General features: G+C 59.1%; 415 protein-coding genes, 13 tRNA genes and 11 pseudogenes (2 of these 439 running past the window's edge). 199 read left to right on the top strand and 240 right to left on the bottom strand.

The window, feature by feature from the left end; all coding sequences use genetic code 11:
* The 3 genes from ACA041_RS09965 to ACA041_RS09955 form a co-directional block, all read left to right on the top strand.
* A protein-coding gene (locus ACA041_RS09965) for a CocE/NonD family hydrolase (RefSeq protein WP_497440939.1) crosses the window boundary here: on the top strand, positions 1-1,582 show its 3' portion. 161 nt of this gene lie to the left of the window's left edge; the window shows 1,582 of its 1,743 coding nt (coding positions 162-1,743); the start codon falls outside the window, past its left edge; its stop codon occupies positions 1,580-1,582.
* A 138-nt stretch (positions 1,583-1,720) separates the two neighbouring features.
* On the top strand, positions 1,721-3,994 hold the full coding sequence (locus tag ACA041_RS09960; RefSeq protein WP_497440938.1) for a CocE/NonD family hydrolase: 2,274 nt from the start codon (positions 1,721-1,723) through the stop codon (positions 3,992-3,994).
* Positions 3,995-4,040: 46 nt separating this feature from the next.
* Entirely contained in the window at positions 4,041-4,595 is a 555-nt protein-coding gene (locus ACA041_RS09955; RefSeq protein WP_497440937.1) for a nuclear transport factor 2 family protein, read from the top strand.
* Positions 4,596-4,774: 179 nt separating this feature from the next.
* On the opposite strand, the gene ACA041_RS09950 is transcribed toward ACA041_RS09955, so the two are convergent.
* From ACA041_RS09950 to ACA041_RS09785, 34 genes and pseudogenes are all read right to left on the bottom strand, one after another.
* Complete coding sequence (locus tag ACA041_RS09950; RefSeq protein ID WP_497440936.1) at positions 4,775-5,713, bottom strand: LysR family transcriptional regulator; 939 nt, start codon at positions 5,711-5,713, stop codon at positions 4,775-4,777.
* Positions 5,710-6,693 (bottom strand): LysR family transcriptional regulator, encoded by a 984-nt coding sequence (locus ACA041_RS09945; RefSeq protein ID WP_497440935.1) that lies wholly within the window; start codon positions 6,691-6,693, stop codon positions 5,710-5,712. Before ACA041_RS09945 ends, ACA041_RS09950 begins: the two co-directional genes overlap by 4 nt.
* Before the next feature lie 383 nt (positions 6,694-7,076).
* The gene (locus ACA041_RS09940) at positions 7,077-7,820 is read right to left on the bottom strand and encodes an SDR family NAD(P)-dependent oxidoreductase (protein WP_497440934.1); all 744 of its coding nucleotides are present in this window, start codon (positions 7,818-7,820) and stop codon (positions 7,077-7,079) included.
* A 56-nt stretch (positions 7,821-7,876) separates the two neighbouring features.
* On the bottom strand, positions 7,877-8,668 hold the full coding sequence (locus ACA041_RS09935) for an SDR family NAD(P)-dependent oxidoreductase (RefSeq protein WP_497440933.1): 792 nt from the start codon (positions 8,666-8,668) through the stop codon (positions 7,877-7,879).
* Between the two features lie 35 nt (positions 8,669-8,703).
* On the bottom strand, positions 8,704-9,579 hold the full coding sequence (locus ACA041_RS09930) for an SMP-30/gluconolactonase/LRE family protein (RefSeq protein WP_497440932.1): 876 nt from the start codon (positions 9,577-9,579) through the stop codon (positions 8,704-8,706).
* Between the two features lie 76 nt (positions 9,580-9,655).
* Complete coding sequence (locus ACA041_RS09925) at positions 9,656-10,147, bottom strand: VOC family protein (protein WP_497440931.1); 492 nt, start codon at positions 10,145-10,147, stop codon at positions 9,656-9,658.
* A 19-nt stretch (positions 10,148-10,166) separates the two neighbouring features.
* Positions 10,167-10,523, bottom strand: coding sequence for a DUF4286 family protein (locus tag ACA041_RS09920; RefSeq protein WP_497440930.1), 357 nt, complete (start codon positions 10,521-10,523; stop codon positions 10,167-10,169).
* A gap of 123 nt (positions 10,524-10,646) precedes the next feature.
* Positions 10,647-11,171, bottom strand: coding sequence for a nuclear transport factor 2 family protein (locus ACA041_RS09915; RefSeq protein ID WP_497440929.1), 525 nt, complete (start codon positions 11,169-11,171; stop codon positions 10,647-10,649).
* A 66-nt stretch (positions 11,172-11,237) separates the two neighbouring features.
* Positions 11,238-11,711, bottom strand: coding sequence for a VOC family protein (locus ACA041_RS09910; protein ID WP_497440928.1), 474 nt, complete (start codon positions 11,709-11,711; stop codon positions 11,238-11,240).
* A 143-nt stretch (positions 11,712-11,854) separates the two neighbouring features.
* Positions 11,855-13,195, bottom strand: coding sequence for an MFS transporter (locus ACA041_RS09905; protein WP_497440927.1), 1,341 nt, complete (start codon positions 13,193-13,195; stop codon positions 11,855-11,857).
* Positions 13,192-15,666 carry an efflux RND transporter permease subunit gene (locus tag ACA041_RS09900; protein WP_497440926.1) on the bottom strand — a complete coding sequence of 825 codons (2,475 nt, stop codon included), beginning with the start codon at positions 15,664-15,666 and terminating at the stop codon, positions 13,192-13,194. Before ACA041_RS09900 ends, ACA041_RS09905 begins: the two co-directional genes overlap by 4 nt.
* Before the next feature lie 48 nt (positions 15,667-15,714).
* Positions 15,715-16,836: a WD40/YVTN/BNR-like repeat-containing protein gene (locus ACA041_RS09895; protein WP_497440925.1), complete on the bottom strand. Its 1,122-nt coding sequence runs from the start codon at positions 16,834-16,836 to the stop codon at positions 15,715-15,717.
* A 43-nt stretch (positions 16,837-16,879) separates the two neighbouring features.
* A complete protein-coding gene (locus ACA041_RS09890) occupies positions 16,880-18,247 on the bottom strand; it encodes a DUF1329 domain-containing protein (RefSeq protein WP_497440924.1) in 1,368 nt (455 codons plus the stop codon).
* A 10-nt stretch (positions 18,248-18,257) separates the two neighbouring features.
* Positions 18,258-19,943: a DUF1302 domain-containing protein gene (locus tag ACA041_RS09885; RefSeq protein ID WP_497440923.1), complete on the bottom strand. Its 1,686-nt coding sequence runs from the start codon at positions 19,941-19,943 to the stop codon at positions 18,258-18,260.
* A gap of 447 nt (positions 19,944-20,390) precedes the next feature.
* Positions 20,391-21,293 carry a LysR family transcriptional regulator gene (locus tag ACA041_RS09880; protein ID WP_497440922.1) on the bottom strand — a complete coding sequence of 301 codons (903 nt, stop codon included), beginning with the start codon at positions 21,291-21,293 and terminating at the stop codon, positions 20,391-20,393.
* A 16-nt stretch (positions 21,294-21,309) separates the two neighbouring features.
* Positions 21,310-21,924, bottom strand: a complete 615-nt coding sequence (locus tag ACA041_RS09875; protein ID WP_497440921.1) for a glutathione S-transferase family protein — start codon at positions 21,922-21,924, stop codon at positions 21,310-21,312.
* Between the two features lie 37 nt (positions 21,925-21,961).
* Entirely contained in the window at positions 21,962-22,894 is a 933-nt protein-coding gene (locus tag ACA041_RS09870) for a fumarylacetoacetate hydrolase family protein (protein WP_497440920.1), read from the bottom strand.
* Positions 22,891-23,862: a flavin reductase gene (locus ACA041_RS09865; RefSeq protein WP_497440919.1), complete on the bottom strand. Its 972-nt coding sequence runs from the start codon at positions 23,860-23,862 to the stop codon at positions 22,891-22,893. Before ACA041_RS09865 ends, ACA041_RS09870 begins: the two co-directional genes overlap by 4 nt.
* A 73-nt stretch (positions 23,863-23,935) precedes the next feature.
* The gene (locus tag ACA041_RS09860) at positions 23,936-24,958 is read right to left on the bottom strand and encodes a VOC family protein (protein WP_497440918.1); all 1,023 of its coding nucleotides are present in this window, start codon (positions 24,956-24,958) and stop codon (positions 23,936-23,938) included.
* A gap of 21 nt (positions 24,959-24,979) precedes the next feature.
* Positions 24,980-25,516 (bottom strand): carboxymuconolactone decarboxylase family protein, encoded by a 537-nt coding sequence (locus tag ACA041_RS09855; protein ID WP_497440917.1) that lies wholly within the window; start codon positions 25,514-25,516, stop codon positions 24,980-24,982.
* Between the two features lie 73 nt (positions 25,517-25,589).
* The gene (locus ACA041_RS09850; RefSeq protein ID WP_497440916.1) at positions 25,590-27,110 is read right to left on the bottom strand and encodes a 4-hydroxyphenylacetate 3-hydroxylase family protein; all 1,521 of its coding nucleotides are present in this window, start codon (positions 27,108-27,110) and stop codon (positions 25,590-25,592) included.
* Between the two features lie 162 nt (positions 27,111-27,272).
* Complete coding sequence (locus tag ACA041_RS09845; RefSeq protein WP_497440915.1) at positions 27,273-28,127, bottom strand: HpcH/HpaI aldolase/citrate lyase family protein; 855 nt, start codon at positions 28,125-28,127, stop codon at positions 27,273-27,275.
* The gene (locus ACA041_RS09840; protein WP_497440914.1) at positions 28,127-29,320 is read right to left on the bottom strand and encodes a CaiB/BaiF CoA transferase family protein; all 1,194 of its coding nucleotides are present in this window, start codon (positions 29,318-29,320) and stop codon (positions 28,127-28,129) included. Before ACA041_RS09840 ends, ACA041_RS09845 begins: the two co-directional genes overlap by 1 nt.
* A gap of 10 nt (positions 29,321-29,330) precedes the next feature.
* Positions 29,331-30,491 (bottom strand): acyl-CoA dehydrogenase family protein, encoded by a 1,161-nt coding sequence (locus ACA041_RS09835; RefSeq protein WP_497442045.1) that lies wholly within the window; start codon positions 30,489-30,491, stop codon positions 29,331-29,333.
* A gap of 96 nt (positions 30,492-30,587) precedes the next feature.
* Positions 30,588-31,445 (bottom strand): HTD2 family dehydratase, encoded by an 858-nt coding sequence (locus ACA041_RS09830; RefSeq protein WP_497440913.1) that lies wholly within the window; start codon positions 31,443-31,445, stop codon positions 30,588-30,590.
* A 13-nt stretch (positions 31,446-31,458) separates the two neighbouring features.
* Positions 31,459-33,324, bottom strand: coding sequence for a dihydrolipoyl dehydrogenase (lpdA, locus tag ACA041_RS09825; protein ID WP_497440912.1), 1,866 nt, complete (start codon positions 33,322-33,324; stop codon positions 31,459-31,461).
* On the bottom strand, positions 33,251-34,576 hold the full coding sequence (aceF, locus tag ACA041_RS09820) for a dihydrolipoyllysine-residue acetyltransferase (protein WP_497440911.1): 1,326 nt from the start codon (positions 34,574-34,576) through the stop codon (positions 33,251-33,253). The genes lpdA and aceF overlap by 74 nt, the downstream gene beginning before the upstream one ends.
* 85 nt (positions 34,577-34,661) lie before the next feature.
* Positions 34,662-37,352: an alpha-ketoglutarate dehydrogenase gene (mdeB, locus tag ACA041_RS09815; protein WP_497442044.1), complete on the bottom strand. Its 2,691-nt coding sequence runs from the start codon at positions 37,350-37,352 to the stop codon at positions 34,662-34,664.
* Positions 37,353-37,460: 108 nt separating this feature from the next.
* Positions 37,461-38,330: a methyl-accepting chemotaxis protein gene (locus ACA041_RS09810; protein WP_497442043.1), complete on the bottom strand. Its 870-nt coding sequence runs from the start codon at positions 38,328-38,330 to the stop codon at positions 37,461-37,463.
* Positions 38,325-38,546 (bottom strand): annotated as a pseudogene (locus ACA041_RS09805) (HAMP domain-containing protein); the annotation flags it as partial. The pseudogene ACA041_RS09805 and the gene ACA041_RS09810, both read right to left, overlap by 6 nt.
* A 1,124-nt stretch (positions 38,547-39,670) precedes the next feature.
* Positions 39,671-40,561 (bottom strand): SDR family oxidoreductase, encoded by an 891-nt coding sequence (locus tag ACA041_RS09800; RefSeq protein WP_497440910.1) that lies wholly within the window; start codon positions 40,559-40,561, stop codon positions 39,671-39,673.
* Positions 40,562-40,664: 103 nt separating this feature from the next.
* The gene (locus ACA041_RS09795; RefSeq protein WP_497440909.1) at positions 40,665-42,404 is read right to left on the bottom strand and encodes a CocE/NonD family hydrolase; all 1,740 of its coding nucleotides are present in this window, start codon (positions 42,402-42,404) and stop codon (positions 40,665-40,667) included.
* Between the two features lie 64 nt (positions 42,405-42,468).
* Positions 42,469-43,836: a carbohydrate porin gene (locus ACA041_RS09790; protein ID WP_497440908.1), complete on the bottom strand. Its 1,368-nt coding sequence runs from the start codon at positions 43,834-43,836 to the stop codon at positions 42,469-42,471.
* A 222-nt stretch (positions 43,837-44,058) separates the two neighbouring features.
* On the bottom strand, positions 44,059-45,276 hold the full coding sequence (locus ACA041_RS09785) for an MFS transporter (RefSeq protein WP_497440907.1): 1,218 nt from the start codon (positions 45,274-45,276) through the stop codon (positions 44,059-44,061).
* 133 nt (positions 45,277-45,409) lie between these two features.
* On the opposite strand from ACA041_RS09785, the gene ACA041_RS09780 reads away from it, so the two are divergent.
* The gene (locus ACA041_RS09780; protein ID WP_497440906.1) at positions 45,410-45,655 is read left to right on the top strand and encodes a hypothetical protein; all 246 of its coding nucleotides are present in this window, start codon (positions 45,410-45,412) and stop codon (positions 45,653-45,655) included.
* A gap of 253 nt (positions 45,656-45,908) precedes the next feature.
* Here the strand turns inward: ACA041_RS09780 and ACA041_RS09775 are convergent, their stop codons facing one another.
* The 11 genes from ACA041_RS09775 to ACA041_RS09725 form a co-directional block, all read right to left on the bottom strand.
* Entirely contained in the window at positions 45,909-46,148 is a 240-nt protein-coding gene (locus ACA041_RS09775) for a hypothetical protein (RefSeq protein ID WP_497440905.1), read from the bottom strand.
* 236 nt (positions 46,149-46,384) lie between these two features.
* Positions 46,385-47,794 carry a spinster family MFS transporter gene (locus ACA041_RS09770; protein WP_497440904.1) on the bottom strand — a complete coding sequence of 470 codons (1,410 nt, stop codon included), beginning with the start codon at positions 47,792-47,794 and terminating at the stop codon, positions 46,385-46,387.
* 12 nt (positions 47,795-47,806) lie between these two features.
* A complete protein-coding gene (locus ACA041_RS09765; protein ID WP_497440903.1) occupies positions 47,807-48,922 on the bottom strand; it encodes a flavin reductase in 1,116 nt (371 codons plus the stop codon).
* A gap of 100 nt (positions 48,923-49,022) precedes the next feature.
* The gene (locus ACA041_RS09760) at positions 49,023-50,630 is read right to left on the bottom strand and encodes an AMP-binding protein (RefSeq protein ID WP_497440902.1); all 1,608 of its coding nucleotides are present in this window, start codon (positions 50,628-50,630) and stop codon (positions 49,023-49,025) included.
* 100 nt (positions 50,631-50,730) lie between these two features.
* Positions 50,731-51,681 (bottom strand): hydroxymethylglutaryl-CoA lyase-like TIM-barrel protein, encoded by a 951-nt coding sequence (locus ACA041_RS09755; protein ID WP_497440901.1) that lies wholly within the window; start codon positions 51,679-51,681, stop codon positions 50,731-50,733.
* A gap of 1 nt (position 51,682) precedes the next feature.
* Complete coding sequence (locus ACA041_RS09750) at positions 51,683-52,711, bottom strand: LLM class flavin-dependent oxidoreductase (protein ID WP_497440900.1); 1,029 nt, start codon at positions 52,709-52,711, stop codon at positions 51,683-51,685.
* A 249-nt stretch (positions 52,712-52,960) separates the two neighbouring features.
* Entirely contained in the window at positions 52,961-53,947 is a 987-nt protein-coding gene (locus ACA041_RS09745; RefSeq protein WP_497440899.1) for an Ldh family oxidoreductase, read from the bottom strand.
* Between the two features lie 74 nt (positions 53,948-54,021).
* Positions 54,022-55,389, bottom strand: a complete 1,368-nt coding sequence (locus ACA041_RS09740; RefSeq protein WP_497442042.1) for a DUF1329 domain-containing protein — start codon at positions 55,387-55,389, stop codon at positions 54,022-54,024.
* A 74-nt stretch (positions 55,390-55,463) separates the two neighbouring features.
* A complete protein-coding gene (locus tag ACA041_RS09735) occupies positions 55,464-57,332 on the bottom strand; it encodes a DUF1302 domain-containing protein (protein ID WP_497440898.1) in 1,869 nt (622 codons plus the stop codon).
* A 183-nt stretch (positions 57,333-57,515) separates the two neighbouring features.
* Positions 57,516-58,511: a helix-turn-helix domain-containing protein gene (locus ACA041_RS09730; protein WP_497440897.1), complete on the bottom strand. Its 996-nt coding sequence runs from the start codon at positions 58,509-58,511 to the stop codon at positions 57,516-57,518.
* A gap of 168 nt (positions 58,512-58,679) precedes the next feature.
* A complete protein-coding gene (locus ACA041_RS09725) occupies positions 58,680-59,699 on the bottom strand; it encodes an NAD-dependent epimerase/dehydratase family protein (protein ID WP_497440896.1) in 1,020 nt (339 codons plus the stop codon).
* Positions 59,700-59,808: 109 nt separating this feature from the next.
* Between ACA041_RS09725 and ACA041_RS09720 the strand changes: the two genes are divergently transcribed.
* Positions 59,809-60,705 carry a LysR family transcriptional regulator gene (locus tag ACA041_RS09720; RefSeq protein ID WP_497440895.1) on the top strand — a complete coding sequence of 299 codons (897 nt, stop codon included), beginning with the start codon at positions 59,809-59,811 and terminating at the stop codon, positions 60,703-60,705.
* Positions 60,706-60,862: 157 nt separating this feature from the next.
* On the opposite strand, the pseudogene ACA041_RS09715 reads toward ACA041_RS09720, so the two are convergent.
* Positions 60,863-61,015 (bottom strand): annotated as a pseudogene (locus tag ACA041_RS09715) (MFS transporter); the annotation flags it as partial.
* Between the two features lie 306 nt (positions 61,016-61,321).
* Between ACA041_RS09715 and ACA041_RS09710 the strand changes: the two are divergent.
* Entirely contained in the window at positions 61,322-62,338 is a 1,017-nt protein-coding gene (locus ACA041_RS09710) for a zinc-binding dehydrogenase (protein WP_497440894.1), read from the top strand.
* Between the two features lie 74 nt (positions 62,339-62,412).
* On the opposite strand, the gene ACA041_RS09705 is transcribed toward ACA041_RS09710, so the two are convergent.
* From ACA041_RS09705 to ACA041_RS09670, 8 genes are all read right to left on the bottom strand, one after another.
* The gene (locus tag ACA041_RS09705; protein ID WP_497440893.1) at positions 62,413-63,180 is read right to left on the bottom strand and encodes a GntR family transcriptional regulator; all 768 of its coding nucleotides are present in this window, start codon (positions 63,178-63,180) and stop codon (positions 62,413-62,415) included.
* 41 nt (positions 63,181-63,221) lie between these two features.
* Positions 63,222-64,277 (bottom strand): ABC transporter permease, encoded by a 1,056-nt coding sequence (locus ACA041_RS09700; RefSeq protein ID WP_497440892.1) that lies wholly within the window; start codon positions 64,275-64,277, stop codon positions 63,222-63,224.
* Positions 64,270-65,781: a sugar ABC transporter ATP-binding protein gene (locus ACA041_RS09695; protein WP_461958708.1), complete on the bottom strand. Its 1,512-nt coding sequence runs from the start codon at positions 65,779-65,781 to the stop codon at positions 64,270-64,272. The genes ACA041_RS09700 and ACA041_RS09695 overlap by 8 nt, the downstream gene beginning before the upstream one ends.
* 85 nt (positions 65,782-65,866) lie before the next feature.
* Positions 65,867-67,108, bottom strand: a complete 1,242-nt coding sequence (locus ACA041_RS09690; RefSeq protein WP_497440891.1) for a sugar ABC transporter substrate-binding protein — start codon at positions 67,106-67,108, stop codon at positions 65,867-65,869.
* A gap of 119 nt (positions 67,109-67,227) precedes the next feature.
* A complete protein-coding gene (locus ACA041_RS09685) occupies positions 67,228-68,727 on the bottom strand; it encodes an aldehyde dehydrogenase (RefSeq protein ID WP_497440890.1) in 1,500 nt (499 codons plus the stop codon).
* A 141-nt stretch (positions 68,728-68,868) separates the two neighbouring features.
* A complete protein-coding gene (locus ACA041_RS09680; RefSeq protein ID WP_497440889.1) occupies positions 68,869-70,146 on the bottom strand; it encodes a carbohydrate porin in 1,278 nt (425 codons plus the stop codon).
* Between the two features lie 125 nt (positions 70,147-70,271).
* Positions 70,272-71,444 (bottom strand): iron-containing alcohol dehydrogenase, encoded by a 1,173-nt coding sequence (locus ACA041_RS09675; RefSeq protein WP_497440888.1) that lies wholly within the window; start codon positions 71,442-71,444, stop codon positions 70,272-70,274.
* 39 nt (positions 71,445-71,483) lie between these two features.
* Entirely contained in the window at positions 71,484-72,647 is a 1,164-nt protein-coding gene (locus tag ACA041_RS09670) for a glycerol dehydrogenase (protein ID WP_497440887.1), read from the bottom strand.
* Positions 72,648-72,858: 211 nt separating this feature from the next.
* On the opposite strand from ACA041_RS09670, the gene ACA041_RS09665 reads away from it, so the two are divergent.
* From ACA041_RS09665 to ACA041_RS09635, 7 genes are all read left to right on the top strand, one after another.
* Entirely contained in the window at positions 72,859-74,463 is a 1,605-nt protein-coding gene (locus ACA041_RS09665; RefSeq protein WP_497440886.1) for a GMC family oxidoreductase, read from the top strand.
* Positions 74,464-74,478: 15 nt separating this feature from the next.
* Positions 74,479-75,279, top strand: a complete 801-nt coding sequence (locus tag ACA041_RS09660; protein ID WP_497440885.1) for a shikimate dehydrogenase family protein — start codon at positions 74,479-74,481, stop codon at positions 75,277-75,279.
* A gap of 30 nt (positions 75,280-75,309) precedes the next feature.
* Positions 75,310-76,002, top strand: coding sequence for an SDR family NAD(P)-dependent oxidoreductase (locus tag ACA041_RS09655; protein ID WP_497440884.1), 693 nt, complete (start codon positions 75,310-75,312; stop codon positions 76,000-76,002).
* A gap of 129 nt (positions 76,003-76,131) precedes the next feature.
* The gene (locus ACA041_RS09650) at positions 76,132-77,223 is read left to right on the top strand and encodes a glycerol dehydrogenase (protein WP_497440883.1); all 1,092 of its coding nucleotides are present in this window, start codon (positions 76,132-76,134) and stop codon (positions 77,221-77,223) included.
* 106 nt (positions 77,224-77,329) lie between these two features.
* Entirely contained in the window at positions 77,330-78,217 is an 888-nt protein-coding gene (locus ACA041_RS09645; protein ID WP_307337118.1) for a transketolase, read from the top strand.
* A 2-nt stretch (positions 78,218-78,219) separates the two neighbouring features.
* Positions 78,220-79,200 carry a transketolase family protein gene (locus ACA041_RS09640; protein WP_497440882.1) on the top strand — a complete coding sequence of 327 codons (981 nt, stop codon included), beginning with the start codon at positions 78,220-78,222 and terminating at the stop codon, positions 79,198-79,200.
* A gap of 138 nt (positions 79,201-79,338) precedes the next feature.
* The gene (locus tag ACA041_RS09635) at positions 79,339-80,646 is read left to right on the top strand and encodes an MFS transporter (protein ID WP_497440881.1); all 1,308 of its coding nucleotides are present in this window, start codon (positions 79,339-79,341) and stop codon (positions 80,644-80,646) included.
* 103 nt (positions 80,647-80,749) lie between these two features.
* On the opposite strand, the gene ACA041_RS09630 is transcribed toward ACA041_RS09635, so the two are convergent.
* From ACA041_RS09630 to ACA041_RS09610, 5 genes and pseudogenes are all read right to left on the bottom strand, one after another.
* On the bottom strand, positions 80,750-82,132 hold the full coding sequence (locus tag ACA041_RS09630) for an efflux transporter outer membrane subunit (protein WP_497440880.1): 1,383 nt from the start codon (positions 82,130-82,132) through the stop codon (positions 80,750-80,752).
* Entirely contained in the window at positions 82,125-85,307 is a 3,183-nt protein-coding gene (locus tag ACA041_RS09625; protein ID WP_497440879.1) for an efflux RND transporter permease subunit, read from the bottom strand. The genes ACA041_RS09630 and ACA041_RS09625 overlap by 8 nt, the downstream gene beginning before the upstream one ends.
* Complete coding sequence (locus ACA041_RS09620) at positions 85,304-86,449, bottom strand: efflux RND transporter periplasmic adaptor subunit (protein WP_497440878.1); 1,146 nt, start codon at positions 86,447-86,449, stop codon at positions 85,304-85,306. The genes ACA041_RS09625 and ACA041_RS09620 overlap by 4 nt, the downstream gene beginning before the upstream one ends.
* 183 nt (positions 86,450-86,632) lie before the next feature.
* Positions 86,633-86,770 carry a hypothetical protein gene (locus ACA041_RS09615; protein ID WP_497440877.1) on the bottom strand — a complete coding sequence of 46 codons (138 nt, stop codon included), beginning with the start codon at positions 86,768-86,770 and terminating at the stop codon, positions 86,633-86,635.
* Positions 86,771-87,107: 337 nt separating this feature from the next.
* Positions 87,108-87,420, bottom strand: a pseudogene (locus ACA041_RS09610) (aldehyde dehydrogenase family protein); the annotation flags it as partial.
* 511 nt (positions 87,421-87,931) lie between these two features.
* On the opposite strand from ACA041_RS09610, the gene ACA041_RS09605 reads away from it, so the two are divergent.
* Positions 87,932-88,192: a hypothetical protein gene (locus ACA041_RS09605; protein WP_497440876.1), complete on the top strand. Its 261-nt coding sequence runs from the start codon at positions 87,932-87,934 to the stop codon at positions 88,190-88,192.
* 48 nt (positions 88,193-88,240) lie between these two features.
* On the opposite strand, the gene ACA041_RS09600 is transcribed toward ACA041_RS09605, so the two are convergent.
* Positions 88,241-88,360 (bottom strand): hypothetical protein, encoded by a 120-nt coding sequence (locus tag ACA041_RS09600; RefSeq protein WP_497440875.1) that lies wholly within the window; start codon positions 88,358-88,360, stop codon positions 88,241-88,243.
* Entirely contained in the window at positions 88,315-88,536 is a 222-nt protein-coding gene (locus tag ACA041_RS09595; protein ID WP_497440874.1) for a helix-turn-helix domain-containing protein, read from the bottom strand. Before ACA041_RS09595 ends, ACA041_RS09600 begins: the two co-directional genes overlap by 46 nt.
* A gap of 599 nt (positions 88,537-89,135) precedes the next feature.
* Between ACA041_RS09595 and mdaB the strand changes: the two genes are divergently transcribed.
* Positions 89,136-89,726: an NADPH:quinone oxidoreductase MdaB gene (mdaB, locus tag ACA041_RS09590; RefSeq protein WP_497440873.1), complete on the top strand. Its 591-nt coding sequence runs from the start codon at positions 89,136-89,138 to the stop codon at positions 89,724-89,726.
* 81 nt (positions 89,727-89,807) lie between these two features.
* Entirely contained in the window at positions 89,808-90,704 is an 897-nt protein-coding gene (locus ACA041_RS09585) for a LysR substrate-binding domain-containing protein (RefSeq protein ID WP_497440872.1), read from the top strand.
* 163 nt (positions 90,705-90,867) lie between these two features.
* On the opposite strand, the pseudogene ACA041_RS09580 reads toward ACA041_RS09585, so the two are convergent.
* The 6 genes and pseudogenes from ACA041_RS09580 to ACA041_RS09555 all read right to left on the bottom strand — a co-directional run.
* Positions 90,868-91,269: pseudogene (locus ACA041_RS09580) on the bottom strand (DDE-type integrase/transposase/recombinase); the annotation flags it as partial.
* 209 nt (positions 91,270-91,478) lie between these two features.
* A pseudogene (locus ACA041_RS09575) lies at positions 91,479-91,535 on the bottom strand (transposase domain-containing protein); the annotation flags it as partial.
* A complete protein-coding gene (locus ACA041_RS09570; RefSeq protein WP_497440871.1) occupies positions 91,535-91,969 on the bottom strand; it encodes an IS66 family transposase in 435 nt (144 codons plus the stop codon). The pseudogene ACA041_RS09575 and the gene ACA041_RS09570, both read right to left, overlap by 1 nt.
* Positions 91,926-92,276 (bottom strand): hypothetical protein, encoded by a 351-nt coding sequence (locus tag ACA041_RS09565; protein ID WP_497440870.1) that lies wholly within the window; start codon positions 92,274-92,276, stop codon positions 91,926-91,928. The genes ACA041_RS09570 and ACA041_RS09565 overlap by 44 nt, the downstream gene beginning before the upstream one ends.
* An 86-nt stretch (positions 92,277-92,362) precedes the next feature.
* Positions 92,363-93,841: an NADP-dependent succinate-semialdehyde dehydrogenase gene (gabD, locus tag ACA041_RS09560; RefSeq protein WP_497440869.1), complete on the bottom strand. Its 1,479-nt coding sequence runs from the start codon at positions 93,839-93,841 to the stop codon at positions 92,363-92,365.
* Positions 93,842-93,852: 11 nt separating this feature from the next.
* The gene (locus tag ACA041_RS09555) at positions 93,853-94,908 is read right to left on the bottom strand and encodes a zinc-dependent alcohol dehydrogenase family protein (RefSeq protein ID WP_497440868.1); all 1,056 of its coding nucleotides are present in this window, start codon (positions 94,906-94,908) and stop codon (positions 93,853-93,855) included.
* Between the two features lie 242 nt (positions 94,909-95,150).
* On the opposite strand from ACA041_RS09555, the gene ACA041_RS09550 reads away from it, so the two are divergent.
* From ACA041_RS09550 to ACA041_RS09525, 6 genes are all read left to right on the top strand, one after another.
* Complete coding sequence (locus tag ACA041_RS09550) at positions 95,151-95,678, top strand: FUSC family protein (protein ID WP_497440867.1); 528 nt, start codon at positions 95,151-95,153, stop codon at positions 95,676-95,678.
* A gap of 182 nt (positions 95,679-95,860) precedes the next feature.
* Positions 95,861-96,301, top strand: a complete 441-nt coding sequence (locus tag ACA041_RS09545; protein ID WP_497440866.1) for a cupin domain-containing protein — start codon at positions 95,861-95,863, stop codon at positions 96,299-96,301.
* Complete coding sequence (locus ACA041_RS09540; RefSeq protein ID WP_497440865.1) at positions 96,298-97,356, top strand: L-dopachrome tautomerase-related protein; 1,059 nt, start codon at positions 96,298-96,300, stop codon at positions 97,354-97,356. The genes ACA041_RS09545 and ACA041_RS09540 overlap by 4 nt, the downstream gene beginning before the upstream one ends.
* Positions 97,353-97,730, top strand: a complete 378-nt coding sequence (locus ACA041_RS09535) for a hypothetical protein (protein WP_497440864.1) — start codon at positions 97,353-97,355, stop codon at positions 97,728-97,730. Before ACA041_RS09540 ends, ACA041_RS09535 begins: the two co-directional genes overlap by 4 nt.
* A 39-nt stretch (positions 97,731-97,769) precedes the next feature.
* Complete coding sequence (locus ACA041_RS09530) at positions 97,770-99,026, top strand: Nramp family divalent metal transporter (RefSeq protein ID WP_497440863.1); 1,257 nt, start codon at positions 97,770-97,772, stop codon at positions 99,024-99,026.
* Positions 99,027-99,053: 27 nt separating this feature from the next.
* Positions 99,054-99,473, top strand: a complete 420-nt coding sequence (locus ACA041_RS09525; RefSeq protein WP_497440862.1) for an SRPBCC family protein — start codon at positions 99,054-99,056, stop codon at positions 99,471-99,473.
* A gap of 14 nt (positions 99,474-99,487) precedes the next feature.
* Here the strand turns inward: ACA041_RS09525 and ACA041_RS09520 are convergent, their stop codons facing one another.
* On the bottom strand, positions 99,488-100,390 hold the full coding sequence (locus ACA041_RS09520; RefSeq protein WP_497440861.1) for a LysR family transcriptional regulator: 903 nt from the start codon (positions 100,388-100,390) through the stop codon (positions 99,488-99,490).
* A 238-nt stretch (positions 100,391-100,628) separates the two neighbouring features.
* On the opposite strand from ACA041_RS09520, the gene ACA041_RS09515 reads away from it, so the two are divergent.
* Positions 100,629-101,729: an alkene reductase gene (locus ACA041_RS09515; RefSeq protein WP_497440860.1), complete on the top strand. Its 1,101-nt coding sequence runs from the start codon at positions 100,629-100,631 to the stop codon at positions 101,727-101,729.
* 23 nt (positions 101,730-101,752) lie between these two features.
* On the opposite strand, the gene ACA041_RS09510 is transcribed toward ACA041_RS09515, so the two are convergent.
* Positions 101,753-102,658, bottom strand: a complete 906-nt coding sequence (locus ACA041_RS09510; RefSeq protein ID WP_497440859.1) for a LysR family transcriptional regulator — start codon at positions 102,656-102,658, stop codon at positions 101,753-101,755.
* Positions 102,659-102,783: 125 nt separating this feature from the next.
* Between ACA041_RS09510 and ACA041_RS09505 the strand changes: the two genes are divergently transcribed.
* From ACA041_RS09505 to ACA041_RS09495, 3 genes are all read left to right on the top strand, one after another.
* Positions 102,784-103,644: a type 1 glutamine amidotransferase domain-containing protein gene (locus tag ACA041_RS09505; protein ID WP_497440858.1), complete on the top strand. Its 861-nt coding sequence runs from the start codon at positions 102,784-102,786 to the stop codon at positions 103,642-103,644.
* 825 nt (positions 103,645-104,469) lie between these two features.
* Entirely contained in the window at positions 104,470-105,591 is a 1,122-nt protein-coding gene (locus ACA041_RS09500; protein WP_497442041.1) for an alkene reductase, read from the top strand.
* A gap of 57 nt (positions 105,592-105,648) precedes the next feature.
* Positions 105,649-105,960: an ArsR/SmtB family transcription factor gene (locus ACA041_RS09495; protein ID WP_497440857.1), complete on the top strand. Its 312-nt coding sequence runs from the start codon at positions 105,649-105,651 to the stop codon at positions 105,958-105,960.
* 41 nt (positions 105,961-106,001) lie between these two features.
* On the opposite strand, the gene ACA041_RS09490 is transcribed toward ACA041_RS09495, so the two are convergent.
* The gene (locus ACA041_RS09490; RefSeq protein ID WP_497440856.1) at positions 106,002-106,685 is read right to left on the bottom strand and encodes an AraC family ligand binding domain-containing protein; all 684 of its coding nucleotides are present in this window, start codon (positions 106,683-106,685) and stop codon (positions 106,002-106,004) included.
* On the opposite strand from ACA041_RS09490, the gene ACA041_RS09485 reads away from it, so the two are divergent.
* From ACA041_RS09485 to ACA041_RS09455, 7 genes are all read left to right on the top strand, one after another.
* The gene (locus ACA041_RS09485; protein ID WP_497440855.1) at positions 106,665-107,174 is read left to right on the top strand and encodes an MFS transporter; all 510 of its coding nucleotides are present in this window, start codon (positions 106,665-106,667) and stop codon (positions 107,172-107,174) included. The genes ACA041_RS09490 and ACA041_RS09485 overlap by 21 nt on opposite strands.
* A gap of 66 nt (positions 107,175-107,240) precedes the next feature.
* Positions 107,241-107,456, top strand: coding sequence for a hypothetical protein (locus ACA041_RS09480; RefSeq protein WP_497440854.1), 216 nt, complete (start codon positions 107,241-107,243; stop codon positions 107,454-107,456).
* Positions 107,457-107,535: 79 nt separating this feature from the next.
* Positions 107,536-108,255 (top strand): IclR family transcriptional regulator, encoded by a 720-nt coding sequence (locus ACA041_RS09475; RefSeq protein ID WP_497440853.1) that lies wholly within the window; start codon positions 107,536-107,538, stop codon positions 108,253-108,255.
* Between the two features lie 84 nt (positions 108,256-108,339).
* Positions 108,340-108,732, top strand: coding sequence for a GlcG/HbpS family heme-binding protein (locus ACA041_RS09470; RefSeq protein ID WP_497440852.1), 393 nt, complete (start codon positions 108,340-108,342; stop codon positions 108,730-108,732).
* Entirely contained in the window at positions 108,729-109,940 is a 1,212-nt protein-coding gene (locus ACA041_RS09465; RefSeq protein WP_497440851.1) for an MFS transporter, read from the top strand. The genes ACA041_RS09470 and ACA041_RS09465 overlap by 4 nt, the downstream gene beginning before the upstream one ends.
* A gap of 134 nt (positions 109,941-110,074) precedes the next feature.
* Positions 110,075-110,494, top strand: a complete 420-nt coding sequence (locus ACA041_RS09460) for an SRPBCC family protein (RefSeq protein WP_497440850.1) — start codon at positions 110,075-110,077, stop codon at positions 110,492-110,494.
* A 275-nt stretch (positions 110,495-110,769) separates the two neighbouring features.
* A complete protein-coding gene (locus tag ACA041_RS09455; protein ID WP_497440849.1) occupies positions 110,770-111,702 on the top strand; it encodes a TIGR03571 family LLM class oxidoreductase in 933 nt (310 codons plus the stop codon).
* A 937-nt stretch (positions 111,703-112,639) separates the two neighbouring features.
* Here the strand turns inward: ACA041_RS09455 and ACA041_RS09450 are convergent.
* From ACA041_RS09450 to thrS, 9 genes are all read right to left on the bottom strand, one after another.
* A tRNA-Pro gene (locus tag ACA041_RS09450) sits at positions 112,640-112,716 on the bottom strand.
* A gap of 89 nt (positions 112,717-112,805) precedes the next feature.
* Positions 112,806-113,162, bottom strand: a complete 357-nt coding sequence (locus tag ACA041_RS09445; protein ID WP_003179985.1) for a MerR family transcriptional regulator — start codon at positions 113,160-113,162, stop codon at positions 112,806-112,808.
* Entirely contained in the window at positions 113,143-113,445 is a 303-nt protein-coding gene (gene ihfA, locus ACA041_RS09440; protein WP_002553164.1) for an integration host factor subunit alpha, read from the bottom strand. Before ihfA ends, ACA041_RS09445 begins: the two co-directional genes overlap by 20 nt.
* 3 nt (positions 113,446-113,448) lie before the next feature.
* Complete coding sequence (pheT, locus tag ACA041_RS09435; protein ID WP_497440848.1) at positions 113,449-115,830, bottom strand: phenylalanine--tRNA ligase subunit beta; 2,382 nt, start codon at positions 115,828-115,830, stop codon at positions 113,449-113,451.
* A gap of 26 nt (positions 115,831-115,856) precedes the next feature.
* Positions 115,857-116,873 (bottom strand): phenylalanine--tRNA ligase subunit alpha, encoded by a 1,017-nt coding sequence (gene pheS / locus ACA041_RS09430; RefSeq protein ID WP_007905876.1) that lies wholly within the window; start codon positions 116,871-116,873, stop codon positions 115,857-115,859.
* A 109-nt stretch (positions 116,874-116,982) separates the two neighbouring features.
* Positions 116,983-117,339, bottom strand: a complete 357-nt coding sequence (gene rplT, locus ACA041_RS09425) for a 50S ribosomal protein L20 (protein WP_307336783.1) — start codon at positions 117,337-117,339, stop codon at positions 116,983-116,985.
* Positions 117,340-117,366: 27 nt separating this feature from the next.
* Positions 117,367-117,561 carry a 50S ribosomal protein L35 gene (gene rpmI / locus ACA041_RS09420; RefSeq protein ID WP_002553160.1) on the bottom strand — a complete coding sequence of 65 codons (195 nt, stop codon included), beginning with the start codon at positions 117,559-117,561 and terminating at the stop codon, positions 117,367-117,369.
* A 60-nt stretch (positions 117,562-117,621) separates the two neighbouring features.
* Complete coding sequence (infC, locus tag ACA041_RS09415) at positions 117,622-118,173, bottom strand: translation initiation factor IF-3 (protein ID WP_176469887.1); 552 nt, start codon at positions 118,171-118,173, stop codon at positions 117,622-117,624.
* Positions 118,173-120,095, bottom strand: coding sequence for a threonine--tRNA ligase (gene thrS / locus ACA041_RS09410; RefSeq protein WP_307336778.1), 1,923 nt, complete (start codon positions 120,093-120,095; stop codon positions 118,173-118,175). The genes infC and thrS overlap by 1 nt, the downstream gene beginning before the upstream one ends.
* A 373-nt stretch (positions 120,096-120,468) precedes the next feature.
* Here thrS and ACA041_RS09405 point away from each other — a divergent pair, with 373 nt between their 5' ends.
* Positions 120,469-120,771 carry a hypothetical protein gene (locus tag ACA041_RS09405; RefSeq protein WP_497440847.1) on the top strand — a complete coding sequence of 101 codons (303 nt, stop codon included), beginning with the start codon at positions 120,469-120,471 and terminating at the stop codon, positions 120,769-120,771.
* Positions 120,772-121,063: 292 nt separating this feature from the next.
* Positions 121,064-121,276, top strand: a complete 213-nt coding sequence (locus ACA041_RS09400) for a cold-shock protein (protein ID WP_007905882.1) — start codon at positions 121,064-121,066, stop codon at positions 121,274-121,276.
* A gap of 70 nt (positions 121,277-121,346) precedes the next feature.
* Here ACA041_RS09400 and ACA041_RS09395 read toward each other — a convergent pair whose 3' ends face one another.
* Both ACA041_RS09395 and ACA041_RS09390 read right to left on the bottom strand, forming a co-directional pair.
* On the bottom strand, positions 121,347-121,667 hold the full coding sequence (locus ACA041_RS09395; RefSeq protein ID WP_497440846.1) for an I78 family peptidase inhibitor: 321 nt from the start codon (positions 121,665-121,667) through the stop codon (positions 121,347-121,349).
* A 165-nt stretch (positions 121,668-121,832) separates the two neighbouring features.
* The gene (locus ACA041_RS09390) at positions 121,833-122,138 is read right to left on the bottom strand and encodes a hypothetical protein (protein ID WP_497440845.1); all 306 of its coding nucleotides are present in this window, start codon (positions 122,136-122,138) and stop codon (positions 121,833-121,835) included.
* A gap of 132 nt (positions 122,139-122,270) precedes the next feature.
* Between ACA041_RS09390 and ACA041_RS09385 the strand changes: the two genes are divergently transcribed.
* Positions 122,271-122,483, top strand: a complete 213-nt coding sequence (locus tag ACA041_RS09385) for a hypothetical protein (RefSeq protein ID WP_497440844.1) — start codon at positions 122,271-122,273, stop codon at positions 122,481-122,483.
* 32 nt (positions 122,484-122,515) lie between these two features.
* On the opposite strand, the gene ACA041_RS09380 is transcribed toward ACA041_RS09385, so the two are convergent.
* The 7 genes from ACA041_RS09380 to ACA041_RS09350 form a co-directional block, all read right to left on the bottom strand.
* The gene (locus ACA041_RS09380) at positions 122,516-123,544 is read right to left on the bottom strand and encodes a nucleoside hydrolase (protein WP_497440843.1); all 1,029 of its coding nucleotides are present in this window, start codon (positions 123,542-123,544) and stop codon (positions 122,516-122,518) included.
* Between the two features lie 30 nt (positions 123,545-123,574).
* Positions 123,575-123,979: a D-ribose pyranase gene (gene rbsD / locus ACA041_RS09375; RefSeq protein WP_497440842.1), complete on the bottom strand. Its 405-nt coding sequence runs from the start codon at positions 123,977-123,979 to the stop codon at positions 123,575-123,577.
* A complete protein-coding gene (gene rbsK / locus ACA041_RS09370; RefSeq protein ID WP_497440841.1) occupies positions 123,976-124,893 on the bottom strand; it encodes a ribokinase in 918 nt (305 codons plus the stop codon). Before rbsK ends, rbsD begins: the two co-directional genes overlap by 4 nt.
* Positions 124,894-124,967: 74 nt before the next feature.
* On the bottom strand, positions 124,968-125,987 hold the full coding sequence (locus ACA041_RS09365; protein WP_497440840.1) for a LacI family DNA-binding transcriptional regulator: 1,020 nt from the start codon (positions 125,985-125,987) through the stop codon (positions 124,968-124,970).
* Between the two features lie 3 nt (positions 125,988-125,990).
* Positions 125,991-126,968: an ABC transporter permease gene (locus tag ACA041_RS09360; RefSeq protein ID WP_497440839.1), complete on the bottom strand. Its 978-nt coding sequence runs from the start codon at positions 126,966-126,968 to the stop codon at positions 125,991-125,993.
* Entirely contained in the window at positions 126,965-128,518 is a 1,554-nt protein-coding gene (locus ACA041_RS09355; protein ID WP_497440838.1) for a sugar ABC transporter ATP-binding protein, read from the bottom strand. Before ACA041_RS09355 ends, ACA041_RS09360 begins: the two co-directional genes overlap by 4 nt.
* Before the next feature lie 57 nt (positions 128,519-128,575).
* Positions 128,576-129,532 (bottom strand): sugar ABC transporter substrate-binding protein, encoded by a 957-nt coding sequence (locus ACA041_RS09350; protein ID WP_497440837.1) that lies wholly within the window; start codon positions 129,530-129,532, stop codon positions 128,576-128,578.
* 464 nt (positions 129,533-129,996) lie between these two features.
* On the opposite strand from ACA041_RS09350, the gene ACA041_RS09345 reads away from it, so the two are divergent.
* The 3 genes from ACA041_RS09345 (at position 129,997) to ACA041_RS09335 (ending at position 132,234) form a co-directional block, all read left to right on the top strand.
* Positions 129,997-131,085 (top strand): asparaginase, encoded by a 1,089-nt coding sequence (locus tag ACA041_RS09345; protein WP_497440836.1) that lies wholly within the window; start codon positions 129,997-129,999, stop codon positions 131,083-131,085.
* Between the two features lie 185 nt (positions 131,086-131,270).
* On the top strand, positions 131,271-131,540 hold the full coding sequence (locus tag ACA041_RS09340; RefSeq protein ID WP_497440835.1) for a DUF1654 domain-containing protein: 270 nt from the start codon (positions 131,271-131,273) through the stop codon (positions 131,538-131,540).
* A 4-nt stretch (positions 131,541-131,544) separates the two neighbouring features.
* Positions 131,545-132,234 carry an endonuclease gene (locus ACA041_RS09335; RefSeq protein ID WP_497440834.1) on the top strand — a complete coding sequence of 230 codons (690 nt, stop codon included), beginning with the start codon at positions 131,545-131,547 and terminating at the stop codon, positions 132,232-132,234.
* A gap of 84 nt (positions 132,235-132,318) precedes the next feature.
* Here the strand turns inward: ACA041_RS09335 and ACA041_RS09330 are convergent, their stop codons facing one another.
* Positions 132,319-132,681 (bottom strand): SPOR domain-containing protein, encoded by a 363-nt coding sequence (locus tag ACA041_RS09330; RefSeq protein WP_497440833.1) that lies wholly within the window; start codon positions 132,679-132,681, stop codon positions 132,319-132,321.
* A gap of 250 nt (positions 132,682-132,931) precedes the next feature.
* Here ACA041_RS09330 and csrA point away from each other — a divergent pair, with 250 nt between their 5' ends.
* Positions 132,932-133,123, top strand: coding sequence for a carbon storage regulator CsrA (gene csrA / locus ACA041_RS09325; protein WP_017337657.1), 192 nt, complete (start codon positions 132,932-132,934; stop codon positions 133,121-133,123).
* 219 nt (positions 133,124-133,342) lie between these two features.
* Here csrA and ACA041_RS09320 read toward each other — a convergent pair whose 3' ends face one another.
* Positions 133,343-133,798, bottom strand: a complete 456-nt coding sequence (locus tag ACA041_RS09320) for a DUF2214 family protein (protein WP_497440832.1) — start codon at positions 133,796-133,798, stop codon at positions 133,343-133,345.
* A 134-nt stretch (positions 133,799-133,932) separates the two neighbouring features.
* Positions 133,933-134,127, bottom strand: coding sequence for a hypothetical protein (locus tag ACA041_RS09315; protein WP_497440831.1), 195 nt, complete (start codon positions 134,125-134,127; stop codon positions 133,933-133,935).
* 168 nt (positions 134,128-134,295) lie between these two features.
* Here ACA041_RS09315 and ACA041_RS09310 point away from each other — a divergent pair, with 168 nt between their 5' ends.
* Positions 134,296-134,856 (top strand): hypothetical protein, encoded by a 561-nt coding sequence (locus ACA041_RS09310; RefSeq protein WP_497440830.1) that lies wholly within the window; start codon positions 134,296-134,298, stop codon positions 134,854-134,856.
* Between the two features lie 47 nt (positions 134,857-134,903).
* Here the strand turns inward: ACA041_RS09310 and ACA041_RS09305 are convergent, their stop codons facing one another.
* Positions 134,904-135,125, bottom strand: coding sequence for a hypothetical protein (locus tag ACA041_RS09305; protein WP_497442215.1), 222 nt, complete (start codon positions 135,123-135,125; stop codon positions 134,904-134,906).
* On the opposite strand from ACA041_RS09305, the gene ACA041_RS09300 reads away from it, so the two are divergent.
* Complete coding sequence (locus ACA041_RS09300; protein ID WP_497442040.1) at positions 135,064-135,273, top strand: hypothetical protein; 210 nt, start codon at positions 135,064-135,066, stop codon at positions 135,271-135,273. The two genes, ACA041_RS09305 and ACA041_RS09300, sit on opposite strands and share 62 nt — an antisense overlap.
* Before the next feature lie 64 nt (positions 135,274-135,337).
* Positions 135,338-135,526 (top strand): hypothetical protein, encoded by a 189-nt coding sequence (locus tag ACA041_RS09295; RefSeq protein WP_497440829.1) that lies wholly within the window; start codon positions 135,338-135,340, stop codon positions 135,524-135,526.
* Between the two features lie 141 nt (positions 135,527-135,667).
* Here the strand turns inward: ACA041_RS09295 and ACA041_RS09290 are convergent.
* Positions 135,668-135,744: transfer RNA gene (locus tag ACA041_RS09290), tRNA-Val, on the bottom strand.
* Between the two features lie 183 nt (positions 135,745-135,927).
* Here ACA041_RS09290 and ACA041_RS09285 point away from each other — a divergent pair.
* Positions 135,928-137,211, top strand: coding sequence for an NAD(P)/FAD-dependent oxidoreductase (locus ACA041_RS09285; RefSeq protein ID WP_497440828.1), 1,284 nt, complete (start codon positions 135,928-135,930; stop codon positions 137,209-137,211).
* A 127-nt stretch (positions 137,212-137,338) separates the two neighbouring features.
* On the opposite strand, the gene ACA041_RS09280 is transcribed toward ACA041_RS09285, so the two are convergent.
* From ACA041_RS09280 to leuC, 35 genes are all read right to left on the bottom strand, one after another.
* Positions 137,339-137,965, bottom strand: coding sequence for an RraA family protein (locus ACA041_RS09280; RefSeq protein WP_497440827.1), 627 nt, complete (start codon positions 137,963-137,965; stop codon positions 137,339-137,341).
* Positions 137,962-138,747 (bottom strand): IucA/IucC family C-terminal-domain containing protein, encoded by a 786-nt coding sequence (locus ACA041_RS09275; RefSeq protein ID WP_497440826.1) that lies wholly within the window; start codon positions 138,745-138,747, stop codon positions 137,962-137,964. The genes ACA041_RS09280 and ACA041_RS09275 overlap by 4 nt, the downstream gene beginning before the upstream one ends.
* A complete protein-coding gene (locus ACA041_RS09270; protein WP_497440825.1) occupies positions 138,744-139,535 on the bottom strand; it encodes an ABC transporter ATP-binding protein in 792 nt (263 codons plus the stop codon). The genes ACA041_RS09275 and ACA041_RS09270 overlap by 4 nt, the downstream gene beginning before the upstream one ends.
* 12 nt (positions 139,536-139,547) lie before the next feature.
* Entirely contained in the window at positions 139,548-140,579 is a 1,032-nt protein-coding gene (locus ACA041_RS09265; protein WP_497440824.1) for a FecCD family ABC transporter permease, read from the bottom strand.
* Complete coding sequence (locus tag ACA041_RS09260; RefSeq protein WP_497440823.1) at positions 140,572-141,561, bottom strand: FecCD family ABC transporter permease; 990 nt, start codon at positions 141,559-141,561, stop codon at positions 140,572-140,574. Before ACA041_RS09260 ends, ACA041_RS09265 begins: the two co-directional genes overlap by 8 nt.
* The gene (locus tag ACA041_RS09255) at positions 141,558-142,481 is read right to left on the bottom strand and encodes an ABC transporter substrate-binding protein (RefSeq protein ID WP_497440822.1); all 924 of its coding nucleotides are present in this window, start codon (positions 142,479-142,481) and stop codon (positions 141,558-141,560) included. The genes ACA041_RS09260 and ACA041_RS09255 overlap by 4 nt, the downstream gene beginning before the upstream one ends.
* Positions 142,471-144,318 (bottom strand): IucA/IucC family protein, encoded by a 1,848-nt coding sequence (locus tag ACA041_RS09250; RefSeq protein WP_497440821.1) that lies wholly within the window; start codon positions 144,316-144,318, stop codon positions 142,471-142,473. Before ACA041_RS09250 ends, ACA041_RS09255 begins: the two co-directional genes overlap by 11 nt.
* A 4-nt stretch (positions 144,319-144,322) precedes the next feature.
* A complete protein-coding gene (locus ACA041_RS09245; RefSeq protein WP_497440820.1) occupies positions 144,323-145,096 on the bottom strand; it encodes an HpcH/HpaI aldolase family protein in 774 nt (257 codons plus the stop codon).
* Positions 145,090-146,955, bottom strand: a complete 1,866-nt coding sequence (locus ACA041_RS09240) for an IucA/IucC family protein (RefSeq protein WP_497440819.1) — start codon at positions 146,953-146,955, stop codon at positions 145,090-145,092. Before ACA041_RS09240 ends, ACA041_RS09245 begins: the two co-directional genes overlap by 7 nt.
* Before the next feature lie 27 nt (positions 146,956-146,982).
* On the bottom strand, positions 146,983-148,410 hold the full coding sequence (locus ACA041_RS09235) for a DHA2 family efflux MFS transporter permease subunit (RefSeq protein WP_497442039.1): 1,428 nt from the start codon (positions 148,408-148,410) through the stop codon (positions 146,983-146,985).
* Complete coding sequence (locus tag ACA041_RS09230) at positions 148,407-149,618, bottom strand: type III PLP-dependent enzyme (RefSeq protein ID WP_497440818.1); 1,212 nt, start codon at positions 149,616-149,618, stop codon at positions 148,407-148,409. The genes ACA041_RS09235 and ACA041_RS09230 overlap by 4 nt, the downstream gene beginning before the upstream one ends.
* Positions 149,611-151,392, bottom strand: a complete 1,782-nt coding sequence (locus ACA041_RS09225; RefSeq protein ID WP_497440817.1) for an IucA/IucC family protein — start codon at positions 151,390-151,392, stop codon at positions 149,611-149,613. The genes ACA041_RS09230 and ACA041_RS09225 overlap by 8 nt, the downstream gene beginning before the upstream one ends.
* Positions 151,393-151,592: 200 nt before the next feature.
* A complete protein-coding gene (locus ACA041_RS09220; protein ID WP_497442038.1) occupies positions 151,593-152,969 on the bottom strand; it encodes a diaminobutyrate--2-oxoglutarate transaminase in 1,377 nt (458 codons plus the stop codon).
* A 348-nt stretch (positions 152,970-153,317) separates the two neighbouring features.
* Positions 153,318-155,741, bottom strand: coding sequence for a TonB-dependent siderophore receptor (locus ACA041_RS09215; RefSeq protein WP_497440816.1), 2,424 nt, complete (start codon positions 155,739-155,741; stop codon positions 153,318-153,320).
* A 67-nt stretch (positions 155,742-155,808) separates the two neighbouring features.
* On the bottom strand, positions 155,809-156,759 hold the full coding sequence (locus ACA041_RS09210) for a FecR domain-containing protein (RefSeq protein WP_497440815.1): 951 nt from the start codon (positions 156,757-156,759) through the stop codon (positions 155,809-155,811).
* The gene (locus tag ACA041_RS09205; protein ID WP_497440814.1) at positions 156,756-157,271 is read right to left on the bottom strand and encodes a sigma-70 family RNA polymerase sigma factor; all 516 of its coding nucleotides are present in this window, start codon (positions 157,269-157,271) and stop codon (positions 156,756-156,758) included. Before ACA041_RS09205 ends, ACA041_RS09210 begins: the two co-directional genes overlap by 4 nt.
* 386 nt (positions 157,272-157,657) lie before the next feature.
* A tRNA-Asp gene (locus ACA041_RS09200) sits at positions 157,658-157,734 on the bottom strand.
* Between the two features lie 93 nt (positions 157,735-157,827).
* Positions 157,828-157,904: transfer RNA gene (locus tag ACA041_RS09195), tRNA-Asp, on the bottom strand.
* A gap of 54 nt (positions 157,905-157,958) precedes the next feature.
* A tRNA-Val gene (locus tag ACA041_RS09190) sits at positions 157,959-158,034 on the bottom strand.
* Positions 158,035-158,181: 147 nt separating this feature from the next.
* Positions 158,182-158,958 (bottom strand): SDR family oxidoreductase, encoded by a 777-nt coding sequence (locus tag ACA041_RS09185; RefSeq protein ID WP_497440813.1) that lies wholly within the window; start codon positions 158,956-158,958, stop codon positions 158,182-158,184.
* A complete protein-coding gene (locus tag ACA041_RS09180; protein ID WP_497440812.1) occupies positions 158,955-160,166 on the bottom strand; it encodes an O-succinylhomoserine sulfhydrylase in 1,212 nt (403 codons plus the stop codon). The genes ACA041_RS09185 and ACA041_RS09180 overlap by 4 nt, the downstream gene beginning before the upstream one ends.
* A gap of 66 nt (positions 160,167-160,232) precedes the next feature.
* Positions 160,233-161,738: an amidophosphoribosyltransferase gene (purF, locus tag ACA041_RS09175; protein WP_150798325.1), complete on the bottom strand. Its 1,506-nt coding sequence runs from the start codon at positions 161,736-161,738 to the stop codon at positions 160,233-160,235.
* Positions 161,739-161,779: 41 nt separating this feature from the next.
* Entirely contained in the window at positions 161,780-162,340 is a 561-nt protein-coding gene (locus ACA041_RS09170) for a CvpA family protein (RefSeq protein WP_497440811.1), read from the bottom strand.
* A gap of 98 nt (positions 162,341-162,438) precedes the next feature.
* On the bottom strand, positions 162,439-163,110 hold the full coding sequence (locus ACA041_RS09165; RefSeq protein WP_497440810.1) for an SPOR domain-containing protein: 672 nt from the start codon (positions 163,108-163,110) through the stop codon (positions 162,439-162,441).
* Complete coding sequence (gene folC / locus ACA041_RS09160) at positions 163,094-164,401, bottom strand: bifunctional tetrahydrofolate synthase/dihydrofolate synthase (RefSeq protein WP_497440809.1); 1,308 nt, start codon at positions 164,399-164,401, stop codon at positions 163,094-163,096. Before folC ends, ACA041_RS09165 begins: the two co-directional genes overlap by 17 nt.
* Positions 164,398-165,318 (bottom strand): acetyl-CoA carboxylase, carboxyltransferase subunit beta, encoded by a 921-nt coding sequence (accD, locus tag ACA041_RS09155; RefSeq protein WP_497440808.1) that lies wholly within the window; start codon positions 165,316-165,318, stop codon positions 164,398-164,400. The genes folC and accD overlap by 4 nt, the downstream gene beginning before the upstream one ends.
* 177 nt (positions 165,319-165,495) lie before the next feature.
* Positions 165,496-166,119: a phosphoribosylanthranilate isomerase gene (locus tag ACA041_RS09150; RefSeq protein WP_497440807.1), complete on the bottom strand. Its 624-nt coding sequence runs from the start codon at positions 166,117-166,119 to the stop codon at positions 165,496-165,498.
* 63 nt (positions 166,120-166,182) lie between these two features.
* Entirely contained in the window at positions 166,183-167,007 is an 825-nt protein-coding gene (truA, locus tag ACA041_RS09145) for a tRNA pseudouridine(38-40) synthase TruA (RefSeq protein WP_497442037.1), read from the bottom strand.
* A 313-nt stretch (positions 167,008-167,320) separates the two neighbouring features.
* Positions 167,321-169,957 (bottom strand): motility hub landmark protein FimV, encoded by a 2,637-nt coding sequence (locus ACA041_RS09140; protein WP_497440806.1) that lies wholly within the window; start codon positions 169,955-169,957, stop codon positions 167,321-167,323.
* A 208-nt stretch (positions 169,958-170,165) separates the two neighbouring features.
* The gene (locus ACA041_RS09135) at positions 170,166-171,176 is read right to left on the bottom strand and encodes an aspartate-semialdehyde dehydrogenase (RefSeq protein ID WP_497440805.1); all 1,011 of its coding nucleotides are present in this window, start codon (positions 171,174-171,176) and stop codon (positions 170,166-170,168) included.
* Positions 171,177-171,474: 298 nt separating this feature from the next.
* Positions 171,475-172,587 (bottom strand): aspartate-semialdehyde dehydrogenase, encoded by a 1,113-nt coding sequence (asd, locus tag ACA041_RS09130; RefSeq protein ID WP_497440804.1) that lies wholly within the window; start codon positions 172,585-172,587, stop codon positions 171,475-171,477.
* Between the two features lie 68 nt (positions 172,588-172,655).
* On the bottom strand, positions 172,656-173,738 hold the full coding sequence (gene leuB, locus ACA041_RS09125) for a 3-isopropylmalate dehydrogenase (RefSeq protein ID WP_497440803.1): 1,083 nt from the start codon (positions 173,736-173,738) through the stop codon (positions 172,656-172,658).
* A 51-nt stretch (positions 173,739-173,789) separates the two neighbouring features.
* Complete coding sequence (locus tag ACA041_RS09120; RefSeq protein WP_497440802.1) at positions 173,790-174,557, bottom strand: class I SAM-dependent methyltransferase; 768 nt, start codon at positions 174,555-174,557, stop codon at positions 173,790-173,792.
* A gap of 147 nt (positions 174,558-174,704) precedes the next feature.
* A complete protein-coding gene (gene leuD / locus ACA041_RS09115; protein ID WP_497440801.1) occupies positions 174,705-175,349 on the bottom strand; it encodes a 3-isopropylmalate dehydratase small subunit in 645 nt (214 codons plus the stop codon).
* Between the two features lie 11 nt (positions 175,350-175,360).
* The gene (gene leuC / locus ACA041_RS09110; RefSeq protein ID WP_497440800.1) at positions 175,361-176,779 is read right to left on the bottom strand and encodes a 3-isopropylmalate dehydratase large subunit; all 1,419 of its coding nucleotides are present in this window, start codon (positions 176,777-176,779) and stop codon (positions 175,361-175,363) included.
* Between the two features lie 148 nt (positions 176,780-176,927).
* Between leuC and ACA041_RS09105 the strand changes: the two genes are divergently transcribed.
* The 12 genes from ACA041_RS09105 to ACA041_RS09050 all read left to right on the top strand — a co-directional run bounded on the left by ACA041_RS09105 (position 176,928) and on the right by ACA041_RS09050 (position 190,315).
* On the top strand, positions 176,928-177,818 hold the full coding sequence (locus ACA041_RS09105) for a LysR family transcriptional regulator (RefSeq protein WP_497440799.1): 891 nt from the start codon (positions 176,928-176,930) through the stop codon (positions 177,816-177,818).
* Positions 177,819-177,893: 75 nt separating this feature from the next.
* The gene (locus ACA041_RS09100) at positions 177,894-181,172 is read left to right on the top strand and encodes a PAS domain S-box protein (RefSeq protein ID WP_497440798.1); all 3,279 of its coding nucleotides are present in this window, start codon (positions 177,894-177,896) and stop codon (positions 181,170-181,172) included.
* A gap of 379 nt (positions 181,173-181,551) precedes the next feature.
* Positions 181,552-183,015, top strand: a complete 1,464-nt coding sequence (locus tag ACA041_RS09095) for a PAAR domain-containing protein (protein WP_497440797.1) — start codon at positions 181,552-181,554, stop codon at positions 183,013-183,015.
* Positions 183,012-183,629, top strand: coding sequence for a hypothetical protein (locus ACA041_RS09090; protein ID WP_497440796.1), 618 nt, complete (start codon positions 183,012-183,014; stop codon positions 183,627-183,629). The genes ACA041_RS09095 and ACA041_RS09090 overlap by 4 nt, the downstream gene beginning before the upstream one ends.
* Positions 183,626-183,820, top strand: coding sequence for a hypothetical protein (locus tag ACA041_RS09085; RefSeq protein WP_497440795.1), 195 nt, complete (start codon positions 183,626-183,628; stop codon positions 183,818-183,820). Before ACA041_RS09090 ends, ACA041_RS09085 begins: the two co-directional genes overlap by 4 nt.
* Complete coding sequence (locus ACA041_RS09080) at positions 183,817-184,434, top strand: hypothetical protein (protein WP_497440794.1); 618 nt, start codon at positions 183,817-183,819, stop codon at positions 184,432-184,434. Before ACA041_RS09085 ends, ACA041_RS09080 begins: the two co-directional genes overlap by 4 nt.
* Positions 184,435-184,574: 140 nt before the next feature.
* Positions 184,575-185,198 carry a CDP-alcohol phosphatidyltransferase family protein gene (locus tag ACA041_RS09075; RefSeq protein WP_497440793.1) on the top strand — a complete coding sequence of 208 codons (624 nt, stop codon included), beginning with the start codon at positions 184,575-184,577 and terminating at the stop codon, positions 185,196-185,198.
* 10 nt (positions 185,199-185,208) lie between these two features.
* Positions 185,209-186,963 (top strand): bifunctional alpha/beta hydrolase/class I SAM-dependent methyltransferase, encoded by a 1,755-nt coding sequence (locus ACA041_RS09070; RefSeq protein ID WP_497440792.1) that lies wholly within the window; start codon positions 185,209-185,211, stop codon positions 186,961-186,963.
* Complete coding sequence (locus ACA041_RS09065) at positions 186,963-188,306, top strand: phosphatase PAP2/dual specificity phosphatase family protein (protein WP_497442036.1); 1,344 nt, start codon at positions 186,963-186,965, stop codon at positions 188,304-188,306. The genes ACA041_RS09070 and ACA041_RS09065 overlap by 1 nt, the downstream gene beginning before the upstream one ends.
* Positions 188,296-188,751, top strand: coding sequence for a hypothetical protein (locus ACA041_RS09060; RefSeq protein WP_497440791.1), 456 nt, complete (start codon positions 188,296-188,298; stop codon positions 188,749-188,751). Before ACA041_RS09065 ends, ACA041_RS09060 begins: the two co-directional genes overlap by 11 nt.
* Positions 188,752-188,760: 9 nt before the next feature.
* A complete protein-coding gene (locus tag ACA041_RS09055) occupies positions 188,761-189,381 on the top strand; it encodes a lysophospholipid acyltransferase family protein (protein WP_497440790.1) in 621 nt (206 codons plus the stop codon).
* A gap of 1 nt (position 189,382) precedes the next feature.
* Positions 189,383-190,315 carry a phosphatidate cytidylyltransferase gene (locus ACA041_RS09050; protein WP_497440789.1) on the top strand — a complete coding sequence of 311 codons (933 nt, stop codon included), beginning with the start codon at positions 189,383-189,385 and terminating at the stop codon, positions 190,313-190,315.
* Positions 190,316-190,416: 101 nt separating this feature from the next.
* Here the strand turns inward: ACA041_RS09050 and ACA041_RS09045 are convergent, their stop codons facing one another.
* Together ACA041_RS09045 and ACA041_RS09040 are read right to left on the bottom strand one after the other, a co-directional pair.
* Entirely contained in the window at positions 190,417-190,863 is a 447-nt protein-coding gene (locus ACA041_RS09045; protein WP_140893592.1) for an Hsp20 family protein, read from the bottom strand.
* A 131-nt stretch (positions 190,864-190,994) separates the two neighbouring features.
* Entirely contained in the window at positions 190,995-191,954 is a 960-nt protein-coding gene (locus ACA041_RS09040) for a tRNA dihydrouridine synthase (protein ID WP_128869422.1), read from the bottom strand.
* A 112-nt stretch (positions 191,955-192,066) separates the two neighbouring features.
* Here ACA041_RS09040 and ACA041_RS09035 point away from each other — a divergent pair.
* Positions 192,067-192,147: pseudogene (locus tag ACA041_RS09035) on the top strand (outer membrane lipoprotein carrier protein LolA); the annotation flags it as partial.
* A 1-nt stretch (position 192,148) separates the two neighbouring features.
* Here ACA041_RS09035 and ACA041_RS09030 read toward each other — a convergent pair.
* From ACA041_RS09030 to uvrB, 9 genes are all read right to left on the bottom strand, one after another.
* Positions 192,149-192,598 carry an acyl-CoA thioesterase gene (locus tag ACA041_RS09030; protein WP_497440788.1) on the bottom strand — a complete coding sequence of 150 codons (450 nt, stop codon included), beginning with the start codon at positions 192,596-192,598 and terminating at the stop codon, positions 192,149-192,151.
* 49 nt (positions 192,599-192,647) lie between these two features.
* Positions 192,648-193,481, bottom strand: a complete 834-nt coding sequence (locus ACA041_RS09025; protein ID WP_497440787.1) for an alpha/beta fold hydrolase — start codon at positions 193,479-193,481, stop codon at positions 192,648-192,650.
* 31 nt (positions 193,482-193,512) lie between these two features.
* Positions 193,513-194,052, bottom strand: a complete 540-nt coding sequence (locus tag ACA041_RS09020; RefSeq protein ID WP_150743609.1) for a TetR/AcrR family transcriptional regulator — start codon at positions 194,050-194,052, stop codon at positions 193,513-193,515.
* Positions 194,053-194,235: 183 nt separating this feature from the next.
* Positions 194,236-194,311: transfer RNA gene (locus ACA041_RS09015), tRNA-Glu, on the bottom strand.
* 80 nt (positions 194,312-194,391) lie between these two features.
* Positions 194,392-194,467 (bottom strand) — tRNA-Ala (locus ACA041_RS09010).
* A 53-nt stretch (positions 194,468-194,520) separates the two neighbouring features.
* Positions 194,521-194,596 (bottom strand) — tRNA-Glu (locus ACA041_RS09005).
* A gap of 79 nt (positions 194,597-194,675) precedes the next feature.
* A tRNA-Ala gene (locus tag ACA041_RS09000) sits at positions 194,676-194,751 on the bottom strand.
* A gap of 156 nt (positions 194,752-194,907) precedes the next feature.
* Positions 194,908-196,389, bottom strand: coding sequence for a glutamate--tRNA ligase (gltX, locus tag ACA041_RS08995; RefSeq protein WP_497440786.1), 1,482 nt, complete (start codon positions 196,387-196,389; stop codon positions 194,908-194,910).
* Between the two features lie 400 nt (positions 196,390-196,789).
* Positions 196,790-198,805 (bottom strand): excinuclease ABC subunit UvrB, encoded by a 2,016-nt coding sequence (gene uvrB / locus ACA041_RS08990; protein ID WP_497440785.1) that lies wholly within the window; start codon positions 198,803-198,805, stop codon positions 196,790-196,792.
* A 337-nt stretch (positions 198,806-199,142) separates the two neighbouring features.
* Here uvrB and ACA041_RS08985 point away from each other — a divergent pair, with 337 nt between their 5' ends.
* Both ACA041_RS08985 and ACA041_RS08980 read left to right on the top strand, forming a co-directional pair.
* Positions 199,143-200,339 (top strand): amino acid aminotransferase, encoded by a 1,197-nt coding sequence (locus tag ACA041_RS08985; protein ID WP_497440784.1) that lies wholly within the window; start codon positions 199,143-199,145, stop codon positions 200,337-200,339.
* A gap of 176 nt (positions 200,340-200,515) precedes the next feature.
* Complete coding sequence (locus ACA041_RS08980; RefSeq protein ID WP_150765162.1) at positions 200,516-200,725, top strand: hypothetical protein; 210 nt, start codon at positions 200,516-200,518, stop codon at positions 200,723-200,725.
* On the opposite strand, the gene ACA041_RS08975 is transcribed toward ACA041_RS08980, so the two are convergent.
* Positions 200,722-200,952, bottom strand: coding sequence for a hypothetical protein (locus tag ACA041_RS08975; protein WP_008007186.1), 231 nt, complete (start codon positions 200,950-200,952; stop codon positions 200,722-200,724). The two genes, ACA041_RS08980 and ACA041_RS08975, sit on opposite strands and share 4 nt — an antisense overlap.
* Before the next feature lie 227 nt (positions 200,953-201,179).
* On the opposite strand from ACA041_RS08975, the gene ACA041_RS08970 reads away from it, so the two are divergent.
* A tRNA-Asn gene (locus ACA041_RS08970) sits at positions 201,180-201,255 on the top strand.
* Positions 201,256-201,338: 83 nt separating this feature from the next.
* Positions 201,339-201,570 (top strand): annotated as a pseudogene (locus ACA041_RS08965) (phage integrase central domain-containing protein); the annotation flags it as partial.
* 79 nt (positions 201,571-201,649) lie between these two features.
* On the opposite strand, the gene ACA041_RS08960 reads toward ACA041_RS08965, so the two are convergent.
* The 3 genes from ACA041_RS08960 to ACA041_RS08950 all read right to left on the bottom strand — a co-directional run bounded on the left by ACA041_RS08960 (position 201,650) and on the right by ACA041_RS08950 (position 206,664).
* Positions 201,650-204,748, bottom strand: a complete 3,099-nt coding sequence (locus ACA041_RS08960; protein WP_497440783.1) for an efflux RND transporter permease subunit — start codon at positions 204,746-204,748, stop codon at positions 201,650-201,652.
* The gene (locus ACA041_RS08955; RefSeq protein ID WP_497440782.1) at positions 204,745-205,866 is read right to left on the bottom strand and encodes an efflux RND transporter periplasmic adaptor subunit; all 1,122 of its coding nucleotides are present in this window, start codon (positions 205,864-205,866) and stop codon (positions 204,745-204,747) included. Before ACA041_RS08955 ends, ACA041_RS08960 begins: the two co-directional genes overlap by 4 nt.
* A 177-nt stretch (positions 205,867-206,043) precedes the next feature.
* Complete coding sequence (locus tag ACA041_RS08950; RefSeq protein WP_497440781.1) at positions 206,044-206,664, bottom strand: TetR/AcrR family transcriptional regulator; 621 nt, start codon at positions 206,662-206,664, stop codon at positions 206,044-206,046.
* Between the two features lie 71 nt (positions 206,665-206,735).
* Between ACA041_RS08950 and ACA041_RS08945 the strand changes: the two are divergent.
* Positions 206,736-206,849, top strand: a pseudogene (locus tag ACA041_RS08945) (TolC family protein); the annotation flags it as partial.
* A 37-nt stretch (positions 206,850-206,886) separates the two neighbouring features.
* On the opposite strand, the gene ACA041_RS08940 reads toward ACA041_RS08945, so the two are convergent.
* On the bottom strand, positions 206,887-208,404 hold the full coding sequence (locus ACA041_RS08940) for a nucleobase:cation symporter-2 family protein (protein WP_497440780.1): 1,518 nt from the start codon (positions 208,402-208,404) through the stop codon (positions 206,887-206,889).
* Between the two features lie 324 nt (positions 208,405-208,728).
* Here ACA041_RS08940 and ACA041_RS08935 point away from each other — a divergent pair, with 324 nt between their 5' ends.
* Positions 208,729-209,046: a BrnA antitoxin family protein gene (locus tag ACA041_RS08935; RefSeq protein ID WP_497440779.1), complete on the top strand. Its 318-nt coding sequence runs from the start codon at positions 208,729-208,731 to the stop codon at positions 209,044-209,046.
* Between the two features lie 68 nt (positions 209,047-209,114).
* On the opposite strand, the gene ACA041_RS08930 is transcribed toward ACA041_RS08935, so the two are convergent.
* Together ACA041_RS08930 and ACA041_RS08925 are read right to left on the bottom strand one after the other, a co-directional pair.
* Positions 209,115-209,942, bottom strand: coding sequence for an arylamine N-acetyltransferase family protein (locus tag ACA041_RS08930; protein ID WP_497440778.1), 828 nt, complete (start codon positions 209,940-209,942; stop codon positions 209,115-209,117).
* A 111-nt stretch (positions 209,943-210,053) separates the two neighbouring features.
* Entirely contained in the window at positions 210,054-210,848 is a 795-nt protein-coding gene (locus ACA041_RS08925; RefSeq protein WP_497440777.1) for an exodeoxyribonuclease III, read from the bottom strand.
* Positions 210,849-211,025: 177 nt separating this feature from the next.
* Here ACA041_RS08925 and ACA041_RS08920 point away from each other — a divergent pair, with 177 nt between their 5' ends.
* A complete protein-coding gene (locus ACA041_RS08920; protein WP_497440776.1) occupies positions 211,026-211,331 on the top strand; it encodes a hypothetical protein in 306 nt (101 codons plus the stop codon).
* Positions 211,332-211,413: 82 nt separating this feature from the next.
* Here ACA041_RS08920 and ACA041_RS08915 read toward each other — a convergent pair whose 3' ends face one another.
* From ACA041_RS08915 to ACA041_RS08895, 5 genes and pseudogenes are all read right to left on the bottom strand, one after another.
* The gene (locus tag ACA041_RS08915) at positions 211,414-212,985 is read right to left on the bottom strand and encodes a sensor domain-containing diguanylate cyclase (RefSeq protein WP_497440775.1); all 1,572 of its coding nucleotides are present in this window, start codon (positions 212,983-212,985) and stop codon (positions 211,414-211,416) included.
* Positions 212,986-213,074: 89 nt separating this feature from the next.
* Positions 213,075-213,149: pseudogene (locus ACA041_RS08910) on the bottom strand (haloacid dehalogenase type II); the annotation flags it as partial.
* 52 nt (positions 213,150-213,201) lie between these two features.
* The gene (locus ACA041_RS08905) at positions 213,202-213,810 is read right to left on the bottom strand and encodes a ribonuclease T2 (protein WP_497442035.1); all 609 of its coding nucleotides are present in this window, start codon (positions 213,808-213,810) and stop codon (positions 213,202-213,204) included.
* Positions 213,811-213,896: 86 nt separating this feature from the next.
* Complete coding sequence (locus ACA041_RS08900; protein WP_497440774.1) at positions 213,897-214,688, bottom strand: WaaZ-like lipopolysaccharide core biosynthesis protein; 792 nt, start codon at positions 214,686-214,688, stop codon at positions 213,897-213,899.
* Between the two features lie 47 nt (positions 214,689-214,735).
* The gene (locus tag ACA041_RS08895) at positions 214,736-216,487 is read right to left on the bottom strand and encodes a L,D-transpeptidase family protein (protein ID WP_497440773.1); all 1,752 of its coding nucleotides are present in this window, start codon (positions 216,485-216,487) and stop codon (positions 214,736-214,738) included.
* Positions 216,488-216,567: 80 nt separating this feature from the next.
* Here ACA041_RS08895 and ACA041_RS08890 point away from each other — a divergent pair, with 80 nt between their 5' ends.
* Positions 216,568-217,272, top strand: a complete 705-nt coding sequence (locus tag ACA041_RS08890; RefSeq protein WP_497440772.1) for a murein L,D-transpeptidase catalytic domain family protein — start codon at positions 216,568-216,570, stop codon at positions 217,270-217,272.
* 104 nt (positions 217,273-217,376) lie between these two features.
* Here ACA041_RS08890 and ACA041_RS08885 read toward each other — a convergent pair whose 3' ends face one another.
* Positions 217,377-217,853 carry a hypothetical protein gene (locus ACA041_RS08885; protein ID WP_497440771.1) on the bottom strand — a complete coding sequence of 159 codons (477 nt, stop codon included), beginning with the start codon at positions 217,851-217,853 and terminating at the stop codon, positions 217,377-217,379.
* 205 nt (positions 217,854-218,058) lie between these two features.
* On the opposite strand from ACA041_RS08885, the gene ACA041_RS08880 reads away from it, so the two are divergent.
* Complete coding sequence (locus tag ACA041_RS08880; RefSeq protein ID WP_497440770.1) at positions 218,059-218,850, top strand: transporter substrate-binding domain-containing protein; 792 nt, start codon at positions 218,059-218,061, stop codon at positions 218,848-218,850.
* A 134-nt stretch (positions 218,851-218,984) separates the two neighbouring features.
* Here the strand turns inward: ACA041_RS08880 and ACA041_RS08875 are convergent, their stop codons facing one another.
* Positions 218,985-219,392 carry a hypothetical protein gene (locus tag ACA041_RS08875; RefSeq protein WP_497440769.1) on the bottom strand — a complete coding sequence of 136 codons (408 nt, stop codon included), beginning with the start codon at positions 219,390-219,392 and terminating at the stop codon, positions 218,985-218,987.
* Positions 219,393-219,719: 327 nt separating this feature from the next.
* On the opposite strand from ACA041_RS08875, the gene ACA041_RS08870 reads away from it, so the two are divergent.
* The 3 genes from ACA041_RS08870 (at position 219,720) to ACA041_RS08860 (ending at position 222,147) form a co-directional block, all read left to right on the top strand.
* Positions 219,720-220,145, top strand: coding sequence for a DUF2628 domain-containing protein (locus tag ACA041_RS08870; protein ID WP_497440768.1), 426 nt, complete (start codon positions 219,720-219,722; stop codon positions 220,143-220,145).
* Positions 220,146-220,616: 471 nt separating this feature from the next.
* Positions 220,617-221,051 carry a PRC-barrel domain-containing protein gene (locus tag ACA041_RS08865; protein ID WP_497440767.1) on the top strand — a complete coding sequence of 145 codons (435 nt, stop codon included), beginning with the start codon at positions 220,617-220,619 and terminating at the stop codon, positions 221,049-221,051.
* Positions 221,052-221,325: 274 nt separating this feature from the next.
* Entirely contained in the window at positions 221,326-222,147 is an 822-nt protein-coding gene (locus ACA041_RS08860; protein WP_497440766.1) for a DUF1206 domain-containing protein, read from the top strand.
* 219 nt (positions 222,148-222,366) lie between these two features.
* Here the strand turns inward: ACA041_RS08860 and ACA041_RS08855 are convergent, their stop codons facing one another.
* The gene (locus ACA041_RS08855) at positions 222,367-222,627 is read right to left on the bottom strand and encodes a hypothetical protein (RefSeq protein WP_497440765.1); all 261 of its coding nucleotides are present in this window, start codon (positions 222,625-222,627) and stop codon (positions 222,367-222,369) included.
* A 236-nt stretch (positions 222,628-222,863) separates the two neighbouring features.
* Between ACA041_RS08855 and ACA041_RS08850 the strand changes: the two genes are divergently transcribed.
* The gene (locus ACA041_RS08850) at positions 222,864-223,928 is read left to right on the top strand and encodes an AraC family transcriptional regulator (RefSeq protein ID WP_497440764.1); all 1,065 of its coding nucleotides are present in this window, start codon (positions 222,864-222,866) and stop codon (positions 223,926-223,928) included.
* On the opposite strand, the gene ACA041_RS08845 is transcribed toward ACA041_RS08850, so the two are convergent.
* Positions 223,920-224,288 carry a response regulator gene (locus tag ACA041_RS08845; RefSeq protein ID WP_497440763.1) on the bottom strand — a complete coding sequence of 123 codons (369 nt, stop codon included), beginning with the start codon at positions 224,286-224,288 and terminating at the stop codon, positions 223,920-223,922. The genes ACA041_RS08850 and ACA041_RS08845 overlap by 9 nt on opposite strands.
* Positions 224,289-224,312: 24 nt before the next feature.
* Positions 224,313-225,758: an ATPase domain-containing protein gene (locus ACA041_RS08840; protein WP_497442034.1), complete on the bottom strand. Its 1,446-nt coding sequence runs from the start codon at positions 225,756-225,758 to the stop codon at positions 224,313-224,315.
* A gap of 372 nt (positions 225,759-226,130) precedes the next feature.
* On the opposite strand from ACA041_RS08840, the gene ACA041_RS08835 reads away from it, so the two are divergent.
* Genes ACA041_RS08835 through ACA041_RS08825 form a run of 3 tightly spaced genes read left to right on the top strand, consistent with a single transcriptional unit; the run spans position 226,131 to position 229,058 of the window.
* The gene (locus ACA041_RS08835; RefSeq protein WP_497440762.1) at positions 226,131-226,565 is read left to right on the top strand and encodes a hypothetical protein; all 435 of its coding nucleotides are present in this window, start codon (positions 226,131-226,133) and stop codon (positions 226,563-226,565) included.
* Complete coding sequence (locus ACA041_RS08830; RefSeq protein ID WP_497440761.1) at positions 226,562-228,022, top strand: ATPase domain-containing protein; 1,461 nt, start codon at positions 226,562-226,564, stop codon at positions 228,020-228,022. Before ACA041_RS08835 ends, ACA041_RS08830 begins: the two co-directional genes overlap by 4 nt.
* Before the next feature lie 10 nt (positions 228,023-228,032).
* The gene (locus tag ACA041_RS08825; protein WP_497440760.1) at positions 228,033-229,058 is read left to right on the top strand and encodes a sensor histidine kinase; all 1,026 of its coding nucleotides are present in this window, start codon (positions 228,033-228,035) and stop codon (positions 229,056-229,058) included.
* Between the two features lie 70 nt (positions 229,059-229,128).
* On the opposite strand, the gene ACA041_RS08820 is transcribed toward ACA041_RS08825, so the two are convergent.
* The gene (locus ACA041_RS08820) at positions 229,129-230,283 is read right to left on the bottom strand and encodes an ATP-binding protein (RefSeq protein WP_497440759.1); all 1,155 of its coding nucleotides are present in this window, start codon (positions 230,281-230,283) and stop codon (positions 229,129-229,131) included.
* A 545-nt stretch (positions 230,284-230,828) separates the two neighbouring features.
* Here ACA041_RS08820 and ACA041_RS08815 point away from each other — a divergent pair.
* Positions 230,829-231,890 carry an SDR family oxidoreductase gene (locus tag ACA041_RS08815; RefSeq protein ID WP_497440758.1) on the top strand — a complete coding sequence of 354 codons (1,062 nt, stop codon included), beginning with the start codon at positions 230,829-230,831 and terminating at the stop codon, positions 231,888-231,890.
* A gap of 83 nt (positions 231,891-231,973) precedes the next feature.
* Here the strand turns inward: ACA041_RS08815 and ACA041_RS08810 are convergent.
* Positions 231,974-232,189: pseudogene (locus ACA041_RS08810) on the bottom strand (ATPase domain-containing protein); the annotation flags it as partial.
* Positions 232,190-232,441: 252 nt separating this feature from the next.
* On the opposite strand from ACA041_RS08810, the gene phaZ reads away from it, so the two are divergent.
* The 3 genes from phaZ to tal all read left to right on the top strand — a co-directional run bounded on the left by phaZ (position 232,442) and on the right by tal (position 235,947).
* Positions 232,442-233,248: a poly(3-hydroxyalkanoate) depolymerase gene (phaZ, locus tag ACA041_RS08805; protein ID WP_497440757.1), complete on the top strand. Its 807-nt coding sequence runs from the start codon at positions 232,442-232,444 to the stop codon at positions 233,246-233,248.
* Positions 233,249-233,876: 628 nt separating this feature from the next.
* Complete coding sequence (gene dusA / locus ACA041_RS08800; protein ID WP_497442033.1) at positions 233,877-234,842, top strand: tRNA dihydrouridine(20/20a) synthase DusA; 966 nt, start codon at positions 233,877-233,879, stop codon at positions 234,840-234,842.
* 178 nt (positions 234,843-235,020) lie between these two features.
* Complete coding sequence (gene tal / locus ACA041_RS08795) at positions 235,021-235,947, top strand: transaldolase (protein ID WP_150745309.1); 927 nt, start codon at positions 235,021-235,023, stop codon at positions 235,945-235,947.
* Between the two features lie 328 nt (positions 235,948-236,275).
* On the opposite strand, the gene rssC is transcribed toward tal, so the two are convergent.
* The 3 genes from rssC to ACA041_RS08780 all read right to left on the bottom strand — a co-directional run bounded on the left by rssC (position 236,276) and on the right by ACA041_RS08780 (position 239,149).
* Complete coding sequence (gene rssC, locus ACA041_RS08790; protein WP_007935262.1) at positions 236,276-236,758, bottom strand: anti-sigma factor antagonist RssC; 483 nt, start codon at positions 236,756-236,758, stop codon at positions 236,276-236,278.
* Entirely contained in the window at positions 236,758-237,939 is a 1,182-nt protein-coding gene (gene rssB, locus ACA041_RS08785; protein ID WP_497440756.1) for a two-component system response regulator RssB, read from the bottom strand. Before rssB ends, rssC begins: the two co-directional genes overlap by 1 nt.
* Before the next feature lie 520 nt (positions 237,940-238,459).
* A complete protein-coding gene (locus ACA041_RS08780) occupies positions 238,460-239,149 on the bottom strand; it encodes an MlaA family lipoprotein (RefSeq protein ID WP_497440755.1) in 690 nt (229 codons plus the stop codon).
* Positions 239,150-239,349: 200 nt separating this feature from the next.
* On the opposite strand from ACA041_RS08780, the gene pcrP reads away from it, so the two are divergent.
* Together pcrP and ACA041_RS08770 are read left to right on the top strand one after the other, a co-directional pair.
* Positions 239,350-239,970 carry an HAD superfamily inactivated hydrolase PcrP gene (gene pcrP / locus ACA041_RS08775; protein ID WP_497440754.1) on the top strand — a complete coding sequence of 207 codons (621 nt, stop codon included), beginning with the start codon at positions 239,350-239,352 and terminating at the stop codon, positions 239,968-239,970.
* A gap of 125 nt (positions 239,971-240,095) precedes the next feature.
* Entirely contained in the window at positions 240,096-240,359 is a 264-nt protein-coding gene (locus ACA041_RS08770; RefSeq protein WP_497440753.1) for a DUF4404 family protein, read from the top strand.
* A gap of 174 nt (positions 240,360-240,533) precedes the next feature.
* Here the strand turns inward: ACA041_RS08770 and queF are convergent, their stop codons facing one another.
* Complete coding sequence (gene queF, locus ACA041_RS08765) at positions 240,534-241,364, bottom strand: NADPH-dependent 7-cyano-7-deazaguanine reductase QueF (RefSeq protein ID WP_497440752.1); 831 nt, start codon at positions 241,362-241,364, stop codon at positions 240,534-240,536.
* 172 nt (positions 241,365-241,536) lie between these two features.
* A complete protein-coding gene (gene copI / locus ACA041_RS08760; RefSeq protein WP_497440751.1) occupies positions 241,537-242,067 on the bottom strand; it encodes a copper-resistant cuproprotein CopI in 531 nt (176 codons plus the stop codon).
* Between the two features lie 155 nt (positions 242,068-242,222).
* Here copI and ACA041_RS08755 point away from each other — a divergent pair, with 155 nt between their 5' ends.
* Together ACA041_RS08755 and ACA041_RS08750 are read left to right on the top strand one after the other, a co-directional pair.
* Positions 242,223-242,903 (top strand): heavy metal response regulator transcription factor, encoded by a 681-nt coding sequence (locus tag ACA041_RS08755; RefSeq protein WP_497440750.1) that lies wholly within the window; start codon positions 242,223-242,225, stop codon positions 242,901-242,903.
* Entirely contained in the window at positions 242,903-244,252 is a 1,350-nt protein-coding gene (locus ACA041_RS08750; RefSeq protein ID WP_497440749.1) for a heavy metal sensor histidine kinase, read from the top strand. Before ACA041_RS08755 ends, ACA041_RS08750 begins: the two co-directional genes overlap by 1 nt.
* Before the next feature lie 108 nt (positions 244,253-244,360).
* Here ACA041_RS08750 and ACA041_RS08745 read toward each other — a convergent pair whose 3' ends face one another.
* The 3 genes from ACA041_RS08745 to ACA041_RS08735 all read right to left on the bottom strand — a co-directional run bounded on the left by ACA041_RS08745 (position 244,361) and on the right by ACA041_RS08735 (position 247,611).
* The gene (locus ACA041_RS08745) at positions 244,361-245,605 is read right to left on the bottom strand and encodes a lipoprotein-releasing ABC transporter permease subunit (RefSeq protein WP_497440748.1); all 1,245 of its coding nucleotides are present in this window, start codon (positions 245,603-245,605) and stop codon (positions 244,361-244,363) included.
* Positions 245,606-245,669: 64 nt separating this feature from the next.
* Positions 245,670-246,353 (bottom strand): lipoprotein-releasing ABC transporter ATP-binding protein LolD, encoded by a 684-nt coding sequence (gene lolD, locus ACA041_RS08740; RefSeq protein ID WP_497440747.1) that lies wholly within the window; start codon positions 246,351-246,353, stop codon positions 245,670-245,672.
* A gap of 7 nt (positions 246,354-246,360) precedes the next feature.
* Positions 246,361-247,611 (bottom strand): lipoprotein-releasing ABC transporter permease subunit, encoded by a 1,251-nt coding sequence (locus tag ACA041_RS08735; protein ID WP_497440746.1) that lies wholly within the window; start codon positions 247,609-247,611, stop codon positions 246,361-246,363.
* Positions 247,612-247,705: 94 nt separating this feature from the next.
* Between ACA041_RS08735 and ACA041_RS08730 the strand changes: the two genes are divergently transcribed.
* Together ACA041_RS08730 and ACA041_RS08725 are read left to right on the top strand one after the other, a co-directional pair.
* Positions 247,706-248,287: a PilZ domain-containing protein gene (locus ACA041_RS08730; protein ID WP_497440745.1), complete on the top strand. Its 582-nt coding sequence runs from the start codon at positions 247,706-247,708 to the stop codon at positions 248,285-248,287.
* Between the two features lie 14 nt (positions 248,288-248,301).
* Entirely contained in the window at positions 248,302-249,024 is a 723-nt protein-coding gene (locus ACA041_RS08725; protein WP_497440744.1) for a glycerophosphodiester phosphodiesterase, read from the top strand.
* Between the two features lie 42 nt (positions 249,025-249,066).
* Here the strand turns inward: ACA041_RS08725 and sthA are convergent, their stop codons facing one another.
* The 3 genes from sthA to ACA041_RS08710 form a co-directional block, all read right to left on the bottom strand.
* A complete protein-coding gene (gene sthA, locus ACA041_RS08720) occupies positions 249,067-250,461 on the bottom strand; it encodes a Si-specific NAD(P)(+) transhydrogenase (protein WP_497440743.1) in 1,395 nt (464 codons plus the stop codon).
* 207 nt (positions 250,462-250,668) lie between these two features.
* Positions 250,669-251,613, bottom strand: coding sequence for an FAD:protein FMN transferase (locus tag ACA041_RS08715; protein ID WP_497442032.1), 945 nt, complete (start codon positions 251,611-251,613; stop codon positions 250,669-250,671).
* Positions 251,614-252,135: 522 nt separating this feature from the next.
* On the bottom strand, positions 252,136-253,599 hold the full coding sequence (locus ACA041_RS08710; RefSeq protein WP_497440742.1) for a glyceraldehyde-3-phosphate dehydrogenase: 1,464 nt from the start codon (positions 253,597-253,599) through the stop codon (positions 252,136-252,138).
* A 362-nt stretch (positions 253,600-253,961) separates the two neighbouring features.
* Here ACA041_RS08710 and mfd point away from each other — a divergent pair, with 362 nt between their 5' ends.
* The 3 genes from mfd to ACA041_RS08695 are packed head-to-tail and all read left to right on the top strand — an operon-like array spanning position 253,962 to position 260,702.
* Positions 253,962-257,411 (top strand): transcription-repair coupling factor, encoded by a 3,450-nt coding sequence (mfd, locus tag ACA041_RS08705; RefSeq protein WP_497440741.1) that lies wholly within the window; start codon positions 253,962-253,964, stop codon positions 257,409-257,411.
* A gap of 10 nt (positions 257,412-257,421) precedes the next feature.
* Complete coding sequence (locus ACA041_RS08700) at positions 257,422-258,000, top strand: CsiV family protein (protein WP_497440740.1); 579 nt, start codon at positions 257,422-257,424, stop codon at positions 257,998-258,000.
* An 11-nt stretch (positions 258,001-258,011) separates the two neighbouring features.
* On the top strand, positions 258,012-260,702 hold the full coding sequence (locus ACA041_RS08695) for an SNF2-related protein (RefSeq protein WP_497440739.1): 2,691 nt from the start codon (positions 258,012-258,014) through the stop codon (positions 260,700-260,702).
* A gap of 49 nt (positions 260,703-260,751) precedes the next feature.
* On the opposite strand, the gene ACA041_RS08690 is transcribed toward ACA041_RS08695, so the two are convergent.
* The 3 genes from ACA041_RS08690 to ACA041_RS08680 all read right to left on the bottom strand — a co-directional run bounded on the left by ACA041_RS08690 (position 260,752) and on the right by ACA041_RS08680 (position 263,378).
* A complete protein-coding gene (locus ACA041_RS08690) occupies positions 260,752-261,489 on the bottom strand; it encodes an S-methyl-5'-thioinosine phosphorylase (protein WP_497440738.1) in 738 nt (245 codons plus the stop codon).
* Between the two features lie 12 nt (positions 261,490-261,501).
* Positions 261,502-262,500 (bottom strand): beta-N-acetylhexosaminidase, encoded by a 999-nt coding sequence (nagZ, locus tag ACA041_RS08685; protein ID WP_497442031.1) that lies wholly within the window; start codon positions 262,498-262,500, stop codon positions 261,502-261,504.
* Between the two features lie 170 nt (positions 262,501-262,670).
* On the bottom strand, positions 262,671-263,378 hold the full coding sequence (locus ACA041_RS08680) for a TetR/AcrR family transcriptional regulator (protein WP_497440737.1): 708 nt from the start codon (positions 263,376-263,378) through the stop codon (positions 262,671-262,673).
* 229 nt (positions 263,379-263,607) lie between these two features.
* On the opposite strand from ACA041_RS08680, the gene lexA reads away from it, so the two are divergent.
* Positions 263,608-264,216 carry a transcriptional repressor LexA gene (gene lexA / locus ACA041_RS08675; RefSeq protein ID WP_128870862.1) on the top strand — a complete coding sequence of 203 codons (609 nt, stop codon included), beginning with the start codon at positions 263,608-263,610 and terminating at the stop codon, positions 264,214-264,216.
* Between the two features lie 11 nt (positions 264,217-264,227).
* The gene (gene sulA / locus ACA041_RS08670; RefSeq protein WP_497440736.1) at positions 264,228-264,701 is read left to right on the top strand and encodes an SOS-induced cell division inhibitor SulA; all 474 of its coding nucleotides are present in this window, start codon (positions 264,228-264,230) and stop codon (positions 264,699-264,701) included.
* 95 nt (positions 264,702-264,796) lie between these two features.
* Here sulA and ACA041_RS08665 read toward each other — a convergent pair whose 3' ends face one another.
* The 7 genes from ACA041_RS08665 to ACA041_RS08635 all read right to left on the bottom strand — a co-directional run bounded on the left by ACA041_RS08665 (position 264,797) and on the right by ACA041_RS08635 (position 273,650).
* The gene (locus ACA041_RS08665) at positions 264,797-265,030 is read right to left on the bottom strand and encodes a hypothetical protein (protein ID WP_477774776.1); all 234 of its coding nucleotides are present in this window, start codon (positions 265,028-265,030) and stop codon (positions 264,797-264,799) included.
* A 129-nt stretch (positions 265,031-265,159) separates the two neighbouring features.
* The gene (locus ACA041_RS08660; protein WP_497440735.1) at positions 265,160-265,684 is read right to left on the bottom strand and encodes a DUF6586 family protein; all 525 of its coding nucleotides are present in this window, start codon (positions 265,682-265,684) and stop codon (positions 265,160-265,162) included.
* A gap of 234 nt (positions 265,685-265,918) precedes the next feature.
* On the bottom strand, positions 265,919-268,552 hold the full coding sequence (gene topA / locus ACA041_RS08655) for a type I DNA topoisomerase (RefSeq protein WP_497440734.1): 2,634 nt from the start codon (positions 268,550-268,552) through the stop codon (positions 265,919-265,921).
* Between the two features lie 114 nt (positions 268,553-268,666).
* Positions 268,667-268,903 (bottom strand): DUF1653 domain-containing protein, encoded by a 237-nt coding sequence (locus ACA041_RS08650; protein WP_497440733.1) that lies wholly within the window; start codon positions 268,901-268,903, stop codon positions 268,667-268,669.
* A gap of 99 nt (positions 268,904-269,002) precedes the next feature.
* Positions 269,003-270,178: an acetyl-CoA C-acyltransferase FadA gene (fadA, locus tag ACA041_RS08645; protein WP_497440732.1), complete on the bottom strand. Its 1,176-nt coding sequence runs from the start codon at positions 270,176-270,178 to the stop codon at positions 269,003-269,005.
* A gap of 29 nt (positions 270,179-270,207) precedes the next feature.
* Positions 270,208-272,355: a fatty acid oxidation complex subunit alpha FadB gene (gene fadB, locus ACA041_RS08640; protein ID WP_497440731.1), complete on the bottom strand. Its 2,148-nt coding sequence runs from the start codon at positions 272,353-272,355 to the stop codon at positions 270,208-270,210.
* A gap of 857 nt (positions 272,356-273,212) precedes the next feature.
* Complete coding sequence (locus ACA041_RS08635; protein ID WP_497440730.1) at positions 273,213-273,650, bottom strand: hypothetical protein; 438 nt, start codon at positions 273,648-273,650, stop codon at positions 273,213-273,215.
* A 119-nt stretch (positions 273,651-273,769) separates the two neighbouring features.
* On the opposite strand from ACA041_RS08635, the gene ACA041_RS08630 reads away from it, so the two are divergent.
* Positions 273,770-274,210, top strand: coding sequence for a universal stress protein (locus tag ACA041_RS08630; protein ID WP_497440729.1), 441 nt, complete (start codon positions 273,770-273,772; stop codon positions 274,208-274,210).
* A gap of 201 nt (positions 274,211-274,411) precedes the next feature.
* Here ACA041_RS08630 and ACA041_RS08625 read toward each other — a convergent pair whose 3' ends face one another.
* A complete protein-coding gene (locus tag ACA041_RS08625; RefSeq protein WP_497440728.1) occupies positions 274,412-276,328 on the bottom strand; it encodes an ATP-binding cassette domain-containing protein in 1,917 nt (638 codons plus the stop codon).
* A gap of 213 nt (positions 276,329-276,541) precedes the next feature.
* Between ACA041_RS08625 and ACA041_RS08620 the strand changes: the two genes are divergently transcribed.
* Positions 276,542-278,470, top strand: a complete 1,929-nt coding sequence (locus ACA041_RS08620) for a transglycosylase SLT domain-containing protein (protein ID WP_497440727.1) — start codon at positions 276,542-276,544, stop codon at positions 278,468-278,470.
* A gap of 352 nt (positions 278,471-278,822) precedes the next feature.
* Here the strand turns inward: ACA041_RS08620 and ACA041_RS08615 are convergent.
* A pseudogene (locus tag ACA041_RS08615) lies at positions 278,823-279,858 on the bottom strand (Fic family protein).
* 68 nt (positions 279,859-279,926) lie between these two features.
* Entirely contained in the window at positions 279,927-281,702 is a 1,776-nt protein-coding gene (locus tag ACA041_RS08610; protein ID WP_497440726.1) for an ABC transporter transmembrane domain-containing protein, read from the bottom strand.
* Positions 281,703-281,958: 256 nt separating this feature from the next.
* On the opposite strand from ACA041_RS08610, the gene ACA041_RS08605 reads away from it, so the two are divergent.
* Entirely contained in the window at positions 281,959-282,138 is a 180-nt protein-coding gene (locus ACA041_RS08605) for a PA1571 family protein (RefSeq protein WP_128870873.1), read from the top strand.
* Positions 282,139-282,459: 321 nt separating this feature from the next.
* Here ACA041_RS08605 and pdxB read toward each other — a convergent pair whose 3' ends face one another.
* Positions 282,460-283,602: a 4-phosphoerythronate dehydrogenase PdxB gene (pdxB, locus tag ACA041_RS08600; protein WP_497440725.1), complete on the bottom strand. Its 1,143-nt coding sequence runs from the start codon at positions 283,600-283,602 to the stop codon at positions 282,460-282,462.
* Positions 283,603-283,982: 380 nt separating this feature from the next.
* Here pdxB and ACA041_RS08595 point away from each other — a divergent pair, with 380 nt between their 5' ends.
* A complete protein-coding gene (locus tag ACA041_RS08595) occupies positions 283,983-285,392 on the top strand; it encodes an MATE family efflux transporter (protein WP_497440724.1) in 1,410 nt (469 codons plus the stop codon).
* Between the two features lie 173 nt (positions 285,393-285,565).
* Here the strand turns inward: ACA041_RS08595 and tusA are convergent, their stop codons facing one another.
* Positions 285,566-285,817 (bottom strand): sulfurtransferase TusA, encoded by a 252-nt coding sequence (tusA, locus tag ACA041_RS08590; protein ID WP_497440723.1) that lies wholly within the window; start codon positions 285,815-285,817, stop codon positions 285,566-285,568.
* Between the two features lie 353 nt (positions 285,818-286,170).
* Positions 286,171-287,244, bottom strand: coding sequence for a 23S rRNA (cytidine(2498)-2'-O)-methyltransferase RlmM (gene rlmM, locus ACA041_RS08585; RefSeq protein WP_497440722.1), 1,074 nt, complete (start codon positions 287,242-287,244; stop codon positions 286,171-286,173).
* 221 nt (positions 287,245-287,465) lie between these two features.
* Between rlmM and acnA the strand changes: the two genes are divergently transcribed.
* Positions 287,466-290,207, top strand: coding sequence for an aconitate hydratase AcnA (acnA, locus tag ACA041_RS08580; RefSeq protein WP_497440721.1), 2,742 nt, complete (start codon positions 287,466-287,468; stop codon positions 290,205-290,207).
* Between the two features lie 167 nt (positions 290,208-290,374).
* Here acnA and ACA041_RS08575 read toward each other — a convergent pair whose 3' ends face one another.
* The gene (locus ACA041_RS08575) at positions 290,375-291,262 is read right to left on the bottom strand and encodes a mechanosensitive ion channel family protein (RefSeq protein WP_497440720.1); all 888 of its coding nucleotides are present in this window, start codon (positions 291,260-291,262) and stop codon (positions 290,375-290,377) included.
* Between the two features lie 226 nt (positions 291,263-291,488).
* On the opposite strand from ACA041_RS08575, the gene ACA041_RS08570 reads away from it, so the two are divergent.
* Positions 291,489-292,124: an RHS repeat-associated core domain-containing protein gene (locus ACA041_RS08570; protein ID WP_497440719.1), complete on the top strand. Its 636-nt coding sequence runs from the start codon at positions 291,489-291,491 to the stop codon at positions 292,122-292,124.
* Here the strand turns inward: ACA041_RS08570 and ACA041_RS08565 are convergent.
* A protein-coding gene (locus ACA041_RS08565) for an IS3 family transposase (protein ID WP_497434301.1) occupies positions 292,096-293,315 on the bottom strand; the annotation gives its coding sequence in 2 pieces (ribosomal slippage) (positions 292,096-292,970 and positions 292,970-293,315; 1,221 coding nt in all). The two genes, ACA041_RS08570 and ACA041_RS08565, sit on opposite strands and share 29 nt — an antisense overlap.
* Before the next feature lie 742 nt (positions 293,316-294,057).
* Here ACA041_RS08565 and ACA041_RS08560 point away from each other — a divergent pair.
* Positions 294,058-295,140: an RHS repeat-associated core domain-containing protein gene (locus tag ACA041_RS08560; protein ID WP_497440718.1), complete on the top strand. Its 1,083-nt coding sequence runs from the start codon at positions 294,058-294,060 to the stop codon at positions 295,138-295,140.
* On the opposite strand, the gene ACA041_RS08555 is transcribed toward ACA041_RS08560, so the two are convergent.
* Complete coding sequence (locus ACA041_RS08555) at positions 295,132-295,410, bottom strand: helix-turn-helix domain-containing protein (protein WP_497440717.1); 279 nt, start codon at positions 295,408-295,410, stop codon at positions 295,132-295,134. The two genes, ACA041_RS08560 and ACA041_RS08555, sit on opposite strands and share 9 nt — an antisense overlap.
* Before the next feature lie 140 nt (positions 295,411-295,550).
* On the opposite strand from ACA041_RS08555, the gene ACA041_RS08550 reads away from it, so the two are divergent.
* The 23 genes from ACA041_RS08550 (at position 295,551) to ACA041_RS08440 (ending at position 321,072) form a co-directional block, all read left to right on the top strand.
* Entirely contained in the window at positions 295,551-296,342 is a 792-nt protein-coding gene (locus ACA041_RS08550; protein ID WP_497440716.1) for a CPBP family glutamic-type intramembrane protease, read from the top strand.
* A 215-nt stretch (positions 296,343-296,557) separates the two neighbouring features.
* Positions 296,558-296,992, top strand: coding sequence for a low molecular weight protein-tyrosine-phosphatase (locus tag ACA041_RS08545; RefSeq protein WP_497440715.1), 435 nt, complete (start codon positions 296,558-296,560; stop codon positions 296,990-296,992).
* 24 nt (positions 296,993-297,016) lie between these two features.
* Entirely contained in the window at positions 297,017-299,251 is a 2,235-nt protein-coding gene (locus ACA041_RS08540; protein ID WP_497440714.1) for a polysaccharide biosynthesis tyrosine autokinase, read from the top strand.
* Positions 299,252-299,306: 55 nt separating this feature from the next.
* Positions 299,307-299,813 (top strand): transcription/translation regulatory transformer protein RfaH, encoded by a 507-nt coding sequence (rfaH, locus tag ACA041_RS08535; RefSeq protein ID WP_497440713.1) that lies wholly within the window; start codon positions 299,307-299,309, stop codon positions 299,811-299,813.
* A gap of 845 nt (positions 299,814-300,658) precedes the next feature.
* Complete coding sequence (locus tag ACA041_RS08530) at positions 300,659-302,050, top strand: undecaprenyl-phosphate glucose phosphotransferase (RefSeq protein ID WP_497440712.1); 1,392 nt, start codon at positions 300,659-300,661, stop codon at positions 302,048-302,050.
* A gap of 203 nt (positions 302,051-302,253) precedes the next feature.
* On the top strand, positions 302,254-303,576 hold the full coding sequence (locus ACA041_RS08525) for a UDP-glucose dehydrogenase family protein (protein ID WP_497440711.1): 1,323 nt from the start codon (positions 302,254-302,256) through the stop codon (positions 303,574-303,576).
* Between the two features lie 130 nt (positions 303,577-303,706).
* Positions 303,707-304,573 carry an ATP-grasp fold amidoligase family protein gene (locus tag ACA041_RS08520; RefSeq protein ID WP_497440710.1) on the top strand — a complete coding sequence of 289 codons (867 nt, stop codon included), beginning with the start codon at positions 303,707-303,709 and terminating at the stop codon, positions 304,571-304,573.
* Positions 304,574-304,586: 13 nt separating this feature from the next.
* The gene (locus ACA041_RS08515) at positions 304,587-305,909 is read left to right on the top strand and encodes a lipopolysaccharide biosynthesis protein (RefSeq protein ID WP_497440709.1); all 1,323 of its coding nucleotides are present in this window, start codon (positions 304,587-304,589) and stop codon (positions 305,907-305,909) included.
* A gap of 112 nt (positions 305,910-306,021) precedes the next feature.
* The gene (locus ACA041_RS08510; RefSeq protein ID WP_497440708.1) at positions 306,022-307,224 is read left to right on the top strand and encodes a hypothetical protein; all 1,203 of its coding nucleotides are present in this window, start codon (positions 306,022-306,024) and stop codon (positions 307,222-307,224) included.
* Positions 307,221-308,315: a glycosyltransferase family 4 protein gene (locus tag ACA041_RS08505; RefSeq protein ID WP_497440707.1), complete on the top strand. Its 1,095-nt coding sequence runs from the start codon at positions 307,221-307,223 to the stop codon at positions 308,313-308,315. The genes ACA041_RS08510 and ACA041_RS08505 overlap by 4 nt, the downstream gene beginning before the upstream one ends.
* Positions 308,312-309,397, top strand: coding sequence for a glycosyltransferase family 4 protein (locus ACA041_RS08500; protein ID WP_497440706.1), 1,086 nt, complete (start codon positions 308,312-308,314; stop codon positions 309,395-309,397). Before ACA041_RS08505 ends, ACA041_RS08500 begins: the two co-directional genes overlap by 4 nt.
* Entirely contained in the window at positions 309,384-309,935 is a 552-nt protein-coding gene (locus ACA041_RS08495) for a putative colanic acid biosynthesis acetyltransferase (RefSeq protein WP_497440705.1), read from the top strand. The genes ACA041_RS08500 and ACA041_RS08495 overlap by 14 nt, the downstream gene beginning before the upstream one ends.
* Positions 309,936-310,299: 364 nt before the next feature.
* A complete protein-coding gene (gmd, locus tag ACA041_RS08490; RefSeq protein WP_497440704.1) occupies positions 310,300-311,421 on the top strand; it encodes a GDP-mannose 4,6-dehydratase in 1,122 nt (373 codons plus the stop codon).
* A 2-nt stretch (positions 311,422-311,423) separates the two neighbouring features.
* Positions 311,424-312,401 (top strand): GDP-L-fucose synthase, encoded by a 978-nt coding sequence (gene fcl / locus ACA041_RS08485; RefSeq protein ID WP_497440703.1) that lies wholly within the window; start codon positions 311,424-311,426, stop codon positions 312,399-312,401.
* Positions 312,401-313,609, top strand: a complete 1,209-nt coding sequence (locus tag ACA041_RS08480) for a glycosyltransferase WbuB (protein WP_497440702.1) — start codon at positions 312,401-312,403, stop codon at positions 313,607-313,609. The genes fcl and ACA041_RS08480 overlap by 1 nt, the downstream gene beginning before the upstream one ends.
* A gap of 2 nt (positions 313,610-313,611) precedes the next feature.
* A complete protein-coding gene (locus ACA041_RS08475) occupies positions 313,612-314,082 on the top strand; it encodes a GDP-mannose mannosyl hydrolase (protein WP_497440701.1) in 471 nt (156 codons plus the stop codon).
* A gap of 29 nt (positions 314,083-314,111) precedes the next feature.
* The gene (locus tag ACA041_RS08470) at positions 314,112-315,521 is read left to right on the top strand and encodes a mannose-1-phosphate guanylyltransferase/mannose-6-phosphate isomerase (protein WP_497440700.1); all 1,410 of its coding nucleotides are present in this window, start codon (positions 314,112-314,114) and stop codon (positions 315,519-315,521) included.
* 160 nt (positions 315,522-315,681) lie between these two features.
* Positions 315,682-315,966, top strand: a complete 285-nt coding sequence (locus ACA041_RS08465) for a hypothetical protein (RefSeq protein WP_497440699.1) — start codon at positions 315,682-315,684, stop codon at positions 315,964-315,966.
* An 88-nt stretch (positions 315,967-316,054) separates the two neighbouring features.
* Complete coding sequence (locus ACA041_RS08460; protein WP_497440698.1) at positions 316,055-317,161, top strand: polysaccharide biosynthesis/export family protein; 1,107 nt, start codon at positions 316,055-316,057, stop codon at positions 317,159-317,161.
* A 14-nt stretch (positions 317,162-317,175) separates the two neighbouring features.
* Positions 317,176-317,835 carry a YjbF family lipoprotein gene (locus ACA041_RS08455; RefSeq protein WP_497440697.1) on the top strand — a complete coding sequence of 220 codons (660 nt, stop codon included), beginning with the start codon at positions 317,176-317,178 and terminating at the stop codon, positions 317,833-317,835.
* Positions 317,832-318,605: a capsule biosynthesis GfcC family protein gene (locus ACA041_RS08450; RefSeq protein WP_497440696.1), complete on the top strand. Its 774-nt coding sequence runs from the start codon at positions 317,832-317,834 to the stop codon at positions 318,603-318,605. The genes ACA041_RS08455 and ACA041_RS08450 overlap by 4 nt, the downstream gene beginning before the upstream one ends.
* Complete coding sequence (locus ACA041_RS08445) at positions 318,602-320,692, top strand: YjbH domain-containing protein (protein ID WP_497440695.1); 2,091 nt, start codon at positions 318,602-318,604, stop codon at positions 320,690-320,692. The genes ACA041_RS08450 and ACA041_RS08445 overlap by 4 nt, the downstream gene beginning before the upstream one ends.
* Positions 320,689-321,072 (top strand): VanZ family protein, encoded by a 384-nt coding sequence (locus ACA041_RS08440; RefSeq protein ID WP_497440694.1) that lies wholly within the window; start codon positions 320,689-320,691, stop codon positions 321,070-321,072. Before ACA041_RS08445 ends, ACA041_RS08440 begins: the two co-directional genes overlap by 4 nt.
* A 94-nt stretch (positions 321,073-321,166) precedes the next feature.
* Here the strand turns inward: ACA041_RS08440 and pgnE are convergent, their stop codons facing one another.
* The gene (gene pgnE / locus ACA041_RS08435) at positions 321,167-322,105 is read right to left on the bottom strand and encodes a UDP-N-acetylglucosamine epimerase PgnE (protein ID WP_497442030.1); all 939 of its coding nucleotides are present in this window, start codon (positions 322,103-322,105) and stop codon (positions 321,167-321,169) included.
* Positions 322,106-323,122: 1,017 nt separating this feature from the next.
* Between pgnE and ACA041_RS08430 the strand changes: the two genes are divergently transcribed.
* The 5 genes from ACA041_RS08430 (at position 323,123) to ACA041_RS08410 (ending at position 327,901) form a co-directional block, all read left to right on the top strand.
* Positions 323,123-323,416 (top strand): DUF6124 family protein, encoded by a 294-nt coding sequence (locus ACA041_RS08430; RefSeq protein ID WP_497442029.1) that lies wholly within the window; start codon positions 323,123-323,125, stop codon positions 323,414-323,416.
* Between the two features lie 227 nt (positions 323,417-323,643).
* The gene (locus ACA041_RS08425) at positions 323,644-325,209 is read left to right on the top strand and encodes a methyl-accepting chemotaxis protein (protein WP_497440693.1); all 1,566 of its coding nucleotides are present in this window, start codon (positions 323,644-323,646) and stop codon (positions 325,207-325,209) included.
* A gap of 410 nt (positions 325,210-325,619) precedes the next feature.
* Positions 325,620-325,883, top strand: coding sequence for a hypothetical protein (locus ACA041_RS08420; protein WP_497440692.1), 264 nt, complete (start codon positions 325,620-325,622; stop codon positions 325,881-325,883).
* 557 nt (positions 325,884-326,440) lie between these two features.
* Positions 326,441-326,842: a MerR family transcriptional regulator gene (locus ACA041_RS08415; protein ID WP_497440691.1), complete on the top strand. Its 402-nt coding sequence runs from the start codon at positions 326,441-326,443 to the stop codon at positions 326,840-326,842.
* Between the two features lie 159 nt (positions 326,843-327,001).
* Positions 327,002-327,901, top strand: a complete 900-nt coding sequence (locus tag ACA041_RS08410) for a hydroxymethylglutaryl-CoA lyase (RefSeq protein WP_497440690.1) — start codon at positions 327,002-327,004, stop codon at positions 327,899-327,901.
* A 978-nt stretch (positions 327,902-328,879) separates the two neighbouring features.
* On the opposite strand, the gene ACA041_RS08405 is transcribed toward ACA041_RS08410, so the two are convergent.
* On the bottom strand, positions 328,880-330,577 hold the full coding sequence (locus ACA041_RS08405) for an AMP-binding protein (RefSeq protein WP_497440689.1): 1,698 nt from the start codon (positions 330,575-330,577) through the stop codon (positions 328,880-328,882).
* Between ACA041_RS08405 and ACA041_RS08400 the strand changes: the two genes are divergently transcribed.
* From ACA041_RS08400 to ACA041_RS08380, 5 genes are all read left to right on the top strand, one after another.
* A complete protein-coding gene (locus ACA041_RS08400; protein WP_497440688.1) occupies positions 330,576-330,779 on the top strand; it encodes a hypothetical protein in 204 nt (67 codons plus the stop codon). The genes ACA041_RS08405 and ACA041_RS08400 overlap by 2 nt on opposite strands.
* Before the next feature lie 184 nt (positions 330,780-330,963).
* Positions 330,964-332,127, top strand: coding sequence for an isovaleryl-CoA dehydrogenase (locus tag ACA041_RS08395; RefSeq protein ID WP_046047545.1), 1,164 nt, complete (start codon positions 330,964-330,966; stop codon positions 332,125-332,127).
* A 12-nt stretch (positions 332,128-332,139) separates the two neighbouring features.
* A complete protein-coding gene (locus ACA041_RS08390) occupies positions 332,140-333,747 on the top strand; it encodes a carboxyl transferase domain-containing protein (protein ID WP_497440687.1) in 1,608 nt (535 codons plus the stop codon).
* A 131-nt stretch (positions 333,748-333,878) separates the two neighbouring features.
* Positions 333,879-334,694, top strand: coding sequence for a gamma-carboxygeranoyl-CoA hydratase (locus ACA041_RS08385; RefSeq protein WP_497440686.1), 816 nt, complete (start codon positions 333,879-333,881; stop codon positions 334,692-334,694).
* A complete protein-coding gene (locus tag ACA041_RS08380) occupies positions 334,694-336,649 on the top strand; it encodes an acetyl/propionyl/methylcrotonyl-CoA carboxylase subunit alpha (RefSeq protein WP_497440685.1) in 1,956 nt (651 codons plus the stop codon). The genes ACA041_RS08385 and ACA041_RS08380 overlap by 1 nt, the downstream gene beginning before the upstream one ends.
* A 39-nt stretch (positions 336,650-336,688) precedes the next feature.
* Here the strand turns inward: ACA041_RS08380 and ACA041_RS08375 are convergent, their stop codons facing one another.
* Entirely contained in the window at positions 336,689-337,330 is a 642-nt protein-coding gene (locus ACA041_RS08375) for a LexA family protein (RefSeq protein WP_497440684.1), read from the bottom strand.
* Positions 337,331-337,459: 129 nt separating this feature from the next.
* Between ACA041_RS08375 and ACA041_RS08370 the strand changes: the two genes are divergently transcribed.
* Complete coding sequence (locus tag ACA041_RS08370; protein WP_497440683.1) at positions 337,460-337,813, top strand: DUF6124 family protein; 354 nt, start codon at positions 337,460-337,462, stop codon at positions 337,811-337,813.
* 484 nt (positions 337,814-338,297) lie between these two features.
* On the top strand, positions 338,298-339,449 hold the full coding sequence (locus ACA041_RS08365; protein WP_497440682.1) for a M14 family metallopeptidase: 1,152 nt from the start codon (positions 338,298-338,300) through the stop codon (positions 339,447-339,449).
* A gap of 75 nt (positions 339,450-339,524) precedes the next feature.
* Here the strand turns inward: ACA041_RS08365 and ACA041_RS08360 are convergent, their stop codons facing one another.
* Complete coding sequence (locus tag ACA041_RS08360) at positions 339,525-340,019, bottom strand: winged helix-turn-helix transcriptional regulator (RefSeq protein ID WP_497440681.1); 495 nt, start codon at positions 340,017-340,019, stop codon at positions 339,525-339,527.
* Between the two features lie 95 nt (positions 340,020-340,114).
* Between ACA041_RS08360 and ACA041_RS08355 the strand changes: the two genes are divergently transcribed.
* Complete coding sequence (locus ACA041_RS08355; protein ID WP_497440680.1) at positions 340,115-341,341, top strand: MFS transporter; 1,227 nt, start codon at positions 340,115-340,117, stop codon at positions 341,339-341,341.
* A 98-nt stretch (positions 341,342-341,439) separates the two neighbouring features.
* Here the strand turns inward: ACA041_RS08355 and ACA041_RS08350 are convergent, their stop codons facing one another.
* Positions 341,440-341,985 carry a cytochrome b gene (locus tag ACA041_RS08350; protein WP_497440679.1) on the bottom strand — a complete coding sequence of 182 codons (546 nt, stop codon included), beginning with the start codon at positions 341,983-341,985 and terminating at the stop codon, positions 341,440-341,442.
* Entirely contained in the window at positions 341,982-343,067 is a 1,086-nt protein-coding gene (locus ACA041_RS08345) for a catalase family peroxidase (RefSeq protein WP_497440678.1), read from the bottom strand. The genes ACA041_RS08350 and ACA041_RS08345 overlap by 4 nt, the downstream gene beginning before the upstream one ends.
* Positions 343,068-343,223: 156 nt before the next feature.
* On the opposite strand from ACA041_RS08345, the gene ACA041_RS08340 reads away from it, so the two are divergent.
* Positions 343,224-343,730, top strand: coding sequence for a sigma-70 family RNA polymerase sigma factor (locus ACA041_RS08340; protein WP_497440677.1), 507 nt, complete (start codon positions 343,224-343,226; stop codon positions 343,728-343,730).
* Complete coding sequence (locus ACA041_RS08335) at positions 343,727-344,479, top strand: anti-sigma factor family protein (protein WP_497440676.1); 753 nt, start codon at positions 343,727-343,729, stop codon at positions 344,477-344,479. The genes ACA041_RS08340 and ACA041_RS08335 overlap by 4 nt, the downstream gene beginning before the upstream one ends.
* A 233-nt stretch (positions 344,480-344,712) precedes the next feature.
* Here ACA041_RS08335 and ACA041_RS08330 read toward each other — a convergent pair whose 3' ends face one another.
* Positions 344,713-345,549, bottom strand: coding sequence for an IclR family transcriptional regulator (locus ACA041_RS08330; protein ID WP_497440675.1), 837 nt, complete (start codon positions 345,547-345,549; stop codon positions 344,713-344,715).
* A 244-nt stretch (positions 345,550-345,793) separates the two neighbouring features.
* On the opposite strand from ACA041_RS08330, the gene ACA041_RS08325 reads away from it, so the two are divergent.
* The 9 genes from ACA041_RS08325 (at position 345,794) to ACA041_RS08285 (ending at position 356,893) form a co-directional block, all read left to right on the top strand.
* Positions 345,794-346,819: an ABC transporter ATP-binding protein gene (locus ACA041_RS08325; RefSeq protein WP_497440674.1), complete on the top strand. Its 1,026-nt coding sequence runs from the start codon at positions 345,794-345,796 to the stop codon at positions 346,817-346,819.
* Positions 346,816-347,685 (top strand): ABC transporter permease, encoded by an 870-nt coding sequence (locus ACA041_RS08320; protein ID WP_497440673.1) that lies wholly within the window; start codon positions 346,816-346,818, stop codon positions 347,683-347,685. The genes ACA041_RS08325 and ACA041_RS08320 overlap by 4 nt, the downstream gene beginning before the upstream one ends.
* A gap of 6 nt (positions 347,686-347,691) precedes the next feature.
* Positions 347,692-348,486, top strand: coding sequence for an ABC transporter permease (locus ACA041_RS08315; protein ID WP_497440672.1), 795 nt, complete (start codon positions 347,692-347,694; stop codon positions 348,484-348,486).
* A 7-nt stretch (positions 348,487-348,493) separates the two neighbouring features.
* Positions 348,494-348,784 (top strand): (2Fe-2S)-binding protein, encoded by a 291-nt coding sequence (locus tag ACA041_RS08310; RefSeq protein ID WP_497440671.1) that lies wholly within the window; start codon positions 348,494-348,496, stop codon positions 348,782-348,784.
* 1,681 nt (positions 348,785-350,465) lie between these two features.
* A complete protein-coding gene (locus tag ACA041_RS08305; RefSeq protein ID WP_497440670.1) occupies positions 350,466-351,821 on the top strand; it encodes an FAD/NAD(P)-dependent oxidoreductase in 1,356 nt (451 codons plus the stop codon).
* On the top strand, positions 351,818-352,933 hold the full coding sequence (locus ACA041_RS08300; RefSeq protein WP_497440669.1) for an NAD(P)/FAD-dependent oxidoreductase: 1,116 nt from the start codon (positions 351,818-351,820) through the stop codon (positions 352,931-352,933). Before ACA041_RS08305 ends, ACA041_RS08300 begins: the two co-directional genes overlap by 4 nt.
* An 18-nt stretch (positions 352,934-352,951) precedes the next feature.
* On the top strand, positions 352,952-353,998 hold the full coding sequence (locus ACA041_RS08295) for an ABC transporter substrate-binding protein (protein WP_497440668.1): 1,047 nt from the start codon (positions 352,952-352,954) through the stop codon (positions 353,996-353,998).
* Positions 353,999-354,158: 160 nt separating this feature from the next.
* Positions 354,159-355,280 carry a cell division protein ZapE gene (zapE, locus tag ACA041_RS08290; protein ID WP_497440667.1) on the top strand — a complete coding sequence of 374 codons (1,122 nt, stop codon included), beginning with the start codon at positions 354,159-354,161 and terminating at the stop codon, positions 355,278-355,280.
* A 293-nt stretch (positions 355,281-355,573) separates the two neighbouring features.
* Complete coding sequence (locus ACA041_RS08285) at positions 355,574-356,893, top strand: leucine-rich repeat-containing protein kinase family protein (protein WP_497442028.1); 1,320 nt, start codon at positions 355,574-355,576, stop codon at positions 356,891-356,893.
* A gap of 218 nt (positions 356,894-357,111) precedes the next feature.
* On the opposite strand, the gene ACA041_RS08280 is transcribed toward ACA041_RS08285, so the two are convergent.
* Positions 357,112-357,816: a YebC/PmpR family DNA-binding transcriptional regulator gene (locus ACA041_RS08280; protein WP_150746767.1), complete on the bottom strand. Its 705-nt coding sequence runs from the start codon at positions 357,814-357,816 to the stop codon at positions 357,112-357,114.
* A 225-nt stretch (positions 357,817-358,041) separates the two neighbouring features.
* Here ACA041_RS08280 and ACA041_RS08275 point away from each other — a divergent pair, with 225 nt between their 5' ends.
* Positions 358,042-359,457: a type VI secretion system Vgr family protein gene (locus tag ACA041_RS08275; RefSeq protein ID WP_497442027.1), complete on the top strand. Its 1,416-nt coding sequence runs from the start codon at positions 358,042-358,044 to the stop codon at positions 359,455-359,457.
* Positions 359,458-359,460: 3 nt separating this feature from the next.
* Here the strand turns inward: ACA041_RS08275 and ACA041_RS08270 are convergent, their stop codons facing one another.
* Complete coding sequence (locus ACA041_RS08270; protein ID WP_497440666.1) at positions 359,461-360,852, bottom strand: FAD-dependent oxidoreductase; 1,392 nt, start codon at positions 360,850-360,852, stop codon at positions 359,461-359,463.
* 10 nt (positions 360,853-360,862) lie between these two features.
* Positions 360,863-362,188, bottom strand: coding sequence for an MFS transporter (locus tag ACA041_RS08265; RefSeq protein WP_497440665.1), 1,326 nt, complete (start codon positions 362,186-362,188; stop codon positions 360,863-360,865).
* Between the two features lie 267 nt (positions 362,189-362,455).
* On the opposite strand from ACA041_RS08265, the gene ACA041_RS08260 reads away from it, so the two are divergent.
* Positions 362,456-363,328, top strand: a complete 873-nt coding sequence (locus tag ACA041_RS08260) for a LysR family transcriptional regulator (RefSeq protein WP_497440664.1) — start codon at positions 362,456-362,458, stop codon at positions 363,326-363,328.
* Positions 363,329-363,446: 118 nt separating this feature from the next.
* On the opposite strand, the gene ACA041_RS08255 is transcribed toward ACA041_RS08260, so the two are convergent.
* The gene (locus ACA041_RS08255) at positions 363,447-364,310 is read right to left on the bottom strand and encodes a LysR substrate-binding domain-containing protein (RefSeq protein ID WP_497440663.1); all 864 of its coding nucleotides are present in this window, start codon (positions 364,308-364,310) and stop codon (positions 363,447-363,449) included.
* Between the two features lie 109 nt (positions 364,311-364,419).
* Between ACA041_RS08255 and ACA041_RS08250 the strand changes: the two genes are divergently transcribed.
* Both ACA041_RS08250 and phnX read left to right on the top strand, forming a co-directional pair.
* Complete coding sequence (locus tag ACA041_RS08250) at positions 364,420-365,529, top strand: 2-aminoethylphosphonate--pyruvate transaminase (RefSeq protein WP_497440662.1); 1,110 nt, start codon at positions 364,420-364,422, stop codon at positions 365,527-365,529.
* Between the two features lie 157 nt (positions 365,530-365,686).
* Positions 365,687-366,514 carry a phosphonoacetaldehyde hydrolase gene (gene phnX / locus ACA041_RS08245; RefSeq protein WP_497440661.1) on the top strand — a complete coding sequence of 276 codons (828 nt, stop codon included), beginning with the start codon at positions 365,687-365,689 and terminating at the stop codon, positions 366,512-366,514.
* A gap of 165 nt (positions 366,515-366,679) precedes the next feature.
* Here phnX and ACA041_RS08240 read toward each other — a convergent pair whose 3' ends face one another.
* Positions 366,680-367,606 carry a 1-aminocyclopropane-1-carboxylate deaminase/D-cysteine desulfhydrase gene (locus tag ACA041_RS08240; protein ID WP_497442026.1) on the bottom strand — a complete coding sequence of 309 codons (927 nt, stop codon included), beginning with the start codon at positions 367,604-367,606 and terminating at the stop codon, positions 366,680-366,682.
* Between the two features lie 291 nt (positions 367,607-367,897).
* Positions 367,898-369,937 carry a 2,4-dienoyl-CoA reductase FMN-binding domain-containing protein gene (locus tag ACA041_RS08235; protein ID WP_497440660.1) on the bottom strand — a complete coding sequence of 680 codons (2,040 nt, stop codon included), beginning with the start codon at positions 369,935-369,937 and terminating at the stop codon, positions 367,898-367,900.
* Positions 369,938-370,147: 210 nt separating this feature from the next.
* Between ACA041_RS08235 and ACA041_RS08230 the strand changes: the two genes are divergently transcribed.
* Together ACA041_RS08230 and ACA041_RS08225 are read left to right on the top strand one after the other, a co-directional pair.
* A complete protein-coding gene (locus ACA041_RS08230; RefSeq protein ID WP_497440659.1) occupies positions 370,148-371,278 on the top strand; it encodes a nitrilase-related carbon-nitrogen hydrolase in 1,131 nt (376 codons plus the stop codon).
* Between the two features lie 3 nt (positions 371,279-371,281).
* Positions 371,282-372,322 carry an AraC family transcriptional regulator gene (locus ACA041_RS08225; RefSeq protein ID WP_497440658.1) on the top strand — a complete coding sequence of 347 codons (1,041 nt, stop codon included), beginning with the start codon at positions 371,282-371,284 and terminating at the stop codon, positions 372,320-372,322.
* 344 nt (positions 372,323-372,666) lie between these two features.
* On the opposite strand, the gene ACA041_RS08220 is transcribed toward ACA041_RS08225, so the two are convergent.
* From ACA041_RS08220 to ACA041_RS08175, 10 genes are all read right to left on the bottom strand, one after another.
* A complete protein-coding gene (locus ACA041_RS08220; protein ID WP_497440657.1) occupies positions 372,667-373,515 on the bottom strand; it encodes a DUF2242 domain-containing protein in 849 nt (282 codons plus the stop codon).
* A 215-nt stretch (positions 373,516-373,730) separates the two neighbouring features.
* Positions 373,731-375,602: a SurA N-terminal domain-containing protein gene (locus ACA041_RS08215; RefSeq protein ID WP_497440656.1), complete on the bottom strand. Its 1,872-nt coding sequence runs from the start codon at positions 375,600-375,602 to the stop codon at positions 373,731-373,733.
* A 234-nt stretch (positions 375,603-375,836) separates the two neighbouring features.
* The gene (locus ACA041_RS08210) at positions 375,837-376,109 is read right to left on the bottom strand and encodes an HU family DNA-binding protein (RefSeq protein ID WP_002552737.1); all 273 of its coding nucleotides are present in this window, start codon (positions 376,107-376,109) and stop codon (positions 375,837-375,839) included.
* A gap of 149 nt (positions 376,110-376,258) precedes the next feature.
* A complete protein-coding gene (lon, locus tag ACA041_RS08205) occupies positions 376,259-378,655 on the bottom strand; it encodes an endopeptidase La (protein WP_497440655.1) in 2,397 nt (798 codons plus the stop codon).
* Positions 378,656-378,830: 175 nt separating this feature from the next.
* Positions 378,831-380,114 (bottom strand): ATP-dependent Clp protease ATP-binding subunit ClpX, encoded by a 1,284-nt coding sequence (gene clpX / locus ACA041_RS08200; RefSeq protein WP_145318649.1) that lies wholly within the window; start codon positions 380,112-380,114, stop codon positions 378,831-378,833.
* 112 nt (positions 380,115-380,226) lie between these two features.
* Complete coding sequence (gene clpP, locus ACA041_RS08195; RefSeq protein ID WP_219097672.1) at positions 380,227-380,862, bottom strand: ATP-dependent Clp endopeptidase proteolytic subunit ClpP; 636 nt, start codon at positions 380,860-380,862, stop codon at positions 380,227-380,229.
* Between the two features lie 92 nt (positions 380,863-380,954).
* Positions 380,955-382,265 carry a trigger factor gene (gene tig, locus ACA041_RS08190; protein WP_497440654.1) on the bottom strand — a complete coding sequence of 437 codons (1,311 nt, stop codon included), beginning with the start codon at positions 382,263-382,265 and terminating at the stop codon, positions 380,955-380,957.
* A gap of 400 nt (positions 382,266-382,665) precedes the next feature.
* A tRNA-Leu gene (locus ACA041_RS08185) sits at positions 382,666-382,750 on the bottom strand.
* A 56-nt stretch (positions 382,751-382,806) separates the two neighbouring features.
* Positions 382,807-382,882: transfer RNA gene (locus ACA041_RS08180), tRNA-His, on the bottom strand.
* A 40-nt stretch (positions 382,883-382,922) separates the two neighbouring features.
* Positions 382,923-382,999 (bottom strand) — tRNA-Arg (locus ACA041_RS08175).
* Between the two features lie 279 nt (positions 383,000-383,278).
* Here ACA041_RS08175 and folD point away from each other — a divergent pair.
* On the top strand, positions 383,279-384,133 hold the full coding sequence (folD, locus tag ACA041_RS08170) for a bifunctional methylenetetrahydrofolate dehydrogenase/methenyltetrahydrofolate cyclohydrolase FolD (protein ID WP_497440653.1): 855 nt from the start codon (positions 383,279-383,281) through the stop codon (positions 384,131-384,133).
* A 560-nt stretch (positions 384,134-384,693) separates the two neighbouring features.
* On the top strand, positions 384,694-385,632 hold the full coding sequence (pbpG, locus tag ACA041_RS08165; RefSeq protein WP_497440652.1) for a D-alanyl-D-alanine endopeptidase: 939 nt from the start codon (positions 384,694-384,696) through the stop codon (positions 385,630-385,632).
* 152 nt (positions 385,633-385,784) lie between these two features.
* On the opposite strand, the gene ACA041_RS08160 is transcribed toward pbpG, so the two are convergent.
* The 3 genes from ACA041_RS08160 to ACA041_RS08150 form a co-directional block, all read right to left on the bottom strand.
* Positions 385,785-386,003, bottom strand: coding sequence for a hypothetical protein (locus tag ACA041_RS08160; protein ID WP_497440651.1), 219 nt, complete (start codon positions 386,001-386,003; stop codon positions 385,785-385,787).
* Between the two features lie 17 nt (positions 386,004-386,020).
* The gene (locus ACA041_RS08155) at positions 386,021-386,227 is read right to left on the bottom strand and encodes a DUF6021 family protein (protein ID WP_497440650.1); all 207 of its coding nucleotides are present in this window, start codon (positions 386,225-386,227) and stop codon (positions 386,021-386,023) included.
* A gap of 113 nt (positions 386,228-386,340) precedes the next feature.
* Positions 386,341-387,006: a peptidase C39 family protein gene (locus tag ACA041_RS08150; RefSeq protein ID WP_497440649.1), complete on the bottom strand. Its 666-nt coding sequence runs from the start codon at positions 387,004-387,006 to the stop codon at positions 386,341-386,343.
* Between the two features lie 233 nt (positions 387,007-387,239).
* On the opposite strand from ACA041_RS08150, the gene ACA041_RS08145 reads away from it, so the two are divergent.
* Positions 387,240-387,398: a hypothetical protein gene (locus ACA041_RS08145; RefSeq protein WP_497442214.1), complete on the top strand. Its 159-nt coding sequence runs from the start codon at positions 387,240-387,242 to the stop codon at positions 387,396-387,398.
* Between the two features lie 79 nt (positions 387,399-387,477).
* Here ACA041_RS08145 and ACA041_RS08140 read toward each other — a convergent pair whose 3' ends face one another.
* Positions 387,478-388,227 (bottom strand): TerC family protein, encoded by a 750-nt coding sequence (locus tag ACA041_RS08140; RefSeq protein WP_497440648.1) that lies wholly within the window; start codon positions 388,225-388,227, stop codon positions 387,478-387,480.
* Positions 388,228-388,255: 28 nt separating this feature from the next.
* Positions 388,256-388,498 (bottom strand): hypothetical protein, encoded by a 243-nt coding sequence (locus ACA041_RS08135; protein WP_497442025.1) that lies wholly within the window; start codon positions 388,496-388,498, stop codon positions 388,256-388,258.
* A 186-nt stretch (positions 388,499-388,684) separates the two neighbouring features.
* Between ACA041_RS08135 and nhaR the strand changes: the two genes are divergently transcribed.
* Entirely contained in the window at positions 388,685-389,584 is a 900-nt protein-coding gene (gene nhaR / locus ACA041_RS08130) for a transcriptional activator NhaR (protein WP_497440647.1), read from the top strand.
* A 4-nt stretch (positions 389,585-389,588) separates the two neighbouring features.
* On the opposite strand, the gene ACA041_RS08125 is transcribed toward nhaR, so the two are convergent.
* The gene (locus ACA041_RS08125) at positions 389,589-390,743 is read right to left on the bottom strand and encodes an MFS transporter (protein WP_497440646.1); all 1,155 of its coding nucleotides are present in this window, start codon (positions 390,741-390,743) and stop codon (positions 389,589-389,591) included.
* A 280-nt stretch (positions 390,744-391,023) separates the two neighbouring features.
* On the opposite strand from ACA041_RS08125, the gene sstT reads away from it, so the two are divergent.
* Positions 391,024-392,256, top strand: coding sequence for a serine/threonine transporter SstT (sstT, locus tag ACA041_RS08120; protein WP_497440645.1), 1,233 nt, complete (start codon positions 391,024-391,026; stop codon positions 392,254-392,256).
* A 127-nt stretch (positions 392,257-392,383) separates the two neighbouring features.
* On the opposite strand, the gene ACA041_RS08115 is transcribed toward sstT, so the two are convergent.
* Positions 392,384-392,893, bottom strand: a complete 510-nt coding sequence (locus ACA041_RS08115) for a DUF1993 domain-containing protein (RefSeq protein ID WP_064676664.1) — start codon at positions 392,891-392,893, stop codon at positions 392,384-392,386.
* Positions 392,894-393,031: 138 nt separating this feature from the next.
* Between ACA041_RS08115 and ACA041_RS08110 the strand changes: the two genes are divergently transcribed.
* Entirely contained in the window at positions 393,032-393,679 is a 648-nt protein-coding gene (locus tag ACA041_RS08110; RefSeq protein ID WP_497440644.1) for a YceH family protein, read from the top strand.
* Between the two features lie 115 nt (positions 393,680-393,794).
* Here ACA041_RS08110 and ACA041_RS08105 read toward each other — a convergent pair whose 3' ends face one another.
* Together ACA041_RS08105 and ACA041_RS08100 are read right to left on the bottom strand one after the other, a co-directional pair.
* On the bottom strand, positions 393,795-394,313 hold the full coding sequence (locus ACA041_RS08105; RefSeq protein WP_497440643.1) for a cupin domain-containing protein: 519 nt from the start codon (positions 394,311-394,313) through the stop codon (positions 393,795-393,797).
* Positions 394,314-394,552: 239 nt separating this feature from the next.
* Positions 394,553-395,371 carry a shikimate 5-dehydrogenase gene (locus tag ACA041_RS08100; protein ID WP_497440642.1) on the bottom strand — a complete coding sequence of 273 codons (819 nt, stop codon included), beginning with the start codon at positions 395,369-395,371 and terminating at the stop codon, positions 394,553-394,555.
* Positions 395,372-395,616: 245 nt separating this feature from the next.
* On the opposite strand from ACA041_RS08100, the gene ACA041_RS08095 reads away from it, so the two are divergent.
* The 3 genes from ACA041_RS08095 to ACA041_RS08085 all read left to right on the top strand — a co-directional run bounded on the left by ACA041_RS08095 (position 395,617) and on the right by ACA041_RS08085 (position 396,696).
* Positions 395,617-395,982 (top strand): hypothetical protein, encoded by a 366-nt coding sequence (locus tag ACA041_RS08095; protein WP_497440641.1) that lies wholly within the window; start codon positions 395,617-395,619, stop codon positions 395,980-395,982.
* A 236-nt stretch (positions 395,983-396,218) separates the two neighbouring features.
* Positions 396,219-396,413 carry a hypothetical protein gene (locus ACA041_RS08090; RefSeq protein WP_003179723.1) on the top strand — a complete coding sequence of 65 codons (195 nt, stop codon included), beginning with the start codon at positions 396,219-396,221 and terminating at the stop codon, positions 396,411-396,413.
* Between the two features lie 100 nt (positions 396,414-396,513).
* Positions 396,514-396,696 carry a hypothetical protein gene (locus tag ACA041_RS08085; RefSeq protein ID WP_497440640.1) on the top strand — a complete coding sequence of 61 codons (183 nt, stop codon included), beginning with the start codon at positions 396,514-396,516 and terminating at the stop codon, positions 396,694-396,696.
* On the opposite strand, the gene ACA041_RS08080 is transcribed toward ACA041_RS08085, so the two are convergent.
* Complete coding sequence (locus ACA041_RS08080) at positions 396,693-397,754, bottom strand: AI-2E family transporter (protein WP_497440639.1); 1,062 nt, start codon at positions 397,752-397,754, stop codon at positions 396,693-396,695. The two genes, ACA041_RS08085 and ACA041_RS08080, sit on opposite strands and share 4 nt — an antisense overlap.
* A gap of 185 nt (positions 397,755-397,939) precedes the next feature.
* Positions 397,940-398,830 carry a LysR substrate-binding domain-containing protein gene (locus ACA041_RS08075; RefSeq protein ID WP_497440638.1) on the bottom strand — a complete coding sequence of 297 codons (891 nt, stop codon included), beginning with the start codon at positions 398,828-398,830 and terminating at the stop codon, positions 397,940-397,942.
* Between the two features lie 99 nt (positions 398,831-398,929).
* Here ACA041_RS08075 and ACA041_RS08070 point away from each other — a divergent pair, with 99 nt between their 5' ends.
* Complete coding sequence (locus ACA041_RS08070; RefSeq protein ID WP_497440637.1) at positions 398,930-399,928, top strand: YeiH family protein; 999 nt, start codon at positions 398,930-398,932, stop codon at positions 399,926-399,928.
* A 122-nt stretch (positions 399,929-400,050) separates the two neighbouring features.
* Positions 400,051-401,376, top strand: coding sequence for a prephenate-dependent tRNA uridine(34) hydroxylase TrhP (gene trhP / locus ACA041_RS08065; protein WP_497440636.1), 1,326 nt, complete (start codon positions 400,051-400,053; stop codon positions 401,374-401,376).
* Between the two features lie 102 nt (positions 401,377-401,478).
* Here trhP and ACA041_RS08060 read toward each other — a convergent pair whose 3' ends face one another.
* Positions 401,479-402,342 (bottom strand): LysR substrate-binding domain-containing protein, encoded by an 864-nt coding sequence (locus ACA041_RS08060; protein ID WP_497440635.1) that lies wholly within the window; start codon positions 402,340-402,342, stop codon positions 401,479-401,481.
* Between the two features lie 96 nt (positions 402,343-402,438).
* Between ACA041_RS08060 and ACA041_RS08055 the strand changes: the two genes are divergently transcribed.
* Positions 402,439-403,350: a DMT family transporter gene (locus ACA041_RS08055; protein ID WP_497440634.1), complete on the top strand. Its 912-nt coding sequence runs from the start codon at positions 402,439-402,441 to the stop codon at positions 403,348-403,350.
* Between the two features lie 183 nt (positions 403,351-403,533).
* Here ACA041_RS08055 and ACA041_RS08050 read toward each other — a convergent pair whose 3' ends face one another.
* Entirely contained in the window at positions 403,534-403,764 is a 231-nt protein-coding gene (locus ACA041_RS08050; protein ID WP_497440633.1) for a hypothetical protein, read from the bottom strand.
* 198 nt (positions 403,765-403,962) lie between these two features.
* Between ACA041_RS08050 and ampC the strand changes: the two genes are divergently transcribed.
* The 3 genes from ampC (at position 403,963) to ACA041_RS08035 (ending at position 407,527) form a co-directional block, all read left to right on the top strand.
* Positions 403,963-405,117, top strand: a complete 1,155-nt coding sequence (gene ampC / locus ACA041_RS08045; protein ID WP_497440632.1) for a class C beta-lactamase — start codon at positions 403,963-403,965, stop codon at positions 405,115-405,117.
* A 177-nt stretch (positions 405,118-405,294) separates the two neighbouring features.
* Entirely contained in the window at positions 405,295-406,068 is a 774-nt protein-coding gene (locus tag ACA041_RS08040; RefSeq protein WP_497440631.1) for an ABC transporter substrate-binding protein, read from the top strand.
* Between the two features lie 25 nt (positions 406,069-406,093).
* Complete coding sequence (locus tag ACA041_RS08035; protein ID WP_497440630.1) at positions 406,094-407,527, top strand: N-acyl-D-amino-acid deacylase family protein; 1,434 nt, start codon at positions 406,094-406,096, stop codon at positions 407,525-407,527.
* A gap of 302 nt (positions 407,528-407,829) precedes the next feature.
* On the opposite strand, the gene ACA041_RS08030 is transcribed toward ACA041_RS08035, so the two are convergent.
* Positions 407,830-408,378 (bottom strand): DUF4174 domain-containing protein, encoded by a 549-nt coding sequence (locus tag ACA041_RS08030; RefSeq protein WP_497440629.1) that lies wholly within the window; start codon positions 408,376-408,378, stop codon positions 407,830-407,832.
* Positions 408,379-408,609: 231 nt separating this feature from the next.
* Here ACA041_RS08030 and ACA041_RS08025 point away from each other — a divergent pair, with 231 nt between their 5' ends.
* Together ACA041_RS08025 and ACA041_RS08020 are read left to right on the top strand one after the other, a co-directional pair.
* Positions 408,610-409,077, top strand: a complete 468-nt coding sequence (locus ACA041_RS08025; RefSeq protein WP_497440628.1) for a GNAT family N-acetyltransferase — start codon at positions 408,610-408,612, stop codon at positions 409,075-409,077.
* A gap of 46 nt (positions 409,078-409,123) precedes the next feature.
* The gene (locus ACA041_RS08020) at positions 409,124-409,492 is read left to right on the top strand and encodes a VOC family protein (RefSeq protein WP_497440627.1); all 369 of its coding nucleotides are present in this window, start codon (positions 409,124-409,126) and stop codon (positions 409,490-409,492) included.
* A gap of 19 nt (positions 409,493-409,511) precedes the next feature.
* On the opposite strand, the gene ACA041_RS08015 is transcribed toward ACA041_RS08020, so the two are convergent.
* Together ACA041_RS08015 and ACA041_RS08010 are read right to left on the bottom strand one after the other, a co-directional pair.
* Complete coding sequence (locus tag ACA041_RS08015; protein ID WP_497440626.1) at positions 409,512-410,297, bottom strand: sulfite exporter TauE/SafE family protein; 786 nt, start codon at positions 410,295-410,297, stop codon at positions 409,512-409,514.
* Positions 410,298-410,424: 127 nt separating this feature from the next.
* Positions 410,425-411,174 carry a hypothetical protein gene (locus ACA041_RS08010; protein ID WP_497440625.1) on the bottom strand — a complete coding sequence of 250 codons (750 nt, stop codon included), beginning with the start codon at positions 411,172-411,174 and terminating at the stop codon, positions 410,425-410,427.
* Positions 411,175-411,350: 176 nt separating this feature from the next.
* On the opposite strand from ACA041_RS08010, the gene ACA041_RS08005 reads away from it, so the two are divergent.
* Complete coding sequence (locus ACA041_RS08005; protein ID WP_497440624.1) at positions 411,351-412,172, top strand: aldo/keto reductase; 822 nt, start codon at positions 411,351-411,353, stop codon at positions 412,170-412,172.
* A 30-nt stretch (positions 412,173-412,202) separates the two neighbouring features.
* Positions 412,203-412,652 carry a DUF1810 domain-containing protein gene (locus tag ACA041_RS08000; RefSeq protein WP_497440623.1) on the top strand — a complete coding sequence of 150 codons (450 nt, stop codon included), beginning with the start codon at positions 412,203-412,205 and terminating at the stop codon, positions 412,650-412,652.
* Here ACA041_RS08000 and ACA041_RS07995 read toward each other — a convergent pair.
* Positions 412,638-414,998 (bottom strand): DNA polymerase II, encoded by a 2,361-nt coding sequence (locus ACA041_RS07995; RefSeq protein ID WP_497440622.1) that lies wholly within the window; start codon positions 414,996-414,998, stop codon positions 412,638-412,640. The genes ACA041_RS08000 and ACA041_RS07995 overlap by 15 nt on opposite strands.
* 204 nt (positions 414,999-415,202) lie before the next feature.
* Between ACA041_RS07995 and ACA041_RS07990 the strand changes: the two genes are divergently transcribed.
* The gene (locus ACA041_RS07990; RefSeq protein ID WP_497440621.1) at positions 415,203-416,543 is read left to right on the top strand and encodes a substrate-binding domain-containing protein; all 1,341 of its coding nucleotides are present in this window, start codon (positions 415,203-415,205) and stop codon (positions 416,541-416,543) included.
* A gap of 166 nt (positions 416,544-416,709) precedes the next feature.
* On the opposite strand, the gene ACA041_RS07985 is transcribed toward ACA041_RS07990, so the two are convergent.
* Positions 416,710-417,228 carry an ankyrin repeat domain-containing protein gene (locus tag ACA041_RS07985; RefSeq protein WP_497440620.1) on the bottom strand — a complete coding sequence of 173 codons (519 nt, stop codon included), beginning with the start codon at positions 417,226-417,228 and terminating at the stop codon, positions 416,710-416,712.
* A gap of 96 nt (positions 417,229-417,324) precedes the next feature.
* Entirely contained in the window at positions 417,325-419,160 is a 1,836-nt protein-coding gene (locus ACA041_RS07980) for a long-chain-acyl-CoA synthetase (protein WP_497440619.1), read from the bottom strand.
* On the opposite strand from ACA041_RS07980, the gene ACA041_RS07975 reads away from it, so the two are divergent.
* Positions 419,159-419,428, top strand: coding sequence for a hypothetical protein (locus tag ACA041_RS07975; RefSeq protein ID WP_497440618.1), 270 nt, complete (start codon positions 419,159-419,161; stop codon positions 419,426-419,428). The two genes, ACA041_RS07980 and ACA041_RS07975, sit on opposite strands and share 2 nt — an antisense overlap.
* Before the next feature lie 75 nt (positions 419,429-419,503).
* Positions 419,504-419,782 (top strand): DUF3509 domain-containing protein, encoded by a 279-nt coding sequence (locus tag ACA041_RS07970; protein ID WP_017339634.1) that lies wholly within the window; start codon positions 419,504-419,506, stop codon positions 419,780-419,782.
* 184 nt (positions 419,783-419,966) lie between these two features.
* Here the strand turns inward: ACA041_RS07970 and ACA041_RS07965 are convergent, their stop codons facing one another.
* The 3 genes from ACA041_RS07965 to aroC form a co-directional block, all read right to left on the bottom strand.
* The gene (locus ACA041_RS07965; RefSeq protein ID WP_497440617.1) at positions 419,967-420,512 is read right to left on the bottom strand and encodes a 1,2-dihydroxy-3-keto-5-methylthiopentene dioxygenase; all 546 of its coding nucleotides are present in this window, start codon (positions 420,510-420,512) and stop codon (positions 419,967-419,969) included.
* Between the two features lie 31 nt (positions 420,513-420,543).
* On the bottom strand, positions 420,544-421,695 hold the full coding sequence (locus ACA041_RS07960) for an MFS transporter (RefSeq protein ID WP_497440616.1): 1,152 nt from the start codon (positions 421,693-421,695) through the stop codon (positions 420,544-420,546).
* 171 nt (positions 421,696-421,866) lie between these two features.
* Positions 421,867-422,958 carry a chorismate synthase gene (aroC, locus tag ACA041_RS07955; protein ID WP_497440615.1) on the bottom strand — a complete coding sequence of 364 codons (1,092 nt, stop codon included), beginning with the start codon at positions 422,956-422,958 and terminating at the stop codon, positions 421,867-421,869.
* Positions 422,959-423,042: 84 nt separating this feature from the next.
* On the opposite strand from aroC, the gene ACA041_RS07950 reads away from it, so the two are divergent.
* Together ACA041_RS07950 and ACA041_RS07945 are read left to right on the top strand one after the other, a co-directional pair.
* Positions 423,043-424,041: an alpha/beta hydrolase gene (locus ACA041_RS07950; RefSeq protein ID WP_497440614.1), complete on the top strand. Its 999-nt coding sequence runs from the start codon at positions 423,043-423,045 to the stop codon at positions 424,039-424,041.
* Between the two features lie 99 nt (positions 424,042-424,140).
* Positions 424,141-424,932 (top strand): hypothetical protein, encoded by a 792-nt coding sequence (locus ACA041_RS07945; protein ID WP_497440613.1) that lies wholly within the window; start codon positions 424,141-424,143, stop codon positions 424,930-424,932.
* A 123-nt stretch (positions 424,933-425,055) separates the two neighbouring features.
* Here ACA041_RS07945 and prmB read toward each other — a convergent pair whose 3' ends face one another.
* The gene (prmB, locus tag ACA041_RS07940; RefSeq protein WP_497440612.1) at positions 425,056-425,964 is read right to left on the bottom strand and encodes a 50S ribosomal protein L3 N(5)-glutamine methyltransferase; all 909 of its coding nucleotides are present in this window, start codon (positions 425,962-425,964) and stop codon (positions 425,056-425,058) included.
* A gap of 238 nt (positions 425,965-426,202) precedes the next feature.
* On the opposite strand from prmB, the gene ACA041_RS07935 reads away from it, so the two are divergent.
* From ACA041_RS07935 to ACA041_RS07900, 8 genes are all read left to right on the top strand, one after another.
* Positions 426,203-426,793, top strand: a complete 591-nt coding sequence (locus ACA041_RS07935; RefSeq protein WP_497440611.1) for a cysteine hydrolase family protein — start codon at positions 426,203-426,205, stop codon at positions 426,791-426,793.
* 131 nt (positions 426,794-426,924) lie between these two features.
* Positions 426,925-427,245, top strand: coding sequence for a hypothetical protein (locus ACA041_RS07930; RefSeq protein ID WP_497440610.1), 321 nt, complete (start codon positions 426,925-426,927; stop codon positions 427,243-427,245).
* Between the two features lie 76 nt (positions 427,246-427,321).
* Positions 427,322-427,879, top strand: a complete 558-nt coding sequence (locus ACA041_RS07925; RefSeq protein ID WP_497440609.1) for a Smr/MutS family protein — start codon at positions 427,322-427,324, stop codon at positions 427,877-427,879.
* A gap of 78 nt (positions 427,880-427,957) precedes the next feature.
* Complete coding sequence (folE, locus tag ACA041_RS07920; protein ID WP_128871843.1) at positions 427,958-428,503, top strand: GTP cyclohydrolase I FolE; 546 nt, start codon at positions 427,958-427,960, stop codon at positions 428,501-428,503.
* Between the two features lie 101 nt (positions 428,504-428,604).
* Positions 428,605-428,976 carry a glutathione S-transferase N-terminal domain-containing protein gene (locus ACA041_RS07915; protein ID WP_497440608.1) on the top strand — a complete coding sequence of 124 codons (372 nt, stop codon included), beginning with the start codon at positions 428,605-428,607 and terminating at the stop codon, positions 428,974-428,976.
* A 358-nt stretch (positions 428,977-429,334) separates the two neighbouring features.
* Positions 429,335-430,684 (top strand): NCS2 family permease, encoded by a 1,350-nt coding sequence (locus ACA041_RS07910; protein ID WP_497440607.1) that lies wholly within the window; start codon positions 429,335-429,337, stop codon positions 430,682-430,684.
* 62 nt (positions 430,685-430,746) lie between these two features.
* Positions 430,747-431,376, top strand: coding sequence for a LysE family translocator (locus tag ACA041_RS07905; RefSeq protein ID WP_497440606.1), 630 nt, complete (start codon positions 430,747-430,749; stop codon positions 431,374-431,376).
* Positions 431,377-431,791: 415 nt separating this feature from the next.
* Positions 431,792-433,447: a hypothetical protein gene (locus ACA041_RS07900; protein ID WP_497440605.1), complete on the top strand. Its 1,656-nt coding sequence runs from the start codon at positions 431,792-431,794 to the stop codon at positions 433,445-433,447.
* 202 nt (positions 433,448-433,649) lie between these two features.
* On the opposite strand, the gene uraH is transcribed toward ACA041_RS07900, so the two are convergent.
* Positions 433,650-434,003, bottom strand: a complete 354-nt coding sequence (uraH, locus tag ACA041_RS07895; RefSeq protein WP_497440604.1) for a hydroxyisourate hydrolase — start codon at positions 434,001-434,003, stop codon at positions 433,650-433,652.
* Positions 434,004-434,422: 419 nt separating this feature from the next.
* On the opposite strand from uraH, the gene puuE reads away from it, so the two are divergent.
* The 8 genes from puuE (at position 434,423) to ACA041_RS07855 (ending at position 442,536) form a co-directional block, all read left to right on the top strand.
* Entirely contained in the window at positions 434,423-435,349 is a 927-nt protein-coding gene (gene puuE / locus ACA041_RS07890; RefSeq protein WP_497440603.1) for an allantoinase PuuE, read from the top strand.
* Entirely contained in the window at positions 435,346-435,861 is a 516-nt protein-coding gene (gene uraD / locus ACA041_RS07885; protein ID WP_497440602.1) for a 2-oxo-4-hydroxy-4-carboxy-5-ureidoimidazoline decarboxylase, read from the top strand. Before puuE ends, uraD begins: the two co-directional genes overlap by 4 nt.
* An 88-nt stretch (positions 435,862-435,949) precedes the next feature.
* Positions 435,950-436,945: an allantoicase gene (gene alc, locus ACA041_RS07880; RefSeq protein ID WP_497440601.1), complete on the top strand. Its 996-nt coding sequence runs from the start codon at positions 435,950-435,952 to the stop codon at positions 436,943-436,945.
* 117 nt (positions 436,946-437,062) lie between these two features.
* The gene (locus tag ACA041_RS07875) at positions 437,063-437,566 is read left to right on the top strand and encodes an ureidoglycolate lyase (protein ID WP_497442024.1); all 504 of its coding nucleotides are present in this window, start codon (positions 437,063-437,065) and stop codon (positions 437,564-437,566) included.
* A 50-nt stretch (positions 437,567-437,616) separates the two neighbouring features.
* Entirely contained in the window at positions 437,617-438,921 is a 1,305-nt protein-coding gene (locus ACA041_RS07870; protein ID WP_497440600.1) for a urate hydroxylase PuuD, read from the top strand.
* A 153-nt stretch (positions 438,922-439,074) separates the two neighbouring features.
* Positions 439,075-440,433, top strand: coding sequence for a nucleobase:cation symporter-2 family protein (locus tag ACA041_RS07865; RefSeq protein WP_497440599.1), 1,359 nt, complete (start codon positions 439,075-439,077; stop codon positions 440,431-440,433).
* A gap of 158 nt (positions 440,434-440,591) precedes the next feature.
* On the top strand, positions 440,592-441,377 hold the full coding sequence (locus ACA041_RS07860) for an outer membrane protein OmpK (RefSeq protein ID WP_497440598.1): 786 nt from the start codon (positions 440,592-440,594) through the stop codon (positions 441,375-441,377).
* Positions 441,378-441,750: 373 nt separating this feature from the next.
* A complete protein-coding gene (locus ACA041_RS07855; RefSeq protein ID WP_497440597.1) occupies positions 441,751-442,536 on the top strand; it encodes an outer membrane protein OmpK in 786 nt (261 codons plus the stop codon).
* A 132-nt stretch (positions 442,537-442,668) separates the two neighbouring features.
* Here the strand turns inward: ACA041_RS07855 and ACA041_RS07850 are convergent, their stop codons facing one another.
* On the bottom strand, positions 442,669-443,841 hold the full coding sequence (locus tag ACA041_RS07850; RefSeq protein WP_497440596.1) for a patatin-like phospholipase family protein: 1,173 nt from the start codon (positions 443,839-443,841) through the stop codon (positions 442,669-442,671).
* 155 nt (positions 443,842-443,996) lie between these two features.
* Entirely contained in the window at positions 443,997-444,929 is a 933-nt protein-coding gene (locus ACA041_RS07845; protein ID WP_497440595.1) for a lipid A biosynthesis lauroyl acyltransferase, read from the bottom strand.
* Positions 444,930-445,046: 117 nt separating this feature from the next.
* Here ACA041_RS07845 and minC point away from each other — a divergent pair, with 117 nt between their 5' ends.
* The 9 genes from minC to ACA041_RS07800 all read left to right on the top strand — a co-directional run bounded on the left by minC (position 445,047) and on the right by ACA041_RS07800 (position 454,371).
* Complete coding sequence (minC, locus tag ACA041_RS07840; RefSeq protein ID WP_497440594.1) at positions 445,047-445,784, top strand: septum site-determining protein MinC; 738 nt, start codon at positions 445,047-445,049, stop codon at positions 445,782-445,784.
* A gap of 201 nt (positions 445,785-445,985) precedes the next feature.
* Complete coding sequence (gene minD / locus ACA041_RS07835) at positions 445,986-446,798, top strand: septum site-determining protein MinD (protein WP_497440593.1); 813 nt, start codon at positions 445,986-445,988, stop codon at positions 446,796-446,798.
* Complete coding sequence (gene minE, locus ACA041_RS07830) at positions 446,798-447,052, top strand: cell division topological specificity factor MinE (RefSeq protein ID WP_007944431.1); 255 nt, start codon at positions 446,798-446,800, stop codon at positions 447,050-447,052. The genes minD and minE overlap by 1 nt, the downstream gene beginning before the upstream one ends.
* Before the next feature lie 184 nt (positions 447,053-447,236).
* Positions 447,237-447,872, top strand: a complete 636-nt coding sequence (locus tag ACA041_RS07825) for an RluA family pseudouridine synthase (protein WP_030131660.1) — start codon at positions 447,237-447,239, stop codon at positions 447,870-447,872.
* A 33-nt stretch (positions 447,873-447,905) separates the two neighbouring features.
* Positions 447,906-449,009 carry a hypothetical protein gene (locus tag ACA041_RS07820; RefSeq protein ID WP_497440592.1) on the top strand — a complete coding sequence of 368 codons (1,104 nt, stop codon included), beginning with the start codon at positions 447,906-447,908 and terminating at the stop codon, positions 449,007-449,009.
* Between the two features lie 75 nt (positions 449,010-449,084).
* The gene (locus ACA041_RS07815) at positions 449,085-450,374 is read left to right on the top strand and encodes a M18 family aminopeptidase (RefSeq protein ID WP_497440591.1); all 1,290 of its coding nucleotides are present in this window, start codon (positions 449,085-449,087) and stop codon (positions 450,372-450,374) included.
* A 186-nt stretch (positions 450,375-450,560) separates the two neighbouring features.
* Positions 450,561-450,737, top strand: a complete 177-nt coding sequence (locus ACA041_RS07810) for a hypothetical protein (RefSeq protein WP_497440590.1) — start codon at positions 450,561-450,563, stop codon at positions 450,735-450,737.
* Positions 450,738-450,814: 77 nt separating this feature from the next.
* Positions 450,815-452,968: a mechanosensitive ion channel family protein gene (locus ACA041_RS07805; RefSeq protein WP_497440589.1), complete on the top strand. Its 2,154-nt coding sequence runs from the start codon at positions 450,815-450,817 to the stop codon at positions 452,966-452,968.
* A 65-nt stretch (positions 452,969-453,033) separates the two neighbouring features.
* A complete protein-coding gene (locus ACA041_RS07800; protein WP_497440588.1) occupies positions 453,034-454,371 on the top strand; it encodes an amidohydrolase in 1,338 nt (445 codons plus the stop codon).
* A gap of 75 nt (positions 454,372-454,446) precedes the next feature.
* Here ACA041_RS07800 and ACA041_RS07795 read toward each other — a convergent pair whose 3' ends face one another.
* Positions 454,447-456,120, bottom strand: coding sequence for a DEAD/DEAH box helicase (locus tag ACA041_RS07795; protein ID WP_497440587.1), 1,674 nt, complete (start codon positions 456,118-456,120; stop codon positions 454,447-454,449).
* 422 nt (positions 456,121-456,542) lie between these two features.
* Here ACA041_RS07795 and ACA041_RS07790 point away from each other — a divergent pair, with 422 nt between their 5' ends.
* On the top strand, positions 456,543-457,334 hold the full coding sequence (locus tag ACA041_RS07790; RefSeq protein ID WP_497440586.1) for a crotonase/enoyl-CoA hydratase family protein: 792 nt from the start codon (positions 456,543-456,545) through the stop codon (positions 457,332-457,334).
* 110 nt (positions 457,335-457,444) lie between these two features.
* On the opposite strand, the gene ACA041_RS07785 is transcribed toward ACA041_RS07790, so the two are convergent.
* Positions 457,445-458,200 carry a spermidine synthase gene (locus ACA041_RS07785; RefSeq protein WP_497440585.1) on the bottom strand — a complete coding sequence of 252 codons (756 nt, stop codon included), beginning with the start codon at positions 458,198-458,200 and terminating at the stop codon, positions 457,445-457,447.
* A gap of 149 nt (positions 458,201-458,349) precedes the next feature.
* Here ACA041_RS07785 and ACA041_RS07780 point away from each other — a divergent pair, with 149 nt between their 5' ends.
* Positions 458,350-459,696: a class II 3-deoxy-7-phosphoheptulonate synthase gene (locus tag ACA041_RS07780; RefSeq protein ID WP_497440584.1), complete on the top strand. Its 1,347-nt coding sequence runs from the start codon at positions 458,350-458,352 to the stop codon at positions 459,694-459,696.
* Positions 459,697-459,819: 123 nt separating this feature from the next.
* On the opposite strand, the gene ACA041_RS07775 is transcribed toward ACA041_RS07780, so the two are convergent.
* Positions 459,820-460,023: the end of a winged helix-turn-helix domain-containing protein gene (locus ACA041_RS07775; RefSeq protein WP_497440583.1), read on the bottom strand. Its footprint extends 1,026 nt past the window's final position; only the last 204 of its 1,230 coding nucleotides appear in the window; the start codon falls outside the window, past its right edge; it ends in the stop codon at positions 459,820-459,822.

Below are 460,023 nucleotides of genomic sequence, written 5' to 3'. Positions count from 1 at the left end.
CGTGGTCGTGACATTGCGCGACGGCGTGACTATCTACGTTGATGTATTCCGCCCCGCTGGTGCCGAGAAAGTGCCGGTAATCGTGGCGTGGAGTCCTTATGGCAAGGCGCAGGGAACATCGGCTAGTGTGATGGGAGTCTTTGCAATGGTAGGGCTCAGTAATGCCATCGTCTCGGGATTGGCGAAGTTCGAAGGACCCGATCCCGCCTATTGGTGCGCGCAGGGTTACGCCATCTGCAACCCGGATCCGCGCGGCATCATCGATTCCGAAGGCAACAGCGTGCTGTGGGACCGCCAGGAGGGCCGTGACTGCCACGACCTCATAGAATGGCTGGCCGAGCAGACCTGGTGCACCGGCAAGGTTGGTATGAGTGGTACCTCGTACCTGGCGGTCTCGCAATGGTTCACCGCGGCCGAGCAGCCCAAACACTTGGCTGCGATCAACCCGTGGGAAGGCGTGAGCGACGTCTACCGTGATCTATTGAAGCGTGGCGGCATGCCTGACGTCGCCTTCGGTCAGCGTTTGCAGGAAGGCAGTTTCTTCGGTAAAAACCAGAAAGAGGACATCATTGCGGAGTTAGAACGCTACCCACTGATGAACAATTTGTGGGCCAACAAGATTCCTGACTTTGACCGCATCACCGTACCAGCCTTTGTAGTGGCCAGTTACTCCAACACGTTGCACACCGCGGGCACCTTTCGCGGCTGGCGTCGCATGGCGTCCCCTGACAAATGGCTGCGCATCCACAACAGCCAGGAATGGCCTGACTACTACGACGAAGCGAACGTGGAAGATCTGCGCCGCTTCTTTGATCACTACCTCAAGGGCTTGGATAACGGATGGCAATCCACACCGCGAGTGCGCTACGCCATTCATGACCTCAAGGGTAGCGACCTGGTCAACTTGCCCGCAGAAAATTTCCCGCCTGGGGACGTCAGGTCGACAAAGTTGTACCTCGACGGCCGTGCCCGCACGTTAACCAACACAGCACCCACTGATGAGGTCGAGGCATCCTACGACGTTGCCTCTAATCCGAATGTGGTGTCGTTTATTACCCGCTTCGACCATGAGACGGTGATCGTCGGTTATCCAAAGGCGCACCTATGGGTAGAAGCACGTGGCGCCGACGATATGGATTTGTTCGTACTCATCCAAAAGCTGGACGCCTGCGGCACGCCTCTGCAGCAATTCACCGTCCCCAACCAGAGTGCGCGATGCCATGACGTCACCGACCATGGCGGCAGCATCCTGCGCTACAAAGGTTCGGACGGCAGGTTGCGGGCATCGGCTCGTCATCTCGATAAAACACTCACGAGTGAGGACGTGCCGGCACACAGTTTTGATCGCGTAGAGAAGCTCACTGCTGGGGAAATCGTCGACGTCGAGATCGATCTGCTACCGCTTGGCCTGGTCTTCCGCCCCGGCGAGCAACTGCGCTTCATTGTCAGCGCTCGCAATCTGACCGGAACCATGATGCCGGGCCTGCGTGAGTACTCCGGTGCGAACAGTGGGCTGCACGTTATCCATACCGGCGGCCGCCATGCCTCCTACCTCCAGTTGCCTATCAAGACCGCCGGATAGCCATTTGAGCCGCTCGATATAAACAAATCACCGTCATGCGTACGGCGCGCGGATTGGCCTGCGACGACGCTTAGTTTTTCTTGGCCGCCATCACGATCAAGACTCATGGGTCGGCAAGATTTCTAGAAGGATTTCAGCATGCTGCAGACAGGCATTTTTTCCGGGCCGATTGCTGGCCTCAAATATCAGACCCCTACCCTCAGTGGGCTGACGAATGAAAAAGGTGAATTCCAATACCGCGAGGGCGAGCGGATCGCTTTTCTGGTAGGGAGCACGTCGATCGGATCAGCCCTTGGCGCACCACGCATCAATCTAGCGGATATAGTCAGTCGTGTGGATGGCAACATCAACAAGTTGCTAGATGCGGGACTGACCAACATTGCCCGATTTGTGTGCTCTCTCGACCGGGACGGAAATCTGGACGGTGGCATTTTCATCGACCCCGCAGTGCATGAAATCATCGGCAAATACCGCATCAACTTCCGCCACGATATTTCCTTTGCCGGCCTTGCGCTGAACCCCGTTCTTGAGTTCGAGCAAGACCCAGTGATTGCCACGCTGCTAGCCGAGCTTTCGGCAGTTGGCGTCTTTACTGATCGCACGCCGCGCCTGCTATGTTCCCCGGCGACTGCTCGCAATGAAGTGCGCCGTAATATTCTCGACATTCTGCGTTTCAAAGACGTCAAGATTCCAATGCAAAACGGTCTGTTCGTGTATGCGGATGTCTTCCGCCCGGCAAAGGAAGGCAAGTTCCCGGTCATCATGAATTGCGGGCCCTATGGTCGGGCGTTCTATCATCACTCGATCGCAGACGATGCCGCGTTTGAGGCCCATGAAGAGATGGAGGAGCGTTACTTCCACGGCAATCCTGAAGGACAAGTGTTTGAGAATCACGAGACAGCCAACACGGTAGATTGGGTTCCACACGACTATGTGCTGGTGCGTGTTGACGGCCCAGGCTCGGGCAAAAATCCAGGAACACTCGCGCCGTTTGGTATCGAAACGGCCGAGGCATTTCGCGATGCGATTGATTGGGCGGGCGTGCAGCACTGGTGTAACGGTAATGTCGGGTTGTGGGGCATGTCGTACTACGCCATGAGCCAACACGCCGCAGCCAGCCTTGAGCCGCGGCATCTGAAAGCCATGATCGCCATTGGCACCGATGTTGATCTGTACGATGAGGTGGCTTATACCGGCGGCATCCTCAACGAAGAATTTTTTACCCACTGGTATAGAGCTGGCGTTCTAGCTGCTGTGTGCGGTGAGCCCAATGCGGTCAATTTTATAGGGATGCTCAAAGAGGCCACTTTCAAGGACTCAGACACCACCGCAGCGTTCGGACCCAGATCTACAATTTTGATGAGTCCGGACATGAGCAAGGTGAAGGTACCGCTCTGGGCCATTGCCTGCACAACCCACATGGCGCATTTCCATCAGCTCGGCAGCAGTGAGGCGTATCTCGCCACCAACACGTCTTCCAAGAAGATTGACTTCTGGGAAGACTGGTTCACCAAACCTTATTCACGAACCGCTATCGCCGACCATCGGGCTTTCTTCGACCATTGGCTGAAAGGTATCGACAACGGCATCATGGACAAGGCACCGGTGCGCCTGGAGATTCGCAGCGGCAATGGCGCCTCCTATATTCAGGAAGAAAATGAGTGGCCGATCGCAAGGACCACGTACCCCCGATGGTTCTTTGATACCACGCCATCGGACTGGCCCGGCGACGAGTATCGTGATGACTTTCTGCGTCTGTCGGTGACACCGCCGACCGTTGATGGCCACGCAAATTATTCTGCGGAAATTCCGTTGGAACTGCGCACGGGCATGCCGCCCTGCTTTCTGCCCGTCAAACCGCCATCAGTGCTGGAAATATGGCGGACGGGCATTTCGTTCATCAGCGAGCCGGTGGAAGAAGACATGGTGTTCGCCGGTTACGGCAAAGCCAAGCTGTGGGTGTCGTCCACCAGCGAGGATATGGACATCTACCTGAGCCTTCGTGTCCTCGATGAAAACGGCCAGGAAGTCGACTACGCTGGCCCAACCACGATGGGCATGAACGTGCCCAATTACCCTCTCGCGAAGGGCTGGTTAAAGGCTTCGCATCGACAGATCGATGCATCGCGTTCGACTCACTACACGGTCAAGCACACGCACCTCAAAGCCGACTACGCACCGCTTGAAAACGATGAAGTGGTACCGGTTGAGATAGAGATCATTCCTAACACGGCGTTGATACGCAAGGGCTACCGTCTGCGTGTGGACATTCAGCCCTTCGACGGGGTCGATCACGGCCCCCGGCACGGCTATGACGTTGCATACCATGACGGCGCACGAAACACGATTTACACGGGGCCGGGTCGGCCGGGCTTCATCCAACTGCCCATTGTCGCCGCGAAGGGCTCGTAAAACACGATAACTGAATGTCCAATACCAATAAGTACAGGAGATAGCTATGACTCTCGAAGAACTCGCCGCACGCACCGAAATTCACGATGTTCTGCTGCGCTATTGCCGTGGCCTCGACCGAATCGATATGTCATTGGTCCGTGGCGCATTCCACAAAGACGCCTACATCCATTTTCCCGAGAGCCTTCATGTCGGAGGGGCCGAGGGATTCTTCCAGTTTCTGACCAACGAAATGCCACGCTTTGATCGCACTCAGCATTTTCTAGGCAATAGCCTGATCGAATTTGACGGTCCAGACACTGCCTATGTCGAAACCTATCTCCAGGCAGACCACGCCGCCTCCGAGCGGCATCACTGGAAAGGCGAGACGGTTAAGATGTGGGCGCGCTATTTCGATAGATTTGAACGCCGCGAGGGTGTTTGGCTAATCGCCGAGCGCCGCCTGATGGTCGACTTGATGTACCGCTACCCCAAGGGGAACTGGTTCGACGACCATCCAGACGCTTCGGGTAGTCCGCGCGACGGGACCGATCGCGTACTGCGAAAAGTGGCAGGTTTTTCGGGCGCCCCGATTGCCCAAAAATCACTTAAAGACGCTTAATCTGCGATCGCCAGAGGGGCTTTGCCCCTTTGGACACCTTCGCCCGAAAAGACACTGGGGGTGATTCTTCCATCTGGCTCTTCCATCTGCCCTTCCCCCTCATTGCCCTCCTACCATGCAAAAAAGGCGTTGTCAGTAAGCGCAACGCAGACCCGCGGCCGGCCAAGTGCCGACTACGACTAGAAGGTGTTCAGGAGCTCGATATGTTCTCGGGTGACCTGCTGGACTGCCTGAATGGCTGCCAACATCAGTGGTGAAGGTGCTGACCGGGATGGTTGGACCAGCAGCAATTCCAGTGTCAAGCCGCAGCCGGAAAAAGGGTTAAGTCTGAAGTCCCGCTCCGAAGCCTCTGCGCTGAAATCATGAACGAACAGCAGGCCGGGAAGAATGGCCACCCACTCGCTTTGGCGGATCAGGTCGAGCGTGGCCAGAACCGCGTCGAGCTGGTAACAAGGGCCCGGGCCCGAAGACGTATTTAATTGCGAACCGATCCACTGAGCATGCTCGCGGCTATCAGGAGCTAGAAGCTTGAGACCTACCAGTTTGTCGAGCTCCATGACCTCCCCATGCGCGAAGCTGCTGGCATGGTTGATGGACGAGACCAGGAACGCAGGCGTGGCGGCAAAGACGGTCGTAACCAGATCCGGGGGCGGCTGCGAAATCGAGGGAATGATTGCAAAGTCGAGTTCGTTGGCCCGCACCATGTCGATCAGCATGTTACTGGGGGCGTCGATCACGGCGACAGAAGCATTGGGGTTCTGCGCCATCAGGCGCAAATAAGCCGGCGCAAGCTGATGAGTCGCCAGTGTAGGCGTGACGCCGAATCGGACTTCGCCGGAAAGGCCGCACTCAAAAGTGTCAATCGCCAGCAGGGCCTCGGCGTTGGCAGCCAGCACCTCTAGACAATGCTGGTAAAACAATGTCCCTGCCGCTGTGGGCTCGACCGTTTTCTGCCGGTCGAGTAATTGCACGCCGAGCAATTCTTCCATCTGCTTGATGTGCTGAGATATGCCTGACTGGGTGGCGAATTCACGTGCCGCCGCGGCGGTGAACGAGCGTGTCTCATACACTGCCACGAACATTTGCATCTCCCGCAGACCGGGCAATACATCATTCATGGGGCGCCTCGCTCATTGACGGCGAAAGGCTGGCTAAAGCTCGACCACTGCTCGCCATGAGCGATGCGGATCGGGATAGCGTTGACATCTTCAGTGGCCTTTCTCAATAACTCGATGAAGTTCTGAGCGACCGAGGACAGGGGCTTGCGCGCCGGCTCCACCAGTAGCAGGTCGTCCCAGAGAATTGGATCTGCCAGTGGATTGAGAGTGAAGCGCCGGCGCCGCAAATCGTCGGCAATGAAAAGTCCGGAAATAATCGCCGCCCAGTGGCTGGAGCGCACCAGGTCCATTGCGCCCAGCATGGACTCGAACATGTTCAGCCGCTGCACGACCTGGACCTTGTGGTCAATGAGATATTGTTCCAGCAGCGGCCGCCGTCCAACAGGCAATATCAGGTGCAAGTCTTTGATCTTGCTCAGGAGAATCGGCTGGCAATGGGGCAAACCTGAGTCCGGTGCGGAAACCAGAAATGCCGGTGTTCGCGTGAATAGCGATGTGCTTAGCCCGAGCGCAGCGCCGCCGTCGTATGACATGCGCTGCGTGATGGCGAAATCCAGCATTCCGCGGCGGACCGCGGTCGCTATCACGCTGCCGGCACCTTCAGTCAGATGCACGGAAACACTCGGATAAGTCGCTTCGAACGCTCGCAGCGCCCGGCTGAATACCGAACGGGTCATCGTAGGAATCATGCCGATCCGTAGCACTCCGCTAGACGGTTCCGCGCGGCGACCGATCGCGCTGCATGCGCTCTCATGGATGCGCAGCAGTTGCACGCATTGTCGATAATAGGCATGGCCGGCCGGCGTGGGGACGATCGCGCGGTCGCGAGCAAAAAGTTGCACGCCCAATTGAGTTTCCAACTGCCGCACGTGCGCGGAAATGCCCGACTGCCCCAGTCCTTCGCGGCTGGCGGCTACGGTGAAGGAACCTTCTTCGTACACGGCAACAAACATACGGATGTGCATCAACTTCGGGAGCATGAGGTGATTAGTGCTCCGGCCGAGAGAATTTGTGGATGATCATGCGCAGGATCGTCTCTTATTCTTTTTTTGCTAAACGGAATCAGAAAACCGCAAGTAGCCCTCACTGTATCCACATCGTGAAAGGCTTGCCAGTGCAGCGCTACCAACGTTCCGCTGGCAGGCGCAGAAGAATGCCCTGCGAGGAGGGCCGAGTTGGCGCGGCATGCTGCATTCGTCCAGCAGACCGGGGGTGATGATTGACTAAATCAGCATTGCTCCCTGTAGGAGCGAGCTTGCCCGCGATAGACGTTGACGATAACGCATGCGCCCTGGTCTAACACGGTGCCCCTAAATCTATCGCGAGCAGGCTCTCTCCTACAGGGGGCGGCATTGTTCTTGTATTAACTGACTTTCATCATGCCGCCATCGACGGCCAGCAATTGGCCAGTAACGAACTGCGCATCGTCACTGGTTAGAAATAAAATCGGCCCGACGATATCGTGCGGCACCGCCATTCTTTTAAATGCTTGTAATTTCACCACGCCATCGCGCACTGCATCGGGTAAATGACTGGTGCCCGGTGTGTCGGTCAGCGCCGGCGCAACGGCATTCACGGTAATGAAGTCTTTGCCCAAGTCATTGGCAAGCCCTCGCGTAAAGCCAATGATGCCCATCTTGGTTGCCATGTAATGACTGATACCGGTGGCGTTGGTGACGATCGATGTCGAAGAGATGTTTACAATTCGCCCCCAGTTGTTTTCACGCATCATTGGCACGAATACTTTCGTGCTTAAAAACATGCTGTCCAGATTGATTTCAACCGTCCTCCGCCAGGTTTTGAAATCCATATCGTCGATATGCACGTTGGGGTAGATTCCGGCGTTATTGACCAGAATGTCGCAGCGGCCATATTCCTTCTTCACGACCTTACCGGCCGTGTCCCAGTCTTGTTCTTTACTAACATCACAGTGGATTGCGATAGCCTTGCCGCCGGCCTTCTCAACCAGACTGCACGTTTCCGACATATCTGCGATGTCCAGCAGCGCCAGCATCGCACCACGCTGTGCGAGCTGAATCGCCAGTTCCTGTCCAATGCCTTTGGCGGCACCCGAAACAACTGCTACGCGATGTTCATGTGTTTGCACTACTTGCACCTCCAGAGGTTGGGATTCTGTTCAAGAAAAAGTCTGCATGTGAATACTCATGGCCCTGGATTCCAGATGATCCTGGACATTCCACCATCTACCGCAATGTCAGTGCCGGTGATGTAGGACGCTCTATCCGATGCAAGAAACAGAGCGGTTTCGACGACCTCCTCCGCGCGGCCGGGTCGCCCTAGCGCCGCATGCCGCCAAAGCTGCCGCACTTTCTGCAGGCCGGTTTCATCGAGTTTTGGCGGCGGCAATGGATCTGAGCTCGCGATCAGCCCGGGGCTGATACTCACCGCGCGAATGCCGTGCGGCGCGCCCTCGGCTGCAAGCATGCGCGAAAGCGCTTGTACGCCGGCGTTTGCCGCACCATGCGCGACGGCCGGGAAGCCGGACAGCTCAAGATGGCCGGCAATTGATGCCACGCTGACAATCACGCCTTTTTTCTGTTTCAGCATCTGCGGCCAGACCGCGCGTGCGGCCACATAAGCAATCGTCAATTCGTTGCGAATCGTGTAATCCCAATGCTCAATCGAGGCTTCGTCGAAAGGTGCAAACCCGACGCCGGCGGCGTTGTTATATAGAACGTCGATTCGCCCCCAACGCGAGATGGCTTCGTTCGTCCAGCGCTCCGCTTCAGCAGGGTTGGCCAGATCGAGTGGCTCCAGCGAAAACATCTCGCCACCCGCGTCCCTCACAAGCTTGACCGTCTGCTGGGATAGCTCGGTTGCGACATCACAGCCGAGTATTTTCGCCCCTTCTCTGGCAAACATTTGGGCGGCTATTCGACCCATACGCCCGCCGGTTCCTGAAATCAGCACTACTTTGTCTTTGAACTGGGCCATCGCAGCAATCCTGTTCCTGTGGGACCTTCATTTTTTCAGGCACCAAAACGGGGTTCGGGCAGACCTTTCACGCCAAGGCCACGAATGGCGAAAAGACTTCCGCGCATCTGATTGTCGCCGGGATAGCGAGGCAACGGAGGCTTGGCCATTGACGTGACAAAAAGGGTGTCTAGCTCCGGCCCGCCAAAGTTGACGCTCGTGACCTTCTTGACCGGCATCTCGATGACACGGTCCAGGCTGCCGTCAGGCGCGAAGCGGCAGAGCTTGCCCGCGTAGACCTGGGCGTTCCAGAGGAAACCTTCGGCATCGACGGTTGAGCCATCAGTCGCTGTCGTCGGCGTGAAGCCAGCTTTGGTGAAGGTGCGACGGTTGGCGATGGCTCCAGTTTCCAGGTCGTAGTCATAGGCCCAGATTTCACCGGAGAAGGTGTCCGAGAAATAGAACGTCGACCCGTCGGGGCTCCAGCACGGTCCATTGGAGATCGCAAAACCCTCGTCGAGCGTGTGCACCGACAAGTCGGGGTCGATGCGAAACAACCTGCCGTCGGCACAGCCCTCTCGGGTGTCCATGCTGCCAACGATGAAGCGCCCACGCGCATCGACCTTCCCATCGTTCAAGCGGTTGTGAGGTTTGTCAGCCTCAGGGTTAACAATCAACTGAGCCTCGCCGGTGTTGAAGTCGAGGAAATGAAACCCCGAGCCCAGCGCCACGATCGCTCCCCCGTCGCGACGCAGCGCCATCGAGCCGATCGTGTCGGGCATCTCCCACGTACGAATCTCGCGGCCATCCGCGGTACATCGGTAGACTCGCCCGCCAACAACGTCGATCCAGTACAAGCGCTGCTCTTGCACATCCCATAAAGGACCTTCACCGATGGTCGTCTTTACATCGACCAGAACATCGATCTGCATGTTAACTCCTGGATTCTATTAAACGGGAACCGGGCGATCCGACAACGTTGAACCGCAATGTTGAACTGAACAGTGCTTATGCCTTTGGCGGTTCGGCGATGGTGATAAATACACCGTAGGGGTCTTTGAAGCTGAACCAGGTCATCGTGAGGTTTCCGCCTGGCTTGCGGATAATGATGTCCTTGGGCTCACAAACGACTTCTACACCTTCATACGCACGAATCTTTTCAAAGGCTTCTTTGGTGTTTTCGACCAGCATTGCCAAACGAGTAATTCCCACCTGGTTCATCAATTCATAAGGACCATCACCCACAATGGTCGAGGGATTGGTGTATTCAACCAGGTTGATCTCAGTGGCGTGCTTTGGATCTGCACCCGCTGTCAAAATGTGGTGCGCATAAATACTGATTTCATCTTCTGCAAAACCCAGCAGCGGTCCGTCCGCTTCGTCGGTCCTTGTCTCAAACGTGGAAACAAAGCCAAGTACATCACGGTAAAACTTCAGGGCCTGATCAACGTCTGGCACGGTGATGCAAACGTGGAGGAGTTTTTTAATGAGTGCGCTCATAACTTCATACCTTCCTTAATTAGACATTCCAGGCATTGGTGAGGTTGTAACGTGTAGCCCATTGAACGTCATAGACCTTTTCGCCCCACGTCCTGGTTTTGTCATCGCTGGCTTCAGCGCGGGACGCGCCATTCATCCATGCTTCAAATTTAGCCTGATTCTCAAACTCATAAATGGTCAGATACGTTGGGCATGCCTGGGTGGTAGTACCCACGTGATACGTTTCTCCAGCCAGCTTGAAGCGACTAACTTTCTTGACAAAATCCCCCTTCAGCAACATCGGCACATGCACATCGTCGTACCATGTGTTGAATTTATCTTCATCTTCAGCCGGACAATTAATGCCCACCATCCAAATAACTGTTTGATCACTCATTTTTAGTTTCCGATATTGAATATTGCTCTTGTGAATCACAAGAATAGTGGGAATTCGGACCGGAGAGTCCACCAACCAGCCCCATCCGGGGTTGGAGGTGGTAACGGCATTAATCTCGGTTATTTACTTTTTGGCGATTGCCTCAAAGTATTTGATTTTCCCTTCTTCCCGATGACTACGCAGCGTGTGGGTAGTCATCACAGGGTGCTGTTCGAACGCTGGCTCAGGAACAAGCGGATTGCCTGTCCAGGAAATCAGGCGGCAAACGCGACTGCTGATGCGCCAGCCTTTATCAGTACGAACCAGTACATCGTCATACCAACCTCGGCCAACCCAATCCGGACCGCCCACGGCCGAGTCGCGTGAAAGCAACCAGTCGCCATACGTCAGTGCGTAGGCCGTGTCGCCGTCAATGTGAACGCAAGAGCCCATCATGGTGTGCATGTGGTTCGTCAGCGTTTCGTGGAAGTCCTTGAAGGCGAACTTCAGCGCACCCACAGACGTCCACACCGCACCCGCTGGGCCGAAGTCCGCATGGGCATCCTCGGTGAACACGTCATCCAACAAGTCCCAGGCGTGGCTGTCCAGCGCTACGCCATAGAGGTTGATGACTTCAATAATTTCAGATTTATCTTGTGTAATACTCATTTAAAACTCTCCGGTTTGTCAGAGTAAGAACAGCCGCATGCAAATGGCTTTTATGCAAATCACCAATTACTTGCAGTACTCGATGACTTCCAGGATGTTGTCAAAGGGGTCTTTGAAGGTCAAGATTTTGAATTTCCCACCCGTAGGCGCGATCACAACTTGTGGTTCGCAAAGGAATACGATATCGCCACGTGCCTTCAATTTTTCATGGATGGCATCGGTACTGTCTACGCCAAACGCCATACGGTTGATGCCTGCATGATTTAACGGAGCAGACGGTGTGGCATTAACGACTGTTTTAGGTTCCACGAACTCGATCAAATCGATAACGGTCGCATTTTCCTTGTCCTTGCCGACGAGGTGGTCGGCATGGATTTCAATTGTTTGATTAGGAAAGCCGAGAATTTCGCCGGGCGCCCTTTCGTTCCGCAATTTTCCGATAGATTCCAGCCCGAGCACACCACAGTAAAACTCAAGTGCGGCATCAATATCCGCGACGGTGATGCAGACGTGGAACAAACGGTTGATATAGCGATCCATGGTTTTTCCTCTATTTCAGTTATGGGACAAATAGTGCGAATACTTGATACATCGAATATTGAGTAGCCGGGTTCGCGCCTGCGTTATTCAGGCAACGAAAATGGCGCACGCAAGCCAGTATTAAATCCAAATAGCAAAGACTGCTAAATACTTTGCAACGGGCTCTCTTTGACCAGTAAAAATGCGCCAAGCGCCACCAAGGCAGGGGCTGCCATGCTAACCAGGATAATTGGCACACTGATTCCAGCAGCAAGCATAAAACCGGCTATTGCGGGGCCGATGATGGGGCCGACCCTGCCAATGGCGTAAATGACGCCCATGGCGGATGAGCGGAAGCTCAGGGGATATAAAGAACCTACGTAAGGCAACAAGATGCAGGTGGCGCCCATTGCCGTGAATCCTGCAAAAAACATGCAGATCAATGCAGCAACCGGGTCCTGAATAACACCAATCAGTGCGATCGAAATAAATAAAATCGGCATGTAGATGGCGAACACCTTCTTGTAGCCGATCCTGTCAGCCATCCATCCGGCCAGCGGTGTGGAGATGAAATTGCTGCAGGTGAATACCAGGATGAACGTCACTCCTGTTGTTATCGAATAGCCACGCTGAACCATCAATTGCGCAATCCAGGTCGTCAAGGTGACGGCAACCATCATGATGCACAGCATGCCCATGCCTAAAAACACGGTATTGCGCGCGTATCCACCCTGGAACAGACGTTTCAGGGGCACCTTTGCGGTCGGTGGTTCCGGCAGTATGTATTCGTCGTTGCTGGCGTGAACAAACTGCGGGTCTACCTTCACCAGGATCTTACGGATGCTGGGGCTTCTGCCTTTTTTCACCAGAATCGACATCGACTCTGGCAACCACACGAAAGCGATGGGGACCAGCACGATGCAAACGATGGTTCCGAGCAGTATTGCTCTCCATCCGACGGTGGACAGCAAAGCAATTGATAGCAACGCGGAAAAGAGCACGCCTACCGAGATACCCGTATAGGACATACTGGAAGCCATCGCTTTCCACTTGCCCGGCGTGTATTCGAAGACCAGCGCTACAGCAATTGGCACGATGCCGGCCAGGCCAAAACCTGCGATAAATCGATAGATGGCAAAATCGACGATTCCCTGAGCCAGCCCGCAGGCTGCCGTGAAGATGATGAAGACCGTCATGCCGATGAGCATCATCCGCTTGCGACCAATGGCATCAGCCGCGACGCCAAAAATGATCGCGCCACCCACAGCCCCGACATGCCCAACGCTGGCCAGAATACCGGCCTGGGCAGGGCCCATTTTCATATCGGCCATGATGGCTGGAAGCAGCGTTCCGAAGAGCGCGCTGTCGATACCGTCGAACACAATCGCAAGAAAGCAGATCAGCGCCACTCGCATGCTGAATGAATTGAAAGTGCCATTTTCAATTACTTGAGTGACGTTGACCTGAGGTCGGCCCACTACTGGCGTGCTCGTTAAATTATTCATGGCATGCATCTCTCGTACACCACTTTGTCAGTAGGATCGGGGGTAATGGGCGCTGGCCCGTCATCCTTGGCAGCGGCAGCGGTGGTCTCGGAAATTGATCCTTCACACTTGCCGGGCAACAGAAAACGTGCAAGGGCAGGTATCAGTACCAGGGCACCGAGCATGTTCCACAGGAACATGAACGCCAGCAGCAAGCCCATATCGGCCTGGAATTTGATACTGGAGAAATGCCAGGTCGCGACCGCTGCCGCGAGGGTCACACCGGTCAGCAGTACTACACGTCCAGTAAATTGCAACGCGGTGGCGTAGGCCTGTTTCAACGTAGCGCCTGCACGCATGCGTGCCAGGGTTACGCTCAGCACATACAGTGCGTAATCCACCCCAATGCCCACGCCGAGCGCAATCACTGGCAACGTTGCAACCTTGACGCCCATCCCCAGCCATACCATTAATGCCTCGGCCAAAATGGATGTGAGCATCAACGGCAGCATGGCGACCAACACGGCCCGCCATGAACGGAAGGTGATGAAGCACAGCAACGCCACTGCCCCGTAAACCATGAACAACATCTGGTACCAGGCTTTGTGAACCACGATGTTGGTGGTGGCATCGATCCCCGCCGAGCCGGCTGCCAGCAGGAAGGTCGCGTTCTCGTCATTGTTTTTCTCGGCGAAGCGCTCGACCAGGTCAACCACCTGCTGCAGGGTCTCGGCGCGGTGGTCACGCAGGAAGGCGTACACCGTCAGCAGATTGCATTCTTCGTTGTACAGTTCGCGCGGCGCTCGAGCGGTGATGGTGTTGAGCATGCTCTGGTTGCTCAACAAGTCGTACCATAGCGGACTGCCCTCGTTCATTCCGACCATAAGGCGCCGTTGCAGCCGCGCAATGGACTGAGTGGACTCGACACCGGGCAGATCCATCAGCTCCCATTCGAGCTGGTCGACCCGGCGCAGCACGTCGTATTGGCTGCAACTGCCATCAGGTGTCTTGACCATGATGGCGAACAGGTCGTTGCTGGCACCGTAGTTGTTGGTGAGATACGTGACATCACGGTTGTAACGTGAGTCGGCTTGCAGTTCCGGAGCGCCGGGATCAAGGTCGCCAACCTTCAGTTGGGTGCCAACGGCAACTCCCACCACTGCCAGAACCGTCGCCGTCACTATCGCCACCATGGCGCGTCGTCCCTCAGTGAAGCGGATCAACCAGATGAAGAACGCACTGCTCTCCCCCGCCACACTGGCCGATTCGCGGCGCACTGCGCGCTCGGCGGCTTTGCGGCTTACGCCCACGTAGCTCAGCAGTACCGGCAGCAGGATCAGATTTGAAATCACCAGCACCAGCACACCAAGACTGGCGGCGATGGCCAGTTCGCGGATCACTGGAATGTCGATCATCAGCAGCACGGCAAACCCGACAGCGTCAGCCAGCAGCGCAGTCAGACCGGCCAGAAAAAGACGCCGGAAGGTAAAGCGAGCCGCTACGTAGCGGTGCGTTCCACGTCCGATGTCCTGCAGGATGCCATTCATTTTCTGCGCGCCATGGCTAATGCCGATGGCGAAAATCAGAAACGGGACCAGCATGGAATAAGGGTTCAGGGAGTATCCCAGCAGCGGCAGCAGACCTAGCTGCCATAACACACCGGTTACCGAAGTGATCACCACCAGCGCGGTGCTAATGACGTCGCGGTTGTACAAGAACACCATGCCCGCACAGATGACCAGCGCAATGAAGAAGAACCCGATGACCTCCTGCATGCCATCCATGAGGTCGCCGGACAGCTTGGCAAAGCCGGTGATGTGAATGGCCACCTGGTCACTGCTGTACTTGGCGCGAATCTGCTCCAACTGTTCGGACAAGGCCGCATAGTCAAGCGGTTTGCCGGAAGCATCAAATTCCAGCAGAGGCACTTGAAGGACTGTAGAGCCGCCATTGCTCGCGATCAATTGGCCGATTTCGCCAGAGCGCTGCACGTTCATGCGCAGCTGCTCAAGCTTCGCGGACGAACCGTCGTAATGATCAGGAATCACCTGACCACCGTCCAAGCCGTCCTCGGTTACCGCAGTCCAGCGCACGTTTGGCGTCCAAAGCGATTTCATGAACGCACGGTCAACACCTGGCAGAATGAACACAGCGTCGTTGATCTGCCGCAGCGTCTCCAGATAGTCAGCGTTGTAAATGTCACCCTTGCGTGCTTCCACCGCAATGCGCACCGAGTTTCCCAAACCGGTGAGCTCTTTCTTGTTTTCCAGATAGTTGGAAATGTACGGATGGTTGGTTGGAATCGTCTTTTCAAAGCTGGCATTAAGCTTCAGGCTTAGCGCGCTGAAACCGAGCATGATCGTCACCAGCACACACAGCAGCAACACCAGAACGCGGTGGTTGAAAACGGCGCGTTCGAGCCGGGAGCCTGAGCGCGGATCAAAATCTTCGAGCCGGCAAGCCCCGGTCGAGGGTGGTGTCAACGTGGTCATGTCATTGGACTCTTTGTGGGGCGCGTCGCGCAACCGCAGGAATAGGTGTCATCCACCAAGCCGGGCAACACCGCTCAGGCTGGTGGCAACAAGACCGCCGTCTGCGGCTTCGGCCAACGAGGTCAGAGGTGCGCGCCGCGGAAGCTGCTGCTCGGCGAATTGGCCGCCACCGTCGCGACTTAAGAACAGTCGCCCGCCCTGCGCCAGCAGCATCACCCGGCCATCGCGCATTTCGACGCAAGACAGGATCGTCAACGGCGCTGGCAACTTGATCGAGGTCACGGCTGTACTTCCCGGATCGATGCGGCAGGCAGCCCCCAGCAATCCGGCGAACACGAATTCACCGTTGCGGGTAGCCGTTGCAGTGAACAGGGTACGCTCGGACGGCGCGGCCAATGATTGGAAACTGACGCCATCGTCGCTACTGCGCATTAGCACGCCCTGCTCTCCCGCAACCACCCAAGTCTTGTCATGGTGGGCAATTGCGTACAGATGCAGGCTCATGGGATTGGCCAGGCGGCTCTGGCAAGGAGTCCATGTCTTGCCGCCGTCTTCAGTGGACGCGGCCAGGCCAAAGGCGCCCACCACCATCCCGCGCCCGGCGTCGGCAAAGCAAACAGACAACAAGGGTTTGTCTGCGCCTTCGTCCACCAGACGCTGGGCATCCTGGAGGCGACGCTCGCGGTCAGCGTCGGTGTCCGGCAGGCCCAAAGCCTGAGCCAGACCTGCCTTGGCAAGTGCTACGCCGTCGGTCTGCAGGGACCAGTTTTCGCCCCCGTCAGTGGTGTGCAACACCACACCACTGTGGCCGGCGATCCAACCTTCCCGGGCATCGACGAAGCTCGCCGAGGTGAGGGTCACACTAACCGGCACCCGAGCCTGGCGCCACTGTCTGCCACCGTCGTCAGACAGCACGACCAGGCCACGCTCGCCCATCGCCACCAGCCGGTCACCCGCCAGAACCACACGGGTCAGCACAGCTTGTGCTGCCCGAGGCGTCATCGTGGCCGGTTGGCGCAGCGGCCCGGGCATGGCTGCCGAGGCAAACGCTACGGTGGAGGCCGCCATGGTGGGAGCCAGCAACACCTGCAGGCCCAGCCCCATCCCTACCACCAACAGGCGGCGACGCGACCCATCGATGCTTTCATCGTTATTGTTATTGTTATTCATACTGGTTATCTCATCAGATTCATTGTTCAAGCGAGATGCAGTTCTAACGTACGCCTTCTCCAGCAAGCGATTCGGGGGTGAAGATGCGATCTGGCAATGTGGCCTTGAGGTCGACCTGTTTATCACGAGGGAAGTAGGCGGACGCAAAGTAGCCGCCACCGATCAGGTCGTAGGACATGTAGCCTGCGACGATGGTGCCAGGCGCCGCCGGGAACACGGTCGGCAGGTTATAGGTCACCTTCCAGAGTTGCCCCTGAGCATCCCAACGCTCGCCGGCGACAGCGATCCAGGTGTCTTCGTCAAGGTACACACGCAGACGAGGGATCACGTGACGCTGGCCTTGTTTGAGCGTGCCTTCCACTACCCAGACCCGATGCTGTTCGAAACGCACGAAGTCAGGGTTGACGGTCTGCGCTTTCATGAGTTGGTCGAGTGAAGGCGCCTGGTGATAGCTGTTGGTGTTGTAAGGCACATACATCTCGCGCTTGCCCACTAGTTTCCAGTCGTAACGGCCGATGGATGATGAGTAAACCTCCACCTCGTCAAAGTTCAGGATGCCGCCAGCCACCGGGCTCGGCACGTCGCAGCAGGTCAGAGGCAGACGACGAACACGTCGCTGGCCGGTCAGGTACACCCAGGTCTTGGACTCGATGTCGTTGATGTTCACTCGCTGCAGCAGAATTTCCCCGGCGCGGATCGGTGGGCCGGAGGTGTCAACACGGCGCATCACGATGTTGGAACCGTCCGCTTGCCATTTTTCCATGTTGCTCTGCGGGTCGTAGTAGGGGAACGAACTCTTGGCCACGTTCTGCGAAACCGGAATGACTTTCCCGTCGGGGGTCACGCGCGCCAGACTTGGCGTCGTCTGGTAGCCAGGGCTCGTCCATCTCAATAGATGGTTCCAGATCGCCTCTTCGCCATTCTTCGGGATCGGGAACGGCGTACCACCAAAGGCGCCTTTAGGATATGGGCCAAGTTCGCCGCTCGGGTCCATGGTTGCCCGGGTGGAGTTCGCAAAGGTGTTGTCGTAGACCCACTGTGGAGCCGCTGCGGTGCGGCGTGTCGGGAACACCTGAACATTGAAGCTAGGGAACCGCTTGAGCAGGCCCATCGTGCCTTCGGTCAACTTGTCTTTGTATTGCTCTGCGTTCTGCGCCGTGATGGTCAGCAGGGGTTTGTCCTTGGCGAACAGGTCCGGAACCGCGGCCGAGGTTTTCGAAGTGTCGACCGGGAAGCCACCCTCCCACGGCGGAATGGTTCCATCCTTGTTGCCAGCACGCTCTGCACCTAGCGGTGAAAGTGTGGTCTTGAGCTTGGCCGCTTCATCGGCCGAAACAGCGGCGTGAACCGTAGGCGCCGTCAATGCGGCGCACGCCAGGGCAAGCAGGGTCATGCGAGTGAAAATAGTCATGTGATTTCCCTTAGAAGGAGCGACGCAGCGACACTGAGATGAAATCCCGATCTTTCAAGGTCTGGTCGAAGGTGTACGTGCCGTTGACGTTGGGGTCAGTGGACGCATAAGTGGCTGTGTTTTCGCCACCGTAGTAGTGGGTATAGGCCAGCGAGAAGTCCCAAACAGTCAAATAGTTACCAGCCAGCGTGAAGGTCATGTCCCCGCCATCGTCAGGCCCCATCAGCACCACAGGCGACTTGCCATTGTTGTAGCCGACGGTGACCGATGGCGTCAGGTCCAGGCCGTCCATGACGTTGCGCTGGGGCGCAGCAAATGCCGCACGAACAGCTGCAGCGCGGCGGTCCAGGTCGGGGTCCATGACATTGCAATTGCTGGTGCAACTGGTCAGTTGGTTATAGGCCACTTCCATGGTGAGCGTCGGCTCGTCGGACAGGAAATTACGCGGCATGCTCCAGATCATCGACAGGTTGGCGTGGGCCGAATTGCCGATGGCATAAAACGCGTGACTGTTGTTGTCCGCTTCAGCCGTGCCAACGTTCACCGGCAGGCTGGTCAGCGGTGTGTCGCGACGCACCGAGAGCTCACCAGCGAAATTGACCGAATCCACGGTCGTGGTGGCACTGATCCCGTACGCCTTGATGTCCTCGGGATAGACAAACTGGTATGACCCCACTCCGGCACCAGGGACGCCGGTCGGCGCAGGCGTCCTGGAATAAACCACGGGCGTCTTGGCGTGGTAACGGATGGCGTAGAGGCCGAATTCCCACTCACCCAATTGTGAGCGCAAGCCTAGGCCATACTGGCCTTTGTCACTGCCTTTGATGTCTTGCCGCCGCACTAGACCATTGCCTGGTACGCCAGGCGCAACCCGAATTCGCTCACCACCATCGCCGAGGAAGTCTGCAGCTGAGAAATAGCTGCCTGCTGCGGGCAGGCGGGTCTCTTCCCATTCGTACTGGTAGTAACCAATCACGGTCAGTGCTGGGGAAAACTGGATTTGGCCGGAGAACTGGCCTACCGGCATGATGATTTCTTTGGTGGTGGACCCTGGTACCGAGGAAGCCTTGACCGCATCTACTGGCGACTGGGTGCCAGCGATGGCGTTGGAGCCAAAGAAAACGCTCTCACCCCACAACACGGTGTGCTGGCCCAGGCGTCCGCTTACGCGGGACGAGCCGACGTCCGCGCCACCAAAGACAAAAGCGTCGAGAATCTCGGCTTTGCGGCCGTGCAGGTCGCGAGTGTCATCGGTGAACTCGTTATACCGCACCGACAGAGAGTTGTTGGTCGCTGGCGAGTGGTTGTTGTTTGTCTGGTTGTAGACGTCGTCGTACCAAGCCGCCCCGCTCACGCGAAAACCGAAGTCGTCGCGAAAAACCAGGTCCATTTCCGACAGCAAATCGAAGCGATTGGAGATGAGCCTGCCGCGCTTGAAGTTACGGTCGCCGTCATCGCCGTTAAGCGCTGCGGGGCCTGCTCCACCACCCGGCGTAGCGGGTACGTTCTGGGTGAGCGTGTCACTTTGGTCCTTGAGACGCATCCCGGCGGAATACTTGACCGTGTTATCCCAGCGCAGCTTGATGTCGGGATTACCGACATCAATCGGTGCGGCAAGTGAGTAGCCAGCAGCCATCAGACTGGTGGCGACCACCACGGATCGAAGGCTTTGGCGGTACAAATCGTCGTGCGGCACTGCAAATCTTATTTTTATTATTTGCATCGTAATTACCTACAGAGATTGTGTGACGCATGAACTCCAGGGGCAACTCAGAATTCCGGCTTTAAAGTGTGTTTCCCTGTCCTCGTCCAGCTTGGCTGTGTATCGGTGTTGTCCCGAGTATATGCAGCCACTTTCAAGCGCGGATAATGATAATTCCCGCTGCACCGCAGCAGGATATTTGATGGTGAAGCCAGCGCTCCGGTTATCCGGGCGTCGGGAGCAATGCCGTGGCGGGTCAATCGAAAATGCGCGTTTCCACAGGCAGATGAACCCGAACGGAGCATCAGCAGGCTACGGAAAACGCGATGGGAATGGGTGCTTACAAGTCCTGCCTTGTGCGCTGCTGCAATGCGATCAGGTTGAGCTTCGCTGACGGGCAGGTGCCGACCGTTCGGGTGAGCGTAGGCGCGCTCAGGGCGCTCAAGGCGCGGCAATGAGGTCGCCGCTGGCGGTCAGGTGCGTTGCCATTCTGTCGAACAGGAGTTTTACCCGTGTCAACTCAAGGCGGGCAGTCGGCACCATGATTTTCACCCAGCGTTCAACCAACGAGAATTTCTCCAGTACTGGCACGAGTTGTCCGGCCTGCAGGGCATCGGCAACGATCGGCAATGCCAGTTGGACAATCCCGTGCCCGTCGCGCGCGGCGGCGCACAAGTAGCCTTCATCATTGGTAATGAGGACGGGGCGGACGTCCACTTCTATGCGCCCCTCCGGTGAGTTGAACCCCCAGATGGCACCCGCTAACGAAAACGCGAGACAGGGGTGATGGATCAGGTCGCGCGGATGCAGCAACGCTTCACACCGGGAGAGATAGGCCGGTGCGGCGCACAGCAGCCGTGGAAAGGGTCGGATAACCTGCTCTATGACGTCCGAATAGGCCATTTGATCCATCCCGACCGAGATATCAAAGCCCTCCTCCGCTGGATTGCCGCCTCTGTCAGACGCAATAATTTCCAGCTGGACCAGAGGGTTCTGCGCGCGGTATGTGGTGAACAGATCACCAAGGCCCTGCCGGATAAGAACGGCTGGGGCCTTGATCCTGATCGGGCCTTCGATGCTGCCAGGGCTCAAAATCGCGCCGCTGGCCATGTCGCTGTATGACCGCAGCAGTTGGCGTGCATGAGTCAGGTAGCTTTGCCCCGTATCTGTCAGCGTCAGTCGCCGGGTTGAGCGGTCGAAGAAGGTGGTTTTGAAATCCCACTCAAGCTCGTCGACCCGCTTCATGATGACCGAGGGTGAGGTGTACAACGTGCGCGCGGCGGCTGAGAAGTTACCGGTGTCGGCGGTCACGACGAATGCCTTCAGCTTCAACAGCATGTCCATGGTGGAGCGCTCAGGATCAGGTGATGAGTTCGGACTCGATCGCGCGACGGATTTCGACCTTCGACCACAGACGATCGTGGTGCGCCTGACAGCTTTGACCCAACGACCCGATCCCGTTGACCACGCACCAGTGCTCAAGATAGAACAGTGCAAAATCCGCGATGGTCATTTTCTCGAACAGCCAGTCTTTGCCGTTAATCTGTCGTTCGGCCCGGTCGAGCCCGGCCTGGTATATCTTCAGACCCTGCGCTTTTACTGCCGCATGGTCGGATTCGCTCGGCGCGAACTTTTCGGGCCGGCGAGCCCGAGTGTAGCCTTGCATGTGCACGGTAGATACCAAATATTCGGTCATCTCCATCACGCGAATTTCGCCTTCGATATCCGTCGGGATCAGTTCCCTCCCGGGATTCATGCGGGCGAGATACAGGGCGATCACCGGAAATTCCGTGAGCAGCGACCCGTCATCGCGAATCAGTGCGGGGACTTTGCCCTTGGGATTGATCTGCGTGTAAGCCTCGAACTCCGGTGTGCCAGGGCGCGCGGCTTTCTCGATCTCGAATGGCTGGCCAATTTCAGCGAGCAAGGCATGAATGCCGATCTGGCACGCACCAGGCAAAAAATACAGCTTCATATAAAGCTCCATGAATCGTGGAAATGGGGGGTGGTTGCTAGACGATGAACGTTTCGAGGACGCCGATACCGTCAACGCCCGCCTCCACCCGGTCACCAGGCTTGAGGTACCATTCCTGTGGGTCGGGCTTGTGGTGCAAGGCGACACCTTCGGGCGTCCCCGTGCTGATCAGGTCGCCGGGCACCAGGCCGAAACGCGACCAGAACTCAACCATCTCGGAAAAACCAAAGATCAGATCACGGCAGTCGGAGTGCTGGCGCAGCTGGCCATTGACCTTCAGCCACAGCACCAGACCGGTGGGGTCCGGAACGTCGTCTGCAGTAAGGATGTAGGGGCCGATCGGTCCAAAGCCTGGAAAGTTTTTTCCGAGCATGATCATGCCGTTGTGCATCTCGCGAAGCTGCCACTCGCGGGCCGACAGGTCGTTGAAAATGGTGTAACCGAAAATGGCACTGGCGGGATCGATCTCGCTGCGCACATCAATCGCCTTGCCCAACACCAACGCGATCTCGACTTCATAATCAAAATTGAGCACATCGTCCGGCCGCTTAACCTGACTTTTGTGCGGCACCAGCGTGCGCCCGAGCTTGATGAAACCGGTTGGAAAGTCGCTGTGCAGTTTGCTGGCGTCGGCGGTATCGCCCTTGATCGACTCCATCTTGTGCCGGCCGAAGTTGCGCCCCGCGCAAAACATCGACTTCTCTGGAACCGGTGTAAGCCAGCCCACGGAGTTCGGGTCATCCATCCAGACGGGGTCCTGGCGATGCGCTGCCCACGCATGCAACTCGCGCAAGGCATCCATCGCCGGTACCCCCCCCTCGATCAGCGCCATCACGGACGCTGGCATGGCCGGGCCACCCCGGACAGCAGCAGCCTTGGCAACGTCGACGAGCATTTCACGGCCTGACACGCCGGTGACGACGCCGAGTCGCTCGGGGCCTGCGGCAGAGTGGTAGCGTGCGATTTTCATGCGTCGAGCCGCGCCAGAAGGTGTTTGAGCAGTTGCACTTCACTGGGGTCCAGATTGCCTTGCACATCGGCCTCGCTGGATTTGCGTATCGCAATCAGTTCCAGAACCGAAAGACGCCCTTCAGGGGTCAACCTGACAGTGACTTGCCCATCGCTGGCATCCACCTCGTGCAGCAACCCTCGCTCGATGAGCCTCTGCACAATGGCAGCGGAAATCCCCTGGCCGCGAACCTTCTCGCTGCGGGCAACGATCTCGGGCACGCACAGGCCATCTTCACGACCAATGATGCTGAGCACGGCGTATTCCTCGGCGGTCCACTGCCGGGATTCAAGTTTTTCAATCACGGTCTGCCGGGTCCGGAAATAGGCATTCGAAACCTGATACAGCAAATCATCGGACGACAGGTTGCTAAACTCGTCCGCCGACTCGACTGACGCTACTGTTTGCTTGGGCAGCAACATGCCGTATCGGCCGCCATGGAACACCAGTGGCTTGAGCGCCGAGTGGCCGAAATCGACAATCTCGCCGACGAAGATGACGTGATCGCCGCCCTCGTATTGATAGGCCAGTTTGCAGGTGAAGCGGGCCATGCAGTCGGGCAACAACGGTACGCCATCCGGCCCGCGATCAAGCTCAAGCCCCTCGAAACGGTCAATGCCCTTGCTCGCGAATCGCGACGACAGCGCCTCCTGATCGGCCGACAGGATATGCACGGCGAAATGCCCGCTGTTGCGGAAGGCATCCATATTCAAGGATGTTCGCGCCAGGCTCCAGAGCACCATGGGCGGGTCAAGCGACACTGAGGAAAAACTGTTCGCGGTCAAGCCGATGTCCACGCCACCGGGCCCTGCCGTGGTGACAATCGTCACGCCAGTGGCAAATGAGCCGAAAGCATCCCGCAATGCGCGGGCGTCGAAACCTGGGCCGGTCTTGGAAGCGTCGTTGGGGGTTGCTGTCTGAGTCGTCATGTTGAATGCCTCCAGTCTTCTTGTTATCGAAACCGCCGCGCTGCGAAGGGCCACAGAAGTGGCCCCTGCTCCACTACTTGGCGGCCCTGACGCGTGCTTTGTCCGCCAGGTAGGTCTCGAGCGTCACCAGCGGGCCCCGCTCGTGATCCAGCTCCTTCGTCGGGATGCCACTGAACGGCGTGGTCTCGTTGAACCAGCATTCCTGCGGAGGCAGGCCCCAGCGCAGCGACAAACCGGGCTTGCGCACATCCCACGCGACGGGCTCTACCTCGATATCGATCAGCAGATAGTGGTCGCAGAACAACTCCACCCGATGGCCATCGGGATCGCGCAAATACACAAACAACACACCTGCCGGGCCATGCCGACCAGGCCCGCGTTCCACAACATCACCCATGCCCAGATTGCCGGCGATGTCGCAGGCGCGCAGGATGCTGTGGGAGTCGGAAACGGTGTAGGCAAAGTGGTGCAGGCGCGGGCCCGGGTTTTCCAGAAAAACGATGTCCTGGGTGCCGGGTTTGCGGAACATGAATGTCGCAATCAACTTCTCATCCAGCGCCATGTATTCCGATATGCGAAAGCCCATTTCTGCGTAGAAATCGGTCTGCTCCTGCACATTCGGGACCTGGATCTGGTAGTGGTCGAAGCGCATCGCAGCGCCACCCTTGAAATCCTGAAATTGGGTGTACAAACGGGGCAGCACCGGCATCGTTGCACAGAGTTGCACCGGCGTTCCGGCCGGGTCGTTCACCAGCAGCGTGCGGCCCTGATGCGGTACTTCGATCCAGCGTGCCGGCAGTCCTTTGGACTTGTAGAAGTGCTCAGCCTTGTCCAGATCTTCTTCGGTGTAAACCCGAAACCCGATTGCTTCGGCTTCGTGCGCATTGTTGCTGTGGCGCTTGATCACCAGACTGTGGTGGCAAACCTCCTCCAGTCCGCGGAAATAGAGGGTGTCGGCATCGCGCTCGGTCAGGACCAGGCCAATGACCTGTTCGTAAAAATCGCGACTGGCTTCCAGGTCGCGCGAGGTGATGACGGCGTGACTCGACCGGGTGATATTGAACGGTGGGTAATAGACCGGTGATGGCAGTGGCATGGTAAGTCTCCTGGTGTCTTTTCAGAGCCGAGTGAAATCGGCCTCGTTGCTCAACTCGAGGGGACCAGTCAAGCGACCGGTCATGTTGTACCAACCAATATTGAACAGCAGGGCCACGCTCTGCTTGTGGCCAAGGCCGTGGTAGACGTCTTCCCACACCTTGGTGCTGACTTGCGCCGGCGCACGGGTAGCGTCCCGGGCCAGGCGAAGCACCGCCTTTTCCAGATCAGAAAACAGCGCGCTCTTTTCAAAATCCCACAGCGCCAGCATTTGTTCCTTGGAGACTCCTTCCTTGATGGCACGATTCCAATGCGGATCGTGTTCGTAATGGGTGCCCATGGTCTGGCACGACATCACGATGGCCATCTCACGCAATTTGGGATCGATGCCGCAGCCCTCGCGCACCGCGTCGGCCATGGGAATGAAGACCTCGAGGATCTCCGGGCAAATGGCCAGGGTTCGAAAGATTTGTGCAGTCGGCGCGTGGCCACGCTTGGCCCGCAGCAGCGCAAAGGCTTCGGGTTCGTCATCGGGGGTGGGCAGTTGGATACGAGGCATACAAAACTCCGCACATTATTATTTTGGTGAGCTGCCGCAGCGTGGCTATTACAACGGCTGCGGCAGCCTTCGCTTACTGGCCGTTGATCCGCTGGTCCCATTCGCTGTTGCGATCAAGGAACGCCCACACACGGTCTTGCGCTTCGCGGGCACCCGGATAGCGCTCACCGCGCATCTGGGCGTTGCGCCATGGATCGCCCGAGAAAAACTTCTCGTACAGGTTCTGGCGCCCGGCAAAGGACGAGCAGGAGGCATCCCAGGCCAGACGCAACAGTTGCATCTTGCGTTCGGCCGGGATGTCGGCCCCGGCGCAGTAACGTTCGATCGCCGGGCCGTTTTCGCTGTACAGATCCTCGACCGTTGGCGCGACCACCACGTTACCGGCGCCGAGCAGCTGAAGAATTTCCAGCGCCCGGGCATGCATCGCCGGATACTGGGCGCGCACCACATTGAGAGGCTGCTCGTAGGGCACAACGGTGCCGCCAGGGCCGGGAATGCAGTCGATTTCGGCCACACGAATCAGGGCCCGTAGGGTCTCGACGTACGCCACCAGTTCGGACAGTTGAACCATCACGTTCGGAAAACGGCTGTGGTTCACTTCCGTGAGGTTGTAGGCGATGCCTAGCAGGAACTCCATCTTCGCCAGTGAACGCGTGGCCGACTGGTGTGAACCGTGCGGACCGGAGGGCGACTTCATCGCCGACTCGACGGCTTTGATGCTGCGATACATGAAGACTCGTTCCCACGGAATGAACGCTTCTTCAAACCACAGTACGGCATCCATCTCGTCCATCCGCGCCGTGAGCGGATCGTTAGCAAACCGACCGTTCGTGGGGAACGACGGGCGGCAGATCATCTTCATCCCGGGGGTGTCGATGGGGGCAGCAAACCCGACTGCGTAGGCTTCAGCATCTGCCACCAGAGGGAATTTCGCCGCCGCCGGCATGATCAGCACCTCGTTGGCCAACGGGCCGAGGGTGGCAACCGAGCGAGCGCCGGAAACGTAGATGCCGGCATCGGATTCGCGAACCACACGCATCACCATGTCGCCAGGCTGTTCGAACATTTGCAGGCGTTTGTCGATATCCGGCGACACCAGCGAGTGCGTCAGTGCGAGGTCGTTTTCGCGAATGAACTCATGGTACTTGAGGATGTTCTGGCCAAATTGTTCGCCACCGGCGGCGAACAGTCCATGGGCCGAGGCATGCGCACTGACCATCACGTTAAGGAAGTCAGGCGTGCGACCCATCATGCCGCCCACGGCATCCATCCAGGTCTTCATCATGTCCCGGCGCAGACGCAAATCATCGGCTGAGCGAGGCAGCATGAACGAGCGCCCGACACGGGCGCCAGTGGTCGGCGAGACGAACGTCATCTTGTCCTGCAAGGCGGGATCGCACTGAATGTCGTACAGATCAGCAATGGACTGAATTGCGCCACGGAAACGGCGATCCACGGTCACGTCCTTGATGCGCTCGCCATCAATCCAAACCGAGCGACCGTCTTGCAAGGAGGCGATGTAGTCGGCCCCGCTGCGTACACCGTTTCGGGCTCCACTCATGGCCATCGGTTTTTTGTTTGCGTTATTTTCCATGGGTCATGCTCCTGCATTTGAAACGTTTGGCCTGAGACGGAAATGACCGCCGCAAGAGAAATTCGGCTGCTGTTGCCAGACCTCGATAGTATTGAGATAGGCAGGTTTTAAGAATTTGTGAATTGGACCAAGAGTTGTTCCAAAACAGAAAAGACCGACGCTTCACGCACCGAGGCCAAACTCGTTCGCCACCGAAAGGATGCTCCGGGCCCGAGCCATCACCGGTGCATCGATCATGCGACCATCAAGCACAACGACTCCTCCCCCGGCTGCGTCAGCCAGCTGGCAGACAGTCTTCGCCCATTCGATGTACTGTGCCGACGGCGTGAAGGCCGCAGCGGCTTCGGTGACCTGACCGGGATGGATCAGCAGTTGGCCACTGAACCCGTGCCGGCGTGCACGCGCGGCGTATCGAGCCAGGCCAGGCTGATCGCCAATGAGCGTGTACACCCCGTCGACCGGGGCGGGCAATCGCGCCCTTTTGCTCGCGAGCACCAGCATGGCGCGCCAGGGCAGGAACACCAGCTCTTCAGGGTCTGACTCGTCGGGGATCAGATCGAGCTCAACGGCCAGGTCCAGCTTGCCAAACATCAAGCGGGCGCATCCGCGCGCAGCGGCGACTTGCGACAGCGCTTCGATACCCAGCACGGTCTCCACAATGCACAGCACGGGTTTGCCACTGACGTCATGGGCGTGCTCAACCTGCGCAGCGCTGTCCGCCTTCGGCAGCATCACCGCCGCAATTCCGGCATGGCGACAGGCTGTCAGGTCATCTTCGTGCCACACCGTGTCCGCGGCATTGGTCCGCACGGTGACCCGCTCATCGGGGTTGGCATCGAGCCAGTTGATCAAGGCCAGCCGTGCCGCTGGTTTGTCGGCAGGTGCCACGGCGTCCTCCAGATCGACAACGACGACGTCGGTGCCACTGGCCAACGCCTTGGCAATGCGTTCCGGCCGGTTTGCGGGTACGAAGAGGAACGTTCGCGCGCGCCCCAGATTCAATACTCGGCTCGCCATCACACCACCTTCCTTTCGCGCAGGTCATCTACGCGATCCGAATAGCCAAGCTCACGCAGTATTGCGCCGGTGTGCTCGCCGAGTGCCGGCACCGGGCCCATACGGGCCGGACGATCTCCGCCCATGCCCGGCGGCTGCAGCGCGGGTACCGGGCCGGCCGGTGTATCCACGCTGGTCCAGCGTTCGCGCGCCTTGAGTTGCGGATGGCTCCAGATGTCGCTCATCGTGCTGACGTTCGCATTGGCAATGTCGGCGGCATCGAGACGAGCCATGACCTCATCGGCGGTCAGGCTGGCGAAGCTCTGTACGATCAGTTGGCTCAAGGCATTGCGGTTGGCGGTACGCCGCGCGTTGTTGGCAAACCTTTCATCGGTGGCGATCGCTGCGTCACCCAACAACTGTTCACAGAATACGGCCCATTCACGCTCGTTCTGCAGACCGAGCATTACGATGCGGCCGTCTCCGGCGCGGAACGGGCCGTAAGGGTAAATGGTGGCGTGGGACGCACCGGTGCGGCGCGGCGGCTCCTGCCCTTCGTAGGCGTAGTACATCGGGAAGCCCATCCACTCGACCATTGCATCGATCATCGCAATCTCGATACGGCGACCGCGACCGGTTTTGCCACGTTCGATCAATGCGTTGAGGATATTGGTGTAGGCGTACATACCCGCCGCGATGTCGGCAATCGAGATGCCCGCCTTGACCTGATCCTCAGGCGTACCGGTGATCGAGAGAAAACCCGCTTCACCCTGAATCAGCAAGTCATAAGCCTTCTTTTCGGTATACGGGCCGCCCTCGCCGTAGCCGGAGATATCACAGACGATCAGCTTCGGGTTCTTCACGCACAGCGCTTCGAACGACAAGCCCAGGCGAGCAGCTGCGCCGGGGGCAAGGTTCTGCACCAGCACATCGGCCTCAGACAGGAGCTGCATCAGGATCTCCTGTGCCTCGGGTTGTTTGAGATCAAGGGTGAGGCTCTCTTTCGAGCGGTTAACCCAGACGAAATGCGAGGCGAGCCCTTCGACACGGGCGTCATAGGCGCGGGCAAAGTCGCCACTGCCAGGGCGTTCGACCTTGATCACGCGAGCGCCCATGTCCGCCAGATGACGTGTTGCCAGAGGGGCGGCGATCGCATGTTCGAGTGAGACCACCGTCACGCCTTCGAGCGGGAGAACCGGTTTGCTGGTAGCCATGGCACAGTCCTCAGAAAGAGCGCGGCAGCCCGAGCAGATGCTCGGCGACGTAGGAATAGATCAGGTTGGTGGAGATCGGTGCGACCTGGTACAAGCGGGTTTCACGGAACTTGCGCTCGATGTCGTATTCGTTGGCAAAGCCGAAACCGCCGTGGGTTTGCATGCAGACGTTGGCAGCTTCCCACGAGGCTTTGGCCGCAAGGTACTTGGCCATGTTGGCCTGTGCGCCACACGGTTGATGCGCGTCGAACAACTGGCACGCCTTGAAACGCATCAGGTTGGCCGCCTCGATCTCGATGAAGGCATCGGCGATCGGGAATTGCACCCCTTGGTTTTGACCGATCGGACGGTCGAACACCACGCGTTCGTTGGCGTACTTGACGGCGCGCTCCATGAACCAGTAACCGTCGCCGATGCATTCGGCAGCAATCAGGGTGCGCTCGGCGTTGAGCCCGTCAAGGATGTATTTGAACCCCTTGCCCTCCTCGCCAATCAGGTTTTCCTCGGGGATTTCAAGGCTGTCGAAGAACAGCTCGTTGGTCTCGTGGTTGACCATGTTGGGGATCGGCTGGACGGTAAGGCCCTTGCCGATGGCGTCCTTGAGGTCGACGATGAAAATCGACATGCCTTCGGACTTTTTCTTCACTTCGGTCAGCGGCGTGGTGCGTGCGAGCAGGATCATCAGGTCAGAGTGCTGAACCCGCGAGATCCACACCTTCTGGCCGTTGACGACGTAGCGACCGTCCTTCTTCACCGCGTTGGTCTTGATCTTGGTGGTGTCAGTGCCGGTTGTCGGCTCGGTGACCGCCATCGACTGGATGCGCAGTTCGCCGGAGGCAATTTTCGGCAAGTATTTCTCTTTCTGCGCCGTACTGCCGTTACGCAGCAGCGTGCTCATGTTGTACATCTGGCCATGCACCGCGCCGGAGTTGCCCCCCGAGCGGTTGATTTCCTCCATGATCACCGACGCCTCGGTCAGTCCAAGGCCCGAGCCGCCGTATTCCTCGGGAATCATCGCCGAGAGCCACCCGGCGCCGATCAGCGCGTCGACAAAGGCTTCAGGGTAGGCACGCTGTTCGTCGATCTTGCGAAAATATTCGTCCGGAAACTCGCTGCACAGAGCACGTACTGCGTCACGGATTTCCTGGTGTTCGTCGGGGGCATAAAGCATGGTCATGTCGGTTTCCTGTCTTGTCTGTGGTCATCGCGGCGCAGCAGTGCCTTTGGCGCGTCTGCACAGCGGCACCTTTATTGAAAACGCTTGGGGTCAGTCGAACGTGACTTCAGCTTTCATCGTCGAGCGACGATTGCAGTCGGTCCACAGATCGGCGTTGCCCGGGCCGGTGAGCTGACCGCACACTTCAAAGTCCGCCGTGTCGAACAGCGGGCCGATCGCTCGGAAAGCGAAACGTCGTATGCGCTTGGCCGGGTGCGCTGCCCGAAAGGCTTCGAGCAGCAGTGTGGCGGCCAGCGGTCCGTGCACGACGAGGCCCGGATAGCCTTCTTCTTGAGTGGCGTAGGGTTTGTCGTAGTGAATGCGATGGCCGTTGAACGTCAGCGCCGAATAGCGGAATAGCAAGACCGGGTGAGGATGAATAAGCCGGCGGAACTCACTGCCGCGCTCGGTCGCCTCGCCGGCCAGTGGCGCACCCTTGGGCGCCGGCTGCCGGTAGACGATGTCCTGTTCCTCCACCACGCACACACCACGCTCACCGGAAACCTTGTGCTCGACGGTCACGAACAGCAGTTCGCCATTGCGTCCGGATTTGCGCTCGCAGCGCCGGATGCGCGAAACCCGGGTGACGGCTTCACCGACCCGCAACGGTTGCTCGAAGCTCAGGCGCCCGCCCGCCCACATACGGTTGGGCAGATTCACCGGTGGAAGGAAGCCGCCCCTTTGCGGGTGCCCGTCGACGCCGATTTCACTGAGTCGGGCGTTAGGCGTGAAGTACACCCAATGCCACAAGGGCGGCAACTCAGCTCCGACTTGCAGCGAATCCGCATCTAGATCGAGCGTGGCAGCCAGTGCTTGGGCAGTACGTTGATCAATACGGTCGCTACGCAGTTCCTCGCGGCCCACCCAGTGGGTCAAGTCCGCCAGGGTTGCCTCATTACAGGCATTCATGGTCATTTCTCCTTCACGCGTCTTTGCGGCGTGCCGCTGGCAAATCGGTGCAACTGCCATGGGCGACTTCTGCGGCCATCCCCACGGTTTCACCCAGTGTCGGATGGGGATGGATGGTCTTGCCGATGTCCACGGCGTCGGCGCCCATTTCGATGGCCAGGCAAACCTCGCTGATCAGATCGCCCGCCCCAGTGCCGACGATGCCGCCGCCGACGATCCGATGAGTTTCTGCATCGAACAAAAGCTTGGTGAAGCCTTCATCGCGGCCATTGGCAATTGCACGTCCCGACGCGGCCCAGGGGAAAACCGCGGCCTCGACTTTGAGGCCTTTGTCCTTGGCTTCTTGCTGAGTCAGACCAGCCCAGGCAACCTCTGGATTGGTGTAAGCAACGCCGGGAATCTGCAACGCATCAAAACGGCTGCGCGCGAGCTCTGGATTATTCATGGCTTCACCTGCCGCCACTTCAGCGGCAACGTGCCCCTCGTGAACGGCTTTGTGAGCCAGCATCGGTTGGCCAACGATGTCGCCGGTCGCGAAGATATGCGGCACGTTGGTGCGCATTTGCTTATCCACGGGGATGAAGCCGCGCTCACCGACGTTTATGCCCGCCTTGTCGGCATCGATCTGGTCGCCATTGGGTTTACGGCCGACAGCCACCAATACCAAGTCGTAGCATTGCGGCTCAGAGGGCGCTTTTTCGCCTTCGAATGTCACCCAGATGCCCTGCTCGCTGGCCTCGGCTTTCACCGTGCGGGTGTTCAACATCAAGTGATCGAACCGATGGCTGTTGTGCTTTTCCCAGACCTTGACCAGATCGCGATCCGGCCCCTGCATCAAGCCGTCCAGCATTTCGACCACATCGATGCGTGCGCCCAGGGCTGAATAAACGGTGGCCATCTCCAGCCCGATGATCCCGCCGCCGACCACCAGCATGCGTTTGGGCACGGCCCTGAGTTCCAAGGCACCGGTGGAGTCAACAATGCGCGGATCCTGCGGCATGAAGGGCAGCTTGACTGCTTGGCTGCCGGCGGCAATTACGCACTGTTTGAAGCGAATAACCTGTTTTTCACCGGTCTGTTCCTGGCCGGAACCTGAACAGAGTGCAACCTCGATGTGGTGCGGATCGAGAAAGCGGCCGAACCCACGTACGACCTCTACCTTGCGCCCCTTGGCCATCCCTGCGAGCCCGCCAGTGAGCTTGTTGACCACCGACTCTTTGTGCGCACGCAATTTATCGATATCGATATCGCGGGCGCCGAAGTCGATACCCAACGACGCCAAATGCGGTACTTCTTCCATCACCGAGGCAATATGCAACAACGCTTTGGAGGGGATGCAGCCAACATTCAAGCAGACGCCCCCGAGCGAGGCATAGCGCTCCACCACGATGGTTTTCTGGCCTAAATCTGCAGAGCGAAACGCGGCAGAGTAACCCCCTGGGCCACCGCCCAAAACAAGCACGTCGCACTCCAGATCGGCGCTGCGGGAGCCGGTTGAAGTCACTGCTGGCGCTGCTACGGTAGATGGTGACTGAAAAGGCGGCGCTGCCACCTCGTTCGATTCCAGCGTCAACAGCACCGCGCCTTCGGCCACTTTCTCGCCGACCTTGACCCTTATTTCCTTGACCACACCGGCGGCAGATGACGGCACATCCATTGTTGCTTTATCGGATTCAAGCGTGCAGACGGGGTCGTCGACAGCCACCACGTCACCGACCTTGACCAGCACCTCAATCACCGGCATCGCAGCCGCATCGCCGATGCCTGGCATTTTTACTTCAATAACCTGACTCATGGGCTTTCCCTCAAAGAGTAATTCGACGGAAATCAGCCAACAGAGCCGCCAGAAGCTGGAGGAAACGTGCCGCCGCCGCGCCATCCACGACGCGGTGATCCCAAGAAAGCGCCAGGGGCAAAATCAGGCGAGGGCCAAACGCGCCGCCATCCCAGACCGGTCTGATTTGCGCGCGAGTCACGCCGAGGATTGCCACTTCCGGCGCATTGATGATCGGGGTAAAACCGGTACCGCCAATGCCTCCCAGGCTCGATACCGTGAAGGTGCCGCCCGTCATGTCTGCGGGGCCCAACTTGCCGTCCCGGGCTTTTCGCGCCAACTCACCGCATTCGGTGGCTATCTGGCCAATGCCCTTTTGATCGGCATCGCGAATGACCGGCACCACCAGCCCGTTGGGCGTGTCAGCGGCAAAACCAATGTGGTAGTACTGCTTGAGAATCAGGACTGACTCGCCGTCTTCGTTGCCTAACGAACTGTTGAACTGCGGGAAAGCTTTCAGGCTGGCGACCGCTGCCTTGATCAGGAAAGCCAGCATGGTGTACTTGATCGCGTCCTTGCCGCCTTCCTTGTTGAGCTGAACCCGAAACGCTTCGAGCTCGGTGATGTCGGCTTCTTCGTTGTTGGTGACGTGCGGAATCATCACCCAATTACGTGAGAGGTTTGCGCCAGAGATTTTCTTGATACGTGACAGCGCGACCTTCTCGACCGTGCCGAATTTTGCAAAATCGACATCCGGCCACGGCAGCAGGTTGAGCCCGCCCGAGTGGTCGGCACGCGGCGCAGGATTTTCAAGACGAACCAGAGCGTCCTTGACGAAACGCTCGACATCTTCACGAAGAATACGCCCGCCCTTGCCGGTAGCCGCCACGCGAGTGACGTCTACGCCCAATTTGCGCGCATAACTGCGCACGGAAGGACTGGCGTGTGGTTTCGGGCCTGAAGAAAGCGCCGCAAGTGCGGGCGAACCGGCAGCAGGCACTGCCGGCACTGGAGGCACTGCAGGCGTCGGCATTCTGGACGCTGACGGAACGCTGACGGGCAGATCAACGGCGGCCGTGCTGCTCACTGCGTTCTGGGCAGCAGGCGCGTCATCGACGGCCATCTGCAATGTAAGGATGGAACTGCCCCTGGAAACCCGATCCCCTTCCTTGATAGTCACCGACACAACAATGCCGGCGCCAGGGCTCGGAACGTCCATCGATGCCTTGTCCGATTCCAGCGTCAACAAAGGGTCATCGAATGCCACTTTATCGCCTGGTTTGACCAACACCTCAATCACCGGGAGGTCTTTGAAGTCCCCGATGTCGGGGACATGAATCTCTCTGATTTCACTCATGACATACCGTCGCCAAGAAATAGATCCGTTGCGGGCTCACCCAACGGAGGGAGCGCTCATCGAGCGCTTGCGAAGAGAACACCTGTCAGCACGTCCACGGCGCCGGACGATCAGCCTTCAGCTCGTAGCGCTCGATGGCCTCGGCCAGCACCTGACGCGGCAGAATGCCGTCACGCACCAGACCGTCCAGAGCCGCCAGCACCACCTGGTGACGATCAACTTCGAAGAAGCTGCGCAAAGCGGCGCGGGTATCGCTGCGGCCAAAACCGTCGGTGCCCAGAGCAATGAAGCGCGCATCGACGTAGCTGGCGATGAGTTGTGGCCAGGCGCGAACATAGTCGGAGGCGACGATCACCGGCGCATCGCCGACGAGAGAGGCGCACAGATGGCTGACGTGCTCAGGCTCAGAAGGATTCAGACGATTTCGTCGCTCCACTTCCCGCGCTTCACGAGCGAGTTCACTGAAACTGGTGACGCTCCATACCTCGCTCGATACCTGCCAGTCCGTCGCCAGCAGCTCGGACGCGGCGATCACTTCGCGCAGGATGGTGCCAGAGCCCAACAGCCGAACAGAGCCGCGCGACGCGGGTGCATCGGACACGGCGTAGCGATACATGCCGCGAATGATTTGATCTTCGACGCCCGACGGCAAAGAGGGTTGGGCGTAGTTCTCGTTCATCACCGTGATGTAATAGAACTCATCGACGTCGCGTTCCATCATCTGGCGCATGCCATGGTCGACAATGACCGCGAGTTCCCCCGCGAACGCCGGGTCATAGGCACGGCAGTTGGGGACGGTGGCTGCCACGACATGGCTGCTGCCATCCTGATGCTGCAGCCCTTCCCCGCCCAACGTCGTTCGCCCGGCGGTGGCGCCCAGCAAAAATCCGCGTGCGCGTTGGTCTGCCGCTGCCCAGATCAGATCGCCCACGCGCTGAAAACCGAACATTGAGTAGTAGATGTAGAACGGCAGCATCGGTTTGCCGTGCGCGCTGTAAGAAGTTGCAGCAGCGACCCAAGAAGATAGTGCACCTGCTTCGGTGATGCCCTCCTCCAACAATTGACCATCACGGGCTTCGCGGTAATACAGCATCGAACCGGCATCTTCTGGCTCGTAAAGCTGCCCGAGCGGCGAATAGATACCGATTTGCCGAAACAGGTTGGCCATACCAAAGGTACGTGCTTCGTCTGCGACGATCGGGACGATGCGCGGACCCAGGTCCTTGTCTTTGAGCAGACCGCCGAGCATCCGCACCACCGCCATGGTTGTGGACATTTCTTTGCCGTCGGCCTCGAACGCGAAGCGCGCATAGTCAGCCAGCGCGGGTATCGCTACGTGTTCATTGCCCTTTGGGCGAGATGGCATGTAGCCGCCTAACGCTTCTCTACGCTCACGCAGATAGCGCATTTCCTGGCTGTCTTCGGCCGGGCGATAGAAGCGCAATTGCGCCACATCTTCGTCCGACAGAGGCAACGCGAAACGATCACGGAACGCCTTGAGTGCGTCAATATCGAGCTTCTTGGCCTGGTGCGATGTCATGCGCGACTCACCGGCGCCGCCCATGCCGTAACCTTTTTTGGTTTTGGCAAGGATGACGGTTGGCCGGCCCTTGTGTGCCTTGGCGGCGGCGAAGGCTGCATGCAGCTTGCGGAAATCGTGACCGCCGCGCTTCAGGGCATCGATGTCGGCATCGGACATGTGCGAGACCAGTTCCTTGATCTCCGGATCCTGCTGGAAGAAGTGCAGCAGGTTGTAGGCGCCGTCCTTGGACCCAAGCGTCTGGTATTGGCCGTCGACGGTCTGAGCAAAGCGTTGCAACAGCGCATTGGTGGTGTCCCGCGAAAACAACGGGTCCCAGTCCGAGCCCCAAATGACCTTGACGACATTCCAGCCGGCCCCGGTAAACAACGCTTCGAGTTCTTGAATGACCTGGCCATTGCCACGCACCGGGCCATCCAGACGCTGCAAGTTGCAATTGACGATAAAGGTGAGGTTGTCGAGTTTTTCCCGCGCCGCGAGCGTAAGCCCCGCGATCGACTCGGGCTCATCCATTTCACCGTCACCAAATACTCCCCAGACATGGCGGTCGGCCGTTTCGGCCAGATTGCGGTGTTCCAGGTAGCGCATATACCGTGCCTGGTAGACGGCACTGATGGGGCCAATGCCCATCGAACCGGTCGGGAATTGCCAGAAGTCCGGCATCAGCCAAGGGTGCGGATACGAGCTCAGCCCATTGCCACCGACTTCCTGGCGATAGTTGGCCAGTTGCTCTTCCGACAGCCGTCCTTCAAGGAACGCACGGGCGTAAACGCCGGGCGCCGAGTGCGGCTGGTAAAACACCAGATCGCCGTCGTGACTTTCGTCGCGGGCACGGAAGAAGTGGTTGAAGCCGACCTCGAAAATTTCAGCGGCGGAGGCATAACTTGCAATATGCCCGCCCAGATCCCCGTAGGCCTGGTTTGCGCGCACCACCATGGCCAATGCATTCCAACGAATGATCGAAGTAATCCGTTCCTCGACAGCAAGGTCTCCCGGATAGGGACCCTGCCTTTCAATCGGAATTGTGTTCCGATAGGCCGAGTACGGGTGCACATGCGAGGTGATGCCAAGTGCTCTTGCGTGTTGCTCTAACTGTTTAAGCAGGAACTGGCCGCGCTCGGAGCCGCCATCGCGCACGACGGCCTCCAGCGACTCCAGCCACTCCTGGGTTTCATCCCGGTCGCTATCCAGAGAAGCCAATGACCCGGTGATCGAATTTTCATTAAGCGAACTCATATCTGCCTCCACTCTTGTTGTTTTTTGCTTAGAGATGAACCGACAGAACATGCCGCCGTACTAAGCTGCTAATTTTTCGGCATCAAATGCCGGCCTGAAATGAACCGTTCAGGATGCGGTCCGAAAACCGCCAACTGCCGCATTCAACGCACCACCCACCTGTTCCAGCCCGCGCACCGATGCGTCGAGCAAGACGCTGGCAGCGGTACTCTGCTCACCGACCGCGCGTACCCGTTCCATACTCTCGCCAACCTGTTCGGCCACGGCGCTCTGCTGTTCGGACGCCGCCGCGATCTGCTGACTCATCTGCTCGACTGTCGATACTGCTGCGGCGATTTCCTGCAGCGCTTGTGACGCCTGCGCGGCCAGCACAACGCTCTCGCCCGTCAGCACCTGACTCCCCTGCAAGCGACTGGCAGCTTGCTCGGCGACGTTTCGCAGCTGCTGGATGATGACGGCGATATCGTCAGTGGAGGTTTGGGTGCGGCGCGCCAGGTTGCGGACCTCATCCGCCACCACGGCGAAACCTCGACCGTTTTCGCCGGCGCGTGCTGCTTCAATGGCAGCATTCAACGCCAGCAGATTGGTTTGCCCGGCCAGGGCGCTGATCACATCGAGCACCTTGCCGATCGCCGCACTCTCGTTGAGCAATGACCCCATGGCTTCGGAGCATCCACTCATTTCCTGTGCCAGGTGGCCAATCTTGGCTGTCGCCTGATGCACCAATTCTTCACCTTTGCGTGCCTGACAATTGGCCTGCTCGACGGCGTCGCGGGTCTGACTTGCATTGCGTGCGACGTCCTGCGCAGTTGCGGCCATCTGTTGCATCGCGGTGGCCGCCAATTCAGTCTCCTCACGCTGCGAGTCAACACCCTGCCGAGTGCGCTCGGTGACCTGCACCAGGCTGTCGGCGGCCTCGTTCAACTGCCCGACACCCTGACCAATGCGGCCGATCAGCCCACGCAAGCTTTCGAGCATGACCCCGACGCTGCCGAGCAATTGGCCCAGTTCATCACGGCGTCCAGCGGCATCGATCTGCGCGCTGAGATCCCCCGACGCCACGCGCCGGGTCAGTTCAACCGCTTGACGTAGCGGCTGCAGAATCAAGTGGCGAATCAACAGGCTGGCGCCGATACCGAATGCGATCGCGAACAGCACAATGCCTTCAAGCAGACGCGACACCCGCTGACTCATCGATTGCGAGGCTTGAGCCTGCGTGGTGCGAACCACGCCCAGGAGGTCACTGACCTTGTCAGCCGCGACATTCATCGCCGCTTGACTTTCGCCGGTTTGATCACGGCTCGCGGCGTAACTGTTGAAGGCGGTACGGTACTCATCCAGCGCCGTACGCGCCTGGGTCAGCGACTCCCGCTCCAAACCTTCGAGCCGCAACTCCAGGTTTTCCATGTAAGAGCGAAGTTCAATCACCCGCGCCTCCCAGGCATTGAGATCTTCAAGGCTGCCTTGCAGCGTGAAATAGAGTTCGCTGTCACGCAGGTTTGCCAGCTTGTCGCGCAACGTGGAGGCTTGCTCCAGTTGCAGCATGCGCACCGCGTCCGCCGGCTGCGCCCGTGAAGCCAAGAGGTTGACCGCATCGAGCTGATCAAGCATCACCACCGTGAAGCGCTCACCCACCGCTTGAGCCAACTGCTGCATACGCAGGCGAGCTTCACGGGCTTCGCGCTGGGCCTGGGCGTAGCGTTTGAACTGTGCAAGATAGTTATCTGCGGCTTCTATGGAATCGCCCTGTCCTGTTTCCATCCGGGATTTTTTCAACAACGAGACAAGCTCGGCGGTGAGTCCGGCGACCTTGTCGGCTTCGGCCTCAGCCAGGTCCAGACCGAACGCCTTCACTGCCACTTGCGCCTGCAAAATCAGCGACTCGACGGAGGCGACGTCGTTCATCTTCCCGGCACGTGTTTCGAGCACGTTGAAGGCGTAAAACGCTGTCGCTGCAACCGCTAAAGTCGACAACAGAACCAGGCCGAAGCCCAGCCACAATTTACTGCCGACCGACAGATTGCCCAGCACGCGAGCGATCACCGGGACGCATCTCTGCACACAGGCGAGACACATCTGAACCAGAGCGGATACAGCAGAGGGCACCAAGGCAAACTGAGCATATGAAGGCTTCTTGTTGTTGTTTTTATGGGTTCAGACGCGCTGCATTTCTAACGCTTAGAGCCTATCTCGTAGGCGTGCGGATCGGCCAATGGCCAATAATGATGGGAGTCAGTTGAATCGCTGATAGCGTCAGATTCCCGCCAGAGCCGTCGCATTGCGCGAGCGGCTCTGTGAGCGGGAATGCGTTGACTGTTTCAGTCTGAAAGTGTTTTCAGACCTTCCCTGAAACGTGCATATTCCCTGCGAACAAACGCCTCGAACGTCGTGGCGGGACGGTCAAGCAGAAAGGACAGCACATTGGCGTTGCCGACAAAGTCGTGGTTGCTGTAGTGGGTAGCGATTGCGAGGTTCATCCGCAACATGTGCTGGAGCGCGTCGGGACCGAGATTGCCGAAGCGTTCGCGGACGAACACCTCGACATCGAAGCGCTCCACCGTGATGTCGCGGCCTGTCACTGTCGATGCCACCGCGCCAATCTCGTGCGCGGTAAAGCGGCCGGGGCCGGCCAGCTCATAGGTTGCGGCGGCGTGACGTTTGGGGTCACTGAGCACCTGTGCAACCACATCGGTGACATCCTCCAGATCCACCATCGACTGTCGTCTGTCCAGCGACCACGCCAAGCGGAATACGCCTTCCTCGAACACCGCTTTCATTCGCGAAGGCAACATGTAATTGGCGGGCTGCACAATGGTGTATTCGAGCCCGGAGGACAGCAGATGCTCTTCAATGTCGCGCTTGATCTCATGCTGGATCAAGTCGCTGGCGATGGCGTGGAGTACTGAACTGAATACAAAGTGGCTCACACCTTCCGCCCTGGCGGCGTCAATCATGGCGAAACCCATCGCCCGCTCGTCTTGATGCAGCGTCGGGCCGATGTGGTACACGCTTTTGACGCCTTTCATCGCCTTGGCAATGAACACCGGGTCGGCGAGATCGCCCACCACCACGTGTTGCGCACCGAGTGCTCGCAGTTGCTCAGCCGACGCTTCGGTTCTCACGCAAGCCCGCACCTGATGTCCGGACGCGAGCAGCTTGGGTACCAGTCGCTTTCCCTGGTTTCCATTGGCTGATGTAATGAGGATCATGCAGTCATCTCCTGAAAGGGAACCATGACTCTGTTGACGCAGATTTTCAGAGTCAAAGGTGTAGTGCGCCCTGCCCTTTGAAGAGCACGGCGCACGTCAGAGATCAGCTGGTTTTGACGGGGAGTTGCAGATAGGAGGCGTGCTGACCGCCCGTGTGGATCACATGCTCCCCGTTGTTGGCGCCGGTGTACTCTGCGATGCCCGGCATCATCGTGCCCATCAGGTTCCGCGAACTGATGACAAAACGCAGCTGTTCCCCCGGATAGAACTTGATGCCGAGCGGCAGCAAGTCGATCTCGATGTCGACGATCTCACCGGGGGCGAGTTTTTCCACGCGGTCGAAACTGTGGGCCGGCACGTCCTCGCTTGAAAGCGCTTGATCGAGATGGCGCGCCGAGACACGCAAGCGTCCGTCCGAGCCTTTGTAGCGAAGAATGGTGGCGCCGTGATCGGTAAGGTCGTGAATCATCGCGCTGTGGTTCGGTGTGGTGAACTGCTGCAGCGGCGTGCCGTAGGCATCGAGCTTCTGCACCAGCACAAACAGGTCCATGTCGTCGGCGTCTTTGGCTTCGACCCACAGGTGCGCTTTGGGATAACCGACCAGCTCGGTCGTCTCGTCGAAACGGGTGATGAACGAAACAACATTCGGGGTGTTGGCCACGTTATACGAGACCGCCACATCGGAAGCCGGCGCTTGGGTTGCCAGCGTGCGGGTGCGACCGTCGAGGTAAAACCTTGTCGATACCACGCCTTGCGGCGGAAATTGGTCTGCTGCGACGTTGACCTGGTCGCCGCCTTCGAAGTCGTGCACGGCATAACGCACGCGAGGTGTGGCCTCCCAGTCGTTTGCCTGGTCTTTGAGGTAACGGTCGAAGAAGCGGCGCAGGTCTTCCACATTCGCTTCGTCGTAGTAATCAGGCCACTCTTGAGTGTTATGGATACGCAGCCATTTGTCCTGCGAGGCGATCCGCCGCCAGGCGCGGAATGTCCCGGCGGTGTGCAGCGTATTGGAATAGCTGGCGACGATGTAAGCCGGCACATTGATGCGCTCGAACTCGGGGATTTTGTTTTCCCACAGTTCGTTCATCAACGGGTAACGCGCGGCTTCGGCAAGGATGTCTTCTTTTTGATTCTTGCCGAAGAAACTGCCGTTCTGCAACAGCCCGGCGAAAGCGAGATCGGGCATGCCACCGCGCAACACCAGGTCGCGGTAAACATCGCTGACGCCTTCCCACGGGTTGATGGCTTTGAGAGCCACAGGCTGCTCGGCCGCGGTAAACCACTGCGAAACCGCCAGGTACGAGGTACCGCTCATGCCGACCTTGCCACTGCACCATGACTGTTCGGCCAGCCAGTTGATCAGGTCGTGGCAATCGCGGCCGTCCTGACGATCCCAAAGCACGCTGTCGCCTTCGGAGTCGACGCAACCCCGAATGTCCGGGTTGCAAATCGCGTAACCGTGTGCGCACCAATATGCAGGGTCCGGCGCTTCGAACTTGGCCAGTCCTGATACCACATTGTTGTTCAGGCCCACCAAACTGAACACGCCCATCACACCGACGGAGGTGCCCTGCCCTTTGCCGTAAGGACTCCACGCAATAATGACGGGTACCTTTTCGCTGCCCGCCGGGCGGAACACATCCACGTAAATGGTCACGCCATCGCGCAACTGCACCGCCACGTCTTTCTCGAACACGATGTCCACGGGGATCGGGCGGAACTGTGGCGCGATCTGGAAGCCCTTTTCCAGCACTCGCGCTCCAGGTTCAAATGCTGTCAGCACGCCGGTTCTGGCAGGCGGCAATGGTGTGGAGGGTGTGTACAGTTTTTGCGTATCGCTCATGGTGAGATTCTCTCGTCTATCGCCGGAAATACCGGCGCCAATTGATTCGTTTGTAAATCGACGTTCAGAAAAACAGCGTGAAGCTGGCTTGCAGATTGAGGGCATCCTTTACATCAGGACTGAATGCAGGGTTTTCGACGTAACTCAGCCCCGCCCGAACATAGGTGCCGGCGGCTACCCGCATGTTGTAGGCGAGTGTTGTCGACTTTGAATCGTCGGCATTTGACACATTGAGCGCATCGAGCTTTTTGTTGGCGTCGTCGCTGTAGCTGGTATACCCGTACTCCAGCATCACCATGTCGAATGGACGCGAGTCCAATGGCCCTTTTGCGAACACACGAAACCCGTAACACAGGTCGAACAAGTTGCGATCTTCTGGCGCAGACATCCAGGTAAAGCCGGCATAAAGTCCACGGGATGCAATCGCGCTGTCGAACTGGTGAAACTGATAATCCCCCAACACATAACCCGCGTAATTGTCGTCACTGCGCTCATTGCTCAGGAACTGGGTGTATTCCGACGTGTTATGGATATAGCCGGCGCGCAGCCATGCGTACGGGGTGCCCGGTGCAGACGCACGTTTATATCCAAGCTCATCGATGTACAGCGCGCCGGCGCTATCTACATGCAGATCAAGTTCGCCCAGATGGCGATCGATCTCCGGCCCCATACCGTCAGGACTGATACTGCGTTGTACACCGAACTTGTTATAGAAGTGACCGAGGTTCAAGGTCACGTTCGCCGCAGGGCTGGAAACGGGCGCGTGGCTCAATCCCACCTGGAACGGGATAACCGCTTGCAAACCTTGAGTGCCGCCCACCAGCGTGCCGCCAGTGAACGGGCCGATGAACTCCAGGTCATTGGGCAGCACACCTATTTTGAATTCAACGGTCTTGTCCCACAGGCTCTGGTAGTACGCAATGCGCGAATAGCTGAACTTCGATGACGGATTCACTTCATCCCAGCTGGAGTAGTAACTACCCACGCCGAAGATAAGCTGGCCATTTTCCAGGCCAATCTGTCCCAGATCATACGTAATCCACGCCAATAAATTCGACGAGTAAGTGGGACGCTCACCGCCGTAAGCTTGTGGGTTGTGACGGTCGTGATCAAGGTAGTTATTGGCAAAAGTGGTCATGTTCAGAATATTGAAACCGATGCCGTGTTCAGCCAGATCACTGCGAATACCACCCGCGTCACCGATGATACTTTCAGACGGCGGGGGCAATTCGGTCAGTTGGCCTTGCTCAACCAATGCATCGATTTTCGCAAACTGCTTTTTACGCTCGATAATTTGACCCAGCAGTTGGCTGTCTGGCAGTACTGTTTTCGCAACCGTTTGATCAAGCCGCTCAGCAGGTTGTTTCCGTTCCGGGGCGATCTGCCCGGCTACATTTTGGGTCGTTGGCGTTGTTTCGGCGCGAGCATTCAACGACTGAACTGCCCATATAGCCAACGCTGGCGCCAAAGTGCCCCGTACAAATTCAGGTACATGTTTACCGATTCGGTCGGTCCCGTTTCGATGGGGCGGCACACCGTTTCCTTTTATTTTTGTTGTCGGTAGTCATTTGCGCATTGCAGACGTCAAACGCCGGCGCAACGATATTCAAGTTACGGAGCTACGTTTTTCGGAAGATGCGTTTATCAGCCTGCGCTATGCGGTTTCGGGAGTGATAAGACGCAGAGGTTCTTTGGGTGACTTTTCGGACAGACACAACATGCCAAACGCAAGCACCGGGAGTACCGGAAACAGCATCAAGCCCAGGGTGTAAGAGCCGCTTCTATCGAAAACCATACCCAGCACGATGGGGCCGATAATGGCTCCCACCAGAGTCACCGAAAAGGCGCTGCCAAAGATCCGTGCGTAGGCCAATCGGCCAAATCGGCGGGCAATCAGATAGCCCAGAATATCGATCTCGGCACCCTGCGTTGCGCCAATCAGAAAGCTGGCAGCCAACGCCCAATTCAGCCCATCCAACAACATCAGGAAACCCACCAACTGACAGGTGAGGAAAATGCCGGCCACGGTGCGAGTGTGAAGATGATCGAGCAACGCTCCACCGAAAAGTCGCCCAAATAGCGAACCGGCAGAGCCAGCAGCAATGATGCCAGCGATCTGGGCAGAGGATGCGCCCCAATCCGACAGCATCGCGGGCAGGTGAAAGCTGGCGCCCACTGCGCCAAAAAGCACCAGCACAAAGGCCAGCGAATACAGCCAGAAGTCACGCGTTGCCATGGCAACCCGCAGCGTCAAGCCGCCCTGTTGAAGTTGAGTTTTCTCGTCGCGGCGTTCAGCCTCGGGAATCTGCCCTTTGTTGTCACGAACAAACACCGCGAGATTGATCAGGCCAATGACCAAGGCGATCGCCCCAGCGAGCAGGAAGGCCTCACGCCAGCCGTGCAATACGACGTTTTGCGAAATGAGGTAGGAGAACCCGCCCGTGCCGACTGCAAGGCCCGAAGAGGTTATGGCGAAAGCAAGACCCAGCCGCTTGTCGAACCAGCGTTGCGTCAAAAACAGGAAGGCCGGATAACTCGCCAGATTGCCCAGCGCAACGCTCAACGCCGTGATGGCGACAAACGCACCGAACGAGTGAGTGAGCGACAGGCACATGTAGCTGCCGCATCCCAGCACTGTGCCAATCAGCGCGACACGGCGTGCCCCGAAACGGTCGACGAGGTAGCCGGCCAGCGGCATTACCAGCGCGTTGCAGATGGCAGCGACCGAAATGATGATGGAAAATTCGGTACGCGACCAACCGAACTCGGACGTCACCGACTTCATGAACAGACCTAAAGGAATCAGCAGAATGGCGGGCGGTGCGATGCTCATTCCGAGAAAACATCCAACAAGTACTGACCAACGTTTCATCTCTTGTGTCCTTATTATTGTTGTGGCACACGCGTATGGAGCTTTAGGTCGATGACGCACCTTTTTCAGGAGCCTACGTCCACATGCAAATTATATCCACACCAGTTGAGATAAATAGCAAATGAAAGGATGGATGGAGCGCAATGCGAAAAATACGACCACCATCGATGGAGCTTTCACCGACGACAGAGTCAAAAGCCTTGCGCGCCCGGATCGGAAAGCCCGCATCAGCTGCACTAGTACTGAGTCGATAGCTGTTGGACTGAATGGAAAAAAGCACTCATCGCGATGGCGGGTGCAGGTGCAGGTGCAGGTGCAGGTGCTCATCGTTGATCATCAGACGGGAAATCTTCAGTTTTCAAGATGTGCTTTGACGTGATTGGAGGATGCTGAGCGCATCAAATGTAACGAAATCGTTTGAATCAGCTCGCCCCCTTGCACTCAACTAATGGTTGGCGGTCACTGAAATCCGTCAGATGTTCGTCGAAGCTGGCGACTGGTTATTGATCGTCTCAAGCGCGAGATTTTTAAAAGACGCGCGACCGGTTGAATCCATAGCCAAGGCGGATGGTCAGAATTGGCCATCGACAGCTGAAAAACCATGAAAAAATCGGTCGGACCGAACCCTCCCCTCAGATGCCGAGGGTCATATGAATGATCCTTGCGATTTCTTCATGCGCGACGCCCATACCGCGCAAGATGTACTGCACCATACTCTCCACGGCACTCACCGGGCGGCCGCCTTCAAGAATTTTTCGCAGCAGAAACAGCATGCGGCCTACGACGCAGTCTACGGTGGAGTCGATGTCCACTACGCCGAACGCGCCTTCGTTATTGCCGATCAGGATTTCGCGGGCTAAGGGGTTGCCCATGGTGGAGATCTTATCGTTGATGCTTCACATGGAGTGCACCATAAACCAGCCCTACACTGAGTCGGTGAGGTCACGGTGGATGGTGCGGCGAATGTTTCCCCCTACCCTTTCATCTATTCCGGCTTCAGGGAAGTGCCGGTGGCCAGCTCTTCGATGATGGCCAGCGCGTCTTCGATATAAACGGCGAGGAAAAGTCATGAGCGATATACACTTTCCTTTTTTTTCTAAACGCTAAGTTACGACGTTCCGCCCGGCTGTACTGCTGCCTGGCTTATTGAAGTTGCCGTATTACGCTCCTGTCCGCCGTTGGTCGTCGTACCGCTGACCAAGCCCGAACGCATGGCGCCTGCATCCGCCACAAAACGACGGGCGGCCATCAGCAAGGCCAGCATCGTCAGTACTAGAGCCCCGGGAATCAGAAGCATTGCATCGTGTAAACCCTGCGCCTTGAACGCTTCACTCATCTCGCCTGCACCTGCGGTTAGCATTGCCACGTGGGCGTAGTGATCAGACAGCAGGCCCACTGCGATCGGCCCAAGACCGCCCCCCAACAGGTACAGGGCGGCAAAAAACAGCGCCATGGCCGTGGCCCGCAGGCGCGGCTCGACGACATCTTGTACAGCGGTAAACGCACAGGTGAAAAAACTGTAGGAGAACAACCAACCCAGACTGAACAGCGCCACAAACAGCACAGCCTCAATGCGCCCGGCCAATAGTGCCGCACCGCTGAAAAGTGCCGCCAGCAGCATGCTTAGGGCTGCAAACTGCAAGCGCCCCCGCGCCCAGCGTTGATGAATACGGTCGGCCAGCACGCCACCAAAGGTCAACCCAACTAAGCCTGTCGCCCCAACGATGATGCCGGTGGCTACCGCTGCGCGCTCCAGCGGCATGTGAAAGTAGCGTTGCAGCATCGGCACCATGAACGAGGTGCAGGCATAGGTTGCAAAGTTGAATGCCAGACCCGCCAACACCAACCAGCGGAAGGTCGGAATCGCCAGAATCTTGCGTAACGGTCGCGGCACCGGTTGCAGGTCGACCCTTGCGTTATCGGCCGCGCCGCGTGCCGGTTCGCGGATAAAAAACATGCAGACCGCCAACAGCAGACCAGGCACTGCAGCGATGAAAAACGGTGCGCGCCAACTATCAAATGCCTGCACCATGGCACCCACGGTAAAGAAGGCTAGTAATAGCCCCAAAGGCAGTCCCAGCATAAAAAGACCCATGGCGAGACCACGTCGCTGACTGGGGAACAGGTCACCGATCAACGAGCTGGCCGCCGGCGCGTAACTGGCCTCGCCCACTCCGACACCCATACGGACCAGCAGAAAGGACCAGAAGCCGGTGGCCAGGCCGGTGGCAGCGGTCAGTCCGCTCCATACCGCCAGGCCCCACCCCATGAGAGCGCGTCGCGAGCCGTTGTCGGCCATACGTCCCAACGGCACGCCGGCCAGCGCATACACCATTGTGAAGGCCGTGCCGGCCAGACCCAGTTGAAAGTCGCTGAGGCTCCAAGCCAGGCGTAAAGGCTCGAGGATGATCGCCGGAATGGTGCGGTCGAAATAATTGAAAAGGTTGGCAACGAATAGTAGAAACAGAATGCGCCAAGCGTTCTGGGCTTGGGTGTTAGCCTGAGTGCTGGATTGCATGCTGATGACCTTTTATTGTTCTAAACCCAAGGACCCTTTAGGAGTCTCATAGCCAAGCTGTCGAGAAAGGTTGTTGGCAGCGGCCAACAACGCGCTCGGCACTTCTCCATGCCAATCGGCGCTCAGCCGCGCGGCGCTGGCGGCCAGGGTCAAGGCCATGATCATTCGGCCGCTGGCATCACGCAGGGGTGCGCTGAAGGTATGTACCGGCACTTTGTGCAACAGCGACGGAGTGCTGCCAACCACCCGTGCCAAACCGTGTTCGATCACTTGGGCGGTTTCATCGATAAAGCGCTGCCGGCGGCTGGCAAGGTCTTCGCCTAGAACCGAGAATTGTCTGAGGTCTTCTTCGATAAAGGCTTTGGTTACCGACTCCGGCAGGAACGCAGCAAAGGCCAAGCCGGTCGCCGATTGGGTGATCGGCATCACCAGGCCACTAAAAAGTTGATCACTCACCGGCTGGCTGGAGGGTTCCCAGTGTAAGGCGGTCGGACCATGGTTGCCCCACACCGACAGGCACAAGGTGTGGCCACCCAATTGCTCGGCCAAGGCCGGTAATGCCGCGCTGGCACGGCTGATGGCCGCCAAGGACACGGGCTGCACGTCGTTGGGCTGGAAGTAACTCGCTTCCAGGTCGCACGAATGGGCCACCATGTAACGCCCGGCACTGAACGCCAAGGGCCTCCGATTGCCGTGGCCCATGCGTTCTACGCAACCGACGTATAGCATGTGGTCACCACTCGGGTAAGCCGCCACTTGTACGCATTCCAGATATGCGGAAGCGCCCTCCAGAATTGGCACATCGCCCAGGCCATTCTGATGAGCAATGCCCTCGAATTTATCTTCGCGCGACTTGGCAAAGTTATTGGAAATGCCGATCTGGTCGTCCGCCAGAATATTTACGGTAAAGCGCTGGGTATCGCGGAAAGCGGTGAAGCTCTTGGCAGTGAGCGCCTGACTCCAAAGCACAAGTGGCGGTTCCAGCGACACGGTGTTGAACGAATTAGCGGTTACGCCATGGGCAGCGCCCTCGGCGTCACGCGTGGTGACGACCGTCACGCCCGTTACAAAGGTGCCAAAGACGTCGCGCAGTTGCCGGCCTTCGAAAGGCGCGCTGAAGATGTTCATAGGGGCTGCCTCGTATGCAGAAGATTATCGAGAACGAAGTGAGCCAGGGCGGTCGGAAAATCCGCCGCCGGGCGTGTTCGTAATTTCACAGACTCAGGCGTTAACGCGGTACTTCCAGGCCGTGGGCAACATGGTCCCAGGTATCGCCTGTTAGACCTTCGTCACGCAGGGCTACCTTGCGCACCTTGCCGGTGGGAGTGCGCGGCATCATTGGCATACGCCGGTAATAGCGCGGCACCATAAAACGCGGCAGGTGCTCGACGCAGTGCTGGAACAGCGCTGGGAAGTCAAAGTCCTCGGTACTGGCACCTTCGAACACCACCATCACTTCGCTTTCACCCACGTCCGAACGCACGGCGACCGCCGCCGCTTCGTGAATGCCGGCAAAGGCAGCCACCGCCACTTCCAGCTCCTGCGAGGAGATGTTTTCGCCACGCCGACGTAGAGCATCAGACTTGCGATCGTGAAAATAGACAAAGCCATCGTCATCCATCGAGCCCATGTCGCCGGTATGCCACCAAAGGTCGCGCATGCTTTCCAGCGTCGCCTGCGGATTACCCAGATATTCTTTGAGCATGATGTTGGGTATCCGCGGACGATAGACGATTTCGCCGACCTCTCCCGCAGGCAGCGTCCGGCCGGAGTCATCATGGATTTCAATGATCGAAGAAGCCGTCGGCTTGCCCATCGAACCAATCCTGCGCCCGCGCAGAGGGTTGTAGATCACATTTTTAATTTCGGTCTGTCCATAACCTTCGAGGACATGCACATTGAAACGCGACTCAAAACGGTAGAGCACATCCGCCGGAGCCGGCGCAGCAAATACACGTGTGACCTTATGCCCGCGGTCCAACGGCGAAGGCGCAGCCGAGAGCAACATGTGAAGCATCGAACCTAGGGCATTGAATTGGGTAGCGTCGGAGGCGCGCACCTCATCCCACAAGTTGCTCACACTGAAGCGCGGCGACAGAATGATCGTCGCTCCGGCATAAATGGCAGCAGCACAAGTGGTGACCTGCGCCATACCGTGGAACAGCGGCATGCAAGTATAAAGACGGTCCCGCGGAGTCAGCTCGAATGCTTGCGCGGTCTCGCGCGCCATCACCAGGCCCTGCAAGTGCGGCGCCACTACGCCTTTGCTTTTGCCGGTGGTGCCAGAAGTGAAACCAATCGCGCACGCATCGCTGGGCTGCAGCACCGGGAACTGCGGGTCGCTATAGCCCTTGCTAAGCATTTCGTCCCATGACAACACTTGCACATCACCGGCTGGGATATTGGCTGGCACCCCGTCGACGTAGACGATGGTGCGCAACGTCGCAGGCAGCGCGCCCATGGTCAGTAGCAGGTCGCCGAGGCGCGCCTCGGTAATCAGCACCGTGGCAGCGGAGTGCTCAAGGGTGTACTTGAGAAATGGACCCTTGTAGGCCGTATTGATGGGTACCTGAACGCTGCCTGCACGGGAGGCGCCGTAGCAGGAGTAGAGGTATTCCGGGCGATTGGTCATGAAAATGCCCAGCACATCGCCCTTCGCTACGCCCAACCCCATCAGGCCCGCGCCGGCCGCCGTGGTGCGTTGGTCGAGCTGGCTGTAGGTGGTTTCCTCACCGTTGAACACCAATGCGACATTGTCTGGAGCATAGGCTGCCCGGGCAGCGATGAGGCCACCCATGGTGCCGCCACCAAGATCTTGCAAGTCGTGTCGATTCATGTTGTTTACCGTTATTTTTTATTGGTCTGTTTCCAACCGCTCAACGTATTGAGCAGCGGCATGCACGCTTGTTTCAAATGTCATTGATTACGGGTGTCCGTTAGCGCCTGGCCCAACTGAATGAACTTTGCGCTGCACGAAAAGCCTCTAGTTCCAAGGCACTGCCGGGCACCTTGCCGACCCGTCGGGTGAAACCTTTTTCCCGGCCACCGAGCACACCGTCCAGCCAGTTGGCCGTGGCAATCAGCGCGCCTAAGTCGATGCCGGATTCGACGCCCATCAAGTCAAGCATCTGTACCGCATCTTCGGTGCAGACTCCACCCACCGATGCGCCGGGGGCCGCCGGGTGACCGCCGGAGCCGGCCAGGGAGGTGTCGATATTATTCATCCCAAGGGCCACCAGTTCGGCAATATTCGCCAGGCCCATGCCGCGGCTATCGTGCACCTGCACACGCAACTTTTCCATTGCAGTGTGACTGGCCGCGAACTGCACCATGTTGCGTATTTGCGGCGGCGCGGCATAGCCACACGAGTCAGCGAGAATCCATTCATCGATACCCATCGCCGTTAGGCGCGCGGCCAACGACTGCACCTGATCCGGGCCACGGGGTAAACCGATAGGACCACCAAACACCGCAATCAGGTAGCTGCCCAGACGAATATCCGCCCGGGCCGCCAACTCGCGCATCTTTTCCAGCTCCAGCAGCGAGTCGTCGATAGAGCGGCCGATATTGGCCTTGGCAAACGCCTCATCGGCCGCAAGCAAAAACCAGGCGGCATGGGCACCGGAATCGATGGCACGCTTAAGCCCGGTGAGGTTGCCGACGCAGCATTCCAGCGACACGCCGGCCGGGCGGCTGACCTTGGCAAACACTTGCTCGGCATCAGCCAGGCCCGGCACCATTTTCGGGTGCACGAAGGAGGACACTTCAATTGCCGATACCCCAGCAGCGATCAGGCGGTCCACCAACTCGACCTTCTGTTCGGTACTGGCCGGCTGCATCTGAAAGGTCAGCCGGGGCGAAACATCGCGGATATGCACGCGGCTCATATCAAAGCTCCTGCTTCACACGTACCAGAAACTCCTCCAGGGAGGCTTCCCATAAACCATCCACGCCACCGGTGATTAGGAACGCATCCACGCCTAGCGCACGGTACTTCTTCAGCGCAGCCAGCACCCGATCCGGCGTGCCGACCAGCGCGGCCGAGTTGGCGAAACCACCAAGGAGCTTGACCAGGCCGGTCCAGAAGCAGTCGTCGTGTACTTCTTCATCGGCGGTCGCCATCTGACGCAGCTTGCCCACCGACTGGTCGGTACTCGCCGAGCGGGCGAAACGGTTGGTGCCCTGCGCCTTCAAAATAGTGTCCTCGGCAGCGCGGGCCAGCGCCCAGGCTTGCTCATCGGTATCGGCAATGAACAAACGGAGACTCAGGGAGAACTCCGGGCTGCGGCCATAGTGCGCGGCAGCCTGCTTGACCCGTTCGATGCGCTCCTGTGTACCTGCTAACGGCTCACCCCATAGCATGTAGGTATCGGCATGTTGGGCCCCAAACGCCACTGCCTCATCACTGTCACCGCCCATAAAAACAGGCACATGGCCACTAATGGGTTTCATTAGTTGGCGCACACCTTCGGCCTTATAGAACGGCCCTTCGTAATCGAACGACTGCGGTTCGCTCCAGGCACGCTTCATCATCGCCACATAATCGCTGGCGCGCTCGTAACGGGTTTCCTTATCGGCGTAATCACCTTCGCGATGTACGTCCTTGGGCGAGGAACCGGTTACGAAGTTGATCGCCAGGCGACCACCGCCAGCCAGAAAATCCATGGTCCCGAAAACCCGCGCGGCAGCCGCCGGATGCATGACGCCGGGGCGATGGGCGACGATCAACTTGACCTTTTTGGTCAGAGAAAAAAGGTACGACGAGGTAATGAAATTGTGCGGCCACAACGACGAATAGCCGCATAGCACGTAATCGATGACCTGCGAGTTGTCCCATTTCTGAGCTTGCTGCGCCAACGTCGGAACACCGGGCATGCCGGGGGCGAAGGGGCTATCCACCGTGAAAATCTTGACCATAATTGCCTCTTAACCTGCACCAGGTTTTATCGAGAGAGGGACTTCGTGTCGCCCCAAGATTCGCTGCCTGAGAAGCAGCCTGCATGAAGGACTATAGGCAGCGATGCACCTTGCAAATAGGACCTCAAACGACGTGGAGGGGACTTTTGACGACATATTTTCAAGTTGCTAATCAGGGTGAATTTTATGCTAGTCGCCCATAAAAAAACCGATGGCGAACCATCGGTCTCCCCTTCTCAAAATCACGGTTTACCGAGCGGTGATATTCAGCAACTGGGCATACACCGGGTCGGCCACGTTAATCACATTAGCCGCGAGGCGATTTGCCCGTTCCGCGTCGGAACGTTCGAAGGGCACTCGTACTGGCAAGTTCGGGTCCAGCGGGCGAGTGGCACGCAGGCTGTCGGCGTAGTCGGACACTCGCTGCTTGTAGTCTTCCAAAGAAGTCAGCAGCTCAGGGTCTATCACTACCAGAAAGAATCCACAGTCGCGCAGACCTTGAGGGGCAGCAGCAGCGCCACACATCATGCCCAATAATTGCACTACCAGCGCCAAACCCGAGCCTTTATGTCCGCCCCACACAGTAAAAGCACCGCCCAACGCCGCCGCAGGATCGTTTGTCGGCTGCCCATACTGATCATAGGCACGACCATCGGCCAACGGTTGGCCCAGGCGCATATTCAGCAAAACCTCGGCGAGCATGATGCTGGACGTGCCAATGTCCCAAATAATTGGCGCTCCTAACGAAGGAAAGCCGAAGGCGATTGGGTTAGTGCCGAAGCGCTTTTCATTACCTCCCGCCGGCGCCACGATGTGGCCACCGCTGCCGGCAATCATGCCGGCAAAACCGGCCTTGGTAACTTGCTCCAGGTAGTAGGAAAACATCCCTGTGTACCAGGTCTCGTTAGCCCCTACTACCGCAATACCGGTAGATTTGGCTTTGGCGATCGCCATGTCAGTGGCCTTCTGCGCCACCAGGTACCCAACCTGATCACCACCGTCGATAGAGGCTGACACTGGCGACTCACGCTGTACTCGCATGGGCCGACTGGGTTGAGTAGCGGACTGGATGCGCTCGATCACTGACACCGCCCTCGGCAAACCGCCATAGGACAAACCGCGTAGTTCACAGTCGATCAAATGATCGCCAATTACGGCCGCTTCGTTCGCCGTATGGCCCACAGCTTCCATGGCCGCCTGCACCAGGGCGCGAGCTTCAGGAACAGATAACTTCATGTAAGACTCTCCAAATGCTGCCTAAGAACAGTGTCACGTCGCCAGCGTTTCGCGAGCGCGACAGAAATTCGGTTTCAGCGCACGCCGGCATTGCGCAGCGCGGTTGCAGTAAAGTCACTGGCCGAAAGTTTTGCGCCGAACTGCGATGTGGTCTTTTCCTCATTGGCCATGCCAATGGCGATGTAGCGCCCGGCAACCACGTCGTACAGGACTTCCAAGGCATAACCTGGCACCTGTTTGTCGTATTGAGTGAACGACTGCGCTTCGCCCACGCGCCAGAGTTGCCCACGGCCGTCATACAGTTCGGATTCGGCAATTTGCCAAGTGTCTTCATCCAAGTAGAAACGGCGCTTGGCGTAGATATTGCGTTCGGTCGGCTTTAAAGTTGCCTCCACTTCCCACACGCGGTGCAGCTCATAACGCGTCAAGCTCTGGTTGATATGCCCGGCCTTAAGGATGTCGGCGTATTTCACCTCGGGCGATGCCAGATGAAAGTTGTTGTAGGGAATATACAGCTCGCGTTTGCCGATCAATTTCCAGTCATATCGATCGGGAGCGCCGTTGAACATATCCAGGTTATCCGAGGTGCGCATGCCGTCAGCCGCAGTCCCCGGACCGTCGTATGAAATCTGTGGTGCACGACGTACGCGGCGCTGCCCCGCGTTGTAGATCCACGCCATGCGCGGCTCGGTCACTTGATTGATGGTTTCGTGCACAAGCGACACGTTTCCGGCCAGACGTGCCGGCGCCGTCACTCGCTGCTTGTAGAAGAACAGGATGTTGGCAGCCGCGGCCGCGTCCAAATCCGGCATAGCCTCGGGCATCGCCACCTGATCTTCGAAGTTGACAAGCGAATAGCTGCCATCGGTTTGCGGCGTGGCCTGGACAATACTGCGCGTCAGGGTGCCGCCACGATAGCGCGTGATGTGGTTCCAGATCACTTCTAAACCATTTTGTGGAATCGGAAACGCGTAGTAACGACTTTCGGTGAAGTTGTTCAAGCCAGCGCCGCCCTCCACAAGTGTGGTTTTCAGCGCGCTGGTCTTGGCTGCTGCATAGATTTTGTCGGGAACAGCGGCGCTACGCCGGGTTGGATATACCGGGAGCTGATAACTTTGCGGGTAGCGTTGGAACATGGCTAGTTGGCCAGGCGTGAGTTTGTCTTTGTACTGCGAGACATTTTGCGCGGTGATGGTAAAAAGCGGTTTGTCTTTAGCGTACGGGTTGCCGGCAAAACCACCGGGCAACAGCGGCGACGCATTGACCGGTAAGCCACCGGTCCAGACAGGAATAGTGCCATCGGCATTTCCGGCTTTTTCCGCTCCGAGCGGTGTCAGGCTAGTGCCCAACTTGGCCGCTTCAGACGGCGAAACCGCCGCCAATACGCTGCTGGCAAGCAGGGAAAAACTCAAGGCGCCGAACCATTTTATTGTTGTGTGCATGTTCATGTTCCTCATTGGCAGAAGGCCCGTTCCTGCAAGCCTTCCCTGGCTGGCAGGAAGAGATGATTAATCGCTTAGAAATTCACTCCGAAGCTGAGCGCGAGAAAGTCGCGATCGGTCAGCGAGTTGTAATCACCACCAAAAAAGTCGGTGTACCCGAGGCTCGCGGTATAAGTATTTTTGTATTCGGCATCGACGCCGACACTGATGGCCTTGGCGCCTTCGTTAAACAACCCGTTAGGTCCGTATCCATCGACGTCATGGGACCAAGAGATGTTCGGGCGCAGGTTTACGCCGGCAAAAACGTTGTTGTAATCCCACACACCGCGCATTCGGTAACCCCAGGCATCGCGGGTAACAAATCCCTTGTTGCCATACGCTGCGTTTTGCACGGGATCATCAGGACTGCCAAATACCACGTCGCGGCCGTATCGCAAGTCGTGGGTACTCTCTAGACCACCGACATGGACGTAGCCCACCTCCCCCACCACCGTCAGGCGCTCGGCACCCATCACTTGATCGAAGAAATGAGTGAAGGTAGTTTGCAGTTGGGAAATTTCTTTCCGGTTGTATCCTTTGTTATAGGCACCCTCGCTGGACGCGATGGGTGACGCCGTTCCGCCAGCGAGCGGGTTAAGCAGTGCTCGGGCAGTGTCTACGTTATTGAGCTGCAGTGGTGCGTTCGGACGGTAGCTGAACTCGCCTGACCAGGCCGTACCGGTAGGCAGGGTTGTAGAAAAGCTCATGCCATACAACTTGATATCTTCCGGGTACTCCAGAAAGTATTGGCCATTACCCAACGCCGCACTTTGCAGTAAACCAGTCGTGGCACCGACCAAAGCAGCACGGGCCGCCGCTGGAATCGCCGGGTTGCCTAAGCAGTTGGCAGGCAAGCCCTGGCTGGCGCACACGCCACCCGCCACTGCACCGACCTGTCCGACAACACCCGAGGCCGTCTGGGTGGAAACGAACGGTGCACGGCTGTGGTAATTCATCATGTAAAAACCGTAGTCCACCGCATCGGTCTGCCAGCGCAATGCAAGGCCGTATTGTCCAGTATCACGAGCGTCACGGTCACCACCACGGGGAATCAACACGCCCTCACTGTTGACGTCGAAACCTATCCCATTCGCTGCGGCTATCGGCTGAAGAGGCGCAATGCTTGGGCTTGCGACCCGGTTATTGCTCGTACAGCCATCGGCTGCCACATCGGTAGTGGCGAAGAAAGTGCCACAGTTATCGGTAACGGTCTGGTCCCATTCGAGCTGATAGAACCCCTCCACGCTGAAATTTTCACTGACCGCCTGTGACAGGTAGATCATATTGACCGGGATCAGACCTTCCTTGATTTCCGCACCAGGGCGGCGAAAGGCTGAGACGTCGATAGGGTTGATGCTGTTGATGGAGTTGCCGATGAAGGTACTTTCTCCCCAACTGACGACCTGTTTGCCAACGCGCACACTGCCGGGTTCGTCGCCGATCGAATAGTTGTGGTAAACAAATGCATCAAGAATCTGTGCGCCGGAGGACTTTGCCCCTTCCTTGCGGTTGTGGTCGTCAATATTTTTGAACTGAGTGTCTTCGTCCTTGAGTTCGAAGTCGTACCAGTATTTGCCGCGCACGAAAACACCGGTATCGCCGTACTTCAACTCAAGGTCATGGATGCCCTTGAAGATTTTCGAGAAGGTTTTTCCACGTTTGAAATTCAAACGTCCGTCATCACCGGTGGCGGAAAAACCCCGACCACCGTTATTGATGCCGACCAAATCCTGGTCGATTTTCGCTGTACCCCAACTGGCCCCCACGGATAGCGACGAGTCGAATTGACCTTCGATCTCTCCAATGTCGAAACTCACGGCATATGCGGGAGCGCTAACGCCCAACGCGATTGCTATTGCTAATGTGCTCGGTGGAAAAATTCCGGGCCGTATTGTTGTTGTCATTCGGCTCTCCTGATTCGCTGGAAACGCTTACAAGGCACGCACTTCCATAGCTGATTAGCCGCGGAAGAACGTGCTTGGAAGATAAAGCCCGAAAAGAGGTGCCACTAGGACCATTGGCGACGCGAAGGGGACTTAAAACGACAACCGTAGGGAATGTGCAAAAGTGGTCAAAAGACTAACGATTCAGCCCGGAATAGGCGCACACCGGTCAAGGCGATAAGCGCTCGGCGATTGCCCGGCCCACCGTGTGAAGGCTCGTGTGAAGGCGCGTCGCTCGGAGAAACCAAGCCGTTCGCTGATGACTTCCAGATCAAGATGGGTTTCGCGCAGTAGCAAGCACGCCATCCTATAGCGCAGGCGCGCCTGCAGCTCCGCAAAATTCTGATTCTCCTCCTGCAGACGCCGTTGCAGCGTACGTACATGCAAACCCAGCAGCGCCGCACTTTCTTCGACGCTCTGAGTGAGCAGCACGGGCCGGTCCAGAAACAAGCGCTCCAACTGCCCAGCCAGGCCGCTACGCAAGGCCAACTGCGACATACGCTGGGCGATGCGTGCTTCAGCCTGCCGATGTAGCTCAGGAAAACCGCCATGCAGAGGACGATCCAGCAATTCGCGACGCAGCACAATGGCATCGACCGGTTGGTCGAATTGGACTTCACAGCCAAAGAAACGCGTATAGGCCTCAACGTGGATAGGTGGTGAATGACGCACCATGACACGCTCAACCGGGTCGGGACAGATCAAGGAGTTGGTCAATCTGAATACCGAAGCCAACCAGGCCTCAGTGAAATACATCGTCGCGCCAGGGGTGCTGGAACTGCGACCCATGTGAACACGCAACTGCGCATACTCGCCTGACTCGTGCAGGGTCACCCGCAACGCCTGGCTCATCAGTTCTCGCACCCAATCGAATACTCGCACCGTGTCCCTCAGGCTGGATCCGGTAGCGATGAAGGTCTCGATTTCCGGCACAGCGTCGAAGGAAAACGTCTCACCAAAAATGAAGGGAAAGTGTTCACCTCTCGCACGCAGGACGCAGGCTTCGATAAGCCTTCGGGACTGCTCCAGCGTGATGGTTACCTGATTAGTGCCCCCGCTGCTCAGCTCAATACCGACTTCAGCCAACACGCCATTAATGGAGAAACCGCAGCGCGTGGAGGCTCTGATCCAGCTCGGCAAGGGCACAAAGGACACCGGTGCCTTCAATGACACGGGTGTCTCAAGCGTAGGATTTTTCTCGGAATGGGTATGCATACAGCCATACTAAAGGACTTGCTGAACATAGGCTAGGCATCTCCAAGTGGACCAATCAAGACGGCCGGAACAGCCCAGACTGCTGTGCTTCATTTACTGTTTTTTGGTCGATTTCCAGAACGCCACCGTTTGCTCAAGCGCAGTGTTCAAGGGGGTAGCAACAAGGCCGGTCGCGGTTGTGAACTGCGCACCGCTGGCCTGGAATGGCATATTGAATTGGTAGAGCATTTCTTCACGCGCCTTGACTACAGGGTTGAACCAACCCAATACCTTCAGCACCAATGCAGGTACCGCGACCGCTTTGCGGGAAGCCCGGGCAGGCAGAAAATTTTGTTGCTCCAACTCGTTGAACAGTGCCGTTGCCAAGTCCAACGCTGGCAGATCCGTGACATGGGGTAAAATCCAAGGACGATCAAGCAGTTCCTGGCGATCGGTCAACGCCAGCAGAGCCAGCGCGCGACCGAAATCCGGCGCGTACGCCCATGCGTGCCGCAATGTCGGATTCCCAACAAAACGCACGGGTTTGTTCTGCAATACAGGGTCGATAAACCAAGCGCCAAATACGCTCTGGCTGCCCGCACCCGGGCCAAAATATTGCGAACCCTGCACCGTCGCCCACAGCAAGCCGTGCTCACGTTGAGCAGCACGCATCAGGTCGAGCATGTCTTTACGCAACTGACCCTTTTTACTCGGCGGCGCTTCGTCACTCCGCTCTGTCAATGGACCAGACACTGGCGAAGCGTAGGCATAAAGATTGTCCGCGCAGATCAACCGCGCCCCGTTGGCCAAGGCCGCTGCAATGGCGTTGCGCTGAATGACCGGCAGTTTGTCGAGCCACTCGTGATAGTCGGGAATGGCACTGTGCACGATGGCGTCCGCACCAGCGCTGAATTCCCGCACGCTATCGGCATTCAGGGCATCAAAGGAATGCCAACTCAAGCGCCCCTGTTCAAATGCTTCTTGCACCTCCGGTGGCACCCAAGCCGGTGGTTTTCCGCGGGTGTTGCCCATCCGTATTTGCACATGAGTCGCCGCGGGATGCGTAGCCAATGCTGCAGCGGTCCATAAACCAAGAGGGCCGGCGCCCATTAATGCGAGCACGAAAGGTTTCATGGGAGAGTCCAAGTGGTGATGAGCAACCATGGTATTGCACTCTTTCCAAAGGATAAATCGCGCTTTAGCGTAGGCTATCGAAATCTATAGTTTCTAATCGGAGGTATTCATGGATCGTCTGTTAGCGATGGCGGTGTTTGTAAAAGCCGCCGATCTAGGTTCGTTTGCCGCAGCAGGAGCAGCGCTGGATATGTCGGCACAGATGGTTGGCAAGTATGTCAGCGCTATCGAGGACCGTCTGGGTACCCGCCTGCTCAATCGCACCACACGGCGCCAGAGCCTTACAGAATTGGGCAGGCAATATTACGAGCGATGCAAAATAGTGCTGGCAGAAGTGGATGCCGCGGAAGCCATCGCCCAGGTACAAACCGCTGCGCCTCGCGGTCGATTGCGCATTAATGCACCGGTCACCTTCGGCACCTATAGCTTGATGCCCATCATCAGCCAATATTTGAATGCGTACCCCGATGTGCAGGTGGACCTTACCCTGAGCGACAGGGTGGTTGACCTGATTGAGGAAGGCTACGAAGCCGCGATCCGCGTTGGTACTTTGGCGGACTCTACTCTGACGTCGCGTCGCCTGGAGCCCTATCGCTTGATCGCCTGTGCCTCACCGGCCTATCTGGAGCGTTCTGGCACGCCGACGGCTCCCGAGCATCTGGCCGATCATAACTGTCTTGGATTCGCTTATGCCGTACGCCCGCCGGTCAAGGAGTGGCCTTTCACGGCAGGCGAAATCCAGCACATCGTTCAGGTTCACAACCGTTTTCAGGTCAATGACAGCCGCGCACAGTTGGCCGCTGCACGAGAAGGAATCGGCATCATCATGGGCGCAGAGATGATGCTGATCGAGGACTTGCAAAGCGGCCGACTGGTGCGTTTGTTGCCCGACTACCAAGCACCGGCGCTACCAGTGCATGTCATATTTCCCGGCGACCGTCGCATGACGCCAAAACTGCGTAGCTTTGTCGACATGCTCGTGCAGACGCTGGGTTGCAAGGCCTGACAGTTAACACACACAGGCAGTACGGCAAGAAGGTTGATAGGCACGTCCGCGACCTCATCGACATCAAAAGATATCGGCGAGCAGGATGAGACGCCCCGAGCTCGATCTACGCGGGACCCATTACCCCTTGCTACAACCGAACGAACGGCATCGGCTAGGCGCTCATGCCAATGTTCACGTCCACTGCCGCGACGCCAAACGTCCTGGCCATGTCCGGCAATGCGGTAGCGATCACTGTGGCATCGAGGTTCTCCATGAAGAACGTTACGGCTACCAACAAAGCAATCAATGTTGAGCGGCTTTGAGACATCGACGTAATTCCTGTTCAGCGACGGCATGTAATCGGTAATTTATCTATGAGTGCGTTTTTAATGCCCTGCAACATTGCGCGCCGAACCTCTACCGGTTCGGCATACACCGGACCGAGGCGATCTAGACGACCGCTAGTATATTGAGTCCATTGATGATTTCTGATCACAACACCTTTGCGTAAATCAACGTTCTCCTCATGGATACCTGAAGGGATACTACCGGCCTTAAGTGTGGCGCCCCCATAACCACCAAGGCCTGTTACCGGATCGAAATGGCTTCAATCCGGTCTTTCTGAGGACTCACAATGCACGCTGATTTCGCCGCCTGGTCTTGGACCGCAGGGAAAGGTATCGACGGTTTACAACTGATCCGCAAACCCCTTGTGCAACCTGGTCCGGGCGAAGTTCTGATTGCCAACCGCTCGCTGGCGTTGAACCCGGTGGACTGGAAAATCATTGAGTGGGGCCACCCAGCATGGAAAACCGGCCATGTGCCGGGTGTGGATGGCATGGGGGTCGTAGTCGCAGCAGGCGCCGGTGTGCAGATCAAGCCGGGAACCCGTGTGGCGTATCACCAGTCACTGGAGCGAGATGGTAGTTTCGCCGAGTTTTGTTTACTGGACGCTGCAACCGTGCTGTTGGTGCCCGCGGCGCTCGATGATAGCGCCGCCGCGTCCTTACCTTGCCCCGGTTTGACCGCCTGGCAGGCCCTCGAAAAAGTGCCCACTGGCGCATCCCGCGATGTGCTCGTCATCGGCGCTGGTGGAGCCGTAGGCCTTCTGCTGGTTCAACTGGCGGCACAGCGCGGATTTCGAGTCTGGGCAACAGCCTCCACAGCCCACCATTCAAGCTTGAAAGCGCTGGGTGCTGTGGGGGTTTTCGACTACCGTGAAGCGAATTGGCAGCAAGCGCTTGAGGTCGCTCTGGGTGAACGTCGACTGCACGCAGTATTCGACACAGTCAGCGGCGAACATGCAGCCACCCTGGCCCCATTGCTGGGCTACAACGGTCACCTTGTGTGCATTCAGGATCGTCAGGAAACGGCGCCCTTGCCTGCCTTCAGCACCGCTGTTTCATTGCATGAGGTGGCGCTCAACAGCTTTCATGCCCACGCCAGCCTGAACGACCGACAAGTGCTGCGGAAAAACGGTGAACGACTGCTAGAGGGTTTGCTGGACGGTAGCTTATTGGCTCCCAAACGTCAGGTCTTCGACTTCCGAAATCTTCCGGAGGCGTTGCGTGCACTCAAACAAGGTGCAGAAGGTGGCAAGTGGATTGCCCAATTGAACGACTCCGACCCCATCCTTTCTGCAGTCCGGTAAAAACGACAACGCCCGAGCCCCGTTGATCGGAGCTCGGAGCTCGGAGCTCGGGCGACAACCTGACACAGTAGGGGTTACGCCTCGGCCAGGTTTTCCTTTTTCTCCAGCCAGTCAATCATCAGCTCGCCCCAAGCGATATCGGCCTGCAACGCACCTTTGGCTTTGGCCGAGTCACGGGTGCGCAAGCCTTCCAGAACTTCGAAATGTTTGTGCTTGGCACTGGCCAGTTCCAACTTGGGCACCTCAGCGTGGAACCTGCTCAGTAGTGGTCCCATGATGACCCACATGTTTTCCAGAGTCTTGGACACCACTGGCATGCGGGCAGCGGAAATCAATCCGAAGTGAAATTCACGATTCAGCAAAGCCGCTTGTTTGTGATCGACTGAGACCGCCTTTTGGAAAGCATCTTGAATGGCTTCGAGATGTTCCAGCTCCGGTTTGGTAATACGCTGAGCGGCCATGCCCGCCGCCTCGCCTTCGAGCAAATGACGGATCAACTGTATTTCTCGCAGTTGACTAACGGTGAGCTCTGGAACATAAATCGATGTCGCCGCCTTCATGTCCAGCGCATGATCGCTGACCAGGCGAAAAATCGCTTCGCGCACCGGTGTGATTGACACACCGAACTGTTCGGCCAACGTGCTGATGCGCAATCGATCCCCGGGTTGGTATTGTCCATCCATCAACGCGGTGCGGATAATGGAATACACGCGTTCGCTCAAGTTGCCTTTATCAATGGGCTTATGCACGGTCACTGTTACTCGATCTCCATGGACGATGATGGTGCGCCGACGGCAGCAGACATGAATAGCTGCCAACCCGAGGCGCAGATAACGCATCATACATCATCAAATTACGCCTGCCACTCCGGCAGGCGCGTCACTCAAATCCGTGCGTCTCGGCGACCGACACCCTGCAACAGCACGGCGATGACGATAATCGCGCCTTTGATGATTTGCTGTGGATAGGCCGGCACGCTCAGCAAGTTCATGATGTTGCCGATCAGCCCCAACACCAGTACGCCCACCACAGTGTAAAAAATCGTGCCCTTGCCCCCCGTCAGCAACGCACCGCCGATGACGCAGGCGGCGATCGCGTCCAGTTCCAGCGCCATGCCGGCGCTAGGCGTCGCGACCCCCGAGCGTGAAGCAATCACCACCCCGGCCAATGCGGCGAGCCCACCGCAGATCCCATAGGCCGCCAGTTTGTAGCGCTCTACCGGGATACCCGCTAGGCGTACGGCAGTTTCGTTGCTCCCGCTGGCAATAGTCAGGCGCCCATAGGCGTTGTAGCGGAGGATCAAGGCAAACACCAACGTCACCAGCGCTGCCAGCCACACCGGCCATGGAATACCGAGTAAACCATCGGCCAGCCGACCGAAATCACGCAGCAACTGAGCGCTGACCAGTTTGTCATCCAGCCTTTGTGGCTGGCCATTCGACAAAATAAACGCCAGGCCACGCGCAACCGTCATCATGGCTAGGGTCGCGATAAAAGGCGCCATGCGGAAATACGCGATAAAGGTGCCCGTCACCAACCCCATCAACACCCCGGATGCCACCGCAATCGCGACAGCCAGCAACAACCCGAAACTACCTTCGACCGGCATTACGTTGAGGGTCATTGCAACCACGATACCGCCCACGGCAGCCACCGAGGCAACGGATAGATCGATGCCCGCCGTCAGGATCACAATCAACATACCGATGCTCACCAGCAGCAAAGGGGTCAACTGGCGCAGCAGGTTGCCGATGTTCTGGTACGTGAAGAAGTCAGCGGAGAGCACGCTAGCAACGATGGCCAGCAATACCAGCATCACCAACGCGTTGTGTTCCAGAAACAGGCGCTGTAACGAGCGCCGGTTAGCCTTGCTCTCGTGAGCGCGGCTGTTTTCCTGCAAAAGCTCAGCCGGGGCCAGCTTGGAATTAGGGTTACTCATGGTGCTCGACTCCCATCGCCAGGCAAATCATTTCTTGTTCTTTAATGCGTTCGCCCGCCAGTTCGCCGGCGACCGCGCCTTCGCGCATCACCAGCACGCGATCACACATGCCGATGATTTCAATCATTTCCGAAGACACCATGATGATCGCCACTCCCTGTTCAGCGAGATCGTTAATCACCCGATAGATTTCCGTTTTTGCACCCACATCCACTCCGCGGGTAGGCTCATCGAGAATCAACACTCGACACCCCGCATCCACCCATTTCATCAAGGCGACTTTCTGCTGATTACCGCCTGACAGGTCGCCTACCAACTGTTCTATCGAGTGAGTCTTGACCGCCAATTGCTGGCGCAAGGCTTCGATGCCCAGGGTCTCCCGGGCGCTGGAAATCCAGCCCATGCTCCCGGTATAGGGACTGTCAGGGCGAAGCGCGCCATTGACCCTGATCGACATTTCCAGCAGCACGCCCTGGTGTTTGCGGTCCTCGGGCAACAGGCCTATGCCATTGGCAATGGCTTCACGGGGGGTACGGTTGTGGATTTCCTGTCCATCGAGTCGCAGCGTGCCGGAGGTTTTTTTATCGGCACCAAAAATCGCCCGCATGGTTTCGGTACGTCCCGCACCGACCAGTCCACAGAAACCCAGGACTTCACCGGCGCGCACCTCAAAGCTCACATCGCGCACCAGACGTCCGGCACAGAGATTCTCAACTTGAAGCAATACCTCGCCGATCTGCTTGTTGCGCGGGGGGAACAGGTCGCTGAGCTCTCGACCGATCATCATCTCGATCAAGCCGCGCTCGGTAATGTCAGCCAGCTCTAGCGTACCCACCGTCTTGCCGTCCTTGAGCACCGTGGCGCGATCGCAGATCCGGAAGATTTCATCCATGCGGTGCGAGACATAAACAATGCATGCCCCTTTGCGGCGCAACTCATCAAGGATTTTGAACAGCTTCTCCGCCTCATGAGAGGTGAGTACCGCCGTTGGCTCGTCAAAAACCAGCACCGATGAGTTACGCGACAGCGCCTTGCAGATCTCGACTGCTTGTTGGTAAGCCACCGGCAAACTGCCGACCGGTTGGCGCACATCGATATCGCTGAAACCCAGCTCATCCAGAATTGCCCGAGCTTTTTTGCGCATTGCGGCCCACTGGACAAATCCCTTGCTCTTGCCCAGATCGTCGATGCAGATGTTCTCGGCCACCGACAGATGCGGGGCCAAGGCAAACTCCTGGTAGATGATCGAAATACCCAGCTTGAGTGCGTCTCCAGGTTTACGAATATCGACTTTTTCGCCGTTCAGACTGACCCCGCCAGCGTCGCGCACATAGGCGCCTGAAAGGATCTTCATCAACGTCGACTTGCCCGCGCCGTTCTCACCCATCAGTGCATGGATTTCACCCGCACGGGCAGAAAAACTGGCACTGCTCAGAGCGCTGATACCACCGAACTTCTTCGAGATATCGAGCATCTCTACGGCAGGTTTGTGCATCGCATTCATTTTCTTCACCGTCTATAAACTGTCACCGATCGGTCTGTAACCGCCGTCTAAGACAGCAGTAACAGACCGGTTCAACACCACTAAATCACTTCATGGCGGTTTTGATCTGCCCGATGGAGCGGAACGGTGGAACGTTGTCAGTGGACGGTGGCAGGCCGTCGGCCTTGATATAGGTGTCGACGTTGTCCGGCGTGATCAGCGTGACCGGGAAGTAAGACGCCAGCGGCAGGTTGTTGGCATCCAGGCCCTTTTCAAGGATCTGGTGAATCAACTCGATAGCAGCAACACCGGTTTCCGATCCACTGTTGGTGGCGCTCACCAGCAATTTTCCTTGCTTGATCAGATCCAGCGCCACCCGAAAACTCCCGGCACCGGAAGCGACCATGACGCTGTTTTTCTTGCCGGCATTTTCCAACGCGTTGATCGCGCCGATGGCAATGAAGTCGTTCTCGGCCAGCACCAAATTGAGCTTGTCGCCCTGGGACGCGAGGATGTCTTCAGTAGCGGCCAGCCCCCCTTCTTCGGTCCAGTCACCACGCCCCCAGGCCAGCACGTTAAAGCCTCCTTCCGGCCAGCTGAAGCTGCCTTTGGCTTTGACTTGCTGGAACAGCTTGAAGCCCTTGAGCATTGCGTCTTCTTTGGAAAGACCCAGCTTGCGCTCCTGCGAGCGGGCATAAACGAGCCCGGAAATCATGCCATTGATTCGGCTTTCGGACGTGGAGTTACCCATCACACCAATGACCATGGCGGCATTGATCACCTTGGCCGGATCGGTCTTGGAGGCGACATAACGACCGGCCTCAAAACCACTGCCGTAAGGGTTGCCGGTGCTGGTAGTGATCACCGGAGCCTTGGCATCCGGGGCGGTACCTACCGTGATGACCGGTATCCCCGCAGCCACCGCACGCTCAACATCCGATACGGAGCCGAGGACATCGGTAGGGTCGATCACAATCAGATCGACCCCCAGGGTAATGAAGTTATCGACCTGGGCACTTTGCTTGGCGACATCACTGTCAGCCACTTGCAGTTCGATATCGTAGTTGTACTTTTTCGCAATGGTTTTCGAGTCGTCGATCATCGAGACAAACCAGGGGTTGCCCAGGGTGATTTCAGTCCAGCCAATACGCAGGCGCTCGCCCTTCTTTTTCAGCGGCAAGGCTTTGTTGATCGAAGTGCGATCCGGCATATCGGGATCAATCACACCCGATAACGCCGTGTTAGGAATCAAACTATAGATTTCATGCTTGTTGGCTGCCCAGGCATGTGTGCCGATAAGCGTCGCCAGGGTAAAAGTCGTGATCGAACGAACAGCTGACAGCTTCATATTATTATTCTCCAGTGCGCTGATTTGAACGGTGTTGCGGGTCTTTCAGTGAGCCGCCCCTGCGGGCTCTGTCGCAGACAGGAGCTGTTTCGAAGGCGGCAATGAAGGTCTGGCCGAATCTAGAATTCGATCCAGGCGGATTTGAGCTCCGAGTACTTGTCCAGCGCGTGCAGCGACCGGTCGCGGCCGTTGCCCGATTGCTTGTAACCACCAAACGGCATGGTGATATCGCCACCGTCGAAACAATTGACCCAGACACTGCCGGCACGCAGCGAACGGATGATCGAGTGGGCCCGCGACAGATCGTTAGTCCATAGGCTGGCGGCCAGGCCATAGGGCGAATCATTGGCGATGCGCACAGCGTCCAGGTGATCCTTGGCGGTGATGACTGACAGCACCGGACCGAAGATCTCTTCCCGGGCGATGGTCATGTCGTTGGTGACGTTGTCAAAAATCGTCGGTGGAATGAAGAACCCGTCGGCTAATACGCCTGTGGCACGTTCGCCACCGAGGATGATTCGTGCACCTTCCTCGGAGCCTTTTCTGATGTAACCCAGCACCCGATCCATCTGCGCCTTGTCGACCATGGCACCCAACTGCGTAGCCGGATCGAGCGGATCGCCGATGGCGATGGTCCGGGCAACTTTCAACACTTCGGCAACAAACTCGTCGCGAATCCCCTCCTCGACGATCAGCCGCGATGGCGCAACGCAAACTTCGCCCTGATTGAAAAACATCGATTTGGCAGCAGTGGTCGCGGCCTTTTCCAGGTCGCGGCAGTCATTGAGAATAATGTTCGGGGTCTTGCCTCCGCACTCCAGCCATACCCGTTTCATGTTCGACTGCCCCGAATACTGCAGGAACAATTTTCCCACTTCACCTGACCCTGTGAAGACCAGCGTGTCGACGTCCATGTGCAGGCCAAGCGCACGGCCAGCGGTAGGACCAAAACCCGGTAGTACGTTGAAAACGCCTGGCGGAATGCCCGCCAGTGCTGCCAGTTCGGCAATGCGCAAGGCTGTCAGTGGTGATTGTTCGGCGGGTTTGAGGATCACCGAATTGCCCATCGCCAGGGCCGGCGCGACTTTCCACATTGCCATCAGCATCGGGAAGTTCCACGGTGTCACGGCGGCGACGACACCGATGGCCTCTCGGGTGATCATGCCCAGCGCGCCGGGCCCGGACGGCGCGATTTCGTCATAGACCTTGTCGCAGCACTCGGCGTACCACTGCAGGCATTCAAGCACCGCATGCACATCGAACCCGGCGCTTTCGGACACCGGTTTACCCATGTCCAGCGTTTCGAGCAAGGCCAGTTCCGTCATGTGCTGCTCGAACAGCGCTGCAAAGCGCAGCATGACTTTCTTGCGTTCCTTGGGGGCCAGTTGCGACCACACGCCTCTGTCGAACGCCTGTCGGGCGACCTTGACCGCGACGTCGACATCTTCACCCTGGCAGGACGCCACGTGATTCAGCACTTGGCCGTTGCGTGGGGAAATGTTGGCGAAGGTTGCGCCGCTCAAAGCGTCGACAAACCGGCCATCGATGAAGGCTTGCCCTGGCAGTTTCAGGGCGGCGACACGCTGCTGGACCGCAGCGATATCAACGAGAGTGTTCATGCTGTTGCGTCTCCTGTTTTTTGTTTTAGGCATAGGCGCCTGACGACGATATATCATGCATTATTAAAATCGCAAGCGAAGAAATGCCCTGATTCATGGGGTTTTCTTCACAACTGCTGTTCGTTAAAACCTCGTATTCCCTTAGAAACTGACCTCGGTTTTCAGGCCGAACACCACCACGCTTTTATCCCCGCTCAGCCCACCGGGATTGGCCACGTATTGCACATTGGGTCGCAGCGTCAGGGCCGGCGTCACGCTGATGCCGTAGTACAACTCCACCGGGTATTCGGTGTCCGGCGCCGGTTGGGTGTAGGCGTTTTGCTGACGGATACGCTTGGCGGATTTTTCATTCACCTCGAGGCGACCGATCGCCAGGCCGATTTCATCCTGAGGACGCGCGGCAAACGGGCCACTGATAAACGCGCCGACGTGGAAGACTTTTTCCACGTAGGACACGTCGCGATCCGATTGGATGAAGTTGGCAAACAGGGTCAGGCCTCGGGCGCTGGTGCTCGGGTCCTGATAAACCCGTTGCTCGGCCATGGCGTAATAACCGCTGGCCTGATCGTGCTGATCCGGTGCATCGCCGGTCAGGCCGATGGGCAGGCCATTGACGTCGTGATAGACATCGTTGAAATCGCCGGTGTTGCGCCAGATCCCCGCACGATAGCTGCCGGGCAGACCGTTCAGAGTGGGCTTCCACGCCAACTCGCCGACCGCCAGATAACCGGTGGTGCCGGACGGGCTGCCAAAGTTCAAACCCTGGGAGTTTTCGGTAAAGCGCGGGTTGACCTGATACAGCGAGGCATTGAGCGACAGCTCGTCAGTCAGCTTCGCCGTCACCGCCGCACCCCACTGGCTGACGGGCCAGGTAAACCAATTGGGGGTGATGTAACCGGGCACCGTGCCGCAGAACGTCAGGTTTTGAAACTTGCAGGAAAACGGGAACACATCGCCACTCATGGGTAAGCGTCCGAGTTTGACCACCAGTCGATCATCCAGAAGCGCCTGCTGGTAATAGAACTGCACCAGGCGGGTAACGCTGCCGTAGCCGTAAATTTCCTGGGCAGCCAGCAAGGTGTTGGTGCCCGCCTCGGCGGTGAGGTTTTCGCCATTACGGTTGCTGAAGGTCATGCGAAAACTCGCCCCCTGCCACCCCACCAGCTTCTGCAGATCGAAGTTGGTGTCAATCATCAACTGATCGCTGTAAGTCCCTTTGTGCTCGTCGCCGCCCTGGGTGTTGTAGGCCAGCTCGTTAACGTAGGTCAGCTGAAAATCCACACCCTGCTCATGCAAGCGAGTGCGTTCGCCGTTCCAGTCCCCCAGCAGAAAATTATTCGGCGAGTAACTGGCTGCATAAGCACCCGGTAATGCGCAGGCGCTCAAAAGTCCGACGGCAACTATCGTTTTGTTGGTCATTATTATTGTTCCCGAAACTATTTTTATTGTTGGTCTTAGTGTTTTTCGAGCATGCAAAACCCCGCCAACCCAACTGACGGGTCGGTCAAACAACTTGCTTTAGAACTTCGTGACAGAGACTTCGGTTAGAAACACATTCTGACGATGTCGGCGACCTCCTCTTTGCTGTTGATTTTCTTCGGATGACAGGCCAAGTCCTGGTTGAAACTGGTCCATACGGTTTGTGCAAAGTCATCGATTTGCTGTTCCTGCAGGCCATAACTGCGGAACGTATCGGTGACGCCCAACGTGGTGAACAGTTTTTCAAGAATGTCTGGCAGACGCTGCGCACGTTCCATCTCCGTGAGGCTCTGCGTCGATGGATCGAGAATCTCGGCCACACGGGCAAACTTGTCTGCGCACACCGGCAGTGTCCAGCCAATCACATACGGCGTACTGGCCGCGACGGTGCCGCCATGAGGCGCGTCGGTCATCGCCCCCAACGGTTGGCCCAACGCATGGGATACCGTTACGCCAGCACTGGCAATCGCCATTCCTCCCAAGGTCGATGCGAAGGCCATTCGCGCGCGAGCCTCAAGGTCGTCGCCGTGTTCGACACAACGCTGGGCGTTCGCCGCAAACAAACGAATCGACTCCAGAGCAACCATCTCGACCCAGGGGGTACAGTGAATACTGATGTACGCTTCCAGCGAATGACAAAAGGTGTCGACCGCCGTCAGGGCGGTGAGCTTCGCAGGTTTCGAAACCAGGATCTGTGGGTCGACCAAAGCAACATCTGGATAGATGAACGGATTGACGATGGCGCACTTAAGGCCCAGTTCGGGATTGTTGATCACCGCAAAAGGGGTCGCTTCGGTTCCAGTCCCAGAGGTAGTCGGCACTACCAGCAACGGCAACCCGCGGCTTTGCGGTCGGGTGACGGCCTCGCCCAGGCGTTCAGTGTAATCCCAGCAATAACCACCATGTACGGCAATGAGGGCAACGGCTTTGGCTGAGTCGATGGCGCTACCGCCACCAACCGCAACTACGACATCGCAACCCGCTTCGCGGACAAGCTCAACCGCCCGATCGATCGTGGTATGCCGAGGGTTGGGCACGATATCGTAGAACTCGAGATACGCGATGTCGTGTTCGGCAAAACTGCTGGTAATTTGTGCAACCAGGTCACTGCCCTGAAGAAATGGGTCCACCATCAGGAAGACGTTTTTACCGAATGGCTCGACCTTTTCACCCATGCACTTGATCGCTCCGGCCTCGAAATCGAGTGTGACCGGGAGATTTGCCTGAAATGCTTTCATCAGTTCACCTTTTGTTGTGGCTCTGCGCTGCAAACGAGTTCAACCCGCCAGCAACGAACCGCCTTTTTTATAGAGTTCGCCAAGGTCGCTGGCCGAGATCAGCGCGGCCTTCATTTCATCGAAGGTGACCTCAAACGGCTCGACCTTGCTGGTCTGGTTCGGGTCAGCAGCGGTGCGTGCCACACAGTCGAGTTCGTGTGGGGTGATATCGGCCAGGCCGAGGTCTTCGAAGGTGACTGGTAAACCGATGCTCAGGCAGAACCTCAACACTGCATCCAGTTCACCGCTGGACTTGCCTTCAAGCACCAGCATCACCAGCGTTCCGAAGGCCACGTACTCGCCGTGGTACATCGTCGCGCGACTGCCCAGCTCGCTGAATCCGCAATACACCGCGTGTGCGGTGGCGACGCCATTGCTCTCGAAGCCAATACCGCTCATCAAGGCATTGGCTTCCACCACGCGGTTGAAGGCTTTGGTCACGCATTTGTTTTCACTGGCGCGCTTGGCTTGCAGTCCGTCTTCAAGCAGTACTCGGTAGCACAGCTCGGCGATGGCCATGGAAGTCAGCGTCGATTTGGCGCCGGAGCCGCCCTCCTTCATCCCTGCGCCAGCGTTACCGAGAAAATTGTCCCGGTACGATTCAACGCAGGTGCGGGCTTCGAAATAGGTCGATAAAGCATCCCCCATTCCGGCCACCAACAACCGCACGGGGGCCTGGGCGATGATCCAGGTATCCACCACTACCACATCCGGGCTGCGCTCATAAAACAGCACGTCGTCAAATGCGCCTTCTTCGGTGTACAGCACCGAAAGCGAACTGGTGGGGGCGTCGTTGGAGACGATGGTGGGCACGATGCACAACGGAACCCTGGCTTGATGCGCCACAGCCTTGGCGGCATCCAGGACTTTGCCGCCGCCGACGCCGATCACCCCATCGCATTCAAGGGTGTTCATGCTCGTCGTCAGTCGTTGGATTTCCTGTCGAGTCACTTCGCCAGAAAAAATCGCGAAGTGCAATTGGGTGTGCTGAGCCTCGAAGCTGGCACTCAGTGCCTGCTGCAGACTGTCCAGACGCCCTTGTGTGGTAACCACTAATAACCGCCGACCGAACCAGGCCACATGCTGGTGAAGGCGGTCGAGCTCTTTATAGCCCTGGATGTAGCGGCCGGGCGCAGCAAACATCTGTGTCATATCAACGTTCATCCTGACCTCTTCGTGGAGGCTTTTTGTTATTGATTTGAGGACGTGTCCGGGAGATTCTGTTCTCGGCGGATCGATGATATATCATATTTAATTTTTGGCTGCCAACCGTTTTTTTGTCTCGCCCGTTCGCACGAAATTACTTGGGTTGACGCTTGGGGGGATCGAAGATATATGATGTATTAAAACAAGAAAGCACTGTTCGGAGAGAGACATGCACGATTACGTTGTCATTGGAGGCGGGTCCGGGGGCTGCGCGCTGACCGGTCGATTGATCGAGGCTGGCGCCTCGGTTCTACTCATCGAAGCCGGGCCGAGAGATATCCACCCGCTGATCCACATCCCCGCCGGTTTCACCCGGCTGCTGTCCAGCCCACTGCTTTCACGCCACGAAACTCAACCGCAAACCGCCATGGACGGTCGCAAACGAATTCTTCCTCAGGGTCGGGTGCTGGGGGGTGGAAGCTCGGTGAATGCGTTGATCTATATCCGCGGCCAGCAAGAAGATTACGACGGCTGGGCAAGCAGCGGTTGTAATGGTTGGTCTTATCGCGAAGTACTGCCTTACTTCAAACGCGCCGAAGACAATGAACGCTTCGATAACCGCTATCACGCAACGGGCGGCCCGCTGGGTGTCTCAGACCTTAAGCAGGTTTGCGAACTGTCTCGCGGATTCGTGCGTGCTGCGCAGCAGGCCGGTATTCCCTTCACAGCGGACTTCAACGGTGAGCGCCAGAACGGCGTCGGCTTCAACCAAATCACCGCTCGCAACAATCGCCGTTGCAGTGCGGCTGTGGCTTATCTGCGCGAGGCTGAAAAGTCTGATCGCCTGACGATCATCACCGACGCCACCGTGCAACGAGTCCTGATCGAAGGCAATCAAGCGGTGGGGGTCGAGTACACCCACAAAGGCCAGTTGACGCAGGCACGTTGCAGTAAAGAAGTGATCCTCAGCGCTGGCGCCATTCAGTCACCCAAGCTATTGATGCTTTCCGGTATCGGTCCGGCCGAAGAACTTGAACGCCATGGCATTCCATTGCAGCATGCCTTACCCGGCGTCGGTCAGAACCTGCAGGACCATGCGGAAGTCGGCACCATCGCCTACTGCCATGGCAAGTACGGTTACTACGGCCAGGACAACGCCTTCAACACTGTCAAGAATGGTCTGCAGTACCTGATATTTGGCAGCGGCCCGGTTAGTTCGAACGTCACCGAAGCCTGTGCTTTCGTCAACACCGACAATGCGCAGGAACGGCCAAACGCCCAGATGCACTTCGTGCCTATCGTGTTTTTCGACCTCGATCAGGAGACGATCAAAAAGCCCGGCGCAACCATCAATACCTGCGTATTACGCCCCATGAGCCGCGGCGAAATTGGTCTGACCGACAGCAAGGTCAACACGCCACCGCGTATTGATCCACGTTATTTCGCCCACCCGGAAGATCGCCGTGTAGCAATCAAAGGCTTGAACCTGTCACGCGAGATCCTCGCCCAACCGGCGATGCGCAAGTACACCGGCGAAGAGGTCTTTCCTGGGTTGAGCATACGCAGCGATGAAGCATTGCTGAGTTACATCAACCAGCGCGCCAAGACCGTTTACCACCCGGTGGGCACGTGCAAGATGGGTGACGACGAGATGGCGGTCGTCGATCCTGAATTGCGTGTTCGCGGTCTGCGCAACCTGCGAGTGGTCGATGCCTCAATCATGCCCAACCTGATCTCCGGCAATACCAATGCACCGTCAATCATGATCGGCGAAAAAGCCGCGGACATGATTCTCGGGCGATCCGCGTTGCCAGCCTCCGCATCCCACCTTTGAAAGAGGAATTTCGTCGTGCCTATCAGCGGTAAAACCCAAGTAGTCGTTCATCTCACCTACCCGGCTAAACACCTGCGTACCCCCGAGTTTTTCAACCCGCTGCTGGAACGTCTCGGTTATGACGGCGTGCTGGTGCCTTGGGAAGTGTCGCCGGCCAACCTGACTACGGCGTGGGAAGGTTTGCGCGGGATTGAAAACCTGGCGGGGGTGATTGTCACCGTTCCGCACAAACTGGAGGTGGCGAAATTGTGCGATGAACTCAAAGGCACCGCCAGTCTGCTGAAGGTGTGCAACGTTGCCAAGCGCCTGCCCGACGGGCGCTTCAGCGGACGCATGTTCGATGGCGACGGCTTTGTCGGCGGCCTGAAAAAACAAGGCCATGACCTTCGCAACAAGCGTGTGTTGTTGCTAGGAGCAGGTGGCGCGGCCACCGGTATCGCCCACGCGTTACTCGCCGAAGATATTCAAGAACTGGTAATCAGCAACCGCACTCCGGCCAAGGCCGAAGAGTTGGCCTGCGAGCTGCGGCAGATTTTCCCCAATCAGCAGGTCAATGCCGGACCCGCCGACGCGACCGGTTTTGATGTGGTGATTAACGGCACAGCCCTGGGCCTGAAAGCGCAGGACCCTCTGCCGCTGCCCGTCGAGACCCTAGCTCCCGGCACGGTGGTCGGCGAAGTGGTGATGAACCCGGACATCACGCCGCTGCTGCGCGCCGCCGCCGAGCGTGGCTGCATCATCCATAAAGGCGCGCACATGATCACTGGCCAGATCGATCTGCTGGCCGAGTTTCTGTTTTCCAAAACCGGCGTTTAAACGCCCTCCTCTCAGACATAAGGAAAAACCATGAAAAAGACTGCAATCGTGACCGGCGGCGGCTCCGGCATCGGCCTCGCTACGGCACAACGCCTGCACGCGGACGGCTATGAAGTATTCACCGTAGGGCTCGGTGAACCCGAGCAACGCATCGAGGGCATTCACTACCAGGAACTGGACGTGACCAACGACGAGGCAGTAACCGCGTTCTTCGAGCAGTTCGAGCGCGTCGACGCCGTCGTCAACGCCGCCGGCATCATTGACCACAATCGTGAGTGGGAGCTCGAAGGCTTCAGTCGCGTCATGGACGTCAATCTCACCGCCGTGTTGCGCATTACCAACGCCGCCCTGCCCGGCCTGAAGGCTGCTCGGGGTGCGGTGGTGAATTTCGCCTCGATGTGGGGGATTTTCGGCTCCGCCAAGACCCCGGCCTACGCGTCGAGCAAAGCGGCCATCTCCGAACTGACACGCTGCATGGCGGTGGCGTGGGCGACCGATGGCGTGCGGGCCAATGCCGTCGCACCGGGCTGGATTCTGACGAATCTGTCGCGTCGTGCGTTTGAAGACCCGGTCCGCTCGGAAGGTATCCTGGCGCGCATTCCGATGAAAAGCTGGGGAGCACCGGAAGACATCGCCAATGTAATCGCCTTCCTGGTGTCGGATAACGCGCGCTACGTGACGGGCACAACGTTGCCGGTAGATGGCGGGTATTCGATCGCCTGATGCCCTCTCGTCGATTGAGCGCTTGACCGTTTAAAAACATGATATATCATGCATCATAACAAGACCGAGGCGTCGGCACCCTGTCGCCGAGCCTCGAATAACAATAAGCAGTGAAGTGAGAGGTGCTGAATGAATCTGGTTTTCGGCTCGCCCGGACGGTACGTCCAGGGCACTGAAGTGCTCGCTCAGGCGGGTACTTATCTGGCGCACTGCGGACGCAAGGCCGTGGTGGTCATCGACAGTTATGTGCTGGGCCTTATCCGGCAACGACTCGATGACACCTGCGCGCAATCCGATGTCGAGTTGCACTACATTACCTTCGACGGCGAGATCACTGCCGATGGGATTGCCGGCCTGAGGATGGCCGCCTCGGAGATTGAGTTCGACATGATCCTGGCCGTCGGTGGCGGCAAGTGCATCGACGCCGGCAAGGCCCTCGCCCACACCTCAGGTCGTGCGCTGATCACCATGCCCACCGTGGCGTCCAACGACGCCCCAACCTCCAAGAACTACGTGGTCTACGACGCTCATCATCAACTGAGCGAAGTCGGTCACCTGCTCGTCAGCCCTCGCTACGTGCTGGTGGACACCTCACTGATTGCCCAGGCACCGCGTCAGTTTTTGCTGGCCGGTATCGCCGATGCCCTGACCAAAAAGTTCGAAGCCGAGCAGTGCTACAAATCCGGTGGCGTGAACATGTTTGGCGCACGCCCCGCGCTGTCGGGGCTGGTGCTGGCGCGCGAGTGTTATCACATCATTCGCAAATACGCCGAACCGGCGCTGGCCCAGACCGGTACTGGCGAGGTAACTGTTGCCTTTGATCACTTGATTGAAGCCGTGCTTTTGATGAGCGGCCTGGGGTTCGAAAGCGGTGGCCTGTCCATTGCCCACGCGATGACGCGCGGGCTGTCGAAAATCCCCGGTGCACAACAGCAAGTTCATGGCTGGCAAGTGGCTTATGGCTTGCTGGTGCAGTTGGTGCTTGAGGACCGCGATGCCGAACTTATGGGCGACATGTTGAGTTTCTATCAACGTATCGGCTTGCCCCGCAACCTGACCGAACTCGGCGTACTCGACGTCGATGATTCGGTGCTGATGCAAGTGGCCGAGCCCACTCTGAAAGCCCCTCACGCGCGCAATTTTGCCTCGGTATCAGGCGGCGCACTGACGTCTGACGAGCTGATCGGTGCGATGCGCGCGCTTGAAGGCCTGACCCACTGAGCACTGACTCAAGAGCTCCGTTGAACACACAACCACCCCGTTGAAGTTCAAACCCCGCCAATGAGATTCAACTTCAACAAATTCATGCCTGTGATTGGAGGTAGAGATGTCTGCACCCCGCAAAACACTCGAACAGTGGAAAGCCAGTAACTTTGTGCCTTCCGCCGAGACTGTGATCAAGTTGAAAGACCGGGCGAAATTCGTTCGCTTGGAAACAATCCGCCTGATTGAAATCGCCAAGACCGGCCATTACACCTCGGTGTTTTCTGCCGCCGAATTGTTCTCCGCGCTGTACTACGACGTGATGACTATTCGCCCAGACGAACCGAAGTGGCCGGGCCGAGACCGGTTCCTGATGGGCAAGGGCCACGCCGCCGTGGGCCAATTCCCGATTCTTGCGGACCTCGGTGTATTCCCCAAGGAATGGCTCGATGAATACACCCGCCTGGGCAGCCCTCTGGGCGATCACCCTGACATGCGCAAAGTGCCCGGTATCGACTTCTCTTCCGGCTCCATCGGCCACGCCCTCTCCGGCGGTCTGGGCATGTGCCTGGCCCAGCGCTTCACCGGCGAAGTCTATGACGTGTTCGTCATGCTCGGAGACGGCGAGATGCAGGAAGGCCAGGTCTGGGAAGCCGCGATGAGCGCCGCCCATCACAAGGCCAAACACCTGATCGCGATTGTCGACCGCAACGGCTTCCAGTTGGACGGCTCGGTCGACGACGTGATCGGCATCGAACCGCTGGACGAAAAATGGCGCGCGTTCGGTTGGGAAGTGCATGTCATCGACGGCCACAACATCGCCGAAGTGACCGAAACCCTGCGCCGTGTCAAAGCCGATGAAACCCGCGACAAGCCGGTATGCATCATCGCCAAAACCGTCAAAGGCAAAGGCGTTTCCTACATGGAAACCGAACCCGGCTGGCACCTCGGATACCTTGATCCGGAAGACGCCAAACGCGCTATCGCTGAAATTGAAGCCATGGAGATCTGATCATGAATGCCCCTCTTTCCCCCAATTCCTGGCAGTACCGTGGCCTCAACGCCCTCAACCCGGGCCTGTCTTATTTGTCCGACGCGCTGATCGAACTGACCAAAGCCGGCTACCCGGTGATGGCCGGCTCGGCTGACTTGCAGTACTCCAACGGCCTGAACAAATTTGCCAGTGAGTACCCTGAGCGTTACCTGCAGTTCGGTATCTCTGAGCAGAACATGGTGACAGCCGCCGCTGGCCTGGCCACCTGCGGCGTGATGCCGTTCGTGGCGACCTTCGCTTCGTTCCTCGGCCTGCTGTGTTGTGAGCAGATCCGCATGGACGTGGCTTATTCCGCGCAACCGGTGCGTCTGATCGGGCACCACACCGGCATTTCCCTAGGCTTCTACGGCACCTCGCACCACGCCACCGAAGACATCGCCACCATGCGCTCGATCGCCGACCTGGCGGTGGTGTCGCCAGCGGACGGCGCCCAACTGGCGGCTGCGATCAAAGCCTCGGCTACCTACGACAAGCCGGTGTATTTCCGCATCGGTCGCGGTCGCGATCCGATCGTTTACGACGACAGCGTGGTCTTCGAGTTCGGCAAGGCCCATGAGCACATCGAAGGTGAGGAACTGACCATCATCGCCTGCGGCATCACGGTGCATGCGGCCCTAACCGCCGCTCGCAAAATGAACGCTGAAGGGCGTTCCGTGGGCGTGATCGACATGGCGTCGATCAAACCGATCGACCGTGACGCCATCCTGCGCGCCGCTGCCCGCAGCAAACGCATGATGACCGTCGAAGAGCACAACGTGCTGGGTGGCCTGGGTGCGGCAGTAGCTGAAGTCCTGTCGGACGAAGGCGCCGGCGTGAAGCTCAAGCGCCACGGCATCTACGACGAATACAGCCTGATCGCTCCGCCGACTCATTTGTACGAACACTACAAGCTGGATGCCGCCGGTATCGAGGAAGTGGCACTGGCGCATATGAAGGCCTGACACCTGTCCCTGTGGGAGCGAGCAAGCTCGCTCCCACATTGAAATTTCGTTTGACTGGAGACGCGTTTTTTTCAGGTTTTACGCAACCCATCGTCACCCACCACACCCCGTGGTTTATGAAGTATCTCGGAGCTAACAATGAATAACATCACCGAGACCATGCCCGACTACTCGATCGGGCAGGCCAAAACACGTACATCCCTGCGCAGAAAGTCATTGATGGCCACCGGCATCGGCAACTTGCTGGAGTGGTTTGACTGGACTATCTATACCGTCGCGTCGGTGTATATCGCCGCCGCACTCTTCGATAAAAGCAACGCAACTTCTGCACTACTGAACACCCTCGCGGTATTTGCTGCGGGGTTTCTGTTAAGGCCGATTGGTGGCATCTTCTTCGGCATCCTCGCCGACAAACTGGGCAGACGCGTGGTGTTGCTCAGTACCATGTTGTTGATGGCTGGCGCGAGTCTGCTGATCGCCTTTATTCCCTCTTATGAATCGGTTGGCAGTTGGGCTTCAGGACTGTTGCTGCTGGCCAGGCTGGTACAAGGTTTTGCCCATGGCGGTGAAACCACCACGTCCTACGCCTACATCGCTGAAATTGCACCGCCGAAACGCCGGGGACTGTGGTCAAGCACAGTGTTTATCGCGGTGGGCTGCGGCTCCTTGCTGGCGACGTTCTACATGGCATTGCTGACGTCACTGTTGTCCGTGAGTGAAATGCAGGAATGGGGCTGGCGTATCCCCTTCGCGACGGGTGGTCTGTTGGCCGTCTTCGCCTTGTGGCTGCGTCGCAACATGATGGAAAGCGAACACTCGCCGAGCGCTGGCGGTGAATCAACAACGCCGGCCTGGAGCCGTGGCAAGATCATCCAGCACGGCATTCGTCTGTTTCTTTATGAAGCCGGTGCCACGTTGACCTACTACACCTGGGTCACCTCGGCCTCGATCTACGCCATCAGTGTCAAAGGCATGGACCCACGCAGTGCATTTACCATGAGCTGCATTGCACAGGTCATTTACCTGGTATTCCTGCCGATCTCCGGTTGGATATCGGACCTGTGGGGACGGAAGATTTCAGCGTTGATTTCCTTGCTGGGGATTGCCGCCACGCTGTTTCCGCTGTGGGGTCTGATTTCCAGCGAACCGTGGACTTTGATGGTGGCGCAGACGGCGGGCTTGTTGTTGGTGGCCTTCATCACCGGGTGTAAACCGGCATCGATCTCCGAGCAGATCCCAACCCGCTATCGCACTCGAATGTTTGGGGTGTGTATCTCTCTGGGCGTTGCGGTGTTCGGTGGTACAGCCTCCTATCTGACGACCTGGCTGTACTCGGAAAATATGGGATGGATCTTCAACATCTATTTGATCGTTGTCGCGGTCATTGCCAGTGCCGTGGTGTTGATGTGGAAAAACAACCACGGTGTGCCGATCGACAAAATTTGAACCTCGTTGTTTGTTATGACCCATTGCGGGCAAGCCCGCCCTTACAGGCATCTCATAACCTGTGAGGGCGGGCTTGCCCGCAACGTACTTCAATTGTCGTTACCTACCCCCCCAACGCATTCACCAACGCCGCTTGATTCTGCCACTGTGCGGTCTTGACCTGCGACAGCGCATTCTGCGCCGTCAGTTGCACCCGCTGAGCCTGCAATACATCAAGGAACGGCGTCTCTCCGGCCCGCCATGCCCGCTGAATCTGCTCGGCAGCTGAGCTGGCTTGACTGGCCGCACTGGCCAGGAAAGTCTGACGTTCGGCATTGCGTTGCGCAGCAGCCAAGGCTGACTCCACCTCGGAAACGGCCGTCAGGACGGTGCGTCGATAGCTCAGCAACGCCTGACGCGCTTCGGCATCCCGAAGATCGACCACGTTACGCCGACGTCCGCCGTCGAACACCGGTACGGTGGCATTCAAACCTGCCAACCAGAACGTCGAACTGGCCAGATTGGCGGCGCTCACACCGTCAATCAAAGACCCCAGGGCCGCTGACAGGCTCAAGCGCGGCAACAGATCCGCCTTGGCCACACCGACTCGCGCATAGGCCGCAATCAAACGTGCTTCGGCGGCGCGTATATCGGGACGCCGACGTAACAGATCCGCAGGCGTACCAGCGTCCAGCAACGACACCGTCGAGATCTTCGCCGGACTCTCCTTGAACTGCTGATAAAGCGTCTCGGTCGGCTGGGCGAGCAGCACCGACAAGCGATGCAGCGAACGTTGCCAGTTCAGTTGCAGCGCTGGCACTTGGGCCGCGGTGGAATCCGACTGCGAACGGGCGCGAAGCAAGTCCGCTTCAGGACTGTCCCCAGCCGCATACAGCTGCTCAGTCAGCTGCAAGGTCTCAGCCTGGCTGGCCGCACTTTGCTTGACGATCGCCAGGCGCTCCTCCAGCCCTCGCGCTTCGGCATAGGCCTGGACCACTTCAGTGATCAGCGCCACACGCACACCCCGCGCCTCTTCCTCTGTCGCGTTGAGGTCGGCGTCGGCAGCGCGCACACCTTCACGGATGCGGCCGAACAGATCGATTTCCCATGCCGCACTTAACCCCAATGAGGTCGGCTCGGTGATCAGCGAGTCGGTGAAACCCGCCTGACCAGCCGAGATACGCTGACGCGCCACACTGGCCCCCAGATCGACCTGGGGACTGCCAGAAGCACCGGCAATGTTGCGCAGTGCGCGACCGGCATCGATCCGCGCCAACGCAATCTGCAGGTCAAGGTTTTCCCCTTGGGCGCTCTCCACCAAACGGTCGAGTAACGGGTCTTGATAAAGCTTCCACCAATTGTCGGTCGCGCTGGCGGGTACGGCCGCTTGAGCGTTGACGTAACTGTCGACCGGCAAGTCGCTTTTGGGCGGCATGACCGGGGAGGTACAGGCGCTCAGTAGCGCGGCCCCAAGTAACAGACCTGGAACGCTGAGATAGTTATTCATGGGCCACGCCCTGTTCAGAATGTTGGGTTTTAGGCTGTGCCTGACGCTCGCCACCGGCCATTCGGCGGATCAACACATAGAAGACCGGAGTGAACAGCAAACCGAACAGCGTAACGCCGATCATTCCGAAGAACACCGCCGAACCGACTGCCTGACGCATCTCGGAACCCGCGCCCTCGGACATCACCAGCGGCAACACACCCAGAACGAAGGCCAGCGAGGTCATCAGAATCGGTCGCAAGCGAAGACGACACGCCTCGACGACCGCATCAACGATGCCTTGCCCCTCTTTCTCCTGCTGCCTTGCCACTTCGACGATCAGAATCGCGTTCTTCGCCGCCAGTCCCACCAGTACGATAAAACCGATCTGAGTCAGGATATTGATGTCCTGCCCCATCAGACGTACGCCACCGGCAGCCGCCAGCAGACACATCGGCACGATCAACAGAATCGCCAGTGGCAGACTCCAGCTGCCGTACTGTGCCGCCAGTACTAGGTAGACAAAAATCACACACAACGGGAACACCAGGAGGCCCATGTTGCCGGCAGTGGTTTGCTGATAGCTCAGATCAGTCCACTGATAGGTGATGCCGGCTGGCAGCGTCTCATTAGCCAGACGTTCCATCGTCTTGATCCCGAACTCGGAGCCCAGTCCCGGCAACGTATCGCCGTTGATTTCCGCAGTAGGAAACAGGTTGTAGCGCGGGAATCGCTCCACACCCAGAGCCTCATGCAGACGCGTCACGCTGGCAATCGGCACCATCTGACCGGCATCGTTGCGCACTTTGACCCGAGACAGATCCTCTGGCGTGACCCTGTACGGCAAGTCCGCCTGCGCCGTCACTCGATAAGTACGTCCCACGAGGTTGAAATCGTTGATGTAGGACGAGCCAAAGTACGTTTCAATTGCCTGGTTGATCTGGCTGCTTGGCACGCCCAGCATTTCGGCGCGTTCGCGATCCAGCTCAACGAACACCTGTGGCGTCCGGGCCGAGAACGGTGAATAGACGCCGGTCATGCCTTGAGTGGCGTTGGCGGCAGCAATCAGGTCGTCGGTTGCCTTGGCCAATGCTTCGGTACCCAACCCGGCAATATCCTGCAAACGCATGGAAAAGCCGCCCGTGCTACCCAACCCTTGAACCGGTGGTGGCGTGGCGACAATTACCGTTGCGCCGCTGACCGCTTTCAAACGTTCGCGCAAATCTTCGGCGATCTTGTCCGACGTCAACCCGTGCAACTTACGCACGGACCACGGCTGGAATACGGGCGCCAGACCGGCCGAATTCGATGAGCTGGTACCGGTCACCATCGAGAAACCGGAGAATGTCGGTACTCGATCCACCCCCGGCACATCCAGGGCGATCGCCTCGATCTGCTGAGAAATTTCGTTGGTCCGCTCCAGAGAGGCACCGTCAGGGAGCTGCACGATGACCACCAGGTAGCCACGATCCTGAACCGGGATGAAGCCTTTGGGCGTCGACACCATCAGATAAGCGGTCGCGGCAATCAGCACCGCGTAGATCGCCAGCATCAACGGAGTTTTTGCCACGAGGCCACGCACGCTGCCGGCGTAGCCTGAAGAGAGTTTCAGGAAGCCGCTGTTGAAGCCATCAGCGGCACGCTTGAGCACACCAAAGACGCCTTTTTTCGGCTTCTGATGGGCTTCAGGATCATGTCGACGCAGAATCATCGCCGCCAACGCTGGAGACAGCGTGACCGAATTGAACAGCGAGATCGCTGTGGCCACCGCAATCGTGATCCCGAACTGGCGGAAGAACTCACCAGAGATACCCGGAATGAACGCGGTCGGAATAAACACCGCACACAACACCAGGGTAATGGCGATCAACGCGCCGCCGATTTCCTGCATGGTCACGATGGTCGCTTCCAGCGGGTTCTTGCCATCAGCCAGATGTCGCTCGACGTTCTCCACCACCACAATGGCGTTGTCGACCACGATCCCCACGGCCAGCACCAGCCCGAACAGGGTCAGGTTGTTGATCGAGTAACCGAGCATCGCCATGACCGCGAAGGTGCCGACCAAAGACACGGGGATGGCCAGGATCGGAATGATCGACGGCCGCCAGCCTTGCAAAAAGACCATGATCACCAGCACCACGAGGATGACGGCCTCGTAGATGGTCTTGCCCAGCTCACCGATACTGTCGGCAATAAACGCCGTCGGGTTGTAACCGATGCTGTATTCGATGCCTTCCGGGAATTCCTTGCCGATTTTTTCCATGGTCTCTTCGACCACTTTCATGGTTGCCAAGGCATTGGCGCCCGGACGTTGCAGCACTTGCAGGCCGATGGCCGGGTTACGCAAGTAATAGGTGTTGTTGACGTACGCCAGCCCGGCGATTTCCGTGCGTGCGACATCCTTGAGACGCACAAGACGCCCGGCAGTACCCGACTTGAGAACGATGTTATCGAAGTCGGCTGGCTCTTTCAGTCGCCCCTCGAAAATCAGGTTTGGCTGAAACGCCTGGGACGCCACCGGGGGTTGGGCGATCACGCCGCCGGCCACCTGGGTGTTTTGCGAACGCACGGCGGCGATGATCTCTGCCGGCGTCAGGTTGAAGGCCGCAACGCGCTCTGGATCGAGCCAGATGCGCATTGAATACTCGCGAGCCCCCAGCGGGTTGATGTCGCCGACACCGTCGATACGCTTGAGGACATCAGCGACGTTACGGATCGCGAAATTCGACACATACAACTGATCGTAGGTGCCCTTCGGCGACGAGATGAAAATCGTCGACAGCTGCGTCGGCGAAGACTTGCGCACCGTCACACCACTGCGCTGTACCGGTTCCGGTAGACGCGGGGTGGCCAGCGCCACACGGTTCTGCACCAACACCTGTGCCTTGTCGACATCAGTGCCGGCCTTGAACGTTACGGTCAGGTTCAGGCTGCCATCGGAAGTCGCCTGACTGTACATGTAAAGCATGTCTTCAACGCCGTTGACCTCCTGCTCGATAGGAATCGCCAGGGTCTCGGCCACGGTCTGTGCCGAGGCGCCGGGATAGGTCGCGGTGACGACCACGGTGGGTGGTGCGATGTCCGGATATTCCGAAGTCGGCAAGACCAGATATGCCAGCCCACCGATAATCATCAGGACGATGGACAGCACAATCGCCAATACCGGTTGTTCGATGGACGTTCGTCCCAGGCTCATAGCGGCGCCTCCTGGTTGCCCGTCGCTTTCGCGGCCTGCGCCAGCGAACGATCCTGAGCCGTTGCCGTATCACCGGCCCGCACGCGTTGCAGGCCATCGACAATCACCCGGTCCTGCGCCTGCAAGCCGCTGGCGATTTCGCGCAAACCGTCATGCAGTTTGCCGAGCGTTACAGGGCGAACTTCGACCTTGTTCTGCACATTGAGCACATAGACGACTTTGCGGGTTGCATCGACGGTGATCGCGGTGTCCGGCAGCAACAATGCCGGGTAAGCCGCCTGGCTGGAGAACTGCACCCGGCCAAATTGCCCCGGGCTCAACTGCAGGTCTTTATTGCTGACCCGGGCACGCTGGCGCAAGGTGCCGGTGGACGGGTCGAGTCGGTTGTCGATGAAGTCCATGCGCCCGGTCATGCTCGGTTCGGCTTCACCCGGCAAGGCAATCCGCACCTGGCTCTGGTTGGCAGCGGTCTTCGCCTGGCGACGGTATTTGAGGTAGATCTGCTCATCGATATCAAAGTAGATATCAATCGGGTCAATCGAAACGATGGTGGTCAGCAACGTGGCGCTGCTGTTGCCGCCGTTGACCAGGTTGCCCTCGCTGATCAGCTTGCGGCTAATGCGACCGCTCATGGGCGCGGTGATACGGGTGAACTCCAACTCCAGCTTGGCATTGGTCAATGCACCTTCGGCACTCAGGACTTCAGCTTGCGCCGCCTGACGTGCTTGCAAGCGTTGATCGTAGAGGCTACGGGCGATGGTTTTAGATTCGATCAGGACGTTGGCCCGAGCAAATTCCTGCTCGGCCAACGCCAGTTGCGAACGAACCTGAGCCAGTTTGCCCTGCGCCTGTACCACAGCAGCCTGGAACGAGCGCGAATCGATCACGAACAGCAAGTCGCCCTTCCTGACGATGGCGCCATCCTGAAATGCGACCTTCTCGAGATAGCCGCTGACCCGCGAGCGAACTTCCACCGAATCGGTAGCCTCGAACCGACCGGTAAAACTATCCCAATCGGTGATCATCGACTTGACCGGCTGACTGACCGTAACGCTCGGGGCCGCCGCCAGGTTGCTGGCGTTATCCGGACCACAGCCGGTCAGGGCCGCCACCAGCGTAAAGCTGACAGCGGAAAAAGCCACGCCTTTGATAACCTTCGCTCTGATCGGGGGCGATAATGTCGACTCCCCTGCTTTATTCGAGTTCACTTTAGTATTCTCCGCAGTTGGCCACTGAATGACAGTCAATCCATAGCCAAAAAAAATTCATAGAACTAAATATCAGTTCATATATGCGAATATCGACGTCGACACCAATATGGCGACTTAACCTGCGACAGCTCGCTCATTCAGTGCTTTATTACGGTCGACAAAGGCGCCGGATTCTTCTGCATGAACTACAGATGCCGCAGAAAGAGCAGTCAGGATGGCAAACAGTGCAACGGATTTTTTGAAGTAATTCATTTATGGTGATCTCGGTAGTGATTATGATGGAATGGATTTTCCGTCACCACGCCGCAAAGATAAACCACAGGAATACGAAAAGAATATTGACTAAAAGACACGAATTAACACTTTAAAAAAATAAAACCAAACCCTTACCGCACAAATAGGCGGCAGACTAGGTGAACAAATTGACAATTACTTGTGAATCACATTCACTAATAATTGTAGGACGTAGCATGTGAGAAATTTTTCAACAAAAGGAAAGTGGAGATTAGATATGGCTTCAATAAAGCCGGATTATTGAGGAGAAATAATATAGCCGTGTAGGTATTTCGCTTAAAATATCAGCGGCGCCCCCCCCCCCAACGATGTATTTGATTTCAAGGTAATCCTCGATTCCATACTTTGAGCCTTTACGTTCGAGTCCTGACACCGCCATCGAAAGGTGCCACTTCCGTCGATATCAACCCGTACAAAATCCCGATAATTCCGCACTCCTGCGCCTTGGCAACTCGCGTAACCTGCCCACATCACGACCGTACAAATAACGATGCAAGCACGAACTCAAAGGTTCGCGCTTGAGTGCTGAAATGGGACAGCGGTACCAACGGAACGCATGTCTCGTCGGAAAACACCTTCGACTCCCCTGGCACGCTCACTAGGATGGTCGATAACCACTGCCCTCGTGGATAACGCCCCCTCCGATGAGAACAAAGACCCCGAGCTCTAAAGCATCAGCCACATGCTCCTCGGCTTTGCGCAAGGCAGTATCGTCACACAGCCAGCGGACCGATCGATCGTTACACCCTCCACACTGTCGCCCACTCACATGGCATCAACGGAGATGTTCAGTTTGATCGCAAAGGCATAATTGATGCGGCCCTGCACCAACAGTCGGCTGCGCCTTTGTAGGCCCCTCGCCTGCCACTGACTCCCCGGCTCGAAGTCGGCTAAAGATCATGGTGATAGGAGAACGCTGGCGATCGAGTCCAGCTATATTTTGCTCCAGGGGCGCAAAAATCGTCGAGCACTCGAGACAATCTACCGCGTCGGGGAGGAGCGTTTGAGAGACGCCGTCGAATCAGCAGACTGACGACGGTGCAGTGCTAAATCACGGCTCATGAAGTTTTGCAAACTCGGCACCATGAAGTCGAGGAAAGTCCGAATGCGTCGGGGCACATGATGGCCTCCCTGACAAAGCACATGGACGTCTTCGCAGTCATGGCCGGTCTCCGCGAGCACCTCGCCCAGTCGCCCAGCGGCAAGATCCTCATCAATATGGGAGTCAGCCAATCACGCAATTCCCACGCCGGCAATGGCCATACGGAGTACGGTCTCGCCATTGTTGGCCTGCAGATTGCCTTGGACGATGCGATCAATGATGCGTCCGCTCTGATGCATGGGCCAGACAGGGCTGGAGCGAAGAAAATTGAAGCTTAAGCAATTGTGCTCGGCGAGGGCTTCAAGAGTTTCGGGGACACCGCACTTTTACAGGTACCCCGGGGATGCAACTATCTTGCGCCGAGCGACACCGATCTTCCTCGCTCGCAAAGTCGAATCACTCAATACGCCCAGTTGAAAGGCAATGTCGGTTCGATCCAGGTACATGTCAACAATGTCATCGGATAAGGACAGGATGATCTGAATTTTTGGATGAGCTCCCCAGAATACCAGATGCGTCCTTCACCGGTCGGCGACAGCTTGCGTGTCGAACGCTCCAGTAGGCGTACTCCAAGACGCAACTCCAGACGAAAAATAAGTATACTGACTGTTGAAGGCGTCATTAGCATCTGACGCTAGCAAAAAATGCCAGCATCGACGACCCGTCCGAATACCAACATTTCGCCCGCTCTATTATCCACGATGCTCTCCCACTCTATTGCTAGTGAAAAAATATCACAAGCAACATAAACAATACGTCGAAATGTAAGCGATACGATTCACTTCACTTCACTTGTGAATCTATTCTAATTGAGATAACTAAGGCACGTCAGGCGAAGCCGTCAGTTGCTGTCATGAATCGCCTTACAGATCCCATTTAGGGTATGACCCTGTTTCGATATGGCTGCAATCTTTTCAAGCACTAGGCCTACTGCGTCACCACGCGGACTAAGGGCAAAATGTATAGAATGTACCTCCGTGATCTTTCCAAGAAAATGAATTGGATCGCGTTTAGTTTGACCCCGGAGCTATTGTATAAATCTGCCATCGTCACCTTACTCGCCTAACGTGAAGGCTGAAAAACTTAAAATTAATAATTTCTTACCAATTCATTCCTTTAAGACAAATGTCATTTTCCCGCATGGGCCTTACTCTCCTTGAAGCCACTGATTATATTCCGCCCATCGAATCTAATGACCTACAGAGCTCAATGAGAAAAGACATGAAAAAAATTCTATTACTAAATGGCGGAAAGCAGTTCGCGCATTCCGATGGACGTTACAACACCACCCTGCACGAAGCCGCGCGGGCCTTCTTAGATTGTGCCGGATTCGATCTAAAAGAGACATTCATCGACGGCGGCTACGACATTGCCGAAGAAGTGCAGAAGTATATATGGGCTGACGTCGTCATCTATCAAATGCCTGGCTGGTGGATGGGCGCGCCCTGGACCGTGAAGAAGTATGTCGACGAGGTCTTCACCGAAGGCTATAACTCGTTGTACGCCAACGACGGTCGAAGCCGATCCGATGCCTCGAAAAAGTACGGCAGCGGCGGCCTGTTGAAAGGCAAGAAGTACATGATTTCCGCGACTTGGAACGCACCGCAGAAAGCCTTTGATGATCCCGCTGACTTCTTCGAAGGCAAAGGTGTGGATGCAGTTTATTTCCCTTTCCACAAAGCTAACCAGTTTCTCGACATGACGGCTTTGCCGACCTTCCTGACTGTCGATGTGATGAAAATGCCGCAGATTGAAGCCGACGTAAAACACTATGAAGCGCATTTAGCTCAGGTCTTCGGCGTCACTCAATAATCTTCCACATAGGGCTCGTGCGCTCTTATTCTTGATCACAACTACATTAATATTCTTGTGCGTCTTGAGCGGAGAGCAATAATGAAAGCACGATCCGATGAGTTACAGGTGTTTGTCTCGGTTATTGAATGCGGTTCAATTTCGGCCGCTGCCGAGCAAGCCGGACAAACACCGTCAGCCATCAGTCGCACCTTGTCGCGGCTCGAAGCGAAGCTGGAAACCACACTGGTCAACCGCACCACGCGGCGCATGGATCTAACAGAGGAAGGCAAGTACTTTTGGGAGCAAGCCAGGAAAATACTGGCGCGGTTGGAAGATCTGGAGGAGAACCTGTCAGTGCGGCATCAGACGCCGACGGGGCGCTTGCGGATAAATGCGGCCTCGCCATTCATGCTGCATTCGGTTGTGCCCTACGTGGCAGAGTTCCGCCAGCGCTACCCACACATTCTGCTAGAACTCAACAGCAACGATCTAATTATCGACCTATTGGAACAAAGCACCGATGTGGCCACCCGCATTGGCGAGCTGGCCGATTCGACATTGCATGCGCGTTATTTGGGTAGCAGCGCTATGAATATCCTCGCCAGCCCGAGCTATCTTGAGCTCCATGGCATACCCAAAAGTGCCGACGCCCTTTCCGATTACTCGCTGTTAGGCTTTACCAATACCGAATCTCTCAACTACTGGCCGCTGCGACACGCTAAAGGCGACCGCCTGCTTATTAAGCCAGTGATATCAGCGTCCAGTGGCGAGACATTACGCCAATTGGCACTAGCGGGAGAGGGCATCGTCTGTCTGTCGCATTTCATGACCCACGAAGACATTCGCTTGGAGCGCCTCAAAGTCATTTTGCCCGACGCCTGCAGCAGTCATCGTCAACCAATTCATGCTGTTTACTACAGAAACTCGCAACTGGCGCTGAGAATCCGATGCTTCCTGGATTTTATTCAGGAGAAGATGGCGGGGTATGCAGTTTAAAGGTTGAAGTAGCTCTGCCCTTGTAGACTCCTAAGTGGCGCAGGAATGGATGTCCACTGGTAGATTCATCCAACTACTTAAAAGGTGTTCACTAGCCATGGCAGTGCAGCTTCCTGAGCAGGCGGGTAGCTTGCGATTTTGGCCAATCCATAAATTGTAGTGGTCAACTAATCCCGGACACGACGTTAAGTTTTTTCTCGAGCTGAATTAACCCTAGCCCGCCGTTGAATTGGTGGGGGCGAACTCAGTTTTTTTACTGGGTGGCTTATGCTCTAGCGCATTCGATATGCGCCACCAGCGTGGACGAAAAAGGCGGCTCGCATACTGCGAACCTTGATCCGAGTGAACCAACACACCCTGAAGTACTCCATGTTGTTCGTAGGACATGTCCAGCGCTTTGATAATCAGCTTGGCATCCGGCGTTTCAGACAGCGCACAGCCCGCCACCCACCGCGCAAAAAAGATCCAGCACGACATCCAGGTAATGCAACTTCCCCTGGGCCCAGATGTAAGTGATTTCGCCGCACCAGACCTGATTGGACGCAGGGACATCGAACATGCGAGCCCCAGCTCCGTTTGAGAGGCGGTAAATGGGGTTATAAGCATGAAAATATCTACTATTTCAACGATGACGGAACCCCAAGTGTGCTTTATAAATAGCGCCTGAGGCGGCCATATCCTGGGCAATGTGACGGTATTAAATAGGCGTCCATTTGTGGGGAAGCAAAGCGCTACTCTCGCTGCACGTTGGGTCGGAAAGCGCGTAAGAACATCCTTCAGGTAGGCATACGGGTCATGCCCATTGAGCTTGGCCAATTGGATCAGGCTCATCAGCGCCCCCCACGTATGCCGCTGCGCAACGACCCGGCGAAGAGCCAATTCTTGCGCCCCATAACCCACGGTCTGATCTGCTGCTCGGCGTGATTGTTATCTATGGGTACCGCACCGTCATCGAGGTAGCGTACAGCGCCGTCCAGCGTTTCAGGCTGTAGTCGAAGGCCTTCGCGATGCCCCCCCCCATCGTGCACACGCTCCCGCTGCGCGATCATCCGGATATGCAACGCATCCATCGCCGCACACCCGGCGATTTTCTTTTTCTCTGTGCACTTCTTGTTATGACGGCGATACCTGCCCGACTGGTCAATCGATGAGCCTATGTTGGTTTTGAAGATAATGATGTGGTGGTTGCACTTGAATCTTGGTTTAGTACTGCGCGCAATTTCAAAGCGCTCGAGACATTGCACTACAGCGTACTGCCAGCTCAAGGACAGAACCATCTCTCAAGGCCTCTGCCTGCTTAGCCTGATGCAAGTTTAAAGAGGCCCGCTGTTGAAGCAATAGGCACCACGCCCCATGAAAACTGTTTTGGGTGCGTGGTGCGTCTGAGGGGTGTGGTGATGCACAATCATCGCCGTCAATGCTGGAGACAGGGTTACAGAGTTGAGCAGCAAGATTGCTGTCGCTGCCGCGATGGTGAGTGCGGGCCACATCCTTCAGACGCACCACGGTGTTGATGTCTGCTGCGGTCAGATTGAAGGCCGCGACGGGTTCCGGATCGAGCCAGATACGCATCGAGTAATCTGCTTGTGTGAAGAGGAAAAAGTTATTGAAACTAATTAAAAAGGAGATGACCGGGTGGCCATCTCCCCAAACCTCTGTCAGCGATCAATGCCCCCCAGGCAGAGGTATTTGATTTCAAGATAGTCTTCGATTCCGTACTTGGAGCCCTCACGACCAAGCCCCGACGACTTCACACCTCCGAACGGCGCCACTTCCGTCGATATCAACCCTTCATTGATCCCGACGATGCCACATTCAAGCGCCTCGGCCACCCGCATGATCCGACCGATATCACGGCTGTAGAAATACGACGCCAGGCCGAACTCGGTGTCGTTGGCCATCTCGATGGCTTGCTCCTCGGTACTGAAACGGAACAGCGGTGCGACAGGACCGAACGTCTCCTCACGGAACACCTTCGACTCCCTTGGCACGTTCACCAGGATGGTCGGCCGGTAGAAACTGCCCCCCAATGGATGACGCTCGCCACCTACCAAGACAGAGGCTCCGCGCTCAACGGCATCGGCGACATGCTCCTCGGCCTTGCGCACGGCGGCGTCGTCAATCAGTGGGCCGATCGTCACGCCCTCCTCAAAACCGTTACCTACTTTCATGGCATCGACGGCGGTTTTCAGTTTGGCGGCGAAAGCATCATAAATACCGTCCTGGACCAGCAGACGGTTAGCGCACACACACGTCTGCCCTGCGTTTCGGTACTTGGACGCGAGCGCACCCTGAACAGCAGCATCAAGATCAGCATCATCAAACACGATAAAAGGCGCATTGCCGCCGAGTTCCATGCTGGTCTTTTTGATCGTGGGTGCGCATTGGGCCAACAGTGTGGCACCGACCTCGGTGCTGCCGGTGAAGGACAGTTTGCGCACGTCCGGGTTGGAGGTCAGCTCGGCGCCGATTTCACTGCCGGGCCCGGTAATCACGTTGCACACGCCGGCAGGCAGACCGGCGCGCTCGGCCAACACTGCAATTGCGATCGCCGAAAAAGGTGTCTGACTGGCAGGACGCAGTACACCGGTGCAACCGGCCGCCCAGCCTGGCCCGGCCTTGCGGGTAATCATCGCTGCGGGGAAGTTCCACGGGGTAATCGCGGCAAACACGCCGATGGGTTCTTTCTGAACGATGATGCGGCTGGTCGTTGAATGGGAGGCGATGGTATCGCCATAAACACGCTTGCCCTCCTCCGCGAACCATTCAATGAATGACGCGGCATAGGTGATCTCGCCACGACTTTCGGCCAGCGGCTTGCCTTGTTCGGCTGTCATGATCCGCGCAAGGTCTTCGCGGTGGGTGATCATCAACTCGAACAAGTGGCGCAGTTTGACCGCGCGCTCTTTGGCGGTGAGCGCTCGCCACGCCGGTTGCGCGCGTTTGGCGGCGGCGATGGCCAGGGCGGTCTCACTGGCCCCAAAGGAAGGCACGCGCCCCAGTACCTTACCGGTGGCGGGGTTAGTAACGGTGATGCTGCGTCCCTCGCCCACCTCCAGCCACAGGCCATTGATGAAGTTCGCCTCACGGAACAACGTGGGGTCGTCGAGCGTTGCCAGGAAGTTTGTATCGGCCATGCTGTTACTCCTCAAAATTCAATGACCTGACGCACTGCGCTGCCGTCATGCAAGCGGTCGAAACCTTCGTTGATGTCGTCCAGTTTGAGTCTGCCGCTCAACAGCCGATCCACCGGCAGTCGACCATCACGATAGAGCTCGATGAACCGCGGAATATCGCGGATCGGCACACAAGTACCGATGTAGCTGCCCTTGAGCGTGCGCTCCTCGCCCACCAACTGAACCACGTTAACCGACAGTGCCGAACCTGGCGGCGGCAGGCCTGCAGTCACGGTCATACCACCGCGCTTGGTCATTTTCATGGCGTTATCGAGTGCCCGGATCGAACCGGCCATTTCGAACACGTAGTCGGCGCCGCCGCCGGTCAGTTGCAGTACCTGCTCAACGGCGTCCGGATCGCCGCCGTTGACCACCGCGGTCGCGCCGACGTCTTTGGCCAGGGCGAGCTTCTCCGGTGAAAGGTCAACAGCGATGATTTTGCTCGCCCCGGCCGCCCGTGCACCCAGCACTGACGCCAGGCCGACACCACCCAGACCAATCACCACGGCGGTTGAGCCGACCCGCAATTGCGCGGTATTGACCACGGCGCCGACCCCCGTCAACACAGCACAACCAAACAGCGCCGCTTCGACAAAGGGCAGATCGCGGTCGATTTTGACCACCGAGTTGCGCGACACCACGGCGTATTCGGCAAATGCCGAGACCCCCAAATGATGATGCACGTGACCAGCAGGATCGCTCAAACGCACTGAACCGTTGATCAGCGTACCCGCCGCATTCGCTTTCGCACCCGGTTCACAGAGGGCCGGGCGACCTTCGGCGCACGGAAGACAATGGCCGCAACTGGGCATGAACACCATGACCACGTGATCCCCCAGTTCAAGGTCACTGACCCCTTCGCCCAACGCTTCGACGACCCCGGCCGCCTCATGGCCGAGCGCCATAGGCATCGGCCGAGGGCGATCGCCATTAATCACCGAGAGATCGGAATGACAAAGTCCAGCGGCACGAATACGCACCAGTACTTCTCCAGGCCCCGGGGGCGCCAGTTCGATTGTCTCAATCACAATCGGCTTGCTCTGGGCATAAGGCGGCTTAACATTCATGTGTCTTAGAACAGCAGCTCTGACTTGCATCTTTTGTCTCCGACGCAGCTGGACTCGATAGTGAGTACTCACCACTATGCCGCAGGCAGCCCGTGTCAGAAACGCATCATCGGGCGCAGCTGTTTGGAATTGAATTCGCAAAACAGTCGCTCCGGATGCACCTATAGTGGCGTCGCTGTCACTCCTACGTTGCTGGATGCCGCATGTCAGAACTCCCTCGTCAAATCGTCAGCCACCAATCGCGCAGAACACGAATCCGTATCATGTTTGTGTGCGCTGCTCGCTCCTCCCTTACAGCGGGTCTGGCTTATAGTTTGGCCGTCCTGTTGCAGCTCCATCAACCGTTGTGGGCACCTGTTTCAGCCTTGATCACCAGCAAGGAAAATCTGGGTGACACCTTTTCCGAGTTCTGCAATCGGGTGATTGGCACAGCGCTGGGCGCAACAATCGCGACCCTCTGTCAGATGTTCATGCAACATTTGCACTTGGCGCCCTCCATCGAGTTAATGATCGTCACCGCTGTGACTGCGGCGGTAATCGCCAATCGTCCACAATGGCGGGTTGGGCTGTGGACTGCGGTCATCATCCTGTTGAGCAAGGATGTAGGTTCGGCCATCTGGGAGACAGGGCTAATGCGTTTTCTGGAGGTAACACTGGGCTCGACGACTGCTATCGTGATAGCAGCACTCGAAACGAGAGCCCGGCGGTTCTGGCCTGATACAAGGCACTGAAGCGGCTGTTCGGGGCGGGCTTAGTCAGCCCCCAGCTCTCTAGTCAAAACACAGTTGTTCTTTTAATTCTCAAATCTTGTGCCCCCCCGCAGCGTTCTCCGCAACCAGTCCAATGCTTATCCTGAACCCACACACAACATCGCAGCGTCCGCTGAAAAGGACACCTGAGTGAGGGTTTCAAGATGACCGAAGCAAGCACACGAAAAAAACTGGTAGAGGCTGCGCCTCATGCCTCGTTTAATCTCGATGCGATCGTCAAGACGTTCCCCGAGACCGCCGACACGCTGCTGGTTGATTCAAGGCTGACCGACGAAGACGAGGCCAGCGCCCGGGTCTTTCGTGTCTACCACCCGACACCTGCGCACTACCACGCGACCTGTGATGAATACCTCATCGTAATGTCCGGGCGCGCCAGGTTTTTCATGGGAGACCGTGAACCGTTCGAAGTCGGTCCCGGCGAGATGCTTTTCTTCAAGAGGTTCACTATCCACGGCATGCCAGAGATCCTTGAACATCCACTGTTCATGGTGTCGGTCGACACTCCGCGTCGCGATCCAAGCGACATCATTTTCGTCGACCCGACCGCTGGCACCGCTGCATCCTTCGTCAAGGCTCTGTCATGAACACCCGTCAACTGGAGATTTTTGCGACGTTTCCGGTTGAGCGCCCGGGCAACCCGACGGTGATGCCGGATGGGCGGGTGCTGGTGTCAGTATCCGCCATCATCGCGCCGGATATTTCGGTGCGTGCGGTGGCCCGGGAGGGTCAGCATCCGGCCTACCCCAATGAAACCTGGGCGGGCAAACCGGGTACGGACGGTCGAGGGATGTCCGCTGTGATCGGCATCCGCACCGACCCTCAGGGGATCGTCTGGATACTCGATATGGGCGGACCGGGCCTACAGCCGCGCCTCATCGCCTGGAACGATCAAGAAGATCGCCTGCACCGCCTGATCGTGCTACCGCAGAACGTGCTTCGCCCAAGTTCTTTCACTCAGGACTTCGTGATCGATTGGCGACATCAGCGCATTTACATCGCCGACATGACGATGAACCCCAATGGTGAAAGCGACTACCCGGCCATTGTCGTGGTCGACCTGCAAACAGGTCTTTCATGGCGATCGCTTGAGTGCTACCCGGGGTTGATGCCTGGAGATGTGCCGCTGATGATCGGTGGAAAAGCCCTTTCACGGCGCACGCCAGAAGGCGAAGTCATTCCTTACCGCTACGGCCTCAATCCCATCGCGATCGACCCGCTGGGCCGCTGGGTTTATTTCGGTTCGATGTCCGCACGCAAGGTCTATCGGGTATCAACCGGAGTCCTCGCGGAACCCGCCGACATCGCACCGCTGAGCGAGGCTGTTGAGTACTGGTGCGACAAGCCTCATTGCGACGGGTTTGATGTCGACGCAGAGGGCAACGTCTATGTCACCGACATCGCGAATAATGCGATCGGGCTGGCGTCACCTGCCGGCTACCGCATTCTTGCCCAGGACGATCGATTGCTCGCCTGGCCGGACGGCGTTGAGCTCGATGCCCAGGGGGAATGGCTCTACATCACGGCTAACCAGTTGCACCGCCACCCACTGCTCAATGCAGGTGAGGACGACAGCCAACCACCGTTTCATGTTCTGCGTTTGCGGGTGAGCGCACCGATGGAGTTGAGCGCAACACCATGAGCAATAGCCCCGCTGTGTCAGTTGTTATTGCACTGCTGTTGATGACGGCCAGCGCTGTAGGCTTGCTGCTGACTGAAGGCGGTACGGGTCTCGGTATCTGGATCTACGCCGTGGTGGTGATCGCGGCCATAACGTTCTCGCGAGCCAGGCCAACCCAATGGCCTGCCTGCCTGTTCGACGTGGCGAATTCCTCACGAACCGTGTTGGCCCACCGCTTACTGACCCAATCGGCTGCTCTGGTTTGCTTGCTGCTGGCCCAATGTTTGAGCGGGCGAGCTTCGCAAACCCTGTCGGTTGCAGGTCTTCTACTGTTCATCCATACCTTGGTGCTGGTTCGCCTACCCCATCTTTTGAGACCACGAAGGGCGGACTGATCGATGACGGCAAAAACCTCGTTGTCGGAGCAACCCGGTATGCCCGCCAATAAACAATCGACAGCCCCAGGGCGCCTTTCGCTGCTGATGGGGCCCGGACTGTTAATTGCAGTGGGTTACATGGATCCCGGCAACTGGGCTACCGGAATCGCTGCCGGCGCTCAGTTCGGTTACAGCCTGCTGTTCATGGTGGTGCTGTCGAGTCTGGCGGCCATGCTTTTGCAAACACTGGCTTTGCGTCTGGGCGTCGTCACAGGTCAGGACCTTGCCCAGACCTGTCGTCTTCGCTACGGTCGACAAGCCACACTCGCACACTGGGCAATGGCGGAGATTGCCATCGTCGCCACTGACATTGCTGAGGTCCTCGGTGCGGCGCTGGCGTTCAAATTACTGTTCAACCTGCCACTGACCATCGGTATCGTGCTGACCGCTGTCAGCACACTGGTCATCCTCGGCTTGAAGGGTGCCGCCAGTGGCCGAGTGCAGAAGATCGTCCTGGCCCTGGTGGCGACCATTGTCCTGTGCTTTGCCATTGAGCTGGCACTGATCACGCTCGATACCAACGCGATGTTTCAGGGGTTCATTCCTTCATTGGACACGCTGGCTCAGCCAGGGGCGCTGTTCATCGCGGTGGGCATCATCGGCGCCACTGTCATGCCCCACAATCTGTACCTGCATTCATCACTGGCCCGGTCCGATAGCGTCACACATGACGGTGAGCAGGTAAAACAGTCCCTGCGCCGGGGTTCCAACGATACGATCCGCGCGCTTTCAATTGCGGCAGCCGTGCAAGTTGCAATTCTGCTGGTGGCCGCCGCCGTCTTCCACGACAGCGGGCACACTAGCATTGGCGGGATCGAGCAGGCCCATCAATTACTGGCCCCCCTGACAGGTGTGGCCATCTCCGCTGTGCTGTTCGCCCTGGCACTGCTCGCCTCAGGTCAAAGCGCGACGTTGACCGGCACCCTCGCCGGCCAGGTCGTGCTCGAAGGGTTCTTGAAACTGAAGGTTTCATTGTGGAAACAGCGCGTAGTCACACGTCTGCTGGCCATGGTGCCAGCGTTGTGCGGGATTCTCTGGCTGGGCGACTCCGCGGTGGGTGATCTGTTGGTGTTTTCTCAGGTGGTGTTGTCAGTGCAACTGCCGTTTGCGGTCTATCCGTTGATTCGTTTCACCAGCGATAAAACGCTGATGGGTGATTTTGCTATCTCACGCCCGGTCGCCGTCATGGCCTGGTGTATTTTCCTGCTGACCAGCGCCGCCAATCTCTGGTTGGTTACATCAGTCATTCTTTGAATGCCCTCCTCCCATACAGGTAAAAACATGAGTGAAGTCCGTATCTTGATTAGCATTGCACGTCCTGCCGAACAGGTATGGGCGCTACTTGGCGGGTTTGATTGGCTACCTCGCTGGCTCAATGTCATCGCAAGCAGCACCCTCAGTGATGGCGGACGTTTGCGTCACCTGAAAACCGCCGACGGTGCGATCATTGTCGAGCGTTTGCTCACGTTCGACGAAGACGAAAAGCACTACAGCTACGCCCTGCTTGAGGGGCCTTCGCCAGTCACTGATTATGTAGGCGCGATGTCAGCGAAGGACGATGGCAACGGGGGGACACTGGCGTCCTGGTCCAGCACTTTTCTCGTCCAGGGCGCAGATGAGGCCGAGGTCATCGGGCATTTCGAGGTACTTTACCGCGCAGGACTGGAGCGCCTGAAGGCGATCGTCGAATCCACGGACTGACGACGGTACGCGGCTCACCCCCGATTCATGAACGCTTGCAGTCGCGGCACCATAAAGTCGAGGAACGTTCGGATACGCTGGGGCACATGCTGTCCTCCCTGATACAGCGCATGGACTTCCTCGCAGTCATGGCCGGTTTGCGCGAGTAGCTCGATCAACCGGCCAGCGGCGAGATCCTCATCGATGTGAAAGTCCGCCAATCGGGCAATCCCCACCCCCGCGATAGCCATACGCCTAACGGTCTCGCCATTGTTGGCTTGCAGGTTGCCCTGGACGATCCGATCAACTATGCGGCCACTCTGATGCATGGGCCACACGGGGCTGGAACGCCGAAAGTTGAAGCTCAGACAATTATGCTCGGCGAGGTCTTCGAGGGTGTCGGGAAGGCCGTATTTTTCCAGATATGCCGGGGATGCAACGATCTTTCGCCGAGCGATACCGATCTTCCTCGCTCGTAGCGTTGAATCATTTAATACACCTACCCGGAAGGCAATGTCGGTTCGATCTAGGTACATGTCGACGATGTCATCGGACAAGGACAGGTTGATCTGAATGTTGGGATGGGCTTCCCAGAAGGCCGGCAAGTTGGGTTCGATTGCCAGCGTGCCAAACGCTACCGATGCATTGATTCGCACGGTTCCGCGTGCTTTCTGTGCGCCTTGTGCCAACACTCTTTCGACATCATCGAGTTCTGCCAGCAAAGCGTTACTGCGTTCGTAGTAAATACGTCCCTCATCGGTCAGCGACAGTTTACGTGTGGAGCGCTCAAGCAGACGAACGCCCAGACGCAACTCCAGACGAACAATCAGCTTACTGACTGTTGATGGTGTCATCAGCATCTGACGCGCCGCTTGCGAAAAGCTGCCGGCATCGACGACCCGCACAAATACCAGCATCTCGCCCGCTCTGTTATCCACGTCTTTTCTCCACTTCATCGATTAGTGAAAAAATATCACAAGCGACACGGAAGGATACGTCGGAATAATTGGTTTATTGTTCATTAGACTTGTGAAATACATTCATAACATGGGCTATCCAGGCCCGTGCTTTCTAACTTGTGAAATGGCCTCACAGATCATTTTCAGCCACGTTGGATTATCAGTCGGCATCAATGCACCTACCTTTTTGAGGATCACCAGGAAAGGACGGGATCCCATGAACTCATTATTTGAACCCTGCCATGTCGGCGCGTTGACGTTGCGCAATCGCATCGCCATGGCGCCTATGACCCGGGCGCGTGCGCCGGATGGCGTTGCCACCGATCTCACTGCGCTTTACTACAGCCAACGAGCCAGCGCTGGATTGATCATTACCGAGGGCACTCCGATTTCGCGCTCGGCCGAAGGGTTTCTAGCTATCCCCGGCATCTACACCAAGCCACAGATCAATGGCTGGAGAAAAGTGACTCAAGCGGTCCACGATGCCGGCGGTGTTATCTTCACGCAGCTATGGCATGTCGGGCGCGTCTCCCATGTCAGCATTCAACCAGACGGTATTGCGCCGGTCAGCTCGACCGCTCAGATTGCCCGCGACTCCCAGGCCTGGGGCATGACCGAGCGTGGCGAACCCGGGCCGGTCGCTGTCTCCAAACCCCGCGCCCTCAGCACTCACGAAGTCAAAGAGGTGATTGGTGACTTTGCTCAGGCAGCCGCCAATGCTATTGATGCCGGCTTCGATGGCATTGAGCTGCATGGTGCCAACGGCTATCTGATCGAGCAGTTCCTCAATCCGCTGGTCAATGACCGCACGGATGAGTACCGCAGCGACACCCTCGAAAACCGCTCACGCTTCTTGTTGGAAGTGGTCGATAGCGTCATTGAGCGAATTGGTGCGCAACGCACGGCCATACGCCTGTCGCCCTTTGGTGGCCTGTTCGATATGGGGCTGTACGAGGATGTCGAAGAGACCTACCTGTATGTTGCCGATCAGCTTTCCAGGCGTGGATTGGCCTACGTCCATTTCATGGATCAGCTGTCGCGTGGCAGCTCGCCGATTCCAGGCGATTTTCTGAAAAAATTTCGCAGCCGCTACCACGGAATACTGGTTCTCGCAGGGGGCATGACCAAAGAGCGCGCGGAGGAATTCCTACGAGATGGGTTGGTCGACATTGCAGCGTTCGGCGAGCCTTTCATCGCGAACCCTGATCTGGTTGAACGCCTGAAAAATGACTGGCCGCTGTTAGAACCAGACCGGGCACTGAGCTATGGCGGTGGAGCAAAGGGGTATACCGATTACCCGAACTACTTGATCATTTGAAGTTATTTGAGTGGTGTGCTGGCTTAGTCAGCCACCTCCTGTGTCAGGAAGTCGATCAGCGCCCGCGCCGTCGCCGACAATTGGCGATGGGGTGGATAAATCACCGAGAACGGTCGGGACCGTCCACCCGACTGTTCGAGCAGCGGGACCAGGCGTCCACTTTGAATCCGTTCGCGGACAATAAAGTCGTAGGTCTGGCAGATCCCCATGCCGTGCTCGGCCAGAGACACAATGCCCAGCACGTCGTCGGACACCTGAACATTCGCCTCGGGTATCCACTCCCGATCCACCCCCTGTTCGCGGAACAGCCAGGGCCCGACGCGGCCGCTGCTGGGCATCACAAACGGCAGGCAGGCATGCGCCGACAGTTCGTCGACACTGCGCGGTGTGCCGGCACGGCTCAGGTACTCCGGCGCGGCGACCAGGCACAAACCCGCGTCTTCAAGCTTGCGGCCGATCAGGCCACTGTCCGGCAATTGCCCGAGACGAATCGCCAGGTCATACCCTTCCGCCACCAGGTCCACATTCCGATTGCTGATGCTCAACTCGATGCGCACCTGCGGGTACTGCCGGGTAAAGCGAGACAGCAATGGCGGCAACCGGTAATGCCCGTAGGTCGTCGGCACACTGAGCCGCACACGACCGGTCAACTCGCCTTCCTGCCCCTGGATCGTCCGCTCGGCATCATCGATTAGCGCGAATGCCGCGCGGGATTGTTCAAGGTAAAGCAGGCCCGCCTCGGTCAGGCTCAGCCGCCGGGTCGTGCGTCGCAGCAGCTGGACGCCGAGGCGCGCTTCCAGGCGAGAGATCGCCCGGCTGACCACCGACGGCGTGGTCGCCAGAAACACTGCGCCGGCGCTCAACGAGCCCTTTTCCACCACGGTGACGAACACTTCAACGTCCGCGAGATAATCGAATCGACGGCTCACCCTTACCTCCAAAGAACAAGTTCTTTCCTTTACAGCGAGTTTATCGCCCATGGAGGCATGAATATAGTTGCGTGATCGATCAAGCGACCGCTGGATCAATCACAACTCACTGTTCGGGATCTCCCATGCGCCCTATCGCCAGACTCGCTCTTGCAATGACCATTTCCGCTGCCGCCTTCAACGCACAGGCCAGCAATGTCCTGATCGTGTTGTCAGACTCCGACCACCTCGACCTCAAGGACAACAAGGTCTTCGCCACCGGGTTCTACCTGAACGAACTGATGCAACCGGTGAAACTGCTGCTCGATGCCGGGCACTCAGTGACCTTCGCCACCCCGACCGGCAAGGCACCGACCCTGGACCAATCGTCCAACGACAAGATGTATTTCAACAATGACGTCGCGGTCTTGCAGGCGCACAAAGCGCTGCTGGATCAACTGAAAATCACCTCGACGGGTGAGTCGCCGGTCATCAGCCTGGCGCGGGTCGAACAGATCGGCTACGAACAGTTCGATGCCGTCTACGTCCCCGGCGGCCACGCGCCGATGCAGGACCTGCTGCACAGCGCCGCGCTGGGCAAACTGCTGAACAACTTCCATGACAACGGCAAGACCACCGCCCTCGTCTGCCACGGCCCGATTGCCCTGCTGTCGACCCTGGCCGACCCGGCCGCTTTCACCCGACAACTCGAAACCGGCGGCAACGCCTCGACAAAAGGCTGGACCTACGCCGGCTATAAATTCACGGTTATCAGCAATCAGGAAGAGGAACTGGCCAAGGGCTTGTTGAATGGCGGCGCAATGAAGTTCTATCCGCAAACGGCGCTGGAACAAGCGGGAGGCGTCTACAGCAGCAACACCTCGCCGTGGAGCACCCATGTCGTCATCGACCGCGAACTGGTGACCGGGCAAAACCCTGGTTCAGCGCTAGACGTGGGAAAGGTGATACTCGAGCGCCTGAAAACCCAGAGCCAAGCGAAAGGCTGATCGATTCAAAAAATCGCGTTTTTGCAAGGACATTACAGTGCCGGGCCTTGCTTCAGGCCGCCGCTAGCGCAACATATAGGCGGTGGCCTGAAGCGCCTCCACTTGTGAAATGGAGGCACAAATGAAAGGAAAGCTACGACTAGTCGGTCAAGCAGTTATTTACCACTATAAAAACGTACGACTCTATGGGCACGTTGGCAGACAAGCGCAGCATCTCCCGGCTTTTCGTCCGTAAATACCACTGAAGCGGAAGGAATAATGGAATGAGTAAAAATGACTAGCCAGACTTGTCATCGCTGTAGTTGCCTTGGTTATACTGAAGGCCCCACCAGAAACAAAACTCCGGCAGCTACTTCTTCGTCATCGACTGAGGAGCAATGCAACACCTGAGTGCGCATCGTCAGTTCATCGCTGCTGTAGTAAGCGAGTTGCGTCATTTCTTTACCTCAATGCAGATTTCGTTTCTCGACCCGTACTAATGGATGGAGGTGGTCGCCACTTCCGCTCTCAATGGCGTCAAGGTAAGGGACACGCCTGCTCCGACACTTGTAAAAAATTGAGCGCTTTACGGAACTGGCGAAATCTCGTCGCAGGAGACGTCCTCCTCCATCGGGAAGCTGAAAATACAGCCGCGAACTGTCCGCCACATGAGCCTTGGATGCACTTTGGGGCATCCGCGCTGCCCAGTTGTTAACTGCACGAAGCTGGGATTTTTTTGCCAATCCATGCGACATGGGAATACGAATGAACGCGTCGCAACAACACATTTACACATTCTTATGTGTTAATGTATTTGCACACTCACCTACCCTTATGGGCTCAACAATGTCCTCTCGCAATCTTTTTGATCCTATGAACCTTGGCAGCATGGTGCTTCGAAATCGTATCGTATTACCCCCACTGACTCGTTCCAGAAGCTCGCAGCCAGGCAACGTACCGAACTCGCTCATGGCAGCGTACTACCGCCAACGCGCTACAGCTGGCTTCATGGTCACCGAAGGTTCTCAGATCGAGCCACGCGGCCAAGGCTATGCTTGGACGCCCGGTATTTACAGTGACGAACAGGTCGAAGGCTGGCGTCAGGTGACCGAAGCAGTTCATGCCGAGGGTGGCACCATCTTCTGCCAACTCTGGCACGTTGGCCGCGTTTCCCACGTCAGCTTGCAGCCAGATAATCAGCCTCCAATTGCGCCTTCCGCTATCCGTGCGACCAACGTTAAAGTATTCATTGAAACCGGCCCTAACCAGGGAAAATTAGCAGATCCGAGCATGCCGCAAGAATTGACTACTCTTCAGGTTAAGGAGTTGGTAGAGCTTTATCGCCGAGCCGCTCAAAATGCGAAGCGTGCGGGGTTCGATGGCGTTGAGCTGCACTCCGCCAATGGATACCTCATCAACCAATTCATCTCAGAGCACACTAATCGCAGAACTGACGAGTACGGGGGACCACTCACAAACCGACTGCGGTTCCTACGTGAAGTGACTGAAGCAGTCATCGGTGTATTCGGAAACGAGCGCGTTGGTGTACGCTTCGCGCCGTTGTTTGAATCGACGGATGAAGAACGGGTCTATTTGGGGCTGGTCGAAAAAGATCCGCACGAGACTTACGTCGAAGCGACCAAAATACTGGAAGGCTTGCGCATCGGGTACCTTTCAATTGCAGAAGCAGATTGGGACAATAGCCCTGATCTTCCAGATTCATTCCGACAGGCACTGCGTGATACGTTCTCGGGCCCAATCATGTATGCCGGTAACTACACTCACGAGAAAGCCAAGCGCATTCTCTCGACTGGTTACGGCGACTTTTTCGGCTTCGGACGCACGTTCATCGCAAACCCAGACCTACCGCAACGTTTCAAAGAAGACCAACCCCTAAACCCCGTAGATCCTTCAACTCTGTATGGCGGTGGGGAGCGGGGATACATCGACTATCCGCACAGCACCTGATAGCGTGCGCGGTCACCAAATGGGGCAGCCCCACATTAAAGTCAAGGTCCAAGGTTTATGGAGCTAAGCGAAGCACTTAAGGTCTTGTCTCATCCGACCCGACGAGCTGTACTCGCCTGGCTGGCAAATCCGCACAAGTCTTTCGAGAGCTACAGCCAGCTCTATGACTTCAACGTATACGGTGTATGCGCAAGCTTGATCCAAGACAAAGCGGGGATGTCGCAACCTGCAACATCCCTTTGCCTAAAGGTTCTTCAAGACATGGATTTCGTGACAGCAACAAAAATTGGAAAATGGACTTACTACAAGCGGAACGATGAGCAACTTTTTGTCGCGTTGTCCGAATTGCATTCCGAGTTGAACGTTTGAGCCCTGCCCCTAGGCATTACTGACTGAGATCGAAGGGAGCCTCATGGCTGGCATGATGCCAGACCTATGGGCTTAATTATGGTGTTCAGCAGAGCGCTGATGCGAAACAGATCAGTATTGCGAAGGGGCGACACCGAACGCCTGTCTAAATGCTCTGTTGAAATGGCTCTGATCGTAAAAACCTCCTGCGCTACTTGCGTCAAGCAGTGGAGTGTATGACTTAGCAGTATGCAGGCCCGCTCCAGTCTTAGCCTCACAAGCCAAGCAAGAGGCGTCATTCCGACCGTTTGCTTGAACAGCTTCAGGAAGTGAAAACGTTCGAGACAACAAAGCGCGGCGAGTTCTTCCAAGGTTATCTTTTCGGCTAGATGCACATCACAGTAATCCCTCACCCGCAGCCACTGCACGGGCGTGAGCGTCCCTTTGACGAACTGCGGCTTGATCATGCGCGTTTGACTGAAGAGCCGGTCCAGCAGCATCAGCCATTCTGATTGCACCTCCAGCGGCTCAGACTCCTGACCTGCCTGCAACGCATCGTGCAACCGAACAAGATGACCCGCAAGCGAAGGATCATGGAGCACCGCAGCACCCAATGCGGGGAACTGATCTTGCCCAGTGATTTCTTCGGTGATACCGCTCAGCAGATCAACAGAAACTCGAAATGTCTTGAGCGTGTAGGAGTCGTCACCGGCGCTAATACCGTCGTGTACTTCACCCGCAGGCATAGGCTGGATCGTGCCAGGTGTTTCTGGAAGATTTTTTATCACTCCCCTACCGCACATCCACGGATCAGTGCCGGCGAGTTGGCCTACATCAATCAGGTTGCTCAGGTTGAACCCGTCGACAAGGTCAAATGGGCCGATCTGCTGAAGCTGCGCTCGACCTGGGTGTTTGTCACCGGCAAGTTCCTCACCGATCCGATCTGGTGGTTCATGTTGTTCTGGTTGCCGTCCTACTTCTCCAGTCGCTTCGAACTGGACCTCAAACACCTCGGCCTGCCGCTGATGATCGTCTACTGCGCGACATCCATCGGCAGTGTGGGTGGTGGCTGGATATCGTCGAGAATGATCAGCGCCGGGTGGTCAACACAAAAAGCCCGCAACAGCGCAATGCTGATCATGGCGGTATTGGTTTTACCGATCGGATTCTCCAGCTACGTCGACAACATGTGGGTCATGGTCGGTCTGCTGAGCCTCGCAGCGGCTGCGCATTAGGGATGGTCAGCCAACCTGTTCACCACCGTGGCGGACAATTTCCCACGCTCGCAGGTCGCCTCGGTCATGGGCATCGGTGGCACGGCAGGGTCTGTGGGCGGGATGATCTTTCCGTTTATCGTCGGCCTTGTTCTGGAGCACTACAAAACAATGGAAAATCTCACCCTCGGCTACAACCTGATTTTCATCGTTTGCGCGAGTTCTTACCTGACTGCATGGATAATCATGCGACTCATGGGCAGTCGTCGCGCCCCCGCGCGTCAAGAACCTGTGAGAACCTGATAGCCGGGCTTTCGCCAAACCACGAGGAACTACGCCTCGTGGAACTCAGACTCATTGCAGGCAAACGAACGTCCCTCACATGATCAACGAGAACAAAGGCATACAGTCCGTCGAACGCGCGATGATGATCCTTGAAACCATCGCAGCGGCAGGGGGCGAAATCCGGTTGGTGGACCTTGCGGCGCAATCCGGTTTGCACAAAAGCACCTTGCACGGCTTGCTCAATACGCTGGCCGCCCTGGGCTACATTGCCCGCCGCGGCACCCACTATGCTCTAGGTTTACGCCTGCGCGAAATTGCTCAACCGTTGAGCGACGCAGATGCGTTGCTGCGTGAAGCCTTTGCCCCTGCGCTACGCACGCTGGCCGAACACAGTGGTGAAACCTGTTTCCTCGCGGTGCCCTGCGGTACTCGCGAATACCTTTATATGGATGCCCTGGAAGGCAGCGGCAATTTGCGCGTTGCAAGTCCGCGTGGACGTCGTGCGGGGCTGACCACCTCGGCCATCGGTAAAATATTCCTGGCCTTTGACGAGGACTTGCGCCGCAGCCTGCGCCGAGCGGACTTGCTACCCGCGGAACTCGAAATCGAGTTGGCAGGTATCGTCACCCATGGCTATGCGTTAGACCTCGAAGAAGCCGAGCCCGGGCTTAACTGCGTCGCCCTACCCCTGCGCTTGCAAGGTCGAGTGGTGGCGGCGCTCGGTGTTGCCGCGCCCGTCTCACGCTTGCCCAAGACAGAATTGTGCAAGCTGGCGACCCACGCCATGCGAGAAATGTTCGACATGCTCAAACTTTAGCCGTCAATGGCCTGGGGCATATTCCCTTGAAAAGCAATCGTCGGGATCATCGCGGTTCTGTCGTTTTATTCAATGGAGTCCCGAATGTTTGAGCAATTGTCCCAGCAGGTCATTAACCGTGCACAAGCGCAGGCGCGGGATCAAGGCTTCGCCGTCTGCATCAGCGTGGTCGACGATGCCGGGCTTCTGCGCCATTTCGTCCGCATGGATGACGCCGTGCCGGGCGCCATCGATGTTTCGCTGAAAAAAGCGCGCACGGCTGCGTTGTTTCGTACCGACAGTGCCGAACTGGGCGCCGAAGCGCAACCAGGCGGGTCTATCTACTCGCTGGAAGCCACCAACGGTGGGCTGATCAGCTTTGGTGGTGGCGTGGTGCTGCGTGATGAACACGGCAAGGTCATCGGCGCCGTTGGCGTCGCCGGGGCCACCGTCGAGGCGGACCAGGTGATTGCCCTGCAGGCGGCGGGCCGGCCATGAACCGGACCACGCAACGTATTCACCCTGGCGTGCTGGCGCTGGCGGTGACAGCCTTCGCTATCGGTATGGCCGAGTTCATTGTCGTGGGCATTCTCCCGGCTATCGCTTCTGACCTCGATATACCCCTGGCGTGCGCGGGAAACCTGGTCGGGCTGTACGCGTTGGCGCTGGCGCTCGGTACACCACTGACCGTACTGGCTCTGGCGCGCTTGCCGCGAAAACCGGTGCTGCTGGCGCTGATTGCGCTGTTTCTGGGCGGGAATCTGCTGGCAGCGCTCTCCACCGATTACCCTTGGTTACTGGCAGGACGCATCATCACCGCGCTCGCTCATGGCAGCTTCTTTGCCATCGGTGCCACCGTCGCCGCCAGCCTGGCCCCGAAGGGACAGGCAAGCAAAGCCATCGCAGTGATGTTCGCCGGCCTGACGCTCGCGATGGTCATCGGTGTGCCGATTGGCAGCTTACTGGGTAACGCGATGGGGTGGCGATTGCCGTTTTATGCGGTCGCGCTGCTGGCCGCCCTGGCCTTGATGGCTACCGCGCGGTGGTTGCCCAGCGTGCCGACGCCGCCGTCGGGCAAAGCTGTCACTCAGTTGGGGGCACTCGGACACCCGGCCATTTTGGCGATGATGGCCGTGACGGTGTTGGGTTTCGGTTCAAGCTTTGCCGCCTTCACCTTTATCACACCAATCCTCACCGACATCAGCGGCTTTTCCCCCGCGAGCGCCAGTTTGCTGTTGGTCGTTTTCGGCGCGGCGACCCTGGTCGGTAATTTCGTAGGGGGCCGACTCGCGGCCACGATGGGCTGGCAACCGGCATTGCGAATAATCTTCATGCTACTGGCACTCGTGCTGGCTGCGGTCGCGCTGCTGTTGCCCTATCAGTTGCCGATGGTGGTGATGCTATTTTTCTGGGGGGCGCTGGCGTTCGGTCTCTCTCCCGCCGCCCAGGCCGGCATGCTGGCCACCGCCGAGCGCTATACCCCGCACGCGGTGGCGTTCGCTTCGGCGCTAAACATTTCAGGCTTCAACCTGGGCATTGCCTTGGGAGAAACCAGCGGCAGTGCCCTGGTCGACAACGGGCAGATTGCTCTCACACCCTGGACAGGTGTTGTGACTGTGATCCTTGCACAGTTGCCGCTGGTCTGGCTGGTGTCGCTCAACCGAAAAGACCCAGGCTTGCATCGCCCCCGTTCGACGGCCAGTTAAGGCTATTCGTGCGTCCGACAGGCTTTGCCAGCGTCTGCTCCGTTATTTGTAGATTTACCCGCTGATCAGCGCCGCCAATGTGGTGGGTTGCGTCAGTTCAACTTTGAATGCCCTTCCACCCCACAGGTGAAAACATGAGTGACGTCCAGGTCCGGATTACTATTGAACGCCCCGTCGAACACGTCTGGTCACTTCTCGGTGGCTTTGATTGGCTGCCCCGCTGGCTTGATGTCATTGCCAGCAGCACCCTCAGTGACGCAGGTCGCTTGCGCCATCTGAAAACCGCCGATGGTGCGATCATCGTCGAACGCCTGCTCACGTTTGACGAAGCGGAGAAACGCTACAGCTATGCCCTGCTGGAAGGCCCATCGCCCGTCACTGACTATATCGGCACGATGTCAGCACAGGATGACGGCAAAGGCGGGACGCTGGCTTGCTGGTCCAGTACCTTTGTGGTTCAGGGTGCTGACGAAGCTGAGGTAGTGGAGCATTTCGAGGTTCTCTACCGCACCGGACTGGAGCGTCTCAAAATCATCATCGAATCCACGGACTGACAATGGCAGTCGGGGTCTGCAACGCCGCACTGAAGCGCTGCGGTGTGTGCAGGATCACATCGACATGAAAGTTACGTCGCAACGCCAGGCCATTATTTCCCTGAGCTTCTTTGGCGTAGCTCCCCCCTCATCCCGACAGGGAAAGCGGTCCAATCGTGCATTTTGATCAAGACTATTGTGCTTGCCGATGCATTTTTCTCTCGGCTGGGGGCGCAGATACTACCGGCAATTACCCGTAGAGTTAGCTCTGCATCATGCAAGGCGCAGGAGACCTGATGAACTCACATTTTCAACGTTTACTCGGCCCCAACAACTTCTCCATCGGACTGGAATTACCGCTGGACAATGATTGGTCCACTGCCGGCCAACGCTTGCGTATGGCAGAAAAACGCCCATTTGGCGTCCCCGACCTGAAGCAACATGCCCAACTGGCCCGATTGGCGGACAACAGTGGTTTTCGAGCCCTGTGGGTGCGTGATGTACCGGTCTATGATCCGAACTTTGGAGACGCTGCACAGGTTTTCGAGACTTTTTCCTACCTGGGCTATTTGGCCGGCATCACTCAAAACATCATGCTCGGCACCGCCGCGGTAGTGTTGCCGCTACGACAACCGTGGTTGACTCTCAAAGCTGCCAATAGCATCGACGAGCTGAGCGGGGGTCGCTTGCTACTGGGGGTGGCCAGTGGCGATCGACCGATGGAGTACCCACTGTTCGGTGTCGACTACGACCAACGGGGAGCGCATTTTCGCAGCACTGTTGACCTGTTGAAAAGCCAGGGCGCTGGACGTCTTCCGGAGGGAGCCCAACTATTACCGCAGCGTGCAGAGCCCTTCCCCCTGCTGGTTGCCGGACTTGGCCAACAATCACCCGCCTGGATTGGAGAACACATGGATGGTTGGCTCGCCTACCCTGGAACGCCGCAGGAACATCGTCGGCGTGTAGGGCTCTGGCGTGAGGTGGGTGCTGACAAACCTTATATCAGCTTTTTGCACCTGGACCTTGAAGCCAATCCCCATTCGCCCATGAAACCGCTGCGTTTCGGTGGTCGCGGCGGTCGCATGGCACTCATCGAGGAGCTAGAGGCGTTACGTGAGTCGGGTGTGCAGCATGTTGGCCTGCATCTGCGTCACAGCGAACGACCCGTTGTGGAGGTGGTTGAAGAGATTGCCGAGTACGTTTTGCCCAGATTTCACGGCGTAGTCTGACTCGCTGCCCACTACCGGCCTGAGTCCTGTATTCAACAGGGCTCAGGCCACTTGGCTCCAGCTTGATACTCCCTCAAACCCGTTTCAAATTCATCGCGATTGTTGAATTTGGTCAGGTAAAAAAGGTCATGAGTTTAGGGAGAACAATTGCCGGTTGTTCAATGGTTGGACTGTGCCCGACACCCAGCATGACTATCAACTCCGAGCGTGGCAGTGCACTGGCCATTTCCTGAGACCAAGCCGCTCAGTGCCGCAAGCATAGGGTGGCGGTGTAATGCCCAGGTGGCGGAACGGTTCGAGAACCTGGAACCGTTATCCAATTGCCACCGTTGCGTTCACCGAGTTTTGGCCCCCATTCAGCGTAAGGAGGATCTACAAGCTCAACGAATGCACCCACAAATAAGCTCAAGCTTTCCCTCGCTACTATGAATTCACTTTCCTATTGATTCCGCTTGAATGCACATTACAGCAGACAATTCACGCCTATGCCTTCGCCCTTGGCCACCGACTACGAGCAAGCGATCGGCGCAAAATCCTAAAGGCCGCGGACCGTTCTACAACTGCCATCTACGGAAGCTCTTGGGTGCTGTGAAACCTGACGGCCAACCTCGAAAATGACGGTAAATTTATACAATGCCGGAGGGCATAGCCTAACTCAATAACTGCCTTGGAGTTTGACAATGCACTCAAGAATATCAAATAGCCATCACGACATCTACCTTCCATCTCGCGACCAAAGCGCTCCAGGATAATCACCAAGCCGCTTGCTCTACCACCGTGTCGTTTTGAAATATTGTTGAAGACTAACCTTTATCCGGTTCTGCCAGCTTTAGCCAAATAAAAATAGTCAGAAAAATCCGTGGGGGTAAATGTGGGGGTATTTTTCAGGCATGAAAAAGCCCAACCTTTTCAGATTGGGCTAAGTCATTGAAAAATATGGTCGGGACGGAGTGATTCGAACACTCGACCCCTAGCACCCCATGCTAGTGCGCTACCGGACTGCGCTACGCCCCGACTAGGCGTGAAACTCATCCCTCATCTCGAAGGACGCTCAAGAATATATCGCAAGCTTTTGAAAACTGGAAGTATTTAAAAGCAGAAATTTACTTCTTGAGTACAACCAGCACATCTTCCAATTCAGCAATCATCTGCCGGATCATCTGTTTGTACTGGGTGGTGTCATCTTTGGCTTCATCGCCGGACAAACGCAAGCGTGCGCCGCCAATGGTGAACCCCTGATCGTAAAGGAGCGCGCGGATCTGCCGGATCATCAGCACGTCCTGGCGCTGATAATACCGGCGGTTTCCGCGGCGTTTGACGGGGTTGAGTTGAGGAAACTCCTGCTCCCAGTAGCGCAGCACGTGCGGCTTTACGGCGCACAGCTCGCTGACTTCACCAATGGTGAAGTAGCGTTTGCCGGGGATGACGGGTAGCTCGTCGTTATGACTTGGTTCCAGCATAAGCCTCAACTCGGGCCTTCAACTTCTGCCCTGGACGAAAGGTGACCACACGGCGAGCCGTGATCGGGATTTCTTCCCCCGTTTTCGGATTGCGGCCAGGCCGCTGGCGTTTGTCCCGAAGGTCGAAATTGCCGAAACCGGACAATTTGACTTGTTCGTTGTCTTCAAGAGCGTGCCTGATTTCTTCAAAAAACAGTTCGACCAATTCCTTGGCTTCCCGTTTGTTCAGGCCCAGCTCTTCATACAGACGTTCCGCCATCTCAGCTTTCGTCAAAGCCCCCATACGTCACTTCCTTAACGTGGCGTTCAACCTTTGTTCGAGCGAGGTGAGGATGTTTTGCGTCGTGGTATTCACCTCATCGTCATTAAGAGTGCGCGATGGATGCTGCCAGGTCAAGCCGACTGCAAGGCTTTTTCTATCAGGATCAATGCCTTTACCCTGATACACGTCAAATAGCCTGAGGTCTGTCAGCCATTCGCCTGCATTTTCACGGATTACGTCCAGTACGGCCGCGGCCGCAACGTTTTTGTCCGCGATCAGCGCCAGGTCACGTCGCACTTCAGGAAAGCGCGATAACTCCTGGAATTTAGGCATTTTACCCAACGCCACTTCGGCCAGAACCAGCTCGAAGACGAAGACCGGACGGTCGAGACCGAGGGTTTTCGACAATTCGGGGTGGATGGCGCCGACGAAGCCGACCAGGCGACCTTCACGTTCGATGCGCGCGGTTTGACCCGGGTGCAGCGCAGGGTGTTTGCCCGGCACGAAGGTGAATGAATCCAGGGCACCGGCAAAGCCCAGTACCGCTTCCACGTCAGCCTTGACGTCGAAGAAGTCGACGACATCGCGACCTTGTGCCCAGCCTTCCGGCAGGCGGCTGCCGCATACCACGCCAGCGAGCATCGGCTCTTGCTTCAGGCCTTCCAGCTGACCGACGAAGCGCAGGCCGCTTTCGAACAGGCGGACGCGATCCTGCTGGCGGTTCAGGTTGTGTTGCAGTGCCTTGACCAGACCCGGCCACAGCGACGAGCGCATGGCGGCCATGTCGTTGGAGATCGGGTTGGCCAGCAGCAGCGGTTCGACACCCGGATTAAACAACTCGAATTGTTTCGGATCGATGAAGCTGTAGGTGATCGCTTCCTGATAGCCACGGGCCACCAGCAAACGACGCAACTCAGGCAAATCGCTACGGGCTTCAGCCTTGGCTTGCGGTGCCAGGCGAGCTTGCGGGTAGCGAACCGGCAGACGGTTGTAGCCGTACAGGCGGGCCAGTTCTTCGATCAGGTCGACTTCCAGGCTGATGTCGAAGCGATGGCTTGGCACTTCTACGCGCCACTGCCCTGCCCCGTCGGCGGAAACGGTCAAACCCAAGCCGTTGAGCAGACGCTCGACTTCGGCCGGGGCCATTTCCATGCCGAGCATCTGGGTGATGCGCTGGGCACGCAGGGTGACCGGGGCGATCTTCGGCAGGTGCTGTTCGCTGACGGTTTCGATGATCGGGCCGGCTTCGCCGCCGGTGATTTCCAGCAGCAGGCCAGTGGCGCGCTCCATGGCTTCACGAGCCAGTTGCCAGTCCACGCCACGCTCGTAGCGGTGCGAGGCGTCGGTGTGCAGGCCGTAGGAACGGGCCTTGCCGGCGACGGCGATCTGGTCGAAGAACGCGCTTTCGAGGAATACGTCGCGGGTGGTCGCGGTGTTGACACCGCTGTGCTCGCCACCCATGACGCCGGCGATGGCCAGGGCGCGGGTGTGGTCGGCAATCACCAGGGTATCGCTACGCAGGCTGACTTCCTGACCGTCGAGCAGTACCAGCTTCTCGCCTTCTTCGGCCATGCGCACGCGGATGCCGCCATTGATTTCGGCGAGATCGAACGCGTGCAGCGGTTGACCCAGTTCCAGCATCACGTAGTTGGTGATGTCGACGGCGGCGTCGATGCTGCGCACGTCGGCACGGCGCAGGCGCTCGACCATCCACAGCGGCGTCGCCTTGGACAAGTCGACATTACGGATCACACGGCCCAGGTAACGCGGGCAGGCGGCGGGCGCCAGCACTTCAACCGAACGCACTTCGTCGTGCACGGCTGGAACGGTGGCGATGACCGGACGGGTGACTGCGGCGTCGTACAGCGCGCCGACTTCACGGGCCAGACCGGCCAGGGACAGGCAGTCGCCGCGGTTGGGGGTCAGGTCGACTTCGATGCTCGAGTCGTCCAGGCCCAGGTATTCACGAATGTCTTCGCCAACCGGTGCATCGGCCGGCAATTCCATCAGGCCGTCGTTGCCTTCACCGACTTGCAGCTCGGCTTGCGAGCACAGCATGCCGTTGGACTCGACGCCACGCAGCTTGGCTTTCTTGATCTTGAAGTCGCCTGGCAGCTCGGCACCGATCATGGCGAACGGGATTTTCAGGCCCGGGCGCACGTTGGGTGCGCCGCAAACCACCTGGAAGGTCTCCGCGCCATTGCTGACCTGGCACACGCGCAGCTTGTCGGCGTCCGGGTGCTGCTCGGTGCTCAGTACCTCGCCCACCACCACACCGGTGAATTCGCCGGCGGCCGGCGTAACGCTATCGACCTCAAGACCGGCCATCGACAGACGGGCAACCAGCTCGTCGCGACCTACCTGCGGGCTAACCCAGCCACGCAGCCATTTTTCACTGAATTTCATCCTGCTCTCCTAAGAATTCGTTACGACTAGCGAAATTGCGCGAGGAACCGCAAGTCGTTGTCGAAGAACAGACGCAAGTCGTTCACGCCGTAACGCAGCATGGCCAGACGTTCAACGCCCATGCCGAAGGCAAAGCCCGAAAACTCTTCCGGATCGATCCCGGACATGCGCAGCACGTTGGGGTGAACCATGCCGCAGCCCATCACTTCCAGCCAGCCGGTCTGTTTGCAGACGCGGCAGCCTTTACCGCTGCACATCACGCATTCCATGTCGACTTCAGCGGATGGCTCGGTGAACGGGAAGTACGAAGGACGGAAACGCACGGCCAGCTCTTTTTCGAAGAACACGCGCAGGAACTCTTCGATGGTGCCCTTGAGGTCGGCGAAATTGATGTCGCGATCGACCAGCAGGCCTTCGACCTGGTGGAACATCGGCGAGTGGGTGATATCGGAGTCGCTGCGATACACACGGCCTGGGCAGACGATGCGGATCGGCGGCTGTTTCGATTCCATGGTGCGTACCTGTACCGGCGAGGTATGGGTGCGCAACAACATGTTGGCATTGAAATAGAAGGTGTCATGCATCGACCGGGCCGGGTGATGGCCTGGGATGTTGAGCGCTTCGAAGTTGTGGTAGTCGTCTTCGACCTCAGGGCCTTCGGCAATGCCGTAGCCGATGTGGGTGAAGAACTGTTCGATACGTTCCAGCGTACGAGTAACCGGATGCAGACCACCCGAGGTCTGGCCGCGGCCAGGCAGGGTCACGTCAATGGACTCGGCGGACAGTTTGGCGGCCAGGTCGGCCTCTTCAAACAGTGCCTTGCGCGCATTGAGAACCTCTGTGACACGCTCCTTGGCAACGTTGATCAGCGCGCCGACTTGCGGACGCTCTTCGGCCGGCAGATTCCCCAGGGTCTTCATCACCTGAGTCAATTCGCCCTTCTTGCCAAGGTAGTGAACCCGGATTTGCTCCAGGGCATTGATATCTTCAGCGCTTTGCACAGCCTCTAGTGCTTGAGAGACGAGCGCATCCAGGTTTTCCATGTACAGACTCCAGATACAAAATAGGGGAAGAGCTTGAAGGCTCTTCCCCTATTTATGACGTTTAGCACCTGACCCCACGAAGGTGAGGCCGGGTAACTGTCGGGGGTACTTAAGCCAGGCTGGCTTTAGCTTTCTCGACAATCGCAGCAAACGCCGCTTTTTCGCTCACTGCCAGATCAGCCAGAACCTTACGGTCGATCTCGATGGACGCTTTTTTCAGGCCGGCGATGAAACGGCTGTAGGACAGACCGTTGATACGTGCACCAGCGTTGATACGAGCGATCCACAGAGCGCGGAACTGACGTTTTTTCTGACGACGGTCACGGTAGGCGTATTGGCCTGCCTTGATTACCGCTTGCTTGGCAACACGGAATACGCGCGAGCGAGCGCCGTAGTAGCCTTTAGCAAGTTTCAGAATTTTTTTGTGACGTTTACGGGCAATGACGCCACGCTTTACACGAGCCATGAGTTACTTCCTCTATTCTTGACTAAATTAACGAAGGCGCAGCATGCGCTCGACTTTTGCCACGTCAGACGGATGCAGCAAGCTGCTACCGCGCAGTTGACGCTTACGCTTGGTCGACATTTTAGTCAGGATGTGGCTCTTGAAAGCGTGCTTGTGCTTGATACCGTTAGCAGTTTTCAAAAACCGCTTAGCAGCACCACTTTTCGTTTTCATTTTTGGCATGTTCGGATACTCCGCATTCAGTTGATAAACATAATCAGAAGGCCTGCCGTGCCCTGATGATTACTTCTTCTTTTTCGGGGCGATGACCATGATCAGCTGGCGTCCTTCCATCTTAGGATGCTGTTCGACCGAACCGTACTCGAGCAAGTCACCTTCAACCCGCTTGAGCAGTTCCATCCCCAGCTCCTGGTGGGCCATCTCACGGCCGCGGAATCGCAAGGATACCTTGGCCCTGTCCCCATCACTCAGGAAACGTACCAGGTTGCGCAGTTTTACCTGGTAATCCCCTTCCTCCGTCCCTGGACGAAACTTGATTTCTTTAACCTGAATCTGCTTCTGGTTTTTCTTGGCCGCGGCAACCTGCTTCTTCTTCTCGAAGATCGATTTGCCGTAGTCCATCAGTTTGCAAACAGGGGGTACTGCATCGGCGGAAATTTCCACCAGATCCAGCTTGGCCTCTTCAGCCTTAAGAAGCGCGTCTTCAATTGACACAATCCCAAGCTGTTCACCCTCAGCCCCAATTAACCGAACCTCGCGTGCCGAGATATTCTCGTTGATCGGGGCTTTCGGTGCAGCTCGTTTATCTTGTCTCATTTCACGCTTAATAGTAATTACTCCGAATCTGGGCGACCACGCCGGGAAACCGCTTGCGCGAGAAACTCAGCGAACTGGGCGACGGGCATCGAGCCCAGGTCAGCACCTTCACGAGTACGCACAGCGACAGTCTGCATCTCGACTTCCCGATCTCCGATAACCAAGAGATAGGGAACCTTGAGCAAAGTATGCTCGCGGATTTTAAAGCCGATCTTTTCATTTCTCAAGTCAGACTTGGCACGAAATCCGCTTTCGTTGAGGGTTTTTTCAACCTCGGCGGCAAAATCGGCCTGTTTGTCAGTGATATTCATGATCACTGCCTGGGTCGGAGCCAGCCACGCGGGGAACGCACCCTCGTAGTGCTCGATCAGGATTCCGACGAAACGTTCGAAGGAGCCCAGGATCGCCCGGTGCAACATAACCGGGTGCTTGCGACTGTTGTCTTCGGAGACGTATTCGGCTCCCAGACGGATAGGCAGGTTAAAATCGAGCTGAAGGGTACCACACTGCCAGACACGGCCAAGGCAATCTTTCAGCGAGAATTCGATCTTCGGACCGTAGAACGCACCTTCGCCCGGCTGCAAATCGTACGGCAGCCCAGCACTGTCAAGGGCTGCAGCCAGTGCCGCTTCGGCGCGATCCCACAGCTCGTCGGAACCGACGCGTTTTTCCGGACGAGTGGACAGCTTCATCTCGACGTCCTTGAAGCCGAAGTCGGCATAAACGTCCATGGTCAGCTTGATGAACGCAGCGGATTCGGCCTGCATCTGCTCTTCGGTGCAGAAGATGTGGGCATCGTCCTGGGTGAAGGCACGCACGCGCATGATGCCGTGCAGTGCACCCGACGGCTCGTTACGGTGACAGGCACCGAATTCGGCCAGGCGCATCGGCAACTCGCGGTAGCTTTTCAGGCCCTGGTTGAACACCTGCACGTGGCAAGGGCAGTTCATCGGCTTGATGGCGTAGTCGCGGTTTTCCGACTGGGTGGTGAACATGTTGTCGCCGTAGTTGGCCCAGTGCCCGGATTTCTCCCACAGGCTGCGGTCAACGACTTGCGGCGTCTTGATCTCCAGGTAACCGTTGTCGCGCTGCACCTTGCGCATGTACTGCTCGAGCACCTGGTACAGGGTCCAGCCGTTCGGGTGCCAGAACACCATGCCCGGCGATTCTTCCTGGGTGTGGAACAGGCCCAGGCGCTTGCCGATCTTGCGGTGATCGCGCTTTTCAGCTTCTTCGATGCGCTGGATGTAAGCCGCCAGCTGCTTCTTGTCGGCCCAGGCGGTGCCGTAGACGCGCTGCAGTTGCTCGTTCTTGGCATCGCCGCGCCAGTAGGCGCCGGACAACTTGGTCAGCTTAAAGGATTTCAGGAAACGCGTGTTCGGCACGTGCGGACCGCGGCACATGTCGACGTATTCTTCGTGATAGTACAGGCCCATGGCCTGCTCGTTCGGCATGTCCTCGACCAGGCGCAGCTTGTAGTCCTCGCCGCGGGCCTTGAACACTTCGATCACTTCGGCGCGCGGAGTGACTTTCTTGATCACGTCGTAATCTTTTTCGATCAGCTGCTGCATGCGCTGTTCGATGGCGGCCAGGTCGTCCGGGGTGAAGGGACGTTCGAAGGCGATGTCGTAATAGAAGCCTTCGTCGATGACCGGACCGATGACCATTTTGGCCGTCGGGTACAGCTGCTTGACCGCATGGCCAACCAGGTGGGCGCAAGAGTGGCGAATGATCTCCAGCCCCTCTTCATCCTTTGGCGTAATGATTTGCAGCGTGGAATCGCTGTCGATGATATCGCTGGCGTCGACCAGCTTGCCATCGACCTTGCCGGCCACGGTGGCCTTGGCCAGACCGGCACCAATGGATGCGGCGACCTCGGCTACGGAAACCGGGTGATCGAATGAACGTTGACTGCCGTCGGGAAGAGTAATAGTTGGCATGGCGCCTCCTCTCCTAGTGGTGACCCCTACCAAAGGTCACGTGGGTTGGGATGAGCCAGTACAAGATCCGGTCCAGGCCATTCAATGACGAACGCCTGCCTTACAGCGGCAGGAGCCTTGCGGCCAACCGGAAAACCGAACCAGAGTGACTGGGATTCAAATCAGGGTTATTCGCACATTTGCCGCCACCGGGACTGAAGGTCATCCGGAGCTTGCAAACGCCCGAGCGAGGCATGCTAGCACAGATGAACGGTCGTCGCCGCAGCGGGGTTTCTAACGGGGCAAATCAGCGGTTTTTATGCCAGAGTGCTGAACTTGAACCCCGCTTTACCCCTCATATAAAAAGACATTGACCCACAAGGAGCATCCCAGCATGCGTCTGAATCGTTTATTCGCGGTAATCGCCCCCGTCGTCCTGCTGCTGCCAATGGCCGCCCATGCCGACTGGCCAAAGGGCGAGCGCGAGAAATACATGGCTCAGTGCACCCAGGCCGCCACCCCTCAGATTGGCGCTGCGGCGGCGAAATCTCACTGTGCTTGCGGGGCTGATTCGATCAAGTCTTATCCGGCGGCTGACATCCAGGCGTTGATGGACAATACAGCCAGTGATGCCCTGAAACAGAAAGCACTGGGGAAAATTGCTGCGTGCAAGGCCGATCCCAAGGCGAAAAAGTAAGCCTGACTTAGGGCTTTCAAGGCCTCAATCGACAGAGAAAAGCCTCTGAAAAGCGCTTTTTCCTATGATTTATGCAGGTTTTACAGCTTTTTTTTCCGTCTTTACTTTCGGCTGAAAGCCTTTAAAACCGGGGCTTTCAGCCATACAAGGCAACAAAGAAAGGGTGACTGTAGGACAAACAGCACGTCCGGGGGGCTCCCAAAGCGAACATTTCGACTATGATACCCCGGTGTGCCCAGTTGGCCTGAGCAGCACAGTACTACTGAAAATATATGTTTCTTGGAGATACACCATGTCTAATCGCCAAACCGGCACCGTTAAATGGTTCAACGATGAAAAAGGCTTCGGCTTCATCACTCCTCAAGGTGGCGGTGACGACCTGTTCGTACACTTCAAAGCTATCGAAAGCGACGGTTTCAAAAGCCTGAAAGAAGGCCAGACCGTTTCCTTCGTGGCTGAGAAAGGCCAAAAGGGTATGCAAGCTGCACAAGTCCGCGCTGAGTAATTTTCAGCCGCACTAAAAAAACCCCGTCCATGTGACGGGGTTTTTTATGGGCCAGGCAAACGTGCAGCGATCAGCCGCAGTTGACGCGGGTGACCACCCGGCTGGCATCGGTGTTCAGGTTCAGGCGATCGGAGCGGTACTCCAGCGTCACCATGTCGCTGGGCAAAAGGAACCGTGCATTCTGTGCGCCTGCGCGGGTACGTGCCTGCTCCAGCAGTTCGGGCGAAGCCTTTTTGCCAATGGTGAATTCGGCAGCTTTTGCCTCACAACGGCTGTGCCCCGTGTCAGTGGTGGTGACAGGGTCTGTTGTCGACTCGGTGGAGGTAGTGCTGCAACCGGCCAACATGGCAGCGGCCAGCAAAGTACCCAATGACGCGAGCTTCCAAGGCATGAAGCCTCCTTTTTTCAATAGTTGAGCTGAGATCGTGCGACCGCCAATCTGGCGTTTGGTTTCCCGGGGAGTGCTAGCACCCTGCCCTCGATCATGAAAAGCGGCGAGTTTGCCTGAGCATTCGCGGCTGTCCACCGCGCAATCATGACTGAATATGAACAAGTCTCAATAGACATCGATGTAGTCGAAGGGTGGATTCGGCCAGTTCTGTTTCAGCGCATTGAAAATCTGCATGACCCAGACCTCGTCGCTGGCCGCGACACGCCCTACGTAACCGGAGCCCTTGGCCCAGGTTTCCAGGCGAAACAACAGCCCCTCGATATCGGCCCCCCCCACAACGCCTGACGAAATGTAGGCGATGCCGCCCCTGGTCACCCGCAGCTGCGTGTGCTCGTCGTCGCTGGCTGAGGCCAGCAGCTGGCGCACGGCGTCAAGGGTCAAGCCGTCAGGGGTGTTCAAATCGATCTGCACAGCACGGTCCTTGAAAATCCATCAAAGGCCAAGTGTCGCATAGCACTGCTCTCATGCCTAAGTCGGAGTGCCAAACGTCGCGCAAAATGCTTAACTTCACACTCAGACTTTCCCGACTTCACGAGCACGATCATGACCACCGTAAGCATCGACGCCGACATCAAAGCCAGCTGGCCACAGGGCCATAGTTCCTACAGCCCCGGTAGCCCGGAAGAGTTGGCGATCATCGGCATCGATCTGTTGGTCAAGGAGCTGGGAACCGAAGCGGCCCGCTCATTCATCACTCAGGTGTTCGAGAAGTACCCTGAAACTTACCTGGGCATCGCACAGACCGCCAGGAACTGAAACCCGCAGGCTGGCACCTGCGGGACTGTTGCTTACTGCAGCCGGGCCAGGCGTTCGCTCAGCAGGTCAAAGAAGCCCTGGGCATCGCCGCTTTCAACCCAGAAGGCATTCTTCGGAGCCTTCAGGCCGTCATACCAGTCGACGATGGTCTGGCCGAAGGTCGGGCCTTCGCGGCTATCGACCACCACGTTCACTGAACGACCGGTGAACAGCTCCGGCTTGAGCAGGTAGGCGATCACCGTGGCGTCATGCACCGGGCCACCCGTCATGCCGTAGTGCTCCATGTCGCCCTTGACGTACTCATTGAGGATATTGCCGACCAGCTTGCTGGCATTGTTGTCGATCGCCGCGATCTGCTTCAGGCGCGCCTCGCTGGTGAGGATCTTGTGGGTCACGTCCAGCGGCAGGTAGGTCAGCTTCACCCCGCTCTTGAGCACGACCTCGGCCGCCTGCGGGTCGGCGAACAGGTTGAATTCGGCCACTGGCGTGATGTTGCCACCGTTGAAGTGCGCCCCGCCCATGATCACCACTTCCTTGATGCCCTGGACGATTCCGGGCTCCTGGATCAAGGCCAGCGCCAGGTTGGTCTGCGGACCGAGCATGGCGATAGTGATGCTGTGGGGTTTGGCGGTCTTCAAGGTATCGATCAGGTAGTTGACCGCGTTGCCCTGGGCCAGGCCCGCCTTCGGCTCGTGCACGGTGACACCCGACAGGCCTTCCTTGCCGTGGATATCTTCAGCGTAGATCGGCGTGCGCATCAGCGGCTTCGGCGCCCCGGCATACACCGGCACCTCCTCGCGCCCTGCCCACTCGCGGGCCAGCCGCGCATTGCGCGAGGTCTTGTCCAGGCGCACATTGCCGGCGACGGTGGTCAGGGCGCGAATGTTCAGTTCTTGCGGCGATGCCAGGGCAAACAGCAAGGCCACCACGTCATCGGCACCGGGATCGGTGTCGATGATCAGGTCGATCTTTTCCGCCGCCTGGGCGCTTGTTGCGGTGATCATGGACAAAAGCAGCAGACTCCGTAGCAGGTGATGCAATTTCTGAGCATAGCGTTGCATGGCGCACTCCTTGTGCGTGAGAAAAACCCGTTAAAACGTGACCCCGGCCACCAGGATGATGTTGCAGTACGGCTGACACTCGCCGGTGCGGACAATCGCCCGCGCCTGTCGGCTGAGGACTTTGAATTGATCATGGCTGAGCCATTCACGCCGGCCCAGCGCACCTTCGCCATCCAGCTCGTCCAGTGTCGCCAGTGCCGAGGGTTTTTTGTGCAGAATCTCCTGGGCCAGCACGTGGCTTTCGACCTGCATTTCGCTGAGCACGACTTTCAAGGTGCTGACGAAATCCGGAACGCCGTGGGTCAGCGCCAGGTCGATCAGTTCGACGCCCGGCGGTACCGGCAAACCGGCATCACCAATCACCACCCGGTCGCCATGGCCCAGAGAGGCGATCAGCCGCGACAGGGCGATGTTGAGCAAAGGAGTCTTCTTCATGGTGCTTTGAACGCCTGTACGTCGGACAAGGAGGGAATCGAAGGCTGCGCGCCGGCACGGGTCACCGACAACGCCGCCGCGACCTGACCGAAGCGGATCGACTCGGCTTCGCTTTTGCCTGCCGCCAGCGCTGCGGCAAAACCACCGACGAAGGTGTCACCCGCCGCCGTGGTGTCGACCGCTTCCACCTTCGGCGCCGGGAAATGTTCGAAGCCGGTGCCATCGGCAAACAGCGAGCCTTGGGCACCGAGGGTGATGATCACTTTGCCGGCGCCCAGGGCGATCAAGCGGCTGGCGGCGGTTTCGGCGCACTCCAGGGAATCCACCGGCAACCCGCTCAGGGCCGAGGCTTCGCTTTCGTTGGGAATCAGGTAATCGATGGCCGCGTACCAGTCCGCCGGCAGCGGGCGACTGGCCGGCGCCGGGTTGAGGATCACGGTCTTGCCCAGCGCACGGCCACGCTTGAGCGCATGGCCGACCGTGGCATCCGGCACTTCCAGCTGACAGATGATCACATCCGCCGCCTGCAGCACCGCGTCGAAACGGTCGATCACCTGCGGCGTCAACGCGCCGTTGGCACCGGCGACAATCACGATCGCGTTCTGACTGTTGTCATCGACCACGATCAACGCCACGCCGCTGGAATCGTCCACCACGCTGACCGCCTGGCAATCGACCTGCTCGGCCAGCAGCGCCCCGCGCAGCTGTTCGCCATAGGCATCGCTGCCCACGCAGCCGACCATCGACACCTGCGCGCCCAGCCTTGCCGCGGCGACCGCCTGATTCGCGCCCTTGCCGCCGCAGACCGTGGCGAACGACTGGCCGATCAGCGTTTCACCGCCACGGGGCAGCCGCGAGGCCCGGGTCACCAGGTCCATGTTCAGGCTGCCTATTACCACTACTTTTGCAGACATAGATCGTTACTCATCAATACTGTTTCAGCGGAGCTTTCGGTTAATGGAGCGTTCAGCTCAGCGGTGCTTTCGATTCAGCGGAATTGGGCGAACACCCCGGCCAGCGGCGCCGTCGATTCGCGCAGGACGATACTGGGGGTCACGATCCGTTGATCGGTGGCCATGGCCGGTGTGGCGATCCGGCGCAACAGCACTTCAGCGGCCATCTCGCCGAGTTGCAGGATCGACTGGCCGACGGTGGTCAGCGCCGGGTACACATAACGGCTCATCTGGATATCGTCGAAGCCGATCACCGACAATTCGGTCGGCACTCGAATATTGCGTTCGGCGGCGGCGCGCAGCACGCCGATGCCGATCATGTCGTTGCCGGCGAATATCGCGCTGGGCGGGTTCTTTTCCAGCAGGATCGCCGCGGCGCTGTAGCCGCCCGTGCTGGTGAAGTCGCTTTCCAGCATGCGCTCACGAGGCACTCGCACGCCGGCCTCTTGCAAGGCGCGGCAATACCCGGCCAGACGCATCTGCGCCACGCTGGTGCTCGCCGGCCCGCCGATGGTGGCAATGTCCCGATGCCCCAGCTCCAACAGGTGCCGGGTCGCCAGATAGGCGCCGTACTCGTGATCGATGCGCACCAGGTCCGCATCCACGCCTTCCAGCCCACGGTCGACGATCACCATCGGTGTACGCACGCCGGCCAGACCTTGCGCCAGGCCCGCGTCGCCGCCGGCCGACGCCACGATCAAGCCGTCGATGCGTTTTTCCAGGAGCACGCGCAGGTAGCTGCGCTGCTTGTCCGGGTTGTCATCGGAATTACACAGGATCACGCAATAGCCGTTGCGCTCGCAGTAATCCTCGATGCCACGGGCCAGTTCGGCGAAGTACGGGTTGAGGCTATTGGGCACCAACAGGCCGATGGTCGCGGTGGTTTTCGCCTTGAGCGATCGGGCCACCGCACTGGGTACGTAGTCGAGCTTTTTGATCGCGGCCTCGACCTTGACCCGCACTTCTTCGCTGACTGGCCGGGTCTTGTTCACCACGTGGGACACGGTGGTGTAGGAAATTCCCGCCAGCGCTGCCACATCCTTGATTGTTGCCATGACTCAGGTCCGCCGGCTTGCGCGCTGACTGCGATAAGTATCGAGCACCACCGCCACCACGATGACCGCGCCGGTGATGATGCGTTTGGTTGGCTCGGTCGCGCCGATCTGCGCCAGGCCCGCGGCCAATACCGAAATGATCAGGACGCCGAAGAAGGTACTGATGACCGACCCGCGGCCGCCCATCAGGCTGGTGCCGCCGATCACCACCGCGGCGATCACTTGCAGCTCCAGGCCCGAGCCGGCATTCGGGTCCGCCGCTTCCAGTCGGGAAATCTGGAACAGCGCGGCGATACCGGCCAGCAGCCCCATCAGGCTGAACACCAGGATCTTGTAGGGCTTGGGATTGATCCCCGCCAGGCGCACCGCCTCTTCGTTGGTGCCGATGCCGATCAGGTAGCGACCGAATACGGTACGGGTCAACACGGCCTGGGCAATGAAGATGATCAGCAAGGCGATGATGAACGACGGCGAGATGCCGAAGGCGATCGGGTTGGACAGCCAGGCAAAGGCATCACCAATGTAAGCCGTGCGCGATCCGGTCATCTGATAGGCCACGCCGCGGGCCATTTCCAGCACGCCGAGGGACACGATGAACGACGGGATCCGCCAGGCCACGGTGATCGAACCGGTGATGGTCCCGGCCAATGCGGCGGCACCCATGCCCAACAGCGCTGCCGGCAGCACGCTCCAGCCCCAGCCGAGAATCGCCACGCTGACCGTCGATGCCGCGAGCGCCAGCACCGAACCGACCGACAGGTCGATGCCGCCAATGATCAACACAAACGTCATGCCGACCGCCAGCACCATCAGGTCCGGTATCTGGTTGGCCAGGGTGCTGAAGGTGTCGTACGACAGAAAATGGCTGCTCAGGACCGAGAACAGCGCGACCATGGCCAGCAAGGCACCGGCCAGCCCCAGATAGGTGCCGAGGCCGTAGAAGTTGCCACTACGTTTGCCGACGGACGTTGCAGTAGTCATGAAAGATCCCCAAGCGCTGCCTCGTTGAGCAACGCATCACGTTTTTGATAGCCGGCGAATGCGGCGGCAAGCAAGTCATCCTGGGTCCAGCTGTCACGCTCGAAGGTGTCGATCAGACGCCCCGCCGAGAGCACGCCGATGCGGTCGCAGATCAGCATCAGTTCGCGCAGGTCGCTGGACACCACCACCAGCGCCTTGCCCTGACGGGTCAACTCGCCGAGCAAGGCATAGATGTCGAACTTGGCGCCGACGTCGATGCCACGGGTTGGCTCATCAAACAGCATCACCGAGCAGTCGCGCTCCAGCCAGCGGCCGATCACGACTTTCTGCTGGTTGCCGCCGGACAGCTCCGAGACCAGTTGCGTGGGGCTGGAACTGCGGATGTGCATGGCGTCGATCTGACGCTGGGCCAGGGCCATCTCATCACCGTTATTGACGAAGCCGCCGCTGGAAATCACCGGCATATTACCCAAGGCAATGTTGGCGCTGATCGATTGAGTCAACAGCAGGCCTTCGCCCTTGCGGTCTTCGGTGATCAGGGCGATGCCATGACCGACCGCATCCGCCGGTGAACGAATGCTGACGACCTGCGCCGGCGAACCCAGCGCCACCGTGCCGCTGTCCGCCGTGTCGGCGCCGAAGATCAGCCGCAGCAACTCGGTGCGCCCTGCCCCGATCAACCCGGAAATCCCGAAGATCTCGCCGGCGCGCACTTCGAAGGACACATCGCGGACCTTGTCGGAACGGCTCAGGCCGTTGACCGTCAACGCCGCAGCGCCGATCTTGCGCGGGCCCATGTCGATGTGTTCGCCGAGTTCACGACCGACCATCAACGTGACCAGTTGCTCACTGTTGTAGTCGGCCATCGGCTCGACGCAGACCAGGTTGCCGTCACGCAATACCGCGATGCGCTGGGCGACCCGTGCCAGCTCTTCGAGGCGATGGGAAATGTAGATGATCGAAACGCCGCGCGCCTGCAGACGGGTGATCTGCTCGAACAGCATCTCGACTTCCCGGGCCGTCAGCATCGCGGTCGGTTCATCGAGGATCAGCACATGGCAGTCGCCGATCAGGTTGCGCGCGATCTCCACCATCTGCTGATGGCCGATGCCGAGCTCGCCGACCAGGGTGTCGGGGTCGATGGCGTCCAGCCCGACCTGGGCCATGGCCTCGATCGCCGCCTTGCGCAGTTGCTTGCGACTGATCCAGCCGCCATGGCTGGGCAGGTTGTGCAGAAACAGGTTTTCCGCCACCGACAGGGTCGGCAGCAGATTGAGTTCCTGCATGACCATGCGAATGCCCAGCTCTTCGGCCTGGGTTCGGCTGCCGGGGCGATACGCCTGGCCCTGGAACTGCATCTGGCCGGTGGTCGGCGTGACCAACCCGCCAATGATCTTTGACAACGTGCTTTTGCCGGCGCCGTTCTCGCCGGTCAGCGCCAGCACTTCACCGCGCAGCAGCGTCAGGTCGATGCCGGTCAGGACCGGTTGCGCGTAGGTCTTGCCGATACCGCTGACCGAGAGGACAGCGTTCGGGGCGAAAACTGACATAAACAAATCTCCATGTGCTCGCCCGAACGGGCGAGCACCCTAGTGTCGCCAGAAGGACTACTTGGTCACCAGCTCTACCGGAGTTTCGATGACACCATTGACGCCGCCGTCGACTTTCTCACCCTTGATGATCTTCAGTGCGGTCTCGATGCCGAACACGGCCTGCTTTGCAGCGAACTGGTCAGCGGTCGCCAGCACGCGGCCGTCCTTGAGCATGGGCTTGATGGCGTTGATGTTGTCGTAGCCGACCACCTGGACCTTGCCGGCCTTGCCTGCCGCACGCACGGCAGACACCGCGCCGACGGCCATGCTGTCGTTGCCGGCCAGCAGGGCCTTGATGTTCGGGTACTCGCTGAGCATGGAGGAGGCAACCTGGTTGCCCTTGTTGATTTCCCAATCGCCGGATTGCAGGGACACCACCTTGATCTGCGCCGCTTCCATCGCGTCCTTGAAGCCTGCGGTGCGAGCCTGGGCATTGGTGGTGGTGGAAACGCCTTCGATGATGCCGACTTCGTCACCGGCCTTCAGCTGCTTGGCCAGGTACTCGCCCACCAGGCGCGCGCCTTTGCGGTTATCCGGGCCTACGAACGGCACCGTGATGTTTTTGCTTTTGACGACCGCCGGGTCCAGCTGGTTATCGATGTTGATCACGGTGATGCCGGCATCCACCGCCTTCTTGATCACGGGCACCATGGCCTTGGAGTCTGCCGGCGCAATGACCAGCGCATTGACCCTGGACACGATCATCTGCTCGACGATACGAATCTGGTTGGCCGTGTCCGTTTCGTCCTTGATGCCGTTGGAGATCAGCTCGAAATCGCCGGAGTGGTCTTTCTGATAGGCCTTGGCGCCGTCTTCCATGGTCAGGAAGAACTCGTTGGCCAGGGATTTCATGACCAGTGCGACCTTGGGTTTTTCAGGGGTTTCGGCGAACGCCGAAGAGATGGGCAACGCGGCGGCAGTGGCAGCCAGCATGGCGACAGCGAGAAGACGTCCAGCGAATGGCAGCTTCATGGGTTCACTCCGATCTTATGATTATTGTGAGCAACGTTTGCGCAGGCGTGGGCAGTATCGCGTCCACCGAAGCATCAAGCCACCGGCAAGGTCGCGCAAACGTTTGCGTAGACCGAACTATGCGAACCCTGCTGACATTTGTCAACGCCGGAACAATGCCGTTTTATGTCTTTGGTTGGAAGAACAAGCCTGCCCGTTCTCGACCCTGCCAACGAAGTCCAGAGCTGTCGGAGTGCCGAACGCGAAAGCCGCACTTGTTCGGAAATCCGGACGACCAAGTGCTGCCCCAATCATGATTCTCAACAAAATATTTATACAAATCATTAGGTTGCAGGATATTTTCAATACAACGTATGTCTGGTACGAATCCTGCTCCCTCTCTACACCCCAGGCGTTCAGAGCGCCTTGGGCCGTATCTGGATGAACCTGCATCAGCACCCGTCTGACTACAAGAGAGAAAAATAATGACATCTGTTTTCAAGACCTTCGTTCCGGGCGCCTTGGCCCTCCTGCTGCTCCTGCCCACCGCCCTTCAGGCCAAAGAAGCACAAACCCAGACAAAACTGGCGAACGTGGTGATCCTGGCCACTGGCGGCACCATTGCCGGCGCCGGTGCCAGCGCGGCCAATAGCGCGACCTATCAAGCGGCGAAAGTCGGCATCGAACAATTGATCGCCGGGGTTCCGGAACTGAGCCAGCTGGCAAATGTTCGTGGCGAACAGGTGATGCAGATCGCTTCCGAAAGCATCACCAACGACAACCTGCTGCAACTGGGTCGTCGCGTGGCCGAACTGGCCGACAGCAACGACGTCGATGGCATTGTCATCACCCATGGCACCGACACCCTGGAAGAAACCGCCTACTTCCTGAACCTGGTGGAAAAAACCGACAAGCCGATCATCGTCGTCGGTTCCATGCGCCCGGGCACCGCGATGTCCGCCGACGGCATGCTCAACCTGTACAACGCCGTGGCCGTGGCCAGCAGCAAAGAAGCGCGCGGCAAAGGCGTACTGGTGACCATGAACGATGAAATCCAGTCGGGTCGCGACGTCAGCAAGATGATCAACATCAAGACCGAAGCGTTCAAGAGCGCCTGGGGCCCACTGGGCATGGTGGTTGAAGGCAAGTCCTACTGGTTCCGCCTGCCGGCCAAGCGCCACACCATGGATTCCGAATTCGACATCAAGACCATCGAGAGCCTGCCGAACGTCGAAATCGCCTACTCCTACGGCAACGTGAGCGACACCGCCTACAAAGCCCTGGCGCAATCGGGTGCCAAAGCCATCATCCACGCCGGCACCGGCAACGGCTCGGTCTCGTCGCGGGTGGTTCCAGCCCTGCAGGCCTTGCGCAAGGACGGCGTGCAAATCATCCGCTCTTCCCACGTCAACGCCGGCGGTTTCGTGCTGCGCAACGCCGAACAGCCTGACGACAAAAACGACTGGGTCGTGGCCCATGACCTGAACCCGCAGAAGGCTCGCATCCTGGCCATGGTCGCGCTGACCAAGACCAATGACAGCAAAGAGCTGCAACGGATGTTCTGGGAATATTGATTCGCCCTCGCCCTCGCCTGGCCGGTTCCGGTCGGGCACCGCGCTGACCACTCGCCCCTGGCGAGTGGTTCATGACGCTTCTCCGAAAAAAAACTCCATCGTCCTACATCAAAAGGAAAAAGTAGCTGTCAGAGGATTTTCTTGAATTTTAAGTAGTTGCGAAATTGCCTACAGTTAAATACTGTATGCACGTACAGCTTAATAAGGATAATTCCGTGGCCTCTACCTCTGTTTCTCCTGACACCTATGCACGCATGGGTCTGCGCGTTCAGAAAATCATCAACTCCCCCACCGCGCAAAAAGCCAAAGCCGCCTTGATCTTCCGCCTGCCGGACGAGCCTGTGGACGAGTGGGAACAATTGCTCGAAGAAATCGATGAGAACGACAACGTCACCCTCGCCTATCGCGACGATGGCGGTGTGCAGATTTTCTGGGTTGTGCCGAAGGAAGACTGAGTCGATGAGTGTTCGCTGGTTTGCTGTGCTGTTTCTGTTCATCACCCTTGGCGCCCAGGCTGGCGCCCCACGCACCTTCAGCGAAGCCAAGAAAGTCGCCTGGAAGTTGTACGCCCCGCAATCCACCGAGTTTTATTGCGGCTGCAAATACACGGGCAACAAGGTCAACCTTGCGGCCTGCGGCTATGTACCGCGCAAGAACGCCAAACGTGCGGCCCGCATCGAGTGGGAACACATTGTCCCGGCCTGGCAGATCGGCCATCAGCGTCAATGCTGGCAAGAAGGCGGGCGCAAGAACTGCACGCGCTACGATCCGGTCTACCAGAAGGCCGAGGCCGACCTGCATAACCTGGTGCCGAGCATCGGCGAGGTGAATGGCGACCGGAGCAATTTCAGCTTTGGCTGGTTGCCGGTGCAGACCGGTCAATACGGCTCGTGCCTGACCCAGGTCGACTTCAAGGCGAAGAAGGTCATGCCCCGTCCTTCCATTCGCGGCATGATCGCCCGGACGTACTTCTACATGAGCAAGCAATACGGTTTGCGCCTGTCGAAACAGGATCGGCAGCTGTACGAAGCCTGGAACAAAACCTATCCGGTCGAGGCCTGGGAACGTCAGCGCAACCAGAGCGTGGGGTGCGTGATGGGACGCGGCAACGAGTTCGTCGGCCCGGTCGACATGAAGGCTTGCGGTTAAGCGTTCGCTGGAATTACCAAGGCCTTGGGGTTAACACGTACCCAAGGCCTTTGTTGTAGCGCTGCTGTAGGAGCAAGCTTGCTCCTACAGGGGCACACGTTCGACGACCAGCAACTCGATGTTCTGTTTTTTCGCACGGGTGAGCGCCGCGGCCACTTCGGCCTGCTTGGCCTCTGCCTCGGCCCTGGAGTTGAAGGGCCCGAGCAGAATCCGCGTCTTGCCGTTTTCCTTGACCACACTGGACACGAAACTGTGCTCGATCAGCCAGCCGCTGAGGTCGCTGACGGCCTGGGTTATTTCACCACGCACCTCAAGATCCCATTGTGGTGCAGAAGCCGCCACAGGTGCCGTCGCCGCTGTCGTCTGCGGCTTTGGCACGTCAGCGCGCTTGCCCTCACCGCATCCCGCCAGAGCCAGTACCGCCAATACCAAGACCATTTTGCGCACAACGCTGCCCTCTGAATGCCTAAAGCGCAGATTTTAGCATCCATGAATACTTCCCGAGTGCCGTAAAATCGAATCAAAACAACGAGAATGATGGTGGCGGCCTCTGTATAGTTACACCTTGGGAATTAATGCAGCATCTGCGCGTCAGAAAGAGGCACCCAAACCGTGAGACTTCGCACTAATCTATATAGACCACCGACCTCTGCACTGTCCGAATCAGGTGCCCCATAAAGCAATCAAGGAGAAGACCATGCTGATACTCACCCGCAAAGTCGGTGAAAGCATAAACATTGGTGATGACATTACGATCACCATCCTCGGCGTCAGCGGCCAGCAAGTCCGGATCGGCATCAACGCTCCGAAAGACGTTGCCGTGCACCGCGAAGAGATTTATCAGCGCATCCAGGCCGGCCTGACCGCCCCGGACAAGCCGCAACCCTGAATCCTGCTGCAGTCAGTAGCCAGCCCCGCTCACCCGGAACCACGGCTGGCTAGAGATGCAAGCATCGCTTTGCCCTCCATTTCGTACTGCCCACCCTCGAAGGTCATGACACCTCTGCGCGTTGCGACGGGAACGTGAAGCCGATACGACCGGCAAGCTTCACATCATGACCGTCAAACGTTTCAGGTTAATTTCGAGAATCAACGCCAGCTGGCTCGACTAGCCAAAGGTCACAGCCCGCGCCATGCCCGTGGCCGCCACGACCATCAGCAACAGCAGCAACGCTTCGATATGACTGAACCGTGCATACAGCTTTGCACGACCGGGATCGATAGCCACACCCCGCCCCAGCGCAATCCGCCATTTGATCAGCGTCACCATCGGCGCAATTTCCAGCAACAGGATGAGGACGAACAACGTCATCTTGAGATGGAACAGCGGCTGGTGAAGATAGAAATCAGTGCCCTTCTCGTACCCGGCAAAGGCCCGCATCCCGCCGCTGACCAGCAGAATGAGGGCCGAGATGCCCCACAGATTATCCGCAATCAAAACGCTGCGCGCCTCCCCGACCCCGGCCACCAGCCGCCGAAGCGCCGTGCCGCGAGTGAGCACCGCCCAGAAGCCCAGGGCAAACGCCAGGAGATGAACCGCCGCAAGAACCCAGTGAGCCAGCATCGAAATACTCCTGACAGGATCAATTGAATCAGCCTGTCAGTAGTAGCGCATGAAATGAGGGTGCGCACGACGGAGGGAAACCAACCAGCAAGACGCCCGGAAACAAAGAGCCCAGCGCGATGGCTGGGCTCCGGTTATTTTCTGTTTTCCATCATCTTGTCGGCGAGGGTTTTGGCCCTTTCAATCAACAGGTTCTGCCTGTCCTCGTGGGTAGCCCCTCCGACAACGGGGGCCGTCAGGTTGCTTTCTGCAATCAATGCAGCGCAGAAGTACTGATCCCAGACAGCTCTGTTATCAGCGATCTGTTTGTTGGTTTGATCGGCGGTCATATGCGGCTCCTTTTGATGAGGTAGCCCGGGTAGTTTACGCCCGTGCACAGTTCTCGTCCTTCATGACCAGCGCGAAGAACCGGCGAGCCGATAATCCCCAGTCGAGAAAATAGCATAGTGCTACTATGCGCGATCCCTCGTGCTTTAAAAATCAAAAGGATTTGTCGAATGACGTACCTTCGCTTGCTTTTAGCTTCAGCTCTGATTGCTCTTTGCGCTGGTTGTGCCTCGCCCGCTCAAATTTCCGGCATGTCAGTAACGGCTGATCAAGCTACGGCAAACACCTATGACTCCCAGCTGCGAAATAATGTCCAGCTTTCCGAGGTGAATGGTGGAGATAAAACCAACCCGATGTGGACTTCGGAAATAGATGCCCCTGACTTCGGCGCTGCACTCAAGCAATCGCTCACCAATGCTAATTTGCTTGGCAACGAGTCGGCCTCTTATGCTCTGCGCGCCAACCTGCTGCGCGTTGACCAGCCTATATTCGGACTGGATTTTGAAGTGACCAGCGAAGTTGAATATACCTTGATAGAGTCCAGCACCAACAAGGTCGTTTTGCGTGAAATTATCCGAACCCCTTTCACTGCTGGCATGGGCGATTCGGTTATAGGAATCAAGCGTCTACGCCTGGCCAATGAGGGATCCGCTCGAGTAAACATCATTGCGATGCTCAAGCGCCTCAGCGATCTCAAAATCGAAGCCAAACAAGTTTCGTTAAAATACTGAGGATCGTCCCGGTACCTCCCCTCCTACCCAAACCCTACGCTACGCTATCAAGGAATCCTTGCGACCTCGTAGCTAGGGATGTCTTTCGCGTCTCCACCTTTCCAAGAAAGAGCAAAAAAGAGAGCAAAAAAGAGGACGGATTTATTTGCCGTTCCTTTTTGGAAAATAAACCTTTTTTTTCGTGCGGGCCCTGCAGAAACTCTGACAATGACAAAGAAACGGCCGACAGACACCAGTACAGCAACCCCTGCTGAAATAGAGAGATCCATCCAGACCCTGAATAAAATGGCTGAACGTCTTTGGGGAGAGGGTCGAGAGACCGAGGCGAAGGCCCTGCTTGATGCCTTGGATTCTCTGAACCGGGCACTGGACCGGATCAGGATCGGCGAAAGTCGCAGGGTCAAGACTCTTCATTGAAAGAGGCACAGCGGACTACCTGGCACACGGGAGCGCTGGCCGATCCGGAACGAGGGCTTATGGCATGGCGCACTCACTTCAATACCAGATAACCGAATCCGTTCGCGTCGTTGAGATCGAGGTGGGGAAGTTGCTCGATTTGGCAACCATGCTGAAGGATGCTGGAAATGATGCCTTGGCAACGGCTGTCTCGAGCCAGGCGAACAAGCTTCTTGAAGCTGCGGTAGCACTGAGAATCGCGACGGCAAGCTGAAGTAATGGACTCGGCTGACAGCTTACGCCGAGTAAAGGCGCGTATCGAGCTTCAGCGCTTATGAGATTTTTCAATCAACAACAAAAAAGGGCCCACCTTTCGGTGAGCCCTTCTAGACCGCCCAGCAGAGCGGATTTTGTTTGGTAGGCGCGATTGGACTCGAACCAACGACCCCCACCATGTCAAGGTGGTGCTCTAACCAACTGAGCTACGTGCCTGCTGTGTGGCGGCATTCTACGGAATTCCGGAGGGGTGTCAACACCTTTTTTCGAGCTAACCCTATGAATATGCAAAATATTTAATTTTGCTGCTGCAAAGAAGATTTTGCGGTGGCTGGCGGTCGATTTTTAACTCGAGTAGGATCGATGCACTCGTAAAATATATTAAACAGAGGCTGCAGGATGGCGAACACTCCCTACCCCGAGTCCTACTACGCCGCTTCGGCCAATGCGGTTGGGCCGCGCCCGGCCCTGCAGGATGACGTAGAGACTGATGTCTGTGTGATCGGCGCCGGTTACACCGGTCTGTCCTCTGCCCTGTTTCTGCTGGAGAACGGTTTTCGGGTCACGGTCCTGGAAGCGGCCAAGGTCGGTTTTGGCGCGTCGGGGCGTAATGGCGGGCAGATCGTCAACAGCTATAGCCGTGACATCGATGTGATCGAGCGCAGTGTCGGCCCCAGGCAGGCTCAGTTGCTGGGGCAGATGGCGTTCGAGGGCGGGCGGATCATTCGCGAGCGGGTTGCCAAATATAATATCCAGTGCGACCTGAAGGATGGCGGTGTGTTCGCGGCCATCACCGCCAAGCAGATGGGGCATCTGGAATCCCAGAAGCGCCTGTGGGAGCGTTTCGGTCACACGCAGCTGGAGCTGATGGATCAACGCCGGATCCGTGAAGTGGTGGCCTGCGATCAATACATCGGCGGCATGCTCGACATGAGCGGCGGGCACATTCATCCGCTGAACCTGGCGCTGGGCGAAGCCGCTGCCGTCGAGTCGTTGGGCGGCACCATTTATGAGCAGTCACCGGCGGTGCGCATCGAGCGCGGGGCGAATCCGGTGGTGCATACGCCGCAGGGCAAGGTCAGGGCGCGGTTCATTATCGTGGCCGGCAACGCCTATCTGGGCAATCTGGTGCCGGAGCTGGCGGCCAAGTCGATGCCTTGCGGGACTCAGGTCATTACCACCGAGCCGCTGGGCGAGGAACTGGCGAGAGCCATGCTGCCTCAGGATTATTGCGTCGAGGACTGCAATTACCTGCTCGACTACTATCGCCTGAGTGGCGACAAGCGCCTGATTTTCGGTGGTGGCGTGGTGTACGGCGCGCGGGATCCGGCCAACATTGAGGCGATCATTCGGCCGAAGATGCTGAAGGCCTTCCCGCAACTCAAGGACGTGAAGATCGATTACGCCTGGACCGGGAATTTCCTGTTGACGTTGTCGCGTCTGCCTCAGGTCGGACGTCTGGGCGACAACATCTACTACTCCCAAGGCTGCAGCGGCCATGGCGTGACCTATACGCACCTGGCGGGCAAGGTGCTGGCCGAAGCGTTGCGTGGCCAGGCGGAGCGGTTCGACGCGTTTGCCGACCTGCCGCACTATCCGTTCCCCGGTGGGCAGATGCTGCGCACACCGTTTGCTGCGTTGGGTGCCTGGTATTACGGATTGCGCGACAAGTTCGGGTTCTGATGCCTTCCCTGTAGGAGCGAAGCTTGCTCGCGAAGGACGCCATTGATAACGCGTTCGTCCTGAATGAACGCGCTAACGTTAACGTTTTTCGCGAGCAAGCTTCGCTCCTACACAAGGGCGGTTGTGGCTATGCAGGACGAGCGCTGAGCCGCTGCAGGAATTCGGCCCTGCGCCGCTGGTCCGTCTCCTCTTTGAGTAATAGCTGGGGAAGCAGCTCGGCGGCGTGGCCGGGATCTAGGATGAAGACGCCGTCATCATCACCGATGGCCAGGTCTCCTGGCTGCACCCGAACCTCGCCGATCTGGATCGACTGATTGACTTCGCCACGGGCGCCAATGCCGCGCGTGGTGTAGGCGCTGACGTTCCGGCAAAAGACCGGCAAGCCATGACGACGCAAGGCGCTGACATCGGTGACGGCACCCGACACCACCACCCCGGCCAGGCCTTTGATTAATCCTGCCAAGGTGCGCAACTCGCCCCAGCAACCACACTCTTCGTCGCCCACGCATTCGACCACCAGCACATCCCCTGGCTCGCTCAACAACAGGGCTTCACGCAGAATGCTGCCATCGGGTGGGAAGACTTTGACGGTGACGACCTGGCCGACCATGCGGATGTCGTTGAACAACGGCTTGATCCCGCGCAGGAAACCGCGGTCGGAAAAATGGCCGAGGGTGGACGAAGGGATCGCCCGGTAGGCATCGAGCAATTCCATGCTGACGAGCTGCTGCCGAGGACTGATCTGATAACTCATCGGCATTTTTTCCCCGGGCGTAGCAATGGGCAGGTCGAGCAGTATTCAGCAGGCTCGGTGGCCAGGTAGTAGAAGCAGCAGGTTCGGCGAAAGCGAATGCTGCGCTGGCCGTCGTCCACCAGTGTCGGCGGTCGGCGGAAATGGCTCAGCGGGTTGTATTCAAGGCCGAACAATGACGGGTCTGCATCGGTCAGCAACCACTTGAAATCCGCTTCATAGCGTTCGCGCACCGACGGCTCGTCGATTTTCGCCATGCGTTTTTCATACAACGAATACACGCGCACGGCACTGTTTTCCCAGAGGATGCGCCGGGAAACGCCCGTGACCCGGTTGAAGGTTTGCCACAGCGGTTTCAACAGCCCGGCAAACAGCGCCTGCACCAGAGCTTCCCGCCAGGCCTCGCGCTCATTCACTCCATAGGTCAGCGGCTGGCCGTGAAGCAGCGGCATCGAGGACGTCCACAACCCGTCATCGTGACCGTATTCGATCACCGAGTTGTCGAGAGACAGCAGTAACCCTTTGTCGTACACCGACATCGCGTACAAACAGGCGCCCGTCGCCAGAAACGACAAACGCTTGCCCAGCAGCGAGGCGGTGATCGCCCGGCTCGGAGAGCCAATCACCGGGCCCAAGGCGTCCAGCAATTGCTCGCACACCTCCTCCTGCAATAAATCCCGGGCCATCAGCGAGCGTAACGGGTCACGCTCGGCGCAGTCCTTCAGACGCAAGCCACCGCCAAGCACAGCCCACTCTTGCGCGGTGAAGTGGTCCGCCAGACTCATTGCGGCAGTTCCCGACCGAAGGGGATGCACATCGGCGTACCGAAGAACGGATCGGCGATGATCCGGCAGTTGAGGTCGAACACGGTCTTGACCAGTGCCTGGGTCAAGACGTCCTCGGGCCGGCCCTGGGCAAAGGCCGTTCGCTCGTGCACCGCGACCATATGGTCGGCGTAACGACAGGCCAGGTTGAGATCGTGGAGCACCATGATGATGGTTTTGTTCTCGAGCCGGTTGAGGTCGCGCAGCAGATCCAGGACCTCGATCTGGTGCGCCAGGTCGAGAAAGGTCGTCGGCTCATCGAGCAGCACGATGCCGGTGTCCTGGGCCAGGGTCATGGCGATCCACGCCCGCTGGCGCTGCCCGCCGGACAAGGCATCCACCGGACGATCGGCCAGCGCCTGCAGGCTGGTCTGCGCCAGCGCGCGCTCGACCATGGCTTCATCCTCGGCCGACCATTGCTGCATCCAGCTCTGATACGGGTAGCGGCCCAGCGCCACCAACTGGCGCACGGTAATGCCCTCAGGCGCTGTCGGGGTCTGGGGCAGGATGGCCAGCTCACGCGCCACCGCCGCCGTGGATTTGTGCTGGATATCCACGCCGTTGAGAATCACCGAGCCTTGCTGCGGTTTCAGCAGGCGGGCGAAGGACTTGAGCAGGGTACTTTTGCCGCAGCCGTTACTGCCGATCAGCACCGAGATCTTGCCCTTGGGCAGTTGCATGTCCAGCGCGTCAATAATCACCTGCCGCTGATAGCTCAGGGTCAGGCCGCGACTTGCAATCGACGTCATGCGTTGAGTTCCTTAATGACGTTGTTTAATCAACAAGTAGAGAAAAAAGGGCGTGCCCAGTACCGCGACAAAGATCCCCGCCGGCAAATCCAGGGGCAGGAACAGCGTGCGCCCGGCCAGGTCCGCCAGCATCACCAGGTTGGCCCCGACCAGCGCCGCCATCACTGCCTGCCCGGCGAAACCGGGGGCCACCAGACGCTTGGCAATGTGCGGCGCAATCAGCCCGACAAAGGCGATCGCCCCGCCCCAGGCAACGGCCGCACCGGCCAATGCCACACTCACCAGCAACAAGCCGGCCCGCAGCCATTGCACGCGCACGCCAATGCCCTGGGCCAGGTAGTCATCGAGCTGTTGCACCATCACCTGCCGCGCCAGCAGCACCAGCAACGGGCAAATCCCCAGTAACCAACCAGCGAGCGCCAGGGGTTCGGGCCAACTGGCGCCGTACACGCTGCCGGTCAACCAGACATACGCCGACAAGGTGGTGGTCAACGGACTGAACACCAGGATGAAGGTGGTCGCCGCCGTCAGCATCGCCGAGACGCCCACGCCGATCAGCACCAGGCGCAACGGCGAGGCGCCCTGCTTCCAGGCCAGCAGATAGATGGCCAATGTCGCCAGCGCCGCACCGAGCATCGCGGCCAGGGGCAGAAACTGTTGCCCCAGGGTCGCGGACAAGAAAGACAAATACAGCACCGCGGCAGCGCTGGCGCCGCTGGTGATGCCCAGCAGGTCAGGCGACGCCAGCGGGTTGCGGATGATGCTTTGCAGGATCAGCCCGGACACTGACAACGCCGCCCCCACCAGTGCCGCCAGCACGATTCGCGGAAACCGCAGTTGCTCGACGATCAAGGTCAGGCTCGCGTCCTGATCGGAAAACAGGATCCGCAACACCTCGAAGGGCGAAAGGATCACCTTGCCCAGCGACAACGAGCCGAGTATCACCAGCCCGGTGACCACCAGCGCCGCCGCCAGTCGCCACCAGGTGCCGAGGTTGACCTGCCGGGAAAACCCACCCCGGCGCCAGGTCAGTACCTTATCCATAACGACCTCCACGCCGGGCCAGCATGATGAAGAACGGCGCGCCGAACAGCGCCGTCATGACCCCCACCGGCACCTCCTGCGGCAGTATCACCACCCGCGACAGGGTATCCGCCAACAGCAGGAGAATGGCCCCCAGCAGCGCACAACCGGGCAGCAGCCAGCGATGGTCGATGGACAAGCCCTTGCGCACCATGTGCGGGACCAGCAGGCCGATGAAACCGATGCTGCCGGCCAACGCCACGGCGCTGCCCGCCAGACAGATCACCAGCACGCTCATCAGCAGCCGGATCAGACCGGTGCGTTGCCCCAACCCGGTGGCAATCTCTTCCCCGGCGTTCAGTACGTTGACCTGCCCGCCCAGCAACAGCGCCCCCGACAAGCCGAGCACCGCGCAGAGCAACAAGGGCGCAGCGGTCGACAGGCTGCGCTCGGTCAAGGAACCGGCCATCCAGAACAGCACCGTGTCCAGGCCATCCTGATTGACCACCAGCAGCGCCTGGCTGAAGGCGGAGAACAGCGCGGCCATCGCCGCCCCCGCCAGCACGATGCGCAGCGGGCTGAGACTGCCCTGCCCCATGTTGCCGATCAGCCACACCAGGCACCCCGCCACGCCAGCACCGAGGAAGGCACACCACAGCCAGGCATCCGGCGAGGCCAGGGAGAAGATCGAGGAAAACAGGATGATGAAAAAGGTCGCACCGGCATTGATCCCGAACAAACCGGGTGACGCCAGCGGATTACGCGTCAGTGCCTGCATCAGCGCGCCCGCCACCGCCAGGCTGGCGCCCACGGAAATCGCCATCAGGGTGCGCGACAGGCGCGTGGTGGTCACCAGCACATGACTGACACTCAACGGGTCGGGATCGACAAACGCCGCGGCGATCTGCGGCAGCGGAATCCAGGTCGCACCCACCGCCAGGCTCAACACGCAGCACAGCAGCAACACCACCCCTGCGCTCCACAGCTTTGCACCAGGACTCATGAGCTCACCTGCGCCGCAGCCACGCGGGCCACGTCGTCGAGCATCAGGTTCGCCCCCAGCATGCCGCCCGACAGGCTCCAGGCGATGCCGTCGACCTGCCACACCTGCCCTTGCTGCGGGGCACGCATCTGTCGCCACAGTTGGTGTTGCACCAGGCTTTCGTAGTTGCGTTGCACCGCTGCATTCTGCGCCCGCAGAAACACGAAAAAGATGTCGGCATTCACCACCGCCAGGCTTTCCTTGCTGGTGAGCTTGATCGACACCCCGCTCGCCTGCCGGCTGCTGTCACTCCAGTCGAAGCCCAGCTCGCTGATCACGGAACCGGGGAAGCTGGCCGGTAGATAACTGCGGATGTGGTCTTCGCGGATGTCCAGGATCGACACCGTCGGCGGCCAGCGGCCGGCAAAGGTCTGCTGCAATTGCTGACGCAGTTGCACCACACGCTGTTGCCAACGATTGAGAATTTCGTCGGCTTGCTGTTGCCGCTGCAATGCTGCGCCCATCAGGGCCAGGGTCTTCTTGAATTCAAACACTTCCTCGAGCATCAGCACCGGGGCGATCTGCCTGAGCAAGGGCGCGATACGCTCATGGCGAAAACGCGAGGCCACGATCAGGTCCGGTTTGAGCAGCGCGATGTCCTCAAGGCTGGGCTGGGTTTCCAGCCCGACATGGGGCACGGCGCCCAGAGCTTCGCGCAGATAGCGATAGGTCGGTTTTTCGCTCCAGGAATCCACCACGCCACAGGGCGTCACGCCCAGCACCACGGCGCAGTCGGTGGCGCCCTGAAACAGGGTGACCACCCGCATCGGCGCGGCGCCAGCGGCGGCCAATGCCGGCGCGGACAACCCGAGGGCGAGCGCTCCCAGGGACAGGCGCAACAGCGTGCGCCTGGAGGGATGATGTCGCGGTTCAGGCATCATGATCGAGCCTGTGGAACGGGTTGACCACCTGACCTTTGCCAAACGGCATGCTGCCCGGGCCGCCCGCGCGTTCGATCATCGGGGTCAGCAGCAATTTCTGTGGCCAGTGTGGCGCTTCGAACAACTGGTGCTTGATCATGGTTCGCCCCTGGGCATCAAACTCGATAGTGTCAATCAACTCATTGAGCACTTCGCCCATCGCCTTCCACAATCGGCTCGGCGGCAATGCGTAGACCTCAGCCAGCGTATCGATAATGGCGCGGAGGTTGACCTGAATACCCAGGGTCTGCAACCAGAACAGCAAGTCTTCGGGACGATCGTGGTACAGCGTGTTGGCGTGTCCCTTCTTCAGCCGGTAAGCCGGGTCGGCCAGGCCGTTGCGTTCCAGCCAGGGTACGTAGATGCGCAACGAATCGTGATCGCGCAACAGCAGGCCCTGGGCGTAGCCGGCCTTCCACACCAGCACCGCGTTCTGCCCGTGGATTTCCCCGAGCATGCCGATGCGCAACATCCGCAGGTTAATGTCGAAGAAGCTGTGGCACAGCTCGCGGAACAGGGTCATCACCGAGGCCGGGGTGGCCGGCAATTGGCGGTAGCCCATCCAGTCATCGAAGAAATGTTGATTGCTGCCGGGCAACGGCGTGCCAAGGGCGGCCATGGGCACCAGTCGGGTGTCCGGATCTTCCAGCAGCGCCGGCGGATAGCCGCGCACCATGGCCGACAGGTGCCGCGGCGCTTCGTCGAACAGCGTGGCGTGCGGTGGCATGAACGCCCACCACTTGGTTTCATCGCACAGGTGCAGGGACTGTTGCAGGACGTCGTCCTTGCCCAGCGCCTGGCGCAGCAAGGCTTCACTCAGGCCGCCATTGATCATTTTCACCGCGGGCAGATAACGCGAGGCACCGAGGGAATAAATGGCCATCGGCAGCTTGAGGAAATCGGCACTGTTGAAGCACGGCGTCATCGAGCGCAAGGATGAGGTGGCGAAAAAATCACCGTCATTGAAGTCCAGCCGCTGGCACTCGCCCCTGGCGAAAGCGTCGCCGAGCTGCGCTTGCAGCACATGCTCGAACTGCCAGGGATGAACCGGCAGCGCGACATGGCTGGCGGCAAGGCCTCGCTGTTGCATCTCTTGTTGCAGGCAAACCTGCGAGGCCGGCGGCAACAGGTAATGCGCGGGATAATGCTGCGCCAGGTCCGTCACGCCATCGCCGCACTGCAGCAAGGTGCGATCGACCGCCACCCAATGCAAGGCCACCGGGCGCGCGAATTCGGCCTGATACTGCTGATATTCCGTCTCGCTCAAACCCTGCTTGGCCTTGGCCAGCGGATGGTAAGGACGATCGCGCAGCGACGCCCACTGCTCCATGGTCAGGAAGAAATCCGCGTTGTCTTTTTCCAGCAGGCGCTCGCTGTCGACCCGATGGGCCAGGGACAACTCGGTTTGCCGGACGCTGGTGCGCAGCACATCGAGGAACAGGGCAAAACCCTTCTCGTTGTCCTGATAACGATCGCTCATCCCGGCCAGCACCTGGGTCATGAAGGCCTCAGCGGACAGCTCGGTCAGTTGCTCACTCTGTCGCGCCCATACCGGCATGCCCGGTACTTTTTCCCATTGCTGGGTAATGCCGGGACGCAGGGCTATGACGATGCAACCCTGAGGATCGTTGGGCCATTGCCAGATCCGGTGTTCGGCGCTCAACCCGGCAAACGGCTGCTCTGCCGATGACGAGGGCGCCACCAGGTTCAGCGGCTCAGTGCCGAAAAAATGTTCGGCCAGCAAACAATCGACCAGATCCTGCATCACCCTGTCGGCGGCCATTGTGGTGAAGTTCATCCGATTATTTTCCTTCTGCAGAAGTGGCGGCCAATCTGGCCTGGAGGGCACGAAAAGCGATGCCACGCTCGTCACCCAAAACAAAACTGTTTACCCCGCGGGCCAACCACCGTTGGTGGTCACCCGGCTGGCGTGGAATCGCGCAATAGGGCACGCCGGCAGCGCTGGCGGCCTGCCAGCTGGCGAGCAACGCTTGCTGCACCTCGGGCCGGTCGATCTGCCACGGTGTGCCCATCGATTGCGACAAGTCGGCGGCGCCTTCGAGGATCATGTCCAGGCCGGGCACCGCGGCAATTTCGGCCGCCCGGCGCACGCCTTCGGCGCTTTCGATCATCGCCACCACCATGATTTGTTCGTTGGCCAGCCCGATGTACTGCGCCAGGCTGTGCTTGCCGAACGCACCGGGGCGCCCGGCGTTCAGGCTGCGGCTGCCTTGCGGGTGGTACTTGCAGGCGCGAATGCTGTCGGCCAGGGACTCCGGGCTTTCGATCATCGGCAACACGATGCCCTGAGCGCCGCCATCAAGCAGGCGCAGCAGGGTTTTCGGGTTGAGGTCCGCCACCCGCACCAGCGGCGTGATCGCATAACTCTCGGCGGTGCGGATCATGTTCTCCACGGTTTCGGGATTGATCAGCACGTGCTCCATATCGATGATCACGAAATCGAAACCGGCTTCGGCAATCAGTTCGATCGCCGCTGGCGCCGGAATCGAGCTGATCAAGCCATAGGCCGGTGCCCCCGAACTGAGTTTCTGCTTGAGCAGATTGGTCCTCAGCATGACTGCGACCGGTACGCATGCAGCGGATTGGGCACCGATTTGAAACGACGCTCGCCATCGCCCAACAGGCGACGCTTGGTCAGTTCTTCAACTTCATAGAACGGCGCGAACACATCAAAGGCCGCAAACCGCACACGGTGTTGCGGATGGTCGGCCTGGTAAGCGCTGATGACTTCGGCGGTCATCTGCCAGAACACGGCTTCTTCCAGCTGATAGTGCTGGTGCAGGAAGATCGCCAGCTCGGCCAGGGCAATGAAGAAGAACGAATCACAGGAAAAATCCCGGACCGCATCCAGGTCGTCGGTGAGGATGAACGAGTTGCGGTTGAGCCTGGCGTGGCTGGCGGGCAGCGGTACCAGGGTCGGGCACAGTTCGGGCCGTCCCAGGTGCTGCGGCGAATAGCGCACGCCGTCGTGGAAGTCTTTCAGGGCGATGCGTTGCGGCCAGCCCTGCTTGACGATCAGAACGATGTTCTGTCCATGGGACTCCATGCCGATGCCTTCGGCGTACAGCATGTGGATGATCGGCGACACCGCCACCTGCAACAGTTGGCGGGTCCAGGCGTGCAGCCCGTGTTGCGCGATCCAGGCGTCGATGAACGGTTTCTGCTCACCCGGGCCGTAGCGATTGTCCACGGAGCTCAAGCCATTGAACGGCACCGCCTGCTCATCATCATGCAGGTACTGGTGAATGCTCTCGCGCCATAGGGTGCCCAGCGTGCCGTAAGCTTGGGACATGCGCGTGGCGGGCAGGTGATCGTAGTCAAAGCTGACGCCGACCACCTCTCCAAGAATCACAAAGCCAAGGTCACGGGCGGTGCTGTCGCTGCCGATCAACTGCTGCAACCAGTCGCTGATGATCGGGCCGTTCATCACCGTGTGCCGGGCCAGGATGCGGGTGCTGGAGGTGTTGGTCATGCTCAGCGCGAGCTTGACGTAAGGGCGCTTTTTCTCAGTGACGTTGGCCAGGGTGCGGATCGATTGCTGCGCCTGATAGCGATCATCCGTGGTGCCCAGGTGGATCACTTCACCGCTGAGCAGTTCCGGGTAGAACACCGGAACGATGACGTTTTCCCACTGCCACGGGTGCACTGGCATCAGCCAGTAATCGTCCATCGCCTTGCCCTGATCTTGCAGATTCGCCGCCAGCTGCTGCCAGCGCTGAAGGCCGAATTCCTGCTGGATAAACCCGTCGAATTCCAGGTGCCGCGAGATGTTCATCGCGCCGCAGGTTTTGGCCACCGCCAGCCAGACGATTGCGATGGGCGCGGCAAATTCCGGCCCGAAACGGGCGTTGTCCTTGAGCGAGAAACCGATACGCGACTTGTAGCATGGGTGATAGCTGTGGGCGTCCATGAAGTGTTGTTCCAGCGCATCGACGTCCAGTTGATGGCCGGGTTGGGCCGCTTGATAACCCTGACTGCGCGATTGCAGATCCTTGAGCAGGGTCTGCTCCAGCTCATGGATGAAGCGTGGCAGGTGCGGGCTGTCCTGAAGCTCGCCCAGCAGCTCCGCCAATGCCTGATGCAGGTGCGGCCGGCGATGCTCGCCCAAGGCGTCCACACGCTCGAGGCTCGCATAGTCGAGACGGATCAGCTCGAAGCTGGCGCCGAGCAAACCGTTGCAGCGGTACTCCACCGGCTGCTGCCGGGCATCGCGGCCGCTGACGACAAAACGCTGCTGGCCGGATTCCAGGGGAGAATGGCGATACGGCAAAACGTTTTCATACAGCAGCGTTTGCAGCAGCTGGCCCACCACGCGCTGCTCCACTTGCTGATAGTGACGGGGGTCCGCCGTCGCCAGCCAGACGCCTGGCGCAGAAGCCGCAGCCTGATGTGTTGCCTGTGAAGAAGTCGCCATAGTCAAAAACCTTGTCGGTGAAAAGAATTAACGTTGTTCGAGGGCTGAGGGCAGTGCCTCGGCCGGCTCGTCGGATACGGGAAGTGGAAAACGCCAGGCACAGGGCAGTGCCAGCAGAATGAGGATGCCGGTGGCCATGAACACCTCGCTGATGGCCCCCGGGCTGGCCATGGAAACCACCCCGCTCCCGGTCTCGACGGTCAGGCGCAATTCCAGCCACAGCGAGGCAATCACAATGGCCAATGACGAGACCAGACGACGGGAAATGTTGTTCATCGCCGCGCCCTGGGTGACCATCGGTTCAGGCAGTGCATCGAGCCCGGCGGTGGTGATGGGGAGATAGGACAGACCCAGCCCGGCACCGCGGACCATCATCAGAACGAACACCACGGCGATCGAAGCACCGGCGCCCAGCAGGCCCAAACCGAGGGTGGCGCCACCGGTCAACAGCAGCCCCCAGAACACCACCCCGCGCGGGCCGTGACGGTCCAGCCACTTGCCGCCCAGATGGCCGAACAGGCTGGCGAACAGCGCCGTGCACAGCAGTGACAGACCGGTCCAGATCGCGCTGTAACCCATCACGATTTGCACCAGTAATGGCAGCAGGACCAGGCACTCGAACATGCCGACCGACTGCACCACGGCAATGATCACGCTCAGGCGATAACCGCGCAGGGCAAAGAGGTGCAGGTTGAGCAGCGGCGCCGTGCGGTTCAGCTCCAGTCGCACGAACGCAACCAGGCACAGGATGGCCGCCAGCAGCATGCCAAGGTTGAGGGGATCGGTAAGGGCATCCACGTGACGCAGACGGCCAACGGCGATCATCAGCAAGCCGATGCCCGTCGCGATCAGCAGGTAACCCGCCAGGTCGAATGGTTTTCGCTCTGACGCTTCAGAAGCCGGCAGCACGCCGACGCCGAGCATCAGCGCCAGCAGGCCGATGGGTACATTCATCAGGAACAGCGAGCGCCAGCTGAACCACTCCAGCATCAGGCTGCCGCACAACGGCCCCAATGCCGGCGCCAACATCACCGCGGCGCCCCACAGGCCGGTGACCCGGCCCCGCTCGCCCTTGGCGTAGACCGAAAAAATGATCGCCAGCGACAACGGAATCATCAGCCCGCTGGCGATGCCCTGCACCACCCGCGCGGCAATCACCAGCGCGATGGAGTTGGCCAGCGCCCCCAGCAGCGAACCGCAGACAAACAACGCCACACCCCACAGGTACAGGGATTTGCGGCCCACCCGCTGGCTGAGAAAACTGGTCAGGGGCATGGTCATGCCCATGCTCACCATAAACGCGGCGACAATCCAGGTAGCCAGCAGCGGGCCAATGTCGAAGGCCTCCATGAACGCCGGCAATGCCGGGTTCAGCGAGCTGTTGTTCAAGCTGACCGTCAGCGTGCCCAACAACACATTGACCACCACCAGCCCGCGCGGCACGGCAAACTTCAATCCCACGGGGCGACTCCGGCGGCTTGCACAAACACCTGCGGCGGTCGCGGATGACAGAGGAAGTCGGCGTGGGAGATGTTGTAGCCATAGGCACCGGCCAGGGGCAGCACCAGCATGTCGCCGATTTCCACCTCCGTGAGCGGGCAAGCGCGACTCAGCACATCCTTGGGCGTGCAGAGCTGTCCGACGACGGTCCAGTCCTTGGTAGCAGCCACTGATTTAATGCGATGCCGCGGCAGGTGAATGACCGGGTGATCATGGCCCTGGGCGACCGGCAGACGGAACTGATGGGTGCCGCCACGACAGACCAGGAAGTGCTTGCCGTGACTGGTTTTGCGGTCCAGCACTTCAATGGCGTAGTAACCGCAGAAGGCGCTGATGAAACGACCGGGCTCGAAGCGCACGATGGGCGCATCGGTGCACGCTGCCAGTGACTGGCCCAGATGCGCGCACAAGCGTTGCCAGTCGAACTGCTGTGGGCCGAGGTAATTGACCCCGATGCCACCGCCCACATTGAGGTGGGTGATCGCCGCGGGATCAGCCGATAACGCCTTCCATTGCGGCCAGCGCTGCAGGTACAGATCGAGCAGTTGTTCATGGCGCTCCACCAGCGACTGGTGGGACATCGCATGCACATGGAAGCCCTTGAGTCGCAAATGGCTGGCGTTATCGACCCAGCTCACCGCCTGGGCCAGTTCCGACTCATCGATGCCGAAGGGAGTGGCGGTGCCGGCCATCGCCAGTTTGCTCGACAGCGGTGACGGCAGCTCAGGGTTGATCCGCAGCAACACGTCCTGCACGCGCCCTGCTTCCAGCGCCAGCCGTTGCAGGCGGACGATTTCATTCAGGCTTTCGATGTGAATCGCTTCGACCTGATGATGCAGGGCCGAACGCAGGTCGGAATCCAGTTTGCCGGGGCCGGAGAAGATGAACGGCTTGCGCGTCGGGCAGGCCTGCAGGCGATCGATCTCGCCGCCGGAGGAAATCTCGAACCCGTGCACCAAAGGCGCCAGGGTGGCGAGGATCTGCGGTTCGCTATTGGCCTTGATCGCGTAATAAAGCTCCACGCCTTCAGGCAGTGCCGCCATCACCTGGGTCACGTGGCGCTGCAGCGCGTCCAGGTCATAGATGAACAGGGCCAATGGATCTTCATATTGACTGCGGGCGTCGTCGATGGCGGCCATGACCGCTGCGGGCAGCTTATCCATGCCTGGCCTCCTTGCCCCACGGGGACACCAGGCTGACGTAGCTGGCCTGGCGATCGGCCTTGGCGGCCAGACGCACTTTCAGGTTGGTTTTGCAGGCAATCGGCTGACCGGCGATCAGCGCATCCAGTTCCGGCGCGGCCCGGGTTAATTCGGCGCGGATGCTGATCAATTGCTGCTCCACCCGTTGCCACATCAGCGGCGCCAGGTGCGGCCGCTCCCAACTCAGGGCCAGCACGGCCTCGGACAGGTTGTTGACGAACAGGCAATACACGATGCGGTTCCAGCCTTGCTGGCGGGAATAGAGCAGCGACTCACGCACCCGGGGATGAACGTCGGCGTCGATCCGCGAGGCACCCAGTTCTCCGGTCAGCTTGACCCCTTCGAAATCCCGCAGCAGCAGGCGTTGCGGGCGACCGTTGTCATGCACCAGCACGCTGTTCTGCAAATGCGGCTCCATGACGATGCCGTGGTTGAAGAACAGCGCCAGCACCGGCCGCAGCAACAGCGCCTGATAGTCGTCGAACCAGCTCAACAGCTGCTGGTCGAGGATGTCGTCGCCGTTGAACCGGCTCAGGAATTCATGCACCAACGGCCGCAAATGCAGGCCGCGGGCGAACAGCGTACCGGCCATGATGCTGCAGTCGGTGCCGGTGTCGAGGCAGAAGTTTTCCCGCAGGATCGCCCCGGTCTGTTCGCGGAACCAGTGGCTGTCGGCTTCGTCGGCGTGCTGCGGCGCCCAACTCAGCAGGCCCGGCTCGGCCACCACCGACAGCCCGCCGAGGGTCTCGGGCTGGGTCAGTTGGAGGGAGCGGAAGATGCGGTCGATCATCAGCGCGCTTTCCAGTTCGTACCAGGCGTTTTTCCTCACGCAATTGGTGATGCGCACGTTCAGCGAGCCCTTGATGAAAAAGTCATGGCCCTCGATGTACCAGGTGCGGATGGACGCGGTGGGATTGGCCATCAGCCCCGTGGCGCCAAGGTCGACGATGGCCGCGGATTTGAGCAGACGCCGCACCCGGTCATCCTGCATGAACAACTGCGCCTGTACCGGGTGCATGCAGATCACTGCATGCCCGGGCCGCGCCTGCGCCTGATCGGCAAAACCGGCCAGCACCTGGGCTTTGCTCAGGCCGTTGGCGCCGACGCTCAGCCCTTCCAGCGGTACTTCGAACACATGCAACGGCGTGCGCGCCTGGAATTCCGGCGCATAGGTTTCCTGGGCCAGGTGCGCCGGCCACAAGCGCGCCTTGGGGGCCGGGTGATTCGGATGACCGAACCACAAGCCCTGCTCGCTGGCCAGGTAACCGCCGAGCGGGTCCGAGTCCTTGGGTGTGTTGTGGCCGACGATGGCCGCGGTCAGCAACTGGCTTTGCAACACCTGGTCCAGCAACTCGTCGTTGCTGGCGCGGGTCATGTGTTCGCAAGCCGCGAGCAACTGCTCGACGAACCCGGCAAACCTCAGGCACGACCAGTCGCCCTCACCGTGCCGGGCATAGACGTCCGACAGGTAACGGTGACTGCCCAGACCATCACGGCGGTCCACCATCACGAAGAACTGCTGCTGGTTGGGCAGCTTGATGATCAGGGGAATACCCTTCCATTCCAGGCCCTCGAGATAACTGCCCGGGGCGATACCTTGCATCTGCGTCGGCCAACTGTAACTGAGGCAGTTTTCCGGCAAGGCAAACTCTTTGATCAGGCAATTAAGCAACGCGCACGTCGTCGCCAGTTCACTGACCATATTCGATACAACACTGCGATCTGGATGATTCATGGGTGCTCCACAGTAGCCTGCGCGGTCACTGGATACGTTATATGGCGGAAAGAATTAGTTGCTGGCCGACTGACTTGCCAGCCAACACAACCCCATGTAACGACATCACGTCACTGAACCTTTTAAATAATCAGGAGTCGATCAAAGTCATTTGCGCCAATGTCACATAATTGCAACCCGGCGAACTTCGATTGATTCATTCAAGGGCGCGACTGAATCAAAGCCGCCGCCACGGCGTTATCCAGACGCTGGATCACTTGCCGGCATTGTTCTTCATCGATAATCAATGGCGGCAACAAGCGGATGACATTGCCCTGGCGCCCGCCGCGTTCCAGTAACAGGCCTTGTTTGAAGCATTGCTGCTGGATGGCCCCGGCCAGCGCCGGGTCCATCGGGAAATGCCCGTGGCGATCGGCCGGTTGGCGCTCGTCGACGATCTCGATGCCCAGCATCAGGCCGCGACCGCGCACCTGGCCAAGGGCCGGATAATGCGCCTGCAATTCGACCAGTCGCTCCTTGAGCCATTGGCCACGGCGCTCAGCCTGGGCGGCGAGGTTTTGCTGTTGCAGCACCTGCAAGGTTGCCAGCCCGGTGGCCATGGCCATCTGGTTGCCGCGGAAGGTGCCGGCGTGGTTGCCGGGCTCCCAGGCATCGAACTCGCGCCGGATGCCCAGTACCGCCATCGGCAAACCACCGCCCACGGCCTTGGACATGACGATCAGGTCCGGCTCGATCCCGGCGTGCTCGAAGGCAAACATCTTGCCGGTGCGGGCGAAACCGGTCTGCACTTCGTCGAGGATCAGCAGGATGCCGTGTTTGCGCGTCACCTCGCGAATCGCCCGCAGCCAGCTCAACGGGGCACAATTGACCCCGCCCTCGCCCTGCACCGCCTCAAGGATCACCGCCGCCGGTAACGAGACGCCGCTTTCGACGTCTTCGATGAACTGGGTGAAATAGTGGGTCAAGGCCTCGACCCCGGCCTCACCGCCAATGCCCAGCGGGCAACGGTATTGGTGGGGGTACGGCATGAACTGCACCCCGGGCATCAGGTTGCCGATAGCATTTTTCGGCGCGGTGTTGCCGGTCAGGGCCAGGGCGCCGTGGGTCATGCCATGGTAGGCCCCGGAAAAGCTGATGATGTTGCTGCGCCCGGTATAGGTCTTGGCCAGTTTCAGCGCCGCCTCCACCGCATCCGCGCCGGACGGCCCGCAAAATTGCAGGCAGTAATCACGCCCCTGGTTCGGCAACAGGCTGAGCAGGGTTTCACTGAAAGCGTCCTTGACCACCGTGGTCAGGTCCAGTGTGTGCATCGGCAGGCCTGAGGCGAGGAAGCTGTCGAGGCTGGCCATGACGGCCGGATGATTGTGCCCCAGGGCCAGAGTGCCGGCGCCGGCCAGGCAGTCGAGGTAAGTATTGCCCTCGACGTCGGTGACCCAGACCCCGTGTGCCTTGGCGATTGCCAGGGGCAACTTGCGTGGATAACTGCGTACCTTGGATTCGAACTTGCTTTGTCGAGCCAGATAGTCGGCATTGGTTTTTTGCAATGGATTAGAGTGCAATACGCCATCATTCAACATCGGTTCACCCTCGTTAAATTCGATATGCAACTTATTCTCATTAACAAAATGTTGCAACTAATTCCTTGGACTTATTCGCCCATTCACCTATAGCGATTTGAACTACTTTCAAAAACAATCAGGCACGCCAAAGACCAAGTTAACGAACCTGGTATAAACTCCGGATGTGCCATGATCCTGCCATGATCTTATTTATGTAACTGACAACTTAAGTACAAATATCGACTTATACCAAAGTGCCTCGATCTTTCATTTAACTGACGGAGTGCATATGTCCTTCCTCGATACGAATCAGGTCAATGGCCCAACGCTGGCGCCCCGCTCCCTGGGGCGCATGAAACGGGCGAATCAGAAGTCGACAGTCGCCGACAGGAGATAGGTGCGCGGGGTCGACAGCGTCAAGCCAGGCTCGCTGTCATCCGAGGCGCCGGCCGAGCTCCAGTAGCGCTTGTCCGCCACGTTCTCGATGTTGGCCCGCAAGGTGATGTTCTTCTGCTCGACCTTGAACGCGTAGCGGGCGCCCACGTCGAAACGCTCCCAGGAGTCGATTTCCTTGTTGTTGGACTGATCCAGGTACTGCGAGCTGGAATAGATGCCGCGGCTGGTCAGGGTCAGGCCCTGGACAGTCGGCACGTCCCATTCGGCGCCCAGGTTGACGTTGTATTTCGGCGTGGCGGGTGCACGGTTGCCGTCGAAAGTGCCATTGGTGGTGTCGTTCAACTCGCTGTCGATGTACATGACGCCGCCGAGCAGGCGGAAACCGTCGAGCGGTTCACCGAAAACGCTCAGTTCCACACCGGTGTTCTCACGCTTGCCGTTCGGGCCGAAGACCCGCGTGGTGGCGTTGGTCTCGTAGGCCGGCTGCTTGATCCGGAACACCGCAGCCGTGACGGCGAAAGCACCGGCGTCATACTTGGCACCGACCTCGACCTGGCGGCTGATGAACGGCGGGAAGATTTCGTCCTCGTTGACCGAGGTCGACGGTGCGATCTTGCCCTGGCTCAAGCCTTCCATGTAGTTGGCATACAGCGACAGCTTATCGGTGGCCTTGAACAGGATGCCGCCCGATGGCGAGACCTTTTCCTCATCGTAGGCGGTGTCGCCTTTGACGTTATCGGTCCAGTCATCCACCTTCACGCGCTGCCAGCGAGCGCCGAGGGTCAGCAACAGCCGGTCATCGAAGAACCCCAGGGTGTCGGACAACGCCACGCCGCTGAAGCGGTTCTCGGTGTAGACCTTCGAATCCAGGCGCGTGGCGACGTTCGGGGTCGGTGTTTCCACCGGGTTGTAGATATTGCTCGGGGCCGCGCCATAACGGGCACCGCCGTTTTCAAAGTCCATGTAGAAATAGCTCGCGGCCAGGTTGACCTCATGGCTCACCGGGCCGGTCTGGAACCAGTTGCGCACCCCTGCCGTGGCCGTCCGGACATTTTCGTCCCGGGTGAAGTCACGAGGTTGCACGCTGAAATCGCCAGCATCGTTGGTCACCGCAACGGCATGGCGCAGGAAGTCATGGTTACTTTTGCGCGCGCCCACGCCGCCGTACAGCATGACGGAATCGTTGACATCGAATTCAGCGTTCACCGTGCCGAACGTGTCGTTGGTACTCGCCTGGCTCCAGGGTTGCGCATAGTTGCGACGCACATCGCTGGCATGCGGGACCTGCGCGTTGGGGCCGACCTGCACGCGCTCCTGCGGGGCATCGGTATCGCGCTCGGTGCGCCCGATATCCGTCGACAGTCGCAGGCGTTCACCGCGAAAATCCAGGCCGATCACAGCCATCTCGCGGTCGACATTCTGGTGATCCCATTCGGTGTCGCCGGACTGCTTCACGCCGTTGAAACGCAGACCGAACTTGTTGTCTTCACCGAAGCGCCGGCCGACATCCACGGCCCCACCGACCTGGCTGTCGGAAGCGTACATGCCGGTAAACGAAGTGATGGGCTTGTCGGTCGCGCGCTTGGGCACCACGTTGATGCCGCCACCCACGCTGCCCCGCGGCGAGATGCCATTGATCAGCTGGCTCGGGCCTTTGATGACGTCGACGCGGTCGGCCATCTCCATGTCGATGGTATAGGTCGGCAGGATGCCGTAGAGACCGTTGTAGGCAACATCACTGTTGAACAGGCTCAACCCGCGAATGGTGAACTGCTCATAGCGACCGCCCGCCGGGTTGGTGGCGCGAACCGAGGGATCGCTGGCGATCAGGTCGCCCAAGGTGCGAGCCTGCTGGTTCTTCACCGCCTCGCTGGTGTAGGTGGTCATGCTGAACGGCGTTTCCATGAAGTCCCGCGAGCCAAGCAAGCCTTGGGAACCGCGGCGCGCGACCTGGCCGCCGGCATACACCTCGCCGTCCGTGCCGCCCGTGGCACCGAGAATCGAGGTGGGGGCCAGTTGCAGGCTGCCGCCTTCAGGCGCCGGGGTCAGGGTGTAAGCCTGTTCGCCCACTGGCTGCAGTTGCAGCCCGGAGCCCTGCAGCAACCGGGCAAAGCCCTCCTCGACTGCGTACTCCCCGGACAGCCCGGCACTGTCGCGACCGCTGACCAGCGCCGGGTCCACCGACAGGTTGACCCCGGCCAATCCGGCGAAGCGGGTCAGCGCGGCGCTGAGGCTGCCGGCGGGCACCTGGTAACTGCGACGAGGACTGTCATCGGCATAACTGACCGCGACAAATAAAGGACAGGCACCCAGACTCAACAGCAGACTCAGGTGCAACAACGGGCGCAACCTGGAAGAAGGCAGACGCGTACTGCAGGGCATCACTGCGGGCATTGAGAATCTCTCTGATTTCGTTTCACTTGCCTTGAATGACAAGCGAGGCGAAAAAAGGGGACAGACCTCAAGCAATATTTTTGCGCGGCACTAACGTCACCCAGTAACGGGTCCGCTTATGCACCTCCAGCGGCAAGCTGGCCGCCAGTAAACTCAGGATGCGATCGGTGTCATCCAGACGGAAACTGCCGGTGACTCGCAGTGATTCGAGTTCCGGTTCCCAGCGTAGCAAGCCCGGGCGATAGGTGCCGAGTTCGCGCAAAAAGTCGCCCAGGGGCTGGTTCTGCGCCATCAACACGCCATCGCGCCAGCCCGGAGCGAGCACATCGAACGGCTCGACGGCACCGGCACCCAGCGCCTGAAGACTGACCTGCTGGCCGCCGCGCAATGAAAATGCGACGCCTCGCACCGGCTGCAGCTGGACCGTGCCCTTGAGTACCGACACCTTGCAACTCGCCTGGGTCTGACGAACGCACACCGCGCCCTGACTGACGACAACCTGGCCGAACCGGGTCTGCAGCGTCAACGGCGAGGTGCCGGGCACGTTCAAGGCTATTTCGCCTTCCACCAGCCGCAGATGCCGCTGCTGCATGTCCACATCGACCGCGCTGGCGGTATTGAGCTGCAACTCGCTGCCATCGGCCAGCCGGACTTTCCTGCTCTCGCCGGTCGCGGTGCGCAGGTCCGCCCGCCAGGCGTCCAGGGGTAGCTGCCGGCTGATCAGCCAGGCAGTGGGCACCAACGCCACCGCCCCCACGGCACGCTTGAGCACCTTGCGCCGACTGACCTGCGGCCGATCCAGGCTGGCCATGGCCAAGGTCGAGGGCAGGTCGGCAAAGCGTTGACGCAACAGTTGCGCCTTCTGCCAGGCTTGCTCGTGATTGGGATGGCTGTCACGCCAGTGCTGCAGGTTGGCACGATCGCGCTCATTGGCGGCACCTGATTCCATGAGAGCCAGCCATTGAGCGGCGGCCCGTACGACTTGCCGAGCCTGCGCCGAAGGTGCCGACGTGGTCACAGCTCCAGCTCCACCAGCAGGCAATGCTCATAGGCTTGCGCCATGTAGCGCTTGATCGTGCGTTCGGAGACTTGCAGGCGTTCGGCAATCTCGTGATAACCCAGGCCTTCGAGCTGGCTCCAGAGAAAGGCCCGTCGTACCACGGCGGGCAATCCATCGAGCAGTTCGTCCAGCGCTTGCAGCGCTTCCAGCAGCAACCAGCGTTGCTCGGGCGACGGCACACACTCTTGCGGCAGCAGCGTCAGGGCGTCGAGATAGGCTTGTTCGAGACTGCGACGATTATAGAAGTTGGCCAGCAGCCGCTTGCCGACGGTGGCCAGATAGGCGCGAGGTTCCTGCAGGTCGGCAATGTGCTGCGAGCTGGCGAGCACTCGCACAAAGGTATCCTGGCTGAGGTCCGCCGCATCACTGCCATTACTCATGCGGCGTCTCAGCCAGCTTTCCAGCCAGCCACGATGGTCGCGGTACAAGTCGTGGAAATTTTGCGCCGCCGGCATCGCTGCTTCACTCATATCAAGAAACCCTGCGCCAGAAATATTTTAAATGCGACTCATTCTAATTAGTGTTGTCCGGTCAAACCAAGCCTTTTATGCGGTTTGCATTGAGGAATAAATGGATTACCTGAACGAAACACAGGCAGTTTGGCCGCGCAGGCCCCGACTGAGCACCTCTGGGCGCTGTTGAGAGCCAACGTTAGAAAGGCAGGATCAGCACGCTAACCGGATCGACGGGCGTGAAAGCGGGAGGCGGCGGGAGGGAAAGAAGCAAAAGCCAAATCGCAGATACAAAAAACCCCGGTCTTTCGACCAGGGTCTTTGCTATCGACTCGAAACAGACACTGGCTTCCCAGCAACTTGCTTCGTAGCATCAAGGCGTTCAGTGGGCCTTGAGGCAGATATGGCGCAGCGGACGGGACTCGAACCCGCGACCCCCGGCGTGACAGGCCGGTATTCTAACCGACTGAACTACCGCTGCGTATCGCTTTGGACTTGCGTCCAGTTAACTCGTCTGACTGCAAAGCTTCGAGGCTTTTCAATCTCGAGGCAGGTAAACCTGACTCGGAAAATATGGCGCAGCGGACGGGACTCGAACCCGCGACCCCCGGCGTGACAGGCCGGTATTCTAACCGACTGAACTACCGCTGCGCGTCGGTGGAGGCTTTTCAGCTTCCTTCCTGCTTTCGCAAGACTCTCAAGAAGTGGTGGGTGATGACGGGATCGAACCGCCGACATTCTGCTTGTAAGGCAGACGCTCTCCCAGCTGAGCTAATCACCCTTTGCTTCTCTGAGGCCGCGAAATTTACGCAGGTACTGAAGCTAAGTCAATAGCAGGATTGAAGTTTTTCTGAAAAAGGCAAAATCGTCTCATCCCACAAGGTGATGGCATCACCCACAATCACCCTTTTCAGGCAGACCGTCCGAATTACTCGCTGTAAATCATCTTCTTGGTCATCCCGCCATCGACCACGAACTCCTGCCCCGTGACGAACCCGGCATTCCTCGACAGCAGCCAGGCCACCATCGCCGCCACGTCCTCGACCGTCCCTACCCTGCCCGCCGGATGTTGGGCATGGTCGGCATCGGTCAGCGGCTCGGCACGTCGCACCGAGGGATCCCGCGCATCGATCCAGCCCGGGCTCACCGCATTGACCCGGATTTCCGGCCCGAGGCTGATCGCCAGGGCGTGAGTCAGGGCCAACAGGCCGCCCTTGCTGGCCGCGTAGGCCTCGGTGTCGGGTTCCGACTGCCCGGCGCGGGTCGAGGCCAGGTTGACGATCGCCCCGCTGTGAGCGCGCAGGTACGGTGCACAGTGCTTGGCCAACAGCATCGGCCCGCTGAGGTTCACCGCCAGCACCCGGTTCCAGTAGGAAAGGTCGAGGCTTTCCAGGGTGATGTTGTGCGGATCGGCCACCGCCGCGTTGCACACCAGCGCGTCCAGCCGCCCGAACTGTCCCAGCACCTCGGCGACCCCCAGCGCCACCTGCCCTTCGTTGGAGACGTCCATGGCGATGAACCAGGCGTTGTCGCCCAGCACCTTCGCTACTTTCGAGCCCCGCACCCGATCCAGGTCGGTCAGCACCACCTGCCAGCCTTCGCTGATCAGCCAGGCGGCAATGCCCAGGCCGATGCCGCGCGCAGCCCCGGTGACCAGGGCAACGCGGCCGTTGGTGCCGGTGCCCGGCCTCGCCAATTCGATCACAGGGCAGCCAGGCCGCGCGCCAGATCGGCTTGCAGGTCTGCCACGTCTTCCAGGCCGACCGCGATGCGGATCAGGCTGTCACGAATGCCCGCCGCTTCACGCTCCTGCGGCGCCAGACGGCCGTGGGAAGTGGTGCTCGGGTGGGTAATGGTGGTCTTGGTGTCGCCGAGGTTGGCAGTGATCGAAATCAATCGGGTCGCATCGATAAAGCGCCAGGCGCCTTCTTTGCCGCCCTTGACCTCGAAGCTCACCACCGCGCCAAAGCCTTTCTGCTGACGCAAGGCCAGCTCGTGCTGCGGATGGCTCTTGAGGCCGGCGTAATGGACTTTCTCGATGCCGTCCTGCTGCTCCAGCCATTCGGCCAGTTGCTGGGCGTTGGCACAATGGGCCTTCATCCGCAGGCCGAGGGTTTCCAGGCCCTTGAGGAAGATCCAGGCATTGAACGGGCTCAGGGTCGGCCCGGCCGTACGCAGGAAACCGACAACTTCTTTCATCTGCTCGCTGCGACCGGCCACCACGCCGCCCATGCAACGGCCCTGGCCATCGATGAACTTGGTCGCCGAGTGCACGACGATGTCCGCGCCCATCTTCAGCGGCTGCTGCAACGCCGGGGTGCAGAAGCAGTTGTCGACCACCAGCATCGCGCCCTTGGCGTGTGCGATTTTCGCCAGCTCGGCGATATCCACCAGCTCGGCCAACGGGTTGGATGGCGATTCGACGAACAGCAATTTGGTATTGCCCTTGATCGCCGCATCCCAGCCGGACAGGTCCGCCAGGGGCACGTAGTCGACTTCGATGCCGAAGCGCTTGAAGTACTTTTCGAACAGGCTGATGGTCGAGCCGAATACGCTGCGCGAAACCAGCACGTGATCGCCGGCGCTGCACAGGCTCATCACCACCGCCATGATCGCGGCCATGCCGGTCGCCGTGGCCACCGCTTGCTCGGCGCTTTCCAGCGCGGCGATGCGCTCTTCGAAGGCGCGAACGGTTGGGTTGGTGTAGCGCGAATAAACGTTGCCCGGCACTTCCCCGGCAAAGCGTGCCGCCGCGTCCGCAGCGGTACGGAATACGTAGCTGGACGTGAAGAACATCGGATCACCGTGCTCGCCTTCCGGCGTGCGGTGCTGACCGGCGCGTACGGCCAGGGTATCGAACGCTACGCCTTCGAGGTCGCTGTCCAGCCGACCGGCATCCCAATCCTGACTCATGCTGTCACTCCTTGCCTTGTTCTTTGTTGGTCGATACAAAACCGGCCCCTCAGGGCCGGTAGAAACTCAGTTGTTGTACAGATCGATGATCGCGCTGACGGCCTGGGTCTTGACCTTGGAGGCATCGTTACGTGCCTGCTCGATCTTGTTCAGGTAGGCCTCGTCGACGTCGCCGGTCACGTACTGGCCGTCGAACACCGCGCAATCGAACTTGTCGATCTTGATCTTGCCGCCACCGACCGCTTCGATCAAGTCAGGCAGGTCCTGATAGATCAACCAGTCGGCGCCGATCAGGTCGGCCACGTCCTGGGTCGAACGGTTGTGGGCGATCAGCTCGTGGGCGCTCGGCATGTCGATGCCGTAGACGTTCGGGTAGCGAACGGCCGGCGCGGCAGAGCAGAAGTAGACATTCTTGGCGCCGGCTTCACGGGCCATCTGGATGATCTGCTTGCAGGTGGTGCCGCGAACGATCGAGTCGTCCACCAGCATCACGTTCTTGCCGCGGAATTCCAGTTCGATGGCGTTGAGCTTCTGGCGTACGGATTTTTTCCGTGCAGCCTGGCCCGGCATGATGAAGGTCCGGCCGATGTAGCGGTTCTTCACGAAGCCTTCACGGAACTTGACGCCCAGGTGGTTCGCCAGCTCCAGGGCCGCGGTACGGCTGGTGTCCGGAATCGGGATGACCACGTCGATGTCGTGATCCGGACGCTCGCGCAGGATCTTGTCGGCGAGCTTCTCGCCCATGCGCAGGCGGGCCTTGTACACCGAGACACCATCGATGATCGAATCCGGGCGCGCCAGGTAGACGTGTTCGAAGATGCACGGGGTCAGGGACGGGTTGGTCGCGCACTGACGGGTGTGCAGCTTGCCGTCTTCCGTGATGTAGACCGCTTCGCCCGGTGCCAGGTCGCGGATCAGGGTGAAACCGAGCACGTCCAGGGACACGCTTTCGGAGGCGATCATGTACTCGACGCCTTCGTCGGTGTGACGCTGGCCGAAGACGATCGGGCGGATGCCGTGCGGGTCGCGGAAACCGACGATACCGTAGCCGGTAATCATCGCCACGACCGCGTAGCCACCGACGCAACGGTTGTGCACGTCGGTGACGGCCGCGAACACGTCTTCTTCGGTTGGCTGCAACTTGCCGCGCTGGGCCAGTTCGTGTGCAAACACGTTGAGCAGCACTTCCGAATCGGAGTTGGTGTTGACGTGGCGCAGGTCAGATTCGTAAATCTCCTTGGCCAGCTGTTCAACGTTGGTCAGGTTACCGTTGTGCGCCAGGGTGATGCCGTAAGGCGAGTTGACGTAAAACGGTTGGGCTTCGGCCGAAGTCGAGCTGCCCGCGGTCGGGTAACGCACATGGCCAATGCCCATGTGGCCGACCAGGCGCTGCATGTGACGCTGATGGAACACGTCACGTACCAGGCCATTGTCCTTGCGCAGGAATAACCGGCCATCATGGCTGGTCACGATACCGGCAGCGTCCTGGCCGCGGTGCTGGAGGACGGTTAGCGCGTCATACAGCGCCTGATTGACGTTCGACTTACCGACGATACCGACGATGCCACACATGCGACGCAACCCCTACTTAATGGATCTGAACTGAACACAACTCACTGAGGCGTTTTGGCCGTCGGCAAGAGGTGCTCCTTGAACGGTATCTCAGCGGGTACGCTGATACCGCTGGCAAGCCACTGACTGCTCCACCCGAGAATCAGGTTCTTGGACCAGTCTGCGACCAATAAAAACTTTGGCACGAGTTGCGACTCTTTCCACCACTCGTCCTGCTGTACCGGCCCCAGGCTCAACAGCCCGACCGCCACGACCACCAGCAACACGCCACGCGCGGCGCCGAAGGCCATGCCGAGGAATCGATCGGTCCCGGACAGCCCGGTGACGCGAACCAACTCGCCGATAAGATAATTGATCATTGCGCCTACGATCAGCGTGGCGACAAACATGATGGCACAGCCCGTGATCACACGAGCTGATGGCGTTTCGATGTACCCGACGAGGTACTCGGACAATGCACCACCGAACATCCAGGCGACGACTCCTGCGATGATCCAGGTCACCAGCGATAATGCTTCCTTGACGAAGCCGCGGCTCAGACTGATCAATGCGGAGATGGCGACGATTGCAACGATCGCCCAATCAACCCAGGTAAATGGCACAGTGCAGCCTACAGACGGATAAGGCGGCGCATTTTAGCAGAGCCCATGCTTATCGGTAAGCTGCGATTAGCAGTGCATTTCAAATCGCGGCGATAGTTTTAACCACGTTCAGGCTGGAAACGCACGACAAAGCCCTTGAGGTTCTGCTGGCGATTCAACAAGTCACGCAAGCGATCGGCTTCCGCGCGCTCGATCAGCGGCCCGACGAACACCCGATTCTTGCCGTCCGCCGTGCGGATATAGGCGTTGTAGCCCTGGCTGCGCAGGGATTTCTGCAGGCTTTCGGCGCTGGCCCGGTTCGCCAGGCTGGCCACTTGCACCGACCAGCTGACCGACAGACCGTTGGCATCGACACGGCTCTGGGTGGTATCGGGCTTGCCCGGTGCCGCCGTGATCGGCTGGGAAGGCGCAGTGGTCGGCTTTTTCATCGGAACCGGCGCTGGCGCTGGCGGCGGCGTGACTGGCTTGGCGGCAGGTGCCGACGCCACTGGCGCAGTTGGCTCGATCGGCGTCGACGGCTGTTCCTGCTGAGCGATTTCATCGTCGCTCGGCACCGGTTCCTGAGGCAAGGCTTGGGGCTCGGGCACGACCACGGGCTCGACCTGCACCTGCGGCACCACAAGCGCTTGCGGGGCGGCCGGCGCCTGGACCGACACCTGACGCTGTTCATCCTGGCGGGAAAACAGCATCGGCAGGAAAATCACCGCCAGCGCCACCAGTACCAGGGCGCCAACCATGCGCTGTTTGTATGCTTTATCCAGCAATGCCATTTGCCGCTTCCTCCGTGGCGCGCCGGGCCAGCCATTCCAGGGCCTCGGCGACACAATAAAATGATCCGAACAACAGAATCTCGTCGTCGCTCGTCGCCAGTGCGCACTGCCCTTCCAGAGCGGCGGTCACACTGTCATAGGACGTTACCGAAGCGCCAAGGTTCTGCAACGCTGCGCGCAGATCGGCAACCGGTCGTGCCCGCGGCGAATCCAGCGGTGCAACGGCCCAATGCTCGACACTAGCATTCAATTCGCCGACAACACCACCCAGATCCTTGTCCGCCAGCAAGCCGAACACGGCCAGACGCTTGCCGGCCGGCGGTCGGCTGGCCAGGCGGCGCGCCAGATATTCGGCTGCATGGGGGTTATGCCCCACGTCCAGCAACAGGTTCAGACGCTTGCCCTGCCAGTCGAACTGACGGCGATCGAGACGCCCGACCACCCGCGTCGCTTTCAGGGCATCGGCAATCTGCGCATCCACCCAAGGCAGATCGAGCAGCAGATAGGCCTGCAACGCCAATGCGGCGTTTTCCATCGGCAGATCGAGCAACGGCAGATCGCGCAGCTCTACCACACGCCCCTGCGCGTCTAGACCGCGCCATTGCCAGTGGTGATCGGTCACACCCAGGTCAAAATCGCGGCCACGCAGGAAAAACGGGCAATTGAGCTCGCGCGCCTTGTCCAACAGGGTTTGCGGAGGATTCAGGTCGCCACAGAGCGCAGGCGCGCCCTGGCGAAAGATGCCGGCCTTCTCGAAGGCTACGGATTCCCGGGTATCGCCCAGGTAGTCGGCATGATCGACGCCGATGCTGGTGACCAGCGCCATGTCGGCATCCACTACGTTGACCGTGTCCAGGCGCCCGCCCAGCCCGACTTCCAGCACCACCGCATCGAGACCGGCCTGTTGAAACAGCCAGAACGCTGCCAGGGTGCCCATCTCGAAGTACGTCAGGGTGGTGTCGCCACGTCCAGCCTCGACCGCGACAAAGGCCTGGCACAGCTCGGCATCAGTGGCTTCGACGCCGTTGACCTGCACCCGCTCGTTGTAGCGCAGCAGGTGCGGCGAATTGTAGACGCCGACTTTCAGGCCTTGCGCCCGCAGCAACGAAGCCACGAACGCACAGGTGGAACCCTTGCCGTTGGTGCCGGTGACCGTAATCACCCGAGGCGCCGGCTTGCCCAGCCCCATGCGGGACGCTACCTGTTGCGAGCGCTCCAGGCCCATGTCGATGGCCGAAGGGTGCAACTGTTCCAGGTAGGCGAGCCACTCGCCAAGGGTACGTTCAGTCATAGGTTGGCAGGCACCGGTGGAACCACGAGCGGTTCGATGGGCGCGGCGACGAATTCAGGCGTCGGCAGGCCCATCATTTGTGCCAGCAGATTGCCCAGGCGCGGACGCAGCTCCTGACGGGGAATGATCATGTCGATCGCACCGTGTTCCAGCAGGAACTCACTGCGCTGGAAGCCTTCCGGCAGTTTTTCACGCACGGTTTGCTCGATCACCCGCGGACCGGCGAAGCCGATCAGGGCTTTGGGCTCACCGACGATCACGTCGCCGAGCATCGCCAGGCTGGCGGAAACGCCGCCGTAGACCGGGTCGGTCAGCACCGAGATGAACGGGATGCCTTCTTCGCGCAGACGCGCCAGCACCGCGGAGGTCTTGGCCATTTGCATCAGCGAGATCAGGGCTTCCTGCATCCGCGCACCACCGGAAGCGGCGAAGCAGATCATCGGGCAACGGTGTTCCAGGGCGTAGTTGGCGGCGCGCACGAAACGCTCACCGACAATCGCACCCATCGAACCCCCCATGAAGGAAAATTCGAAGGCCGACACCACCACCGGCATGCCCAGGAGGGAGCCGCTCATGGAGATCAGCGCGTCTTTTTCACCGGTCTGCTTCTGCGCAGCGGTCAGGCGATCCTTGTACTTCTTGCCGTCACGGAATTTCAGACGGTCGACCGGCTCCAGGTCCGCGCCCAGTTCGACACGGCCTTCGGCGTCGAGAAAGATGTCGATGCGCGCGCGGGCGCTGATACGCATGTGGTGGTTGCACTTGGGGCAAACGTCCAGGGTCTTTTCCAGCTCCGGACGATACAGCACAGCCTCGCAAGACGGGCACTTGTGCCACAGACCTTCAGGCACCGAGCTCTTCTTGACCTCGGAACGCATGATCGAAGGGATCAGTTTGTCTACTAACCAGTTGCTCATGCTTTCTTTCTCCAGTACCGGCGGCCCGAACGCTCTGGTTCGCAGCCCCGCGTATGCCCTTGAGCTAAATTCATGTGTGCGGCGATGATCGATGGATTGCCGGATCAGCGAAACGTGACCTGCGTACAACCCAAAAACCCTCAGCCATGCCTGTGGACGGCGGCAGTGTGCCAGCCGTCACATCAACGTATTCACCGCCTTGATGAACGCCCGGATCTTGGCGTGATCCTTGATTCCCTTGCTCGCCTCTACCCCACCGCTGACATCCACCGCATAAGGCTGGACCCGGGCAATGGCCTCGGCGACGTTGTCCGGCGTCAAGCCACCCGCCAGGATGATCGGTTTACTCAAGCCTTGCGGTATCAGAGACCAGTCGAACGCTTCCCCGGTTCCGCCCGGCACGCCTTCGACGTAGGCATCCAGCAAAATCCCGCTGGCACTGGGGAAAGCCGCGCAAGCCGCCGCAATGTCATCCCCGGCCTTGACCCGTAGCGCCTTGATATACGGGCGGTGCCAGCTTTCGCAGTCGGCCGCGGTTTCGTCGCCATGGAACTGCAACAGATCCAGCGGCACGGCGTCGAGGATTTCCCCCAACTCGCAGCGGCTGGCGTTGACGAACAGACCCACGGTGGTCACGAACGGCGGCAGCGCCTGGATGATCGAGCGCGCCTGCTGGAACGTCACTGCCCGCGGGCTCTTGGCATAGAACACAAACCCGATGGCATCGGCCCCGGCCTCGACCGCGGCCAACGCATCTTCCATGCGGGTAATCCCGCAAATCTTGCTGCGAACGGACGACATGTCGATACAACCCCACGGCAAATCCGAGAAAGTCCCGGATGGTAACAAAAGCGTTCGAGGGCGTCAGCCGTCAAGTTCCGAGAAGCCGGTCAGGAAGTGCGGCCCGATGTAACGCTCGGGCAACTGGAACTCGTCGCGGTACTCGACCTGCACCAGGTACAGGCCGAACGGGTGAGCGGTGACCCCGCCGGAGCGCCGGATGCGGCTTTCCAGCACTTCTTTCATCCACTCCACCGGGCGCTCGCCGGCACCGATGGTCATCAGTACCCCGGCGATGTTGCGCACCATGTGATGCAGGAAGGCACTGGCGCGGATGTCCAGCACGATCATCTTGCCGTGACGGGTGACACGCAGGTGATGCAGTTCCTTGATCGGCGACTTGGCCTGGCACTGACCGGCGCGGAATGCGCTGAAATCATGGGTGCCGACCAGGTATCGGGCCGCCTCGGCCATGCGCTCGACGTCGAGCGGACGGTGGTTCCAGGTGATTTCATCGTTCAGGTGCGCCGGGCGGATCTGATCGTTGTAGATCACGTAGCGATAGCGCCGGGCGATGGCCTTGAAGCGCGCATGAAAATGCGCCGGCATGACCTTGGCCCAGCTGACGCTGACGTCGTGGGGCAAGTTGATGTTGGCGCCCATGACCCAGGCTTTCATCGAACGCTCGACCGGCGTGTCGAAGTGCACCACTTGCCCGCACGCATGCACACCGGCATCGGTGCGCCCGGCGCAGAGCAGCGACACCGGTGAGTTGGCGACTTTGGACAAGGCGTTTTCGAGGGTTTCCTGCACGGTGAGCACGCCAGAGGCCTGGCGCTGCCAGCCTCGATAACGCGAGCCCTTGTATTCAACGCCCAACGCGATCCGGAACAAGCCCTCGGCCGCCATTTCGGCGGCCGGGTTATCTATATTTGCCAAGGAGTGACAGCCTGCTGATGTACGCAAAGGCGGGCATTATAAGGCCGCGGCGCAGGGACGCCAGTGCAACTGTTGATCGTTGTGTTGAATGCACTGGCCCCTTCGCGAGCAGGCTCGCTCCCACAGGGGATTTGTGTCGAACACAAATGATGTAGGCGGCGCCGATCCAATGTGGGAGCGAGCCTGCTCGCGAAAGCGGCCCGACAGACACCATCGCATCCTTTCCATAAACAAAAACGGCAGCCTCAATGGGCTGCCGTTCCGTTCAAGCCTTACCGATCAATCAAGCCAGGCGCGACAGCATTTCCCTGGCTTCATCCTTCTGCCCGACATCACCCTCGGTCACCACCTCGTTAAGAATGTCCCGCGCGCCATCGGCGTCGCCCATGTCGATGTAGGCCTGGGCCAGATCGAGCTTGGTGGCGACTTCGTCGGTACCGGAGAGGAAGTCGAATTCCGGCTCGTCGTCTGCAGAGGCCAAAGCATCTTCTGCGTTGAAGGTCGGCTCGGCAATACTCTGCGACAGACGATCCAGCTCGGCATTGACATCATCCAGCTCGGCCGCAAAGACTTGCGGAGCGGCAGGAGCGTCCATTTCATCGGCCAGGGACAGGTCGAAGTCGGCTGGCAACTCCAGATCGTCCTGAGGCATTTGCGCAACAGTCGGCGCTGGAGCAGCAGGCGCGTCCTTGACGTCCTCATCCAGGCTCAACAGGAAATCGTCTTCGGCCAGGATCGCAGGCGTTGCATCGCCACCGAGGTCCATGTCCAGATCGAAGTCCGACAGGTCGTCGAGGTTTTCCCTGACTTCTGTCTGTTGTTGCAATACCGACTCGAAGCTCAAGTCGTCATCTTGTGGAAAATCATCCAGTTCGGCCACGGTGTCCGGTGTCGGCACCGCCGCTTGTGGATCATCCAGACTCAGGTCGAAGGCAGTGTCGAAGTCATCGGGCACCGCTGGCGCCTGCGGTTCGTCCAGCAGCAACTCCCTGACGTATTGCGCGTCCAGCTCGGCCGCCATGGAGGCTGCGGCGATACCGCCGGCGGCCGCGAGGGCCATGGCCGGGAAGCGACTTTTCAGCTGTTCGACCCGCGCAAAGTTCTCGCCGTTGGCCACCAGTTGGCGTTCCTGGGCGACAAACGCGTTCCGGTCGCCCTGCTGGCCGAAGACTTCCATCAGCTTCAGGCGCAGGTCACTGCGTTGCGGTTCATGCTTGATGCTGTCTTCGAGCAGCGCAGCAGCCTGATTCAGGCGACCGGCGGCCAGGTGCGTATGCGCCTTGCGCAGTACGTCGTCATCGTGGCGATCGACCGCGGGCGATACCAGTGGCGCTGCAATCGGCGGCGTGACCACCACCGGAGCAATCACCCGAGCAGGTGCGGGTGCAGGTGCCGGAGCTGGCACAGGCGTTGGAGCCGGAACTGGCGCGGTATCGAGCTTGACGCTTGGCGGCGTCACTTCCAGGCCTTCGAAGCTGCTTTCCGGCAGATCGTGTTCAGTAGGGTGTTGCTGCTCTTCGGCCAGTTCCCGGGCCATGCGCACGTGTTTCTCGGCTTCTTGCTGGGCTTTGCGGCGACGAGCCAGCAACAGCAGCAACAACAGCAGCACCACGGCACCGCCACCCACCAGCCCCAGCAGTGCCGGATTGGTCAGCAGCTCGTTGAATTTCTGCTCGTCGGCCGCTACCGGCGTCGGCTCCACTGGCGTCTCGGACGCGGCCGGGGTTGCCTCGGTTGCAGCCGGTGTTGCCTCGGATGCAGGCGCAGGTGCAGGCGCATCCGCAGGCACTGCCGCTGGATCAGCCGCCAGTTCGGCAGAGATCGCCGCAGTGGTCGCCGCATCCGCCGGTGCGTCCGCGGCGCCTTCGGCCTGCAATTTGGCCAGTTGATTGTTCTTCAGTTCGATCAGGCGCTGCAGCTTGTCCAGCTGGCTTTGCAGATCGGTCATGCGGCTTTTCAGTTCCTCGTTGTCACGACGGGTCGTGTCGAGGCTTTCCTGAGTCACCGCCAGCTTGTTGTTCAAGGCCTTGGCGTCGCCTGCGGCACCTTTGCCACCGGCTTTCCCGGATTCGGCAGACACCAGGCTCAGATTGTCCCTGGCGGCTTGCGCGGCCCCGCCTTCGCCACGCGCACGCCGGGTGGCGTCGAGTTGCTGCTGCCCTGCCCCGGTCTTCGGCACATAGCGCCGGCCCTGACGCCACGCCGTGTTCTGCGCGGCCACTTCGGCAATGGCTTTCTGCTGCGGCAGCTCGGTGCTCTGTGCCTGATCCGGCAGACGCAATACCTGACCGGTTTTCAGTCGGTTGATGTTGCCGTCGATAAAGGCATCCGGGTTCAGCGCCTGAATGGCCAGCATGGTTTGCTGGACCGAGCCGCCATTACGCGCCTTTGCCGCGATTTCCCACAGGGTATCCCGTGGCGTGGTGGTGTATTGGCCAGGCTCGGTGGCGCCGGTCACCGGGGCGGTGACGGTTTGCGTCGGAGCAGGTTGCGCAGCGGCATCGGCAGTCTGCGGCGAGAATTTGGACGGATCGAGCAGCACGCTGTAATCGCGCAACAGACGGCCGTTGGGCCACATGACCTGAACCAGGAATTTCACCATCGGTTCGGACAGGGGCTTGCTGGATGTCACACGCAGGACGCTTTTACCGCCGGGGTTGAGCACGGGGGTAAAGCTCAGGTCGTTGAGAAACGCCTGGCGGTCGACTCCGGCCTTGGCGAATTCTTCCGGCGAAGCCAGGCTCGGCACCACGTCGCCAGCGGTGAGTTCCTTGACGTCGAGCAATTCGATTTCCGCCACCAGCGGCTGGTCCAGCGTCGATTTCAGGGTCAGCTCCCCGAGCCCGAGAGCATGCGCCATACCGGAGGACAGCGCCGAGGCGGCCGCTATTGCTAACACCAGTTTGCGAACTTGAACCATAGCCTCTTCCTTTGTTTGAACATTCCTCGGCCAGCGAGAAGGTGTTGATAGTCGCTGCCGTAAGGCATTGCGCGCGCCGACGAGGAGTCGTCGCGCGCGATCGTTTCATTCATGCCCTGGAAAGCCCCGCAGGGTGGCTCGCCGCCAGCAGTCCGGACCAAGCATAGCGCTGGTTGGAACCATGCGAAAAATTGTTGCGAAGTATCTTTTACACAAGGTGTTTTATCAACAATTCAGCCACCTGCACAGCATTGAGCGCCGCGCCTTTGCGCACGTTATCTGACGTCAGCCACAGGTTTAGTTCCGACAGGTCGTCGATTCCATGGCGAACCCGACCAACGTAGACCACGTCCTGCCCGACCGCATCGCCGACCGGCGTCGGATAATCGCCGGCTTCCACCAGTTCGATACCCGGGGCGTCTTCCAGGGCCGCATTGACTTTCCCCAGGTCGATGTCGCTCGCGGACTGCAAGGTCACACTGAAGCTATCGCCAAAAAACACCGGAGCTTGAATGCACGTGACGGAAATCTTCAATGAAGGCAGGGCCATGACCTGGCGCAGTTCGCGCACCAGGCGCTTTTCCAGCAGGGTATGGCCCTGCTCATCCGGTTTGCCGACTTGTGCCAGCAGGTTGAAGGCCATCTGCCGATCGAAGAAGGTTGGCTCCAGGGGGCGCACGTTGAGCAACTCGGCGGTTTGCCGGGCCAGCTCGGTCACGGCTTCGCGACCCTGGGCAGAGACCGCCAGGGCAGCGGTCAGGTGAATGCGTTGCAGGTCGAGCAAACCGAGCAACGGCGCCAGCACCACGGCCAGCGTGGTCGCCGACGGGCTTGGGCTGCTGACCTGGAACGGCTTTTTCAAACCGGCAAGCACCTGTGCGTTGGCTTCCGGCACCACTTGTGGCGCCTGATCCGCTGGCAAGGCACCGGACAGGTCGATCAGCGAGCAGCCAGCGGCGGTGGCGCGCGCGGCGAAACTCAGGGTGACCGCCGGGCCGGCGGCGAAGAACACCAGCTGGACTTTGCTGAAGTCGAACTCATCGACTTCGCGAACCCGCACGTTCTTGCCACGAAACGGCACCGAATGCCCGGCCGATTCACTGCTGGCCAGCAGGTGCAGGTTGCCGACCGGGAAGTCCCGCTCTTCGAGAAGCTGCACGAGGGTTTCGCCGACAGTACCGGTGGCGCCGATCACGGCAATATCAATGGACTGGCTCATGGTTTTACCTCTGGCGAAACGGGGGGAGCGGCACTTTACCGGGTGGGTGGCGTGCAGGCAATTCGGCCGGGATATGCGGCGCCTGTTCCGGCCTCATCGCCGGCAAGCCGGTCTCGCTCCCACAAGGTTTGTGTCGTACACAAAATATGATGGCAGCTCAAAACCTGTGGGAGCGAGCGTGCTCCGGGCGGCGTTCCGTTGATAGCGAACTGTCAGTCAACCCATCAACCCCAGACTGCCAAAAACAAAAAAACCCGCACCTCCTTCAAGGCACGGGCTCTTTCATTACATCAACCGATCACCGCTCAAGCAGAATCCGCAGCATGCGACGCAGCGGTTCGGCCGCGCCCCACAGCAGCTGGTCGCCGACGGTGAAGGCACCGACGAACTGCGAACCCATGTTCAGCTTGCGCAGACGGCCTACCGGAATGTTCAGGGTGCCGGTGACTTTCGTCGGGCTCAGCTCCTGCATGCTGATGTCGCGGTTGTTCGGCACCAGCTTGACCCAAGGGTTGTGCTGGCTGATCAGCCCTTCGATGTCGGCAATCGGCACGTCTTTGTTCAGCTTGATGGTCAGCGCCTGGCTGTGGCAGCGCATGGCGCCGATGCGCACGCAGATGCCGTCGACCGGGATCGGGCTCTTGAAGCGACCGAGGATCTTGTTGGTCTCGGCCTGGGCCTTCCACTCTTCGCGGCTCTGACCGTTCGGCAGTTCCTTGTCGATCCACGGGATCAGGCTGCCGGCCAGGGGCACGCCGAAGTTTTCGGTCGGGTACGCGTCGCTGCGCATGGCTTCGGCGACACGGCGGTCGATGTCGAGAATGGCGCTGGCAGGGTCGGCCAGTTGATCGGCGACAGCGGCATGGGTCGCGCCCATCTGCTTGATCAGTTCACGCATGTTCTGCGCGCCGGCACCGGAGGCCGCCTGATAGGTCATGGCGCTCATCCACTCCACCAGACCGGCTTCGAACAGACCGCCCAGGCCCATCAGCATCAGGCTGACGGTGCAGTTGCCGCCGATGTAGTTCTTGGTGCCCGCGTCGAGCTGCTGGTCGATGACCTTGCGGTTCACCGGGTCCAGCACGATCACCGCGTCATCCTGCATGCGCAGGCTGGAAGCGGCGTCGATCCAGTAACCCTGCCAGCCGGCTTCGCGCAGTTTCGGGAAGACTTCGCTGGTGTAGTCGCCACCCTGGCAAGTCAGAATCACGTCGAGGGTTTTCAGCTCTTCAATGCTGTAAGCGTCCTTGAGCGGAGCAATGTCCTTGCCCACGGACGGGCCTTGGCCACCGACATTGGAAGTGGTGAAAAACACCGGCTCGATAAGATCGAAATCCTGCTCTTCCAGCATCCGCTGCATGAGCACGGAACCGACCATACCGCGCCAACCGATCAGACCTACACGTTTCATCGCAACTACACCTTCTTGAAAAGTGGGCCGCTGCTTTCGAAGTGGAAAGTGGCAGCGGGCCCGAGAGATTACAGATTCCGCAGCGCGGCGACTACTGCGTCGCCCATTTCCTGCGTACCGACTTTAGTGCAACCGGTCGACCAGATGTCGCCCGTACGCAAGCCCTGGTCCAGAACCAGGCTCACCGCCTTCTCGATCGCGTCCGCCGCGCCCGATTGGTTGAAGCTGTAACGCAACATCATCGACACCGACAAAATGGTCGCCAACGGGTTGGCAATGCCCTTGCCCGCGATGTCCGGCGCCGAACCGTGGCACGGCTCGTACATGCCCTTGTTGTGGGTGTCCAGGGAGGCCGACGGCAGCATGCCGATGGAGCCGGTGAGCATCGACGCCTGGTCGGACAGAATGTCACCGAACATGTTGTCGGTCACGATCACATCGAATTGCTTCGGTGCACGCACCAGTTGCATGGCGGCGTTGTCGACGTACATGTGGCTCAGTTCGACTTGCGGGTAATCCTTGGCCACTTCCTCGACGATTTCACGCCACAGTTGGCTGGACGCCAGGACGTTGGCCTTGTCCACCGAGCACAGCTTCTTGCCGCGCACCATGGCCATGTCGAAACCGACACGGGCAATGCGGCGGATTTCGCTTTCGCTGTACGGCAGCGTGTCATAGGACTGGCGCTCGCCGTTTTCCAGGGTGCGGGTGCCGCGTGGCGCGCCGAAATAGATGCCGCCGGTCAGCTCGCGAACGATCAGGATGTCGAGGCCGGAAACGATTTCCGCTTTCAGGCTCGAGGCTTCAGCCAGTTGCGGGTACAGGATCGCCGGACGCAGGTTGCCGAACAGGCCCAGTTGCGCACGGATCTTCAGCAGGCCGCGCTCAGGGCGGATGTCACGTTCGATGGCGTCCCATTTCGGTCCGCCGACGGCGCCCAGCAGCACAGCGTCCGCCGCGCGGGCGCGATCCAGGGTTTCGTCGGCCAGCGGCACGCCGTGCTTGTCGATGGCAGCGCCACCGATCACGTCGTGGCTCAGCTCGAAGCCCAGGCTGTACTTGTCGTTGGCCAGCTCCAGCACCTTGACCGCTTCGGCCATGATTTCCGGACCAATACCGTCACCTGGGAGAATCAGAATCTGCTTGCTCATGCTTTCCTCATGTCATCAGTCGGTATGCCCTTGGGCACACCCGGAAAAATTCTATCGTTCTGCCATCAGCACCAGCACATCTGTACTGAACGAACCATCGGCCTCAATCTCAAAATAGTCGCGCACTTCGTTGCCCATCGATTGCTGCAACTCGCGGATCGCCGCGCGCATCACCTGTGGCGTGCGCATGCGCTCGACCCAGCTGGTGTACTCCAGACGCAGGCGTTGACGCGTGGTGCTACGGGTGTGCAACCCCGCCTCGCTGACCTGACGCAACCACTCGCCGGCGGAATAATCGCGCACATGGCTGGTGTCGCGCAGCACTTCGACGCTTTGCAGGTAAGTGTCGAACAACGGACTGCCCGGTGACAACACGTCGATGAACGCTGCTACACCTCCCGGTTTCAGCACCCGGCGGACTTCCCGCAGCGCCAGGCCGAGATCGCTCCAATGGTGCGCCGAATAACGGCTGAACACGAAGTCGAACTCGCCATCGGCGAACGGCAGGCGCTCGGCGGCACCGTTGACCGTGGACACGTTGCTCAGGCCACGATCGACAGCGGCAGCGGCGACGACGTCGAGCATCTGCTGGGACAGGTCGTAGGCCACCACTTCCTTGACCAGCGAGGCCACGTGAAAACTCACGTGACCGGCGCCGCAACCCAGATCCAGCACCCGGGCATCGCCCTGCCCTGTCAGTTCAGCCTGTAGCAGGGCGAATTCGGTGCCTTGAGCGTGTACGGCGCTGCTCAGGTAGGCGGCGGCCTGTTCACCGAATTGTTTCTGGACTACCTGGCTGTGCTGGGGGGTGCTGGTCATGGGGACTTCCTTTTTGGGGGTGGAGTCTTGTGTTGCCTTCGAGGGCCTCATCGCGAGCAGGCTCGCTCCCACAGGGTTTTGTGAACGCCGCACATCCAATGTGGGAGCCAGCCTGCTGGCGATGGCGTCATTACGCCTTACGCAAATTCATGCATCACGAAACAACCACGGCTGGCTCGCCCGGTGCTTGGCTTCAAACGTCGCAATCGCCTCATGATCCATCAACGTCAGACCGATATCGTCCAGGCCATTGAGCAGGCAGTGCTTGCGGAACGCATCAATCTCAAAGCGATGCACCTTGCCATCCGGACGGGTCACGGTCTGGGCTTGCAGGTCGATCTGCAACTGGTAGCCAGGATTCGCTTCAACCTGCTGGAACAGCTCATCAACCTCGGCATCTCTCAAAATGATCGGCAACAAGCCGTTCTTGAAGCTGTTGTTGAAGAAGATGTCGGCGTAGCTCGGCGCGATGATGCTGCGGAAACCGTACTCTTCCAGGGCCCACGGCGCGTGTTCGCGGCTGGAGCCGCAACCGAAGTTTTCCCGGGCCAGCAACACGCTGGCGCCTTGGTAACGTTCGGCGTTGAGCACGAAGTCCTTGTTCAGCGGCCGCTTGGAGTTGTCTTGATACGGCTGCCCCACATCCAGGTAGCGCCACTCATCGAACAGGTTCGGGCCAAAACCCGTGCGCTTGATCGACTTCAAGAATTGCTTCGGAATGATCTGGTCGGTGTCGACGTTGGCACGATCCAGAGGCGCGACAAGACCAGTGTGCTGGGTAAAAGCTTTCATGCTGCGCTCCTTCAGATCAATTCACGGACGTCGACGAAACGACCGTTCACAGCGGCGGCGGCGGCCATTGCCGGGCTCACCAGGTGGGTACGACCACCGGCGCCCTGACGGCCTTCGAAGTTACGGTTGGAGGTCGAGGCGCAATGCTCGCCCGACTCCAAACGGTCCGGGTTCATCGCCAGGCACATCGAGCAGCCCGGCTCGCGCCATTCGAAACCGGCCTCGAGGAAAATCTTGTCCAGGCCTTCGGATTCCGCCTGCGCCTTCACCAGGCCCGAGCCCGGCACCACGATGGCCTGCTTGATGGTCGATGCCACTTTGCGGCCCTTGGCGATCACTGCCGCCGCGCGCAAATCTTCGATCCGCGAGTTGGTGCAGGAACCGATGAATACACGGTCGAGCTGAATGTCGGTGATCGCCTGATTGGCGGTCAGTCCCATGTATTTCAACGCGCGTTCGATGGAGCCACGTTTGACCAGGTCCATTTCCTTCGCAGGATCGGGAACATTCTGATCCACGGCCAACACCATCTCAGGCGAGGTGCCCCAGCTGACTTGCGGTTTGATCTGGGTCGCGTCGAGCTCGACCACGGTGTCGAACACCGCATCGGCATCGGACACCAGGTCTTTCCAGGCTTCAACGGCCAGGTCCCACTCCGCGCCTTTCGGAGCGAATGGACGGCCCTTGACGTAAGCCACGGTTTTTTCATCGGCGGCCACCAGACCGACGCGAGCACCGGCCTCGATGGACATGTTGCAGATGGTCATGCGGCCTTCGACCGACAGATCGCGAATCGCGCTACCGGCGAATTCGATGGCATGGCCGTTACCGCCGGCGGTGCCGATCTTGCCGATCACGGCGAGGACGATGTCCTTGGCGGTCACGCCGAATGGCAACTGGCCCTCGACCTCTACCCGCATGTTCTTCATTTTCTTGGCGACCAGGCACTGGGTGGCGAGCACGTGCTCGACTTCGGAAGTGCCGATACCGTGAGCCAAAGCGCCAAACGCGCCGTGGGTCGAGGTGTGGGAGTCGCCGCAGACCACGGTCATGCCCGGCAAGGTGGCACCCTGCTCCGGGCCGATGACGTGAACGATGCCCTGGCGGATGTCGTTCATTTTGAATTCGACGATGCCGTACTCGTCACAGTTATCGTCGAGGGTCTGAACCTGCAAACGCGAGACCTGGTCGGCAATGGCTTCGATGCCGCCCTTGCGCTCCGGCGTGGTCGGTACGTTGTGGTCCGGGGTCGCGATGTTGGCATCGATGCGCCAAGGCTTGCGCCCGGCCAGACGCAGGCCTTCGAAGGCTTGCGGCGAGGTCACTTCATGGATGATGTGACGATCGATGTAGATCAGCGCGGAGCCATCGTCGCGCTGCTTGACCAAATGCGAATCCCAGAGCTTGTCGTAGAGCGTTTTGCCGACCATCAGACGGTTTCCTCATCATTTTGTTTCTATGCCCTGGGTCTTGAGCGATTCAATAACCCCTTGGCTTGTGAGGTCGATCCTAGGGGGTTACATTAAATAACTCAAATTCATATTTTTTATGCTTTGGATAACCAACTGGAATACGACGATGGATCTGGCCAACCTCAACGCTTTTATCGCGATTGCCGAGACCGGGAGTTTCTCCGGTGCCGGCGAGCGGCTGCACCTGACCCAGCCGGCAATCAGCAAGCGCATCGCCGGGCTGGAGCAGCAATTGAAGGTGCGCCTGTTCGATCGCCTGGGTCGTGAAGTCGGCCTGACCGAAGCCGGGCGCGCCTTGCTGCCGCGGGCCTATCAGATCCTCAATGTGCTGGATGACACCCGCCGCGCCCTGACCAACCTCACCGGCGAAGTGAGTGGCCGCCTGACCCTGGCCACCAGTCACCACATCGGCCTGCACCGTCTGCCGCCTTTATTAAGGGAATTCACCCGCCGTTATCCCCAGGTGGCGCTGGATATCCAGTTCCTCGACTCGGAAGTGGCCTACGAGGAAATTCTCCATGGCCGCGCCGAGCTGGCGGTCATCACGCTAGCCCCGGAACCCCACGCCCTGGTCCAGGCCACGCCCGTATGGGACGACCCGCTGGATTTCGTCGTCGCCCCGGAGCATTCGCTGATCAGCAACGGCCCGGTCAGCCTGGCCGACATTGCCCTGCACCCGGCGGTATTCCCCGGCGGCAATACCTTTACCCACCACATCGTCAGGCGCCTGTTCGAAGCCCGGGGCCTGACGCCGAACATCGCCATGAGTACCAATTATCTGGAAACGATCAAGATGATGGTCTCGATCGGCCTGGCCTGGAGCGTGTTGCCGCGCACCATGCTCGACGAACAAGTTGCACGAATACCTTTACCGGGCATACAACTGACTCGCCAGCTAGGCTATATCTTGCATACCGAACGGACGCTGTCGAATGCGGCACGGGCGTTTATGGCCCTGCTGGATGCACAAATCGATGGGCCAGGGATTCAAGGCTAAGCTGTGCTAGGTCCATAGAGCCCGTAGAGCCACAAACTCCTGTGACTAACGCCCAATTCAGCCCAAGGCTTGAAAATGCCGAAATCCGTTGACCGAATTCCGCCGATGCCGCGCATTCAGGCGCTGGACCCGAAGCGGTCCGAGCAGAGCTGGGAAAGTGCCCCGCAATTGCTGGCGGCCCTCAACGGTGCACGCCTGGGTGCCTGGTACTGGGACATCGAGCTCGGGCAGATCAGCTGGTCGCGGGGCACCCAGGCATTGTTCGGCTTCGATCCCCGGCAACCGCTGCCGGCCGATCTGGAATACCTTGACCTGCTGCCGCCGGAGGACCGGGCAAAAACCATCCGCGCCTTCCACGCGGTGATTGCCGGCGCCCCGCTGGAGCAGGCGATGCATCACCGCATCCGCTGGCCCGACGGCAGCCTGCACTGGCTGGAGATCAACGGCAGCCTGCTGCCGGACAAGCACGGCCGGCCGCGCATGATCGGGGTGATTCGCGAAATCACCCACCAGCGTCAGCGTGAACAGGCCCTGAGGAGTTCGGAAAAACGCTTTGCCACGCTGTTTCACCTGTGTCCGAACATGGTATTGCTGACCCGCCAGGAAGACGGCCTGATCAGCGAAGCCAACCAGTATTTCGAAAGCCTGTTCGGCTGGCCGGTGCAAGACGCGATTGGCCGCACGACCCTCGAGCTGGGCCTGTGGGTGCACCCGGAGCAACGGGCGCAACTGGTCAAGGCCACCAAGGCCAAGGGCGAATTGATCAATATGGAAGTGCAGCTGCGAGCGAGTAACGGCCAGGTTCACGACGGCATTCTCAGCGCGCAGAAAGTCGAGCTCGAAGGCCAGCCCTACCTGCTGAGCACCTTCCTCGATACCACCGAACGCAAAGCCGCCGAACACGCCCTCAAAGACAGCCAGGAACGCCTCGACCTGGCCCTGGATTCGGCGCAGCTGGGCACCTGGGACTGGCACATTCCCAGCGGCATGCTCTACGGCTCGGCGCGGGCCGCCCAACTGCACGGGCTGGAAGCCAAGCCTTTCCATGAAGCGTTCGACGATTTTTTCGAAGGCGTACCCGGCGAAGATCGCGACAGCATGCGCGACGCCTACCGCAGCTTGCGCGAAGGCCCGGCGGGCAATTATCAACTGACCTACCGCGTGCAGCTGGCGGATGGCAGTTCGCGCTACCTGGAGAGCCGCGCCCGGCTCTACCGCGATGACAACGGTGCACCACTGCGCATGGCCGGCACGCTGCTCGACATCACCGATCAGGTGGAACGCGAACAGCGGTTGGTGGCGTCTGAAGAGAAATTCGCCACCCTGTTCCAGGTCAGCCCGGACCCGATCTGCGTGACCCACCAGGACACCGGCCAGTTCATAGAAATCAACTCCAGCTTTACCCAGACCTTCGGCTGGAGCACCGCCGAGGTGATCGGCCGCAGTGCCGACGAAATCGGCCTGTGGGACGCTTCGGCGAAAAGCCTGCAAAGGATCGAACAGGTCATCCGCGAACAGGGCCTGAACAACGTGGCGATCCTGGTCCAGCACAAGGACGGGCAGCCCCTGACGTGCGTGATTTCCAGCCGCCAGATCAGCGTCGGCGACCAGCCGTGCATCGTCACCACCCTGCGCGACATCACCCAGCAGCAACGTTCGGAAGCGGCACTGAAGGCCAGCGAGGAGAAATTCGCCAAGGCGTTCCACTCCAGCCCCGACGCCATCACCATCACCGAGCGCGACACCGGGCGCTATCTGGAAGTCAACGATGGCTTCTGCCGCCTGACCGGCTATCGTGCCGACGAAGTCGTTGGCCGCACGGTGTACCAGGTTGGTATCTGGGCCGAGGAAAAACAGCGCTCGGCGCTATTGGCCGAGCTGCAGCTCAAGGGTCGGGTGCACCACCAGGAGATGCTCGGGCGCAATAAACGTGGCGAATTACTCACCGTCGAAGTCTCGGTGGAACCCATCACGCTCAACGAAACCGCCTGCCTGCTGCTGACCGCCCGCGACGTCAGCCTGCTGAAAAACGCCGAGGCGCAAATCCGCCACCTGGCCTACCACGACCCGCTGACCAACCTGCCCAACCGCGCGCTGCTGATGGATCGCCTGAGCCAGCAGATCGCCCTGCTCAAGCGCCACAACCTGCGCGGCGCGCTGATGTTTCTCGACCTCGACCACTTCAAGCACATCAACGACTCACTCGGCCATCCGGTGGGCGATACGGTGCTGAAGATCATCACGGCACGCCTTGAAGCCAGCGTGCGCATGGAGGACACCGTCGCGCGGCTGGGCGGTGATGAATTCGTGGTGCTGCTCAGCGGCCTGGAAGGTTCGCGCAACGAGGTCAGCGACCAGGTGCGCAATCTCGCCGACACCCTGCGTGAGCTGCTGTCCGAACCGATGTTCCTCGACGGCCAGCGCCTGCAAGTGACCCCGAGCATCGGCATCGCGCTGATCCCCGATCACGGCTCGACCCCGACCGACCTGCTCAAACGCGCCGACATCGCCCTCTATCGGGCCAAGGATTCGGGCCGCAACACCACGCAGATGTATCACAACACCATGCAGAAGGCCGCCAGCGAACGCCTGCGCCTGGAGACCGACCTGCGCCAGGCCTTGTCCCGCGGTGAGTTTCGCGTGCATTACCAACCTCAGGTGGACGCGCGGGACGGCCGCATCGTCGGCGCCGAGGCATTGGTGCGCTGGGACCATCCGGAATTCGGCACAAAGTCGCCCACGGACTTCATCAAGGTGCTGGAGGACAGCGGGCTGATCCTCGAAGTGGGCACCTGGATCGTCGACGAGGTCTGCGCCGCCTTCAAACAGCTGATCGCCAAAGGCCTGATCGACGCGCACAACTTCAGCCTGTGCGTGAACATCAGCCCGCGGCAATTCCGCCAGAACGACTTCGTCGAACGCATCGAACACAGTCTCGGCAGCCACGGCCTGCCCTGCTCGCTGCTGAAACTGGAAATCACCGAAGGCATCGTCATCCAAAACCTGGAAGACACCATCAGCAAAATGCGCCGTCTGAAAAAACTCGGCGTGAGCTTTGCCATGGACGACTTCGGCACCGGCTACTCCTCGCTGACCTACCTCAAGCGCCTGCCGGTGGACACCTTGAAAATCGACCAGTCGTTCATCCGCGACGCCACCACCGATCCCAACGATGCCGAGATCATTCGCGCCATTGTCGCGATGGCCCGCAGCCTGGAATTGAAAGTGATCGCCGAAGGAGTGGAAACCCAGGACCAGCTGGATTTCCTGCAGGGGCTGGGCTGCCATTTCTACCAGGGGTATTTGCACAGTCGGCCGTTGCCGGTGAAGGAATTTCAAAAACTCCTTAAGTAACTGACTCGGTCCTTTTTGCGCGCCCCCCTCTACCGAACCGGGCTCGCTTCCTTGTGGGAGCGAGCCTGCTCGCGAAGAGGCCATGCCAGTCGACATCGATGTCGGATGCCAGTCCGCCTTCGTCGGAACGCCGCCCGGAGCAAGCCCCGCTCCCACAGGAATCGCGGCCACGCACGAATATCATGCCCCCCATCACCATCAAATCCCCGTTTCCTACACGCCTCAGGGAAACGTCCCATTTACCTTCCAAACCCCATCACCGACCCTTTGCGTTGCACGTTGCCATGCCCCGATTCATGCGGGAGCCGGAGCAATTTGATCAATAGCCAGCGCGCCACAGCGCCTCGCTCGAATCATCTGCAGACAAGGACCTCAATCAATGGCAGTCGGGTATTACATTCGCCAAGGTGACAAAACCACCTGCGGTGGCACGGTGCTGGATGCAGAACCCTGCATCACGATGTTTGGCGAAAACCATGCCCGCGACGGGGATAGGGTTTCCTGCGGAATAACCGGCAAGACCTACGCGATAGCCGGCGGGATTTCGCATATGCGAAGCAAGGGCCGGTTCTTGGCCGGTACGCTGGACAGCGTCAGCTCTTGCCCTTGCAGAGCCGAGTTGATCCCCTCGCTAAAAACGGCCACTTACTCCTCCAGGGAGGCCGTTGCGCCGCAAGGTGCCCGTGCCGCCGCTCAGCCAGCCAGTCCTGCATCCCGCAGCGATCCGCCAGCACCACGCCCATCCAGCCATGCGCCGGCGCGAACGGCGCCCTCACCGTCTTTCAGTGAGCTGCCGGGGCTGGTCTGCCAGAACCTCTGGCGCGGGTATCAACAACGCGCCGAAGCCATAGTAGCGCCGGGCGGCGTACTGATCGCCGACCCCAAGGCGCGCAATCGTGCGATCAATGCCGCCTACGCCCGGTTGTGGCTGGAAGATCAGCGTTTCCAATGGGCGGGACTTGCAGCGTTCGCTTCCAAGCAGGTTGGCTGTGGACTGCTGCATGCGGCGGATTCGATCGAGAAGATTCAGCGCCAGCATGAGGCGGGACTTCGCAGGGATGACGCGTTCATAAAAAAGCTTTTGGGCTTGTTCAGCTGGGACAGTAAGCGTGAACAGCAGGCGAAAGCTCGGGACCTTGAGCAAGCGCAACGGGATTACGAGCAAGCCCGCAGCAACAATCCGCTGCCTAGCGGTATCCGCCACAAGGGAGATTCGTTGTCGTTCGTGCAAAAGCAACTCCAGTTCGTGCACGACATGCTGGCGCTGGGTAATACCACGCTCTTTCTAGATGTGTTTCCGCTGCATGAGTTTTACAAGGAACGGGGGTTGTGGTCGCTCAAGACTTGCCTGCCTTCACGTAGCAGTATCTATGGATCCGATAAGCCTCCAGTGCTGTGGCCAGTTGAGCAGAAGACTCTAAAGTTCGGTACTGACCATCAGCAAATACTACAAGCCTTCGAGGCCATTGAAGCAGGCAACATCGCCGAAAGCGTTGTGCACCTGGCTTGGCACGAACAACAGAACATTCTGCAACCGGCGATGTACAGCGACCAGTGGTTGGTAAAACTGCTATTCGGAAATCATTTCGCCTACGTTACCGATTTCCCCTCTGGCGCTGCTGCAGCCGTTGAACTGACACTGGCCAGCCAGTGCCGCTCTAGCGAGGACGGACGCACAGTGGGCTTCAGCAATGATTATGTCGCCAACCTGGCCGACATCGATCAGCGCATGCCTTTCGTGCTCAAAGCTGCTGAGCAATTTGACAAGCTGCTGCAGCGCTCTGATCGCCAGCTGATTGAGCAGGCGATTCTGGACATTGCCGGAGGTCGTGGCGTGCGATGAGCCTGCTACAACGCATAGGTTGGCGACGCGGCATCTTGGCTATAGCAGTCGTGACTATCCTGATAGTGGCGGCGAGTCGGGCGCTTTCGGATGACCCGGAAATTGCACTGATGATTGGCGAGCCTTGGGAAGACATGCGCCAGCGTTCAACTGCAACCATAGATACAGTTATTCCTGGCCAATTTTGGGGGAGATTACCCAAGTCGGATGCTCGCCTTCGTTTTCTGGATTCCCAATTTGGATTCGTAACCCCACTGGCCCGCTTTTTCGCCGTTAGTTTCAATAGTGATGAGTTAGTGACAAGTGTCCGCATGTCCCCTCAGGTCGAACCGCTGTTGCTAGACGACACTCTCAAGGTCGTGCTGAATCTGCAGGAGCAATGGCATCAAGGAGGCTGGACACCCATCCGCGTCAATGAATTTCCTTCGTTCGCCGACACCCCGCAATGGCGGGCACAGCTAATGGACGAGACTAGAGGCGGAAAAGCCTACTGGCATGCAGGCGACCAATATCAGGTGATGTTGGTGGTCAATCGGTTCAGGGACGATAAGCGACCTACAGAGGAACGCTATCTCATCACGCTGTCACTCGGCACGCCGTGGGTGAATCCTTGACTTCCCATCTTGGTGACGCACGAACGGTGGGCTTCAGCAATGATTACGTCGCCATCCTGGCCGACATCAATCAGCGCATGCCTTTCGTTCTCAAGGCTGCTGAGCAGTTTGACAAGCTGCTACGGCGCTCCGATCACCAGTTCATCGAACAGTCGATTCTGGACATTGCCGCAGGCCGGGGCGTGCGATGAGTTTGCTGCGACGCATAGGTTGGCGACGCGGGGTCTTGGTAATGGCCGTCGCGGCTTTACTCATCGTAGCAGCGATTCAGGCGCTATCGGATGACCCGGAAATTGCGCTAATGATTGGCGAGCCTTGGGAAGCCATGCGCCAGCGCTCCAGCGCGGCCATTGGGCCAGCCATCCCTGGGCATTACTGGGGTCGGGTGCCGAAGTCGGATGCCCGTCTCCGCTTCATAGATCCTCATTACGGGTTCGTGACCCCGCTGGCTCGTTCCTTCACGGTCAGCTTTAACAAAGATGAGTCAGTCAGCAGCGTGCGGATGTCGCCGCAGGTTGAACCGTTGTTGCTCGACGATACACTCAAGACCGTGCTGGATTTGCAAGAGCAATGGCATCAAGCGGGCTGGATACCGATCCGGGTCAGCTACGATCCTCCCTTCGCCGACACCCCACAATGGCGTGCCAGACTGCGGGATGTGAACAAAGGTGGCACGTCTTACTGGCAAGCGGGCAACCAGTATCAAGTAATGCTGGTGGTTAACCGTTTCAGGGATGACAGGCGCCCCACTGAGGAGCGCTACCTCATCAAGCTGCAACTTGCCACGCCTTGGGTGAAACCATGACCCTGCACCTTGATGACGGACCACCCCCAGCATCTCCTCAACCAACTAAACGTGCTCCCCCAAGAACCCATCTACACTGAAAAATCGCCTCCACCAAAACTCACACCCCACACTTTTTTCTCCCCCGAGACCCTACCGACGTGCCCAGCATCTACCAGATCAAACCGGCCTTTCAAAACCTCCTGCGACCACTGGTGCAACGACTGTTCAACCAGGGTACGACCGCCAACCAGATCACCCTGGCAGCAGGCATCGGCTCGGTGCTGGTGGGTGCGGTGATCGCCGGTTTTGTGCAGCATCCGGGAGTATTTTTGCTGGTGCCGGTCTGGATGATCCTGCGCATGGCGCTCAATGCCATCGATGGCATGCTGGCCCGGGAGTTCAACCAGCAGACGCGCTTGGGGGCCTACCTTAATGAGCTGTGCGATATCGCCGCCGACTGTGCGCTGATCCTGCCGTTTGCCCTGCTGCCGGACGTCAGCCTGTGGCTGGTGCTGCTGGTCGCCCTGCTCGCCTTGTTCAGCGAATACGGCGGCGTGCTGGGGCCCATGGTGGGTGCCTCGCGGCGCTATGACGGGCCCATGGGCAAAAGTGATCGGGCGTTTGTGCTGGGGGTCGTGGCGACCGCTATCGCACTGGGCTGGATCAGCGCCCCATGGATCAATGCCGTGTTCGCGATCATCGCCGTATTATTGGTTTACACGCTGATCAACCGGGTCCGCCAGGGCCTCAAGGAAGCACAGGAAGACATCCCTTCAGCATAAGGACAGTGCAATGCGCGAAGCTCAACATCAGACGTTCACCACCCATGACGGCGTGGAATTGTTTTACCGCTACTGGCCAGGTACCGCGGCCCCGGGCGAACCACGCCAGGCCGTGCTGTTGTTTCACCGCGGCCATGAACACTCCGGGCGCATTGCCCATCTGGTGGATGAACTGAATCTGCCCGACCATGACTTCTTTGCCTGGGACGCCCGGGGTCATGGTCTCTCGCCGGGGGCCCGTGGCGACAGCCCGGGTTTTGCCACCAGCGTGCGTGACGTGCAGACCTTCTGCGATCACCTGGGCGCGACCTACGGTATCGATGAAGAACATATCGCGGTGATCGCCCAGAGCGTCGGTGCAGTGATCGTGGCCACCTGGGTCCACGATTACGCGCCCCGCATACGCTCCCTGGTGCTGGCGTCCCCGGCGTTCAAGGTCAAGCTCTACGTGCCCTTCGCGCGCCAGGGGCTGGCGCTGATGCGCCGCTGGCGAGGCAACTTTTTCGTCAACAGCTACGTTAAAGCGCGTTTTCTCAGCCATGACCCGCAACGGGTCGCCAGCTACGACAACGACCCGCTGATCACCAAGGCGATTTCGGTCAATGTCCTGCTCGGCCTCTACGACGCGGCCGAGCGTGTGGTGGCCGATGCCCAGGCCATCCAGGTGCCGACGCAGCTGTTGATCTCCGGCGCCGATTTCGTGGTTCATCGCCGACCTCAGGAACAGTTTTTCGAGCGCCTCGGCAGCCAGCACAAGGAAAAACACGTCCTGGCGGGATTCTTCCACGACACCCTGGGTGAACAGCGTCGCGAGACCGCCGTCGCCAGCGTACGGCGCTTTATCCTCCACAACTTCGAACAACCGGCTGCCCGCCCCTCCCTGCTGGCCGCCGACCGCCTGGGCCTGACCTGCGCCGAATCGGAATCATTGGCCGCGCCATTGCCCCACAACTCCCTGCGTGACCTGTACTGGCGCATGACCCGCGCCGGCATGGGCCTCGGCGGCCAGCTGTCGTCCGGGCTCAAGCTGGGTTTCGACACCGGCTTCGACTCCGGCAGCACCCTGGACTACGTCTACCGCAACACGCCCACCGGCACGTCGGCCATTGGCCGTCTGATCGACCGTAATTACCTGGACTCGATCGGCTGGCGTGGCATTCGCCAACGCAAGCTGCATGTCGAAGAACTGCTGCGCCTGGCCATGGCTCACTTGCGTGATCAGGGCCGCGAAGTGCGCATCGTCGACATTGCCGCCGGGCACGGGCGCTACATTCTTGAAGCCTTGCAGGGCATCGACCCGCTGCCCGAGTCGATCCTGTTGCGCGATTACAGCGACATCAACGTGCGCGACGGCGGTGCGCTGATCCGCGACAAAGGCCTGGAGGCCATCGCCCGATTCGTCAAGGGAGATGCCTTCGACCGTGCCGATCTCGCCGCACTCGATCCCAAGCCGACCCTGGCGGTGGTGTCCGGCCTGTACGAGCTGTTCGCCGACAACCAGATGGTCAGTGGCTCACTCGCCGGGCTGGCCGAAGCCGTGGAACCCGGTGGCTATCTGGTCTACACCGGCCAACCCTGGCACCCGCAACTGGAACTGATCGCCCGCGCCCTGACCAGTCACCGTGAAGGCCAGGCCTGGGTCATGCGCCGGCGCACCCAGGCGGAAATGGACCAATTGGTAGCAGCCGCCGGCTTTCGCAAGATCGGCATGCGGGTCGATCAATGGGGCATTTTCAGCGTATCCCTGGCGCAACGGGTGCAATGATGCCCCTGACTGCCACGTGCGGACGCGAACCCGGCCTGTTCAAACCGGCACTGCTCTGGCTGTTGCTGTTGGCCCCGCTGTTCTTCGGCACCTACGGCTTCGCCACCTGGGTCACCACCCAGCGGGACGATGTCGCCAGCCTGGTGTTCGACTGGGAAACCCGGATGCCGTTCTGGGCCTGGAGCATCGTCCCGTACTGGTCGATTGACCTGCTCTACGGCCTGTCGCTGTTGCTGCCCGCCAGTCGCCTGGAACTCAGGCGCCACGCCCTGCGCCTGATCACCGCCCAACTGATCGCCGTCAGTTGTTTCCTGATCTGGCCGTTGCGCTTTACCTTTGCCCGGCCCGAACTGGATGGCGTGTTCGGCTGGCTGTTCGATGTCCTGGCAGGTTTCGACAAGCCGTTCAATCAGGCGCCCTCCCTGCACATTGCGTTGCTGGTGGTGTTATGGAGCTGCTACCAGCGGCACTTGCGGGGCCTGTGGCGCGGGTTGATGCATGGCTGGTTCATCCTGATCGGGGTGTCGGTGCTGACCACTTACCAGCACCATTTCGTCGACCTGCCCACCGGTGCGCTGCTCGGTTGGCTGTGCGTCTGGCTGTGGCCGCTGGAGGGGCCTGGTCCCCTGCACGGTGCGCGCCTGGCTGCGGACAGAAAACGCTGGCAACTGGCGTTGTATTACAGCTTGGGCGCTGCAGCCTTCACCCTCCCGGCCTTTACTCTGAGAGGGGCGTGGCTGTGGTTGATCTGGCCAGCGCTGGCCTTGCTGCTGGTAGCGTTCAATTACGCCCTGCTGGACGCTCGCGGCTTCCAGAAACACGCCGATGGACGCCTGTCCCCCGCGGTACGCTGGCTGCTCGCACCCTACCTGGCGGCGGCCTGGCTCAACTCGCGGCTGTGGACCCGCCACCATCCGCAGCCCGACCGGGTGATCGATGACGTCTGGCTCGGACGCTTGCCAGGTCGACGGGAACTGCAGCACTCGCCATTTCGAGCAGTACTCGATTTGAGTGCAGAGCTGTCGCTGAACGCGGATTCGGTCAGCTACCGCTCGCTGCCGGTGCTGGACCTGACGGTACCCACCGCCGCGCAATGCCAGGCAGCGGCCGAGGCAATCGAAAGCCTGCGCCAGCAAGGCCCGCTGCTGGTCTGCTGCGCCCTGGGCTATTCGCGCAGTGCCATCGCGGTCGCCGCGTGGCTGCTGCACAGCGGCAGGGCCGCCAGTGTCGATGACGCTATCCTGCTGATTCAGCGTGCTCGTCCGGGGATCGTTCTGAGCACTGCGCACCGACAGGTGCTGCAGCAGTTAGCCACGGTCACGGAGCACGCCTGTGTCCACTGATATGCAGTTGCAAGCGACCGCCAGCCTGTTGCGCCGTGGCGGTTCGCTGGACCGCCTGTCCACCGGGCTCACGCTGCTGGGGGCCTTGCTTGGCCTTGGCCAATACGTCGTGGCCAGCCCGGGAACCTGGGGGCTGACCTGCAGCGGTGCGCTGCTGGTGCTGGGCCTGTGGCAAAAATACTGGGCCCTGCGGGTCGCTTTCGATGCCGATCTGTTCCAGCACCTGGCCGCCCGTGCACAAGACCTTCCCGAACGCACCGAGGCCCTGGACCATGCGCTGACCGCGCTGGGCCTGCAGCCCGCCGACCGTGGCGGTCGTCCCTGGAACGAACGTATCGCTGGCGCGCTGAAGTTGTTACGCCGCCAGGCATTGCTGGTGGCGGCACAAGTGCTGCTGACCCTGGTTTTCATTGTGGCCGGCCCCTGGCTGACCTTTGCCGGATAAGGAGTTTCCATGCTCGCACCCGCGGTTGCCACCCTCATCATCTCGGGCGCCCGCCTGCTCACCGGCGCCCGCAGCCTGTGGCTCGGTTGTGCGCCGCAGGCGGTGCAGCGAATCTATTTTGCCAACCACAGCAGCCATGGCGACTTCGTGTTGTTGTGGGCCTCATTGCCCCCCACCTTGCGCAGCATCACCCGGCCGGTGGCCGGCGCCGATTACTGGCTCAAAAGCCCGCTGCGGCGCTACATCATCAACCGGGTGTTCAATGGCGTGCTGATCGACCGTGAACGCAAGGAGACCGACTACAACCCGCTGCAGCCGATGCTCGATGCCCTGGAAAGCGGTGATTCGCTGATCATTTTCCCTGAAGGCACTCGCAACCCCGAGGACGGCCTGCTGCCGTTCAAGAGCGGGCTGTACCACCTGGCAAAAGCCTATCCCCAGGCTCAATTGATTCCGGTGTGGATCGCCAACCTCAACCGCGTCATGCCCAAGGGCCGCGTCCTGCCGCTGCCGCTGCTATGCACCATCAGCTTTGGCGCCGCCCTGGCCCTGGGCGAAGACGAAACCAAGGCGCAATTTCTCGAACGCAGCCGCGACGCGCTGTTGAGCCTGGCCGAGGAGCATGCCTGACATGGACAGACAAACCCTGATGTTGTTTGGCGGGATTGGCGCGTTTCTGCTGCTGGCCTCGGCGATCGGTTTCATGCTCAAGCGGCGCGCTGGCGACACGGCGAACCCGGTGGTCGACAACCTCAACGCCCGGATCAACGCCTGGTGGGTCATGGTGCTGGTGATCGGAATCGCCTTCTGGCTCGGCACCACGGCGGTGATCCTGCTGTTCTACACCGTGTCCTTCTACGCCCTGCGCGAATTCATGACCCTCACGCCGACCCGCCGCAGCGACTACCCGGCCCTGGTGGCGGCGTTCTACCTGGCACTGCCGCTGCAGTACCTGCTCATCTACTACGACTGGTACGGGCTGTTTTCGATCTTCATTCCGGTGTACGTGTTCCTGCTCCTGCCGATCCTCGCGTCCCTGGGCGGTGACAGCACGCACTTTCTCGAACGCGCCTCGAAAGTCCAGTGGGGCCTGATGATCGCGGTGTTCTGCGTGTCCCACGTGCCCGCCCTGCTGACCCTCGACATCGCCGGTTACGAGGGGCGAAACCTGCTGTTGATCGCCTACCTGGTGATCGTGGTGCAGATGTCGGATGTGCTGCAGTACGTCTGCGGAAAACTGTTCGGCAAACGCAAGATCGCGCCCAACCTGTCGCCGTCCAAGACCGTGGAAGGCTTTGTCGGTGGCATCCTGCTGGCCTCGTTGATCGGCTGTGCCTTGTGGTGGATCACGCCGTTCAATCCCTGGCAGTCACTGCTCATCGCCCTGCTGATCAACCTGTTGGGGTTCGCCGGCGGCATCGTGATGTCGGCGATCAAGCGCGACCGCGGGGTGAAGGATTGGGGGCACATGATAGAAGGCCACGGCGGCATGCTCGACCGCCTGGACTCAGTGTGCTTTGCGGCGCCGATCTTCTTTCACCTGGTCCGCTATGGCTGGACCTGATTGCAGGGACCCGACCTGAAAAAAAAAGACCCCGACAGGTCGGGGTCTTTTCGCTTCAGCCGGTCGAGTCGTACTCAGACGACCCTGACCGGGGGTCCGACTCAGTGCTGCAGAGCCGGTTTTTGCGTCCCGTTGATAGGGATACGCTTGGCTTTCGCCTCTTCCGGAATCACCCGCAACAGGTCGATGCTCAGCAGACCGTTGCTGAGGCCGGCGGCCTTGATTTCGATATGGTCCGCCAGACGGAACGACAGTTTGAAGGCCCGCTGTGCAATGCCCTGGTACAGATAAGTGACGTCTTCGTTCGCGTCACGTTTGCCGCCACTGATGGTCAGCACACCTTTTTCCACTTGCAGCTCCAGGTCTTCTTCCTGGAAGCCGGCGGCCGCTACGACGATGCGGTATTGGTCGTCGCCGTGTTTTTCCACGTTGTAAGGTGGGTAGGTGCTGCCTGGCTCGTTGCGCAGGGCGGTTTCGAACAGGTCATTGAAACGGTCGAAGCCAACCGAGGAACGGAACAGTGGTGCCATGGAAAATGCAGTACTCATGATTCAAATCTCCTGAAAACAGATCAGCAAGTTTTTTTGTCTCCGCGACCCGAATTCGGCATCGCGTAATCCCTACATAAGGATCGTCATTTGCTTTTCAAGAGATTTTTTGCAGATTTTTTTCATTTTTTTCAGGCCGCTTCAGCCACCTGCAAACCCAACAAACGCGAGACCTGATCCAGCTCGGTTTCACGGCGCAGGACGGTGAACAACTCAACCGCTTCAGGATAATTGCGGGTCAGCATCGCCAGCCACTGCTTCAAGCGACCCGGCGATTGACGAGCTGTCATCTGCGCCTTGGCCTGCAGCCAGAAGTCCTGGATCAGCGGCAGCAGCTCGGCCCAGGTCATCTCGACCACTTCCTCACCGGCGCGCGCGGCAGCGATTTGCCGGGCCAGGTCCGGACGCGAGACCAGGCCGCGACCGAGCATGATGTCCTCCACGCCACTGATCTCGCGGCAACGGCGCCAGTCCTCGACGCTCCAGATATCGCCATTGGCGAACACCGGCACCTTGACCACGTCCTGCACCCGCGGGATCCACTCCCAATGGGCCGGCGGCTTGTAGCCATCGGTTTTGGTTCGCGCGTGCACCACGATATGCGCCGCGCCACCTTCGGCCAGGGCCGTGGCGCAGACCAGCGCCCCGTCAGGGCTGTCGAAACCGAGGCGCATCTTGGCGGTCACCGGGATGTGCGCAGGCACCGCGCGACGCACGTGTTCGACGATTTCGTTGAGCAGTTCCGGCTCCTTGAGCAACACCGCACCGCCACGGGACTTGTTGACGGTCTTGGCGGGGCAGCCGAAGTTCAGGTCGATGACCTCGGAACCCAGCTCACAGGCCAGCGCGGCGTTTTCCGCCAGGCACACCGGATCGGACCCAAGCAACTGCACCCGCAGCGGCACGCCGGACGCAGTGCGGGCGCCGGTCAGCAGTTCCGGACCGAACTTGTGGTAATAGGCAGGGGTGAGCAGCTGATCGTTGATCCGGATGAACTCGGTCACGCACCAGTCGATACCGCCCACACGGGTCAGCACGTCCCGCAGGATGTTGTCGACCAACCCCTCCATGGGCGCCAAAGCAATTTGCATGAAAAACACACTCGACGAAAAACGTGCGGCAGTTTACTGGATTGCGCAAGAAATCTGCAGAACATCGCAAATCCCCTGTAGGAGCGAGCTTGCTCCGGGCGGCGTTCCGACGATGGTCGTCAACGATAACGCGTCAAGCCTGACGCTCCGCAGCGCTCTCAGGTTTTTCGCGAGCAAGCTCGCTCCTACAGTGATTAGATTTTGGTGGTATCCAACATCTGCAACGCCGGGCCATAACCCTCGATAAACTCCGCCGGCATGCGCTTGGGCTTGCCGGTGGACAGTTCGATACAAACGAAGGTGGTCTGCGCCCGTAGCAGCGTGGTGTTGTCCCGGGGGCGCTTGAGCTGGAAGTGCCGGGTCATTTTCAGGCGCTGGTCCCAATCGACGATCCAGGTCGCCAGCTGCAACTCGTCCTCTTCATAGGCGGCCGCCAGGTAATCGATCTCGTGCCGCACCACCGCCATCGCCCGGTCCAGCCGCCGGTACTCGGCCAGGTCCAGGCCCAGCCGCTGGGAGTGGCGCCAGGCGCAGCGTTCGAGCCAGGTCACATACACCGCGTTATTGGCGTGACCCAGCCCGTCGATGTCCTCGGCGCCCACTTGCAGATCAATGATAAACGGCGTTGCCCGATCCCAGCCCATGCCCCACTCCCCGGTCAGATGATGTCGACCGGGGCAGTGTAACGGATGCTCAGGCCGATTGGCGCGATTGCAGGCTACGTCCGGACAGCAGTGATAACACGCCATCAATCACCCGGGGATCGGCCAGCACCCGTTGATGACCGCCCTCTTCCAGGCGCAACAGGCGGCTGTCGAACCAGGCTTCGTGGATCAGTTGAGCTTCCGTGACCGGGACATAGGTGTCGTCTTCGGCATGCACGATCAGGCCGGGCATGTCGAGCTGATAGTGCGCGACATCCAGCGTCGCGGCGCGCATGCCGACGTCTCTCTCGACCTGGCGGATGAACGCCGAACGGGCTTTGGGCGGCAGCCGCACGTAACGCGCAAAGCCACGCAACACCCCGAGGATGCGTGCCGGGGCGGCGATGCTCACCAGGGTTTCGGTACGCAGCCCCAGCTGCACCGCGAGCATGGCACTGGCGCCGCCCATGGAGTGGCCGATGACCGCCTGCAGTGGCGGCAACTCGGCAGCCGCCTCGAGCATGGCCCGGGCGAACAGCACGACATTCGCTTCATTGCCGGGCGAGCGACCGTGGGCCGGACCGTCCAGGGCCACTACGGTGTAACCGGCATCGACCAGCGCGGTGATCAGGCTGGCGAACTGTGTCGGCCGACCTTCCCAACCGTGCATCAGCAACACCGCCGGGCCTTGCCCCCAACGCAGTGCCGAGAGGCCGAAGCGCAAGGTGATTCGCTCGGACTGGGCCAACAGCGGCAATTCCCAATCACGGGGCGGCAGGTCCCGTGGCGTCATGAACGCCAGTCGCATTTTGCTCGCGACCAGTTTCGGTGCGAACCAGCCCAAGGTGCCATTAACGCCACGAACCCACTTCAACGTGCTCATCGCTCTCACTCCTCAGGCTGTCGCCTTTAGGTCACAGCACCGCCGACTTGGCGGCACGCAGCAATCGATCGGACAACTCTCCGGGCCCCAGCGCGCGAGCCAGGGCCAGGCCACCGACCATCAAGGCCATGTCGGCCAGGGCTTTGTCGGTGTCTTCGGGGCTGGCCGCCAACTGCGCGACCATCATTTCCACGTGCTCATTCAATGCCACGCGAAATTCGTCCGGCAGCCGGCCCAGCTCGCCGACAGACGCCGGGATCGGGCACGCTGACTCAGAGGAATCACGGTGCTTGCGTGACAGGTAGAACGCTGCGACCAGGGCGCGACGCTCTTCGCCGGTCAACTCGGCATCCATGTCGGCGATCAAGCCGCGGCGATGACTGAGTAACTGCTTGAACGCTTCCAGCATCATCGCGTCCTTGCTGTCGAAGTGCGCATAGAAGCCGCCGACCGTCAGGCCGGCTGCGCCCATCACTTCGCCCACGCTCGGCTCGGCTGGGCCGCGCTGAATCAGCGCTGCGCTGGCAGCCTTGAGGATGCGTTCGCGGGTTTGAGCTTTTTTATCGTTCATCGTTGCCTCCGAATATTACGACTAGAATATTATTCTCATAATAATTTTCCGCAAGTCGTGGATGTGACCGCTGGTCTGAAGAACAGTGCGAGAGAAGTGGGGGGATTTGGCCAAACGCCAGACAAACAAAAGGGCCATTCAATAATTGAATGACCCCTATAAATCCCGCAGAGCGGGTAATCGTGGCGTCCCCTAGGGGACTCGAACCCCTGTTACCGCCGTGAAAGGGCGGTGTCCTAGGCCACTAGACGAAGGGGACGCAAACCCTTCTATACAACTGATCAGTGCTGAGAGCTGATCGATTCAAGGCCGGTGTGGCCAGACCTTGAACTGTAAAATTGGTGGAGCTAAGCGGGATCGAACCGCTGACCTCCTGCATGCCATGCAGGCGCTCTCCCAGCTGAGCTATAGCCCCGGATTTTTCGCCTCGCGGCGGAGCGACATCTTGCAACATCGCTTCTGTAAAACTGGCGTCCCCTAGGGGACTCGAACCCCTGTTACCGCCGTGAAAGGGCGGTGTCCTAGGCCACTAGACGAAGGGGACGCAAACCCTTCTATACAACTGATCAACGCTGAGTGTTGATCGCTTCAAGGCCGGTGTGGCCAGACCCTGAAGTGTAAATTGGTGGAGCTAGACGGGATCGAACCGTCGACCTCTTGCATGCCATGCAAGCGCTCTCCCAGCTGAGCTATAGCCCCTCATCGCTGAGGACGGGGCGAATCTTAATGGCGCAGTGGAAAGCTGTCAAACTTATTTTTAAAATATTTCAAAGTTTTTTGCCGACATAACAATCACTTACCGCCCTCCCCCCGGAAAACCGGGGGGGTGATCGCCGAAAACCAGGATCAAACGCCTCAGGCGATATTGCCCAGAAGTTTTTCCCACTCCTTGTTTTCTTTCTTCGACACGCCGCCCAGCAGGTCGATGGCCTGGCGCAGGCGGAAACGGGTCAGGTCCGGACCGAGGATTTCCATCGCATCGAGCACCGATACCGAACTGGCCTGGCCGGTGATCGCGGCGAACATCAGCGGCATGGCATCACGCAGTTTCAGCTCCAGGGACTCGACCACCGCCTGAATCGTCGCGGTGATGCTGTCCTTCTCCCACTGGCGCAGGCTTTCGAGCTTCCACAGGATCAACTGCATCAACTGGCGAACCTGATCGCCCGAGAGCTTCTTCGATTCGAACAGCCTGGCATCCGGATTGACTCCACCGGCGAAGAAGAAGCCGGCCAGCGGAGCAACCTGGCTGAAGGTTTCAACCCGGCCTTGCACGTGCGGTGCGATCTTCATCATGTACTCGGGGTTCAGCGCCCATGTCTGCAGGCGCGAAGCGAACTCTTCCACCGGCAGGTCACGCAGCCACTGGCCGTTGAGCCACGACAGTTTCTCGATGTCGAAAATCGGCCCGCCGAGCGAGACGCGGCTCAGGTCGAAGTGGTCGACCATTTCCTGCAGCGAGAACTTCTCGCGCTCGTCCGGCATCGACCAGCCCATGCGCCCGAGGTAGTTGAGCATCGCTTCCGGCATGAAGCCCATGCGCTCGTAGAATGTCACCGAAGTCGGGTTCTTGCGCTTGGACAGCTTGCTCTTGTCCGGGTTACGCAGCAGCGGCATGTAGCACAGCTCCGGCTGTTCCCAGCCGAAGTACTCGTACAAAAGAATCAGTTTCGGCGCCGATGGCAGCCATTCTTCGCCGCGCAAGACGTGGGTGATGCCCATCAGGTGGTCGTCGACCACGTTGGCGAGGAAGTACGTCGGCAGGCCGTCGGTCTTCATCAGCACTTGCATGTCCATGCGGTCCCACGGGATCTCGACGTCGCCACGCAGCATGTCCGGCACCACACAGACGCCTTCGCTCGGCACCTTCATGCGGATCACGTGCGGCTCGCCGGCGGCCAGGCGGCGCGCCACTTCATCCGCAGACAGCAGCAGCGCACGGCCATCGTAGCGCGGGGTTTCGCCCCGGGCCTGTTGCTCGGCACGCATCTGGTCCAGCTCTTCGGCGGTGCAGAAGCACGGGAAGGCGTGGCCCATTTCCACCAGCTGCTGGCAATACTTCTGATAGATCTCGCCGCGCTCGCTCTGCCGGTAAGGACCGTGCGGGCCGCCAACGTCCGGGCCTTCGCTCCAGTCGATGCCCAACCAGCGCAGGGCATCGAAAATCTGCTGTTCGGACTCGCGGGTCGAACGCAGTTGATCGGTGTCCTCGATCCGCAGGATGAACTCACCGCCATGCTGCTTGGCAAAGCAGTAGTTGAACAAAGCGATGTAAGCGGTACCTACGTGGGGATCCCCGGTAGGCGATGGCGCGATGCGAGTGCGGACGGTGGTCATGGCATGTCTCGAAAAGAATGAAAAGCGAAGATAAAACAGGGGGCGAATGGTAACAGGCACAGCCTGCCATGCTCCAGTCGGCGGGGCATTAAAGCCAATATTGCGTTGGGGGGCAGCTTTGGGGTGGTGTTGTCTAACCGGAGCCTGCAGGCAGGGCTGATGGCTGGGGAAGCGCACTAACTTGATGATATGTGGCGCTCCGACGGGCCTCATCGCGAGCAAGCTCGCTCCCACAGGGTTTGTGGGTGGGCACAGATGGTGTGAACACCTTCAATCCCTGTGGGAGCGAGCTTGCTCGCGAAGAGGCCCTCATTTTCAACACCCATCTCAAACAGCGATCACGCTGAACCCTGTGGGAGCGAGCCTGCTCGCGATGAGGCCCGCCCATTCACTGCAAATCTCAAACCGTGATCAACCGCTCCCGCAACTTACTGATCTCATCGCGCATCTGCGCCGCCGCTTCGAATTCCAGGTCGCGGGCGAGCTGGTACATCTTCTCTTCCAGGGCTTTAATGCGTTTTGCGATTTCGCCCGGCGAGCGCAGTTCGGCTTCGTACCTGGCACTTTCCTCGGCGGCCTTGGCCATGCCCTTGCGCTTCTTGCTGCGCGAGCCGGGCACGGTGGCGCCTTCCATGATGTCGGCCACGTCCTTGAACACCCCCTTGGGCGTGATGCCGTTGGCCAGGTTGAAAGCGATCTGCTTGTCGCGACGGCGCTCGGTTTCGCCGATCGCCCGCTCCATGGAGCCGGTGATGCGGTCGGCGTACAGGATCGCCCGGCCATTGAGGTTACGCGCCGCACGGCCGATGGTCTGGATCAGCGAGCGTTCGGAGCGCAGGAAGCCCTCCTTGTCCGCATCGAGAATCGCCACCAGCGAGACTTCCGGCATGTCCAGGCCTTCACGCAGCAGGTTGATCCCCACCAGCACATCAAAGGTCCCGAGGCGCAGATCGCGGATGATCTCGACCCGCTCCACAGTGTCGATGTCAGAGTGCAGGTAACGCACGCGCACGCCATGGTCGGCCAGGTAATCGGTCAAGTCTTCGGACATGCGCTTGGTCAGCGTGGTCACCAGCACCCGCTCTTCCAGCGCCACGCGCTTGGAGATTTCCGAGAGCAGATCGTCGACCTGGGTCAGCGCCGGACGGATTTCGATTTGCGGGTCCACCAGGCCCGTCGGACGGACCAGTTGCTCGACCACGCGACCAGCATGTTCGGCCTCGTAATTGCCCGGCGTCGCCGAGACGAAAATCGTCTGCGGGCTGATGTTTTCGAATTCGTCGAAACGCATCGGCCGGTTATCCAGCGCTGACGGCAGGCGGAAACCGTATTCCACCAGGGTTTCCTTGCGCGAGCGGTCGCCTTTATACATCGCGCCGACCTGCGGCACGCTGACGTGGGATTCGTCGATCACCAGCAAGGCATCGGCCGGCAGGTAGTCGAACAACGTGGGCGGCGCCTGGCCGGATTCACGGCCCGACAGATAGCGCGAGTAGTTTTCGATGCCGTTGCAGTAGCCCAGCTCGAGGATCATTTCCAGGTCGAAACGGGTGCGTTGCTCCAGACGCTGGGCTTCCACCAGCTTGTTATTGGAACGCAGGTAGTCCAGGCGCTCTTGCAGCTCGACCTTGATTCCGTCGACGGCGCCGAGCAGGGTTTCCCGCGGCGTCACGTAGTGGCTTTTCGGGTAGAAGGTGAACCGCGGCAACTTGCGGATCACCTCGCCAGTCAGCGGATCGAAGGCTGACAGGCTCTCGACTTCGTCATCGAACAGCTCGATACGGATCGCTTCGAAATCGGATTCTGCCGGGTGGATATCAATCACATCGCCGCGCACCCGGAAGGTCGCACGGGCGAACTCCATATCATTGCGGGTGTATTGCAGGTCGGCGAGACGGCGCAGCAGCGCACGCTGATCGAGCTTGTCGCCGCGATCCACGTGCAGCACCATTTTCAAATAGGTTTCGGGACTGCCCAGACCGTAGATGCACGACACCGTGGTGACGATGATCGCGTCCTTGCGCTCGAGCAGCGCCTTGGTCGCGGACAGGCGCATCTGTTCGATGTGGTCGTTGATCGAGGCATCCTTCTCGATGAAGGTGTCCGAGGATGGCACGTAGGCTTCGGGCTGGTAGTAGTCGTAGTAGGAAACGAAGTATTCCACCGCGTTGTTCGGGAAGAACGCCTTGAACTCACCGTACAACTGCGCGGCCAGGGTCTTGTTCGGCGCCAGCACCAGGGTTGGGCGCTGCACCTGGGCGATCACGTTGGCAATGCTGAAGGTCTTGCCCGAGCCGGTCACACCCAGCAACGTCTGGTGCGCCAGCCCGGCTTCGATGCCCTCGACCATCAGGCGGATGGCTTCCGGTTGATCGCCGGCGGGTTCGAAGCGGGTGACTAGCTGGAATTCAGACATGTATACCTCTGGAATCGCGCCAGCCCGGTCAAACCGGGAGCAACGAAAAAGGCCGCAAACGACTCACGTCGCCCGAGGAAAAAAACTGGATTGTGCTCAATGTGGAGCCGATTGCCCGCGCTTTCAAGGCAAACGTCCTACATCCCTTCAAGTCTTTGATGCAGCCATTCGACTAACGGTCGAAAAATATTCCAAAAAACTTACGGGAAAAGCCGATTCGTCTGTCGCCATTGCTCTGTGATGGCCTCTATACTAGCTCCCCGTTTGTGCACCGCTCTAGTGCATTCGGCTGGAGCGCGACACGTCCCTCCACTCTCCATTCAGAGCCGCCGCAAAAATGAGCCTGTTCTCCGCTGTCGAAATGGCACCACGCGATCCAATCCTGGGCCTCAACGAAGCATTCAACGCCGATACCCGTACCAGCAAGGTCAACCTGGGGGTCGGTGTTTACTGCAACGAGGAGGGGCGAATTCCACTCCTGCGCGCCGTTGTCGAAGCCGAGACGATTCGCGTCGCTCAACACGCTTCCCGTGGCTACTTGCCAATCGACGGCATCGCTGCCTACGACCAGGCCGTGCAGAAACTGCTGTTCGGCAATGACTCGCCGCTGATCGCTGCCGGCCGCGTTATCACCACCCAGGCCGTTGGCGGCACTGGCGCTCTGAAAATCGGTGCCGACTTCCTCAAGCAACTGCTGCCGAACGCCGTCGTGGCGATCAGCGACCCGAGCTGGGAAAACCACCGCGCGCTGTTCGAGACCGCCGGTTTCCCGGTGCAGAACTACCGCTACTACGACGCCGCGACCCACGACGTTAACCGCACCGGCCTGCTGGAAGACCTGAACGCTTTGCCGTCCGGTTCGATCGTGGTGCTGCACGCCTGCTGCCACAACCCGACCGGCGTCGACCTGAGCCCGGCAGACTGGAACAACGTGCTGGAAGTGGTGAAAGCCAAAGGTCACGTACCGTTCCTCGACATGGCCTACCAGGGCTTTGGCGATGGCATCGACGAAGACGCGGCGGCCGTGCGCCTGTTCGCGGAATCGGGCCTGACCTTCTTCGTCTCCAGCTCGTTCTCCAAATCCTTCTCGTTGTACGGCGAGCGCGTGGGCGCCCTGTCGATCGTCAGCGAGTCGAAAGAAGAAAGCGCGCGCGTGCTGTCGCAAGTCAAACGCGTGATCCGCACCAACTACTCCAACCCGCCGACCCACGGTGCCAGCATCGTCGCCGCCGTGCTGAACAGCCCGCAACTGCGCGCCCAATGGGAAGAAGAACTGGCCGAGATGCGCCTGCGGATTCGCGGCATGCGCATCCAGATGGTCGATCTGCTGGCGAAAAACGCGCCGCAGCGCGATTTCAGCTTCGTCGGCCGTCAGCGCGGCATGTTCTCCTACTCCGGTCTGACGGTCGAACAAGTGACCCGTCTGCGCAACGAGTTCGGCATCTACGCCCTGGACACCGGCCGCATCTGCGTCGCGGCGTTGAACCAGAACAACATTGATGTGGTGACCAAGGCCATCGTTGCGGTGATCTGAGTCGTTCGGTGAGACGAAAAACGGGAAGCCATCGGGCTTCCCGTTTTTATTTGGCCCAGATAATTTTCAACCTGCCAACCAAGCCCTCTAGACTGCACACCATGCCCACTGTGGGAGCGAGCCGGCTCGCTCCCACAGGTTTTTGTGTACACCCGAGAATTCTGATGAGAACCCACATGAAAAACGATGACCTACGCGCCGAGCGCGATGACCTGGATGACCTGGATGCCTTCGTCCCGCGCACCCCGGCCAAACGCGGGAACAACCTGGTGATGCAAGTGGCGGCTGGCGTCTTCCTCGGCGGCCTGGCCTTGTGGCTGGTGCAACTGGCCGCGACGATGCTGTACGCCAAACTGATGCTCGGCACCATCACCTTCGGCGGTTAAGCCAGTTCGGTAGCACGCTGGCTGGCAGCATCGTCATAGGCCACATACAGCGATTCGGCGACTTGGCTTTTGATCGCCTTGGTGCTTTCCAGGCCGAGGACAAAGCCTTCGGCCTTGCCACCGGCGCGGTTCAATTCGTCAGCGGTGCTGGCCTGGGTGATCGCGTCGAACAGCTTCTCGGCGTGGGGACCTACCCCTTTGGGCAGACTGATCTGAGCGATGCTCATGCAAGCACCTCGTGGTGGCGAGGCGTGGGGATTGGGTGATTCATGGCGCGTACCTTTTCGGCGAATGGCCGGCAGCGCGTGTAACCACTTCCGGGCGGCCATGGTAGACCTCCGGGGCCATTCTGGTAACCGCCAATGACCGATAAACCGCCGTCCGTCTCATTGAAACCGTCCAGTTACCAACAGATGCTTGACTTCTCTTTTTGAATCAGTAACATACACGGCATTCCGCGATAGCTCAGTTGGTAGAGCAAGTGACTGTTAATCACTGGGTCCCTGGTTCGAGTCCAGGTCGTGGAGCCAGACAAGGTTCCAGAGAAGGCTACCAAAATCTCTGAAACCCCGAAGAACCCGCCTTATGGCGGGTTTTTTCGTTTTGGCGTTCCGTCAAAACCCACCTCTTCCCGCTGATCGGCACCCGCGCCATTGTCGACCTCGACACCCATGACCTTATGCGACCCTTGGAAGCGATCAAGAAGCGCGGAACGATAGACGTCGCTTTAAGGGTACAAAACTACCTGCAGAGCATCATGCGAGGCAAAACGCCTCCGGCTTATCACCGCAAACCCTGCCTATGACCTCGAAGGCTCGATCAAAGCCCCGAGAGTCGTCCACCGAGCGGTCGCCCTGCTCGAAGGCGCGTGGCCAACGAGCTCATATGGAATTTCCTTTTTGAGACGATCCAGGCACGCAGGTATCAAGCAACATGAGTGTTCGCTGCAAGCCCATGCGCGGGCTCGGGCTCGGGCTCAGGCTTGATCTTGAACCAGAGGGCGTACATCGCTGGCAGGAACACCAGGGTCAGCACGGTGCCGGCAAACGTACCGCCAATCAGGGTGTAGGCCAGCGTTCCCCAGAACACCGAATGGGTCAGCGGAATGAACGCCAACATCGCCGCCAACGCCGTGAGAATTACGGGCCTCGCGCGCTGCACAGTGGCTTCGACCACGGCGTTGTAAGGCGACAGGCCGGCTTGCTCATTGGCGTGAATCTGGCCAATGAGAATCAGCGTGTTGCGCATCAGAATCCCTGACAAGGCAATCAGCCCCACCAAGGCGTTGATCCCGAACGGTTGCTGGAACAGCAGCAGAATTGGCACCACGCCAATCAGACCCAACGGCGCGGTGGCGAACACCATCATCATTGCCGACATTGAGCGCACCTGAATAATGATGGTCAGCAACATCAGCGCGATCATGATCGGGAACAACGGCAGCAATGCCTTGTTCGCTTTACCCGACTCCTCGATCGAGCCGGCAAACTCAATGCGGTAGCCCGCCGGCAGTTTTTCGATGATGGGCTGCAACTTTGTTATCAAGGCGTTGGAGACATCGGGAGGCTGAAGACCTTCAGCCACGTCACCGCGCACGGTTATCGTCGGCGTACGATCACGACGTCGCAGAATGGGCTCCTCCATGCGCACATCCACCGCCCCTACCTGGGACAGCGACACGCGCTGCCCTTGGGCGCCGGTCAGCGTGAAGGCGGCAATTTTCGACGGATCCAGACGCGTCTCTCCCGCCGAGCGAGCGACCACCTGAACCGAACGAATGTCCTCGCGCACCTCGGTGACAGGCACCCCCGTGAGCAGGAATTGCAGCTGTTGCGCGACATCGGTCGAGGTCAAGCCGAATGCTTGCAGGCGATCCTGATCCAGCGTGAGATGAAGTGCCGGTGTGCGCTCGCCCAAGTCGGTGTTGACGGTCCTCATCATGGGGCTGGCGGTCATGACCTCACGCACCTGCGCGGCGATATCCCGCAACACCGCGGGGTCGGCGCCCATTACCCGAAAGGCCACCGGATACGGTGAATAAGGACCAAATACCAACTGCGTCACCCGCACCCGGGCTTCAGGCGCCAAGCCATCGGCCGCCGCTTGCCTGAGCCGGATCTTGAGCGCCTCACGCTCTTGCTGATTCGCCGTCAGGACGACGATTTTTGCGAAGGATGGATCGGGTAGCTCAGGTGCCATCGCCAAATAGAAGCGCGGCGCGCCCTGGCCAATGTAAGCGGTGACAATCTTGGCCTCCGGCTGCTGAGCCAACCACGCTTCTACTTTGGCCGCTGCCACATCAGTCTGTTCGATAGACGTGCCGTAAGGCATCTGCACCTCAACCAGCACCTCAGGCCGGTCGGACGTTGGAAAGAACTGCTTCTTGACCACGCCCATGCCCAGAACCGCAACAACAAACAAGCCCACGACAGATGCAGCCACCAGGCCTTTGCGGCGGATCACACCGCCCAGCAGGCGCCTGAAACGCTGGTAGTTCGGTGTACCGTAAATCGCCGTATGCCCGCCTTCAGGCACCTTGATCTGCGGCAGCAGTTTGACGCCCAGGTAAGGGGTAAACACCACGGCCACTACCCAGGAAGTGATCAGCGCAATGCCAACGATCCAGAACATATTTGCGGTGTACTCACCGGCGGTCGACTTGGCAAAACCGTTGGGCATAAAGCCGATCGCCGTCACCAACGTACCCGACAACATCGGCGCGGCCGTGTGGCTCCAGGCATAAGCGGAGGCCTTGATTCGGTCGTAGCCCTCCTCCATCTTCACCACCATCATTTCAATGGCAATGATTGCATCGTCCACCAGCAGCCCCAGCGCCAGAATCAACGACCCCAGGGTAATTCGATCGAAGTCCTTGCCCGTGGCCGCCATGACAATGAACACGGCGGCCAGGGTCAGCGGTACCGCCGCGGCAACCACAACGCCGACACGCCAGCCCATGCTGAGAAAACACACCAGCAGCACCACGCCCAGGGCAGCAAAAAACTTCACCATGAACTCATTGACGGATGCGCCAATATTCACCGCCTGATCCGTGACCTTGGTCAGGCTCATGCCCAAAGGCATCTGCTCGTTGATCGCTGTCGCCTCGGCCTCCAGCGACTTCCCCAGATCCAGACCGTTCCAGCCATCGCGCATGACCACGCCGAGCAACAATGCGGGCTCGCCATTGTTGCGTATCAGGAACGTCGCAGGGTCCTCATAACCGCGCTTGACCTCAGCCACATCGGACAACTTGAGGGTTCTGCCCTGCACCGTCAGTGGGGTATTACGAATCTTCTGCAGGTCATCAAACGCGCCATCCAGGCGGATGAAAACCTGTGGGCCCTTCGCTTCAACTGAGCCGGCCGGCGTTATCATGTTCTGCGTGTTCAACGCACTGAAGATGTCTCGTGCGGAAATGCCCAGCGTCGCCAGACGCTCGTAGGACAGCTCGACAAAAATGCTCTCAGCCTGTTCACCGATGATGTTGACCTTCTTCACACCCGCCACATGCAGCAGACGCTGGCGCAAGCTCTCGGCTTCGCGCACCAACAGACGTTGCGGCTCGCCCTTGGCCTTGAGCGCATAGAGCGCGAAGGTGACATCGGAATACTCATCATTGACCATCGGGCCGATCACCCCAGACGGCAACCCCTTCTGCTCATCCAGGATTTTCTTGCGCGCCTGGTAAAACTCCTCCTGGACGGCTGAGGGCGGCGTGCTATCGAGCAGATAAACCGTGGTGAATGCCAAGCCGGGCCGGGTAAAGGTCTCGGTCCGGTCATACCAACGCAGTTCCTGCATGCGTTTTTCCAGCTTTTCTACCACCTGGTCCTGGATCTCCTGGGCCGTCGCCCCAGGCCAGGCGGTGACCACCGTCATTTGTTTAATGGTGAATGCGGGGTCTTCCGCACGCCCCAGTTTGAAGAAGGCGTACAACCCACCCACAGAAATCAGCAGGATCAAAAACAGGGTGATTGAGCGCTCGCGTACTGCCAGCGCCGAAAGATTGAAGCCGCTCATCGACTCACCTCAACCACCGTTTTTTGCGTGGCACCGGCAGGTTCAGTCCTGACCTTCTCTCCCTCATTCAATAAGTGCGCACCCAATGCGACGACGCGATCACCCACCTGGAGATCACCCGTCACGCGCACGCTGGCCTCGTTATTCAGGCTGAGAACCTTGATCGGGCGCCATACCACATGCTCCGGTTCTCCCTCAACCACCCAGACACCCGGGCCTTTACCCGAGTCGTAGAGGGCCCCCATGGGCACCTGTAATTCCTTGGCATCAGCAACATCCGTGTCAGCGATAACCACTGAGATCGTCGAACCCAGGGTGGCGTTGGAGAGCGCCCCCTCCAGCACATAACGCGCTTCAAACGTTCGGGTCTGTCGGTCCGCAGAGTCGGACAGCTGACGTAAACGGGCACTGCCTGCACGCTGGTTCTGCCCGTAGAGTTCAACCGTCGCCGCCGAGCCCAGCGCCGGACGTAGCCTCTCGGGTAACTGGATCACTGCCTCGCGCTGCCCTGAATGGGCAACGCGTACCACCATCTGTCCTGCGCCAACCACCTGCCCCGGCTCCGCCAAGGTATCCACTACAACCCCATCAGCATCAGCCAATAACGTCGAGTAACCGGTCGCATTTTTCGCCACATCAGCCTGGGCTTTGGCAGCGTTGAGTTGGGCCTTCGCCGAGTCGGCAGCCGCTTTGAACCCTGAGTAAGCTGAAGCAGATACCGCTCCGACGGACACCAGATCACGGTAGCGAAGCTCGTCATCGGAGGCCTGCCGGGCTCGGGCCGTAGCGGCCAGCACCGCTTCCTGCTGCGCCCTCGCGGTCAGCGTCAGGTCGTTGGCATCGATGCGCATGAGTGGCTGCCCACGTTTGACACTCTGCCCAGAGTCCACCAAGCGCTCCAAGACTTTCCCTGGCACCCGAAAACCGAGATCGCTCTGAACTCGAGCCGCGACGATACCAGTGAATACCCGTGCCGCAGGCGCGGAGGGTTGAACCACGCCGATGCGCACCAAGGGCACTTGAAGGCGAGGATCGGCAGGCGTGGCCTGGTTACAGGCCGCTAGGGCAAACGGCAACAAGACAATGAAAATGAGTGACATGCGATGGCGCTGGATCATAAAGACCTCTCGGTAGCGGATGCGCCATGCTTATTCAAGTGACCAATTATGTCAATAGTCACTACCAGCGCGAATGAACATCGCCCACTTGATCAGAGCAAAGCAGAGAGGCTTGATATCTGGTTTTTTCAGGCGCACACGCTGATACGGATGCGCAGCGCATCCGTCAGCAGAGGTTTAAGGCATCAGGCTGCGCAGAACAAGATTGGAGATGAGAGAAGGGGCTTCTTCAACAAAATCGAGGTTGTACTGCAATAGCAGAGGATTGATGAAGGGCCGCAGAGCGAGATGAATCGCCTCTACCGTCTCGTCCAGCGGTGTCTTGCGTTCAAACTCGCCGAGCTCTCGCCCCTCACGCACGATTTGCAACACGAAGCTCTTGATCTGAGCGTCATAGACTTGTGAGCTGGGCCAGCGCTCCGCCGCGGCGAACGCTGCGATGTCATAGAGTTTACGGTCGTTAAAGAACAGGCTCACACCTGTAGCGATTAAGGTTTTGACCAGGCGCCGAAAACGTTCAGTCGCCGAGATGCCGTCTACATTGATGGCCTGCTCCACTGCCGCAACGATTTCAGTCAGGCAATTTGTACAGATTGCTTCACCAATCGCCTGCTTGGATTCAAAGAATTTGTAGATGTAAGCCTTGGAAAAGCCGATGGCCTTGGCTAGGTCAGAAACCGTTGTTTTGCCATAACCGTACTGACTGAAATGCTCGTTGGCCGCCGCGACAATCTGGTCTCGAATGTCGTGATCGACTGGGCCTCGGGCGCTGGGCGAAGAAACTGATGGCTGATTCATGCGAGCAGCTTACTCATCCCAAAGGTGGTTGACAACTCGTGACCAAATTGTAATATCGTCACAAAACGACGAATTTGAATGCCGGCTGGGAGCTGGATGTGTTTGGCGGGCTGCGCCGCAGCCAAGAGGCGGCCTTCGCCGATTATCAGGCTTCACAAACCGGGGCGATTGCCACACGCCTGGCGGCCGTCTGGAGGGCGTCCCGAAGGACGCCTCTTTCATTCACACATGCTCGCTGCTTTTTGCATGCACCGCCCGCGGCTCTGCATGCCCATGCTCTGCCTCGACCACCGGAATCTCCTTGCCGTCGCAGTCGTGCAGCTTGCCTTCGCTGAAATAATCCCCTTCGCGCAATGCCGCCAGGTCCTGGTAACGCAGAACCCGCTCGGTACCCGCCGCAAACACCGATTGCTGGTCGGAGTTACCGGCAGTGAGGTGGTTGAAGGTCAGGTTCAGCACGATGGCCATGATCGCCGACGAGCTGATGCCCGAGTGGAAGATCGTGGCGAACCAGCTTGGGAAGTGGTCATAGAAGTTCGGTGCGGCAATGGGGATCATGCCGAAGCCGATGGAAGTGGCAACGATGATCAGGTTGACGTTGTTGCGGTAGTCGACCTTGGACAGCGTGCGAATACCGCTGGCGGCCACGGTGCCGAACAACACGATACCGGCACCACCGAGTACCGAGGTCGGTACCGCGGCAATCACCCGGCCCATGAACGGCAGCAGGCCGAGAATCACCAGGAACAAGCCGCCGGTGGCCACCACAAAGCGGCTCTTGATCCCGGTCACGGCCACCAGCCCGACGTTCTGGGCAAAGGCGCTTTGGGTGAAGGAGCCAAAGATCGGCGCGATCATGCTCGACAGCATGTCGGCCCGCAGGCCGTTGCCCAGGCGCTTGGAGTCCACCTTGGTGTCGATGATTTCACCGACCGCCAGGATGTCCGCCGAGGTCTCGACCAGAGTCACCATGACCACGATGCACATCGACAGGATCGCCGCGAAGTGGAAAGTCGGCATGCCGAAGTGGAACGGGGTCGGGAAGCCGAACATCGGGCCTTGGGTCACCGACGAGAAGTCGGCCATGCCGAGGAACACCGCGATCACCGTACCGATGACCATGGCCAGCAGAATCGACAACCGGGAGATGGTCGCGCTGCCGATCTTGCTCAGCAACAGCACCAGCACCAGCGTCACCGCCGCCAGGCCGATGTTCGCCATGCTGCCAAAATCCGGCGCGTGGCTGTTGCCGCCCATCGCCCAGCGCGCGGCCACCGGCATCAGCGTCAGGCCGATGGTGGTGATGACGATGCCCGTTACCAGTGGCGGGAAGAATTTGGTGATTCGCGAGAATACCGGGGTGATCAGCAAACCGATCAGGGACGCGGCAATCACCGCCCCCAGAATCGACTGGAAGCCACCCTCCCCACCACTGCTGACGATCGCCACCATGGTCGCGACGCCAGAGAACGACACGCCCTGCACCAGCGGCAACTGACAACCGAAAAACGGCAGGCCCAGTGTTTGCAGTAACGTCGCCAGGCCTCCCGCAAACAATGAAGCAGCAATCAACAAACCGATGTCCGCCGGCGAGAGCCCGGCCGCCTGGCCGATGATCAAAGGCACCGCGACGATGCCGCCGTACATGGTCAGAACATGTTGCAGGCCGTAAGCCATATTCGCGCCGACCCCGAGATTCTCGTCCTCGGGCCGTTGATGTGAAACAGAGGGCGTTTTCATGGTTTGGGGGGTTCCCTGGTTTTTGTTGTGCGCACACTGTATGCAAGAGTCAGGACAAATGTCTATAGAGTTGTATACAACTGATCGGTCAGATTATGGACATATGTTCCGCGCGCTCCTGTGGGCTCGCCGCGAGCGACAAGCAAAAAACCTTGAAATACATCCCTCCCAGGCCCTTTGCCCTGCCCCGCTAGTCTTTTGAGTTCCTGGCGACCACCGGTATGGCCGCCCTCTTTTCTATACATATAAAGTATGCATAATGAAGTCATTCGAAATTCAGCACCACTAGGCAAAAAACGCGGCGAACAAAATGGAAGCTTGAGGATGAAAGACGAATACGACTTCAGCAATGCCAAACGTGGGGCCATCGCCTCCAGCAAAGGCAAGACCCGCATCACCATCATGCTCGATGATGCCGTCATAGAGGCTGCTCGCTCGCTCGCCGAGAGCGAGGGGTTTGGCTACCAGACCGTGATCAACAACACGTTGCGACACGCCTTGCTCGGCGAAAAAGGCAAAGCGGCGGAAACCGGGCATCTGAAGAAAGGCTTGACGGCTTCTGAACTGAAAAATCTGGAAAAGAAACTGCTCGAAGTCGCCCACGAAATCCACCGCATGATGGAACCTGACGTTCGCCCCTAGGCGCCCCCCTTCGAGAGAACCGGGTTGAAGCGAGCTCGACCTGCACGTGGAACCCGTGCAGCCATGAATCAGCCGGGCTCGATCAACCGCCCAAGCGTGCTCTTCAACGCTGCATGCTCCGGCACCCGGATACCGAACTCGCGCTCCAGCAACGCCACCAGTTCCTCTACATCCGCCACTTGCCGCCGCTCGCTCTCGCTGCCGACCCGATGAATCGCAAAGCTGCCGTTGTTCAGCGTACGCCGCCATCCTTCCCCCGTTCGCGCCACCATCAGTTGTTTTCTGAATGACGATTCGGGATGGGTCGAGACGTACCAGTTGCCGACGGCGTAGTCGATGTCTTCCTGGCGTTGCAGGTCGAAGATGTACATCGCTTTCCACTCCCCGGCGACATTGGCGCGCAGGGTGTAGCCGTCGTCATGCTGGTCGATGCGATAGGGTTCGTGGGGGGTGAGCTGTTCGGTCGCGCAATCGAGTATCAACGGTGCGGTGGGCACCATGCCGCCGAAGCCGACGTCGGTGATGTAGCGCACGTCGTGCAGGGTCACCAGGCTCAGGCGGTGCGTGCGAGCGGTCCACGCACCTTCGGGTTGCCCCATGACCACACGGCCGGAGATGCCACGCGCATCGAAGCCCAGCGCCTGGAGCAACGCCAGGTAGAGGCTGTTGAGTTCATAGCAGTAGCCGCCGCGACCCTCCTGCAGGACTTTTTGCTCCACGGACGGTAAATCGATGAGCACCGGCTCGCCCGACAACGTGGTGAGGTTTTCGAATGCAAAAACCCCGGTATGCCGCCGTTGCAACTGGCGCAGGGTTTCCAGCGTCGGTGCCGGAGGGGCGTCGTAGCCCAGGCGTTGCAGGTACGACGCCAGATGGGTCAGGCGTGGCTCGCTCATTGCTCGATCCTTATGCAAGGGCTGCGGATCACTCCGCCATTGGTCGCCATGTATAAGGGAAAAACCGGTCCGACCGACAATTGATTTAGCCAATCGCCACCCGGGTAAAGATCAACGCCGCTTGCGCGAGCCCAATCGAATCCAGGTCGGCGCATGATCGCTGGCATGGGGTTCGTTGCGCACCCAGGCATCGACTCCCGCCTCTTGCAGATAGGGGCTCGATGCCGGGTTGAGCAGCAGGTGATCGATGCGCAGCCCCGAGTTTTTCTGCCAGTGCTGCCGGAAATAATCCCAGAAGGTGTACAGGCGATCTTCCGGATACAAATGACGCAGGGAATCGGTCCAGCCCTGATCCAGCAACCGCTGATAACACTCGCGGCTTTCCGGTTGCAGTAACGCATCCTTGAGCCAGGACCGCGGGTTGTAGATGTCGAGGTCGGTCGGCACCACGTTGTAGTCGCCCGCCAGCACCACCGGGTGTTCGCTGCTTTGCAGGTCCTTGGCATAGGCGATCAACCGTTCGAACCACGCCAGTTTGTAATCGAACTTCGGCCCCGGCTGCGGATTGCCGTTGGGCAGGTACAGGCAGCCCACCAGGATGCCGTGCACGGCGGCCTCCAGATAGCGACTGTGGGTGTCGCTGTCATCGCCCGGCAAACCGCGCCGACTCTCCAGCGGTTGCGCATCCCGCGCCAGAATCGCTACCCCGTTCCATGACGACTGACCTTGCCAGATCGAGCCGTAACCAGCGGCCTCAAGCTCTGCAGCGGGGAACGCGGTATCCACCGACTTGAGTTCCTGCAAGCAGGCAATGTCCGGTTTTTCTCGCTCCAGCCAGGCCAGCAGGTTCGGCAGTCGGGCGCGCATGCCGTTGATGTTGAACGTCGCGATTCGCAAATTCTTCATGGGCCAACGCTCCTGATGGCGGGGTGCCTAGGGTGTGACACCTGCACGTTCAGGTGGTTGCTTCGGCAGGCTCTCATTGATGATGAATGGCTGCACCGCCACTCGTCACTCACACGGCACCAACCCCTGCCCCCTCACACCAACATCAGGTAACGACTCTTCTTTTGGAGACGCACCATGATGAACAGCAAAATCACTTCGTTGTTATTGGCCGGCTTGTTATCGGTAGCGTCAGCGGCCACGTTTGCAGGGTCGGGCGATGGTGCCGATGCGACCGGGACCCAATCCGGCGGCGCCACCAGCGCTCCGACTACGCCACCGGACAACACTCCCGGCGAACCTTCGAGCGGAAACCGCACCGACTCGGGCGGCTCCGACACCGGCACCAGCGGCGGGGCCTGTGGTTCGGGCTCTGGAGCGGGTGGCGGCACGGGTGCTGCGGGCGGCGGGACCGGCGGCGCGGGTGGCGGGACGGGCAGCTGAACGAATAAAAGCAGCCGCTGAGCACCGGCTGCTTTTTCACCTGCCCTCTGGTTTTAACGTACTGCAAACTGGCCGGAACGCCTCAGCGATCCGAACGCATCAGTGCCTCGGCCCCTCCGGCCAGTGACAGTACCGCCGTGCGATTGCGCCCCGAATGCTTGGCCTGATACAGGGCAGCATCGGCGCGCCCGATGAATACGTCCATGCTGTCGTGCCCCGTCGGAACAAACGAATAACAGCCAAGACTGACTGTCACGTGACCGGCGGGCGAGCCCGTATGGCTGATATTTTTGTCGACGACGCTGAGGCGGATCTGCTCGGCAATCACCAGCGCGCCGTGAATGTCGGTGTCGGGCAGCAAGACTGCAAACTCCTCACCGCCGTAACGCACCGCCAGATCGGCTTTGCGATGACAGCACCCCTTCACCGCCCGCGCCACTTCGGCCAGACAATGGTCCCCCGCCACATGCCCGAAAGCGTCGTTGTAGCGCTTGAAGTAATCGATATCGAGCATGATCAGGCTCAGCGAGCTCGACTGTCGGGCACCCCGGCTGAACTCGATCTCCAGCGCCCGCTCGAACAGCCGGCGATTGGCCAGGCCGGTCAGGCTATCATGGGTCGCGATCAGCCTCAGCGCTTCCTTGGCCTTGCGCAAATCGGCCTCGACCCGCTCGCCGACACGCACCTGCCGAACGAACACCCAGCCGAACACGCCAACACCCAGCACCACCAGCGCAACAATGAGGCTGGAATGAATCGCAGTGGCGTACCAATCCTGAAAAATGGCATCCCTGGACGATGCTGCGGACACCACCAGCGGATAGGCGTCGAGCTGACGGTAACCATGCAATCGGACAATACCATCCACGACCGAGCTGAACATGGCGTTGCCCGCAGTCGCCTGGGGCAGGAGTTCGCGAAAGATTTCGCCCTTGGCCAGTGACGTGCCGATCTGCGCTTGCACATAGGGCCGGCGCGCCAGCAAGGTTCCATCGTTCAAGGCGACGAACATCGAACCCTTGTCATCGATGCTGAAGCTTTTGAAGAACTGATCGAAGTACGCCATCTTGATCCCGGCCAGCAATACACCCTGGAACTGGCCGTTCTTGTCGTTCACCCGTCTGGAAAGCGGAATGATCCACTCGCCATTTTCTCGACTGCGGATCGCCGGCCCGATGTGCGCGACCGCGGAAACGTTCTGCTGGTGGAACTTGAAGTATTCCCGATCAGCCACGCCCGAGCCGCGCGGCAGCTTTTCGAACGAGGTCACGACCCACTGCCCTTTCTGGTCGAACAGAAATATGCCGTGCAATTGACTCAGCGCCTGCACCCGACGGGCGAAGGTTTTCTGCAAGCGTGGTTTCTGGTCCGCGCCAAAACCGTCAGCCTGAATCCAGTCAGCCAGACTGGTCAGCACCAAATCGGCTTGCATGAAGGTATCTTCGGCCTGCTGTGCCATGGCCCGCGTCAGGTTGGATGACGCCGTTTGCGCCACCGTCAGGGCGTGCCGGCGCGATTGCTCCAGCTGCAGGTAAAGCAGGCCGCACAGGCACACACACACGACGGCAATAAACAGCATCGCCGCCTTGCGCAGAGGTAAACGTTTCGAAGTGCCGCCGGCGATATCGGGCGGGTCGTGACTGAGGATTGGCAAAAGCTCGTCCTGTAAGGGCAAGGCATGGGCGAAGGCCCAAAACCCTTATATTTTGTGAGCTTAGTCTACGTCGAGGTGACGCGGCAATCTTCATCCCACTGAATCAGCGTGCCGTAGCAATCGAAATTCAGCCACTCGGGGCGCGGGGTGTCTTTGAGCGTCATGTTCGAATCTGAAGGCGAGGAACGGGCACCCTGGTGCCTGCGCCACAATCCATCACCGCGCCGGCGGAACCCGAATGTCACCCGCCCGGCATTGAGTCTTGACGCCCTTGCCACACGCGGCGAATTGCAGATCCTTGTCCATGCATATCCGAACCTCGGACAAGACCGGCCCTTTGCAAATCACCGCGATGCCATCCGCCGGGATCGCGGGATTGCTTTGGCGGAACATCTGCTCGATATCCCGGGCCTGGAAGTAATACGTGGTGTTTAAGGGCTGCAGTTGCTGCGGAATCCTCACCGCGCCGACGGCCTTGTCGGAAGCCTGCAGATAGTCCATGGCTGCGAGGCCGCTGCAGGTGCCATGTTTGGCCCATTCGTGCTCGAGCAGCTTGCGCGACGCAAACAGCGTCAAGCCTTTCGCGCGCTCGTCTGGCGACAACCTCACCCGGGGCAGACACGACTTCGGCCAGCCGCCCTTGGCATATTGCGGCCACAGGCCGTGCAGCACGAATCCGTAGCCCTTGCCCGAACACTGCGCGTCGTCTTCGTGGGTCAGGCAGAAAGTCGGCGACCAGGACAGCGTCAACAGGTAGTAATCGAACACCCCCGCCACCGACTCGACCCGGGGTTTGGCGGTCGTTGATTCCCGCGCCGTACTCATGCCGATGCTGGCGAACGACAACACGGCAAGCACAGCGGTCAAGTAAAAGCGCTTGATGGGTTCACTCCTTGGAGATGGCGGTTTGTTCAAATCATCCTGTCGAGCTGGTCCAGCGTCAACCGGGGCACGAGCTCACCGGGAATCCGCGACGCATCGGACAAGTTGTAAACCTGAAAATCATCATTCATGACGTGCTTCGACATTATCTCGAACGACGGCAGGATTCTCGTATGAAAGTGGTCGTCGAGGTTACAGGGTGAAACAGGGGTGCCCGCTTTCTCATAAAAGCGACCCGCCGACTGATCCAGGTCGACGCCCACCAGAAACACTTGGGTGAAACCCACGTGATAGGCAATCTGCAATGCCAGATAGGCCACCGTACGGGCATCAAAGAAGCCTCGCTTGAGGTTCTTGCTGAAACCCAGGCTGCGATTGCGGCCAGTCCCCAGTTTTCGTCGACGGATGAGTTCTTTATCCGGCCGCAAAAGCAGTTCGCTCCAGGAGAGCTTGGGAGCCCGCGTCAGCAAAAAAAGTTCGCCCTCGGGCGCCAGCGCTTCATACCGGATGAGGTCTTCCCATAAGGCGATCCGCTGACTGAGGCGCATGGCCTGAGCAAAAAGATAAGGCTGTTGTCGGCAAAAGGCGTCGTCGGTGCAGGCGTAGAAGAATGGCTTGATGTCAGGCTCGATAAACATCGAGATAGCGCCGTTCATGGTAATCATCGGAACGTCGGCATACTTGTGCAGCGGAAAATCTTTCGCCGACGCCCCCGAGGCAATGATAAACACCGGACCTTTCTGAATATTGCGACACTTATCGAAGTCTTGCACATGCAGCCGGGGTGCAGTGAATGACGATTTTATTTGCGCAACATCCATCTTCAGATTCCCTCCTATAACGATGATAGATCCAGCATCCTTCCTGGCTACTGTTGGCTCTGCCCCGCTACCACCGCGGGGCTACCTGCTCGCTGCCAATCCAGAACAGGCAATTGCAAAGGCCTGTTCAATCCCCGAAGCACGGCCGAGTCGTACCCGTAAATATCGGGCTTGAAGATGACCCGGCCATCGTTACTCAAGTCTACCGTCCAATACGCCAACAACACCGGCACCTTGACCGCAAGCTTGATGTTTTCGGTCTTGCCCTTGGCCAGCTGCGCCTGGATTCCGGCGGCATTCCAGCGAACCGGATCGTTAAACAGTAGCTCAACCAGTTGCAACGGGTTTTCCACCCGTATGCAGCCGGAACTGGTGGCACGGAAAGTTTTGGCAAACAGCTCCCGATGCGGCGTGTCGTGGAGATAGATCGCATAGTCGTTGGGGAACCGGATCACCACCTGGCCCAGCGAGTTTTCCGCGCCGGCATCCTGACGCAAGGTGAGGCCCCGCGGGTTGTCCCAGTCGACGCCGGCCGGATCCAGCACATTGCCTTCCCGATCCAGGACCTTGATGTGGTTGGCGGCCAGGTAGCCAGGATTGCTGCGGATCTTGGGCAACATATCCTGCACCAGGATAGTCGGCGGCACGGTCCAGGTCGGGTTGAAGGTGACGTAAGTAATTTCGGACTGGAACACCGGCGTACTGCGGAACGGCTTGCCGACCTGTACCCGCGAACGCCATATCGCCTTGCCGTCGCGGTACAGCGCCACCTTGTAGCCAGCGATATCAACGATGACGAATGTGCCCTGCAGTTTGTACAGCAACCAGCGTGCGCGCTCCATGTTCACCCGAACCTGGTCTATCCGCGCCTCGACGGGCACGTTCAAGGCTGCCAGCGTCGCCGCTCCCGCCACGCCGTCCGCCCCCAGGTATTGCTCGGTTTGATACTTCTTCACTGCAGCGATGACCGCTGCGTCGTAATCCGTGCGCCGCGTGCGCTGCGGTGGCAGATAACCACCCGCCACCAAGCGGGCTCGCAACTGCGCGACTGCCGCGTCGTCCATGCCGGGCTTGAGCGACTGGCCTTCGGCAACCTTCGGCCAGCCACCGCTGTCCCGGATGTTGCGCAGTTGCGCCAGGCCCATGCGCAAGCTGACGTAAACCGCCTCCTGCGGCGGTGCCTGGGTAAACGCCCGCGCGACATCATGGTCGTCGAGCGCGGCGAAGAAATTATTCACGTCGGCACGGGGATCGACGCCAACAGGGTCAAAGTTCCAATGCATGTCCAGGCGCGAAGGGTCGACCTTGCCACGCCGCAACTGCAGCAGCGCGGCAATGAAGGTATGGGTGGCGGCAATATCAAAAGCGGCCCGTTGCGCCGGGGTGGGCACCATGGACTGCATTTGAGTTTGCGCCCCGGCCAGCTCGGTTATGCGGAAATCCGCAGGGTCCAGCCCGTCGGCCTGGGTGTCGCTCAGGCTTTTCAACAGTTGCGCGACGTCACTGTCACGGGTCCACGCCGGGCGATAATTGCGATGGCTATAAAAATCCATCACCACCCGACTCACATCCACCCGTTGATGACGCGGCGACGTGAGCAGCGGCGGGAACGCGGAAGCCAACGGCGCCAGCTCGGCCTGGATGGCCTGGCCGACGATGTCATCAGGTGCCGCCGCGATCATGTTGCCGATCGGAGATGCCAGCACAATCGGCGACGTTTGCGCCACGGCTGCACCGCTGATCAGAAATCCCATAAAAAATACGCGGCTTATGACGAATAACCTTGTTAAGTGCACCATGGATAATCCTTAATCTCCCGCATTCAACAGCTAGCATCCCACACACTGCTAGACTCGAAACAACTTGATGAGACCTGAATATGGCGCTAGACCGCTTTGGCATTTCAATCACGGCCCTGCTGCTGACCTCCATCTCAGTACCGGCAGCGTACGCCGATTCGCTTGAAGCCGCGCTGATCAAAGCGGCGCCTCACGCCAACGCCAGAGTCATCGGGCTGGCGGTGCGTGCCTCCCAGTGCAGCATCGCCCAAGGCAAGGCTGCGGTGCAAAGACTAGCAGTGATCGATTATTCCCTACCCTCTACCGAACAACGGCTGTGGGTGTTCGATCTGAAAAAGCGCAAGTTGCTGTTCCACGAACTGGTGGCCCATGGTCGTAACAGCGGCGAAAACATGGCAGTCAAATTCTCCAATCAGAACGAAAGTTTTGCCACCAGTATCGGCCTGTACCGCACCCAATCAAGCTATGTCGGGCAAAACGGCTACTCGTTGCGCATGGAAGGACTGGAGCCGGGGTTCAACGACAACGCATTTGACCGGGCGATCGTTATCCACGGTGCGCCTTATGTCAGTCCGGTGCTTGCACGGGCGAATGGGCGGATCGGTCGAAGCCTGGGTTGCCCGGCGGTTCGACCGGCCATTGCGCACAAACTGATCGATTCGATGAAGGACGGGCAGCTGTTGTTCTCTTACTATCCGGACCAGCGCTGGTTGAAGTCTTCCTCTTATATCAATTGTGGTGGCGCCACGGTCGCGTCGTCGTCAAAGTCGACGAGCCGTCAATAAAAGCGGCTAACCCGCTACCGCATCCCCCTGTGGAGCTGCCACAGGCTGCGATCCTGTGATCTTGACCTCTCAAGATCACAGCGCTGCGCTACGCCTGACGTGATCTACACCGTTTTCGTCGGCAAACCTTCCAGAGAATCACCCTGCGCACCATTCGCAACGGTCCACAAAGCAAACTCATGGACTTCAACCCTGGCACCCACCTGATAATCCCCGTCGCCAACCTTGAAGAATGTATTGAACCGCACACCTTGATTGATCAACTGGGCCACAAATTCCACCGGGGCCCAACACCACTGGCTTTCATTTTTTCCACAGACAAATACCGAGGTGATACTCCCGCCTTCACCATCGGTTTTTGTCTTGGATACGTAAAACTGAATACGATTTGATTCCTTCATTCCAGCTGTCCTTGCTGTGTGTATCGACAGATACAAATATTGGTACACCAAGTCCTGCAGCCTCAGGCTCACGCCCTCCATCTGGCAGTGCAAATCTTCGGTGCATTTGAATGAAAAAGCACGGACTAACAAACCCCACACTTGCTTGAAACTGTATGAAAAGATTTTAGCTGAAAACATGGACAGACAACCACCTGTCAACTTTGACAGTAGACAGCGGCATATTAAAAAACCAGTTTACGTTTAAGGCATACAAACATTCTGTTGAGCGAGGCGAAAGTTAGCGGCTGCCGACTCTAACCAACAAGGTATCGGCCGTGCGGGTAGCTCCAATTCGCTACACTCACTGGCTTCAAACCTTCTCCATCAAAAAAGCCTGATAAAAATGAAAAGCATAAAAAGCACATTGATGCTCAGTGGTTTCCTCGCCCTATCCTTCAGCGTCCAGGCGCAGCAAAGCCCATCGCACCTGGACACGGTCATTCAACAAGGTCAGCTGCGCGTGTGTACGACAGGTGACTACAAACCCTATACCTCCAAAGCCGAGGACGGCGAATACTCGGGGATCGACATCGCCATGGCCCGCTCGCTCGCCGACAGCCTCGGCGTCAAGGTCGAATGGGTGCAGACCACCTGGAAAACCCTGATGCCGGACATGCTGGCGGGCAAATGCGACATCAGCATGGGCGGCATCTCGGTCACGCTGGAACGCCAGAAAAAGGCCTTCTTCAGCACCACGCTGGATGTCGACGGCAAGATCCCGCTGGTGCGCTGCGAAGATCAGGCGCTGTACCAGACCGTCGAACAAATCAACCAGCCTGCGGTGCGCCTGGTCGAACCGGCCGGCGGCACCAACGAAGCCTTTGTCCACGCCTTCCTGCCCAAGGCGCAACTGCGCCTGCATGACAACGTGACCATCTTCCAGGAACTGCTGGACAAGAAGGCCGACGTGATGATCACCGATGCTTCGGAAGCGCTGTACCAACAGAAACTCAAACCCGGTTTGTGCGCAGTCAATCCGACGCGGTTCATGCAGTATGGGGAGAAGGCTTACCTGCTGCCGCGGGATGACATCAGCTGGAAGTCGTATGTGGATCAGTGGCTGCATCTGGCCAAGGTGACGGGGAATTATCAGAAGGTGTTGGGGGAGTGGTTGGCGGTGCCTGAGAACAAATAGCGGAGCGATCCTCTATAGATTCGAACAGGAAAGGCGCTCCACAAAGAGTGCCTTACCTCTTTAATCGATCAGCCATGGCGGAAAAACATGAAAACAGGGGTATTCCTTTTCAGATTATCGGCTCTCGGCGCTGACTATCTAATGTTGCCGGAGACTGTTTTGACGCTACCCGTATGAATTTTGCAACTCACATCGCCCGACATGGTGGTGACATCGCCATTGATATCACCACTTTCGACCAGGCCACTCATCGTGCGGACGCTGCCTACATTGCCGGTGACCTGAACCCTGCCAGCGGCAGTTTCAACAGAGGTGGCGTTACCATTCACAATGACGCTGACCGGACCAGCCACTGGCACACTCTGCTCAACGCCATCGACTACCACCCTGTTGCCGTGAACGCTGATGTTTTTCCCGGTGTAGGTAATGCCATTGATGGTCACGGTAGCGCCGCCCGTGGTCACATCGAGCTCTCCGGCCTGGGCGAAGCCGGAGAGGCACAGCGCAGCGATCATCAGGGCTAGTTTCTTGGTGGTCGTCATTTCAGCGCTCGTCCGTTCAGGTGGTTACAGGGTAATAGCAGGCTGCGGTCAACAAATCATCCTCAATTCCGCTGTTTGTGACGGTCGGCAACCCATTGTTGCCAGGCAGCCGCTGTTAAAGCAGCGCTTTTTCAGGCTCATCGCCAACGGCTGGTGGGTTTTGCTTTATCGGCCCGAACATAATGCCTTGTGAAATTTCCTACGCTACCGGACACTCAGGTCGCCACATTGGCACTGGCCTGCAGCCTGCAAAACACGCGGCCAAACGCATTGAAGGAAAGCCTGGTCGATGTCTCGACCGGGTAGCGCCCCCAAAAAGGACAGAACATGAGCACCACGGATGAGTTGCAAACCCACGATGCCAGCTCAAAATGGAAAGAGCGTTTCGCTTTTTTCAATCAGCACGGCAGCCCAAAAAACCCCAACTTCATTTCGGCACTCAAGCAGCTGACCACCCGCAAGCGCCTGCTGATCAATATGAATTTCATCGCGATTTTCTTCGGGCCGATTTATCTTTTCGTGCTTGGCCTGTGGAAAAAGAACCTGGCGTTGATAGCGATCATCGTAGTCGTCAGCTTCAGCCTGTCGTTGATCTTTACCATCCTGGGTTATGAATTGCCCAAGGCGCTGGGCAGCGGCCTGAACGTCGTGTTTGCACTGATGTATGGCTTGAGCGCCAACTATGCCTACTACCTGAAACAGGTAAAAGGTTCGCAAGGCTGGAACCCTTTCGAGGGGTTGAAGATAGTCTGAACGCCTCGTGGGATCGAAATGTATCCTGCAGGAATAAGGAGCGCTCCCTCAGGAGCGCACTTTTTCATGAATCGGCAAAAACACTGATTTGATTGTACTGAATTTCCCTTATATAAACGATCATTCAAATAGTGCGAATCGCGACCGAGGTCGGTTACAGTCGCGACCTGAATTTGATTTTCATATTGATGAAGTCATATCAAGCCAAAGACGCAGTTTCCATAACAGGCAATTACTTCATTCAGCTTCTACGATAACGAAGTAGTGACCGCCCATATATAAAAGCAACCCAAACGGGTAGCAATATGATAAAAAAACTGATCAGTAATTTCTTTTATGTCTAACTTACCACTCGTCGCGATACAGAAAAAAAATTCAACTTTTTCAAAAGCGGAAGACTCCCACTGATACAGCCATCAAAACAGTGTGTACACATATTTATTGATTGGCGATTTCTGATAGGAGAGAGCAATGAACTACGAAGATCGTGACACCTATGGCATGTACAAGACCAACCTCCTGCGAGATGCCGGCTCCGAGGAACAGGGGCCTGGCCCCGACCTGATGGGGGCAGACACACTCATTGGAAATGATGTTTATAACCATAATGAAGAAGACCTGGGCGATATTAAGGAAATCATGCTAGACGTTCGCAGTGGTAGAGTGAGTTATGCCGTTCTATCCTTCGGTGGCTTTCTCGGCGTAGGAGAAAAATTGTTTGCGGTACCTTGGAATGCATTGACACTGGATACAGTAAACAAGCGTTTTGTACTAAACGTAGAGAAAGAGCGCTTGGAAAATGCACCAGGTTTTGACAAGGACAGCTGGCCTAATATGGCCGAAGAGTCTTGGGCAACGGAAATCCATTCCTTCTATGGAACACAACCGTACGATTACAAGAGCTAGCTGTTGATTCCGAAATGGAGCGTGATTGCGCGCTCGCCGCGTTACCAAAAGCGCCGCTTATGTGGAAAAGGCCCCTACACTTTGACTCGGTGCGGGGGCCAGTAAAGGAAGCCCACCCATGCCTTCCATCCTCACGGCTCATGGAAATCCGTACCAAAATTGATTGGACGTATCCGAGGGCTTGGGCCTATTTATCGCTTCTGAAATTGTTGCAATCGAACCCCTTCCGACCAGATAGGTCTGCTCTTGTATACCTTCTCCGGAATTAGATCCCATGTCCGCGCAACAGAGCCTTGTCGTAGTCGCACGAGGCGGATATGCCGCTCGAGGCGTTCTTTATCTGATCATTGGCATTTTCGCCCTGCTGGCGGCTCTCGACTCGACCAAACCGAAGGATAGTCACAGGAGCTTGGAAGCCCTGCTAAGCCAGCCATTTGGTTACGTATTAATCGGGCTGGTGGTAGCAGGCCTACTGGCCTTCGCCGCTTGGCGAGTCTTGCAGGCAATACGCGACGTTGATCATCACGGAAAAGAATTCAAGGGATTGGTGATTCGTGCAGGCTTGTTGGCGGGAGGCATAGTCAACGGTGCGCTAGCGTTTTTTGCTTTGGGCCTGCTCATCAGTGGCATCAGAAGCTCGGGCCATTCCGGAGGTGAGCAAACCAAGGATTTACTGGCGCATCTATTGTCCTGGGAACACTCAAATTTACTGGTGTACCTCGTCGCGCTCGTACCACTCGGCGTAGGCATTGCTCACATCATCAAGGGATGGAAAGCGACATTTGAGCAATACTTTGAAGCTGACGAAGACGTTATGCGCTACGTCCGTCCGGTGTCTCAGTTCGGTCTGATAGCCCGTGGTGTCGTCTTTATCGAGATCGCCCTGCTGCTGATGATCAGCGGCTCGAACTACAAAGCCATGGATCCGCCGGGCATGAAGGAAGCCCTTGATGCTCTCCAGAATTTACCGGCCGGAGGTTTGATTTTGATGGTGATGGCCTTGGGGATGATCGCCTTTTCGGTTTACAGCTTTTCCGAAGCTGTTTGGCGCAAGATCAACATGGATGTGCCTGGAGTACCGAGCGCAAGCAAATGACTAATGCAGGACTGCAGGTCGCCTGAGGATTGAGTCGGTTCTCTTGAAAGCTGGCAGCGCTATGGCACTTCCTTGGGAGCATGAGCAGCTATGGCGCCTTCTTGACACCCTCTGACTGCCCAAGCAAATCCCGTTCGGATATTCCTCTTCACCGATGCAACTGGATGGAACTTTCAAGTGCCGCTGACCCCATACAAGCAGCCCTGAAAAGTTGGGTGATCAACTCTGCGCATTGCGGGACAGCTCCGCACTGGCAATTGACAGGAGATTCAAATGCTTGTGCTCACGGACATGCAGCGCGCGTACCTCAGGATAATACGAGCCCTCAGTGAAGACCATCAGGGCAACGAAGTCTTTGCTGGCCTGACGCTCGAGGAATCGATGCGATTCAACTATTTGTGCGAGTCGCTCTTGGGGCAGGAGCATCGGACGCAGGAAGACGTCGACGAGTATCTCTCCCTTGTCCAGAAGCACGAACATAACCGGACTCAAATGCTAAGCGCAGAGGAAGAACATTCGATGAGGGCTTGACGGCCTGCCAGCAGCGAATTTTCAACTACGATTGGTGATGGAAGAGCTTGAGGCCCCGACCTGACCCAATGCTCTCCCAATGAGCGAAACTGCCGACATCCTGAGCTCATGAACCTCAGCCATCAGCTCTTTGTTGGCGCCTTCAGTGGCAATGGATGTCAGATTCAACAGGGAGATGAATCGTAATGTATAAAATGAGTGCAGGTTATGCCCGCGTACTGGTGAAAATGCTTTCGGCGCAAGGATTAGACGTCGCCCGTCTGTGCCAGGAGTCGGGGCTTGATATAGAGCTCGCTGCTATACCGGGATCATTCTGCGAACGAAGCACTATCTACCGCCTGTTGGATCTGGCGGCCAGGGCTTCCGGCGATCCAAACATTGGTTTGAAATCAGCCGAGCATTTCCATCCAGGTATGTTTCAGATCGTCGGCTATACCATGATGTCCAGTTCCAACCTGAAAGATGCTTTCGAACGACTGGCTCATTTCAGCCCGTTAATTGGCACAGGTTTCACCCTGTTTGTTGTCCAGGAACAACAGCATTACCGCCTGGCCACGTTCGATCACCATCAACGCGGCTCGATCAAGCCCCGCCAGTACACCGATGCCAACCTCGGAGCCCTGCTAGGCGTCTACCGCTGGCTGAGTGGTAACAAATCGCTGAGACCGCTGAGCGTGGAGTTCAGCTATCCCCCACCGAAAAACATCCATGAGCATCAACAACTGTTTGGCTGCGAGCTGCGTTTCGGGGCAGCCTATGACAGCATCCTGTTCGACGGCGAGGAGCTACTGCGGCCGTCGAGCATGGCCAACGAAGCATTGGCTACGCTCCATGACAGCTATGCCAACGGTCAGCTTGACCAGCTAAATGATTCCACCATGGTGTGCAGGATTCGTGCGCTGATCACCGAACGCCTGAGCCAGGCGCAAAGACAGGGCCAATGTAATATGGAATCGATTGCGGCCGCGCTGAGCATCAGCAAGCGAACATTGCAACGGGCACTGGAGAAGGCAGGCACGCAGTTCACGGATATCCTGAACCATATGCGTCAGCAGCTGGCCGACTTCTATCTACGCCATTCCCATTTCAATATGCAGCACGTGACTTACCTACTTGGCTTCCACGACCACAGCAGTTTTTACAAGGCTTGCCTGCGCTGGTTCGGCATGACGCCCGGCCAGTATCGAGCCCGTCAAGAATCGCTCGAAGCCAAGGAATCCAAGATTCTACTAGCCGGCATTTCAGCCTAAATTATTAGACAAGAGGTTTCTTACTGCGGTAACAATCGAATCGATATTGAAAGGCTTTTCTATAACAGCGTTGAACAAATCCGATCTCTCCATGCCGATGTGTGCTTGCGCGCCGCTGATCAAGACGATCGGCAAGTGATTAACGGAGGGTAAGGCTCGGACGGCTTTGGCGAACTCGAGTCCATCCATGACCGGCATCATGAAGTCGGTAATGATCAAGGCAGGCCGCTCTCGCTCAAGCACCTCGAGTCCTTTTTGACCATTGCTGGCTTTCACAACCATGAACCCTTCGTCCTCCAGGGCGTAGCCGAGAATATCAGCGATCAAATACTCGTCGTCGACGACCAGGATGGTGGTCATGTCAATTCAACCCGAATCAAAGACTTAGGATGTTGAACCGGGCAGCGCTGTATGAGTGGGAACTGGCGGTTCATTTCTTGAAGCCTTTTTCAGATCAACGTCTTGGTCGCGGATGACCACCTCAAATCGCGAAGGGTCATAAGAGCTATCTCTTACTTTAAGAATGGATATAGTCCTGCTTAGTTCAGAGTGATTCTCAAAGAAGCGCATGAGCATCAGGTTGTCGACGATGCTGGACAGGTCGGAATTCGGTGAGCTGACCTCAGTGCCGAACAGATCACGCATTTCCCAGGAAGCAAATACCGTGACGCCCCTGCATCGCAGTTCGTTCATCAGCGCACTGTAAAAGTCGGTGATCCGCGCAGGATTCGTCGAGACCCGCGTCATGCCGCTCAGGCTATCGATGAACAGGCGCTTGATGCCCTTTTCCTCGACGATGCTCAGCAGACGTGCACCCAACCCATCCAGCAAACCGTGGGTGGTGGGTTGCCAGGCGACGCTCAACGCACCGCGTTCTTCCATGCCTTTAATATCGATTCCCAGTGAATGGCCCTTCAGGCGCAACCGCTCCGGGCTCTCATAGAAGCCAAAATGCAGGCCCGGAGCTTCTACTGTCGACTCGCTCAGGAATTTGAGACCCAGCGTCGTTTTACCGACTCCGGAGGGTCCCATGACCAAGGTCACGCTAGAACTGTGCAGACCGCCACCCAATATAGCGTCCAATGAAGCGATGCCACTGGCGATACGCGTCATGTCGGCGCTGTCGAGTGAGGACGGATAGCTGTAGAGGCTTTCCAGCCGAGGATAAACCACCAGGCCGTTGTCGGTAATTTCGCACTCATGAAGCCCCGTCAGCGCCGCGCTGCCGCGAGTTTTACGCAGTTGAATACGACGCACTGAGCGAGTGCCATACAACTCTTCGCCCAGTTCAATGACGCCATCAACCATAGTGTGCTCGGGGCTGCCATCATCCAGCCGTGAGCTGGTGAGAAAAAGCACCGTGCAACCGGCGAAAGCTGCATGCCCTTGTAACTCGGAGATGAACTTCTTGGTGTCGATGGGCGAATCGGCTTTGGAGCGCGCGTTGAGCAAACCGTCCACCACCATCACCGTGGCCTTCTGCCGGCTGATCTCACGCCTAAGCAGTTTAACGACTTCATCCAGGCCTTCGTTTTCCAAGGTATCAAACGCGCTGACAAACTGAATTTCGGCCCCGACTAGGGAAGAGTCGAAAAAGCTCAGGGTAGAAAGAAATTGAAAGAGACGGTCGTGGGATTCGGCAAGCAGCGTGGCGACCAGAACCCGGCCCCCATTGCGCGCATGATGGAACCCAAGTTGGTTGGCGAGGATCGTTTTGCCAGACCCTGGACGACCCTGAATAATGTAGGAAGCTCCCGAGACCAGCCCTCCCTTAAGCAGAGCATCTAGGCCTTCGATTCCACTCTGAAGGCGATTTAGCTTTTCCACAATGCGACCCTGATCTGAAAAACACGCTGTTAAACCGAATGGATAGGATGCTAACGCCATTTCTGCGCTGGGGCCATCCACACTTCTACAGAGGGGGCTAATTGAGAGAACTGTATCTCCGATGGATAAGGAGTTTAACCACCAAGCGCATCAGCCGCTGGAAGCGCAAACCATGCTAATGCTAACGCAACCGAAGCTTCAGGCGGTTGTGGCGCTATAGCAATTTATCCTCGTAAACCTGATGGCTCGGAATAATCCCGTTTTGGTGATAAATAATTGAAAATGACAGTAATGGTAGTCCTATCTCCATTTGAGTCTCTGTGATTCGTTATAGGGTGTACTATCAAACTCTGCCCATTGGAAAATCAGTTAGCCATGTCCGCGCTAAACGAAGAGAGCCGCCAGATCGTAGCTTCTCTGGCGCACCGGGTTGGCCCTAATGCTGATACTGCAAGGATCGCGCAAGCGATTGTCTCAACCTTGCAGGGTATGGATGCAGCCCTGACACCCATCATTGGTCAGCAAGGAGTTGCCGCGCTTTACCGCCGCAGCCTTAATCTGTGCGCCTCCCAACACCCGCGACTGGCCCATATATTTGACCGTGTGCAAACCGCGCTGGATCTGCCTGCTCTTAAATCCCTACTCGTTGAACAAAGCGAGACCGATGCGATATTTTTCGGTGAAGTGATGCTGACCACCTTCTACGAGCTACTTACTACGCTGATCGGGCCATCGCTCACCGCACGGTTACTTCGTGACGTGTGGGAGCCTTCTTTGAGCGACACCCCATCGCAGGAAAATTCGCCATGAGCACCAGAGTAACTATCAACCGCTTGGCCACCGGCGTGCCAGGACTGGACGAGGTGCTGGGCGGAGGATTGCCGGAATTTTCGTTTAACCTGATCGCCGGCCCGCCTGGCTGTGGGAAAACCACCCTCGCGCATCAGATGATGTTCGCCTTGGCGACGCCTGAACGCCCGGCGCTGTTCTTTACCGTGCTGGGTGAGCCGCCGCTGAAGATGCTGCGTTATCAGCAGCAATTCGACTTTTTCGACAACGAAGCGATCAACCATTCGATCCGCTACGTCAACCTGTCTGCCGATACCCTGGCCGGGAACCTGGACGAGGTGCTGCGGCGCATCATCAGTGAGGTGGAGAAGCATTCCCCGGCGCTGGTGTTCGTCGATTCGTTCCGCTCCGTGGTGCTGGCCAGCCAGACCCAGGACAACCCCAACAACAACCTTCCGCAGTTCGTTCAGCAACTGGGCATGTTGATGACCACCTGGCAGGCGACGACCTTCCTGATTGGCGAATACTTCACCGAAACTGACACCAACCCGATTTTCACCGTGGCCGATGGCTTGATCTGGTTGCGCCAGAGCGTTCAGCGCAACTCCATGGTTCGCAAGATGGAAATCATGAAGATGCGTGGCCAGCCGACGCTACCAGGGCTGCACACCTTTCGTATCGCTACTTCAGGGATCAAGATCTTTCCGCCAGCGGTACTCAACACGGTGGAGGTACCGCCAGAGTTTCCTATCAAACGCCTGAAAATGGGGGTGCCACAACTTGACGACATGCTCGGGGGGGGCCTGCCCAAGGGTTATTCACTATTGGTGGCCGGGCCTTCGGGCTCGGGCAAAAGCATCCTGGCCGCCAGCTTTCTAGCCGAGGGCGCTCGTTGTGGTGAAACCGGCGTGATCGCAGTGTTTGAACAGCGGCCCAACCATTACCAGAACGCCACCCTTGCAGGTCTGATTCAAAGCGGCCAGGTCGGTCTGGTGGATAGCCGCGCGCTGGATCTGTCCATCGACGAAATTGTGCACTTGCTCCTAAGCGAAATCACCCGACTGAAAGCGACCCGGGTGGTCATCGATTCGCTGTCGGGTTTTGAGCTGGCACTGGCGCCGACCTTCCGCGCGGACTTTCGCGAGTCGCTGTCGCGTATGGTCACGGCGTTGACCAGCGTGGGAGTCAGCGTGTTGCTGACCTCTGAGCTGGAAGACCGCTACACCGATCTGCGTTTCAGCCCATACGGTACGGCATTTCTTACCGACGCCATCATCGTTCAGCGCTACATTGAAGTGCAAAGCCGCTTGTTACGCATCATGGCCGTGGTCAAGGTGCGCGCTAGCGCTCACTCCGATGAGCTGCGTCTGTACCACATCGATGAAAACGGTTTACAGATAGGCGAAATGTTGTCCCATAAAGAAGGATTGTTGGGGGGACGGCCTACCCAGCAGCGTTTGGGCAAAGTCGAAGGATGAGAAAACTATCATGAGTGAGTCCAACGACAAGAATGAGCAAGCGATAGCCACTACTGCTCGCGAACTGTTCCTGCTCGGCCGGAAAACCGTCGCTGCGCGCGCAGTACTCGCAGGTCTACATAAGGAACTCAACGACGTAAACAACCAGCTCATCGATAGCCAACAGGTGGAGCACCTGGTTGAGGCCAATCAGCAATTGGTGCTGGCAATTCTGTCGGCGCAGTCTGATGCTGAAAATCCCAAAGTCGCCCAGGCAGAGCAAGAACTTTACCTAGAGATGCGCGAAGCCAACGAGCAATTAGTGATCGCCACGCTTAGCGCACAACACCTGCAGGTTGCAGCTGAACACGCACTGAAACAGCAACGCAACGTCCTCTCCCTGGTAGCTCACGAACTGCGTAATCCGCTGACGCCCATTAGCATGATTGCTGGTCGTCTGGTACGGGTACCTAGCGAAGAATTGCCACGCATGCAAATGCTGATTGAAGGCCAGGTGCAGCAGATGTCCCGATTGGTGGAAGACTTGCTCGACATCGCACGCGCCAGCACTGGAAAGTTTCGACTTGAGTGCCACATTGTCGATATGGCGCAGATCATCAATGAGGCAATAGAAATCTGTACCCCGGTCATGGTCGCTCATGGCTTACATTTCAGCTCAGAACTGCCAGAGTGTGCGTTGACGGTGAACGGAGATTCGGCACGCCTTACGCAAATTCTGGGCAACCTGTTGGGCAACTCGGCCAAGTACACACCGGCGGGCGGAACGGTCACACTCCTGGTTACTGCCGCAGCAGATCTGCTGGAAATTCGCATCCGGGATACCGGCATCGGTATTAGCGCCAAGGCACTGCCACTCATCTTCGAGCCATTTGTGCAGGATGTTCACGCAGTCGGTTTTAATGGGGCAGGCTTAGGCATTGGTCTGACGGTGGTGCGCGAGTTAGTCGAAGCCCACGGTGGCACTGTTACTGGTACAAGCGCGGGAGAAGGCAAGGGGAGCGAGTTTGTGGTGACGTTACGCCTTACTACACATTGATTTTTGGCACTTGGACGTTCGAACTGGTTGTTCGTTGGCTCGCTACGCAGTGGTAAGCGAGCAGCGGCAATTATGAGTCTGATCCAGTCAGCACGTATGAATGGGCCCTTAGAGGAATTTCCACGACAAATTTTGTGCCCATCTCCGGATCCGATGACACCTCGATGCTGCCGTTATGAGCACTCACTATCTGATCGACGATGAATAGACCGAGACCTAGGCTTGCGTAGGGCCCATTTTCTATCGAAGCTTCTGGGGAATAACGCCCCATGGGATTGAATATAAAAGGCAGCACCTCGCTTGAGATGGGCGTTCCCATATTATGGACAGTGAATTGAACTGTTTCGTCGGTTCTAGACAGCGTCACCGTGACAGGTGAATGGTCAGCGCCATGCTGTACGGCATTTCCGATGAGGTTTGAGAACACTTGCTCCAGTCGTCCGCCGTCAAACTCACCTTCGGCGCACTCGACCGTCGCTACCACAATGTGAGCTTCGGGGTAAACAGCACGGGATTCATCGATGATTCGCTCACAGGCGGGCGCTAAGTCCATCAGTACGCGATTAATCGGAATTCCGCCGCCTATTTGGGATCGTGTGAAGTCCAGCAGGTCTCCTACGATGTGAGACGCACGCTTGACGCTGGCATAAATACGCGACGCAATCTTTGTCGCCCTCGTTCCCAAGTCGTCTGTCCGCAGTAATACGTCTGCCCCCAGGAGGATTGCGCTCAAAGGAGTGCGTAGATCGTGTCCCAAAACGCCCAGGAAGACATCGCGAGAAGCTTGTACGGCAGCGGCGTAGCTGCTGATCGACTCCGCCAGAGCCTGATCAATGGCCTCGTTGAAGCGAATCATATCCTCCACTTCAAATTCTTCACCGGCCTTCACGTGTCTCATCCAGTGGCTGATCACGCTGGTACGCAATGCGCGGAATTCAGATGTAACCTGCTCTATGGTAAATCCTGCCATCAGTCGCGTAATGGCGTGGATCTTAGCGGCGGAGTCGTCCTCGGTCGCGGCTAGCCCTTTGGATTTTTCGACCTGCTCTTGCCGCGTCTGGTGGGTTCGAAGGTCATCAGCGATTGCCCGTAGCATCAGTTCCGCATGATCACGCAGCCCTTCAGAATCAAGAGGTTTGCAATCTGTAAGAATCGTGCGGGCAAAATTCTCCCATTCCTGAAGAATCGGTTCGATATTTGTGATTAAAAAGCTGGAAAGGCGCATGACGATTCCTTCTGAGTGGGGCGCTGCACTTCTCAGTTAAGCGCCAATCTGATGACTCAAGGCCTCCGCCCCATACTCACTGCTCCGCGTAACGCAATTCGCGCTTGAAAGACAACGCTCCAAAGCCAGCCTCAGATTGATGACGCGAGCCAAGGCAGCCTCACTTCGCGAGTCGGTGCAAGCGCGCTGAGTTAAAAATGAATAAAAAACGAGATTTTCGCCTCAAATCGTAGACGTATCGTTAGACAATAGAGTTTTGCATAACGCACCAAAAACAAGCTCAACAACTAGAGATCACATGCTTCCAGATATCCAGGTTTAGCGCTGACCCAGGAATGCTTGGTTTCATTTTGAAAAAGGCCTCGCGGGCTTTTTTTGTACAAACAAAATCACTTGGCCAGCCAAGACTCGAAGGTGGTGGATGGCCAAGCGATTATTCAATGCGAATGATCTGCCTGGTACATAGGGGACGCCAATGCGGATCCGCTTTAGGTTGAACCTCTGCTGCTTATGCGGGCTCCCAACTCTACATCCAGGAGAAACGTATGACCCAGACAGCATTGGTCGTAGGCGCCAGCGGCATCGTTGGCAGCGCCATCAGTCAATTACTGATCGATAACAAGTGGCAGGTCGCCGCGCTGTCGCGACATCCGTCACAGGCCCCCGGGATGATCCCTATCGCGGCAGATCTTCAGGATCCGGCGTCGCTAGAACATGCGCTGGCGGATTTGAAACCCACTCATGTATTCATTACCACATGGTCAAGGCAAGCCACGGAGGCCGAGAATATTCGCGTCAATGCCGCCATGGTACACAACGTACTCGCCGCCATTCGCCCAGCCAAGAGCGTTGCGCACGTCGCACTGGTCACTGGCCTCAAACACTACCTCGGCCCGTTCGAAGCGTATGGAAAAGGTAGCCTTCCTCAAACACCTTTTCGCGAAGAGCAGGGTCGTCTGGACATCGAAAATTTCTACTACGCCCAAGAAGACGAACTCTTCGCCGCCGCTGAAAAGGACGGCTTCACTTGGAGCGTGCATCGCCCGCATACCGTCACCGGGATTGCCGTGGGCAACGCGATGAACATGGCCACCACCCTCGCCGTCTATGCCTCGATATGCAAACAAACCGATCGCCCTTTTGTGTTTCCCGGATCAAGGATGCAGTGGGACAGCCTTACCGATATGACCGACGCACGCCAACTGGCGAAACAACAAATGTGGGCGGCCACCACACCGGCTGCGGCCAATCAGGCATTCAATGTTACCAATGGCGATGTATTCCGTTGGAAATGGATGTGGAGCAGAATTGCCGAATATTTCGGCTTGCCTCCGACCGATTACCCCGCAACCCTCTCGCCACTTGAAAAGCAAATGGGTGACGATCAAATAGCCTGGACGCAAATCGTAGCGGAACACGGCTTGAAAGAACCCGATATTGGGCGCCTGGTGTCCCCGTGGCACACCGACGCAGACCTCGGTCGACCAATCGAAGTTGTCACGGATATGTCAAAGAGCCGGGCTATGGGTTTCACCGCCTACCAGGCGAGCGATCAAGCATTTTTCGATGTGTTCGACAAACTGCGCGATATGAACTTGATACCTTAGACCGTTCCAGAACGGATACTCGAGTAGGCGGCATAGAAGGGATCTCTTGAGTCCAAGACGACCAACGACGACAACCCGCTGGTTACTATTTTGGCGTCAGTGAGAAATGCCGTGCCGTAAGGACTGAAACGCAGGTCGGTGTAGCGGTCTTCCAGCTCAGAGGTCAGCAACACGCTAACGCCTACGCTGGTCAGCGTCGTGACCACGCGGGTGGCGTTAAGCCGGCTGATCTCAGTCAACAGCAATTGCACGATTTCATCGATGGGCAAGTCCGGGGCGCGGCTGTCCACCAGACCGACTTAGTCGCTCTGGATCAGTCTCGCGAGGGGGGCTGACCAGAATGTATGACAAAAGCCATAAGCCCAAGATCACGCTAGAAACACCATTTGTTGCACATCATCAAACGGTAACATTTGTGCATCCCTCCGCTGACCACTGAAAAATACTAATAAATGCCCAGGGGCGTAAATGATTGAACCGTTGCTGCGCCGCCAGGGTCTTTAACTTAGATTGTGAATTGCTACTAAAATTATCTAAGTAGGAGTTTGGGAATGAATATTGAAAAAATACAAATCAATGGCCAGGCCATCCGCGTAGGTGTGCGCAAAGGGCTACCCAATACAACTCCGCTTATGATATTCAATGGAATTGGCTCTGGCCTTGAGCTAGTTCTACCCATTGTTAACGCCATGCACCCTGATCTAGAAGTCATAGCGTTTGACGTTCCCGGCGTAGGTGGCTCATCTTTGCCAAGTTTTACTTACACGTTCTCTGACCTTGCTAAAACCGTCACGAAAATCCTTGATCACTTAGGACATGAGCAAGTTAACATTATTGGCCTTTCCTGGGGTGGATTCTTAGCACAACAATTTGCTCTTAATTATCCACAACGGTGTAACAAACTTATACTTGCAGCCACCTCATGTGGATTGATGTCCATCCTACCAGATTACAAAGTGTTGGGATTGATGGCCAGCCCCCGCCGTTACACCGACCCTGAATATGCCGCTAGCATTGCACCAGCCCTCTACGGAGGCAAATTTCGGTACGACAAGCAGCTCGCATCTTCACATGCCAAGGAAATGTGCGCTGATAAATCATCTTACGAAGTTATGACTGGCTACGCTTATCAAATGATGGCCATTGCATGCTGGTCTAGCGCTTTCTGGCTGAACCAAATACTCCAGCCTACGCTAGTGTTGGCTGGTAGCGATGATCCAATCATTCCATTGTCCAACATGAAGCGATTATCTGATCAAATCACTAATTCAGAATTGCACGTATTTGAAGACGGACATTTGTTTTTCCTGACGGACTTACCTAACGTAGCCCCTATCATCAATGAATTTTTACTTTGATTTCTTCAGGCCAGGAAAATGAAAGCTGATTGCTGTGTCGTTTGGGAGGGGATAATGGGTATCCCCTTTTCCCCTTCGCCTGCCTCGCCTACGTTTTTCAACGTTGATACGCCGTAGCGCCGTACGAGCATCTTGCGAAGGGAGCGTGCGAAGGTTGCAATCAAGATCGCTTGATACCGCGGCCGCTGAATTTATGTCTGCACTACCTGGGCGAAGACTTGCTGAATGCACAGCAGTTGCGATCCTTCTGCAGGGGGCAGGACGCGCCATTGCACTTTTCCTTGACTCTCTTTTCTACAAAACCTCTCAGATGCAGGATCACAAGTCAGCCATCAGCACGCCCTTGAACTCTGCCTTCAGGCGCTTGAGTGTTGATCTCTTATTTTTGCCGTAAGGATTGACCGGTCTGTTGCCCCCAGCATGCTTGTCAAATGTCATTCCTTTTGGGCGCGCCAACTGCCGCTTGGAAGCTTTACAATACTCGCCATCGTGTGCAATCCGTGTTCAGTTCGACATACCCGAATACTACGCACCCACCCATCATGCACACCACGTGTGCACAAAAGCGACACACAAAGGCTTTTCAGTGAATTCAGAATCGGATAAAACCCTTTTAAATCAATCGCTTATTAGCAGACGATTCAGCGTCGCTCCCATGATGGATTGGACCGACCGCCACTGCCGCTTCTTCCTGCGCCTGCTCTCCAAACACGCCCTCCTCTACACCGAGATGGTCACCACCGGCGCGCTGCTCAACGGCGATCACGAGCGTTTCCTGCGCCACAACGAAGCCGAACACCCGCTCGCCCTGCAACTCGGTGGCAGCGTGCCGCTGGACCTGGCCATGTGCGCGCGCATGGCCCAGGACCATGGTTATGACGAGGTGAATCTGAATGTCGGTTGTCCGAGTGACCGGGTGCAGAACAATATGATCGGCGCGTGCCTGATGGGGCATCCGCAGTTGGTGGCCGATTGTGTGAAGGCGATGCGCGATGCGGTGTCGATTCCGGTGACGGTGAAGCATCGGATCGGGATCAATGGCCGGGACAGTTACGAGCAGTTGTGTGATTTCGTCGGCACCGTGCGCGATGCCGGGTGCACGAGTTTTACGGTGCATGCGCGGATTGCGATTCTGGAGGGGTTGTCGCCGAAGGAGAACCGCGACATTCCGCCCCTGCGCTATGACGTGGCGGCACGTCTGAAGGAGGATTTTCCGGAGCTGGAGATCATTCTCAACGGCGGGATCAAGACGCTGGAGGCTTGTCGCGAGCACTTGCAGACGTTCGACGGGGTGATGCTGGGCCGTGAGGCCTATCACAACCCTTATGTGATGGCCGAGGTCGATCAGCAGCTGTTCGGCAGCACGGCGCCGGTGATCAGCCGGGCCGAGGCGCTGGCGCAGTTGCGGCCTTATATTGCCGCGCATATCGATGCGGGCGGCTCGATGCACCACATCACCCGGCACGTGTTAGGGCTGGGCACCGGGTTTCCGGGGGCGCGCAAGTTTCGGCAGTTGTTGTCGGTGGATATTCATAAAGCTAAAGAGCCTTTGGTGTTGCTGGATCAGGCGGCGGAGTTGTTGGAGGGACGCTAACGGTCACCCCGGTTGAACCTGTGCCCTGATTTGGCATCGTAACTACCGATACCGCGCCCCGCCTTTCAAACATCCGTTTTCCGGTTGTTGCCGCTGGGGCCTTCGATACGTACACGCGCCCTTGAGTGGCTGTCAGCGCTCGGGTAATGTCAACAGACCCATAGGACAGAGCACGCCCATGACTTCCAAGCTGGATCAACTCAAGCAAATGACCACCGTGGTTGCCGACACCGGCGACTTCGAAGCTATCGCTCGCGTCAAACCCGTGGACGCCACGACCAACCCTTCCCTGCTGCTCAAAGCCGCGGCCATTTCCGGTTATGCCGAGTTGCTGAATGCTTGCGTTCACGACTGCAAGGGCGATGTCGGCCTGGCCAGCGACCGTTTTGGCGTGGCGGTAGGGCAAGAAATCCTGAAAGTTGTGCCGGGCCGTATTTCCACTGAGGTGGATGCGCGCCTGTCGTTCGACACTGACGCCGTATTGAAGCGCGCGCACCGTCTGATCGAGCTGTATGACAAGGCCGGCATTGGCCGTGACCGGGTGCTGATCAAGATCGCTTCCACCTGGGAAGGCATCCGCGCTGCCGAGCAGCTGGAAAAGGAAGGCATCCAGACCAACCTGACCCTGCTGTTCTCTTTCGCTCAGGCTGCGGCTTGTGCCGACGCCGGGGTGTTCCTGATTTCGCCGTTCGTGGGCCGCATCTACGATTGGTACAAGAAGGCCAACGGCAACGACTACACCGGCGCGGATGATCCGGGCGTGCAGTCGGTGACGCGGATTTATAACTACTACAAGTCCAATGACTACAAGACCGTGGTGATGGGCGCGAGCTTCCGCAATCTGAATCAGATCGAGCAGTTGGCCGGTTGCGACCGCCTGACCATCAGCCCGGATCTGCTGGAGAAGCTGGCGGCGGACACGGGCAAGCTGGAGCGCAAGTTGGCGCCGGGCAATGCCGGTGAAGCGCGCTTGAGCTTGAATGAAGCGCAATTCCGTTGGTTGTCCAACGAAGATGCGATGGCGACCGAGAAGCTGGCTGAGGGTATTCGTCAGTTTGCTCGGGATCAGGAGAAGCTTGAGGCGTTGTTGCAGGCCAAGCTCTGATTTAGTTCGAAGTGGTGTGAAAAGGGCGAACCTTGGTGGGTTCGCCCTTTTTTATTGCGTTGAATTCGGGTGCTGGATGGCTTCGCGCTGGGGGATTTGGTGTTTGTTATGGCGTCTTCGCGGGCAAGCCTCGCTCCTACAGGATCTGCGTCGCCCACATCCTCCGCGAACGACACAGATCCCTGTGGGAGCGTGGCTTGCCCGCGATGGGGGCGGCACATTCAACTGCGTGGTGACTGGTCTGGCGCTTTCGCCGGCAAGCCGGTCTCGCTCCCACAGGGGGATTTACTGTGGGAGTGGAGAGCTGCGTTTGGCCATTGTCCGGGGATCAGTGCCTTTCGAGGGCATTCACCAGGTCATGGAAGGCTTCACGGTTGGAGTCGTTCAGGCCCATGAGGATCTTGTGTGCTTCGAGCACTTTGATCCGCACCACTTCTTCGGACTGATCCTGGTCTGGCAGGTCGGTCAGGCATTCAGGGCACGGGATCGGGCGGTCAACGATGTTGAACACTTGCTCGAAGCCCATGGACTGCAATAGCCGGGTGATGTCTTCGTGGGTGGTGACCACGGTCGGCAGCAGGCCGACCTTTTGCCGCGACAGGATCGACAGTTTGGCCAGCAGGCCAAGGGTGGTGCTGTCGATGCTGCGGGTTTCGGTCAGGTCGATCACGATTGCGTTGAAGTTCAACGCGGTGAAGATCCGCTCAATAGTCGCATCCAACGCCGAACACAGGGTCAGGCGAACTTCACCGACGAACTTGAGGACAAAGGTGCCGTCCTGCTCGGCGAACTGGATTCTACCGGTACTCATCAAAGATTCCTGCTCAACACCAACAGGGCGATATCATCCGGCATCTCCCCTAGCGTGGCCAATCCAAAAACCTGCCGCAGACCATCCAGGCTGCCGCCCGCTGCCTTGACCCGTTGGGGCAAAGCCGCTTCTTTCTCTTTGAGTGTCGGTTCCGGCAAAAGGTCCAGGATGCCATCGGACATCAGCGTCAGGCTGAATGTCGGCGGCAGCTCCAGCACGTGGTCTTCGTAGGTGGCCTCATTGAAGAGGCCTACCGGCAGACCGCGCCCTTCCAGATAACGAACACTGTCTGGGGTGTACAACACAGGCAACGGCAAATGACCGCCGATGCTATAGGTCAACAAACCTGTCTCCTCGTCGATGACTCCACCGACCATTGTGACGTGTTTACCCAGCTTACAACTGATCAGGCCTCGGTTGATATGACCAAGGACCTCTGAAGGCTTGAATTCCGGCAAAGTACCGCTGCGCTTGGACTCGAACAGCAGGCGTGTGGTCATGAACTTCAGCAGCACGGTGACGAAGGCTGAAGAGGCGCCATGACCGGAAACGTCCGCCAGGTAAAAGGCTACCCGACGTTCATCGACCCGAAAGTAGTCGACGAAATCACCCGACAGGTACAGCGACGGGATGATCTGGTGCGCGAACTGGAACTCGTCGATGGTCCAGGGACTGACAGGCAGCATGTTCATCTGCACCTGGCGACCGGCGTTCTGGTCTTCCTGGAGCAGGTTCAGGCTGGCTTCGAGTTCGCGGTTGGCCTTTTCCAGCTTCTCGCGGTAGCGCTGGTTCTCCAGCAGCAGGCGCGCACGATCCAGGGCCCGGCGCACAGAGTGCTCGAGCACGGCCAGGTCTTCGAGAGGCTTGATCAGGTAATCCGCCGCGCCCAGGCGCAGGGCCTCGACCGCGTCGTTCATCACGCCGGCGCCCGACACCACGATGACCGGGGTCTGTGGCGACCGCTCGGTGACCTGGCGGATGAGTTCGAGCCCGCCCATCTGCGGCATGCGCAGATCGCAGATGACCAAGTCGGGCTTGAATTGCTCGAATACCTGAAGTCCCTGCTGGCCATTGCTGGCCTGCAAGACGCTGAAACCACTGTCTTCCAAATAGGCGGCGAGGCTCGCGCGCACTACTTCGTCATCATCGATTATCAGCAGCGTGGCACTGGTTTTTGGCATGTGGGCAAACGGCGCCAGAATTAGGTTGGCGTAGCAGGCAGGGGTTGTGGCCCGGCTCACACTACTGGATTCGCTTTCTAGCCACTCCGTTGCACCGTTTTCGGGCAATTGCCCTGCAAACGGGTACACCAGAGGTGCCCTTCTAAGGCGCAGACGGTACTCCCATCCGCGGGGCGTTTCAAGCTCACGCCGATGGTCGCTTGACGACTTTGCTTGCCAAATGACCGGGAGTTATAAGAACGGGCTGAACCGTAACTCAATGGAAGGTCGTAACCTGCCGATTTTGTTGATGTCTGCAGGAGCAAGCGTGCCCGCGATACCTGTAGGAGCGAGCTTGCTCGCGAAGGTCTCGAGAGCGAAGCGTTTATTCAGGCAGCACGCGTTATCGTTGACGTCCTTCGCGAGCAAGCTCGCTCCTACAGGGTGTTGCGTTTATTCAGAGAGAGCGGGCTTTGCGCTGATTCAGGGAAAACGCATTAACGTTTAAGTCCATCGCGAGCAAGATTGCGCCTGCATGGAATCAGAAATCGTCTTCGACCTGGCCGTCCTTGACCCGGAATTCGCGATTCTGCAGGTAGGCGTTCCGGATGAAGGTGTATTTGTCGCCACTGATCAGCTTCTCCGCCGACAGCAAATTGGCACGGGTGTCGATGATGTTCAGGCCCATGACCGAGTTGCGGACCGGCACGTCGTCGATGTAGCGATAGGGGCCGGTGTAGCCGTCGACGTACTTCGACGGCGCGTCCCGCAGGGTGCTTGGGCCCAACAGCGGCAGCATCACGTAAGGGCCGCTGCCCACGCCCCAATAACCGAGGGTCTGGCCGAAGTCTTCGTCGTTGCGCTGCAGGCCCATTTTGGTGCCCACATCGAAGAAGCCCAGCACGCCGAAGGTGGTGTTGAAGATCAAACGCGCGGTATCGACACCGGCGGCGGCCGGTTTGGCCTGCAAGATGTCGTTGGCAAGGTTGCTCACCTCGCCGACGTTACGAAACATGTTGTGGATGCCGTCTTCGAGGAACTGCGGCGTCACGAACTGGTAGCCTTGGGCCAAAGGCTTCAGGGCATAGGTGTCGAGCACGTCGTTGAATCGGTAGATCGGGCGGTTGATGCTTTCCCAAGGATCTTCTTCCGTGGCGGCCTGGGCAGAAAACGGAACCACCAGCACACTGGCGCACACAGAAAGCCGAGCTAGATGATTGCTCCAGCGCATAGAAAACTCCTTGGATTGTTACTGGCGCGGGCGCAGGGGCCCAAGCGATAAGCTGGCTAGTATAAGACGGAACAGCCGCTTTAGGCAGCATCGTGAGAACCCGACTGCGCAGATCGGTGATGATGTTGCGCGATTCACCTCAGTGTCACGCAACTGTCACCGCCCGCCCCTAGCCTTGAGGCTATTTCAGGGACGTTGATATGCCGCACGCCGAAGCCTTGCCTCTCGCCGCACCCAACCTGACCGCCGTGCTGTTCGGCCTCAGCGGTTGCCTGGTGGATTTCGGCGCACGCTCGCGCCAACACGGCAGCCTCGCGGTCGAACACGCCGAGGTCACCCCCGGGGCCCTGGAAAGCCTGCGCACTTTGCAGCGTCAACAGATTCCCTGCGCCTGGCTCGATGAGCTGCCCCCGAGCCATTGCCATTCCCTGGCCGCCGCCCTGCCGGAATGGATCACGCCGCTGCAACACCTTGCAACAATCAATCCATGGCCCGCCCCCGATGCCTGCTGGCAGGCCTTGATGGCGCTGAATATCGGGCGCCTGGAAGGTTGCGTGCTGGTCAGCGGCGAACCCCGCATGCTGCAATCGGGATTGAATGCCGGGTTATGGACGATTGGCCTGGCGTCCTGCGGTTCGCTCTGCGGCATGGCACCCAACGAATGGCAGGCACTGCCTCAGCAGGAACGGGACATGAAACGCGGCAAGGCCACGGTGCAACTGTTCAGCCTGGGCGTGCACTCGGTAATCGATCATCTGGGTGAACTCGACACCTGTCTGGCCGACATCAGCCTGCGCCGGCTCAAGGGCGAAAAGCCCTGATCGCCGCCTCACAGCCATGAACGCATGCAGGTTGCGCGTGGGTGGATTAATCTAAAGGTCAGCCATAGACCTTTGGCGTGCCGCTGCGGTCTATGCCAGTGCCTATCGATAAAAGGAAGAACGCCATGCCTGCCCGCGAATTGCAAGAACAGCTCAATACCCTGCGCGAGCAATTGGAACAGAATCCACCGCTGACTGAAGCCGAGCGCGAAAACCTGCACACGCTGATGCAGCAGATTGAACTGGAGCTTGAACTCGAAACCAAAACCCAGGATTCCAGCCTTTCCGATAATGTGAACCTGGCTGTCGAGCGCTTCGAGCTCGAACACCCAGCCCTGGCTGGCACCTTGCGCAACATCGTGCAGGCGCTGGGCAATATGGGAATCTGATCCCGCCGGATGCAAAAAAGCCCTGCCAGTGATGGCGGGGCTTTTTCATATCTGCGACTTGAAATGCGATCCCCTCTGTAGGAGCCGGCTTGCCGGCGAAGGGGCCGTCACATTCAACATCAATGGTGACTGAAACTCCGCCTTCGCGAGCAAGCTCGCTCCTACAGTAGATCTTTATTGACGGACCAGGCGGTGGTTCGGCAGTTGGACTTCTTCGGTGCTGCGGTATGGGTTGATGTCCAACCCACCGCGACGCACATACCGCGCATACACCGTCAGTTTCTCCGGTTTCAGCAACCGCTGCAGGTCGAGGAAAATCCGCTCCACGCACTGTTCATGGAAGTCCGAGTGCTGGCGGAAGCTGACGATATACTCCAGCAGACTCGCATGATCCAGCGCCGCGCCACGGTACTCCACCGCCACGCTGCCCCAGTCCGGCTGACTGGTGACCGGGCAGTTCGACTTGAGCAAATGGCTGTGCACGCTTTCTTCGACAAGGCGCGACTCATCGCAACGCAGCAGCTCCGGACGCGGATGCTCATAGTTGCTGACGCTGATATCCAGCTCATCGATGCACACCCCCGGCAAGGCCACGACGCCTTCGGCCTCAACCTCTTGCAGGCGGCGAATGCGCACCCCGACCGGTTTGCCGGCGGCGGCCGACAGGTCCTTGACCAAGGTGGCTTCAAGGCTCGCGTGATCGGCAAACGGCGTCTGGTTCAGGGAGTTCAGGTACAGCTTGAACGACTTGGATTCGATGATGTTTGGCGAATCCGCCGGAATGCTGAACTCGCCGATCGCCACCACCGGCTTGCCCGACGGCAACAGCCACGACAGCTCGAAGCAGTTCCAGAAGTCCACGCCCTTGTACGGCAGGGTCTGCGCCGTCAGGCCCAGCTCGGCCCATTTCGCAGCGCGCGGGATCGGGAATAGCAAGGACGGCGTGTAGGTGGCGATGTATTCGCTGGATTTGCCCAGCGGCGAGTGTTCGGCTGCGGGATGCATGGCGGAAACCTGACTGAAGAATCAGCGGATTCTACCAGCCTTTGCGCCCGACTGTAGGAGCGAGCTTGCTCCGGGCGGCGTTCCGACGATGGTCGTTAACGATAACGCATGTTGACTGGTTAAACGCGGCGCGCTTGGATCCATCGCGAGCAAGCTCGCGCCTACAACAGTCCTACGGTCCTGCAGCTCCTACGGTCAGCTTGCCGACCATGCCCGCCTGGTAGTGCCCGGGAATGTTGCAGGCAAATTCCAGGCTGGTCGCCCTGCTGAAGGTCCAGGTCAGCTCGGCGGTTTTGCCTGGTTCTACCAGCACGCTGTTGGGGTCGTCGTACTTCATGCCATGCTTCATCCCGGCCATGGCACCGTGGTCCATGTCCTTCATGCCGGTAGGCGTGAGCATCCCGCTCTGCTGCATCTTCAGCATTTCCTGCTGATGCCGGGCATGCATCGCCGCATCGCCGAGGTTGAATTCGTGCAGTAACTGGCCTTTATTCACCAGCACAAAGCGAATTGTCTCTCCGGCTTTGATCTCAATCGCCCCAGGGGTGAACGACATGTCGCCCATCACCACTTCAACGCTGCGAGTGGCCTTGGCAGCCGGAGCAGGTTCACCGAAATCGAAGGTATGCGCCGGGGATGCCCATACCGGCGAGCTCAGCGCCATCAAACACGCGCCCAGCATCAGGGGTTTGCGCAAAAACATGGTCGTACTCCAACAAGATAAGGTTCAGCCTGTGGAAAACTCTAAACTGCTGTCACTGCCTGCAACCTGACAGTCAGATTACAACTTTGTCAGCTTGGCCTGTACTGGCGTTGCCCACGGTATAAAGCGTTCGTTCCATCTGCCCCGAGTCGCCCATGAAACTGCTGATCGTCGAAGACCAACCGAAAACCGGCCACTACCTGCGCCAGGGCCTGACCGAGGCCGGGTTCACCACCGAACTGGTGGCTGACGGCAGCACCGGCCAGCAATTGGCGCTGAGCGGCGATTACGCACTGTTGATTCTCGATGTGATGCTGCCCGGCCGCGATGGCTGGCAGATTCTGCAGGCGGTGCGCGGCGCCGGCCTCGACACTCCGGTGCTGTTTCTGACCGCGCGCGATGCGGTCGAGGACAGGGTCCACGGCCTGGAGCTGGGTGCCGACGATTACCTGGTCAAGCCCTTCGCCTTCTCCGAACTGCTGGCCCGGGTTCGCAGCCTGTTGCGTCGCGGCAGCGCCGCCCCTCAGGAAACCAGCCTGCAACTGGCCGATTTGCGCCTGGACCTGATCCGCCGCCGGGTCGAGCGCAGCGGTCAGCGCATCGACCTGACCGCCAAGGAATTTGCCTTGCTGGAAATGCTCCTGCGTCGCCAGGGTGAAGTCCTGCCCAAGTCGCTGATCGCCTCCCAGGTCTGGGACATGAATTTCGACAGCGACACCAACGTCATCGAAGTGGCGATCCGCCGTCTGCGCCTGAAGATCGACGATGAATTCCCCAACAAGCTGATTCACACCGTGCGCGGCATGGGTTATGTCCTTGAAGAGCGCCCGGCCTGATGCGTCGGCTCTCGCTCAGCAGTCGCCTGGCGCTGTTGTTTGCCGCCTGCACCGCCGTGGTTTCGTTGATCGCCGGGGTGTTGTTCAGCCGTGCCAGCGAGGCGCACTTTGTTGAACTGGATCAGCAATTGCTCGATGGCAAGTTGATTGGTCTGCGCCGGGCGCTGCACGATCTCCAGTCGAGCGAGAGCGAAGTCAAACTGGCGGATGAATTGAGCCGACAGGCTGATCTGTCATTGCGCATCACCGGCAGCGATGGCCAGCGCTGGTATGACAGTTCACCGCGCCTGCCCGACCAGCTGCCGCGCAAACCAGGCCTGTCGACCATCAACGACGCCGGGACCGACTATCGCGTGCTGCAAGCTCCGCTGTTCCCCGACCGACCCGACTCGCCACAGCTGACCTTGCTGCTGGACATCACCCATCACCAGCACTTTCTGCAACGCATGCAGCACCTGATCTGGCTGACGGTGGGCTTGTCGGCCCTGGCCACCGCCCTGCTCGGTGCCTGGGCGGCGCGCAGTGGGTTGCGGCCGTTGCGACGCATGAGTGCGGTGGCCAGCGGCGTTTCCGCGCAATCGCTCAACGCGCGCCTGCCCGAAGCCGACATGCCGCCGGAACTCGCGGAAATGGCCCACCACTTCAACGCCATGCTCGCACGTCTCGACGATTCTTTTCAGCGGCTCTCGGCCTTCTCCGCCGACATCGCCCATGAACTGCGCACGCCGCTGTCGAACCTGCTGACCCACACCCAGGTCACCCTCACCCGCCCGCGGCCGATCGAGGATTACCGCGAAGCGTTGCACAGCAACCTCGAAGAACTGCAGTGGATGGCGCAGTTGGTCAACGACATGTTGTACCTGGCGAAGGCTGACCATGGGCTGCTGATGCCCAGGCGCGAGCCGCTGGAACTGGCGGAGGAAGTGGATGTGTTGCTGGAGTTTTTTGCGCCATTGGCGGAAGACGCCCGGGTCAGGTTGAGTCGTGAAGGCAGTGCGCGGATGGAAGGCGATCGCAGCATGTTGCGGCGGGCGCTGTCTAATCTGCTGGATAATGCGTTGCGGTTTGCGCCGGCCCAGGGTGAGGTTCGGGTGTTGATAGTCGAGCAGCCAAAGGTTTTGAGCCTGACTGTGGAAAACAACGGAGGCGGGATTTCGGAAGGTTTGCTACCGCGTTTGTTTGACCGGTTCTATCGGGCTGATCCGGCGCGGTATGAAGGCAGCAATGAGCATGCGGGGTTGGGGTTGGCGATTACCCAGTCAATCATCCGGGCCCATGGCGGGCAGATTCGGTGCGAATCGGATCGGGGGTGGACGCGGTTTGTGATTGAGTTGCCAAAGGGGAATTGAGGCCAGCAGGGCCGGCCTCATCGCGAGCAGGCTCGCTCCCACACTGGATCTGCGGCGTACACAAATCCCCTGTGGGAGCGAGCCTGCTCGCGAAAGCGATCTATCGGTTTACGAATACCGCAGCGCGGTAGCCGGCTCGATCTTCGCCGCACGCCACGCCGGGTAAACGGTGGCGAGGAAGCTCAAGATGAAGCCCGCGGAGCAGATCAACACCACATCCGCCCCCTGCAATTCAGATGGCAGGTTGCTGACGAAATACACATCGGAACTGAAGATGTGCTGCCCACTGACCCGCTCCACCCAGCCCACCAGCTCGCTGACGTTCAGCGCCGCAATCACCCCGAGCACGCCACCGATCAAGGTGCCGACCACCCCGATCACCGTACCCTGGACCATGAAGATCGCCATGATCTGCCTGGGTGTCGCGCCGATGGTGCGCAGGATCGCGATGTCCGCGCCCTTGTCGTTCACCACCATGATCAGGGTCGCGATGATGTTGAACGCCGCCACGGCGACGATCATCAGCAACAGCAGGCCGATCATGGTTTTTTCCATCTTCATCGCGCTGAACAGACTGCCCTGGGTGTGGGTCCAGTCGTCAGCCCGGTAAGCGCTGCCGAGACCCGACGCCACATCGCTCGACACTTGCGGCGCCGCGTACAGATCCTTCACCGCCAGGCGCACGCTCTGCACCTGATTCGGCTCCCAGTGCTGCATCTGCGCGGCATCGGCCAAGTGGATCAGCGCCATCGAGCCATCCAGCTCGGCACCGACCTTGAACACGCCGACCACGTTCAGCCGCTGCATGCGCGGGGTGATTCCGCCCGGCGCGGTGCTGACTTCCGGCACGATCAGGGTGATCTTGTCGCCAACGTTCAAGCGGAACCGCCGCGCCGTGATCTCACCGATCACCACGCCGAACTCGCCCGGTTTCAACGCGTCGAGACGGCCCTGGACGATGTGCTTGGCGACGATCGAGACCTTGCCTTCCAGCGCCGGATCGACGCCGCTGACCTGGATCGGCTGCATCGTGCCCTTGTAGGACAGCATGCCTTCCATTTCGGTGAACGGCACCGCAGCCGTCACTTCCGGATTTTTCATCGCTGCCGCGGCCACCGGCTGCCAGTCATCGATCGGATTGACGCCGACGATGGTCGCGTGAGGCACCATGCCGAGGATGCGCGAGCTCATTTCGCGCTGGAAGCCGTTCATCACCGACAGCACCACGATCATCGCCAACACGCCCAGGGCGAGGCCGATCATCGAAGTCATCGAGATGAAGGAAACAAAGCGATTGCGGCGCTTGGCGCGGGTATAGCGCGTGCCGATAAAGATCGATAACGGTCTGAACATTCGCTGGGGCACCGTATAAAAATAAAAGACCCGACGCCTTTTCCAGGCACCGGGTTGCGGCCAATCAGATGGGCGTCAGGTAGCCTTCCTGCAGGTGCAGGACGCGATCCATCTGGCGAGCCAGGTTCATGTCGTGGGTCACCACCAGGAACGCGGTGCGCATCGAGACGCTGAGCTCCAGCATCAAATCCTGAATGCCCTGGGCCGTGTGTGAGTCGAGGTTGCCGGTCGGCTCGTCGAGCATCACCAGGCCCGGGGTGTTCACCAGGGCACGGGCGATGGCCACGCGCTGGCGTTCGCCACCGGATAATTCCGCCGGTTTGTGTTCCAGGCGATGGCCCAGCCCTACCCGCTCCAGCAACGCCGTCGCCCGCTGACGTGCTTCCGGGATCGACGTCTTGCCGATCAGCAGCGGCATGCAGACGTTTTCCAGCGCAGTGAATTCCGGCAGCAGATGGTGGAACTGGTAAACGAAACCCAGCGACCGGTTGCGCAGCAGCCCGCGGGCCTTTTCGTTCAGCGCCGACAGCTCTTCGCCGGCCAGCCAGACGCTGCCCTTGGTGGGCGTGTCGAGGCCGCCCAGCAGGTTGAGCAAGGTACTTTTGCCCGAACCCGAGGTGCCGACAATCGCCACCCGCTCCCCCGGATGCAACTCCAGTTGCAGGCCGGCCAGAACCTCCACCGACTCCGGGCCTTCCTCGTAGGACTTGCCCAGGTTGCGGCAGCTCAAGATTGCTTTATCACTCATGCCCGACTCACTCATAACGTAGCGCCTCCGCAGGCTGGGTGCGCGCGGCACGCCAGGCTGGATACAGGGTGGCGAGAAAACTCAGGACCAACGCGGCGGCGCTGACCATCAACACATCGTCGCTCTGCACTTGCGACGGCAGGTAATCGATGAAGTACACGTCGGCGTTGAGGAACTTGTGGCCGATCAGGCCTTCGAGGGCCGAAATCGCGGCACTGACGTTCAGCGCGGCGAAGATCCCGACCACGGCGCCGATCAGCGTCCCGACCACGCCGATGACCGTACCCTGCACCATGAAGATCGCCATGATCGAACCCGGCGTGGCGCCGAGGGTGCGCAGGATCGCGATATCGCCCTTCTTGTCGTTCACCACCATCACCAGCGTGGAAATGATGTTGAACGCCGCCACGGCGACGATCAGCAGCAACAGCAGGCCGATCATGGCTTTTTCCATACGGATCGCCTGATACAGATTGCCGTGGGTGCGCGTCCAGTCCCGGGCGTAGTAATGATCTTCGCCCAGCTGCTGGGCAATGTTCCACGCGGTGCGCGGCGCCTGGAACAGGTCGTCAAACTTCAAGCGCAGGCCCTGCACCTGCTCCGGCTTCCAGCGATGCAGCTTCGCCAGGTCCTGCAGGTTGGTCACGCCCAGGTAGCCGTCGATCTCACCGGCGCCGACATGGAAGATGCCGACCACGGTAAAGCGTTTCATGCGCGGGAACATGCCGGCCGGGGTCACGGTGACTTCCGGCGCCACAAAGGTCAGCTTGTCGCCGATGGCCGCACCGAGCTTGGCGGCCGCCTTGTCGCCGATGACGATGCCGAAACTGCCGGGCGCCAGGTCGTCGAGTTTGCCCTGCAGCATGAACTTGTCGATGATCGACACCTGCCGTTCCAGCGCCGGATCGATGCCATTGAGCAGGACCTTGGACACCTTGCCCTTGTTGGTCAGCAAGCCCTGCATCTGGGTGAACGGCGCCACGGCCGTCACCTGCGGGTTCTGCTTGACCTGGGCGGCCAGGCTCGGCCAGTCGTTGATCGGTTCACCGGACTCGATGGTCGCGTGGGGCACCATGCCCAGCACGCGGGTGCGCATCTCATGATCGAAGCCGTTCATGACCGACAGCACCACGATCATCACGACCACGCCGAGGGCAAGTCCAATGATCGAAGTCAGGGAAATGAAGGATACAAAATGGTTGCGACGCTTTGCACGGGTATAACGCGTGCCAATAAATACGAAGAGAGGTCTGAACATGTCGGGGCTTGTTCGGAGGGAAAAGGAACGTCCTTGTGGCGGGGGTCGATAACCAGCTTTACACTCAGACCACCGCCGCTACCATGGGTTCGCCATGTCGACATTAGATGAAGAAGATCGCCGCGAATACTACCGTATCGAGGACATGATCGCACTGGAAATTCGGCCTCTGTCCGCGCCCGAAGCCTTGGGCCAGGAAGTGTTGCAGGATGCTTCTCCACTCTTCAACTTGCTCAGCGAACTGCACCTCAGCGAATTCGAGTCGCAACACCTGTTGCGCCAGATCAGCGAGCGCGATCGTAACCTCGCGGCGTTCCTCAAATCCCAGAACAAACGCATCGATCTGCTCAGCCAGGTGATCGCCATCACCGTGCTCGGGCAAATCGGCGAGCCGCAGCCGGTGATCATTTCCGAAGGCGGCATCGACTTCCAGCACCCGACGCCCATTGCCGCCGGCGCGCACCTGTCGATCAAGCTGGTGCTGATGCCGCAAGCCCTCGGCCTGCTGCTGCGGGCGCGCGTCACCCATTGCGACCGCAAGGGCGACGGCTACGACATCGGCACCGAGTTCCAATACCCGACCGATGCCCAGCGGCAGCTGCTGGCCCGCTACATCTTGCAGAAGCAGGCCCAGGAACGACGCCTGGCCCGCGAACAAACCGAATCAGGCATTTAATTTAAGGAAGAACCGTGACCCTCATCTACGGCCACCGCGGCGCCAAGGGCGAAGCACCGGAAAACACCCTGACCAGTTTTCAGGAATGTCTCAAGCACGGCGTGCGCCGCTGCGAACTGGACCTGCACCTGTCCATGGATGGCGAGTTGATGGTCATCCACGACCCGACCCTCAAGCGCACCACCGACCGCCGCGGCAAAGTGGTCGAGCATACCGCGAAGGAGCTGGTGACCTACGATGCGCGCAAGGGCGGCCCGGGCTGGATCAAGCCCTGCCCGATCCCGACGCTGGAAGAACTGTTCGAGAAATGCGATTTCGAGCATTGGCAGTTGGAGGTCAAGAGCGCTTCGCGCACCCGCGCCGCGAGCACCGTGCTGGCGATCCGCGAAATGGCCCAGCGCCATGGCCTGCTGGACAAGGTGACGATCACCTCGAGCTCACGGGAAGTGTTGAAAGCCGCGCTGGATCTGGTGCCGGATGTTTCCCGCGGACTGGTGGCCGAATATGCCTGGCTCGATCCGCTGAAGGTCGCGCAAAGCTATGGCTGCGAGATACTGGCGCTGAACTGGACCCTGTGTACGCCGGAACGCCTGCAGAGGGCGCAGCGCCAGGGGCTGCATGTGTCGGTATGGACAGTCAACGAGCCCGCGCTGATGCGCAGGCTCGCCGACTTCGGCGTTGACAGCCTGATTACAGACTTTCCCGGTTTGGCCAGCGCCACGCTCGAGAATTGCTGAAATCGGTCTCCCCGGCCGGCTCAGGCCACCGGCCGGAGCCGCTCAAAAAAGCCGGTTGAGGCCATCGTAGGCGGCTACCCGATAGGCTTCGGCCATGGTCGGGTAGTTGAACGTGGTGTTGACGAAGTACTTCAGGGTGTTGAGATCGCCCGGCTGGTTCATGATCGCCTGGCCGATGTGCACGATCTCCGAGGCTTGATAACCGAAGCAGTGCACGCCCAGTACTTCCAGGGTCTCGCGGTGGAACAGGATCTTCAGCATGCCCTGGGGCTCGCCGGCGATCTGTGCCCGCGCCATGCCCTTGAAGAACGCCTTGCCCACTTCGTACGGCACCTTGGCCTGGGTCAGCTCCTGCTCGTTCTTGCCGATCGAGCTGATCTCCGGAATGGTGTAGATGCCGGTCGGCACATCGTTGACGAAGCGCCAGCTATGGTTGTCAACGATGCTGCCGGCGGCCGAACGACCCTGGTCGTGCGCAGCACTGGCCAGGCTCGGCCAACCAATCACGTCACCGGCGCCGTAGATGTTCGGCTTGCAGGTACGGTAGGCCTCGTCGACTTCGATCTGGCCACGGCTGTTGACCTTCACGCCGATGTTTTCCAGGCCCAGCTGATCGGTGTTGCCGGTACGGCCGTTGCACCAGAGCAAGGCGTCGGCCTTGATCTTCTTGCCGGACTTGAGGTGCAGGATCACACCGCTGTCCACGCCTTCGACGCGGTCGTATTCTTCGTTGTGGCGAACCGTGATGTTGTTGTTGCTGAAGTGGTAGCTCAGGGCCTGGGAAATTTCCGAGTCGAGGAAGCTGAGCAACTGACCGCGGTTATCCACCAGCTCGACCAGCACCCCAAGGCCGCTGAAAATCGAGGCATATTCGCAACCGATCACACCGGCGCCGTAAACGATGAGTTTGCGCGGGGTGTGGCCGAGGCTGAGGATGGTGTCGCTATCGTAGATGCGCGGGTGGTGGAAATCGATGTCCGCCGGGCGATACGGCCGCGAGCCGGTGGCGATGATGATGTGCTTGGCCACCAGTTTTTCGACCACGCCGTTGCCGCAGACCACTTCGACGGTTTGCTCGTCGGCGAAGCTGCCGGTGCCGAAGAACACGTCGACGCGGTTACGGGCGTAGTAGCCGGTGCGCGAAGCGACTTGTTTGGAAATGACTTTTTCGGCGCTTTTCAACACGTCCGGGAACGAGAACCAGCGCGGCTCACCAATGGCCCGGAACATCGGGTTGGTGTTGAACTGCATGATCTGCCGGACCGAGTGACGCAATGCCTTGGACGGGATGGTACCCAGGTGGGTGCAGTTGCCGCCGACCTGGCGACGGCTGTCGACCATCGCCACCTTGCGCCCTGCCTTGGCGGCGTTCATTGCCGCGCCTTCTCCCGCCGGGCCGGAACCCAGTACCACCACGTCGTAGTTGTAGACAGCCATGCGTACTCCTCAGAACAGGCCGCGGCGCCCTCGGCACCTGCGGCTAAATCACGCCGATCTGTGGCGTGAAGGAACAATTTGGGGCCAGTGCAGAACCCGGACACAGTCTATAGAAGCGTCAACGCCGGGCACATTAACCCTTGGTCGCGTCGTAGGCTACTTTTGCCTGCACTACAACGCCAGTTTTCAACGCCCGGATTGCCGTGATCACTCAATCTTTGCACCGCTCAGGCGCTCAAAAGCCTGATTGGTTCGTATGACGAAACCGCTATCGGCACGGATTACAAAAAATGCACCGATATCGTGTTGTTGCGCGTAGTCCCAACCACGCTCCGGGCCGAGAATCAGCAACAGGGTGGATAAGCCGTCGGCCATCAACGCTGAAGGATGAATCACCGTGACTGACGCCAGCGCGTGTACGACCGGGGCACCGGTGCGGGCGTCGAAGGTGTGGGAATAGCGTTTGCTGTCCTGCTCGAAATACTTGCGGTAATCGCCGGAAGTGGACACGGCGTAGCCGTCGACCGCCAGGATTCGTTGCGCGACCTGTTGATCGTCGCGCGGCTCCTCGAGCGCGATGCGCCAGGCTGAGCCGTCGAGTTTCTTGCCGGCCGCCTTGAGTTCGCCGGTGGCTTCAGCGAGGTAATTGTGGATGCCCATCGCCTCGAGCCTGGCGGCAATGCTATCGACCGCGTAGCCGGCGGCGATGCTATTGAAGTCGACTTCGACGGGAGCATCCTTGCACAGCTGATCGTTTTCGATGCGCAGGTGCTGGTAACCGACGCGCCGCCGGACTTCGGCCAGCGCCTGGGCGGCGGGGACTTTTTCCACACGGGCCTGCGGGCCGAAACCCCAGAGATTGAGCAGCGGCTCGACCGTCAGGTCGAAGGAGCCTTCACTTTGCTCGGACAGCTGCTCACCGACGCGGATCAATTTGAGGACCGGCGCGGGCATTTTCTGGCAGCGGTTGGCGGGTAGATCATTGAAGCGCTCGATATCGGAGTCGCTGCGGTAGGTCGACATCTGCCGATCGACTTGCGCAAGGATCTTTTCGACCTCGACCCGGACCTCTGCCGGAGCCGCAAGCCCCTCTTGGCGCAGGTATTTGATCGAATAAGTGCTACCCATGGTCGGGCCGCCGAAGCTTTCCATGGAATCGCTGTTGCCACAGCCGGACAACGCGCCAGCCAGCACCAACAGTCCAATCAGCCGCCCGCTCAACACACCTGCATCCCCCGAAAATCCCCCGACACAACACCAAGGCCAACCATTATGCGATAGAAACCGCAGGAGCGAGGCTTGCTCGCGAAAGCGGTGTGCCAGGTAACATCACTATCAACTGACAGCCCCTCATCGCGAGCAGGCTCGCTCCCACAGTGGATTGTTGGCGTGACCACTATCGCGCAAACACCACAAAACCCTGTGGGAGCGAGCTTGCTCGCGAAAGTGGTGTGTCAGGCAACATCACTATCAACTGACAGCCCCTCATCGCGAGCAGGCTCGCTCCCACAGTGGATTGTTGGTGTGAACCCTATCGCGTAAACACCACAAAACCCTGTGGGAGCGAGCCTGCTCGCGATGAGGCCCGCCCAGGCACCACACCCGCACCTGCCCAAACCCCACAAACAAAAACGCCCCGACCAAAGCCGGGGCGTTTTCATGTGCAGCTAGTGCTTAGCGCGGAAACGCTGGCGGGTTCACACCGGCCATGTCTTCCATCACTCGTACCACTTGGCAGCTGTAGCCGAACTCGTTGTCGTACCAGACGTACAGCACAACGCGGTTGTCCTGAACGATGGTCGCTTCAGCGTCCACAACGCCCGCGTGGCGCGAGCCAACGAAGTCGGTGGACACCACTTCCTGCGAATTGACGTAGTCGATTTGCTTGTGCAGATCGGAGTGCAGCGCCATGTAGCGCAGGTACTCGTTCATCTCTTCACGGGTGGCGGCTTTCTCAAGGTTCAGGTTGAGAATGGCCATCGACACGTTAGGCGTCGGAACGCGGATCGCGTTACCGGTCAGCTTGCCGGCCAGCTCAGGCAGCGCCTTGGCAGCAGCGGTGGCAGCACCGGTCTCGGTGATGACCATGTTCAGCGCGGCGCTACGGCCACGGCGATCACCCTTGTGGAAGTTGTCGATCAGGTTCTGGTCGTTGGTGTACGAGTGAACGGTTTCGACGTGACCATTGATGATGCCGAACTTGTCGTTGACCGCCTTCAGCACCGGCACGATGGCGTTGGTGGTGCAGGAAGCGGCGGACACGATCTTGTCGTCAGCGGTGATTTCGCCATGGTTGATGCCGTGAACGATGTTCTTCAGCTTGCCTTTGCCAGGCGCGGTCAGGACAACGCGGTCGATACCCGGGCACGCCAGGTGCTGGCCCAGGCCGTCGGCGTCACGCCATACACCGGTGTTGTCCACCAGTAGCGCGTCTTTGATGCCGTACTGGGTGTAATCCACTTCAGTCGGGTTCTTCGCGTAGATAACCTGGATCAGGTTGCCGTTGGCGGTGATGGTGTTGTTGGCTTCATCGATGGTGATGGTGCCATCGAACGGACCGTGCACCGAGTCACGGCGCAGCAGGCTGGCACGCTTGACCAGATCGTTCTCGGCGCCCTTGCGGACCACGATGGCGCGCAGACGCAGGCCGTCGCCACCACCGGTTTTCTCGATCAGGATACGCGCCAGCAGACGGCCGATACGACCGAAGCCGTAAAGGACAACGTCGGTACCGGTACGGCCGGAACCGTTTTGCTTGCCGACCACATCGGCCAGTTCGTCACGGACGAAGTCTTCGGCGCTACGGCCATTGCCTTCGGCCTTGAATTTGACGGCAAGCTTGCCCAGGTCGACCGAAGCGGCGCCCAGCTTGAGCTCGCTCATCGCCTTGAGCAGCGGGAATGTTTCGTGGACGGACAATTCGCTGTCATCGGACTGGCGATGACGAGCAAAGCGGTGAGCTTTGAGAATCGCGATGACTGAACGATTGATCAGGCTGCGGCCATAGATCGAGCTCACCACGTTGTTATTGCGGTAGAGCTGACCGATAAGCGGAATCATCGCTTCTGCGAGTGCTTCACGGTCGATCCATTCACCAAGACACTGGTCGGGCTTCTGAGTCACGGGAACCTTCCACATGTAGGGGCAGAAAAAAGGGGCTACATTATGCCGCCGAGTGGCCCCCGTAGCAATGCGCGCTTGTCGCGCGGTCAGTAACAACTTTCCCTTCAAAAAAATAACGCCACGCTCCAGCCCAGTAAAGCCGCGGGCTGCAGCCGAGTCAAATTTTTGGAGACAGCGCTGCCTTGTCCGTAACCATCCGTAACACCGGTTCGTTTTGCCACTACATAATCGGTCATTCTTACTGAAAATCCGCCCGATTTTGTCATTACCACTACATTTGTCCTACCTGCGTAATAGACACAGTCTGCAACTGACAGGCGGCACCCGGGACCGTTACAATTACCGACTTTGTCGCAACGCTTGGAGCTCAACCTTCCGTGCCCGCTCTGCGTCTACCGCTTCTCCCTGCCGCGGCAGGTAAACAGCACTGGGGCAACCTGCCCGGTGCCGCCCTGAGCCTGGCCATTGCCGAGGCTGCCAGCGCTGCCAAGCGCTTTACCCTGCTGCTGACTGCCGACAGCCAAAGTGCCGAACGGCTGGAACAGGAGCTGAGTTTCTTCGCCCCGGATTTGCCCGTGCTGCATTTCCCGGACTGGGAAACCCTGCCCTACGACCTGTTTTCGCCGCACCAGGACATCATTTCCCAGCGCATCGCCGCCCTGTACCGGCTGCCGGAGCTGAGTCACGGCGTGCTGGTGGTGCCGATCACCACGGCCCTGCATCGCCTGGCGCCGACCAAGTTCCTGCTCGGCAGCAGCCTGGTGCTGGACATCGGCCAGAAGCTCGACGTCGAGCAGATGCGCACCCGGCTTGAGGCCAGTGGCTATCGCTACGTCGATACGGTGTACGAGCACGGCGAATTCACCGTGCGCGGCTCGCTGATCGACCTGTTCCCGATGGGCAGCAAACTGCCCTACCGCATCGACCTGTTCGATGACGAAATCGAGACCCTGCGCACCTTCGATCCGGAAAACCAGCGTTCCATCGACAAGGTGGAGACCGTGCGCCTGCTGCCGGCGCGAGAATTTCCGTTGCAAAAGGATGCGGTCACGCGCTTCAAGGCGCGCTTCCGCGAGCGCTTCGACGTCGACTTCCGTCGCTGCCCGATCTTCCAGGACCTGAGCAGCGGCATCACCCCAGCCGGTATCGAGTACTACCTGCCGCTGTTCTTCGACGAAACCTCGACCCTGTTCGATTACCTGCCCCAGGACACCCAGGTGTTCTCCCTGCCGGGCATCGAACAGGCGGCGGAAAATTTCTGGAACGACGTGCGCAATCGCTATGAAGAACGCCGCGTCGATCCGGCGCGCCCTTTATTGCCGCCTGCCGAGTTGTTCCTGCCGGTGGAAGACTGCTTTGCCCGCCTGAAAAACTGGCCACGTGTTGTCGCCAGCCAACAGGACGTGGAAACCGGCGTCGGCCGCGAACGCTTCCCCGCCCGCGAGCTGCCGAACCTGGCCATCGAAGCCAAGGCCACCCAGCCGTTGGCGGCGCTGGCCGGTTTCCTCGACGAGTTCCCCGGTCGCGTGCTGTTCACCGCCGAGTCCGCGGGCCGTCGCGAAGTGCTGCTGGAACTGCTCGAGCGTTTGAAGCTGCGCCCGAAAACCGTCGACAGCTGGCCGGACTTCGTCGCGAGCAAGGAGCGCCTGGCGATCACCATCGCCCCGCTCGACGAAGGCCTGGTGCTCGACGACCCGGCCCTGGCCCTGGTCGCCGAAAGCCCGTTGTTCGGTCAGCGCGTGATGCAGCGCCGGCGTCGCGAGAAACGCGCCGATGCCAACAACGATGCGGTGATCAAGAACCTCACCGAGCTGCGCGAAGGCGCGCCGGTGGTGCATATCGACCACGGTGTCGGACGTTACCTGGGCCTGACGATCCTGGAAATCGACAGCCAGGCCGCCGAATTCCTGACCCTCGAATACGCCGAGAACGCCAAGCTCTACGTGCCGGTGGCCAACCTGCACCTGATCGCCCGCTACACCGGCAGCGACGATGCACTGGCCCCGCTGCACCGCCTCGGCTCCGAGACCTGGCAGAAAGCCAAGCGCAAAGCCGCCGAACAGGTGCGCGACGTCGCCGCCGAACTGCTCGACATCTATGCCCGCCGCGCCGCTCGCGAGGGCTATGCCTTTGCTGATCCGAAAGCCGATTACGCGACCTTCAGCGCCGGCTTCCCGTTCGAAGAAACCCCGGACCAGCAAACCACCATCGAAGCGGTGCGCAGCGACATGCTCGCGCCCAAGCCGATGGATCGCCTGGTCTGCGGCGACGTCGGTTTCGGCAAGACCGAAGTGGCGATGCGCGCCGCGTTCATCGCGGTGCACGGCGGTCGCCAGGTGGCGATCCTGGTGCCGACCACCCTGCTCGCCCAGCAGCATTACAACAGTTTCCGCGACCGCTTTGCCGACTGGCCGGTGACCGTCGAGGTGATGAGCCGTTTCAAGTCGACCAAGGAAGTCAACGCGGCGGTGGCCAGCCTGGCCGAAGGCAAGATCGACATCGTCATCGGCACGCACAAGCTGCTGCAGGACGACGTGAAGATCAAAAACCTCGGGCTGGTGATCATCGACGAAGAGCACCGTTTCGGTGTCCGGCAGAAGGAACAGCTCAAGGCCCTGCGCAGTGAAGTCGACATCCTGACCCTGACCGCGACGCCGATTCCGCGCACGCTGAACATGGCGGTGTCGGGCATGCGCGACCTGTCGATCATCGCCACGCCGCCGGCCCGTCGCCTCTCGGTGCGGACCTTCGTCATGGAGCAGAACAAGAGCACGGTCAAAGAGGCCTTGTTGCGTGAGTTGCTGCGTGGCGGCCAGGTCTACTACCTGCACAACGACGTCAAGACCATCGAGAAGTGCGCCGCCGACCTCGCCGAACTGGTCCCGGAAGCGCGGATCGGCATCGGCCACGGACAGATGCGCGAACGCGATCTCGAACAGGTGATGAGCGACTTCTACCACAAGCGTTTCAACGTGTTGATCGCCTCGACCATCATCGAGACCGGCATCGACGTGCCGAGCGCCAACACCATCATCATCGAGCGCGCCGACAAGTTCGGCCTGGCGCAACTGCACCAGCTGCGTGGCCGGGTCGGACGCAGTCACCACCAGGCGTATGCTTATCTGCTGACACCGCCGCGCCAGCAAATCACTCCGGACGCGGAAAAGCGCCTGGAAGCGATCGCCAATACTCAGGACCTCGGCGCGGGCTTTGTGCTCGCCACCAACGACCTGGAAATCCGTGGCGCCGGCGAGTTGCTGGGCGACGGGCAGAGCGGGCAGATCCAGGCCGTCGGCTTCACCCTGTACATGGAGATGCTCGAGCGCGCGGTGAAGTCGATCCGCAAGGGCGAACAGCCGAACCTCGATCAGCCGCTGGGTGGCGGCCCGGAAGTCAATCTGCGGGTTCCGGCGTTGATTCCCGAAGACTATCTGCCGGACGTGCATGCGCGACTGATTCTGTACAAACGCATTGCCTCGGCCACCGATGAAGAAGGTCTCAAGGACCTGCAAGTGGAGATGATCGACCGTTTCGGCCTGTTGCCGGAACCGACCAAGAACCTGATGCGCATCACCGCGCTGAAGTTGCAGGCCGAGCTGCTGGGCATCAAGAAAGTCGACGGCGGCCCGCAAGGCGGCCGGATCGAATTCGCCACGCAAACCCCGGTCGACCCGCTGACGCTGATCAAACTGATCCAGAGCCAGCCCAAACGCTACAAATTCGAAGGCGCGACGATGTTTAAATTCCAGGTGCCGATGGAGCGCCCGGAAGAGCGCTTTAATACTGTAGAGGCGCTGTTCGAGCGCCTCATTCCGAAAACTGCTTGAAGGACGCCGCATGCGCCTGTTTCGCTCACTGACCCTGTTGATGACGGTTTTGATGTCGCTGCTCGTCTCTACGGCATTTGCCGATGATCTGTATCAGGTCGAAATGATTCTGGTGCGGCAAAACGCGGTGCCCGCCATCGTCAGCCGCGCCGCGCCGGAAGACTGGGCGGCCGGCGCCCAGCGCATCGACCCCGACAGTTTCCGCACGCCGAGCCTCAATCCGGAAGTGGAAAAGCTCACCGCGAGCAATAACTACACGGTGCTGCTGCACAAGGCCTGGCAGCAGAACCTCGGTGAAGAAGCCACCAAAATCGCGATCAGCGACGGTGCGGAACAGTTCGGCCAGTTCCCGATCGAGGGCACGCTGAGCCTGAAACTGGGCCGCTTTACCGACGTCGACGCGGATTTCTGGGTCAACCAGATCGACGCCAACGGCCTGGTCACGGCCAGCGAACGCCTGAAGCAGGAAAGCCACACCAAGAACGGCCAGCTGAACTTCCTCGACAACGGCCACCTCGGCCTGCTGATCAAGATCACCTCGCTGACCGCCCCAGCCCCTCGGCCAGTCCCCGATGAAATTCCGGACTGATTGAAGTCCCTATGCCATCGCCCCTGAGCAAACCCCTGGCACCTTCCTGGGTCAGCCGATTCAAGGAACAGAGCCTGGAGCGTGGTCGCCGCTACGCACTGGAAAATCGCGTCAGGATAGTCGAGGCCGGCGATGCCACGATCACCGCCGCCTGCGAGGGCTCTGGCGGTAACGTTTACCGCCAGACCATTCGCCTGCGCGAGTCGGCCAAAGGCACCTTGCTGATGATCGACGCCAATTGCTCGTGCCCGGTCCACAGCAACTGCAAACATTGCGCGGCGGTGCTGTTGCAGGTGCAGGAAACCCTCGCCTACCCCGCCGCGGCCAAAGACGCCGAGCTCCTGGAAAAACTCCAGGCCGTGCTGGAAAACCGCAACCCGAAAGCACCGCAAGTGCTGGTGGACAACGTGCAACCGGTGCCGCGCCTGTGGCTGGCGAGCGTCGAGTTCAGCGCCTTCGAACCGCGCAACGGCAAGATGCAGCGCTACATCCAGCATCGCGCGGCCCTGTCGTTCAGCTACCTGGGTGAATACGTCAGCGGGCAGAAGAACGCCGACGTGTTGATTCGCCAGGAAACCCAGACCCTGCGGATAAAGCGTCACCCGCAAATCGAACAGTCCTACAGGGAACAGTTGCGAATCCTCGGCTTCAGGGTCGCCACCCGCCAGAGCAAGGCCTTGCCGGAAAGCGCCGGTGAGCTGTTCGAGATGGTCAACGACAGCGCCTGGCTGACTTTCACCCTCAATGAACTGCCGAAGCTGCGCACCCAGGGCTGGGAATTGCAGATCGACGAAGACTTCGGGTTCGACCTGACTGCGGTGGACGACTGGTACGCCACGGTCGAACAGGCCCCCGAACGGGACTGGTTCGATCTGGAACTGGGGATCATCGTCAACGGTGAGCGGCTGAGCCTGTTGCCGATCCTGTTGAACCTGATGCGCTCCCACACCGAGATCCTCAACCCGGAGCGCCTGGCACGCCGGCGCGACGACGAGCTGATCCTGGTCAACATCCCCAATCGCCCGAACTCCGAGTACGGTCCGTTGCAAGTCGCCCTGCCCTTCGGCCGCTTGAAACCGGTACTGGCGACCCTCGGCGAGTTCTACCTGCAAGAGCCCGGCGAAACCACCCTGCGCCTGAGCAAGGCCGACGCCACGCGCCTGAATCCGCTGGAAGACTTGCCGCTGCTCTGGGAAGGTGGTGAGCAGATTCGCACCTTTGCCCAGCGCCTGCGGGACATCAAGGATTACACCGCGACCGCCCCCGAAGACCTCAACGCCACCTTGCGTCCCTATCAGCTCGAAGGCCTGAGCTGGATGCAGTCGTTGCGCCAGCTGGAAGTCGGCGGGATCCTCGCGGATGACATGGGGCTGGGCAAAACCCTGCAGACCCTGGCGCACATTCTCAGCGAGAAAAACGCCGGGCGCCTGGATCGGCCGTGCATGGTGGTGATGCCCACCAGCCTGATTCCCAACTGGCTGGATGAAGCGGCGCACTTCACACCGCAGCTCAAGGTACTGGCGCTGTACGGTGCCAGTCGCAAAAAGCATTTCGACCAACTGGCCGATTACGACCTGATCCTGACCACTTATGCGCTGCTGCCCAAGGACGTCGAACGGCTGGCGGCGCAGCCGTTGCACGTGCTGGTGCTGGATGAGGCGCAGTACATCAAGAACCCCAACAGCAAGGCCGCCCAGGCCGCGCGCGAACTGAATGCGCGCCAGCGCCTGTGCCTGAGTGGCACACCACTGGAAAATCACCTGGGCGAGCTGTGGTCACTTTTTCACTTCCTGCTGCCGGGCTGGCTCGGCGACGTGAAAAGCTTCAACCGCGATTACCGCGTGCCGATTGAAAAGCGCGGCAGTGAAGTACGCCTGCAACACCTCAACGGTCGGATCAAACCCTTCCTGTTGCGCAGGACCAAGGAACAGGTGGCCACCGAGTTGCCGCCGAAAACCGAGATCATCCACTGGGTCGAACTCAACGAAGCCCAGCGCGACGTGTACGAAACCATGCGCCTGGCGATGGACAAGAAAGTCCGCGACGAGATCACCCGCAAGGGCGTGGCCCGCAGCCAGATCATCATTCTCGAGGCGCTGCTGAAGCTGCGCCAGGTGTGCTGTGATCTGCGCCTGGTCAACGACGCCACCCTGCCCACTCGCGGCAGCACCTCGGGCAAGCTCGACAGCCTGATGGAAATGCTCGAGGAGTTGTTCGAGGAAGGGCGACGGGTGTTGCTGTTTTCGCAGTTCACTTCAATGCTGGCGCTGATCGAAGCCGAGCTGACCAAACGCGGGGTCGACTATGCCCTGCTGACCGGCCAGACCCGCGACCGCCGCACGCCGGTGAAAGACTTCCAGAGCGGCAAGCGTCAGATCTTTCTGATCAGCCTGAAGGCCGGTGGCGTTGGCTTGAACCTGACCGAAGCGGACACCGTGATCCACTACGACCCCTGGTGGAACCCGGCCACGGAAAACCAGGCGACCGACCGTGCGTACCGCATCGGCCAGGAGAAACCGGTATTCGTCTACAAGCTGATCGCCCGGGGCACCGTGGAAGAGAAGATCCAGCACCTGCAGAAAGAAAAATCCGATTTAGCGGCTGGTGTGCTGGATGGGCGCAAGGCTGGGGACTGGAAGTTGCAGAGTGATGATATTGAAGCGTTGTTTGCGCCGTTGCCGGAGAAACTGGAGAAGCGCTGAGATTGGTGGTGTCTGCTCGCGATGGGGTCAACTGGGTCTAGAGCCAGGCTCAGCCCTTAAGCACCCGCGCCAACACCGACTTGACCGCCCCCATCCCGCCAGACAACGCCTGCTCGATCCCGGCCATGCCAATCACCGCCGCCGACTTGCCCGCCGCCGGATTCACCACCAGTGCCAGGCAGGCATAATCCAGTTCCAGCTCGCGGGCCAGTGCCGCTTCCGGCATGCCGGTCATGCCGACGATGTCGCAACCATCGCGTTCCAGCCTCGCGATTTCAGCAGCGGTTTCCAGCCTTGGCCCCTGGGTGCAGGCGTACACGCCCTGACTGCTGAAGCCAACGCTTTCAGCCGCCAGCGCCGCGATCAACTGCTGACGCAGGGTTTCGCTGTAGGGATAGCTGAAATCGATGTGGGTAACCTGCTCCAGGTTATCGGCGAAATAGGTGTGTTCGCGACCGCTGGTGTAATCGATCAGCTGATGCGGGACGCAGAAATGCCCGGTCCCCATCGCGGCATGAATCCCGCCCACGGCGTTGACCGCCAGTATCGCCTCGGCACCGGCCTGCTGCAGTGCCCAGAGGTTGGCGCGATAGTTCACCCGATGCGGTGGCAATCGGTGTGGATGACCGTGGCGCGCGAGGAACAGCACTTCCTGGCCTTCGTACTCACCGATCTGCACCTCGGCCGAGGGCGCGCCATAGGGCGTATCCACCGCCAGTGACTGACGAATGTTCAAGCCTTCGAACTGGCTCAGGCCGCTGCCACCGATAATCGCGTAAACCGTCATAAGGAAAAATCCTCAATCAATCAGTTGAGCTTCTTTGAGTGCACCGACGGCGGCCAGCCAGCGCGGGTCCTGGCGATATTCGGTGTTGGCCCAGGCCTGGCCGCGCATCCGCGCAATGCGTGGCGATGGCTTGACCTTCAGACGCTGGGCAGCGCTCAGCGCGAGTTCGGCGGCGGCGCGGTCGTTGCACACCAGGCCCATGTCGCACCCGGCCGTCAGCGCCGCTTCGATGCGACTGGCGGCATCGCCGACCACATGGGCGCCGGCCATCGACAGGTCGTCGCTGAAGATTACACCGTCGAATTGCAGCTCGCCGCGCAGGATGTCCTGCAGCCAGCGGCGGGAGAACCCGGCGGGCTGGGAATCGACCTGTGGATAAATGACGTGGGCCGGCATCACGGCCGCCAGTTGCTTGCTCAAGCGGGCGAACGGCACCAGGTCGTGGGCGCGAATGTCGTCGAGGCTGCGCTCATCGTTGGGGATGGCCACGTGGGAATCGGCCTCGGCCCAGCCGTGACCGGGGAAGTGCTTGCCAGTGGCGGCCATGCCGGCGCTGTGCATGCCGCGGATAAAGGCACCGGCCAGCAAGGCCGCGCGCTCCGGGTCGCCTTCGAACGAACGCGTGCCGACCACGGCGCTGCGCTGGTGATCCAGGTCCAGCACCGGGGCGAAGCTCAGGTCGAGACCCACGGCCAGCACTTCGGTGGCCATGATCCAGCCGCACTGCTCGGCCAGGTACTCGGCATTCGGGTTGTCAGCGATCGCGCGCATCGCCGGCAGGCGCACGAAGCCCTGACGCAGACGCTGGACCCGGCCGCCTTCCTGGTCCACCGCCAGCAGCAGGTCCGGGCGAATGGCGCGGATCGCGGCACTCAACTCACGCACCTGGCGCGGGTGTTCGATGTTGCGGGCGAAAATGATCAGGCCGCCCACTTCGGGCTGACGCAACAATTGGCGATCTTCGGCCGTCAGCCAGGTACCGGCGACGTCCACCATCAACGAGCCTTGCAGGCCAGCAGTCATAGAGATTCCTTGATAACGAAAAACCCGGCTCGCACGCATTCGCCGCCAGGGGCAGCGCCCGGCCGGCCGGCGATGGCTATGGGGAGCAGGTTCAGAACGAAAGTCGGCATGGGCGGCTAGCTTAGCGGATGTCAGCTGCCGCGCCCACCCGTGTGCGGTCAAACCTTGGCGGCAACCGGTGTCGATTTGCTACGAGGACGCAACTGCGCGGTGGCCATGGCGGTGTCGGTCACGCCGGTTTCGGCACGCATGCCGGCCGCCAGGAACGGCACCATCAGGCGCATGACCTGTTCGATGGAGGTGTTGACGCCGAAGTCGGTCTCGGCAATCGCGCGCAACGCCTTGATCCCCGACATGCTGAACGCCGCGGCGCCGAGCATGAAGTGCACGCGCCAGAACAGTTCGATCGGTGGGATACGCGGCGCGGCTTCGTTGACCAGCATCATGTAGCGGCGAAACACCTTGCCGTACATGTCTTCCAAATAACGCCGCAAATGCCCCTGGCTCTGACTGAAGGCCAGGCCCAGCAAGCGCATGAAGATAGACAGATCGTTGCCGCTGCGCGGCTGCACCACCAGGGCTTGCTCGACGAGGATTTCCAGCAGTTCCTCGAGGCTCGGCTTGTTTTCAGGCTTGGCCTGGCGCCGCTCCAGCTCTTTGTCGAGACTGAGGCAGAACGGCCCGAGAAAACGCGAGAACACGGCCTGGATCAGCGCCTTCTTCGACCCGAAGTGATAGTTCACCGCCGCCAGGTTGACCCCGGCCTTGCTGGTGATCAGGCGCAACGAGGTTTCGGCGAAACCTTTTTCCGCGAACAATTGCTCGGCAGCATCGAGAATGCGTTCAACGGTTTCCGACTGGGCCATGGCTACTCCGCCTGACAAACACTTGTTTGAAACATACGTTTCAACCCAGGCCTTGTCAAGTCTGGCGGTTCGTTTCGGGAATGGTCAGTCAGCTATTTAACCATACAACGGCGACGCTTTAATCAGCCGGTTGATCGACCGTCTGGCGGCGGGCAAAAAAAGGGGCATTGCCAAGCCCGTTCTACTGTATATAATCCCAGTCACTGTATAAAATGACAGAGCGATCAATATGCTAAAGCTGACGCCACGCCAAGCAGAGATTCTGGCCTTCATCAAACGTTGCCTGGACGACAACGGCTACCCGCCGACCCGCGCGGAAATCGCTCAGGAACTGGGTTTCAAGTCGCCCAACGCGGCAGAAGAACACCTCAAGGCCCTGGCCCGCAAGGGCGCGATCGAGATGACGCCGGGGGCCTCCCGCGGCATTCGCATCCCCGGCTTCGAAGCCAAGGCCGACGAATCCACCCTGCCGATCATCGGGCGCGTGGCGGCCGGTGCGCCGATCCTTGCCCAGCAGCACATCGAAGAGTCCTGCAACATCAACCCGACCTTCTTCCATCCTCGCGCCGACTACCTGCTGCGGGTCCATGGCATGAGCATGAAGGACGTGGGCATTTTCGATGGCGACCTGCTGGCTGTCCATACCACCCGTGAAGCCCGCAACGGCCAGATCGTGGTCGCGCGGATCGGCGACGAAGTCACCGTCAAGCGCTTCAAGCGCGACGGAAGCAAAGTCTGGCTGCTGGCCGAAAACCCTGAATTCGCCCCTATCGAAGTGAACCTGAAAGATCAGGAACTGGTGATCGAAGGCTTGAGTGTCGGCGTCATTCGCCGCTAAAAGGAGGCTTTATGCAGTTCCCACATACACCACAGCAAGCCCAACTGCCGTTGTTCGAGGCGTTCATGGTGCAGCCGCTGGCGCCGATCCTGAAAGACGTGATCGAATCGCCCTGGAGTGCCGAACCGGACGTCTTCAGCGAACTCTCATTGCGTGGTGCGGCCGGGAACTGCCTGAACCTTCTGGCACCGATCCTCAGGGAACTGAGCCAGGATCAGGACGCGCGCTGGCTGACACTGATCGCCCCGCCCGCCAGCCTGACCCAGGCCTGGTTGCGCGATGCCGGGCTGAACCGCGAACGCATCCTGTTGCTGCACCCGCGGGGCACCCAGAGTGCCCAGCAACTGACCTGCGAAGCCTTGCGCCTGGGCCGCAGCCATACGGTGGTCAGCTGGCTCAACCCGCTGAGCACGAACTCACGGCAACAGTTGATCAGCGCCGCCCGGACCGGGGATGCGCAGAGCCTGAATATTCGATTGGGTTAACGGATAGACACAGTGCGCACTGAACAGCGCGGGGCTTCTCCAGGGATAGAGAAGCCGATTGGTAGAAGCATCTGCAATAAAACGACAGACGGGGATCAATGAAGAACCCGCGACCCCTCATCTTTTTCAAATTCGCCTTCAACCAGGCGTCCGGCCATCTGAACGCCGACGCTCAACATCGCCTTGGCGACTTCCACGTGCTGGCCTTGCAGGAACGCCTTGGCATCCTCGGAGAAATCCAAAGTAACCAGAGAACCCTCGTCCTCGGCCCTGCGCAGCTCGATACGGCCGTCTGGTAACTCGACAATTTCTAAAAAGGACGTTGGCATAAAGATGTGTTCTCCTCGAAAGGCGGGGATTATATAGGCATCTTCCCGGCTTCGCTCGGGATCTTGACCAGATGTCATCACTTAGGGAAATTTCTGACAACACACTTCCCTGAGTGACTACTCACCTGTTCAGCACTCGTTCAACCCTTCGCGAAACCGGATCGCCAGGCCTTTGAGGTTCTGCCGCCAGCTCTCCAGCTCTTCCCGACTCAACTCCTGAGGCGCCTCTTCCTCATCCAGGTTAACGGCCAGGATCAGCGGCTGGGTCACATCGCCCTTGGGTTTGTGCGGTGCCCGTGGCGGCTGAAACAGCGCCGCATGGGCGGCCAGCAGCCTGGCCAGCCAGGTTTCCGGGTTCTGCGCCAATTCGACCATCTCGGCCATTTCAGGGATGGCGATGGCGTCCAGCACTTCCCGGGTCAGCAGCATCTCCGCCCGTGGCGCATTGGCCTGGGGCAAGCGATAGAAGCCGGCGATTTCATGACACAACCCCAGCAACGCGCCGTACAGGTGAAACAACGCCGATTCGCGCCCGGCCTGAATCAGCGCCAGCGAGTTCATCGCCCGCCCCTCTTCGGCCTTGGCCAGCGCTTCCAGCGACAGGCCGGCGAAATAAATCTTCTGGTTGGTACGGGTATAGAGTTCGTGGGCCATGACGGCAGCCTCCACAACGAAATAATTGCTTCACGCAGGTCAGACAGTGTCGTGGATCACCCGAGTTGACCGCAAGCACAAAACAAAAGGCCGCATGAAAACCCGAGGGCAATCATGCGGCCTTTTGTACTTGTAGGAGCGAGCTTGCTCGCGAAGAACGTCAACGATAACGCACGCTGTCTGGATTAACGCGCCGCCCTCAGGTTTTTCGCGAGCAAGCTCGCTCCTACAGGTTTACGCCTTGGCGGCTTTTGCCGGGCGTTTGTCTTCTACGGTCCATTTGCCGCCATCGTAGTACGCCTTCCAACCCGTCGGCTTGCCGTCGACTTCGGTCTGCACGTACTGCTCTTTGGTCTTGCGGCTGTAACGGATCACGGCTGGCAGGCCGTCCGGATCTTTCTTCGGCGCTTCGCACAGGAAGTGGTACTTCGGATCGATCTCATCCTTGTGCGGCACGATCTCCATGACCAACGGGGCACGGGTCTCGCGGTTTTTCGGGAACTGGCTGGCCGCCAGGAACAGCCCGGAAGCACCGTCGCGCAGGATGTAGGTGTCGTTGACCTTTTCGCACTTGAGCTCAGGCATCTTCACCGGGTCCATCTTCGGCGGCGCCGCGTCACCGCTTTTCAGCAGTTTGCGGGTGTTCTTGCAGGTCGCGTTGGTGCAGCCGAAGAACTTGCCGAAACGGCCGGTCTTGAGCTGCATCTCGCTGCCGCACTTGTCGCATTCCAGGCTCGGGCCTTCATAGCCCTTGATGCGGTAAGTGCCCTCTTCGATTTCGTAGCCGTCGCAATCCGGGTTGTTGCCGCAGATGTGCAACTTGCGCTTCTCGTCGAGCAGGTAAGCATCCATCGCCGTGCTGCAGATCGGGCAACGGTGCTTGCCACGCAATACCAGCGACTCCGACTCACCCTCGTCGTCCGCGGCGATTTCATCGCCCGGCACCAGGTTGACGGTGGCCTTGCAGCGTTCTTTCGGCGGCAGGCTGTAGCCCGAGCAACCGAGGAACACGCCGGTCGATGCGGTACGAATCTGCATCGGACGGCCGCACAACACGCACGGGATGTCTGTCATCACCGGCTGGTTGGCGCGCATGCCGCCTTCCGGGCTTTCGGCTACTTCGAGTTTCTTCTTGAAGTCGCCATAGAACTCGTCGAGCACGTTTTTCCAGTCGCGTTCGCCCTGGGCCACGTCATCGAGGTTCTCTTCCATGCCGGCGGTAAAGCCGTAGTCCATGAGATTGGAGAAGCTCTCGGCCAGGCGCTCGGTGACGATGTCGCCCATCTTTTCCGAATAGAAACGACGGTTGTGCAGCGCCACGTAGCCGCGGTCCTGGATGGTCGAAATGATCGCAGCGTAGGTCGAAGGACGACCGATGCCGCGTTTTTCCATTTCTTTTACCAGGCTCGCTTCCGAATAACGCGCCGGCGGCTTGGTGAAGTGCTGGGTCGGATCAAGCTTGATCAGCTTCATCGCGTCGCCCTGGGCCATGTCCGGCAGCACATCGTCATCGCCTGGCTTGGCGATTTGCGGCATCACGCGGGTGTAACCGTCGAACTTCAGGATGCGGCCCTTGGCGCGCAACTCGAAGTCGCCGGCACCGACGGTGACCGTGGTCGACAGGTATTGCGCCGGCAGCATCTGGCAAGCGAGGAACTGGCGCCAGATCAGCTCGTAGAGGCGCTCAGCGTCGCGCTCCATGCCCGACAGCTTGCTTGGCTCGGTATTGGCATCGGAGGGACGAATCGCTTCGTGAGCCTCTTGTGCGCCTTCCTTGCTGCTGTAGACGTTCGGGTTTTCCGGCAGGTACTTCTTGCCGAACTCGCCTTCAATATAAGTACGCGCCATCGTCACGGCATCGGCCGAGAGGTTGGTGGAGTCAGTACGCATATACGTGATGTAGCCGGCTTCGTACAAACGCTGGGCCATCATCATGGTTTTCTTCACGCCGAAGCCCAGTCGGTTACTCGCGGCCTGTTGCAGGGTGGACGTGATGAACGGGGCCGACGGCTTGCTGCTGGTCGGCTTGTCTTCGCGCTTGACGATGCTGTAGCTGGAAGCCTTGAGCTTCTCCAGCGCGGCCATGGCCTGGGCTTCGTTGAGCGGCTTGAAGGCTTCGCCTTTCTCACGGGCCACGTCGAAGCGCACGGTGGCGCCCTTGGCGGTGCCGAGGTCGGCGTGGACTTCCCAGTACTCTTCGGGGTTGAACGCGCGGATTTCACGCTCACGCTCGACCACCAGCTTCACGGCCACCGATTGCACGCGGCCGGCGGACAGGCCACGGGCGACCTTGGCCCACAGCAGCGGCGAAACCATGTAGCCGACCACGCGATCGAGGAAACGACGCGCCTGCTGGGCGTTGACCCGGTCGATGTCCAGCTCGCCCGGCTTGGAGAAGGCTTCCTGGATCGCTTTCTTGGTGATTTCGTTGAACACCACGCGCTTGTAGCGGCTGTCGTCACCACCGATGGCTTCGCGCAGGTGCCAGGCAATGGCTTCCCCCTCGCGATCCAAGTCGGTTGCGAGATAGATGGTGTCAGCATCCTTGGCGAGCCGGCGCAGCTCTTCGATGACCTTTTCCTTGCCCGGGAGGATCTCGTACTTGGCTTTCCAGCCATGATCGGGATCGACGCCCATGCGCGAGACCAGCTGCTTGCGCGCTTTCTCTTTCGGCGTAAGTACCGGACCTTCACCCGCGGCGGCCTTGCCGCGCTTGGCGGCAGGCTCTTTGCTGGCGCTAGCCGAACCGCTGGTGGGCAGGTCTCGGATATGGCCGATACTCGACTTCACCACGTATTGGTTACCCAGATACTTGTTGATGGTCTTGGCCTTAGCCGGGGATTCCACAATGACCAGCGATTTGCCCATGGATCAGAAAATTCCTGAATTCTAGAAGTGAAAGGCGGTTGGCGCCTGACGCGGCACCGCTATATATAGTGGCTGCAAGATGAGGTCAAGCGCAGGGTCCTGCGCGCACTCAGCTTATGGCTTGGAAAAAAGGCTCGGTTCGGCTTGCACCAAAGCAAAGCGCGGGACCTGTTCGCCGTCAACCTCGACCGACTCCAGGAACATGCTCAAGGGACGCACCCAAAAGCCGTAATCGCCATACAGGGCTTGGTAGAAGACCACTTCCTCTTCGGTTTCCGAATGCCGCGCGGTACTGAATACGCGGTAGTGCGGACCTTTGTAATGCTCGTACAGACCAGGTTGTATCGGCATGGTTTGGCCCTCGCTCAAATCTTTTCAAAATAAAAACAAAAATAAATCCGGAAAAACAAAAACCGGGGCACTTGGCCCCGGCTTCCTTCAACGAAACGCTTAAACGCGTTCGAAGACGGTGGAGATGCCTTGGCCGAGACCAATGCACATGGTGGCTACCCCGAAGGTGCCGCCATTCTGCTTCATCACGTTCAGCAAGGTGCCGGAGATACGCGCACCGGAGCAACCAAACGGATGACCCAGAGCGATCGCGCCGCCGTGCAGGTTAACCTTCTCGTTCATCTTGTCGAGCACTTTAAGATCTTTCAGCACCGGCAAGGCCTGTGCGGCGAACGCTTCGTTGAGCTCGAAGAAGTCGATATCGTTGATCCCGAGGCCTGCGCGCTTCAGTGCTTTCTGCGTCGCCGGTACTGGACCATAGCCCATGATTGCCGGGTCCACACCGGCCACCGCCATCGAGCGGATAACCGCCAGTGGCTGGATGCCCAGGTCCTGGGCCCGCTGCGCCGACATCACGATCATGCACGAGGCACCATCAGTGATCTGCGACGAAGTACCGGCCGTCACGGTGCCGCCCTTGGGGTTAAACGCTGGCTTCAGAGCTGCCAGGCTTTCCAGGGTGGTTTCCGGACGAATGGTTTCGTCGTAGTCGAACAGTTTCAGGAAACCGTTCTCGTCGTAGCCCTGCATCGGGATGATTTCGTCCTTGAACTTGCCTTCCAGGGTCGCCTTGTGAGCGAGCTGGTGGGAGCGCAGTCCGAAAGCATCCTGCTGCTCGCGAGTAATGCCGTGCATCTTGCCGAGCATTTCCGCGGTCAGGCCCATCATGCCCGAGGCTTTCGCCGCGTACAGCGACATGTGCGGGTTCGGATCGACACCGTGCATCATGCTCACGTGGCCCATATGCTCGACGCCGCCCACCACGAACACGTCACCGTTGCCGGTCATGATCGCTTGCGCCGCGGTGTGCAGTGCGCTCATCGACGAGCCACACAGGCGGCTGACGGTCTGGCCGGCAGCGGTGTGCGGGATCTGCGTCATCAGGGACGCCATGCGGGCGATGTTCCAGCCCTGCTCCAGGGTCTGGTTCACACAGCCCCAGATCACGTCCTCGACTTCGTTAGGGTCGACCTTGACGTTGCGTTCCAGCAATTTGCTGATCAGGTGCGCCGACATGTCTTCGGCGCGGGTGTTGCGGTGCATGCCGCCCTTGGAGCGGCCCATCGGCGTACGACCGAAGTCGACAATCACGACGTCTCTAGGATTCAAGCTCATATAGTCACTCTCACTCTAGTTGGGGGCGCTTAACCGAAGAAGCTCTGGCCGTTCTTGGCCATTTCACGCAGCTTCGCGGTCGGGTGGTACAGCGCGCCCAAATCAGCGTACTGGTCAGCCAGGGCAACGAACTCGGCCACACCGATCGAATCGATGTAACGCAGCGCGCCGCCACGGAATGGAGGGAAACCAATGCCGTAGACCAGGCCCATGTCGGCTTCGGCAGCGGTTTCGACGATGCCGTCTTCCAGGCAACGCACGGTTTCCAGGCACAGCGGGATCATCATCCAGTTGATGATGTCTTCGTCAGTGACTTCACGCTGTTCGAACACGATCGGCTTGAGCACTTCGGCCACCGACGGATCGGCGACTTTCTTCTGCTTGCCGTTCTTGTCGATCTCGTAGGCGTAGAAACCCTTGCCGTTCTTCTGGCCCAGGCGCTTGGCTTCGTAGAGCACGTCGACGGCCGAGCGACGGTCGTCTTTCATGCGGTCCGGGAAGCCTTCAGCCATCACGTCGCGACCGTGGTGGCCGGTGTCGATGCCGACCACGTCCATCAGGTACGCCGGGCCCATTGGCCAGCCGAATTTTTCCATGACCTTGTCGATGCGCACGAAGTCGACACCGGCGCTGACCAGCTTGGCGAAACCGCCGAAGTACGGGAACAGCACGCGGTTGACCAAAAAGCCCGGGCAGTCGTTGACGACGATCGGGTTCTTGCCCATTTTCTTGGCGTAGGCCACGGTGGTGGCAACGGCCAGCTCACTGGACTTCTCGCCACGGATCACTTCCACCAGCGGCATCATGTGCACCGGGTTGAAGAAGTGCATGCCGACGAAGTTTTCCGGACGCTTGAGGGCCTTGGCCAGCAAGGTGATGGAAATGGTCGAGGTGTTGGACGCGAGGATGGTGTCCTCTTTGACCTGGTCTTCGACTTCAGCCAGCACGGCTTGCTTGACCTTGGGGTTCTCGACGACCGCTTCGACCACCAGGTCGACGTGACCGAAATCACCGTAGGACAGGGTCGGACGAATGCCGTTAAGCACTTCAGCCATTTTCGCGGCGGTCATGCGACCCTTGTCAACGCGGCTCACCAGCAGCTTGGCGGCTTCCGCCAGGCCCTGCTCGATACCGTGCTCGTTGATGTCCTTCATCAGGATCGGCGTGCCTTTTGAAGCCGACTGATAGGCGATACCGCCACCCATGATGCCGGCGCCCAATACGGCGGCCTGCTTCACGTCCCGGGCGATTTCGTCGTAGGCCTTGGCCTTTTTCTTCAGCTCCTGATCGTTCAGGAACAGACCGATCAAGCTCTGCGCGGCAGAGGTCTTGGCCAGTTTGACGAAACCTGCAGCTTCGACTTCCAGTGCCTTGTCACGACCGAAGTTCGCGGCTTTCTGGATGGTCTTGATCGCTTCGACCGGTGCCGGGTAGTTCGGGCCAGCTTGACCGGCGACAAAACCCTTGGCGGTTTCAAACGACATCATTTGTTCGATGGCGTTGAGCTTAAGTTTTTCCAGCTTCGGCTGACGCTTGGCCTTGTAGTCGAACTCGCCGGAAATGGCGCCCTTGACCAGGTTCAGCGCCGCTTCGAGCAATTTCTCCGGAGCGACCACGGCGTCGACGGCACCGACTTTCAATGCGTCTTCAGCACGGTTTTCCTTGCCGGCGGCAATCCACTCGATGGCGTTGTCGGCACCGATGATGCGCGGCAGGCGCACCGTACCGCCGAAGCCCGGGTAGATGCCCAGCTTGACTTCCGGCAGACCGATCTTGGCGGTGTTGGCCATGACGCGGTAATCCGCCGCCAGGCACATTTCCAGGCCGCCACCGAGGGCGATGCCGTTGATCGCGGCGACTGTCGGGACATTCAGGTCTTCGAAATCGCTGAAAATCCTGTTGGCTTCGAGGTTGCCAGCCACAAGCTCTGCATCCGGCAGCTTGAAGTTCTCGACAAATTCGGTGATGTCGGCGCCAACGATGAACACGTCCTTGCCACTGCTGACGATCACACCCTTGATCGAATTATCTGCCTTGATGGTGTCTACGGCCTGACGCAGTTCGTTCAGGGTTAGACGGTTGAACTTGTTGACGGACTCACCCTTGAGGTCGAAATTCAATTCGACGATGCCACTTTCAAGAGCCTTAACCGTGATGGCTTTACCTTCGTAAATCATCAACTGATCTCCACGATATGGAAGCTGAACAGTACACGCCGGACGCAGGCGAATGGCTTGGCAGGACGGTTATCGTCAATGCTACGCCCATCCACCCGGCACACCCGCCAACGCGATAGTCGGGATTCTGTAGGAGCGATCTGTAATACAAACGCTCAATTCATACGCCCGTTTGATTTGGGTACGCCACCTTCACGGAATTTCCGACAATTGTCAATCGCCCAAAATGCTGGTTGAAACGCGACTTTACGGTCATTTCGTACTGCGAAGACCTGCAACACGCGGGATGCATGTGCGAACATTCATAAGATCAATTGTTAGAAAATTCGCCCTAATTCGCGGCAGGCTCTGTTTAACGAGCTACGCTGGCGGGGGATTCGAAGATTTTTCAACGCGTTGGGTGAATACCCGGCGCAGGATCAGTGAGACAAAGAATTTCCGGCCTGCCTGGCCAACTTCCGCCCGATGATGATTGTCGGGCTTTTTATTGCCCACAAAACCACCAGAAGCGCCCCCCCTCCCTGTAGGAGCGAGCTCGCTCGCGAAAAACCCGAGAACACCGCAGGGCATCAGGCTCCCAGCGTCATCGTTAACGCCCCCTGTAGGAGCGAGCTTGCTCGCGAAAAACCTGAGAACGCTGCGGGGCATCAGGCTTCCAGCGTCATCGTTGACGACCTTCGCGAGCAAGCTCGCTCCTACAGGGATCGGGGGGTGTCAGGCTTTCAGCGTCATCGTTGATGCCCCACCTGTAGGAGCGAGCTTGCTCGCGAAAAACCCAAGAACGCCGCGGGGTGTCAGGCTTTCAGCGTCATCGTTAACGACCTTCGCGAGCAAGCTCGCTCCTACAGGGATCGGGTTCAGGCCAGGGCTTTGAGGGTGGCGTCGATTTGTTGCAGGACCTCGGCTTCGCCCTTCTCGCCCCAGTACAGGGTGATCATCTGCTTGTCCGCCTCGATCTTGTAAACATTGCCCGGCAATTTTTCGAAATGATTGAGCAACCCACGGTCCTCACACACCTCCTGCCACTGATTCACCCACAACCCCGGGGATTTTTGCCAGTAACTCCAACACGCTGGCTGATTGCCACGCCGAGGCCTATGGTACTGGGCGCACGGGCTCGGCGGCTCTGGGCTGAGCCAGTGCGGCCAGTCCTGAGGCGCCAGTTGCATGGCCAAACCGATGCGTCGCGCCTCCATGCGCAAGGCCATGCGCCCGCTCTGTCCACGGGACGGCCGCAACCATGCCAGAGGGCTCAGCACCACCAACAGGATTGACACCACTATCCAGACCGTCATATCTGTACTCCCGTTTTTACATGCCCCGATTCTTGATGAGCGCGTTCAGTCACTTTGGAAACAATGCGCTTGAAACCAGCCATACTTACCCTTATTGCAATCCTCAGGAGGAGCACCTCATGCCCTACAACCACATTCTGGTCGCTGTAGACCTGACCGAAGAGTGCGACCCTGTCATCCATCGTGCCCGCGAGCTGTCGGTGGGCAACGGCGCCAAGCTCTCCTTGGTGCACATCGTCGAGCCGATGGCCATGGCCTTTGGCGGTGATGTGCCGATGGACCTGTCACAACTGCAACAACAGCAGTTCGATCAGGCCCGGGAGCGTCTGGACCGACTGATCATCAAGTACCCGGAACTCTCCAAGGAATACAGCCACCTGACCTACGGCCAGCCACGCCAGGAGATTCACCACCTGGCCAAGGAGCAAGGGTGCGACATGATCGTGGTCGGCAGTCACGGCCGTCATGGCCTGGCGCTGTTGCTGGGCTCCACCGCCAATGACGTATTGCACGGCGCGCCGTGCGACGTGCTCGCGGTACGCCTGCAAAACAAAAGCTGACAACACAACCCCCCTGTAGGAGCGAGCTTGCTCGCGATGGTCGTCAACGATAACGCGGGAAGCCTGACACCCCGTGGCGTTCTCGGGTTCATCGCGAGCAAGCTCGCTCCTACAGGAATCCATGCAGACCATTAGATCGCATTGCATACGAAAAGCCCGGCGCTCATTACTGAACGCCGGGCTTTTTTATCGCAGGCTCAATCAGGCATCCAGCTCGGCCCAGCGCTCGACCATGATGTCGAGTTCGGCATTCAACTGCTCCAGCTGCGCTATCACCGCAGCGGTCTCGGCCGCCGGGCGCTGATAAAACGCGGCATCCGCCATCTGCGCTTCAACGGCAGCGATCTGCTGCTCCATGGCTTCGATCTGCCCCGGCAAGGCTTCCAGCTCACGCTGCACCTTGTAGCTGAGCTTCTTCTTCGCCACCGGAGCCTCTACCGCAGCCACTGGCGCCGGTTCAGCGGTAACCACCGCAGATGTCAGGTCAGCCTTGCCGGACTTGCTCTCGGTCACGCCCAGCAGGCGCGGCGAGCCACCCTGGCGCAGCCAGTCCTGGTAACCACCGACGTACTCGCGAACCTTGCCTTCACCTTCGAAGACCAGGGTGCTGGTGACCACGTTGTCGAGGAATGCCCGGTCGTGACTGACCATCAGCACGGTGCCGTTGAAGGTCAGCAAGACCTCTTCCAGCAGCTCGAGGGTTTCCACGTCGAGGTCGTTGGTCGGTTCGTCGAGCACCAGCAGGTTCGCCGGCTTGCTGAACAGTTTCGCCAGCAACAGCCGGGCACGCTCACCACCGGACAGCGCCTTGACCGGCGTGCGGGCACGCTGCGGGCTGAACAGGAAGTCGCCGAGGTAGCTCAGCACGTGGCGGCTCTGGCCATCGATATCGATGAAGTCGCGACCTTCGGCCACGTTGTCGATCACGGTCTTTTCCAGGTCCAGCTGATGGCGCAACTGGTCGAAGTAGGCCACGTCGATGCGCGTCCCCTCTTCCACGGTGCCGCTGGTCGGTTGCAGACCGCTGAGCATCAGTTTCAACAGCGTGGTCTTGCCGGTACCGTTGGCGCCGAGCAGACCGATACGGTCGCCGCGCGTCAGGACCATCGAGAAATCCTTGATCAGGAACGGGCCGCCCGGGTGAGCGAAGCTCACGTTCTCGAGGACCATCACCTGCTTGCCGGACTTGTCAGCGGTATCCAGCTGAATATTGGCCTTGCCGGTGCGCTCACGACGCTCGCTGCGTTCTACGCGCAGAGCTTTGAGGGCGCGCACGCGGCCTTCGTTACGGGTGCGACGCGCCTTGATGCCCTGGCGGATCCAGACTTCTTCCTGGGCCAGCTTCTTGTCGAACAGCGCGTTGGCGGTCTCTTCAGCCGCCAGACTCGCTTCCTTGTGCACCAGGAAGCTGGCGTAGTCGCCGTTCCAGTCGATCAGGCCGCCACGATCCAGTTCGAGGATGCGCGTGGCCAGGTTCTGCAGGAAGGAACGGTCGTGCGTGATGAACAGCACGGCGCCCTGGAAATCCTTCAGCGCTTCTTCAAGCCAGGCAATCGCACCGATGTCCAGGTGGTTGGTCGGTTCATCGAGCAGCAGCAGGTCCGGCTCGGACACCAGGGCCTGGGCCAGCAGCACGCGACGACGCCAGCCGCCGGACAATTCGGCGAGGGTTTTGTCGGCCGGCAACTGCAGACGGCTCAAGGTGCTGTCGACCAGTTGCTGCAAACGCCAGCCGTCACGGGCTTCGAGGTCGTGCTGGACGTGCATCAGTTTGTCCAGGTCGGCGTCGGTGACGATGTTCTGGCTCAGGTGGTGATACTGCGCGAGCAGCTCGCCGACACCGTCCAGGCCTTCAGCCACTACGTCGAACACGGTCCGCTCGTCGGCTACCGGCAATTCTTGCGGCAATTCGCCAATCTTGAGGCCGGGCGCGCGCCAAACGGAGCCCTCATCAGGCTTCTGGTCGCCCTTGACGAGCTTCATCATGCTGGACTTGCCAGTGCCATTGCGGCCGATGATGCACACCCGCTCACCACGGGCGATCTGCCAGGACACCTTGTCCAACAACGGCATAGCGCCGAAAGCAAGGGACACATCGCTGAATTTGAGCAGGGTCATGAGCTTCTCCAAAAACCGGGCGCGCATTCTACCTGACTTGAGGCTTCAGAAGGCCGGCAATTTCACCTTGGCAACACTCTGCACGACAAATGTTGCGAGTTGATGCTCAGAGGCCGGCAAAGCTTTCGCCCGTTGCTGGCAAAAGGCTAAGCTACAGACAATTCAGCGCGGGCCTGGCCCGCGCTTGTCATGATTTCTCTGCCCGGACGTCTCATGCGCAGTCGCCTTTTTAGTCTTTTGTCCTGTTTTCTTCTTACTGCCACTGCCGTTCAAACCGCCCAGGCCGTGGACCTTTCCACCCAGCGCCAGTATTACGATGAAGCCAAGCGCGCCCTGGCCAAGGGTGACAGCGGCCCGTATTTTCGCTACAGCCAGGCCCTCGCCGATTATCCGCTGGAACCGTACCTGGCGTATGACGAGCTGACCGCGCGCCTGAAATACGCGAGCAATGCCGAAATCGAGAAATTCCTCGCCGAACACGGTGACCTGCCCCAGGCCAACTGGATGAAATTGCGCTGGTTGCGCTGGTTGTCCGAACGCGGCGACTGGGCGACCTTCGTCAAGTATTACGACCCGAAGATGAACTTCACCGAGCTGGACTGCCTGAACGCGCAGTATCAGATCACCCATAACCAGAAGACCGAAGGTTACGCCAACGCGCAAAAACTCTGGCTGACCGGCAAATCGCAACCGGCCGCCTGCGACACGCTGTTCGGGATCTGGGCCGCCGAAGGCCAGCTGACCGAACAGCGCCGCTGGGAGCGCACCAAGCTCGCGGCCCAGGCGCGCAACTATCCGCTGGCCAACAGCCTGGTCAACGGCCTGACCACCCTCGCCCCCCGTGGTCGTCTGCTGGTGGAAGTGGCGCAGAAACCCGAACTGCTCAACACGCCGTCACGCTTCATTCCGGCCGATGAGCCGATGTCCGACGTGGTCAGCCTCGGACTGCGCCGCCTGGCGCGGCAGGATCCTGACCGGGCCATGCAGATGCTCGATGGCTACGCCAGCAGCATGCATTTCTCCCGTGACGAAAAAGTGGCGATCGCCCGGGAAATCGGCCTGTCCCTGGCCAAGAGGTTTGACCCTCGCGCGCTGGACATGATGACTAAATACGACCCGGAGCTGCGCGACAACACCGTGTCGGAATGGCGCATGCGCCTGCTGTTGCGCCTGGCCCGCTGGGACGATGCCTACCAGTTGAGCCGCCGCCTGCCGCAGGACCTGGCGACGACCAACCGCTGGCGCTACTGGCAGGCGCGCAGCCTGGAACTGGCGCAGCCGCAGAACCCGGAAGCACAGACGCTCTACAAGGGCCTGGCCCGCGAGCGTGATTTTTATGGCTTCCTGGCCGCCGATCGCTCGCAGTCGCCCTACTCGCTCAACAACAAACCGCTGGTGCTCAGCCAGGCGCTGATCAACAAGGTGCGCAACACCCCAGGCATCCGGCGGGCACTGGAATTCCACGCCCGCGGGCAAATCGTCGACGGTCGTCGCGAGTGGTACCACGTCAGCCGCCACTTCAGCCGCGATGAAATGGTCGCCCAGGCGAAACTGGCCTATGACCTGAAATGGTATTTCCCGGCAATCCGCACCATCAGCCAGGCGCAGTACTGGGACGACCTGAACATCCGCTTCCCGATGGCCCACCGCGAAACCCTGGTGCGTGAAGCCAAGGTCCGTGGGCTGCACTCGAGCTGGGTGTTCGCCATCACCCGCCAGGAAAGCGCCTTCATGGAAGACGCCCGCTCCAGCGTCGGCGCCAGCGGCCTGATGCAGTTGATGCCGGGCACCGCCAAGGAAACCGCACGCAAGTTCAGCATTCCGCTGGCTTCGCCCCAGCAGGTGTTCGATCCGGACAAGAACATCCAGCTCGGCGCCGCGTACCTGAGCCAGGTCCACGCCCAGTTCAACGGCAACCGCGTCCTCGCCTCCGCCGCCTACAACGCCGGCCCCGGCCGCGTGCGCCAGTGGCTGCGCGGTGCCGATCACCTGAGTTTCGATGTGTGGGTGGAAAGTATCCCGTTCGACGAAACCCGCCAGTATGTGCAGAACGTGCTGTCGTATTCGGTGATCTACGGGCAGAAACTCAACTCGCCACAGCCGTTGGTGGATTGGCATGAGCGGTATTTTGATGATCAGTGATTGGTGATGGCGGTTGTGCCGTTGGCCGCCTGCAATCCAAACTGTAGGAGCGAGCTTGCTCGCGAAGGACGTCAACGATGACGCTCGAAGCCTGACACCCTGCGGTGTGCTCAGGTTTTTCGCGAGCAAGCTCGCTCCCACAGGAATCTCTGCCGTGCACAATTACCGTGCCCAACCCAAAACCCTGTAGGAGCGAGCTTGCTCGCGAAGGTCGTCAACGATGACGCTGGAAGCCTGACACCCTGCGGTGTGCTCAGGTTTTTCGCGAGCAAGCTCGCTCCCACAGAGATCGCTGCCGTGCACGAATATTGTGCCCGGCGCAAATTCCTGCAGGAGCAGCCTGCGCCAGCTCCTACGCCGATCGGAATCGTGTCGCAGCTTGTTTGCCAAGTTCCGTGAGGCGATATCGTTGGGCCGGGCTGTTAGGCGAATCGGGGTTGGTCATTTCGATCAAATCTGCAGCCAATGCAGGTCTGAGATAGTTCGTCCGAAAGGTCGCCTTATGAGCTAGTCCGAGCTCAGCCATCAAGTCGCTGATTTTAAGCGGGCCACTAACATGGAGCACCGAAAGCAACTTCCCTACTGGGTCGGTTACTAGGTCGGTTACTAGGTCGGTCACTGGTTCGCTCTGAGTCGCCTCCTTAAGCGCAAGACTCAATGTCTGCAACATAAACTCAACAAAAGGTGTCGATTCAGCCAACTGATCGGCTGCCGACAATGCCGCGTAATAAGCGTCCTGCTGCTCGCGAATCACTGCCTCGACCGGCAAATAAGCCAACACCGGGCGCCACTGACTGAGGATCAAGGTTTGCCAAAGACGCCCCATGCGTCCATTGCTGTCGGCAAACGGATGGATGAACTCAAACTCGTAATGAAAGACGCAACTGATGATCAGCGGGTGCCAATCAGTAGCACCCAGCCAGGCCATCAGATCATCTATCAAATGCGCAACGCGACTGGGCGGTGGCGCCATATGAACCAGTTGTTCGCCCCGGTAAATACCGACACCGGCTTTGCGGAACTGTCCAAAATCATCGATCAAACCGTGCATCAACAGTTTGTGCGCCTGCAGCAAGTCGGTTCGACTGCTTGGCTGCCAATCCGGCATCCGATTCATAGGCCGCAAAGGCATTGCGCACTTCCTGGATTTCCCGAGGCAACCCCAGTACTCGCCGCCCCGCGAGCACGGCAGTCACCTGCTCGATACTGAGAGTGTTGTTCTCGATGGCCAAGGAAGCCTGAATCGTACGAATACGATTGCCGCGACGCAGTTGAGGCGTCTGCTGACGATCATCCACAGCCGATAGCTGACCGATCAGTTCACTGATCTCGGCGATCAATGCCAGAATTCTGGTGGTCAGGGTCAACGGTGGTTGATAACGGCTCATATCCTCATCCAGGCTCGCAACTGAGGCCGACATAATGCCCGAACCAGGCAGTGTTCAGCAGCTGTCATTCACGCGGTTTCATGCCCATCACTAAACTGCAACGCCGCCAACCGCGCATACAGCGCATTGCTGGCGATCAACTCTTGATGCGTCCCCACCGCCACCAGCTTCCCCTGATCCATCACCGCAATCCGGTCGGCGTTTTTCACGGTGGCCAGGCGGTGGGCGATGACCAGGGTGGTGCGATTTTTCATCAGGCTGGGCAGGGCCTGCTGGATCAGGTGTTCGCTCTGGGCATCGAGGGCGCTGGTGGCTTCGTCGAGCAGCAGGATCGGCGCATCGACCAGCAGCGCCCGGGCGATGGCCAGGCGTTGGCGCTGGCCGCCGGACAGGCCCAGACCGGCATCGCCGAGGTGGGTCTGGTAACCGTTGGGCATGGCCACGATAAAGTCATGGGCGTAGGCGATTTTGGCCGCTTCCTCGACCTGGGCCAGGGTCGCCGTCGGGTTGCCGTAGCGGATGTTCTCTTCGATGCTGCCGAAAAACAGCGCCGGGTTTTGCGAGACCAGGGCAAAGCAGCGGCGCAAGTCCAATGGATCGAGTTGGGTCAGGGGGATGCCGTCGAGCAGGATGCGGCCTTCGGCGGGATCGTAAAAACGCAGCAGCAAGTCATACACCGTCGACTTACCAGCCCCGGAAGGTCCGACCAGCGCCAGGGTTTCGCCGGCGTTGATGGTCAGGTTCAAGCCATCGACGGCGTAACTTTCCGGACGCGACGGGTAGGAAAAACGCAGGTCCTGCAGCACCAGGTCGCCCCTGACCCGCTCCGGCAAGGTCACCAGGCCTGTGGTCGGCGGCTGGATGATATTTTCCGAGCGCAACAACTCGGCAATCCGGTCGGCGGCGCCGGCGGCGCGCTGCAATTCGCCGATCACTTCGCTCAAGGTGCCGAACGCACTGCCGACGATCAGGCTGTAAAAGACAAAGGCGGCCAGCTCACCCTCGGAGATCCGCCCGGCGATCACATCCATGCCGCCGACCCAGAGCATCACCCCGACCGCGCCCAGCACCAGCACGATCACCAGGGTAATCAGCCAGGCGCGCTGGAAGATGCGTTTGCGCGCGGTGTCGAAGGCCTGTTCCACGGTCACGGCAAACCGCTGCTCGTCCTGCGCCTGATGGTTGTAGGCCTGCACGGTCTTGATCTGGCCCAGGGTTTCCGAGACGTAGCTGCCGATATCGGCGATCCGGTCCTGGCTCAGGCGCGACAGGCTGCGCACGCGGCGGCCGAAAATCAGAATCGGCGCGATCACCAGGGGCAAGGCAATCACCACGATGCTGGTGAGCTTGGGGTTGGTGATGAACAGCAGGACGATCCCGCCGATCACCATCAGCAAATTGCGCAGGAACAGCGAGAGCGAAGAGCCGATGACCGATTGCAGCAAGGTGGTATCGGCCGTCAGCCGCGACTGGATCTCGGAGCTGCGGTTGTCTTCGTAAAAGCCCGGGTGCAGGTAAATAAGGTGGTTGAACACCTGGCGGCGGATGTCCGCAACGGCGCGCTCGCCGATCCACGACACCAGGTAAAACCGCGTGAACGTGCCGATCGCCAGGCCGAGCACCAGCAGCAGGAACAAGCCGATGGACTGATTGAGCAAGTGCGGCGACTGGGTCATGAACCCCTGATCCACCAACAGCCGAATGCCCTGCCCCATGGACAAGGTGATGCCGGCCGTGACGATCAAGGCGAGCAAGGCACCGAGGGCCGGCCAGCGATACGGCGCAAGAAAGCGGCTGGCCAGGCGAAACGCGCGGCGTTGACGTGCAGAGAGCATCAGGACCATCCATGTGCGCGATAAAGCAATCAATGGGGCAGCCTACACCGCTGAAATGAGCAGGGAACTGTGCGAATCATAATGAGTCAGGTTAATTATGACCGCACTGACTAGCGCCTAGACACTATTGGTCTAAAGTTCGGGTGGCAACATGCCGCTATTTCTGGTGGACTGATATGGCCACCAGTAAAGATCGCAGGGAGTTGTCACAGCCCGGTCACCTGGCGGTTCTATGGTAAGCACACAACCTGATGAGGAGACAGGCATGTCCTTGCAAAACAGCAGCGATGACAAGATTGAAGTGATCCGGACACAGCCAGACCAGTCTCTGGGTTGCTCGATTATTGATGAAGAAGGGCGCGAAGTACCGATCACTGAAGGCATGATCCAGGACGCTTGCCGCGAACTGGAAAAGCGATTGGTCACGCCTGCCAAACAAGATTGATATAGCCACCGTCTTCTTGACCCGGCCCAGGTGGCCGGGTTTTTTATGGGTGCTGATCGGGAAATTGTGGTGCGGCTATTCGCGAGCAGGCTCGCTCCCACAGTAGATCTTCAGTGAACACGGATTTGGTGTACGACAACGATCAACTGTAGGAGCCGGCTTGCTGGCGAAAGCGGTCTGTCTACCAGACCATCTATTGAATGTGCCGGCCCCTTCGCGAGCAGGCTCGCTCCCACAGGGGGCTGCGTCGAGCACAAGAATTGAATGCAGCGCCAGTCAACTGTGGGAGCGAGCTTGCTCGCGAAAGGGCCAATCCGGTCTCTAAACTGCCACCGCCCCCAACGCCGCCACAATCTTCTGCAGCTCAGGCGAATCCCCCTCAACCCGCACCCTCAACCCATCAATCTCCCGCCGCAACGGATAATGCTTGCGCAACCCATCAAACGCCGCCCGCTGCTCACTCACGCTACCCACAAGGCTACGGCGGAAATCCGCATCATCCCGGCGCGGGTCGTACACCCCCCGGCACACCATCGCCAAGGCCCAGGCCGGATCGCTTTGCGCATGCAGGGTCACCTGCGACAACCACGGCGCCGGCAGCAGATCACTCAAGCTGACCTGCTCCGGCTGCCCGAGAAATTGGCAATACGCCTGATAAATCTGCGCCGTCCCGCGCTGCTTGCCATCCAGGCTGTACCCGGCAATGTGCGGGGTCGCCAGCACGCAGAGTTCCGCCAGCGCCACATCGACCTCGGGCTCGCCTTCCCACACGTCCAGCACCGCCTGCAAATCTTCACGCTGCAACAACACCTGGCGCAACGCCGCGTTATCCACCACCGGGCCGCGGCTGGCGTTGATCAGCCAGGTGCCGGGCTTGAGCTGATTCAAGCGGTTTCTATCGAACAGATGCCAGGTCGACTGCGCACCATGTTTCTTCAACGGCGTGTGCAGGCTGATGACATCGCACTGCTCGATGATCTGCTCAAGGCTGACGTAATCGCCCCCTTGCGCCGCCTGCCTCGGTGGATCACAGACCAGCACGTTCCAGCCCAGCCCCTGCAGAACCTTGACCAGCCGGCCACCCACCTCACCAGCCCCCACCACCCCATAGGTGCGCTGGGTCAGGTCGGCGCCTTCGATCTCGGCCAGGGTCAGCAGACTGCCCAGCACGTAGTCGACCACGCCCCGGGCATTGCAGCCGGGCGCGCTGGACCAGGTGATGCCGGCCCGCTGAAAATAATCCAGGTCCAAGTGATCGGTGCCAATGGTGCAGGTGCCGACAAAACGCACCTTACTGCCTTCGAGCAGCGCGCGATTAACGTTGGTCACCGAGCGCACCAGCAGCACATCGGCCTGCTCGACAGTGGCGCGGTCGATGGAACGTCCCGGCACCCGGCGGATTTCACCGAAACCTTCGAAGAAGGCATCGAGCAGCGGGATATTTTCGTCGGCAACAATCAGCATGGCAGGCTCCTTTGGCGGATCGGCAGTGTAGGCGGAGATGACCGTGGTGGGCCAGCAGGCATTGTTCACCGTTATACGAAAAGACCCCGCCCCCTGTAGGAGCGAGCTTGCTCGCGAAAAACCCGAGAGCGCCGCGGTGTGTCAGGCTTCCAACGTCATCGTTGACGACCTTCGCGAGCAAGCTTGCTCCTACAGGAGGCCATGTTCATTCAGGTAGCCCTCGTCATCGTTGACGTCCTTCGCGAGCAAGCTCGCTCCCACAGGGATCAAGTGCCGCGCAAAGGCGATTACAAATCCCCAACACAGGATTTTTCCTGACCAATGCGTCAACAGGTAGAATGCACCGCCCCGCGCGTCACCAACCTTTGGACGTTCCGCCCTTGAATTCCGCAACCGACCACCCCGCCACTACCCCCCTCACCCGCCCCGCCCGGGTTCGCCTGGAGCTGAAAAACCTGCTCGCGCTGGCCCTGCCGATCATGGTCGCGCAGCTGGCCACCACCGCCATGGGCTTCGTCGATGCGGTGATGGCCGGGCGGGTCGGGCCGCGGGATCTGGCGGCGGTGGCGCTGGGCAACTCGATCTGGGTGCCGGTGTTCCTGCTGATGACCGGCACGCTGCTCGCCACCACGCCGAAAGTCGCCCAGCGTTACGGCGCCGGCAACCACAGCGAAATCGGCCCGATCGTGCGCCAGGCACTGTGGCTGGCCCTGGTGGTGGGTTTGATGGCGACCATCATGCTATTCAGCGCCGAGCCGATCCTGCACCTGATGAAGGTCGATCCGGAACTGATCGGCCCGTGCATGCAATACCTGCACGGCATCGCCAGCGGCCTGCCCGCCGTCGCCCTCTACCATGTGCTGCGCTGCTTCAGTGACGGCCTGGGCCGCACACGCCCGGCCATGGTCCTCGGCCTGTGCGGGCTGGCGCTGAACATTCCACTCAACTACGTGTTCATCTATGGCCACTTCGGGGTTCCGGCCATGGGCGGCGTCGGTTGCGGCTGGGCCACGGCGATCGTCATGTGGGTCATGGCCCTGGGCATGGCTGGCTGGGAACGCTGGGCGCCGGCCTACCAGTCGAGTCAGCTGTTCAGCCGCTTCGACTGGCCACAATGGTCAGTGATCAAACGCCTGCTGAGCATCGGCTTGCCGATCGGCATCGCCGTGTTCGCCGAGTCGAGCATCTTCGCCGTGATCGCCCTGCTGATCGGCAGCCTCGGCGCAACCGTGGTCGCCGGGCACCAGATCGCGCTGAACTTCAGCTCGCTGGTGTTCATGATCCCCTACTCCCTCGGCATGGCCGTGACCGTGCGCGTCGGCCAGGCACTCGGTCGCCAGCAGCCCCGAGAAGCGCGCTTCGCCGCCGGGGTCGGCATGGGCACGGCGCTGGCGTATGCGTGCATTTCCGCGAGCATGATGCTGTTGCTGCGCGAGCACATCGCAACCATCTACACCGCCGACCCGACGGTGATCCAGGTGGCGGCGATGCTGATCGTGTACTCGGCGTTGTTCCAGTTCTCCGACGCGATCCAGGTCACCGCGGCCGGCGCGTTGCGTGGTTATCAGGACACACGGGTGACGATGATCCTGACCCTGTTCGCCTACTGGGGCATCGGCTTGCCAGTGGGTTACGCCCTGGGCCTGACCGACTGGTTCGGCACACCAAGCGGCCCGAGCGGACTGTGGCAGGGTTTGATCGTCGGCCTGAGTTGCGCAGCGTTGATGTTGTCAATCCGCCTGACGCGCAGCGCACGTAAACAGATTCGCATCAGCCGTTCGACAGGTTAAACGAGTTGCTTGCGGATCCGTCGACGCTCAGTGCACGCAGATCCCCTGTAGGAGCTGGCTTGCCAGCGAAAAACCTGAGAGCGACGCGTTTAACCTACAAATACGCGTAATCGTTGACGACCTTCGCTGCGGTGCGGCGATCCGACAAGCCAGCTCCTACAGAGGGCCAGCTTCTAACCGGACTTCTTGCGAATCCAGTAAAGGTAAGTCCCTGCCGCTTCATGCTGCGCCACCAGCTCATGGTCAAGAAACACACAGAACTTGGGAATATCGCGACGGGTCGACGGATCGGTGGCGATCACCTTCAACAGCCCGCCGGGCACCAGGTCACGGATGTGCTGGTGCAGCATCATCACCGGCTCCGGACAGTTGAGGCCGCTGGCGTCGAGGGTGCCGTCTACCGGCGTATCAAGCATTTCACTCATGGTTCACTCCTGAAACTTGCCGGCATTGTCGCGCATTGCCGGGTGTTCGGTCATCTATCCCATCACACCGCCGCCCCCCTGTAGGAGCGAGCTTGCTCGCGAAAAACGTGAGAACGCCACGTTCATTCAGGCAGCCCTCGTCATCGTTGACGTCCATCGCGAGCAAGCTCGCTCCTACAGGGGGCTGTGTCGATCGCAGGATCAAGGCACGACGCCATTTCAATGTGGGAGCGAGCCTGCTCGCGAAGGCGGACTGACATCCAACATCGATGTCGCCTGACCCACCGCTTTCGCGAGCAAGCTCGCTCCCACAGGGGGGCTGTGTCGATCGCAGGATCAAGGCACGACGTATATCAGCGGGATTTAGGCTTCTTCACATCGAGCCGGCGCAAATGGCACGTCACTTCTTCCCGATCGTGATAAAGCTGCTTGCACCCAATCTCAACCCGAATCCCACGCTCCTTGAAGCCGTCCGCAATACGCTCCAGCAACCGCTTCACTTCCGCATACCGCTGCTTCATCGGCAACTTCAGGTTGACCACCGCCTCCCGGCAATGCCCCTCACCAATCCACTCCTCCAGCATCGCCGCATTCCGTGCCGGTTTCTCGACGATATCGCACACCATCCAGTCCACCGGCTGCCGCGGCTTGAAAGTAAACCCGTCAGCCATCAAATGCTGCACCAGCCCGGTCTCCATCAAGCTTTCCGCCATCGGACCATTGTCGATGGCCGTCACCAGCATCCCGCGGTTAACCAGCTGCCAAGTCCAACCACCCGGCGCCGCACCAAGGTCGACACCCGTCATATCACTGTGCAAACGCTCATCCCACTGATCACGCGGAATAAAATGGTGCCAGGCCTCCTCCAGCTTCAAGGTCGACCGGCTCGGCGCCTCACGCGGAAACTTCAGGCGCGGAATGCCCATCGGCCACATCGCCGAGTTGTTCGACTCGGCCAGCCCCATAAACACTTCGCGACCGCTCTTAAAGGTCAGCAGCAACCGCGGTTTAGCAGGATCTTCCACCAACTTGCCAGCCGCCATCAGCGCCTTGCGCAGATGCCCCTCAAACTTCTTGCAGAAGTTCGACAGCTCCTTACCATCATTGGTGTCGACCATCTCCAACCACAAGCTACCGCACAGCGGAAAATCCGCCATGTGCGCAAGAATCACGCTGATCCGGTCAGTTTCCGGCAGATCAATAAAAATCCCCCGAGCCCACTGCCGCGGAAAAATCAGATCGGCAAAACGCTGCCCACGCATCAAGCGTTCGGCCCCGTCTTCTTCGGTGCAAATAAATTCGGCGCAGGCGCTGGCGGTCTTGGCCTTGGCATAACCGGCCACGTTCAGCCGTGCGGCGTGTTCGGATATCTCGGAACAGACTTCGCTTTCGAAGCCCGGCCGGCAATGCATAAAGAGGGTGTTCATTCTTACTCCTGGGCAGATGGCGAACATTCAACCACTGCGCGATGCCCAGGCTTGCGTTGAAGCAAAGCCTGTCACGAAAACCGGCGCATGATAGCCGAGTTCGGAACCTTGGACTTATCGATAGAGTCCAGTTATTAGCCAGCTACTTAAAACAGGGCTAGGTTTAATGCTCTGTCCGTCCCCTCAGTCCGTAGCCGTGCGGACTCAAAGGAGTGATCGCAATGCCGTCCCTCGATAGCCTGAACACCCTTAAAACCCTGCAAGTCGACGACAAGACCTACCACTACTTCAGCCTCCCCGACGCAGCCAAGAGCCTCGGCGACCTGGACCAGCTGCCCATGTCGCTGAAAGTCCTGCTGGAAAACCTGCTGCGCTGGGAAGACGACAAAACCGTCACCGGCGCCGACCTCAGGGCGATTGCCGCCTGGCTCAAGGAGCGGCGCAGCGATCGCGAAATCCAGTACCGCCCGGCGCGGGTCCTGATGCAAGACTTCACCGGCGTGCCCGCCGTGGTCGACCTGGCCGCCATGCGCGCCGCCATGGCCAAGGCCGGCGGCGACCCGCAGCGCATCAACCCGCTGTCGCCGGTGGACCTGGTGATCGACCACTCAGTGATGGTCGACAAGTTCGGCAGCGCCAGCGCTTTCGAACAGAACGTCGACATCGAAATGCAGCGCAACGGTGAACGTTATGCGTTCCTGCGCTGGGGCCAGAGCGCCTTCGACAACTTCAGCGTGGTGCCACCGGGCACCGGCATCTGCCACCAGGTCAACCTGGAATACCTCGGTCGCACGGTCTGGACCAAGGACGAGGACGGCCGCACCTACGCCTTCCCCGACACCCTGGTCGGCACCGACTCCCACACCACCATGATCAACGGCCTCGGCGTACTCGGCTGGGGCGTCGGCGGGATCGAAGCGGAAGCGGCGATGCTCGGCCAACCGGTGTCGATGCTGATCCCGGAAGTGATCGGCTTCAAACTCACCGGCAAACTCAAGGAAGGCATCACCGCCACCGACCTGGTGCTGACCGTCACCCAGATGCTGCGCAAGAAAGGCGTGGTCGGCAAATTCGTCGAATTCTACGGAGACGGCCTCGCCGACCTGCCGCTGGCCGACCGCGCGACCATCGCCAACATGGCCCCGGAATACGGCGCCACCTGCGGCTTCTTCCCGGTGGACGACATCACCCTCGACTACCTGCGCCTGTCCGGCCGGCCGCTGGCCACGGTAAAACTGGTCGAGGCCTACAGCAAGGCCCAAGGCCTGTGGCGACTGCCGGGCAAAGAACCGATCTTCACCGACAGCCTGGCCCTGGACATGGGCAGCGTCGAAGCCAGCCTCGCCGGGCCGAAACGTCCACAAGACCGGGTCTCCCTGCCCAACGTCGCGCAAGCCTTCAGTGACTTCACCGACCTGCAATTCAAACCCACCAGCAAAGAAGAAGGCCGCCTGGAAAGCGAAGGCGGCGGTGGCGTGGCGGTGGGCAACGCCGACCTGGCCGGCGAAACCGATTACGACTACGAAGGCCAGACCTATCGCCTGAAAAACGGCGCCGTGGTCATCGCCGCCATCACCTCCTGCACCAACACCTCCAACCCGAGCGTGATGATGGCAGCCGGCCTGGTGGCGAAAAAAGCCGTGGAAAAAGGCCTCAAGCGCAAACCCTGGGTCAAAAGCTCACTGGCGCCCGGCTCGAAAGTGGTCACCGACTACTACAAGGCCGCCGGCCTGACCCAATACCTCGACGAACTCGGCTTCGCCCTGGTCGGTTATGGCTGCACCACCTGCATCGGCAACTCCGGCCCCTTGCCGGAGCCGATCGAAAAAGCCATCCAGAAAGCCGACCTCACCGTCGCCTCGGTGCTCTCTGGCAACCGCAACTTCGAAGGCCGCGTGCACCCGCTGGTAAAAACCAACTGGCTGGCCTCCCCGCCCCTGGTCGTCGCCTACGCGCTGGCCGGCACCGTGCGGATGGACATCAGCAGCGAACCCCTGGGCACCGACCAGGACGGCAACCTGGTCTACCTACGCGACATCTGGCCCAGCAGCAAGGAAATCGCCGACGCCGTGAATCAGGTCAACACCGCCATGTTCCACAAGGAATACGCCGAAGTCTTCGCGGGCGACGAGCAATGGCAGGCGATCGAAGTGCCCCAAGCCGCGACCTATGTCTGGCAGGACGACTCGACCTACATCCAGCACCCACCATTCTTCGACGACATCGGCGGCCCGCCTCCGGTGGTCAAGGACGTCGCCGGCGCCAACATCCTGGCCCTGCTCGGCGACTCGGTCACCACCGACCACATCTCCCCGGCCGGCAACATCAAGACCGACAGCCCCGCCGGCCAATACCTGCGCGACAAAGGCGTGGAACCGCGGGACTTCAACTCTTACGGCTCCCGTCGCGGCAACCACGAAGTGATGATGCGCGGCACCTTCGCCAACATCCGCATCCGCAACGAAATGCTCGGCGGCGAAGAAGGCGGCAACACCATCTATATTCCGACCGGCGAAAAAATCCCGATCTACGACGCCGCCATGCGCTACCAGGCCAACGGCACCCCACTGGTGGTCATAGCCGGCCAGGAATACGGCACCGGCTCCAGCCGCGACTGGGCCGCCAAAGGCACCAACCTGCTCGGCGTCAAAGCCGTCATCGCCGAAAGCTTCGAACGCATCCACCGCTCCAACCTGGTCGGCATGGGCGTACTGCCCCTGCAATTCAAACTCGACCAGAACCGCAAAAGCCTCAACCTCACCGGCAAAGAAACCCTCGACATCCTCGGCCTGACCGGCGTCGAACTCACCCCACGCATGAACCTCACCCTGGTCATCACCCGCCCCAACGGCCGCAGCGAAAAAATCGAAGTCCTGTGCCGAATCGACACCCTGAACGAAGTGGAATACTTCAAATCCGGAGGCATCCTGCACTACGTCCTACGACAACTAATAGCCTCCTAACCCGCCAAACCGGGGGGGGCGTGCCCACACCCCCCCCCACACACCCCCGATCCACTGTGGGAGCGAGCCTGCTCGCGATAGCGGTCCATCAACCACCAAAGATACCCCTGCCACACCGCCATCGCGAACAACCCCACCCCCACAAAACCTCACCCAGCACCTCCCCCTCACCCAACCTCCCTACCAACACCCCCCGCCCCATGCATACCCTCACCAAACTCCCTACTCACCACATCAACCTGAACTTGATTATTCACAATATTCTTCAACACTTCCCGAATCACCCCATTCACATCAAAATACACCGCCCCATAATGCTCACTGTGACAACACACCCGAACCATCAACACCACCGACTCCGAAGTAACACCTTTCAATCGAACATCAACCCCAGGCGCCGACAACACATTAGCCACCTTCCCCAAACGCTGCTGCAGCAACGCAACCACCCCCCGCTCATCCGTCTCAAACGGCAACGAAAACGACAGCTCCACCCGCCGAAAATCATTACTGGAAAAGTTCTGAATATTGTCAGAAAAAATCTTGTTATTACCCACCAGCGTCAACACGTTATCCGCCGTATTAACCGTAGTCACAAACAACCCAATCTCAGTCACCGTCCCCACCACACCGCCCGCCCCAATCTCATCACCCACCTTGAACGGCCGCAAAACGATGATGAACCCGCCGGCAGCCAAATTCGCCAACAACCCCGACCAAGCCATGCCAATGGCCAACCCAACCGCCGCCAGAATCGCCGCAAAGCTGGTCGTCTCAATCCCGCAATACCCAAGAATGGCAATCACCAGAATGATATTCAGCGTGACCGTGATAAAAGACCCGACATAACGCGACACCGTCGGATCAATCTTTTGCCGGGTCATCGAGCGCTGCACAAACCGAACAATAAAACCGATCATCCAACGGCCCACTATCCAAAACAGAACCGCAAAAACAATCTTGAGGCCAAAAGCAGATCCGTACTGGATGAGCAAGTCCACTAATTCATTGGCTTTATCGACACTGTCACTGGCAACGCTATTAAGTTCGTCCATGACGCAATACCCCTCGCTAGGAGAAGAAAGTTAGACACCTTCCCCTGCAGGCTCCTCACATTAACACTCGTTGTCTACTGTCAAGTTTGACAGGTGCGAGCCATGAACCCATTAACATCTCAAAGTTCGACCATCGCAGTCCTATCAGTTCTGATAGTAGGCAATGATTAAAAAAAGAACGATGCTGGCAGCTCGGCTTTATTGGACCTTGCACGGAGCTCAGCCAATGCCCCCCTCCTCTCGTGAAACCCTATTGGGTCGCTACCGCTACGACCCGCTGGATCGCCTCATCGATTGCAAATCCTTCAAGCAGGCTGCCATCCAGCGCTATTACTGCAAGGCAAGCCTGGCCACTGAAATACAAGGCGAAGGGCAACGCAGCATCGTGCAGCACGACGACCAGCTGTTGGCACAGCAGCAGCGCGAGGGCCTGGAGGTCGCCGCTACTCTGTTGGCGACTGATCAGCAACGTTCTGTGCTGAACGCGCTCGATGCCAACCAGCCTCACTCCCTCGCCTACACACCCTACGGCCATCGTCCGCCGGAGAATGGACTACTTAGCTTGCTCGGCTTCAACGGCGAACGGCCCGACCTGGTGACCGGGCATTATCATTGGGGCAATGGCTATCGGCAGTTCAACCCGGTGTTGATGCGGTTTAACAGCCCGGACCGTTTAAGTCCGTTCGGGGAAGGTGGCTTTAATGCTTATGCCTACTGCGAAAATGATCCGATCAATCACGCAGATCCGTCGGGTAAAGTGAAGCTTCATCTTATATTGCGCAGAATCTTCAACGAATGGACTTGCCCCTTCAAAACCGGACACCAACTCCCCGTTAAATTGATGCCACTGCCAAGCGCCTGAACTCCCTCGGTGAACGGTAGTTCAAGGCGCTGTGCGGATGCTGCTCGTTGTAATGTTCGAAGGCAATTGCCAAGTTACGCAGCGCCGTTTCTCGATTCGGCTTGGGCATGTGCGCCACGTAATCACGCTTGATCGTCTTCACGAAGCTCTCTGCCATGCCATTACTCTGTGGGCTACGCACCGGTGTGGTCACCGGCTGCAAGCCGATCTGTCGAGCAAACAGGCGCGTCTGTTCGGCGGTGTAGGCCGAACCGTTATCGCTGAGCCACTGCACCGGCGTTGCAGGCAGTTGATCACCGAAGCGCTTCTCCACGCTTTCCAACATCAAGTCGCGGATATCATCGCCGCTGTACCCGGTTGGGCTGGCGACCCAGCCGATGGCTTCGCGATCACAGCAGTCCAGGGCGAAGGTCACGCTCAGTTTGGCGCCGTCCTCGCAACGGAATTCAAAGCCGTCCGAGCACCAGCGCGTATCGCTGGTTTGCACCGCAATACGGCCTTCGTGCCGACGCGGCACGCCGGGTTGTTTGATCCGGCGTTCAAGCAGCAGGTTGTGATCACGCATAACCCGGTAAACCCGCTTCACGTTGATCGCGGGTAGCAACTGGGTTTCACGGGCGCGTCGCAGCAATCCCCAGACTCGACGGTAGCCATAGCTGGGCAGTTCGCTGACCTGTTGCTGGATTTCGGCCACCAACTCAGCGTCGTTCACAGGCCTGCTTCGCCGTGTCTTGGGCGATACCGATTGCTTGATTCGAACCGTTAATTGCGAGCGCGCCACACCGAGACATTCGCTGACCAGCTTCACTGGTCGTCCCCCGGCAACAAGGGTGAGTGCGCAATCCATTTTCGCGACCGGGCGATCTCCACGGCTTCTTTGAGGATTTCCGCTTCCATCGTTTTCTTGCCCAACATCCGTTGCAGTTCACGGATCTGCTTGAGCGCATCGCTCAGCTCGGAGGCCGGCACCACGGCTTCGCCCGCGCTGACCGCCGACAGGCTGCCGTCCTGATACAGCTTGCGCCACAGGAATAACTGGTTGGCATTGATGCCGTTGCGCCGAGCGACGACCGACACACTTTGCCCTGGCTCAAGGCTCTCGCGAACCATGGCCAGCTTTTGCTCTGGGCTCCAGCGGCGCCGCCGCTCCTGACCCAAAAGCTCCCCACTCTTATCGTTGCTGTTAGTCATAAACATAACCGTTTGCCTATCCCTTATCGTAAGGGGGAAACGGTGTCCTGTCTTTCATGGGGCTCGTTCAACGAATCAGATGTATCCGGGATTCTGTCTCGGGTTAAAAAAGCCGTGGGTAGTGTAAAAAAAGTCAAAGCGAAAGCAACACCAACACCAACACCAACACCAACACCAAAGAAAACAGCACCTCCAAGACCTCCAAAAACACAACAAACAAACGCCCCTGCGACAAACAGAAGCCCCATCGTAAGGGCCAGCACCCGTAAAAAACCAAGCACGCTTGCACATAAGGCAATGGACGCCAACAAGGCTTCTATAGATCAAAGCAGCTTCGAGATAGCCCCTATTGGTAACTTTGCGGCTGCTGACGAGTGGGACGTGCAACTCGTCCTTAGGCCATTGCGTCCTATTAAGAACTACGCTTCTCCTGACGACTGGGACGTGCTTTTAACCCCTGACCCTATGCAACCTGCCGTTCGCTCAATCCGAACGTAGTATTCGCATGGCTCACCCCTGCGCCAGCAGAAAATCCCCCGTAAAAGCGCCCCTCCCGTGAGGAACAGTCTGTATGAGTATCAGGCACGACTCAGTAACGATTAACGATCAGGTTAAGGTAAAGAGCAGCCCCTTTAAAGTGAGGCGTATCTGTCGGTCCTATCAGTTCTGATAGTAGGCAATGATTAAAAAAAGAACGATGCTGGCAGCTCGGCTTTATTGGACCTTGCACGGAGCTCAGCCAATGCCCCCCTCCTCTCGTGAAACCCTATTGGGTCGCTACCGGTACGACCCGCTGGATCGCCTCATCGATTGCACACCCTTCAAACAGACTGCCATCCAGCGCTATTACTGCAAAGCACGCCTGGCCACTGAAATACAAGGCGAAGGGCAACGCACCATCGTGCAGCACGACGACCAGCTGTTGGCACAGCAGCAGCGCGAGGGCCTGGAGGTCGCCGCCACTCTGTTGGCGACTGATCAGCAACGTTCTGTGCTGAACGCGCTCGATGCCAACCAGCCTCACTCCCTCGCCTACACACCCTACGGCCATCGTCCGCCGGAGAATGGACTACTTAGCTTGCTCGGCTTCAACGGCGAACGGCCCGACCCGGTGACCGGGCATTATCATTTGGGCAATGGCTATCGGCAGTTCAATCCGGTGTTGATGCGGTTTAACAGCCCGGACAGCTGGAGCCCGTTTGGAAAGGGTGGGTTGAATGCGTACGCGTATTGCGAGGGGGATCCCAGGAACCAGGTGGATCCGACGGGGCATGGAGGTTTCAAAGTACCGATGATACCGAGGAGAGTGAACCCTTTACGGACGATATCAAACAGTTCGCGATCCATCTCAAGGTCATCAGCAGCCACCGCGACGACAGTTTCCGGAAGTACAAGTACAGGATTACCAGCGTCGAAAGCCGTCAATATTGATAAGGCCATCGAACGAATTAAGCAAAACGAACCCATTGCTGAAATCACCGGCGCTTATACTCAACGGGTCGAAGTACCCAACATCACCGTAAGCTCTAGCCTTTACCGCGAGGCACAAAAGAACTATAAGTTCATTCCTATGCCAAGCCACCCAGCCGTGAACGTACATGATACAGCGACCCCTGTGCGGACGATTACTGGTCAGCTGGATAAGTATCCTGACGATGTAACGATTTCACACCTCGAAAATGTGGCAGCCGTACAAAACTATTTAATTCCGGATAGTGGGCACTATTGGTCTACTGCCGCTAAAATGGTAGAAATAAGGCGAGCCAACGATATTTGGAAAAATACAGGAATCAATTTATTTAAAAAGCCCCCGATATCAGAATAGTTGTCGCCATTCTGGCTTGGCGACGCGAGCGCCCTGCTGAAAGTAGTAGGGTTCGGCCCTACTACCCGCAACGGCCGCGTTGACCTCAGGAGCGTGGGGGTGAAGCAACCCCAAACGCTCGGTCATGCCTTTGACACGAGCTACAACACCCATTGCTTTGGCGATGTATTGCGCGTGCCCCGTCTCAAACGCATCGGCCATAAAAATAGCCATGGCTTCAGGGCCGTCAAGGGCTGCTGCCGGGTCGTATTCGTAAATGTGCTCTTTCATTCTTGCCTCCACTCACTGGCGAGTTTCCTGGCCGTTTCAATATCACGGCTTTGGCTGCTTTTGTCGCCCTCCATTGCCCACCCACCCCAACATCTGCCTAAATGCCCACCTAAAAACCAGCCCCACCCAAGGAAGACCTCATGCTCCGACTGCCCTGGCCGTACCTGACGCTACTCACCGCAGGCTACGTCCTGGCACTCACCCACGGCCAACTCTCCCTCGCGGCAGCCCTCCCCCTCACCCTGCTCCTGCTAGCCGGCCTGGCCATCCAGCCACAAAACCACCCCTACGCCCGCTACCTCGGCCACACCCTATTCATCCTCCTGGCCCTGAGCCTGGCCCTCCACTACCTGCCAGGCTTCCACAACGCACAAGTCATCCCGCCACAACGTTTCAGCGAAAACGCCATCCCCTTCTCGATGTACCTGAACCTCGACAAACCCCTGATCGGCTTCTTTCTCATCCTCGCCTGCCCCTGGATCATCGCCCAACGCTCATTCACCCAAACCCTGAAAACCAGCACCATCACCCTGAGCCTGACCGCCCTGGCCACCCTCGCCAGCGCCTGCCTGCTCGGCATCATCGAATGGTCACCCAAATGGCCCGACGTCGCCCGAATCTGGCTGCTCAACAACCTGCTGCTGGTCACCCTGGTCGAAGAAGCCCTGTTCCGCGGCTATATACAAGGCGGCCTTAGCCAGCGCCTCAAACACCTGCCCTACGGCGAACACCTCGCCCTGCTACTCGCAGCGCTACTGTTCGGCCTGGCGCACTGGGGCGCCGGCTGGCAATGGGTCTTGCTCGCGACCCTGGCCGGCATCGGCTACGGCCTGGCCTACCGCTTCGGCGGATTGGCCGCCGCCATCGCCACGCACTTCGGCTTGAATCTGCTGCACTTCGGCCTGTTCACATACCCCATGCTGGCGGGATAGTCCTGCCAACAAGCCAAACGCTTGTATGAGAGAAAGTCACAGCCGAGCCTTGACCCTCCCCCCCCACGCCACTACAGTGCACGCTTTTGAAATGGCCCCGGCAGCAGCAATGCACCGGAGAAAGCCGTACTGTTGCGCTGGAAAGGAATTCCATCCCCCTCCTCCTGCTGCCTGTGCGGTCATCACATTCGATATCGCAACCTGCGCAGCCCCCTATGTTCAATAAAATTCTTGTCGTTTGCATCGGCAACATCTGCCGCAGCCCCACCGTCGAAGCCCTGCTTAAAAGCAGACTGGCCCATCGCGGCATCGACGTCAGTTCGGCGGGCCTCGGCGCCCTCGTGGACAAACCCATGGACAGCACCGCGCTGGAAGTCCTGCGCGAACATGGCAACGACCTTCCAGACCACAAAGGTCGGCAACTGACTCGAGAAATGCTGCAACAGGCCGATATAGTCCTGACCATGGAACAACGCCATGTGGAGAGCATTGCGCGAATGGCGCCGGAAGTCCGCGGCAAGACGTTCCTGCTGGGCAAGTGGCAGAACAACCAGGAAATCCCGGACCCCTACCGCCAGCAGAAAGTCGCTTTCGATCACGTCTACCAACTGATGACGCAAGGCGTCGACAGCTGGTCGCAAAAATTATAATCACCTCTTGTAAAAGTACCCCGCATGCCAAGCCAAAACAGCCTACCTATTCAGGATCACAGCGACGACGATGACAGCATCGATCTGCTCGCGCTATTCGGCACTTTGATTGATAGTAAGTGGATCATCATTGGCATCACTGCGCTGTTCTGCGCAATCGGTGTTGCAATCGCTCTGTTGTCAACGCCGATCTATCAAGCAAATGCACTCGTCCAGGTCGAGCAAAAGAAAGGCGGCATGGCGGCGCTTGGCGGTATGGGTGAAATGAGTGAAATGTTCGGTGGTACCTCCCCAGCAGTGACCGAAATCGAGCTACTCAAATCCCGGGCAGTACTGGGCAAAGCCGTGGAGAACCTCAAGCTCGACATAATCATAGAGCCTAACTACTTCCCTATGATCGGCCCCTTCCTGAGCCGGCGCTTTCAGCCAACCAGCCCAAACGAGCTGGCCTCTCCGTTGCTTGGCTTGAATAGCTATACATGGGGCGGAGAGAAACTCGACGTCTTTCAACTGGAAGTACCAAATGCGTACCTTGGTAAAACGCTGACGTTGCGCGCGGAAGGCAATGGCACCTTTACGCTGCTCAATGGCGGCGAAGAAGTCCTTGTGAATGGTCAGGCTGGAGAAAAGCTTGAGAAAAATGGCTTCAGGCTGCAAATTGCCACCCTTAATGCCAATCCTGGCACACTGTTCAGTATTACCAAACAGCGTCGCCTCAATACCATTCTGCAATACCAGGAAAATGTGTCGGCCAATGAGCGCGGTAAAGAGTCCGGCATTATCGGTCTGTCGCTGGAAAACGAAGATCCCCTACTGGCCAAAAAAGTGCTGGATGAAATCAGCCGGCTCTATGTATTGCAGAACGTCCAGCGCAATTCCGCGGAAGCCGCGCAAAGCCTTGAGTTCCTGCGCACCCAGTTACCAGATGTACGCAAGCAGCTGGAAAAAGCTGAAGGGCAACTTAACGCTTACCAGACCAGCGCCCGCTCAGTAGATATCACCATCGAGACCAAAGCCGTACTCGATCAGATCGTGGCCCTAGAAACGTTGATTTCCGAGCTAAAGCTTAAGCAAGCAGAAATGGAGCATCGCTTCACTCGCGAGCATCCGGCTTATCAGGCCTTGATGACGCAAATGGGACAACTCGATCAACAAAAACGCGGGCTTGAAAAGAAGGTAAAGAACTTGCCAGAAACCCAGCAGGAACTGCTGCGCTTGGCTCGCGATATGCAAGTCACCACCGAAATCTATACGCAACTGTTGAATAAAACTCAGGAGCTAGACATCGTCCGCGCTGGTACTGTGGGCAACGTCCGTATCATCGATTCGGCTGATGCGAATATCGAAAGGCCGGTCAAACCGAAAAAGCCTCTGATCGTGCTGATCGCTACACTGCTCGGTGGTCTGATAGCCGTTGCTTACGTACTGATCCGCAAAGCGATAAACCGCGGAGTCGAAGACCCGGAGACTATCGAACAACTGGGCATCCCCGTTTATGCATCGATCCCACTCAGCAAGGGACAAACTCTGCTTGAAAACAATTTGAAGGGTAACAGTCGCGCCAGCACTGGCTCGCTGCTGTTGGCAGTGAATAACCCAGCAGATCTTGCCGTGGAATCGTTGCGTAGCCTACGTACTAGTCTGCACTTCGCGACCCTGGAGGCTAAGAACAACATCCTTATGATCTCCGGTCCGAGCCCGGCTGTGGGCAAATCCTTTGTCTCGTGCAACCTGGCGGCCATCATCGCCCAGACTGGACAGAAGGTCTTGCTGGTCGATGCCGACATGCGCAAAGGCTACCTAAACAAACTGTTCCGCCTTGACGTGAGCAATGGCTTGTCTGACCTGCTTGCCGGCAAAATCGACTTGAAAACCGCCACTCACGCAACCGAAGTAGACAACCTGCACGTCATCACCCGCGGGCAGATCCCACCGAACCCGTCGGAATTGCTGATGCACAGCAATTTCACCCAGTTTCTGGATGACGTCAGTAGTCAGTACGATGTAGTCATCATCGACACCCCGCCGATCCTCGCGGTCACCGATGCCGCCCTGGTCGGTCGCCAAGCAGGTACAAGCCTGATCGTGACCCGTTTCGGCGTCAATGCCGCCAAAGAAATCCTGGTGACCAAGCGCCGCTTCGAGCAGAACGGCATCGTCGTCAAAGGCGCGATTTTCAATGCCGTGGAACGCAAAGCATCTGCCTACGGCTACGGCAACTACAGCTACTACCAATACGAATACGCTTCAGACAAATAAACACCGGAATATCAGGGCAGCGCCGCTGCCCTGATCGACCCATGAGAGCCCCTGCATGCCACCCCAGCACCCGCCACCCCGCTGGTACCTGATCCAGTGCAAACCACGGCAAGACTCTCGCGCCGAGGAAAACCTGACGCGCCAAGCATTCAAGTGCTACCGACCTACCCATTACGTCGAACGCGTCCAGCGTGGCCGTCGCACCACTTCAGTGGAGTCCTTGTTCCCTGGTTACCTGTTCATTCTGCTCGACCAGCTGAACGATAACTGGCACCCCATCCGCTCAACCCGCGGCGTGAACCAACTGGTGACGTTCGGCAAACAACCGATCGCCGTGACAGACGAACTCATCGAACAACTTAAACAACGACTCAGCGACAAACCGCAAGAATCGGTAGCGTTTGAGCCAGGAGACCGCGTGCGAATTAACAGCGGCAGCTACAAAGAACTCGAAGCCATCTTCCTCTCCCGTGATGGCGCCGAACGCATCGTAATTCTCCTGCAACTACTGCATCGCGAACACACCATAACCATCCCAATCAGCGCCATAGAAAAAACCTGACCCACGTCCCGCCCTCTACAACAAAAACAATACATCCACATGTCATCCCACATCCCGCCCTGCCGCTGCACCCGCCCGCCTTATATCTGTGGGAGCGAAGCTTGCTCGCGATAGCGATCGACCTTACGCGACACGTCCCCGACCCATGCTCAAAACTGAGTTGCCTATAAAGCTCCACACATCTGCAGACCGTCCAGCAATTCACTTAGAGCAAGCGTCATAGCTATATGACATCACAGTCACACTGCTTTTCACCAAAACTCGCAACTGTTCCGCTCAAGACCTGAATTAGCGATACAAAATCCAAGACTTCACAGTCACTCCCTACACAGAATCCGTGATCCCCTACTCAAAACACACAGTCCTGTCTGTAGGATCTTTCATCCAAGACTGTATTTGCCTTCACTTTTCCCACCAAATAAGTAAAATGCGCCGTCGGCTGAGAAAACAACTCATTTCGGCAGGATGCCATTGCACAGACATCGCGTTGTGCAGCAGTCAAGGAAAGACTCATCTCCTCTGCGCGCCATTAACCGAGCAAAGACTCGGGCCTGCCTGATTGATCCTCTCCCCAAAAATTGCCAGCGCTTGTGCATACGGCTCACGTCGCACCCACGGCGCACGTTCTCAGGAAACCAACGGTCAATCCTGGGGCGGTAGCGTGCCCAAAACCTTGATATTGGCCAAGGCAAGTGCGTTCCCCGCCACGGATGCGGGGAGCGCCACGACAACGACCGGTTTGTGCCTCATGCCCAAACAGTAACTGCAGCTGCATGGAGGTCATACCTCCGCACAGCGGGCACAGCCCGGAAGGCTGTGTCCATTCCAACGCGAGGGACCTTATTTTGATTCGCAAGCGCAGCACCACGATGCCAACAGGACGCAGCCTTACGTTCTGGACCCAATGGCTGGCGGCAATCTCCATTCTCATTCTGCTGCTTTGCGCACTGGCAGTGATGAAAACAGGGGAAGTCGATACCCAATACCGCATGCTGGGCGCGTTCATGTTGCTCGGCTCAGTACCGGCTTATTCCATGATGCAGGTCTACCACAAGCATCATGGCTACGTAGTCGGGCTCGGCCGCCTGCTTGCCGGATGGCTAGTGTTGCTCTCGGGTCTGATGGTTATAGCGTTCATTACCAAGACCAGTGAGCTGTTCTCCCGCGAAGTGATCCTGACGTGGATCTTCGCTGGTTTTGCTGTGCAAGCCTGCCTGTACCTGCCATTGCATAATTTGGCTAGACGCTATCAGCAGAAACTTCAGGCTGCTCGCACCTCGCTGATCGTAGGCACGGGTGAGTTGGCCATCGACCTCGCAGACAAACTAACTCTGCAAAAAAACGAACCGTTGATAGGTCTGGTGGCGGCGGACGATCTGCCGTTACCAAGTGGCAGTCTTTACCCTATTCTGGGCAGTCTCGCCCACTTGCGAGACCTGATCGCGACCCATCGCATTCGCCGGCTTTACATAGCCTTGCCACTGACTGAAGCGGAAAAGATCGAGGAACTCTACATCGATTTGCTGGACTCCAGCGTCGACGTCATCTGGATTCCCGATCTGCGAAGCCTGATTCTGCTCAATCACTCGGTATCGGAAATCGAAGGGCTCCCTGCGATTCACCTCAATGAAAGCCCGCTAACCTCTTACCCGACTGCAGCACTCTCCAAAGCCTTACTGGATCGCACCGTAGCGTTGTTCGCCATTATCATGCTGAGCCCAGTGTTATTAGTCACCGCCCTCGCCGTGAAGATGTCATCGCCCGGCCCAGTGCTGTTCAAACAAAAACGCCATGGCTGGAACGGCAAGATCATCAAGGTCTGGAAGTTTCGCTCTATGCGCATGCACGACGACCAGGAGGTCAAACAAGCCAGCCGTCACGACCCCCGCATTACCCGCGTCGGCCAATTCATCCGCCGCACCTCCATCGATGAATTGCCACAACTATTCAATGCCCTTCAAGGAAAGATGTCGCTGGTTGGACCCCGTCCTCACGCAGTAGCCCATAACGACTACTACACGGGTAAAATCGATGCATATATGGCGCGCCATCGGATCAAACCAGGGATTACCGGCTTGGCACAGATCAGCGGTTACCGAGGTGAGACAGAAACCATCGACAAGATGGAAAAGCGTGTAGAGCTAGATCTCGCTTACATCAATAACTGGTCGTTGTGGCTGGATATCAAAATATTGATCAAGACGCCGTTCACGTTGTTATCTAAGAATATTTATTAATCGAATTTTTTACGAGCACGGTTTGCTGTCGATGGCGCTCTTCAAATCGCCACCGTAGCAAAAACGAACCGTACAACAACCATTTATCAATAAGCTCTTTCATTCTAACTAGAGTGAACCTGCTCAAGATGCACTGCTATAGATGGCAATGCACTTAACCTTTTTGCTTTTCTCCACCCGTCACTCGTTCAAAGGGAATCGACATGAAAGTCACAGTTTTCGGCATCGGTTACGTCGGTCTGGTCCAAGGAGCGGTCCTTGCAGAGGTCGGCCACGACGTAATCTGTATTGATGTCGATGCCAACAAGGTCGAACGCCTTAAGCAAGGCCATATTCCGATCTACGAGCCAGGCCTCGAAGCCTTAGTAAAAGAAAACCACGCGGCTGGCCGCTTGAATTTCACAACTGATGCTGCAGCAGGTGTAAAACACGGCGAAGTCCAGTTTATCGCCGTGGGCACACCACCGGACGAAGACGGTTCAGCCGACCTTAAATACGTACTCAAGGTGGCTGAAACAATTGCGCAGCACATGGAAAGCCACCAGATTATCATCGACAAATCCACTGTCCCTGTGGGCACGGCCGACAAGGTAAGCACCCGCGTTGCTGAAGTACTCACTCAGCGTGGCCGTGAGGAGTTGACTTTTGACGTGGTGTCCAACCCCGAGTTTCTGAAGGAAGGTTCAGCTGTCGCCGACTGCATGCGCCCAGACCGTATTGTCATCGGTACCAATAGCTCCAGTACTGAAGAAGTTATCCGGGAACTGTATGCGCCATTCAATCGCAACCATGAGAAGATCATAGTCATGGATGTTCGCAGTGCCGAACTGACGAAGTACGCGGCTAACTGCATGTTGGCGACTAAAATCAGCTTTATGAACGAAATGGCGAACTTGGCGGAGATGCTCGGTGCCGATATCGAGATGGTGAGGCTAGGCATAGGCTCCGACCCTCGCATTGGATACCATTTTCTCTACGCGGGCGCAGGTTACGGTGGCTCCTGTTTCCCAAAAGATGTGCAGGCCCTGATCCACACAGCCGATAGCATTGACTTCGACGCCACATTGCTCAAAGCCGTTGAAAGTCGTAACCACGAACAGAAAAGCACGCTATACAGGAAGATTCACAAGAAGTTTGATGGTGATTTATATGGCAAAACCTTCGCCATCTGGGGGCTTAGTTTTAAACCCAATACTGACGATATGCGCGAAGCCCCAAGTCGAGTGTTAATGGAAGCACTATGGAAAGCCGGTGCCATGGTGCAGGCATATGATCCGGAAGCTATGGAGGAAGCACAACGTATCTATGGCAGCCGTGATGATCTAAATCTATGCGGCACCAAAGAGGCTGCGCTAAAGGGCGCAGATGCGCTTGTAATCGTAACCGAGTGGCAGAGCTTTAAAGCACCTGACTTCGAATTTATCAAGCAGCAGCTCAGCCAACCGATAATTTTCGATGGCCGAAATTTGTTTGAACCAAAGCGGATGAAAAAGAAAGGCTTTTTTTACGAAGGTGTTGGCCGCTAACGGCCGAAGCCTGGCGGATGTAACAGCCATTGTAAATAGTAAAAATCTGCTTAGAACAACTTTCTTGCGATGTACTATATTAATTTAGTACTCGCACCCTGTTCAGTCGGCTGCTTCAACGGATTATTTGATGAAAAATCTATTACCGGATTGGCTGTATTTTCAGCTGGTTTATCTCAAGAACAACAAACGAATTGGTAATTTCGAAAATCCTGGTCGTTTTTCGGAAAAATTGTTTTCTCGAATTCAAAATCCGCTACCTGTTTTTAGCATGTTGGCTGATAAAGTGGCAGTGCGTAAATACGTAGCAGATTTAATCGGCGAGCAATATTTGGTGCCTTGTTACGGTGTTTATGAGCGGATGACGCCTGAATATTTCGACGATCTGCCAAACAGTTTTGTGCTGAAGGCAAACCACGGTGCAGGCCAAGTTCTCGTAGTTACAAACAAAGCTGCGCATTTGCCTGAATCGGTTGCCACAATCGCAAATGCTTGGCTAGACGAGGATTACGGCGACGACTCTAGGGAGCGACATTACAAGCTAATTCCACGTCGCCTGCTGGCAGAAAAAGCGCTATTGCAGAATGGCGATTCACCTGACGACTACAAAGTGCATGTTTTCAACCCTCACGACGGACGTGATCCATTTTGTTTTATCCAGTTGATCAAAGGACGCGGCGGCATACTAAGTCAGGCGATATATCTCAGCGACTGGAAAAAGGCGCCCTTCTGGCGCGCAGGCTATGAAGCAATTCAGCAAGCGGACAACTCTCCGCGCCCTAAATGTCTACGAGAAATGGTTGATGCGGCTATCAAATTGACGGGACCGTTAGGTTATGCTCGTGTGGATTTTTATGTGCACGAAGATCGTCTCTATTTTGGGGAACTGACGCTTACACCAGCAGGCGGACGTGTCCGCTTCGAGCCGGACGATTTGGATGTACAGCTCGGAAATCTTTTCGCTTGGCCGGACCAGATGCCAGAAATGATTGCCTAAGCGGAGCCGATCAATGAATTCATTGCGCGTTAAAATTGCCCGCAACCTATCCGGCTATGGTTATTCACAAGGGGCCACTTTAGTGGCTCAGATTGTGGTGGTGCCTTTTTTCCTCGCCGCTTGGGGTGTGCGGCAGTATGGCGAATGGCTGGTGCTGACCAGTGTTCCCATGTTTCTTGCACTCATGGAACTAGGCGTGGCACAGGCATCGGCAACCCGGGCGTCAATGGCATCGGGATGTAAGGATGTGGTGGCAGTTCGACGAACACTAGACACAGCGATGGCGTTCAGCATAGCCGCCTCCATTTGTGTTGCGTTGGTGGGCAATATTTTGGCAATGAGCCTGCCTTGGGCAAGCTGGTTAAATTTATCTGATATCAACGCCCGTACTGCCAGTACCGTTTTTGCATGTATGTCCTTTTATCTGGCGGGCAACTTTTTAGCCGGACCGATTAGTGCTTGGATGAAGGCAATGGATCGAACGGCGCTGTCCGCATTTTGGATGGCCAACCGGCGGGTCGCTGAAATGGTTATTACTGCGGTTGCACTTTCTCTTGGCGCCAGTCCAGTTACGCTAGCTGTCTGCCTCATGCTGACTTCGTTTGTCACAGTTGTGATCTGCTATTTGATTGCACTGCGCCATTCAACAATTGGTGCCATGGCACTGCGACATGCCAGCAGGAAAGAGTTCAAAATCGTTTTCTGGCCAGCTGTTTCATTTATGGCAATGCCGCTGGCTCAGGTCGTAGCTTTGCAAGGGGGTGTGCAATTACTCAATTCACTTGCCGGCGGCGCGGCGGTGGCATCATTTTCCATGGCTAGAACAATGGTTCGTCTGCTTATGCAGGTGGGTATAGTGTTCAATAACGCTATGCGCCCGGAAGTTTCAAGGCTGCTTGGCCAGGGACAAGCGCGTTTGGCACGGAATGTGGTGAAAAAAGGCTCGTTAGTTGCTGGATTACTTATGCTTGCGGGTATGGTTGGAGTTGCGCTGCTGGGGCCATTGGTGTTAAAGGCCTGGTCTGGAGGAAAGGTAATATTGCCGGCATCTTTTCTTGTATTATTGGCATTGCACGCAGTCGTTAACGTACTTTGGTTTGTGCCATCGACGCTTTTATTCGCTAAAAACCGCCATGGCAGCATCTCTTGGTATTATATGATTTTCTCCATTTTAGCACTAGCCGCGTGGTGGTTGGGCTCTTCACGAGTAGAGCCGAATATAGGTGCCGCATTGATGATGCTAGTGCCCGAATTGTTGACAGGAGGGATGTTGCTTTACTGGGCTTTTTCTCAGAAAGATAAGGCAACCCAAAGTGTCTCAACGCTAAACAAATAAATTAGAACGGACCGGTTAAGATATGCTTTGGGGAATATTAATTGTTTTTGAGGCCATGGTCACGGCACTGTTGGCGATCCGATTGAGGGTTCCGGCTGCCGGAATACTAATCATGTCTTATATTGTTCTTATGAAGATAACATTTTACGCCTTCTCGAACTTGGGGCTTCAGTTTGATTTAGGCGCCACTTCGTACATGGGATACTTCTATAAAGGAAACCAGACTCTTTTTATCTATTCTTTAATATTTTGGTCTGTCGCAGCATCATTGATATGGGTTCCTCGCAATGTAGAGTGGCTGTCAGGGTTTAGGCTCTCCCTTAGCAATAAAATGGCTAAGCGCTCAGGCACTCCGCTTTTGGTCATTATTTACGCGATCATCATAATAAATCTTATTTTTATGGATAAATCTGCGGTTTGGTCAAACAACGAGTACCTGTTTATTACTGGTCCAAAAGGCTATTTCCTTCCGCCAAATGTCGCAATGCTGTTCATTGCTGCAATGACTGTTGGCTCAGTTGTCTGCTCGATATTTATGCCATTTTTCATTAAAAAGAGTCGAACGCAAGCTATCCTTGCTTTATCAGCTTGGTCCTTTTGGTTTGCTTTTTATCTTTCCGCAGGATCCAGACTCGCCGCCGTCATGTTTTTTTTATTTTTCGCAATCCAGTTCCTTTTGTCTAAAGGTCGGATGGCAGCCTGCTATTTGATAACAGCGTTTTTTGGTGCCTTTATCTTCATGATGATTGCATTGGCAACTCGGGCTAGTGGCGAACATGGAATCTCTAATTTTTTCGGAGCAATAGACTATTTCTCCGGCAGGATGGCTTTGGATTTTGCAATTTTCTCCTGGGTAAATTTTATGCAAGGCATTTTTGTCACAAGTGACGGCCTTGTTTATGATTACTTTTACAACAACGAATATAAGTTACTTTCTTTCTCACCGCTTCCGTCTTTTATTGATACTTTCGATGAAGTCAGAAAAGGATCACAGATTATGCTACACCAATCTGTACCCATGAGCGGTATCGCTGAGGTCTACCATTTCGGACCACTCTATTTCCTACTTTACATCGGTCTTCTCGTTTTTATTCTACGAACTGCTCACAAATCGTTTGGTCGAAAATTTTACTATTTAACAGCATTCGCTAATTTTTACATCTTCATTATGTTTATTATCATGAACTCATACGCTGTCCGGAATAGCTTTAGACAAACATTGCTAGCATACGTGGTGTTAGTTTTCGCAGGAGCATTATCTAATTTTAGAAAGACACTTACCAGCGTCTGGGGACGACCTAGGGTTAACATATGAAACTTATTTACGTCCAACCAATCCTCGCCAGCTATCGCCAGGAGCTAGTCGCTCGACTCACCAGTGCATATGAACTTACTGTACTGTGTGGTGTTCCGACGAATGGCAGCGGTTTTAAATCGCTAGTACCAAAGGGCGTGACAGTTATTGACTGCCCTCACAAATCGCTCATAGGTGGTCGCATTTTGATTCAGAAGGGCGTTTTAGAAGCCATACGAAATCAAAAGCCTGATGTAGTACTGACCTGTGCAAATATAAGAGATCTAACTTATTGGAGACTTCTATTCCTTTGCCGAAAACTGGGCATCAAAGTGTTCTCCCACGGTCAAGGGCTATACTCCAAACGATACGTAAATCCACTGATTGGCTTCCTCTATCTCTCTGCTATCCGCCTTTCGCACAAATACATATGCTATACCCCAGTGTCCCGCGATTCTCTGGTTGCCATAGGCTGTTCACCGAACAAGTTGGCTGTTGCGGATAACGCTATTAGATTCTCAGTGGACGCAGGAAAAAATCCAAAACGGGGGGACGAACAGGGAGTGTTGTTTATTGGCCGCCTGCGTGAACAGTGCGGACTGGAAGATCTCGTAACTGGAGTTGCCGATCTACGTGTGCATCATCCAGAAGTAATTTTGCATATAGTAGGTAGCGGTGAACTGGAGGAAAAGTATCGCAAACTTTACACTCAACCATGGATTGTGTTTCACGGTGCAATCTACGACGACGCTCAGATTTTGGAGCTGAGCCGAGATTGTCGGGTAGGATGTTACCCAGGCAACGCTGGATTGAGTGTGGTGCATTATTTCTCGCTTCGTTTGCCACCGATAGTACATGATGACATATGCTCGCACATGGGGCCGGAACCCTCATATGTTAAAGATGGTATTAATGGAATTCTCTTCTCGAAGAGCTTGAAATCCACTGCCATTACTGAAGCACTTGGTCGAGTTTGGGATATGTCGTTTGCAGAATACAGACAAGTAAGTGCAGCTGCCTATTCTGAATATGAACGGCTAAATACTCCATCGATGGCCACTAAGATGATCAATATCCTTACTTCTCCACAGTCCCAGGAGAAATCGCTTTGATCTTTCTGGGCGACATCCCTCCTCCACTGCACGGCATGTCAGTTATAAACCAGAAAATGTTAGCGCGTCTAAGACAACTGGGAACTGTGACCTTCATCAATACTTCACCGACGCAACTTTCGAAGTTTTTCCATTCTCGTTTATGGCTTCTAATCAAAACAGCATTTTTCGTACCGGTAACTTTTCGTCTGCTCTGGGCGCTACTCGTCCGTCGCGAACGAGTGTTGTACCGCGCGCTCAATGGCGGCAACGGTCAAGTTTTTGACCTGTGCTGGCTATGGTTGGCGAGACTCTTTGGCGCTAAGATGTTCCTGCATCACCATGCGTCTCTATATCTGACATCCCCATCCGCTTTATTCGCTCTGGTATGCCGGGCTGCTGGCGATAATGCTTGTCATATCGTACTAGGTGAGGCTATGCACGAAGCACTCCTAAAAAATTACAATGTTCCGGCGGAGCGTATTCGAGTGTTATCTAATGCCGCATTTTTTGCTGAAAATTCCAAGGTACAGGTTTCAAATGAAGAGTACAGGGCGCTAAGGATCGGATATATGGCCAATCTATCCATATCGAAAGGGCTCGACGTATTTTTAGAAACGTTAACCGAGCTCAAACATAGCGGGCTTGCTTTTGAGGCCGTTGTCGCCGGTCCCTGTCATGATCAGGCGTTGAGTAGACGACTCGAGGAGGTGTGCGCAGCATTACCGGAACTACGGTATGTGGGTGGGCTTTATGGAGAAGAGAAAGCCCAGTTTTTTGCTGGACTGGACTATTTTGTCTACCCCTCACGTAATGAGGCTGAGCCGCTGGTTATGTATGAAGCAGCTGTTGAAGGAGCATATATCCTGAGCAGCGAGGCAGGTTGCATGAAGGCATCGGCTCGGCGATTGCACGGCTGGTCTATGCCGCTGGCATCTGCTGCGGGTTGGGCGAGCGCCGCATCTTCTCATCTAATGCAATCGATGCCTGAAATGACCGCGGTTGCACGTCATAAAAGAAAAGCAATTTTCCAAGCATTTGTCGCTGAATCACGTGCTGACCTGGATCGCCTAACACAGGATATTGTATATGCAGAGGCTTGATCGTTTTGAACTCCCCCCAGGATTTCGCGGGCGCTCTGGCATAAAATGCCAATTATGGTGGTTAGTGCAATCCTGCTTGTTCGCTCTCTCACCACAATTCATGTATAGCTGGCGAAACTTTCTACTTCGTACATTCGGCGCCAAGATAGGAAAAGGCGCGATTATTCGACCATCGGTGCGCGTAACCTACCCATGGAAATTGACCGTAGGTGATTTCGCTTGGATTGGCGACCATGTCGAACTTTATACATTGGCTGAAATCCACATTGCTGCACATGCCGTTGTATCGCAACGCTCGTATCTTTGCACTGGCAGCCATAATCCGGCCAGTCGAACTTTTCAAATTTATGCGAAGCCTATTTCTGTGGAAGAGGGGGCGTGGATAGCAACCGATGTATTTGTTGCGCCTGGGGTAACGATTGGCAGAAATGCGCTGATCGGTGCGCGCAGCACGCTTTTAACGGATGCCAAAGCAGACTTTGTATATGTGGGCTCTCCGGCCAAAGCTGTGAAAAAGCGAGTGTTTGAGACTACATAGTGTGTAGTGCGCCAATTTAAATATTGAACTCCGACCCTAGGCGTTTAGCACTATTGGTTGCGCACTTTATAGCAAGCCCAATCTACATTAACGACAAACTACTCCAAACTACACTTTTTCAAAAATAACGTAGTATTAATTTTTTTACATTTATGCAGGTGCTCTACCGCAATTTGATCATTATTTATACAGAGTTATGCCAGCCCAACAACATTGCCAAACGCTGTTAGCCTAACAACGAAACGTGCTTAGCAGAATGCTTGTAGCACCCACTAACATAACTCGCCGAACAGCGCAAACCCCTATATGTTTTTTTAAACATCAAACCACCTTTAATTTATTTATAAACTCAGAAGGCAACACAATGAAAAAACGTGCTCTTATCACCGGTATCACAGGGCAAGACGGTTCCTACCTAGCAGAACTACTGTTGGAAAAAGGCTATGAGGTGCATGGTATCAAACGGCGTGCATCTTCATTCAATACCCAGCGAGTGGACCATATTTATCAGGATCCCCATGTCGACAATCGCAACTTCGTGTTGCATTACGGTGATCTAGCGGACTCTTCGAACCTCACCCGCATTATTCAAGAAGTACAGCCGGACGAGGTCTATAACCTTGGTGCCCAATCCCATGTAGCCGTGAGTTTCGAGTCGCCGGAATACACCGCCGATGTGGACGCCATGGGGACGCTGCGTATTCTGGAGGCCATCCGCCTATTGGGACTGGAGAAAAAGACTCGTTTCTATCAGGCATCCACTTCTGAACTGTATGGGCTAGTGCAGGAAACCCCACAGAAAGAGACCACCCCTTTCTACCCGCGCTCTCCTTATGCAGTAGCCAAGTTGTACGCCTACTGGATCACGGTAAACTATCGTGAGGCCTATGGCATGTATGCCTGCAACGGCATTCTTTTCAACCACGAATCCCCGCGCCGTGGTGAGACTTTTGTGACCCGCAAGATCACCCGTGCACTTGCGAATATCGGCCAAGGCCTAGAGCAATGCCTGTTCCTGGGCAACATGGATGCACTGCGTGACTGGGGTCATGCGAAGGATTACGTCCGCATGCAGTGGATGATGCTGCAACAGGAAGAGGCAGAAGACTTCGTGATTGCTACCGGTGTGCAGTATTCGGTGCGCGAGTTCGTTCGCTGGTCAGCAGCCGAACTCGGCATCGGTCTGCAGTTCGAAGGCGAGGGTGTTGATGAAATAGCAATTGTCGCGAGCATTGATGGCGACAAGGCACCGGCACTCAAGGTGGGCGATGTGATTGTAAAGGTGGACCCCCGCTACTTCCGTCCGGCTGAAGTCGAGACCTTGCTCGGCGATCCAACTAAAGCCAAGCAAAAGCTGGGCTGGACTCCGGAGATAACTGTGCAAGAAATGTGTGCCGAAATGGTTCGAGAAGACCTCAAGGTTGCACAGCGTCATGCACTGCTCAAGCAGCATGGCCATGATCTGCCGGTTGCTACGGAGAACTGAGCATGACGCACGATCTGAATCAAAATATCTTTGTTGCCGGTCATCGTGGGATGGTCGGGTCCGCCATCGTCCGCCATCTTCGGGCGCTGGGTTATACCCGCATTCTCACGGCCGCTCGCGATGAGCTAAATCTGCTCGATCAAAGGGCAGTGCAGGCTTTCTTCAAAGAGCAAAAGATCGATCAGGTCTATTTGGCGGCGGCAAAGGTCGGGGGTATTCAAGCCAATAATCTCTACCCCGCAGACTTCATCTATGACAACCTGATGATCCAAGCCAACACCATCCAGGCAGCGCATCAGTGCGATGTTCAGAAGCTGTTGTTCCTCGGATCTTCATGCATTTATCCAAAATTTGCTGTACAGCCTATGCGCGAAGACGCACTGCTCACGGGTGTCCTGGAGCCGACCAATGAGCCCTATGCCATTGCCAAGATCGCAGGGATAAAGCTTTGCGAAAGCTACAACCGCCAGCATGGTCGCGATTACCGCAGCGTAATGCCGACCAATTTGTATGGTCCGCACGATAACTATCACCCCCAAAACAGCCATGTGATCCCTGCGCTACTGCGCCGTTTTCATGAAGCTGTGCAGCGCGGTGATAAGGAAATCGTAATCTGGGGAACCGGAAAGCCGATGCGCGAGTTCTTGCACGTGAACGATATGGCTGCGGCCAGCGTGCATGTGATGGAACTGGATAGTGAAACTTATAAGGCTAGTACTCAACCAATGCTGTCTCATATTAACGTTGGCACTGGGATTGACTGCACTATTGGCGAGCTTGCGAAAACCATTGCTGACGTGACCGGTTTCGCCGGTCAGTTGAGCTTCGATACCAGCAAACCGGACGGTGCCCCGCGCAAGCTAATGGATGTATCGCGACTAGAGGCGCTCGGCTGGAAAGCCAGTATCAGTCTAAAAGACGGCCTGAGTGATGCCTACGACTGGTATGTCAACAACGTGGAACAAGCGCGGACACATTGATGAAGATCTTGCTCTACGGCATCAATTACAGCCCCGAGCTTACAGGCATCGGCAAATACAGCGGTGAGATGACAAGCTGGATGGCGGCTCAGGGCCATGAGGTTCGAGTAGTAACGGCGCCGCCTTATTACCCGGACTGGAAGGTTTGGCAAGGCTTCAGCTCCTGGGGTTTCAGTAAACGTCACGAAGCCGGTGTCGCTGTCATTCGTTGCCCGCTGTATGTCCCTGCCCGCCCAACTGCAGTCAAGCGCTTGTTGCATTTGGGAAGTTTTTCCCTTTCTTCAGCCTTTGCCATTTTGGCGCAGCTCAGATGGAAGCCCGATCTTGTCATTCTTGTTGTGCCGACCTTGTTTTGCGCGCCTCAGGCTATCGCCTTGGCAAAGCTGACAGGCGCAAAGTCGGTACTGCATATTCAGGACTATGAAGTTGATGCCCTGTTTGGTCTTTCTATCGTAAAAGGCGACAAGCTCAAACGTTTTGCTTTTGCTGTTGAGCGTGCGGTATTACGTGCATTTGACAGAGTATCCACAATTTCCAGTGGCATGTTGCGCCGCGCGGAGCAAAAGGGTGTAGCAAAAGAACAGCTGCGTTTTTTTCCGAACTGGTCGGAAACTGCCCGCTTCCATGATGTGCCACGTAATGCAGAACTTTTGATTCGACTCGGTGTAGATCCGTGCAAACGAGTACTGCTTTACTCTGGAAACATCGGCGAAAAGCAAGGACTGGAATGTGTTATTGACGCCGCTGAACATTTAGCAGAGCGAACGGAGTTGGTATTCTTGATTGTTGGTGAGGGGGCTGGCAAAGCGCGTTTACTAGATCTCTCACAGCAACGCAGACTCAGCAATGTAATTTTCGCCCCTCTACAGCCTTATGAGGATTTACCGGCGCTTCTGGCATCTGCAGATTGCCATCTGGTTATCCAAAAACGCGGCGCAGCTGATGCTGTTTTGCCATCCAAGCTTACCAATATCCTGGCAGTGGGTGGAAATGCGTTGATAACCGCCGATCCAGAGACCAGTCTAGGGTTGCTATGTTCGGAGTACCCGGGCATTGCTACTTTAGTTGAACCCGAATCAGTAGACGCCTTGATCATGGGTATTGAAGCGGTTTTAGCCATGCCGGTACCAAATGAAATTGCAACACGCTATGCCAGTGAGTTTCTTGACAAAGATCACATCCTGACACGCTTTCTGGCCGAGATTTAATCATGTGGCTCAGTGATGATCAGTTCCGCACCGTTGTCGCCTCAACACCATTGATTTCAATGGATCTGGTTGTACAAAACTCCCACGGAGAAATTTTTCTAGGTCAGAGGCTTAACCGGCCAGCGCAAGGTGTATGGTTCGTTCCTGGTGGGCGCATCTTAAAAAACGAGACGATGGATTTAGCGTTTAGTCGATTGACCAGAGACGAATTAGGCAAAGCCTTCCAGCGTAGCGAAGCTCGTATGCTGGGTGCATATGAGCATTTCTATACCAACAGCGTATTTGGCGATTCGGGTAACAGTCCGGACACCCATTACGTAGTACTCGCTTATCAGCTTGTTCTGGCGGAAGGCGAAGACCTGCAACCACCGAATGCCCAGCATGATTCCTATCGCTGGTGGCCCTTGACCGACGCGCAGGCGAGCAAAGAAGTACACGACAATACACGTGCCTATCTCGATAATCTGCGTTAAATATTAGAATCACGCAAAGGACGCTTGAAATGTTTTTCCCGATAATCATGGCAGGTGGATCCGGCTCCCGTTTGTGGCCGCTCTCGCGGCAACTCAATCCCAAGCAGTTTCTTCCGCTGGCCGATGCGGACTTCTCCATGCTGCAGGCCACTATAAAACGGCTTGATGGACTCGATGCCGCGTTACCACGGTTGATCTGCAACGAACAGCACCGTTTCCTCGCAGCCGAGCAAATGCGTCTCCTGGGGATGGAGCAGGTCAATATCCTGCTTGAACCAGTAGGCCGTAATACAGCGCCAGCCATAGCCTTGGCTGCTCTGCAGGCATGTAACGACGCTGAAGATCCGGTGTTGCTAATCCTTGCAGCAGACCATCTAATTCAGGATGTTCAAGCATTTCAAGCCAGCATTCAGGCTGCCTTGCCTTTAGCCCAGATGGGCAAACTGGTCACCTTCGGAATTGTTCCAACACATCCAGAAACTGGCTACGGTTATATCGAGAAAGGCGACAACATAGGTTCCGATGGCTTTATGGTGAGCCGGTTTGTTGAAAAACCTGACCTGCTCACTGCACAAGAATATTTAGCCAGTGGCAGCTACTTCTGGAATAGCGGAATGTTCATGTTCCGCGCCCGTCGTTACCTGGAAGAGCTGGAGTGTTTTCGTCCCGACATTCTGTGCGCCTGTCGCGATGCTTTAAGCGGTGGTTCGCAGGATATGCATTTTACTCGCGTCGATCACGAGGCCTTTGCTGCATGCCCGGAGGACTCCGTTGACTATGCTGTGATGGAAAAGACCTCCGACGCAGTAATGGTGCCACTAGACGCAGGCTGGAGCGATATTGGCTCGTGGTCCGCGCTCTGGGAGGTTAGTAAGAAAGATGAGCAGGGCAATGTCTTCAAGGGCGACGTGCTCGACCAACATTCCCGCAACACATATGTGCATGCGGATAGCCGCCTGGTAGCGACTGTCGGCGTGGAAGACCTGGTTATTGTGGAGACCAAGGACGCCGTACTGGTCGCTCACAAGAATCATGTGCAGGACGTAAGAAAAATAGTCGAAAAGTTAAAGATTGAATCTCGCAACGAGCATATAAATCATCGTGAGGTATATCGCCCATGGGGAGTATATGACTCCATCGACAATGGTCACCGATACCAGGTCAAACGCATTACTGTAAAGCCAGGCGCCAAGCTGTCAGTACAGATGCACCATCATCGGGCAGAACATTGGATCGTAGTCAGCGGTACCGCCAAAGTAACGAACGGTGACAAGACTTATCTCGTAACGGAAAACCAATCAACCTACATCCCCATCGGCCAGGTTCACGCTTTGGAAAATCCAGGCGTCATTCCATTGGAGCTCATTGAAGTCCAATCCGGCTCCTATCTGGGTGAGAACGATATCGTACGTTTTGAAGACAGATACGGCAGGGCGTGAAGCTTGCTTTAAGGGTGATTTTTCAAGGATGGGCATTCTGTGGAAATCTGATTGCCCCTCATCAGCCCTGCATAGAGCAGCTCTAGCTTGCAATACACACACCTCCTGCAATACCCTTATCCAACTACCCTCAAGGATTATCCTTTCAAGGAGCATGATCATGAAAAAACTACTGGCCTTGGCCCTCGTTACTTCCATCAGCCTGCCATTGATGGCTGCTGAAACCGCTCCTGCAAAAGCTGCTGCGCCTGGCGCCTCCTCTGATCTGTCTCTGTCGACGCCTATCGCAGGTGGCGTAACAGTTGGCACTGGTCTGGCGATCGGAGCGGGGCTTATCGCTGTCGGCATTGCTGCTTCCAACAGTGGTGGTGGTGGCGGTAATGACGGCACCCCAGGCACCACTGGCACTCCCGGTACTACTGGCACTACTGGCACCACCCGGTAACAGTCCCTCCGTTTACAAGTTCGATAAGCTAACCTCCCAGCCTGCTGGGAGGTTTTGTTTTGCCTATTCCCTTCGAGCAATTTCGACAATGAATCGCGCGCTTCCCTTGGCCATGCTGGTTGGCCTGACCCTGCAAGGCTGCATTTTCTCCCCTGGTCAGCACATGGACACAGGCAATCTGGTACGTGAAGGTTCACCAGAAAGCAGCCGGATCGAACTGGTGCCCATTACTCCCAAACTCGTGGCCATTGAGGCAGCTGCTAACCGGTCGAATGTTGTTGCACCGGAACTACTTGGCTACCAGCCCGCTGAGTACAAGATAGGTGCCGGTGATCTGATCTACATCACTGTCTGGGACCACCCAGAGTTAACCGCTCCATCAGGTGGGCAGCAACCGATTGAAGCGAACGGGCGTACGGTTCGCCCCGACGGCAGCCTCTTCTACCCCTACGTTGGTACGATCGAAGCTGCCGGAAAAACCATCGAAGATCTACGTTCGAACATTGCTTCACGCCTGGCCAAGGTGATTGCCGAGCCCCAAGTGGATGTCAGCATCGTGCGCTTCGCCAGCCAGAAGATTATTCTCTCCGGCGCTTTCCTCAAGACCGGCCAGTTTCCAATCACCAATACGCCCTTAAGGCTATTGGACGCTGTTGGCCAGGGCTCGGTAATACCCGAGTCTGCTGACATTTCTGGCCTAGTGCTCAAGCGCGACGGTCGTGAATACCTCATCGATCTCGATGCGCTCAATCGCAAGAATTCGAACTTGCACAACCTCTACCTGAAGGACGGCGACCAACTGCACCTGCCCTACAATGATCAGAAGAAGGTCTACGTGCTAGGTGAAGTTACCGCGGCGCGGGCCCTCAATTTCAAGGGCAGTAACATGAACCTCACCGATGCTTTGGGCACTGTTGGCGGTCTGCGTCAGGAAACCTCTAGCGGCAAGGAGGTGTATGTGATCCGCGGGGTAGAAAATCTGGCCGACGAACCGGTAAAGGTTTTTCAAATTAACCTCAAGTCGCCCTCCGCATTCGCCCTTTCCCAGCACTTCAAACTGCAACCGCAAGATGTGGTTTATGTCGGCCCGGCCGATGTCACCCGCTGGAACCGTTTCATCAGCCAAGTTTTCCCCTCTGCGAACCTGCTGCGTACTGGTGTCAGCATTCAGGATGACTTGGGCAGCAACAACTAAGAATTGGAATTCTTGTGAAATTTCTGCGACTGGCCACCCTATCGGTGGCCTCCTTGCTGGTGAGCGCCTGCAACCCGTTGATGACCGCTTCCCTGGACACGCTCAAGGCCGCTTTCGAAGGACCTGAGCCCCTGGAACTTACCCGCCAACAGGTGGATGCAACTCCGTACTACCAGATCACCATTGCAGCACCCACGGGTGAAGCCGTGATGGCGTTGGTACGTCTGCAAGACGGTGTAGGTTTCTGGATGGCCTCGACCCGCCAGATACTGATGCTGGAGGATGGCCTGGCCATCCGCAGTGTCGGTTTTAACAACAACCTCGACGGCACCCGCTTTGAGGGCGAGTCACCCTTCAAGACCGGTCTGCACCGAATCGCCGATGGCCTGCAAACACGTCGCCAGGTGGACTTCACCGACGGCTATCGGATGGGTGTAAGGCTTACCAGCCGCTTCGAGAAGAAAGGCCTGGAAACCGTACACATCCTAGACCACGACGTAGAGCTATTGCGCGTGGACGAAGAGATCGTAATGGAAGGTCTGGGCTTTACCGCGCGGAACCAGTATTGGGTCGACCCTGCCGACGGCTTCATCATGGCCAGTATTCAGCACCTGACCCCCGAATTGCCCCTACGCATTGTTCAAGTGCGCCCGAATAAGCCGGTAGTGCAATGATTCTTCGTTCCTCCTGGCTGCTTTGCTGCAGCCTGTTCATGACTTTTGCCGTAAATGCCGAATCGCAGGTGACCGTGCAGGGTGATGCCGCCAAGCCCGGACGCTACTCGTTCCAGGAAGGCACTCGCCTGCACGACGTATTGCTGCCAGCCCAGGTTAATCCGAAGGCTTACCTGCTTGGTGCTGCGTGGTTGCATACCCCGCTGCGCAACGCGCAGGAGCGCCTCAAGCTGGGCGTACTCTTCGATCTTGCAACCGTGCGAAGCAACGCTCTTCAGGATGACGAGACCGAGTTGGCCGCGCTCGCCGCACGTCTCAGCGACAAAGTGCAAGCCATGCCGGTGACCGGCCGCAGAGTGGCACAGCTGGATCCGGTGCGGGTTGAACTGAACCGTGGTGACAACCCCTACTTGAGCGCTGGTGATGTGCTGCTCTACCCAGCCCGCCCTACCACAGTAAAGGTTGTGGGTGCCGTGCTGGGTGAGTGCGAGTTGGCCTACCAGCCTTTGCAGCCGGCCATCAGTTATCTGAAAAGCTGTCCGCGTGATCCTGGCGCCGACGCTGATCTGCTCTTTGTTGTCCAGCCGGATGGACGCGTTTTCCAGGAAGGCATCGCGCTCTGGAACGAAACAAAATCTGTATCGCCCGCGCCGGGAGCACGCATTTATGTGCCTGTGCGCAGTAGTGCCAAGGGCGAACCTACGCCTGACCTGAATACCGAACTGGCCGCTTTCATCGCCACCCAGCCGCTGCTGGAGGTGAAGCCATGAAGTTCCACTTGATCCCTTGCCTGTTGCTCGGTTGCAGCACATGGACGGTGGCCGAGCCGCACTACACCCAAAGTGATTTTGGTGGGGTAGGTCTATTGCAGACACCTAGCGCACGCATGGCACCTGCTGGTGAATTGTCTTTGACTGCCAGCCGCACCGATCCATACAGTCGCTACAGCGTATCGTTTCAGCCCTTCGAATGGCTGGAAGGGTCGTTCCGTTACACCTCGATCAGCAACCGCGATTATGGCCCGGAGTCCTTGAGCGGCAGCCAAAGCTATAAGGACAAAGCGATTGACGCCAAAGTCCGACTGCTTGAGGAAAGCCACTGGATGCCACAAGTCGCCCTAGGCGCGCGTGACATTGGTGGTACCGGTCTGTTCTCCAGCGAATATTTTGTCGGCAATAAACGCCTTGGCAATTTCGACTTAAGCTTAGGCATGGCCTGGGGTTATATCGGCAACCGTGGCGATATCGACAATCCATTGGGCTGGCTCGATGACAAGTTCAATGAGCGACCAACTTCTGGCAGTCAAGCGGGTGACTTTAACGGAAACAGCTATTTCCGTGGCTCCCCCTCCCTCTTCGGCGGCGTGACCTACCAAACCCCTTGGGATCCGCTGTCGCTGAAACTCGAATACGAAGGCAACGACTACCAACACGAACCCCAGAACAACAACCAGATCCAGGATTCCCCGATCAACCTCGGTCTGGTTTTCAAAGCCAACGACTCAGTCGACCTGCACGCCGCCTGGGAACGCGGCAACACCGCAATGTTCGGCATCACCCTGCACACCAACTTTGCCACCCGCAAAGCACCGACCAAAAGCTTCGATCCGAAGCCCGAACCCGTGCCGGATGTCAAACCGACAACCGCGCCCACCGACGTGCAATGGGCTGGTGTCGCCAAGCGCTTGCAAAACAACGCAGGCTATACCGTCTCGCGCATCACCCAACGCGATTCCGAGCTGATCGTCTACGGCGAACAGGGCCGCTATTTCCATACTCCGAAAGCCGTCGGCCGGGCTTCGCGCATTCTCGACAACAGCGTCAACGACAAGATCGACTGGTTCACCCTTGTCGACACGCGCTACAGCTTGCCTGTTCAGGAAGTCAGCCTGCCTCGGGACACCTTCCGTGAAGTGGTACAGGAAGAACGCCCGCTGGAAGACCTGCGCCGGGTCACCGAGCAGAACGTTCCTGTGCCGCATCAGGAAAAAACCCTGTTCGCGCAGAAGCCGGATCCGTTCACCTATGGCTTGGGCCTTGGCTATAAACAGAACGTTGGTGGCCCCGACGGGTTCCTGTTGTACCAGTTCAGTGCGGACCTGACTGCTGAGTATCGTTTCCAGCCTGATTTGTGGTGGAGCGGCACCCTGAGCGCAAACCTGGCGAACAACTTCGACAAGTTCAGGTACGACGCACCCAGTGGCCTGCCACGTGTGCGTACCGACCTGCGAAAATACATGACGACCTCGGACGTCACGATGCCGACCTTCCAGATCAACAAGGTCAAGCAGCTGGACCAGGACCTCTATGGCATGCTCTACGGCGGTTATCTGGAGTCGATGTACGCCGGCGTAGGCGGTGAAGCACTCTACCGTCCGATGGGTGAGCGCTGGGCCGTGGGTGTGGACATGAACTGGGTGAAGCAGCGCGATTTCAATCAAGGCTTTGGCCTGCGTGACTACAGTACGGTCACTGGCAATGCCACGCTCTACTACCGCAGTTCGTTCCAGGACATCCTCGGCGCGCTTAGCGTCGGGCGCTACCTGGCCAGAGATCTGGGGGTCACCCTGGACCTGTCCCGTGAGTTCAGCAATGGCGTGCGGTTCGGTGGTTGGGTAACGGTAACCAACGCAACCAAGGAAGAATATGGCGAGGGTAGTTTCGGCAAGGGCATTTACTTCTCGATTCCGTTTGATGAATTGATGTCTAGCTCCACTACCCGCCGGGCCGCACTGGCCTGGACACCACTTACCCGAGATGGTGGCGCGGGACTGGCTCGCAGCTACTCGCTGTACACTCTGACAGAGCGGCGCAACATCGACCTCTTCCACAGCAACTTCTACAAGGTCACCGAATGAAGCAGCGGATTCTACGTGTCCTGCCCAAGCTGGCGTTTTTCGTGATCCTGCTGGTGCTTTGCTTCGCCGGCATGCGCGGCGAGCCGGTGCCTCAGATGTACGAAAATCAGGACAAGCTGCATCACTGGGCCGGGTTCGCTTGTCTGACGGTGAGCGCCTACTTGGCGTTCCCCGGGACCCGGCTGATCTGGTTGCTGTTTTGGCCGCTGGTGGGTTCGATGCTGATCGAGCTGGAACAGAGTTTGATGCCGCTGCGCTCTGCTTCCTGGGGAGACATGCTGGCTAATGCCATGGGGGTTTTGTGCGGTATGTTGGTTATATTCGCATTGCGGGGATACCAGACCATGAAACTCAAGAAGCGCTCGCCGATAGTCTCGTAGAGCGTTAATCAACTTCTTGGTTAACGTCGGAAAGGCTGGCCCCCGTTATCGAAAAACGTGGCCAGACTCACCGCACTTTGCTTATTTCAGCAGTTCAACAAGCCTCACGTCCCAGCAATCTTGCTAGCCCAACACTCATCGCTGTTGGTTCAGCCATCTCGAATCTCTCAAGTAGCCGCTGGTTGTTCGCTCGCGAATGGCGAATATCACCCGAGCGCGCCGGACTGTGACTAACAGGCGGCAACTCTCCCAAAACCTCAGCCAACGCGCCGAGCATTTGCTTGAGTGTGGTGGCTTTGTTCATGCCTACGTTAATTGCGCCAACTTCGACCTGCGGCGCTTCTATCGCCTGCGCTAACACGCCAACCAAATCTTCTACATAGACAAAATCGCGAGTTTGCTCACCATCGCCGAAAATCGTGATGGGCAGGCCTTTTTGTGCTCGCTCGCTGAAAATACTGATAACACCGGAATACGGCGAGGAAGGATCCTGACGCGGGCCAAAAATATTGAAAAAACGGAACACAACGGGTTCCAGCGCGTGCTGGCGTCGGTAGAAGTCGAAGTAATATTCGCTCGCCAGTTTATCGGAAGCATAGGGTGTCAGTGGGGCTTTAGGCGTGTCTTCATCGATCGCGAAACCTTCACCATTGTTGCCATATACGGCTGCACTGGAGGCGAACACCACACGCTTGATGTTGGCCTGACGCATGGCTTCACAAACGTTCAGCGTGCCCACGAAGTTACTTTGATGCGTACGAACTGGATCATCAACCGAAGCTTGGACCGAAGCCACTGCTGCCAAATGGGCGACTGCCTGGCAACCTGCCATTACTCGTGCAACGGTTGCTGCATCGGCAACATCGCCTTCGATCAACTCGACTCGTGGATTATCGAGCGGAAGGTTGCTGCGCTTGCCAGTCGACATGTCATCGAGAATTCGAACTGTATAGCCTTTCGCAAGCAAGACATCAGTCAGATGGGAGCCAATAAAACCGGCGCCCCCAGTGATTAGAACAGGACCGTTAGACATAATTAACCTATCAATAATTTTCGGGACGACTGGTTGCCTCGTCTCGAAGATGTTCCCTGGTTTCATTTGAAGCACACTCAGGTGCGCTGTGGATATTTAGAGCGGTTGCTAGAGAGACATTTTTGAACGGTCAATTGTCCCACAAATGACTCTGTGGATTCGACTTGCGTAACCGGTTTCTGCTCGGTCATACGCGCTAAGCCCTTGTTCGACGGAAGACGGGATAATTCCGTTGTTGCACAGCAGCAATTGTGCTGCCGGTTGCTTCCCTGGTGGTCGAAGCCCGTGCACCCGCTCAACACTTGCTGCGAGCATAGACCCTGACGATTCATGCGGATGAGGTTGAGATCGCGGGGTCCCAACCATCGACAACGGAATGTTCCCCAACGTAAAACGCCACACGCCCAATACTCAGCACACACCAACTCACGATCGGTGCGCCTAGGGCGCCAGGCCTCAGAGAAAATAGGATGTTTCTGAGGGTGATGTAGGAAGCTTCCGGGTATTTGAAAGTCCCTAATCTGAATAACACTTCCCGGTTGAGTCGAGGCTTAACCTAAAGCTTTTATTCGCCGTAATCCGCCCCTCAAACGCCACCTGCCAGCGCTTGTTTAATTACACGTAGGATTACTTCTCGAGAGCCACAGCGTCTTGCGCCGTTGCCTACAGCTACGCCAGAATCCGCCGGCTTGTGCATCTCGGGGCCGGTCGGTAACTTGATTCCCGTCACTGATTGTCAGTGATCGGGTTTAGTAGCCCGGCTAGTTATCCTCGGTTGCACAGGTGTCATTCAGTCAGGCATATGCCTGCACTTGATGGTGGCTGTGCGCATGGCGCCTTCGGGCGCGCCGGGTTTTGGGTGACTTTACCGGTCTACTAACTTGCGCACAGCTACCACCCTTTCGTGTAGTAGCGAGATGGTCGTGGCCCTTTCTGGAGAAAGTACCCATGTTCAAGGTCACACCTAATCCGCCAGACACCGATCCAGCATCCCCCGACGAAAACCCCGATTAAAAAATACTCCACGAAGCCGCCGAGCGCTCCGTCGATAACCACCTCAACCCGACCGCCCACATCATGGCTACCCCGCGCAAACCCGGCACCATGTTCATCGTTAACCCCGAACTCGATACCGAAACCCTGCTGGTCCATGCTTGTGAGTCGCTGGCCTCGGCCAATGTCATGGCCAGTGATTTGGCGGGGTTTCTGGAGGGGACGCATCGCAATACCCTGCTGGGGATTGCGCAGGTCATCATGCTGGGGGAGTTGGCGGTGAATCGGGTGTTGGATCGGATTGATCCGCCGGAATAGCACCACCTGACCAGATTATTTTGGTCAGGCCTTCCTGGTCTGAATGTTGACGATCAGGAAGGCTTTGCTTCCACCCTTGACCTTGTTTTTTTCAGGTCTTGGTGCGGGGTGGGTTTGGCGATAGCTGCCGGCTTTTTGTGTGATTCACCACTCATTTAAAAATAAAAACTCAACAAATCCGTGACCACGCCGACACCCTGTCAAAGCCTCACGGATCGAATATAGCCATGCGTAACAACCAGCCCATTACTCAACGCGAACGGACCTTCCCGGCTCAGCAACGGTTGATTTCCACGACCGATGCCAAGGGCGTGATTACTTACTGCAACGATGCCTTTGTCGAGGTCAGCGGGTTTTCTCGCGAGGAGCTGATTCGTGCGCCGCACAATCTGGTGCGTCACCCCGACGTGCCTTCTGCGGTGTTTGCGCACATGTGGGCGACGCTGAAGCAAGGCTTGCCGTGGATGGGCATTGTCAAGAATCGCTGCCAGAACGGTGACCATTACTGGGTCAACGCCTATGTCACGCCGGTGTTTGAAGGCCGTCAGGTGGTGGGTTACGAGTCGGTGCGGGTCAAGCCCACTGCCGAACAGATTCGCCGTGCCGAAGCGCTTTATCAGCGCCTCAACCAGGGCAAGTCGGCCGTGCCTTCGACGGATAAATGGCTGCCGGTGCTGCAGGACTGGTTGCCGTTCATTCTGGTGAGCCAGTTGAGTTTCCTGATCGGTGCATCGCTCAATTCGCAATGGGGTTTTGCTCTCGCCGCGGGGCTGTCGGTGCCGCTGGGGCTGATGGGGTTGCGTTGGCAGCAGCGCGGGCTCAAGCGTTTGTTGCGCCTAGCCGAGCAGACCACGTCGGATCCGTTGATTGCGCAGATGTACACCGACAGTCGTGGCGCTCAGGCGCGGCTGGAGATGTCGATTCTTAGTCAGGAAGCGCGGCTGAAAACCTGCCTGACGCGTTTGCAGGACACTGCCGAGCATTTGACCGAGCAAGCGAAACAGTCCGACACCCTCGCCCACAACAGCTCCACCGGGTTGGAGCGTCAGCGTGTTGAAACCGAGCAAGTGGCGACTGCAGTGAACCAGATGGCTGCGACTACTCAGGAAGTTGCCAGCCACGTGCAGCGCACGGCGGATGCGACTCAGGAAGCCAATCGCTTGACCGGTCGTGGTCGTGATATCGCCGGGGAAACTCGTGAAGCTATTCAACGTCTGTCGACGGTGGTGGGTGAAACCGGGTTGACCGTGACCCAGTTGGCCAAGGACAGCAATGAGATCGGTGGTGTGGTTGATGTGATCAAAGGCATCGCTGACCAGACCAACCTGTTGGCGTTGAACGCGGCCATTGAAGCGGCTCGTGCCGGTGAGATGGGGCGCGGGTTTGCGGTGGTTGCCGATGAAGTGCGGCAGCTGGCGCAACGCACCAGTGAATCCACCGGGCAGATTCATGCGTTGATTGCCAAGCTGCAGCACACCGCCAGCACTGCGGTGCAAACCATGGAAGCCGGGCATCGCCAGGCGGAAGAAGGTGTGGCGCGGGTGCTGGAAGCGGATCAGGCGCTGGTGGGGATCAGTGAAGCGGTGGCCAATATTACCGACATGACCACGCAGATTGCGGCGGCGACTGAGGAGCAAAGTGCGGTGGCTGAGGAAATCAGTCGCAACATCAGCAATATTTCGCAGCTGGCGGACCAGACTTCGGTGCAGGCGCAACACTCGGCGTTGTTGAGTGAGGAGCTGACCAAGACGGCAAATACCCAGTATTCGTTGGTGGAGCGGTTTAACCGCTGATTGCCGCTATCGAGAAGGCGGCGGGTACACATCCGCCGTCCTCTTACGCCACCGTACGTACGGTTCCGTATATGGCGGCTAAGGTTATGCGAATAAGCTGCAGTATCGAGACAGTCCCGAGTCGATCTCACAGCTTCTTCGGCAGCGTCTGAGTCGTGTGGCAATCCTGATTTTCGCCATGGTTGCGCAGATAACTCAGTCAGCGAACCGCAGCGTCTGTTTGGCATCCTTCCAAGTGTCTGGCATGGTGGTCGAGCAGGGATGCGTTGGCACCGCTGGTCGCTTCCGGCGTGGCGGATCAAATTAGCGATTTTTCGCGTTAACGCTAAATAACCGATGATGCCTGCCGATAGTCAAGACAATGCCCCGACGCCGGGGATTTTTGAACATGTGGTAACGGGTTAAAGCTTATGAAAGAGATCTATCTACTGATCGAGCATGGTATGGATCAAGGCGAAGTTTACGTACTTGGCTGGTTCGACGATAAAAAAAGGGCCGAAGAAGTGGCCGAGGAAAAGGAGTGGGAGTCTTACCGCGCCATCCTGAAGGCTGAGAATAATTGGTCAGGTCAAAAACCCGTGGCTCCAGACCAAACGAAATATCGTCGTTTCTGGATTAGTGAGATTTCCAAATTCGAACGCACTCCGGTGCCCAGGTCCTCGGCAGTTCATTGAGCCTCTGATCGTTTTAGTAAGGCACAGACACGCAGGCGCTTCCTGTTCGTCAGGCCCATAGTTTGCCTTGGGCTTCCTTCAGATTCGCAGTCACCCGCGACACCCTTGTCTCCGACTAACACTCCCTTGGCCGATGAGTGAGGGCTTCTACCTCCAAGTCGTCCGACTTCACCATATGAGCTAACAGCGCCAAACACGGCGCTACGCGCCATGACTGGCGAACCAACGAATAATCCGGGCGCTGATGCGCCCGGTTTTGTTTTTGATGCGGGTTGATGTCAACACGCGATTCAGGGGCTGCTAACTACCGTGGCGAGGGAGCTTGCTCCCGCTGGGGCGCGCAGCGGCCCTGAATCAGGTTGCCGGGATTTTTCTGGAGGACTGCGGTCGCCTTGTTGGGGCTGCTGCGCAGCCCGGCGGGAGCAAGCTCCCTCGCCACAGGTGGTGGGGTGAGTTGTGTGGTGTGTGAGCCTGTGAGGTGTTGAAAGACTTGCGGCCCTTGACGTAAACGTCAACCTGCCATTAGCTTAGCGCCATGACCTTTTTCGAGCGCTTCCATGAGCAGCCAGACCTATAGCATTTCCGATCTCGCCCGCGAGCTCGACATCACCACCCGGGCCATTCGCTTTTATGAAGAGCAAGGGCTGCTCAGCCCTGAGCGGCGTGGGCAGGAACGTATTTATTCGCCTCGGGACAAGGTCAGTTTGAAGCTGATTCTGCGGGGTAAGCGGATTGGTTTCTCGTTGGCGGAATGCCGTGAGTTGATCGAGCTTTACGATCCTACTGGTGGCAATCAGAAGCAGCTGCAGACGATGTTGAGCAAGATCGCCGAGCGGCGGGAGCAGCTTGAGCAGCAGATGCTGGATATTGAGCAGATGAAGCTGGAGCTGGATACGGCCCAGGAGCGGTGTAGTCAGGCGTTGGAGGAGACGATCAAGAGTCAGCAGGCTGTTCAATAGGTCTTTACACAATCCCCCCTGTAGGAGCGAGTTTGCTCGCGATGGGCGTTAACGATAATGGGTGCTGCCTGGATGGACGCGGTGCCTTTACGTTTTTCGCGGGCAAGCTCCGCTCCTACAGGGGGTCTCTGAAGGTTTAGATAGCACAGGTCGATTCCCATGTCCCTACCTACTCACGTACGCCTGGTCGAAGTCGGCCCTCGCGACGGTCTGCAAAATGAAGCTCAGCCCATCAGTGTCGCGGACAAGGTGCGGTTGGTTGATGCGTTGACTGCCGCTGGTGTGAGCTATATCGAGGTTGGCAGTTTTGTCTCGCCCAAGTGGGTGCCGCAGATGGCTGGTTCTGCCGAGGTGTTTGCGCAGATCCAGCGCAAGGCCGGGGTGACGTATGCGGCGCTCGCGCCCAATCTTCGCGGGTTTGAAGATGCGGTGGCGGCTGGGGTCAAGGAGGTTGCGGTGTTCGCTGCGGCATCCGAGGCGTTTTCTCAGCGCAATATCAATTGCTCGATCAGTGAAAGCCTGGAGCGTTTTGTGCCGATCATGGACGCTGCGAAACAGCACGGGGTGAGTGTGCGGGGTTATGTGTCCTGTGTGCTGGGTTGTCCTTATGAGGGTAACGTCGCGCCGGAACAGGTCGCGCGGGTTGCTCGTGAGCTTTATGCCATGGGCTGTTACGAGGTGTCCCTGGGCGACACCATTGGTACCGGAACGGCCGGTGCTACCCGCAAGCTGATTGAAGTGGTCTCGGCCGAGGTGCCGCGGGAGAAACTGGCTGGGCACTTCCACGACACTTATGGGCAGGCCATGGCCAATATCTACGCCAGTCTGCTGGAAGGGGTTTCGGTGTTCGACAGTTCCATCGCCGGCCTCGGCGGCTGCCCCTACGCCAAGGGCGCCAGCGGCAACGTGGCCACCGAAGACGTGATTTACCTGCTTAATGGGCTGGGGATCGACAGCGGGATCGACCTGGATGCGTTGATTGTGGCGGGCCAGCAAATAAGCTCGGTGCTGGGGCGTGCCAGCGGTTCGCGCGTGGCCAAGGCTCGCAGCGCGCAGTGAGTGTGCGGTTGTGTCGGGGTGTTACCGCTGGGGTTTGAATGTGGGGGACAAGCGAGTAACACGGAAACAAATGTGGGGATTCTGGCGGTGCGAAAAATCTTATAAAAACTCAACCTATTGATTTTAAAGGGTTTTTCAAAGTTGGCACGGCTCCTGCTATCTCTATGGCATAACAAGAACAAAAAAAACGTTTCACACCTAATAAAAATAAGACGTAACGACTCTGACATAACAAAAACAACACGGCAGAGACGCAGCTAACAGATTTTTTTGGAGAGGATGTGCTTTTCAGGGTGCTTTTCGGAGTGACCCACAACCGGGCAGAGAATAATAAAACTACCTTCAGGTAGCTCCCGAACTGGTTGGATCGCTTGGCGAGAAAGTAGATCAGCGCTCAAAAAAATACGTTTGCTCTTGATCCCGGATGGGGATCGATAAAAACAGCGGTAAAGGGTCACGGTTGCTAAAAACAAAAACAGGCCGCCCCTCAATAATAAAAAAAGAGCACGTGACGACAAAATTAAAGGGGAGCTTCGGCTCCCCTTTGTGCTTTCTGGCGTTTGTGTTTTCCCACGATCAAAAATTTGTGTGCGGGCTTGCTTGCGGGAGCGGTGTGTCTGTCTGGTTAGTGGTTGGATGTGCCGGCCTCTTCGCGAGCAAGCTCGCTCCCACAGGGGGCTGCGGTGGGCAGTGGATTTCGGGGCAGCCTCAATCCACTGTGGGAGCGAGCTTGCTCGCGAAGGACGTATGGGCACCGCGTTCATCCAGGCGGCCCCCGTTATCGTTAACGTTCTTCGCGAGCAGGCTCGCTCCCACAGGGGGAGCTGCAGTGGTCAGTGGTTTTTGGGGCAGCCCGGTTAACTGTGGGAGCGAGCTTGCTCGCGAAGGACGTATGGGCACCGCGTTCGTCCAGGCGGCCCCCGTTATCGTTAACGTCCTTCGCGAGCAAGCTCGCTCCTACAGAGGGAGGGATTGTGGTCAGGTTTTGTTGATGCTTAGTTCTTCGATGCTGATTTCGCGCATGCGGAATTTCTGGATCTTGCCGGTTACGGTCATCGGGAATTCTTCGACGAATTTGAAGTAGCGCGGCGTCTTGAAGTGGGCGATGCGTTCTTTGCACCAGGCTTGCAGTTCTTGCTCGGTGGCGCTGTGGCCGGGGTGGAATTTGATCCAGGCGACGATTTCTTCGCCGTAGCGTGAGCAGGGAATGCCGATCACTTGCACGTCGGCCACGGCCGGGTGGGTGAAGAAGAATTCTTCCAGTTCGCGCGGGTAAATGTTTTCGCCGCCGCGGATGATCATGTCCTTGTTGCGGCCGGCGATGCAGACGTAGCCCTCCTCGTTCATGCTCGCCAGGTCGCCGGTGTGCATCCAGCCGGCCTGGTCGATGGCTTCGGCGGTGCCTTGCGGGTTGTTCCAGTAGCCGAGCATCACGCTGTAGCCGCGGGTGCACAGTTCGCCGATGGTGCCGCGGGGCACCAGGTTGCCGGCCTCGTCGATGATTTTGCTTTCCAGTTGCGGCTGGGTGCGGCCGACGGTGGTGACGCGCAATTCCAGTTCGTCTGAAGGGCCGGTCTGCAATGACACCGGGCTGGTTTCGGTCATGCCGTAGGCGATCTGCACTTCATTCATGTGCATGTCGGTGATGACCCGGCGCATCACTTCGATCGGGCAGGTGGCCCCGGCCATGATCCCGGTGCGCAGGCTCGACAGGTCGAATTCGGCGCGTTGCGGTTGGTCGAGCATGGCGATGAACATGGTCGGTACGCCGTAGAGCGCGGTGGCTTTTTCTTCGGCGACGGTGGTCAGGGTCAGCAGCGGATCGAAGGCGTCGTTGGGGTAGATCATGGTGCTGCCGTGGGTGATGCAGCCGAGGTTGCCCATGACCATGCCGAAGCAGTGATAGAGCGGCACCGGGATCACCAGCCGGTCGTTGGCGGTGAGGCCGAGGCTTTCGCCGACCATGTAGCCGTTGTTGAGGATGTTGTAGTGGCTGAGGGTCGCGCCCTTGGGGAAACCGGTGGTGCCGGAGGTGTACTGGATGTTCACCGCCTGGTCGAAATGCAGGCTGTCCTGGCGCTCGCGCAGTTGCTCGGTGGAGACGCTGGCGGCCAGATCGGTCAATTGCGACCAGGGCAGGAAACCCGCGGGCGGCTGGGCGTCGAGGCTGATCACCCCGCGCAATTCCGGCAGGCGTTCGCTGTGCAATTGGCCGGTGGCCTGTTCGGCCAGTTCCGGCACCAGGCCTTGCAGCATGCCGTGGTAGTTGGAGGTCTTGAAGGCGCCGGCGCAGACCAGCCATTGGCAGCCGGACTGCTTTAATACGTATTCCAGTTCGGAACTGCGATACGCCGGGTTGATGTTGACCAGGATCACGCCGAGCTTCGCGCTGGCGAATTGGCTGATGCACCATTGCGCGCAGTTGGGGGCCCAGATGCCCAGGCGATCGCCGGTCTGCAGGCCCAGGGCTAGTAGCGCCCTGGCGTGCAGGTCGACGGCCTCGGCCAGTTGCTGCCAGGTGTAGCGCAGCTGTTGATGACGCACCACCAGCGCCTCCCCGGTCGGGTATTGCGCGACGGTGTGGTCGAACGCCTGGCCGATGGTCATCGCCAGCAAGGCTTTGTCCTGAGAACCGCGGGTATAGCTGCGCTGCGGGCTTGCACTGGGTTGATCCATGACGACCCCTATTGTCTTTATTTATGGGTTGGCGACGGTCACCTGTGGGGGCGGGTTTGCTTTTGAAGAGGTCGGCACGTTCGACATTGATGTTGACTGGTCCGACGTCTTCGCTGGCAAGCCAGCTCCTACAGGGGTTCAGCTGTGGACGGTCACTGTAGGAGCGAGCTTGCTCGCGAAGGACGTCAGGGCGCCGCGTTGATCCAGGCAGCCCGCGTGATCGTTAACGTCCTTCGCGAGCAAGCTCGCTCCTACAGACAGCATCACTCAAGTTGACGTTAACGTAAAGGGTGATTGACAGCCATTCGTCACAGGCTTACGTTAACGTAAAGGTGAGAACCGGATCGCGGCCTCCCCTACCCTACAAAAAAGCCAAAAGGTGCCCCATGAGCTATCCATCCCTGAATTTTGCCCTCGGTGAAACCATCGACATGCTGCGCGATCAGGTTCAGTCCTTTGTCGCCAAGGAGATCGCCCCGCGCGCCGCTCAGATCGACATCGACAACCTGTTCCCGGCGGACCTGTGGCGCAAGTTCGGCGACATGGGCCTGCTGGGCGTTACCGTGCCGGAAGAGTACGGCGGCGCTGGCCTGGGTTACCTGGCCCACGTGGTGATCATGGAAGAGATCAGCCGCGGCTCGGCCTCGGTGGCGCTGTCCTACGGCGCGCACTCCAACCTCTGCGTCAACCAGATCAACCGCAACGGCAATCACGAGCAGAAAACCAAGTACCTGCCCAAGCTGATCAGCGGCGAGCACATCGGCGCCCTGGCCATGAGCGAGCCGAATGCCGGTTCCGACGTGGTGTCGATGAAACTGCGCGCCGACAAGCGCGGCGATCACTATGTGCTTAACGGCAGCAAAACCTGGATCACCAACGGTCCGGACGCCAACACCTATGTGATCTACGCCAAGACCGACCTGGAAAAAGGCCCCCACGGCATCACCGCGTTTATCGTCGAGCGTGATTCCAAGGGCTTCAGCCGCAGCAACAAATTCGACAAGCTGGGCATGCGCGGTTCTAACACCTGCGAGCTGTTCTTCGATGACGTCGAAGTGCCGGAAGAAAATATCCTCGGCGTGCTCAACGGCGGCGTGAAAGTGCTGATGAGCGGCCTCGACTACGAACGCGTGGTGCTGTCCGGCGGCCCGACCGGGATCATGCAGGCGTGCATGGACCTGATCGTGCCGTACATCCATGATCGCAAGCAGTTCGGCCAGAGCATCGGCGAATTCCAGCTGATCCAGGGCAAGGTCGCCGACATGTACACCCAGCTCAACGCCAGCCGCGCCTACCTGTATGCGGTAGCGCAAGCGTGCGAGCGCGGCGAAACCGCCCGCAAGGATGCCGCCGGCGTGATCCTTTACAGCGCCGAATGCGCGACCCGAATGGCGCTCGACGCGATCCAGATTCTCGGTGGCAACGGCTACATCAATGAATTCCCCGCCGGTCGCCTGCTGCGTGACGCCAAGCTGTACGAAATCGGCGCCGGCACCAGTGAGATCCGCCGCATGCTGATCGGTCGCGAACTGTTCAACGAAACCCGCTAAACGGAGCTGTCCATGGCTATCCTGCATACCCAGCTCAACCCTCGTTCGGCGGAGTTCGCTGCCAACAGCGCGGCGATGCTCAAACAGGTCGACGCCCTGCACACCCTGCTCGCCCAAGTGCAGCAAGGTGGCGGCCCGAAAGCTCAAGAACGCCACACCTCCCGCGGCAAATTGCTGCCCCGGGAGCGCATCAATCGTTTGCTCGATCCGGGCTCGCCGTTTCTCGAGATCAGCCAGTTGGCGGCCTACGAGGTGTATGGCGAAGACGTGCCGGCCGCGGGCGTGATTGCCGGGATCGGCCGGGTGGAAGGCGTCGAATGCATGATCGTCGCCAACGATGCCACGGTGAAAGGTGGCTCGTATTACCCGCTGACCGTGAAGAAACACCTGCGCGCCCAGACCATCGCCCAGCAGAACCGCCTGCCGTGCATCTACCTGGTGGACTCGGGCGGCGCCAACCTGCCGCGTCAGGATGAAGTGTTCCCGGACCGCGAGCACTTCGGCCGGATCTTCTTCAACCAGGCGAACATGAGCGCCATGGGCATTCCGCAGATTGCGGTGGTGATGGGTTCGTGCACCGCGGGTGGCGCCTATGTGCCGGCCATGGCTGACGAAGCGATCATGGTACGCGAGCAGGCGACGATTTTCCTCGCCGGCCCGCCGCTGGTGAAGGCCGCGACCGGTGAAGTGGTCAGTGCCGAAGACCTGGGCGGGGCCGATGTGCACTGCAAGATTTCCGGGGTGGCCGACCATTACGCCGAGAGCGATGAACACGCCCTGGCCATTGCCCGACGCAGCATCGCCAACCTCAACTGGCGCAAGCTCGGCGAAGTGCAGCAACGCACGCCGATCGCCCCGCTCTACGCCAGCGACGAGTTGTATGGCGTGGTGTCGGCGGATGCCAAGCAGCCGTTCGATGTGCGCGAAGTGATTACGCGCCTGGTGGACGGTTCGGTGTTCGACGAATTCAAGGCGCTGTTCGGGACAACGCTGGTGTGCGGTTTTGCCTACCTGCACGGTTACCCGATCGCGATCCTCGCCAACAACGGCATCCTCTTCGCCGAAGCCGCGCAGAAAGGCGCGCACTTTATCGAGCTGGCGTGTCAGCGCGGTATTCCGTTGCTGTTCCTGCAGAACATCACCGGGTTCATGGTCGGCCAGAAGTACGAAGCCGGCGGCATCGCCAAGCACGGCGCGAAACTGGTGACGGCCGTGGCCTGCGCCAAGGTGCCGAAGTTCACGGTGATCATCGGTGGCAGTTTCGGTGCCGGTAACTACGGCATGTGCGGCCGGGCTTACGACCCACGCTTCCTGTGGATGTGGCCGAATGCGCGGATCGGTGTGATGGGTGCCGAGCAGGCCGCGGGTGTTTTGGTGCAGGTGAAGCGCGAGCAGGCCGAGCGCAGTGGCCAGGGTTTCAGCGCGGAGCAGGAAGCGGAAATCAAGCAGCCGATTCTCGACCAGTATGAGGAACAGGGGCATCCCTACTACTCCAGCGCACGGCTGTGGGACGACGGCGTCATCGACCCGGCGCAGACCCGCGATGTGCTGGGCCTGGCCCTGTCGGCGTCGCTGAACGCGCCAATCGAACCGAGCCGCTTCGGCGTGTTCCGGATGTGATCTGATCTTGTAGGAGCAAGCTTGCTCGCGATGGACGTTAACGATAACGCGTGCTTTCTGAATAAACGCGTTGCCCTTGAGACCTTCGCGAGCAAGCTCGCTCCTACAGAGTGCCGTGGAGACGGACGAATATGAGCGACTTCAATACCCTGGAACTGCTGACCGACCCGCGTGGTTTCGCCACCCTGTGGCTCAGCCGTGAAGAAAAGAACAACGCCTTCAACGCCGAAATGATCCGCGAACTGATCCTCGCCCTGGACAAGGTGTCGAGCGACGCCAGCCTGCGCTTTCTGCTGGTGCGCGGTCGCGGCAAGCATTTCAGTGCCGGCGCCGACCTGGCCTGGATGCAGCAATCGGCCGAGCTCGATTACCACACCAACCTCGACGACGCCCGGGAACTGGCGGAGTTGATGTACAACCTGGCCAAGCTGAAAATCCCGACCCTGGCGGTGGTGCAAGGCGCGGCCTTTGGTGGCGCGCTGGGCTTGATCAGTTGCTGTGACATGGCGATCGGCACCGATGAGGCGCAGTTCTGCCTGTCGGAAGTGCGCATCGGCCTGGCCCCGGCGGTGATCAGTCCGTTCGTGGTGCAAGCCATCGGTGAACGTGCGGCACGCCGTTATGCGCTGACCGCCGAGCGTTTCGGCGGGCAACGGGCGCGGGAAATCGGCTTGTTGTCGGAAAGTTATCCTGGCAACCAGCTGGATGAAAAAGTCGAGCAGTGGATCGATAACCTGCTGCTCAACAGCCCGGCGGCCATGCGCGTCAGCAAGGACTTGCTGCGTGAAGTCGGCAACGGCGCGCTGACCCCGGCGCTGCGGCGCTACACCGAAAACGCCATCGCCCGCATCCGCGTCAGCCCCGAAGGCCAGGAAGGTCTGCGGGCCTTTCTGCAAAAGCGCGCGCCGCAGTGGCAAGCCGCAACCACCCCCAAGGAGTCGCGTTGATGAGCGCACCTGTTCTCACCACCCTGCTGGTGGCCAACCGCGGCGAAATCGCCTGCCGGGTCATGCGTACTGCCAAGGCCCTGGGCCTGACTACCGTGGCCGTGCACAGCGCCACTGACCGCGATGCGCGCCATAGTCGCGAAGCGGATATCCGCGTCGACCTCGGCGGCAGCAAAGCCGCCGACAGCTACCTGCAGATCGACAAACTGATCGCCGCAGCCAAGGCCAGTGGCGCCCAGGCGATCCACCCGGGTTATGGCTTTCTGTCCGAGAACGCCGGGTTCGCCCGCGCCATCGAAGAAGCCGGCCTGCTGTTCCTCGGCCCGCCCGCCTCGGCGATCGACGCCATGGGCAGCAAATCCGCGGCCAAAGCCTTGATGGAAACCGCTGGCGTGCCGCTGGTGCCGGGTTATCACGGCGAAGCCCAGGACCTCGAGACCTTCCGCGACGCCTGCGAACGCATCGGCTACCCGGTGTTGCTCAAGGCCACGGCGGGCGGCGGCGGCAAAGGCATGAAAGTGGTCGAGGAGGTCAGCCAGCTGGCCGAAGCCCTGGCCTCGGCCCAGCGTGAAGCGCAGTCGTCGTTCGGCGATTCGCGGATGCTGGTGGAGAAATACCTGCTCAAGCCGCGCCACGTGGAAATCCAGGTGTTCGCCGACCAGCACGGCCACTGCCTGTACCTCAATGAGCGGGACTGCTCGATCCAGCGTCGACATCAGAAAGTCGTCGAGGAAGCACCCGCGCCAGGCCTGAGCCCGGAACTGCGTCGCGCCATGGGCGAAGCCGCTGTGCGTTCGGCACAGGCCATCGGTTATGTCGGTGCCGGTACCGTGGAGTTTCTGCTGGACGCGCGCGGCGAGTTCTTCTTCATGGAGATGAACACGCGCCTGCAAGTCGAACACCCGGTCACCGAAGCCATCACCGGCCTCGACCTGGTGGCCTGGCAGATTCGCGTGGCGCGCGGTGAAGCGCTGCCGATGACCCAGGAGCAGGTGCCGCTGATCGGTCATGCGATTGAAGTGCGCCTGTACGCCGAAGACCCGAGCCATGATTTCCTGCCGGCCACCGGGCGCCTGGAGTTGTATCGCGAATCCGCGCCCGGTGAGGGACGCCGGGTCGACAGTGGCGTGGAAGAAGGCGACGAGATTTCGCCGTTCTACGATCCGATGCTCGGCAAGCTGATTGCCTGGGGCGAGGATCGCGAGCAGGCGCGCTTGCGCTTGTTGAGCATGCTCGATGAGTTCGCGATCGGCGGGCTCAAGACCAACATCAACTTCCTGCGCCGGATCATCGGCCACCCGGCGTTTGCCGCGGCGGAGCTGGATACCGGGTTCATTCCGCGCTATCAGGAGCAACTGCTGCCGGCACCTGCGGAGCTCAGCGATGAGTTCTGGCAGGCCGCTGCCCAGGCGGTTGCCCAGAGCCAGCCGCACACGTTGCGCGCCGATGACCCGAGTTCGCCGTGGGCAATCGGCAATGGCTTCCGTGCCGGACTGCCGAAAGAGATCACCCTGCACCTGAGCTGCGAAGGCCAGGACCGCGCCCTGACCCTGGGCCACGCCGATGCCCACACGGCGCAGCTCAAGGGCGAGCAGCTGCTGACCGAGCACGACGGTTTGCGCCGCCAGCACCGGGCGATCCGTCGCGGTGACAGCCTGTACCTGCAATGGGAAGGTGAATTGCGCCGCGTCGAGTCCTACGACCCGATCAGTGCCGTCGAAGCCAGCCACAGCCATCACGGCGGGCTTACCGCGCCCATGAATGGCAGCATCGTGCGCGTGCTGGTGGAGGCCGGGCAAGCGGTCGAAGCCGGGGCGCAGCTGGTGGTGCTGGAAGCGATGAAGATGGAACACAGCATCCGTGCGCCCCATGCCGGGGTGATCAAGGCGCTGTATTGCCAGGAAGGCGAGATGGTCAGCGAAGGCAGTGCGCTGGTCGAGCTGGAAGAGGCGTGAGATGAGGATCGGTCCTGCGCCTGGCGCGGACCGATCGGTTCAGAACCTGATCGTCGCCTGCACGACGACGCCGATGATTCGGCACTCGTCGGTGTAAAGGGCTTTGGGATAGGTCGGGTTGAGCGCGACCAGGTAACGTTGCCCGCCCTCCTCGATCAGCTTGCGAAACGTGGCTTCGGCGCTGCCCGGCCACTGGGCGATCACCAGTTTGCCGGGCAGCGCTTCCACGGCCGGGTCCACCAGGATCAGCATGCCCTCGGCAATGCTGAGGCCGCTGGGGGCGGTCATCGCATCGCCCGACACCTGCAGCCAGAACGCCGGGCCCCGGGCATGGTAGTCGGACAGTTCGAAACGCGCCTCGCCGTACGCCGGCGGCTCGCCGTCGCGCACCTCTGTGGTTTCCCGCCAGTCACTGACCGGGTAACGGAAGTACGGGTTGTACTTTTTCGCCAGGTCCTGGCCGTCGGCGGCGTCCGGCTCCCTGATCACCAGCGCCACCTCGAGAAAGTCCAGGCCCAGGGCCTGCAACACCCGGTTCATTTCTTCGATACCGGGCTCGCGACGCTTGTTCAACCAATGGCCGATGCCACCCTGGGACATCCCGACGCGCTCGGCGAGTATCTCTTGAGTGATTTTGAGTTCACTCATCTTGGCCTTGACCAATTCAATCCATTTATCCATGTGCGGCACGATACGTGGGTGCCTCCAGCCATCAAAACACAACTTGTAGTATTTAAATTCTCGTCACAAATACACTTTGTACTAGGATTGTTTCACGGATATGAATCAATCACGGAGCTTGCCATCATCATGACCATTACCCTGCCCCTCACCGGCCACGACCTGCCGGACATGCCCATCGACACCACCTTCACCTCGCCCGAAGGCTCTGCGGCCGCGCAGCGTGCGCTGGACTATTACTTGAAACCGCCTGCTGCAGAGGAACCGGTCGAAACACACTTTTTTGACGTGAACCGCAAGATCAGCAGCGAAGAGGCGCTGATCCATGCCTTGGAATTGCTGAGTTGTGCCGCCGCCACCGCCTACGAATCAGGCAACAATCTGCAAGGCGCCAACCGGCATCTGGCGTTTTCGACGGTGCACATGATCGACATGGCCAAGGCCCTGGTGGACAGGTCCCTGGAGTGCGTTCAGAACGGCTGAAAAAAGGAAGCTTTGGGGGAGGACGGGAAAGAATTTTCCAATCGAGCAGACAAAAACATTTGACTTGCAAACGAGAATGATTATTATTGCATGCAGCTGGTCGCGAGATCAGTCGATTGTCCAAGGGACCTTAGGTCGGTCTCCTGGACTCTCTCCTCATCAGGCTAATCACGGTTTTTGACCCGGCTTTTTGCCGGGTCTTTTTTTTGCCAGTTATTCTGGCTTTACCTTCAGGCTAATGAAGTCTTTAGGTGTCGCAAATTCGAATGGCGCGGATGATATCAAAAGAATATCCGTTGGCAAGAGAAGCCCGCCATCATTGGCCCAAACTTAGCAAAAATAGCACTTGAGAATCAATTGCACAGTCTCTAAGCTGCGTCAGCGTCAAGGAAGACGCCCCCCTTCAAGCCCGCAATTTCCCCCGGTTTTTCCCTTCCCAGCGTGTACAGTACCAGCCATAAAAAATCATATTCAGGAATCGATTATGACCGTGGCCAAATCCTCTCTCGACATCAGCGCCAACTTCGACAGCGGCAATATTGAAGTGCTGGATATCAGCAATCCGCTTCACGCGTTGCTGGCCATCCGACCGGACACCCGCAGTCCGCATTTCCAGTGGTTTCACTTCAAGGCCAGCGGTCTGCACGTCGGTCAGGAGCACTGGTTCCGCCTGAACAACGCCAGCAGATCCTCCTACAACAAGGCCTGGGACGGTTATCAGGCGGTGGCGTCCTACGACCACGTCAACTGGTTCCGGGTGCCGACCATTTTCGAAGGCGACTGCCTGCGGTTCAGCCTCGAAACCACCGCCACCCACGCCTGGTTTGCCTACTTCGAACCCTACAGCCGCGGCCGCCATGACTGGCTGATCGAGCAGGCGCAGACCAAGGCCGGCACCGAACTGCTGGCCACCTGCAAAAGCGTCGAAGGTCGGGACATCCAGCTGCTGCGCAAAGGCACCGGCGCCGAAGGCCGGCGCAAGGTCTGGATCATTGCCCAGCAACACCCTGGCGAACACATGGCCGAGTGGTTCATGGAAGGCGTGATCGAACGCCTGGAAAAACATGACGACCCGGTGCTGCAGAAATTGCTCGCCAGCGCCGACTTGTACCTGGTGCCGAACATGAACCCGGACGGCGCTTTCCACGGTCACTTGCGCACCAACGCCATGGGCCAGGACCTGAACCGCGCCTGGCAGAGCGCCAGCCAGGAGCTCAGCCCGGAAGTGTTGTTCGTGCAGCAGCAGATGGAGCAGTACGGTGTGGACCTGTTCCTCGACATCCATGGCGATGAAGAGATCCCCTACGTGTTCACCGCCGGTTGCGAAGGCAACCCGGGTTACACGCCGCGGATCGAGAAACTTGAAGAGCAATTCCGCAGCCATCTGAAGCATCAGACCAAGGATTTTCAGACCAAGCATGGCTATACCCGGGATCTGCCGGGGAAGGCCAATATGACGTTGGCGTGCAACGCCGTTGGGGAGAAATTCGATTGCTTGTCGCTGACGTTGGAGATGCCGTTCAAGGACAACAATGATTCGCCGAATGCGGTGACGGGGTGGTCAGGGAAGCGGTCGAAGCAGTTGGGGAAGGATGTGTTGACGACTGTGGCTGAGATGGTTGGCAGCTTGCGCTGATTGTCCCTGTAGGAGCGAGCTTGGTCCGGGCGGCGTTCCGACGAAAAACCAGAGAACGCCGCGGGGTGTCAGGCTTCACGCGTTATCGTTGACGACCATCGCGGGCAAGCCCGCTCCTACAGGGGATGCGGCTGCAATCCGTACGCAATCCTCGGGCCCCAACAGGCGGCCGTCCTCGGCGCGCAATTCGAGCGTGCGCAGCGGTTGACCGTGCTCCCGGTCAACCAGCCGCGAGTGCGCCTCCCCCTCCTCGAAGAAAAACGCCTCGCCCCATTGGCGCAAACCGATGATTAGCGGGAACAGGCCCTTGCCCTTCTCCGTCAGCACGTATTCCTGATACGCGCTGCCATCCGACGCGGGTACCAGATCGAAAATCCCGTTCGCCACCAGCGCGCGCAAACGCGCCGACAGGATGTTCTTGGCCATGCCCAGACTGCGCTGGAATTCACCGAACCGGCGCATGCCATCGAAGGCATCCCGCACGATCAGCAACGACCAGCCATCGCCAATGGCGTCCACGGATCGGGCAACCGGGCATTCGGCGGCTTCCAGGCTTGTACGTTTGGCCATGATCGCGTTCTCGACAACAAATGTAGTTGCAATATAAAACCGGTTCCCCTAACGTACAACTGGTTTCACTTTGAAACCACATAGGGGAGCCCATCATGAAAACCGACCACCCATTGAGCAGCGCGGTGGTGCTGCTGTTTGCCGTCGCCTGTGGCCTGGCTGTCGGCAACGTCTATTACGCACAACCGCTGCTCGATGCCATGGCCGAAGCGTTCGCCATGGAGCCTGCGAGCATCGGCATCATCGTCACCCTCACCCAGGTCGGCTATGGCATTGGCCTGGTGCTGCTGGTGCCGCTTGGGGATCTGCTCAATCGTCGGCGCTTGATCGTCACGCAAACGGTGTTGTCGGCGCTGGCGCTGTTGATGATCGCGTTGGCGCCGAACAGCGTCTGGCTGCTGCTGGGGATGACATTGACCGGCCTGCTGGCCGTGGTGACGCAAGTGTTGGTGGCCTACGCCGCGACCCTGGCCGTCCCGGCGCAACGAGGACGGGTGGTGGGTGTGGTCACCAGCGGCATCGTGGTGGGTATTCTACTGGCGCGGACGGTGGCCGGCGGCATGGCTGATCTGGCGGGTTGGCGTTCGATATATCTGTTGTCGGCGGGTTTGACTCTGGTGATGGCGCTGCTGCTGTTTCGCGTGCTGCCCAGGCATGAAGACGCGCAACCGGCCAGTTCTTACGGCGCTTTGATTGGGTCGGTGTTTACCCTGTTCAGAGAAGAGCCGGTGCTGCGGCAACGGGCGATTCTCGCGCTGCTGACCTTCGCCAGCGCCATGGTGCTGTGGACGCCGATGGTGTTGCCGCTGAGCGCCCCGCCGCTGTCGTTGTCCCACACTCAAATCGGCTTGTTCGGCCTGGCCGGTGCTGCCGGTGCGCTGGCCGCCGCCCGCGCCGGGCATCTGGCCGATCGGGGCCTGGGGCAATGGACCAGCGGGTTGTCGCTGTTACTGATGCTGGTCTCGTGGCTGCCGATTGCCCTCACTCAATCCTCGTTATGGGCGTTGCTGCTGGGGGTGATTACCCTGGATCTGGGTCTGCAGGCGGTGCATGTCACCAGTCAGAGCATGATCTACGGCGTGCGCCCCGAAGCCCAAAGCCGACTCACCGCCGGCTACATGCTGTTTTATTCGATCGGCAGCGCGTTAGGGTCGATCGGTTCCACGGCGATGTATGCCTGGGGCGGGTGGCTTGGCGTGTGTCTGTTGGGTGCGGGGATCAATGCGCTGGCGTTGATCTATTGGTGGCGAACACTGGCCACCCAAACACCGGACATCTGTGGCGAGGGAGCTTGCTCCCGCTCGGCTGCGCAGCAGTCGTAAATCCATTCAATGCGGTTCATCTGACGAACCGCATTTGGGGCTGCTTCGCAGCCCAGCGGGAGCAAGCTCCCTCGCCACACTGTTGTTCCACCCTAAGGTCAGCCGCGATCCTTGCCGCGCAACATGCTATCCAGCACCTCATCGCGGCGTACCCACCCGTGGAACAACGCCGCGGCCAGGTGCAGCAGCACAGTCAGGAACAACAGGTACGCCAGGTAGCCGTGAGCCTTGCGCAAGAACGCGAACAGCTGTGCATTGGCCGGCACAATCGACGGCAGTTGCAACGAGCTGCTGAGCATCACCGGGTCCCCTGCCGCCGAGATCATCGCCCAACCCAGCAGCGGCAAGATCAGCATCAAGGCGTACAGCAACAGGTGCGAGGCCTTGGCCGCCAGTACTTGCCAGCCCGGCAGGTCCGCCGGCAGCGGTGGCTGGCGCGTGGAAAAGCGCACGACGATCCGCACGATCACCAGCAACAGAATCGCGACGCCCAAGGGTTTGTGCAAACTGATCAGCCACTCATGCCGTTCGGACACCGAGGCGGCCATGCCCGCGCCGATGAACAGCATGGCAATGACCATCAGCGCCATCAGCCAGTGCAGCAGTCGCGCCAGCGGCGCGAAATGGTTCGGTTGAGCGCTCATTGTTGCGCCTCCTGTTTAGCGGCGGGCAACTGACTGACTTCGCTGGTGCGACGCAGGTAGGATTTGGCGTAACCGGCTGAACGCGCGGCGAGCAGCGGGTCGTCGGAACCTTCGATACCGGCGGGCAAGATCAGTGGGTCGTAGTTGATGTCGCGGCATTCGCCATTGAGTTGCGCCTGGGTGCTTTCGAGCACTAGGGTGCCGGCGTTCAGCGCTTTGCGATCGGCAGGCCAGGCCTTGCTGGCGTCATTGACCGGATCGTCGGGATTGGCGAGCGTGATGTTCAACCGCCAACGCAGCGGCCCTGCGGCGATGCGCTGCACCAGGTCCTTCTCGAGGAAGTCGCCGCCCTCCGGCGCCGTGGCGCCTGCCGCATCCTGCGCCAGCGGGACCATGCTCCAGCGCACCGCCTGGCGTTGTCCGGCGGCGTTCACCAGGTAGAACGCGTTGACGCTGTTGTAGGTTTCGGTCACGTAGCTGGCGGACGGTTTGGCGGTCTTGACCCAGGCCAGGAACGGCGCGGCTTCCGGATGCGATCCGAAGAACGCGGGCACCGCTGCCGGATTCGGTTTGCCGGTGGCCGGGTCCGGCGACTGCGCCTGTTGCAGCTGATAGAACGCCTCGGGGGTGCCCACCGGAAACACCGGCATGCTGTTCATCCCGGTGCGCCACTGCTGGCCGTTGGCCTGGGTGAAGCGCAGTGCCAGGCTGCGGATTGGCACGCTGTTGTCCGGCGCATAAGGGTTACCGGCCGGCAAAGCGAACCGCCCGACCACCGGGGTTCGCGGGTCGTTGAACACCTGGGCGCTGGAGTAGGCACGGGCCTCACCGCTGCTCTCGAAGTGGCCGATCACGCACACGCCTTTGGAATGATTGCGCCGAAAACCCGGGTGCACGCCGTTGTTGGTTTCCAGCACGTTGATCAGCTTTTTCGGGGTCAGGCGCTGTGGGTCGAGGGTGCCGTTGACGTAGGCAAAAGCCCCGGCCACCGCGGCGACCACCAGGGCAATGCCCGCCAGGCGCAACGTCAGGCTCGCGGCACTCAAGGGTGGCCGGGTTGGCGGTAATGAGCGATCTACCATGAAAGACTCCTGGGCCATCGGCCACAAGTGAGAAGAATCAAGCAGACGCACCCCGTGAAGGTTTATTCCAGCGCGCGGTGTTTATTTTTTCGGGGGTGGAATAACCTCGGGTGCCGGGCGTCTTCCTAGTCCAGCGTAGTGACTAGTCCGAACTTCATGAACGATATCGACGAACAACTTCGAGAAATCATTCCCAGATTGCGCCGGTTTGCGGTGTCCTTGACGCGCAATCCCAGCAGCGCCGATGACCTGGTGCAGGCGTGCCTCGAGCGCGCGTTGTCGAGTTGGTGCGATAAACGTCCCGAAGGCGACTTGCGCGCCTGGCTGTTTTCGATTCTGTATCGGCAGTTTCTCGACGCGCACCGGCGCTCCCGGCGTTATGCGCGGATGCTCGAATTCTTTACCGGACGTGACGATGCGCAACCCTCGGCAGAGCGCACGGTGATCGCGCAATCGACCCTGCAGGCCTTCGACCGGCTCAACACGGAACAGCGCGCGCTGTTGCTTTGGGTCTCGGTCGAGGGCTTGAGCTACAAGGACGTTGCCGGGATCCTCGACGTCCCGGTCGGTACCGTGATGTCGCGCCTGTCCCGTGCCCGCCAGGCCTTGCGCCAACTCAGCGATGGCGAAATCGCCCGCCCTTCCCTGCGGAGACTCAAATGATCAGCATGCCCCCAAGCGAGCGGGACCTGCACGCCTATGTCGACCATCAATTGAGCGATGACGACCGACGTCTGCTGGACACTTATCTGGCCAGCAACCCTGAAGTGGCGGCACAAGTGCGTGCCTGGCAGCAGGACGCCCAACAATTGCGCGCAGCCCTGAGCGGCGCCTTGCAGCAACCGGCCAACCCGGACCTCGACCCGGCGCTGATCCGCCAACGTCACAGCCGCCAATCGCGCCGCCACCTGGCCAGCGCCGCAGTGCTGCTGATGGCCATCGGCGTGGGTGGATTCAGCGGTTGGCAGGCGCGGGAGATGACGCTGGTCAGCGCCCCGCTACCGATGACCGATGCCCTGCAGGCCTATCGTCTGATTGCCCAGCAAGGCATTCTGCCGGCCGACTACAAGGCCAGCGACGACGGTGACATGCAGGGCTGGCTCGACCGTTATTTCACCCAGGCCAACCGCTTGCCTGACTTGTCCGGGGCAGGCTTCAAACCGGTCAGCGGGCGCTTGCTCAGCACCGAGCAAGGGCCGGCGGCGATGGTGGTGTATGAGGATCATGGCGGGCACAAGGTGAGCTTTTACGTACGGCCACCGGGGCCGAGAAACTTCATGCTGCCGCGGGGTAGTCGCAGCGATGGCGGGTTGCAGGCGGAGTATTGGTCGGGGGGTGGGTATAACTATGCGATGGTCAGCCCAAGCGATACACCGGGGGCGCAGATGCTCAAGCAGACCGTGCAGTTCTGAACACACCCTCTACCCTGCGATAAAACGGCGGCCCGCCCCATCAATTGTGGGAGCGAGCCTGCTCGCGAATGCGGTCTGTCTGCCAACCCATTGGTTGAATGTGCCGGCCCCTTCGCGAGCAAGCTCGCTCCCACAGGGGATCGGCGTCGAGCACAAAAATTGCGGCCTGCACCCATCAACTGTGGGAGCAAACCCGCTCCCACATTTCGATCGTGATGTATCGGGGACAGTGTTCAGCCCTGTCCGAACACCTGCGAAGGCCGGCGCAGCAGCGGGTCGAAGGGATTGATCCGCGGCCCGATCAGTGCCGCTTCGCGCTTGAGCATTTCCACCACTGTCGGCAGACGGTCCGGCCCCAGGCGATCGCTGACGGTGGCCACACTCAACGCCGCCACGGCCCGGCCTTCGCGATCGAGGATCGGCACCGCGACGCCGGCCATGCCCTGCAATACGCCAGTGTTGCGCCCGGCGTAACCGAGCTTGCGCACGTTCTCGACCTCGGAACGCAGGAAGACCTCGTCGTACAGGTGGAAATCCTTGAGCCGCGGCAGGTTGTAATGAATCACCGTGTCGCGTTCTTCTTCCGGCAGGAACGCCAGAATCGCCAGGCTGCCCTGACCCACCCCCAGCGCCACTCGCCCACCGATGTCGCCGGTAAAAGTGCGGATCGGAAACGGCCCTTCACTGCGGTCCAGGCAGATCGCATCGAAGCCGCTGCGTGCCAGCAAAAACAACGAATCGCCCAACGACGCCGACAACCGCAGCAACGCCGGCCGCACCAGTTCGCGCAGGTTGCCGGTGTTCCCGGCGCGGGCGGCCAGGGCGAAAAATTCCAGGCTCAGGCGATAGCGTTTGCTGCGCGCATCCTGCTCGACCATGCCCTCCTCCATCAGGTTGCGCAACAAGCGGTGCGTGGTCGGTTGCGACAAACCGATGCGCTGGGCCAGTTGCGTGACCCGCTCCCCGCCCTCGACCGTGTCACCCAGGCTACGCAGTACGGCAAACAGACGTGACACTGCGCCGACACCGACTTCATTCTTACTTTCATTCCGCTCAATGGAATCTGACATGTGATTTCCCGAAGATTTATCTGCTCAGCGAATGAAACTGAAAATAGTCATCGCTTCAGTGAAATAGGCCATTGAGCCCATCCTAGTCTTCGTCCTACTCTGCGTCCATACAGGGGCGATTCGAACAACAGCGGCAGCCGACCCAAGTCGAGCGCCAACGCACCCAGCAACACCTTTTCGTATCTGCCCTTACAAAAAAGCGCGCCTGCGGGTGACGCATAACAATCTCAGGTGGAGCGCAGTCATGGCTTTTGTGCAACTTGATGGACTCGGCAAACGTTACGGTGAGATCGACGCCGTCGTCGCCACCAACCTCGCGGTGGAGAAAGGCGAGTTCGTTTCCCTGCTCGGCCCCTCCGGCTGCGGCAAGACCACCACCCTGCAAATGATCGCCGGCTTCGTCGAAGTCACCAGCGGGCGCATTGTCCTGGACGGTCGCGACATCACCCATGCCAAGCCCGCCAGCCGCGGCCTGGGGGTGGTGTTCCAGAGTTACGCGCTGTTCCCGCACATGACCATCAAAGACAACGTCGCCTTCGGCCTGCGCATGCGCAAAGTTGCCAACGCCGAGTTGCAGCAACGGGTGGACCGGGTGCTGAAACTGGTGCGGCTGGATCAGCACGCCGAACGCTACCCACGGGAATTGTCCGGTGGCCAGCGCCAGCGTGTGGCCCTGGCCCGGGCCTTGGTGATCGAGCCGCCGGTGTTGCTGCTTGATGAGCCGCTGTCCAACCTCGACGCCAACCTGCGCGAAGAGATGCAATTTGAAATCCGCCGCATCCAGCGCGAAGTCGGGATCACCACCTTGATGGTGACTCACGACCAGTCCGAAGCGCTGTCCATCAGCGACCGGGTGGTGGTGATGCAGGCCGGGCGCATCACCCAGATCGACGCGCCCTACACCCTGTACGAACACCCGCGCACCGAGTTCATTTCCGGGTTCGTCGGCAAGGCCAACCTGTTGCCGGGTGAACGGGACAGTGCCGGCGTGGTGCAGGTGTGCAAACGCGGCGATGGCGACCTGACCTTGAGCCTGCGTCCGGAAAAAATCGATCTGCGCGATGCCGGCCTTGGGCGCTTGCAAGGACAGATCGTCAGCCGCTTCTTTCTCGGCAGCCAATGGCTGTATGGCGTGTCGACCCACCTGGGCGAACTCTGCGTGGTGCGCCGCAACGACGGCTCGGCGCCGATGAATGAAGGCACCGCGGTCGGTCTCGACTGGGACGCGGCGTTGTTGCGGGTGCTGAGTGTCGACGAGGTGCCGGCATGAGCCTGGTGATCGCGGCGCGTCAGGGGCGCCAAGGCTATTGGTTGTCGGCACCGGCCCTGGCGCTGTACTTCGGCTTGCTGGTGATTCCGCTGCTGCTGACGCTGGTGCTGTCGTTCAATGTGTTCGACTACAGCTCGGGGATCGACGGTGACACCTACACCCTCGACCACTACAGCAGCCTGCTGGGCGATCCGTACTTCTACGAGATCTTCCTGCGCACGTTCTGGATCAGCGCCCTGACCACCCTGCTGTGCGTGGTGATCGGCGTGCCCGAGGCCTACATCCTCAGCCGCATGGGCGCGCCTTGGCGTTCGATCTTCCTGATCCTGATCCTCACCCCGCTGCTGATTTCAGTGGTGGTGCGCGCCTTTGGCTGGAGCCTGCTGCTCGGTGCCGACGGCCTGGTCAACCAGACGCTGCAAGCCTTCGGCGGCTCGCCGATGAAGTTGCTCTACACGCCGTTCGCCGTGGTGATCGCCCTGGTGCACGTGATGCTGCCGTTCATGATCATTCCGGTCTGGACCTCGCTGCAGAAACTCGATCCGGCCGCGGAACAGGCCGCGCTGTCCCTCGGCGCCAGCCAGCTCACGGTGATCCGCAAAGTGGTGCTGCCGCAGATCATGCCCGGTGTGCTCTCCGGCACCTTGATCGTGTTCGGTCTGGCGGCCAGCTCGTTCGCCATTCCCGGATTGCTCGGCGGACGCCGACTGAAGATGGTCGCCACGCTGATCTACGACCAGTACCTGTCGGAACTCAACTGGCCCATGGGCGCCGCCATCGCCGTGGCCCTGCTGTTGCTCAACCTGCTGATCATGCTGTCGTGGAACCGGATGATCGAAGGCCGCTACAAGAAGTCATTGGGATAACTCGTCATGTCCAAGAACGGTCCTTTCGCCCTGCTGTTTCATGCCCTGGTGGTGCTGTTCATGCTGGCGCCGCTGGTGGTGGTGTGCCTGGTCGCCTTTACCCCGGAAAACACCTTGAGTCTGCCGACCACCGAGTTTTCCCTGCGCTGGTTCCGTGCGGTGTTCGAGCGTGCCGACTTTGTCGACGCGTTCTACAACAGCCTGATCCTGGCCTTCAGCGCCGCCACTCTGGCGACGCTGATTGCGGTGCCGGCGGCGCTGGCGATCACCCGCTTCGAGTTTCCGGGACGGGATTTTTTCAACGGTCTGTTCCTGTCGCCGATCATCATTCCGCACTTGGTTTTGGGGGTTGCGTTGCTGCGGTTGTTTGCGCTGATGGGGGTCAATGGCAGCTTCGCCTGGCTGATCTTTGCCCATGTGCTGGTGATCACGCCGTATGTGTTGAGGTTGGTGCTGGCGTCGGCGATTGGCCTGGATCGCAGCGCCGAACACGCCGCGCAATCCCTGGGGGCCGGGCGCTTCACGCTGTTTCGGCAGATTACTTTGCCGATGATTCTGCCGGGGGTCGCCGGGGGCTGGTTGCTGGCGTTTATCAACAGTTTCGATGAGGTCACGTTGTCGATCTTCGTCACCTCGCCGGCCACGCAGACGCTGCCGGTGCGGATGTATGTGTACGCCACCGAATCCATCGATCCGATGATGGCGGCGGTGTCGGCCCTGGTGATCGCGCTGACGGCGCTGACCATGATTCTGCTTGATCGGGTGTATGGCCTGGATCGGGTTCTGGTGGGTAAACAATGAGGGCGCCATGGCTCTGCTGAAACGACTGGCCGAAAGCGACCGCCCGGCCCTGGACTTTACCCTCGACGGCGCACCGGCCACCGGCCTGCTCGGCGACACCCTGCTGACAGCGGTGCTGACCTGCAGCGAACACTTGCGCGGCAGCGATTTCAGCGCCGAACCCCGGGCCGGTTTCTGCCTGATGGGCGCCTGTCAGGACTGCTGGGTGCGATTGGGCGATGGCCGGCGGGTGCGCGCGTGTTCGACGTTGCTGGAAGCCGGACAGCAGATCAATCGCGAACCAGGGCGTTGCTTATGAACACCTTTTCAACCTGCAGAAACCGGATCCCGGGTAGGAGCCGGCTTGCTGGCGATAGCTTTCTTTCTGCCAACGCATTTGTTGAATGTGCCGGCCCCTTCGCGAGCAGGCTCGCTCCCACAGGGGGGCTGTGGCGGACACAAAACTCGCGGCCGATATCGATCAACTGTGGGAGCGAGCCTGCTCGCGAAAGCGGTTTGTCTGCCAGCGCATTTGTTGAATGTGCCGGCCTCTTCGCGAGCAAGCCAGCTCCTACAGGGGGGCTGCGGCGGTCACAAAACTCGCGGCCGATATCTATCAACTGTGGGAGCGAGCCTGCTCGCGATAGCGGTTTGTCTGCCAGCGCATTTGTTGAATGTTCCGTCGTCATCGCGAGCAAGCTCGCTCCCACAGGGGGGTTGCGGCGGACACAAAACTCGCGGCCGATATCGATCAACTGTGGGAGCGAGCCTGCTCGCGATAGCGGACTGTCTGCCAACACACCTGTTGAATGTGCCGTCGTCATCGCGAGCAGGCTCGCTCCCACAGGGGGGCTGTGGCGGAAACAAAACTCGCGGCCAACACCGATCAACTGTGGGAGCGAGCCTGCTCGCGATAGCGGTTTGTCTGCCAGCGCATTTGTTGAATGTGCCGGCCCCTTCGCGAGCAGGCTCGCTCCCACAGGGGGGTTGCGGCGGACACAAAACTCGCGGCCGATATCGATCAACTGTGGGAGCGAACCTGCTCGCGATAGCGGTTTGTCTGCCAGCGCATTTGTTGAATGTGCCGGCCCCTTCGCGAGCAGGCTCGCTCCCACAGGGGGGCTGCGGCGGTCACAAAACTCGCGGCCGATATCGATCAACTGTGGGAGCGAGCCTGCTCGCGATAGCGGTTTGTCTGCCAGCGCATTTGTTGAATGTGCCGGCCTCTTCGCGAGCAAGCTCGCTCCCACAGGGGGGCTGTGGCGGACACAAAACTCGCGGCCGATATCTATCAACTGTGGGAGCGAGCCTGCTCGCGATAGCGGTTTGTCTGCCAGCGCATTTGTTGAATGTTCCGTCGTCATCGCGAGCAAGCTCGCTCCCACAGGGGGGCTGCGGCGGTCACAAAACTCGCGGCCGATATCTATCAACTGTGGGAGCGAGCCTGCTCGCGATAGCGGTTTGTCTGCCAGCGCATTTGTTGAATGTGCCGGCCCCTTCGCGAGCAGGCTCGCTCCCACAGGGGGGTTGCGGCGGACACAAAACTCGCGGCCGATATCGATCAACTGTGGGAGCGAGCCTGCTCGCGATAGCGGTTTGTCTGCCAGCGCATTTGTTGAATGTGCCGGCCCCTTCGCGAGCAGGCTCGCTCCCACAGGGGGGCTGTGGCGGACACAAAACTCGCGGCCAACACCGATCAACTGTGGGAGCGAGCCTGCTCGCGATAGCGGTTTGTCTGCCAGCGCATTTGTTGAATGTGCCGGCCTCTTCGCGAGCAAGCCAGCTCCTACAGGGGGGCTGCGGCGGTCACAAAATCCCGGGACAACCGCAGTCAACTGTGGGAGCGAGCTTGCTCGCGATAGCGGACTGTCTGCCAACACACCTGTTGAATGTTCCGTCGTCATCGCGAGCAAGCTCGCTCCCACAGGGGGGTTGCGTCGCGCACAGGCATTTGGGGCAATTCCCACAGGGGTTCGGCGTTGATCATCAGTGAGGTGGGTATGAAATCGGTGGTCATCGTCGGCGCCGGGCCGGCCGGGATTCGGGCGGCGCAGACGCTGGTGGCGCATGGGGTTCGACCGGTGTTGCTGGATGAAGCAGCGCGTGGTGGCGGGCAGATTTATCGGCGCCAGCCGGTGAACTTCACGCGTTCGCCGGTCAAGTTATATGGCTTCGAAGCGCGCAAGGCCAGTGCGTTGCATGGGACGATCGACGCACTGCGCGAGCAGCTCGATTACCGTCCCGAGACGCTGGTATGGAACGCCGAAGACGGTGCGCTGGACACCTTGCATGAAGGCCGTGCCGCACGGCTGGAGTTCTCCCGGGTGATCGTCGCCACCGGCGCCACCGACCGGATCCTGCCAGTGCCGGGCTGGACCTTGCCAGGCGTCTACAGCCTCGGCGCGGCGCAGATCGCGCTCAAATTCCAGGGTTGCGCCATCGGCGAACGGGTGGTGTTCGCCGGCAGCGGCCCGTTGCTGTACCTGGTGGCTTATCAATACGCCAAGGCCGGCGCGAACGTGGTCGCGGTGCTCGACAGTTCGCCCTTCAGCGCCCAGGCCCGCGCCCTGCCCGGCCTGCTGTCACAACCGACCACTCTGGCCAAAGGCATTTATTACCGCAGCTGGCTGACCGCCCACGGCATCCCGGTGCACCAGGGCGCAACGCTGCAACGGGTCAATGGCGAGCAACGGGTGCAATCGCTGCACTGGAGCAACACAAAAGGCCAACAACAGCTCGATTGCGACGCCGTGGCGTTCGCCCACGGCCTGCGCAGTGAAACTCAACTCGCCGACCTGCTCGGCTGCGAATTCACCTGGAACCCGCTCAACCGCGCCTGGCTGCCCCAGCGTGACAGCACCGGGCGCAGCAGTGTCGCCGAGGTGTACCTGGCCGGTGACGGCGCCGGCATCATGGGCGCCGACGCGGCGGAAATGGCTGGCGAACGGGCCGCCCTCGCACTGCTCGAAGACATGGGCTACCTGATCCCGCCGCAACGGCCCGCTGAACTGGAACACGCCCTCAAGCGCATCGGTGATTTTCGCCAGGGCCTGGAGCGGGCCTTCGCCTTTCCCGATCACTGGGCCGCAGAAGTTGCCAATGAGGTGATGGTCTGTCGCTGCGAAGAAGTACGCGCCGGTGACATCCGCGAGGTGGTGCGCGAGGGTCATTGGGAAATCAACCGGGTCAAGGCGCATTGCCGGGTCGGCATGGGCCGCTGCCAGGGCCGCATGTGTGGCGCCGCCGCCGCGGAAATCATCGCCTGCGAGAGCCGACGGGCGCTGTCCGACATCGGCCGCTTGCGCGCGCAGGCGCCGATCAAGCCGCTGCCGTTCGGCCTGGAGCTGGAATCATGATCGAGGTCGATGCAGTCATCATCGGTGGCGGTATCGTCGGTGCCTCCGCCGCGCTATTTCTAAGCCAGGCGGGTCGGCGCGTGGCCTTGCTCGAACGGGACTTTTGCGGCTCGCACTCCAGCGGCGTGAACTACGGTGGCGTGCGGCGTCAGGGTCGACCCTTGTCGCAACTGCCGCTGTCGCAGCGGGCCCACGAGATCTGGGGGCAGTTGCCGCAGCTGATCGGCATCGACGGTGAGTATCAACGCAGCGGTCACTTGAAACTGGCCCGCAGCCTCAACGACCTGCATGCCTTGCAAGACTATGCCGACACCAGCCAGGGCTTCGGCCTCGATCTGCAGGTGCTCGACCGTCGTCAATTGCGCGAGCGTTTTCCATGGGTCGGTGCAGTGGCCGTCGGCGCTTCGTTTTGCCCCGATGACGGCCATGCCAACCCGCGGCTGGTCTCCCCGGCGTTCGCCCGGGCTGCGCGGCAACAGGGTGCGCAAGTGCATGAACAATGCGCGGTGTCGACCGTGGAACACGACGGTCAGCGCTTTCGGATCAGCACTCGAACCGGTCTCGAACTGCGCGCGCCCTGGCTGCTGAACTGCGCCGGCGCGTGGGCCGGCAGCCTGGCGGAACAGTTCGGTGAAGCGGTACCGATGCATGCCGGGCACCCGGCGATGCTGGTCACCGAGCCGTTGCCGCTGGTGATGAATGCCAGCACCGGGGTCGAGGGCGGCGGCATCTATGCCCGTCAGGTCGCGCGCGGCAATTGCGTATTGGGCGGCGGCCAGGGGTTTGCCCTCGACCACGCCCGCGCCCGACCGGGGCAGAACGCGGTGATCGAGATCCTGCGCCAGGCCGTCGAGCTCTACCCGTTTCTTCAAGGCGCCCAGGCGATTCGCACCTGGAGCGGCACCGAAGGTTACCTGCCCGATCGCCAGCCGGTGATCGGCCACAGTGGCACTCAACCCGGCCTGTTGCACGCGTTCGGCTTTGCCGGAGCGGGCTTTCAGATCGGCCCCGCGGTGGGCCAGGCGCTCACCGAGATCATCTGTAGCGGCGCGTCAAAGACGCCGCTGGATGCGTTTTCCATCACCCGGTTTCACTCCATCTCCGTAGCTTGATAGAGGAAGGTCGCGCCAATGAATAACCTCAAACGCACTGCACTGCTCGGTATCTCCTGCATGAGCGCTCTGCTCACGGTCAACCAGGCACACGCCGAACCGACGCTGTACCTGGGCATGAACGGCGGGACCATGGAGCGGCTCTACGCCGACAAGGTGCTGCCGCCTTTCGAGAAAGCCAACAACGTCAAAGTGGTGATCGTGCCCGGCACTTCCGCCGATATTCTGGCCAAGGTCCAGGCCGGTAAAGGCAACCCGCAGATGCACGTGATGTTCCTCGATGACGGCATCATGTACCGCGCCATCGCCATGGGCCTGTGCGACAAACTCGAAGACAGCCCGACCCTGGCGCAGATCCCGGCCAAGGGCCGCATCAAGGAACAGGCCGTGGCGGTCAGCCTCGGCGTCACCGGGCTGGCCTACAACACGCGGTTGTTCAAGGAAAAAGGCTGGAACGCGCCGACCTCGTGGATGGACATGGCCGACCCGCGCTTCAAGGACAAACTGGTGTTCCAGTCGATGGCCTCTTCGACCTTCGGCCTGCATGGCTTTTTGATGTTCAACCGGATTCAGGGCGGCAGCGAGACCGACGTCGAACCGGGCTTCAAGGCCTGGCCGAACACCGTCGGGCGCAACGTGCTGGAATACATTCCGAGCTCGGCGAAGATTTCCGAAATGCTCCAGACCGACGAGGCGGCGCTGTTCCCGCTGACCCCGACCCAGGTCACCGCGCTGAAACTCAAGGGCATGCCGGTGGAATATGCGCAGCCCAAGGAAGGCGCGGTGGTGCTCAACGTCGCCGAATGCGCGATCGCCAACAACACCCAGCCGCAACTGGCGCAGAAACTGGCAGCCTTTCTGCTGACGCCCGAAGCGCAAGCCGCGGCGCTGGAAGACGGCGACCAGATTCCGTCCAACCCGAATACGCCGACCACCGATAAGACCCGGGGCCAGGTCGAGGCGATGAAGCAGTACCTGACGACCGCCATCGCGATCGATTGGGACCAGGTCAATGAACAGCGGCCGGCGTGGAATGCGCGGTGGAACCGTAGTATCGAGCGGTAGGCACCTGAGCAATTCGGCCACCGTTAACCCTGTGGCGAGCCCCTCGCCGCAGACCTCACAACAAGGGCTCGTCGACACAACTGGAATGAAAATTCACCCTTTGGTTACACTACGCCGCCGCTCGGGGAAGCCGGCCTGACTATCAAAGGGTGACATCACAGTGGCCGTTCGACCGCCCAACCGTTCGCGACTCCTGCCTCGCTGGCCGATACTGCGCCGTTTGTTCGGCAAGGCAACCGCTGCCTGCGGCGCCGCGACCGGGCGCGTCATCCATGACTACTTTCGCCACAAGGCCCATGCCCAGGGCTACACCCTCAGCCACAGCCAGCAGCGAGTGATCGACTGCATGGCGCAGCACGCCACGGCGCTGCTCGGTTCATCGGCGAAAACCCTGCCCGGCCTGTACCTGCATGGCGCCGTGGGGCGCGGCAAGAGTTGGCTGCTCGACGGTTTTTTCCAGGCACTGCCGATGGCGCAAAAACGGCGGCTGCATTTCCATCAGTTTTTCGCGCAACTTCATCAAGGCATGTTCAATCATCGTGATCAGCCCGATGCACTGGCGGCCACCCTCGATGAGCTGCTGGGCGATTGCCGGGTGCTGTGTTTCGACGAGTTTCACGTCCACGACATCGGCGATGCGATGCTCATTACGCGGTTGTTCAAGGCGCTGTTTCGCCGGGGCATCCTGCTGTTGGTCACCTCCAATTATCCACCCGAGGGCCTGCTGCCCAACCCGCTGTACCATGCGCGCTTCAAACCGGTGATCGACCTGATCAACGCGCGGATGCAGGTCATGGAGGTCGGCGGTCCCCACGACTACCGCACTCAGGCGAGAAGTCACGCCCAGCAGGTGTTCACCCAGGGTCAATACGTCTGGCCGGCGACGATTGCCCAGCGTCTGGCCTTGAACCTGCCAGACGCGGATGGGCCGAGCATTGCGCTGCCCGTCGGGACTCGGCAGCTGCAGGCCCGACACTGTGCAGGGCGAACCATCGGCTTCACCTTTGGCGATCTGTGCGACCACCCCACGGCGGTCATGGATTATCTGGAGCTGTGTCGGCGGTTCGATCATTGGGTCATCGATGAATTGCCCAATCTGGCTGATTGTTCGATTGCGGCTCAGCAGCGGTTTATCAATCTGGTGGATGTGTTGTATGACCAGGACAAGCATTTGATTCTGCTGGGGCAGCGGTCGTTGCGGGAAAGCCTGGGAGGTGATGCGATTGATCTGGCGCGCACGCGGAGTCGGTTGGGGCAGTTGGTTGAGGTTAAGGGGGGGTAGGCTGATCCATATTCTTTGGTGTGGCTGCTGGCCTCTTCGCGAGCAAGCTCGCTCCCACAGTTGATCGGGTTGCCCGGAGGGATGGGGTCTAATGTGGGGGGGCTGATCCATATTCTTGGTGTGGCTGCTGGCCTCTTCGCGAGCAGGCTCGCTCCCACATTGAATTCATGTCGTTCACAAGTCCCCTGTGGGAGCGAGCCTGCTCGCGAAGGCGGCCTGACAGGCGCTACACCTTTGCCGTTATCATGTCGCCCATTCCCGGGGCCCCGAGCCCTCCCCTCGATCAATAGCGAATCTGTTCATGGACCCTTGCCCAACTGCGCGCCGGACATTTGTCGGGCATCACCCGCCTCGATCTCGCCTTTGGCCTGACCGAGTTTCCCCGGGAAATCTTCGACCTGGCGGACTCCCTGGAGGTGCTCAACCTCAGCGGCAACGCCTTGACCCGGCTGCCGGACGACTTGCATCGGCTCAGCCGTTTGCGGGTGCTGTTCTGCTCGGACAACCTGTTCACCGAACTGCCCGCCTGCCTCGGCCGATGCGCCGCGTTGACCATGATCGGCTTCAAGGCCAATCGCATCGAGACAGTGCCAGGCGCCGCGCTGCCACCGTTATTGCGCTGGCTGATCCTGACCGACAACCACATCAGCGCGCTGCCGACCGAGTTGGGTGAACGCCCGCACCTGCAAAAACTGATGCTGGCCGGCAACCGCTTGCAGCGTTTGCCCGAGAGCCTGGGTCAGTGTCATCGACTCGAGCTGATCCGCGTCGCCGCCAACCGGCTGACCGAACTTCCCGAGTGGTTGCTGACCCTGCCAAGCCTGAGCTGGCTGGCCTACGCCGGTAACCCGCTGGAAACCGAAGCCGACGCGGCCGCCCTTGAAGCGACCCGAAGCATCCCCTGGTCCGAACTGCGCCCGGAGCAGCAACTGGGTGAAGGCGCTTCGGGGGTGATTCATCGTGCCTCCTGGGAACGGCCGGGCCAGCCGGCGACCCAGGTCGCGGTCAAACTGTACAAAGGCGAAATGACCAGCGATGGCTCGCCGCTGCATGAGATGAACGCCTGCATCACCGCAGGCCTCCACCCCAATCTGATCCGGATCGAAGGGCGCATCGTCGGGCATCCGCAAGCGCAGGCCGGGCTGGTGATGGAGCTGATCGATCCGCTGTACCGCAATTTGGCCGGGCTACCGAGCCTGGCGTCGTGCAGCCGGGACGTCTACGCCAACGACAGCCGATTCAGCGCTGACGTGACCTTGCGAATCGCCAGTGGCATCGCGCAAGCGGCCGAGCATTTGCACCGCCAGGGCATCACCCATGGCGACCTGTATGGGCACAATATTCTGTGGAACGAGCACGGTGATTGCCTGTTGGGGGACTTTGGTGCGGCGTCGGTTCATGCCACCGCGGACACCTTTGAAAGCCGCGCATTGCAGCGGATCGAAGTGCGGGCGTTTGGCATTCTGCTGGGGGAATTGCTGGAGCGGATTGACTCGGGGTTGAGCGATGAGGGGCGTGGGCGGTTGGAGGATTTGCGGCGGCGGTGCTGTCAGCCGGATGTGCTGGCGCGGCCGGGGTTCGGTGAGATTGTGCGGGAGCTGAATAAACGGTGACCGCTGCGCGGTCATTCGCGAGCAAGCCCGCTCCCACAGTCCGTTCAGTCAAGCGAACGCTGTCTACTGTAGGAGCGAGCTTGCTCGCGATGGTCGTTAACGATGACGCTTGTTTCCTGGCTAAACGCGGCGCTCTTGAGTTTTTCGCGAGCAAGCTCGCTCCTACAGGGATTTGTGTACACCTGTAGAAGCTGCCGCAGGGTGCGATTTTTTGATGTTTAACCCGCCAACCCGACAAACATATCCTGCACATCATCATGGTTATCCAGGCCTTCAAGGAACGCCTCGACTTCAGCCATCTGCTCGTCGCTCAGACCACTGACCGGGTTCTTCGGCTGATAGCCCAGCTTGGCCGACAACACCGTGAAACCTTGTTCCGGCAACGCTTTCTGTACCGCATCAAGGTCCGCAGGCTCGGTCAGGAACAGGGTCGCGCCGTCTTCACCCGGCTCGAAATCCTGGGCACCGGCTTCGATGGCGGCCATTTCCGGATCGGCGTCGGGGGTGTCCGGGGACGCCTCGATCATGCCGACGTGATTGAAATCCCAGGCCACCGAACCGGAAGCGCCCAGCTGGCCCTTGCGGAACGCGACGCGGATTTCAGCGACGGTGCGGTTGATGTTGTCGGTAACGCATTCAACGATCAGCGGTACCTGATGCGGGGCGAACCCTTCATAGGTCACGCGGTGGTATTGCACGGTTTCGCCGAGCTGGCCCGAGCCTTTCTTGATCGCACGTTCCAAGGTTTCCCGGGGCATCGAAGCCTTTTTCGCCTGCTCGACCACCAGACGCAGGTGCGCGTTGGTCGCTACATCGGCACCGTTGCGCGCAGCAATGGTGATTTCTTTCACCAATTTGCCGAAGATCTTGCCTTTGGCGTTGGATGCCGCTTCTTTGTGTTTAACCTTCCACTGTGCGCCCATTACTCACTCTCTTATCTGTGGCGCCGAGACATCTGTTGGCCGACGCTTTGCGCAAGTTTATACGGCCTAAAGTTGGCAATCGACCAAAAAAATCAGCACGCGGGTGACGAATCGACATTTTCACCGCGTGTTGTAGGGCGTTTCTGAATCGTCGATTTACGGTGACTACAAACAGCTTTGGTTTCGTACGCTCTTGGCCTGTATTCCATGGCAGAAGCGCATTCGATGCTCAACGACAAGGAAACCCCCTTCACCCTGACACTGCTCGAGGACGACTTGAGTTTTCAGGTGATGCAGTTCAGCGGTCATGAAGCCCTCAACCAGACCTATCGATTCGAGGTCGAGGTGATCGGCCTGCCGCCGGCCATGAACCTCGACCGGTTGTTGCAACAGCCGGTGTTCCTCAGCCTGGGAGATGGCGAGGGGTTTCACGGCGTCCTCCACAGCGCCAGTCACGAATACCGCGGTGCGCAGCAGGTCGGCTACAAACTGGTGCTGGTGCCCTGCCTGCTAGCACTGGACCGCGACAGCAGGCGCCGGGTGTTCCACGACCTGAGCGTGCCGATGATCCTGCGCCAGCTCCTGGAGGAACATGACCTGCCCGAAGGCAGCTATCGCTTCGAGCTGGCGAACGGGCACTATCCGCCGCGGCCGTTTTGCATTCAGTACGAGGAGAGTGACCTGGCCTTGCTGCAGCGCCTGTGCGAGGAAGAAGGCATTCACTATCACTTCGAACATCACTGCGACGGGCATGTGCTGGTGCTGGCCGACGACAGCCTGAGTTTCCCCCAGGAACCGCTGCTGACACCATTCCAGGCTGATACCGACCCTGACCCTGCGCAGCCGGCGATCAGTGAGTTGTTTCAGCGCCATGAAGCCCAGCCCTTGCACACCCGGTGGGATGCCAGGAACCGTGGCGCGCCGGATGCCGGCGATGGCGCGGCCAACCATGGCTTCGGCAAGCCGTCGCCGAAGATGGCCAGGCCCGATCCCGGGCAGGATCAACGCAGCCGTCGACAGCTGCAGCGCCTGCGTTGCCTGCAGCAGCAGGTGCATGGCCAGAGCAATCATGGGGCGATGTGCAGCGCCCGGATCATCCAGGTGGCAGCGCATCCGCTCTCATGTTTCAACGATCAATGGCTGCTCACCGAGACCCGACATCAGGGGCAACCGTCCTTGAATCCGGCCGCGGGTTGCGGTGCGCTGATTTATCGCAATCAGTTCAGCGCCATTCCCTGGTCGACGGAGTTTCGCCCGGCGCTCAAACAGGCCAGGCCGAGCATCCCGGGCTATCAGCCAGCCCGGGTGCTTGGCCTGACCGGGCAAGCGCCCAAGCTGGATGATCGCGGCCGGATACAGGTCCGGCTGTGGCCGACGACGCCTGCCGATCCGCAGGAGTGCGTCGGCCTCTGGCTGCCGCTCGCCCTTGCAACGCCCCACGGCTGGATCGACCCGCACCGACTGCCAAAAGCCGGCAGCGAGGTGCTGGTCAATTTTCTCGACAGTGATCCGGACCGACCGGTGCTGTGGGTCGGCCTGGGGCAAATCCACACCCCGGAACCGGCCCGCCCCCGTGAGCCACGCAACGACGCCCGGCTGCTGCTGGACTGGCTGGTCAATCGCACGGACCTGACGCCCTGACGCTCAGCCTTTATCGGCTTTGCCTGCGGCTGCGGCGAACTTCGCCAGGCGCACGTCCAGATGCCGCGGTCGGTGCCCGTGATCCTCGGCGCGCTCCTTGCGGCGGATGGCGTTGCGCACCAGCAGCGAGCCGAGGTAACGGATCGGCTCCGGCGGAAAATAGCCCAGGGGACCGTTGACCAGTGGCGATCGGGTCCAGGCATTGTCCAGGCCCTGGACCATCGAGGCGAGAATCTGCCCGCCCATATGGCAGGGACCGACGCCGCTGCCGGAATAACCGAAACCGTAGAACACATTGCCGCTGGCACTCATCTGGCCGAAGAACGGCAAGCCCGTCACCGAGCGATCCGAGGGACCGTTCCAGGTCGCCTCGACTTTTACCTCGGCAAACGCCGGAAAAAACTCGCCTAGGCTGTGCTTTAACAGACCGGCATAAGGCGATGGCTGATCGAACACCGGCAGCATCCGCCCGCCGTAAGCAAAGGTATTGCCGCCCTTGCCGAGCATGATCCGGCCGTCCGGCGTGTTGTGGTAGTAGTGCACGAAAATCCGCGAATCGAGCACCGTGACGCCGCTGGTCAAACCGATCTGGTTGAGCAGGTCCGGCCGTGGCTCGGTAATCGCCATGTCGCTGGAAACGATCGCCACGCTGCGTTCGAACTGTGGAAACGCCCGGGCCATCCAGGCGTTCATTGCCAGCACCACGCGGTCGGCGCGGATCGTGCCGTTCGCCGTTTGAATCGCCGCGGGCCGGCCTTCCAGCAGCCCGGTCATGGCGGTGCGCTCATGTATTCTCACGCCGAGTTGCAAGGCGACCCGACGCAGGCCGCGCACCAGTTTGCCCGGTTGCACGCTGGCGGCGGCCGGGGAAAACCAGCCTTCCAGGTGCTTGCTGGAGCCGGCCATGCGCTGCACGTCCGCCACCGGCCGCTGGGTGAACGAGTTGATGCCGTTGCGCTCCAGCGCTGCGATCACCGCATCGGTGGAACCGCATTGGGCGCGGTTGGTGGCGGTGTAGAGCGTGCCATCGAGGCGGTAATCGGCATCCACGCCGTACTGCTCGCAGAACGTGCCGATCGCATAGATGCTGCGCTCGGATTCCTTGACCAGGCGCACCGCCTCTTCGACACCAAACAACCTTTCCAGGGTGAAATATTTGGCCGACCACGACAGCGCGCAACCACCGTTGCGACCGCTGGCGCCCGCCCCGCAAATGTCCGCCTCGATCAGCAGCACGTCGAGCTCGGGGTTGTGTTCCTTGAGCATGATCGCGGTCCACAAGCCGGTGTAGCCACCGCCGACAATGCACACATCGGCGCGGGTATCACCCGACAACGGTTCGCACGGCGCGCAGGACTCGGCCGCCAGCGCCTGTTCCAGCCAGAAAGGTCTCATGGGTCAATCCTTATGTACGCAGGGGTTTTACGCTCATCGGCTGGTCAGGCTCGGAGGCGCTTTCGGATAGCAGGACAGCCGGGCGACTGTTCCAGTGCGGGATCAACACCAGCGCGGAGAACATCGCGCAGCCGGCGAAGACAATGAACACGGTGACCGAATCGAAGTAACCCGGCAGCAAGCCACCGAGAATCGCCCCGACCGAACCGCAACCGTTGACGAACCCGGCCGCGGTCGCGCCAGCCTTGGCGGTGCCGAAGTCGATGGCGGCCGCGCCGCTGATCATCGAATCCGGTCCGTACAACGTCAGGCCCATGACGAACAACAGGGCGACCACCAGCATCACGCTGCCGGTTTGCAGTGCGGCCATGAACAGCGCCAGGGACACGGTCAGCGCCAGCAAACTGATCACGCAGGCCGGCATGCGTCGGGCGCCGAACAGTTTGTCCGAGGCCAGCCCCAGCAGGATCGGCCCGAGCAACCCGGCCAGTTCGAACGCGGTAGGGATGATCGCCGCGCCGACCTTGCCGACTGAGGGCATCTGCTCGAAGACGATCACCGGCCCCCAAAGCAGAATCGCGTAGCGCGCCGGTTTCAGCAGAAAGTACGCCAGCCCCAACACCAGCACCGTGCGGTTGCGCAGGATTTCCCGTAGTGGTTCCAGGACGCTGATTTTGCTTTGCGCGTAGGCCTCGTCGGCGGTCAATTCGGGTTCTGGTTCCACCGCCGGCAGGCCGACGTCCTCGGGTTTGTTGCGCTGGAAAATGAAGAACAGCAACGCCACCACACCGACCACCGCCGCGCTGGAAATGAACGCCGCGTGCCAGCTGCCGATCAGCGTGTACGCCCACCAGCCGGCAAACGGCGACGCCACCAGGCCGCCGAAGGCGTAGCAGGAACTCCACAGCCCCAGTACCCGCCCACGCTGCTCGGCGGGGAAAAAGCTGCCGATGTTCTTGCACAATCCCGACCATCCCGTGGACTGCGCCAGGCCCTGGATCAACATGCAGGTGGCGAAGATCGGCAAGGTGGCGAAGCTGCCCATCACCAGTGCGGCGGCCGCGGAAATCAGCAAGCCGCCGAGCACCACGACCCTTGGGCCAAAGCGGTCGGCGAGGATGCCCCAGGTGAATTGGCCGATGGCATACGCGGCCAGGTAGATGGCGTCGAGGTTGGCCATGGCCATTTTGTCTAGGGTGAAGGTGGGGTCTTCGGCGATCCCCAGTTTTGCCACGGAAAAGGCTTTGCGGGTGAAATAGAACGCGGCGTAGGCGAGCCAGGTGATCGCGAAGATCTGCACGCGCCAACGCTTGATGGTGCCGATGTGCTTGTTCATTGTGGTTCTGACCTCAGGGTGTGAGTGTGCCGGCAGAATTGGAAGAAAACGCCTGTGTTTTTATTGTTGAGCACTGCGATATCGCTGCTTCCCTGAGGCGATACCGGTCAGATGAGTCCTGCCATTGCACGCGCAGGCTCATGGCCACTGCGGCTGTTCGACCGACCAGTCACCGAAGCTGAGGCCGATAAAAACAATTACTGATTAATAAGTGAAATCGATTTATCGTATTTCCAATATAAGCTCAGCTTGTTACTGGAGGTTTCGATGTCGGTTTCCCACGCCCAGCTCAAAGCCTTCCACGCCGTGGCCGTTCACGGAAGCTTCACCCGAGCCGCCGAGCGGCTCTTTCTCACGCAACCGGCCATTTCCGACCAAGTGCGCAAACTCGAAGAGCGCTTCGGCGTGTTGCTGTTTCACCGCAACAAACGCTCGGTGCGCCTGACCGACCTGGGTGAGCGCCTGTTGAGCGTCACTCAGCGCCTGTTTGTGATCGAGGCCGAGGCGCAGGAATTGCTCCAGGCTTCCCAGGCGTTGCAGACCGGCAGCCTGATCCTGGCGGTGGATGCGCCGGTGCATGTGCTGCCCCAGATCGCTCGCTTCTGCGAGCGCTACCCCGGCATCAGCGTGAAGATCGAAACCGGCAATACCGATGAATCGCTGTTCCGGCTGTTCAACTATCAGGCTGACCTGGCGTTGCTGGGACGTGAGGTCAGCGACCAACGATTGATCTCGCTGCCGCTGCGCAATGACCCGATGGTGGCGTTTGTTTCACGCAGTCACCCATGGGCTGACCGCGAGTCCATCTGCCTGGCGGACCTGGACGACACGCCGTTGGTGCTGCGGGAAATCGGCTCGGTGACGCGCCAGACCCTGGAAGAGGAAATGGCCCGGGCCGGGTTTCGCATCCGGCCGGCGATCGAGGTCGAGGGCCGGGAGGCGGCGCGGGAGGCAGTGGGGGTGGGAATTGGGGTGGGCGTGGTGTCGGCGGCCGAGTTCGGTGCGGATTCACGGGTGTGCGCGTTGCCGATTACCGATTGCACCCGGCGATTGACCGAGACGCTGGTGTGCTTGCGCGAGCAGAGTTCGCGGCGGGTGGTGGCGACGTTTCTGGAGATGGTGCGTGGGAGTCTTGTGTAGGCAGGGCTGACCCCTTCGCGAGCAGGCTCGCTCCCACAGGTTTTGTGGTGTGCATTAGAACTGTGGTCAACATAGATCCCTGTGGGAGCGAGCCTGCTCGCGAAGGCCGCGCCGCGGTTTAGCTGACAGGTGCCAACTCAAAGAACGCCTGAATCAGGCGCAAATCCCGCCGCCGTTCCATGCAGCCGATCATGTGCCGGTTCACCAGCCCATCACCGATAATCGGCACCGCCACCACCCGCGGGTCATGGCTGACTTCCACCGATGACACCACGCCCACCCCCAATTCTGCCGCAACCGCCTCGGTCACCGCCTCGCGACTGTCCAGCTCCAGCAACACCCGGGGATTGACCTTCGCCTGGGCGCAGGCCTCATCGAACGTGCGCCGAGTGATCGAACTCGGTTCACGCAACACCATGATCACCTGGTCCAGCGCTTTGATCTGCACCCCTTTGGGCTTCTGCGCCCACGGATGTCCTTCAGGCACCAGCGCGCAAATCCGCGATTCGCTCAAGCCTTGCAGATGCAAGCCCTTGCGCGGCTCGACCTCGGTCAGCACCGCGACGTCGGCGTGTTCGGACAACAGCGCCGCCAGGGTTTCCTGGGCATTGCCCAAGCGCAGGTTAACGGTGATCCCCGGATAACGCGCCCGCAGGCTGGCCAGCATCGGCATGACCATGTGCGGCCCGTCCGCCGCCACTTCCAGGCGACCGGTGAGCAATTGCCGGTTGGCTTCGAGCATCACCTGCGCTTCTTCCGCCAGGCCGAACATGGCCCGGGTGATCGCCGCCAGTTTGGTGCCCTCTTCCGTCAACTCCACTCGTCGCGCAGTGCGGCGCAACAGGGTGATCTGGTAGTGCTCTTCCAACGACTTGATATGCCCGGTGACCGCCGGCTGACTGATGAACAACCGTGCAGCCGCCCGGGTGAAGCTGCCTTCGCGGGCGACGGCGTCGAACGCGCGGAGCTGGAACAGGTTCATGAATAACCCTCACTGATGGTTGGCATAACAACAAACAATTTGATTGATAGCACGGCAAATTGCAATTTAGGCCCCGTAGCTTCATCCCATCGATTGCGAGGACACGAGAATGAGTACCGCCGAACCCATCCTGCTCACCCCCGGCCCGTTGACCACTTCGGCCCGCACCCGCCAGGCGATGATGGTCGACTGGGGTTCATGGGATGACCGCTTCAATCAGCTGACCGCCAGCTTGTGCGAGCAACTGCTGACGATCATCAACGGCGGCGCCAGCCACCACTGCGTGCCCCTGCAAGGCAGCGGCACCTTCGCGGTGGAAGCGGCGATCGGCACCCTGGTGCCGCGTGACGGCAAAGTCCTGGTGCTGATCAACGGCGCGTACGGCAAACGTCTGGCGAAAATCTGCGAAGTGCTCGGCCGCCCGTTCAGCACCTTTGAAACCGCCGAAGACGAGCCGACCACCGCCGCCGACGTCGACCGCCTGCTGCACGCCGACGCCAGCATCACCCACGTCGCGCTGATCCACTGCGAAACCAGCACCGGCATCCTCAACCCGCTGCCGGAAATCGCCCAGGTCATCGCGCAACACGGCAAACGCCTGATCATCGACGCCATGAGCTCCTTCGGTGCCCTGCCGATCGACGCACAACAGGTGCCCTTCGACGCGCTGATCGCCGCGTCGGGCAAATGCCTGGAAGGTGTACCGGGCATGGGCTTCGTCTTCGCTCGCAAAGAAGCCCTGGCCAATGCGGCCGGCAACTCGCACTCGCTGGCGATGGACCTGTTCGACCAGCACAGCTACATGGTCAAGACCGGCCAGTGGCGCTTCACCCCGCCGACCCACGTGGTGGCCGCGCTGCACGAAGCCCTGCTGCAATACAACGAAGAAGGCGGGTTGCCCGCCCGGCATCAGCGCTACGCCAACAACTGCCAGGTGCTGCTCGATGACATGGCCAAGCTGGGTGTGCGCAGTTTCCTGCCGGCCGCGATCCAGGCGCCGATCATCGTCACCTTCCACGCACCGAAAGACCCGCGTTATCAGTTCAAGGAGTTCTACGAACGGGTCAAGGCCAAGGGTTTCATCCTCTACCCCGGCAAATTGACCCAGGTCGAAACCTTTCGCGTGGGCTGCATCGGTCACGTCAACCAGGCCGAGATGCACGCGGCGGTGGCGGCGGTGGCCGAGGTGTTGCGCGAGATGGAAGTGCTCGACATCTGAACCACACCGCCTTCCCCCCTGTGGGAGCGAGCTTGCTCGCGATGGGGCCTGCTCAGTCGACATCAATGTTGAATGAAAGACCGCTATCGCGAGCAAGCTCGCTCCCACAGGTACATCGAACTCCCAAATATCTCGTTCTCACAGGAATTTGATCACCATGAACTACACCAACCCAACCAAACTCCAGGCCGCCATCCTCGACTGGGCCGGCACCGTGGTCGACTTCGGCTCCTTCGCCCCGACCCAGATTTTCGTCGAAGCCTTCGCCGAGTTCGACGTCCAGGTCTCCATCGAAGAAGCCCGCGGGCCGATGGGCATGGGCAAGTGGGACCACATCCGTACCCTGTGCGATCAGCCGCAGGTCGCCGAACGTTATCGCGCCGTGTTCGGCCGCACGCCGACCGACGATGACGTCACCGCCATCTACAAACGCTTCATGCCGTTGCAGATCGAAAAAATCGCCGAGCATTCGGCGCTGATCCCCGGCGCGCTGGACACCATCGCCAACCTGCGCCAGCAAGGCATCAAGATTGGTTCCTGCTCCGGCTACCCGAAACAGGTCATGGACAAGGTGGTCGAACTGGCTGCCACCAACGGTTACGTCGCCGACCATGTGGTCGCCACCGACGAAGTCCCCAACGGCCGCCCGTGGCCGGCACAGGCTCTGGCCAATGTGATCGCCCTGGGCATCGATGACGTCGCCGCCTGCGTGAAAATCGACGACACCGTGCCAGGCATTCTCGAAGGTCGTCGCGCCGGCATGTGGACCGTGGCACTGATCTGCTCGGGCAATGCGCTGGGGCTGGATTACGAAGGTTATCGTGCCCTGGGCAGCGATAAACTGGACAGCGAGCGCAAGCGCATCCACGGGATGTTCGAAGGCTCACGTCCGCACTACATGATCGACACCATCACCGACTTGCCGGAAGTGATCGCCGACATCAACAAGCGTCTGGCCAATGGCGAGATGCCGCAGACCAGCTGATTCACCGCCTCCCCCTGTAGGAGCGAGCTTGCTCGCGAAGGACTCGAGAGCGCCGCGTTTAACCAGTAAGCACGCGTAATCGTTAACGACCATCGCGAGCAAGCTCGCTCCTACAGTGGGCCGCGTTTTTTGTAGCAGTGTCATCTGCCCCTGAGCCTTGGCACTCTACGTCTGTGTACTGAACCCCCGGCGGCCCTGCAAGCCGCCGGTATGGATAAAGATCAGGCGCGTTCCCCAGGCGAATTTCCCTGCTTCAACCTGCTGCTTGAGCGCCAGCAAAGCTTTGCCGGTGTACAGCGGTTCGAGGGCGATCCCACTGGCCTGTTCGGTCTGTTCGATGAATTCGAGCAACAACGGGTCGACCTTCGCAAAGCCGCCGCGACTGGCATCGAACAGTTCATACACGGCGTTGACCAACCCCGCTTCCTGGACAATGCACTCGACCTGCTGCGCCACGCCATGATCATCGGGCACGGCCAAGGTGCCATACACCGGATGCTCACCCTCTTCGGCCAGCACCAGGCCGGCCAACGTCGTGCCGGTGCCGCAGGCCAGCCACCAGCCGTGGTAGTCGCTCCAGCCCAGAGCTTCAAGTTGCGCCAGTACCATGCGCTTGAGTTGCATGCAGCCTTTTGCCCCCGGCAAGCCGCCGCCACCTTCCGGCACCGGCTGCAGATCGGGATACAGTGCCTGCCATGGCTGCCAGAAACCGGGTTGGTGCCGCGCGCGATATCCGCCATAACCCAGCCAGTGCAACTGCATGCCGAACGCCTGCAGGTCCTTTACCGTGGGGGTGGCTTGCGGATGACCGCGCAGCAGACCGACCGTGGGGAATCCGAAGCGTTTGCCGGCGGCGGCCAGGGCATGCAGGTGGTTGGAGTGGGCTCCCCCGAGGCTGATGATGCCCTGGGCACCGGCAAGGTCGGCGGCCTTGAGGTGTTCGATGAGTTTGAACCATTTGTTGCCGCTGATCAGCGGGTCGATCTGGTCCAGGCGCAGGATGGCGAGTTCGATGTTGGCGGTGCGGAGCCAGTCGAGGTGGAGGGGTTCGAGGGGGGCTTGGGGTAGCCAATCTTCTGGAGGGGAAAGCATTGGCGCCTGAATGTACTCGGAAAGAGCCGACATTCTAGTCGCTCATAAGCCGCCTTCGCGAGCAGGCTCGCTCCCACATTGGATCTGTGAGCGACACAAATCTCCTGTGGGAGCCAGCTGGCAGGAGGAAAAAGCATCAGCGCCTGAATCTACTCGGAAAGAGCCAGCATTCTAGTCACTCATAGGCCGCCTTCGCGAGCAGGCCCGCTCCCACATTGAATCTGTGAGCGACACAAATCCCCTGTGGGAGCGAGCCTGCTCGCGAAAGCCATTGGTACGCTAGGCCTGCTGTTACAGCTCAGCAGCCAACCGCGATCCCTGATTGATCGCCCGCTTCGCATCCAGCTCCGCCGCCACATCCGCGCCGCCAATCAAATGCACGTTCTGCCCCGCCGCCAGCAGCCCGTCGTGCAATTCACGCAGCGGGTCCTGCCCGGCGCAGATCACGATGTTGTCCACCGCCAGCAGTTGCGGTTCGCCGCTTTCGCCGATGCGAATGTGCAAGCCTTGGTCGTCGATCTTCAGGTACTCGACGCTGTTGAGCATTTGCACCTGCTTGTTCTTCAGGCCTGTGCGGTGGATCCAGCCGGTGGTCTTGCCCAGGCCGTCGCCGACCTTGGACTTCTTGCGCTGCAGCAGGAACACGTCACGGGCCGGGGCATGGGGGGCGGCCTTGATGCCGGCCACGCCGCCACGGGCTTGCAGGTGCGTATCGATGCCCCACTCCTTCCAGAACGCGGCACGGTCCAGGCTGGTGGCCACACCCTGGTGCACCAGGAACTCCGACACGTCGAACCCGATACCGCCGGCGCCGATCACCGCGACACGCTTGCCCACCGGTTTGCGCTCGAGGATCACGTCCAGGTAGCTCAGCACCTTGGCGTTCTCCACGCCCGGAATCGCCGGGGTCCGCGGGGCGATGCCGGTGGCCAGGATGATCTCGTCGTAACCGCCCGCCAGCAACTGAGCCACATCGACCCGAGTGTTCAGGCACACCTCGACATTGGTCGTCTGCAGCTTGCGATTGAAGTAGCGCAGGGTTTCGAAGAACTCTTCCTTGCCCGGCACGCGCTTGGCGATGTTGAACTGGCCGCCGATTTCACTGGCCGAATCGAACAGCGTCACCTGATGGCCACGCTCGGCGGCCACGGTCGCCGCGGACAGGCCCGCAGGACCGGCGCCGACCACGGCGATTTTCTTGATCTGCTGCACCGGCAGGTAATTGAGTTCGGTCTCATGGCAGGCCCGCGGGTTCACCAGGCAGCTGGTCAGCTTGCCGCCGAAGGTGTGATCCAGGCAGGCCTGATTGCAGCCGATGCAGGTGTTGATTTCATCGGCACGGCCAGCAGCGGCCTTGTTGACGAAGTCCGGGTCAGCGAGGAAGGGCCGCGCCATGGAGACCATGTCGGCATCGCCTTCGGCCAGGATCTGCTCGGCGACTTCCGGGGTGTTGATGCGGTTGGTGGTGATCAGCGGAATCTTCACCGAGCCGCGCAGCTTGGCCGTGACTTTGCTGAACGCACCGCGCGGTACTTTGGTGGCGATGGTCGGGATTCGCGCTTCGTGCCAGCCGATGCCGGTGTTGATGATCGTCGCACCGGCCTGCTCGATGGCCTTGGCCAACTGCACGATTTCTTCCCAGGTGCTGCCGCCTTCCACCAGGTCGAGCATCGACAGACGGAAGATAATGATGAAATTCGGACCGACGGCTTCGCGCACCCGGCGCACGATTTCCACCGGCAGGCGCATGCGGTTTTCGTAGCTGCCGCCCCAACGGTCGGTGCGGTGGTTGGTGTGCGCGGCGAGGAACTGGTTGATGAAATAACCTTCGGAACCCATGATCTCGACGCCGTCATACTCGGCCTTTTGCGCCAGGGTCGAACAGGTGACGAAATCGCTGATCTGCTTCTCGATGCCCTCCTCGTCCAGCTCCTTGGGCTTGAACGGGTTGATCGGCGCCTGGATCGCACTCGGCGCGACCTGTTTCGGGCTGTAGGCATAACGACCGGCGTGGAGGATCTGCATGCAGATCTTGCCGCCCGCTTCGTGCACCGCGCGTGTCACGATCTGGTGCTTGAGTGCTTCTTCCTCGGTGGTCAGCTTGGCCGCACCGGAATACACCCCGCCCTCATCGTTCGGGCCGATACCGCCGGTGACCATCAGGCCGACGCCGCCCAGGGCTCGCTCGGCGAAATACGCTGCCATGCGTTCGAAACCGCCGGGCTTCTCCTCGAGACCGGTGTGCATCGAGCCCATCAGGGTGCGGTTGCGCAACGTGGTAAATCCCAGGTCCAGCGGGGCCAACAGGTGCGGGTAATGAGCGGCGGCCATCGGTAACTCCACAACGAGCGATCACGGAAATAGTGTGGGGGCTCTTTGGCCCCCCTCTGTCATGTGCCACAGACTATGGGCACTGCGCCGGTCGCTCAATGACCGTAACTGACAACTTATTGATCCAAATGCGCAGCGCCCCTTGGCAAGCGCCGGCATGGGCCCTACCCTAGTCAGTGAACCCTGCACACGGCCGCTGACTGTTTCCCCATGCGCAAACTTTTGTATTTGACCTTCTCCATGGCATTGATTGCCGCCCTGACGACCTACGCAATGTGGGCCGCGGATCGTCCGGTGGGTCATTACCTGTCGGACCTGCGTATCGATGTCGCCGTCGATCAGGGCACCCCTGCCGATCGCGGCAACCTGCTGGGCATCCAGCCCGAACTGTTTCCCACCGACTACCAAAGCTCCGAGCGCTTGCACCGCAAGCTCGCAGCCTATCTGCAGAAAGCCCGGGACCAGGGCCTGCTGAATGAAAAAACCATCGTCGTACTGCCCGAACATATCGGCACCTGGCTGATGGTCAGCGGCGAGAAAGACGAGCTGTACCAGGCCGCCACGCTCAAGGAAGCCATGAACTGGCTGGCGGCGAGCAATCCGTTGAAGTTTGTCCGTGCCCTGATCGGTGCCAGGGGCGACAGTCGTCTGGACGACGCGCACCTGCGCATGAAAGCCAAAGGCATGGCCAAGGACTACCAGGCATTGTTCGGGGGGCTGGCAAAAGAATTCAACGTGACCCTGGTGGCGGGCTCCATCGTGTTGCCCGAGCCCGGCATCATCGACGGCAGGCTGAAAATCGGCGGCGGTGCGCTGTACAACAGCAGCGTGGTGTTCGGCCGTGACGGCCTGCCGATCGGCCAGCCCCAGCGCCAGCTCCATCCGGTCTTCGAGGAACACGACGTCATCGCCGCCAATGGCGAGCGTACGCTCAGCGTCGTCGATACCCCGGCCGGACGCCTGGGGGTGCTGATCGGCAGCGACAGCTGGTACCCGGACAACTACCGCAAGCTGGACGATCAGGGCGCGAAGTTCGTCGCTGTGCCGGCCTTCGTGACCGGGCACGGCACCTGGGATAAACCGTGGCGCGGCTACAAAGGCCTGGCGACGCCCGGCTCCGTCAGCCTCAAGGCCGGGGAACTCAGCGAAGGCCAGGCCTGGCACCACCTGACATTGACCGCGCAACCGCCCAGCAGCCAGGCGATCGCCGGCATGAGCGTGTTCCTGCGCGGTCAGTTCTGGGACAAGGGCAGCGCCGGGCAGAGTTTTCTCAGCAGCAACGGCCAGCATTTCGCCGACGGTAATGCCCGTGGCGCGCGATTGCTCAACCTCTGGTTGTAACCCATGAAACCCTTGCCGATGCGCCTGGGCGATCTGTCGGTGGGCTTTGTGCACAGCCTGGCCGACGCCGTGCGCAGCCACGCTGCCGACCCTCTGCCGCTGCTTGAGCAATACGGCCTCGACGCGGCCCGCCTCAGCGAAGCCGGCGCCCGACTCTCGATCCCGCGCTACATGCGTCTGGGCCACAGCGCCATTCAACTGACCGGCGACCCGGCATTGGGTTTGCGCATGGGCCAGCTCAGTCGCCTGAGCCAGGCCGGCCTGGCCGGGGTGACCGCGGCCCAGGCGCCGACGGTGCGCGAAGCGGCGCGCTGCCTGATCCGTTTCGAAGCCTTGTACGGCTCCAATTATCGCGGCCAATCGAGCTTTCACGAGGACGCTCAGGGCGCCTGGCTGCGCTTTTATTCCATCAGCCCCTATAACGCCTACAACCGCTTCGTGGTGGATTCGATCATCGCCGGCTGGTTGCAGCAACTGTCCAGCGTCAGCCCTGCCCCGCTCAGCGCCGAACGCATCGAGATCGAGTTTGAAGCGCCGGATTATCGTGAGGCGTATGTCGTGCTGGGCGATTGCCCGATCCAGTTCGGTGCCGAACACAATCAACTGCGCCTGAGCCTGGCCAGCCTCGCCCAGCGCAATCCGCTGCACTGCCCGAGCACCTGGCGACACCTGCTGCAACTGTGCGAACGGGAACTGGAGCAATTGACACGCACCCGCAGCCTGCGTGAACGCATCACTCAGTTGCTGGGGCCGTTGCTCAATGGTGGCCGGGAACCGGACCTGGAAGAAGTGGCGGCACGCCTGAAGCTGCCGACCTGGACCTTGCGCCGCAAACTGGCCGAGGAAGGCACGCAATTTCGCGCGATTCTTAACGACACGCGCCGCGACCTGGCCATGACCTATATCCGCGATACCGAACTGGCGTTCGGAGAAATCGCCTACTTGCTGGGTTTTGCTTCAGCCGAAGCCTTTCAACGAGCCTTCAAACGCTGGAATGGCCAGACCCCCGGCGAGTTTCGCCGCAGCCATCGCCAATCCGCCTGAAGCCTACAGCTCGGTAGCGTCTTCGGCGGGTTCCAGCGGGTCGAGTTCGAATGCCTGATACTCGAGCAGTTCTTCTTGATAATCGTCCATTTTGATTCCCCCACGGTTCGTATGAAAAAAATGCCTGAATAAGTGACCTGCGCCTTGAGCATAAAGTGCCCGTATGAAAGAAAAATGACGCAGGCGAGACGCTACGCGGCTACTTGATAAAACGTAGCAGGCGATCAGGAATTTATCCTGGGATTTTTTCGACACTGGCCGCAGAACTGTGACCAGGAGTGACGCGGATCAATGGTGAAGGCGTTTGCGGGATCGGTGCACTGTGGCCCGACCCCGTCGCATTATTACTGGGCGGTAACCGGCATGGCCGGAATCGGCTCGGTCGGTGGCGGCAGGCTGGAGTCCGCTGGCGGGGTGACCGTTTCGGTGGAGCTGGCCGGTTCGCTGTTCTCGGCCGGAGTGATCGGTGCCGTTTCAGGCGGCGGTGCGACTGGCTCCGAGGCAGCAGGTTGCTGTTCAGGCTGCTGTAATGGTTCCTGGGCCGGAGCAGGAGCAGGCTCCGCGGCCGGTGCAGGCGTCGGCGCCAATTGAGCCGGGGCGGCCTTGGCTTCAGGCATGCCCAGGTCGGTTTTCGGCTTTTCGCTGATGTGGGCAGCCTTCTTCGCTTCCGGCGGCAGGAACACCTCCACCAGGGCAAAGAAACGTTCGTAGAACTTGGCCGAGGATACGGTTTCGCTGGCAACCTTGACCATCGAGTCGTCGGACGAGCCGATCGGCATCGAGACCGAGCCCAATACACCCACGCCGAGGCTGGCGGAGTTGTTGGTCTTCTTCAGCGCATAGCGGTCCTGCAAGGCGTTGGCGAACATGGTCGCATGATGCCCCTCGCTGCCGTCATCAGCGCAGACCACACTGAAGCTGATCTCCATGTGGGTATCGCCGGTCTGCTGAAAGCTCTTGTGGCCACTGACCAGTTTCGGGTCGTTGCTGGTGATGATATAGCCCTGGCTGAGCAACGCCCGACGGGCGGCTTCGCAGGTTTGCGCATCGGTCACCGGGTAATTGCGGGAAAAGGTACCGGAGTCATCGAAGTTCTCATGCTCATAGATGGCGGCCTTTTTCGACGAGCAGCCGGCAGCGGCAGCCAATACCAGAGCCAGCCCGACGATCTGCATGGGAATTGATTTGATCATTGAACATCCTGAAGAAAACGGTCCGGGGCGTATTGTGCAACAGATCGATGCTTAGCGTCGCACCGATTGGTGTCTTAAAACAGTTACACGACTAGTGACCGTTTATGGGCAGGAACGTTACTCGACGATTGCAGCGTTCCGATGGGCAGGGCTAATAAAAAAACCCCCGGCCTTTGGGCCGGGGGTCTTTATTTAGCGCAAACCTCAATCAGGCATCAGAACCGCTCGATGTCCGCTTCGGCTTCCAGTTGCTTGCGGTAGGCCGAAAAGTCTTGCTGGCCAATGCGCGAGGCGAGGAAGCGACGGTATTGAGCCTTCTCTTCATCGGTCGGTGCCGCCGCTTCGTTGACGCCGTTCAGGCGCACGATCACCAGGCTGCCATCGGCCAGGGTCACGCTGCTGAAGGTCGGTTTGTCCTTCGCGGCAGGTTTGGGCATGCGGAACAGCGCTTGCAGCACTGTCGGGTCGATCCCTTCCTGGGCGCGAGTCGCCGCGGCGGTGACTTTCCAGTCCTGGCCATCGATGGCCTGGTCCAGCGGGGTCTTGCCGTCGCGCAGGCTGGTGATCAGCTGATCAGCCTTGGTCTTGGCGGCAGCACTGGCGTGCTCCTTGGTCAATTGCCCACGGATCGCGGCCGACACGGCTTCGAGCGGCAGTTGCGCAGGCTTGAGGTGCTCCTTGGCGCGCAGCACGATCACGGTTTCCGGATCGAGTTCGATGGCGGTGCTGTTGGCACCCTCATCCAGCACTTCAGGACTGAATGCCGCGGTGATCACGGCACGGTTGGCCGCCACCCCTTCGCCACCTTCACGGCCGAACGGCTTGGAGGTGTGAACGGTCAGCTTCAAGTCTTGCGCCGGCTGGGCCAGATCGGAGGCTTCGAACGCCGAGTCTTCCAGTTGCTTGGTGGCCTCGACGAAACGCTGCTCGACCTGCTGGGTCTTCAGTTCGCGGGTCAGCTTGTCTTTCAGGCTGGCGAACGTCGGCACTTCAGGCGCTTCGACACCCAACAGCTTGATCAGGTGGAAACCGTAGTCGGTGCGAACCGGCGGCGAAACCTGGTCCTTGGTCAACACATACAGTGCTGTTTCGAACGCTGGATCGTAAACGCCAGGGCCGGCGAAACCGAGGTCACCGCCATTGCTGGCCGAACCCGGGTCCTGGGAAAATTCCTTGGCCAGCGCCTCGAAACTCTCGCCCTTGGCCAGACGTGCCTGGACCTCTTCGATCTTCGCCTTGGCTTGCGCTTCGGTCACCTTGTCGTTCACTTCGATCAGAATGTGCGCGGCCCGACGCTGTTCGGACAGGTTCGCGATTTCTTTCTGATACGCCGATTGCAGGTCTTCGTCCTTGACGCTGACCTGATCAAAGAAGGAAGACTTCTTCAATTCGAGGTAATCGATGACCACCTGATCCGGCGTCATGAATTCCTTGGCGTGTTCGTCGTAGTAGGCCTTGACCTCTTCGTCGGTCAGCTTCACAGCTGCCGGGTCGGCCTTGACGTTCAGGGCAGCGAAATCGCGGGTCTGTTTTTCCAGACGGGCGAAGGCCAGCACTTGGGCATCGGTGACAAAACCACTGCCTGCCAGACCGGCGCGCAGCTGGCCGATCAGCATTTCCTGGGCCAGCATCTGGCGGAATTGCATGCGGCTGTAGCCAAGCTGGCGAATGACCTGGTCGAAACGCTCGGCGCTGAACTTGCCGTCCACCTGGAATTCAGGCGTTTGCAGGATCACCTGGTCCAACGCGGCTTCGGAAAAGGCAAAGTCGGATTTTTCTGCGCCTTGCAGCAGCAGTTTGCGATCGATCAGGCCTTTGAGGGCCGAATCGCGCAGCATTTTCTCGTCGAGCAAGGAAGCATCGAAGTCCTTGCCCAGCTGTTGCATGAGCTGACGGCGTTGCATATCGACCGCCTGGCTCAGCTCGGCCTGACTGATTTCTTCACCATTGACCTTGGCCGCGTTCTGGCTATTGGTCGTCGCCTGGAAAATGGCCTCGACACCGGTAAACGCCATCAATACAACGATGATCCCGATGATGGTCTTGGCAATCCAGCCTTGTGAATTGTCCCTGATATTCTGCAGCATGCGTCCCCCAGAAACGGTTGAACTTCAAAATTAGGCAACCGTGGAGCGTGGGTAGAATCCGGATAGAAGAAAGGCGCATCCGAGGATGCGCCTTCTCGTAACTGGCGGAGCAGATCGAGGGCTCGAACGTGCGACCCTCGGTGTCTCAGGCCTGGCACCTTGCCAGCTGGACTACCGCTCCGCTGCCAGGTCAGGCATGACCCCGACCCGGATAGGCAAAAACCTGAATCGAACTTAGTTGACAGCTTCTTTCAGTGCTTTGCCGGCTTTGAAACCTGGTTTTTTGGCGGCTGCGATTTCCAGCGTCTTACCGGTCTGTGGGTTACGACCGATGCGAGCTGGACGATCGGTGACGGAGAACGTACCGAAACCTACCAGAACAACAGAGTCGCCGGCCTTGAGAGCGCCAGTGACGGATTCGATTACAGCGTCCAGCGCACGGCCAGCAGCAGCTTTCGGGATATCAGCGGATGCAGCGATAGCATCAATCAGTTCCGACTTGTTCACTCTAAGTCCCCTTATATCTATTTGAGTATGATTCTAAGTTTTTTGGTGAAAGCAAAAAAACGAGTGCTGAATGGCCTACAGACACTTAAGAGCCGCTTTATAACAAGGGCTCTAAAAAGCTGTCAACAAGCCCCCCAGGCAAATGCGTACTAATGCGTGCTAATTCTTTCCTTAGAGTCAGACTCGCGTTTTTCATCCTTTGCAACTATCTCCGGAGCCACATCAGGCAAGGGCTCCGGCGCGTATTGCAGCGCAATTTGCAGGACCTCGTCAATCCATTTAACCGGTTTGATCTGAAGATCTGCTTTGATATTGTCAGGAATTTCCTTCAGATCACGTACGTTCTCTTCAGGAATGATCACCGTCTTGATTCCGCCACGGTGAGCCGCGAGCAGTTTTTCTTTCAGACCGCCAATCGCCAGTACCTGACCACGCAGGGTGATTTCACCCGTCATGGCGACATCGGCGCGTACCGGAATCCCGGTCAATGCCGACACCAGGGCCGTGCACATGCCTACACCGGCGCTAGGGCCGTCTTTCGGGGTTGCCCCTTCTGGCATATGGATATGGGTGTCGCGCTTCTCGTGGAAGTCCAGGGGAATCCCCAGGCTCTTCGCGCGGCTGCGGACCACGGTCAGGGCAGCGGTGATCGATTCGACCATCACGTCACCCAGGGAACCGGTCTTGATCAGCTGGCCTTTACCCGGAACGACAGCGGCTTCGATGGTCAGCAATTCGCCGCCCACCTGGGTCCACGCCAGACCGGTGACCTGACCGATCTGATCCTGGGATTCGGCCAGGCCGTAGCGGAATTTACGCACACCGAGGAAGTGTTCCAGCATGTCGGCCGTGACCTTCACCGAGAAGCGTTTTTCCATCGCGTGCTCTTTGACCGCCTTGCGGCAAACCTTGGCAATCTGGCGCTCCAGCCCCCGTACACCGGCTTCGCGGGTGTAGTAGCGGATGATGTCGCGGATCGCTTCGGCGTCGAATTCCAGCTCGCCCTTCTTCAAGCCGTTGGCCGTGATCTGCTTGGGCGAAAGGTATTTGACGGCGATGTTGATCTTCTCGTCTTCGGTGTAGCCCGGCAGACGAATCACTTCCATCCGGTCCAGCAGCGCCGGCGGGATGTTCATGGAGTTCGAGGTGCACAGGAACATCACGTCGGACAGGTCGTAGTCGACTTCCAGATAGTGATCGTTGAAGTTGTGATTCTGCTCGGGATCGAGCACTTCGAGCAACGCCGATGCCGGATCGCCACGCATGTCGCTGCCCATCTTGTCGATTTCATCGAGCAGGAACAGCGGGTTGCGCACGCCGACTTTCGTCATCTTTTGAATCAATCTTCCTGGCATCGAACCGATGTAAGTCCGGCGATGACCACGAATTTCCGCTTCGTCGCGTACACCGCCGAGGGCCATGCGCACGAACTTGCGGTTGGTGGCGTGGGCAATCGACTCCGCCAGCGAGGTTTTACCCACCCCTGGAGGACCGACCAGGCACAACACCGGACCGCGAATCTTCTTCACGCGCTTTTGCACGGCGAGGTATTCGAGGATCCGCTCTTTGACTTCTTCCAGACCATAGTGGTCGGCGTCGAGAATGTCTTCGGCACGCGCCAGGTCCAGACGCACCTTGCTTTGCGCCTTCCACGGCACCTGCACCAGCCAGTCGATGTAAGAACGCACAACGGTCGCTTCGGCGGACATGGGCGACATTTGTTTCAACTTGTTCAGCTCACCCTGGGCCTTGGCCAAGGCATCCTTGGGCAGACCGGCGGCATCGATGCGCTTTTTCAGCTCTTCGATTTCGTTGTGGCCTTCGTCGCTGTCGCCGAGCTCTTTCTGAATGGCCTTCATCTGCTCGTTCAGGTAGTACTCGCGCTGACTGCGCTCCATTTGTTTCTTGACGCGACCGCGAATGCGTTTTTCGACTTGCAGCAGATCGATCTCGGCGTCCAGCAACGCCAGGACGTGCTCGACCCGGGCCGACAAATCGATGATTTCGAGAATTTCCTGCTTCTGCTCGATCTTCAGGGCCATGTGTGCGGCCATGGTGTCGACCAGGCGGCCTGGCTCGTCGATGCTGTTGAGCGACGACAGGACTTCAGCCGGGACTTTCTTGCCCAGCTGCACATATTGTTCGAACTGAGCCAGCAAACTGCGGACGAAGACTTCCGACTCGCGCTCGGGCGCGTCGGTTTCGTCGATCAGCGAGACTTCGGCGCGGCAGTGGCCGTCCACTTCGCTGAAGCGCTCCACGGCGCCCCGCTGCTCACCTTCGACCAGAACCTTGACCGTGCCGTCAGGCAGCTTGAGCAACTGCAGAACGGTCGCAATCGTACCTACGCGATAGAGTGCATCTTCACCGGGATCGTCGTCAGCAGGGTTTCTCTGAGCCAGCAGAAGGATCTGCTTGTCGCCGGTCATCGCTGCCTCGAGGGCTTCGATGGATTTCTCGCGCCCCACGAACAGCGGGATAACCATGTGCGGATAAACCACAACATCACGCAATGGCAGGAGAGGCAATTCGATGGTCGTCTTCATGATTTCGCCTCTACGGCGGCCATAAGGCCGTAAACAGATGGAAGTAAGCTTGAAACCAAGATGGGGGCTGGTTTGGAAAAAAACAAGCGGATAAAAGAGCGGCTTTGCAGATTGCGGCCCGGCCACAATAGCAAAGGGGCCCGAAGGCCCCTTCTTTGTTGCAGCAGCGTGACGCTTAGGCGTCTGGCGCTGCCTTGGCAGCCGGCTCACTGTTTTCGTAGATATACAGTGGCTTGGACTTGCCTTCTATGACGCTTTCGTCGATCACCACTTTACTCACCTCGGACTGCGAGGGGATTTCGTACATGGTGTCGAGCAATACGCCTTCGAGAATCGAACGCAGCCCACGGGCACCGGTCTTGCGTTCCAGGGCACGTTTGGCGACCGATTTCAGCGCGTCGGCCCGGAATTCCAGGTCCACGCCTTCCATCTCGAACAACTTGGCATACTGCTTGGTCAACGCGTTTTTCGGCTCGGTGAGGATCTGCATCAACGCAGCCTCATCAAGCTCGTCCAGCGTGGCCAGGACCGGCAGACGACCGACGAATTCCGGGATCAGACCGAACTTGACCAGATCGTCAGGCTCGACTTCACGCAGGGACTCACCGACTTTCTTGCCTTCTTCCTTGCTGCGAACTTCCGCGCCGAAACCGATGCCGCCCTTGGTGGAACGGTTTTGAATAACCTTTTCCAGCCCGGAGAACGCACCACCGCAGATGAACAGGATGTTACGGGTGTCGACCTGAAGGAATTCCTGCTGCGGATGCTTGCGACCACCTTGGGGTGGAACGGAAGCGACCGTGCCTTCGATCAACTTGAGCAGGGCTTGCTGCACGCCTTCACCGGAAACGTCCCGGGTGATCGACGGGTTGTCAGACTTGCGCGAGATCTTGTCGATCTCATCGATGTAGACAATGCCCATCTGGGCTTTTTCCACGTCGTAATCGCACTTCTGCAGCAGCTTCTGAATGATGTTCTCGACGTCTTCACCCACGTAACCCGCCTCGGTGAGGGTGGTTGCGTCGGCGATGGTGAACGGAACGTTCAGCAAGCGGGCCAGTGTTTCGGCAAGCAGGGTCTTACCCGAGCCTGTCGGGCCGATCAGCAAGATGTTGCTCTTGCCGAGTTCGACGTCGTCATTCTTCTTGTCACGCTGGTTCAGGCGCTTGTAGTGGTTGTACACCGCTACGGCCAGAACCTTTTTCGCACGTTCCTGACCAATCACGTACTGATCAAGGATGCCGCTGATTTCTTTAGGCGAAGGCAATTTATGCGCGCTGCTCTCGGCCTGGGCTTCCTGCACCTCCTCACGGATGATGTCATTGCACAGGTCGACGCACTCGTCGCAAATGAAGACCGAGGGGCCGGCAATCAATTTGCGCACTTCATGCTGGCTTTTGCCACAGAAGGAGCAATAGAGCAATTTGCCGTTGTCCTCGCCGTTGCGGGTGTCAGTCATTCGATCGATCCAAATCCGATAGGCTTGCAACACAAGATGAAGGCTATTGCGGGCTTTTTCAAGCCCGCAGGTGATCAGACAAGCCGACCAGCCCTATTTTGAGGTGCTTAATTTAAGCGGGGCGCTGGTTGATCACTTCATCGATCAGCCCGTACTCACGGGCAGCTTCCGCACTCATGAAATTATCACGATTGGTATCGCGCTCGATTTCTTCAAGCGTGTGCCCGCTGTGCTTGGCCATCAGTGTGTTGAGACGCTCACGGATGAAGAGGATTTCCTTGGCATGGATTTCGATATCCGACGCCTGGCCCTGGAAACCGCCCAGTGGCTGGTGAATCATCACTCGCGAGTTCGGCAGGCAGTAACGCTTGCCGGGGGCACCGGCCGTCAGCAGGAATGCGCCCATGCTGCACGCCTGTCCGATACAGGTGGTCGACACGTTCGGCTTGATGAACTGCATGGTGTCGTAGATCGACATGCCTGCGGTCACCGAACCGCCCGGGGAGTTGATGTAGAGATGGATGTCCTTGTCCGGGTTTTCCGCTTCAAGGAACAGCAGCTGCGCACAAATCAGGTTGGCCATGTAGTCCTCTACCGGACCAACCAGAAAGATCACTCGCTCCTTGAGGAGACGCGAGTAGATGTCATAGGCGCGCTCGCCGCGAGCGGATTGCTCGACAACCATCGGGACCAGGCCGCCTGCGGCCTGGATATCAGAGTTCTGCTGAATATAAGAATTACGGAACATGCTCTGCAGTCGCTCCCAAATAGTTTTGTCTTGAATACGCATAAGCCAGCTCGAGAGCTGGCTTATGGTGTGTACTTCTAACGCAAAATCAATCAGTCGGCTTGTGGAGCTTCTACCGGCTTGACCGCTTCTTCGTAAGAGACCGATTTATCGGTCACGCTAGCTTTCTGCAGAACAGTATCCACAACTTGTTCTTCCAGCACAACCGAACGAACTTCGTTCAGTTGCTGGTCGTTCTTATAGTACCAGGACACAACCTGCTCAGGCTCCTGGTAGGCCGAAGCCATTTCCTGGATCATTTCGCGAACGCGGGCTTCGTCGGGCTTGAGGTCGAATTGCTTGACCACTTCAGCCACGATCAGGCCCAGGACTACGCGGCGCTTGGCTTGTTCTTCGAACAGCTCGGCCGGCAGTTGGTCAGGCTTGATGTTGCCGCCGAACTGTTGAACGGCCTGCACGCGCAGACGGTCGACTTCGTTGGACAGCAGCGCCTTTGGCACTTCGATCGGGTTGGTCTCGAGCAGACCGTCCATGACCTGGTTCTTGACCTTGGACTTGATCGCCTGACGCAGTTCGCGCTCCATGTTCTTGCGAACTTCGGTGCGGAAGCCTTCCAGGCCGGTTTCCTTGATGCCGAATTGAGCGAAGAACTCTTCGTTCAGCTCAGGCAGTTTCGGCTCGGAAATAGTGTTCACGGTCACGGTGAACTCAGCGGCTTTGCCAGCCAGCTCGAGGTTCTGATAGTCCTCGGGGAAGGTCAGGTTCAGCACGCGCTCTTCGCCGGCTTTGGCGCCAACCAGGCCGTCTTCGAAACCAGGGATCATGCGGCCGGAACCCAGTACCAGCTGAGTACCCTTGGCGGAACCGCCGGCGAACACTTCACCGTCGACCTTGCCGACGAAATCGATGTTCAGCTGGTCTTCGTTCTGAGCGGCGCGATCGGCCACTTCGAAACGGGTGTTCTGCTTGCGCAGCACTTCCAGCATCTTGTCCAGGTCGGCGTCGGCCACGTCAGCGCTCAGGCGCTCGACATTGATACCTTCGAAACCGGCAACGGTGAACTCAGGGAACACTTCGAAAACCGCGACGTATTCCAGGTCCTTGCCCGCTTCGATCGACTTTGGCTCGATCGAAGGCGCGCCGGCCGGGTTCAGCTTTTGCTCGACAACCGCTTCGTAGAACGAAGACTGGATCACGTCGCCTACCGCTTCCTGGCGCGCATCAGCACCGAAACGACGCTTGATTTCGCTCATCGGCACTTTGCCTGGACGGAAACCAGCGATCTTGGCCTTTTGGGCAGTCTGCTGCAGACGCTTGTTGACCTGAGTCTCGATGCGCTCAGCCGGCACGGTGATGCTCATGCGGCGCTCAAGAGCAGAAGTATTTTCAACAGAAACTTGCATGGATATTCCTCGTTGCACAGACGTTAGCCGGCCGTTTCCGACCCCAGAATCAAGGGCATGCATTCTAGTGGGTCATACTCAAGAAGTCACCCTACTGAAAACGGGTAAAAAAGCAGCAGGCAATTTATAGGCGGGGACAAACGGTTATGCCTCGCCCTGTTAGCAAATACACTCAATCAAGCCAAGGCTCTGCACCAGTCCTTCTATATATAGGAAGAAGCGGCCATATCCCCCTGACGGCGGGCGAATCAGCATCATCGAGAAACAAAAATGCGACGAGCCGACCTGCCCTCTCAACCCGGAACCCGCGGTTGCCTTGAAATTTCCGACTTCTGAAACAAAAACGGCGCAGCCCTTTTCAGGTGCTGCGCCGTTTTCTGCTATTAAATAGCGACTTGTATGGTGCGGACGGAGAGACTCGAACTCTCACACCTTGCGGCGCTGGAACCTAAATCCAGTGTGTCTACCAATTCCACCACATCCGCGTATCAAGCTTTTAAAGCAAAGGCGCCAGACTGTTAATCTGGCGCCTTTCTAAATATGGGGTGGACGAAGGGGATCGAACCCTCGACAACGGGAGTCACAATCCCGTGCTCTACCAACTGAGCTACGCCCACCATATTGCCATGTTGCGTTACTTGTGCCAAAGCTGCCTAATGGCGCACCCGGCAGGACTCGAACCTGCGACCATCCGCTTAGAAGGCGGATGCTCTATCCAGCTGAGCTACGGGCGCCTTATTAATCTGTATTCTTGGACGATTACAAACTAAGTGCTTTCAGTCTCGCCGAATCAAACATCAACTCCGCTCAACCTTCTTAACCAGTGCTAGGCTGTGCCCGACAAGTGCGACGAATGTTATAGGTGACCCTGAAGGTCGTCAACTCTTTTTTGAAAAAAATTCATTTAATTAAAGGGGTTAGGGGAATTTGCAGACCAAGCGCCTTTGCCCTCACCGCGTGACATGCGAGAATGCGCTCTCTTTTTTTCACCTCTCGATGGTTAATCACGCGCAATGACTGCACAACTAATCGACGGCAAATCGATCGCCGCCAGCCTGCGCCAGCAGATCGCCAAACGCGTCACCGAGCGTCGCCAGCAAGGCCTGCGCACGCCCGGCCTCGCGGTGATCCTGGTCGGCAGCGATCCTGCCTCTCAGGTTTATGTCTCGCACAAGCGTAAAGACTGTGAAGAGGTCGGCTTCCTTTCGCAAGCCTATGACCTGCCTTCCGAAACCACTCAAGAAGCACTGACCGATCTGATCGATCGCCTGAACGATGACCCGGCTATCGACGGCGTTCTGCTGCAGCTTCCTCTACCTGAACACCTGGACGCCTCCAGATTGCTGGAGCGCATTCGTCCGGATAAAGACGTCGACGGTTTCCACCCTTATAACGTCGGTCGCCTGGCCCAGCGCATTCCGCTGCTGCGCCCCTGCACGCCCAAAGGCATCATGACGCTGCTGGAAAGCACCGGTGCCGATCTTTACGGGATGGACGCGGTGATTGTCGGCGCTTCCAACATCGTAGGCCGCCCGATGGCGATGGAATTGTTGCTGGCCGGCTGCACCGTGACCGTCACTCACCGCTTCACCAAGGACCTGGCAGGCCACGTCGGTCGTGCCGACCTGGTCGTGGTCGCCGCCGGCAAGCCGGGGCTGGTCCGGGGTGAGTGGATCAAGGAAGGCGCGATCGTGATCGACGTCGGCATCAATCGCCAGGAAGACGGCAAGCTGGTCGGTGACGTGATCTACGATACCGCCCTGCCCCGGGCTGGCTGGATCACGCCGGTTCCCGGTGGCGTTGGCCCGATGACCCGTGCCTGCCTGCTGGAAAATACCTTGTATGCAGCGGAGACGCTGCACGGCTGATGCCGGTTACAGGTGTCACGGCCTCTTCGCGGGCAAGTCGGGTCGCCGTATCGCTCGCTCCGACAGGGGTTTTGTGTTGGGCACGATATTTGTGCACGGCCGCGATTCCTGTGGAGCGAGCCTGCTCGCGAAGGCGGATTGACCGACGGCATTGATGTCGACTGACACGCCCTCTTCGCGAGCAGGCCGCTCCCACAGTTCGGTTTGCATACGGATCAGAGAGCAAGAAACGGATAGGTACCCCGCCCTCTCGCCGTAACAGAAACAAAGGCATGTCCTCCTCCCCGTTACTGCAAAAAACCGCACACACAATCAACAATTCCAGCCCGCCATTCATCTCCTGAAGCGAACAGCATCAAGCCCAATGGCAGGGTTCTTTTCGCCCACGAAAAAAACCTCGACCACCCGCCGGAAATTAGCTTTTTTTCATGTTTCCAAGGACTTTGCCCCCATCCTTGAACAACCATCGACAGTTATTCAGCCATACTCCAGAATACCGCGCTTTTTTACGAAACAGCCCGTTACATAACGGCTTATCAACACTTCATGAGTCTGCCAGCGTGAAAATCCGTCTTTCCATCCTGAGCCTGTTTTTTGCTGTTACCGGGTCTTTCATCACGCCAATAACCATCGCTGCCGAAACCACCTCGGCGCCACGCGATGCCAAACAATTGAAGATCGCATCCGGCAGCGCCTTGCTGATGGATATGCAAACCAACAAGATCATCTATGCCAGCAATCCTGACGTGGTGGTGCCAATCGCTTCCGTCAGCAAACTGATGACCGGCCTGGTCGTGGTCGAAGCCAGGCAGAACATGGACGAATACCTTTCCATCAACATCAGCGACACGCCGGAAATGAAAGGCGTGTTTTCCCGGGTCAAGCTAAAAAGCGAATTGCCGCGTCGGGAAATGCTGCTGATTGCCCTGATGTCTTCGGAAAACCGCGCCGCCGCCAGCCTTGCCCATCATTATCCGGGCGGCTATGTCGCGTTCATTGCCGCGATGAACGCCAAGGCCCGCGCGCTGGGCATGACCAGCACCCACTTCGTCGAGCCGACCGGCCTGTCCCCGCGCAACGTGTCCACCGCCCGCGACCTGAGCAAGCTGCTGGTGGCCGCACACAAATATCCGCTATTGACCCAGCTGAGCACCACCAAGGAGAAGACCGTCACGTTCCGTAAACCCAACTACAGCCTGGGTTTTCGTAACACCGACCATCTGGTCAGGAAGCCGAACTGGGACATCAGACTGACGAAAACCGGTTTCACCAACGAGGCTGGTCACTGTCTGGTGCTGGTTACCAGCATGGGCAACCGCCAGGTGGCGTTGGTTATTCTCGATGCATTCGGCAAATACACCCACTTTGCCGATGCCAGCCGTATTCGCAGCTGGGTCGAAACCGGCCGGGGCGCCGATGTGCCGTCGGTGGCCCTGCAGTACAAGTCCGACAAGAACCTGAAGAATCGGCAAAGCGGTGTGGTGGAGGCGTCGAAATAGGACGAAACCAGCCGCGCCTGAATCCGCCGCTGCCCCTGAATCCGCCGATCCTGTAGGAGCGAAGGCCGCAAGGACGGCGCGTTTATTCAGGAATAGCGCGTTATCGTTGACGTTTTTCGCGAGCAAGCTCGCTCCTACAGGGGGGGTAGACGTTAATCGTTGGGCAGGGGCATCTGGTCGTCGTCCGGAATGCCATCTCCGGCGCTCGGATCTCTATGGCCCTGGGGATGTTCCGTTGGCGTCACCACCGGCCTGGCCAAAGGGTCCCGCAACGGGCTGTTCGGATCCATCACCGGATCGTTGGGGGCCGCTTCGGGTGTGGTTGGAACGCTGTCCGGACGTTTGTCGTTGAAACTCGAATCGGTAGACATACGCACCTCACTGGGGGTCAGGGTTTCAGATCGGCGAGAGGATCGTAGGGCTTCGCCGGGGCCTTGTCGTCATCGCCCGGCTTCACGTCCCTTGGCGCCTTGGCCGGCCCGATGGGATCGACCTGTGGATCGGCGAGGTCCGGCGAATCGGGGTCGAAGCCCAACTCATCGCCGGACGAATGCTCGGACGAGTGCGGGCCATCGGGGGTATTGGTATGGGCCATGGGCGCCTCCTTGGGTGTGTCCCGGAATTAAAGGACCGACCCGGAAAAATCCGGGTCCTTTTACCTCAGAGGCCAATCGCCGGTGACAGTGCCCTGCAGATGACGAACGGGACCTACTGCGCGGACAGCGCCTTCTTCGCCCGGGCTGCCGCCTGCTCCTGGCCGGCCTGGGCCAGGTCGCTCGCCGCCTTCAACCAGCGCTGCTGATCGACGTTGGCCGGCAGCTGGTCCGGTTTCTGGATCAGCACCGCCCACCCTCCGGCATCCTTGAACGCCGATTCAAATGAGCTGAAGCTCATCAGCGTCCGCCGATTCATCCCGGCACGCAGCAGCACGGTCTGCTTCTGACGGTTGTACCCGGCGAGAATGGCGTAACGCGGACCCGCCCAGAACTCAGTGAACCGCACCATCACTGGATACCCGGCCGCGACCTGGGCCAACAGTGCAGGCAGGTTGGCGTCCAGGGGATAGACCACCATGCCGTACTCGCGGGCGAGGTTCTGCATATTCTGCTGCAGCCGGGCTTCAGCACCCGGCAAACCCAGGGGTTTGTCGAGCAAACCCGGGGTAATCACGATGCCCTGCTGCGACAACAGGCTGGCCAGCACCTGAGGGCCGCTCTGATTGTCTTGCCCACGGTAGAAAGTACCGCTCAGTTCGACCCGTTCCGGCAGGCGCTTTATTTCCGGGGCAACGCTCCCCGCACAGCCCGCCAGACCTGCAACACTGCCCACCAGCAGGGCCAGGCAAAGAATTCGAGAGAATACCCGCACCATCATCACTCACTTGTTCAGACGCCAGGCATACGTGCTCCCGGCTTGGCCGTCGATCATAGGACGCCAGGCGACAGCGGTATAGCCTTCACCGGTAGTTGTTTGCGATCGATAGAGCGAACTGGTTGGTCACAGCCGACCTTTGGTCAATAGCCTGAAACACGGCAGCGGCTAGACTGTCATTTGCAGAGAGTGTGTGCCCGCAGCAGGGCAAAGAGGAGGCACCGATGAGCCTGACAATGACCATAGTGATGCTGATTGCCGGCTGGCTGGCCGTCGCCGCGGCGATGCTGTGGGGCGTCCTGCGTATTACCCGCCGCCACCATCACGCTCCTGTGCAACCGGCAACGCCGGCAGCCACTGAAAAACCCGACACCGGCCACGCCGCCGCGCACTGATTGGCGCTTTCAGGTCGCACAAGCAAAAACGGCCGCCTGGACTCTTGCGAGTTCAGGCGGCCGTTTCATTCATCGAAGGTTACGCCCGGGCGGCGAGCCGCTTCTGTTTCGCCCGCCGGGAGACCATGTTCAGCCCCTCGATCGTGGCCGAGAACGCCATCGCCGCGTAGACGTAGCCTTTCGGTACGTGAGCGCCGAAGCCTTCGGCAATCAGCGTCATGCCGATCATGATCAGGAAGCCCAGGGCCAGCATCACCACGGTCGGGTTGTCGTTGATGAACTTGGCCAACGGGTCAGCCGCCAGCAACATCACCAATACCGACACCACCACTGCAATGATCATGATCGGCAAATGCTCGGTCATGCCGACAGCGGTGATGATGCTGTCGATGGAGAACACCATGTCCAGCATCAGGATCTGCCCGATCGCGGCCGCAAAGCCCAGGGTCACGGTCGAGGTCGCCGACTTCGGATCTTCCGGCGCCGGGTCCATGCTGTGATGGATCTCGGTGGTGGCCTTCCACAACAGGAACAGGCCGCCGGCGATCAGGATCATGTCTTTCCAGGAGAACGCGTGGCCGAGGATTTCGATCACCGGCTGCGTCAACTGGACGATGAACGCGATGGTACTCAACAGGGCCAGACGCAGGATCAGCGCCATGCCGATACCGATGCGTCGCGCCTTCTGCCGATGCTGCTCGGGCAGTTTATTGGTCAGGATCGAGATAAAGATCAGGTTATCGATGCCGAGCACGATTTCCATCACGATCAACGTGGCCAGGGCGACCCAGGCGGTGGGGCTTGCAGCAAGTTCTAAAAGGTATTCCATGGGTCAGTCCTGACTCGTTTAAGACGGTTTAGATTTCCTGGGACGAAGACTCGTTTCTGCGCTTGTCTTCAGCCGATGATTCTTTCTTGCTGATCAGCCCGCCCGTGGCGTCGCTGATCGCCTGCTCGGCAGCTTTATGCGTATCGTCGATCGCTTGCTTGGCGCTTTCGGCAGCCTTGCCCATCAGTTGTTGAGCGCTTTTCTCGGCCTGGTCGCAACCGGCCAATACCAGTAAAGACGTAATCAGCAGCGCCGTGGTTTTAAGCTTCATCATGCTTTCCTCGATAGAACAGACAGAGCCGAAAAGGCCTCCCGTCGATAGCGGGGCATTCTAAGGAGACAAACACTTCAGGAAAATTCGTATTTTTACCGTCTATACTTCGGTTATTACGAATCCAGAATCAAAAACACTCTTAAACAGGTGTTCAGGGGATCTGTCCCGGGGAAAATAAACAAAATGTTGAATTATCGGCAGCTGCATTACTTCTGGGTAGTGGCCAAGACCGGCAGCATCGTGCGCGCCTGCGAGCAGTTGAACCTGACCCCGCAGACCATCAGCGGGCAGATCTCCCTGCTCGAACAGACCTACGGCATCGAGTTGTTTCGCCGGGTTGGCCGTCAGCTTGAGCTGACGGAGGCCGGGCGTCAGACCCTGCCCTACGCCGAGCAGATGTTTCAGCTGGGCGGCGAGCTGGAATTGATGCTGCGGGCGCAGCCCAACGAGCAGCAGATCCTGTTTCGGGTCGGCGTGGCGGACGTGGTGCCCAAATCCATCGTCTATCGGCTGATCGCGCCGACCATGGAGTTGAGCGAACCGCTGCGCATCACCTGCCGCGAAGACAAGCTGGAGCGGCTGCTGGCCGACCTGGCCATCCAGCGCCTGGACCTGGTGATTTCCGACAGCCCGATGCCCTCGCACCTGGACATCAAGGGCTACAGCCAGAAACTCGGCGAATGCGGCATCAGCTTCTTTGCCACCGCCAAACTGGCCGCGCAGTACGGTCAGGACTTTCCGCGCAGCCTGCACGGCGCACCGCTGCTGATACCCGGGCCGGAAACCGTGGTGCGCAGTCGCTTGCAGCGCTGGTTTGCCGAACAGCAGATCCAGCCGCGCATTGTCGGCGAGTTCGACGACAGCGCCTTGATGCAGGCTTTCGGTCAATCCGGCAGCGGGATTTTCATCGGTCCGAGCGTGATTGCCGACGAGGTGCAACGCCAATATGGCGTGGAGTCGATTGGCCAGACCCACGCGGTCACCGAGTCGTTCTACGCCATTTCGGTGGAACGCAAGGTCAAGCACCCCGGCATTGTCGCCATTACCGAAGGGGCCCGCCGCGAACTGTTCACCGAGCTGTGAAGGGTCAGGCGCAGACTTCGCGGGGCTTGAAGGTCATCAGCGCCATGGCCAACAGGATCGAGACCAGGATAAAAGCGGCCGCCGCAAAACCCAGGCCTTGCAGGCCGACGCTGTCGATCACCCGGCCGCCGACCATGGCGCCCAGGCCGATGCCGAGGTTGGCCCCGGCGATGTTCAGCGACGCGGCAAAGGCCGGCGCTTCGGGCGCAGCCTTCATCAGGCGCACGTGGCTGACCAGGAACAAGGCCGCCTGGGTCACGCCCCAGATCCCCATCGCCGCCGCCAGGCCCAGCGGTGAATGAATGTTCGGCACCAGCGCCACCATGCCGGCGATCATGAACGCGCAGAACGTTACCGAAGCGATCAGCGGGTGACGATCCACAGCGCGGCCACCCAACGAGTTGCCGATCAGCCCCACCGCGCCGAAGCCCATCAGGCACCAGCCGACCACCGTGCCGTTGAAGCCGGCCAGGCGCTCAAGGATGTCCGCCAGGTAGGTGTAGACGGTGAACATGCCGCTGAACACCAGGATCGACAGCAGCACATGCCCGATCATCAGCGGGCTGCGCAGGATCTTGAACTGCGAGCGAAAGCTCACTTGATGCTGATGCAGGTTGGTTGACGGCAGGTAGATGAACAGCAGCAGCGCCTTGGCAAAGGCGATCACCGCCAGGATGCCGAACGCACTGCGCCAACCGAAGGCATCGGAAATCAGCGTACCCACCGGAATGCCGAACACCGTGGCGCAGACAATCCCGAAGCCGATCTTGGCGATGGCGCGACCGGCAAAGTCCGGCCCGACGATATCCACCGCCGTCTCGCTGGCCAGGGCCCAGAACACCGGCAGCCCGAGCGCCGGAACCAGGCGGGCGATGGCCATCACCCAGATGTTCGGCGCAAACGCCGCCAGGGTGTTGGCCAGGCCGAACATGATCAGCACCGAGATGAACAGCTTGCGCCGCTCGAACCTGGCGAAGTACGCGGTCAGGAACGGCCCGAAGGCGGCGACGGTAAAGGCGAACAAGGTCACCAGCAAACCCGCTTGCGGGATGCTGACGTCAAGGTCGCGGGCGATCGCCGGCAACAGGCCGACGATGACGAATTCCGTGGTCAGCACCGTGAAACCGGCGGCGGACAACAGAAGGATGGGCAACAGCATGCAGAACTCCAGAAAACGACGACACCAGCGACAGCCCGGGGGCCCGCTGGCAGAACATGAAAATGAGGATGGGCAATCTTAACAGAGTGTTTCCGGACGCGGTTGCACGAACCTGCCTTTCTCGTTTAACACGCGGGCGGCAGATCGTCACAGGTCTGAAGGATCGGGACGACGCTGTGATAAAGTCCGCGCCCTGCGATACGTACACCCTGTTCATCGGCCAGTGATTGGCATTGATGTCGCGCTACCCCGCACCTAATAAAATCAGAGATGCCGCTTTATGACCGCTTCATCCCCTTCGCTATTGAATCGTTTGAATCGCTTGAGCCTGGTCACGCAAATCATCATCGGCCTGATCGCCGGGATTGTCCTGGCGCTGGTCGCGCCGGAAGTGGCCAAGTCCACCGCGTTCATCGGCAAAGTCTTTGTCTCGGCCTTGAAAGCCGTCGCACCGATCCTGGTGTTCGTGCTGGTCATGGCGTCGATCGCCAACCATAAACACGGCCAGGAAACCCACATCCGGCCGATTCTGTTTCTGTATCTGCTGGGCACCTTTGCCGCCGCGGTGGTCGCGGTCGTTGCCAGCATGATGTTCCCCTCGAGCCTGGTGCTGTCCAGCCACGACGTCGCGGTGACTGCGCCGGGCGGCATCAGTGAAGTGCTGCAAAGCCTGCTGCTGAGCGTGGTCGACAACCCGGTCAGTGCACTGATCAACGCCAACTTCATCGGCATCCTGGCCTGGGCGATCGGCATGGGCGTTGCCATCCGCCATGCCGGTGACACCACCCGCGAAGTGCTCGGTGATCTGTCCAATGGCGTGACCCTGATCGTGCGCATGGTGATTCGCTTCGCGCCGCTGGGGATTTTCGGCCTGGTGGCCTCGACGCTCGCCACGTCCGGTTTCGGTGCCCTGATCGGCTACCTGCATCTGTTGGCCGTACTGCTCGGTTGCATGCTGTTCGTGGCGCTGGTGATGAACCCGGCGATCGTGTTCTGGAAGCTGCGCCGCAATCCCTATCCGCTGGTCATCATGTGCCTGCGCGAAAGCGGCATCACCGCCTTCTTCACCCGCAGTTCGGCGGCGAACATTCCGGTCAACCTGGAGCTGAGCAAGCGCCTGGGCCTGCACGAAGACACCTACTCGGTATCGATCCCGCTCGGCGCCACCATCAACATGGCCGGCGCGGCGATCACCATTACCGTGCTGACACTGGCGGCGGTGCACACCTTGGGCATTGCGGTGGATATCCCGACCGCGATCCTGCTGAGCGTGGTCGCGGCGATCTGTGCCTGTGGCGCTTCGGGTGTGGCCGGCGGTTCGCTGCTGCTGATTCCACTGGCGTGCAGCCTGTTCGGCATCCCGAGTGAAATCGCCATGCAGGTGGTGGCGGTGGGTTTCATCATCGGGGTGTTGCAGGATTCGGCGGAGACGGCGTTGAACTCGTCTACGGATGTGCTGTTTACGGCCGCGGCGTGCTTGGGCGAAGAAGACAAAGCACAACGCCTGGCCTAACACCGCCCCCCCCTGTGGGAGCGAGCAGGCTCGCTCCCACAGGATCGGTGGTGGAAATGAATAATGCGCATCTATGAAAAAGCCCCCGTAGCCTAAGGCTGCGGGGGCTTTTTTGTACCTGCTCGGTTTAGAACGCGCCCATGTAATCGCGCTTGCCCACTTCCACACCGTTGTGACGCAGCAAGGCGTAGGTGGTGGTGACGTGGAAGAAGAACTGCGGCAGACCGTAGCTCAGCAGGTAAGCCTGGCCGGTGAAGCGCTTCTCTTTTGGCGTGCCTGGGCGAGTGACGATCTCGATGCCTTCCTTGCCGGCGATCTGCTCGGGCTTGATCTCGCCGATATAGGCCAGGACCTTGGCGATCAGCGCTTGCAGTTCGGCGAAGGTGGTTTCGGTGTCGTCGTATTTCGGCACTTCGATCTCGGCCAGGCGCGAGGAAACACCCTTGGCGAAATCAACGGCGATCTGCACCTGGCGTACCAGCGGGAACATGTCCGGGTACAGCCGGGCTTGCAGCAACGCGTTCGGATCGATGTTCTTCGCGGTGGCGTGGGCTTCGGCCTTGTTCAAAACATCGCTCAGGGCGTTGAGCATTTGTTTGAAAACTGGAACGGAAGCGTCATACAGGGAAATGGTCATGGCAGTCTCATGTTGTGACAGGAGGTAAACGTGGGCCGATTATAGCCATGCGCGACGCTCCTGCGACTTGTCTTTTATCCAGCAAGGATTACGCTAGGCGGCTTCGACTGCATGCTTCGACTGCATAGGGAAAGCGCGATGAGCACTGAGCAAGAAACCACATCCGACGAACCGCGCCTCAACAGCACGGAAATCCGCATTCTGGGGTCGTTGATCGAAAAGCAGGCCACCAGCCCGGAAACCTATCCGCTGACCCTCAATGCCCTGGTGATCGCCTGTAACCAGAAAACCAGTCGCGAGCCGGTGATGAACCTCACCCAGGGCCAGGTCGGCCAGAGCCTGCGCGCCCTCGAAGGCCGCGGCTTTACCAGGCTGGTCATGGGCAGCCGTGCCGATCGCTGGGAGCACAAGGTCGACAAGGCGCTGGAACTGGTGCCGGCCCAGGTCATCCTGACGGGCCTGCTGTTCCTGCGCGGCCCGCAGACGGTCAATGAACTGCTGACCCGCAGCGGCCGCATGCATGAATTCGAAGACACCGAGCAGGTGGTGCATCAGCTGGAGCGATTGATTGCCCGTGGCCTGGCGCTGCTGATTCCACGCCAGGCGGGGCAGCGTGAAGATCGCTACATGCATGCGCTGGGTGATCCGGCGGATATCGAGGTGATTCTGGCGGCGCGCAGCAATCCGGTGGAACGCGGCGCCAGCAGTGGCGTGTCGCTGGAGCGGATCGAAGAGCTGGAAGCGCGGATTGCAGCGCTGGAAGAACGACTGGCACGCCTCGAATAGCCTGCGCGAAACTCTGTAGGAGCGAGGCTTGCCCGCGAAGTCGATTTCCAATTCGACGACAATGTTGGACATTGAATCGCCTTCGCGGGCAAGCCTCGCTCCTACAGAGGGAATCTTATTCGCCGTCCCAGTAATCCACGCCGTCCGCCTGCCGGGCGACGGCGACGAAGCCCGTCGCATTACCCTCTGCATCCACCTTGAAATCGTCCATCACCGCATACTTGCCGGAATCCGGGTACTCGCAGATCTCCGGCGATTGCTGGGTGCTGACCGCCAGATAACGCAACTCGCCCTCGCTGGTGTTGATGATCTGGTGCGCCGCTTCAGGCCCGCCCGGCGGGCAGGCGATCACGTCACCGGCGCGGATCGCAAAGCGTTCGGCCCCGAGACGAACCTGCCCTTCCCCGGCGACGATATAGAACATTTCCTCGTTGACCCGATGGCTATGGAACGGGCTGCCACGCATGCCCGGTGCCAGGACATACAACCGATAACCGAGCTTTTGCGCCCCCAGTTGCTGGCCAACGCGGGCGATCCGTTGTTGATAGCGGCCGGCTGTTTCGCCGGTGGGCGCCAGGGCTTCTGGCAGGGGCTCGGGTTCGACCTGATTCAGGTTGAGAATGGGCGGATGCATGGGGAACCTCGGTCACGGTTTTATGGGGAGGCAAGTCTTTGCTTGCTGGGGGGCAGTATAGGCAGGGAAATTTGCGGCAGCTGACCGGGTAAGACTTGGGACCGAGTCGCGGCCTTCGCGAGCAGGGTCGCTCCCACAGGACTCTCTGGCGACTGCAAAGCTTGTGTGCGACGCCAATCCCCTGTGGGAGCGAGCCTGCTCGCGAAGAGGCCAGTACAGCCACCAGATACCTTGAGGGATCAGCTGCGAGCAAACTCCACGGCTTTACGAAACTGCTCATCCGTCGGCCGCACGCCGGTATAAAGCACAAACTGCTCCAACGCCTGAATCGCAATCACCTCCAGCCCGGTAATCACCCGCTTGCCTTCGGCACGACCGCGCAGGATCAGCGGGGTTTCCGAGGGGATCGCCACCACATCGAAGATCGTCTCTGCAGCGGCAATGGTGTCTGCATCAAACGCCAGTTGCTCGGCATCCGGCCCGCCGGTCATGCCGATCGGTGTGACATTGATCAGCATCTGCGCACGTCGCGCGCCCAGTTCAGCCTGCCATTCATAGCCCAGCGCCTGGGCCAGGGCACGCCCGGCGCGTTCGTTACGGGCCACGATCAGGCCATTGCTGTAGCCGCCATCACGCAAGGCGCTGGCCACGGCTTTGGCCATGCCACCACTGCCGCGCAGGGCGAAGGTCGAGTCTTTGGGGACCTGGTGGGTTTCCAGCAGTTGGGCGATGGCGATGTAATCGGTGTTGTAGGCCTTGAGGTGGCCATTGCTGTTGACGATGGTGTTGATCGATTGAATGGCCGCGGCCGACGCATCCAGCTCGTCGACCAGCGCAATGCAGGCCTCCTTGAACGGCATCGACACGCCACAGCCACGAATCCCCAGGGCGCGAATACCCGCGACAGCACCTGGCAAGTCCTGACTGCTGAAGGCCTTGTAATAGAAATTCAGGCCCAATTGTTCGTACAGATGATTGTGAAATCGCAAGCCAAAGTTGCCAGGGCGCCCGGAAAGGGACATGCACAGCTGGGTGTCTTTGTTGGGGTTCATCTGCATGGGTATCTCCTTGGAAAGCACTTTCAGATGGACGGGATTAGCCATTCCATCAGCGCTGATCAATCATATTTCGCGTGCCTGCCGGCGGCACCGCACGAGGGTAAAGAAGCCGGTACAGACCTTACACAAAATTTACCCAACGGCTGTGCTGATTTGCAAAAAAACGCTGTCTTAGAAGTATCCCCGCGACAATCCTTGGGTCTATTGCAGACGCAAGCGCCGGGTCGAAGAACCGAGGAACTATCATGATCCGTAAAATCCCCACAGTGGCCTTGCTGATCGGTGCTTTTGCTATCACGGGGCAGGCAGAGGCTGGCGGCGGTCACGGTTGGCAAGGGCCGGCGGTGTTTGGTGCGATCGTCGGCTCGGCCATCGTCGGTTCGGCCATCATCAACAGCAACCGGCCGGTCTATGTGCAGCAACCGGTGTATGCCCAGCCGCAGCCGGTGTACATACAACAACCGCCACCGGTTTATTACCAGCCGGCGCCGGTCTACGTGCAACAGCCGGTCTATTACGGTCCGCCGCCGGTCTACTACGGGCCACCCCGTGGCTACTACGGCCCGCCGCGCGGGTATTACCGTCCTCACCCCAGCTATGGCCACTGGTAACAAAAATCATCAGGCCCGGCCGCGACGGCGGGGCCTTTTTTGTTGCCGTCTGTCGGTACAGGTCTGAATAAATCGGATCAAGGTCGCTGTCGGGACAGTCTTTGTAGTTCAAGTTGGCAAGATTGACCCGCCACCCTTCCCCCACCTTGGGGAAAACGGTCATATATATGTCATGTCAGGTCCGCACAGTTGGACCTGTCCGAAACCAACAGGTTGATAACAACAAGGACGACCTCATGCCCACGCAAAACCCGCACCGCATTGTCGGCTTGTGCACTTCCAGCAAGGTGTACAACGCACTGACCGAACTCAAGCACCTGGAAGGCCATCGCAGCGCCAAGTTTCTCTCGCTGCTGGCGGAAAACCTGGTGCGCAAAGGCCTGCTCAACGAGCAGGAAGTGGTCCATATGCTTGATCTGGTGGTCGACTGAAGCCAAGACTCACTGGCGTCAATGACGACTATCGAAAGCGTTGATTGTCCGTTCCAGCCTCGAATCCGTAAGGTAGCTCCATAGATTGATGGAGGTACTTATGTCCCAGGTTCAGATCATGTCCGTTATCGGTAGCGCCGTTCCCGCCCCCCTCAGAGCGCTTGGATTGCTCGCCTGTTGGTACCTGGTACAGGACGGCGAACCGATCAGCGGCCCGCTCACCTCGTTGCCGGATGCCCAGGCACTGTCGCAACGCATCGGCCAGGGTCAACTCAGCGCTTAAGGCAGCTGCACCCGTGGCTTGGTTTCGATGAAGATCGACCAGCTCGACATGAACAGCGCGGCGATCAGCGGCCCGATGACAAAGCCATTGAGGCCGAAGATCGCCAGGCCGCCCAGGGTTGAAATCAGGATCATGTAGTCCGGCATCTTCGTGTCCTTGCCGACCATGATCGGTCGCAGCACGTTATCCACCAGGCCGATCACGAAGATCCCGAACAGCGCCAGCACCGTGCCCTGCCAGATCGCCCCGCTGAGCAGGAAATACAGGGCCACCGGTGCCCAGACGATGCCGGCCCCCACTGCCGGCAACAGCGACAGAAACCCCATCAGCACCGCCCAGAGCAACGCGCTGGGGATGTCCAGGAACCAGAAAATCAAACCGCCCAGCGCACCCTGAGTGATCGCCACCAGCAGGTTGCCCTTGATCGTGGCCCGTACCACGCGGTTGAACTTGAGCTGCAAACGGCGTTTCTGGCCGTCTTCCAGCGGTACGGCGGCGCGGACCTTGCGTGCCAGCTCGGAGCCGTCACGCAGGAAGAAAAACAGCAGGTACAGCATGATGAAAAAACTGACGATGAATTCGAACGTCCCCTGACCAAAACTGAAGGCCTGGCTCGCCAGCACCTGCCCGCCCTGCATGGCGCTCTTGACGATTTTATCGCGCAATCCGTTCAATTCACCCATGCCGAGACGATCCAGCATGTTCTGGAAATACGGCGGCAGGCTGTGTTTGAACTGCACCAGGTACTTGCCAATATCCAGTTCGCCGCTCTCGATGCTTTTATAGAAGGTCGCGCCTTCCTGAACCAGCAAGGTACTGACGATGATCACCGGCAGAATCGCAATCACCAGGCAGATGCTCAAGGTGCATAACGAGGTCAGGTTGCGTTGCCAGCCGAACTTCAGTTGCAGCCGATGTTGCAGTGGGGCAAAGACAATGCCCAGGATCACCGCCCAGAACACCGCGCCATAGAACGGCAGCAGGATCCAGATGAAAGACAGGGTGACCAGCAACAGCAGCACCATCAGCGATTTGTTTTGCAGTTTCTCTTCGTTCATGTCCGATCCATGTCAGTCAGCAGGGGCGCATGCTCTTGTACTGAAGAGCCACACCTGATGCTTAGTCCGCCACGGTTCGCGCGAGTGCCATCCGTTTGTTTATCAAGCATAGATCCAGATTAATAAACTACATTCAGCTCGCCCCAGGCCCGGGAGCCTACGTCCGAATCCTTGCAGTTCGGCGATCAGGCTGCCTCGCGCAGAAACACCTTGAACGCCTGCCAGACCGGACTGCGATAGCGGTCAGGGTGCCAGATCAAGGAAAAGGTCCGACTCAGGTGCAGATCGTTTTCCAGGCTGACCAGCTCACCTCGTTGCAGCTCACCCGCCACGGTCAGGCGGGACATGCAGCCCAGCCCGAACCCGGCGCGAACCGCCTGCTTGATGGCTTCGTGCTGGCTCAGTTCCATACGCACTCGCAAGCGCGCCGCGCGATGCAGGATGGCCGCTTCAAACATCGCCCGGGTGCCCGAGCCCGGCTCGCGCAATACCCAGTGCTCGGCGTTCAAATCTTCATCGCCGAGCTGGCCTCGTTGCGCAAGTCGATGTTCGGGTGAACAGATGATCACCATTTCATCCTGGCGCCACACCTCCGACACCAGGCGAGATTCGGTGCACTGCCCTTCGATCATCCCGAGGTCGGCCTCGAACCGCATGATGTCTCCCACCACCTCATCGGTATTGAGCAAACGCATGTGCAGATCGACCTGTGGATAACGCTCCACGAACCGGCCAACGAGCGCCGGCAAAAGGTAATTGCCGATGGTCGCGCTGGCGGCGACATTCAGACTGCCCTGCAAGTGGCCTTCGGGCTCAACGGCGGCGTCGACAAACTGATCCAGGTCACTGAGCAGCGCTTCGGCACGCGGCAACAAGCGGCGTCCGGCGTCGTTGAGCAGCAGACGGCGCCCCAGACGCTCGAAGAGCATCAGGCCCAATTGACGCTCCAGATCAGACAGCGACTGGCTGGTGGCCGACTGCGACAGATTGAGTTTTTGCGCCGCGGCGCCAAGGCTTCCCTCGCGAACCACGGCGACGAAAACCTGCAACTGCCGAAAGCTGATGTTGGCGTTCATTTCAGTTTTTCCGAATGGTTATATCGTTATAACCGTTTACTCATTCCCTTCTATCTGCCCATACCCTGAGTCCATTCGCAAGCTCGAAAGGATAATTTCATGTGGCAGGGTCTGGTTTTATGCGCGGTGCTCACCGCCGCCGGTTATGTGCTCAAGCAGCTCCCCATGCTGGCCAACAGTGGTTTCAGCGCCCTGGTGTTCGCCTTGTTGCTGGGGCTGCTGGTGGGCAATCTGCCGCTGGCCAACCACATGCAGTCTGCGCAGCCGGGGTTGCGCTTTTCCATGCGCTGGCTATTGCGCGGCGGGATTGTCCTGTTCGGCCTGTCGCTGACCTTGCAACAGATCTTTGCCCTTGGCCCGGCGGTTCTGCTACTGGACATGTCAGTGATCACCACGGTGCTGGTGGCGGGTTACCTGTTCGGCACCCGCGTGCTCAAACTGGACCGGGAAACCACCCTCCTGACCTGCGCAGGCAGCGCCATTTGCGGCGCCGCCGCTGTATTGGCGGCAGAGGCGACGATTCGTTCCCGTCCGGCGGCCACCTCGATGGCGGTGGCCACGGTGGTGTTGTTCGGCAGTCTTTCGATGCTGGTTTATCCCCTGCTCTATCCACTGACCGGCCTGAATGAAAGCACCTTCGGCATCTACATTGGCGCGACGGTGCATGAGGTCGCGCAAGTGGTGGCCGCAGGGGATGCCGTCGGCCCGCATGCGCTGGCCAACGCGGTCATCGTAAAGCTGGTGCGGGTGATGTTGCTGATTCCCTTCCTGCTGATCCTCAGCCAGTGGTGGAACCTGCGCCGGGCCGAGGCGCAGAAAACCAAAGGTGGAATCGTGATCCCCTGGTTCGCCTTCGGCTTTCTGGCACTGGTCATTTTCAACAGCTTTGTCACCTTGCCGGCCGACCTGCACCACGCCCTGGTGTTGATCGGGCAGATAGCACTGGCCATGTCGATGGCCGCGCTGGGTTATGAAACCCGCCTGGAAAAATTGACCGCCCTGGGTATCAAACCCTTTGTTCTCGCGTTGTTCCTTTTCATCCTGCTGATGGGCGGGGGGTTACTGTCAGTGCACTTGTTGCCGACGGGACTGACGTAACAAATGATCACGGGAAACCGTTCGTGCGAGTGCCATCGGTTTGTTCATCAAGCATAGATCCAGATCAATGAATCCCGCAGGCAAGCCGATTACCCTCGTCGACTTTTGCGATCGGCACCTCAATGAACCTTGTACCCCCTGAACTGCTGGCGCCCGCCGGCACCCTGAAAAACATGCGCTATGCCTTCGCCTACGGCGCCGATGCGGTGTACGCCGGCCAGCCGCGCTACAGCCTGCGGGTGCGCAACAACGAATTCGATCATGCCAACCTGGCCCTCGGCATCAGCGAGGCGCAGGCCCAGGGCAAGCGCTTCTATGTGGTGGTGAACATCGCCCCGCACAACGCCAAGCTGAAAACCTTTCTCAAGGATTTGCAGCCGGTGATTGCCATGGCGCCGGACGCGCTGATCATGTCCGACCCGGGCTTGATCATGCTGGTGCGCCGACACTTCCCGCAGATGCCGATCCACCTGTCGGTGCAGGCCAACACGGTGAACTGGGCGAGTGTCGAGTTCTGGCAGCAACAAGGCTTGAGCCGGATAATCCTGTCGCGGGAGCTGTCCCTGGAAGAAATCGCCGAAATCCGTCAGCAGGTCCCGGCCATGGAGCTGGAGGTGTTTGTCCATGGCGCGTTGTGCATGGCCTATTCCGGCCGCTGCCTGCTGTCCGGTTACATGAACAAGCGCGACGCCAACCAGGGCAGCTGCACCAATGCCTGTCGCTGGAAATACTCGGCGCAGCAGGCCACGGAAAATCAACTGGGCGAGATCGTCCAGACCTGCCAGCCCGAACCGACCCTGGGTCTCGGCGCGCCGACCGATCAGGTGTTCCTGTTGCAGGAAGCCAACCGACCGGACGAACTGATGCCGGCCTTCGAGGACGAGCACGGCACCTACATCATGAACGCCAAGGACTTGCGCGCCGTGCAGCATGTCGAGCGCCTGACCCGGATGGGCGTGCACTCATTGAAAATCGAAGGCCGGACCAAATCCCACTTCTATTGTGCGCGGACCACCCAGGTCTACCGCCGGGCCATCGACGATGCGGTGGCCGGTCGCGAATTCGATCGCAGCCTGATGACGGATCTGGAATCCCTCGCCCAGCGCGGCTACACCGAAGGTTTCCTGCGACGGCATGTGCATGACGAATACCAGAATTACCAACACGGCAGTTCGGTGTCGGAGCGGCAACAGTTTGTCGGCGAGTTGACCGGCGAGCGGCGGGACCGGCTGGCGGAAATCAAGGTGAAGAATCGTTTTGGCCTGGGTGACCACATGGAACTGATGACGCCCAAGGGCAACTTCCATTTCGACCTGCACCAGCTGCAGAACGCCAAGGGCCAGCCGATCGAAGTGGCGCCGGGGGATGGTCATACGGTGTATGTGCCGATTCCCGATGCGGTGGATTTGCAGTTCGGGTTGTTGATGCGGGATGTCAGCGAGCGCTGAACCTCATGTGGGAGCGGGCTTGCTCGCGAAGGCGGCGTGTCAGTCGACTTCAACGCTGCCTGATACACCGCATTCGCGGGCAAGCCCGCTCCTACAGGGGGGTCAGGTGAACTCCTCGCGCAACATCGCCACAAACGCCTCTCGCGCCGGATGAACCCCGGCGTTTTCATGCCAGTAGAACAGGTTGTCGATAGCCGTCAGGTCGGGGAATTCATAGCCGGCGCAACCGGCGCCTTTGGCGAACTGGTCGAAAACGCCTTTGGGCACCAGCGCCACACCGGCCCCGGCGCTGACGCAGCCGACGATCGCGCCGTAACTGGCCAGGCTGACAATCGGCAACGCCTGTCCCTGGCGCAACAACCATTGCTCCAGTGCCGCGCGGTAGGGACAGCCTTGCGGCCACATGAACACGGTCTTGTCCTGCAGATCGGCGATATCACGCACCGGCCCCAGGGACGTCGAGGCAATCAGCAGCAGCTGCTCGCGGTACATCGGCGTGCGCTTGAGTTGCGAGCGCTCGACATCCACCGCGACGATCGCGCCGTCGAGCCGGTGGTTGAAAGTGTCATCGAGCAGCTGGCTCCAGGGACCTGTGGTCAGTTCCAGCGCCACCTTGGGGAACCGCTTGTGGAACTTGGCCAGCAAGCGTGGCAAGCGACCGGTGGCCGAGGACTCAATGGCACCGATGCGCAACGGACCGGACGGCTCCGCGGCGGGATCGAGCGCGCGCTTGGCCTCAGCGGCGAGCGCGAGCATCTTCGCGGCATAGGCGAGGAAGGTCTGCCCCGACGGGCTGATCTGCAATCCCCGGCCCTCGCGCAGGAACAGCGCGACACCCAACTCCGCCTCCAGCGCCTTGATCCGCGCCGTGATGTTCGACGGCACGCAATGCAACAGCTCGGCGGCGCGGGCAATGCTGCCGACGTCGGCGACGGTTTTGAACATGCGAATCTGCGCCAGCTCCATACATCACCCAAAGTGAACAGTTAGCACAGTATAAGTCAGTTGTGGTGAATGGTTCGAATTCTGATACTCGGTGCACAGGCCCACAGGTATCCGACCATGCAAGCGCTCACAGCCGTCTCCCCCTCCCCCGTCAAGATCGTGCTGGCGATGGCGTTCGTCGTCGCCTGCTGGGGGTATTCCCCGACGGGTATTCACTTTGGCTTGCAAGCCTATGAGCCTGGCCATCTGGCGTTGCTGCGGTTTCTGCTGGCCTCGGCATTCATGGGCGTAGTCGCACTGATCAGAGGCATCCGCCTGCCGAGCCTTGGTGATCTGCCGCTGCTGCTGGCCCTGGGTTTCTTTGCGGTCAGCCTGCATCACGTAGCGTTGAATTTCGGTCAGCAAGGTGTCAGCGCCGGCGCGTCCAGTGTGTTGGCGCAATCGACGCCCTTGTTCAGCACGATGCTGGCGCGCTTCGTGTTCAAGGACCGGGTGAGTGCCTGGCGCTGGAGCTGTGTTGTTCTGGGTTTGTTCGGCGTGGTGATTGTGGTCGCTGGCGATCACGGACTGGGCAGCATTGATGGCCACGGTTTGCTGATCTTGCTGGCGGCGCTGTCCTGGAGCTTTTACTTTGCCCTGCAGAAGCATCATGCCCGGCGCTACGACGGGTTGACGCTGGTGTGTTACACGGTCTGGTTCGGGACGCTGTTGCTATTGGTCTATCTACCGGGGCTGGCAGGCCAGGTGGCCGCAGCGCCGGTGGATGTGCAGTGGGCGGTGATCGGCTTGAGCGTTTTTCCGAGCGCGCTGGCGTATCTGGCCTGGGCTTATGTGCTGGCTCATGTGGATTTGAGCCGGGCGACGATGACCTTGTATCTGATTCCGCCGACGGCCATGGGCATTGCGTCTTTTGCCTTGGGCGAGCGGCCGACGTTGATGGTCGTCGTGGGTTCGGCGATTGTGCTGGTCAGTGTGTTGGCGTTGAATCTGGAGCGGCGGGGGGTGGTGATTCAAGGGGCCAGTGTCTGATCGTTTAGCTGGGGTGATTCGTCTGGCGCCTTCGCGAGCAGGCTCGCTCCCACAATGAATCTGCGTCATACACAAAATTTGCGTGCACTGGAGATTTAATGTGGGAGCGAGCCTGCTCGCGAAGAACGATAACGCGGTAAATCTGCCGCCCACAAAAAACCCGGCATACTGGCCGGGTTCTGGTTATCGCCTGTCATCGGACAGCGGAGTGGGCTCATCCGCAGGCGGCACGTCTTCATCCGCTGTCGGGTCCATCCAGTCTTCAGGTCGATCAGCGTCCGCGCCGGTCGGATCCCGGGTCGGGTCCATCCCCGGTGGAGCATCCTGATCCATGCTTGGCTCATCGGTGCCGGGCATGGGTCTGGTAGGGTCGGTGTCGGGTGTTCCACCCTGGAACATGGAATCGTTAGCCATGACGCACCTCACAGATGAGGTCCAGCAAATCTGGGCCGTACTGGTTGGAAGCGCGGCGAGGGACGAGGTGCTATCGGGTAGACAGACGGTGAGGCATTCGCGAGCAGGCTCGTTCCCCGCCGATCTGTAACACGAATTCAAAAACCGCTCGCAGAGAAGCGGTTAACATTATTGAAACCCATGGAAAGTGTCTCAGTCATGCTAAAAAAACACCTGCACAAGCTCACGTCCTACAGTGCATTCGTACTTTTCCTCGGCGCCAGTCACTGCATGGCAGACGACCGTATCGAATCCATCGTCAACGCCGCCATCGAACCACTGATGCAGCAACAACAGATCCCCGGAGTCGCGGTCGCAATCACCGTCAACGGCCAGCCGCATTACTTTAACTACGGTGTGGCCTCGAAAGACAACGGCAAAGCTGTCACTGAAGACACCCTGTTCGAGATCGGCTCGGTGAGCAAGACCTTCACTGCCACCCTCGCCGCCTACGCCCAGGCGACAGGCAAACTGTCCCTGTCAGACAAGGCCAGCAACGTCCTGCCCGAGCTGCGCGGCAGTGCGTTCGATCACATCAGCCTATTGCAACTGGGCACCTACAGCGCCGGCGGCCTGCCGCTGCAATTCCCCGACGAGGCCGATGCGCCGGACAAAATGCTTGGCTATTACAAGCAGTGGAAACCGACCTACACCGCTGGCAGCCATCGCCAGTATTCCAATCCGAGCCTGGGGCTGTTTGGTTATCTGGCGGCCAAAAGCATGGGCGCGCCATTTGATGAGGTGATGGAGAAAACCCTGCTGCCGAAACTCGGGTTGCAGCACACCTTCCTCAAGGTGCCGCAGGATCAGATGGGGCTTTATGCCCAGGGGTATGACAAGGAAGACAAGCCGGTGCGGGTGGGGCCCGGGGCGCTGGATTCGGAGGCGTATGGGGTAAAGACCAGTGCGGCGGATCTGCTTCGCTATGTTCAGGTGAACATGAAACCGGCAGGCCTTGAAGCACCGCTGCAACGGGCAATCGCTACCACGCACACGGGTTATTACAAAGTCGGTGACATGACCCAGGGATTGGGTTGGGAACTCTACAGCTATCCGGTCACGCTTGATCAGTTGCTCGACGGTAACTCGACGCAGATGGTGATGGAAGCTCACAGCGTCCAGTTGCTGAACCCGCTGCAGCCTCAACCGGAAGTTGTGCTGGTCAATAAAACCGGCTCAACGGGCGGCTTCGGCGCCTATGTCGCGTACGTGCCCTCGCAGGAGATCGGCATCGTGATCCTGGCCAACAAGAACTATCCGAATGCCGAGCGAGTGAAGGTGGCGCATAGGGTATTGAGCGCACTGAGCAAATAACTGCCCCCCTCACAGCAGGGTTCAGCGGCAGTCATCAACAATGGGCGACCCCTTGAGGTCGCCCATTTTCGTTGGCGCGCCGTCATTGACGGACATGGACAAATATGTCCACTATAGACAAATACATCCACGCCGCATCCTGACGCTCCACCACCTTTGTAAAACAGGAGATCAACAATGAAAAAAACACTGTGCCTGGGCTTTGCATTGGCCGTGTGTGTCACCGGTGCCCTGGCGGAGAACAAACCGTTGCGCATCGGCATCGAAGCCGCCTATCCACCTTTCGCCTTCAAGACATCCGACGGCAGTATCGGCGGCTTCGACTACGACATCGGCAATGCCCTGTGCACTCAGATGCAGACTCAATGCATCTGGGTCGAGCAGGAGTTCGATGGCCTGATCCCTTCGCTGAAAGTGCGCAAAGTCGACGCGGTGATTTCCTCGATGCTGATCACCGAGGAGCGCAAGCGTTCGGTCACGTTCACCGACAAATACTATGCGAGCCCGGCCAGGCTGGTGATGAAGGCCGGTTCCCAGGTCGATGACGATTTCAGCCAGCTCAAGGGCAAGCGCATTGGCGTGCAGCGCGGCACGTCCCAGGATCGTTACGCCACCGACAAGCTGCAACCGCTGGGCGCGGAAATCGTTCGTTATGGCTCCCAGTCGGAAATCTATCTGGACATGCAGTCCGACCGGCTCGACGGCACCATCGCCAACGCCGCGCCTCTGCAAGAGGGCTTTCTGAAGACGCCGCAAGGCCAGGGCTTCGCCTTTGTCGGGCCGCAGTTGCGCAACAAGGAGTACTTTGGCGAAGGCACCGGTATTGCGGTCAGCAAGGGCAATACCGAGCTGGCCCAGCGTTTCAATACCGCGATCAAGGCCCTGCGCGCGGACGGCACTTACCAGCAGGTCGAGAAGAAATATTTCGATTACAACATCTATGGGGATTGAGTCCCGACACGCTGGAGCAACCTGCATGACCGTCATCGACACCCTGATCCGCAACGCCACCCTGATCGATGGCACAGGCGCACCGCCCTTTGTCGGGGATGTTGCGATCGTGGATGGCAGGATCCACGGGATTGGCAGTTTCCCCGATCTGGATGCGCAAAACGTCATTGACGGTCGCGGCAAGGTTCTCAGTCCGGGCTTCATCGATGTCCATACCCATGATGATCTGGCGCTGCTCAAGCAGCCGGCCATGCTGCCGAAAATCAGCCAGGGCGTGACCACGGTGATCGTCGGGAACTGCGGCATCAGTGCGGCCGGGGTGCGTCTTCGCGGCGAACCGCCGGACCCGATGAACCTCCTCGGCGACGCCGCCGACTTCAAATACCCGAGCTTCTCGGCCTATGCGGCGGCCATCGAAGCGGCTCGACCGGCGGTGAATGTCGCGGCATTGGTAGGGCATACCGCCTTGCGCGCGAACCATATGCAACAGTTCGACCGCCCGGCGACGGTCCACGAGCTGGGAGCCATGCGTGAAGATCTGATGGCGGCGCTCGAACAAGGCGCCTTGGGATTGAGCACAGGGCTGGCCTATCGCAATGCCTTGCAAGCGCCCACCACGGAAGTTGATTTCCTGGCGGCTACCTTGCAAGACGTCGGCGGCATTTACGTGAGTCATATTCGCTCGGAAGATGACGAAATCATCGAGGCCATAGACGAGGCCATCGAAATTGGTCGTGACGCAGGCGTGCCGGTAATCATCTCGCACCTCAAATGCGCCGGCCGCGGGAACTGGGGACGCAGCGAGGCGATCATCGGCCAGATCGACAATGCCCGGCGGCAGCATCCGGTGGGCTGTGATTGCTATCCGTATGCCGCCAGCTCGACCACCATCGACCCGCGCATCGTCGACGAAGGCTTCCGGATCCAGATCACCTGGTCGTCGCCGCACCCCGAGATGGCCGGCAAAGACCTCAAGGAGATCGCCGGGCTGTGGGACCTGTCACAGGTCGACGCCGCGCGACGGCTGGAACCGGGCGGCGCGATTTATCACGAGATGGATGAGGCCGATGTGTCGCGCATCCTCGCTTATCCGCAAACCATGATCGGCTCCGACGGCCTGCCCAACGACCCGCGTCCGCATCCCAGGCTGTGGGGCACTTTTCCTCGGGTACTGGGCCACTACAGCCGCGATCAGGGACTGTTCCCGCTGGAGGAAGCCGTGCGCAAAATGACCGGGCTGCCGGCGGAACGGTTTGGCTTGCGCGACCGCGGCCGGCTCAGCGTCGGTGCCTGTGCCGACCTCGTGTTGTTCGATGCCGGGGCTGTCCGCGACTGCGCGACGTTCGAACAACCGACGCTGCCACCAAAGGGTATTGAGGCGGTTTGGGTCAATGGGGTGTTGTCTTACCGTCAGGGCCAAAGCACTGAGGCGCGAAGCGGGCAGTTTATTCGGCGTTGATCAAACCTTTCTGGCGAAGGTATTCCTGTGGGAGCGAGCTTGCTCCGGGCGGCGATCCGACGATAGCGGTGTGACAGACGAAGAAAATGTCGAATGTTATGGCCTCATCGCGAGCAGGCTCGCTCCCACAGGGTTCGGTGGTGGTAAACAAAATGGGCGACCCCTTGAGGTCGCCCATTTTCATTGTTGTGTCTGCGATCACAACGAAGGCGGTGTGTCAGTCAGCATCGATGCCGGATGTCAGTTCGCATTCGCGAGCAGGCTCGCTCCCACAGGTCAGTCACCTGCCCTTCTGCGCAGATTCAATCGTTCGGCATTTCAGGCGGCTTGGCGGGCTTGGCGGGCTTGGCCGGTTTTGTCCCCTTGGCGCCCTTGGCCGGTGCGGCTTCGGTCACCGGCGGTGGCGTCGGCACCGTGGCTTCTTTCTCTGTCGGGGGCAATTCGTCGATGGTTTTGAATATCGCCTGCAGGTCGACCGCATCCGACTGTTCCAGCTTCTTTTCGCCGTCCTTGCCGACCAGAATCACCTTGGTCTTCGCGCCGGCCCCCAACTTGAGCGAGCGGATCAATGCCGCCGTGTCTTGTGGCCCCAGATCCTTGCCCTCGCGCTGGCCCATCAGATTGAGCACGGTGTACAAAACCATGTTTCGCTCGGTAAAACCCTGGCGATTGGCCGGCTCATCCAGCGCCTTTTTCAGGCTGACCCAAGTAGGATCGACCGTGCTCGGAGCAATGACGATCAATGGCCGGGCCCTGCCCTTGTCCATATCCAGCGGTGAGTCGCCATCGGCGGCGAACAAGGTACCGGCGAAAGCCAGCAGGGTAGCCAGGGTCAATGACCTGATGAGCATGCGCATCTCCTTTTGATATCCACGCTCTAATGATTGCGCATCGCGGCGTTCGTTCCGGGGACGCTTCGCAATTATATTCCGCCCTGACCCAAGCTTAGGTCAGGGCAGTTATTGCGCAACAGATCATGGAGGATCGAACGTGGATTTGATCAGCCCTTGCGAGCGCTTTATTGTGGTTCACCAGTGCGACGACTAAATCGTCCGCGCCAGGCGAAGGAGCTTCAATTCAACATGGAAATCGATTACCTCTGCAACCACCCCGCCCTGATCCCGGAATTGGCCGAGCTGAATTTCAAGGAATGGGGTCAATTCAGACCCGGCGACACCCTCCAGGCAAGAACCGAACGTATGCGCGCTGCATGCGGCAAAGGTGCCGTGCCCACCGTGCTGGTCGCCCTCGATGGTACGCAACTGCTCGGCGGAGCCCTGCTGATCGAGAGCGATCTGGAATCACGGCCCGAACTGACGCCCTGGCTGGCAGGCGTTTATGTCAAGGCCGAGCATCGTGGTCGGGGCATCGCCTCCGGGCTGGTGTCGCGTATCGTCGAGGAGGCGGCGACACTCGCCATACCCAGGCTTTTTCTATACACCGACTCGGCCCAGTCGCTCTACGCCAGACTGGGTTGGGAGGTCGTGGAGCGCCTGGACGACAACGGGCTCGAGGTCACAGTGATGGCACGCAATACGTCGAAGGTTTAAAGCAACAGTGCTTAACTCATGGGAGAGATCCAAGGAGGCTCCTCCCATGAGCACTCAGCTGAACCACACCATCGTCTGGTGCCGGGACAAGCAGACGTCGGCCAACTACCTGGCAGACATCCTCGGCCTGCCCGCTCCCGAACCCTTCGGGCCGATGTTGATCGTCAAACTCGACAACGGCGTGTCGCTGGATTTCTACAACAACGACCCGCCGATTGCTTCCCAGCACTATGCGTTTTTGATCGGTGATGAGGATTTCGACGCGGCCTTCGCCCGGCTGCAGGCGCGAAAGCAGGCCTGGTGGGCCGATCCTGGCAAGCAGCGACCGAACGAAATCAGTGACTTCGGCGGTGGCCGGCGGGTTTACTTCGATGACCCGGACGGGCACCTGCTGGAGATTTTCACCCGGGAGTGATTGCAGCCTGCGGCGAACATCAGAACGCCAGTTTGTAGCCGATCAACACCAGCATCGTGGCCAGGCAAGGACGCAGCACTTCATCGGAGATGCGACCCGTCAGGTGACTGCCCAGGTAAATGCCTGGCAGCGATCCGACCAGCAAATAGCCCAGCACGTGCCAGTCCATGTTGCCCATGCTCGCGTGGCCGAGACCGGCGACCAGGGTCAGCGGGACGGCGTGTGCGATTTCCGTGCCCACCAGGCGGCGGGTTGGCAGCAGCGGATAAAGGATGAAGAGCGCCACGGTACCCAGGGCGCCAGCGCCGATGGAGGTCAGGGCCACCATGGTGCCGAGCACCAGGCCGGTGATCACGGTCAGCCCATTGAGGCGTGAGCCGCTGGGGTTGTAGTGGCCGCCCGCGCGTTTGTGAGCGAAATCGAGCAAGCGTTTCTTGAAGAAGATCGCCAGTGCCGTGGCGAACAGGACAAAGCCCAAGGCCTGTTTAATCACGGCGTTCATGGCATCGGGGGATGCCTGCAGGGTACTCAGGAACCACAGCGTCATCAACACCGCCGGCACACTGCCGAGGGTCAGCCAGCCGGTGATTGACCAATCGATGTTGTTGTTCTTTTTATGAACCAGAACGCCGCTGGATTTGGTGATGGCGGCGTACAGGAGATCCGTGCCCACCGCCGTCGCCGGATTGACACCGAACCACAGCAGGATCGGCGTCATCAATGAGCCGCCGCCGACGCCGGTCATGCCGACGATGAAACCCACCACCAAACCTGCAACAACCAACCCGAAGTTAACGAAATCCATTAACACGCCCACAAAAATCGCATGAAAAATCTGGCCCGCAGCATAGCGATTTTTCTTATAACCACTTATATCGATGCGGTCTATCGTTATGCCTTATTTCCAGAACACCACACCGCACTGAGGGAGATCACTGCACGGGCAGGAAATTGAGGAACAGCAGGCTCTGGGCGTAGTTCAGGCCGATCCGGCGGTAACGCTCATCGAGCATCTGGGTCAGCAGGTCCAGCCGGGCGACGACCTTGCCGAATTCCACAGCAAAACTCAGGTTGCTGCCCTCCTCCGAGATCTCGTTGGAGAACAGCAAGGGCTCGCCCTGCTTGTTTTGCCGTTGGCTGAGGATCCAGGTGGCTTTCTCGATGTTGCGTGCGGCGTTATTGACGAAGGTCGGGTTGATCGCATCGGTCATGTAGAACTCGAGACGATTGCCATGGGCGGTGACCAGCATGCTGCCGATGGCATAGATGAAGGCTCCGACCCGATCGCCGAGGAACTCCGGGCTCATGGCATAGCTCAGCGCCGCCAGGTCTTTTTTACCCCCAAGGGTGGGTAGCGGCTGCTGCATTTCGATGGCCATGCGCACCTGTTGTCCGGCGGTGCGGGCGTCGAGGAAGCCGGATTTCTTCAATTCCTCGGGGTTGCGCAGGTAGAGCTTGCTCATGAGCAGATAGAGGCTGTCGAGGTTGTCGCGCATCGCCAGGGTGGCCATGCGGTCGACGCTGGTCTGGAGGAATTCCTGGGGCTTGCCTTCGCGGAACTGGTCGATGATGTCGCCGCCTTGCTGCCCGCTGCAGCCGGTGAAACACAGCATCGACAGACAGGCCAACAGCAGGCTGGTACGGCGGATTTGCAGGGTGATTAGGGGTAACACTCGGACCATGGGTGCTTGAACTTGGACATGGGCTTGCGGTGGGGATCGCCGCAGGCTGGCCATGGATAGAACCGGGAATCAGGAAAAAGTGCAGTACCGATGGTCCGTAATCACTGGTTAACGGAACCACCGGGGTATTCTGCTGCCAACCGAAGAGTCCTTGAGTAATAAAAAAGGAGAATTTCATGCGCACCCTCGAACTGGTAGGCGTCAAGGTACCGGTCATCGGCCAGGGCACCTGGCGCATGGGTGAGGATCCCACGCAAAACAGCCAGGAAGTCGCGGCATTGCGCCAGGGCATCGAATTGGGCATGACCCTGATCGACACCGCTGAAATGTATGCCGAGGGTGGCGCCGAGCTGGTGGTGGGCCAAGCCATTGCAGGTAGGCGCGACAAGGTCTTTTTGGTCAGCAAGGTCTACCCGCACAACGCCAGCCGCAAAGGCATTCCCCAGGCCTGCGAGCGCAGCCTGCGGCGGTTGCAGACCGACTACGTCGATTTATACCTGCTGCACTGGCGCGGGCAATATCCCCTGGAGGAAACCGTCGAAGCCTTCGAACGCCTGCGCGAGGAAGGCAAGATCGGCCGTTGGGGCGTGTCCAATTTCGACCTGGATGACCTGCACGAGTTGGCCGCGCCGGCGTGCGCCACGAATCAAGTGCTCTACAACCTGGAAGAACGCGGCATAGAATTTGACCTGTTGCCCTGGTGCCAGCAGCATCGCCTGCCGGTCATGGCCTACTGTCCGATCGGCCAGGGTGGGCAGCTGCTGACCCACCCGACGCTCAAGCGGGTTGCAGCACATCACGACACGACGCCGGCGCAGGTGGCGCTGGCCTGGATTCTGCGTCAGGACGAGGTGATCGCCATCCCCAAGGCGGTCAGCCCTGAACATGTGCGACTGAATGCGCAAGCCGCGCAGGTGCGGCTTGAAGCCGGGGATCTGGAGGCGCTGGACCATGCGTTTCACGCGCCACAACGAAAGCAGCGACTGGCCATGGTCTGAGTCATCGCGGTTGTGTCAGAGGGTTTGCGCATGAGAAGCACCGATCCACTCGACAGGTTCAACCTGCAACGCTTCATTCAGGCGCAGAACCCGGTGTTCGATCGGGTTCAGGATGAGCTCGGTGAGGGCCACAAGCGCAGCCACTGGATGTGGTTCATCTTTCCGCAGTTCACCGGACTTGGCGACAGTGAGATGTCCCGTCATTTCGCGATTCGATCCGCGGCGGAAGCGCAGGCCTACCTCCAACACCCCGTGTTGAGCACACGCCTGCGTACCTGCACGCAATTGGTCCTGGACATCGAGCAGCGCCCGATCGCGGCGATTTTCGGCCATCCCGACGACCTCAAGTTTCATTCCTCGATGACCTTGTTCGCCCAGTTCGCCACCGATGACGATCTGTTCAGTCGAGCCCTGGATCAGTATTTCCACGGCATTCCCGAGGCGTGGACGCTGACCCTGCTGGACTCAAAACAGGCCTAGCTGCCCGCCGATCAGGGTAGAAAAATCGTCGTCGACGAAGGGCAGGATCGCATCCGCCACCGGCTGCAGTTGCCGGGTGACGTAGTGGTCGTAATCGATGGGGGCGCTGCGGATTTCCAGCGGCTCGGGCCCGGCGACGGTGATCACGTAGCTGATCCAGCCACCGTTCTGGTACTGCCGCGGTCGCCCCTGGCGGTCGTTGTAGTCATCGGCGATACGCGCCGCACGCACATGGGGCGGCACGTTGCGTTGGTAGTCGTCAAGGGGGCGGCGCAGGCGCTTGCGGTAGATCAGGCGTTCATCGAACTCACCGGCCAGGGTCTTGCGCACGTAGTCGCGCACGTAATCCTGATAGGGCTTGCGATTGAAGATGCGCAGGTACAGCTCCTGCTGGAACTGCCGGGCCAGCGGCGACCAGTCGGTGCGCACGGTTTCCAGGCCTTTGTAGACCATTTCATCGGTGCCGTCGGCACGGGTCACAAGCCCCGCATAGCGCTTCTTGCTGCCCTCCTCGGCACCGCGGATGGTCGGCATCAGGAAGCGTTTGTAGTGGGTCTCGAACTGCAATTCCAGGGCGCTTTGCAGGCCATATTCCTGCCGCACATGTTCGCGCCACCACTGATTGACGTGGTCCACCAGGGCGCGGCCGATCAGGGCCGCTTCCTCCTGACCGTGGGCACGGCGCAGCCAGACGAAGGTCGAGTCGGTGTCGCCATAGATCACCGTGTGGCCCTGGGTTTCGATCAACTGGCGGGTGCGCAGCATGATTTCATGGCCGCGCAGGGTGATGGACGATGCCAGGCGTGTATCGAAGAAGCGGCACCCACTGGAACCGAGCACGCCATAGAAGGCGTTCATGATGATCTTCAAGGCCTGGGACAGCGGCGCATTGTGTTCACGCTTGGCGGTTTCCCGGCCTTCGGCGACACGGGCGACGATGGCCGGCAGGCAATGCCGGGTCCTGGAAAAACGTGCGCCGCGAAAACCTGGTACCGACTCGCTGTCGGCGGGATGCCTGAGGCCCTCGATCAGGCCCACCGGGTCGATGAGGAAGGTACGGATGATCGACGGATAGAGGCTTTTGTAGTCCAGCACCAGCACCGACTCGTATAGCCCCGGTTGCGAGTCCATGACGAAACCGCCGGGACTGGCCTGCGCAGGCTTGGTCCCCAGGTTCGGCGCGACGAACCCCTGGCGGTGCATCAGCGGCATGTACAGGTGGGTGAACGCCGCTACCGAGCCACCGCTGCGATCCGCCGGCAAACCGGTGACGCTGGCCCGCTCCAGCAGGAAGGTCAGCAGTTCGGTCTTGGCGAAGATCCGCGTTACCAGTTCGCAGTCCTTGAGGTTGTATTTGGCCAGGGCCGGTTTGTCCTCGGCGAACATGCGGTTGATTTCGTCCATGCGCTGGTACGGGGTGCTGATCGCCTTGCCTTCGCCGAGCAGGGTTTGCGCGACGTTTTCCAGGCTGAACGAGGGAAAGCTCCAGGTCGCCGAGCGCAGGGATTCGATGCCGTCGATGATCAATCGCCCGGCGGCCGAGGCAAAGTAATGGTTACCGCTGCCGTGTTCGCGCCACTGCATTTCCTCGCCGCCACGCCCCAGTTTCAGCGGCACCGCCAGTCTGCGTGCGTGCTCGTGCAGCACGCGCAGGTCGAACTGCACGACATTCCAGCCGATGATCGCGTCGGGATCATGGCGGGCGAACCAGTCATTGAGTTTCTTCAGCAGCAGGGTTCGCGAGTCACAGTATTCGAGCTGGAAATCCACCTCGCTGTCGTCGCCATTGGGCGGGCCGAGCATGTACACCTGTCGCTCGCCGCAGCCTTCCAGGGCGATGGAATACAACTCGCCTCGGGCGGTGGTTTCGATGTCCAGGGACACCAGCCTGAGCGTGGGTCGGTAGTCCGGGTCGGGTTTCATCTGCGCGTCGAGCAGCAGGCCCTCGGCCGTGGGCGTGCCGCCAAAGACCACCGGCGCCGTGATGAACCGCTCCATCATGTAGCGTTCGGGCGGGCGCACGTCGGCTTCGAACATATCGACGCCGGCCTTGCGCAGGGTGGTTTCCAGGCGCATCAGCTGACCGTGCTGCTGGCAATACAGGCCGAGCACCGGGCGATGCTCGAAATCCTGCAAGGCCAGTGGTCGCAGTTCGACGTTTTTTTCGTCGCGCAACAGCGCCTCGGCCTGCTCGCGCCGGGCCGCTGGAATGAACGCCACCGAGGGTTGATAAGGCAGGCGGATGCGCCGGGGACCGGTATCGGTCGCCAGCCAGAATTCGACTTGCGTACCGGCCGGGGTGTCGCGCCAATGCCGGGTCAGGACGAAGCCCCGCTGTAAATCCACCACTGCAACCTCAAATCCGCTTCAAGGCGCAATTCTACGCGTCATTGAAGGGATACGGCGCAGATTGATCCCAGGACCCGTACCTGCGGCAATGGCAGAGTCGATGCAGGAACGGCCGCCGGTTGCAGCCTGTTGTTCTGTCATCTTTCGGACATCTCACTGACTTATTCTCCCGGCACTTTCTTTGTCTTATAAGGTGCCGGCATGACGCTGCGCGGGTTGTTGCTGTTGGTGCTTTGCGCGAGCCTGCCGCTGGCGGCTGTGGGCGCTGATCTACCGACACCCGAACACGGCCCGGTGCTGCGCATCCAGGGTTCCAACACCATCGGCGCCGCCCTGGGCCCGGCACTGGTCGAAGGCTTGATGCGCGAGCAGGGTCTGCTCAAGGTTCACAGCGAAGCCGCGGACAACGCCAACGAACGGCGGGTGGTCGGCGAAACCGTTCAAGGGCGGCGGGTGGAGGTGGACATTGCGGCTCACGGCTCCAGCACCGGCTTCACCGCCCTGAAAACCGCCAGCGCCGATCTCGCCGCTTCCTCGCGACCGATCAAGGACAGCGAACGGCAGGCCCTGCAATCCCTTGGCGACCTGAAAGATCCCGGTGCCGAGCAGGTGATTGCCATCGATGGCCTGGCGATCATCCTGCATCCGCAAAACCCGTTGAATCAACTCGACACCGAACAACTGGCGCGCATCTTCAGCGGCGAGGCACACACCTGGGAAGACCTCGGCGGTCGCGGCGGGACGATTCATCTGTATGCACGGGATGACCAATCGGGCACCTATGACACCTTCAAGGAACTGGTGCTCGCCCGTCGTGGGAAAGTGCTGAGCAGCGCCGCGAAACGTTTCGAATCCAGCGAGCAATTGTCCGACGCGGTGAGTCGGGACCCGCAAGGCATCGGCTTCATCGGCCTGCCCTACGTGCGCCAAGCCAAAGCCGTGGCCATCGCCGACGGCCAATCCCAGGCGATGATGCCGCTCGACAACCTGATTGCCACGGAAGACTATCCACTGTCCCGTCGGCTGTTCCTGTACCTGCCGCCCACCGGGAACAATCCCTGGGCCAAAGGCTTGGCGGCGTTCGCCCAAAGCCCCAAGGGCCAGGCCATCGTCGCCGCCAATGGTTTTATCGCCCAGACCGTCCAGGCCATGGCCGTCACGCCGAATGCACTGATGCCCGAGGGCTATCAGGCGCTCAGCCGCCATGCCCAGCGGTTGTCGGTGAACTTTCGCTTCGAAGAAGGCAGTGCGACCCTGGACAACAAGGCGCGGCAAGACCTCTCAAGAGTGCTCGACTATATAAAGCAGCACGACAAGGTCAATCGGCAGGTGACGCTGGTCGGATTCGGCGATGCCAAGAGCGACCCGGCGCGGGCCGACCTGCTGTCTAAACTGCGCGCCATGGCGGTGCGCCGCGAACTGGTGAAAAGCGCTGTGGTGCTGCGCGAGGTTCGCGGTTTCGGCGCCGAGATGCCGGTGGCGGCCAACAGCGCGGACGAGGGGCGGATCAGGAATCGGCGGGTTGAGGTGTGGGTGTATTGAGAACCTGAAATTTATGACACACCTGTGGCGAGGGAGCTTGCTCCCGCTTGAGTGCGTAACACTCACAACAATCTGCGTTGTTGGCAGACTTTTTGGGGCCGCTACGCAGCCCAGCGCGAGCAAGCTCGCTCGCCACAGGTTTCAGCCTGGCTGAGGATTTTGCAGGTCAGCCGAGCAATTTCTCCAGCTGCGCCGTAGTGTCCACCGCGCCCATGGTCTTGGCCGCATCCAGCGCGGTGACGCCGTTGGCGTCCTTGGCCTTCGGATCGGCGCCCTTGCTGATCAGGTAGTCGACGATTTCGACGCGATTGAACATCGCCGCCATCATCAGCGCCGTACGGCCGTCGAAGGAGGAACCTTCCACCTGGGCGCCGCCTTCGACCAACGCCTTGACCACCCCCAGGTCACCCTTGAACGCCGCGCCGGCAATCGGGCTCTGGCCGTTGTCGTTGCGGATTTCCGGGTCGGCCTTGTGCTCGAGCAGGACTTTTACCGTCTCCACGTGGCCGTGGTAAGCGGCCAGCATCAACAAGGTATCGCCCTTGTGGTTGCGCAGGTTCGGCGGCAGGCCTTTGCTCAGCAGCGCAGCCATCATGGCCGCATCGCCCTCGCGCGCCTTGTTGAATACCTGTTCGGCAAATTCGGCGGCTTCTTCGGGGGTCATCTGGCGGCTTTGGTCTGACATCGGGGACTCCACTTTCAGTTATTCGCAAAGCCGACAGTTTCCCGAGGCGCCCCGAAGCTGTCACTTGTTTTTTCTCATGGATGGCCATAGCCCCATTTAATAACGGTACTTGCCGCTATCGATGTCAGCCAGCAACTGCTCGGTGACCTGCACGTAAGTCGCGGTTCCGGGCAGCCAGGCATAGATCGGATCATCACCGGTTTTACCCGGGTCGAACGCTTCGTCCTTGAGCCGGGTCTTCTGGTACTTGAAGGTCCCGGTGGTCTCCATCTTCACTTTCACCCGCAGGAACAAGGGCACCGCATAAGCCGGCATCTGCTCCCGGGCGAACGCCAGCAGCTCGCTGAAATCCAGGGTCGCCAGGGATTCGGCAGGCGTGATCGCAGCCATCCCGGCGCGGCCGTTGGTGTTGCGGATTTCCACGCCATAGGCCACGGCTTCGCAAATATTGGGGTGCTGCAGCAGGATGTTCTCGACCTCGGTGGTCGAGACATTCTCGCCCTTCCAGCGATAGGTATCCCCCAAACGATCAACGAACTGCGCGTGACCGAAACCGATGTTGCGCAACAGGTCGCCGGTGTTGAAATAACGGTCGCCCTTTTCGAACACATCATGCAGCACGACCTTTGCGGTCTTCTGCGGATCGGTGTAGCCGTCCAGCGGCGCCTTGTCGTCGATCTTCGCCAGCAACAAGCCCTGCTCGCCTTTGCTGACCTTGCGCATGAAGCCCTTGGCGTCCCGAATCGGCAAGCCACTGTCGTGGTCGTAGGCCGCCAGCTGCCATGACATCAGGGAAAAACCCACGGTGTTGTCGAAGTTGAGAATGTTGCTGAAGCCGATGTTGCCGTCACTGGCGGCGTAGAGTTCGCAGATGTGTTTCACGCCGAACCGTGTCTTGAATTCGCGCCACGCGCCGGGGCGCAGGCCGTTGCCGATCATCTTCGTCACCCGGTGCTGGCTGTCGTCGGCCGCGGGCGGTTGATCCACCAGGTAGCGACACAATTCGCCGACATAACCGAGGGTGGTCGCGCGGTACTGGCGCACATCGTTCCAGAACTGACTGGCGCTGAACTTGCGGCGGATGGCAAAGCCCGAGGCGCCACTGATCGCCGAGCCCCAGCACACGCAGAGCCCGGTGGCGTGATAGAGCGGCAAGGTGCAATAGACGACATCCTCGGGGCGCATATCCAGCGCAATCATGCCGAAGCTGGCTGAGCTGCGCATCCAGCGGCCGTGCTTGAACACCCCGGCCTTGGGCAACCCGGTAGTGCCCGAGGTGTAGATGTAGAAACACGGGTCGTCGAGAAAAACCTCCCGGCCGCTGGTTGGGTTATCGACGGGGCTGTCGGCACTGGCCGTTATCAGGTTGATATAACCGTCGGGCGCGGCACCCGGATGAGTGTAGGTGTCTTGATCGGCGATAAACCAGGTGTGGGCCGGATCGATCGACACCCGCTCGCGTACCGCCGAAAAGGCCACCTCCAGCTCTTCCCCGACAACAATGGCCGCGGGGGTGACCAGGTTCAGGCTATGAACGAGGGTGTCGCGGGTTTGCGAGGTATTGAGCAAGGCGCTGATCGCACCGACCTTGGCCACCGCCAGAATCGTCACCAGCAGTTCCGGGCGATTGTCGATGAACACCGCCACCACATCGCCCTTGCGAATGCCTTGGGCTATCAGGTGATGGGCGATGCGATTGGCCCATTGGTTGACTTGAGCATACGTCAGCACCACCTCGCCCTGCAGCAAGGCCGGGCCATCGGGATTGCGCAGGGTCGCCTGCTCGAAGCTCCAGCCCAGGCCACAGGGTTGGGTCGGATCCTTGACGTTTGCGGCTTTCATGCCTTTGACCACCCGGGGGATGGCTTTGGCGATGGCGGGCAGTTTGCACAGCATCATGCCCCAGGTAATCGTGTCGTTCGGCGTGCTCATGGTGCTCCCGGTCGATTTTTTTATTGTCGGGCGGCGTTTGATTGAGGCCGAAAATACGTCAGCGCTTCGAGAGCTGTACACGCGGTTTTTGAAATGTTTTGTATCCGCGGCAGCCGCGACGGAAATCGGGAGCATCCGCCGCGCAAATGGTTCCGTCGAATCGCGCACGACCACGCAAAATGCAGGATGCACGATGGGCATTCATGCAGATTGCACGAAACCACAAAATCATGACAAATATAACTTATTGATTTTAAAGGATTTTTAAAAATTCAGGTGCTGGCACAATCACTGCAACTACCTCTGCATGCTTGCCATTCAAGAGCTAACGGAGCTGATAGACATGAACCTGATCCAAGAAAAATTTTCGTCCCTGTTCTCCAACTTCGAAGTGACCACCCAGCCACGTCCTGATGGTGGCATCCTGCTGACCCTGCGCAGCACCGAAGGTAAAGTGTTCAAACGCTCGATTTCCTACCAGCAATTGCACGCTGGCGACCAGCTGTCGTGGGTGATCAGCGCGATCCGCCGTGACCTGGCCGAACAGGCCAGCGAACTGCCGCAGATCTCCATGCTGCAAAGCCAGCAACGGTTTGCCCTGCCGACTTATCACTCGGCGTAAACCGTTGCAGCGCTGTAAACGAACAGGCCGTAAGCGATTCTCGCTTCACGGCCTGAGTTGTTTGTGCAGCAGCGAGTTTGCTCGCGATGGTCTTAAAGGCGATGCGTATTCAGTGGGAGCGCGTTATCGTTGACGTCCTTCGCGAGCAAGCTTGCTCCTACAGGGGATGGAGTACGGAGCGAACTCAGTCGTCAAGCAATGGAAAACGACTGGCAATATCCTCGCCAGTGAACCGGGCTTCCCCGCCTTGCGGGCTGTTAAACAGCCGGATCGCTACGAAATGCGGCTGTTCACCCATGTCAAACCAGTGCGGCGTGCCACCCGGGACCGAAATCAGGTCGTTCTTCTCGCACAGTACCGAGTAGACATAATCACCGATATGCAGGCTGAACAAACCTCGCCCCGCAACGAAAAATCGCACGACATCCTCATCACAACAGTGTTCCTCGAGACGCTTGGTGCGCAGCTCGGCTTTTTGCGGATGATCGCTGCTGAGGCTGACCACATCGACGTTGATATAACCCTTTTCGGTCATCAGCTTGTCGATTGGCGCCTGGTACGCGCCGATGATTTCTTCCTGGCTGGCGTCGGGCTGGAGCTTCGTCGCGGCTTGCCAGCGGTCAAAGCGCACGCCCAGTTCGGCCAGGGTCGAGGCGATGTCTTCGTGATGGGTCAGTACCTTGTTCGGCAGTTCCGGACTGCTGACCGGGTAAACGGACAGGCTGCTCATGGTTGATTCCTCGGTAGTTCAGGGGCAAGGCTCATGGCCTCTCCTCGTGCATGCATGTCGCAATCATAACGGCAGCCGCGAACGCTGCGAGGCTGGCAATACTAAAGGTCAATGTGGCCCCGAGTGCGTTCCAGCTGTAACCGGAGTACAACGCGCCCAGTGCTCCGCCGGTGCCGGCCAGTGCCGCGTACAACGCCTGGCCCTGCCCTTGCTGGCGCGCGCCGAAGCTGCGTTGCACGAACTGGATGGCCGCCGCGTGAAAGCTGCCGAAGGTCGCCGCGTGCAGCACCTGGGCGAACAGCAAGACCCAGAGATAGTCGGCGAACGAACCCAGCAGCAACCAGCGCAGCGCCGCCAGCAGAAAGCTTGCCAGCAACACCCGGCGCACGGAGAACCGCGCGAGGATCTTGCTCATGACCAGGAACATCAGGACCTCGGCGACCACTCCGACCGCCCAGAGCATGCCGATCAAGCCACGGCTGTAACCGAGTCGCTCCAGGTGCAAGGTCAGGAAGGTGTAATACGGGCCGTGGCTCAACTGCATCAGCGCCACGCAAGCGTAAAACGCCAGCACCCCCGGGCTGCGCAATTGCCTGAGAAAACCGTCGCCTGCCAGTCGCTCACCCTGGACCGGTTGGGCGTTGGGCACCCACAGGCTGCTGACCACGATCCCGGCCATGATCAGCACCAGCGCCGCCGGGTAGATGTCGAGGCTGAGCCATTCGAACACCCGGCCCAGTGCGACCACGGTGATGATGAAGCCGATGGAACCCCATAGCCGGATCTGGCTGTAACGGGACGTCTGGCCCTTCAAATGCGCCAAGGTGATGACTTCGAACTGCGGCAGCACGGCGTGCCAGAAGAAGGCATGCAAGGCCATGACCATCGCCAGCCAGGCGTAGCTCTTGCTGACGAAAATCAACGAGAAGGTCAGCAAGGTGCAGACCGCGCCGAAGCGCACGATGGCCAGGCGCTGGCCGGTGTAGTCACCGAGCCAGCCCCAGATGTTCGGTGCCACGCAGCGCATCAACATCGGGATCGCCACCAGCTCGCCGATACGTGCGCTGGAAAAGCCCAGGTGATCGAAATACAGCGCCAGAAACGGCGCCGTCGAACCGAGCAAGGCGAAATAGAACAGATAGAAACTGGAGAGCCGCCAGTACGGGAGCGCCGCCACAGTCATCAGACCGCAGCGACTATGAGGCTCTGTACGACAACTGCCTGCGCGACGATCATGCTGCGTTAAAAACCGGCTCGCAATGCTCATGTAGGTGCCTACACTCCGCATGCTCGCCGGTTTTTGCCTTGCCTGATCGCCGCTCGGCGAGTTTTCGTACAGACCCTGCGTCAACCATTAAAGCTGACCCAGCACCGGAGTGCTCACCCGCACATTGGCGTTCTGCCCGCGGTGACGCAGCAGATGATCCATCAGCACGATGGCCATCATCGCTTCGGCAATCGGCGTGGCACGGATGCCGACGCAGGGATCGTGACGGCCCTTGGTGATGACCTCCACCGGGTTGCCGTGGATGTCGATGGAACGGCCCGGCGTGGTGATGCTCGAGGTCGGCTTGAGCGCCAGGTGCGCGACGATAGGCTGGCCGGAGGAAATGCCGCCGAGGATGCCGCCGGCATTGTTGCTGAGGAAACCTTGCGGGGTCAGTTCATCGCGGTGTTCGGTGCCGCGCTGGGCGACGCTGGCGAAACCGGCGCCGATTTCCACGCCCTTGACCGCGTTGATGCTCATCAGCGCATGGGCCAGTTCGGCGTCGAGACGGTCGAAGATCGGCTCGCCCAGGCCTGGCATCACGCCTTCGGCAACCACTGTGATTTTGGCGCCGACCGAATCCTGGTCGCGACGCAACTGGTCCATATAGGCTTCCAGCTCCGGCACCTTGTCCGGATCCGGACTGAAGAACGCGTTCTGCTCCACCGACTCCCAGGTCTTGAACGGGATTTCGATCGGACCGAGCTGGCTCATGTAGCCGCGAATGACGATGCCCTGGCTGGCCAGGTATTTTTTCGCAATCGCACCCGCCGCCACGCGCATGGCGGTCTCGCGCGCCGAGCTGCGACCGCCGCCGCGGTAATCGCGTTCGCCGTATTTGTGGTGATAGGTGTAGTCGGCGTGGGCCGGGCGGAACAGGTCTTTGATCGCCGAGTAGTCCTTGGACTTCTGGTCGGTGTTGCGGATCAACAGGCCGATGGCGCAACCGGTGGTGCGCCCTTCGAACACGCCGGACAGGATCTCGACTTCGTCCGCTTCCTGGCGCTGGGTGGTGTGGCGGCTGGTGCCGGGTTTGCGGCGATCGAGGTCGCGCTGCAAATCGTCGAGGGAGATCTCCAGACCCGGCGGGCAGCCGTCGACAATGGCGACCAACGCCGGACCATGGCTTTCGCCTGCGGTGGTGACAGTGAACAGCTTGCCGTAGGTATTGCCGGACATGCGGGACGCTCCGTGAAATCGAACCTGAATACGTAATGCGCGCCAGTATACGCAGGCTACCCAAGTAGTTCATCCTCGAACCTTATGGGTGCCCGCGAGTCCAACCGGCATCTTGTTCATGATGGCGTGATGATGCTGCGAGTTATAGCCTTGAGCCTTACCCTGTTTACCGGCTTTGTACAGGCCACTGTCCTGCAACGCCCGATCACTCTTGATACCGGTACCGGCGAGCTCTTCGGCTCGTTGTTGCTGCCTAAATCCGACCAACCCGTGCCGGTTGTCCTGATCATTTCCGGCTCCGGCCCTACGGATCGCGATGGCAACAACCCCGACGGTGGACGCAATGACAGCCTCAAGCGTCTGGCCTGGGTGCTGGCCAAACACAACATTGCCAGCGTGCGTTACGACAAGCGTGGCGTGGCGGCGAGCCTGGCGGCGACCCCGGACGAACGCAACCTGTCGGTGGAAGCCTATGTGGCCGATGCCGAGGCCTGGGGCCGCAAGCTGAAAACCGATCCGCGCTTTGGCCAACTGATCCTGCTCGGCCATAGCGAGGGTGCCTTGATCGCCAGCCTCGCGGCACCGAGCCTGGACGCCGCGGCGGTGATTTCCATGTCCGGCAGCGCCCGTCCGGTCGATCAAGTATTGCGCCAGCAATTGAGCAATCGCTTGCCGCCCCCCCTGATGCTGCGCAGCAATGAACTGCTCGACAGTCTCAAGGCCGGCCGTACCGATGACAACGTGCCGCCGCAACTGCAGGTGATTTTCCGCCCGAGCGTGCAGCCGTACCTGATTTCGTTGTTCCGCCAGGATCCGGCGGCAGCGTTCGGCAAATTGAAGATGCCGGCGCTGATCATCCAAGGCAGCAATGATATCCAGGTCGGCGTCAATGACGCCCGGCTGCTCAAGGCTGCCAAACCGGACGCCGAACTGGCACTGATCGAGGGTATGAACCACGTGATGCGCATCGTGCCCAACGATGTAAAACGGCAATTGGCATCCTATAAGGATCCGCAATTGCCGCTGGCGGCCGAACTGGGCACGCGAATCCTCGGGTTTATTGACGGACTTCGTGCCAGTTAAGCGCTGTTTGCCCTCCAGTCCTGCAGAAAACGGCCGATAAGCCATTGTCGCCAGCGCTAAGACTGGCGACAAGCAGGGCTTGGACAGGATCTCGCCGTTATGACTGATACCCCGACTTCACCCGACACCACCGCTGAAACAGAGGCTGCGTCAGTGGTCGAGCTGCCGTGGGCGGACGTCCACGCCGAGCATTACAGGATGCTCCGCCTGGCGCCGCTGAAAACCGAGCGCAATACCGGGGCACGCCCGCTGCGCTTTGTCGAATTCGGTCATGCCGAGCGCCACGACAAGGAATGCAGCCTGATGCGCATGAGCATCACCCTGCCCGGCCAGTGCGTGCGCAAGGAGCAGAATCATCTGGACGTGTGGGTCGATCACGGCACCCGGCGCGTGCATTTCGGCCCTGACAGTGGCCTGCAGATCGAGCCAATGAACCGCGGAATTGGCCGCTTCATGGCGGCTCAAGGCATCAACTGGGCGAAGACGCGCTGGCCCGGCTACACCGTCGACGGCACCGACCTGAACAACAAAGATGCGCTGAATGAAGACACACGCCTGCGCCGCGATCATTTTCTGCGGGTGCATGGTTTTGACGTGGTTTACACCGACGCCCAGCATTTGAAGGGCAGCGTCACAGCGGTGCGGGTCGGCGATCTGCTGGGTGACTGGAACACCGAAAAGCTGCAAGTGGTGGAAATCATCGAAGCGGCGCAGATGCTGCAGCAAGCCGAGCAGAACCTGATCGAACAGGAAGTGAAGCTCAGGAAACACGAGGAAAAAGTCAGCCAGTACCAGCGCGAAGACGCAGGGCTGCGTTTTACCATTGCCTGCCTGGTGGCGTTTGCGGTGTTTCAGGCGGGGTTGTTGATCTGGATTGCCTTGCACCGCTGAATGTTGGAGACCGAGGTGCGGCCATCGCGAGCAAGCTCGCTCCCACAGGTTTTGTGCCGTGCCCAAGAGATGCGGCACACACAGACCCTGTGGGAGCGAGCTTGCTCGCGATGCTTTTGACGGCTAGACGCGAGAAGCAAACAACGCCTGATGATCCCGGCACTGCTCGGCCGTCAACATGAACACCCCATGCCCGCCCCGCTCGAAATCGAGCCAGGCGAAGTCGACTTCCGGGTACAGCGCCGTGACGTGAACCTGGCTGTTGCCCACTTCGACAATCAGCAAGCCCTTCCCGGTCAGATGATCCGCCGCTTCGGCGAGCATGCGCCGTACCAGGTTCAAGCCATCATCACCACAGGCCAGGCCCAGTTCCGGCTCGTGCTGGTATTCGTCCGGCATGTCGGCAAAATCTTCTGCATCGACGTAAGGCGGGTTCGACACGATCAGGTCGAAACGCTGACCCGGCAAACCATCGAAACCATCGCCCTGCACCGTGTACACCCGCTCGTCGACGCCGTGGCGCTCGATGTTCTGGTTGGCCACTTCCAGAGCTTCGAACGACAGATCGGCCAACACCACTTCGGCGTTCTGGAACTCGTAGGCACAGGCGATACCGATGCAACCGGAACCGGTGCACAGGTCGAGAATCCGCGCAGGCTCGGTACCCAGCCAGGGTTCGAAGCGTTTTTCGATCAACTCGCCAATCGGTGAACGCGGGATCAGCACGCGCTCGTCGACGATGAACGACATGCCACAGAACCAGGCCTCACCCAGCAGGTAGGCGGTCGGAATGCGTTCTTCGATCCGGCGTTTGAGCAGGCGCTGCAGATTGACCAGCTCATCTTCTTCCAGGTTGCAGTCGAGGTAGCTGTCGGCCATTTCCCACGGCAAGTGCAGCGCACCCAACACCAGTTGGCGGGCTTCGTCCCAGGCGTTGTCGGTCCCATGGCCAAAAAACAGATCCTCCCCATGAAAGCGACTGACGGCCCAACGGATATGGTCGCGCAGGGTACGAAGGCGGGAAGTGATCACAGCGGCAAACTCCAGAAAAAACGACGGATGATTCTAACAGCCAAAACCTGTGGCGACGACGTGGGAAACCACCGGACACAATGTAGGACTATTCTCTTTTTCTGGTTGGTGATTGAACAATACGAGGATATTGACAAGGCTACAGGCCAAGAATGACGGCGCCTGCGATAGTAGCGATTCACAGAACCGCTCAGCCAGAGGACAATGTCGCAAAAGCCCCACCCGAAGGAGCCCCAGAATGTCCGTTCCAAAAACGATGTTTCAACTCAGCGGCCGCGGTTACGCTGCAGCCAATCTGAGCAATGCGACGCTTGTCATCATCGATGCCCAGAAAGAATACCTCAGCGGTCCGCTGGCCCTGAGCGGCATGGATGCTGCCGTCGCGAACATCAAGCAACTGGTAGCCGCTGCCCGCGCAGCCGGCCGGCCGATCGTGCATGTGCATCACCTTGGCACCGTCGGTGGCCTGTTCGATCCGCAGGGCGAGCGCGGTGAATTCATTCAGGGACTGGAACCGCGGGGTGACGAAACCATCATCGGCAAATTGCTGCCGAGTGCGTTTCACGGTACCGAACTGCTGGAGCGTTTGCAGAATCTCGGCTCGCTGGATTTGATCGTCTGCGGTTTCATGAGCCATTCCAGCGTCAGCACCACCGTGCGCGCCGCCAAGAACCTGGGCTTTCGTTGCACCCTGGTAGAAGATGCCTGCGCCACTCGCGACCTGCCATACAAAGGCGGTGTGCTGAGTGCCGAGCACGTGCAGCAGACCGAAATGGCGATCATGGCGGACAACTTCGCCACCCTTGCCGTGACCCGCGGGCTGATTTGATCGACGCTCGATGAGCGATTCATGCCACCGCTCATCCGCTAAAGCCGCTCGTGTGCTGTAATTGTCTTAGCCTCAGGAACATCCCGGTCAACTCCCGGTCGAAGGGCCGATACCCATTGAGGAAGGTCGGAATGAAGTTATCCGATGGATTTGACGCTCGCCGCTTGCGGTCCAAAGGCCAAAGCAACTGGCGTTTTCGTTTCGGCGCAGCCTTTGCCGCCTTGCTGGCGACCTGCGGCGTGCTGCTGGCGATGGCCGGTGTGGCCAGCCTGCTGGGCCGCCCTCCGGCACTCGGCGAGCTGAATGCCAGCCCGCTGGGCTCGACCATCATTCTGGTGGTCGGCCTGTTCCTGCTGTACCTGGGTGTGTGGCTGTGGCGCCGCTGCCGTCGCCGTGCGCGTCAGTCCCGGGAGCTGAACATTGCCCCGCACCTGATGAAAAAACACGACTGAGTCGACCCCTCGGGCGTTTTGTCGCGCCCCATTCGTCCCGAGTTGGGTAAACTGGCCGCCCTTCGCGGAGGCTGACATGCAAGACGACGATTTTTCCCTGTTCAAGAGCGCGATCCAAGGCGTCAAGCCGATCAAGCACGATCGCGCCGAAACCGGCAAACCCAAGGCCGACCGCGCGCAAATCGCCAAGCTGCGCCAGGCCGCCACCGTGCGCACCGATGCCACCACCGTCGACGGGCTGTCCGATCAGTTCGTGATCGACGTCGGCCCGGAAGACGAACTGATGTGGGCGCGCGACGGGGTGCAGGAAAGCCAGATGCGCAAGCTCAAGATCGGCCAGATCCCGTTCGAAGGCAGCCTCGACCTGCATGGCATGAACGTGGAAAAGGCCCGGGAAACCCTCTGGGCGTTCCTGGCCGAAGCGACCAAATTCGAAATCCGTTGCGTGCGCGTGACCCATGGCAAGGCCGTGCGCCTGGACGGCAAGCGGCCGATGATCAAAAGCCACGTCAACACCTGGCTGCGCCAGCATTCCCAGGTGCTCGGCTTCACCTCGTGCCAGGCCCGACACGGCGGCGCCGGAGCGGTTTATGTGATGCTCAAACGCATCATGATGGAAGGTCGCGACGAGTGAAGCCGTCGCTTCATGCTTGCAGCGCCGTGTCCGCCACCGTACCCTTGGCCTTTGCGTAAAAATCCCACAGGTAGTTTCATGTCCCTGGAACAGAATTACACCGCGATTCTCGGCCAATTGGGCGAGGACGTGTCCCGCGAGGGCCTGCTCGACACGCCAAAACGTGCCGCCAAAGCCATGCAGTACCTCTGCCGCGGTTATGAACAGACGCTGGAAGAGGTCACCAACGGTGCCTTGTTCAGCTCCGACAACAGCGAAATGGTGCTGGTCAAGGACATCGAGCTCTACTCGTTGTGCGAACACCACCTGCTGCCGTTTATCGGCAAGGCCCACGTTGCCTACATCCCGAGCGGCAAGGTGCTGGGGCTGTCGAAAGTCGCGCGGATCGTCGATATGTACGCCCGCCGCCTGCAGATCCAGGAAAACCTCAGCCGCCAGATCGCCGATGCGGTCCAGGAAGTCACCGGCGCCCTGGGCGTTGCGGTGGTGATCGAGGCCAAGCACATGTGCATGATGATGCGCGGTGTGGAGAAACAGAATTCGTCGATGATCACGTCGGTGATGCTCGGTGAGTTCCGCGAGAATGCGGCTACCCGCAGCGAGTTTCTCAGCCTGATCAAGTAATCTGCGGCACGAAGAAAACCGGCGTTCATCGCCGGTTTTTTTTCGCCCGCGAAAAATCAGGTAAGCTGCGCGCCTTCCGTTTGCCCTGTGAGGCTAATACCGTGTTCGTTAAAGCGCTTCGTGTCGGCCTTGGCCAACTGATCATCTTCATCGACTTCATCACCCGTCCTGGCAAGAAGCAACGCCCTGCCGAGATTCAGGCTCAGGTCAACACGGCTGCCAAGGGCCTGACCCTGTATCAGTTTCACGCCTGCCCGTTCTGCGTGAAAACCCGCCGCACCCTGCGCCGCCTGAATGTGCCGGTGGCGTTGCGCGATGCGAAGAACAACGCGCAGGATCGCCAGGCGTTGCTAGAGCAAGGCGGCAAGATCAAGGTGCCGTGCCTGCGCATCGAAGAGAATGGGCAGACCACCTGGATGTATGAGTCCAAGGTGATTATTGATTATCTGGATAAGCGGTTTGCTGCGGCCTGAGGGCTTAGTGGTGAGCTGACTGGCGCCTGCTCGCGAAGAGGCCGGCACAAACACCGAGGGTTTCAGACAAAAAAACAGACCGGCCAATTGGCCGGTTTTTTGGTTTCTGCGCTCCCCTCAAGCGGCTTTTGCCTCAGGGTCGCGAAGGCGTCCTCACAGGCGATATATCCCAATTGCCAAACTTTTCGTCTACAAAATCAAAAACATTATTTGCTTTATTTGTATACAAAAGCATAATCCACTTCGTGCGAGTTCCTGACCAATAGGTCAACAAATTCGCAAGCACCTCAAAGGGCCGCTGCCACCCTCATGGGTCCGCCCCTGGAAATAACAATAAAACGCTTGAGGAGTACTCGCTGTGGAAAGCCGCAAATCCGAAGCCCCGACCCTGGAACTCTCGCCGCCGATCCGCAATGGCTGGCTGGAGCGCATCTTCAAACTCAGCTTGCATGGCACCACGGTGAAGACCGAGTTGATTGCCGGTCTGACGACCTTCATCACCATGGCCTACATCATCTTCGTCAACCCCAACATCATGGCCGATGCCGGAATCGATCACGGCGCCGCCTTCGTTGCCACCTGCATCGCCGCTGCGCTGGGTTGCCTGCTGATGGGCCTGTACGCCAACTGGCCGGTCGGCCTGGCGCCGGGCATGGGCTTGAATGCTTTCTTCACTTATACCGTGGTCGGCACCATGGGCTACAACTGGGAAACCGCCCTGGGCGCGGTGTTCGTTTCCGGTGTGCTGTTCATGTTCCTGACGTTTTCCCGGATCCGCGAATGGCTGCTCAACAGCATCCCCGTGAGCCTGCGCTTTGCCATGGGCGCCGGCGTAGGCTTGTTCCTGGGGCTGATCGGCCTGAAAACCGCCGGCATCGTGGTTGACAGCCCGGCCACCCTGATCAAGCTCGGCTCCCTGCGCGAGCCTGGCCCGCTGCTGGCCGCCATCTGCTTCCTGATGATTGCCGTGCTCAGCTACCACAAGGTGTTCGGCGCGATCCTCATCAGCATCATCACCGTGACACTGGCCGGTTGGGGCCTGGGCCTGGTGCACTACGAGGGCATCATGTCGGCCCCGCCAAGCCTGGCACCGACCTGGATGGCCATGGACGTCGCCGGCGTGTTCAATGTCAGCATGATCAGCGTGGTGCTGGCCTTTCTTTTCGTGCACATGTTCGACACCGCCGGCACCTTGATGGGGGTGGCCCAGCGCGCCGGCCTGGTCAACGCTGACGGCAAGATCGAAAACCTGTCCCGCGCCCTGAAAGCCGACAGTGCTTCCAGCGTATTCGGTGCGGTGGTGGGTGTGCCGCCGGTCACCAGCTACGTGGAAAGTGCCGCGGGTGTGGCCGCGGGTGGTCGCACCGGTCTTACCGCCGTGACCGTGGGTGTGTTATTTATTGCGGCTATGTTTTTCGCCCCGCTGGCCGGCATGATCCCCGCTTATGCCACCGCTGGTGCGCTGATCTACGTGGCAATGCTGATGATGGGCGGTATGGCGCACATCGAATGGGACGAGGCGACCGACAGCATTCCGGCGATCATCACCGCGATCATGATGCCCCTGACCTTTTCGGTCGCCGACGGCATCGCGCTGGGCTTTATCACTTACGTGGTGCTGAAAGCCTGCACCGGTAAGCACAAGGAAATTTCCATCAGCCTGTGGGTGCTCTGCGCGATCTTCATCGCCAAGTTCGTTTTCTTGTAAGCCGTACACGTAAATCAGCCTCACCCCGTCGGGTGAGGCTTTTGTGCAAATGGAGGAAAGTGATGAGTCTGGAAACCTGGCTGCTGTTCAGCGGCGCTGCGCTGGTGGTGATCCTGATCCCGGGGCCCCTGTCTTTGTTGATGATCAGCAACAGTCTGAATTACGGTTTGCGCCGTTCGTACCCGGCGTTCCTGGGGGGCGTGTTTGCTTCGATCTGCTTGCTCAGTGCCTCGGCGCTGGGGCTGGGCGCGTTGTTGCTCGCGTCGGAACAGCTGTTCAGCGCCCTGAAAATCGTTGGCGCGCTGTACCTGTTCTACCTCGCCTGGCAGAGCTGGCAACAATCGCGCCTGCCCTCGGTGGGCGCTGAAGTGCCCCAGGCCGCGCCGGTGCCGCGTTTTCGCGCGCTGTTCGGACGTGCGTTTGTTTTAGGTGCCAGTAATCCAAAAGACATTTTGTTTTTTGCAGCATTCCTGCCGCAGTTTTTGAGTGCAGAACAGCCGTTCCTGCCGCAATTGCTGGTGATGATTGCCACGTGGACGGTGTTGGATCTGCTGTGCAAACTGGCCTATGGGCTAGGGGCGCATGGTGCAGCGCGGTATCTGCGCAGTGGCAAGGGGCAAAGTTGGTTTAACCGGATCAGTGCCGGGTTGTTCGGCGGTGCGGGTGCCGCTTCCTTACTGAGTAGTCACTGACACTTTCGATTGTATCCGTCACTTCTGTTTTTCCCTTCTCTGCTGCCCTTCTGACTCGCAAAGTCACTCAGGAGGGCAGCACCTCACCAATACCCTGCCCTGACTCATGGACTGTAGTGATACATGTCCATGCCTCTGTTCGCCCCCCGATTGTCATACACAGCAACAACCTATGAGATAAGGACCTCGCACTGTCTTCAAACCGCAACAGATAGCAACAACAGCATATATATGTATATCTAAAATTTTTAGCACGTTGTCATCCTGCCAAAACCCGAGCGACCTCTTGGTTTTTACGAACACGGCTCTATCAAGATTAAACATTCAGATGAGTGACCATTCAAAGCTTTTCTAAAATCATGACCTCCATTCAATCCGAAATCACTACTTAATAATTTATCGGAGCATTAGATAAATGGCTAAACCACCGAAAAAAATTCCTGGTTCCAGCCCGGAAGACAGCACTTCGACAACGACACGACCTCATTCGGAAAATACTCAGCTCCCTGGTCACCAAGCCAGTATTGATCACCCTGATTTTCATTGGCCAGGAAGAGACACTACACCCGGTACACGCCCTGCGGATGCTTCGCCAGACACCCATCCCTCTGCAGAATCCGCGATCGTCATCACGGATCTGCCGACTGCTGGACGCTCTACGCCTGAGAAAACAGACGGGAACGAGCCTGTTCGAGCCTTCAGAAAAACAGTCAGTCTCGATGAGCTCATCATTGCGAATAAATTTGCCAGGAGCCTGGATGCCCCGGATAAGGACGGGATTCGCAAACATTCTTCCGGGAGGTTATTTGTCGATCTCTTGGACAACACCACTGTCATGGTCGTCCTGTTAGAGGGAGGAAAATGCCAGGCGAAGGACAGCAAAAAGGGGGACGTGTATGGGCCAGTGCTTGAACGTTTGGAAGGAACGTCGCGGTGGCAGCCCGAAGAGTCCGGTTCTGGGCCGGGCAAGCGCCCACCGTCCGCCGAACCTGGCGAACCCACTCCCGGCCCGAGCAAACGTCCGCGCCTGGATGAAGAAAGTAGCGACTCTCCCGATACAGACATCATTGCCGATAATCTTCTCTCGAATGAATCGATCGCACTGGATCTTTCTTACGGACTGTGGCGAAACTGGGGGAGAAACACACAGCCTCAATCAGGTCAATCCATAGAAATAGACGGGCTTCACTATCCGATAGTGCCTCAGGATATGCAGTCCACTACGCGCCTGGTCTATTTGCAACACCCTGGATTTTCACCTGGGCGATATGACGCTTTCGAACAGATGCTGTTGGACAATCCATCGCTACAGCCAAAATGGGCCATAAAAAAGGATAACCAGTGGAAGGTGGTGGAGAGACGCCTTCCGTTTGTAATGTCCCTGTCTCAATACGTCGCCAGTTCCTTCAAGTATTTGTCGAATCATTCAGCAAGTACGATTGCAAGAGCAGTGTTCAATCAGATCAGTCATTTCGCAGACATCAACGCGCATGGCCTCGCGCTGATGAGCCGGGCATTTCACCACTGGGCAGATAGAATCAGTAACGAGGCGCCCCGTCGAGAGCTGGCCGACCCGCTGATGATGCTACCCAGGCTGCCCACAACACTGAGCGGCTCCGAGACAATAATTTCACTGCCTACACCCTCCGCGGAGGCATTGCAGCGACTTGACTTTGATCCAGAACGAATCCCGCAAGAATGGAATGAGTATGTAACGAACGTTCCAGGCGCCAGTCTTCGAAGCCTGTTCAGCACTGTTTTAGAACATAACGGCTATGTCGTGAATCGTACGACCCGCATACTCAGCGAGGATGCGTTACTGTTTCACCGGGAAGGGCTTGATGCCGTATTCGTGTTGAGATTTCCCGCCACTTCGCTACTTGGCAGCATGAAACGTCCTGCTGTGCCAGGTTCCGAACTGAGCGATCCAGCGTACCGGAGCAGAATTGGCGAAGAGCAATGGCAGGAACTGAGCAAGCATCTGGACCTGAACAAAGCCATCTATTTACTCGGCAGTACTCAACCCATCGGCGCAGATCAGACCACCCTCGTCATCGTTAGAGAAGGTTGATACCTCGCTCCTTCGCAACCGACCCTTTTCCTTACCGGACAAGGCTGACAGGACTGCTGGACGTTCCCGTGGATCAGCGCGGGAACGTCGCCGGATACGCCATGCCTGGCGTACCAAAAAAAAAGCCCGCAGTGTGAGCGGGCGAAAGACCAAAGAAGCTATATGCGCAGTCGCTTCCAGGTTGAGGCAGTTGACTGGGGGATCAGCTGCCGCGGTACGTGGAATAGCTGTATGGCGAAATCAGCAACGGCACGTGGTAGTGGTCCTGCTCTGCGCTAATACCAAACCGCAGCACCACCACATCCAGGAACGCAGGTTCCGGCAGCTGAACGCCTCGGGCGCGATAGTAATCACCCGCATGAAACTGCACCTGATAGACCCCGGAACGGTAGTCATCGCCTTGCAGCAGCGGTGCATCGACACGGCCATCGCTGTTGGTGACCGCACTGGCGACCAATTCCAGTTGCGAACCTTCAACACGGTACAACTCGACCTTGATCGAGCTGCCCGGGCAACCGTGTGCAGCGTCTAAAACGTGTGTAGTCAAACGTCCCATTGATTCTGCGCGCCTGGCTGCATCAGCAGTCAGGCCTCGCGCCTCCCGAAGTCAGTTGAAAAGGAGACCGCACCGGTTCGGAGCACGAAACGCTGCGGCGAGCGATTGATTAAGACACTTTTCAAAAAAATTGTACACAATAAAAATGACATTTTTAGCCCTACCCTTGCCACTCCGGGTTCTCAACGAATTTACCGCCGAACCATAGGAACAAAGGACCTTTCATCCATTAGCTGACCAATCAGGCAGGTTTCTTGCACTATTAGGCCAAGATGACCGTCAGCGAAAAATGCAAAAAATCAGGCTTACAAAGTGGATATAAAGTTGTATACAATCATCCCATCGCTGTGGCGCCAGCCCGGAATTTCATCATCAGGCCGCCGCACCACCTGTTACCACGAACAAGAAGGAAGACTGCAGTGAGCGCTGACTACCCACGCGACCTGATCGGTTACGGCAGTAACCCTCCTCACCCACACTGGCCGGGCAATGCCCGTATCGCCCTGTCCTTCGTGCTCAATTACGAGGAAGGTGGCGAGCGCAATATCCTGCACGGCGATAAAGAGTCCGAAGCCTTCCTCTCGGAAATGGTCTCGGCGCAGCCGCTGCAGGGCGAGCGCAACATGAGCATGGAATCGCTCTACGAGTATGGCAGCCGTGCCGGCGTGTGGCGGATCCTGAAACTGTTCAAGGCATTCGACATTCCGTTGACCATCTTCGCCGTGGCCATGGCCGCCCAGCGCCACCCCGACGTGATCCGCGCGATGGTCGAGGCCGGCCACGAGATCTGCAGCCACGGCTATCGCTGGATCGACTACCAGTACATGGACGAAGCGCAGGAGCGCGAGCACATGCTCGAAGCGATCCGCGTGCTCACCGAAATCACCGGTGAACGTCCGCTGGGCTGGTACACCGGCCGCACCGGCCCGAACACCCGTCGGCTGGTGATGGAAGAAGGCGGTTTCCTCTACGACTGCGACACCTACGACGACGACCTGCCCTACTGGGAACCCAACAACCCGACCGGCAAGCCGCACCTGGTGATCCCGTACACCCTGGACACCAACGACATGCGCTTCACCCAGGTCCAGGGTTTCAACAAGGGCGACGATTTTTTCGAATACCTCAAAGACGCGTTCGATGTGCTGTACGCCGAAGGCGCCGAGGCACCGAAAATGCTCTCGATCGGCCTGCATTGCCGTCTGATCGGCCGTCCGGCGCGTCTGGCCTCGCTCAAACGCTTTATCGAATACGCTAAAAGTCATGAACAGGTGTGGTTCAGCCGTCGCGTCGACATCGCTCGCCACTGGCACGAAACCCACCCGTACCAAGGGGTCGCCAAATGAGCCGCTTTCAAACCCTGCAACCGTCGACCCTGAGCCGCGATGCGTTTGTCGCCGCTTTCGCCGACATCTACGAACATTCGCCATGGGTGGCCGAGAAGGCCTTCGACCTGGGCCAGGACGCCTCGATCGACGAGATCGAAACCCTGCACCAGCGCATGAGCGACATCCTGTTGAGCGCCGATCACGCCAGTCAGCTGGCATTGATCAACGCTCACCCGGACCTGGCAGGCCGTGCGGCCGTCCAGGGGCAGCTGACCGAAGCCAGCACGAACGAACAGGCTGGCGCCGGTATTCACCAATGCACGGCCGAAGAGTTCCAGCGCTTCACCGAGCTGAACGACGCCTACAAGGCCAAGTTCAAGTTTCCCTTCATCATGGCGGTAAAAGGCAGCAACCGGCATCAGATCCTCGCGGCGTTTGAAACGCGCATCCACAACTCGCAAGACACCGAGTTCAAATGTGCGCTGGCGCAGATCAACAAGATCGCCCTGTTCCGATTACTGACCCTATAGCGAGCCTTGCCCGGACGACATTGAACGCAAACATCGCCCAGGGCACTGCAAGCATCCCAAGCCAACTTATTAAAGGCAGACAAGAAGAATGAAAGCTTACGCCGTACCGTTCGAGAAGTTCGTCAACCTGGCCGACGCCCGCCTGGGCACCAAAATCATCTCGGTCACCGATGACTGGTTCGCTGATGCCAACCGCCTGTTCCAGCCAACCCCAGCTGTGTGGAAGGAGGGCGTGTTCGATGACAACGGCAAGTGGATGGACGGCTGGGAGTCGCGCCGCAAGCGCTTCGAAGGCTACGACAGCGCGGTGATCCGCCTGGGCGTACCGGGTTCGATCAAAGGCGTGGACATCGACACTTCATTCTTCACCGGCAACTTCCCGCCATCGGCTTCCCTGGAAGCCTGCTTCCTGGCCTCGGGCGAGCCGGACGAAAACACCCAGTGGACCGAAGTCCTGTCGGCGGTCGAGCTGCAAGGCAACAGCCACCACTATCACGAAATCAGCAACGATCAGGCGTTCAGCCACCTGCGTTTCAATATCTACCCCGATGGTGGCGTTGCCCGTCTGCGCGTGTACGGCATTCCGTTCCGCGACTGGTCCGCTGTCGGCGACAACGAGCAAGTCGACCTGGCTGCCGCCCTCAACGGTGGCCGCGCCCTCGCCTGCTCCGACGAACACTTCGGCCGCATGAGCAACATCCTCAACCCGGGCCGTGGCATCAACATGGGCGACGGCTGGGAAACCGCCCGTCGTCGCACGCCGGGCAATGACTGGGTGATCGTCGCGCTGGGCCATGCGGGCGAGATCGAGAAAGTGGTCGTCGACACCCTGCACTTCAAGGGCAACTACCCGGACACCTGCTCGATCCAGGGCGCGTTCGTGAAGGGCGGCACCGACAGCCAGATCGAAACCCAATCGCTGTTCTGGCGCGAACTGCTGCCGGCGCAGAAACTGGAAATGCACGCCGAGCACACCTTCGCCGAGCAGATCAAGGCGCTGGGGCCGATCACCCACATCCGCCTGAACGTGTTCCCGGATGGTGGTGTAAGTCGCCTGCGCGTACTCGGCAAGGTCGCTAAATAAGCGGTGAGCCCAATCGCCAGCAGGCTGGCTCCCACATTTGCAATGCATTCCCCTGTGGGAGCCAGCCTGCTGGCGATAGCAACAGAACCAACAACACAGAATTCGGATAAAAACAGCATGCGCACATTGACGATTGAACCGCTGACCAAAGAAGCCTTCGCCCCTTTCGGTGACGTGATCGAAACCGATGGCAGCGATCACTTCATGATCAACAACGGTTCGACCATGCGCTTTCACAAACTGGCGACGGTGCAAACCGCCACGCCAGAGGACAATGCGATCATCAGCATCTTCCGCGCCGACGCGCAGGACATGCCGCTGACCGTCTGCATGCTGGAGCGTCACCCGCTGGGCAGCCAGGCTTTCATTCCGCTGCTCGGCAACCCCTTTCTGATCGTGGTCGCGCCACTTGGCGATGAACCTGTATCAGGCTTGGTCCGCGCCTTCGTCACCAACGGCAGGCAGGGCATTAATTACCATCGCGGCGTCTGGCACCACCCGGTGCTGACGATCGAAAAGCGGGATGACTTCCTGGTGGTTGATCGCAGTGGCACAGGCAATAACTGCGATGAGCATTTTTTCAAAGAGGATGAGTGTTTGATCCTCGCCCCCCACCAATAAGAGAAGGTCTGATCACTCGACAACAGAGTGACAGGCGAGAGGTAAAGACTGTGGAAGCACATCTGTTGGAATGGCTGAACCTGAGCGTGCGCTGGGTTCACATGATTACTGGCGTGGCCTGGATCGGTGCGTCGTTCTATTTCGTCTGGCTGGAAAACAACCTCAATCGGGTCAACCCGAAAAGCGGTCTGGCCGGCGATTTGTGGGCGATCCATGGCGGCGGTATCTATCACCTGGAAAAATACAAGCTGGCCCCACCGACCATGCCGGACAACCTGCACTGGTTCAAATGGGAAGCCTACTTCACCTGGTTGTCGGGGATCGCGCTGCTGTGCGTGGTGTTCTACTCCAACCCGACCCTGTACCTGCTGGCACCGGGCAGCACCCTGAGCGGTCCTGAAGGCGTGGCCATCGGCCTGGGCTCGCTGTTCATCGGCTGGTTCATCTACTCCTTCCTCTGCGACTCGGCCCTGGGCAAGCGCCCTGCCCTGCTCGGCTTCATCCTGTTCGTGTTGATCATCGGCGCCGCCTACGGCTTCAGCAAGGTGTTCAGCGGTCGTGGTGCGTACCTGCACGTCGGCGCGATCATCGGCACCATCATGGTCGGCAACGTGTTCCGCATCATCATGCCGGCGCAACGGGCGCTGGTGGCGGCAATCGCCGAGAACCGCACGCCCGATCCGGCACTGCCGGCCAAAGGCCTGCTGCGTTCGCGTCACAACAACTACTTCACCCTGCCGGTGCTGTTCATCATGATCAGTAACCATTTCCCGAGCACCTATGGCAGCCAGTACAACTGGCTGATCCTGGCCGGGATCGCGGTGCTGGCGGTGTTGGTGCGTCATTACTTCAACACCCGTCACGACAGCCACAAATATGCCTGGACCCTGCCCGTGGCAGCGGTGGGCATGATTTGCCTCGCTTATGTGTCCGGTCCGAAGCCGATGTCCAGCGCGCCTGAAGTCGCCAACGCTCCAGCGAAGATCGAGTACCAGCCACTGCCGGAAACAGCATTGGGTGGTGGTTTGAAACCGGCGCAAGCAAAACCTGCAGAGGCACCGGCAACCGCACCGGCCCAGGCGTCCAACGCCGGCCCGGGTTTCGACAAGGTGCACAACGTGATCCAGGAACGCTGCACGGTCTGCCACTCGGCCAAGCCGACCAGTCCGCTGTTCAGTGCCGCACCGGCTGGCGTGATGTTCGACACCCCCGAGCAGATCCGCCAGAACGCGGCGCGCATCCAGGCCCAGGCCGTCACCAGCCAGATCATGCCACTGGGCAACATCACCCAGATGACCCAGCAGGAACGTGACCTGATCGGGGCGTGGATTGTGCAGGGAGCTCCGACCAATTAATCGTTGAAAAGCATCGCGGGCAAGTCGAGACGTCGCACCGCCGCTCCCACAGGGATCACCTAATCCTGTGGGAGCTGGCTTGCCTGCGATTGGCCGCAGCGCGGTCAACCTGATGCACAAAATCACAAGAATAAAAAAGATCCGAGGTGTTGCATGTCCGAGCTATCCAAAGCGCGCATCCCCGACGCACCCGCCATTCAGCGTTTGCCCCTTTTGCAACTGATCCTGGTCGGCCTGCAACACGTCCTGCTGATGTACGGCGGAGCCATCGCGGTGCCGCTGATCATCGGACAGGCCGCAGGCCTGAGTCGTGAAGAAATCGCCTTCCTGATCAACGCCGACCTGCTGGTGGCCGGGATCGCGACCATCGTGCAATCCCTGGGGATAGGCCCCATGGGCATCCGCATGCCGGTGATGATGGGCGCCAGTTTCGCCGCCGTCGGCAGCATGGTGGCCATGGCTGGCATGCCCGGCATCGGGATGCAGGGGATCTTCGGTGCGACCATCGCCGCCGGGTTCTTCGGCATGCTCATCGCGCCGTTCATGTCCAGGGTCGTACGTTTCTTCCCGCCGCTGGTGACCGGTACGGTCATCACCTCGATCGGTTTGTCGCTGTTCCCCGTGGCCGTGAACTGGGCCGCCGGCGGTGCTGGCGCGGCTCAATTCGGTTCACCGATCTACCTGGCCATCGCCGCCCTGGTGCTGGCTACCATCCTGCTGGTCCACCGCTTCATGCGCGGTTTCTGGGTCAACATCTCGGTGCTGATCGGCATGTGCCTGGGGTATGTGATCTGCGGCTTGATCGGCATGGTCGACCTCAGCGGCATGGCTGAGGCGCCGTGGTTACAGATCGTCACGCCATTGCATTTCGGCATGCCGAAATTTGAACTCGCACCGATCTTGTCCATGTGCCTGGTGGTGGTGATCATCTTCGTCGAGTCCACCGGGATGTTCCTGGCCCTGGGCAAAATCACCGGCCAGGAAGTCTGCCCACGGATGCTGCGTCGGGGTTTGCTGTGCGATGCCGGTGCGTCGTTCTTCGCCGGATTCTTCAACACCTTCACCCACTCCTCCTTCGCCCAGAACATCGGCCTGGTGCAGATGACCGGTGTGCGCTGCCGTTCAGTGACGATCGTCGCCGGCGGTTTGCTGGTGGTGCTGAGCCTGTTGCCGAAAGCGGCGTTCCTGGTGGCGTCGATTCCATCTGCCGTGCTGGGCGGCGCGGCCATCGCGATGTTCGGCATGGTCGCCGCCACCGGGATCAAGATTCTTCAGGAGGCGGACATCGGTGACCGCCGCAACCAGTTGCTGGTGGCGGTGAGCATCGGCATGGGGCTGATCCCGGTGGTACGTCCGGAGTTCTTCGCCCATCTGCCGTTGTGGATGAGCCCGATCACCCACAGCGGCATCGCCATGGCGACCTTGAGTGCCCTGGCGCTGAACCTGCTGTTCAACATTCTTGGCGGCGCCGAACGGGCAGCCATCAACGACTGCCCCGCTCACCCGCATTGACAGGTAAAGACACGTAACCCTGTGGGAGCGAGCCTGCTCGCGAAAACGGTTTGCCAGTCAACATTGATGTTGGATGTGCCGACCTCTTCGCGAGCAGGCTCGCTCCCACAGGGGGTGGCTACCTGTGCCTGAAAAATAAAAACAAGAGGGAGCAACAGATGATTCGGACACAGACAAACATGTTGTTGTGCGGCGGACTTCTGGCCGCCAGCCAGGCCATGGCCGGCGATTTATTGCTGTGGCAGACCAACAGCCTGAGCTACCTGTACGGCAAGAACTTCGCGATCAACCCGGCGATCCAGCAGACGGTGACGTTCGAGCACGCCGACAAGTGGAAATACGGCGACAACTTCCTGTTCGTCGACAAGATCTTCTACAACGGCGAACAGGACCGCAACAAAGGCCGCCACGCCTTTTACGGCGAGTTCAGCCCACGCTTGTCCTTTGGAAAGATCCTCGACCGCCGTTTCGAATTCGGCCCGGTCAGGGACGTGCTGCTGGCCATGACTTACGAGTATGGCGAAGGCGATAGCGAGGCTTACCTGATCGGTCCCGGGTTCGATCTCGCGATACCCGGCTTCAACTATTTCACCCTCAATTTCTATCGCCGCCAGACCGAAGGCCCGCGCCCCGGCGACGGTGTGTGGCAGATCACTCCGGCCTGGTCCTACAGCATCCCGCTGGGCAAATCCGACCTGTTGATCGACGGTTACCTGGACTGGGTGGTCGATAACGATCAGAACGCCCGCGGCACCTATCACGCCAACCTGCACATCAATCCACAGATCAAATATGACCTCGGCAAAGCCATGGGCTGGGGCCAGAAGCAGTTCTATGTCGGCACCGAATACAGCTACTGGAAGAACAAGTACGGGGTCGAAAACAGCTCGAACCTGGACACCCATGAAAACACCGCCAGCCTGCTGGTGAAGGTGCACTTCTAAGATGGCCCGCAACCGCGCCCCAAACCTGTCGTCGGTGCGCTGTTGCGGGGCACTTGAGACCTGGCGAAGGAGTCAGTATTCTCCGCCGCCGCCCGAATCCGCTTTAAAAAAAAGCCCGGATTTAATTCCTGACCAGAAAGCCAACTTATCCCGGCCCTGGACGGTATCAAGGCATTCCAAACCCCCTCTCAATCGACTGTTCTCGAACAGCCGAGCGGGAGTTTTTTGCTTTTCGAAGGCCTTGGCGCAGCGCTTGCCAACAGCACGGCAGCTAACCGATTGGATGATTTTTTACAGTTAAAGAAAAAGGCGCCAAACCAGAGCGCCGACCTTAAAAAATATCGTGCAACACCTACTTTTTGGGAGCAACCGAATGAAACGTACGTGCACCAGCCTGATACTCGCGGGATCCTTGCTGGCCGGAGGCCAAGCCATGGCCGACGACTTTCTGCAATGGCAGAACAACAGCCTGACCTATCTGTATGGCAAGGACTTCCAGGTCAACCCGCGCATTCAGCAGACCGTCACCTTCGAACATGCCGACGCCTGGAAATACGGGGATAACTTTTTCTTCCTCGACAAGATCTTCTACAACGGCGAAAAAGACTTCAATGCCGGCCCGAATACTTATTATGGCGAATTCCAGCCGCGTATTTCCCTGGGCAAGGTCCTCGACCAGAAAATCGAATTCGGCCCGATCAAGGACGTCCTGCTGGCCATGACCTACGAGTTCGGCGAAGGCGATACCGAGTCCTACCTGATCGGCCCTGGTTTCGACCTGGCGATCCCGGGCTTCGACTACTTCCAGCTGAACTTCTACCAGCGCCACACCGAAGGCAGCCGTGCGGGCGACAACGTCTGGCAGATCACGCCGGTGTGGTCCTACACCATTCCCGTGGGCAACTCGAGCATCCTGATCGATGGCTTCATGGATTGGGTGGTCGACAACGACTCCAGCTCCAAAGGCGATTACCACGCCAACCTGCACTTCAACCCACAGGTCAAATATGACTTGGGTAAAGCGCTGAATTTTGGTGAGAAGCAGTTGTATGTGGGGGTGGAGTACGATTACTGGTCGGATAAGTACGGGATCAAGGACAGCCAGGTGTTCAAGACGGATCAGAGCACTACGAGCTTTTTGGTGAAGTTGCACTTTTGATTCAGCGGCGTCTGTGAGGACGCCATCGCGAGCAAGCTCGCTCCCACAGGGATCTCCAGCGCACGCAATATTTGTGTCCGACGTAGACCCACTGTGGGAGCGAGCTTGTTCGCGATAACTTCAGCACCGATCTCAAGCCGGAACCACAGACTCCGCCAACCCGAGAAACCGGGATAATTCATCGCGTTTGGCCAACGCATCCCGCCGTCCCAGATCAATCAACTCGCTGCAATACCCCGCCTCGAACAGCAAATAACTCAACACCCCCGCCCCGCTGGTCTTGGTCGCCCCCGGCCCGCGCAGGAACAGGCGCAGCGCTGCCGGCAATTCCTGGCGATGGCGCGCGGCGATCTCGTCGATCGGCTGGCTCGGCGAAATCACCAGCACCTCCACCGGCGCCACACCCAGCGCACGGGTCGGCGTGCCGTCGGGTAACAGGTGGCTGAACTGATTGAGCCGCTGCAGCAACTCGATGTCACTTTCCAGGCTGTCAATGAACGTACTGTTGAGCATGTGCCCGCCGATCTGCGCCAGGGTCGGCTGCTGGCCGGTGTAGGCGCGTAGCAGCGGTTGTTCCGGGTCGACGCCGCGCGGGTTGCCGCTGACGCCCACCACCAGCACCCGACTGGCGCCCAGGTGCAGGGCCGGGCTGATCGGTGCCGATTGACGTACCGCGCCATCGCCGAAATATTCTTCGCCGATTTTCACCGGTGCGAAGAGCAAGGGGATGGCGGAGCTGGCGAGCAAGTGCTCGACCGTCAATTGGGTGGGAACGCCAATCCGCCGATGCCGCAACCAGGCGTCGATGGTGCCGCCGCCCTGATAAAAAGTGACGGCTTGACCGGACTCGTAACCGAACGCCGTGACCGCTACTGCCTGCAGCTGCTTCTGCGCGATGGCTTGGTCTATTCCGCTCATCAGCAGTTTATCGTTGAGCAACCCGCGCAGCGGCGAACTGTTGAGCAAGGCCACCGGAACCTGAGCACCAATACCCAGCAAGCTGTGACTGACGAACCGACTGGCCTGATGGATCACCCCCGGCCAGTCGCTGCGCAATACCAGATGACTGCGAAACCCCTGCCAGAAAGCGGTCAACCGTTCGATCGCGCCACGAAAATCCATCGCCCCGCTGGCCAGGCTGACCGCGTTGATCGCCCCGGCCGACGTGCCGACGATCACCGGAAACGGGTTGCTGGCGCCGACCGGCAGCAGTTCGGCAATCGCTGCCAGCACACCGACCTGATAGGCCGCCCGAGCCCCGCCGCCGGAAAGAATCAGGCCTGTCACCGGTTCAACAGGACTCATCGCAACACTCCATGATGCTGGATCGGATTGTCATTGCTCCAACCCTGTCTAATAAAAACCTGTAGGAGCGAGCTTGCTCGCGAAGGTCGTCAACGATGACGTTTGCAGCCTGATACCCCGCGGTGGCCTCAGGTTTTTCGCGAGCAAGCTCGCTCCTACCCGCGTTTGGCGTACAGCTTGGGCTCACCCGGCGGTCGGCTCTTGAAGCGGCGATGGGCCCACAGGTATTGCTCCGGGCATTCGCGCAACACGCCTTCGACCCACTGATTGATGCGAATGCAATCGGCCTCTTCGGTCTCGCCGGGGAACCCCTCAAGCGGTGCATGGATCACCAGTCGATAACCGCTGCCATCCGCCAGGCGTTCCTGGGTGAACGGCACCACCAGCGCCTTGCCCAGCCGGGCAAACTTGCTGGTGGCGGTGACGGTTGCGGCCTGAATCCCGAACAGCGGCACGAAGATACTTTGCTTGGCGCCGTAATCCTGGTCCGGTGCATACCAGATGGCCCGGCCTGAGCGCAGCAGTTTGAGCATGCCACGCACGTCGTCGCGCTCCACCGCCAGCGAATCGAGGTTGTGCCGCTCGCGACCGAGGCGCTGAATGTAGTCGAACAACGGATTCTTGTGCTCGCGGTACATGCCATCGATGGTGTGTTGCTGGCCAAGCAACGCTGCACCGATTTCCAGCGTGGTGAAATGCACCGCCATCAGGATCACGCCCTTGCCTTCGCGTTGAGCCTTCTGCAAATGCTCCAGCCCTTCGACATGGGCCAGTCTGGCCAGGCGCTCGCGCGACCACCACCAGCTCATCGCCATCTCGAAAAAGGCGATGCCGGTGGAAGCAAAGTTTTCCTTGAGCAGCCGTTTGCGTTCGGCAGCGGTTTTTTCGGGAAAACACAGTTCAAGATTGCGCTTTGCAATGCGCCGTCGGTCGCCCGCCACTCGATACATCAATGCGCCCAGGGCGCGACCGATAGACAGCAATGCCGGATACGGCAGCTGGACAATCAGCCACAACAGCCCCAGCCCGCACCACAGCGGCCAGAAACGTGGAGAAAGAAATGCTGTTCGAAAACGCGGACGATCCATTAAAGCTTCCGTCAAGACCATGGCCGCGCATTCTACATCGTTCGACCCGGCTTGCGGCCCGCGGGCGTTCTCGTTATAAGTCTCGGCACTTTTAGTGACAAGCCGTTGTATGCCGACATGAGCAAAACCGATCCGCTAGACCAAGATCCCGTGTTCCAGTTGAAGGGCAGCATGCTCGCCATCACGGTGCTGGAACTGGCCCGTAACGACCTCGAGAGCCTCGATCGGCAACTGGCCGCCAAGGTTGCCCAGGCGCCTAACTTCTTCAGCAACGCGCCATTGGTGCTGGCCCTGGACAAACTGCCAGCCCACGAAGGTGCCGTTGATCTGCCAGGCTTGATGCGCATCTGCCGCCAGCACGGCCTGCGCACCCTGGCGATCCGTGCCAGCCGCATCGAAGACATCGCCGCCGCCATCGCGGTCGACCTGCCGGTGCTGCCACCGTCCGGCGCTCGGGAGCGTCCGCTGGACCCGAACGAGGGCGAGGTGAAGAAAAAACCGGAGAAACCGCCGGAGCCGACCATCAAGCCGACCAAGATCATCACCTCGCCAGTGCGCGGCGGCCAGCAGATCTATGCCCAGGGTTGCGATCTGGTCGTGGTCTCGTCGGTCAGTCCGGGGGCGGAACTTCTCGCCGATGGGAACATCCATGTATACGGCCCGATGCGCGGTCGTGTGCTGGCCGGGGTCAAAGGCGACACGAAGGCCAGGATTTTCTGTCAGCAGATGAGCGCTGAACTGGTCTCCATCGCAGGCCACTACAAGGTTTCGGAGGATCTGCGGCGCGACCCTTTGTGGGGTTCGGGCGTGCAGGTCAGCCTGTCGGGCGATGTGTTGAACATCATTCGGCTTTAACGGATACTGCCGCATTTTCCAAGCATCTCTAAAACGTAGCGAAAACGGCTCAAACGAAGTAGGAAAAAGGCCACAAGCAGTGTTTACCGTAGGTAAGTTCCGCTCTGAACCGGATTCCAGCCAAGGCTGTCCGACTGCAGTAGTTTTTCAAGAGATGTTTTTCAGGGGCTAAATGTCCTTTTTCCTTAGGGGTGAAACACCTTGGCCAAGATTCTCGTGGTTACATCCGGCAAGGGTGGTGTGGGTAAGACCACCACCAGCGCCGCTATCGGTACCGGCCTCGCTCTGCGTGGTCACAAAACAGTCATCGTCGACTTCGACGTCGGCCTGCGTAACCTCGACCTGATCATGGGTTGCGAGCGCCGCGTGGTGTATGACTTCGTCAACGTGGTAAACGGCGAAGCCAACCTGCAGCAGGCGCTGATCAAAGACAAGCGCCTGGAAAACCTCTACGTACTGGCCGCCAGTCAGACCCGCGACAAAGACGCGCTGACCGTCGAAGGCGTGGAAAAGGTCCTGATGGCACTGAAAGAAGACTTCGAATTCGTCGTCTGCGACTCCCCGGCCGGTATCGAGAAAGGCGCTCACCTGGCGATGTATTTCGCTGATGAAGCGATTATCGTGACCAACCCGGAAGTGTCCTCGGTACGTGACTCGGACCGCATGCTCGGCCTGCTGGCCAGCAAATCGCGCCGCGCCGAAAAGGGCGAAGATCCGATCAAGGAACACTTGCTGCTGACCCGTTACAACCCACAACGGGTCAGTGACGGCGAAATGCTCGGCGTCGAAGACGTCAAGGAAATCCTGGCTGTCACCCTGCTGGGTGTCATTCCGGAATCCCAGGCGGTACTCAAGGCTTCCAACTCGGGTGTGCCGGTGATTCTCGACGATCAGAGCGACGCCGGCCAGGCGTACAGCGATGCGGTCGATCGCCTGCTGGGTAAAACCGTGGAACATCGCTTCCTCGATGTCACGAAGAAGGGATTCTTCGAGCGCCTGTTTGGAGGTAGGTAATGAACATTTTTGACTTCTTTCGAGCCAACAAGAAGCCAAGTACCGCCTCGGTAGCGAAAGAGCGTCTACAGATCATCGTGGCGCATGAACGCGGCCAGCGCAGTACGCCGGACTACTTGCCAGCCTTGCAGAAGGAACTGGTGGAAGTGATCCGCAAGTACGTCAATATCGGGTCCGATGACGTGCACGTGGCTCTGGAAAACCAGGGCAGCTGCTCGATCCTGGAACTCAATATCACCCTGCCTGACCGCTAGTCGATCAGACAGGAGCTACGGCGGCTCAGGCTCTTACGCTCTACGTAGGAGCGAAGCTTGCTCGCGAACCCGGGCAACTCGGTGTATCTGTTAGACCGAGGTGACGCATTCGCGAGCAAGCTTCGCTCCTACGGGTGTGTGGAGGGCCTGAGCCGCCGTTGGCATTTGTTACGAGGCTGTTTTAATGCCGCTGTCCAACATCCGCATCATCCATCAGGACGCCGCCGTACTGGTGGTGGATAAGCCGACCCTGTTGCTCTCCGTCCCTGGCCGGGCTGACGACAACAAGGACTGCCTGATCACTCGCTTGCAAGAAAACGGCTACCCGGAAGCACGAATCGTCCATCGACTGGATTGGGAAACTTCCGGCATCATTCTGTTGGCCCGTGATCCGGATACTCATCGCGAGTTGTCTCGGCAATTTCACGACCGCGAAACCGAAAAAGCCTACACCGCATTGTGTTGGGGCCAACCGGAACTCGACAGTGGCAGCATCGATCTGCCCCTGCGTTACGATCCGCCGACCAAACCACGTCACGTGGTGGACCATGAGTTCGGCAAGCACGCCCTGACCTTCTGGCGCGTGCTGGAACGTTGCGGCGACTGGTGCCGCGTCGAACTGACACCGATCACCGGTCGCTCCCATCAACTGCGCGTGCACATGCTGTCCATCGGTCATCCGCTGCTGGGTGACGGGCTCTATGCGCACGAACAGGCCCTGGCCGCCTGGCCGCGCCTGTGCCTGCACGCCAGTATGCTCAGCTTCACCCATCCGCAAACCGGCGAACGCTTGCGCTTCGAATGCCCGGCACCGTTTTAAGCATGCCGCTTCAGAGAAAGGATATTAATCCGGATGAGTTGTATTGATTTCCTGACGATACCCGTTGAAAAAACCCGACACCAGCTGCTTTACCTGATCTACGGCGACCATGACGTGTACCGGCGGGAAGCCAAGTTCAGTATTTTGACCGCACTGTCCCACGCCACGAACGGCAAGCTGCCGAGCATCAGAATCCTTACCGATCGTCCACAGGACTATGCCGGCTGGCCAGTGGAAACCGTTACTCTGACCCAGGAAACCCTGACCCTGTGGCAAGGCGCAAACGGCTATCACCATCGTCGCAAGGCCTGCGCGATCGCTTATGGGCTGACGCTGGCGCACAAGACCTTGTTCGTCGACACCGACACCTTGTTCACCCGCGACCCGATGCAGATCTTCGAGCGGATTGAGCCTGGGCACTACCTGATGGACCGGTTCGAATACGACTGGAAAGACGTCTACGAACGCCCCGACTATGTGAAGCTCGGCGGTTGCCTGCGCGCGCATGGCGTCACCGCGGATAACGGTTTCAAGCTGTTCAACAGCGGCGTGTGCGGCGTGACTGATCTCGACACGGCGCTGTTCGAAGCGTCCATCCGATTCATCGACGAATGGACCCGCGACAGCTTCGATATTCACACCATCGAGCAGATCGCCCTGTCGTTCGCCCTGCACGGCAAGCCTGTGGGTGAAACCAAAAAGTACATCTATCACTACTTTGCGGATAAACGCTTTTTCCACGCGATGCAGGCGCTGTTCTTCTCCCGGCACGGCGAGGCGTTCAGTCAGCACCTGGTCGAACTGTGCCGTGATGTACCGCGCGCGAAACCCTTCCCTTCGGCCTGGCAGCGACTGAAAATAAAATGGAAGCTGCGTCACCAGAGCGGTCCGCTGAGAAAGGTCGGGCGCGATCTGCTTTACGGCAGCGCGGCACCTGATCACCCGTACTACACGGCGTGCCGCCATGAGTGGTGGGAAAGTGCCTCGCGGGAGATTCTTCGTTGGGACCGCAGCCGTCAGAAAAAGCTGCTGGAGACGAAGCAGGGCTGGCCCGCGCAACTGCCCCGGCCCGAAAAGCCCGAGGATGAGCGGATCATCATGAAGTACCTGAAAAATCGGGTCGAGGCTGCGAGCTGACGTGAGCGCGTCACGTCACGCCCAAAGCCCCCGACCAATACGGTAAACTGGCGCCATTGCTGTCTGGAGCTATTTATGCGCGAAGAGTTGAACCAAGGCCTGATCGACTTCCTCAAGGCCTCCCCTACCCCGTTCCACGCCACCGCCAGCCTCGTTCAGCGTCTGGAAGCGGCGGGCTTTCAACGCCTTGACGAGCGTGAGCCATGGAACACCGAAACCAATGGTCGCTACTACGTCACCCGTAACGACTCTTCGATTGTCGCCATCAAGATGGGCCGTCATTCGCCGCTGCACGGCGGGATTCGCCTGGTGGGCGCCCACACCGACAGCCCCTGCCTGCGGGTCAAGCCCCAGCCGGAACTGCAACGTCAGGGCTTCTGGCAGCTGGGCGTCGAAGTCTATGGCGGTGCACTGCTGGCGCCGTGGTTCGATCGCGACCTGTCCCTGGCCGGCCGCGTGACCTTCCGCCGTGACGGCAAGGTCGAGAGCCAGCTGGTCGACTTCAAGGCGCCGATCGCCATCATTCCAAACCTGGCCATTCATCTCAATCGCGAAGCCAACATGGGCTGGGCCATCAACGCCCAGACCGAACTGCCGCCGATCCTTGCGCAATTTGCCGGTGACGAGCGGGTGGACTTCCGCGCCGTGCTCACCGACCAACTCGCCCGCGAACACGGGCTGAACGCCGACGTAGTGCTGGATTACGAACTGAGCTTCTACGACACTCAAAGCGCCGCGCTCATTGGCCTGCATGGCGATTTCATCGCCGGTGCGCGCCTGGACAACCTGCTGTCCTGCTACGCCGGCCTGCAAGCCATGCTGACCACCGAAACCGATGAAACCTGCGTGCTGGTCTGCAATGACCACGAAGAAGTCGGCTCCTGCTCGGCCTGCGGCGCCGATGGCCCGATGCTCGAGCAAACGTTGCGTCGTCTGCTGCCGGAAGGTGATGAATTCGTACGCACCATTCAGAAATCCCTGCTGGTCTCGGCCGACAATGCCCATGGCGTGCACCCGAACTACGCCGACAAACACGATGCCAACCACGGCCCGAAACTCAATGCCGGCCCGGTGATCAAGGTCAACAGCAACCAGCGTTACGCCACCAACAGCGAAACCGCCGGGTTCTTCCGCCATCTGTGCATGGCCGAAGAAGTACCGGTGCAGAGCTTCGTGGTGCGCAGCGACATGGGTTGCGGCTCGACCATCGGCCCGATCACCGCCAGCCAGTTGGGCGTACGCACCGTCGACATCGGCTTGCCGACGTTCGCCATGCATTCGATCCGCGAGCTGTGCGGCAGCCATGACCTGGCGCACCTGGTCAAGGTACTGAGCGCGTTCTACGCCTGCCGCGAGTTGCCGTAACACCCCTTACATGCATCGCATTACCCTGTAGGAGCGAGCTTGCTCGCGAAGAACCTGAGAGCGCCACGGGGTGTCAGGTTTCGAGCGTTATCGTTCACGCACATCGTCGGAACGCCGCCCGGAGCAAGCTCGCTCCTACAAAGCCACCTAGACTCTACCTATACCCTCTCGTCAAGGCCGTCGCCCATGATCTCGATGTCCTCGTTTCACGCCATGCTGATTCCGATCCTTGCCGGAATGATCATGCTGACAATCGGTTTCAACTTCCGCGACAAAAACCTCGGCGTGTTCGCAATGTGGATCGGCATGCTGACCATCCTCGCCACCGTGGTGTTCAAGATCCTCGCCAAACTCAACGAATAAATCCTCAACCCTGGCTCGCATTGATTTTGACGGGCTCGTACACTCGGTCGATCCGCTCATCCGAGGTTGACCGCCCAGTGTTCGCTCGTCTTTTTGCCCTGCCCTCCCTGTTCCTTGTCTGCCTGATGACGCTGCTGCCGCTGGCCCCCGCCCAGGCGGTCGGTTTGCCGGGCTTGCTCAACGGTTCGAAAGCTCAGCCCGAGGCGCAGGAACCCTTGGGGCAGTCCCTGGACGAAGTCATCAAGTCGCTGGAGAACGATCAGCAACGGACACAGTTGCTGACCGACCTGAAGAAACTGCGCGACGCCACCAAAACGGCCCAGCCAACGGCCGAACAGGGCGTGCTGGGGCTGATCGGCGGCACTTTGGCCAATTTCGAAAAACAGTTCTCCGGCGCCGACAGCCCCCTCACCCGCTGGACGCAAGAGTTCGAACTGGCCAAGGATGAACTGGCGGCGCTGGTGTTGCCGGCCAACGAATGGCTGCCGATCATCTTTGCCTTCGCCATGATCCTGATGATCTGGAGCCTGCTGGCCGCCGCGCTGATCTGGCTCGGTCACCGGGTGCGGATGCGCTTCGGCCTGACCGAAGAACTGCCGCAACACCCCAAGGCCCTCGACATGCTGCGCTTTGCCCTGCGCAAACTGGGGCCGTGGCTGATTGCCCTGGTCATCACGGTGTACATGAGCTACGCGCTGCCCTCTTCACTGGGCAAAAGCCTGGCCATGGTGCTGGCCTATGCGTTGGTGGTCGGCACCTGTTTCTCGTCGATCTGTGTGATCGCGTTTTCCCTGCTCGACGGCCCCCATCGCCACCGCGCGCTGTACATCCTGCGGCACCAGGCCTTTCGGCCGCTGTGGCTGATCGGCAGTTTCGCCGCGTTTGGTGAAGCCTTGAGTGACCCGCGGCTGGTGGCCAGCCTCGGCAGTCACCTGGCGCATACCGCCGCCACCATCGCCAATGTGTTGGCGGCGCTGTCCACAGGGTTGTTCATCCTGCGGTTCCGTCGCCCGATTGCCCATCTGATCCGCAACCAACCGCTGTCCCGACGCCTGACCCGGCGCGCCCTCAGTGACACGATCGAGATTCTCGGGACCTTCTGGTACGTGCCGGCATTGGTGCTGGTGGCCATCTCACTGTTCGCCACTTTCGTCTCGGCGGGCGATACCAGTACGGCACTGCGCCAGTCACTGATCTGCACCGTGCTGCTGGTGTTGTGCATGGTCATCAACGGCCTGGTGCGCCGCCATTCACTCAAACCCCAGCGCGGCGTGAAGCGCCATGCACTGTACTCGGACCGCCTGAAAAGCTTCTTCTACACCCTCGCGCATCTGGTGGTGTGGCTGGTGTTCATTGAACTCGGCCTGCGGGTCTGGGGCCTGTCGTTCATCGCGTTCACCGAGGGCGACGGCCATGAAATCAGCGTCAAACTGTTCAGCCTTGGCGGCACGCTGATTTTTGCCTGGCTGATCTGGATCCTCAGCGACACCGCGGTGCACCACGCCCTCACCCGTTCGCGCAAAGGCCTGGCCAATGCCCGCGCGCAGACCATGATGCCGCTGATCCGCAACGTGCTGTTCGTGGCGATTTTCATCATCGCGCTGATCGTCGCCCTGGCAAACATGGGCATGAACGTCACGCCATTGCTGGCCGGTGCCGGCGTGATCGGCCTGGCCATCGGTTTCGGCGCGCAGTCGCTGGTCGCCGACTTGATCACCGGGCTGTTCATCATCATCGAAGACTCTCTGGCCATCGACGACTACGTGGACGTCGGCGGCCACCTGGGCACCGTCGAAGGCTTGACCATCCGCACCGTGCGCCTGCGGGACATCGACGGCATCGTCCACACCATTCCGTTCAGCGAAATCAAAAGCATCAAGAACTACTCCCGGGAATTCGGCTACGCGATCTTCCGGGTGGCGGTGCCGTCCAACATGGACATCGACAACGCGATCAAACTGATGCGCGAAGTCGGGCAGAAAATGCGCACCGACCCGCTGCAACGGCGCAACATCTGGTCGCCACTGGAGATCCAGGGGGTCGAGAGTTTCGAGTCGGGCAACGCGATCCTGCGCGCCCGGTTCAAGACGGCGCCGATCAAGCAGTGGGAAGTGTCCCGAGCGTTCAACCTGTCACTCAAGCGCCACCTGGACGAAGCCGGGCTCGACCTGGCGACGCCGCGAATGAGCGTGCAAGTGATCACGGCAGGTGGCGGCCAGGTGCAGGAGTAGCACTTAATCGCTGCCCTCAAGTCATAGGCACTGAAGCCAAACAATAATAGTCATGGAGATTACCGATGCAGCTGACCCGCATTGCACAAACTTGCTTTCTGACCCTGTTCGGCGTAATGGCCGGCCACGCCGGCGCCGATACCCTGGAAGGCGCCCGCACGCACATCGCCGAACAGGCCAAGGCCCTGGAACCCGAGCTGCTGGAAACCCGCCGCGACCTTCATGCCCACCCGGAACTGGGCAACACCGAAAAACGCACCGCGGAACTGGTCGCCAAACAACTCCGGGGCATGGGCCTGGAAGTGAAAACCGGCGTAGCCCGCACGGGTGTCGTGGCCATCCTCAAAGGCGCCCTGCCCGGACCGACCGTCGCGTTGCGCGCCGACATGGATGCGCTGCCGGTCAAGGAAGTCTCGGACCTGGCTTTCGCCTCGAAAGCCAAAGGCACCTACCTCGGTAAAGAAGTCGACGTGATGCACGCTTGCGGCCACGACGCCCACACCGCCATCCTGCTCAGCACGGCGAAAATCCTGACCGGCATGCGCGACACCTTGCCCGGCACGGTGGTGTTCTACTTCCAGCCGGCGGAAGAAGGCCCGAGCGATTTCATCCCCGACGGTAAAAACACTTGGGGTGCAAAAATGATGATCGAGGAAGGCGTGATGAAATCGCCGAAACCGGACGCGGTCTTCGGCCTGCACGTCTGGGCCGGCGTCCCCGCCGGCCGGATCGCCTATCGCCCCGGCCCGACCCTGGCCAGCTCCGATGACCTGCGCATCAAGATTCTCGGCAAGCAGACCCACGCCGGGCGGCCGTGGGACGGCATCGACCCGATCACGGTCGGCGCGCAAACCATCGTCGGCCTGCAAACTGTGGTCAGCCGCCGCACAGACATCTCCTCTTACCCGTCGGTGGTCAGCATCGGCACCATCAATGGCGGCACCCGTTACAACATCATTCCCGAGTCGGTGGACATGAGCGGCACCATCCGCTCCTACGACTACGGCATCCGCCAGAAGCTGCACGCGGACGTACGCCAGACCGTGGAGAAAATCGCCGAAAGCGGCGGTGCCAAAGCCGAAGTGACGATCATCGAGAAGTATGACCCGACGATCAACAACCCGGCGCTGACCGAGAAAATGCTGCCGACCTTGCGCTGGGCGGCCAAGGACGATGTGGTGCAGGGGCCATTGGTGGGTGGCGCGGAAGACTTTTCCTTCTATGCCAAGGAGGCGCCCGGGCTGTTTGTATTCCTGGGAGTGACCCCCAAGGATCAGGACATGAGTAAGGCTGCGCCGAATCATAACCCGGGGTTCTTTGTCGATGAGGCGGCGCTGGTGGTAGGCGTGCGGACGCTTGCATCACTGGCCACGGATTACCTCTACGCCAACGCCAAACCCTGAGGCAAAACCCGGACAAAAAAAATCCCCGAACCAGTCGGGGATTTTTTATCTTCGATCAATCAGCCCGAAAGCGGATCAATCTTCGCGATAGCGACGCAGCTTCAACTGCTTGCCGGCAACGCGAGTGTCCTTCAGCTTGGTCAGCAGACGCTCCAGACCATCTTCCGGCAGCTCGACGAGGCTGAAGCTGTCACGCACCTGGATGCGACCGATGGCTTCACGCGCCAGACCACCTTCGTTGAGGATGGCGCCCAGCAGATTCTTGGCAGCGATACCATCACGCGCACCCAGCGCGGTACGGCAACGAGCACGACCTTCGGCCAACGGAACCGGAGCGCGACGCTCACGATCACCACGGTCCGGACGATCACCGGTACGCTCTGGACGATCGCCACGCGGTGCGTTGTTCGGCACCAGTGGACGTTCTTTCTCGATTGCAGCCAGGGTCAATGCCTGGGCATTGGTTGCCTTGCGCAGCAGAGCAGCGGCCAGTGCACGCGGGGTGCAACCGATGTCGGCAGTCAGGCGATCCAGCAGCTCACCGTGGGTCGATTCGGCATCGGCCACCAGCGGCGACAGGCTGTTGGTCAGTTTCTTGATGCGGGCATCGAGAACGGCCTGAGCGTCCGGCAGGCGAACTTCGGCAACTTTCTGACCGGTAACACGCTCGATCACTTGCAGCATGCGGCGCTCACGCGGAGTCACCAGCAGCAGTGCACGACCTTCGCGACCGGCACGGCCGGTACGGCCGATACGGTGAACGTAGGATTCCGGATCGTACGGCATGTCAACGTTGAACACGTGAGTGATGCGCGGAACGTCCAGACCACGAGCGGCAACGTCGGTCGCCACAACGATGTCCAGACGGCCATCCTTGAGGGATTCGATCACGCGCTCACGTTGGTTCTGGGCAATGTCACCGTTCAGCGCAGCGGCTTTGTAGCCTTTGGCTTCCAGGGCACTGGCCAGGTCCAGGGTCGCTTGCTTGGTGCGCACGAACATGATCAGGGCGTCGAAGTCTTCAACTTCCAGCAGGCTCAATACAGCCGAGGTCTTCTGGTCAGCGTGAACCAACAGGTGAGCCTGTTCGATCGCGGTAACGGTCTGGGTCTTGGTCTGGATCTTCACGTGTTGCGGATCGCGCAGATGGCGTTCGGCAATGGCACGGATCGACTGCGGCAGGGTGGCCGAGAACAATACGGTCTGACGGGTCGCTGGCAGCGCCTTGAAGATGACTTCCAGGTCGTCCATGAAGCCCAGCTTGAGCATTTCGTCAGCTTCGTCGAGAACCAGGTGGTTCACAGTCGACAATACTTTTTCGTCGCGACGCAGGTGGTCGCACAGACGGCCCGGCGTGGCGACAACGATCTGTGCGCCATTACGGATTGCTTTCAGTTGTGGACCCATAGGGGCGCCGCCGTAAACGGCCACAACGGTAACGCCCGGCATTTGCTTGGCGTAGGTTTCGAAAGCGGTTGCTACTTGCAGCGCCAACTCACGGGTTGGCGCCAGGATCAGGGCTTGCGGCTCGCGCTTGGCAGGATCGATGCAGTGCAGGATCGGCAGGGCGAACGCGGCGGTTTTACCCGTACCGGTTTGCGCCTGGCCAATCATGTCTTGGCCGGCCATGATGATCGGGATCGATTGCTGCTGAATAGCCGAAGGCTCTTCGTAGCCGGTCGCGATGACGGCTGCAAGGATATTCGGATTAAGATTAAAAGCGGCGAAGCCGCCGGTTTCCTGGGTCATGGGTCTGCCTCTAAGTGCATCCGCAAAGACCCATGCTCCAAAGCTGCGCATGCCGTGTAAGACTCAAGAGTCGCCCTGGCTGCTTTGTCGGCGGGGATTTGCGAAAACGAATGAATGAAAAAGATTCGTCAAGGGAGAGTCCGCTGTGCGGACATGCAGCCGAAGCTGGCTTCGGGGAATTGCGCTACCTAAACGCGGCCCGGTTAAAGGCCGGCGCGCACTATACCGGAATTCGGCCAAAAAGGGAGCATTATTTGTCGGAAAACTGACGTATACACCGTTATGTCACAGGCTTTGCGGATAATCGGACAAAGGTCTATTTTTCAAAGGCCCCGGCCCTGCTGGCGATCGCGCTAAAACGGTTAACCCTGGTGTCGCCGACCGGCAATCCGATACCCCCTTCCCGCCCGAGGAAATGCTCCATGAATCAGCCCGGTTCCAGTCGTGTCACCCGTGAACGACAGGGTCATGTCCTGTTGATCGGCCTGGATCGGACGGCCAAGCGCAACGCCTTCGATATCGAGTTGCTCAACGAATTGAGCCTGGCCTACGGCGAATTCGAAGCCGACAGCGAGGCGCGGGTGGCGGTGGTGTTCGGACATGGCGAACACTTCACCGCCGGGCTGGATCTGGTCAGTGCCAGTGCGGCCCTGGTCGAAGGCTGGCAGGCTCCGCCCGGCGGCTGTGACCCCTGGGGAGTGTTTGCCGGGCCCCGGGTGAGCAAACCGGTGATCGTCGCCGCGCAAGGCTACTGCCTGACCATCGGTATCGAGCTGATGCTGGCCGCCGACATCAACCTGTGTGCGAGCAACACCCGATTCGCCCACAAAGAAGTACAGCGCGGGCTTTTCCCGTTCGGCGGCGCCACCTTGCGCCTGCACCAAGTCGCGGGCTGGGGCAATGCCATGCGCTGGCTGCTGACCGGCGATGAATTCGATGCCCATGACGCCTTGCACCTGGGGTTGGTGCAGGAGGTCATGGCCAGTGAGGATTTGCTGCCGCGAGCGCTCGAGCTGGCCGAGCGGATTGCCCGGCAGGCACCGCTTGCGGTTCAGGCGACGTTGATGTCAGCCCGGCAGGCGCGCTATGAAGGGGAGACCGCGGCGGCGCAGGGGTTGCCGGCGCTGGCGAAGAAGTTGCTGGCCAGTGAGGATGCCAGGGAGGGGGTGAGGTCGTTGGTGGAGAAGCGGCCGGGGGTGTTCAAAGGGGTTTGAAATTTGTGTCGATTGGGCGGCCTCTTCGCGAGCAGGCTCGCTCCCACATTTGAACCGCGATCCTATGTGGGAGCGAGCCTGCTCGCGAAGGGGCCCGCACGGACAACGTCTCATGTCGCCGGGCGGATGGCCTTGATCAACGACTGCAACGAATACCCCAACCGCGGTGCCAGCCCTTCTGCCCGGGCCATCAGCCCGTCCATGTCCAGTTCCTGATCCAGCTCCGAAGGCACCAGTAGAATCACATTGCCCTCCTTCACCGGCAGTTCCCAGTAATGCCGGTGATAAAGCCCGCGCAACAACGCCGCGCCCAAGGGTTTGCCATCATCGGTGGCCCATTGGTTGATCACCAGCCAGCCACCCGGGTTCAGGCGTTTCTGACAGTTTTCCAGAAAGCTCCAGGCCAGGTGGCCGACACCCGGGCCGACATCGGTATAGAGGTCGACGAAAATCAGGTCGGCCGGTTCCGCCGTATCCAGCAGCTCCAGGGCATCGCCGACCCGGATATACAGGCGCGGATCATCGTCCAGCCCCAGGTATTCGACGGCCAGGCGCGGCACGTCGGGGCGCAGTTCGATGGCTTCGACGTCTTCCAGCGGCAAAAACTTCAGGCAGGCCTGGGTCAATGTACCGGCACCCAGACCGAGAAACAGCGCGCTTTCCGGCTGCTCGTGGCACAGCGCGCCAACCAGCATCGCGCGGGTGTAATCGTACTCGAGCCAGCTCGGGTCGGCGGTGAACACGCAACTCTGCTCGATGGCATCACCGAACTCGAGAAAACGGTAATCGGCCACTTCCAGCACGCGAATCACGCCGAACTCATCCTGTACCTCGGCGAGCAGATGCTCGACGCGCTCCTCAGTCATTTCGTCTCCTGATCGTTACCGGGCCCGGCAACGCAATACACCGCAGGGTTGAAGCGGCAAAGAGGCGATTGTCCGCGAAGCGACGGGAACAGGTCACGCACTAATTACTGATAACATGACAGTCCGAGCGTAAAACACTAGAGACCGTGATGAGCCAACCCTGGAGCCCTGACAGCTGGCGCGCCCTGCCGATCCAGCAACAACCCCATTATCCGGACGCCGCGCATTTGCAGCAGGTGGAGCAAACCCTGGCCAGCTATCCGCCGCTGGTGTTTGCCGGTGAAGCCCGGGAGTTGCGTCGTCAGTTTGCCGAAGTGACCCAGGGTCGCGCATTCCTGTTGCAGGGCGGCGACTGCGCCGAAAGCTTCGCCGAGTTCTCCGCCGCGAAAATCCGCGACACCTTCAAAGTGTTGCTGCAAATGGCGATCGTCATGACCTTTGCTGCCGGTTGCCCGGTGGTCAAGGTCGGACGCATGGCCGGGCAGTTCGCCAAACCGCGTTCGGCCAATGACGAAACCATCGATGGCGTGACCCTGCCGGCCTACCGTGGCGACATCGTCAACGGCATCGGTTTCGACGAGAAAAGCCGCGTGCCGGACCCTGAGCGCCTGCTCCAGTCCTACCACCAGTCCACCGCGACCCTGAACCTGCTGCGCGCCTTCGCCCAGGGCGGTTTCGCCGACTTGCATCAGGTGCACAAGTGGAACCTGGACTTTATCGCCAACTCGGCCCTGGCGGAAAAATACAGCCACCTGGCCGATCGCATCGACGAAACCCTGGCCTTCATGCGCGCCTGTGGCATGGACAGCTCGCCGCAACTGCGTGAAACCAGTTTCTTCACCGCCCACGAAGCGCTGCTGCTGAACTACGAAGAAGCCTTCGTGCGTCGCGACAGCCTGACCAACGATTACTACGATTGCTCGGCGCACATGCTCTGGATCGGCGACCGCACCCGTCAGTTGGACGGCGCTCATGTCGAGTTCCTGCGCGGGGTGAATAACCCGATCGGGGTCAAGGTCGGCCCAAGCATGAAGCCTGAAGATTTGATCCGCCTGATCGACGCGCTCAACCCGGACAACGACCCGGGGCGCCTGAACCTGATTGCACGGATGGGCGCGAACAAGGTCGGCGATCACTTGCCGCAGCTGATCGGCGCGGTGCAGCGTGAGGGCAAGCAAGTGCTGTGGAGTTGCGACCCGATGCACGGCAACACCATCAAGGCCAGCAGCGGCTACAAGACCCGCGACTTTGCGCAGATCCTGGGTGAGGTGAAGCAGTTCTTCCAGGTTCACGAAGCGCAAGGCAGTTATGCCGGCGGTATTCACATCGAGATGACCGGGCAGAATGTGACCGAGTGCATCGGTGGTGCGCGGCCGATTACCGAAGACGGGTTGTCGGATCGGTATCACACCCATTGCGACCCGCGGATGAATGCCGATCAGTCGCTGGAATTGGCGTTTCTTATTGCCGAGACCCTGAAGCAAGTCCGGCGCTGAGTCAGTAAGTCTTTGGATGCCTGATACACCGCCATTGCGAGCAAGCTCGCTCCCACGGTTGACCGGGTTGCCCAGACGGACGCGGTCAACTGTAGGAGCGAGCTTGCTCGCGATGGCGTCAGTTCAATCACCACTGAGCTGTGCCAATGCCACCCTCAACCGCGCCGCACTCGCCCGCGGACAGTTCAACTGAACCCGCTCCAGCCCCAGCCACTGCGCCATCCGCCGCAGATTGACCGCCAACGCCAGCATCCCCTCCTCATCCAGCCCCGGCTCCTCCTCATGCACCGCGTGCACCGCCAGCCTGCCCAGCGCCCGCTCCGCGCG

It is taken from the genome of Pseudomonas sp. LBUM1676 (assembly GCF_059695605.1).
This window is presented reverse-complemented; position numbering and strand designations above follow the sequence as displayed.

What these genes read in the sequence shown, in the direction of transcription:
- ACA041_RS09340 (WP_497440835.1), top strand. Translation starts at nt 131,271, where the DNA reads ATGCACGTACAGCTTAATAAGGATAATTCCGTGGCCTCTACCTCTGTT.
- ACA041_RS08895 (WP_497440773.1), bottom strand. Translation starts at nt 216,487, where the DNA reads ATGGTGCACTTAACAAGGTTATTCGTCATAAGCCGCGTATTTTTTATG.
- aroC (WP_497440615.1), bottom strand. Translation starts at nt 422,958, where the DNA reads ATGTCCGGCAATACCTACGGCAAGCTGTTCACTGTCACCACCGCAGGC.
- ACA041_RS07875 (WP_497442024.1), top strand. Translation starts at nt 437,063, where the DNA reads ATGCGCACATTGACGATTGAACCGCTGACCAAAGAAGCCTTCGCCCCT.
- mdaB (WP_497440873.1), top strand. Translation starts at nt 89,136, where the DNA reads ATGAAAAAAATTCTATTACTAAATGGCGGAAAGCAGTTCGCGCATTCC.
- ACA041_RS08280 (WP_150746767.1), bottom strand. Translation starts at nt 357,816, where the DNA reads ATGGGCGCACAGTGGAAGGTTAAACACAAAGAAGCGGCATCCAACGCC.
- ACA041_RS09230 (WP_497440818.1), bottom strand. Translation starts at nt 149,618, where the DNA reads ATGGATAAGCTGCCCGCAGCGGTCATGGCCGCCATCGACGACGCCCGC.
- ACA041_RS08380 (WP_497440685.1), top strand. Translation starts at nt 334,694, where the DNA reads ATGAGCGCACCTGTTCTCACCACCCTGCTGGTGGCCAACCGCGGCGAA.
- ACA041_RS09020 (WP_150743609.1), bottom strand. Translation starts at nt 194,052, where the DNA reads ATGAACGATAAAAAAGCTCAAACCCGCGAACGCATCCTCAAGGCTGCC.
- ACA041_RS08385 (WP_497440686.1), top strand. Translation starts at nt 333,879, where the DNA reads ATGAGCGACTTCAATACCCTGGAACTGCTGACCGACCCGCGTGGTTTC.
- ACA041_RS09405 (WP_497440847.1), top strand. Translation starts at nt 120,469, where the DNA reads ATGCGTCTGAATCGTTTATTCGCGGTAATCGCCCCCGTCGTCCTGCTG.
- ACA041_RS09615 (WP_497440877.1), bottom strand. Translation starts at nt 86,770, where the DNA reads ATGAATTACTTCAAAAAATCCGTTGCACTGTTTGCCATCCTGACTGCT.
- ACA041_RS09470 (WP_497440852.1), top strand. Translation starts at nt 108,340, where the DNA reads ATGTTTGAGCAATTGTCCCAGCAGGTCATTAACCGTGCACAAGCGCAG.
- ACA041_RS08255 (WP_497440663.1), bottom strand. Translation starts at nt 364,310, where the DNA reads ATGAACCTGTTCCAGCTCCGCGCGTTCGACGCCGTCGCCCGCGAAGGC.
- ACA041_RS08610 (WP_497440726.1), bottom strand. Translation starts at nt 281,702, where the DNA reads ATGGTCCTGATGCTCTCTGCACGTCAACGCCGCGCGTTTCGCCTGGCC.
- ACA041_RS08570 (WP_497440719.1), top strand. Translation starts at nt 291,489, where the DNA reads ATGCCCCCCTCCTCTCGTGAAACCCTATTGGGTCGCTACCGCTACGAC.
- ACA041_RS07945 (WP_497440613.1), top strand. Translation starts at nt 424,141, where the DNA reads ATGACTGATACCCCGACTTCACCCGACACCACCGCTGAAACAGAGGCT.
- ACA041_RS08475 (WP_497440701.1), top strand. Translation starts at nt 313,612, where the DNA reads ATGTGGCTCAGTGATGATCAGTTCCGCACCGTTGTCGCCTCAACACCA.
- ACA041_RS09665 (WP_497440886.1), top strand. Translation starts at nt 72,859, where the DNA reads ATGCACGATTACGTTGTCATTGGAGGCGGGTCCGGGGGCTGCGCGCTG.
- ACA041_RS08325 (WP_497440674.1), top strand. Translation starts at nt 345,794, where the DNA reads ATGGCTTTTGTGCAACTTGATGGACTCGGCAAACGTTACGGTGAGATC.
- ACA041_RS08000 (WP_497440623.1), top strand. Translation starts at nt 412,203, where the DNA reads ATGAGAAGCACCGATCCACTCGACAGGTTCAACCTGCAACGCTTCATT.
- ACA041_RS08745 (WP_497440748.1), bottom strand. Translation starts at nt 245,605, where the DNA reads ATGTTCAGACCGTTATCGATCTTTATCGGCACGCGCTATACCCGCGCC.
- ACA041_RS09535 (WP_497440864.1), top strand. Translation starts at nt 97,353, where the DNA reads ATGAGCAATAGCCCCGCTGTGTCAGTTGTTATTGCACTGCTGTTGATG.
- ACA041_RS08250 (WP_497440662.1), top strand. Translation starts at nt 364,420, where the DNA reads ATGAGTACCGCCGAACCCATCCTGCTCACCCCCGGCCCGTTGACCACT.
- phaZ (WP_497440757.1), top strand. Translation starts at nt 232,442, where the DNA reads ATGAATATTGAAAAAATACAAATCAATGGCCAGGCCATCCGCGTAGGT.
- ACA041_RS09855 (WP_497440917.1), bottom strand. Translation starts at nt 25,516, where the DNA reads ATGCCTCGTATCCAACTGCCCACCCCCGATGACGAACCCGAAGCCTTT.
- pdxB (WP_497440725.1), bottom strand. Translation starts at nt 283,602, where the DNA reads ATGCTGATTGTTGCCGACGAAAATATCCCGCTGCTCGATGCCTTCTTC.
- ACA041_RS09725 (WP_497440896.1), bottom strand. Translation starts at nt 59,699, where the DNA reads ATGAAACCTTTCGTGCTCGCATTAATGGGCGCCGGCCCTCTTGGTTTA.
- ACA041_RS08860 (WP_497440766.1), top strand. Translation starts at nt 221,326, where the DNA reads ATGTCCGCGCAACAGAGCCTTGTCGTAGTCGCACGAGGCGGATATGCC.
- ACA041_RS08100 (WP_497440642.1), bottom strand. Translation starts at nt 395,371, where the DNA reads ATGCAGATGAACCCCAACAAAGACACCCAGCTGTGCATGTCCCTTTCC.
- topA (WP_497440734.1), bottom strand. Translation starts at nt 268,552, where the DNA reads ATGGGCAAATCGCTGGTCATTGTGGAATCCCCGGCTAAGGCCAAGACC.
- ACA041_RS08575 (WP_497440720.1), bottom strand. Translation starts at nt 291,262, where the DNA reads ATGGACGAACTTAATAGCGTTGCCAGTGACAGTGTCGATAAAGCCAAT.
- ACA041_RS09675 (WP_497440888.1), bottom strand. Translation starts at nt 71,444, where the DNA reads ATGAAAGCATTTCAGGCAAATCTCCCGGTCACACTCGATTTCGAGGCC.
- ACA041_RS09135 (WP_497440805.1), bottom strand. Translation starts at nt 171,176, where the DNA reads ATGAGCCAGTCCATTGATATTGCCGTGATCGGCGCCACCGGTACTGTC.
- ACA041_RS09925 (WP_497440931.1), bottom strand. Translation starts at nt 10,147, where the DNA reads ATGAGCGCACTCATTAAAAAACTCCTCCACGTTTGCATCACCGTGCCA.
- ACA041_RS08075 (WP_497440638.1), bottom strand. Translation starts at nt 398,830, where the DNA reads ATGAACGCCAACATCAGCTTTCGGCAGTTGCAGGTTTTCGTCGCCGTG.
- ACA041_RS08330 (WP_497440675.1), bottom strand. Translation starts at nt 345,549, where the DNA reads ATGTCAGATTCCATTGAGCGGAATGAAAGTAAGAATGAAGTCGGTGTC.
- ACA041_RS09380 (WP_497440843.1), bottom strand. Translation starts at nt 123,544, where the DNA reads ATGCAACGCTATGCTCAGAAATTGCATCACCTGCTACGGAGTCTGCTG.
- ihfA (WP_002553164.1), bottom strand. Translation starts at nt 113,445, where the DNA reads ATGGGGGCTTTGACGAAAGCTGAGATGGCGGAACGTCTGTATGAAGAG.
- ACA041_RS09740 (WP_497442042.1), bottom strand. Translation starts at nt 55,389, where the DNA reads ATGCACACAACAATAAAATGGTTCGGCGCCTTGAGTTTTTCCCTGCTT.
- ACA041_RS09830 (WP_497440913.1), bottom strand. Translation starts at nt 31,445, where the DNA reads ATGAATGCCTGTAATGAGGCAACCCTGGCGGACTTGACCCACTGGGTG.
- fcl (WP_497440703.1), top strand. Translation starts at nt 311,424, where the DNA reads ATGACGCACGATCTGAATCAAAATATCTTTGTTGCCGGTCATCGTGGG.
- ACA041_RS09295 (WP_497440829.1), top strand. Translation starts at nt 135,338, where the DNA reads ATGGCGCACTCACTTCAATACCAGATAACCGAATCCGTTCGCGTCGTT.
- ACA041_RS07985 (WP_497440620.1), bottom strand. Translation starts at nt 417,228, where the DNA reads ATGTCAGACCAAAGCCGCCAGATGACCCCCGAAGAAGCCGCCGAATTT.
- ACA041_RS08620 (WP_497440727.1), top strand. Translation starts at nt 276,542, where the DNA reads ATGCGCAGTCGCCTTTTTAGTCTTTTGTCCTGTTTTCTTCTTACTGCC.
- ACA041_RS08135 (WP_497442025.1), bottom strand. Translation starts at nt 388,498, where the DNA reads ATGAAGCTTAAAACCACGGCGCTGCTGATTACGTCTTTACTGGTATTG.
- ACA041_RS09865 (WP_497440919.1), bottom strand. Translation starts at nt 23,862, where the DNA reads ATGACGACTCAGACAGCAACCCCCAACGACGCTTCCAAGACCGGCCCA.
- trhP (WP_497440636.1), top strand. Translation starts at nt 400,051, where the DNA reads ATGAACCTTGTACCCCCTGAACTGCTGGCGCCCGCCGGCACCCTGAAA.
- ACA041_RS07780 (WP_497440584.1), top strand. Translation starts at nt 458,350, where the DNA reads ATGAGCCAACCCTGGAGCCCTGACAGCTGGCGCGCCCTGCCGATCCAG.
- sulA (WP_497440736.1), top strand. Translation starts at nt 264,228, where the DNA reads ATGCAGTTCCCACATACACCACAGCAAGCCCAACTGCCGTTGTTCGAG.
- leuC (WP_497440800.1), bottom strand. Translation starts at nt 176,779, where the DNA reads ATGGTCGGCAAAACGCTCTACGACAAGCTCTGGGATTCGCATTTGGTC.
- ACA041_RS08940 (WP_497440780.1), bottom strand. Translation starts at nt 208,404, where the DNA reads ATGAAAACGCCCTCTGTTTCACATCAACGGCCCGAGGACGAGAATCTC.
- ACA041_RS08260 (WP_497440664.1), top strand. Translation starts at nt 362,456, where the DNA reads ATGTCGGTTTCCCACGCCCAGCTCAAAGCCTTCCACGCCGTGGCCGTT.
- ACA041_RS08450 (WP_497440696.1), top strand. Translation starts at nt 317,832, where the DNA reads ATGATTCTTCGTTCCTCCTGGCTGCTTTGCTGCAGCCTGTTCATGACT.
- ACA041_RS08505 (WP_497440707.1), top strand. Translation starts at nt 307,221, where the DNA reads ATGAAACTTATTTACGTCCAACCAATCCTCGCCAGCTATCGCCAGGAG.
- ACA041_RS08510 (WP_497440708.1), top strand. Translation starts at nt 306,022, where the DNA reads ATGTCTTATATTGTTCTTATGAAGATAACATTTTACGCCTTCTCGAAC.
- ACA041_RS09530 (WP_497440863.1), top strand. Translation starts at nt 97,770, where the DNA reads ATGCCCGCCAATAAACAATCGACAGCCCCAGGGCGCCTTTCGCTGCTG.
- ACA041_RS08440 (WP_497440694.1), top strand. Translation starts at nt 320,689, where the DNA reads ATGAAGCAGCGGATTCTACGTGTCCTGCCCAAGCTGGCGTTTTTCGTG.
- ACA041_RS07925 (WP_497440609.1), top strand. Translation starts at nt 427,322, where the DNA reads ATGCAAGACGACGATTTTTCCCTGTTCAAGAGCGCGATCCAAGGCGTC.
- ACA041_RS09270 (WP_497440825.1), bottom strand. Translation starts at nt 139,535, where the DNA reads ATGACGTCGATTGCAAGTCGCGGCCTGACCCTGAGCTATCAGCGGCAG.
- ACA041_RS08750 (WP_497440749.1), top strand. Translation starts at nt 242,903, where the DNA reads ATGCGTCGGCTCTCGCTCAGCAGTCGCCTGGCGCTGTTGTTTGCCGCC.
- acnA (WP_497440721.1), top strand. Translation starts at nt 287,466, where the DNA reads ATGCCGTCCCTCGATAGCCTGAACACCCTTAAAACCCTGCAAGTCGAC.
- ACA041_RS09945 (WP_497440935.1), bottom strand. Translation starts at nt 6,693, where the DNA reads ATGCTCCCGAAGTTGATGCACATCCGTATGTTTGTTGCCGTGTACGAA.
- ACA041_RS09305 (WP_497442215.1), bottom strand. Translation starts at nt 135,125, where the DNA reads ATGGATCTCTCTATTTCAGCAGGGGTTGCTGTACTGGTGTCTGTCGGC.
- rssC (WP_007935262.1), bottom strand. Translation starts at nt 236,758, where the DNA reads ATGAGTACCGGTAGAATCCAGTTCGCCGAGCAGGACGGCACCTTTGTC.
- ACA041_RS07820 (WP_497440592.1), top strand. Translation starts at nt 447,906, where the DNA reads ATGAGTTGTATTGATTTCCTGACGATACCCGTTGAAAAAACCCGACAC.
- ACA041_RS08520 (WP_497440710.1), top strand. Translation starts at nt 303,707, where the DNA reads ATGAAAAATCTATTACCGGATTGGCTGTATTTTCAGCTGGTTTATCTC.
- ACA041_RS09460 (WP_497440850.1), top strand. Translation starts at nt 110,075, where the DNA reads ATGAGTGACGTCCAGGTCCGGATTACTATTGAACGCCCCGTCGAACAC.
- ACA041_RS09705 (WP_497440893.1), bottom strand. Translation starts at nt 63,180, where the DNA reads ATGATGCGTTATCTGCGCCTCGGGTTGGCAGCTATTCATGTCTGCTGC.
- ACA041_RS09255 (WP_497440822.1), bottom strand. Translation starts at nt 142,481, where the DNA reads ATGATGCCTGAACCGCGACATCATCCCTCCAGGCGCACGCTGTTGCGC.
- ACA041_RS08150 (WP_497440649.1), bottom strand. Translation starts at nt 387,006, where the DNA reads ATGATGGTGCGGGTATTCTCTCGAATTCTTTGCCTGGCCCTGCTGGTG.
- ACA041_RS09505 (WP_497440858.1), top strand. Translation starts at nt 102,784, where the DNA reads ATGCGCCCTATCGCCAGACTCGCTCTTGCAATGACCATTTCCGCTGCC.
- ACA041_RS08545 (WP_497440715.1), top strand. Translation starts at nt 296,558, where the DNA reads ATGTTCAATAAAATTCTTGTCGTTTGCATCGGCAACATCTGCCGCAGC.
- ACA041_RS09795 (WP_497440909.1), bottom strand. Translation starts at nt 42,404, where the DNA reads ATGAGCGATACGCAAAAACTGTACACACCCTCCACACCATTGCCGCCT.
- purF (WP_150798325.1), bottom strand. Translation starts at nt 161,738, where the DNA reads ATGTGTGGCATCGTCGGTATCGTCGGTAAGTCGAACGTCAATCAGGCG.
- ACA041_RS08225 (WP_497440658.1), top strand. Translation starts at nt 371,282, where the DNA reads ATGAAACCCTTGCCGATGCGCCTGGGCGATCTGTCGGTGGGCTTTGTG.
- ACA041_RS09445 (WP_003179985.1), bottom strand. Translation starts at nt 113,162, where the DNA reads ATGCTGGAACCAAGTCATAACGACGAGCTACCCGTCATCCCCGGCAAA.
- uraH (WP_497440604.1), bottom strand. Translation starts at nt 434,003, where the DNA reads ATGGGACGTTTGACTACACACGTTTTAGACGCTGCACACGGTTGCCCG.
- ACA041_RS09465 (WP_497440851.1), top strand. Translation starts at nt 108,729, where the DNA reads ATGAACCGGACCACGCAACGTATTCACCCTGGCGTGCTGGCGCTGGCG.
- accD (WP_497440808.1), bottom strand. Translation starts at nt 165,318, where the DNA reads ATGAGCAACTGGTTAGTAGACAAACTGATCCCTTCGATCATGCGTTCC.
- ACA041_RS09700 (WP_497440892.1), bottom strand. Translation starts at nt 64,277, where the DNA reads ATGAGTAACCCTAATTCCAAGCTGGCCCCGGCTGAGCTTTTGCAGGAA.
- ACA041_RS09395 (WP_497440846.1), bottom strand. Translation starts at nt 121,667, where the DNA reads ATGCCTTGGAAGCTCGCGTCATTGGGTACTTTGCTGGCCGCTGCCATG.
- ACA041_RS09850 (WP_497440916.1), bottom strand. Translation starts at nt 27,110, where the DNA reads ATGGAAAATAACGCAAACAAAAAACCGATGGCCATGAGTGGAGCCCGA.
- ACA041_RS08160 (WP_497440651.1), bottom strand. Translation starts at nt 386,003, where the DNA reads ATGTCTACCGATTCGAGTTTCAACGACAAACGTCCGGACAGCGTTCCA.
- lexA (WP_128870862.1), top strand. Translation starts at nt 263,608, where the DNA reads ATGCTAAAGCTGACGCCACGCCAAGCAGAGATTCTGGCCTTCATCAAA.
- ACA041_RS08215 (WP_497440656.1), bottom strand. Translation starts at nt 375,602, where the DNA reads ATGCTGCAGAATATCAGGGACAATTCACAAGGCTGGATTGCCAAGACC.
- ACA041_RS08830 (WP_497440761.1), top strand. Translation starts at nt 226,562, where the DNA reads ATGAGCACCAGAGTAACTATCAACCGCTTGGCCACCGGCGTGCCAGGA.
- ACA041_RS08825 (WP_497440760.1), top strand. Translation starts at nt 228,033, where the DNA reads ATGAGTGAGTCCAACGACAAGAATGAGCAAGCGATAGCCACTACTGCT.
- pheS (WP_007905876.1), bottom strand. Translation starts at nt 116,873, where the DNA reads ATGGAAAACCTGGATGCGCTCGTCTCTCAAGCACTAGAGGCTGTGCAA.
- ACA041_RS09105 (WP_497440799.1), top strand. Translation starts at nt 176,928, where the DNA reads ATGGATCTGGCCAACCTCAACGCTTTTATCGCGATTGCCGAGACCGGG.
- ACA041_RS08030 (WP_497440629.1), bottom strand. Translation starts at nt 408,378, where the DNA reads ATGCTCATCAGGTCATTGACCCTGGCTACCCTGCTGGCTTTCGCCGGT.
- fadB (WP_497440731.1), bottom strand. Translation starts at nt 272,355, where the DNA reads ATGATTTACGAAGGTAAAGCCATCACGGTTAAGGCTCTTGAAAGTGGC.
- ACA041_RS08855 (WP_497440765.1), bottom strand. Translation starts at nt 222,627, where the DNA reads ATGTTCGTGCTTCTGGACAAGGGAGAGATACTCGTCGACGTCTTCCTG.
- ACA041_RS08020 (WP_497440627.1), top strand. Translation starts at nt 409,124, where the DNA reads ATGAGCACTCAGCTGAACCACACCATCGTCTGGTGCCGGGACAAGCAG.
- ACA041_RS09890 (WP_497440924.1), bottom strand. Translation starts at nt 18,247, where the DNA reads ATGACTATTTTCACTCGCATGACCCTGCTTGCCCTGGCGTGCGCCGCA.
- ACA041_RS09880 (WP_497440922.1), bottom strand. Translation starts at nt 21,293, where the DNA reads ATGGACATGCTGTTGAAGCTGAAGGCATTCGTCGTGACCGCCGACACC.
- gmd (WP_497440704.1), top strand. Translation starts at nt 310,300, where the DNA reads ATGAAAAAACGTGCTCTTATCACCGGTATCACAGGGCAAGACGGTTCC.
- ACA041_RS08975 (WP_008007186.1), bottom strand. Translation starts at nt 200,952, where the DNA reads ATGAGCATCGCTCAGATCAGTCTGCCCAAAGGGGTAGGTCCCCACGCC.
- ACA041_RS08715 (WP_497442032.1), bottom strand. Translation starts at nt 251,613, where the DNA reads ATGGAAAGCTTCGGCGGCCCGACCATGGGTAGCACTTATTCGATCAAA.
- ACA041_RS09250 (WP_497440821.1), bottom strand. Translation starts at nt 144,318, where the DNA reads ATGAACTTCACCACAATGGCCGCCGACAGGGTGATGCAGGATCTGGTC.
- ACA041_RS08515 (WP_497440709.1), top strand. Translation starts at nt 304,587, where the DNA reads ATGAATTCATTGCGCGTTAAAATTGCCCGCAACCTATCCGGCTATGGT.
- ampC (WP_497440632.1), top strand. Translation starts at nt 403,963, where the DNA reads ATGCTAAAAAAACACCTGCACAAGCTCACGTCCTACAGTGCATTCGTA.
- ACA041_RS09525 (WP_497440862.1), top strand. Translation starts at nt 99,054, where the DNA reads ATGAGTGAAGTCCGTATCTTGATTAGCATTGCACGTCCTGCCGAACAG.
- ACA041_RS08350 (WP_497440679.1), bottom strand. Translation starts at nt 341,985, where the DNA reads ATGAGCGCTCAACCGAACCATTTCGCGCCGCTGGCGCGACTGCTGCAC.
- ACA041_RS09025 (WP_497440787.1), bottom strand. Translation starts at nt 193,481, where the DNA reads ATGAGCACGTTGAAGTGGGTTCGTGGCGTTAATGGCACCTTGGGCTGG.
- ACA041_RS08465 (WP_497440699.1), top strand. Translation starts at nt 315,682, where the DNA reads ATGAAAAAACTACTGGCCTTGGCCCTCGTTACTTCCATCAGCCTGCCA.
- ACA041_RS09800 (WP_497440910.1), bottom strand. Translation starts at nt 40,561, where the DNA reads ATGATCCTCATTACATCAGCCAATGGAAACCAGGGAAAGCGACTGGTA.
- pgnE (WP_497442030.1), bottom strand. Translation starts at nt 322,105, where the DNA reads ATGTCTAACGGTCCTGTTCTAATCACTGGGGGCGCCGGTTTTATTGGC.
- ACA041_RS08890 (WP_497440772.1), top strand. Translation starts at nt 216,568, where the DNA reads ATGGCGCTAGACCGCTTTGGCATTTCAATCACGGCCCTGCTGCTGACC.
- ACA041_RS09095 (WP_497440797.1), top strand. Translation starts at nt 181,552, where the DNA reads ATGGCAGTCGGGTATTACATTCGCCAAGGTGACAAAACCACCTGCGGT.
- ACA041_RS09860 (WP_497440918.1), bottom strand. Translation starts at nt 24,958, where the DNA reads ATGCCACTGCCATCACCGGTCTATTACCCACCGTTCAATATCACCCGG.
- ACA041_RS09630 (WP_497440880.1), bottom strand. Translation starts at nt 82,132, where the DNA reads ATGAATAACTATCTCAGCGTTCCAGGTCTGTTACTTGGGGCCGCGCTA.
- minE (WP_007944431.1), top strand. Translation starts at nt 446,798, where the DNA reads ATGAACATTTTTGACTTCTTTCGAGCCAACAAGAAGCCAAGTACCGCC.
- asd (WP_497440804.1), bottom strand. Translation starts at nt 172,587, where the DNA reads ATGAAACGTGTAGGTCTGATCGGTTGGCGCGGTATGGTCGGTTCCGTG.
- thrS (WP_307336778.1), bottom strand. Translation starts at nt 120,095, where the DNA reads ATGCCAACTATTACTCTTCCCGACGGCAGTCAACGTTCATTCGATCAC.
- ACA041_RS08550 (WP_497440716.1), top strand. Translation starts at nt 295,551, where the DNA reads ATGCTCCGACTGCCCTGGCCGTACCTGACGCTACTCACCGCAGGCTAC.
- ACA041_RS08900 (WP_497440774.1), bottom strand. Translation starts at nt 214,688, where the DNA reads ATGGATGTTGCGCAAATAAAATCGTCATTCACTGCACCCCGGCTGCAT.
- ACA041_RS08420 (WP_497440692.1), top strand. Translation starts at nt 325,620, where the DNA reads ATGAAAGAGATCTATCTACTGATCGAGCATGGTATGGATCAAGGCGAA.
- ACA041_RS07935 (WP_497440611.1), top strand. Translation starts at nt 426,203, where the DNA reads ATGTCCGTTCCAAAAACGATGTTTCAACTCAGCGGCCGCGGTTACGCT.
- ACA041_RS08695 (WP_497440739.1), top strand. Translation starts at nt 258,012, where the DNA reads ATGCCATCGCCCCTGAGCAAACCCCTGGCACCTTCCTGGGTCAGCCGA.
- ACA041_RS09605 (WP_497440876.1), top strand. Translation starts at nt 87,932, where the DNA reads ATGATGGCCTCCCTGACAAAGCACATGGACGTCTTCGCAGTCATGGCC.
- ACA041_RS08665 (WP_477774776.1), bottom strand. Translation starts at nt 265,030, where the DNA reads ATGCCAACGTCCTTTTTAGAAATTGTCGAGTTACCAGACGGCCGTATC.
- ACA041_RS08015 (WP_497440626.1), bottom strand. Translation starts at nt 410,297, where the DNA reads ATGGATTTCGTTAACTTCGGGTTGGTTGTTGCAGGTTTGGTGGTGGGT.
- folE (WP_128871843.1), top strand. Translation starts at nt 427,958, where the DNA reads ATGTCCCTGGAACAGAATTACACCGCGATTCTCGGCCAATTGGGCGAG.
- ACA041_RS08340 (WP_497440677.1), top strand. Translation starts at nt 343,224, where the DNA reads ATGAACGATATCGACGAACAACTTCGAGAAATCATTCCCAGATTGCGC.
- ACA041_RS08780 (WP_497440755.1), bottom strand. Translation starts at nt 239,149, where the DNA reads ATGCGCTGGAGCAATCATCTAGCTCGGCTTTCTGTGTGCGCCAGTGTG.
- ACA041_RS09955 (WP_497440937.1), top strand. Translation starts at nt 4,041, where the DNA reads ATGACTCTCGAAGAACTCGCCGCACGCACCGAAATTCACGATGTTCTG.
- ACA041_RS08235 (WP_497440660.1), bottom strand. Translation starts at nt 369,937, where the DNA reads ATGGCCGCCGCTCATTACCCGCACCTGTTGGCCCCGCTGGACCTGGGA.
- ACA041_RS09695 (WP_461958708.1), bottom strand. Translation starts at nt 65,781, where the DNA reads ATGAATGCGATGCACAAACCTGCCGTAGAGATGCTCGATATCTCGAAG.
- ACA041_RS08400 (WP_497440688.1), top strand. Translation starts at nt 330,576, where the DNA reads ATGACGACCCCTATTGTCTTTATTTATGGGTTGGCGACGGTCACCTGT.
- ACA041_RS08090 (WP_003179723.1), top strand. Translation starts at nt 396,219, where the DNA reads ATGCCCACGCAAAACCCGCACCGCATTGTCGGCTTGTGCACTTCCAGC.
- ACA041_RS09265 (WP_497440824.1), bottom strand. Translation starts at nt 140,579, where the DNA reads ATGGATAAGGTACTGACCTGGCGCCGGGGTGGGTTTTCCCGGCAGGTC.
- ACA041_RS07975 (WP_497440618.1), top strand. Translation starts at nt 419,159, where the DNA reads ATGGTGCTCCCGGTCGATTTTTTTATTGTCGGGCGGCGTTTGATTGAG.
- ACA041_RS07850 (WP_497440596.1), bottom strand. Translation starts at nt 443,841, where the DNA reads ATGAGTCCTGTTGAACCGGTGACAGGCCTGATTCTTTCCGGCGGCGGG.
- ACA041_RS09205 (WP_497440814.1), bottom strand. Translation starts at nt 157,271, where the DNA reads ATGAGTGAAGCAGCGATGCCGGCGGCGCAAAATTTCCACGACTTGTAC.
- ACA041_RS08365 (WP_497440682.1), top strand. Translation starts at nt 338,298, where the DNA reads ATGACCGTGGCCAAATCCTCTCTCGACATCAGCGCCAACTTCGACAGC.
- ACA041_RS09745 (WP_497440899.1), bottom strand. Translation starts at nt 53,947, where the DNA reads ATGAAGTTATCTGTTCCTGAAGCTCGCGCCCTGGTGCAGGCGGCCATG.
- ACA041_RS09180 (WP_497440812.1), bottom strand. Translation starts at nt 160,166, where the DNA reads ATGAGTCAGGATTGGGATGCCGGTCGGCTGGACAGCGACCTCGAAGGC.
- ACA041_RS08680 (WP_497440737.1), bottom strand. Translation starts at nt 263,378, where the DNA reads ATGGCCCAGTCGGAAACCGTTGAACGCATTCTCGATGCTGCCGAGCAA.
- rbsK (WP_497440841.1), bottom strand. Translation starts at nt 124,893, where the DNA reads ATGTCTGCAAAAGTAGTGGTAATAGGCAGCCTGAACATGGACCTGGTG.
- ACA041_RS07800 (WP_497440588.1), top strand. Translation starts at nt 453,034, where the DNA reads ATGCAGCTGACCCGCATTGCACAAACTTGCTTTCTGACCCTGTTCGGC.
- ACA041_RS08095 (WP_497440641.1), top strand. Translation starts at nt 395,617, where the DNA reads ATGATCCGTAAAATCCCCACAGTGGCCTTGCTGATCGGTGCTTTTGCT.
- ACA041_RS08310 (WP_497440671.1), top strand. Translation starts at nt 348,494, where the DNA reads ATGGCTCTGCTGAAACGACTGGCCGAAAGCGACCGCCCGGCCCTGGAC.
- ACA041_RS09055 (WP_497440790.1), top strand. Translation starts at nt 188,761, where the DNA reads ATGCTCGCACCCGCGGTTGCCACCCTCATCATCTCGGGCGCCCGCCTG.
- ACA041_RS09100 (WP_497440798.1), top strand. Translation starts at nt 177,894, where the DNA reads ATGCCGAAATCCGTTGACCGAATTCCGCCGATGCCGCGCATTCAGGCG.
- minC (WP_497440594.1), top strand. Translation starts at nt 445,047, where the DNA reads ATGAGCAAAACCGATCCGCTAGACCAAGATCCCGTGTTCCAGTTGAAG.
- ACA041_RS08960 (WP_497440783.1), bottom strand. Translation starts at nt 204,748, where the DNA reads ATGAGCGGCTTCAATCTTTCGGCGCTGGCAGTACGCGAGCGCTCAATC.
- ACA041_RS09755 (WP_497440901.1), bottom strand. Translation starts at nt 51,681, where the DNA reads ATGAGCCGCGTGCATATCCGCGATGTTTCGCCCCGGCTGACCTTTCAG.
- ACA041_RS08005 (WP_497440624.1), top strand. Translation starts at nt 411,351, where the DNA reads ATGCGCACCCTCGAACTGGTAGGCGTCAAGGTACCGGTCATCGGCCAG.
- ACA041_RS08730 (WP_497440745.1), top strand. Translation starts at nt 247,706, where the DNA reads ATGTCGACATTAGATGAAGAAGATCGCCGCGAATACTACCGTATCGAG.
- ACA041_RS07815 (WP_497440591.1), top strand. Translation starts at nt 449,085, where the DNA reads ATGCGCGAAGAGTTGAACCAAGGCCTGATCGACTTCCTCAAGGCCTCC.
- ACA041_RS08115 (WP_064676664.1), bottom strand. Translation starts at nt 392,893, where the DNA reads ATGACCATTTCCCTGTATGACGCTTCCGTTCCAGTTTTCAAACAAATG.
- ACA041_RS08060 (WP_497440635.1), bottom strand. Translation starts at nt 402,342, where the DNA reads ATGGAGCTGGCGCAGATTCGCATGTTCAAAACCGTCGCCGACGTCGGC.
- ACA041_RS08370 (WP_497440683.1), top strand. Translation starts at nt 337,460, where the DNA reads ATGACCATTACCCTGCCCCTCACCGGCCACGACCTGCCGGACATGCCC.
- rbsD (WP_497440842.1), bottom strand. Translation starts at nt 123,979, where the DNA reads ATGAAGAAGACTCCTTTGCTCAACATCGCCCTGTCGCGGCTGATCGCC.
- ACA041_RS09280 (WP_497440827.1), bottom strand. Translation starts at nt 137,965, where the DNA reads ATGAGTTATCAGATCAGTCCTCGGCAGCAGCTCGTCAGCATGGAATTG.
- ACA041_RS08905 (WP_497442035.1), bottom strand. Translation starts at nt 213,810, where the DNA reads ATGAGTACGGCGCGGGAATCAACGACCGCCAAACCCCGGGTCGAGTCG.
- ACA041_RS07900 (WP_497440605.1), top strand. Translation starts at nt 431,792, where the DNA reads ATGGCTAAACCACCGAAAAAAATTCCTGGTTCCAGCCCGGAAGACAGC.
- ACA041_RS09960 (WP_497440938.1), top strand. Translation starts at nt 1,721, where the DNA reads ATGCTGCAGACAGGCATTTTTTCCGGGCCGATTGCTGGCCTCAAATAT.
- ACA041_RS09915 (WP_497440929.1), bottom strand. Translation starts at nt 11,171, where the DNA reads ATGAGTATTACACAAGATAAATCTGAAATTATTGAAGTCATCAACCTC.
- ACA041_RS07825 (WP_030131660.1), top strand. Translation starts at nt 447,237, where the DNA reads ATGCCGCTGTCCAACATCCGCATCATCCATCAGGACGCCGCCGTACTG.
- ACA041_RS08055 (WP_497440634.1), top strand. Translation starts at nt 402,439, where the DNA reads ATGCAAGCGCTCACAGCCGTCTCCCCCTCCCCCGTCAAGATCGTGCTG.
- ACA041_RS09930 (WP_497440932.1), bottom strand. Translation starts at nt 9,579, where the DNA reads ATGCAGATCGATGTTCTGGTCGATGTAAAGACGACCATCGGTGAAGGT.
- clpX (WP_145318649.1), bottom strand. Translation starts at nt 380,114, where the DNA reads ATGACTGACACCCGCAACGGCGAGGACAACGGCAAATTGCTCTATTGC.
- ACA041_RS09365 (WP_497440840.1), bottom strand. Translation starts at nt 125,987, where the DNA reads ATGGCAACAATCAAGGATGTGGCAGCGCTGGCGGGAATTTCCTACACC.
- ACA041_RS07790 (WP_497440586.1), top strand. Translation starts at nt 456,543, where the DNA reads ATGAATCAGCCCGGTTCCAGTCGTGTCACCCGTGAACGACAGGGTCAT.
- ACA041_RS09640 (WP_497440882.1), top strand. Translation starts at nt 78,220, where the DNA reads ATGAATGCCCCTCTTTCCCCCAATTCCTGGCAGTACCGTGGCCTCAAC.
- ACA041_RS09475 (WP_497440853.1), top strand. Translation starts at nt 107,536, where the DNA reads ATGATCAACGAGAACAAAGGCATACAGTCCGTCGAACGCGCGATGATG.
- ACA041_RS09550 (WP_497440867.1), top strand. Translation starts at nt 95,151, where the DNA reads ATGTCAGAACTCCCTCGTCAAATCGTCAGCCACCAATCGCGCAGAACA.
- ACA041_RS09355 (WP_497440838.1), bottom strand. Translation starts at nt 128,518, where the DNA reads ATGTCAGTTTTCGCCCCGAACGCTGTCCTCTCGGTCAGCGGTATCGGC.
- ACA041_RS09070 (WP_497440792.1), top strand. Translation starts at nt 185,209, where the DNA reads ATGCGCGAAGCTCAACATCAGACGTTCACCACCCATGACGGCGTGGAA.
- ACA041_RS07795 (WP_497440587.1), bottom strand. Translation starts at nt 456,120, where the DNA reads ATGACCCAGGAAACCGGCGGCTTCGCCGCTTTTAATCTTAATCCGAAT.
- ACA041_RS09260 (WP_497440823.1), bottom strand. Translation starts at nt 141,561, where the DNA reads ATGAGTCCTGGTGCAAAGCTGTGGAGCGCAGGGGTGGTGTTGCTGCTG.
- ACA041_RS08710 (WP_497440742.1), bottom strand. Translation starts at nt 253,599, where the DNA reads ATGTGGAAGGTTCCCGTGACTCAGAAGCCCGACCAGTGTCTTGGTGAA.
- ACA041_RS08700 (WP_497440740.1), top strand. Translation starts at nt 257,422, where the DNA reads ATGCGCCTGTTTCGCTCACTGACCCTGTTGATGACGGTTTTGATGTCG.
- ACA041_RS09685 (WP_497440890.1), bottom strand. Translation starts at nt 68,727, where the DNA reads ATGAACACTCTCGTTGATATCGCTGCGGTCCAGCAGCGTGTCGCCGCC.
- ACA041_RS08635 (WP_497440730.1), bottom strand. Translation starts at nt 273,650, where the DNA reads ATGACGGTCTGGATAGTGGTGTCAATCCTGTTGGTGGTGCTGAGCCCT.
- ACA041_RS08955 (WP_497440782.1), bottom strand. Translation starts at nt 205,866, where the DNA reads ATGATCCAGCGCCATCGCATGTCACTCATTTTCATTGTCTTGTTGCCG.
- ACA041_RS08300 (WP_497440669.1), top strand. Translation starts at nt 351,818, where the DNA reads ATGATCGAGGTCGATGCAGTCATCATCGGTGGCGGTATCGTCGGTGCC.
- ACA041_RS08360 (WP_497440681.1), bottom strand. Translation starts at nt 340,019, where the DNA reads ATGGCCAAACGTACAAGCCTGGAAGCCGCCGAATGCCCGGTTGCCCGA.
- ACA041_RS09275 (WP_497440826.1), bottom strand. Translation starts at nt 138,747, where the DNA reads ATGAGTCTGGCGGACCACTTCACCGCGCAAGAGTGGGCTGTGCTTGGC.
- ACA041_RS08320 (WP_497440673.1), top strand. Translation starts at nt 346,816, where the DNA reads ATGAGCCTGGTGATCGCGGCGCGTCAGGGGCGCCAAGGCTATTGGTTG.
- ACA041_RS09625 (WP_497440879.1), bottom strand. Translation starts at nt 85,307, where the DNA reads ATGAGCCTGGGACGAACGTCCATCGAACAACCGGTATTGGCGATTGTG.
- ACA041_RS08770 (WP_497440753.1), top strand. Translation starts at nt 240,096, where the DNA reads ATGCCTGCCCGCGAATTGCAAGAACAGCTCAATACCCTGCGCGAGCAA.
- ACA041_RS09320 (WP_497440832.1), bottom strand. Translation starts at nt 133,798, where the DNA reads ATGCTGGCTCACTGGGTTCTTGCGGCGGTTCATCTCCTGGCGTTTGCC.
- ACA041_RS08080 (WP_497440639.1), bottom strand. Translation starts at nt 397,754, where the DNA reads ATGAACGAAGAGAAACTGCAAAACAAATCGCTGATGGTGCTGCTGTTG.
- ACA041_RS09720 (WP_497440895.1), top strand. Translation starts at nt 59,809, where the DNA reads ATGGATCGTCTGTTAGCGATGGCGGTGTTTGTAAAAGCCGCCGATCTA.
- ACA041_RS09310 (WP_497440830.1), top strand. Translation starts at nt 134,296, where the DNA reads ATGACGTACCTTCGCTTGCTTTTAGCTTCAGCTCTGATTGCTCTTTGC.
- ACA041_RS09595 (WP_497440874.1), bottom strand. Translation starts at nt 88,536, where the DNA reads ATGACGCCTTCAACAGTCAGTATACTTATTTTTCGTCTGGAGTTGCGT.
- ACA041_RS08410 (WP_497440690.1), top strand. Translation starts at nt 327,002, where the DNA reads ATGTCCCTACCTACTCACGTACGCCTGGTCGAAGTCGGCCCTCGCGAC.
- ACA041_RS07950 (WP_497440614.1), top strand. Translation starts at nt 423,043, where the DNA reads ATGGGTGCCCGCGAGTCCAACCGGCATCTTGTTCATGATGGCGTGATG.
- ACA041_RS08540 (WP_497440714.1), top strand. Translation starts at nt 297,017, where the DNA reads ATGCCAAGCCAAAACAGCCTACCTATTCAGGATCACAGCGACGACGAT.
- ACA041_RS09500 (WP_497442041.1), top strand. Translation starts at nt 104,470, where the DNA reads ATGTCCTCTCGCAATCTTTTTGATCCTATGAACCTTGGCAGCATGGTG.
- ACA041_RS09120 (WP_497440802.1), bottom strand. Translation starts at nt 174,557, where the DNA reads ATGACCAGCACCCCCCAGCACAGCCAGGTAGTCCAGAAACAATTCGGT.
- ACA041_RS08870 (WP_497440768.1), top strand. Translation starts at nt 219,720, where the DNA reads ATGAGCACCACGGATGAGTTGCAAACCCACGATGCCAGCTCAAAATGG.
- ACA041_RS08145 (WP_497442214.1), top strand. Translation starts at nt 387,240, where the DNA reads ATGACCATAGTGATGCTGATTGCCGGCTGGCTGGCCGTCGCCGCGGCG.
- ACA041_RS08950 (WP_497440781.1), bottom strand. Translation starts at nt 206,664, where the DNA reads ATGAATCAGCCATCAGTTTCTTCGCCCAGCGCCCGAGGCCCAGTCGAT.
- ACA041_RS08345 (WP_497440678.1), bottom strand. Translation starts at nt 343,067, where the DNA reads ATGGTAGATCGCTCATTACCGCCAACCCGGCCACCCTTGAGTGCCGCG.
- ACA041_RS09545 (WP_497440866.1), top strand. Translation starts at nt 95,861, where the DNA reads ATGACCGAAGCAAGCACACGAAAAAAACTGGTAGAGGCTGCGCCTCAT.
- ACA041_RS09240 (WP_497440819.1), bottom strand. Translation starts at nt 146,955, where the DNA reads ATGGCGACTTCTTCACAGGCAACACATCAGGCTGCGGCTTCTGCGCCA.
- ACA041_RS08040 (WP_497440631.1), top strand. Translation starts at nt 405,295, where the DNA reads ATGAAAAAAACACTGTGCCTGGGCTTTGCATTGGCCGTGTGTGTCACC.
- ACA041_RS07930 (WP_497440610.1), top strand. Translation starts at nt 426,925, where the DNA reads ATGAAGTTATCCGATGGATTTGACGCTCGCCGCTTGCGGTCCAAAGGC.
- nhaR (WP_497440647.1), top strand. Translation starts at nt 388,685, where the DNA reads ATGTTGAATTATCGGCAGCTGCATTACTTCTGGGTAGTGGCCAAGACC.
- ACA041_RS08560 (WP_497440718.1), top strand. Translation starts at nt 294,058, where the DNA reads ATGCCCCCCTCCTCTCGTGAAACCCTATTGGGTCGCTACCGGTACGAC.
- ACA041_RS08085 (WP_497440640.1), top strand. Translation starts at nt 396,514, where the DNA reads ATGTCCCAGGTTCAGATCATGTCCGTTATCGGTAGCGCCGTTCCCGCC.
- ACA041_RS08405 (WP_497440689.1), bottom strand. Translation starts at nt 330,577, where the DNA reads ATGGATCAACCCAGTGCAAGCCCGCAGCGCAGCTATACCCGCGGTTCT.
- ACA041_RS09950 (WP_497440936.1), bottom strand. Translation starts at nt 5,713, where the DNA reads ATGAATGATGTATTGCCCGGTCTGCGGGAGATGCAAATGTTCGTGGCA.
- ACA041_RS08275 (WP_497442027.1), top strand. Translation starts at nt 358,042, where the DNA reads ATGCTCAACGACAAGGAAACCCCCTTCACCCTGACACTGCTCGAGGAC.
- ACA041_RS09670 (WP_497440887.1), bottom strand. Translation starts at nt 72,647, where the DNA reads ATGAACGTTGATATGACACAGATGTTTGCTGCGCCCGGCCGCTACATC.
- truA (WP_497442037.1), bottom strand. Translation starts at nt 167,007, where the DNA reads ATGGCGGCCGAGGGCTTGTTCCGGATCGCGTTGGGCGTTGAATACAAG.
- pcrP (WP_497440754.1), top strand. Translation starts at nt 239,350, where the DNA reads ATGCCGCACGCCGAAGCCTTGCCTCTCGCCGCACCCAACCTGACCGCC.
- ACA041_RS09220 (WP_497442038.1), bottom strand. Translation starts at nt 152,969, where the DNA reads ATGTTGAATGATGGCGTATTGCACTCTAATCCATTGCAAAAAACCAAT.
- leuB (WP_497440803.1), bottom strand. Translation starts at nt 173,738, where the DNA reads ATGAGCAAGCAGATTCTGATTCTCCCAGGTGACGGTATTGGTCCGGAA.
- ACA041_RS09455 (WP_497440849.1), top strand. Translation starts at nt 110,770, where the DNA reads ATGAACTCACATTTTCAACGTTTACTCGGCCCCAACAACTTCTCCATC.
- lpdA (WP_497440912.1), bottom strand. Translation starts at nt 33,324, where the DNA reads ATGGCGCGGCGGCGGCACGTTTCCTCCAGCTTCTGGCGGCTCTGTTGG.
- ACA041_RS09760 (WP_497440902.1), bottom strand. Translation starts at nt 50,630, where the DNA reads ATGAATCGACACGACTTGCAAGATCTTGGTGGCGGCACCATGGGTGGC.
- ACA041_RS09690 (WP_497440891.1), bottom strand. Translation starts at nt 67,108, where the DNA reads ATGAAGCTGTCAGCTGTTCGTTCGATCACGACTTTTACCCTGGCGACG.
- ACA041_RS09285 (WP_497440828.1), top strand. Translation starts at nt 135,928, where the DNA reads ATGGCGAACACTCCCTACCCCGAGTCCTACTACGCCGCTTCGGCCAAT.
- ACA041_RS08010 (WP_497440625.1), bottom strand. Translation starts at nt 411,174, where the DNA reads ATGGTCCGAGTGTTACCCCTAATCACCCTGCAAATCCGCCGTACCAGC.
- ACA041_RS09225 (WP_497440817.1), bottom strand. Translation starts at nt 151,392, where the DNA reads ATGAATCATCCAGATCGCAGTGTTGTATCGAATATGGTCAGTGAACTG.
- gltX (WP_497440786.1), bottom strand. Translation starts at nt 196,389, where the DNA reads ATGACCACCGTCCGCACTCGCATCGCGCCATCGCCTACCGGGGATCCC.
- ACA041_RS08295 (WP_497440668.1), top strand. Translation starts at nt 352,952, where the DNA reads ATGAATAACCTCAAACGCACTGCACTGCTCGGTATCTCCTGCATGAGC.
- ACA041_RS08395 (WP_046047545.1), top strand. Translation starts at nt 330,964, where the DNA reads ATGAGCTATCCATCCCTGAATTTTGCCCTCGGTGAAACCATCGACATG.
- ACA041_RS08480 (WP_497440702.1), top strand. Translation starts at nt 312,401, where the DNA reads ATGAAGATCTTGCTCTACGGCATCAATTACAGCCCCGAGCTTACAGGC.
- tusA (WP_497440723.1), bottom strand. Translation starts at nt 285,817, where the DNA reads ATGAGTGAAATGCTTGATACGCCGGTAGACGGCACCCTCGACGCCAGC.
- ACA041_RS09905 (WP_497440927.1), bottom strand. Translation starts at nt 13,195, where the DNA reads ATGAATAATTTAACGAGCACGCCAGTAGTGGGCCGACCTCAGGTCAAC.
- ACA041_RS08605 (WP_128870873.1), top strand. Translation starts at nt 281,959, where the DNA reads ATGTCCTTGCAAAACAGCAGCGATGACAAGATTGAAGTGATCCGGACA.
- phnX (WP_497440661.1), top strand. Translation starts at nt 365,687, where the DNA reads ATGAACTACACCAACCCAACCAAACTCCAGGCCGCCATCCTCGACTGG.
- ACA041_RS09935 (WP_497440933.1), bottom strand. Translation starts at nt 8,668, where the DNA reads ATGGCCCAGTTCAAAGACAAAGTAGTGCTGATTTCAGGAACCGGCGGG.
- ACA041_RS09540 (WP_497440865.1), top strand. Translation starts at nt 96,298, where the DNA reads ATGAACACCCGTCAACTGGAGATTTTTGCGACGTTTCCGGTTGAGCGC.
- ACA041_RS09065 (WP_497442036.1), top strand. Translation starts at nt 186,963, where the DNA reads ATGCCCCTGACTGCCACGTGCGGACGCGAACCCGGCCTGTTCAAACCG.
- ACA041_RS09645 (WP_307337118.1), top strand. Translation starts at nt 77,330, where the DNA reads ATGTCTGCACCCCGCAAAACACTCGAACAGTGGAAAGCCAGTAACTTT.
- ACA041_RS08555 (WP_497440717.1), bottom strand. Translation starts at nt 295,410, where the DNA reads ATGAAAGAGCACATTTACGAATACGACCCGGCAGCAGCCCTTGACGGC.
- ACA041_RS08925 (WP_497440777.1), bottom strand. Translation starts at nt 210,848, where the DNA reads ATGAAGAATTTGCGAATCGCGACGTTCAACATCAACGGCATGCGCGCC.
- ACA041_RS08660 (WP_497440735.1), bottom strand. Translation starts at nt 265,684, where the DNA reads ATGGCCCACGAACTCTATACCCGTACCAACCAGAAGATTTATTTCGCC.
- ACA041_RS08035 (WP_497440630.1), top strand. Translation starts at nt 406,094, where the DNA reads ATGACCGTCATCGACACCCTGATCCGCAACGCCACCCTGATCGATGGC.
- ACA041_RS08735 (WP_497440746.1), bottom strand. Translation starts at nt 247,611, where the DNA reads ATGTTCAGACCTCTCTTCGTATTTATTGGCACGCGTTATACCCGTGCA.
- ACA041_RS09350 (WP_497440837.1), bottom strand. Translation starts at nt 129,532, where the DNA reads ATGAAGCTGCCATTCGCTGGACGTCTTCTCGCTGTCGCCATGCTGGCT.
- ACA041_RS08460 (WP_497440698.1), top strand. Translation starts at nt 316,055, where the DNA reads ATGAATCGCGCGCTTCCCTTGGCCATGCTGGTTGGCCTGACCCTGCAA.
- ACA041_RS08105 (WP_497440643.1), bottom strand. Translation starts at nt 394,313, where the DNA reads ATGCATCCGCCCATTCTCAACCTGAATCAGGTCGAACCCGAGCCCCTG.
- ACA041_RS07970 (WP_017339634.1), top strand. Translation starts at nt 419,504, where the DNA reads ATGAACCTGATCCAAGAAAAATTTTCGTCCCTGTTCTCCAACTTCGAA.
- ACA041_RS08390 (WP_497440687.1), top strand. Translation starts at nt 332,140, where the DNA reads ATGGCTATCCTGCATACCCAGCTCAACCCTCGTTCGGCGGAGTTCGCT.
- ACA041_RS08305 (WP_497440670.1), top strand. Translation starts at nt 350,466, where the DNA reads ATGAAATCGGTGGTCATCGTCGGCGCCGGGCCGGCCGGGATTCGGGCG.
- ACA041_RS09635 (WP_497440881.1), top strand. Translation starts at nt 79,339, where the DNA reads ATGAATAACATCACCGAGACCATGCCCGACTACTCGATCGGGCAGGCC.
- ACA041_RS08690 (WP_497440738.1), bottom strand. Translation starts at nt 261,489, where the DNA reads ATGACGGTTTACGCGATTATCGGTGGCAGCGGCCTGAGCCAGTTCGAA.
- ACA041_RS08425 (WP_497440693.1), top strand. Translation starts at nt 323,644, where the DNA reads ATGCGTAACAACCAGCCCATTACTCAACGCGAACGGACCTTCCCGGCT.
- tal (WP_150745309.1), top strand. Translation starts at nt 235,021, where the DNA reads ATGACTTCCAAGCTGGATCAACTCAAGCAAATGACCACCGTGGTTGCC.
- ACA041_RS08525 (WP_497440711.1), top strand. Translation starts at nt 302,254, where the DNA reads ATGAAAGTCACAGTTTTCGGCATCGGTTACGTCGGTCTGGTCCAAGGA.
- ACA041_RS08155 (WP_497440650.1), bottom strand. Translation starts at nt 386,227, where the DNA reads ATGGCCCATACCAATACCCCCGATGGCCCGCACTCGTCCGAGCATTCG.
- pheT (WP_497440848.1), bottom strand. Translation starts at nt 115,830, where the DNA reads ATGAAATTCAGTGAAAAATGGCTGCGTGGCTGGGTTAGCCCGCAGGTA.
- ACA041_RS08650 (WP_497440733.1), bottom strand. Translation starts at nt 268,903, where the DNA reads ATGCCGATACAACCTGGTCTGTACGAGCATTACAAAGGTCCGCACTAC.
- ACA041_RS09360 (WP_497440839.1), bottom strand. Translation starts at nt 126,968, where the DNA reads ATGACTACTGCAACGTCCGTCGGCAAACGTAGTGGCAACTTCTACGGC.
- ACA041_RS09750 (WP_497440900.1), bottom strand. Translation starts at nt 52,711, where the DNA reads ATGGTCAAGATTTTCACGGTGGATAGCCCCTTCGCCCCCGGCATGCCC.
- ACA041_RS09030 (WP_497440788.1), bottom strand. Translation starts at nt 192,598, where the DNA reads ATGGGCTGGGATCGGGCAACGCCGTTTATCATTGATCTGCAAGTGGGC.
- ACA041_RS08885 (WP_497440771.1), bottom strand. Translation starts at nt 217,853, where the DNA reads ATGTTTTCAGCTAAAATCTTTTCATACAGTTTCAAGCAAGTGTGGGGT.
- ACA041_RS09895 (WP_497440925.1), bottom strand. Translation starts at nt 16,836, where the DNA reads ATGAATAACAATAACAATAACGATGAAAGCATCGATGGGTCGCGTCGC.
- ACA041_RS08270 (WP_497440666.1), bottom strand. Translation starts at nt 360,852, where the DNA reads ATGAGACCTTTCTGGCTGGAACAGGCGCTGGCGGCCGAGTCCTGCGCG.
- uvrB (WP_497440785.1), bottom strand. Translation starts at nt 198,805, where the DNA reads ATGTCTGAATTCCAGCTAGTCACCCGCTTCGAACCCGCCGGCGATCAA.
- ACA041_RS09765 (WP_497440903.1), bottom strand. Translation starts at nt 48,922, where the DNA reads ATGAACATCTTCAGCGCGCCTTTCGAAGGCCGGCAACTGCGCGACGTC.
- rplT (WP_307336783.1), bottom strand. Translation starts at nt 117,339, where the DNA reads ATGGCTCGTGTAAAGCGTGGCGTCATTGCCCGTAAACGTCACAAAAAA.
- ACA041_RS08050 (WP_497440633.1), bottom strand. Translation starts at nt 403,764, where the DNA reads ATGGCTAACGATTCCATGTTCCAGGGTGGAACACCCGACACCGACCCT.
- ACA041_RS09920 (WP_497440930.1), bottom strand. Translation starts at nt 10,523, where the DNA reads ATGAGTGATCAAACAGTTATTTGGATGGTGGGCATTAATTGTCCGGCT.
- ACA041_RS07980 (WP_497440619.1), bottom strand. Translation starts at nt 419,160, where the DNA reads ATGAGCACGCCGAACGACACGATTACCTGGGGCATGATGCTGTGCAAA.
- ACA041_RS08755 (WP_497440750.1), top strand. Translation starts at nt 242,223, where the DNA reads ATGAAACTGCTGATCGTCGAAGACCAACCGAAAACCGGCCACTACCTG.
- ACA041_RS09845 (WP_497440915.1), bottom strand. Translation starts at nt 28,127, where the DNA reads ATGGCGAGCCGAGTATTGAATCTGGGGCGCGCGCGAACGTTCCTCTTC.
- ACA041_RS08630 (WP_497440729.1), top strand. Translation starts at nt 273,770, where the DNA reads ATGCCCTACAACCACATTCTGGTCGCTGTAGACCTGACCGAAGAGTGC.
- ACA041_RS09245 (WP_497440820.1), bottom strand. Translation starts at nt 145,096, where the DNA reads ATGCTGAGGACCAATCTGCTCAAGCAGAAACTCAGTTCGGGGGCACCG.
- ACA041_RS09680 (WP_497440889.1), bottom strand. Translation starts at nt 70,146, where the DNA reads ATGACCAACAAAACGATAGTTGCCGTCGGACTTTTGAGCGCCTGCGCA.
- alc (WP_497440601.1), top strand. Translation starts at nt 435,950, where the DNA reads ATGAAAGCTTACGCCGTACCGTTCGAGAAGTTCGTCAACCTGGCCGAC.
- gabD (WP_497440869.1), bottom strand. Translation starts at nt 93,841, where the DNA reads ATGGCCGATACAAACTTCCTGGCAACGCTCGACGACCCCACGTTGTTC.
- ACA041_RS09785 (WP_497440907.1), bottom strand. Translation starts at nt 45,276, where the DNA reads ATGAAACGTTGGTCAGTACTTGTTGGATGTTTTCTCGGAATGAGCATC.
- rpmI (WP_002553160.1), bottom strand. Translation starts at nt 117,561, where the DNA reads ATGCCAAAAATGAAAACGAAAAGTGGTGCTGCTAAGCGGTTTTTGAAA.
- ACA041_RS09315 (WP_497440831.1), bottom strand. Translation starts at nt 134,127, where the DNA reads ATGACCGCCGATCAAACCAACAAACAGATCGCTGATAACAGAGCTGTC.
- ACA041_RS08850 (WP_497440764.1), top strand. Translation starts at nt 222,864, where the DNA reads ATGTATAAAATGAGTGCAGGTTATGCCCGCGTACTGGTGAAAATGCTT.
- ACA041_RS08375 (WP_497440684.1), bottom strand. Translation starts at nt 337,330, where the DNA reads ATGGATAAATGGATTGAATTGGTCAAGGCCAAGATGAGTGAACTCAAA.
- ACA041_RS08980 (WP_150765162.1), top strand. Translation starts at nt 200,516, where the DNA reads ATGAAAAACGATGACCTACGCGCCGAGCGCGATGACCTGGATGACCTG.
- ACA041_RS07855 (WP_497440597.1), top strand. Translation starts at nt 441,751, where the DNA reads ATGAAACGTACGTGCACCAGCCTGATACTCGCGGGATCCTTGCTGGCC.
- ACA041_RS09870 (WP_497440920.1), bottom strand. Translation starts at nt 22,894, where the DNA reads ATGAAAATCGCACGCTACCACTCTGCCGCAGGCCCCGAGCGACTCGGC.
- ACA041_RS08415 (WP_497440691.1), top strand. Translation starts at nt 326,441, where the DNA reads ATGAGCAGCCAGACCTATAGCATTTCCGATCTCGCCCGCGAGCTCGAC.
- ACA041_RS09835 (WP_497442045.1), bottom strand. Translation starts at nt 30,491, where the DNA reads ATGCTTTATGCCCCCGACGAACACCAGGAAATCCGTGACGCAGTACGT.
- ACA041_RS07865 (WP_497440599.1), top strand. Translation starts at nt 439,075, where the DNA reads ATGTCCGAGCTATCCAAAGCGCGCATCCCCGACGCACCCGCCATTCAG.
- ACA041_RS08985 (WP_497440784.1), top strand. Translation starts at nt 199,143, where the DNA reads ATGAGCCTGTTCTCCGCTGTCGAAATGGCACCACGCGATCCAATCCTG.
- ACA041_RS08930 (WP_497440778.1), bottom strand. Translation starts at nt 209,942, where the DNA reads ATGAGCGAGCCACGCCTGACCCATCTGGCGTCGTACCTGCAACGCCTG.
- fadA (WP_497440732.1), bottom strand. Translation starts at nt 270,178, where the DNA reads ATGAGCTTGAATCCTAGAGACGTCGTGATTGTCGACTTCGGTCGTACG.
- ACA041_RS07960 (WP_497440616.1), bottom strand. Translation starts at nt 421,695, where the DNA reads ATGACTGTGGCGGCGCTCCCGTACTGGCGGCTCTCCAGTTTCTATCTG.
- ACA041_RS08240 (WP_497442026.1), bottom strand. Translation starts at nt 367,606, where the DNA reads ATGCTTTCCCCTCCAGAAGATTGGCTACCCCAAGCCCCCCTCGAACCC.
- ACA041_RS09345 (WP_497440836.1), top strand. Translation starts at nt 129,997, where the DNA reads ATGACATCTGTTTTCAAGACCTTCGTTCCGGGCGCCTTGGCCCTCCTG.
- ACA041_RS09585 (WP_497440872.1), top strand. Translation starts at nt 89,808, where the DNA reads ATGAAAGCACGATCCGATGAGTTACAGGTGTTTGTCTCGGTTATTGAA.
- ACA041_RS08025 (WP_497440628.1), top strand. Translation starts at nt 408,610, where the DNA reads ATGGAAATCGATTACCTCTGCAACCACCCCGCCCTGATCCCGGAATTG.
- lon (WP_497440655.1), bottom strand. Translation starts at nt 378,655, where the DNA reads ATGAAGACGACCATCGAATTGCCTCTCCTGCCATTGCGTGATGTTGTG.
- ACA041_RS09775 (WP_497440905.1), bottom strand. Translation starts at nt 46,148, where the DNA reads ATGGGCAACCCCTTAGCCCGCGAAATCCTGATCGGCAATAACGAAGGC.
- ACA041_RS09515 (WP_497440860.1), top strand. Translation starts at nt 100,629, where the DNA reads ATGAACTCATTATTTGAACCCTGCCATGTCGGCGCGTTGACGTTGCGC.
- ACA041_RS09495 (WP_497440857.1), top strand. Translation starts at nt 105,649, where the DNA reads ATGGAGCTAAGCGAAGCACTTAAGGTCTTGTCTCATCCGACCCGACGA.
- ACA041_RS08495 (WP_497440705.1), top strand. Translation starts at nt 309,384, where the DNA reads ATGCAGAGGCTTGATCGTTTTGAACTCCCCCCAGGATTTCGCGGGCGC.
- rfaH (WP_497440713.1), top strand. Translation starts at nt 299,307, where the DNA reads ATGCCACCCCAGCACCCGCCACCCCGCTGGTACCTGATCCAGTGCAAA.
- rlmM (WP_497440722.1), bottom strand. Translation starts at nt 287,244, where the DNA reads ATGAACACCCTCTTTATGCATTGCCGGCCGGGCTTCGAAAGCGAAGTC.
- ACA041_RS08835 (WP_497440762.1), top strand. Translation starts at nt 226,131, where the DNA reads ATGTCCGCGCTAAACGAAGAGAGCCGCCAGATCGTAGCTTCTCTGGCG.
- folC (WP_497440809.1), bottom strand. Translation starts at nt 164,401, where the DNA reads ATGACTGAACGTACCCTTGGCGAGTGGCTCGCCTACCTGGAACAGTTG.
- aceF (WP_497440911.1), bottom strand. Translation starts at nt 34,576, where the DNA reads ATGAGTGAAATCAGAGAGATTCATGTCCCCGACATCGGGGACTTCAAA.
- ACA041_RS08315 (WP_497440672.1), top strand. Translation starts at nt 347,692, where the DNA reads ATGTCCAAGAACGGTCCTTTCGCCCTGCTGTTTCATGCCCTGGTGGTG.
- leuD (WP_497440801.1), bottom strand. Translation starts at nt 175,349, where the DNA reads ATGAAAGCTTTTACCCAGCACACTGGTCTTGTCGCGCCTCTGGATCGT.
- ACA041_RS08845 (WP_497440763.1), bottom strand. Translation starts at nt 224,288, where the DNA reads ATGACCACCATCCTGGTCGTCGACGACGAGTATTTGATCGCTGATATT.
- clpP (WP_219097672.1), bottom strand. Translation starts at nt 380,862, where the DNA reads ATGTTCCGTAATTCTTATATTCAGCAGAACTCTGATATCCAGGCCGCA.
- csrA (WP_017337657.1), top strand. Translation starts at nt 132,932, where the DNA reads ATGCTGATACTCACCCGCAAAGTCGGTGAAAGCATAAACATTGGTGAT.
- ACA041_RS08880 (WP_497440770.1), top strand. Translation starts at nt 218,059, where the DNA reads ATGAAAAGCATAAAAAGCACATTGATGCTCAGTGGTTTCCTCGCCCTA.
- ACA041_RS09215 (WP_497440816.1), bottom strand. Translation starts at nt 155,741, where the DNA reads ATGCCCGCAGTGATGCCCTGCAGTACGCGTCTGCCTTCTTCCAGGTTG.
- ACA041_RS09335 (WP_497440834.1), top strand. Translation starts at nt 131,545, where the DNA reads ATGAGTGTTCGCTGGTTTGCTGTGCTGTTTCTGTTCATCACCCTTGGC.
- ACA041_RS08125 (WP_497440646.1), bottom strand. Translation starts at nt 390,743, where the DNA reads ATGCTGTTGCCCATCCTTCTGTTGTCCGCCGCCGGTTTCACGGTGCTG.
- ACA041_RS08230 (WP_497440659.1), top strand. Translation starts at nt 370,148, where the DNA reads ATGCGCAAACTTTTGTATTTGACCTTCTCCATGGCATTGATTGCCGCC.
- ACA041_RS09385 (WP_497440844.1), top strand. Translation starts at nt 122,271, where the DNA reads ATGACCACCGTAAGCATCGACGCCGACATCAAAGCCAGCTGGCCACAG.
- ACA041_RS08070 (WP_497440637.1), top strand. Translation starts at nt 398,930, where the DNA reads ATGTGGCAGGGTCTGGTTTTATGCGCGGTGCTCACCGCCGCCGGTTAT.
- ACA041_RS09165 (WP_497440810.1), bottom strand. Translation starts at nt 163,110, where the DNA reads ATGGCATTGCTGGATAAAGCATACAAACAGCGCATGGTTGGCGCCCTG.
- queF (WP_497440752.1), bottom strand. Translation starts at nt 241,364, where the DNA reads ATGCATCCCGCAGCCGAACACTCGCCGCTGGGCAAATCCAGCGAATAC.
- ACA041_RS08110 (WP_497440644.1), top strand. Translation starts at nt 393,032, where the DNA reads ATGAGCACTGAGCAAGAAACCACATCCGACGAACCGCGCCTCAACAGC.
- ACA041_RS09080 (WP_497440794.1), top strand. Translation starts at nt 183,817, where the DNA reads ATGAGTTTGCTGCGACGCATAGGTTGGCGACGCGGGGTCTTGGTAATG.
- ACA041_RS09300 (WP_497442040.1), top strand. Translation starts at nt 135,064, where the DNA reads ATGACAAAGAAACGGCCGACAGACACCAGTACAGCAACCCCTGCTGAA.
- ACA041_RS08935 (WP_497440779.1), top strand. Translation starts at nt 208,729, where the DNA reads ATGAAAGACGAATACGACTTCAGCAATGCCAAACGTGGGGCCATCGCC.
- ACA041_RS09650 (WP_497440883.1), top strand. Translation starts at nt 76,132, where the DNA reads ATGAATCTGGTTTTCGGCTCGCCCGGACGGTACGTCCAGGGCACTGAA.
- ACA041_RS08140 (WP_497440648.1), bottom strand. Translation starts at nt 388,227, where the DNA reads ATGGAATACCTTTTAGAACTTGCTGCAAGCCCCACCGCCTGGGTCGCC.
- ACA041_RS08820 (WP_497440759.1), bottom strand. Translation starts at nt 230,283, where the DNA reads ATGCGCCTTTCCAGCTTTTTAATCACAAATATCGAACCGATTCTTCAG.
- ACA041_RS08355 (WP_497440680.1), top strand. Translation starts at nt 340,115, where the DNA reads ATGAAAACCGACCACCCATTGAGCAGCGCGGTGGTGCTGCTGTTTGCC.
- ACA041_RS09600 (WP_497440875.1), bottom strand. Translation starts at nt 88,360, where the DNA reads ATGTACCTGGATCGAACCGACATTGCCTTTCAACTGGGCGTATTGAGT.
- rssB (WP_497440756.1), bottom strand. Translation starts at nt 237,939, where the DNA reads ATGCCAAAAACCAGTGCCACGCTGCTGATAATCGATGATGACGAAGTA.
- ACA041_RS09770 (WP_497440904.1), bottom strand. Translation starts at nt 47,794, where the DNA reads ATGCAATCCAGCACTCAGGCTAACACCCAAGCCCAGAACGCTTGGCGC.
- lolD (WP_497440747.1), bottom strand. Translation starts at nt 246,353, where the DNA reads ATGAGTGATAAAGCAATCTTGAGCTGCCGCAACCTGGGCAAGTCCTAC.
- ACA041_RS09090 (WP_497440796.1), top strand. Translation starts at nt 183,012, where the DNA reads ATGAGCCTGCTACAACGCATAGGTTGGCGACGCGGCATCTTGGCTATA.
- ACA041_RS08920 (WP_497440776.1), top strand. Translation starts at nt 211,026, where the DNA reads ATGATGAACAGCAAAATCACTTCGTTGTTATTGGCCGGCTTGTTATCG.
- ACA041_RS09140 (WP_497440806.1), bottom strand. Translation starts at nt 169,957, where the DNA reads ATGGTTCAAGTTCGCAAACTGGTGTTAGCAATAGCGGCCGCCTCGGCG.
- ACA041_RS09875 (WP_497440921.1), bottom strand. Translation starts at nt 21,924, where the DNA reads ATGAAGCTGTATTTTTTGCCTGGTGCGTGCCAGATCGGCATTCATGCC.
- ACA041_RS09735 (WP_497440898.1), bottom strand. Translation starts at nt 57,332, where the DNA reads ATGACAACAACAATACGGCCCGGAATTTTTCCACCGAGCACATTAGCA.
- ACA041_RS09045 (WP_140893592.1), bottom strand. Translation starts at nt 190,863, where the DNA reads ATGAGTACTGCATTTTCCATGGCACCACTGTTCCGTTCCTCGGTTGGC.
- uraD (WP_497440602.1), top strand. Translation starts at nt 435,346, where the DNA reads ATGAGCCGCTTTCAAACCCTGCAACCGTCGACCCTGAGCCGCGATGCG.
- ACA041_RS09655 (WP_497440884.1), top strand. Translation starts at nt 75,310, where the DNA reads ATGAAAAAGACTGCAATCGTGACCGGCGGCGGCTCCGGCATCGGCCTC.
- tig (WP_497440654.1), bottom strand. Translation starts at nt 382,265, where the DNA reads ATGCAAGTTTCTGTTGAAAATACTTCTGCTCTTGAGCGCCGCATGAGC.
- ACA041_RS07990 (WP_497440621.1), top strand. Translation starts at nt 415,203, where the DNA reads ATGACGCTGCGCGGGTTGTTGCTGTTGGTGCTTTGCGCGAGCCTGCCG.
- ACA041_RS07785 (WP_497440585.1), bottom strand. Translation starts at nt 458,200, where the DNA reads ATGACTGAGGAGCGCGTCGAGCATCTGCTCGCCGAGGTACAGGATGAG.
- ACA041_RS09040 (WP_128869422.1), bottom strand. Translation starts at nt 191,954, where the DNA reads ATGCAAATTGCTTTGGCGCCCATGGAGGGGTTGGTCGACAACATCCTG.
- ACA041_RS08335 (WP_497440676.1), top strand. Translation starts at nt 343,727, where the DNA reads ATGATCAGCATGCCCCCAAGCGAGCGGGACCTGCACGCCTATGTCGAC.
- ACA041_RS08875 (WP_497440769.1), bottom strand. Translation starts at nt 219,392, where the DNA reads ATGACGACCACCAAGAAACTAGCCCTGATGATCGCTGCGCTGTGCCTC.
- ACA041_RS09050 (WP_497440789.1), top strand. Translation starts at nt 189,383, where the DNA reads ATGGACAGACAAACCCTGATGTTGTTTGGCGGGATTGGCGCGTTTCTG.
- ACA041_RS09480 (WP_497440854.1), top strand. Translation starts at nt 107,241, where the DNA reads ATGGGCATCGGTGGCACGGCAGGGTCTGTGGGCGGGATGATCTTTCCG.
- ACA041_RS09810 (WP_497442043.1), bottom strand. Translation starts at nt 38,330, where the DNA reads ATGCTCGAAAGCTTGCGTGGGCTGATCGGCCGCATTGGTCAGGGTGTC.
- ACA041_RS09910 (WP_497440928.1), bottom strand. Translation starts at nt 11,711, where the DNA reads ATGGATCGCTATATCAACCGTTTGTTCCACGTCTGCATCACCGTCGCG.
- sthA (WP_497440743.1), bottom strand. Translation starts at nt 250,461, where the DNA reads ATGGCTGTCTACAACTACGACGTGGTGGTACTGGGTTCCGGCCCGGCG.
- ACA041_RS09780 (WP_497440906.1), top strand. Translation starts at nt 45,410, where the DNA reads ATGGAGCGCAATGCGAAAAATACGACCACCATCGATGGAGCTTTCACC.
- ACA041_RS07905 (WP_497440606.1), top strand. Translation starts at nt 430,747, where the DNA reads ATGAGTCTGGAAACCTGGCTGCTGTTCAGCGGCGCTGCGCTGGTGGTG.
- ACA041_RS08220 (WP_497440657.1), bottom strand. Translation starts at nt 373,515, where the DNA reads ATGATCAAATCAATTCCCATGCAGATCGTCGGGCTGGCTCTGGTATTG.
- ACA041_RS09490 (WP_497440856.1), bottom strand. Translation starts at nt 106,685, where the DNA reads ATGCCTGCGGGTGAAGTACACGACGGTATTAGCGCCGGTGACGACTCC.
- ACA041_RS07810 (WP_497440590.1), top strand. Translation starts at nt 450,561, where the DNA reads ATGATCTCGATGTCCTCGTTTCACGCCATGCTGATTCCGATCCTTGCC.
- ACA041_RS08470 (WP_497440700.1), top strand. Translation starts at nt 314,112, where the DNA reads ATGTTTTTCCCGATAATCATGGCAGGTGGATCCGGCTCCCGTTTGTGG.
- ACA041_RS09840 (WP_497440914.1), bottom strand. Translation starts at nt 29,320, where the DNA reads ATGGCTACCAGCAAACCGGTTCTCCCGCTCGAAGGCGTGACGGTGGTC.
- ACA041_RS08865 (WP_497440767.1), top strand. Translation starts at nt 220,617, where the DNA reads ATGAACTACGAAGATCGTGACACCTATGGCATGTACAAGACCAACCTC.
- ACA041_RS09150 (WP_497440807.1), bottom strand. Translation starts at nt 166,119, where the DNA reads ATGTCGTCCGTTCGCAGCAAGATTTGCGGGATTACCCGCATGGAAGAT.
- copI (WP_497440751.1), bottom strand. Translation starts at nt 242,067, where the DNA reads ATGTTTTTGCGCAAACCCCTGATGCTGGGCGCGTGTTTGATGGCGCTG.
- sstT (WP_497440645.1), top strand. Translation starts at nt 391,024, where the DNA reads ATGACCGCTTCATCCCCTTCGCTATTGAATCGTTTGAATCGCTTGAGC.
- ACA041_RS09710 (WP_497440894.1), top strand. Translation starts at nt 61,322, where the DNA reads ATGCACGCTGATTTCGCCGCCTGGTCTTGGACCGCAGGGAAAGGTATC.
- ACA041_RS09565 (WP_497440870.1), bottom strand. Translation starts at nt 92,276, where the DNA reads ATGCGTATCTGGCTCGATCCGGAACCCGTCGCGGCCTTCAATCTGACC.
- ACA041_RS08445 (WP_497440695.1), top strand. Translation starts at nt 318,602, where the DNA reads ATGAAGTTCCACTTGATCCCTTGCCTGTTGCTCGGTTGCAGCACATGG.
- ACA041_RS07860 (WP_497440598.1), top strand. Translation starts at nt 440,592, where the DNA reads ATGATTCGGACACAGACAAACATGTTGTTGTGCGGCGGACTTCTGGCC.
- ACA041_RS08625 (WP_497440728.1), bottom strand. Translation starts at nt 276,328, where the DNA reads ATGACCCTGCTCAAATTCAGCGATGTGTCCCTTGCTTTCGGCGCTATG.
- ACA041_RS08265 (WP_497440665.1), bottom strand. Translation starts at nt 362,188, where the DNA reads ATGAACAAGCACATCGGCACCATCAAGCGTTGGCGCGTGCAGATCTTC.
- ACA041_RS07845 (WP_497440595.1), bottom strand. Translation starts at nt 444,929, where the DNA reads ATGGATCGTCCGCGTTTTCGAACAGCATTTCTTTCTCCACGTTTCTGG.
- ACA041_RS08815 (WP_497440758.1), top strand. Translation starts at nt 230,829, where the DNA reads ATGACCCAGACAGCATTGGTCGTAGGCGCCAGCGGCATCGTTGGCAGC.
- ACA041_RS09900 (WP_497440926.1), bottom strand. Translation starts at nt 15,666, where the DNA reads ATGACCACGTTGACACCACCCTCGACCGGGGCTTGCCGGCTCGAAGAT.
- ACA041_RS09400 (WP_007905882.1), top strand. Translation starts at nt 121,064, where the DNA reads ATGTCTAATCGCCAAACCGGCACCGTTAAATGGTTCAACGATGAAAAA.
- folD (WP_497440653.1), top strand. Translation starts at nt 383,279, where the DNA reads ATGACTGCACAACTAATCGACGGCAAATCGATCGCCGCCAGCCTGCGC.
- mdeB (WP_497442044.1), bottom strand. Translation starts at nt 37,352, where the DNA reads ATGAGTTCGCTTAATGAAAATTCGATCACCGGGTCATTGGCTTCTCTG.
- ACA041_RS07965 (WP_497440617.1), bottom strand. Translation starts at nt 420,512, where the DNA reads ATGAGCAGCCTGTCCGTTTACCCGGTCAGCAGTCCGGAACTGCCGAAC.